The sequence below is a fragment of the Zobellia uliginosa genome, from assembly GCF_900156625.1.
Lineage (GTDB): Bacteria > Bacteroidota > Bacteroidia > Flavobacteriales > Flavobacteriaceae > Zobellia > Zobellia uliginosa.
In genome coordinates, this window is the sequence record NZ_FTOB01000001.1 from 230687 (window position 1) to 692059 (window position 461373).

The window sequence follows — 461373 nt, forward strand, 5'->3', positions numbered from 1 at the left end:
TTTCTTTATACCATAATTTATTTTCTTTGATACTTCCGTACCCTTTGCCCAACCACGATCCATCGGGCAAGGCCATTTCGTACTCCAGCGTATCTTTAACGGTTTCTCCCGAGGGAAATTCCAGTTCGGTAATCAAGAATAGGTTATTGTATGGAAAAGTGGCATCGTTACGCACCGTAATGAACATATTGTGCCTTTGCATGGTATCGATTTCAGAGAATGAAAACTGAATGCTGTCGGTTTTGTTCCAGACACCGCCTTTTGTGGCCTGAAATTCAGATTTTACCAAATTATCGTTACACGAAACGAGCCCTACGACAAGGGCCAAAGCTAGCAAGACCCTAGCCATTTTTTTGCTGTCTTTTTTGATTGTTGTTCCTACGACCTCTTTTCTTTTGGGGGTTCGGGTTGTTTCCGCTATTGCTGTTCTTGTTCTTCCCACTATTGCTCTTCGCCTTGTTTCTCTTACGGTTTCTGTTTCTAGGTCTTTTCGGCTTATCGAAACGGGTTAGGCTATCTTGGCCCACCACGTTCTCAAACACCTTTTCTTCCTTAACGAAATTATCTACCGTATATTCCTCTAGACTGGCAACTTTTTCTTTCTTTTTGTTTTTTTCCAGAATTTCCTGCACTTGTTCCTTGGTCAGGGTATGCCAACTAGAAGGGTCTTCCTTGTACGAAAACCACAACATTCCCTTGAAAATATCGGTCTTTTGGCAGAAGGCCAGCCCTTTTTCGGTAAATAGCTTGGTGTCTTGTGAAGGAAAATCTTTTAAGGCCTCCAAGTACATATCAAGCTCATAGTTCAGGCAACATTTGAGCTTTCCGCATTGCCCTGCCAGTTTTTGGGGATTCAATGACAATTGTTGATACCGTGCAGCGGAAGTACTGACCGACCTAAAATCGGTCAACCATGTAGAACAACAGAGTTCACGCCCACACGAACCGATTCCGCCCAAACGCTGGGCTTCTTGGCGATATCCGATTTGGCGCATCTCGATCCTAATACCGAAGGCTTTGGCCATATCCTTGATCAACTGTCGAAAGTCGACCCGATCCTCGGCCGTATAATAAAACGTGGCTTTTGAACCATCACCTTGAAATTCTACATCGGAAATCTTCATTTGAAGCTTTAGGATGATAGCTATTTCTCGAGCACGCTTTTTTATTTCCTCTTCGCGGTCACGGCATTTTTGCCATTTATCGATATCGTTCTGCGTAGCCTTTCGGTGTATCTTAGGCAGGTCTTTATCTTTATAGTCAACCTTTTTGCGCTTCATTTGCACCTTGACGAGCTCGCCCGTTAAGGTTACCATGCCCACATCGTGGCCCGATGATGCCTGTGTTGCCACAATATCACCAATGGAAAGCGTTAGGTTTTCCGTGTTTCTGAAGAATTCTTTTCTACTGTTCTTAAATCGAACTTCGACGCAATCGAACGGCTTTTCCCCATTGGGAAGCGACATGTTGGAAAGCCAATCAAAGACCGTTAATTTATTACAACCATCGGTACCACAAGTTCCGTTGTTCTTGCAACCTCGAGGTTGTCCGTCCTTACCGGTCGAACAACTGCTACAGCCCATATTTTATATCTTGGTTTGGCCCAAACGGGGGTTTACGGCCAAATAGGGTTCGTACTAATTTTATATGTAAAGGTACTAAATTTTTAATGTGAACGAAAGTTATCTCAACTTACACGGCTTCTTCGTTTCTTTGCACGACATATGCATATGTTTAAAAAAATAGGGAGACGGTCTTTATGGAAAAACCCAGAACACTAAGTAACGCGGTTCTCTACCTCATGAGTATCTCGGCAGGCCTGGTCGCCGCCAATCTCTACTACAACCAACCTTTATTACACTTGATTTCCATCAGTTTTGGGGTAAGCGAATCGGCGGTGAGCAATGTGGCCCTGGCCACCCAGTTGGGCTATGCCTTCGGATTACTTTTTGTAGTTCCGCTTGGTGACATGGTAAACAACCATAAAATTTTGAAATTGGATTTTATTTTAATGTTACTCTCCCTTGTGGCCGCAGGATTTGCCCCCTCACTTTGGTTTCTGGTCATTACCAGTTTCTTTATAGGATGCACATCTGCCCTGCCCCAATTATTCGTACCCATGGCGGCCCAATTGTCGAATGCCGAAAACAGGGGGCGTGCCATTGGCATTGTCATGAGCGGTCTGCTCATAGGTATTTTAGCAAGCCGCGCCATAAGTGGTTTTATAGGGGAGCAGTTCGGGTGGCGCAGTATGTATTTTGTGGCAACCCTTATCATGCTCGTTCTTTTTGTCGTCCTCAAATTTAAACTCCCCAAAATAGCACCGATATACAAAGGCAGTTATACCGAGCTTATGACGTCCCTCCTTTATTATTTCAAGTCGGAGCCTCCATTGCGACTAGCCGCAGTGCGAGGCGGACTCTCTTTTGCAGGCCTAAGTGCTTTTTGGACCACCTTGGTCTTTTTAATGGAAGACAACTTCGGTTATGGCAGTGGTATCACCGGTACTTTCGGACTCATTGGGGTAGTTGGGGCCTTGGCGGCCAGTATCGTCGGCAAATTAAGCGATAAGATAAGCAAGAACCTCATCATTTTAACTTCTACCGTAATCTTGATCCTTTCTTGGTCGATCTTTATGATTTCGGCACATTCGATCATAGGAATCGTTCTCGGGGTCATATTTGTCGACCTCGGGCAACAATCGCTTCACATTGCCAATCAGAACATTATATTCTCTAGAAACGAAAGTGCCCGAAACCGGATCAATACTATTTATATGGTCATTTTTTTTCTCGGAGGTGCCTTGGGCACAAGCCTAGGAGCCTATGCATGGCAACATTACCAATGGATAGGAGTATCGGTGCTGGGTCTTAGCCTTTCCCTACTTAGCCTTATCGCACATTTAATCTATGGCGATAAAAAAATGTAGGGCAAGACCTTAGCGCTTAAACTTCAACACCTCTGAACGGCCTTTTTTAAAGATTTTATTGCTAGCTCCCTTACCCTTACGCAGCTTTTTCTGTTCTTCGTAAGGCAATGCGTGTATTTCCTTACACCTGTCGGAACAACAATCATCCATCTTTTTGGCACATTCCCCGCATTGTATAAATAAGAGGTGGCAGGCTTCGTTGGCACAGTTTACATGGGTATCGCAAGGTTTTCCACATTGGTGGCAATTTGCAATTACATCATCGGTAATGCGTTCGCTACGTCGATGGTCAAAAACGAAATTTTTCCCTAAGAACTTATTTTCGAGTTTTTTCTCTTCAACCTGTCGGGCATAGTCGATAATACCGCCCTCCAACTGATAGACCTGCTTGAAACCTTTGTGCTTGTAATAGGCACTCGCCTTTTCACATCGTATACCACCTGTACAGTACATGACCAGCTTTTTGTCTTCCTTATAATCGGCCAGGTCTTTTTCTATAATATCCAAAGAGTCACGAAACGTATCAACGTCAGGAGTTATGGCATTCTTAAAGTGCCCTATCTCGCTTTCATAGTGGTTTCGCATATCGACCAAAATAGTATTGGGATCGTCAATAAGTTCATTGAACTTTTCGGCACCTACGTGAACCCCTTTGTTGGTCACATCAAAAGTGCTGTCGTTCAAACCGTCGGCTAAAATTTTCTTTCTAACCTTAATTTTCAGTTTTAAAAACGAAAGGTTGTCTTGTTCAATGGCGATATTAAGCCTCACGTTCTCTAAAAACGTTATGCTATCCAAGTGCTTTTTAAAAGCCTCGAAATTCTCGGCAGGAACTGACAATTGGGCATTAATACCTTCGTGGGCTACATAAATACGCCCTAGAACATCAAGTTCGTTCCAATGTATAAAGAGATGGTTCCTAAAGAGTTGTGGGTTGCCGATTTGTGCATATTTGTAGAAAGAGATCGTCAAGCGCTCTTGCCCGGCTTCCTTAATAAGGGCCGCTCTTTCTTTTGCACTTAAATTATTGTACAGTTGCATTCTATACTAATGTTTTAAGTTTATAAAGATTTTCTAAGGCGGCAAAGATAAGAAATAATGTCAAGCTGTTATGAACCCATACGCCCGGATCAAGTCGGCATGGCCACATCACAAATAAAAAAGAGCCCTGATGTGATATCAAGGCTCCTTATTGGCCACTCCATTTTTTTCTTTTTCATAGCATCTTTTCAAGTACAAAAAAGGAAATGACCACCAACACTCCTCAACACTTAAACTAGAGAAGTCTATCATGTATGTATACTTGGTTATGACATAGACACTATTTCATACAATAGATGCAAAAACAGCCTTTCGGTTGCGTAACACCAAGCACCATAAATCTTTATCGCATAAGTTTAGTCGGCATAATCTATTCAAGCTTACACGATTTCAATAAAAATTTTCGAACTTTCACTTCGCCAAAAAAAGCCTTTCAAGTTAATTTTTCTTTTTATAAAATGCAGGCTTTAACTGGCATTATGATAAAAGAAATGCTAATTTAGCATCCCTTAAAAAAAGAAAATATGAGCGCGGAAAAAGAAGCAAAACTAAAAGCCCTTAAATTAACCTTAGATAAATTGGACAAGACTTACGGTAAAGGTGCCGTAATGAAAATGGGCGATAGTGTAGTGGCAGATGTAGAAGTCATTCCTTCAGGCTCATTAGGTCTAGATATAGCTCTCGGCGTTGGCGGATACCCACGCGGAAGGGTCATTGAAATATACGGTCCTGAATCTTCAGGTAAAACGACCTTAACCCTTCATGCCATTGCCGAAGCACAAAAAAACGGTGGTATAGCCGCCTTTATCGATGCGGAACATGCCTTTGACCGTTTCTACGCACAAAAATTAGGTGTCGATATAGACAACTTGATCATATCGCAACCCGATAACGGGGAGCAAGCCTTAGAGATTGCCGATAACCTTATCCGTTCGGGAGCTATCGATATCGTAATCGTGGATTCCGTTGCCGCATTGACTCCGAAAAGTGAAATCGAAGGAGAAATGGGAGACTCTAAAATGGGACTCCATGCAAGATTGATGTCACAGGCCTTACGTAAACTGACCGGTTCTATCAGCAAGACCAACTGTACCGTTGTTTTCATCAACCAGTTGCGTGAGAAAATTGGCGTGATGTTCGGAAACCCAGAAACTACTACCGGCGGTAATGCCTTAAAATTCTATGCCTCCGTTAGGTTAGACATTAGAAGGTCTACCCAGATTAAAGATACCGACGGCAGTGTTCAAGGAAACAAGACACGGATAAAAGTGGTCAAAAACAAAGTGGCCCCACCTTTTAGAACTGCGGAATTCGACATTATGTACGGTGAAGGAATTTCCAAAGTAGGAGAGATCATCGACCTAGGTGTAGAATATGAAATCATCAAGAAGAGCGGATCTTGGTTCAGCTATGGCGATACCAAGTTAGGACAAGGGCGAGATGCGGTTAAATCATTATTGCTCGACAATCCCGAACTTTTTGAAGAGCTGGACGAAAAAATTCGTGCCGCCATTAATGCCCTTAAGAAATAATTTAGGCCATTAGCCTATTCCCGTTTTACAATTTACGCCTTAAAGAATGGTTGTCAACCCTTTCTTTAAGGCGTATTCGTTTTCAGCCTTTATGTGGCAGACTACGCAACCCTAGCGCCCTTTTTTCATCTTATATGTAAAAATCAAAACCATATGAAGAGAATATATTTAAAGCTACTTACCATAGCTTTCACCCTAGCGATTGCTTCCTGCAGTCTTGACGACGACGGGACCAACTTTCAGTACGCCCCCTTGGAAATAACGGGCGCCAGCTTGCCCGACACTTTTGAACTCGGGCGTGTATACAGTATAGATGTCAAAATCTTAAGACCTGACGATTGCACCATGGTCGACCGTTTTGACGTAAGCCGTTCGTTTACCGATTCGACCCAAATCAGAACCGTCTCGGCAGTAGGTATTATTTTAGACAAAGAAAAATGCAATACGGTAGATGACGAAGTTCAAGATTCGTTTCAATTTGAAGTTCTGTACGATAAACCCTATGTTTTTAAGTTCTACAAGGGAAGCGATGATCAAGGTGAACCTGAATTTTTAGAAATAGAAGTGCCTGTAAGCCAGAAACCTTAATTATCTTTAACCTAAGGAACCGTATGTGCTATGCATAAAACCCCTTAAATCGGTTTAAAAGCATGCAAAACCCCTAGAACACTTTCAAAATGATGCGACCTTGAGTCTTGAAGAACTCATACATAACTGTAAAAAAGGAAACAGACAGGCACAGGAACAATTGTACCGTGATTACTCACGAGTATTGTTCGGTATCTGCCTGAAGTATTCGCGTAACCGTACGGAAGCCGAAGACAACCTGCATGACAGTTTTATGGTCATCTATGAAAAAATCGGCCAATTCAAGAATAAAGGCTCTTTTGAAGGATGGCTAAAACGCGTTACCGTAAATACCGTTTTACAAAAATACCGAAAAGAAGAACCCCTTTCCTTGGTGACGGAATACGCCGAGAAAATAGATACGGACGATGAAAGCGACTATGAAAGCCTAAGCTTGGACACCTTACTGAAACACATACAAGAACTGCCGGACAAATACCGGTTAACATTTAACCTTTATGTCCTTGACGGATATACCCATAAAGAAATAAGTGAGCTCTTAGGTACCTCGCCGGGCACATCAAAAAGTAACCTGGCCCGTGCCCGTAACCTACTTAGGGAAAAAATAGCCACGTCTAAAAATAAAGCCATCATTGGGATGTTGCTTCCCTTGCTATTGCAAATATGCACCTGACCGATGAAAAATTATTACATCAAAAGAAAAAACCTTGTACCTAAGGCATTGAATAATGAATAAAAAAAATATAGACGAACTGTTCCAAGAGAAGTTTCGAGACTTCGGCGAAGTGCCGGACAAAAAAGTCTGGAATACCATAGAAGCTTCCTTGAACAAGAAAAAGAAGAAAAGGGTCATTCCCATCTGGTGGAAACTGGGGGGAGCGGCAGCCATCTTAAGCGGTGTGGTGCTGGCAATAAACCTCTTTTCCTCCCCTACCGATGCCGAAGGCAGTATCACCGATATCAAAACCCACGACAACACACAGACCGAAGGCGTAAAGCAAGATGAAGACAAGAACTTTCAGGAATCGCCCATCAGCAATGAAAATGCGATAACCCATACACAAAACGATTCGGGTTCGGAAGAAAACGACATAGAAAACGCAGCCCATGATCAGGATGTAGAACATCGACTAAACAGCCTTCCCAAAGAAAATACCAACCGTTCTAAAAACTCAAAAACCAATAGAATTGCCCCTTCAGAACTAAGCGAGGGCTTAAACCCAAGTAAAGACAGAACACAGGAGCCCTACAACGCCAAGAAGGAAGCTAGCGATAATAAGCTAATAAACCCCGAAGCGGAAAATGCCCTTGCAGCCAAGACCTCTACCGGTCAGGATACACACGCTCCAAGCGATGGAAAAGAAGGGTCAACACCCCCTATCGACCACGAGAAACACCCAGACCCTATGGGCCTTAAACCCTCAGAAGGCATAGTACAGAATGTTATCGAAGAAGAATTGCCAAATAGCCCCGAAAATCAAGAAGACCCTACAGAAAAGAAGTCCATTTTTGATGAAATCGATCCTGAAGAGGAAATTGCAAACAACGACGGGGAAAGCCGCTGGTCCCTTGGGCCAAATATAGCCCCAGTGTACTATGACGCCTTAGGCAAGGGATCGCCCGTAAACGCCATTTTCAGCTCCAATTCAAAATCGGGCAATACCAATATGAGCTACGGCCTCTCAATAGCCTATGCGATCAACGACAAACTAAGGGTCCGCTCCGGCGTCAACAAGGTCGATTACGGATACGACACCCAGGGTGTGGAATTTTCCGGCACCCTACAGGCCGTCGCTTCAGACTTATTGAAAAACATATCATATTCCGGCGCTTCGAAAAACGTAGTCTTACAAAGCGAGACTGCCAACATTAAAAATTATGAGGTTTCCGATAATTCCTTTGCCCCTTCCCCTGGGCTTACGGAAAAGCCCGGTGGTCTACGCAATGGGTCGATGGCACAGCAATTCGGGTATCTTGAGGTGCCCTTAGAGCTAGAGTACGCCCTAATCGACCGAAAGCTAGGGGTAAACCTATTGGGCGGCGTAAGTTCGTTGTTTTTGATCGACAATTCGATCTCGCTTACCTCAGGAGACCTCACCACCGAAATCGGTGAAGCCAACAATGTAAACTCGGTCAATTTCAGTACCAATGTCGGTTTTGGGGTAAACTATAATTTCACTCCCAAAATACGATTGAACATCGAACCCGTTTTCAAATACCAATTGAACACATTTTCGAATGTTTCCGGGGATTTCAGACCCTTCTCGATAGGGGTGTACAGCGGCCTGAATTTTAAGTTTTAATTCCACCCATCGACAGGAAGGAAACGTAGCGCCTTTCGCACTATAACAGCATCAAAAATTTGAACGACTGATGAAGCAAAAATTCCAAATTTTCAAGGCAGCAGCGAACCATCTGAGCTTTACAAAGGCCTCTGAACAATTGTTCATATCGCAACCCGCAGTTTCAAAAGCCATTCGTAGTATTGAAGAAGAGTACAAAACCACCCTTTTTCTTCGCAAGCGGAATTCCATAGAACTCACCGAAGAAGGCAAGGCCTTTTTATTGTATACCAATAGAATATTGGACATACATGCGGAAATGGAGAATCAATTTCTCTATCAAAAGGAACACATCCCCGAAATGATTCAATTTGGCGCCAGTACCACTTTGGTCAACCATATCGTTCCCAAAATAATTGCCCGGTTCAGAACACAGCACCCACGTACCAATTTTGACATTAAAAGTGGCAACTCCGAAGAAATAGAGGAATATATTTTAAACCAACAATTGGATTTTGGGATTACCGAAGGAAATAACACCAATCGTAAACTACACTATAAAAAGTTTATAAAAGACGAAATCGTACTTGTCACGAACGCCAAGAACAACGGCATTAAACAGAGTGCCATAAGCGTAGACACCTTAGAACAACTACCGATCATAGAACGCGAAATGGGATCGGGCACACGAGAAATCATTTATGATGCCTTAAAATCGGCCTACATCAAAAAACTGAACAATGTAGTGACCCTGAACAGCACGGAAGCCATAAAAAACTACCTCAACAACTCCGATGCCTTCGCCTTGCTTTCCATTAGCGCCATTCACGAAGACCTCGTCACCAACAAACTCAAGATCATAGATATTAAAAACCTTAGCATAGAACGCTGGTTCTATTTTGTTTCCAGAACTGGTTACCAGTCTCAGGTAATGGACTATTTTGAAAAGTTCGCCCGAAGCAATTATAACTTTTAGTTATTTCACATAGCGTTTTAAATTGCTTAAAAGTAATTTGACGACCCTACTTTTGTATCGTAAAAGACAAATGATATGAAAGATAGAATCGCGAAAATTACGTTTCTCCTAATGGCCCTTATCGTTTTTAGTGGATGGGTCAATAGTCCAACCGCCTTAATGCTCGGTTTCGGGTTTACCTTGTTTTTCAACAATCCGTTCAAGGCATACTGCCATAAGGCCATTCACTCGTTTCTTAAGGTTTCGGTGGTCGGACTTGGTTTTGGCATGTTCCTCAAAGAGACCCTAGAAACGGGCAAGGAAGGTTTTATACTGACTTTTTTATCGATCACCTTGACGGTAGGCCTCGGCTTCCTGCTGACGAAAGCGTTAAAACTAGATACCAAATTAGGCCACCTTATCACTTCAGGAACCTCGGTTTGCGGAGGTAGTGCCATTGCGGCCATCTCACCGGTGATCAACGCCAAAAGCAAGGTCATCAGTATTGCATTGGCCGTGGTATTCCTGCTTAACTCCATAGCCCTTTTTGTCTTTCCGGCCATAGGCCACTACCTGCACCTGACCCAACATCAATTCGGACTATGGTGTGCCGTAGCCATTCACGATACGAGTTCGGTTATCGGTGCTTCCATAGGTTATGGTGACGAGGCATTGCGGACCGCCACAACGGTTAAGCTTTCCCGTATGCTTTGGATCGTACCTTTATCCATATTGTCTATGCTCGTTTTTAAGACCAAGGGCGAAAAAGTAAAAATGCCTTATTTCATCTTGCTTTTTATAGGGGCCATAATCTTAAACAGTTATCACCTTGTTCCGGCCACGGCGAGTTTGACCATCGTCTCTATTTCCAAAAAGCTTTTGATACTAACCCTGTTTTTAGTGGGCTCTACCCTTTCTATTGAAGATTTGCGCGCCACGGGAACAAGGCCTATGGTCTTAGCCGTATTGCTCTGGGTCTTCATTTCGGTACTTTCATTGCTTTATATCCTACATTAAAAGCAAGAGGGACGATATTACAGGCTACAACGGTTATCTTGTTTGCAGTTCTTTCAAGATAACCGTTCTTACCTTCTCCCTTAGGGCCGCCTTGTCGTCTTCGGAAAGGCCCTTGGTTTTGTAAAATGAATGCACTTTGGCACGGATTCTTCCCGGTCCTCCACTGAAAAAGGAGAAAGAAAATCGCTTTTTGTTATCGTAGAACGTCATAGGGACGACCGGAATCGTATGGGCTATAGCCATTTTAAAGGCCCCATCCTTAAAGTTGTCCAATAGGATGCTTTCATCATCGGGCACTCCCCCTTCAGGAAAAATACAGATGCTCAAGCCTTGGTTCAACCTCTTTTGTGCCCGTCGGTAAACGGCGGTTCTGCTCCTAGCATCGCCCCGATCTACCATAATACAGACCCGTTTATAGAAAAACCCGAAAACCGGAATTTTCGCCAGCTCTTTCTTCCCCACAAAAACGAAAGGGTTTTTACTGATGTAAAGCATCAGCATAATATCTAACATACTGGTATGGTTGGCAACGAGCATATAACTTTTTCCCTTTTCCATTCTTTCGTCCCAATATACTTTTGGCGGACAACCCATACCGTACAAAATGGGCAAGGCCCATAAGTTTCTGGCCAACCAAAAAAAATACGGATACCATTTTTGCGACAAGGTGGTCAACAATAAAAAAGGAAAAAACAAGAAGATGGGCAGGGCTACCAAAATATAGAACCAAATACGGTACAAGGTGTAGCCAATTTTTTTAACTAATCTGGGCATAAAATCAAAAGTAACAATTTTATCAGGTATAATCGATTTCTTTTATCTTTGTGCTCCTTTGAAAATCGACAAATGGCAAGAATCTTAACAGGAATACAGAGTACGGGCGTTCCACACCTAGGAAACATTTTGGGCGCTATTATACCCGCAATAGAAATGGCACAGGACCCAAAGAACGAATCGTTTTTGTTCATTGCAGACCTACATTCGCTCACACAGATTAAAAATGCGGAAGAACTTCGAAAAAACACCTATGCCATAGCTTCTACTTGGCTGGCTTTCGGACTGGACATTGAAAAGACCGTTTTTTACCGTCAGAGCGATGTCCCCCAGACCACCGAGCTCTCTTGGTACCTAGGCTGTTTCTTTCCATATCAAAGATTGACCTTGGCACATTCGTTCAAAGACAAGGCGGACCGCCTAGAGGATGTCAATGCCGGACTCTTTACCTATCCGATGTTGATGGCGGCCGATATTCTTCTGTACGATGCCAATATCGTTCCGGTAGGAAAAGATCAAATGCAACATATTGAGATTACCCGTGACGTGGCTTCGCGTTTTCATGCACAACTAGGAGAAACCTTTGTCATGCCCGAAGGTAAGGTTCAGGAAAGCACCATGTACATTCCCGGTACCGATGGAGAGAAGATGAGCAAGAGCAGGGGCAACTTGATCAACCTTTTCCAGACCGATAAAAAACTAAGGAAACAGATTATGGGTATACAGACGGACAGTACGCCTATGGAAGAACCAAAAGACCCGACTAACGACAACGTTTTTGCCTTATATAAAATACTGGCCTCTCAAGAACAGATTGAAGAAATGAGTGCCAACTACCTTGCAGGAAACTACGGATACGGCCATGCCAAACAAGCACTTTACGAAGTAATCGTAAACAAATTTGGAGATGCACGGGAGAAGTATGATTACTACATGAACCACCCCCAAGAAGTAGACGAAGCATTGGCCATAGGTGCTGAAAAAGCACGCAAAGTTGCCGATGGGGTACTTCAAAGAGTACGTGAAAAACTAGGATACTAAAATTTAACAAAACCGACCTCAGGGTCGGTTTTGTTTTTATAGGGTCTTCCCCATATTCTTAATCCTTCGGATTTGGGAAGGTTTTTTATCGATAACTGGCATTTATACCGATACATCACCAGCATACCCCAACTTTACAAACTCACTGGTCGGTTGGCCTATCATCACAGCTTTGGGTTTTGTTAAATCGCTTCGAACAATTTTCCGGGCAAGGGACGCACAACGCCCTTCATTTCCATATTCAACAAAGTAGAAGAAGCCTTAAAGACAGGCAAGCGACATTCCAAGGCAATACTATCGAGCAATTGCTTTCCATTGCTTTGCAAATAATCATAGATCGATTGTTCGTCAGGCTCAAGATCCACGAAGAGCTGTTTTTGAACGGGCCTGGTTTCCTTCTCGGCCACATCCCATCCTAAGAGATATACCAAGTCGGCCGCGGAAGTGAGCATATGTGCCTTTTGTTGTTTTATAAGGTTATTACAACCCGAGCTATACTTATCCTGTGCCCTTCCGGGGACGGCAAAAACATCGCGATTATAACTGTTGGCAATATCGGCCGTAACCAAACTGCCCCCTCTTTCCGCCGATTCGATGACCACCGTAGCCTCGGTCATACCGGCAATAATCCGGTTTCGTTTTAAAAAATTCTCCCTGTCGGGCCGGGTCGTACTGCGAAATTCGGTGTAAAACCCTCCATTCTTTTCTACATCACGGACATACTTGCCATGGGCTTCGGGATAGATTTGGTTGAGGCCATGGGCCAAGCATCCAATAGTCTGCAAACCATGTTTAATGGCGGCCTTTTGGGCGGTAATATCCACCCCATAGGCAAAGCCGCTTACGATAATGGGGTTCAAGGGCGCTATTTCCTCTATAAATTTTTCACAGAAGGCAGTGCCATAACCCGTAATCTTACGGGTGCCCACAATACTGATAAGCCTACGGCCCTCCAAGTTAATGTTACCCCTTTTGTAGAGCAGTACCGGACTGTCGATACAGTGCTTTAGATAGCTGGGATAATCGGCATCCTTAAAATACGAAAAACCAATGCGGTTCTTCTGGATATAATCATATTCGCGCTCTGCGGCTTCTTGATGTTCCCCATCGTGCAAACCTTTTAAGATATGTGTGCCAATACCATCGATCTTTAAAAGATGGTGTCGTTTTTCCTCAAAAACGGCTTGGGCACTACCACAATGCTCAATAAGTTTTTTAATGGTTACATCTCCAATTTTAGGAACACTTTGTAAGCGCAAAATCGCAAGCAATTCATCTGTAATCATTTATACTAGCATCAAAGTTATCCACAAAATACACAAATTATAATGTTAATAAAAAGTCAGAAGGACCCTAGTCTGCCCCTATAATTTTTTCCATATTTGCGTCATATGGGATTAGAACGCTATATATCTGAGTTAATGTACAGGTACAACTGTGTAGTTGTGCCAGGTTTCGGTGCTTTCTTAACCGAACAGAAATCTGCCGTAATACATGAGAGCACCAATACTTTTTACCCTCCAGTAAAAACCGTTTCGTTCAACCAACAGTTGTTGTCAAATGACGGCCTCTTGGTTTCATACGCTGCCGAAGCGCAAAATATTTCCTTTGAGGAAATGCTCGGGCAGGTCAACGAAATTGTGGCCGAGTGGAAAGCCGAATTAAAAAAAGGTAGTCAATTACAATTGGCCGATATCGGAACCCTTTGGTTCAACTCAGAAAATAAAATACAGTTTCAACCCTCCGGAAACGTCAACTACCTGACCTCTTCCTTCGGAATGTCCTCTTTTGTTTCCGCACCGGTAACCCGAGAGGTCTTAAAAGAAGAAGTGTCTCAGCTAGAGGAAAGCATTCCTTTGGCATTTACACCGGAAAAGCGCGAGACCCTAAGCCTTCGCCCATACTTAAAGTATGCAGCGGTCGCTTTGATTGCCTTAACATTGGGCGTTACAGGATTTCAGTTTTACAAATCTAATGCGAACAACCAACAGTTAGCTCGCGAAGAAGCCCAGGAACAGGTTTCAAAACGCATTCAAGAAGCCACATTTTTTGATGCGCAACCCTTAGAACTACCCACAATTACGCTTAAAACTTCCAAAAAAGGAGCGGCGGATAAAGCGGAAAAACGCATGCACCACATTATTGCCGGGGCATTCCGATACCGCACCAACGCCGACAGAAAAATAGAGGAATTAAAGCAGAAGGGATACAATCCATCTTATATAGGAACGAATCCGTTCGGCCTGTACTTGGTAGCCTACGACAGCTTTACCGACTCGAACAAAGCGTTAATGGCCCTTCGGGAAATTAAGCTTACCCAAAAGGATGCTTGGTTAAAATCAAGTCACTAACATTCCTTTAGACTTACGGTTTTAGGCCTAAAAACTTCAATAGCCCATCTTTTTTTTCAACTTGTCCTAGGCAAAAAGCTTCTGCTATGGTGCCCATTAAAAAAAGTATCTTTGACAAAAAATTGATTTATGCAGGCTAAAAATCCCAGCGATTCTAGAACGATATTGACCGATATGGTACTCCCTAGTGAGACCAACCCCCTTAACAATCTCTTTGGAGGCGAATTACTGGCTCGAATGGACCGTGCCGCAAGTATAGCCGCACGTCGCCATAGCCGTCGTATTACGGTTACCGCTTCGGTGAACCACGTAGCCTTTAACCAATCCGTACCCGTAGGAAGCGTTCTTACGGTAGAAGCAGCCGTTTCACGAGCTTTTAATACTTCTATGGAGGTTTACATCGATGTATGGATGGAAGATCGCTTTACAGGTGAAAAATCAAAGGCAAACGAAGCCATATACACCTTTGTAGCCGTAGACGATACCGGAAGGCCTACAGTGGTGCCCCCTTTACAACCCGAGACTCCACTCGAGCAAGAACGCTACGATGGCGCTTTGCGCAGAAAGCAATTAAGCCTTGTCTTGGCCGGAAAAATGAAACCTCATGATGCCACCGAACTAAAGGCATTGTTCATGGAATAAGCCTTCTTTAAAAATCGAAATTATCGGGATCGGGCCCGGTGCGCTCACCCTTATCAAGACTATCTAGATAGGCCATATCGGAATGTGAAAGTTCAAAGTCGAAAATATCGGCATTGGACTTGATCCTATTTTCGTGTACCGATTTTGGAATGGCCACTATGCCCTTCTGTAAATTGTAGCGCAAGATAATCTGTGCAATGGATTTATTGTATTTGCCGGTCAGCCCATCAAAGACATCGGATTTTGCATCGAAGACCTTCCCATGCATAAAGGGCGACCAAGATTCGTACTGACCCCCCTTGTCATTGCAAAAATCGATCAGGTCTTGTTGCACCAAGTAAGGATGGAATTCCATTTGATTGACCATTGGGACAATTTCGGCCGTTTCAAGCAAGTCTTCGAGGTGATGTCGCAAAAAGTTGCTCACACCAATGGCCCGAATACGCTTTTCACGGTACAACTTTTCCATGGCACGCCAAGTATCCTTGTATTTTCCAGCCACTGGCCAATGAATTAGATACAAATCGAGGTATTCTACCCCCAGACGCTCCAAACTGTCTTCAAAAGCCTTTAAAGTGCTTTCATAGCCTTGGTCGGCATTCCATAGCTTAGATACCAAGAACACCTCTTCGCGCGCGACATCACTTTGCCGAATTCCCTTGCCAACGCCCTCTTCGTTTTTATATATTGCGGCAGTATCGATATGTCGATACCCCAGGTTCAAAGCCGTTTTAACGGCATCGACCACATCTTGGTCATTATCGGCCAAGTACGTACCTAGGCCCAAATAAGGGATTTCTACCCCATTGTTTAACGCAAATGTGCCCTGTAAGTCTGTTATCTTCTTCATATCCTTCCTATAATTGGTACACCCACTCCTCTGGATTGAGTTTGGAAGTGTTCTGGTGCAAGTAAAACTTCAATTTGGTCTGTCCGTTAGACCGATTGGTATAAATCTCGCCCAACTCGGTTTTTGCTTCAACGCGATCCCCCTTCTTAACATAGAGTTTAGAAAGGTTGTAATAGGTGCTGATAAAGTTACCATGCTTCAATTGCACGGCCTTATTCCCCCCTGGTATAGACAGAATGGCAATAACCTCTCCCCTAAAAATAGCCCTGGCCTTCGCCCCTTGGTCGGTAGTTATGATAACCCCGTTACTCTGGTGTTTTATCCCCGGGTATATAGCATCGGCATATACACCGAAACCTTGGCTTTTAAATCCCTTCTCCACCGGCCATATCAAGCGGCCCTTATTGGCGGTAAAACTATTGGCAACAATAGCGGCCTCCGGCGTCAATAAGAATTTACTCGGATCATCACTTTTCTTTCCGCTGTCTTTGTTCGACGCGGCAATGGCCTCACGGATCAAACGTTCGATTTGACGATCGATTTGCTTGGCTTGATTTTGTTTATCGCGTATTTGGGCCGCATATTTCGTCTCACTCTTACGAATCGAGCCCAAGAGTTCTTGGTGGGCCTTCTTTTCCGTAGTCATGGCCTTCTTTGCCTTCAAGTTCTCGGCCAACAAACGTTCCTTCTCCTTTCGTTGTACCGTAAGTCCGGCGTTGAGCTTGCCCAATTCTTCGGTCTTGACCACAATTTTTTCCCCTTGTTTACGCCTAAACTCAGTGTATTGCTTTATATACTGCATCCGCTTGAAGGCTTGATAAAAATTTTCGGAGGAAAGAAGGAACATTAATTTACTCTGTTGGATCTTACTCTGATACCCCTTTTGTATCATCAAGGCGTAATCATCCTTGAGCGCTTCCAATTCTTCACGCAGTTTGGTAATGACTCGAATATTGTCATTGATTTTCTTGTTCAGCAAATTTGATTGTTGATTGGTAACATCGATAAGCTTTTGGCGCACCTTGATCTTATTGTCTAGGGCTTCCATTTGATCGAGAACGTTGCCTTTTTTCTTCTTTTGGTCAAAAAGCAAGTAATTGATCTGCTCTATTTCCTTTTGCAACTGTTCGCGTTTGGCCTCTAGGGCTTCCTGCTCTTCGTTTTGGGCACAAAGCGTGCTCCATCCAAATAAATAGAAACCAAGAAAAACGACAAGAAAATACTTATTACCGCGCATCGTCAGTTAGTGTAATTTCTTTAAAACCTTTCGGTATTTTATACGGAAAGTTCATGGGTTGGTCAAATTCAATATTGCGATATTCGATATCTACCGTATTCCGATCACCCCCTTCTATGGCCGCAACGGCGATACGTTGGGGTAGAATATATTTTCCTATTTTCTGATAATCCGTATAGTTCACCTGCAGCAATCTTTTCTTTAAGGGTTGCGAGAGCTGTTGTGAGGCCATCTTAAAGTTTTTGGGTTCTATCTGAAAAACGACCTTGAACAATTCCATGGCTTTTTTAGGCTTCAACTGATAATCGCCATTAACCACTGTAGCATCGTATTTTGCTTCCTTAAGGTTGAAAAGGGCCTGCCCCATTAAAAGGTTCTGTACCTGCTCAAAATCGAGTTCAGTACCTAAGAACTTGCTCAAATAAGCAAAATCACCATCAAAGTACTCGTTCTGCAACTTGTTGTAAAAAGTAACCCTTCCCGGGGTAATATAAGCCTTGACCATGCCCAAGGGGGCACTCATCCAGATGGCCTTGTCCTTTTCCATACGCAAACTAACGGAAACCCCTTGTGTCGATTCACCGTCGGAATAATCAATACGCATTTTACCGCTCAAGGTATTGAAATCGGTAGTATGGGCATAGTGGTTTTTCACTATGGCCTTCGCCGAAAGATTGCCATCGACCTTTCCATCGGCCAAAACCTTGTTCGACTTACAGGAAAGAGAAAGGGATAGTACAACAAGCGCCATCAAACGCAAGACAATTCGCAATGGTAAGGCCATAATTTTTGTAACAGTTTAAAACCCGGGTTTTATCTTACGAAGATACATATTTGCCTTGACTGAATTGTTAATGGAATTATAAGCATCGGACAGCTCTTGATAAAATTTATTGGCCAGGGAGATATCGCCCACCAAATAATCGAGTCCCGCTTCAAGCGTTTCTATGGCTTCGCGCGCCCTTCCTTTCCTGTTCAGGGCGAGGCCTTGGGCATAATAAAAATAGGGTTGCGAAGGATAACTTTCCAAGGCTTCGGCGGCAACGCGGTCTAAGGCAAGGTAATTCTTGGTTTGAAGCATTCCTTGAATACGGCTTCGATATTGCTCAAAAGACCCCGATTCAGAGCCGCCATCATTGGAGAAGGTAAAGGAACTTTTACTGGCCGCAGCTTCCTGTGCCTCGATTAAATCGGCCACTTTTATGGAAAGTTGCCGGGTAAAATTAGACTTAGGTGTTTCCTTTAAAACGGATTGTGCCTCCTTGGCCCTTCCCCTTCTGAAAAAAATCAGGGCGAGGTTTTCCTTAAATTTTACATTGTCGAAAGGCAATTGCTCCCTTAGGGAATCAATAGATTTTTGCTGCTTCCGTGCGATATCCACGTAAGTATCGATATACCAAAGATTGTCGGGACGGGCCAAAAGTGCGGCCAAGGCATACTCTTCGGCCACAGGATACTGTTTTTCCTTTAAATAGAGCTTTGCGAGCTCATGGTCTACCACATCGTTTTCGGGGTCGAGCTGTTTGCACTCGAGCATAAGGTTGATCGCCCTATCATAGTTCTCTATACCCTTTTGTTTCAGGGCTTCGAAAAATTTATCTTGAAACGCATCCGAATAATCCTCCAAAAAAACTTCGGCACTCTGGTTTTCATCAATAGCGGGCGTTTCTTGGGCATAGGCCGATAGGGAGACCCCAAAAAATCCTCCTACAAATAGCGATATGAGCTGTCTCGTTTTCATTTGATACCCAAGGTAAATACTATCTTAGCCCTTGCCTACTTTACACCGGTACTCCCGAATCCGCCCTCACCTCTGGCGGTTTCCGATAATTCTTTTACTTCCTCCCATTCGGCGCGTTCGTGTTTGGCAATTACCAATTGCGCGATACGCTCACCATTTTCCACGGTAAAGCTTTCATTGGAAAGGTTGACCAAGATTACACCGATTTCCCCACGATAGTCGGCATCTACCGTACCCGGGGCGTTCAATACGGTAATTCCTTTTTTTGCGGCCAGGCCACTTCTTGGCCTTACCTGGGCCTCAAAACCGACCGGAAGCTCAATGAATAATCCGGTTTTAATAATGGCGCGCTCTAGAGGTTGTAACGTTACCGATTCGGAAATATTGGCTCTTAGGTCCATTCCCGCAGATGCTCCCGTTTCATAATGGGGAAGTTCGTGCTGCGATTTGTTGATGATCTTTATTTGCATACTGTTTTTTTTGAATGTAAATTATTGGTCTTATCCGCCATTGGCATCTACGTCCGATGCTTGAAGGCCGACTTAATTCTTCTGTCTTAGGAAAATCTGTGTCAATGTATCCTTTTCAAGTTTATACACCAACCCAAGGAACAACAAAAATAAGATACTCCCAACAATTAAGCTCCTATCGAAAATATAAAAGGACAGGATAGAAAAGAGAACGGAAACCCCTAGATAAAAAATAATCTTTCTAAAATTGTACGGCACCGGATAGCGCGACTTCCCCAAATAGTAAGATAACACCATCATACTACCATAGGCCATAAGTGTTGCAATGGCACTGGCCATATAACCGATATAAGGAATAAAAATATAGTTCACGATGATGGTTATAAGCGCCCCGAATACCGAAATGAAAGCTCCGTAGCGTGTTTTATCGGTCACCTTGTACCAAACCGACAGGTTGTGGTAGATGCCAAGAAAGAAACTGGCCAAAAGAATAATAGGCACGACGGACATGGCTTCCCAATACGCCGGATTTTTAACAAAAAGCACTTTGAGCACATCGGCAAAAACAACGACCCCCAATAAGATCACACTACCCAATACCACAAAATAATTGGTAATCTGCGCATAGGCCTTTTGTGGGTTTGCCGTACCTGCATGACTAAAAAAGAACGGTTCTATCCCCATACGGAAGGCGGTAGAAAACAGGGTCATGAACAAGGCAAGCTTTACACAAGCGTTGTACATACCCACCTCTTTATTGGCAATATCCTCGGGCAAGAGTGCTTCTAGCATTACCCTATCGAAGACTTCATTAATGGTAAAGGCCACGCCAGCAATCAATACGGGAATCGCATATTTCATCATTTGCTTCCAAAGCTTGTCATCAAAAGTATAGCGACTGATCAAATAGGGTTTCAGCATCAATAAGAGTGTAACCCCACTGGCGCAAAGGTTGGCTATGATGATATACGAAATTTGAAAATTGGGCCTGTACAAGCCAGCTAGAAGTCCGTCTGGATTACTTGCGGCAATACCCGGTAATAGCAATAAGAAGAACACATTGAGCCCAAAATTGATGACCACGTTCAAAATCTTGACCACGGCATACCTTAACGGCCTTTCATTGGCCCTCAACCACGCGAAGGGTATAATGACCAAGGCATCTAAAGAAAGGATGAACACCACGTACTTAATGTACTTTGGGTCTATGCTCAAAAGCCGGGCCATTCCGTCTTGAAAAATCAGGGAAACCACCATAAAGAGCATGGTGGAAGCCAAAATAGAGATCAAGGAGGTAGAAATTACCGTCTCTTTATCGTCGGATTTGCTGTAAAACCTAAAAAACGCCGTTTCCATTCCATAGGCCAAGACCACGTTGAACATGGCAAAATAGGCGAAAATCACCGCTAGTTCCCCATATATTTCCGGGGGCATGGCATCGGTATGCACCCTGACCAAAAAGAAGGAAATCATTCTGGGCAATACAGTGGCCAGACCGTAGATAGCCGTTTGCTTGAACAATTTTTTAAGCGGATTCAATAGAGCTGCATTTATATCCAAAAGTACCTATTTAAAGGCATCTAGCAAAGTGAAGTTAAACACGGATGGATTTCTTTTTGGCAACGGCGGTTTTTCTTGGTCAAAACAAAGGTAAATCAAAGCAAAAGGAAGCCATCTCCCGCCCTTTAACAACCTCAATACAACCAAGGCCCATCCGATGGAAGAAGAGACCGCTTAACCCTTAAATAGACCATATAAGAAGGGTTGCGGCGCCATAAACCGAAGCCTACGGCACCATAGTTTCGCTTGAAGAGCTAGTTATGACCCCATATAAAAAAAGGAACCCCACATGACTGTGGGGTTCCTACTTATATCTATCATTTACTTCGACGATGTCAAAGCAATGGTTAAGCCTAATTGTTCAAGGCTTCCGCACCACCTACGATCTCTAAGATCTCATTGGTAATGGCTGCCTGTCTTGCCTTGTTATAGGTCAATTTCAATTGGTCTCTCAATTCCGTAGCGTTATCGGTAGCCTTGTGCATTGCTGTCATTCTAGCCCCGTGCTCACTGGCAAAGGAATCACGAATAGCTTTGTACAATTGCGTTTTTAACGACTTAGGGATCAACTGCTCTACGATTTCCATTTTTGATGGCTCAAAAACGTAGTCGGTGCTCAAGTTTTCCGCACCGGCCATAGGAACGATCGGCAAAAACTGCTCGGTCATTACAATCTGCGTAGCGGCATTCTTGAATTTGTTATATACGATATCGATGCGATCATAATTACCTGAAGTGAACTGCTCCATTAAATCTTCGGCAATAACCGATACCTTATCGAATGTCAAATCTTCGTAAAGGCTACTATGGTTGGCTATGACTTTAGATCTTTTGGTCAGGAAATCGTCGGCCTTCTTACCAATGGCAACAAAATCAACCTCTTTACCGGCATAGGTTTCGTTAATCAAAACCGTACACTGTTTTAAGATATTAGAGTTAAAGGCACCGGCCAAGCCCCTATTGGACGTAACAGCAACCACCAAAACTTTCTTCACCTCTCTATTATCGGCATATTTACTACCAGAATCGGCATCTAAACTTGCACTTAGACCTTGTAACAACTCGGTAAGCTTATCGGCATAAGGTCGCATTGCAGTAATGGCGTCTTGTGCTTTCTTCAACTTTGCAGCCGATACCATTTTCATGGCACTGGTAATCTGCATGGTCGATGATACCGATGCTATTCTGTTTCGTATTTCCTTTAAGTTCGCCATTTGATTCAGTATTTAGTAAGCGGCACAAAGTGTTATTTTGAGGATAACACTTTGTACCTGCCACTCAGTACTCAGTACTTATTTAACTCTTATATTTACCAGAAAGGTCTTTGGCCACAGCAGTCAAGGTATCGGTCACCTCGTCGGTAAGTTTACCGGACTTTAAGGTATCCAATACATCCCTGTGCTTAGCATTCAAGAATTCCAAATAATCTCTTTCGAATTCCTTTACCTTTTCTACGGGAACATCACGTAACAAGTTTTTAGAACCTGCGTAGATAATCGCGATTTGGTTTTCAACGGTATAAGGATCGTTTTGGGCCTGCTTCAAGATCTCAACGTTACGACGTCCTTTCTCAATAACGTTCAACGTAGCGGCATCCAAATCGGAACCGAACTTGGCAAAAGCTTCCAATTCACGGAACTGGGCTTGATCCAATTTCAGTGTACCTGCCACTTTCTTCATTGATTTGATCTGTGCATTACCACCCACACGAGATACCGAAATACCCACGTTGATCGCTGGTCTTACCCCTTGGTTGAATAAATCTTGCTCCAAGAAAATCTGTCCGTCAGTAATCGAGATTACGTTCGTAGGAATATAGGCAGAAACGTCACCCGCTTGGGTTTCGATAATAGGAAGGGCCGTTAAAGAACCACCACCTTTTACCATAGGCTTCAACACCTCTGGCAAATCGTTCATGTTCTGTGCGATCTTGTCATCGTTGATAACCTTAGCGGCACGCTCCAACAATCTAGAGTGAAGGTAGAAAACGTCACCTGGGTAAGCCTCACGTCCTGGTGGTCTTCTCAAAAGAAGGGATACCTCACGGTAAGCTACGGCCTGTTTTGACAAATCATCATAGATGATCAAAGCAGGACGACCAGTGTCGCGAAAATACTCACCGATAGATGCACCTGCAAAAGGAGCATAAACCTGCATTGGCGCAGGGTCGGAAGCATTAGCGGCAACAATGGTAGTATATGCCATGGCCCCTTTATCTTCTAAAGTTTGCGCAATTGCAGCAACGGTAGAAGCTTTTTGGCCAATAGCAACATAGATACAATATACTGGTTCACCAGCATCGTAAAATTCTTTTTGGTTCAAAATGGTATCGATACAAACGGTAGTCTTACCTGTTTGACGGTCACCAATTACAAGCTCCCTTTGACCACGTCCCACAGGAATCATGGCATCGATTGCCTTAATACCGGATTGCATAGGTTCGGTTACCGGCTCCCTAAAGATAACACCGGGTGCCTTACGCTCCAATGGCATTTCGTAAGTTTCACCAGCAATAGGTCCCTTACCGTCTATAGGAGTACCTAGGGTATCTACCACACGGCCAACGATACCTTCACCCACTTTGATAGAAGCAATTCGCTGTGTACGTTTTACGGTAGCACCTTCTCCAATAGCCTTGGAGTGTCCTAAGAGAACCACACCAACGTTATCTTCTTCAAGGTTAAGAACAATTCCTTCAAGGCCACCTTCGAACTCCACCAATTCGCCGTATTGGGCGTTTGATAGACCGTAGACCCTGGCGATACCATCACCAACCTGTAGTACTGTTCCCACCTCGTCCAATGTAGCGGTGGCTTCAAATCCTGATAATTGTTTCTTTAAAATTGCTGATACCTCAGCGGCTTTTACTCCTGCCATTTTTATAGATATAAGACATGGAACTTAAGAAATTCACCTCAAGTCCTAGTTATTATTATAAACTACTTGAAAACTCTCTTTTTAAATTATTCAATTTATTAGAAATGCTGGCATCATACTGCAAATCGCCAACACGTAAAACAAATCCTCCTATAATACTTTCATCGATTTTGTTTTCGATGGTTACCTCGTTACCGGTAATCTGAGCTAATTGCTTAAGCACCTTCTTCTCTAGGTCGGCGCTTAAAGGAACGGCTGTGGTAACATACGCAACACCCTCACCTTTTAAATCTTCGTTAAGAATGATATACTTTAAAGCAACCTCGTTCAAAATAGATATCCTTTTGTTCTCGGCAAGTGTATTGATCAAACCTAGGGTAATCTGGTCACCACCTTCGAACACGGCCGCCAAGGCTTTCTTTTTGGTCTCCCCATTAATCACAGGGCTGGCCAACATGGCTCTCAACTCTTTACTATCGGCAATCGTTGCCACAACCGAACGCATGTCTTTCTCGACCGCATCCGTGGCCTTGTTCTGTACCGCTAGGTCTAAAACCGCCTTTGCGTAACGTATTGCTGCTCTAGAATCGCTCATTTTTTATTTTGTTTTATTGTTCTGTCGGCAGACCTTCATCGGCACAACAAAAAGCAATATAGCTACTTAATTCAATTTAACATCGCCCAACATACTTTCAACCAATTTCAATTGCTGGTCTTTGTTGGATAGTTGCTCTTTCAAAACCTTCTCTGCAATCTCTACAGAAAGTTCGGCCACTTGGTTTTTGATATCGGCTACAGCGGCTTTTTTCTCACTCTCGATAGCGACTTGCGCCTGCTTCAGCATTTTGTCGCCTTCTACCTTGGCCTGCTCCTTAGAATCCGCAATCATTTTCTCTTTGATCTCACGGGCTTCTTTCAGCATTGCCTCGCGCTCCGCACGGGCTTCCTTTAACAACTTATCGTTATCGGCCTGAAGGTTCTGCATTTCGGCACGGGCTTTTTCAGCGGCGTCCAATGCCCCCTTGATTCCTTCTTCACGTTCGTTCAATGAAGTCAAAATCGGCTTCCAGGCAAATTTCACCAATAGGAATATCAAACCTAATAATAGTATCGTCTGAACTACGAAAAGGCCCGGTGAAAAATCGTTTAATAAAGTTTCCATATATAATACTACTTTAAAATTCTAAACTTGATTAAAACATTTCCTGCAACCAACCGTTGCAGGAAAATGTTTTTTTTGGTTTTTAAACCCTTAAGCTTTACCTAAGAACAAGGCACCGAATGCCAAACCTTCTAAAAGTGCAGCAATGATAATCATCGCAGTTTGTATTTTTCCGGTTGCTTCTGGCTGACGGGCAATACCTTCCATTGCTTTACCACCAATTTGACCAAGACCGATACCTGCTCCGATTACGATTAAACCAGCTCCAATTAAGTTGTACATAGTAATTGATTTATATAATTAAATTAAAAAACTCTCTTTTAGATGAAATCCCCTCGAACGTCTTCCGCGTCTGGAATCTCATGTCCTGTAGCATCGTGCTCATGTTCATGATCGTGCTCAGCAACGGCCATACCAATAAACAAGGCCGACAACATAGTAAAAATATAGGCCTGTAAAAAGGCGACCAACACCTCAATAAGCGTAATGAAAAACGACAATACCAATGATAGTCCTGTTGCCCCGACCACACCTAAGCTCTCTTTAAGCGTAAACATGATGGCGATCAAACTCATTACCACAATGTGCCCAGCAGATATGTTCGCGAACAAACGTACCAACAATGAAAACGGCTTGATCAAAAAAGCACCGGCCAGTTCTATAATCGCAAGAATCGGCCTGATCAAAACAGGAACCCCTGGCATCCACACCATGTGCATCCAGTAATCCTTGTTTCCGCTAAAGGTATAAATGACCAAAGTAAAAATTGCCAAGGCAGCGGTTACGGCCAACTGGCCCGTTACGTTAAAACCTAATGGAGTCAAACCTAAAAGGTTCAAGATCCAGATAAAGAAGAACACGGTCAACAGGTAACCTGTGAATTTGCGATATTTTTTCTCGCCGATATTCGGCTTGGCGATCTCATCCCTAACATAGATTACCAATGGCTCCAATACCCTACCAAAACCGGTAGGTACTTTTTTACTGGCGTATTGTTTTGCCAATGAAGAGAATCCCCAAAGCATAAGAAGACCCACCAACAAGATTCCAAAAACACTTTTGGTTATTGAAAAGTCAAGGACTTTGGCGGCATTTTCCGCATGGTGATGCTCGTCAAACCGAACTTCGGAAGCTCCTGGGTTCAGTTCATATATTTTACTGTGAAGTTTTACAAATTTAGAACCACCTTTCTCGACAACCACCTTACCGGCATCGTCATGATGAAATTCAGAAGACATGAAAGTTACCAATCCGTTGCTCGACCAAAGGATGACCGGCAAAGGAAAACCAACGTGCTTACGCTCCCCATTATCACTTGTGTATGAAAACAAGTGAAAGTCATGAGCGTCTTTAATGTGGTGTTGGATATATGCATCCACCTCATCTTTTGTGTCTACCGCTCCTTGATCACCTCCCTCGGAGAATGCAAAACCCTGAAGAGAAATGCAGAGTGTACAAAGTAATACTAGTGTTCTGATCATTTTTGAAACTTCCTTCATTATTTTTTATCAAAAAATTATGCTCCTGAAATTTTGCGCAAAAGTAGGTAATATTGCCGTAATACAAACCATTTTTGTCCTTTAAAATTTTGAAACTATTCGCGTTGCAAAATTTTTGAAACAAAAAAGACCTCCAGACACAAAAAAACAAACACTGGAATCAAAAGTGAGGCTCTATAAAATCTTGGTAAATGCTCATCTCCCATTAGTTGCGGGTAGCACATTGCAGTATAAGCGGCAATTTTAAAAACCAAAAGGCCGATATAGACAAAACCCAATTGAACGAAGATTTTTTCACTTTTGGAGAGTAGACGAAAAGCTATAATCACCGATAAAGAGAAAACGAAATGAAAAATATAGGCTTTTTGAAGCAGGGTGTTGAAGCCCAAATTGTCATCTGCCAATAAAAATTGATGAAGAAAAAAAGAAGCCGTGCCCACCAAAATGAACACGACTATATATTGTACTAATTGTTTGACCAATGCTACTTATTTAATGTCATCACTTTTTTGATGACGATATACATCGACAAAAATACGGCAAGTAAAGTAATTGTATCTTCTAAAAACGTTTTTTCAAACTTTACATCTAACCAGGCCCCCAAAAGATTGCCTAAATAGATGGTTGCCCCCATTTGTATGGCAATGCCCGAAAAACCGGCCGCTGTTCGTATTAAATTCGAATTATCACGAGGCTTTTGCTGCTTCATTGTTTTTGCTTAGGGGCGACTTAAAGCCCGAAGAGGCATTACTGTTCAAGCTCCCTCCTTTACCTTTCATGGTACAGGACGCGTTAAAAGTAGCACCGGGTTCAACCGCCAACTTGGTTACCGACACCGTACCTTCTATTACTGCCGAAGATTTAAGCGACAGTAGGTCTGACACCAAAAGCTCTCCGTTGAAGCTTCCTTCTATATCGGCATTGACACACTCTACCTTACCATGGATATAGCCATCTTTACCAATAACAACCTTACCTGTTGTCTTTACGTTGCCGTCTAATTTACCGTCAATTCTAAAATCAGCTTCAGATTCGATATCCCCTTTAATTTTTGTGTGCTTGGAGATTCTGTTGGGTTGTGCGCCTATTTCGTTCATAGTTCTTGGTTTTTTGTTGTCAGAAAACATTGTTTATGGTTTTGGGGTTAAAATTTGACTTTTATACTCTTGTAAGTTTTTATGTACTTGGATAATTTTATAGTTGGTAGATAAAATTACAAAATTCTCATTCTCAATACGGTAATCCTTGTTAAATTTTATAAGTTCGGCAAAGCCAAGGGCGTAATCTTTAGACTTAAAGCCATGTACGACGACGAATTGGTCTTCTAAAGTATAAATATCTTTTGAAACCTTGTTCTTGTACCTTAAATCGACAATGGCATCCTCGAGTTCTTTCTTTACCCTTTTGGCTATTTCATCGTTGCTTCTTCTAAAAGGAAATACCACTTTCCAATTACCCGTTCCGGTTGAACCCAGTTCGGTAGAAAATTCCTTTACCGCCAGCTTAGGAAGCTGCTCGGCCACCATGGCCTCCGCTTTTTTCCCTTCCGGATTGTTAGGATAGGTCAACGCCACGTAGTTGAGGGCCTCTTCAAATGCCTTAAAACCGTTAAGCCTTCCGATGGCGTTGGCCTTCAGCATTTCGAACTTGGGAACTATGGGGTCGCCTGTGTACTTTTCTATATTCTCTTCGGCCCCTGTAATGGTCTTCAAGTATTCTTGCTGTCGATATAGGCGATATAGGGCCGCATAACGTGCCTCTGGGCTATCGGCATCGTCTTCGAGCACCGCTCTCGGGTTCAATATAATTTCGGCATAGCGCGAATCACCATGGTTTTGGAGAATATCTTGCTTCATGGAGGCCAAAAGCGGACTCCCCTCTTCTTCGTATATCTTATACAGGTTGTATTTGGAAGGAAGCACCAAACGCTCCTCTGGATCGGCATCCAAAACCTTTTCAAGTTTTTCGGCCGCCAATAGATTTTCCTTGAACTTCTCCTTGTAGATCAGTCCGAGTTGATAATTGGCAAAATTTCGTTCGCCCTTAAGACTATCTATCACCGCCACATCTGTAGGCACGCGGTCCAAATAATAGTCTACAGAAAAGTTTTCTTCGTCGGTAACCGCGCTCAAACTATCGTTCGAAACCGCGGCATTACCCGCTACTTCTTGTGGCAAGACACGTCTTTTATCGCTCCAACGCCAGTCGTCTTCAAGTGTTCTCTTGCCCCATCTCTGAACAAAGTCGTTTTTACCATATCCCAAACTGGTCAGGTTATAGAAATAGAATTTCCCCTTGTTTTCTTTTCCTCCTTTACTCTTTGCAAACTGGGCAAAACCGGCCGCCAATCTTCTTTCCTCTTTCTTGGCCGCGGCCTCCTTTGCCGCCTTGAGCTTCGCTATATGCTCTTCAAAATAAGCCGTACGCTCGGCCAAGGGAAGGTTGTACAACCTTATGATACTATCGGTACGATGTGCAATATCCTCGTACTTGATAACGTCTTCAAGGTTATCGAGCTTTTTCCTGGTTCTCCTATATCTTTTTGTGTTTTCCTCTAAATTGCTAACGACACTGTCGTAGTAGGCCCCTGCCAGTTTATATTCGTTTCTATCAAAGTGGTAGACGGCCAGGTTTTCGTAATTGAGCGCGTTCAACTTTGGTTCGTTCTGGGTGGCGCGCAGCGACTTATTGAAATAGACCACGGCCAAACTATCGTTTTCACGGTCGAGGTAGTATTCCGCCATCTGGCGATAAATTTTATCCAAGAATGGGCGGTTCTCACGATTTTCCTGAAGGTCGGTCAGGTACTCCAATATTTCCTCGCTGTTCTCCGAAGTAATTTCGGTATTTCTCAACTTCTGTATTTCGGCATTGATCATATAGACCCTTGGCGACCTACGGTTTAGCTCAATTACCTTATTGAAGGCATAGTTGGCACTGTCTTTATGGCCCAACCGATTGTACAATTGCCCAATTATGTAGTAATAACGCCCTTTTTCAGGGTTTTTCTTAGTGTAATGCGATGCAATCTTTAAGTTTTGAACCGCGGTATCAAGTACCTTTTCATTGATGTAGGCTTGGGCGATCATAGCCCTTGTATCGGCATATTCTTGGTCGCTGAGCTGTTCATATTTCAAAAGCCGCTTTAGGTTTTTAATGGCCAGTTCCTCGTTTTCGAGGCGAATGTTTACCTTCTCGCGCCAGATATGGGCCTCGTTCAGTTTATCACTGTAGTTGTATTTCTTTATAATGTAGTTGAAGGCTTCGAGGGCCGGCATATAGCGTTGATCGAAATAACGCGCCTTGCCCAAAAGTAAAAAGGCCTCGTCGGTTTGTGGGTTACGCTCCACATCCTTAATATCCATACTGTGCTTTTGTATGGCCTTGGTCGCCTTTTCTTCGGCAATGATAAAATTGGGGTTGTTATCTTCGGAATCTAACTTGATATCTTCGGTAACCTCCAAACGTTCAATAGGAAGTATTTCCCAGTAATCATCTTTGTAGTTCAGGTTAAGTTCTTCCCTACCTTCATCAAAGGCAATATTGCCATTGTACAAGGTGTTGTACTTGGTATTGAGCGCGTGCCAATTTCGGTTCACGAACGCGTCTTTTTTGGTGGAACACGAATTTAACGCGATACCTCCTAGAACCGTACATAAGATGAGTTTAATGTGAAGTTTCATCTGCTCAAGTCAATCAATGTTAATGGTCAGATGCAATTTGCCCAAACTGTTTTCATACTTTTTCCGTGTGTAAATGGCAGATTTTTATAATGTTCGCCTGCTTACTTAACTCTAACTAAAAAAGAACCGGATTATTATGCAGTTGGTCGATAAAAAGTTAATTGTTCGGGCCTTGCGTTCCCCAAAAAAAATAAAATTCGCTCGAACCCAAATTCTATTTTCAAGGGATTACCCGCCGCTAACCGCCACTTTCTATTCTCGATTTCGATTTACCGCTTCAAATATGGCCTTTCCTTACTCGCTTTTTGCGCAAAATACGTGAAGTTTGAAAAAAGCGGAAGAAGTCGCTTTTATTTTTTACCGACCGAGCGGTCTGTGATTGCCCCGTTCAAAGACCAAGAACCCATTTTACGTACATTAGACGGCAATAGTCGACAACTTATCGACCCATTTCCCTAAGTGCCGAATCACGCAAAAACCAAGAACCGACCCAAGGGTCGGTTTAGGGGTGTAGCATTATAGCGTTGGTATCTCATCTTGGGGAGTTTCGCTTCCCCCAAAAAATGACTCCAATTCCTTTAAGGTAGCCTCTGAAGTCTTTATATCTTTTACTATTTCCCCTTTGTTCAACACGACAATGCGTTCACATACCTCCGTCACATGGATCAAGTCATGGCTAGAGACCAATACGGTAACCCCTTGTTTAGAAGCCAGGTCTTTAATTATACCTTTTAATCGAATTTGGGTCGTGGGGTCGAGATTGGCAAAAGGCTCATCTAAGATTACCACATCGGGGTTGCCAATAAACGAGGCGACGATTCCGGCTTTCTTTTGATTCCCTTTGGAAAGATCGCGCAAGTATTTTTTCTGGTTTAGGATCTCGCCGTGAAAGAAATCGTCAAAATTCATCAATAGCGTATCAACATCGGCCTTATTTTGGTTACGCAATTCGCCGATAAAATAAAAGTATTCCTCAGGGGTCAGGTAACCGATCAAAAAGCTCTCATCTATAAAAGCCGAGGTATAAGGCTTCCATGCTTCGCTCTGGTCTACTTGCACCCCATGGTTCTCTATATGTCCCGTAGTGGGTTGGATCAGATCCAACAAAAGGCTAAAAAAAGTAGTTTTGCCAGCACCGTTGTTCCCCACAAGTCCAAAACTCTGTCCTTTGGGTATATCAAGCTGTTCGATATTCAATACGGTTTTACCAAGATACTTCTTGGTGAGATTCTGTACGGTAAGCATAGATTCGATATAAAGTTCCTGTTTCGTTTAAAGCCTCATAAGGTAAATTGGGATTTAGCTGTTCCGTTCCTTAAAGCCGGCAATCATCACATATTTTTTCTTCCTGTAGGCCTTAGTAATTTGGTTTAGCCATATATTTCTTAGGGCAAAACCTATAATTCCAAGGAGACAAAGGGCAATTATGGCGGCTTCAAAGGAGATGAAAAAGGACAATAACCCATAAATTGCCATAGGCATCCCAAATAGTGGGAGGGCCACCAAAAACTGGGTTGCACTCGTTCCCTGCATATTACTAAGGGCACTTTTGGTCAAATCGATACGCTTTTTGTTCATAGACCCAAAGAAAAGGATCACCGGAACGTTGACACCTAGATTGTACAAGGCACAACTAAAATTTATGGCCAAGGAGTCCCACCCAAAATAAACATAGGGAATAGAGAGCAAAAACATAATTCCGATACTAACCGAAATCAGGGCCGCCTTAGACTCCAAATATTTTCTTAGGGGAATGTTCTGCGACATCATCATACTGTAATAAGCGCTGTCCCAAGCCGGAATAAACTGCCCGAAGTTCATTAAAAACACCCCGGTCATAAAAATGCCGACAAAAACCAACATTCCAGACTGCATACCAAAGTCTTCCATAGTATAGAAGACCAATCCGTAAAAGGCCATTCCCAATGACACAAAGACCTGTGACCTCGTCCGCTTATTTCGCCATATGAGTTTTAGATCCAACTGCAAAAAGGGCGCTATGGCGCCGAAACGGCGGGTCCATGCCAACTCCGAAGAGCTTGCCTCTGCCGTTTTCTTTTTTAGGGAGACATCTAAAAAAATGCGTTTTCTCAAATAGGAATAATTGACAAAATAGGACAATACCGCAAGACCCAAGGGAAGCATGGCATAGAACGGATTTTCATAAAGGGCGTAAAATAATCCTCCGGCATAGGCCCTTATAGGGAGGAGCTGAAAATAATCGAAGCCATAGCAAGCCAACAAAAGTGTGCCGACCACAATCAAAGCCTTATCGCTCTTATTTATTATAAAATTGATGTAGTTGATACTCAACACAACCCCTATAATCCCCAGTATCCAAAAGAAAACGTTCAAAAAGACATACCCCTTTATAAGCAAGACCACCCCAAAGGGCACAAAGAAAAATAGGGCTAAAAAATTATAGAAAGAAACCGCCGAACGGCCTAGGATGTAATGTGCAATACTGCTTTTTTGTATAGGAAGGACCAGAAAGGGCTTGATATCCATAACCGGAAGCTTTTGCATAAAATACCGTAGAAACAGTTCGGCAAGTACCCAATACCCTAGATATTGGCTTAAGGTGGCAAGTGGATCCGTATCGGGAAAGATCTTTTCTAAAGCAAAGAACAATGTTGAACCCAAAACGGACAACATTGCCAAAAAGTACAGCGCGAAAAAGCCCATCATTAGTTTCACTCCAAGGCTTTTGCCTAAAGACGAAGACCTAAAGAAGGATTTCCACTGCAGCCTACTGAAACTTTTAAACATAAGAAAGGGGTTACCTGTTCGGTAAGTTAGTATTTAAAGCGATAGGGTTTGTTACAGGGCATTACAATAATTTGTATTCGGGATAAGTCTTCCCCAACAATTCGTCTGCCTTTGACGGGATTACGAAAAAGGTTACGTAAGAGATAATTATAGTAAAAGTAATTACGATGGAAAAGGATATCAGCACCCATAAACTATCCATAGGAATAGTATTTCTTAGGTATTTTATATTTAACGTTATCGGTAGAACGTTAATAATATTGATTAATTTACCATAAGCATATATTTGGTCCTTCAGCATCCATTTTTTACCTTGTTTTACTATTTCTAATTCATTATCCTTTCTTCTTTTGAAAACCAGATAGAATAGGATGAAAATAATTAAAAAGAATATTCCAATTATCGTGTTATACCTAAACGCAAAGGGAATGAAGACAAGTGAAGTTGCAATAATCAGGACTAAACCAAGTACGAGTACTATTTTGGGAAACCTAAAAAAATCTTTATAAAAACCCCATACGATATTCCGATATTTCTTTTGTACAGACCGCGCCTTCTCTTTTATCACATCATGAAAACCAGCAACCCCAAATTTTCTAAACTCCGTAAGGCGTGCCTCGTTGAAAGTTCGTTCAGGATGACGTTGCCATTGTTCTTCTATACCATTGGCCAGATGATCTACCAATTCCGTCTGTAAGTCATAGTGCTCAACGTAGTGTTTGCGAACAAATGAACAAAGTTCTTGTATCTGTTCTTTGGTGAGTTGTGCCATAACACTTGGTTGTTTTAAAAATACCTTTAAAAAAGGGTTAGTCAATACTCCAATTCGGGTTCACTAGTTGCTGCATGCTACGGATAAACTCCTCCAATTCGGCCAAACGGTTTACGGTTTCCTTTTCTCCGGCTTCGGTCAGTTTATAATATTTGCGCAAACGGTTATCGACCTTGACCACTTCAACATCGAGCAGGCCTCCGGCCTCAAGCTTGTGAAGCGCCGGGTAAAGCGCCCCTTCGGTTATGTGAAGTTCGCCCTTGGTAAGGGCCTTCACCTTTTGGGTAATTTCATAACCATACATTTTGCCCTGTTCTTCCAACAGTTTTAAAATAATGGTGTTCAGACTTCCTTTATAAAGTTTTGAATTTGCCATTACTTCAAATATATACATAAAGAACTTATGCATAAGATATTTATGTATTCTTTTTTTCATGCTTTCCGTTTCAATTGGCTATTTCAATGCTTATTTTCGCGTTTACATTAGACCCAAAAAATTAATAATGGTGCATTTTCATTCTTTGACCGTAAAACATATCAAACCGCTCACGCCTAGTTCCGTGGCCATAACTTTTAGCTTACCTAAAGATCTTATACAAGCCTTCGATTTTATTCCCGGGCAGTATATTACCATTAAAACCGAGCTGAAGGGAAAAGAAATTAGAAGAGCCTATTCACTATGCTCTTCGCCCAAAAGCGATTCTATCACCATTGGGGTTAAAAAAGTGGACAGGGGCGGATTTTCGGATTATGCGAACACCAAACTTAAGGTCGGCGATGTACTTGAGGTCATGCCTCCCGAAGGTAGATTTACCTTTCAACCTACCGGGAAGCCCAAGAATATAGCAGCTTTTGCCGCCGGTAGCGGTATTACCCCGATCATGAGCATTGCCAAGGCGGTTTTGGCCGACAACCCCAGCAATAAGTTCGTGCTCGTATATGGAAACAAATCGTATAAAGAGACCATGTTCTATACCGATTTGGCCAAACTGGAATTGGACTATGCAGGCCGATTCAATGTATACTTCATTACCAGCCAGACCCAAGAGGACGACTCCCTTTTCGGACGCATTGACGTTTCAACCGTTAACTATGCCCTTAAGAACAAGCATAAGGATGTAAATTTTGACGGTTATTACCTTTGTGGCCCTGAAGCCATGATCCATTTGGTTTCAGATACCTTACAAGAAAATAAGGTTCCAAAGGACAAAATACATTTTGAACTTTTTACCTCCACTGAAATTTTAGATGAAATGCCGGTACAGGCCGAAGGTAAAACCGAGGTTTCCGTAGTGGTCGATGACGAAGAGTTCACCTTGACCATGGATAAAAAGGAAATCGTTCTCGATGCCGTTCTAAAACAGAATATCGATGCCCCTTACTCTTGTCAGGGCGGTGTTTGTAGTAGCTGTATAGCACGAGTGACCGAAGGCAAGGCCGAAATGGTAAAGAATCAAATCCTTACCGATGGGGAAATCGCCGACGGTCTAATCTTAACCTGTCAGGCACACCCAACGACACCAACTTTAAAACTCGATTATGACGATGTTTAAAAAGCAGATCGAGCAAAGATAAACCGAGCCACAAGCGTACCTTACACTTGTGGCTTTTTTAATAGTTCCTCTAACCTGCGACAGGTGTTTTCGTATCCTACGAGATAGGCTTTCTCTATACCTTTACGGTCCAATACGCCGATTTTTTCGAGTTCCTTGAACTCCATCAACAGATCACAAGCATTGAGTTTTTTGCGGTTGATGGCATAAATCATGAGTCCTGTTACCCTTCCGGTCAGTTGCAAGGAATTCTTCAAGGCGTTTTTATTCAGTTCGCCTACCACCGATACATTACTGCCAATGATATATTCCGCTTGGCCCATTACGGGTTCCAAGGGGAAGTTGTTCATAATTCCGCCATCGGCATAAAGTTGCCCTTCCATCTCTACGGGACTAAAAACCGGAGGCAGGGCAGCAGAGGCCAATAGGGGTCGGATCAGTTCACCTTCTGAAAAATATTCAAGATCTCCCTTTTGAAGGTTCGTGGCCACCACGTGCAATTTCTTTTCGAGGCTATCAAAGCTGTTCTGGGGGAAATAGGTCTTGAACACATCAAAATACCTATCGGTATCTATAAATCCCGGTTTTGCTATGGTCAAGAAATTGTACCGAAATAATGGAGTTTCTTTAAAAAAGGCCATCATATCCAAAACAGAATTTCCATTGGCGTACAAGGCCCCTACCAAGGCTCCCACGCTACTACCTCCCACTACCTGTGCCGAAAGGCCAAACTCGTTCATCGCTTGTATAAGGCCAATATGCGCCATACCGCGCACCCCTCCGCCCGAAAGCACAAGACCAATTGATTTTGTTTGTATATCGTTCATTGTAGTTTGTCTGAAAGTCGCACTACGAAGGTATTTATTTCAACAGACTATCCATTAATTTTTTATGATAACCCGAAACTACATCATAGCAGTACTTTACGGGAAAACCTTCACTTTTATCGCAAAGCAGATAGGCCTTAAAAACCTGTTTGTCATTTTCCCTAACGGTATCGTCTTGGTGTATTTCAAGCCGCGCGTTCAGTGCTTCGCATACAATATCTTCCGGGGCGATGATATAGTGGCTTGCCAGCACGTCAAAGGGGTTGAAACCCTCAGCACCCTGGTCGAGCCATTGTTGCAACCAGGCCCTAGAAGCCTTGGCCAACCATTGGTTGCCCTTATCCCCTTGCTCCAAAAGATCTAAGTCTTCCGCTTTTAACCACACCTTGCTCGAAATTTCGAAGGGACAAAGGGTTACCGGTACACCGTGTTCGAACATTACCCGAAAGGCCACATTATCCAAATCAAAATTAAGGTCTTGCGCATGATTGCCTTTATTGCCGATCTTAAAATAATCTTGGGGGGTTCTACGGCCGGCGACGAGCACGACCTCCAAGATTCGGGATTTCAACTCAGGATATTTTAAAAGCAAGAGCCCTATATTCGTGGCCGGACCGATGGCCATGATGACCATAGGCTGTTTTTTCAGCGCTTCTGCCAAGGCTTCTACCGCTTCGTTACTCTTTACCCCCTTCAAATCTATAGCTTCACCAGCCCCTTTAAAAACCGGTATTTCACCCAAGGCAAAATCTGAACTCATCTGTTGGCTCAGCGGGTAGGAGTTTTCGATAAGGGTATTTCCAAAAACGGCACTGATACCGCATATTTCAACATTATCGGCCTTCATCAATTGTAAAACGGCATATCCATCGTCTACATCGCAGTAACCTTCACGCTTATGCCTCGTCATACCTACGGAAAGATCGGTGTCTATCCATACCATTTTCTTCGTCATCACTATCTAAATTTAGTATTGTCTTTTAACTCAACTTTTTTGGGGATTATTATCTTAAGCCTCCCCAAAATTCGATTTCATTTTGTACCCCCGTTTGCGGATCTTGAATAAAATCTTTCTTGTCGCTATAAACGGTTAAAAGTCCGTTTTGCATAAAACCGATTTGGTCGCCCATCAATACGGCCTCCTTTAGGTCGTGGGTCACAAAAAGGGATGTAATATCATATTCCGCCGTCAGTTTTTTGAACAGTTCTTGCATCCGTTGCCTTGTGCCCGTATCCAAACTACCGAAGGGTTCGTCCAAGAGCAAAAGTGAGGGATTGGTACTAATGGCCCGCCCAAATGAAACACGCTGCCGTTGGCCGCCCGAGAGCTGGTTCGGCATTTTTTCGGCCTGCCCCTCAAGTTCAAGGCTATGCAGCATATGCCCTACCTTTTCCTTTATTAAACCTTCCGGTATTTTTTTTAGCCTTAATCCAAAAGCAATGTTTTCGTATGCATTCAAATGCGGAAACAATAAGTCTTCCTGATATAGGTAAACGATGTTGCGCTTCTCAGGTCGGGTCTCCGTAATATCCTCTCCATCCAATAGGATCTTTCCCGAATCGGGCGATAAAAGCCCCCCTATGGTCTTGAGCATGGTGGTCTTGCCACAGCCCGATTTCCCCAAAATGCTCAAGGTCTGCTTGGCCTTCAGCGAAAAGCTCAGGTCTTTGACCACTTTTTCGGCACCGAAACTTTTTATAATATGCTGAACCTCAAGAAACATCAAACTAATTTTTTAAACACATAACGTTTGTTAAAATACAATAAAACCACGGGTGGAAAAATCAATAGGCAACAACTTAAGGCGCCATAATAATAATTGGCTTCCTTAATGAACATGAATACCTTGATCGTCAGGGTCTGCACTTTTCCGATACCAATGATCGAGGTGAGTCCGTATTCGAACCAAGAAATAAGAAAGGTCTGAAAAAAGCAGATCATCAAAAGACCTTTGGCCAAGGGCAATACCACTTTTGTATAGGTCTGCCACTTGTTGCCGCCTAAGGTAGCCACCAAATCTTCATAACTCTTTACTTTTTCATTCCAAAAACTACTGAAAAACAGCAGGGCATATGGAAAGGCGATGATAAACTGAGCCACCACTACACCGGTCATATTGCCGAACAGGCCCATCTTTAAAAAGAAAAAACTCAGGCATGCCGCAAACACGACCGGCGCCAAGATGTACGGGAAATAAGCCAATAGCGTTAAGGTTCTTTTCTTGGGATGGTAAAAAACCGCCTTACTGATCATAAACCCGGAAGCCGTAGAAAAAACCGCCACCGAGAGCGAAATCAATAAAGAAGAGAAAAAACTCCTTAGTAGTCCCGTTTCTGAACCAAAAACGGTGACCCAGTTCTTCAATCCAAGGTATGAAGGCCACACTTCGGGAAAGCGCCACTCTGAAGCCAATGATAAAAAGACCAGGTACACAAACGGAAACAAGATCAACAGCACCGCCAGACTCAGCACAAAAGGTTTCCAATTAACTCGCATAGGCTCTTTTTCTTTTAGGGAGAAACAAGGCAAGGGCCGCTACCGAAACCAGCAGGGTATATAGTACGGCCACCACATATCCTTCTGAAATCTTATCCAGGTCGTATTGTTTGATTTCCTGAATAATAAGCACCGATAGCATTTGTGGTGATTCTTGCCCCAAAATTAAAGGGACTTCATAAGCGCCCAGTAGAAAGATAAAATAGAGTATGATAAGCACCCATGTCTTTCGGATAAGGATAGGAAGAAATACGCAGTGCACCACTTGTCGGCTATTGGCCCCAAGGGATTGGGCCAATATCGAAAGCTCTTCAATCCGTTCGTTCTTGTACACATTCAAAAAGAGCAGTACAAAAAAAGGCATGACCATAGTGATAAAAGAAAGTATAATTCCGACGGCCAGGCCATCATTGACCAAATCGGGAAACTGCGAAGCCTCGGTAATAAATCCAAGTTTGTGGCTTATCCGCGCAAAAAAACCACCTTTGGAAAAAAGCTGAAAGGTAAAGAAGCCGGTAACAATGCCCGGTATGGCCAAGGGCAAATAAATGACGAAGGACAAGATGCGTTTTTCCAATTGCCTTCTAAACTTGAGGGTGACCCATAGGGCCCCTCCTACGGAAAGGCTTACGGCCACCAATGCAATTACAACACTATAGCCCAAGGATTTAAAAAATGTGCCCGAAGCCAGCACCGACTCCCAGAACCGCAGGGTAAAACCCTGGTTCGCCACGCCTATTATACCAAAGCTATACAACAGGGCGTATACAAAGGCAGCAGCAAATGGTACCACACCAATGGCGACAAACAATACTATCCCTATGTTCGGTTTTTTAGTTTTCAATTACCTTTTTTCTAAAATCTTCGTACAAACGTATCATATATTCGGGGGCGGGTTCAGCAATGGCATTGGCCTCCAGTTCCTCTAAGATAGGTCCGTACTGGCGTTTACGTGCTTCCAAGAACTTATCTTTCCATTCGAGTTCAAGCTTATCCATGGCCAAAACGGTATTGGAATCCATTCCGTTTGCATCTGCCTTTTTAAATTGCGCCTCAGGGGAAAGCAAAAAATTAATGACCTGCATGGCCCCCGCTTTTTGAGGTGCATTATAAAGAATTCCCAAGTAATTTGAGTTTCTTATGGTGCCGTTTTCCCACGCATAACCTTTCGTAGTTTTCGGATAAAGACCGTTCAGTACTTTATCTTCTATTCCCCCCTCACTAAATCCATAGGCAATAAGCAATTCCCCATTGGCATAAAGCTGGTGCATTTTAGATTGTTCCTTGGGAAAAGTGCGTCCCTCCTTCCAAAAATACCGTTTGTTATCGTTGATGAATTTCCAGAGTTTTTCAGATAGCTCCTTGTATTTTTTTTCATCGAACGGGCCATTTAGTGCATTGGGACTTCCTCCCAATTCTGCCAATAAACTCTTTAAAAGGGTCATTCCTGTAAAATCGTTCGATATGGTAAAAGTACCGGGGTGTTCTTTGATGAAATTTTCGAGTTCAGGAATGTTTTTTGGCGGGTTAGGCACCTTCTTATAATCGTATACGATTGCAAATTGATTTATGCTCCACGGGGCTTCCATGCCATTAATAGGCTGCTGGAAATCGGTACTGATGAAGCTGTCTTCAAAATTGATCAAAGCGGCATTGGGAAGCTGTTCTACGAACGGCCCCCATAAGCCATTTATCTTTCTCAATTGAAAAAATGTCTCCCCATTGATCCACACCATGTCTACTTGGCCTTCTTCTATATCGGCTTGTTTTTCGCCCATGACCAATTGCACTATTTCCGGACCTTGCCCTCCGCTGATTTGCAGGTCGATGTTGTATTTTTCCTTTACACTAGGTACCACATAATTATTGATATAATCGTTAATGGCGGTACTGCCCTGCCACATCATAAAATTGACCGTGGTTCCACGGGCCTCGGACGCAATCGATTCCCAGGTCGCCGTTTTCAGACGTTCATCGTTCTTTGAGGCTTTCTCCCCGCAGGAAAGCAGGATTGTCCCCAATAATAAACCGAATAGTATATAATTGATTTTCCTCATTTTTTAAACTTGATGGTTATCTGTGGCCCTTAGTCGCTTAATCTGCTGAACCTTTAAAAAACTTCCTTATCATCTTAAATTAATCTTTTTCCCACCAAGATGGGCTGTTGATATTATCCCCACCGATACGTTCGGCCGCGGTCTTGTAATTGACACTATTGGTCGCTTGCTCAGACTCCGGATATAAATACCGAACGGGATATTTATTGTCGTTCAAATTGTCCGGCCCGGGCTTCAGGTTGGGAATGCCCGTTCTGCGCACGTTAAACCACGCCTCATGACCATTGGAAATTAGACTGAACCACTTTTGGGTCATAATCTTGGTCAAGTTATCGGTACCGTTGAGGGCCACTGCCTCTTGGTCAAGGTATCCTTCGGGAAGCCCCACCTCATAATATTCGAAACTAGCCGCAATACCCGCTTCGTAATAGGCTTCAACATCACCGGTAATATACCCTCTTTCCGCAGCTTCCGCCAAAGCGAATTGAACCTCTGCATATTGCATAAATTGGGCATCTACCCCGTCAGGTACATCCCTAAAAATAGCGCCGAACAAAGAAATATCATTTAGGTCGATACCCTTTTCCGCAATGGTTTCCCGGTCTTGACCGTTACGCAAGCCCTTATATTCGGGTATACCCGCATTAACGCTGGCCTGTGTAGGTTTGTAGAGCACCTCTACCCTTGGGTCGTTCCATAGCGTCAATACCGAATCTACCGTTGTTGTCATACGGTGCTCTTGGTACAATCCCAAAGACGACAAGCTCATAGGGTATTGGTTCGGGGCGGAATTTAAATAGGGCAATACCGCATTATCGGCATTCGACTGCATCAGTTTGCCAGAACCGGCCAAAGCCTGTATCTCTGAATAATCGGTCAAGCGTTTACTGATGCGCATAAGGTACCGTAAACGCAATGAATTGGCAAAACGCACCCATTTGTTCAGGTCTCCGTTAAATAACACGTCGCCACTTATAGTCGCATTAGAGTTTTCCAAGCTAGTGGCGGCACGCTCCAAAACGGCGAGAATTCCCGTTTCGGGATCGGTATAAATACTTTCCTGGGTGTCGTAGACAGGCGTAAACTGCCCATCGAGGGCCTTTACGGCTTCGGTATAGGGCACGTCTCCCCATAAATCGGTGAGTTGGGAGAATAGAAAGCTCTGCATAATATCGCCTACGGCATTATAGGCTTCGTTAGTTCCCGGTAGTTCCCGCATTGATTTGATGTCGCTCAGCAATTGAAAAATGATATTCCAATATTCGCTGTTCGTTCCCATTTCATAGCGGTCGATTCGTTCAAATTCTACACTGGCGGCAAACTGTTCGATATAATTTGCCAAACGAAACCCTTGATAGAAGGCATTTTGGTCGGCTTCAACCGAAATAACGTTCGCCAATAAAAACTGCGGATCTACATTTTCCGGGGCGTTGGGATTTTCATTGAGTTCCTCAAAATCATCGGTACATGCACCCAGCAGTCCGATACCCCCTATAAAACCCAATATATATAATTTTTTCATTGTTTTAATTTTTTGATTTCCGATCATCCTTCCTTCCCTTTAAAAATCAGTTTTAACACTAAAGCCGAAACTTCTTGTGGAGGGATATGAAAAGTCTTCCACCCCATAGACGATCCGCTGTTCTTGTAGCGCATTCAGTTCTGGATCGAAATGCGGGTTTTCGGTAAACAGCAATAAATTACTACCTACCAAGCCCAATTTAATGTTCTGAAAACCGATAGATTTCGACACTTTTTCAGGAAGGTTGTAATACAGGCCCACTTGGCGCAACTTCACATAGGAAGCACTGTAAAGGGCGCTGTCTTCATTCCCTCGATCATAAAAGTTGTTGTAAAACTGGCTGGCAGGTACCGAGGTGGTATTCGGTACGTATTGTGGGTTTTCTACCGTACCCACGTTCACGACCCCATCGCCGATAATACCTTCTTCACGCCCGACCAAGGTTTCTTTTAAAACACCGGAAGTACTCCCTAACGCCTTAATACGGGAAACAATGGTTCCGCCCTTCCGCCAATCGAAAAGTACGGTCAAGTCAATATTTTTATAGGAAAACCTATTATTGAAACCTAGGGTAAAATCAGGATTGTAATTGCCCAAAAGCCTTAAGTTTCCATCTTGGATCGGAAGTCCGTTGGCACCGTACAGCGTTTTTCCATCGACCTCAACAAAACCGGTACCGTACATATCGCCTACACGACCATTTTCCTTAGCGATATAAAAAACGGTATTGGAGCCTCCCCCACCGGAAAAAATATTGGCCGTGCCCGTTACAAACTGGTCGACCCCATCGGGCAACTTGGTCACTTCACTGCGGTAGGTTGAGAAATTCACCGATGATTGCCACCCGAAATCTTCGGAACGTAGCAAGGCGGCACTCACCAAGGCTTCAAAACCACGGGTTCTTACTTCTCCCCCGTTTACGTTAAAGTTCGCGAAACCACTGGTCTGTGATATGGGCCGTGAGATGATCTGGTCGATACTGGTGTTCTGATACCCGGCCAGGTCCAATTGAAGCCTTCCGCCTAAAAACCAAGCTTCCACACCCCCTTCTAAGGCATTCAAGCGCTCGGGCCTTAGATTGGCATTTTTCAATACCGTTTCATTGGTCACCCTAAAACTAGACCCGTAATTTTGGTTGAACACAAAATTCTGCACGTTTTGGTAGGGGTCGGTGTCATTGCCTACACTGGCCGCACTGAACCTCAGGTTTAGATACGATATGGCTTCGGGCAAGGTAAACATGTTACTCACCACATAACTGAGTCCCCCTGAATAATAGCCAAAAGAATTGCTATCACTTGGCAGTGTACTACTCCAGTCGTTTCGGAAAGTGGCATCAAAATAAAGGGAGTTTTTATAAGACAGGTTAGCGCTGGCATATACACTGTTGATGCGTTTGCGGAATTTCTGGCTGTCGCCCTTTAAAGGAGTCCGCGAATTGGCCAAGGTATAAATGCCCGGAATGGCCAATTGTGAGGCTTCGGAGTATTTGTATTGAATATCTTGATCGAAACGGTTGCCTCCTGCCGATAGGTTGTATTTTACATCTTCATTGATCTTATCGGAATAAGAAAGAAGAAAATCGGTATTCAATTCCCGAAAACGCACATCGTCTTCGCGATAGGTACCCAAGGGATTCTGGTTGGTACTGACCGCTCGGCGAAACTCCCTTTTATCATCGTAGGTATCGATACCTGCCCGAAGGCTTAAACTCAATTTATCGGAGATATCGTACGTAGCGGACGCATTACCTAAAATACGGTTTTTGTTGAAGCTATTGGTGTTCTCAAAAACGGTCAGGTACGGATTGGTCAGCCACAGGTAGTTAAAGTCAAAATGTTGTATTCCCTCTTGACCGGCCTGCCAGTAGTCGCGCAACGATTCGATATTGGTCTGACGGCCCGTCCAGTTGAACCCATATAGCGGATTTTCGTATCCATAGCCCAAATTAGGACGGTTGCCACTACGTGTATTGATATAGTTAAGGAAGGCCTTGACCTTGAGTTTCTCATGTAGGCTTTGGTCGACGCTAATGGCGAGACCGTTACGTTTTAGGTCCGTATTGGGAACGATGCCGTTGTTCTTCAGGTTACTGTACGACAAGCGTGCACTCCCTTTTTCACCGCCCGTACTGATCGAAATATTGTTTTGATAGGTTACGCCCGTTTCAAAGAAATTCCGAACGTTATCGGGCCTTGATACCCAAGGTGTGGGGGTGATATCGGTAAACGAGCCGTCGGGCCGTGTCCTTGAGATGACATCGCCCGCACGAACGGGGTTTCCTTCAATATCAACGGAAGGGCTATCGAACTGGGGGATCAACTGTCCTTGATCCAAACGCGGACCATAACTACTGATTCCCCCATCGTTTATACCGGCCCCTATTCCGTTTTGAAAGGCATACTCGCCATTGGACCCTCCACCGTATTCATTTTGATAATCAGGCAAGGTCAACAAAGTCTCTACGGTCAACGTGCTGTTAATACTTATGCCAAGACCTTTTTTCTTTCTGCCCCTTTTGGTCGTGATGACGACGACACCATTGGCTGCCCGCGCCCCATATAAGGCCGCTGAACCTGCTCCCTTTAAAATGGAAATGGAAGCAATGTCATCAGGACTGATATCGGCGCCCCCATTACCAAAATCCACTTCTTGAAGTGCGCCATCGTTTACCAGGTCACTCGTAATCTGCTCGTTGCTAATAGGCACCCCATCAACCACGAATAAGGGCTGGTTGCTTCCGCCCAAAGAATTCTCGCCACGGATAACGATACGTGAGGAAGCCCCCACGCCCGATGAGCCGTTCGTAATCTGAACACCGGCGACACGACCCGCCAGACTGTTTACCATATTGGTAAGGGGTACTTCGGTAAGCTGTTCGGCCTTTACCGTGGTTACCGCGGAAACCAGCGATTGTTTCTCGCGTTCAATTCCCAGAGCCGTTACCACGATTTCATCGAGCTGCTCTGAAGACAGTTCAAGGATAATTCGGTCGGGCAGGCTTCCGTTGACCGTTTTTATTTCTTTCGTTGTGTAGCCTATAGAGGCAATACTAATCGTAAAATCAGTGGCATCGGTCCGAAGGGTAAAAAAACCCGATTCATCGGTGACCACATAATTATTGGTTCCAAGTTCGTTTACCGTTGCATAGGGTACGGGCAAATTCTCGGTATCCACTAACCTTGCAGTATATGAATTGGTCTGACCAAAAGCCAAGACCGCACATAGCTGCATAAGCGCTATCATAGCTGTTTTCATTAAAAATCTTATAAAGGAAGTTGTTATTTGTTTTTTGAGAGGGAAACCGCCGTGATAGGGCCGTTTTCCCACTTAACCTAAAATAGGTTCAACTAGGCTGCTACGGGAAATGCAGGAGGACCCCTTAAATAAGAAGAAAGCGCGTGATCGTTGGTATATAGCAACACCGCACCCTTAAAGGTCCGGTCAGTATAAACAAGCAAATGGTTTAAAATAAAGTCTACAAGAACTGCGTCTTCAGAACTATAGGCAAACTGAAGCAGTTGACGAACAGTATCAATATCAGAAAGTTCCTCAAGACAATGGGTTTGCGCCCCTTTCGAAAAAGAGCCGCCCAGCATTGTCTTCAACAAATCCGATTGCAACCAAGGTAGGGCCTTGAATTCATCAAGCTTGAAAAATTCGCGGTGCATTCCCAGCAAATAGACCCCTCCATCAGACGAAGGTCCCACAAGCAAATCGTTTTGCTGCATTTGACCAATGGCTTCACCAAGTATATCGGAGGTTAAATCGGGGGTATCGTTTCCTATGGATATGACTTTGTCGTAGCCTTGGTCAAAAAGTTCTTGAAAGGCATTGGCATAGCGCTCGCCAAAACTTCGTCCTTTTTGTTGATGCTCATCCACCACAACCACGTCGGCGCCAGTTCGGCTAGCCGTAGTCTTGGTAAGCTCGATAAGCATATCAAAAAAACTTTCGGTGGTCTTTTTGCCCCTTTTGCCAAAAAGCGTTTTACGCTCCGCTTCCCGACGTGCGGAAAGAGAGAAAATCAATATGGCGGTATTCGTGTTGGCTTGCCCCATTTGCGGAACTTGGTCGTAAAAGTTGAAGAATCTTACTTGAATTCGCCTGCAAGATAGTAAAGAAGTGATGATCCTTCTTTTCGGTATGTGTATTTTCTCACAAAATATAAGTTATGGAGTCCAAAACACATCCATTCCTCCTTAAAAACCAAATTTTCGAACACCCCAAATGGCTTTTCACTCGGCAATCGGCATCAATTTTCCGACTAGGCGGTTTGTAAACAACTCGGTGAACGACCACATATTTAAAATTTTTTGCCTTTCATCGAAAAAAATGGTAAAACACCCCCCATTTCTCACATAGCCCTAATGCCGAAGGTTCTTTGTATGAGACCAATCGGTCGGTTTAACCCAAATCTTAAAATTATGACCAAGAGTTTAAAACGCATGGCTACCATGCAAAGAATGCAAGTAACAGGACTGGAGCTTTTTTACAGAAACGGTTATTACAACACTAGTATTGATGACATATTAAAAGAATTGTCACTATCGAAAGGAGCTTTCTATTATCATTTTGAATCAAAGGAAGACTTCTTTATTCAAATCATAGAAAACCTTTTGGTCAGAAAAATGTACAGTATGCTCATAGAACCTATCGAAGGGCATGAAAACACTCTGGACCTTATTACGCAATGTTTTGAGGAAGCTTTGGAAACCGCTGTACATAACGAATTCGACTTTGGATTTGTACTGAGCAATTTTATCAGTGAATTCAACGGCAAGAATGAAACCATAATGAAGCACTTGAACGATATCTTACGTATTTGGGAAGTGAACTTGGTATCGGCGGTACAACGCGGAAAATTCAATGGATATATAGATAGACACGTAGACAGTGAAGGCGTTGCGGTGTACCTTATGAGCTCGTATATCGGTGTTAGGACCTTGATGGTGGAAACGGCCCCAAGTGCCCGCAAATATCGTTTTATGTCGCAATTACGCCAATACTTTAAATCATTGGAACCTAAAACGACTACAGTGTAAAACGGTTCAGTCCCTATCTAAAATTTGTTTGAGTTTATCTACAACGGTTTTGGGTAGTATAGTATGCATGGCCTTTTCGTATCCTTCCGGCATTTTATTACCATAGACCGATGTCGGAATCAGGGGATAAGTATTCCGATCGGAACATAGGGCGTTATCCAGATCTTGACCAAAGGGAGAAAAACCGGCGAACGGATGGGTAACCCCCCACAGCGTAACCACGGGAACGCCGTACATGGCAGCAAGGTGCGCATTACCGCTATCCATTGATAGCATGAGGTCTAAATTTGAAATCAGGGCGAGTTCTTCGCCAAAAGACAGTTTCCCGACCAAGTTCAAGCAGTTTTTGAACTTCTTCTTAAAGCCTTCAAGCGTTCGCTCTTGATCGGCCCCTCCTCCAAATAGAAAAATAGTATACTTTTCACTATCATTAAGTTCGGAAACGACTTCCTCCATTAATTCCAAGGGATAGGTTTTACCTTCAAATGCCGCAAAAGGGGCAATACCGATCCATTTTTTTGAATTTGTCCCGATCAGCCCCAAGGTTTTTTCGGATAAGCGCTGTTTAGACAACACCTGTTTTTTCGATACTTCAACGGGAAGTCCCAATTTCACGAATACATCGGTGTATCGCTGATGCGTGGACTTAAGCGGTTTAAAAAATTTTGGATTACCCGATGTCAGGGCCTTCTTTTCAGCCCGCCCTTTATCGATTTGTACAACGGGAATTCCCCCGAACTGAAAATACCTCTTCAAGACCTTACTCCGCAACACATTGTGCAAGTCGGCAACAGCATCGATTTTCAATTGAACGAGCTCTTTGTAGAGCTTCCAAAGTCCGAAGACCCCTTTATGCCTTCCCTTTACATCGGCCTCGTATACACTAAGGTTCGGTATGCCTTCGAACATCGGGGCAAAGAACTTTCGGGTAAGCACCGTCACCTTCAGTTTGGGGTGCTGCCGGGTCAAGGCAATAAGCACAGGCACCGTCATGGCCACATCGCCCATGGCAGATAGCCGAATGACCAATATATGTCCCGGTTTATTTTTGACCACGGAGGATAGGGTTCATCTCATCGTCATTGTACATCTTCATCTGCTTGTATACCTTCATATATTTATCCCCGGCCTCGATATCGGCCAACAATTGGTCGATTGCCGTAGAAAGGTCTTTACGCTGCTCGAGCAATATGTTCAGTTTTTGGGTACACTTTTCAATGTGTTCGGCGGAAGCATCGGTGCGGCCGGCCTCTTCTTGCATATGGTAAACTTTCAATGCCAAGATGGATAGACGATCTATGGCCCAAGCAGGACTTTCGGTGTTGATCCTTGCGCCCTCCTTCACCTCAACATCTTTGTACTTGTTAAGGAAGTAACTGTCTATAAATTCGACCAAGTCGGTTCGGTCTTGATTGCTCGCATCAATTTTTCTTTTTAGGACCAAGGCATCGGCAGGAGCGATGTCAGGATCACGAATAATATCTTCGTAGTGCCATTGTACGGTATCTATCCAGTTCTTACGATAGAGCAGGTGTGCAATATCATCTTTGGGATAAGGATTTTCGAAAGGTTGATAAACATCGTCTATGACGTGGTACTTTTGAATACTTTCTTCAAAAATTGAGTAGGCGAACTTACTGAACATCTCTTTATAGCTTTAAAGGCAAAGTTATTCATAAATTATTTGATGGCAATGCTCGTTGCCAATACCAGAAAAGGAATTATTACAGCGGCCATAAGTACGATTTCGCGCATGTTCGCCTTTCTGAGCGACTCTACATATTTGGTCATGAACACTACGGAAGGAAAAAAGGTAATCATTACCGGATACACATTATCGGTCAACATAAATACGTTCAGCACAAGACCTATGACAAAGGAGAAAGCTATTAACCGCATAGTAACCACCTTGCCAAAGCCCGCCTTTCCCAGTTTTAAAAAAGCCAGTAGCCCCGCAACAAAGGTAGCCAAGGCGAAGAGCACCAATTTGGAACTATGCCCCCAGTAAGAAAAATAGTCTACATCAAAAGAGGCCTGAAACGTGTAATGCTCCACAAAAAACTGTTGATTATTGGCCAGTACAAGTACGCATTCGGTTATCATAACTACCGTAAAAGCCCCGGCCAAGGGCACAAGCCAGTTCCTAATATTTTTCGGTTCATAAAAATAGATGGCGGCAAAAACAAGGATCATATACAACAAGGCCCAATCATAGAAGAGGCTGGCTGCCAGAATCCAAATGGTGGCGTCAAAAATCTTAAACTTTATATTTTTCAAGGAACGCAAGCTAATAAGCCTACGTGTAGCCAGTAAAAGAAAGAAACTACAGAAGACCGCATTGGAATCGATCAAGGTCTCAGGAAAAATTACGACCAAAAGACCGTAGAAAAGTATCGCATAGGAGTTAAGGCCCGTAACCTTGTTTCGCTTTACTATAAAATTGACAAGAAAAACACTGAAAAACAGTACCGCCAAAATAAAAACATGCCATATCAGGTCTAAGGGTTCGTAAGTTCTTTGAAAAAGATAGTAATGGGCGAACCAATAGAATATGAAAAGAAACGAATAAACGATTATAAAATTTATTGGCTTTGTCTTACCAAAAATGATTGATATCATCTGAAAACTATCTATTTATAAATGAGACGGCCTGAATATTGCCGGTACGGGCTTAACCTAAAACTTTCCGAAATACCTCTAAAACAAAGCTACGAATGACAGGCAAAAAAGGGAGCTGCCCGATAGCAACGATTAAAATTTAGAAAGTTTCTCAGCTTTTTTATACTTTTGCACACGTAAATATAGCTAAGATGACATCATTTTTTAAAGGAATAGAAGATTTGTTCGTAAACCACTTGTTTTGGCCACTTGATCAATTGCGTCACATGCACAGCTGGTGGGGCGCCAATACATTAAATTGGATCCTTATGGCCATTTGTTTTGCCGCATTTGTTTATTGGATGCTACAATTGAAACAATACAGTGACAATGATGAAGAAGACAAATCGATTTCTTCCCATTCATACCTATAGATCCTAATACCTTAATAGCTTAGGACTTTAAAGACATTGGATTCTTTCTTAAAGATCGAACCCAATGTCTTTTCTATAATTCATCTTATCGAACTTGATTTTTTCGATGTTCCTGTAGGATGTAGCCAAGGCTTCCTTAAAATCGTTTCCATAGGAAGTAATCGCCATTACCCTACCCCCGCTGGTAAGCACCTTGCCGTCTTTCAATTGTGTACCAGCATGAAAGACCAATGAATCCTCTACTCCTTCAAAGCCTTTGATCTCTATCCCCTTGGTATATGCTTCGGGATAACCGCCCGAAACCAACATTACGGTCGATGCCGTACGCGGATCGAGCTCTAGATCTATTTCATTGAGCCTTCCTTGGGCCACGGCTTCCAAAACTTCAACCAAGTCATTTTTGATACGTGGGATTACGACCTCGGTCTCGGGATCGCCCATACGAACATTGTACTCGATAACCTTCGGATCCTCGCCCACCTTGATCAGACCGATAAAGATAAATCCCTTATACGGCAAATTATCCTTTTTAAGCCCCTCTACGGTCGGTTTTACGATTCGCTCGTGTATCTTGTCCATAAAGCTGTCATCTGCGAAAGGGACGGGGGATATGGCCCCCATACCGCCTGTATTCAATCCGGTATCGCCTTCACCTATGCGTTTGTAGTCTTTGGCCGTGGGCAAAACCTTATACCCTTCCCCATCGGTCAAGACAAAGACGCTAAGTTCGATTCCCGATAAAAACTCTTCAATGACCACTGTAGTGCTCGCTGCGCCGAATTTAGCATCGACAAGCATGGTCTTTAGTTCTTTCTTGGCCTCTTCAATATCTTCGAGAATGACCACTCCCTTACCCGCTGCCAATCCATCTGCCTTTAGCACATATGGCGCTTGTAGGGTTTCGAGAAAATCGTACCCTTGCTGTAAGGTTTCAGAAGTAAAGCTTTGGTAGGCCGCCGTAGGTATGTTATGGCGCATCATGAACTTTTTGGCGAACTCTTTACTGCCTTCAAGTTCGGCACCGGCCTTTTGCGGACCGATAACCGGTATATGCCGAATAGCGGCATCGTTTAAAAAGAAATCATGAACCCCGTTTACCAACGGGTCTTCGGGGCCGACCACGACCAAATCGATATCATTTTCCAAGACCGCTTCCTTAATGGCCTCAAAATCATTTACCCCAATTGGCAAATTGGTAGCGACCTCGCGTGTACCGGCGTTTCCGGGTGCGACAAAAAGATGGTTCAATTTGGAACTTTGGCTAAGCTTCCATGCCAAGGTGTGCTCTCGACCTCCGGCACCTAAAATAAGAATATTCATGTTCTAAGGTTTGCGCAAAAATACGTTTTGAAGTGGAATTAGCACTAAAATGCACAAAATATTCATTTGTTGTGCCAGCTCTATAGAACCTGGCAATGGCAGCCCTAGGAATAACCAGGTTAAACGCCCCTTGAAAACAGAACTGTGGTCACGGTTTTGAACAATATTCGAAAATCGAGTGTTATTGATTTGTTCTTGATATAATACAGGTCGTACTCAAGCTTACGGATGGAGTCTTCAAGATTTTCCCCGTATTTATATTTTACTTGGGCCCATCCGGTAATTCCAGGTTTGATCAAGTGCCGTACCCCGTAGTAGGGTATCATTTCGTTCAATTGGTCAACAAATACCTTACGCTCGGGTCTCGGACCGATAAATTGCATATCGCCATTGATAATGGAAATGATCTGTGGCAACTCGTCAATTCGGAACAACCTCAATATTTTACCAAAGGGGGTAATTCGCGCATCATTGGCCTTTGCCATGGCCGCACCACTTTTTTCGGCATCGACGACCATTGACCTGAACTTATATATCTTGAATTCCTTACCGTGCAAGCCGACCCGTTTTTGGGTGTAAAATAAGGGGCCCTTGTTGAAAAAAAGGTTTAAGAACCAAACTATGGGGATACAAAAAACACAAATGAATCCCACCACAATAGAGAGTATAAAATTTACACTGAAGGTAAAGATTCTACCCAGGTATCGTATTTTTCGGTTTCTAAGCTGCAATATTTCGTAAAAGCTATCATTTCGAGATCTAATGGGCAAGGCTTCGTAAGTATTCTCATAGAACGAAGTAAACGTTACGACTTCCCTTCCGAGCAAAATAGCCCTTAAGAGCATTTTCTCCAGATCTTTGGGCAAGTCGTCATAGCTGCGGAGGTTTATAATGTAGGCATCAATTTTATCGGCTGCCGAAATAAAGGATGGCTTCGTAAAGTAATTGGCGTCATCTAAGGGGTAGGTAAGTTTAACCTTGTAAAAGGTCTTCATCTCGTCCCCGTTGATTAATCCGATGTCGTCCTTTACCGTGCCCATAGCATGCCCGTCGTAGATATAAAGCACATTCTTAGTAACGGGAATCACGCTAAATATATTTCTAAAGAACAATCTCCAAAGACCGATTTCTATAGGGGTAAGTACCAAAAAATACAATAATGGCATTCGCCAAAAACTGACATCGTAAACGATGACCAAGAAGAGGAAGACCGCCAAAACATATAATCCGCTTATATAGAGCGATTGTGAAAAAACCTTCTTGCGATTCGATACTTTCTCAAGATTATAAAATTCTAGAATATACGCTAATACCAAGTAACTAGTTATTCCGAATGAAAAAACAATTACTTTAATGCCCATTAGGATATACTTGGCATCAATAGCATTATTGACAAGTACATTCAACGATGCCAAAATAATAATTAAGTCACCTACAAATAGTATAAACTTTCTTTCTACAGAATTTAAAATGGAAGGCCTAGGCATTTCTTAATAATTTTGAACTACCAAATGTAGCTTTTCAATTTTAAAATGATTGCGGAAACGGTATAAAATATAGATTGTAAGAGGGATAAGCCTTCTACTTCTCGGTAAATTCGCCATTCATATTTAATCAATTTAAACTTGTTGGAAGATATTGATTCATTGCCTATTCTGTAAGTAGATAATATCTTGTCTAAGCCATATGCGTCAGTTTTCTTCAATAATTTCAGCCAAAGTGCATAATCTTGGCGCTTACGAATCTCCGGCATATATTGTTTCCCAAAAAAATCTACATCATACATTGCGGTCAAACAGCCAATAGGGTTTTTGAATAAAGCAGAATGGTAGGTGGTTTTAGATTTTACATTTACAGGTTGATTCAGAGATTCACCCAATTCATTCATTTTGTCATAGGCCGTATACGTAAAATAATAATTGTTATCCTGCATAAAGGATACTTGCGTCTTTAACTTTTGGGGAAGCCAAGCATCATCACTGTCCAAAAAGGCTATATAACGCCCTTTGGCGGCTTCTATGGCCGTATTTCTTGCTATACCCGCACCACTATTACTCTCTAATTGCAAAAGACGAATTCGTGTGTCGTTTTTCGCATACTCAGATATTATTGCAATACTCTTATCTGTAGAACAGTCATCAACAAGAATATGCTCCCAATTACCGTAGGTTTGGGCGAGTACAGACTCAATACAATGAGTAATATACTTTTCTGAGTTATAGACGGGTGTTATTATACTAACCATTAAAAAAATTAATTATTCCCCTTTCAGCTTCATCACACAAATTGACCTTACACCAGTATGGACAGAATCAAAACAAATCATATTCCCCAATCTATCCCATCTTGGATGCAAATCACACCTGTAGACTTCCTTATATTTTAATGGCGAAAAAAAGGAGCCTAACACTTTTTTCTCTTGCTCAGCGACATCCAAGAGAAATAATTGTTGCATTCTGGACCTGTTAGGATAGGTGTCAGATACTATCAACCCGTTATTATTACAAAACTGAGGGTGACCATCTGAGTTAAATTCATCAGGATTTAGAATCGCAACATCTTCCGACTTATCCGTAAAAATAGTGTAAGCATCACCATATTTTTTTGTTGAAGCATAGGCTAAAATCTTATTCCCCCTAAACCACGTTAAGTGAGAGACCATCCCATTGCTATTGAGGAGATAAAGGTCTTTCCCTTCCAAATCACTTGTCAGTAGCCTGGTATTAACCCTTTTACTAGAACCTTCTTGCCACCTATGTAGAAATAAAAATCTTTTTGAATCTGGTGAAAATTGTGTGTGGGTCAAAAAGTGATACGCCCCATCCATTGATTCTTCCCTCTTATAATTGGCAATAGTCTTTACAGAAAATAACATCTTAAAGGTGTCCCCTTTGTAATCATAAAGGTAGATTCCACTATCCTCAGGTTCCTGAATAGAAACGTCTTCACCCCTGTCTACATGTTCATACCCATATCCCGGCATTCCAACACCAAGTCGATTGAATGAAAATGAAAGGGCAAACTGTCCACAATTGGAAACTACGCTAACCGGATGGTTAAGGTTTCTGATAACCTTTCCCGTCAAATCAATTATTCTAGCTCCATTGCCCTTTCCGTCCCAAACATTAAAAATAATCTCTTCACTATTTACCCACTGCAACATACTTCCCTGTTGCCAATTCCAAGATGAGGTTACCCCTAATGGCTCGAACGTTTCTAAATCTTCATGGAAATACCCAATTTCAATTTCCCCTTCACTATTGATTGAATTTACATTTTTGATTCGGTGAGCCAAAAGCTTAGAATTGTCATAAGACCATGGAATTTTATCATGAAATCCAAAAAAAAAGCCTTCTCGCTCAATAACATTATAGTCTGTTACTTTCTTGCTTTTAGGAGGAGATACCATAACCATTATGCCCTGATAGACATCACGAACAAATGATTTTAAAAATGGAAATTTCTTAACCGTATTGTAAACGACCTTCTCGAACTTATTCATTTATTTCTATATTTAAAAAAGCCCTTAATTCCTGAAGAAATACCATTCATAAAGTTGAGCCCAGAATCCTTCATTTCTTTTCTTTTCTTAATACAAAAAACAATAATTATCGCTAATCCTTTTAAACCAAACATCCTTCTAAATACCGCTCCCTTTGCAAAAAGGTGTCCTGCATTTAGTACTCGTCCGGAATTTTCAAAAGGGTGAATTACGATTGTTTCGGGAACATATCCCATTAGCAGTCCTTTTCTATGAGCGTCTAAAAGAAAGATATTGTTCTCACCCGTATTATACTTGGCACCCAAACCGAACTGTTCATCAAATTTTACGTCAGAATTCAACTCACTAACATTCAACACCATATCAATCGACGAAACCTTTAGAAGACTCCTTGCATTATGCTCAAAAGCTTCACTAGCATAATCCTTGAAAAATCCGCCCTCGGGTGTTTCGATCCTAAATGTAAGTATAGCTCGCTTTTTGAACTTTTGAAATGCCTGTCTTATTCTTTCTTCAAATCCATCAACATATACCACATCATCGTCAGCTACGATTGCATACCCGGACCTAACCTCGTTCAATGCCAAATTCCTACTGACGGACAATCCTTTTGTTTTACTGTTTATGATTTTACAGTGATCTCTCTGAATAGATAACGGCACATCGTTCTTTATCATTTGATTTACGATTACCATATTCAAACTAGTTGAAAGAGGCATGTTTAAAAGGGTGTCGTTCCGTAATATTCCACCGTCAACCGTTGATACCAAGATTGTAATTTTAGTCTCTGACATAGAGCTTATTTAATTTGATATTGACCATAATGTAAGAGACAAGAGGAATCAGAAAAAAAACAGCACTAATTCTATGTCTATAAGCTCCGGAAATATTTGTTTCAAATAAAGCCGGAACAACTAAGAAAATCAAAAACAGCAATAACCAACCCTTCATATATTTTTTATAAAACAGCAGAATCGGTGTAATTAGCACAAAAATAATATAGAATGCATCAATTAATGGAATTAATTTATTCATGGTTACCGTTGGGGAAACCAAAATAGGTAGAGGAGACAGTAAATATTGTAAAACTAAAAACATAACATTCTTAACGTAGTCAAAAGGTCCTGACCAGTTCATCGTAGAATAGCCTTCCGTTCCAAACCTTGCATTGGAAGCGTCACGATAAGATATAAGCCAAGCCATATTAAAGTCCAACTGGTATAAATTTGAAACCACTGTCTTTATACTAAAATTCACAATTACAATTATTACGGCCAACCAAATAAAGTTCTTTAAGGAATAGAGTTTGTTCTTATAACAATACCCCAAGAAAAGGGCGATTACCGAACACACCCCAGTTAGTGGCCTAGTTACAAAAACAAGGGTTAAAACAAAAAGGGCCATTAGCATCGTGCCTTTTTGGGCTACGATATATCTAATCAACAAATAACTAAATATTGCCAAGAACATAAGAGCCATAGACTCCCGTAAAATACTGGCATTAATAATGACTGTGATTGGATAAAACGAAGACCAAACGACAAGTATAGCATAAAACTTTCGCTGGTCCACCATTTTGTTGTGGTAAACAAGAAAGGTCTTAAATGCCTTATAAATAAATAGAACGGCAACCTGATAATAGAAAATGTTAAAGACAACAAAGACAAAGGGCCTTTTAAAACAAAGTTGATACTGAAGGAAATTAAGGATAGAATATCCTTTTACACCAAACGAGTAAAAATTGAAATAAGTGCCAAAATCTTGTATTATACTTGCGTATACCACGCTATCAGGTGGGGTTGATTTGAAATTTACCACCTCATTCACAATGAAGAAAAAAAGGGGCCACAAAAAAGAAGCTATAACCAATATACAAACGACAAGGGAATTAAGTTTTTCTCTTTTTAGCAAAACAAAAAACAGTGCAAACAAGAAACAGGAATATACCCCCATCAAGAGCAATCCCAGAGCATCTAAAGTGAAAACCTTATCTAATTCAATCATCTAACCGGTTTTTTCAAATTCAACAAATGCAGTTGAAAAATAAATGCCATATATATTACCCCCATTTCCCGAAATAAGGTGCTTTCGGTCAGGGAAAATAACAGAAAGATTAAAAGTACGCCCAAGAAAAGGAAATCTTTGTATTTAATAAAGAAATAAAAGCAAACTAGAACGAATAAAAACAAGACAATTATCCCCAATACTCCGTATCGCAGACCGAACTCAAGAAAATTATTGTGTGCGTTTTTTTCGACTAATTCTTCCTTGTTCGTTTTATCAAGTCGAGACCATATTTGTTCTTTGGTGTCGATACAGAAACGGCCAAAAGGGTTCTCTTCAATAAGCATAATACTGGTACGCCAAATATGAATTCGCTCAGAAGCCGGACTGTTATTGTCTAAAACAAAATTTTTAGAAGCAAAGGTGCGATAATCTACGGTAATCCTATCTTTAATTGACGGTAAGGTATAGTACAACACGGATATCAGAACAACAAACACAAATAAAATACCTCCAACCCATTTCAATTTATTCGCTACAATTAGCCTAACTACAAATAGAGCGAATAAAACAACTAAAATTAAATATGCCATCTTAGATGATAACAGCACAAGAAAAGTGAGGTTCAATGCAAATACCCCTAATGACAGGCCAATAACTTTATTCTCCAATATGCTCCTATACAGTCGCTCTAAATTTCCATTAATGGCAACCAAAACGAGCATTGAAACATAACTTGGGTGCTGATTTAAAATCTCTACAAATGACTTATGAACAAAAGAATTCCACCAATATTCCGGAGTTCTATCTGACAGTTTGAGAAGCACGCTTGTAAGACACAGAAAAAATATAATACATATAGAAATGTTTAAAGACTTATACAGGTATACAATTATTCTAGTACTTGAGAAAAATTTACTGCCTAAAATCAACAACAGCAAGGGTATTACAATATTGAGCATTAAAACCCTATCATTACAACCATTAACGATAAAAAAAAATAATGGTAATATAAAAAATAGCTGTGTATACAAATCTCTCAATCGTAACCTCAGCGGCTCTCTGTGATATAAATAGCTCAAAATAGAGAAAACGAACATACACAACAACGTAATTCTATTTGGCACTAAAGTGATTTCTAGAAAGAAAATAGATAGAACATATAAAAGAATCAAAAGAAAAACTATTTGCCCGCTATAAGGTGAGGACATATACTTTTTAAACCGAAGAATAAAACTGTTTTCCTGAATATTCATTTAGCTATATTAGAATAATTTGGTAATTCTAAATTCTATTTGCGCGAACTCTGTCAAAAAATTGTAACCTAAGCTTTTCTATTTCAGAAACATCTATGTACTGTAATACATCTTCTTGTCTAAGATTAAATCCGTGACAACGTTCCAAGAACGTGTTTATACCTTTAGCCACACAAGCTATTCCATCTTTTTCAAAATCCACTCTCAAAACCCAATCAGGATAACCCTTCATCTCAAATGCCGTCTCTTTGTAAGGAAGAACAACAGGTCTACAGCAGGCTAGATACTCACGTACCTTTAATGGGCAAGCCTCTTCCATATTTTTTCGAGAAAGAGCCAATGTTCCTATAGCTGCTGTTGATTGAAGTATAAACCTAAGATACTCTTCCTTTTTTAAAAAGCCATGGAGTAAAACATTGTTCGGAACATCCGGTAAATCGGTAGAACTATATCCAACTATATGAAATTTAACATGATTAAGTATTTTAGCCATTTCGATTAAAATATCTATGCCATGCCATGCCATACCGGGTGTTCCCAAAAATATCATACTCCGCTCATTAGAATTAGGCTTATATGAAGAGATTTCATAATCGGAAACTTTTAAGGAATTTGGAAAAACTGCAGTGGGCCTACTAGTATACTTTTCTCCCAACTCATTGGTTACAGCCGCAATCCCAGAAACACTCTTTAAAAAAAGTGAATTAGTGCATTTATAGTATAAATACCTCAAACACCTCTTTATCCCTTCCTTCCTCAATAAAAAATATTCTGATTCAAAATCAGTATTCACTTCAATAATTAATTTGAACCTTTCACCAATTCTACGATAAAAAGGCTGGTACAGGCTATACCGTGCATAAACTATATCTGGGTTAAAACTATCTAGATGCTCTCGGGCTTCAATAAAAGTTGAATGTAAACCGACCCAGTCTTTCAAAACATCTATAGGTAGCAAACCTAAACTCTTTGTTCTAAAAAGCTTTACATAACCTTGTTCATTTAATTCGGACAGAGCAGTGCTCTCCAGTAACTTATTAGAATCGCTCGTTAGAATAATCAATTTTACCTCATGACCAATTGACAACCAAGCATCTACTTGGTTCTTAATTTTATTTATAACCCCGTCATTCTTGTACAAACTAATTTGGGCAAAATATACAATTTTCATAATGAGATATTTAGAGAAAATAAATGTTTGTTGAAATTAATAAAACAGTTTTTGCCTGTTTCTTGGATATTTAATAATTCTAACAACTTTATGAGATGGTCTTTAAGACTTTAGCAGGGTTACCAGCAATTACTAGTTTTCCTTGAGGAAAACTCTTAGTCACGACAGATCCAGCGCCAACAATTGTATGATCACCTAAATGAACACCTGGCAAAAGGACCGAATTCATTCCTATCCAACATTTTTTGCCTAAAACAATATCTTTGCCTTCTAAATGCTTGTCTAAATTACTTAAATCGTGGTTTGAAGTTATTAACCCCACGTTAGGGGCAATATAGCAACCTTTCCCTAAAAAGATTTTTCCAGAAAAATTTTGAAAATAACATCCAGCCGATTGAAAATTATTTAAATCATCTACATGAAATTCTATATTCCTCCAGTTGGAAAGCGTTATAGTATGATTTATAGGCCAAGGTATGGACTTGTTAAATCCCAAAATTTTCTGTTTGAATAACCCTTGGGCAACCCATCTCCAACCAACCTTAGAGTTTTCAAAATATTTTCCCTTTAGATATTCTTTTCTAAAAAAAAAAGGTGCTATCAGCTTTACAAAAACAAACAAGATCTCTTTCATATTTCATAAAATTTCCAGTAGAACATATATGCTATAGAATCTTTTTTTAAAAATAAAATTATGTGCTTAATAAACTACTTCGCTTAAAAGAACTGTATATATATCCAAGAATCAAAATGTAAACTGCACTTAATCCTATCGTATAAAGTTCAATGGCATTTTTGATATTCATTTCATAGATATATGCAAAGAACCAGATTAAGACTGTGCCTATAATGATGGCCACGTGCATCAATAATTCTTTGTCTTGCTTTTCCATAACTGTTAGAGATATTGACAATGTCGAGACAACAAACCTAACTCCCATCAAAGGTGTTAATATTTTTGCATATTCTCCCGCAACAATCCATTTTTCTCCAAAGAAAATTGGAAAAAAACTTTCTATAAAAAAATAGACAGGCAAAAAAACGATTATTGCGATAAGAATTATTTTTTTTAAACTGGCTATAAAAATCTCCTCCATAGATTTGGCATTTCCCCTTTGAGAAGAAAGTCTTTGAAAATAAACCTGACCTATTGATCTGCCTATTAAAGTGATGGGGACGGTTAAATATCTATAAGCATGAGCATATTGACCTAATATCACCATCGAATAGAACCAAGAAACAAAAAAATTGGTTACATTTATAGCCAACGTATTAAGAAAAATACCCCACATTGAAAATTTAGGAAAATTAATATATCTCTTCGCCAAAACTTTCAAATCTAATCTGGAAGTACTTCTAATTTCTTCCTTATACTTCAAAAAAGTTTTTGCCATTTTAATATTCCCAAAAAGATGAGACACTACTTGACCAATGATTAGCCCCCCACTTGTAAATTTTGCAAGTCCCAGAAGAAGTTGTGTTAAATTACCTCCGAATGATTTGAAAATATTTGCCTTGGCAATATTTTTAAACTTCTTCTTTCGCGTGTTGAAGTAATTCAAAGCATTAAATAACCCCATTAACAAAACACTAAGAGGAACTAAATAAAGCCACTCTGACAACTTTGAATCCCCAAGAGCAATGGCTATGTCATTCGAAAAGAACAGAACAGCCAATAGAGTAATTGTTGAAAATATAAAAGTAATTATAATTGAAAGCAGTGTAACCTGAACTCCTTCCTTTTGCTTTTTAGGCAACATTATGGCCAACTCATAACGCCCGCTTGATACTACTCCCAAAATTTGAACAATTGATAAATATAAAGCCAATCTGCCAAACTCCTCAGGGTTATAAATTCTAGACAAAAATGGGGCTAACAACAATGGTATTAACTGAGCAAACGCCGTTCCAGATGTCAATGTCAGAACATTCCTAACAAACTCAGATTTAATTGTGAACTTTTTAGCCAAACTCCAGTTTATTGCAAAAATTGAATAATCTTATCAATCATTTTTGATCCACTAGCGCCATCACCGTACAAGGTTTCATCCCATTTTTTTGGGAGTTTTTGCAATTCCTCTTTTATTTTCAACAAATCCGTAAATACAAGAACATTTGCGTTGTCTTCCAAAGTTTCCCTCCACTCTGTCTCTTTTCGTATGGTCATGCATTTCTTTTTAAGCCAAAAAGCTTCCTTTTGCATGCCCCCACTATCTGTAATAAGACCGTCCGAGTTTTGAAGGTACCCCAAGTTGGAGAAATAGGATTGTGGTTCTATAAAATTGATGTTGGTATAGTCTTCTAGATTTAAACCGTAGCTAGAAGCCAAGTTTTTCGTTCTTGGATGAAGTGAAAAAACAACTTTTTTATCCAGTTGTTCAAGAACGTCCAACACATGTTTTAGTCGATTTTTTTCATCGGTATTATAGGGCCTATGTATGGTTGCATAATAAAAGTTCCTTTCTTTTGGAACATACTCCCTCAATAAATCGTTTTGGGTTACATATTGCACTAAATCCTTCATTATATCCCCAACTACATGTACTCCTTTTCGAACCCCTTCGTTTTCAAGGTTCTGTACAGAAATAGCACTAGGTACGAACAGTAAGTCTGAAATATGATCGGTAAGCACGCGATTTACCTCTTCGGGCATTTTTTTATTAAAGCTTCTCAAACCCGCTTCGATATGAAACAAAGGAATATGCATTTTTGATGCCACCAATGCACCAGCTAGAGTTGAATTGGTATCACCATAAACAACCACTCCATCCGGCTTCGTCTCTTCTATGATTTTTTCTATTTCAATCATCATCTTCCCCGTTTGCTCACCATGGGCACCACTTCCAACATGTAGCGTATAATCGGGCTGGGTCATTTTCAGTTGATTGAAAAAAACCTCACTCATATTTGCATCATAATGTTGCCCCGTATGAATCGTTACCAATTCAACCTTTCCTTTACAAGCCAGTTCAAATGGAAAATGTTTGATAAACTGGGGCCTTGCTCCAATTATGGCTACTATTTTCATAAAATCTATTTGCTATTTTAAAAACCCATGATATTCCCCCTTCAAACCTATTGGTTCAGAGTTACGAATATCATGAACGATTTCTATAGCTGTTCTGGCCGCATCAACGCCATAACCCTTGCCCGCGAGTATATCTTTATACACCATGGTATGAAGGTCCGTAAAACCGCCGCTAAATTCTAATTCCTCGCCATTTATGGTAATAGACCTAAAGGTAGTCTGCCCTTTTTCCTTAATTTCTTTCGGCAAGTACTTAGAACTGATCGAAAGAAACCATTTTACCCTGGCGTTCTCGAACTCCAAATAGCCCGCAGCACGGTCGTTTTCGTGTACGTGTACGATATTTTGCTGTATATCTCCGAATATCCAAGAGAGCATATCATAAAAATGCACCCCTATGTTGGTAGCTATACCCCCTGACTTTGTCTTGTCTCCTTTCCATGAGGTATGGTACCAGTGTCCCCTGGAGGTAAGATAGGTAAGGTCTACTTCAAATTTTGTATCCTTCTTGGCATTCTTTACTTTCTCCCTCAGGGCAATAATACTGGGGTGTACCCTTAACTGTAAAATGTTGTATATTTTCTTGCCCGTCTTTTCCTCAACATGCTGCAGCTTATCTACATTCCAAGGGTTGAGTACCAAGGGTTTTTCACAAATGGCATCTGCACCACTACGCAATGCGAACCGAATATGCGCATCATGAAGATAATTGGGCGAACAGATACTTACGTAGTCTAAGTAAGTATCCTTTTCATATTTCAACTTTTCTATATGGCGATCAAAACGCTCGAATTCGACGAAAAAATCCGCATTGGGAAAATAAGAATCGATTACCCCCACACTATCGCCTTTATCGAAAGCCGTAAGTAAGTTGTTTCCTGTATCCTTAATGGCTTTCATGTGCCTGGGCGCTATATAGCCTGCTGCGCCAATTAGTGCGAAGTTTTTCATCTAAAAGAGTTTATTATGTTTGATGTTATATATTCTATTTCGTCAGTGGTTAAATACGGATTCATGGGAAGGCTCATGACCTCTGAAGCACAAGTCTCGCTAATGGGAAAATCACCCTTTTTGTGTCCTAAATAAGCAAAACATTCTTGTAAATGCATGGGTATCGGATAGTGTACCGCGGTAGGAATACCAGCGTCCTTCAGTTTAGACTGGAGTTCTTCCCGGTTTTTGATTCTAATGGTATACTGTGCCCAGACCGAAGTTCGGTCTTCTTTTATGCTCGGTGTCAATACATGGCCCTTGAGCAATTCGGTGTATTGCTTGGCAACCTGCTGCCTTCTTTCAATATCTTTCCCGTAATGTCGAAGCTTTACGTTCAGGATAGCGGCCTGAAGGTTGTCCAATCGTCCGCCCATACCGATATATTTGTGGGTATAGCGCTTTACCTGTCCGTGTACGCGCATCGCTTTCATTTTCTCGTAAAGCTCCCGGTCTTGTGTAAAGACCGCTCCCCCGTCACCAAAGCATCCCAATGGTTTTGCGGGAAAGAAACTGGTACAGCCAATGGTTGAGGCCGAGCAACTTCGTTTTCCCTTGTAAAGCGCCCCAAAGCTCTGTGCGGCATCCTCGATCACCACCAAGTTGTGCTTGGTCGCAATGGCGTTGATTTCGTCCATATCGGCCATTTGCCCATATAGCGATACCGGCATAATAGCCTTGGTCTTGTCGGTTATGGCTTTCTCAATTTGAGAAACGTCTATATTGAAAGTTTCTTCATCTATATCGACAAAAACCGGTTTTGCTCCCAAACAGGTAATGGTCTCGGCCGTAGCTATAAAGGTAAAAGGCGTGGTTATGACTTCATCCCCTCCTCGTATGCCCAATGCCATCATACTTAATAACAGCGCATCGGTGCCCGATGAGACCCCCAAAGCATAATCGCTTTTTACATATTCTCGCAAAGATGTTTCAAGCTCTTCCGTTTCCTTGCCCAAAATATACCTGGCCGATGACATCACATCTAAAGATACCTGCTCAAATTCGGCGCTATGTTCGTCATACGCCTTGGTCAGGTTGGCAAAATCGATTTTCATATAGGGTCTATGATTTAGTATTATTTTATTCGTATTACACTATTGCCGCTTAATTTGTATTCTTGTCCACTTTCTGGGCATATAGCCAAATGATCCTCGTTAAATTTTAGACGGTGGCCGTACTCGCTTACCCAACCTATCTGCCTCCCGGGATTTCCGACAATAAGCGCATAATCGGGAACTTCCTTGGTCACTACCGCACCGGCACCAATAAGACAAAACCTTCCTAAGGCATTGCCACAGACAATGGTAGCGTTGGCACCGACCGAAGCTCCTTCCTTTACGAGTGTCTCCTGATAACTATCGCGACGGATAATGGCACTTCTAGGATTGATGATATTCGTAAAGACCATGGAAGGCCCTAGAAAAACATCATCCTCACAGATAACGCCCGTATATATCGATACATTATTTTGAACTTTAACATTGTTACCGAGCACTACCTGGGGCGAGACTACGACGTTCTGCCCAATATTACACCTTTCCCCTATTTTGCAATCGGACATGATGTGGGAAAAGTGCCATATTTTAGTGCCTTCTCCAATGGTACAGCCTTCATCGACAACGGCGGTTTCATGGGCAAAAAATGTAGGGGTAGACATATTGGGAAATTTATTCTATTATTTTTTTAAGACACTATACTTGGGCCTTCTAGCAAAAGTACGATAATTCTTCGCTTTCTCAAGTAGCACCTTATCCGCCAGATTATTTTCACTTAGTATTTTTTGTGCGAAACCGTACCAACTTAAACTTTCTTCATCCGTAAAATGGTGAATGCCATAAGTTTCACGGTCTTCTACTACTAAATCCAATACATATCTGGCCAAATTTTCTGCATGGGTCGGGCAACCGACCTGCTCATCGGTCACACTAAGATCAGCTCCTTCTTTGGCTTTTTGAAGAATCGTCTTATAGAAGTTTTTTCCATACTCCGAATAGAGCCAAGACGTTCTTACAATAAAATAAGCGCTCATCAAACTTTGAATATGCTGTTCCCCTTCCAACTTAGATGCCCCATAGACATTGATGGGATTAGTTGTATCGGTCACCAAGTATGGAGAACCTTTCTCCCCGTCAAAAACATAGTCTGTTGAAATATGGATCAGTACCGTTTGTTGTTCTTGACAAAGCAATGCCAAGTTCCTAACGCCTTCTGAATTGACTTTAAACGCCTTCTCAGGCTCTTTTTCAGAGTTTTCTACATTGGTATAGGCAGCACAATTGATACAATGGCTAAAGGCCTTATTCGAAAGTTTTTCCGCAACGGATTTTGGATCCGTAATATCTAAATCTTTGGAATCAGCGAATGTAAAGTGTAATTGTGGGTAGTCAGAAGCGATTTTCTGAATACTTTTCCCCAACTGCCCCTTGGCCCCGGTAACGAGTACGGACTTCATTTAAAAAATTCTTTAAAGGTAGGAAGTAACTTGTCTTTTTCGGAAATAATAGGCGACTCTACCGGGCTCTCCCAATCAATTTTTAAATCCTCGTCGTTATAGATTATACCACTTTCGGAAGCCAAGTTGTAAAAAGCATCGCACTTATACATAAAGGTGGCCTCTTCGCTCAAGGTCAAAAAACCATGGGCCATACCTTTTGGTATAAAAATAGAGGTTCTATTTTCACTAGACAATATTTGCTTAAAATGCTGTCCGAAAGTAGGACTTTCAGGCCTTAAGTCGACTACCACATCCAATACTTCCCCATGGGCTACCTGCACCAATTTGGCCTGGGCGTGAAGCCCTGTCTGCAAATGAAGTCCTCTTAGTACCCCTTTTTTCGATACCGAGATATTATCTTGGACAAAGTGGACTTCTTTCCCGATAGCGCTTTCGAATTTTTTTTGTTGATACGATTCAAAAAAGAGACCTCTCTCATCTCTAAATAATCTCGGTTGTATGATAAAACAGCCTTTTAAGCTGGTTTCCGTTATTTTCATATTGCGGTTTTCCGTCGATTATAACTCTAGCAAATAGCTGCCGTAACCACTTTTTACCAGCGGTTTGGCCAATTTATGTAGTTGTTCCCGAGAAATATATCCCATCGTATAGGCCACCTCTTCAATGGCTCCCACCTTTAGTCCCTGACGCTCTTCAATAACCTCAACAAATTGCGAGGCCTGCATAAGGGAACTGAAGGTTCCGGTATCTAACCAGGCCGTACCTCGATCTAAGATACTCACCGTCAATTTTTCCTTAGCGAGATACTCTTTATTAATATCGGTAATTTCCAATTCGCCCCTAGGGCTGGGTTTAATGCGCTTTGCTATTTCCAACACCTCATTATCGTAGAAGTAGATGCCAGGAACCGCATAATTAGATTTAGGGTTCTGGGGTTTTTCCTCTATGGAAATTGCCTTCCCGCTCTTATCAAACTCCACTACACCGTAGCGCTTCGGGTCTTGTACGTGATAGCCATAAATGATACCTCCATCGGGGTCGTTGTTCGCCTGGAGTAGCTTTGCAAGACCGGAGCCATAAAATATATTATCGCCTAAAATAAGGGCCACTTTATCGTTTCCTATAAAATCCGCCCCTATAATGAAAGCTTCTGCCAATCCGTTCGGGTTCTCTTGTACGGCAAATTGAAAATTACAGCCCAATTGACTTCCGTCTCCCAATAATTTTTGAAAAAGGCCAATATCCTGTGGGGTCGTTATAATCAAAATTTCTTGAATACCAGCGGACAAAAGGGTGGCCAATGGGTAATATATCATCGGCTTGTCGTAAATGGGCATAAGCTGCTTGCTTACGGCCAATGTAAGGGGGTGTAAGCGCGTTCCTGATCCTCCTGCTAAAATGATACCCTTCATATGCTAAACCTTCTGATATTTGTTAATATACCATGAGACCGTCTCCCGAAGTCCGGAATCAAAATCCGATTTCGGTTCCCAATCGAGTTCCGTCTTGATTTTGGTCGCATCTATGGCATATCTGAAATCATGCCCTAAACGATCTTTAACAAAGGCTATCTGTTCCGTATAGCTTCCTTTCCGTCTCGGCCGTACTTCGTCTAAAATAGCACATATTTTTTGGGCAATGTGAATATTGTTGTGCTCATTATTGCCTCCAATAACGTAGGTTTCTCCAGCTTTCCCTCGGGTAAAGGCGGCATTTATACCCGTACAATGATCCCGTACATATAACCAATCCCTAACATTCTTTCCATCTCCATAAATGGGGATTTCCTCTCCCGCCAAGGCCTTTCGGATAATGGTAGGAATCAATTTTTCATCGTGCTGTTTAGGCCCGTAATTGTTAGAACAATTGCTGGTAACCACATGAAGTCCATAGGTATGAAAATAACTTCTCACCAAAAAATCGGAAGCCGCCTTTGAAGCGCTATAAGGACTATTGGGGGCGTATGCGGTATTTTCATCAAAAAATCCCGATTCCCCTAAACTACCATAGACCTCATCCGTAGAAATATGGTGAAAACGCGAGGTTTCAAAACCGGTCTTCGCACGATTCGCCTTATCCAGCCAATGTTGCCGCGCAGCTTCGAGCAAGGTAAAGGTTCCGTTAATATTGGTTTTAATAAATGCCTCGGGGCCTTCTATTGAATTGTCTACATGAGACTCTGCCGCAAAGTGAATAACATCCGTAATGCGGTGGTTGTTAAAAATTGACCCCACCAAACCGGCATCGCAAATATCGCCCTGAACAAACTTATACCGTTCGTTATTTTTAACTTCTTCGAGATGGTCAAGGTTTCCAGCATAGGTAAGTTTATCAAGGTTCACGATGGAAACATCGCGATGTTCCTCCAAGAAAAACGGAATGAAGTTGCTTCCTATGAAACCTGCCCCACCTGTTATAAGAATTGTTCTATTAGGCATTTTTGCTTTTCTATAACTGCAACTCTTTAGCTCTCCTGTTCAAGAACCGAATAAAGGATATCACAAAAAACAAAACCACCAAGGCCATAGGCACCAAGAAGAACTTATCGTTAAAAAAAGGCTTTTTAAAGACTTGGGGGTTTCCCATGTTGATAATACTAAGGATTTCTCCTTGATTCGTAAGTTCCGCTTGCTTTTCCTCTATTTCCTTTAAAAAATCGTTCTTTAAGGTCAATAGGGAAGCTATGTTCAGGGCACTTTCGTTTTCCATATAAACCGAACCATTTGCCTTTTCTGAACCCTCCCTTAATAAGGTTTTCGAGTAGTTCTCCAAAAGCTGATCAATTTGAGCAATAAGCCCGGTATTTTTGTCGATACGCATTTGAGCATTTTCCTTAAATGTCTTTATAACTTTATCATAGTAGGCGTTGCCGTTAATATAATCCAATATTTTCCGGGCCGCTTCGGTTCCCTTGTCAGCATCGATATACGTAAAGGTCACACGGTGGGCCAAAATACTCTTTTTGGTAAGTTCTGAACGTACAATATCGACGACAAAGCTCTCCTCCTTAAAATTCTCTAAAAGCTCCAGATAACGCAGTTCCTGCTCTTCCTTCTCCTTAGCCTCTTCTAGGTCTGAAATAGGTTGGATCTCAATTTTAAACCCTTTTAAATCGTGTACCGAAATCCCTATTTTTTGAAAGAAGGCCGTGTCTTGACTGTAAATGTTGGACTGTATTTCCGCAATGGCATCGTACACATAATCCGTACTATCAAAATTGGGCCTTACGATGGTCTCCGATTTCAATTTTTCATTCCCCAGTATGCTCAATACAAAACTAATGACCACGCCCAGCACAATCAGACCGATTAATATGAGTGCATTTTTCTTAAGGTATAAAAACACACGTAAAAAAGCGATTCCCACACGGTTAAAACCATTGGCGATCATCTTGAGCAACTGCCCCAAATCGATTTCATCAGAGGAAGTGGTACTGTTTGGTTTGTTATCGGTCATCTATTATGAATTAAAAATTTGTTCCAATATTTTCTCGGTTATGAGATAGGTAGGTTTTACCCCGGTAGTTCCTAGGCCGCCCGAGGCCAAGGTGCTTCCGGTTTCCAATGGGTTATCGGAGGCATAGTAGGCATATCGTACTTTAACATTATCCTGTATGCTTTTACGAATCTTGGAGGCGGACTGTATTGCCTTTTGATAATGTACTCCTTCCATTTCAAGGCCTACCACGTTCCATGTACTTTGGTGAAAAAACTCGAGTACATCCTTGTTTTGAAGGGAAGTACCCAAAACGGTTACCATGGTGCCTTCAAAAACCTTAAGTCCGTGTCCTTTAAAATCTTCGGCACACAGTTCGTTTTTGAACGGATAATTGTCTGCCGTACCTTCAAAGATATGGGCCGAAGGAATCATTAAATCTCCTTTTCCTCCTTCAAGAATGCCAGCCTTTCCCATTACCGAAATAGAAGCTACATTCAGAAAAACCGGTGCTTTGCCCGGTTCCTTATAAGGCTTTAAGAGTTCATCAATGGTTTCATAGGCTTGTTCGCCAAAAGCATAATCCATGACAAAGATTACCGGCTTTTCCGCTTCCTTCATTCCTTTGGGCAGTGCATAACCACAGGCGTCAGCACCCATTTTTGCCGTATCGAACAACTGTACGTCTATGTTGGTGCCCGAAAAATCATCAATAGCAATCATCCCGTTCTTTTTGGCCACTACCGTTACCTTGGCTCTCAGTTCTTCATTTAGGGAAGAGCTTAAGGCTTCATAGATTTTTAAGGATTCCTTTCCTGAAAATTCCTTTTTTAAGGCATTTTTGGCGAATAAAGTATTCATGACACTGTGCATGTTCGCACTAATGATATGAATCGGCCGATGTAAGAGTCCGTTCTTTCGTAAGGTTTCCTTAATGGTGTCCGCCCAACGTTCCCCGTGGATATGGTGGCCCAAACGCTCGCGCAACAGCGAACTGAACGTTATGGCCCTTTTATTACCGGTAATTTCTTCTTCTATGGCCAATTTGCCCAGCCAATAAACAATTTCCAAAAAGCGATCGGGTCGTTCTTCGGTGGCAAATTGCTCATGAACCTCCATAATTTCAATGAAGGAGCGGCCCAAAATGTTTGCGGTATGTATAACGGCCACCTCTCTTTCGGCCAAACTAAGTTCTTCTTTATTGACGGCCTCTTCCAATTTAGACCAATCACGTATCGTACGATCGGTATCTTCGATCAACACCCTTTTACAGATTTTCTCCGATTCAATGAACAGAAACGTGAGGTGGGTCAAAATATCGTAGATATCTGAACGTCCACGGGTAATTTCTATATTCATTTGCTCGTCATCGATACGATAACAATTTCTTCTCCGCTTAGGGGGTACGATGGGTACAAAATGAGATTTGCTATACCCTTCATCTGAGGTCAAATTGATAAAGCGGCATTGTTCGATGCCCTTTGGTAAGCGTTCAAGAACATAGATGAGTCCGCTCAACTCGGCCTTTTCTTCGGCTATGGATCCGTATATTTCAGGTCGAAGTTGCAGCAATGCGTTTTTCAACGATTCACCCGATACGCCCGTAGGCTTATAAAAACCGCGATTGAACAGATGGCGCATTGTGATATAGAGGCGTTCAATGGCATTCGTAGATTCTTGGGCCCGCGTATTGTTAGTTGTATTTCCCATAACTAATTTCGTTCAAAATTACGATATTTTTCCCGGTATCGAGAACAGGGCAAATGTTGACTCTTTCTTTACTCGATATACGTGTTCAATTGTTTTTAAGATTAAAAATATAGCAACTATAGCGCCTTACCAAAAAGAAGATATCCTTCTTCGTATTATTTCCTGAAAGAAACCAATCCGTCGGCCACTTTACGGTCGTTGGCCAAACGTTGAACCTTGTTCTGCCCCCCTAGTTTTCCAATCGATTTCATATAGGCGTTGAAACCGCCTTCCTTTATCGGTGTGACCTTTAAGGTCTGCAAGATTTTCCCATCGATCAGGTCAAAATAGTAACTGTTCTGTTTTTGTAAGGAAACATCTAGAATTTCTATGAACTTCGCCATATCGGAGGGTTCCTGTTCAAATTCCACCAACCATTCATGATAGGGCAGTTGATTGCCCTCGGGAGTAATTTGGGGTGCTACCGTAAACTCGTTGATACGGGCCCCGGTTTCATTCACCGCCAATTGCATGGCTTCTTCCACTTCTTTAGCGATTACGTGTTCACCAAAGGCCGAGATAAAATGTTTGATTCGCCCAGAAACAATGATTTTATAGGGCTTCAAAGAAATAAACTGAATGGTATCCCCTAAATTATAGGCCCAGAGACCTGCATCTGTGGAAATGATCATCACGTAGTTCACGTGCAGCTCTACATCTTTGATAGTAATCCGTTCGGGATCTTCATCAAAAAACTCATCGGCCTTAACAAACTCATAGAATATTCCCGAATTCAACAACAAGAGCATCCCCTTTTCATTTTGGGCATCTTGATAGGCAAAGAAGCCTTCACTTGCGGGAAAGAGTTCTATGCTATCTACTTTTTTGCCGATCAGACCTTCAAATTTGGCCCGATAGGGTTCGTAGTTGACCCCACCGTAAATAAAGAGTTGAAAATTTTTGAAGAGGTCCCCTATTTTCTGTCCCGACTTACTTTCCAACTTTTCAAAATACATCTGAACCCAAGAAGGTATGCCGGCAATAACGGTCATATCTTCGTTCATGGTTTCTTCGACAATGGTATTTACCTTGGTCTCCCAATCTTCAATACAATTGGTCTCCCAACTGGGAAGGCGATTTTTCTGGAGATAGTTAGGCACATAGTGGGCCGAAATACCTGAGAGCCTGCCCAATTTTATTCCGTTCTTTTCATCCAGTTCGGGACTTCCTTGTAAAAAAATCATCTTCCCGGTTACAAAATCGGCATTTCCGGTTTCGTTGATATAATTGAGAATGGCGTTACGCGATGCGTTTACCTGATGTTTGATGGAAGTATCGCTAATAGGGATATATTTGGCCCCTGAAGTCGTTCCCGAGGTTTTGGCAAAATAAATGGGTTTGCCCGGCCAAAGAATATCTTCCTTACCTTCTACGACTTCTTGTACGTAAGGCTTTAATGCTTCGTAATCACGAATAGGCACCTTCTTCTTAAAATCTTCGTGCGATTTTATGTGCTCAAAACCATGGTCAAGACCAAACTTGGTACGCTTGGCTTTTTGCACCAACTCATGAAAGACCGCTTCTTGGGTAGCTACGGGGTTATCTCTCCACTTCGCCGTTTGCTTGGCGATGCGTTTTGCGAAAATTTTTGCTGCAAGTGATTTTATCGACATATAAGAATCAAATATCCAGGTTTAGGTGAGCGCATCGGTCACGGCACTTTCCGTAATTAATTAGGGGTATGAACTTAAAAATCTATGTAGTCTAAAGGATTTACTGCATTACCGTTGCTCCATAATTCAAAGTGTAGATGAGGTCCGGTGGTGAATTCACCGGTATTGCCGACGGAGGCGATCACTTCTCCGGCCCTGACCACTTCCCCTTGTCTTTTATTGAGCGAACCGTTGTGCTTGTAAACACTTATGAGTCCATCTTTATGCTCTAGAATAATGACATAACCTGTATCGGCCGTCCATTCGGAGAAAATTACGGTACCGTTCGCAACCGCTTTTATAGGGGTATCTTTAGGAGCCGTTACATCGACCGCGTAGTGTTGTTTTTCGGCATCGTAATGGTTTGATATTTCTCCGCTCAGGGGAGGAAAGAGTTCAATCTCGGCCCCGGTGGCATTGCGCTCGAACAAATTGTATTTATCTTCTAACGCCACCTCGGCCCTTAATAGGGAATCTTCTTTTATTGGGGTAAGATCTATACTCGATGGGTCAATCTTAAAACGTTCGCGTAATGAATCTAAGTTCACCTCTTGTGATGCCACATCTCCCCGTAAGACCATGCGTATGCTCTCTAAATACCTATTGGTATTATGTAAGGAGGCCACTAGGGAATCCGTTTTATACGTTAAATCGGTTGCCTGCTTCTTAAGTTTGGTACTCGAGTAACCTGGTATATATTCCCGCAAGGGCGTAAAGGCAATCAACAGGGTGGTGAGTGCGATAAGCCCAATTGTACAGAGCGAACCCGTAACAAAGACGTTCAGGCGACTCAGCTTGAAAGAGATTTTCTCTTCAAAGGTAGACTCATTAAGAATGACCAAACGATACTTGTGCAGCAGCTTGCGTTTGATCTCTTTTCTCTTTTTGACTTTTTTCGCCATAAAGCAAATATAAAGGATGGAATCGGATTCTTATACGGTTGCCCGAAATTAATGATTCTTTGAAATACCACGGGCTAGCTTATAATACATTTAAGAAAACTCGGGCATATCTGTTAAAATAATTGCGTTGCCACTACATTTACGGTGATTGGAGTAACTTTTTTAGTATCTTTGAATCTGTTTAAAAACAAAACTATGACAACTTTACAGATATTTTTGGCGATAGGGCCATGGCAAATAGCCATCGTCGTGTTGGTGGTTCTTTTATTGTTTGGAGGAAAAAAGATTCCTGAATTGATGCGCGGACTTGGTAGTGGTATAAAAGAATTCAAAGATGCTTCTAAAGAAGACGAGCCCTTAGAAGAAAAGAAAGACTAATTTATTACGACATAATTTTAGTTAGAGACCTTTGCCCAAAGCAGAGGTTTTTTTTGACCTATAAATATACCGTTTAGTATATTTATACTACGAATTACGGACAATCACTTGTGCCCTTCAACCTCCCAGACTAAAGTAGGCCTACTCTTCAGGCATCGTCCTTATAGGGTTTCATACCTCAAAACCAGCATTTCACAACAAAAGAAAGCTCGCGTATAACCTTCACCTGAAATTTACGTTATCAAAGAATATATGGTTAAGGTATCCCCCAGTTCAAAATAGCCTTAGCACCTACCTTTTTTAAAAACCCTACATGCCGCATCTGTTGGATCGGCAAATTTTTTTCAACATACCAAATCATGAAAAAACTAATCGCCACCTATATTTTTCTAGTGTCGTTCACCTGTATGGCCCAAGAATTTCAGAATATCGACTCGGAAGAAATCGCACCACGTTCCGAAACCCCAAGCATTGATTTTACCCCAGTCTCGGAAGAAACCTTTTCCGTCACCGAAACTTTCGAAAACGCCGCCGATCGACACGGTATTCCCAACAGAACTTTCAGTGACCTTGAAGGTGTCGAAAACGGCTATTATCTCATTTCAGGGGTTTTCACCGATTCTAAATCACTCGACAAATCCGTAAAAAAATTAAAAAGGAAAGGCTTTGAATCGGCCAACTATATCAAAAACACAAACAATGACCTCAATTACGTCTATATAGCTTACTATCCTTTTGGACTAGAGGCCGTAGATGCATGGGTTTCAAAACTAGACGGCACATACAAAAATGATCTTTGGATATTGGAAATTGAAAACAGTGAAGCCATTGGCGGTGAAGGCATAATGTTCGACGACGAAGCCGAAACTATTGAAAGCGGCATAGCATCGCCCAAAGACCAAGCGGCCATGCCTGTCATTGAAACACCTGCAGACAAGGTTTTCGCCATTGCTGAAAGCACACCAAAGAGCAGCATCAATGAATCTTCCGGCAAGACCAAACTCATTCAAAGAGCCGATTATTTCTTTGATAAAATGTGGTATGCCGAAGCTGCCGAACTATACGAGCAGGCCTTGGAAAAAGGTGATAAATACCGATCAAAAGATATCATCCAAAAAGCGGCCGACGCCTATTATTTCAACACCAATATGGAAAAGGCATACGAATGGTACAACGTACTTTATGAAAACTATGGCGAAGAGATGTCTTCCGAGAATATTTTTAAATACGCCCATTCCCTAAAAGGCACCGGAAAATTTGCCCGATCCAAACGCTTAATGCGCCTCTACAACAAAAAAGTTAAGGCTACTCCTAACGACGCATTGGCAAACAGGGCCCAAGTGAATGAGACAACCTTGGATAACATCCTAAGTTCGAAAAGCGATTTGGAACTTAAAAACTTGGCCATTAATACGCAGTACTCCGATTTTTCCCCAATGTTCCTTGATTCCAATCAGGTGGTTTTTTCCTCTGCCAAAGACTCCTCTATATTTACCTCCCGAAAGTATAAGTGGAACAACCAGCCTTACCTCGACCTGTACGTGGCCAAAATAAACGAAGAGACCAACGACCTAAAGGAAGCTTTAAAGCTTTCCCAAAAAATCAATACCAAATACCATGAAGCCTCGGTTACGTTTTCACCCGATAACAAGACCATGTATTTTACCCGCAACAACTATGGTAAAAAACTCAAGAGGGACAAGAAGGGTATAAACCATTTGAAAATTTACAAATCGACCAAAGTGGACACGGAATGGACAGAAGCGACGGAAGTCTCCTTTAATAGCGATAATTACTCCACTGGCCACCCCGCATTGAGTCCTGATGGCAAACAGCTTTATTTTGTTTCGGATATGCCGGGTAGCTTGGGCAAAACCGACATCTTTGTTGTAGACGTACTTGATGACGGCGGTTTCTCCGAGCCCAGAAACTTGGGTCCGAGCATCAATACGGAACAACGTGAAATGTTCCCTTTCTTTAATGGGGAAAAACTGTATTTTTCTTCGGACGGATTAACCGGTCTTGGGGGATTGGACATCTATGAGAGCGCTTACGATCCCGAAAACGGATTTCAGGAAGTAAAAAATCTTGGACAACCGATAAACAGCAATAAGGATGACTTTTCATATATCGTGAACGAGGCCAACCAACAAGGATATTTTGCCTCAAACCGTGAAGGCGGTAAAGGCGATGACGATATTTATTCGTTCAAACGTTTGACCCTAGAGGAAACACCTGCCAACCATAATGCCATTGCCGGTGTTGTTACCGAACTGGTAACGGGCGAGGTAATGCCCCAGGCCTTGGTCGAGCTTTTAGATGAAAACGGTATAAAACTTAAAGAAACGATTGCCGATGACGAAGGGAATTTCATTTTCGAGGACCTCGACAGTTCAACCAAATACATTCTTAAAACGGTTGAAGACAAATTCGTAGATAACGAAAGATTGATAGCAACAACACAAAACGATACCGTAAAAGTCGATATCGCCATGAAACGTCTTGAAGAAATGATCGCTATTGAAGATGGTATCAAGAAAATCAAGACCGAAATGATCTATTTCAACTTTGACAAGTCGCACATCAGACCTGATGCGGCCAAAGAATTGGATAAGCTCGTCAATGTAATGAAGGAGTACCCGAGCATGGTCATCAAAATAGAATCGCACACCGATTCAAGGGGTAGCAAAGCATACAACGAACACCTATCCGATAAAAGGGCCAAATCGACTAGGGACTATATCATTTCCCAAGGTATCTCCCCTGAACGTATAGAGAGTGCCATCGGTTATGGTGAGAGCAAGCTTCTTAACGAATGTGACGGGTCTACGCCTTGTTCAGAAGCAGACCACGTACTCAACCGAAGATCCGAGTTCATCATTACACATATGTAAAAACCAAAAAATATAGAAAAAGAAACCGCTGTCCTACCAACAGCGGTTTTTTTATGTTTTAAAGACACGGGATACTTTTAACATCGAGAGAACTTTTTAAGTGAATCTACCATCATTTTACAGATGACAACACCCAAGGCACTGCCACAATAACACAGCTTATTAGATGCCTTATGGCTATCCCAAAACCACTAGTCAAAATACGTTTTGAAAGGGAAGCCAAAAGCAGCAAAGCTTGTTTTAAGCGCATTTAAAAGCTGTTTCCTCCTTAATCGTGGTTCTTTACCATGTACGGGCGAAAAGCCTGGGCAAAAGCCCCTGTTTGCCCAAATAAGGCGTTTGGGCACCAAACAAATACGGCCATCTTTGAAGATGGCCGTATTTGTTGTTTTATCTGAGTAAGATCAGTTTTTGACTCCCTCTATTTTAAATGTCTTCAAGATAGCTTCCAATTCAAACAGATCGTTTCTTTTTTCGGTTGCCGGGGCAAATACAAAGCCTTCCAACACCAGTTTTCGATTGTTTTCCTTATCGTTTAAGATGTAGGTAAGAAAGGGTCCTGCCATAGGGAAGTTCTTAATATCCCAAAGGCCTCTTACCTCTACGCCTTTTAACCCCCCGATTTCAGCAGGATAAACATAGGGAGCAAATGCAGGTTCGGTGCGCATATGGGTGATCTTGTTGGGAACATCGGGGCCGGGAATGTATAGGGCCCCTATAGAATCACGCATGGCCACAATATCCTTTACCAAGGTAGAATCGTTCGAAAAACTATCGGCGGGCATTTCATATACGGTAATATTGGCGGTACCCCTTTGTATTTCACGATCGATCCAAACAAAATTATCTTCTTGCTTTCCCACTTTATAAATAGACGGTATGTTCAGGGAAATACCGAACTTATCTTGCAGTACGGTCTCTTTGCTCAATGAGCGCTCGAAGCGCTTTTGGGCGGCCTCGATTTCCATATCCTTAAAAGCGGTGATAATATCATCGGCCTTTGCCCTTACATTTTCTATAATTTCGTCCTTGCTCGTACCCTTGATAACCCCAACACGTTGCGGTGAGGCGTACATATCGGTTTTTACGTGGGCCAGGTTTAAAGAGTCTTCCATCACATAAAGAATAGATCGTGTATTTCGAATTGATCCCGTGAAAAATTTTGGGGCTACCTGGTCAATAGTGAACAAAGGCTCGTCCATGGGCATTCCGACAACGGGGGCCGCAAAATGCCGCCTTATGGTATCGCCCACACTCCCCTTCCATAGTTCGCTATCTATAACAACGACCATAGAATTGATCGCGCCAACGGAAGACGGTAGGTATTTTTTGCTTTTTGATTCTTTACAAGAAGAGAATAAGAGGGTTAAGAGTAAAAATAATGTTCCAGCTTGTTTCATTTTAGGTTTAGGTTTACGATGAACATTCGCACAATTTCAATTTTGTGCCCGGTTTTAGATTTTTACCACTAATACCGTTCCATTGTCGTAAATTTTCAACAGAAATTCCTGGATATTTTTTCGAGATGGTCCAGAGTGAGTCCCCGCTCCTTACTGTATGGGTTTTTGTCCCAGGCGCGTAGTTCTTTGATGAAGTCGATGTTTTGGTCGACGCCACCGTTGAACCCGGCATTCTTCTCGGGTAAATGGTAAGGCGCTGGCCAATTCTAAGATTGTTGCTTCTAAGACCGTTCCATTGTTTAATCTGGCTTACGCGCACCCCATAGAGTTCGGCGATACGTCCGAGAAAATCGCCGCTGCGTACCTTGTAGCGGATGCGGTTTTCCTCTGCCTCCTTTACCAATTTCGGCAAGGGGCTTTCCTCGCTCTCCAATTCTTTCTTCACATGGGCATAAATGGCCTCTTCGTTATGTACAAAACTGCCAATAGCATATTTCGGTAGGCGCAGAACGTGTTTCTTTCCCTCAACATAAGGGATAACGTTCAACTTGTACGAAGGGTTCAAAACGATGAGTTCTTCTTTTCCTACACCCGTGAGTTCGGCTATCTGATCAAAGGTGATAAGACTCTTTACATGAACGGTGTCGGTTTCAAAATAGGCCCTTTCTACCTGTTGCCCCTTTAGACCGTGCTCTTCGGCATATTCAAATAAATACATCGTCGCCAAGAAAGCCGGTACGTAACCCGCTGTTTCACGTGGAAGATAGCGACGAATGTTCCAGTAGTTCTTATAGCCTCCTGACCTTCTTATCGCCTTGTTCACGTTACCCGGACCAGAATTGTATGCGGCCAAGGCCAAGTCCCAATCCCCATAAATATCATATAATTTCGCTAAGAACTGGCATGCGGCAGTGGTCGATTTAATAGGGTCGCTCCGTTCATCCACAAAACTGTTCACATTGAGATTGTACTGTTTTCCGGTGCCGTACATAAATTGCCAAAGCCCGGTAGCCCCGACACGTGACCTTGCCCTCGGGTTCAATGCGGATTCAACAATGGAAAGGTATTTCATTTCCAAAGGAATATCATAATTGTCAAGCTCTTGTTCAAACAAGGGAAAGTAGAACTGGCTTACCGTTAGCATGCGTTCCATAAGGTCCCTTTTTCTAAAAAGAAAAGATTTGATGACATTTTCCAACGAAGGGTTATAGGCTATATTGAACGGTGTCTTTTGGTTCAATCGCTCCAAACGAGCCTTGAGGGTATCGGTGGGCAATGAGGTCGGATAGGTCTTGTCGTAATCCAGTTTTTCAACCTCTCCGAACATCTCTTGCGAGAGGCTTGCGTTGGCGTAAAGTTCCTTCATCCACAGACTATCGTACTTAGCGGCTTCCGGCAAATCACGCAATTTTACTTTTAAGCCCGTACTGTCTTTTAAGAGCACAATGGGACTGTCGTTCAACGCGATACTGTCATGGACCATTTGCTCCATTTGTTCAACACCGTTCATATCCATCGCCAAGGTATCGGATACCATACCGACCGTTTCGTCTTGAAGGCCTGCAACAGAATCTCTTTCCTGTTCTTGGGCCACTATAGGCAGAGCCAATACCAGACTTGAGAATATCGTGAGAAAATGTTTTCTGTTTTTTGTCATCAAATGTGTTTATAAAACAAGGCGAATTTATTTATACAAATAGGGTTACAGCGTGCCGTAACCCTACTAAAATCGTTCTTTTTTATTGAATAATAAAATTTTTAACCAATAAAGCGTTGGTGCACAAGGCGCCCCGTTTATCGATAACGCCTTTACTAGCCCTTTATTGCAGCAATACCGGGCAGTGTTTTTCCTTCTAGGCTTTCTAACATGGCTCCTCCACCGGTAGACACATAACTTACCTTGTTCTCAAAGCCGAACTGTTTTACGGCCGCGACCGAATCACCTCCACCTACAAGTGAAAATGCCCCGTTTTTAGTAGCCTCATCGATAAAGTTTCCTACGGCAATGGTTCCTTTTGCAAAACTCTCCATTTCAAAAACACCGATAGGTCCGTTCCACAAAATGGTCTTTGACTTCAAAATGACCTCTTTAAAGATTTCCAAGGTTTTTGGACCGGCGTCCAATCCTTGCCATCCGTCCGGTATTTTAGTGACATCGACTATTTGGGTATTGGCATCGTTGGCAAAATCGTCAGCTGCCAAAACATCAACAGGAATATGAACTTCAACGTTCTTTTCCTTGGCCTGCTTTAGAATATCCATTGCCAGGTCCATTTTATCGTCTTCGCAGATAGAATCCCCAACATGTCCCCCTTGGGCCTTGATAAAAGTATAGGTCATTCCCCCGCCAATAATCAAGTGATCCACCTTGTCCAAAATATTTTCGATAATGGTAATCTTTGACGAAACCTTAGCTCCCCCTAAAATTGCAAGAACCGGTTTTTCGCCAGTTTGCATCACTTTATCGATCGCTTCGATTTCCTTGGCCAATAATAGTCCGAAACATTTCTCTTCAGGAAAGAACTTGGCTATAATAGTGGTCGATGCATGGGCCCTGTGTGCCGTACCGAATGCATCGTTGATATAAATGTCTCCCAACTTTGACAGTTGCTCGGCAAAGGCTTCATCGCCTTTTTCCTCCTCGGCATGAAACCTTAGGTTTTCCAACAACAAAATTTCGCCAGGTTTTAAATCGGCAACGGCCTTTTCGGCCACCTCACCAACACAGTCGGCTACGAATTTTACGGTTACGCCGATAACATCGGAAACCGTACTGCAGATATGCTGTAAAGACAGATCCGGATTGCTTTGCCCCTTAGGCCTTCCTAGGTGGCTCATCAAAACAGCGCTACCGCCATCTTCAAGAACCTTGATAATAGTAGGTTTGGCCGCTTGAATCCGGTTGGAATCGGTCACATTGAAATGCTCGTCTAACGGAACGTTGAAGTCAACGCGAATTAGGGCTTTCTTATTTTCAAAATTAAAGTCGTTTACAGTTTTCATGTCATGCAGTTTTAGAGAGTCGCAAATGTAATAAAAAGGATGTTAGACTGGTAACCGAAAACCATTAGACTTATAGATATTAACCATATTTAAGAAGTGGTCCGCCTAAGAATGTATGTATTAAAAAAGTTATCTTTGGGCCATGCTGTTCAACACTATTTTAGGACTATCGCACATTAAGAACCATTTGGCCACTAGCGCAGATGCTGGCCGAATTCCACATGCCCAATTATTCGTAGGGCCCGAAGGCTCGGGAACCTTGCCCATGGCCATTGCCTACGCCCAGTACATCATCTGCGGAAACTCAGGAGGGGAAAACGACGGAAGCAACGAAAGTTGCAACCTGAAATTCGGTTCGCTTTCGCATCCGGATATGCACTTTGCCTTTCCGGTATCGAATTCCGACAAGATAAAGAGCCATGCCGTGAGCGACCATTATATGGAAGAGTGGCGCAAATTCGTAAAAGAACAGCCCTATGGCAACCTTTTCGATTGGTACCAATTGATCGGTATAGAAAAAAAACAAGGCCAGATCGGGGTTGACGAAGCCCAAGATGTGGTTAAAAAGCTCGCCTTGAAATCGTATGAAGGCGGGTACAAGGTCATGTTGATCTGGATGGCCGAAAAAATGAATACCCCGGCCGCCAACAAGCTCTTAAAATTAATAGAGGAACCCCCCAATAAAACGGTCTTTATATTGATCGCCGAAGACGAAGAACAAATTATACAGACCATACGTTCGCGCTGTCAAGTATTACATTTTCCCCCATTGGCAGAAGAGGCAATGGCCAACGCCCTAGTCGAAAAGGGTGCCCTAAGGGAAGAAGCCCTACGTATAGCCCATGAGGCGAACGGCAACTTTAACAAGGCCCTTGACCTCATGAACGCCGACTCAGAAGATTTGGTATTTGAAAAATGGTTCGTGCAATGGGTACGCAGTGCCTTTAAGGCGAAGGGCAACAAAAGTGCCATTCAAGACCTGATTATGTGGAGCGAGGAAGTGGCAAAGACCGGACGCGAGACCCAAAAGAAATTTCTACTCTACTGCCTTGCCGTAATGCGACAGGCCATGCTTATTAATTTTAATGCCGACGAACTTGCCTTTATGAAGGTTCACGTAGATGGTTTTAGCCTTGAGAAATTTGCCCCCTTTATTCACGAAAACAACATCATCACCATTACAAAGGAGTTGGAAGACGCCATATACCATATTGAACGCAACGGAAATTCTAAGATTATCCTTACGGACCTATCGATAAAATTGACACGTCTTTTACACAGAAAAGCAGCATAGTCTGTGCTATACTATGGAATTTTTGGTAACTTAATGGCTACCAACCGTAAACCAAGCTACTATGGACACTTTTATGCATTTTGTTACCGAAATATTGATATTGATTTTTCTGATCATCGTCTTTGTTCAAAGCGGTATCGACAAAGTATTTGACTGGAAGGGTAATCTCACATGGCTTCAAGAACATTTTTCAGATACACCCCTTCACAAACTGGTTCCGATCTTATTGGGCACCTTGCTCCTAATGGAAATGGCCTCGGGCATCCTCTGCGCCGTTGGCCTATACCAAATGTTGATTATGGGGGAAAGCCATGTGGCCCTATACGGAAGCATAATATCATGCATTACCTTGCTGATGCTGATGTTCGGTCAGCGTTTGGCGAAGGACTATGAAGGAGCGAAGACCATAGCCGTATATTTTGTTCCCGCTATATTTCTGGTATACATCTTACAGAAATAAAAAAAGCGTGCTTAAGACTATTCCCAAGCACGCTTTTAAGCCCCTGACAGGCCTTATTACTTTTTCTTGTACTTCTCGTTCAATAAGCTAACGATTTCGCTTGTAAGGTCGTTTGCGTCTTTTCCATAAAGCACCGAACCGCCATCTCCGCCACCAAGTATGTAGCTATAGCCATTGGCCTTGCCGTACGCCTTGACCTCTTTCTTTACCTTGCTGATGATACTATCCATCTCTGTCTGGCCTTCCAACTGCAATTGCTGGTCTTCTTGCTGTAATTGCTGTCCGATCATCTGGCCTTTTTGCTGCATCAAACCGTACTCTTCTTGCGCCTTTTGCTGCGATAGTTTCTGAGCCTTTATTTGGAAAGCCTGGGCTTCTTGCTGAAAAGCTTGGGAAATACTGTCTCTTTTCTTGGCTAAAGCATCGGCCTTCACTTTAAAATTGGCTTCGACGTCAATTTTTTCTTGATACTCTTCCATCAACTTTACGTTGTCTACAAATCCGATCTTTTCTTGTTGGCAAGAGGCCAATACCAAAATCGCCAATACCCATACTACGTTTTTCATAATTCTGTTTTATTTAAAATCTGCTTTGGTTGCTTCAAACCTGAAATCGAAAAAATTATTTGTGATGAAAGTTTATCGACCCATTCGAAGTTGGGCAAAAATAGAAAAGCTTTTCTAATTCACGAGAACTATTTTTTTTATGTGCACCCAAGACATGGTTCTACATAAAATCCGTTCACATCATCAAAATTACAGCTAAAATAACAGCATAAACAATTACTATGACACCTAACCATGAGTATCAGAAAAAGCTATAAAAAACAAGCTTCTCAAATACGCTCATTTAAACGATTAAAAACGAATCGACCCGATCACGTTAATCAAGTCAAAACGCCGTTAAATCGCTCGAAAATCAATTCTAACCTTGATTTTAAGGTCTAAGCCTCCTTTTTTAGAATGTATATCAATGAAGATGCCTGTCCGTTGAACAAGGCCAAGACATTCGACCACAGGCCAACACAAAAGGCCCTTAAAAAGTTTTGCTTGCCTGTTTTATATTTTTCGGAAAGCATGGACACATAAAACGAATCGAACCACATCGGTTTGGTCTTTATCAATTTCATATGATGCGAAGCAAACTTACCTTCGATAGCTTCCTTTGAAAAATGCCACAAATGTCTGGGCACATCATAAGCGGCCCAGAACTCTTTATAGAACTTTGCATCCTTAGATTTAAAATTTGGAACGGCAACAATAAGAACCCCATCCGTTTCCAAAAGTGATAATATGGTCTTTATCTGATTATCGAGACCGGGTAAATGTTCAAGCACATGCCAAAGCGTAATGACCTGAAATTTGTTTCCGGCAACAAAAGACAAATCGGAAACCAGTTCCATTTTTTTCTCGCGCGATCTCATGCGCGCATCAAGACTCGGTTCTACCCCTTCAACGGACCAACCCCTACTTTGGGCATGTAATAAAAAATCGCCCGTACCGGCACCGACATCTAATAGCGTTTTATTCTTTTTTGCATAACGGCCGATCAGGTTTACTTTATTCCATAAACTAAATTTTTTGACCGCATGGTACATCTTGTCCAAAGTAGACTTTCTGGAATCGGTGTGTGAGATATAGGCATCACTCTCATAATATTTTTGAAGATCTTTTGGCTGCGGTTGGGTCACCAACATTTGTAGATCTTCATCTAAAAGCAATTCAAATTCTTCACCGCTAACGGAGAAATCTTTAGTTCTTAAAAATGGTTTCATTTTAGTTCTGCGTGGTAAGGTATTCTTTCTTGAGGTAACGAAGATAATTTAAAACAACGGCTCTGGAAAACGATTTTCTACAAAGAGCATCCCTGACCAAATTTGGGTATACTTCCATGGCCGTATATCAATTTTCATTTCGAACATTTGTATCACAATCCTGTAAAATTTCATTCTCATTTTTCAAAAACCAAATCGCACTGGTATTGTTTTTCGTCGGGAAAAAGTTCAAGACCTGATCCTATTTCCCTCCTTCATAAAATGAAAATAAAATAAATTTCTTCCTCCTCTTCAAATGGAACATTGTAATAAATATTCTCAAAGTTCAATTCAAACTTGGCCTTTACATAATCACAAAACCACTTCTCTTTTTGTTCCGCCAAGGATGAACCTATTCTGTTTTGAAAGCGACCATTTAAATTCTTTCGCCTCGGTGTTGTGATACTTTTTTTTCAAAATAGTCCCACTCGAACAAGAAGCCAAGATCGAAATAAAAGCGGACCACAAATCCACCCAAAAAGCAATTTCATTGCTGCAATTTTGAATCTAATATTAATCGCAATAAAATAAAATTCAACACAATTTTCAGCCCAAGAAAAACGTTCATAATACATGGCCGTCTAGCTTTTAAAAACAGCTCGACCCAATGATAGATTCCTTTGGTTCTATTTGTTTTTTTTTAAAGGCCTTAAATAAAAAACCTCGCCGATTAAGGCAAGGCCATACATAAGCTCCAACCAATTTTCATTGGTATCCGGAGGAAATTCCCATTGTTCCACGTGGAACAATCAAGAAAATCATCTTCCCAAATACACCAAGAGAACACTAATATCCGAAGGGTTAACCCCACTAACCCGCGCCGCTTGTGCAATGGTAACTGGCTGTATAGAGTTCAGTTTTTCACGCGCTTCGTACGACAAGGACTTCAACTTTGAATAGTCGAAATTCTTAGGGATTTTGACGCCTTCCAAACGCAATAATTTATCGGCATTGTTTTTTTCCTTCTCAATATATCCAGAATATTTTACCTGAATCTCCGCCTGTTCCAACACCTCCCTATCGAGATTGTTCTCGTCTACAAAACTGGAAACAGCATCCAATTGAAGCATGTGCTCCATCGTAACTTTGGGTCTAGAAAACACCTTGAACATCTTATCGGATTGTTTCACTAAAGCGGAATTCACACTATCCAAAATGGGATTAATTTCTTCCGGGCGTACACTTGTTTCCCTAAAAAAACTAACGAAGGCATCGGACTTTTTCTCTTTCTCCTCCATTCGCTTTAAGCGATTTTCCTTGGCCAAACCAATTTCAAAACTACGTGGTGTCAATCTCAAATCTGCATTATCTTGACGCAACAGTGTTCGATATTCAGCCCTGGAAGTAAACATTCGATAAGGCTCTTCGGTACCCTTTGTAATCAAGTCATCGATAAGAACCCCAATATAGGCCTCATCCCTTTGTAGTATAAAATCTTCCTTTTCATTGATTTTAAGGTGGGCATTTATACCCGCCATCAAACCTTGAGAAGCTGCCTCTTCATACCCAGTCGTACCGTTAATTTGTCCGGCAAAATATAAATTCTGAACAAGCTTTGTCTCTAGCGTATGCTTCAATTGCGTAGGAGGAAAATAATCGTATTCTATCGCATAGCCCGGTCTAAAGAATTTGACATTCTCGAAGCCTTTTACCGATCGTAGGGCTTTGTATTGAACATCTTCTGGAAGGGACGTAGAAAAACCATTTACATAGACTTCTACCGTATTCCAACCCTCTGGTTCTACAAAAATTTGATGGCTATCCTTATCCGCAAAACGATTGATTTTATCCTCAATGGACGGACAATATCTTGGTCCGATACTTTTAATTCTACCATTGAACATTGGAGAACGATCAAAACCTTCTCGCAATAAATCGTGTACCAGAGCACTGGTATGTGTCATATGACAATCACGCTGTGTCGTAAGAACCGGTGTGTCTAAATATGAAAATTTCTCAGGAACCACATCCCCTGGTTGGGGTATCATCACCGAATGATCCAAAGAACGGCCATCGACCCTAGGTGGAGTTCCCGTCTTCATTCGACCACTTTCAAAGCCTAAATCAAGCAATTGTTCGGTAATACCGGTAGCAGCTTTCTCTCCTGCCCTACCACCTCCAAATTGTTTTTCCCCAATATGGATCAAACCGTTTAGAAAAGTTCCATTGGTCAACACCACGGCCTTAGAGCGTATAGCTATACCAAGGGAAGTCTTTACACCTACTACTTTATCCTTTTCAATAAGTAGTCCGCCTACCATTTCTTGATAGAAATCTACATTAGGCGTACGCTCCAATGCCAAACGCCACTCTTCCGCGAAACGCATTCTATCGTTTTGCGCCCTCGGACTCCACATAGCAGGACCCTTAGATTTGTTCAGCATCTTAAACTGAATAGCGGATTTATCGGTAATTATCCCACTATATCCACCCAAGGCATCAATCTCCCGTACAATCTGTCCTTTGGCAATACCACCCATGGCAGGATTACAGGACATCTGCCCGATAGTTTGTAAATTCATGGTCACCAACAAGGTTTTCGAACCCATATTGGCGGCGGCGGCGGCGGCCTCTGCACCTGCATGACCTCCACCCACAACTATTACATCGTATTCTTCTCCAAACATTCTACACTCTCTTAATTACATGAAATCATGTCAATCCATTAGCAACGCACGGGCCTATTTTCCCTATTGTTCCACGTGGAACATTACCATTTTTTCCTCTTCCTTAGTACGCATCAAACTGGCCTCTTCATCTGTTTTATCCTTATAACCGAACAGATGCAATACGCCATGCGCCATAACCCGGCGCAACTCTTCTTCAAATTCGGTGTTTAAATCTTGGGCATTGTCCTTGACCCTATCCACCGAAATAAAAATGTCTCCCGCTATAGCTTTATCCTCAGTATAATCAAACGTTAAAATATCGGTATACGTATCGTGTGAGAGATATTTTTGATTCATATCCAAGAGCTCTTCATCAGAACAAAAAATATAATCCAATTGCTCTAAGGAACCCTGTTCAGATTCAATAAGCTTTTCTAGCCAACGCCTATATTTTTCCTGGTGTTCCAAAGAAAAATCAGTCTTAAAATGAAATTCAATCATTGTTCCTAAAATACTCTTTTACCTTGTTTTGAAAATTGTGGCGCAAAGGTAGTGCTTGTCGATCTAAAATCTCAATTTCATCGCGATAATTCTCTAATACTGAAGGCTTGGAGGTAATAGGATTTTTAAACTGATTGGTATTAGTATTGCTCTCCCTTTCGGACTTTTTCCCCTGCTTCAAGGCAGCATTCTCTAACTTCAACATTTCGTACTGAATGTTATTTATTTTAGAAAGACTACGCTGGGTAACGCCGTTTTCCAACAAGTCGTTTTCAAAATCCTCCATTTGCTTCACTAGCTTCTCGCCCAATTTCTTGTCGCCGGAATTGATCATATCCTTCAACTGCTCCTCCAACTTCTCTCGCAACATTTGCTGGGTTTTATATATTTCGTAAATCTCTTTAAGTTCCCCTTCGGAAACTTGGTTGGACATCCCGCTCCCCTGTCCACCATTCTGTCCTTCCCCATTATTTCCTTGTCCCTTTCCCTTTTGGTCGCCTTGGTCACCACCTTGACCTTCACCCTTCTTCTGGCCTTCTCCTTGTTTACCCTCTCCCTGTTGGCCTTCTCCTTTCCCCTGTTGACCTTGACCTTGGCCTTCGCTCGACTTTCCTTGGCCTTCCTTGCCCATGCCTTCCATTTTCTCCTTAAGCTCCTGTTGGCCCTTGATAATATCAGGAAGTTGAAAGTCCTCTCCTTCACCCTGCCCTTTACGGGACATCATACTTTCTTGCATATTGTCCAATATCCGAGCCAGAAAATCAGCTAAGCTATTCGATGCAGTAAGTACATACTTTTGATATGATACACCTTGGTATATTTGATTCTCTGCCACACTTTCCAAAGTTTTGTCGATATTGTAATACACCTCCGTTATTTGCTCATTTACAAATTCAGACAGTTCGGCACGACGTAAGGACAAGGCAAATAAGCTATCGTCAACATGTTCGAAAAGATCTCGTAACTCCTGTTGCTTACGGATGCTATTCGAAAATTGTGAGGTGTTGGCATCAACTTCCTCCAAACTCTCATACAAGCGCTCTTGTTTAAAACTAAAAGTAACCAGGTTATCCAAAATTTGTCGAAGCACTTCCGCATCTTCGGTAATGGAAGACCCCCCTCCTCCAGCGCCCGCCTTAGATAAGGCTTCACTCATTTCCTTCATCTTTTGCGCTGCTGATTTTTGCTTCTTTGTAGCCTTTTTACCAGACTCTTTCGCTTCTCCGGATTGCCTCTCATTTTCCAACTTTTCAAGGGCTGCCTTAGCTTCTTCCTGATCCTTTTTAACAGCTTCCTTCTTCTGTTGATCCATCTCTATACTCATCGGTTTTTTAAGATCTTGATTGTCCTTTTCCAACTCTTCAAGTTCTTTACCCAATTCACTGAACTTCTGGTTCAACTTTTCCTGCTCTTCAAGCGATTTCGCTTCAGCCTCCTTTTGCGCCTCTTTTTCTTGTTCCTCGGTCAATTTTTCCAATTCCCTACCTAACTGGTCCGCCTTTTCCGTAACATAATACCGTTTGGTCAATTCTAGTAATTGCTCAAGGTTTCGCTCGCTGTTCTGTTGTTTTTTACCCAACTCTTCGAGCTTCTTCGCCAGGGATTGCTTATCAATTTTGTCAGCTATCTTATTCAATTCCTCCAGCAATTTTTCATTCTTCTTCGCCTCCATCTCCTGCCGTTCCAATCGCTCTTGTAACAACTGGTTCAATTTATCGTCCTTGTCCCCCTTGTTCAGGTTTTCCTTTAGCTGCTTTGAAAACTTTTGCATCTGGTTCTCTTGCAGCTGTTGTTTTTTAAGAAAGTCCTTGATTTGATTCTTTTGGTTAAAATCCAACTGGTTTTTTTCCTTCTGGTTCTGGTTCAATTCCTTTAACTCGGTCTTCTGCTCTTTGAACTTGCTCAGCGATTTATCCAAATTATTAATAATGGCCTGCTGCGATTCCAACTCCTTATTTTTAAGTTCGGCCTCATCCAACAAAGCCAAGGAAAAGACTTGACTCTTACTGCTCTTTCCTTTATGTATTGCGTCGTTATCGGTCGCCTCAAAGTAAAAGCTATAGTCCACTCCAGGTTTCAAATCCAATCCAGAGGGGAAGGTATAGTAAAACCGTTCAAAATTCGTCTCGGGAGTGGATATCGCGATACTTTGTCGGTCTTCGGGCTTAGAATCAGAATAGCACACGAGTCTCACCCTACTCAACCTATAGTCATCGGAAGCCTCACCCACATAATAGGCTACATTGGGGTTCAAGCTATCGCGTATCTGCTCTACCTTAATTGTTGGATAGGCATCACGAATGACGTTAAACTTATATCCCAATCTTTCAAAATCGCTCACATTCCGGTTCGATGTGGTAATCTCATAGGCCAAATCGCGATATACAGTTTTAGATAGCGAAAAGACATCCCTTGATACTGTAAAATCCCGAACGGTATCTTTGGTCAACAACCGTACCGATTCGGTATTTTTACCGATTACCTTCCACCTTACCCTTGTCCCTTCAGGAAAAGTAGCATTGCCCGTACTTTTTAGGGTTTCGGGAGGCATATTCAAATATCGTGGGTACTGCAAATTTACCTCAAAGTCTTGTACCGTCGGTGTTTTCAATACCTTTAAAGTATATTCCCTAGACCGTACACCATTGGCCGCAAAAGCGAAATTCATATCAACACGCGGTGCATCAAAGGTATATTGGTACCGACCGCCATGCTCTTGCAAAACCGATTGCTTACCATCGATCTCAATATAAACCATCTCAGGACGAACTTCCCCTTTAGTCATCACTTCAATGGTCAAGGACTCGGTGTCGAGTACACTTAAGTCATTCGACAAAAGGTGAAAACTAAAAGGCGCAGGAGGTTCATAGGCCATGTTGTAGTTTACGACCCGATCCGCGGATCCGAAAAAAGGCCTCAAGTTGCCGGTAAGCCACATTATTAAAATGACAAGTAAGGGTATACCCAAGTATTTCAGGTACTTCAGGTTTTCGCGAAAATCCACCGCCTTGGTAAAGGGCACGACCCCCAACTGCTGGCTTCGCTGTTCTATACTGGCCAAAAGCAACTCGGAACGATCCTTATCTTCACCCAACTCTATTAAGTTATACAACTTATCCCCAACCTCGGGAAAATGCCTTCCTATCAATACGGAGGCTTCCTTCTTGTCCATTCCCCGCTTTAACCTAAAGAGATAGAACAAAGGCGTTAGAATGTATTTAAACAACAATAACAGTTCTACGGCTATACATCCCAACAAAAGCAGCAACCGTCCCGCAGAATTGAGCCAAAGCATGTATTCAATGCCCAAGACCATAAAAAAGAAGAGCAATCCCAGAGCCATAAACAGCAAAATGCCTTTAACCAGCATCTTGGTATAGTACTTTCTAACAAAAGCCTTGAGCTTGTGAAGTATGTTCTGATAAGCGTTCATAGATTGTAAAGATAAGGAAAAAAGGGCCTGGGCTCTTCGAAGCGAATTAAGGCGAATATGAGTACGGATTAAAGGGTATACCTTTGGGAGCTAGGGTGCTTTTTATACCTTTACGCCATAAATATTTTAGCCATGAGCCAAAGAGTACGCGTACGTTTTGCACCCAGCCCCACAGGGCCATTGCACATCGGTGGTGTCCGCACTGCCCTATTCAACTATCTATTCGCCAAAAAACACGGTGGTGACTTCATACTAAGAATCGAAGACACCGATCAGAACCGCTATGTAGAAGGTGCCGAACAGTATATTATCGATGCCTTGAACTGGTGCGGACTCACTTTTGACGAAGGCCCAGGTTTACAGGGTAACTATGGTCCTTATAGGCAAAGTGAACGCAAACATTTATACAAGGAATACGCGGAAACCCTCATTGCCAAAGGAAAGGCATATTATGCCTTTGATACCTCGGAAAGCCTTGATGTCCACCGCAAAGGTCACGAAGCCGAAGGCAAGACCTTTATATATAATTGGCACAACCGACTGAAACTGGACAATTCTTTATCATTGTCTCCTGAGGAAGTCAAAAACCGCTTGGAATCCGGTGAAGCCTACGTCGTACGTTTTCTTACCCCTCCAGATGTAAAGTTACATCTTAAAGACCTTATTCGCGGAACGATTGAAATCGACACCAATACCTTAGACGATAAGGTTCTTTTCAAAAGCGACGGTATGCCCACCTATCATCTCGCCAATATTGTAGATGACCACTTAATGGAAATTACCCACGTCATCCGTGGTGAAGAATGGTTGCCCTCTTTGGCCCTTCACCAGCAACTCTATGATGCCTTTGGCTGGAAGGCCCCTGAATTTGCCCATTTACCGCTCATTATGAAGCCGGTAGGAAAAGGCAAACTCAGCAAACGCGATGGTGAAAAGCTAGGCTTTCCTGTCTTTCCCCTAAGTTGGAACGAATCGGAAGGCTATAAGGAAGCCGGATATTTTCCGGAAGCAGTCGTAAACTTCTTGGCCCTTTTAGGTTGGAACCCCGGTACCGAACAAGAAATTTTTAGCCTTCAGGAATTAATCGACACCTTTAGCATAGAACGCGTGAACAAATCAGGGGCACGCTTTGACCCTGATAAAACCAAGTGGTACAACCAACAATACCTTCAAACTAAAGATGACAAGGAATTGGCCGGTCTTTATGCCGAAATCTTAAAATCAAAATCGATTGCAGTCGATGACCAAGCCAAAGACTATATTGAAAAAGTCGTCAGCCTGATCAAGGAACGCGCCGTATTCGTGTCGGACTTTTGGGATTTATCGGATTATTTCTTCGAAGCCCCAACATCTTACAACGAAAAGGCCGCCAAAAAACAATGGAAGGCCGATACCCCAGACATTTTAAACCGACTGGTATCAGTACTTGAAGGTATAGAAGAGTTTAGCTCGGCACATGTTGAAACTACCGTAAAAGCCTGGATTGGCAAAGAAGAATTATCCTTCGGTAAAGTCATGCCGCCCTTACGCTTGGTCATTGTCGGCGATATGAAAGGTCCGCATTTGTTCGATATCATGGCCATGATCGGAAAAACGGACAGTATTGCCCGTATTCAAAAGGCCATGACCGCTTTAGCATAAATTATACCCACTACATTCCAATAAGGGGCAACGATTATAAAAATCAATCGTTGCCCTTTTTTGGTGACCAAAACCACAAAAACTAGTGGTGTGTAACAAACTCACGAAAAATACTACATATCTATAAAGCATTTCGTAAATTCAGTACTTCATTAAATCATCTAAAATCTAAAATTATGGGCAGTTTTCTCTGGATACCAATTGCATTTTTCGTCATTGTGACTATCCTCTCAGGAGTCTTTATCGTCAAACAACAAACCGCGGTTTTAATTGAAACCTTCGGAAAATTTACTAGTGTCAGACATTCGGGCATTCAATTTAAGATACCCTTCGTTCAACGTATTTCCGCAAGGGTCGGACTCAAAATACAGCAACTGGACGTTATTATTGAGACCAAGACCTTAGATGATGTATTCGTAAAACTCAAGGTTTCGGTGCAATATGTAGTAATAAAGGAAAAGGTATACGACGCCTTCTATAAATTGGAGTACCCGCACGAGCAGATTACCTCCTACGTATTTGACGTGGTCCGTGCAGAGGTTCCAAAAATGAAATTGGACGATGTTTTCGTAAAGAAGGATGATATCGCCATTGCCGTAAAATCGGAGCTACAGGATGCCATGTTGGATTATGGTTACGACATCATTAAAACCTTGGTAACGGATATCGATCCCGATGCCCAGGTAAAAGAAGCCATGAACCGTATCAATGCTTCGGAACGGGAAAAAATAGCCGCCCAATTCGAAGGTGACGCCGCACGTATCCTTATCGTAGAAAAGGCCAAGGCCGAAGCGGAAAGTAAAAGACTTCAAGGTATGGGTATTGCGGACCAGCGTCGTGAGATAGCACGTGGACTAGAAGAATCGGTAGAGGTATTGAATAAAGTGGGTATCAACTCGCAAGAAGCCTCCGCCCTTATCGTTGTAACACAGCATTATGACACCCTACAATCCATAGGCGAAGAGACCAACACCAACCTGATTCTATTGCCTAATTCACCACAGGCGGGTAGTGACATGTTAAACAATATGGTCGCCTCCTTTACGGCAAGTAATATGATTGGTGAATCGATGAAAAAAACACGTAACAAAAAAGACAGCGAGTCATAAGGTACGGGAGCTTTATCTCCCCTATCCAATACTTGAAAAATGGCCTTAGGAAATTTATACCTAAGGCCATTCTTTATATTAAAGCAATACTAGTTGAACTTCTTCAAGAGCTTTTTCGCCACCATGGACAGGGTCAGTTTTTGAATAATTCCGCTAAACCCACCTAACAAATGGGTCGGATATAGACTGTTTTTTGTAATCTGTACATGCATCTTAAAATTTTCACGGCCTATCTCCTGCTCCAATTTCAAAATTTTCAAGTCTTGATCGATCTGTTCGAACGAAGTGTATTTTTTTGGTATCATATCTCTTCAAAATAAAGTTCGGAAAAACGGGCCATAAGCGGTTTTACCAAGGTACGTCGGAATACAAAGACCAAAATACCCAACAGTATATAAAAGCCCCCCACCATAATAAATCCTAAAGGCGTATCTTCCAACTGGTTACCCATCCAAAAGGCTGCTCCGAGTGAAAGGAATAGAAGGGCCAATATTAGCGCCACGGATAGAAAAGCAGCTTGGGCAAAGCCTGTAATACCCTTCATAAGCAGCTTAAAAGCCTTTAACTTATAAAACTCCCTACTGCTATCAAGGTATGACTTGGCGCTTGCCTCCGCTTCTGATATACTATCCTTTAGTTCCTCAAATGCCATATACTATTTCTGTAGTTGTGCATTCTTTTTCTTCAATTCGGCCAATTTAGCTTCCAAAGTCATAATAATATCATCGGCCTTGTAACTCATGTTTGAAATGGTATCTTCAAGCTTCTGTTCAAAATCCACTTTCTTGGCCTCTGCAGTTTTCGTCAACTCGTCGGTAGCCTGTGATATCCTATGTGAAATATCCTCTTTGGTCTTTAAGGCGTTCTTCTTAATTTTCTTTCTTGTTTTCTCTCCTTTGTCAGGTGCGTACAAGACCCCTGCTCCTACTCCAATAATTGCCCCGGTCAATACGGCCAACAAAATATTTCCACTATCATTTGACATAATCTCTATTTTTTAAATTCATAATCCGTTAAATCCGTTCGGAAGTATTTTTATGGGAAGACCTATAAAAATTTTTATCTCCAACAGATACCATGCAAGTATAGGATGAAGAAATTCTAAAAATTACCTCAATCGAATCTAAAATTGACGTTTAAATACTTTTAGGGTGCGCCGAAGCCATTTAAGTCGATTTAAAAGCATCAAACCACCCAACCAAAGCAATCTATAAGGTGAATTTTAAAACAGTCTGAAATCCCACGGAAATGAGTCTTTTTTAATATATATCATCAATACTCATTATACTTTCCATAGATATTAATTATACCAAGAAGAATGGCTATTTCAAACAAAAAAAACTCCTTAAAAGCAAAATTGCCTTTAAGGAGTTTTCACAAGTAAAAATATAAAATCTATTTGCCTTGGATTTTTGCCCAAGTATCTCTTAATCCAACCGTTCTATTAAAAACCAATTTTTCATCTGAACTATCGGGATCAACACAAAAATAACCTAAACGTTGAAACTGATAACGATCACCTGCTTTGGCCTCCGACAAACTCGGTTCTAAATATCCCGTAATCACCTTTAAGGAATCAGGGTTTACGAACTCCATAAAATCTTTGTCCTTATGTGTATCAGGACTCTCGTCAGTGAACAAGCGATCATAAAGACGAACTTCAGCCTTCAAGGCGTGGGGAACGGATACCCAATGCAAGGTTCCTTTTACCTTACGAAGGCTTTCCTCGGTTCCGCTTCCACTTTTACTCTTAGGGTCATAGGTACATTGCACCTCTATAATATTCCCATCGGTATCTTTGGTACAACTTTCCGCCTTGATGATATATCCCGACTTCAACCGTACCTCTCCCCCTAATTTTAAACGGAAGAACTTTCGGTTGGCTTCCTCCCTAAAATCTTCCTGCTCAATAAAAAGTTCCCTTGAAAAAGGAATCTGTCTTGTGCCGGCCGACGCATCTTCCGGATTATTTTCGGTATCCAACCACTCTACATCTCCCTCTGGGTAGTTAGTGATTACAACTTTTAACGGGTTAAGCACCCCCATTACCCTCGGTGCAATTTTATTCAAATGCTCACGAACGTGAAATTCCAAAAGGGAGACATCAATAAGGTTATCACGCTTGGCTATACCAATAGTATCGACAAAATTACGGATGGATTCAGGCGTGTAACCCCGCCTTCTAAGTCCTGATATCGTACTCATTCTCGGATCGTCCCAACCTTTGACCACCTTCTGCTCTACCAACTGCAACAGTTTCCGTTTACTCACAACGGTATGGCTAAGATTACGACGGGCGAACTCACGTTGCTTAGGTCTAAGCTTGTTGGAGTCTACTACTTGATCCAAAAACCAATCATAAAGTTCACGGTGCATAGCGAACTCTAGGGTACAAAATGAATGTGAGACCTGTTCGATATAGTCGCTCTCACCGTGGGTCCAATCGTACATCGGGTAAATACACCAATCGGTATTTGTTCTATGGTGTGCTTTATGTAACACTCGGTACATTATTGGGTCACGCATCAACATATTCGAAGATGCCATATCGATTTTCGCCCTCAGTACATGTGTACCCTCAGCAAATTCACCGGCTTTCATCCTTTTAAAAAGGTCTAAATTCTCGTCAACGGAACGATTTCTATACGGACTCTCGGTTCCGGCTTGTGTGGGTGTACCTTTTTGGGCTGCCATTTCCTCAGATGATTGCTCATCTACATAAGCCTTCCCTTTTTTGATCAACTCAACGGCCCAATCATATAATTGTTGGAAATAATCCGAAGCATACCGTTCGGTATCCCATTTAAAACCGAGCCATTCCACATCTCTTTTAATGGCATCTACATACTCTTGTTCTTCCTTTGCCGGGTTGGTATCGTCAAACCTCAAATTTACCGGTGCGTTGTACCGCAGACCCAGTCCAAAATTTAAACAAATTGAACTTGCATGGCCAATATGTAGATAGCCATTCGGTTCAGGCGGAAAACGAAAACGTAAATCTTGCTTTGAATAACCATTTTTCAGGTCTTCCTCAACTATGTGTTCGATGAAATTCAACGACTCGACTGCCTCGCTCATAGGGATAATTTTTAGAGCCACAAAGGTAGTCAAAATGCACTAATCGTACCGCTTTGAAATTGCTTTCATACAAATACTGAAGTTTCACAACACTTTTTTCCCTTGATACAACATTAAATTCAGTGCGCGTATTATATAAGCCATATTTGTTTATAGAATTCTCTGTATCAAACCCAAATTGATCGATGAATTTGTAGTAAACCCAAAACTACGCCTACTTATGAGACAGAAAAGAAATCACATTCCGCGCACAATTTTGATGGCCGTTTTATTGATGGCCACAGTACAAATCTCTGCACAAACGGTTGTTTTACAAGCACCGAAACCTGCAGGTAACCCGAATTTCGGTGATCAGCCCAATGAAAACCAGTGGACACAGATCTGTGCTGGTAACGCAGGCTTCAACCAATACTTCGCCACGATTGACTGGGCAGGCAACCCAAACAGTGACAACGAATGGATTCTTGAACTCTCTGATTCGAGTGGTAGTTTTTCCAACCCGGTAGAACTGGGGCGTGAATCAAGCAACACCACGGTTAAAAATCCTGGTTTTGAGTTTCAGCTACCAACGACAGCTAGGGGTTCAGGTTACAAAATGAGGGTAAGGAGTACAAGTCCCGCCACAATAGGCCCAGAAACCATCGCTTATTCTATGTACTATTTAGGCTATACATCGAACTTACACATGAGTCCCAATGGAGACGGAACCACGCCTGGTACCGTTGAATCTTGCGGCGGTACGCAAATAACCCTAACGGTCGATAACATACCCGCCTCCGAATTAAATACCTATCAGTATTCTTGGTACAGAAGCGGAACCAAATTAGCAGAAACCGGGCCGTCCATAACCACGGATGGTGCAGGTGAATATTTTGTCTTTTTAGATTACGGGGCATGTACGGGTTCTGCCAATACCGAATCAAATCATATTATACTGAACTCAGGAGTATCTACGGGAATAGCCATTACTGCCCCGGCAGCAACTTCCTTATGTGCAGGAGATACCGTAGCCCCCTTGGAGGCGACAGTACAAAATGCTAGTTATACATATACATGGTATAGAAACGGAACCGAAGTACAGGCTGCCCAAATTGGCGGCTTTACCTATTCTATCGATACCAACGACCCCGCATTTGTAGGCGATTATACCGTTGAAGTAAAAGGAGCTGGTATCTGCACCGAAACTTCGGCACCCGTTACCATAACAAACGCCGGTGCCTTTACCGTAACAAGAAATAACAATGCCAATTTGGTGGTCTTGCCTTCACAGAGCCAAACCTTAAGTGTAACCACCGATGCCAATGCACCGACTTACGAATGGTTTAGAAACAATACACCTATACCAAGTTCTAACAACGCCACGTTAACAGTAACCCAGGCCGGTACATATCACGTTGCGGTTACACAAACCGGGGGTACGTGTTCATCGACTACCATCAATTCGGAACAAACTGTAGTGGTCGCACCGACTTCCTTCAAAACGGAAATCAACTATGCTACTTCTTATGAAGCGTGTAGCAGTACGAGCATAGCCTTGACCGCCGATAAGATATATGCGGTTTTAGGCGATGGAAGCGAGGTAGACGTTACTGCCGATGTAGCTTCGTCATTCACCTATCAATGGCAGAAAGACGGCGTTGATGTCGCTGGTGAAACTTCACAATCGATCAGCTTGACCGATAGTGACCACAACGGTTCTTACCACGTTAACACCGAACAAGGAGGCATGACCACGGTCTCGAATACCCTACCGGTACAATTAGCTTCAAACCAATCGGTATCAATAACGGCATCCAGTACGGTATACTGCAGTTCTTCCGATGTAATTACCATTACCACAGATGCCGATCTATCCGATAAGACCTTCGACTGGGAACGTGATGGAAGCGTAGTAAACTCAACCGATACTTCCTTAACCATAACCGAACCTGGTACTTATAGATTGGTCATCAAAAACGGGACCTGTAACCTCGTTTCCAACGAACTATCCATTACACCTCTTGATCCAGACCTTATCACTTTAGATGTTGACGGCGATGTTATCTTCCCTGAGGGAAGTTCAAAAACCGTAAACGCCAGTGGAGGTACTGCCTACAGATGGCTCGATGCCAATAATGTAGAGATTAGCAGCTCATCTTCTGCCACATTCACAACTGAAGGAGACTATCTTCTAATTGCGAATATTGACAATTGTGAAGTAAGCAAACCGATTACCGTATCATACCTTGACCTTTTTAATATACCAAACGTTATAACACCTAATGGAGATGGCGCCAACGACCAATGGGTTATTCCTAACTCATATTCGAACAAGTCGGACGTGAATGTCATCATCTACAACGCCAAAGGTGTAGAAGTCTTAAATGCAACCAACTACCAAAATAACTGGCCGGAGTCTTCCGTAAGCTTCGCTAAGCAAAACATGGTATTCTACTATGTTATCAAAAACGCTAGCGAAACTTTAAAGCAAGGCACCATAACAGTTATTAGATAATTTAACCACCATGAAATTTGTAAAATACATTGCACTAACCCTACTGGCTGCCCTGACGTTCGGAAACGTCCAGGCGCAGGAAGACGATCCAGTCCTGCTGTACAGTCCAGCATCACAGAATTTGTTGAAATTCAATCGATTCTTGATCAACCCGACGTTTTCGACGGTACAGGAAGATAAGTCATACATCAACTTGCTACACAGAAACCAATCGGTACAATTTAAGGATAACGACCAAACGTATTTCTTGAGTTATAGCGGTAGGATCGGTGATAGGAGCGGACTAGGGCTTAGCCTTTATACACAGAGTATCGGTCCCGTTTCAAACATCGGGGTTTTGGCCAACTACGCCTACGGTATAAAATTGAGTGACAAGAGTAATTTTACCTTTGGTGGTAACTTGGCCTATTATAGTACAGGCCTTGATCAAAACAACATCGACGTTGTAGATGTAAACGATTACCGTTTAAACGGTACGGAAGACAGCAATGTGCTTTCGTTTCAACCTGGTTTCAACATTTCCTATGGGGATTTTGACTTCGGTGTTTTTGCAGAGAATCTATTCGATTACAATTTAAAGACCAGCGAATCCCTTACCGATTTCGGAGATAAGACCTATTCCAGTCACCTTCAATATACCCACAGTTTTAAAAACGGAGACGGTATTATGGAGGGCAGTCGTCTCATGCCGATTGCACGGGTTCGTATGAACGGCCAAAACCGTTTTGCTTCCTCTGATGGCGAATCGCAAGACCTCACTTTTGGAGGTGGAGTAATTCTCGACCTACCTAAGCTGGGATGGCTACAAGGAGGCTATGACAGTTTCTACGGAGCCTCTGCCGGGGCCGGATTTAACATCAACAAAAGACTTTCCTTAGGGTATACCATGGAAAAAGGGTTTGGTACGGACTTCGATAACTTGGGCATTACCCATGAAATCTCCTTTGCCTATTCCTTCACCCCGAACTTGACCGAAGACCGTGTAATGTTAGAGGATGATTACGAAGATAGCTTGGTAGCGGAAGACGAAATCGAAAAGAACAACTTCGTCGACAATGAGGAAATAGAAGAGCTCAAACGTAAATTGGCTGAAAACGATGCTATAATCCAAGAGTTGATGTTCCGACAAGACTCATTGGAAGCTGACCGTCAAAAAGACCTTGAGCGTCGTTTCAACATGGTCATGAGTATGGTCAGAAACGAAACCAATGGCAAGCGTCCCGACTTGGAAGACCGTGCCGAAAAACTCTTTTTAGGTCAGAACGATAACTCTACGGTAGCCTCGAATACTACTACACAAAACAATAATATACCGAACGGAACAACTGATGCCATCGAACAAAATACCCTTCCTCCCACTAGACCTACAGTGGCAAGGGACAAAACCCAAAACCAGGTTGCGCGGCCGACCGCCACAGCGAGCAGTAGCAAAACCGCTGCCCGTAGCGGTGTAAAAAGCCGAAAGTTTAAAGACCTTGATGGCGTAACCGATGGCTACTACGTTGTAGCCAATGTATACAAAGGAGGTCAATACATGCATAAGTTTATGGACAAACTTCAGCAAGATGGCTTTGAAAGCGACTACATAGACAACCCAAAAAACGGCTTGAAATACGTCTACCTCAAACGTTATGATACTTGGGATGAAGCCGTAGCGGCACACAACAGCAACATGAACGGAGCCTATGATGGGGATACATGGATCATGAACGTAGACAATCGCTATTCAAACGAAGCGTATGCCAATAACGTAAACAAGCTAAAAGAAAAATCGGCCAAATACGATACCGATGTCCTACAAACAAAAACCGTAGTAAAAGACCAAGTGGTATCGAACGAGATAACGCCAAAAACGCATAAAATAGATGGTATCGGCTCAGGCTATTATATCATCGCAAATGTATTTGCCAACCCAAAAAATGCAAATCGTTTTGTAAAACTTCTTAATTCTTATGGGCTTAGTGCCAGTTACTTCATCAATCCTGAAAACAACTGGAGGTATGTATACCTGAAGAGACACCAATCTTGGAACAACGCCCTTTTATCTTATTACACCAACCTAAACGATGCGTACAACGACAAAATGTGGATTATGCGTGTCCGACCAAACCTAATGGCCTAGATGAAACCTAATTTTTTCAAAAAATTATTAGTTGCCAGTATTTTACTATTGGCTTATTCCGGTTTTTCACAAGAGTACAATTCCTTTGATGTTCGCTACCAAACCAACATTAAGGGAGATCTCACCTTTATCTCAAACAATATTTTGAATAGGGATGGAGGTACCTCAAGTACCGAACCGGAAGACCCGTACAATAATATTTCCACTAACTGGAGTTCCAACCAGGAAACCGGTGGTTATTTTAATTACAACGATGACAAAAACATGCAGTACATCGATGTAGATGGCGACCCTTCTACATTTAACTCGAGTTCTGCGACATTTTCGTTTCCCAATGCCGATTGTAACCTCATTCGGTACGCGGGCCTATATTGGTCCGCCACCTATCCAAGTGCTACGGCCAATGGTCAGTCATTCTGGTGGGGTGCCATAAATAACAGTATACCTATAGGCCAAGGTCGACAGAACGATTTTAACCAAGTAAAACTTAAGGTTCCTGGCGGTACTTATGTAGATGTAACGGCCGATGAAGTGCTCTTTGACGGCTTCACCAGTTCGGATAACTCCGTTAGGGGCAATAGTCCGTACGCCTGCTATGCAGATGTTACCCATCTTATAACGCCATTGGGTGATCCAACAGGAGAATATACCGTGGCCAATATTAGGGCCACACTCGGTTCATTAAAAGGACAAGGGGGGTCATCTGGGGGTTGGACCCTTGTGATCGTATATGAAAACCCCAATCTAACCGGAAAACTCATCACTACTTTTGATGGGTTTGCGCGCGTTAGGGATACAGATAGGGTCGATATCAATTATTCAGGCTTCAATACCATTCCCGTGGGTCCCGTTAGGGCCAATGTTGGTGCTGCCGCCCTTGAAGGAGACTACAGAATTACCGGAGACCGCCTAAGAATACGGGCCGCTAGCAGTGGTGGTTACACGACCCTGAGTAACGGAACGAACCCATCTAACAACTTTTTTAACAGTAACATTACCCTAAACGCAACCCTGACCACGAACAGAACACCCAACAGTAGAAATACATTGGGCTATGACACGGACATGTTTTATGTCTATAACCCGGCCAACTCCGTAATACCCAATAACGAAACCTCGGCAACGCTCAGGTTCGAAACCAACGGAGATCAATATTATCCCTTCTTCAACTCCTTTAACATTGAAATCATCGAACCCGATATCGTTCTTGAAAAGCGGGTTGAAGATATTAGTGGTGTTGATATTACAGGGCAAGGGGTAAACTTAGGGCAAACCTTAGATTACGTACTTACCTTCCAAAACACGGGGAACGACAATGCGGTAAACTATACGATTCGTGATGTTTTACCGGTGAACGTAACCCTAGACGAAAGCAACATCACCATGCCTAGCGGCACCACCTATACCTATGACCCCGCAACGCGCGCCGTTGAATTCAGCATTCCCAACAGGTATGTAGAGGTTGGCGATACCCCCGCAAATATTCGTATGCGGGTAAAAGTAGCGGAAAACTGCTTTGACTTTATAGATGCCTGTACCGATCTGATCGAAAACTTGGCCTACTCGACCTACCGTGGAGAAATTAACAATAATCAAATTACGGATGACCCGAGTGTATCTGACTTCGATAATTGTGGTTTTGTTACCCCAGGGGCGACGAATTTCTTGTTAGACGACCTTTCGGACTGTAATTTTAACCGTACCGTACAACTCTGCGGGCTCAATGTTACCTTAGATGCAGGTGACAATTTTGACGACTATATTTGGGTGCGTGATGATAACGAAAACGGCGAGATAGACCCATCCGATACCATTTTAGACGATGGCGATCCCGACGCAGACCCTAGCACTTTGGTCGTTTCAGACATAGGTACCTACATTGTTGATAAAATTGTAGCCGACCCATGTAAAGGCTTTAAGGAAATCATCGTAGTAGAACGTTTTGGCACTACCCAAACCAACCCTATTGTAGATTATTTCAATGCCTTGAACAGCGATGCGGATCCAACTAACGATATTCAGGGGGAAATTGCCCAATGTAGTATTGATGGTGATCTTTTACCTAAAATTTTTCTCTGTGGGTCGGGCGATACCCAACCTTTTCAGATAAACATAACCGATGCGCAAAGCCTAACATGGGAGCGTCTTGACGAAGGTAGCTGCTCTAGTGTTACCGATGATTGTGCCAACAAAAACCTAGGTTGTACGTGGAATACCGTTGGAACAGGAAACAACTTTAATGCCACATCTGCCGGTAAATACCGACTTGTCATCAACTACCAGTTGGGATGCTTTAGCCGGTTCTATTTTGATGTTTACCAAAACAACCTAGACCTTCTCTTCAATAAGAGGGACATTATCTGTTCTACCGATGGAAACATTACCATCACCAATTTGGGCAGTAATTACGGTTACCAGTTGGTAGACATAACCAACAACACCATTGTAGTGCCATTTAGCGCTAATAACGGCCCTAGTTTTGACATCTCTACCAATGGAGCCTATAGAGTAGACGTAACGCAATTAGACAGCTCTGGAAACCCAATTCCTGATGCATGTATTTTCAGTACGCCTGACATAGGTATACTCGACCGCGATTTTCAGGTCAACGTAACCACGACCCCATCTAATTGTAATGCCCAAGGTATTATCAAAATCGACGTTCTTAATGTAGAACCCAATTACACCTACGTACTTAGAAGAAGTGATGGAACCCTAATTGACGATGAAACCGCACAATCGGATAACACCCACTCCTTTAATGTAAATGCCGGTGATTATACCATTGAAGTTTCAACCGATGATGGGTGTTCGTTTAGCCAAGACGTAACCGTGGCCAGAACACCGGATCCCACCCTTATCGCACAAACGACAAAAGATATCGGCTGTACGGCTGGAACCATACAACTTACCGGTAGCGGAGGCTTGCCAAGTCCTGGCTATTCCTATGCCATTTGGAGTAAGGACGGCACCAATTTATATGCCGATGTAGCTTCAATACCCGGTGATGCCTATGAAACCGATCCTATTTTTACCTTCGGATGGCGCGATACGAATAGTGACGGTACAGACGAATATTTTCCAGGAGAAGAAGGGGATTACGTTTTTGTAATCGTCGATTCCAACAACTGTTTTGCCTTTTCCAACGAGGTGACCATAAACGATAACGGGGCTATGACCCTTGACTCGATTACCGAGACATCGCCTTCTTGTAGCGGTGATTCAGACGGGGCCCTGACCATAAACACTACGGGCGGTGTTGCTCCATTTTCGTACAGCATCGATGGTGGAACCACTACCCAGGGATCGCCAAACTTCGTAAACCTTATTGCCGGCACCTATGAAGTACTGGTAACCGATTCTTCCGGTTGTAGTTTATCACAAACCGTAGAATTGACCGAGCCCTTTCCTTTAAGTGCCTCGGCAGGTGTTTCACGTGACGCTACCTGTGACCCGAACGGTGCGGAAGTTCGTGTAACCAATGTGGTGGGAGGAACACCTCCTTACCAATACAGTTTTGACGGTGGTGCAACCTATGGCGCCTCAAGTATAGCTGTGCTTCCCCCTGGGGACTATACGGTAATCGTAAGCGATGGTTCTTGTGAGTATCCCATGAACGTAACCGTTGAAGATGAGCCGGCAGAACCGACCGTAACCCTTACTCCCGAGGTTAGCTATGATTGTAACGGAACGGGAACTATTACAGCTACCCCAGATATTGCTACGTACAACTATACTTATGCCCTAGATGGCGTACCCAATTCACCAGACCCCACAAGCAACGTTTTCCTTAACGTTGCCCCTGGCACCTATACGGTGAGCACCAGTTATGTGTCTCAGACCCCACCAACCCCCAGTTTATTGCTTACTGAGGATTTCGGAAGCGGACCAACCATACCTAGCCCAAACACAAATGGCTATAATTATGAAGACCAAACTACAAACTCTCCTGGCGATGCCAACGAAAACATCAATGACTTCGAGTATTCCGTAACGAGTGATATCGTCGCCCCGTTCGGCACATGGATCAACCCCATCGACCATACAACAGGAACAAGAACAGGTCAAGGCCGTTATTTGGTCATGAACGTAGGTACACCTACGCCTGCCCAAATCATATATTCCAAGCAAATAAACGATATCATCCCCAATCAAGATATCAGTGTAACCCTGTATATCATGAACCTGCTACGGCAGGGAACGAGCGGTCTTGATCCCAATTTGACCATAGAAATTCGCGAACCGGGGACGGGTACCGTAGTAAGGTCGATTACCACCGGAACGATAGCCAAAAACACAGGGGAAAACGATTGGGTAGAATTTACCGCGGAACTCAATCCGGGAAGCAACACGACCCTCGATTTTGTAATCCGATCCGAAATACCCGGAAACGGGGGCAATGACTTTGCCTTGGACGACATCGTTATACACCAAGTACCCGAAGTTTGTGAACAGACCGTTGAAACGCCGGTTACCGTGGTTGCCGGTCAGCTTTTCTCAGCAAACATTACAGGTGCTACCGATACGAGTTGTAACGGACTTGCCAACGGTTCCATAACCTTTGAAGTAGAGAACTTTAACGCCGCCGGATTTGAGTATTCAATAGACGGTAGTGCCTTTGTAAGCTCCACCATTTCACCCATTACCACTCCTGCCACCCTAAGTTCCGGTTCCCACACCGTAGTGGTCAGAAAGGTAGACGAGCCTAGTTGTTCTAGAACCTTGACACATACCATCAATGCCCCGGAAGCCCTAGTGGTTTCGGCATCGATTACCACAGAATTAAGCTGTACCAACGGCGGTGCTACCATTACGGCCAGTGCCACTGGCGGTACCACGGCCTACGAATATCAGTTGGAAGACCAGCTGGGCAACATTATCGGAAGCTATGATTTTGCGACCAACGGAAACAATACTGTTTTCCCGAACCTTATTGCAGGCGATTATATCGTACGTGTCAGGGATGCCAATACATGTGAAGACGCCATTGATACAGCCCTTACCGTTGCACCGACAAACCCGATTACTTTCGATGTGATTCCTACGGCTTGCTATACGGGCGGAAATACGGCCTCCATCCAAGTTGATGTTACCGATGGTAACGGAGATTATACCTTCAGTATCAACGGAAACCCATGGGTAAGTCCGAGCCCTGCGAACAGTACAACACATACGTTTTCGGGACTATCAAACGGAACATACACCATCAATGTACAAGATGGTTTGGGCTGTACGGGAACGCTACAGACCCTTACTATCGATCCACAATTGACCGTTAGCGCCACGGCCCCAAGAATTACCGCTTGTGCTACGGATACCGATATCACCATTTCAGCCTCCGGCGGGGACAATAACTACGTTTATGCCGTAGTGGACAATGGTACCGCCGTAACCGACGGGGACTTTAACACGACCAACCCTGTGACGGTGGCCATCGCCGGCGATTACGATGTGTACGTACGCGACAACAGTGGCGCTGCAGACTACTGCCAGGCCATGTATACCGTAACCGTAACCAAAGACGACCCTATTGCCCTAACGGCAACACCAACGGCGGTAAGCTGTTTTGGAAGTTCGGACGGAGCCATTTCGATTACCGTAGATTCGGGCGGAAACGCACCCTTTATGTACAGTATCGATAACGGCGCCACCTATGTACCCGGAAACAACTTCCCGAACCTATCGGCAGGAACCTATCCTGTACGTGTCAGGGACGCTAGCAATTGCGAAACCGTAGCCCAGGATGTAATCGTTACCGAACCGGCCCAATTGGTCGCAGAAGCGGTAATTACACAAAACTATACCTGTCTTGTCGACGGGGAGATTACCGTTGGAAGCATCACCCCAACATCAGGTGGTTCAGGAAACTATCAATACAGCATCAATGGAGGCGCTTGGACGGCCTCTACCACAGGCGGACATACCTTCACTGGTCTAAACGACGGAACGCACAGTATTCGCGTTCGGGACGCCAATGCCACTTCGTGCGGGATTACTTTAGCAGATATTATAATTTTGCCATTGCCCACCGAACCTACGCTTTCTACTTCCGTAACATACAATTGCGATGGAACAGGAAACATTACGGTATTGCCTAGCGATCCCTCATACACCTACAGTATTGATGGAGGAACGGCCCAAACAAGCAACCTCTTTAACGATATTGCCACAGGAAACCATACCATTACGGTCAATTACGGCAGTGATTGTACGGTCGACACAACCGTAATCGTCGAAGACGGCCATGCCTTTGAAGCCTCGATCACGGCTTTTGAAAACCTTGACTGTAACGCCGACAACTCAGGTAGCATTACCATAGATGCCAGCAATTACGGGGCAGGCGGATTCGAATATAGCTTGAACGGAGCGGCCTTTGTTGGTCCGTTTAGCGCACCGGAACAAATTACCGGTCTTGCCGCCCAAGCGCACAGTATTGTCGTAAGGGATGTAAACGACCCTGTTGCCGGTTGTACCGTTACTTTGAACCAGACCCTTACCCAACCCGATGTCATTGTGGCCTCGGCCAACATTACCGAAGTCTTTACCTGTAACAACACCGGCGCGACCATTACAGCCAGTGCCATAGGGGGTACGCCCACCTATGAATACCAGTTGGAAGACGACCTCGGCACCGTTATCGGAGGCTATAATTTCGCTACCAACGGAAACAATGCCGTTTTCCCGAATATTCCCGCAGGGGACTATATCGTACGTGTTAGGGACCAAAACAACTGTAGCGATGCCATCGATACCCCGATTACCGTAACCGCTCCTGCAGTACCGACTTTTGACGTTACCCCTACAGCCTGTTACTCCGGTACCAACGATGCTTCCATTCAGGTTGATGTTACGGCCGGAAACGGTGGATATACCTTCAGTATCAACGGTGGACCCTTTTTAGCGCCAACACCGAGTACCGAGGTTACGTACACTTTCAACAACCTGTCAAACGGTACCTATACCATAGACGTTAGGGACGCCTATGGATGTACGGCTGCACAACAGACCATTACCATCGACCCACAGCTTGTAGTATCCGTTGACGTCGTTGATATCAATTCGTGTAACGACGGATCCATAACGGTCAACGCCACAGGCGGAAACGGAACCTTGGTATATGCCATTGTACCGGCCGGTGACGATCCATCAGGACTTTATACCACAACCAATACCTTGACCATAACCAATGCCATGGCAACCGCCAATCCGGCCGGTTATGATGTCTATGTACTGGACAACAATGGAGCATCACCCTCTTGTTCCTTTGTCCAAGAAGATATTGTATTCACTCCTGCCACTCCTTTATCGGTAAGCGGAACGGCCACCGACCCCGAATGTTTTGACGGGCTCGGCTCTGTAGATGCGACCGTTACAGGCGGTACGGCCCCATTTACCTATCAACTGGTAGATCTAACCCCTGCGGATGGTATCGATTATGGCAATACGAGTACAAACGTATTTACCCCTTCACTGACCTTCAACGGTATCGGGACAGGTGATTACGAAATAAACATTACGGATGACAACGGTTGTACCGTTACCTCAACAACGGTAACGATCAACAATGCCGTGGAAATTACGGCCGACATCATTCCTATATTACCGGCGGCATGTAATGACCCCGACATTAATGAATATGGTTTCCAATTTGACAATGTAACCGCTCCGGCCGGAGGCACTATAGAGTATAGTGATGATGGTGGTAGTTCTTGGCAAATTTCCAATGAATTAAGAGGTAGCGTTTCGGGTACCGAGGTATACCCTTCTATTCGGGTTACCTTGCCCAGTGGTACCATTTGTCAAAAAGATTTTGATCGATATATCATTCCTTATCCCTTGGATGACTTGGATATTACCTTGGCGGCCGTGGTTGTCAATTGTAACGACCTTCAGGTCCGTGTATTGGGTAGCGAAGGAAACCCGATTCCGGGGTACGAGTATACCTATAGTGACGATCCGGCGAATTTCGATCCTTCCACGGCTATTTGGACGGCTCCAATACCGGCCGGAACCCCCCATATTTTCCAGAATATTGATGCCACAACCCCCCAAACACCAGGATTGCCCCTTTTGGTTCCCGGTAGAACCTACGTCTTTTACGTTAGGGACGGTGCGGGATGTGTGCGCCAGAGTAACGAAAATGTAAACGAATTGCCCGGTGTCAATCTGCCTATTGAAATTACCACGGACATCGTTCCTACTTGTTCCGGTTCATCAACAGGTGAAATAACATTCCACATTAATCCAAATACAACGCACCCTTTCATGCGCTATGAAATCTATGAGCTTGGTAATTCAACTCCTATAGATGTCAGTGGACCTGGGCCAGCGGCCAGCAATGTTCCCTACCACGATGAAATTACGGTTTCAGGTCTTGGCGAAGGGGAATACTATATCCGATTGGTTCAAGTAGATGCATCAAATGCAGATGCCTGTATCGGCGGTGGCGAGAACGCTCTCTTGGAGGAATTGGACGCCATTAATGCCACACCAACGGTTACGCGTCATATTTCCTGTAACCTTCCAGGATTGATTACCATTACCAATATTACCGGTGGTGGTGGAGCTCCGTATACCTACGATGTAGCAGGTCCTGGTGGATTTACCCCCTTAACGGGAACCACTTCGAATCCTATTGAAATTCCAGTAAATTCCCCAGCAGGAAGCTATACCGTCACGCTTTATGATCAATATAATTGTTCCGTAACCTTGGCTCCGGTGAATTTAGACCTTTCACCGAACCCGACCATAGACTCGGTTACCCAAGACAACTGTAACGCTCCTATCGACCTTACCGTTGTAGGTAGTTCCGCTGCAGGAAACATACGATATGCCATTGTACCGGCCGGAGATCCCGCACCGACAACCTACTTAAACAATGCCGGCTTATTTGAAAATGTCGCCCCAGGTTCATATGATATTTACATTATGGACGGCAATGGTTGTACGAACTCACAATTGGGTTATGTGGTCAACCCAGTACTTTCGGCCAAGGCCGAGCTTACCAAGGTATTGGATTGTACCGGGTCGCCCGATGCCCTTATTAACATTGAAGTATTGGATGGCTCGGGAAGCTATGAGTACTCGATAACCAATACCGCGGGTGTACCGGCAGTTGCACAAACGGCCATCCCAAGTAATCCGTTCGATTACCAGGCACCAGCGGCAGGAGATTATACGATTACCATCTACGATACCAATACACCGAACAGTGCGGCGTGTAACAGGCAATTTGTTGTAAACGTTCCAACCAGGGTCGAGCCTGTAATCGATACCTTTACAGCAACCGATGTTACTTGTTTGGGCAATTCAGATGGTACCATTACCATTACGGCCGTAGATAATGCCACGGGTCCATATACCTTTGAAATCACTTCATTTGATGGAGGTGTGGTAAGTATCGCCCCAACAAGTTTCACTAATACAACAGCCACGTTCACCGGTCTTGCTCCGAATTCGACTACGCTGCCAAGTGGCTATGTGGTTACCGTTAGGGGCAATGCTACAACGAACAACTGTACTACGGATAGTGCTCCTATTATCATCACGCAGCCAGATGCCATTAACGTAACCTTAGATCCCGTGGTAGAGTTTGGCTGTACCACGGCCAACAACCAGAACGATGCCAGCATTTCAGTGGCAAACGTTACCGGTGGTTCAACCACCTATGTCCGTTACGAATTTATAAAAAACGATAACCCAGCCACTGCTGCGGTAGAACCGGACGTTGTGGTTCAGGACGGCTCTAACGACACCTATATCGAAACCGACCTTTTAGGCGGAGCATATACCATCAACGTGTATGACGACAAGGCTTGTGTAGGTACGGCCACGGCCACGATAGCGCCTTTTGTAGCAATAAGCAACCCTACGGTGAGTATTGATACCGATGTGAGCTGTAGCCCCGGCGACGATGCCGTGGTTTCCATAGGGGTAGATGTAACGCCTCCTTCAGGAAGTCCAACACTCGAATATTCCGTAGTAGGTACCGATAACGCCTATAGCCAACTTGGTCAAGCCTCCAATTCATTTAGCGGAATCGGGGTAGGAAACTATGAGGTTACCGTTACCAATACCGATACCGGTTGTTTCGTACAGACTACCTTTGAAATTGAAGATCCAAATACCTTTGAAATCGATGCTACGACAGTTGATGTAGTTTGTCACGGGACAGATGGTTCCGTTAGCTTTACCATAAGCGATAGCACCAAACCTTATGGCGGCGGTTTCACTTGGCAAATCTATAATTCACAAGGTACGGTTGACCCCAGCGATGATACCCTCATCGCCTCGGCAAACGGAACCTCGGCCAATGCAGGTCCCACAACACCATTTGCAATTGGCGCGGGAGAATACCGTGTTGAGGTTACCCAAGATAGCAATCCTTCTTGTGTAGCTTCCGAAATGTTCACTATTGCAGGTCCTAGCGACCCGATCAGCGCAAACCGGGTATTTACCGATATCACTTGCGTACCTGGTAATAACGGAACCATAGAGGTTACAGACGTTACCGGAGGATGGGGAGGTTATTCGTATCTCATTTTCGATACGGCCGGGCCGGTTATCGACACCAACGATGCTGCAAACTATGTCTCGAATCCGAAAGCGGAAAACCTAAGCGCGGCTACCTACCAAGTTTGGGTTATGGATTCAAGGGGATGTGCACATCAATTGGCCGATGTTACGCTTAACGACCCAACGCCGATTACGGCAGACTTAAGGATAAACCAACCGAATTGTACCGATTTGGAGGGAGAAATAGAGGTTATCAACGTACTTAACGGTCAGGGTAGCAACTATAGTTACCAGTTACAGATGTACAATACAGGTACTTCTGCTTTTGAAGACCTAAGACCGATTCAGACCTCGCCTATTTTTGGTGGTCTGGGTGCGGGCGAATACCAAGTGATCGTCAGTGATCAATGGGGCTGTAGCAGTGCCACAAGCACGAGCATCGCCTTACACGAGCCTATTTCACCATTGGCATCCGTAGTTAAGACCATAGATTGCTCCGTTACCGATCCGGGAGGACAGATTACTATTAGCCAAACGGGAGGTTCGGGCAACTTTAGATACGATGTTCAATACCCATCATCGGCCCCTGCTACCGTAGATGACAGTAACATTACTGGAATCTTTACAGGTCTGACCCAAGTTGGTGACTACGTGTTTACGATTACCGATTTAGATGCCGATCATAGCTGTAGTACTACCATAACCCAAAGATTGGAACCAGCGGTAATACCTGTAATAGGTGTAGATTCATCTACCAATGTAAGCTGTAACGGCGCAGATGACGGTACAATTTCAGTTAGTGTTACCGACAATGGAGTAGGCCCCTATACCTTTACCATTACGGCGGGACCAGGAAGTACGGCAACATTCCCAATAACTGCTACTTCCTCGACCTCGACCTCCGCTTTCTTTGATGGACTCGAAGGCTCAACGACAGGAATAACCTATACCATTGAAGCCCGTGGTGCCAACAACTGTGCCATAACCACCGATGTTACCATTACCGAACGGGAAGCTATTACCGTAAATCCTATGAGCATTGTTCAGTATGGATGTACGGATGGCAACAACGGAAACAATGCCAGCGTATCGTTTACCAATGCATCGGGAGGTACAGGTACTTATGTAAGATATGTATTCGTACGTGACGGAAGCGTTGTTCAAGACGGTTCCAACACTACCTATTTTGAAACCGACGGTTTAGGCGGTTCGTATGAAATAAGGGTATATGACGATGCAGGATGTTCTGCCATCTCGGCCGCGAATACAGTATTGCCTTTTGTAGAAATCAGCGATGCGATCGTAACAACTACCCAAGAAGCTGCTTGTTCCCCATTGAACAATGGTGAAATAGAAGTTGGACTGACCGTTAGCCCAGCTACGGCAACACCGAACTTAGAGTATATCGTTACCGGAATAAATGTGGTCTACAATCAGACGATTGCCTCTACCAACAATCCCGAAACCTTTACAGGATTGGAAGTAGGTAACTACAGGATAACGATCACCAATTTAGATACAGGCTGTGTTATCGAAACGGTACACACCATAGACGATCCGGATGTAATTGAAGTAATAGCCACAAAATTGACGGACGAAGAGTGTTTGAACAATGGTGTGGACGACGGTAGCTTTAGTGTTGCTATCAATAATTATACGGGGCCGTATAGCTATCAAGTATATGACGTTAACGATAACCCGGTACCTGGGGCCGCATTCAACGGAACCGGAGATACCAGTACACCGTTGGTGATTACAAACCTTCCTGGAGGAAGTTACTATGTACGTATTGCGGAAACCAACGCGCCATTGTGCGACGACGATTCCAATATCATAACCATATTGGCTCCAAGTGACCCGATTACGGCCACCATAACTGAAGAAGCCAATGTTTCATGTAGCAATGACCAAGGCGAGATACTTGTTGATCCTGTCGGTGGCGAAGGTCCGTATACCATAGTATTGGATAATACCACTACTTCCCAAGTATATACCGAGACCAATGTTGAGGCTTTCATTTTCAGAAACCTATCTGCAGGTGATTTCCATGTAACCGTTACAGACGCCTTTGGTTGTGTACTTTCGGATAATATCACCTTAATTAGACCTGATGATATCGTGGCCAATATTTCAGCAACGCCCCTATCGTGTTTCAATGGAAATACGGCAAGCGTCTTGGCTACCGTTGACCCTAGAAACATTACGCCTACATACCAGTTCCAGTTGAATACCTATGATGACCTTGCAGGAAGCAACTTGTTGACCACTTCAGTAGGTCGCAGTACCGGTAACTTCAACAATTTGGCTGCTGGTTTCTATAGTGTCACCGTAAGTGACGATGTAGGATGTTCAGTGGAAACCGCTATTGTCGAAATCGTTAATCCAACGGAAGTTGAAGCCCAATTGATAAGAACAAGTCCGTTAACCTGTGCTACCGGTGTAGAATTTGAATTGAGTGCAACAGGAGGAAGCGGAACCTACGAATACAGTGAAGACAACGTGACATGGACAGCGATGCCCGGAAACAGCGTCAATTTACCTCTAAGTGGTATGTTGGGTGCCGGTATTTATCGCTACTATGTTAGGGATGCCGTAAACCTATGTACCGCTGTACAATCAAATTCGATAGAAGAAGATGTTATCGAGCCCTTAACGCTTACTGTAGATACAACAGCTGCCTTTATTAATTGTAATGGTGATAATACCGCTACGATCTATGCAGAAGCTGATGGAGGTCTTGGTAACTATCAATATGCCCTGTACACCGATGCTACCTTAAGTGTGGCCTCACGCGTGGCCGGACCACAAAGCAATGGTATCTTCAGTAATCTGACAGCAGGCACCTACTATGTAGATGTAACCAGTCAAGACTGTACGACCACTGCAGAGCGTGTAATTATTACCGAGCCTACGGCCCTTAGCTATACCGATGCGGTTACCAACGTGACCTGTAATGGTGAAGAAGATGGTTCCATTACGGTTACCCTATCGGGTGGTTCAGGAGGATATCAATATGCCATATCACCAAACCTTAACCAGTTTGATGATAAAAACACCTTTGATAACCTTGCCCCTGGTGATTATACCGTAATTGCACAAGATCAAAACGGTTGTTTTATTCAATTGGAATACACCATTGATCAACCTACTATAATCGAAGTAACGGCCACATCAACACCCGAAATTTGTGCTGGTGAAGCCAATGGTAGCATCGATCTTAGCATCACTGGTGGTACACCAGGCTATAGCACCCGTATGCATACGGAAGCAGATTTTGTACAAGACAGAACGACCTTTACCGGTCTGGCCGAAGGAACATACATCATTTTTGTACGTGACGCCCAAGGCTGTGAAGAGGATATAACCGTAACGGTAGATCCCGGTGTGAACCTTAATGCATCCGTAGAACCGGTGTATGGTTGTAACGGCAATATTCCGAACAACTATATCAATATTTCCCTTGAAGATACCAGTATTTCAGATCAGGTTCTTTATGGGGTAGATACTATGGATCCCGCAGAAATGCAACTGAATCCATATTTCAGGGACTTGTCTCCAGGTACGCACTATGTAGCCATATCACATGCCAACGGTTGTATTGTTACCTATGATGTAGAAATTGAAGATTACCAACCATTGACCATTACCCTAGAGCAATCCAATATCAATGAGATAACGGCCAACGTTTCTGGAGGTAGGGGTACATACACCATCACTTTCGATGGCAAAAACAACGGTTCCGATAATACTTACTATATCACTCGTACCGATACATACGTAGTTACCGCTACGGACGAAAACGGTTGTGAGGTGATGGCCACCATTGATATGGAGTTCATTGATCTTGATATTCCCAACTTCTTTACCCCAAATGGAGATGGGCTAAATCAGACCTGGAAACCTAAAAATGATGAAGGCTTCCCACAGATACTAACCGTCATATTTGATCGTTATGGTAGGGAGGTGTACCGAATGGGTCTTGGTGATCCAGGATGGGACGGTCTTTACAAACAAAAAGAACTTCCATCTGGTGATTACTGGTATGTTATCAAACTCAACGGAGAGAACGATGACAGGGAATTCGTTGGACACTTTACCCTATATCGCTAAATAAAAAACTTAACCTACAACCTACAGTACCATGCGCAAATTCATATGGACCTTGCTGCTCTTATCGGGCATTACAACCGCGAGAGGACAGGAGCTCAATTCTCCCCAACTCTCACAATATTTGGCAGATAACCCGTTTGTTCTCTCTCCGGTCTATGCCGGTATCGGAGACCATGTAAAAATCAGGCTTAACGGTCTTACCCAGTGGGTAGGTATTAAAGATGCCCCACAGACCCAGTCATTGGCAGCAGATATGCGTCTAGGCGAACAATCTGGTGTAGGACTGTTCTTGTACAACGATAAAAACGGTTACACCAAACAACAGGGAGCAAGGGTTTCTTTTGCACACCACTTGACCCTTGATAGATACGATGACGAATTTCTATCATTCGGTATTTCATATAACTTTAACCAGTTTAGAATAGATGTCGATAAATTTGTTGATGCCAATCTGGATCCCGGGGTTATCAACAACCGCCAGACCAGTAACCACAACTTTGATGTAGGTGCTTTGTACCGATATGGTAAATTCTATATCAGTGCCAACGCTTCTAACCTTTTAGGTAAAGACCCTAGTAATTTTACGTTCAATGTAGACGAACCTAACGAACTAAGAAACTACTATGTCTATACCGGTTACCGTTATAGAAAAAACAAGAACAGTGACCTGGAAATAGAACCCTCTTTATTGTTCAAAATGTTCGAAAGTGACGGTCGATCGGAAACCGATTTAAACCTGAAGTTCAGATGGTACAATTTTGAGGATTATTTTTATGCAGGTGTGAACTATCGCTTCCTAAATGACCAGATCGGTAGTCCGCTCTACATTGCACCCTTTGCCGGTCTAAAGAAGAACAATTTCTATTTTGGTTACTCGTATCAGATCATTCTTAACGAGATTATTACCTACAGTACAGGTACCCATGTAGTTACCATTGGTGTAGACTTGTTTCAAGGGCTTAGTAACTGTCGTTGTACCTATTAATAAAAAACAAAGCAACAAATTTTGGGCATGAAAATATTTCTAAAAATTACATCTTAGCTTGTTATCCTTATTTGGCCTGTTTCAATTAAGTTTGCAGAAATAAATTTGATTTTGGACAAGGTAAAGGTTAATAACATAAGGGTATATGCCCACCATGGTTGTTTGGCGGAAGAAACCGCTATAGGTAGTGAATATTTGGTCAACGTTGCCGTAGATGCAGACTTAAGTAAGGCATCGGTTTCCGACAAGTTATCCGATACGGTCGATTACGTTCACATCAACCGAATCGTTAAGGAGGAAATGAAAATTCCGTCCAAGCTTTTAGAGCATATCGGTAAACGGATCTTAGATCGGATATTTAAGGAAATAGCCATCGTTCAAAAGGCGGAAGTCGAGGTTTCAAAAATCAACCCTCCTATAGGTGGCGATGTTGAAAAGGTAACCATTGTCTTGAAGCAAAAACGAAAAAAATAGTTTTTTAAGCGCTTTAAACATCATCCTAAACAACTGTAAATCTTTACCCTTACCCGTTTCCTTGCACTTTGTAAATAGAACTGGTGAAAAAAAAGTAAAGTAAAAATAACATTTCCATCAAAAAAACTATCTTTGCACCTGCAAATGGCATCGTGGCCGAGTGGCTAGGCAGAGCTCTGCAAAAGCTTGTACAGCAGTTCGAATCTGCTCGATGCCTCAACAAAAAACCTTCGTAAAATACGAAGGTTTTTTTGTTTCTATCAATGTGCTATGTCTTCACCAAACGAAATCACACCGGTTTCTACTATAATTTTTCAATACGCTCTATACCGTTTTCAATATTGAACTGGTCTTTTGGTAAGAAGCCTTTGACTATAAGTACAATTCCGCATATAATAAGGATAATACCTATACCCTTCTTTATGAGATAAATTCTATTGATCGTCAACTTTTTCTTCAATTGTTTCGCCAAGAGGATCTTAAAGATATCGGTTACAAAATAAGCCCCGACCATGGTGGAAAAGAATACGATGATACGGTTGGGATCATTATTTAGGCTTGGTCCGACCACAATGATAATCCCCAACCAAAAAACAAGTACACCGATGTTGATAAAGTTGAGCAGAAAACCTTTGACGAAGAGCCCCAAGTAATCACTCTTTTTAACTTTGATGCTCGTATCGACCTGTTTAGGAGGTTTTTTGAAAATGGTGGTAATCCCATAAACCAGAAGAATAACGCCCCCAAAGACGTAGAGTCCGGGTTGGTTGCTTAAATTTTCTAGAAGTTGAAAACTACTGAAATAGGCAATAACAAGAAAAATGCCATCGGCAAGGATAACTCCGAAATCAAAAACGATTGCGGCCCTAAACCCCTTAATGGCACTGGTTTCAAGAAGCACAAAAAACACAGGCCCAATCATAAAGCTCAATAAAAAGCCTAATGGAACTGCTGCCTGAATGTCTTCCCACATGCGTTATTCTGCGTATTATAATTAATCGTTCGGGTCGGGTACGGTGCAATCATTGACGCTATTGGTCTAAACGGCAATGTTCATCATACAAAACTAAGGGATTACAACAGGAATGAAAAAATTACATTCGAATTACCTTACCCCCAAAAACCGTTTTCTCATCCATTTTAGCCGGATTTCCATAAACCAGTACCTCTCCACCTGCCTTTACCGTAGCTTTTACATAGTCTGAGGCAAATATCTCGGCCCTTGATCCCGCATTTACGTTAATGGTCGAAAACTTTGTCTTGAACTCCTTACCTTCATAGATACCTCCGGTATTAATGGCCACGTCCTGCAAATTAGAAGAGCCCTTGGTCACTATAACCCCACCGGTAACCGTTTTTATCAACATTTGTTCAACTTCTGCCTTGATGTCGAGCTCACCGCCCTCTTGGGCCTTTAATTCAAGAACCTCTTGTTTTATAGCCTGTTCGCTTATGATGCGGGCATCTTCGTTAACGTCTATAACTACCAGGTTTTCGGTATAGTACAACTCTACAAAAGTGCGGTAACCGCTAAAGATCTTTCCTATTTGCATTCGGATCTTAAGCACCCCATCGTTATTAACAATGGCCACCTTGTTGATATTCTCACCGGTTATGATCGCTTTGTTCACATCTGATTTTATCAGTTTAACCGATAGACCATCAAACGCCTTGACCTCAGTAAACTTCGTAAGGTCTTGTGTCATTTTTTCCCCTTGGGCCTCAAGTAAATTCTGCCCGAGTATAAAAACGACAAGCCACACAAATTTTTTCATGATGTACCTTTTAGGTTTATTATCGTTCAAAAACAAAATCCATTCAAAGAAATGGACTATCCCTCATGTTTTCCCAGTAATGAAAAATCGAGATGGCGTTTGACCAAATCGGTATTTTTAACCATAACTACGACTTCATCGCCTAACTGATAGGTTTTCTTTGTTTTTTCACCTACAATAGCGTACTCCTTTTCATCAAAGGTATAATAATCATCTTTTATATCGCTTATCCTGACCATGCCCTCACATTTGTTGGCAATGATCTCAACGTAAACGCCCCATTCGGTGACCCCGCTGATTACCCCCACAAACTCTTGGTCTTGGTGATCTTGCATAAACTTAATCTGCATGTATTTGATCGAATCGCGTTCAGCGCTAGAGGCCAAGTATTCCATATCCGACGAATGTTTACATTTCTGTTCGTAAACCTCTTCTTTGGCCGAATCGCCCCCATCTAGGTAATGTTGCAACAAACGGTGCACCATGACATCGGGATATCTTCTGATCGGCGAAGTAAAATGGGTATAGTAATCAAATGCCAAACCATAGTGCCCAATATTTTGGGTCGTATAGATGGCCTTGCTCATACTACGTATGGTCAGCGTATCTACCAAATTCTGTTCCTTCTTCCCCTTAACGTCGCTCAAGAGCTGGTTTAAAGAGGCGCTAATGGACTTTTTATCCTGAAAGTCTATCTTGTGACCAAACCTTGATATCAAGCCGTTAAGCGCTATTAATTTATCTTCGTCCGGATCATCATGGATACGATATACAAAGGTTTTTTTCGGTTTTTGTTTTCCGATGAATTCGGCCACCTTTCTATTGGCCAGTAGCATAAATTCTTCGATCAGCTTGTTGGCATCCTTAGATTCTTTAAAGAAAACTCCTATGGGCTCGCTATTTTCGTTCAGATTAAAACGTACTTCAACCTTATCGAAAGAAATAGCCCCTTGTTGCATACGTTTATCACGCATGATTTTGGCGAGGCGGTCCATCTCCAAGGTAGCCTTAACTACATCATCTGAAACCGAATAGGCCTCTTCACGTATAGAAATATCCTCAGGAATATGGCCTTCACCGGTTTCTATAATATGTTGGGCTTCCTCATAGGCAAAACGTTCGTTCGAATTAATGACCGTTCGACCGAACCATTGCTTCTTTATCTGTGCCTTTTTATCGATTTCGAAAACTGCAGAAAAGGTATATTTTTCTTCATTCGGTCTTAGGGAACAGGCATTGTTCGACAAGACTTCAGGAAGCATGGGTACCACTCGATCCACCAAATAGACCGATGTGGCCCTTTCATAAGCTTCATCATCTAAAATGGTATCGGGTTCGAGGTAATGCGATACATCGGCAATGTGGATACCAATCTCATAATTGCCATTTTCTAGCACTTCAAAGGAAAGGGCATCATCAAAATCCTTGGCATCCTTGGGATCGATGGTAAAGGTCAATGTATCTCTCATATCCCTTCTTTTGGCAATCTCCTCTTCCTTTATGGAAGTATCTATCTTATCGGCAAAATGTTCGACTTCCTCAGGAAAATCGTAGGGAAGTCCGTATTCGGCCAAAATAGCGTGAATTTCGGTATTGTGTTCCCCGGGTTTTCCGAGAACCTCGGTAATTGTTCCGGTAGGTGAATCGTCTCCATCGGGCCAACTTTCGAACCTTACGACTACTTTGTCACCATCATTGGCACCCTTTATCTGGCCTTTCGGAACAAAGAAATCGGTATACATCCTAAAATCGGTAGGACGGACAAAGGCAAAGGTCTTCTGTAGATCGACTATACCGACAAACTCGGTTTTCTTACGTTCCAATACTTTGGTAACCTCACCTTCTAGCTTCTTTCCTTTTCTTCTAGGAAAGATATATACCTCTACGGTATCGCCGTGAAAGGCCTTGTTTACTTTGTTATACGGAACGAATACGTCATCGTCTAGACCTTCTATAACGATATAGGCATTCCCACGTCCGGTAAGGTCAACCGTACCGACACTGTATTTTTTAGTACTAGAGGCGATAGCCTTGTAACTTCCTTTGGCTTCTTCCTGTATTCTATTCTTTTCTTTGAGTTGCCCTAACCTTTTTATCAATTGGTTACGGTCTTGAGTATTGTTTAGACCAAGTAATGCGGCCATTTGTTTATAATTAAAGCTCTTCTGTGGTTCTTTTTCAAGTATAGTGAAGATACCTTTAGTTATCTCGTTGTTTTTATGGTTACGAGATTGTTTTTTCTTTTTTGACATTAACTGTTTTTATTTGAACGTAAATTACGAATTATAATCGACTACCCTTAATCGTACCCCTCATCTTGATCTAAAACAAGGTTATCAACAAGTATATTATAATTTCTTTTTCTTTTAAATTTTTAAAAAATAAAATGGTGGTTATGATAGCTTGTTAATAGTGCTCATAAAATTATGGGAAAAAATTTGCTCTGAACGTGTTTAAGAAGTTGTTGACAATCTATACAATTATCATTTACCAGAAAACCAATATGATAGAATAATTATCCATAATCGTTCATAAGGTTTATCAACATAAATTTTTTAATAAGTAAACGTAAATTTAATGTTAATTAGGGTAGATAAGATTTTAATAGTGGATTATAAAAAGAGGAAAAATATATTTCTCATTTCACGAATAGTTTTGTAGAGTACTATTCAAACGAGAAATCAAAATTTAAGATCTAATTTCTATTGTAAGGTTATTAACAATAAATACACCTTTTTAACAATGACAAATTAACAACGTACATCTCTTGTAATAAAACTTATGTTGTGAGTGTACCATAAATTGTGGTGAATCAGTTCTATTTGTACCTTTACGCCTAAAATCAAAGGTTTTTAATAGGGACATACCTCTATATAATTAATGTCAAACCATTCGTCCCATATAAGAAGTAAGATACAATGAAAATAGCTATTGGTAATGATCACGCAGGTACAGATTATAAATTGGCCATTGTTGGGCTGTTAAAATCTATGAGTATAGATATAACAAATTATGGTACCGATACTATCGATAGCGTTGATTATGCCGATTTTGTACACCCTGTGGCTACCGATGTCCATAATGGCGATGTTGATTTTGGTATCATTATATGTGGAAGCGGTAACGGCGCCTCAATGACGGCCAACAAGCATCAAAAAGTACGTTGCGCCTTGTGTTGGACTAAAGAAATCGTTCAGTTGAGCAGGGAACATAACGATGCCAACGTATTGAGTATACCCGCACGTTTTGTTTCATTGCCCCAGGCATTGGAAATGGTAAAGACATTTTTAGATACGCCTTTTGAAGGTGGTAGGCACGAAAGAAGAATAGAAAAAATTCCTTGTAGTTAAAAAGGTAAAGCCCTACTTTTATAAGAGGGTTCATAAATTACCTTTCAATCGAGCACCACACCAGTTTAGATGCCATGGGCCTATACCGTGCAATGCACTTTAGGGCCTTGCCATTAGCGTTAAGAACAACTGTTAATTTATTTTTGAGATGAAATGGGAAACTTACATGATCGTTCCCACGGCCATTCGCATTCCGATTTAAAGGGAAGAAACCTAATTATATCTATTTTCCTAAACCTGTTGATAACGGTTTGCCAAATTATCGGGGGGCTCGTTTCAGGTAGCTTGTCCTTGCTTTCGGATGCCTTGCACAATTTCAGTGATGTACTTTCCCTTATCGTTAGTTATATCGCTACGTTGCTAGCTAAAAAAGAGGCCTCTACGAATAGGACTTTTGGCTATAAACGTGCCGAGATCATTGCCGCCTTTATCAATGCGGCTACATTGATCGTAGTGGCCATTATTTTAATAAAAGAAGCTTCGGAACGTTTTTTGCAACCCCAAAAAGTAGAATCCGACCTGGTTATTTGGCTTTCGTTATTGGGTATTGCCGCCAATGGTTTTAGTGTACTGTTGTTGAAAAAAGATGCACAGAGCAGTATGAACATGAAATCGGCCTATTTGCATCTGTTAACGGATATGTTGGCTTCCGTAGCGGTACTTATAGGTGGCCTGGTAATGAAATTTTATGAAGTATATTGGGTAGATGCGGCCTTGACCCTGGTGATTGCCCTTTACCTGATTTTTGTAGGATATGATTTATTAAAGGAATCGACACGGGTCTTAATGCTATTTACACCTAATACCATTCAGGTTCGGCAAATTGTCGAGGAAGTAGGCATGATCGATTCGGTGAAAAATATACATCATATTCATATCTGGCAATTAAATGAAAATGAGGTACACTTAGAGGCACATGTAGATTTCAAGGAAGACGTCAAGCTTTCTGAGTTTGACAAGGTTTTAGGGCAAATAGAGGAAATTGTATATCACAAATTCGGTATCAACCACGTTACCATACAACCTGAATACGGTAAGAGTGATAGTAAACAGATAATAGTTCAAGATTGATAGAATGAAAATACAGATAAAATCGTTTGAAGAACTAACGACAACGGAGCTTTATGAGCTACTTAAGATAAGAAGCGAAATATTCGTTGTTGAACAAGATTGCGTGTATTTGGATATCGACGGCAAAGACCAGAAGGCCCTGCACGTAATCGGAAAGAGAAACAATGACATTGTAGCGTATACCCGAATTTTTAAAGGGGGAGATTATTTTGAAGAGGCCAGTATCGGTAGGGTAGTGGTCAAGGCTTCAGAAAGAAAATACGGCTACGGAAAAGAGATCGTTAAGGCTTCAATACATGCCATAGAATATCATTTTAAGGAAAGACGTATAAAAGTATCGGCACAATTGTACCTTGAACGCTTTTATCACACCTTAGGCTTCAATCAAATAGGCGATGGCTATCTCGAAGATGGTATACCCCATATTGCAATGATCAGAGATAAGTAAGGTCCGTTTATACGGACCTTTTATTTTTATAATTACGAAATGTACGATTAAATGCGAATAGGTTCTTTGTTGGTAAGGTTGATATCTTCCAACATATTATCGGTGAACTTGTAGTGTCCCTTGGTGGTAATGATACGGAAGCGGTTTGAGTTCATTCGACTTAAAGTATCCAAGAAAAGCCATTTGGTTTTTAAGAGTCTTGGTTTAGAGGATTTAAGGCTTATTTCAAAGTAATATTTTCTACCGTTCTTAAGGGCTACGATATCTGGTGTAATCTTTGAATCGCTTCCTTTTCTAACATAGGATTTAGGAGTTTCGTACCCCTCTATATCCGCTTTAATATCTTCAAAGCCCGTAGCTTCGAGATGATTGATCGACTTCTCTAAAAATTCTTTGTTTTCTGACTTTTCTGTTGTTACCATAAAGGATAAGATAGTAAAATTTTGTATAAAAACAAGTTTTGAGTATTGATTAACAGCATTTTAAGAGCTTAAAAAACACTATTCAATTTTATGGTACTATTTATAGAAACCGACCAAATAGTCGGTTAGCGATTGCTCCGCTTGGGACATGGAAGATTCACAACCGATAAAAAGAAGCTTTGAATCGCCGTAAAGCTATACTACTGTATATATTCAAGACTTTGCCCGATTTACCGACCAAACGGTCTGTAAAAGTCTTAGGCCAGTCTTTTGGCAACACCGGATTCCTCTAAAAAATCGAGTTTCAAAATAAGGTTTAAAGGGTTTTCCACCTTGTTTTTGGTTGACGAAAACAGATATCCTTCGCTTCTATGGTGTAGCATATCCAGTTTTATTTTACCGTGTAGCTTTTGGCGCAATAAGGCATACTTTTTTATAGAGGCCGCGGTAATGGAACGGCGCTTCAAAAGGGCAATGAGTTTTTGCCGGTTTACCAAGGTGATTTTACATGAGGTAAAAGTGTTCGGGGCATCGGCATAAATAGAAGTAACCAAAGCATAGAAATCCGTTTTCTTAGAGGTATCGAATAACCAACCTTTCTTTAATGAACCTTTCTTTTCATAATTCAGTTCAAAGGCAAAGGTGGGCAGGTTTTCATTGACATAATCGAGCTGTGCCTTTTCGTCTATAAAAAATTGCTTTCCATTGGTTTTGTGCCTAAAGATGAGGTCTATGCCTTTCAATTGGCGACTTAGGTCGCTTACCCGCTCAAAGGTGTAATGTTTAAGGTAGTGTTTGTAATAGCGGTCCAGTAAAATATAAAGCCTTTGTTCCCGTTCTAGATCCGATTTGAAATTACTCTGAGTAGACATGTTACATTGATAGATGTAATTTTTAAGGGATTAAACATCAATTTTATCCGCTAGGGCTTCGGCTATTTTTTCAACAACGCCAACAACCAGGGCATTGCCCATAAAAAAGGCCCGTTTGGTATCGCTTATGCCCTCTAAAAGTGTGTGATTGTCAGGAAACATATTCAAGCGTTCGAGTTCTACGGGCGTTAAGCGTCTCAATCCCTTTTGGGTCTGTACCACATGCTTGAAACGAGAAGGCGATTTTCCGCCCTCTCCGGTAATGATAGTCCTTGAAGCATTGTCCAATGCATCGGGAAATATCATCCCCCCTTCGCTGTAGTTATAGGTAAAACCTGATTTGGCTGTTCGTACTTCCTTTTTTGCCCCTTTTAAGTATTCCCATTTATGATAGTCCTCTTCGGGAATGAAAAAGGCTTCGGTGACCTCCCCGTTTTGAAGCACATCGCCCAAAACGGTACGTTTGCCATCGTAGCTAGGTGCCGTTTTTACGGTAAAGACCTTTCCGTCGATAAATACCCCCGAGTTTTGAAAAGGGGAAAGTCCTTCTCCCAAATTAAAATTCTCCGAAATATGTACCAAATCTCCCTCGATTTTGAAGGATGTGGGCTTTTGTACCGTTTGTTGAACGGGAAAAGCAGCAGGCATCGTTCCCGATGTATGTATCCAATCGGCGGCATCCGATTTTTTAAGGGCGTTATAAAGGGGAGTTGATTTGTGGTAGCCCAAGAAAAAAATGCGTCTACGGCGTTGGGGCATACCATAGTCCGCAGCGTTAATCACGCGCCATTCGACCGCATAGCCCAAGTCGTCCAAACTTTTCAACATAATGGCAAAATCACGGCCACGTTGGGCAGAAGGTGATTTTAACAGGCGGTCTACATTTTCAAGAAATAAGTACTTGGGTGGGTTTTTCTTTTCAGACAATATGCGGTGTATGCTCCACCAGAGGACCCCTTTTTTACCGATCAGCCCTTTGGAATTTTGTAAAGTGGTCGCTACCGAGTAATCTTGGCAGGGAAAACCACCTACCAAAAGGTCGGCATCGGGAATGGCATCGGTAGGAACTTCGGCTATATCTTCGTTACAATGATTGGCCTTACCGAAGCGGGCCTCATAAACGATAGAAGCATGTTGCGTTTTTGTAGAAGGTTCCCATTGGTTGCTCCAGACGACCTCGTATTGTCCGGTTTTTTCGAGTCCGAGGCGGAATCCTCCGACCCCTGCAAAAAGTTCTATTGCCTTGAGTTTGCTCATTTGCGATAAAATTACATAATTTCACGAAGAGACTGTTTCAAAATAGCCTCTAATGCAACGAAAAAATGATAATAAATTTAAGAATGAAGGGATATAAGATAGGTGGTTTGATGATTGGTTTTTTAGTATTGTTTTTGGTTTCCTGTACCGAAAAAAGCAAGAAGGAAGCCAAGCTTTTAAAGACTATTTCCGAAATACGGGAGGAATATGCACCAGATAAAAGAACCGCACTTTTTGATGTTCACGTTTTTACCGATACCGAAAAATATATATTAAAAGGGGAAAGCAACCTGCCGGAAGCTATAGGAAAATTGAGGGCGACCTTAAAGGCAGAAAACATTACCTATACCGATGCCATAGAAATATTACCTTCAAAGGAACTTGGGAAAAAGACATGGGCCGTTGTCAATATCTCGGTGGCCAATCTTAGGAGCAAGCCCAAACATTCTGCAGAATTGGCCACACAGGCTACCTTGGGTACCCCGGTAAAGGTTTTTAAGAAAGACGATGACTGGTATTATATTCAAACTCCCGATAAATATCTGTCTTGGGTCGATGCAGGGGGAATTGTTTTGATGGATAAAAGCCAAGCCGAAAACTGGAAAAACAAAAACAAACTTATTTATACCGAAACGGCCGGATATTCGTATCAGGACGCTAAGGAGGGACAACGAGTTTCCGACTTGGTCGCCGGGGATATTTTGGAGATGATAGGGGAGACCGAAGAATTTTTTGAAGTGCAATATCCCGATGGAAGAAAGGCCTTTGTGAGTAAAGAAGAATCGGAACCCTATGAAAGTTGGTTGGAAAAATTGGATCCAAGTCAAGAGAGCCTTGTCGCCACCTCAAAAACACTGATGGGTGTGCCGTATTTATGGGGAGGGACCTCGACCAAGGGAATGGACTGTAGCGGTTTTACCAAAACCATATTCTTTCTCAACGGAATGATCATCCCAAGGGATGCCTCACAACAGGTACACACGGGTAAAGCGGTTGATTCCGTCAAAAATTTTGATAATCTACAAAAAGGCGATTTGCTGTTCTTTGGAAGAAAAGCCACCGACTCAACCGCTGAAAAAGTGGTACACGTGGGCATGTGGATCGGGAACAATGAGTTTATACATGCCTCAGAGATGGTACGCATTAGCAGTATGGATAAAAATGCCGATAACTATGACGAGTTCAACCACGACCGTTATCTACGTTCAAAACGCATCTTAAAGGAAAATGACGATGCCTTGATTAGTTTGGTTAAAGACCCTGTTTTTAAGGATTAATGCTCGTTGTGGGCACGAGCATGATGCTCGCGCTAGCGGGGGGTTTTACTTCAGACGAGTATGAGGCATACGTTAGTGGGCGGTATGAACAGTTATGAAATAGAAGTTTAATGTTCCATCCCAATTTTAACGGTAGAAACAATGGTTTCCATATCATCAAGGCTCTGATGAATACTTACATAAGCGTCCAATTGGAGCAGTCCATCATAATCAATAGGTTCTCCATTATCTAATTTTGAAACTACGGTTTCTCCAACGGAACACGTACATTTTTTGAGTGTGATAGCAATATTGTCTTTTTCGTCACCACTACTGTACCTAATGTAAGCAGGATGTTCATCTGTATTGGAATCGACTAATTTTACCAATACGTTTGTCGTGCCATCATCTCCTTCCGTAAAGGTTACCGTACCGGTAACATTGAAACCTTCCGTGGCTTCAAGTTGATATACTGTGCTTCGTAAGGCCTCTTCATGGTCATCATCATTGTTACAAGCCACTGATAAAACCACAATTACAAATAAAGACAGAAGTGATATATACTTTTTCATTCTACAGTTTATAGATTTAAAATTACTTTTTTTCGACCCTTATTAAATACATAATAAGGCCACCCCAAAAAAGATGCTAATGTAGATATTAAAATATTACAGAAATTAAGAAATTAAAAAAAAATAGGGATTGAAAAAATGATTTAGGTTCGCAGGGAAACCCTTGCTTAAAAATAGCCGGTTCTTTCGTAATATTCTCTTGGTGATGTGTTTAACACGCCCCATGGTTTTGTCTTTTCGGCTGTAAAGAAACATCCCCGTCCTTCGGGAACCGCCTTCAAAGGGGTGTTTTTTACTTAACACGGGCACAATGTTCGTGCTAATGGGGACAATTTACTTTTCTTGTAGAACACCTTCCTTGTAGTGCTTAACGGTTTTTGATTGCCCTGTTTCATCATAGTAACACCATTCCCCTTCCTTTTTACCGTTTTTATAACTTCCTTCTTCCCTTAGAATGCCTGATTTATAATAGAAATCTTTAAATCTGCCATCTCCGTTTAGTCCAAAATTGGTAGTATAGAGCATGTTTCCATTGGTATTATAAACCTTATATACTCCGAATAAAAGGCCATTCTTGAAGTTTTCGGTCTTTATCAATTTATTCTTGAAGGTGGTTTTCCAAAGACCATTTTTATAACCTTTTACAAAAGACCCGAGTTGATTAAAATCGGTTTTCAGCCCTTTAAAAGGAGTGTTGGGAATATCATTTCCTTCCCCGTCATAATCTTGCTTTTTCTCTTTTTCTTTTCGAATCGATATAGAATATTTCCCTCCTAGAGCCTTTCCTTTTGGGGAACAATATTTCAATTTACCATCAACATTTTTTGCAATTATATCGAGGGAACCGATAGGCGTAGTTATAGGTTCCATTTTTTTTTGGGCAGACAACAAGGTCATTGTACTGAAATAAACAAGTAATAAATATCTCATATTTATGGATTAGCGTAAAACTTTAAGATTTCTTCCTGCAATACCCCGCTAGCGCAAGCGTCACGCTTGTGCCGCCAAAGGTTTCTCATGTAACGAAGTACAATTAATTATATTGATGTATGTTTGATATTAACTATGACTTAAGGATGAAATTAAAATATACTTTTCTTTTACTTTTTATCAGTGCTTCTCTATTTTCTCAGAGAAGTGGCAATGTTAAGCAAGGTAAAGAGTGGAGTAAAGACGGCTCGTTGTTTGGTGCTAAATCTTTCATTTTTAAAGATATATTAGGGACTTCCGAGGAGGTTAAAAAGTTTGCGATTATACCTCTTTACGCCGCTTCATCTGAGGAGTTAACGACGGTATTTTACAATGCGGAAGAGATGGACAAAAATGGAGTTGTTTTCTGTTTTTACGGTTCCTATTGGAATGATTCGGGAGTATTGTATACTGAATATGGATACAAAAACCTTGATGAAAAAAAAGCTCTAATGTTTCTTAATAAAATACAGGATGTTATTGATTCAAACGAAGATTTTTTGAAGGATGAAAAAAATATAAACAATCTGTTTTTTGACTTTGAAGATATATCTGTTTTAATTTATCACGAAGGAGGTATAAAACTGAGATTGTATTGGGGTAATTTTGACTCAACATGGGATGAAAAAGCATTCTATTGGACGAAAAAAAGATTTGAGAGAGAATTATAATTGAGAAAGATTGATGTTAGCTTAGATTCCTCCACTACGCGAGTGCCAGATTTTTTTCTGTTTTCAAATATCTTAAAATAAGAATGATAGTAAAAACCTAAAAATACCGCTGCAATATTTCCGTAACCGAAGCCTTATAAGAATGACCAAAAAGGTTTAAATGCACTAAGAGATAGTAGAGTTGGTAGAGGTCGTTTCTTTCGTTTTCATGACCTACAGGCCTAAAATGTTCTTGATAGGCACTATAGAAAGAAGGGCCAAAACCTCCAAAGAGTCGGGTCATGGCCAAATCTACTTCGTGATGGCCGTAATACACCGCCGGATCTATTAAATAGGGAGTTCCGTTTTGTGAGATCAAGTAATTTCCGCTCCATAAATCACCATGGAGCAAAGAAGGTTTTGTGTTGGGAAATAGATTTTTACAAGTTGTTAAAAGCTGGTTTTCGGAAGGGATTTCGCCATCATTTAACTTACCCGTTTCTTTTGCCAGTTGCAATTGGGGCATAAGTCGTTCTTGCACATAAAATTCGGCCCATTGCATGTGGTTTGAATTAGATTGGTTAAGCTTGCCGATAAAGTTGTCGGTAGAAAATCCAAATTCCTTTTGGGTCGTATGGTGGTGTAGGGCCGCCAGTTGATGGCCTAAAAGTTCAAAGTCGGTTTCTGTGGGGCGTTTGGGTTCGATATAGTCCATTACCAAAAATCCGCCTTTTTCAAGGGACCCACAGAGTAGAATCTTTGGTACGCCTATGGTTTTAGATTGGGCAATAGCCTCCAAGCCTAATTTTTCGGCCTTGAACAGCTCATAGCCGTTTTCTCCATAATTGATTTTACAAAAAAAACGTTCCGTTTCGGTTTCTAGGAGGTAGGCCTCTGAAATATCACCCCCGGAAACGGATTGAATCCGCTCAATATTCACACAGAGCAAATACGCGATATGTTCCTTTAGGTGCTTATCCACGCCGCTAAGTTAATACTATCGATTGATTTGCCCTGTTGGAGCGAGCTTCGGGCTTGTGACACATCCGTATAATTTCTTGTCCTTCAAAGGGGAGAGCATATCCCGGATATTACTCCAAGGCAAAGGCGATGATCGTATTACCCTTTTTCGTTCCCAATTTTTCGCCCCCACAGGCCAGGGCAATAAATTGTTTTCCGTTTACTTCGTACATCGCCGGCGTGGCAAAGGCCGGGGCGGGCAGTCGGTATTCCCATAACGTGGCTCCCGTATGCTTGTCAAAAACCCTAAAATAACCATCGCGGGTAGCGGCTATAAACAGGAGTCCGTTTTCCGTAACCACGGGCCCGCCGTAGTTTTCGGTTCCTGTCCCGGTGATGCCTTGTTCCAAGAGTTCGGGAGATTCACCTAAGGTAATGGACCAAATATACTCTCCGGTATTTAAATTGATGGCGTGCATGGTTCCCCACGGGGGGGCTATGGCCGGCAGGCCGTTTTTATCCAAAAACTTGTTGTAGCCCATATGTTTGTAGGGCGTGCGGTATCCTTTTTCGGCATTCGTTTTTTCCACAAGGTTATGTTTGATTTCTTGGTTGAACAGAAAACGGATGAGGGCGTCTTTTTCCCTTGGCTTTAATTGGGGAAAGCCCGTCATCATACCTTTTCCGTTTGCAATGATAGAAGAGATTTCTTCCCTAGATTTACGGAGTTCAATATCTACCAATGTGGGGAAGCCGCTTGCGGCCAGTCCCTTCCTATCCGCTTGATGGCAGCTTGAGCAATATTGGGTATAGGTAGCCTCGCCCAAGGGCAGGGTTTCTAGCTTGGTGTCGTTTAGGCCCATTTGCATGATCCAGGGCATCTCGTTTGAATTCACGTAAATAATCCCTTCTTCGGGGTCTGCCGCCGTACCGCCCCATTCCGCCGCTCCGTCGTAACCGGGCAAGAGCAAGGTAGGCTCCAAACTGGGCGGGGCATAGATACGCTTGTCCAGTTTCCGTAAAATGGCCCTGAGCGAATCGGGGTTTTCGGCATAGGGACTCACATTGTTTTCGGTGATGTCGGTCGATTGCCGGGCAAAGGGTTTTGGTTTTACGGGGATGGGCTGGGTAGGCCAAGCTTCTTCCCCGTTCAAAGTGGAGGGCGGTACGGGCACTTCTTCGATATCAAAAAGGGGTTCGCCCGTTTTTCGGTCGAACACGTACACATAGCCCTGTTTGGTCACTTGGGCCACGGCGGCAATTTTTCTGCCTTCCCGTTCTACCGTCAACAGGTTGGGCGGGGCAGGGGGATCGCGGTCCCAGAGGTCGTGATGGGTAAATTGAAAGTGCCATAGCCTTTGGCCCGTATTCGCATCCAAGGCGAGCAGGCAGTCGGAATAGAGGTTGCTTCCTTTTCGGGCTCCCCCGTAAAAATCAGGGGCGGCTGAACCTATAGGGGCATAGATAATTTCGAGTTCCTCGTCTACGGCCATACCGGCCCAATTATTTGCCGCACCGACCTCGTCGCTTCGATAGGCGTTTTCTTCCCAAGTATCATAGCCTTCCTCCCCAGGATGCGGAATGGTATGGAAGACCCATTCCAAGGCCCCGGTAAGTACGTTGAAGGCCATAAGGTTTCCCGGAGCCGCGCCTGCCCCTTCGGAGAGCCGAAGCGGCATTACGATGAGGTTTTTGAAGATGCTTCCGGGGGTATTGGATATTACAAACTTTTCCCGTGCGCTTTCGGGCATTCCCGAACGCAGGTCGACCTTGCCCTTATCGCCAAATGTGGGTATGGGCTTTCCCGTAAGGGCATCCAAGGCATAGAGATGGGGCCCGCGGGTACAGAGGATCCGTTTGTCATCGCCCTGTTCCCAATACGACAGCCCTCTGCTGGTAGAGTGCCACACTTGTATGGAATCGCCGAATTGCCAAATTTCCTTGCCCGTTTCGGCATGTAGGGCCACCACCCTTAGGGCGGCGGTAACCCCGTACAAGATACTATCGACCACCAAGGGGTTCATCTGCATCTGGCCCCAATCCTTGGCTTCATAGGTCCACGCGACCTTTAGGTCCTGAACGTTTTCCTTGGTAAAGTCCGAAAGCGTGGAGTAATGGCTTCGGCCGGAATCGCCCAAATAGGAAGACCATGTGGTATAGGCCTTATTTACCGGTTCTTGTTTTGTATCTGATCGACAACTAAAAAGTACGGTTCCTAAAACCGTACACAACACGGGTATAACTAATTTTTTTAAATACATTTAGGAGAAAGTATAGCTTCCTTAAATGTAGTCAAAAACTAAAAACTGGGTTGTAATCAACTTTTTACCAATTGAATTCTACGGTTTCATTCGGTTTTAAAGTAAGCTCCTTCTGCTTTGTGCCGTGTTTTAAAACGGTAGCCCCCCCGGTAACGGAATGTATTTTTACCTTGGTAGGCACTTTATTGTTCCAAGTAATGGCCACTTCAAAATTTCCACGTGCTTTTAAACCCTTGACGGAACCATTGGCCCAAACATCGGGCAAAGCGGGTAAAAGGCGAATTTCTTGCAAGGAGGACTGCACCAACATTTCTACCACTGCGGCGGCTCCACCAAAATTCCCGTCGATTTGGAAGGGTGGGTGGGCGTCAAACAGGTTCGGATAGGTTCCGCCTCCTTTTTCATAGGAAGCCCTTACGCCGTCAGGGGCCACATAACGTAGCAGCTCACGATATTGTTTGTATGCACGGTTTCCGTCGAGCAAGCGGGCCCAAAGATTAATACGCCATCCTTTTGACCATCCTGTAGTTTCGTCGCCCTTAATGTTTAAAGTGGTTCTTGTGGCGTCTGCTAATTCGGGAGTATTTTCCGGACTGATATGATGCCCCGGGTAAAGGCCGTACAAGTGTGATTGATGGCGATGCTTGGGATCTACGTCTTCCCAATCGTGGTACCATTCCTGTAGATTACCTTTTTTTCCTACTTGATAGGGATAGAGCTTGGCCAGGGCCTTTTCCAGTTGGGTCTTGAACGCTGCGTCGGTTTTTAAGATTTCAGAGGCGGCTATGGTCTGTTGAAAACATTCCCTGATCATGGCAAGGTCGGATGTGGAACCGTACAAGGTAGCGCCTTGATATCCGTCTGGGGTGATGAACTTGTTTTCCGGTGATGTTCCGGGCGAAGTCACCAAGTTTCCATCTTTATCTTCTACGAGCCACTCCAAACAAAATTCAGCAGCTCCCTTCAGAAGGGGATAGGCTCTGTTTTTTAGAAAATCCAAATCTTGGGAAAAAGTGTAGTGTTCCCATAAATGGGAGCTTAACCATGTTCCGCCCATATTCCAATTGGCCCAATTGATTCCACCTTGACCAAAATCGCCCACGGGGTTGCTCATCGCCCAAATATCCGAATTATGGCATGCGGCCCATCCACCGGCACCGTAAAAGGTCTTAGCGGTAATTTTTCCCGTTTGGGCTATATTTTCTATAAAGCCCAGCATAGGCTGGTGCATTTCTGAAAGATTTGCGTTTTCGGCCAGCCAATAATTTTCCTCGGCATTGATATTAAGGGTGTAGTTACTGCTCCATGGCGGTCTGATGTAGGGGTTCCAAATTCCTTGTAAATTGGCAGGTACATTCGGTGTTCTAGAACTGGAAATCAACAAATACCGACCATATTGAAAATAAAGTACTTCAAGGTTTTTGTCTTCCTCCCCTTTTGCGTAGCGTTTTAGGCGCTTGTCGGTAGGCAAGTCTTCCGCAGTAGTTTTTCCAAGGTCTAAATGCACCCGGTTAAAATATTTTTGATGGTCTTTCAGGTGGGCTTCGAACAAGGCGTCAAATGGCTTTGAACTTGCTTTAGAGAGTTGTGAACTTGCCATTGCTTTATGGTCGAGACCTTCGGTGGCCGGGTTTTTGTCAAATCCGTTAAAACTCGTGGCAATGGAAACATAAATAACAGCTTCAGTGGCGTCTTTTAGGGCTACCGAATGGTCAGTGTCGATGAGTTTTCCATCGGTATGCCTTATTTTAAAAAGCGTGGTAAAACGCGTACCCCTATTCGGGTCAAATTGCACCGGATTGGGCATTTTTCCGCGATAACTGGGCTCTACGTGATAGGGGGCATAGCCGTTTACTTCTAAGATAGGGCCATTGGTGGCAAGCTCATATTTGAGCAAACTGTTGAATCCGATGTTAAAATTAAGGGCAGCTTTTTTACTGCTCTTTAGCCGAATGACCATGGCTTGGTCCGTATGCGAAATAAAGTACTCGCGCGTAAAAGTAATGCCATCGACCTTGTAGGTCACCGTAGACAGTGCTTTTTCGAGTTCAAGCTGGCGGTGATAGGATTGCGGCTGGTTTTTGTGCTTAAAATTGAGGTATACCGTACCCAAGGGCATGTATGATTGTGAGAAACTCCCCTGTAATTTGCTTTGCAAGGCATCTGCCAGTTTGTAATTATCGTTTTTTAGGGCCTCGCGAATGGCGGGAAGGTTTTTATACGCTTCCGGATTCATATACGGGTCTACGGGTTCGCCGCTCCACAGGGTGGCATCGTTCAAATAAATCGAATCTGTGGCAACACCTCCAAAGATAGAAGCTCCGGCCTTTCCGTTGCCCAGAACCAAGGTCTCCTCAAAATGTTCGGCCGGCCGGTCGAACCAAAGCGTATGGGCCGATTGAGATGAGAGCAGGTTTACCGAGACCAAGGAAAACAAAACGGGAATTATGGAAGCTATTTTCAACAAATAAGCGAACGGTTTTTTCATAAAAATGAAGGTATATAAAATTAAACCTTAGCAAGATAGCAGCAATTAGTAAATGACAATGGTATTATTTTTTCTAAATTAGGGCAAATTTCAACCCAAAAGTCCCGATTTATCACGTTAGGGCAAAAATACCCCTGAGGGTGAAATTCTAACTTGATCCAACCAGCCTATGTCTCAATTAGCCGAAAATGTATCGAAGCGTCTTTTTTCCTTGGATGTTTTTAGAGGTCTTACCATGTTTCTATTGATTGCGGAAGCAGCGGGTTTTCACCACAACTTTTCTGAATTGACCGAGGGCACGGCATTTTCGGGTTTAGCACATCAATTGCACCACCACCCGTGGAACGGACTCCGGTTTTGGGATTTGATCCAGCCCTTTTTTATGTTTATCGTTGGGGTGGCCATGCCCTTCTCTTTGCGAAAACGACTGGCCTCAGGAGACAAAAAAGGGGTGACCAAACACATTTTACGGCGTTGTTTTTTACTGTTCGCCTTCGGGGTGCTCCTGCATTGCGTATACAGTCATGCCTTGGTTTGGGAACTGTGGAACGTGTTGGTACAATTGGCCTTCACTATCTTGATCGCCTATGCGGTAATGAACCTTTCGAATAAGACACAGATAGGCATATCTTTAGGTTTATTGCTGCTAACCGAAGTTTTGTATCGCGCTTATAACCCTGAAGCGCCCTATGCGCAGAACCATCAGAGTTTTGGTGCGTATATCGATATGCTGGTCATGGGGCGGGTAAACGATGGCTATTGGGTGTTCGTAAACTTTATACCGACCGCCGCGCATACCATTTGGGGAGTTATTTGCGGAAAGGTCTTATTGTCACACATCCCTTCAACCCAAAAGATCAAACCTTTTTTGATTTGGGGAACGGTTTTGGTGGTTCTTGGGTTTGCTATGGATTTTGCCGGAATCACACCGATAGTTAAACGTATTGCTACTAGTTCTTTTACCTTGGCATCGGGAGGCATCGCCATTTTGACCCTAAGCCTTTTCTACTGGCTTATCGACATAAAAGGGTATCAAAGGAATTGGCTGAAAATTTTCTCCGTAGTGGGCACCAATTCCATTTTTATCTACCTCTTCGCAGAAACGGTAGGGGCACAATGGTTTCGTGGCTTTGGAAAAATTTGGACGGAAGGCCTATTGGCACCCATGGGTATCTCTGAAAAGGTCATTATGGTCATCAACGCCTTGTTTGTACTGTACATCTTTTGGTACATTACCTACTTTTTAGACAAGCATAAGGTCTACTTTAAAGTTTAAAACTCATATCTCAAATATAATTTTATCAATACGCATACTATGAATCGCACTAAAATTGGCCTTTTTATTTTTTGTATGGCCCTAATGGCCTGTAACTCTGCTAAAACAACGGTTACCGATGCGGGCTGGGAAGATATGTTCAACGGAAAAAATTTAGATAGATGGACCACTAAAATACACCATTACGAAACCGGCGATAATTTTGGTGATACCTTTCGGGCCGAAGACGGTATGATCAAAGTACGTTACGATAAATACGATGGTGATTTTAACGATAGGTTCGGGCATTTGTATTATGACAAACCCTACTCGTATTTCCACCTTTCCCTTGAATATCGTTTTGTAGGGGAGCTGCATCCGGGCGCACCGGTTTTTACCGTGATGAACAGTGGGGTCATGTACCATTCACAGGATCCGCGTACCATGTTAAAAGAACAGAACTGGCCCATATCCGTTGAGATGCAATTTTTGGGCGGTGTGAATGAGGGCGAAGAAAGACCAACTGGCAATATGTGCTCGCCGGGTACTGAAATCGTTTATCAGGGCGAACTCTACCCAAGCCACTGTTTGAGCTCTTCTTCCAAAACCTATTACGGAGACCAATGGGTAAAGGCCGAATTGATCGTAAGGGGTGATTCTTTGGTAACGCACATTATAAACGGGGAAGTTGTTTTAGAATATACAAAACCTCAAATTGGCGGTGGTACCGTAGTGGGTTACGATCCCAAGGTAAAAATTGATGGTAAGCTTTTAAAAGAGGGGATGATCGCCTTGCAGAGTGAAGGGCAGCCTATAGATTTCAGGAATATCAAGATCAAGAACCTGAAGCCCTGATATTTTAGAAATTATTTTTCGTACAGTTCAAGGGGAAGTCCATCGGGATCGGCAGAGAAGGTAAATTTACGACCAGTAAATTCGTCGGTCCTGATGGGCTCGACACTTATGCCTTGGTCTGACAGCCTTTTACTTTCGTGGGCAACATCGTCTACCTCAAAGGCCAAATGGCGCAAACCTTGGGCCTCGGGCCTAGAAGGACGTATTGGCGGGTCGGGAAAGGAAAAGAGTTCAATGATGTATTCCCCATTAAGGGCGAGGTCTAATTTGTACGACTGCCTTGCCTCCCTAAATACTTCGCTAAGAATCTCCAAGCCTAGAATATCTACATAAAAATGTTTTGACTTTTGATAGTCGGAGCAGATGATCGCAATATGGTGGATCTTGTTCAGGGCCATGGTCGAATGATTTGGAGTACAATTATTTTAAGATGCTCCAATATTTACTTTCATTGCTCAAAAGTTCGGTAGCGGCCAAGATAGCCTCATCGTTCTTAAGGTAATAGTCGTAAAGGCCTTCACGGTAGAAATAGCGTTTGACGATTTCGTCTTCCAGCTTGTTCTTTATTTCGTTTTGGTAGTCTTCCAAGGCCGTGATCTTGCTTTTTTCAATATCGAGCAAAAGCTTTTTAAAATCGTTTTCTATGGCGTCGTTAAAAATAACCTCTTCGCGATTGGTCATGGCCGTCTTCAGGGTTTTTTCAGTCTTGGTCTCAAAGGAGAAATCACTTTTTGAGACAAAGTTTTTAAAGTCCTGATAGTCGCTATCGGAAAATTTGAACGCGTTCACATCGTTCACTTGATGCTCGTAGAAGTATTTCGTGGCATAGTCGAAGATGACGTTGTTTTGCAAGAGGGCCATGGTCAATTCGTTAGCCTTAGTAGCGGCTATTTCAATATCGGGCAGCACACCACCGCCATCTTGGACCTTACGTCCGTTACGGGTGGTAAAATCATGAATATCGGTTTTTTGAACGGCGTTGCCGTCCTTATCCCTGTTCCAATAATCGAGCGATTGGATGCATCTTCCCGATGGGGTGTAATAACGGCTAATGGTCACTTTTAGTTGGGTACCATAGGTCAGTTTCAAGGGGCGCTGTACCAAGCCTTTTCCAAAGCTACGGGCTCCCATGATTACGGCACGGTCAAGATCTTGGAGTCCGCCCGAAACGATTTCACTGGCTGAGGCACTACTTCCGTTTACGAGCACTACCAAGGGGATTTCCATATCCACCGGCTTGTTCTTTGTCTTATATTCCCTATTGAATTTTTTGACCTTTGATTTGGTGGTCACGATCAATTCGCCTTTGTCAACGAAGAGATTGGTGACATTGATGGCTTCGGAAAGCAATCCTCTGGGGTTGTCCCTAAGATCCAATATAATTTTTTCGGCACCTTTACCCTTGAGGTCTAAAAGGGCGGCCTTGGTTTCGCTTGAAGCCTTGGCGTTGAATTTTGAGAGAACGATATAGCCGGTCTTGTCATCTACCATTTTATAGAAGGGTACCGCATCTACTTCAACGGCGGCACGAGTTATGGTGGCCACCTTGGTCTCGCCTTGTCTTTTAAAGGTAACTTCTACCGAAGTATTGTTGGCCCCTTTTAGAAGCTCACTGGCGTTATCGTCAAAATCGGAAACCTTAATGGCGCCGATTTTGATAATTTCATCACCGGCCTTGAGTCCGGCTTTGTCGGCAGGGTAGCCCTTATATGGTTCTATGATCAATAGGCGGTCTTTGAACGAGCGTACTAGGGCACCTATTCCCGAGTATTCCCCCGCATTGTTGATACGGTAGGTCTCTACGTCTTGTTCGTTTAAAAATTTGGTGTAGGGGTCAAGGTCGTCTAACATGTTCTTTATAGCCGTATCCATCAACTCTGCAGGGTTGGTCTCGTCTACATAGTTCATGTTAAGCTCTTTAAAGAGGGTAGTGAAAATTTCGATTTGTTTGGCAATCTCGAAGAAATCACTCTTTACAAACCCACTACCTATTACCAGAATAAGCACGGCAAAGGTGGAAACCAGCAGTTTTTTGCCGAAAAAATTTTTCATGTTACTTGTCGTTTGTGAGGGTTTTGGTTCTTAAAACCCATAAATTCTTGTTGTTTTAGACGCCTATTACGATTCATTTTTAGCTACAAACCGTTGAAGCAAGGCTTTCATGCTTCGCTCGGTAGAGGCATATGAAGGCATATCTTTACCAAGGTATAAAAATAAAAACGCAAAAGAGCCTTCCGTATTGTTAAGAATGTCGGGTTTGTTCAAACGGTAACTTTCACGTAATAAGCGCTTGATGCGATTGCGTTTCACGGCACTTTTAAAGTTCTTTTTAGGTACGGCCATACCGGCCTTAAAACGGACTTCATCGTTAAAAGGGGCGGGTAGGTATATGAGTTTTATCGGATAGACGGAAACGGACTTCCCCTCGGCGAACAAGCGTTCGATAAGCTTTTTGCTTTTCAGCTTTTCTTTTTTCGGGAAAGTGAAGTTCGACATGTACCTATGTTTAAAAAATCGCCCCCTGGGAAGAGGGGGCGATTACAAATTTAATTCTTGAAATGGAAAGTAGTGTATATTATGGCGTTTTTTGCCAAACATTGTCTTCCAAGTCGATATCGGCCATTAATTGTGAAGGGTCGATCACTACTGCTTTTACGTTTTCAAGCGGTTTGTCGAAAGTGAAGCTGTAGTTGGACTGCGCCCATGGCCAATCTTCTAATACCGTTCGGTTTATTTGTGGATAAGGATTTTCCTTTTCCCCACGCATCATGCGCAATGGTGCGTAAAAGGTCTCTTTTGTTCCATCTTCATATATCACTAGAATATCTATAGGCATAGGCATGGCCCCTTTACGGACTAAGGAAACCTCGGTTTTACCTTCCTTGTCCTTAACATCGGTAATACCGTAATCTATGGTATTGGTCGTCTGTGTCCAGTCCGTTAGATACCAATCGAGTTCCATGCCCGAGACTTTTTCGGCGGTACGTTTGATATCGTTGGGTGTGGGATGCTTGAACTTGAAATCTTCATAATACTTGCGAAGGGTTTCCATCAATTTATCCTGACCGATAACATAGCCCAGTTGCGACAAGAAAATAGAGCCCTTGCTGTAAGCGGCTATTCCATAGGCAAAGTTCAGGTCGTAGCGGTCGGCATGGGTGGTCTGGGGTTGTTCCTTACCGGAATTTACCAAGCTGTAATAACCTTTGTAGGTACCTTCAAAAGGATTCTCCTTGTTCTCTTGCATGACCTCGTTCATGGCCAAGGAAGAGATAAAGGTGGTAAAGCCTTCGTCCATCCATTCGTGTTTCGATTCGTTGGTGGCCAAGATGTGTTGAAACCAAGAATGTGCCATTTCATGGGCCGTGACCCCTACCAAGCTTCCAAATTTTCTTTCACCGGTAATCAGTGTGGCCATGGCGTATTCCATACCGCCGTCACCGCCTTGTATAACGGAATACTGCTCGTATGGGTATTCGCCTATGTTTTTGTTGAAAAACTTCATGAGCTCCGCTGTTTTGGGCTGAAGTTTTTTCCAGTTGTCTATAATCTCTTTATTGTCTTTGTACAAAAAGTGAAGCGTAGGCCCGTTTTCTACCTGAAGGGTATCGTGTATATAATCGGGGTCTGCAGCCCACATAAAGTCGTGTACCATCGGTGCCTTAAAGTGCCATGTAAGGGTCTTGCCTTTCTGTTTTTTCACCTTGGTACCGGGCGCTTCATAGCCGTGACCGATTTCTTGAGGGTTTTGCAGGTAGCCGGTTCCTCCCACTACATATTTTTTGTCTAGGGTCAGCTTTACGTCAAAATCGCCCCAAACGCCGTGAAATTCACGCGCAATGTAGGGGTCGGCATGCCATCCTTCAAAATCGTATTCGGCTAATTTCGGATACCATTGGCTCATAGACAGGGCTACACCTTCGGCACTGTTTCTTCCGGCCCTTCTGACCTGTAATGGAACCTGGCCCTTGAATTCCATTTCAAAGGTGGTCTTTCCTCCAGGAGGTATCGGTTGGGCCAATTCGACCACTAAAATCGTTTCCTCCTCTACAAAATCGACCTTAACACCGTCTTGGGTGAGCGAGTTTACGTGCAGATAACCGATTTCACTTTCCTTTAGGCTGGCAATACGGCTCTTCTTTTGATCATCGGTCATTCTACCGTCGGGATCCGGAATGCTCTGTAGTCGCATATCCATTTCGCTTCCCGGCTGAAATGCATTGAAAAACAAATGGTAGTATACGCGACTAAGCTCGTCTGGGGAGTTGTTGGTATAGACCAGTTTTTGCGTACCGGTATATTGAAAGTTGTCGACGTTCATATCAACTTCCATGGTGTAATCCACGTGCTGTTGCCAATATGAACCGTTTTGCGCAACCGCCGCTTGCCCCAATAAGAGCATTACGGCGGCTATTCCTTTAAAAAAGTGTTTCATACTAATTATAATTTAATTTTGCCTTTGGCCACGTTATCCGCCATGATCAAGGCGTTGTAGGCATTTACGATTTTACCGGAGGTAGAAACCTTGTCCAAGGTTGCCGTTTTTGCCGTATCACCTCCCAAAATCACCTTTACCCTTGGAGCCAAACCAGATTCCATGATAATGTGTTTTACTTGGGAAGCGGTCAATTTAGGATAGTAAGAACGAATTAAGGCTGCAACACCGGCAACAGCGGGAGCCGCCATTGAGGTTCCACCTTGAAAATCATATGAATTGTCGGGCATTGTTGAATAGATTTCGTCGCCAGGGGCAAAAACATCAACATTAACAGCGCCGTAGTTTGAGAACGAAGCAAGCATTTCCGATCCGTATTTTGAAGACAATGCGCCTACGGTCAATACGTTATCGGCAATTTCAGGACCGTTGTCCACTTGATCGTTCGGAAAGTTTGGATTTGCGGGATCGTCTAGGTCGGCACCTTCGTTACCGGCGGCATGAACAAAAAGCACATCGTTTTCGGCTGCGTATTTAATGGCATCGTAAACCCATTCGGCCTTTGGGCTAAAGCCTTTTCCGAAACTACCGTTAATGACCTTGGCCCCGTTGTCTACCGCATAACGGATGCCCAAGGCGATGTCTTTGTCGTATTCATCACCGTTAGGTACCGCGCGAATACTCATAATGGCCACGTTGTTGGCTACTCCGTTGGCCCCTTTACCATTGTTGCGTTTGGCGCCGATAATACCTGCTACGTGCGTTCCATGGCTTTCGTCTTCTACCCTGTTTTTAGGATTTCCGTTTCCATAGCCCAAATCGGTAATGTCGTAGGGATCGTCTCCCACCACTTCGCGGCCATTGAAATCAACGTTGTAGTTGTAGTTCAATTGATCGGAAAAATACTTGATGCCCCCTTCAATTTGCTCTAAAACTTCAGGAATACTGTCTTCGTAAGTGAGCATTTGTGTCAGGATCCCAATATTTTGCTGCATGGCCTCATCTTTAGGCTCGATAGCGGCAAGGTCTTTTTTGGTATAGGCTTCCTTTCCCAATTCTTTTTTAACGGCATCATCGGCGTTTTTGACCGCTTGGTAGATTTGCTCGTACTGCTGTTTTTGTTGACCGGACTTGGCGTATTCGCTGTCTACTTTAGCTTTGGCCTTGGCCTGCAATGAGGCATCGCCTAACTTTAATTTCACGATACGCGTTGCTTCCAGTTGTTCGTTGTACGACTCGCCCAAAAAGTTATATCCGTGAATATCATCGATGTATCCGTTTTTATCATTGTCTATACCATCACCGGCTTTTTCACCTTTGTTGGTCCATAGAACGTCCTTTAAATCCTCATGGTCTAAGTCCATGCCAGAATCAAGTACGGCAACGATGACCGTTTCTCCTTTTTTGTTCTTTATGATTTCGGCATAGGCCTTGTCAACACTCATACCGGGAATGGTATCGGCTACAAGGTCTAGATGGCCCCAGTTTTTCTTTTGGGCATCGGTTAAATCGGATATTTTTAAGGGAGTGGTATCAATGTTCGCAATTGGGGTAGATACCAAGGCTGTTGAACCACAGCCCATAAGCAAAAGACCGGCGGATAAGCCTAATAAGGGTCTTGAAATGAATGGTGTCATATAGTTATATAAAGTTTAGTGTTTAATTGTTTTATACATTTTTCGGGGTCAAATACATCAAAATAAGTGGATTACCATTGGGAAGCAAAATATTATTTTAACAGAATTGCTAGCAAAGGTAATATTTGGCACAATTTTTTAACCCAATCGTAATCTTTTTATGATTTTTTTATAGAGAATTTTATGAGGTTATCGTTTTTTTACGGGATCAATATTGCTGGTCTCCCCATAAAAGTTATCGCGGTCTATTTGAGCTTACAAGACATATTTACAAATTTATTTTACTCGTCTATGCTAGTGGAATAAAGGACTGGATGTATTTTCGTATACGATTAGTATCCATAGCAAATGCTTGAAGCCTTGGGTAAACGTTGGGTGAATTAGCCAAAAATTGACTCAAAATGGTAGGTTTCGTTTAGTCTTGCACCTTTTTCGGTGGCCTTTAGGGTACAGATCTCGTTATGGGCATCGTGTTCAAAGAACAGATAGTAGTCGTTGGCAATGGCATCGTTCAAAAAAGCTTCCTTTTCGGTCAGGGTCAAAAGGGGCCGTGTGTCATAGCCCATGACATAGGGCAAGGGAATATGCCCGACCGTAGGAAGCAAATCGGCCATAAAGACCAATTCCTTTCCTTTATAGGATATATGGGGTAACATCTGCTTATCGGTATGGCCATCTACAAAATGCACCTTAAAACCAAGTTCAGGAAGCATTTGAAAGGTATCGGAGGTTCTTTCAATAAACTTTAACTGCCCGCTCTCTTGCATGGGCAGAAGGTTTTCCTTTAAAAAAGAGGCCTTTTCACGGGCATTGGGTTTTGTTGCCCATTGCCAATGGTCTTCGTTCGTCCAAAATGTGGCATTTTTAAAAGCAGGCTCGTAGCCCGTTCTATCTTTGTTCCACTGGATACAGCCCCCACAATGGTCGAAATGCAAATGTGTTAAAAAGACATCGGTGATATCATCGCGGTGAAAACCCAACTTCTGTAGTGAGGCGTCAATGGAATGATCGCCCCAGCGGTTATAGTAGCTAAAGAATTTCTCCGATTGCTTCTGGCCCATACCGGTATCCACTAGAATCAACCTATTGCCTTCTTCTATGAGCAGGCTGCGTGCGGCAATGTCAATTTGATTGTTGGCGTCGGCAGGATTGGTACGTTGCCAAATGGTTTTCGGTACAACGCCGAACATGGCTCCGCCGTCGAGCTTAAAGTTTCCGGTTTCTATAGGATAAAGTGTCATCGATCGTGGTTCAGAAAGGGGGTGCAAATTAAGAAAAGCGTTTATGAAGTACAACAAATGTGTAAATATCAAAGGAATTACCGAAGCGCCTGAAGCCCATTAAATATAATGTTCGGTATATCTTATGGGCTTGCCCATGGCTGACGGTCTTGCGATTTCGCACATGAAGACTTGGCGAGCCCGTTATACCCGCTTAGGCGGATTATTGGATATAGATTACATGTTCTCCGGGCTTTATGGTGTCATTGTAGTGAAAAGGCCGCTTAACCCCGTGCCCGTCACGAATCAATATGGGTAGCACCTCCCTGTCTTTTGAGTTTTTCTTTACCCAGTCCCTAGTGGTCATCTCTTTGTCGACCTTTTCTTCCCCCTCCTTAAAATCACCGGCCGAAACCTTGTACGACCAAGCGGACATATCGGTTTTGTTGGCAAACAGTGAAGAGGCCTCGATATGGTTCAATAGATTGGGTCCGGCCCCGTTTTCGACCGGGGACATCAGCACGATGCGATTGGGAATATAAAACGAATTATAGGCCAATTGTGCCGAGAGGAGGTTGATTTCACTGTTGCCCGTCAAGGCAATAAAGGTATGTTTCGATAGGGCATCTGCCGTTTCAAAGGCATCTTCCTTTAAGGCGTTTCCGTATATGGCCTTTAGCCCTTGTGCCAGGGCTTCGTTTACGTGATCTTTATTGGAGTCTATAAGGGTAACCTCGCTCTGTTGGGCGAGTTGTTTTGAAATGTATAGGCCCAAGGGGTTGGCCCCGAGTACGAGATAGCCTTTTCGGGCATCCTGTTTTACCAGTTCACCCCGTTTCCTGAGCCAATTGGTAGTCCAGGTGAGTAGTACGGGAACCGTAAGCGTTGTGGAAATGGCCATAAACACCAATATGGAAAAAATCTCTTGGGAAATAATGTTCATCTGCAGTCCGATACCGGCAATAATGATCTCAACGGCACCCCTGCCGTTCATTCCCGTACCTATGGTAACTCCTTCGCGCCAACCGTATCCACTTGGCAGGTAAAATAGGGCCGTTCCTAAAATTTTACCCACGACGGCGCCTATGATGATCAATACCAATAGGGCGAGGTCGGTTTGAAAGACCTCTAGGGTAACATGAAAACCGGCCGTAACGAAAAATATAGGGGCCAAGAAACCGATGGAGATATCGTGAAAGACCCCGGTAACCTCTTTGAGCACCGGTCTTGAAAAGACCCCGTCGCGTATAAAGAGTCCGCCCATAAATGCTCCCAAAATTCCGTGAAGCCCTGCGAGTTCCGCCAATTCGGCAAAACCTAATACGATAATGACCATGATGCTGAAATGGGCCGTACGCCCTGTAAGTTTGATCTTGGTAAGTAATTTTCCTATCAAGGGGAACAGGTAGACACCCGTTAGGCCCGAGAAGGCGAAAAATAAAATGGCCTTCGCCGCCACCCAGCCCAGCCCAAGGGCATCGATACTGCCGGCGTCGACAAAACCGATAATTCCGGCAAAAATGATGAGAGCCAAGGTGTCGGAGATCAGGGCTCCGGCCATTAGCACATAGGCTATGCGGGTATCTAAAAGCTTAAGGTCTACCAAGATCCTGCTTTTTGTGGCCAAGGAAGTAACGCCTACGGCGATACCGACGAAGAGGCCGGCTATTTCCGTGCCACCAAAGGCCAAAATGGTATAATAGCCCAGGGCAAAGGGCACTACAAACCCACCAATGGCAGCCAGTAGACCGGCCCATGAGGCCTTGCCCAGATCCTTAAAATTAATTTCCATTCCGATATAGGCCATAAGAAAGAGTATGCCTATTTCGGCCAAAATGTTCAGGGCCTCAGAGGTATCGAGAACCCCGAGTATGGCAGGACCTAGAACGATTCCGATAAGGAGTTCGCCCAAAATGGAGGGGAAGCCCATACGTTTTGCCGTTATTCCACCAATCCAGGCGGCGAACAATACCAATAGCAGATTTACGATACTAAGTTCTTCCATAGGTTAAATTTGTGGGGTTCAGTAAATTAAAGATGAAAAAATAACCAATTAAAAATTATCCTGCAAGAGCGTCAAAGGGATAATTCCTAGCCTATAATCATCAGTTTTCTGTAGGTCTTTGCTTACAGGGTCTTTTATGGATTTTGCACGGAGCCTTTTTTAAGGTGGGTCAAGGTTTTTTTTGTTGTAGATGGATTTTTTCTATATTAAAACTTATCTTGCTTCAAATTTTTTTATGGTAGAATTAGCGGGAATAATTATCCTTGGAATTATTGCACAGTGGGTAGCATGGCGATTTAAACTACCGGCCATTTTGCCCCTTATTCTTATAGGCCTATTGGTAGGGCCTATATCTACGTTGTTTACGGAAGACGGCACAAAGTTGATCCGACCTATCTGGAATGAAAAGGAAGGACTCTTCCTCGGAGAAAGCCTTTACCACTTTGTATCATTGGCCATTGGGGTTATCTTGTTCGAGGGCGGACTTACTTTAAAACGTTCGGAGGTGACCAGGGTTGGCCCCGTGATTACCAAGCTGATTACGGTAGGTAGTGCAGTGACCTTCTTTTTGGCAGGAACTGCCGCCCATTTTATTTTTGAGCTAAGCTGGCAAATATCATTTTTGTTTTCGGCCCTTATCATTGTTACCGGACCAACGGTTATTACTCCGATTCTTAGAAATATTCCTTTAAAGAAAGACCTTTCGGCCATACTGAAGTGGGAGGGTATTCTTATAGATCCCATTGGAGCCCTTGTGGCGGTATTGGTATTTGAGTTCATTAGCATCGGTGAGGGACAAGGATATACCCAAACCGGCCTATTGGAATTTGTAAAAGTACTTTTGTTGGGCTTTACCTTTGGATTCACTTTTGCCCATGCCTTGACCTTGGCCATAAAAAAGAATTATGTGCCCCATTATCTGTTGAATGTGGTGTCTTTGTCCGTGGTGCTTTCGGTTTTTGTTATTTCGGAGTTGTTTGCACACGAATCCGGTTTGTTGGCCGTGGTAGTCATGGGGATGGTCATGGGTAATACCCAACTGCCCAATATTAAGGAATTACTCTATTTTAAAGAGTCGATCAGTATATTGTTGATTTCCATGCTCTTTATATTGCTCTCGGCAAGTATGAATTTGCCCGAACTTGAACTGCTGTATAACTATAAGACACTTATTCTTTTTGCCATAGTGGTGTTTGTCGTAAGGCCCTTGGGCGTATTTTTGAGTACTGCGGGATCCAAGCTCAACTTTAGGGAAAAGCTCTTTATCAGTTGGGTAGGCCCCAGGGGTATCGTAGCTGCGGGTATTGCTTCCCTTTTTGGCTCTAAATTGATCTTGAGGGGTGAGCCCGGTGCGGATTACATAACCCCATTGGTCTTTATGATCGTTTTGGGAACCGTTTTGCTCAACGCATCCACGGCGCGCTTCATGGCGAAGTTATTGGGCGTGTTCTTGGAGAAATCGGAGGGTATTGTAATCATCGGTGCGTCTAAAGTATCAAGACTGATCGCCGATTATCTGCATAAGAACAACCGTCATGTCGTATTGGTAGATAATAACCAAACGAATATCGAGAAAGCCCAAAAACTGGGCATAGAGGCCATTACGGCCAATATCTATTCCGATAACCTGACCGATAATATCGAGTTGAACGATGTGGGCTATCTTATGGCCCTTACCGGAAACTCCGATATCAACAAATATGCGGTTGAAAAATTCAGCAGTCAGTTCGGTGAGAACGGTTCGTTCAGGCTGATCGACTCCGATGAAATGAACGATCCGGAGAACAATCCGAAAGAAGGCCTATTCTCACACACGGACGATTTTATCAAACTGACGGAAACGGCGCGTATGTTCCCTATTATCCATGAGATTGAGATAAAGGACAAGGAACACTATGATGGCCTTATAGAAATTACCAAGGCAGACGATTATGTGGTGCCCATTTTTCTTAAAACGCCTGACGGCGACCTTAAGATCATACCTTCTTTCAGTACGGATTTTGAGGATATCAATGGAGGATACCGATTGGTGTATTTAGGAAAGATCTTGGAGGTTGACGAAACCGAAGATGAGGTCGAAACCAAGCATCGAGACGAAGAATAACCCCTTTTTCTTTCATATCATGCCGTTTTAACCTGAAAAGGGCATGGTTTCGTGTACGGTAATATCGATATCGTCAAGTTGCACTTCGCCTTCATAATTGTCGGCGACCAAGCTATAGAAGTGTAGGGCCGACTCCCTTTTTATTTTGTTGACAAGTAGGGTAATGTCTACTTCCCCACTTTCTTGTTGCCAGATAAAGATAGAGTTCTGTTCGGTCGGAATAATACGGTGTCTTGCCGTAAAGTGTGCAATATAAGTCGTCATTTTCTATGTGCAATAATTCAACAGTACTAAAACTGAATGCAGGTTTAAAAATTGTGCTGTGCAGGAAGTATTTGTAAGAAAAAATTAATTTTTGTTGTCGGAAACTATAAAGGGCTTGACAAAGAAGAAATTATCTTTTTGGGCCTTTTCGGCCGTTGCTCTACATTCACAAATTTGTGTTATTTTCCTACAATAATCGAAAATTGTTTGCGTTTTTTGTGGTAATTCAATTTTATTAATATTAACGCTGATTACTATGAAAAAAATCGTTTTATTCTTTGCTTTAGCCAGTACCGTTGCCTTTACAAGTTGTTCAAAAGATGAGGATGACACTGATGCCATCGTAGGGACATGGGTAAATGAAATGAGCGCCACTCCCCAGGGCGGCGAAACGACTACCCGCGAAGATAGATGGGTTTTTAAAGCAGACCATAGCGGGGAGTTTAAAAAGACAACAAATGGCGAAATTGATGCGGAGACAAGCTTTAGTTGGACAAAATCCGATGAGGGTTACCAAGTTGACTATAAGGAAGCCGTACGATCCAATGAAGTATTTACCATAGGTGAGCTCTTAGGAAAACGTATATTGGAAAAAGAAGGGACTATGGTTGCCACTAAAAAATAAGGCAGAGGCTTTATAAAAGGAAAAAGTCCCTTACGTTCAACTCGTAAGGGACTTTTTTTTAGTCGTTCAGTTTTAAAACGGCCATAAAAGCTTGTTGCGGTATTTCAACGTTACCCACTTGGCGCATACGTTTTTTACCTTTCTTCTGTTTTTCCAGCAGTTTTCTTTTACGTGAAATATCCCCACCATAACATTTGGCGGTAACATCTTTACGTAAGGCCTTTATGGTTTCCCTAGAAATAATTTTAGCACCGATCGCCGCTTGGATGGGAATATCGAACTGCTGTCTCGGAATCAACTCCTTTAATTTCTCGCACATTTTTTTACCAATGTTCTGGGCATTGTCAAAATGGATAAGTGCCGATAGGGCATCAACGGGCTGTGAGTTCAATAAAATATCTACGCGAACCAATTTTGAGGTCCTCATACCGATCGGGGCATAGTCAAAAGAAGCATAGCCTTTTGAAACGGTTTTCAATCGATCGTAAAAATCAAAGACGATTTCGGCCAAAGGCATATCGAAGGTAAGTTCAACACGTTCTGTGGTCAGATAGGTCTGATTGGTGATAAGTCCCCTTTTCTCGATACAAAGCGACATTACGTTACCGACAAAATCGGATTTGGTAATGATCGTAGCCTTGATATAAGGTTCTTCTACGCGATCTATGGTCGACGGGTCGGGAAGATCTGAAGGGTTGTTTACGATCAACGGCTTTTCGGGATCTTTTCGGGTATAGGCATGGTAACTAACGTTAGGTACGGTAGTTATTACCGTCATATCGAATTCGCGCTCTAGACGCTCTTGAATGATCTCCATATGGAGCATGCCCAAGAACCCGCAACGAAAACCGAAACCTAGTGCCGCACTACTTTCGGGTGCGAATACCAATGAGGCATCGTTCAGCTGTAATTTTTCCATGGAAGAACGAAGCTCTTCGAAATCTTCGGTGTCAACAGGATAGATTCCCGCAAAAACCATGGGCTTTACATCTTCAAAACCAGCAATGGGGTTTTTGGTCGGGTTGGCCGAATCGGTAATGGTATCACCTACTTTTACTTCTCGGGCATCTTTGATACCAGTAATTAAATAGCCTACATCCCCGGTTTTTATCGACTGTTTCGGATGTTGTGTTAATTTCAAGGTACCTACTTCATCGGCAAAATAGCTTTTGTCGGTAGCTACGAATTTAATCTTTTGTCCTTTTTTGATCTCACCGTTGATGACCCTAAAATAGGTCTCTACCCCACGGAAAGGATTGTATACCGAGTCAAAGACCAATGCTTGTAGGGCTTCATCGGCATTTCCTTGGGGAGCGGGTACACGTTCAATAATGGCGGAAAGGATTTCCTCAATACCGATACCGGTCTTGGCACTGGCGGGAATTACTTCCTCGGCCGTACAGCCCAAAAGATCTACGATGTCGTCAGTGACTTCTTCAGGGTTGGCACTTGGCAAGTCTACCTTGTTCAGAACGGGAATGATCTCTAAATCGTTCTCTAAGGCCAAGTATAGGTTCGATATGGTTTGGGCCTGGATACTTTGCGCTGCATCGACGACCAAAAGGGCGCCTTCACAAGCGGCAATCGAACGCGATACCTCATAAGAGAAATCTACGTGGCCCGGAGTATCTATCAAGTTGAGCACATATTGCTCACCTTTATAAACATATTCCATTTGTATGGCGTGGCTCTTAATGGTGATACCACGTTCTCGCTCTAGATCCATATTGTCTAGTAACTGTTCCTTTTTTTCTCGGGAAGTTACAGATCCTGTGAAATCTAAAAGACGGTCGGCCAAGGTACTTTTTCCGTGGTCGATATGGGCGATAATACAAAAATTTCGAATATTCTTCATTGATGCTGAGCTCATTTCGGTAAGCAACTCCTTATTCATTAAGTAGGCAAAGATACGTTATTTTCGTACTGTTTTGTACAATAACGAAAAAGCGAGCCTAAATGTAGATGTGATCAGGGTAAAACCTGCAGATTTTCAACTGTATCCTTTTGGGTTTGGGGAGCCCTGATCCAGCTTGATCTGTATTTTCTAACCTTCGCTTTATAAGGTGAAGCTATTGGAGGAATTGATTTACAGGAGCATCATGCCAACTGACGCTGACATTTTGTGTAGGCTATGTAGGGCGCCGTGCTTTTTAAGGCTACATTTATTGTAGGATTTTACCGAAAATTGTTAGATTTGGGCAAGAATCCTACAGTTTTATGAATCGTTTTTTATGTCCCTTATTTTTAATGTTCTTTTTTAATGGTGTGCTTTATTCCCAAGAACTGAGCGTAACAGGTTTTGTAAACGATCGGGAAGATCAGGCGGTTGCTTTTGCCAACGTACTTTTGTTGAGCGCTAGCGATTCTACCTTGGTAACAGGAACCTCTACCGATGAGGCGGGCGCCTATGCAATACAAAATATTTCGGCTGGCCGTTACCTGATCAAGGCCAGTTATATCGGTAACGAAAGCAATGTAATGGCATTTGAACTCGAAACGGATAAGGAGTTGGGCCCATTGGTTTTGGAAGATACCGATCAAAAATTGGACGAGGTGGTGGTCACTTCACAAAAACCTAGGTTGGAAAGAAAAATAGACCGATTGGTCTTTAATGTGGAAAATACGGCCTACGCGGATGGAGATGTCTGGGACGTACTCAAAATAACCCCTAGCGTGATGATCGTAAACGACAAGTTGAGCGTTAAGGGCAGTAACTCGGTAGGACTTTTGATCAATGGGCGAAAAATAAACATTCCCCATGACGATATCGTCAACCTGTTGTCGGGTACCTCCGCTTCCAATGTCGAAAATATTGAAGTCATAACCAACCCACCGGCCAAATACAGTGCGGAAGAAAGTGTACTCATCAATATTGTGATGAAAAAGAACATAATTGCGGGCTATAACGGTGCGGTTTATAATAAATATGTACAAGGGGTGCTGCCGAAGCATACCATAGGCACCGACCATTTTTTTAAGGGGAAGAAAACCCAATTATCTTTCAATTACAATTTTGGACATGATAGGAAGGTGGTCTACTATACCGATATCACCAATTTTCCCCAAAGTGATGGTTCCCTATCGACCTGGACGGCAGAGCAAGAACATTTGAATCGAAGCAAAGCACACAATTTCTCCCTTTTTTTTGACTACGATATTAGCGAAAATAGCCGGTTGAGTTTTACGACCATTACCCTGTGGGAACCCGAAATCGCACGAGTATACGATACCGATACCGAATTGACCGGCGATAGCCGTTGGTCTAGTTTCGAGACGTTGAACCATGCGGAAAAGGAAAAACTGAATACCTCGTATTACGTCGACTATATTCAAGATTTGGGCAACAATGGCGAACAATTATCCTTCAACGCCCATTATACCTTTTATGACGAGTCCGACGCACAGTTACTCAATACGGCATTTTACAATACGGCAGGTGGATTGGCCGGGGAAAACGATTTTACTACCGACGCCTTACAAAAAATCAACCTGTACAGTTTTCAAGGAGACTATGAGGCTCCTTTAGGGGATAACGGAAAAATAGAAACGGGACTTCGCTATGCGGGAATAGCCTCTAACAGTAGTATTCTGCAAGAAGGCTTTGATCGTGACCAACCGGGTATAGACCCTTCGGCCTCTAGTAATTTCGACTATGACGAGTCTATTTATGCGGCCTATGTTTCCTATTCGGGCAAATGGGACCGTTGGAAGCTAAAGACGGGCCTACGTGCCGAATACGCCCAGACGGAAGGGGAATGGGATATGGAGCGTCAATTTAACGAACGCAAAAATTTTCAGTTGTTTCCTTCCGGATCGATCCAATTTAGTCCCAGTGAGAAACACGACCTCAACCTGTATTATTTTAGAAAGATTTCTAGGCCCAGGTACAATAGCATCAATCCCTTTCAAACCTTTCAAAGCACCTTTTCGACCATTGAGGGCGATCCAGAACTATTGCCTTCCACCAGATATTATATAGCCGCTGGATATACTTATGATAAGTCTTATACAGTAGAACTGTTTTATAAAAGGAAGAAAAACGGACTCGAACAATTGATTTTTCAGAACAATGACAACAACTTGCTGCGCTTTATTTCTTCAAACCTAGACCAAGAATGGGCCTACGGGATAGATTTATCGCTCAACAAGAATTTTACGGATTTTTATAATTGCTATGTCTTGGCCAGTTTTTACAGTGAAACCTTCCGTTTTTCCAACTTAAGCACCAATGCGCCTGTAGAACTGGACCAGTTTAGCTGGTTTGTAAGAACGAGCAATAGTTTTTCCTTCTTGAGCGACCGTTCCCTTACGGCCGACCTTAATTTGATCTATACGGCACCTATGCTTTCGGGCAACTCTAAATTCGATGCCTTTGGGGCATTGAACCTCATGTTCCGTAAGACCTTTTACGATAAGAAGCTGAGCATAACCCTAGGGGTGGAGGATATCTTTAACCAAGGCAACCAGTTCAATACGCGAAATTACCAAGACCAAAACGGAACCTCATTACAAAGAGGGGAAAATAGATTGTTGGTTGCCGGTCTACGCTACCGATTCGGAAACTCTAAAATACGCGATAACAAGAAGTCAAAGAGGGTTGAAGAGCGCAACCGGATCTAAATCGGCTAGCTTACTTCGTATCCAAGCTAAAATTACTGAGCATAATTCCGCAAGTACCAAAGCTTATGAGCAGGTAAACACCGGTTAGAATAAAGAAAATCTTGGCCATTTTTTTGTTTTTGCTCGCCAAACCTACAATGGCCAGAATCAAGAAAATAATAGGAGGCCCTATCATTAGGAATACAATCGTAATCATACCGTTTCGTTTTGTAGTTGTTCTAAGTACTTTACTTTGTCATCCCTATAAAATAAGTTCATTGTTTCAAAAGGAATGATTTTATAGTCTTTGTTTACGATGTGTACGCATGATTTTTTAATGGCACGTACATCAAAGTTATGGGCGTCTATAAACTGCATGATGATAATTCTAAAGAGATTATCATACCCAAGTTCCGGAGCGTCTATCTCCGGTAAACAGCACATGATGCTCTTTAAATTCTCCGAAGCTTTTTCAACCGAATTACCGGTACTGAAGAGCTCTATCATTTTTCCGTGAAGCGCTTCGTCTTGCTCGTAAATAATGGTGTTCTTGCCCTCGTTCAATAGATCGTCAGGGTTGATGTAGCGGGTAAGCGGACTCACCTCATCTCCCAATTTTAAGGCGTAGGCCATGACCAGGGCATCGGGGTTGCAGGGTACGGGAATCAGGTCATCGCTTTCAAAAATGGGCGATTGTTCCAAAATCTTTCTCCGAACTTCGGTAAGGGTTATTCGGTTGTCGTCTACTTCAAAATTCTCTAGACGGCCCGCAATTTGCGTGGGCTGAAAAGTAACCCCCCGTACACATTTTTGTTTGAGGGCAAAATCTATGGTATCGCCCATTTCATGGTCGTTCAATCCCTTTTGCAAGGTAACGACGAGCGTGGTCGACAAGTTGAGCCGGTTCAAGTGTTCCAGGGCCTTTAAACGAATATCGGCCAAATCGGCGCCGCGTAGCGTTTGTAGTACCGTATTGTCCAACGAATCGAACTGTAGGTAAATTTCAAAATCGGGGGCATAGCTTGCCAGTCGCTCCGCAAAGGCAAAATCCTTGGCAATTTTAATCCCATTCGTATTTACCATCAAGTGTCTAATGGGCAAAGTCTTGGCGTAATCGAGAATTTCGAAAAATTGGGGATGTATGCTAGGTTCACCTCCGCTAAGCTGTACCACATCGGGTTCGCCCTCGTTCTTAACGATAACGTCGAGCATTTTTTTGATTTCCGCCAAGGTGCGATGCCTTCCATAGGAAGGGGAAGACGAAGCATAACAGGTAGGGCAGGTAAGGTTACAGCGATCGGTAAGCTCAATTACCGTAAGGCAAGAGTGTTGCTCATGGTCTGGGCAGAGGCCACAGTCATAAGGGCAGCCGAAATGTGTTTTGGTATTAAAGGTCTTGGGGTATTCAGAAGCCTTGTTATAGTTTCTGATGTTTTTATAGTATTCGATATCATCGGCAATAAGCACTTTGCTCCTTCCGTGTTCTTTGCAGCTTTTGAGCATATAGACCTTGTCGTTCTCAAAAATGATCTTGGCATCTACACGCCGTAAACATTGGGGGCAAAGACTTAGGGTAAAATCATAGTAGGTGTAATCTTTGGTAGGCATAGGCAATTCCTTGACGGATGGTTTGGTAGTAGTACAAAAGACAAATTAAGCATAATATTTGGATGCTGCTGAGCCCAAGAACAAAAAATGTATTGGGTTTCAAGAACTCGATAAAGAAGCGGAAAGAGAAGTAAAGGATCATAAAAATTTTAAAGAGCATGCCGCTTTCCAAGGCTTGGGCCCTGGTTTTTATCCGTTTTAAAAAAACGAAGAGCACGATGAGAAAAAGGACTTCATACAGGGCGATGGGGTGCCTGCTGAGCCCGTCCCCCAAATCCATCCCCATAAAAAAGGAAGTTTCCTTTCCATAGGTAAACTCCTTGGTCCCCGCTAAAAAGCATCCTATCCTACCGATGATAATACCAAGGACAATAGGCAGGGTAAAGAGGTCTCCCGACGATTGCTTTTCCCCGATGATCCGTTTGGCCAATTCCACGCCCAATAGACCTCCGAACAGCCCGCCCATAATGGTCTTGTTGTTCAAGAGTACCATCCACCCCTGTTGGTAGTGAACGAGGGGTTCTTCCAAAAAAGCAACAAGCCTAGAAAGTAGCAAGGCCCCAAAAATGGCTCCGATGATTATGGTCAGCCTATTGTTGGAGGAAATGGCGTCGGTACTGCGTTTACGGGAAAATACATAGTACCTAAAGGCAATGAAAAACGCCAGATATTCGAGAATCAGGTGTATATTCCATTTTATACCGAAGAGTATGGGTTCAAAAGGTAGTGTTAAATCCATAGAACGGGGTAAAGATAGTTATGTTCTGCATTTTAATGCCTTATAGATTAGTTGTAAATTTGCGGCCATGCCAAAAATAGGAGACATTCAATTGCCTGATTTTCCGTTGCTTCTTGCCCCTATGGAAGATGTAAGCGACCCACCCTTTCGTGCCCTCTGTAAAGAGCAGGGCGCCGACGTGGTGTATACCGAGTTTATTTCTTCGGAGGGATTGATTCGCGATGCCGCGAAAAGTGTAATGAAGTTAGATATCTACGAAAAGGAAAGGCCCGTGGGCATTCAGATTTTCGGGGCCAATCTAGACTCTATGTTGCAATCGGTAGATATCGTAGAGCAATCGAAGCCGGATATCATCGATATCAATTTTGGCTGTCCGGTGAAAAAGGTGGTCAGTAAGGGAGCCGGTGCCGGTATTTTAAAAGATATAGACCTTATGGTATCGCTCACCAAGGCCATGGTGGAGCGCACCAATTTGCCCATTACGGTAAAGACCCGTTTGGGATGGGACCATGATTCCATTAAAATAGTGGAGGTGGCCGAGCGTTTGCAAGACGTAGGCTGCAAGGCCATAGCCATTCATGGTAGGACCCGGGTGCAGATGTACAAGGGCGAGGCCGACTGGAAGCCCATTGCCGAGGTAAAGAACAACCAGCGCATGCATATTCCCGTGTTTGGAAACGGCGATGTGGATTCACCCGAGGCCGCAATGCGAATGCGAGACGAATATGGGCTCGACGGTGCCATGATCGGGCGTGCCAGCATTGGTTACCCCTGGTTTTTCGATGAGGTAAAGCACTATTTCAAAACCGGAAGCCACAAGGCGCCCCCCAGCATGCAAGAGCGTGTAAACGCCGCCCGTCGCCATTTGCAAATGGCCATTGATTGGAAGGGCGAAAAATTAGGGGTCTTTGAAACCCGAAGGCATTATACCAATTACTTTAAAGGCATCCCCAACTTTAAGGAATACCGCATGAAGATGGTCACCAGCGACGATTCCGTCGATGTATTTTCGGCCTTTGACGAGGTACTTGAGAAATTTGGGGACTACCAGTTTACCTCCTAAAAACCAAGGAAGATTAAATCGCGATCATTTTTTTGGTAATCCGGCTACTCGCAATTTTAGAGGCGATGATCCCCAAAATGAATATGGTACCGAACACGATCAGAACGTTGATCCATTGGTACTCTACGGGATAGGCGAGGGAAGGCGTTATTTTCAGCCATCCAAAAGCCAGTTGTGACCAGATGAGCAGTGAAGCGAAGACCACACCTATAAATCCGCCCAAGCCCGTAACCAACACGCCCTGCATAAAATAGATGCGACGCAGCTCCTTGAGGGTCGTGCCTAGGCTGTATAGGGTTTTTAGGTTTTGCAGCTTATCTAAGATCATCATAATAATGGCACCGACGACATTGAACAGGGCAATGCCCAAGACCAAGGTAAAGATGAGGTAGGTGGCCAAGTTTTCGGTATTGAGCATGCGGTGCAAGGTGCTATTGAGCTCTTGTCGGTCTTTTAAGATTACTTTGTTTCCGAAAACCGCGGCAATTTTGCTTTTGACCGCCGCCAATTGCGCTACATTTTGCACTTTAAAGTTGACGCCCGATACTTGGTTGGCTTTCTTTTCCAACAGTTGCTGTACCGAAGGCAGATCGGCAAAAACGTATTTTTTATCTAGGTTTTCCTCAACGGAGTATACCCCACTTAGCACCAAGGCCTTTGTTTTTAGCGATTTTTGGGTGAGGGAGCCCTTGCCGGGCTTGAGGGCAAGTACCACCAAGGGGTTTTGGTACTGGTTGATGGTAAGCCCGAGAATGTTGGTGATGCCGATACCGGCCACGGCTTCTTGGCTATTGATCCGCCAAGTACCGTACAAAAGCGTGCTGTCGATACCCGTAACATGGGTGTAATTGGTGTCAATGCCTTTGATAAAGGCAATATGGCCCTTTTCGCGATGTTTAAGGTATACCTTTTCCTCCAGCTCCTTCGAATAGAAGGCGAGGCCTTCGATCTGGGCAAGTTCTGCTTCCTGTTCGGGGCTAACGCTAAAGAATTTGCCCGTTGCGGGCAGGGCTTTTAGGTCGGGATCAAAGGTATTGCTGAACGAAAGACTGAACGATTTGAGTCCAGCAAATCCCGAAAGCACGATAAATAGGGCTGCCGAGCCTATAACCGTTACCAAAAAGGTAATGAAGTTTATGACGTTCACCGCATTTTGACTGCTTTTGGAACGCACATAGCGCTTGGCGATGTAAAACGGAAAATTCAACCTTATAGTTTTTTTCTCTTGTCCAAAAGGTCTCTGTTCTCAATAGGGTTCTCTTCGCCCTTAAGCGATTTTTCAATGTTCTCGATATAGTCGAGCGAATCGTCTAAAAAGAACAATAACTCGGGCACCCTGCGCAATTGGTGCTTGGTGCGCTGTGCCAATTCGTGCTTGATGAGGGGCTGATTTGATTTTATGCCCTCCATAAGTGCCTTGGCCTCTTTGTTCGGAAAAATACTGATATATACTTTTGCAATGGAGAGGTCGGTGGTCACCGAAACTTTCGTAACCGAAATCAACGTACCTTTTAACCCTCCTTCAATGGCGGCCCGTTGTAGAATATCTACGATATCTTCTTGTATGACCCCCGCAATCTTTTTCTGTCGTTGTGTTTCCATACCGCAAAAATACGGAGAAATAGCGTAAATTAGGGGGATAAACACCGATACGGACAAAAATCATCGATCATTTGGAAAAAATTGAGCACATCGGCATAGCCGTAAACGATTTGGAGGCGGCCAATGAACGCTTTGGGAAGCTTTTGGGCCAAGACCATTATAAGATCGAAGAAGTGCCCGGCGAAGGCGTCCGCACCTCGTTTTTTAAGACCGGCGACAGCAAGATAGAACTGTTGGAGGCCACCGACCCCGAGGGCCCGATTGCCCGGTTTTTGAGCAGGAAGGGCGAGGGCGTGCACCATATAGCCTTTGCGGTAGACGATATTGAAAAAGAGATGGAAAGGTTAAGGGGAGAGGGCTTTGTCTTTATCAACGAAAAACCCAAGAAAGGGGCTGACAATAAGCTGGTTGCTTTTCTGCATCCCAAGAGCAGCAACGGGGTGTTGATCGAATTATGTCAAGAAATACGAAAGTAGCCGTTAAAATAGCTTGCACCACCAAAAAATAAGTAGTAATATTGCAGTCCAATTTTTGGTCCTATAGCTCAGTTGGTTAGAGCACCTGACTCATAATCAGGTGGTCCCTGGTTCGAGCCCAGGTGGGACCACGGAAAACCCCTTTAAATCATTGATTTTTAGGGGTTTTTATTTTTGAAGGGTGCTCGCTAGGGTGCTTTTTACAAGAAATTGCTATATCTAAGCAGCAACATCAAAAAAATCCAAAGGCTTAAGCTTTGGAGGTAATTCGAAAGGCGACACCCTTTTCGCTAAAAAGGAAAAGGGGGGCTTTTAGTAAGGACGTACGATTTATAGACGTATACCCAATTTTCATAAATATTGAGTTTTTACAATAGCGCACGCATAGTACAGATTTAACAGAATTTTTATCAATCCTATTTCTACTCAAAATAGCGTATTTGACAGTAAGTCGATTTAGTAAACCGCGACTACTGGTTAACCTGCGCAAAAAATCATAACACATTTCATTAAAGCTTGTCTAAACTTAGACTGTTCAATATTAGAACCTATGATAGGTGTGACCTCCTCCCATATTTAGGGTAGGCTACACTATGATACAGAAATCCTATACGAGATTGTAAATTGCAAAGTGCTATAAAGCGAATCGAACAACCGGTCATTCTCAACTATAATCTGCTGTAACGGGCAGGCCGGATTAAAGACGAAGGGAGATAGTAATCTTAACCAAACATATTTGACAATCCTGTATAATCAATCTGTAATCACAATAGAATCCCTAAATGTTCCATAACAGCAGAAATGATACCAATATCGCTAAGAGCCTTTCTTAACGATTCAATTTGGCCTTGAGTACTCTTTAGAACAATGTGGTCAGAAACGAAAAACCGGACTGGCGAATCTCTCGCTAACTTTCGCTGCTGCCAATTGGTGTTTACATTACCAACCTGTCTAAATATGAGCGTAATAAATCTGTTCCCTCTTTAGAGATTACCGAGAAGATGGCTACTGTTTTGGATATGTCTTTGGATGAGTTGGTATATGGTCAACAAAATGAAAAAGCCCGTCTCCACTTAGCGGATAACGAGCTTCTTAGTCTTTTTAATAAAACACAGCAACTACCAGATGACCAAAAGAAAACGGTAGTAGACTTGCTGTCTGCTTTCCTGCTAAAATCTAACCTTAAACAGCAACTCTCTTAATGAAAAAAGCCACCCCGAAGGATGGCTTTGATTTAATTACTTAATCGCTTTTGTGCAATTTTATATTTTTGCTTGAAAGAGGTTGGTAAACTCTCTTCATCTACCTTTTTCAAGTGCCTGATAACATCTGTGTAATTTCCTTCTTTCCACGCTTTGTTAGCTGCCTCCAAAGATTGTTTATTTATTAGGCTTTCCGTGTATTCACTACTTCTTCTCTCGCTGAACTTTTCAAGGCTAATTACATCAGATTCATTTCCTTTTATTAAACCTTCTCCGTCCCCTACAAAAAACAAGAATACATTGTTTACAAAAGTCTCTTGAGGAAGGTTACTAAGTTTCAAATCAGAGTTAAAAAACTCCTGCATTACTTGATTGCCAATTTCAACTTCTTGAAAACCGTCTCTACCAATCCATAGAGTATTTGAGTTCTCACGTGGGTTATGAACCATTGCAACAACCAAACTACCCGATTTATAATTAACAATATACTTTGATTGCTCAGTCAGTTTAAACCCATTCTCTATGAATAATGGGTGAAGTTTTTCAGATATAAGTTTATTGAATTCCATGCTACCGCCTCCTTATTTAAAATCCAGGTGGCATCCATGCCCCTTTACTTGGGTTATAAATCCATCCTCTACCTTGAAGAATTGACCTTTCCGCATTCAAGAATCCTTTCGTAGGAATCAGGTTTCCGCCTGTTGTTCGATACGAATCAAAAATGGGCTTACCTAACCCCATCTCTCTTCTTAAAGCTCCATAGTTGGCTTTCCAGTTTAATTTCGGAGTTCCTTTATTTGGCAAGTGGAGCATATAGTCTCCTGTCTTCCATCCAACATTTTTACCAGTTTGAGGTGCTCCCCATTTGAAAAGATTCAATCCACCCTGCGTACTCGACTTAGCGGCACTCTTTACTCCTTTAAGGCTTTTCCATAGGCTTCTAAATCCTTTCACCAAACTTAGGCCACCTTTGCCGACGTCCGGCGTGCCCATAAGGGGGGCCAATCCAATAGGGTTTCCATCAATATCGTAGCTGATACCATCGACGAATCCACCTCCCAGTACGTAATAATCAACCTTGCCCAAGAATCCCGAATAATCCTGTTTTGGGGCATTCTTCCACATATGGGCCAAGGGCATCCCCCCAACTCCTCCAGATGCCCCAAAGATAGGTAAATTACTTTGAGTATTGGTAGCAGGAGTGGGCACCTCCAACGGGTGGGCCACCTTTGGCGGCGGGGATTTGTCCCCACCGCCAAAAATGGGTTCCTTAATGTGTTTATTGAACCATTTGTTCAGCGGTTTTCCAATATTCTTTTCATACCAACGTCCCGCTTCCCTAAAAGGCCTTGCAATAGCCTCTCCTACATTGTCCCAGTTGATAGGCCCCACAAAACTCTCATAAAGGCCAATTACGCCCGTTGCCCAACCAACTATAGGTATGGAAAGTATTTTACTGAACCAGCCTTGGTTAGGGGTCTCGGTAAATTCGTTTGTCTCCCCACTTGGGTCCACGTACATCAACGGGTTGTTCCAAACATAGCTGTACCTGTTATAGCTCAGGGTACTATACGGGTTCTGAACAAAGTTGTCGGGCATTAGAAACCGGTGCAGGCCCGGGTCGTAGAGCCTACCGTTCATATGGATCAGGTTGGCACCGAATAGGTGCTCGTGCCCGGTAAAGCCCCGGTCGGAAAGCGCACCGCCAGCCATACCACCGGTAATTGCCATAACACTGCCGTTGGTCCATTTTACAGGATTGCCCCATGCGTCGAAATGCCGTTTTTCCTTCAAATTGCCATCCTTGTCCGTAATGGCCAAAATACTGCCCAGGTAATCTCGGTGCAGGTACAGGTATTGGGCGGTGGTGGTCGAGGTCTGTTCGGAGTGAAAGATGGCCGGTGCAGTATAGGCGTCACCTCCAACATAGGTAGTAAAGACGGTTTTCCCTGTGGTCTTGTCCCAAGTAATTTCCATTGAGCCGTCTTCGCTATAATGGCGGTGGTAGCGCCGTTCTTCTTTGTCAGCATCCGTATCGCCAAAGAACATGTTGGCCCGCCCAATGCCCGCATTGTACTGAAAGCTGTACCGTTCCTTTCCGCTCTCGTTGATCTCGACGGGGCTTTTAAAGGCGTTGTAACTAATTTGTTGCTCGGCCCCGTTCTGGTAAAAACCCTGCCCGGAGGCGTTCAGGTCTAGTCCAGTTTGTTGAAAATTGGTCGCGGCATATTGGTATTGTCCAAGCATGCTATTTTCATCGATCCTGCCCTTGTTATCATAGGTATGGCTGTTGTTGCCATTGGGTTTAGAAGAAAAAGTAAAAGATAAAACCACCGACTATGGCCATCGCCATTACAGAACCCACAAATGCGATTATGGCTTTGGGCTTTAGCATGGAAGAGATAATGGCGATCTCTGGCAAGCTTGCTCCCGTTCCCCCAATGATCAAGGCCATGGCCGCGCCCATGCTCATCCCCTTGACGATAAGTGCTTTTAATATGGGAATCGCCATTTCGATTCGTAAATACAGGGGAACACCTATGCCCGCCGCTATGGGTATGGCAAGTGGACTATTGTTTCCGAGATATTTTTCTACCCATGCATCAGGTACGAATACGGCTGAAACCGCACTGATTACCGCGCCAAGTAAAACATAGGGGAAAATACGCTTGAACAATGCCCAGCCAAAAGTAAAGGCTTCTTTAAGTTTTGGATTAGATTCAGGGCTTGCTCCACAGGCCCCGGTAGAAGGTGGCGGGGTATCTGAACACGGACTTTGAACGTTTCCGCAAGAGGCTGTTGAACTACTTGAGACGGTGGAACAATCCGTAGCGGGTTGAGCGGTACAAGAATTTGTGGCGGCTTGTGAATTTAGATCAATGCGTTTTACGCATTTTTTAAGAGAGGTCTTTCCGGCAATGCTACCAAAAAATACGGAACCTAAAAAAACGATCAAGAAGTAGACCAAGGCCACTTTCCATCCGAAAACACCAAAAATAAAGCCAACCACTACAAAATTGGCCAATGGGGCAGAAAGCAAAAAGGAAAATACCATGGCGAAAGGGGCTCCCATTTCTATCATTCCCATAGAAACGGGAACCATAGACGCACTACAGAAAGGAGTAGGGATGCCGAGTAGGGCTCCCATTAATCCACTGTACTTTCCTGTTTTTGATAAGCGTCTTTGAAGTTTCTGCTGGGGTATAAAAGCCCTGATTATACCGGTAACTATCGATACTAAGGCAATGATAAGTACCAATACTACCCCTACATGTATAAACTCGTCTAATGCCAATTTTAATTTTTCATTCATGATATTTGTTTTAATAACTTTATGATATATGCGCCAAACCACATATGTTATGGCAAAAAAAGTGGGTGCTTTAGTTTTCTCTTTATTTAGGGCGTTCTGCCAGTAATAGTTTGCATTTGTGTATTTCGTTATTCATCTGCGATTCGGGAATCGTTTTTATGGCTTCTTGAATCAATTGTCTGAATTCGCTCTTGATCGGTGTCAAATAGTAAAACACCCACTTTCCTTCTTTCACCTCTTCTACCAAATTGGCTTTTTTTAATATTTTTAGATGGCGCGATACATTGTATTGATATTCGTCCAATACCTCTACAATTTCCGAAACGCAGATTTTTTCATCGATGTTCGTCAGCAACCAAACAATCTTTAATCGCGTTGCATCCGACAAGGCCTTGAATATATTAATATGTTCGTCCATCTATCTTATAATTTTAACATATGTGTTTTTGCGCATGTAAAATTCGGATTCAAATATATAAAAATAAAATAAACGGCCCTCCAAATTTTTTATATGTAGCCTTCCCTCTTTTCAAAGGTCATAATTTGAATTACTACCGTAAAAAACTCAAAGCTTTCATGGGTGAAGGAGAATATAGAAGAATTACCGTAATTAACTTTTTTTCACCTATTTGATACGGACAAAGACGGAAAACTGAGTGATGCAGAATTCGCCAAAGATAAATCTGAACATGGATTCGATGGCACAGATGTCAATGCAGATAACAAAGTCACGCCAACAGAAGTGGAAGCAGCACACGAAAGTGGACTTCTAACACGTTTTTAATACAAATGACATTGGTCGGATAAGGGCACCTTAAGCTAATAACGTATTTAATTCATAATCAATTCCAGCTTAGTCGTGAATCGTTACACGTCGACATCCAATTCGGTACTTGATCGAAGTGACAAATCTTCTTTAAGACCGATTGCCAATATGCATAATAAGAGTAAGAAATGATAAAAAAACTAGGTGTAGTCCTTCTAATAATCTTGGCCACGATAATAATATATCAGTACTCAAAACCCCCTTTTGAAATTAATAATACGGAAGCAAGGGATATTGATTATAAGGTACAACCTTTTAGAGATAGTATGTTTATATACATACCCTATAAAATAAGCATATTCAATAATCGATTAAGTTCTTTAAAAATAAGTAGTGTTTACGATGGATTACGAGAATATAGACCGAACTTATTATATAATGATGATGGAATGGAATTGGGAACGCTCTACGGAGAATCCCGCGAACGATTTGAAAATGAACTTTTCCTTTTTAAAATAAAATACAGTAAAACTATTTTTCCTTTTACGAAAAGAGACTTCTACTACTACAAAAAATATACGATTAGTAATAAAAATGATTTGTTTGGGGTGAAAAACATCCCTAAAGATTCCATTTACAAACAACTTGCCGAACAAGATTATAATGTGTCTATAAATAGGCACCAGAACATTATTGATAGCCTATACAAAACCAATGATCATAAAATATTTGTTGTTTATTTCTATAATGACTCAGGAGATTTTGAGCCGAAATATGTAAAGACAAAAATAAATAGCAATCAACAGATTGCGGTTAACATTTCCGATTCCATACAGAACATGAACTTGATGCAAAAAAAAGAGTATTTGTTAAAAGTATTGAAAACAAACCCGTTAACGGGCGACTTTTAAAAATAACCCGAAAGCCCACTAGCAGGGCTTTTTTTCTACCGGGTCAGAAAGGGAAAAGGTTAAAACGCTTTTTGGGCCAGCGTCGTTTTCCAACATACCAAAACCGAGGATGCAACGTTCTTTGGAAGGGTCAAATACATTTTTTATTGTAAAAACGGCCCATACATTACTGCGACAATAAACCCCAAATCTTATGTTGAAAAGATTATTTAAGAAGAAAACACCTGTTGAACAATACTTGGCCCATTTAGACAGAATTTTTCAAACCGAACCTGAGTTTTTTAAAGGGGATGCCCATACCGATGGGACTCCGGGAGTTACGAATATTGTGTATAGGGATGTTCCTGAAAAAGGAATGATCACGGCAATTACATACGGACTTTCACTAGGGAATCACCCCGACTGGAAACTGGGGCGACCCGAATTGATCATTACGGTCGATTCAAATGATGCTTCTTGGACCCAAGTGGCGGGATATGTCGCCGATACCTTAAGAGGAAATTGCCCCTTCTTTTATGGTAACACCATAAATTTTAGGGAAAAAATATCGGACGAATCTGAAATGGATGCCTTTTTGGTTTTTGCGCCTTCCATCTTAGAGAGAAAAGACTTTGCCAATATCGAGATCGGCCTAGACTACAAGATCAATATTGCCGGACTTTACCCGATTTATGCATCTGAAATGGATGTTATTGCTAAAAACGGCGTTCAAAAATTCTGGAAGCATCCGAACTTTGACCTGTATAACGTGAATCGAAAAAGAATAACCGAATAGAATTCTACAGGAAAGGGGCAAAAAAGGGCCGTGTGGAGCGTTGTCAAACTTTGTTCGAAAAGCTCATGAACATGCTGTTGCTTGGGTGCCCGTAACAGGTACACCTTCCCATGTCAATCCATTTTTTAAAATGCATATCACTGATGTACCGGTCGCTTCAAGCATTGAAATTTCACCCCATAATGCCTGTCAAACCTATAAAACCATATGAACTTTGTTGAATTGGCGAGGCTAGCCTGACATAATATCCCTTTTAGCTTGATACTTAAGGGGTAGCAAAAAAGAATTTCCCCGGGGGTAGGTGATGCTGATATCCGCTCTAGAAATTTAGATTATATTTGCCGTACTGATTCTTAGTAATTTGGATAAAAAACAAACGACTTTAAAAGATATTGCAGCTGAGCTGAATGTTTCGATTTCTACCGTTTCAAGGGCGCTGCAAGGGAATCCCCGTATTAGCATAAAAACTAGGGAAAAGGTATTGGAACTGGCCCAACAATACGGCTACTTTCAAACCAAGTACATCACCCCTTTTTCCGCAAAGAAAATCAATGCGGTCGGGGTAATCGTACCGAGTGTCAAATACCACCTTTACGCCATGGCCATTTCGGGCATTGAAGAGGTTTTGGAGCGGCACCATATGCAGATTATCATTTGTCAATCGAACGAATCGTACGAGAGGGAAAAGATCTTGGTCAAAGAACTGACCGATATCGGCGTGGCCGGCCTAATCGTAAGCTTGGCCAGTGAAACCAAGCAATACGAGCATTTTGCTACCGCCAAAAAGAAAAAGATTCCCTTGGTATTCTTCAACCGCCTTTGCGAAGAGGTGGTGTCGGATAAGGTAATCATCGATAATTTTAAGGCGGCCTACGATGCTACGCAACACCTCATTGCCGTAGGCTGTACACGTATTGCATATATTGGCGGACCTGAAAAACTACAGATTAGTGAAACCCGGCTTTCGGGCTATAGGGCGGCCTTGCAAGATGCCCATATGGCAATAGACGAAAAGCTTATTGAAAACACCGATTTTACTCGTGATGGCAACCTGAGTACGGCGCGAAAGCTCTTGTATTCCCCGGATCACCCAGACGGTATCCTTACCTTTAGCGATCAAGTGGCCATTGGTGCCATGATGGCCGCCAAGGAAAGGGGCTTGCGCATGCCCGAGGAACTGGCCATAATCGGGTTTAACAATGAACCGGTAGACCAATTGCTTGAGCCTACCCTTACCAGTATCGACCAGCCGAGTTACGAAATGGGCAAAGAATCGGCCCAACTCATTGTGGATCGTATTGCCGATTTTGACAAGGCCGTAACTCGAAAGGTCTTGAAATCGCAATTGGTGATACGGAACTCCACCAATAGAAACCGGTCGTAAAACCCTTACCAAAAACGCATTTTTTTAAAGGTGTTAGTATTCGCCGTCGGTAACGACCAATAGGGCATTCAAATTGTATTGACAACCCATCATCATTCGGTCTAGAGGTGCGCTTATTCGGTAAATGCCGGGCGAAGCCTAGTCGCCTTGGTCGGCTGTTGATTTATGAAAGAAATTAAAAAATGAAACATATACCTTATTCGATATTGGAACTGGCCACCGTGGGCGCAGGTAAGACCCCGAAACAGGTCTTTGATAACAGTCTTGAATTGGCCCAAAAGGCCGAGAGCTTCGGCTACAAGCGTTTTTGGTTGGCCGAACACCATAATATGGTCAGTATTGCCAGTTCGGCTACTGCGGTGCTTATGGGGCATATTGCCGGGGGAACGAAAAGCATACGTGTAGGCTCGGGCGGTATTATGCTGCCCAATCACTCCTCTCTGCTTATAGCGGAACAGTTCGGCACCTTGGCGTCCTTATACCCGGAGCGTATAGACCTAGGCTTGGGAAGGGCCCCGGGGACCGACCAGCTGACGGCCAATGCCATCCGCCCCGACCGGATGCAGGCAGTCTACCGTTTTCCCGAGGAAATGCATAACATTCAACGGTATTTTTCAAAGGAGAACCAACAGTCAAAAGTTAGGGTACCCATTGCGGAAGGGCTAGATGTACCCATTTATATACTGGGTTCGAGTACCGATAGTGCCCACCTAGCGGCCAAAGAGGGACTTCCCTATGTGTTTGCGAGCCATTTTGCCCCAGGGCAGCTTTTAGAGGCCTTGGATATTTACTACAATAATTTTCAGCCTTCACAATACCTAGAGGAACCTTATACCATGGCCGGGATCAATGTGGTCGCCGCCGAAACCGACGAAGAGGCCGATACCATATCGACTTCTATGTTGCGATTGATGCTAGGGGTGATGACAGGGAAAATCGATTATATGCAGCCCCCGATCAAAATGACACCCGAATTGAAACAGGTCTCCATAGACCCGGCATTTCAGCGTATGTTAAAGTATGCCTTCGTAGGAAGCAAGGATAGCGTTAGACAAAAAACCGAGGCCTTTATCAAACAGACCGGGGTCAATGAGATTATTGCAGTCTCGCATATTTATCATCAGGAAGATAGAATAAACTCATTCCGATTGTTTTCCGAGGCCATGAATGAAATCTAAAGGGCTATGGCCGAAAAGTAGGTCGGGTTTTGTTCAATAGCGAAAGAATTTGATCGGTTTGGGTCAAGGTGGCTTGAATGGATTACCTTTCTTTGAAAACGGTAAACCGATCAAAAATGGAGTTGTCCAAAATTCTTTTAGCCGGACTTGTGGGAACCAGCCTTATGACTGCCTTTAGTTATATGGTCGGGCGCTTGTGCGATTCCGACCTGGGCGAACCGAAGCTGCTCAACAAACTTTTGGACCGTTCAAAAAGATTGGATGTAGAGGTGGGGGCCGATAGTATTTGGGGCTGGGTGTTTCACTACTTAACGGGCTTCCTCTTTGCGGGGGCCATGGCCTTGTATTTTTGTTTGACGGAAAACGATCCGACCTGGTGGTTGGCCATTGTTCTAGGTTGTGTTTTAGGGCTTTTCGGAGTGCTTTGCTGGATAACCATACTGCGTTTACACACTTCCCCTCCGGAAATAGACCTAGAGCTTTTCCTCTTACAGTTGGTAGGGGCCCATATTATTTTCGGGTTGGGGGCAACCCTGGTATTTCGGTTTTGGGCCTCGTACTATGGTCTTTAGAAATCGGGGCGGCGGGCAGTTGTTAGGGTTCCTTTTTGTTGACCAGGCCCTTGGTAAACTCGTTAAGGGTCTCGACCTTTTCCTCAAAATCGCCTTTGATCGTCTTTCTGAATTCATTGAGGTTCTTCACAAGGTCATCTATGTTTTCAGGGATGACATCTTCAAAAAATTGCCGTAAACGCTTGGCCGTAGTCGGTGATTTTCCGTTGGTGGAAATGGCCACTTTTACATTTCCTTTGGTTACGATCCCTCCCATATAGAAATCACAAAAAGGTGGGTTGTCCGCCACGTTTACCAATATACTCTGTGCCCGACAGTCGTGGTATACCTGTTCGTTTACTTCTACCTTATCGGTAGTGGCTACCACCATGTGCTTGTTTTTGAGGAAGCTTTCGTTATAGGTGCTCGTATGCATGGTGATGCCGAATTTCTCGGCCAGGGCAATGGTTTCTTCCCTGAACATGGGCGATACCATTTCAACCTGTGCGTTCGGACTCGATTTTAGCAGGAAGCTCAGTTTTTCCAAAGCTACGTTTCCGCCCCCCACGATCAAAACGTTCAAGTTGGATACCTTTAGAAATACGGGGTACAGTTCATTCCGCTCCATGATTTTCTTCTTTTTTGGTTTTATAATTGATGGTAACTCTTGTTCCCTCACCGGGTATGGAGTTGATAAACAATCGGCCGTTGATATAATCTATACGTTCTTTCATAAAGAAAAGGCCCATTCCGCCCTCGCTGTTGTTCTGGGGAGGGGTATTGAGAATGGAATCGTCAAAACCCTTTCCGTCGTCATCGATGACCACGCTTAAAATATGGTCTTTGTAATTGATGGTAACCAAAATATAATTGGCCTCGGCGTATTTGATGGCATTGTTGACGGCTTCTTGAACAACACGGTATACGTTGGTTTCCGCCAAAGAGTCGAATCGTATGTTGTCATCGGCCTTATTGTCGAAAAGAATGGTCTTTCCTGTCAGTTTTGAAAGTTCTACCGTCATTTTATGAAGGGCGGGAAAAATACCATGGTCGCCCAGTTCCGGAGGGGTAAGGTTGAAGGTGGCCGTACGAACGCCCTTGATCAGGTCTGAGGTCAAGGACTTCAGGTAGGCTATTTTTTCCACCGTTTTTTCCTTGTTTTCGGGGTCGATGGATTCAATATTGAACTTAAGGGCGGTCAACATTTGTCCGATTCCATCGTGAATGTCTTTGGCGATCCGTTTGCGCTCTTCTTCCTGTCCCTCGACAATTTGGCTGGCCTGTACTTTTTTCTGTAACATTCGGGCCTCAAAGTTCTGTTGGGTCAGTTGCTCGACCTTTATGCTGTTTTCCTTGCGTTCGGTAATATCGGAACACAGTATAAGAATACTCTGTTGTCGGCTCGATTGGTGCATGGGTACAATGGACATGTCGAGCCAAAAATGCGCTCCCTTGACCGTTGTAATCTTTATTTCCTCGCTACGGATGACATTTTTTCGGTTGCTCTTGAGCACTTCGCGCAGATAGGCTTGTTGGCCTATGTCTGCCGTCAATATTTCGGAAAGGGGTTTGTTGAGTTCGTTTTGGTCAATGCCTAACAGGTTCAGGAACTTTTTACTGATGAAGACAACACTACCATCGCTTCTGGCACTGGCGAATAGTGCCGCATTGTCTATTACAAAATTCAATTCTTGAAGTTCTTGCAGCGATTTCTCCTTTTCGGCATAGAGCTGCTCTATTTCCTTGGCGCGGGCCTCCGAGTTGGCCTGGTTTTGCACCAGCTGGGCAATGGTCTTACGTATTTGGATCGATAGGGGCCTGAAAACAAAGCCTATTTCAAGTACAAGGATCAAGAGGGAGAAGGCCAAGAGTAAAAGCTCTTTCCGTTTTAGGTTTTGTAATTTTTCCTTACTGTTCTGGTCATAGGCATTTACAATGGTGTCCATCAACCTTAGAAAGGAACGCTCATTCTTCAACAGTACGGAAATTTCGTCCTTTAGCGCATCCTTGGGCAGGCTATCGTTGGCGGCTAGGCGTAATATGTGCTCTGCGGCCTTGGCCATGGCCGAATAATGGGGTTCTATTTCATGGAAGTGGGCAAGGATATTGTTATCCTTTTCCGGGGGGAGTCCGAGCTCGGCATCGCCTGATTGTAATCCCTCTTGGGAAGCCTTCCAAACGGTAAGCGTTTTTTTGATTTCGGAGGTGATTAAGCGTCGTTTTTCTTCGGAAATGGGCGTTTCTTGCAAGAGCAGGGCCTCTTTGACCAATTTTTGGCTATTGGCACGTTGTCGACCGGCCAGGTTGATCACACGGGAATCGCTCAGTTGCGTATTCAGGTGGAATTGTATCAAGATCTGGGCGACGATAATGGTCACGGCAATGCCTGCCAAAGCCAAAAGATACCATTTTCTGATACTCAGAAACGTCTCTGAATCAAGAGGTAATTTTTTTTTGTCTTTTGGCATAGGTCTATTTCTTGTTCCTGTACGCCCAGCTTAGCCCTTGATCGCTTTTGAAACCAGTTCCAATGCCGGTTTTGAAAGCGGAAGCTTTAATGCGGCTTGGTGGCCTGCTTCAGACATCTTGCGCCAGGTCTTCTGAAGAATGTCTATTACCTTTTCCTCTTTGTGCTCGGCCGCGAAGGGTTCAAAGTAATACTGTAGAAAAACCAGGCAGACCACGTCTTCCAAAGTCTGGGTCTCTTGGTTTTTTTTGAGTTGTTTTTTTTCCAGCAAGAAGGTCACCTTATCTATGGTTTCCTGGTCGTATCCCACTTCCTCTAATATTGCCGAGGCTTTTTCGGCGTGAAATTTTTTAAGGTCTTGACGCCATTTCAAATAGCCCGCGCGGTTCATTTCATACGCGTCACGGGGAATTTCCCAGCGGCAAATATGCTGGCACCTTGCGGTCAGCTGGAGGGCCTCCGAAGCGTTGGGCGCAAAATCGTTCAACTTCTCCGTCATACGAAGGGCGTAAAGCAATTCCTTAGGGTATGTTTTTCCCGAAGGCGCAGTTTCTGTATGGGGATCTTGTTCATTCGCCTTGTCGAACAAAGAAAAGGCTTGCTGTAATTTATCGGGCGATGCCATAGACTTATTTTTTGCCCTAAGATACGAATACCGTGCAACCTGTGGTATTTCAATCCATATGGAAACAAGTCTGGGCGTTAAAGTTACAAATCACACCTAACGCCCGTCGGCCTATTCCATAAAACCAACATAGACGGTTTCACCCTCTACCTTAACGGGATAGGTGGCGATGGCATCGAGGCTTCCGTTGAGGTTTTCCCCTGTTTTTAACGAAAAGGTACTTTTGTGAAGGGGGCACGCAATCTTGGGCTGCCTATCTTCTTCCCCGATCATGCCACGGGAAAGCACCATTTCCATTTTATGCGGACATAAGTTTTGACAGGCATACCACTGGCCTTGGCGCGTAAAATTGAAAACGGCGATCTGTTTGTCTTTGTATTTGATGCAGGCTCCTCCGTTTTTTGGGAATTTATGTACTGGTCCGGCCTTGAACCATACCTTTACTTCTTCGGTTGTTACGCTTTCGTATGTACTTAAATTTGCGATCATAATGTTGTGTTTTTGTTTGGGATAATATCGAACCGATGCCGCTCAAACCCGATGGGGCGCAGGCGTCATTTCATTTTTTAGGCCCATTCCTTTGGCATTTTTTGCTCACGTAAGGATACGAACTCAATGTTGTCATCGGTTTCGTCAGAGTTGATAAAGTGGGTATAGCGTTCCCTTATTTCCGGAGTCTCTACGGCCTCTTTCCATTCACATTTATAGGTGTCGACAAACTTTTGCATGTCGGCGTCCAATTCTTTTGCAATACCTAGGGAATCGTTGATGACTACATTTTTAAGATAGGTAATGCCCCCTTCCAGTTTTTCAAGCCATGCGGCGGTTCTTGTAAGTGGTGGTGCCGTTTTGATATAGAACATCATAAAACGGTCTACATATGTTATGGCAGTTTTCTTATCGACTTTTTCGGCCAGTAGTTCGGCATGCCTTGGGTTGGCGCCACCATTCCCGCCTACGTATACGTTCCATCCGCCTTCAACGGCGATAAAGCCAAAATCTTTGCCACGGGCTTCGGCACATTCGCGAATGCAGCCCGAGACACCTCCCTTAAATTTGTGGGGGGAGCGTATACCCTTGTACCTGTTCTCTATTTCAATGGCAAAACTTACACTTTCGTCCATACCGTAGCGGCACCAGGTAGAACCGACGCAGCTTTTTACGGTCCGCAGCGATTTTCCATAGGCTTGACCCGTTTCAAAACCTTCGGCTATAAGCTCTTCCCAAATCAAGGGAAGTTCGTGCAGTTTGGCGCCGAACATATCGATGCGTTGTCCTCCCGTAATCTTGGTGTACAAGTCGTATTTTTTGGCGATTCGACCCATGGCCATGAGTTGTTTTGGGGATATTTCCCCTCCGGCCACCCTAGGTACGACGGAATAGGTTCCGTTTCGCTGTATGTTGGCTAAATAACGGTCGTTACTATCTTGAATGGTTTCTTGGCGGTTGGCCGTTTCATTGTAGATACTGGCAAAAATTGAGGCAGCTAAGGGTTTACAGACTTCACAGCCATGGCCTTTTCCCACCTCGTCCAACAATTGGTCGTAATCTTCTATGCCCCTGAGTTTTACGATATCGAAAAGTTCTTGTCTAGAATAGTCAAAATGCTCACAGATGTTTTCCTTTACCGTTTTCCCCAAGGTCTTTAGGCTTTCCTTTACCAAATCGGCCACCATGGGTTTACATCCTCCGCAGCCTGTAGTGGCCTTCGTGGCCTTGGCGACGGCCTTTACGGTTTCGTTGCCGTCGTCGATTACCGAACAACAGACCGCTCCTTTAGTTACGGCCTCACAAGAACAGATAACGGCCGTATCGGGCAGGTCCATGGCACTTCCGAAGGCAGAACCGCCTTCGCCCCTTGCACCAACGATGAGCTCTTCGGCATTGTCGGGTAGGGGGATGTTGTTGAGGTACATCTGGTGAAGAATGCTGTAATCGGCGGCATCGCCGACCATGATGCCTCCCAATAGGGTTTTACCGTCATGGCTTACGTTAATTCTTTTATATAGGCCTTTGGTCTTATTTTCATAGATAATGGAGAGGCCTTTGTCCGCAGGCATATACGGTATTCCAAAACTGGCGACATCTACCCCAATAAGTTTTAGTTTGGTAGACATGTCTATTTCCGCCCTCATTATAACCTCATAGCTTTCTACGATTTGGTTGACCGCAACTTCTGCCATTTCATAACCGGGCGCTACGAGGCCATATATCATTTGGTTGTACAGGGCCACTTCGCCAATGGCGAATATAGAGGGGTCTGAGGTCTGCATTCTGTCGTTTACCACGATACCCCCACGAACGCCCATTTCAAGGTTACAGGTTCTTCCGAGTTCATCCCTAGGCCGTATTCCCGCCGAAATGACCAGCATATCGACTTCAAGGGTGTCGTCTTCGCCAAAATCCATTCCCGTTATGGCGCCGTTGCCCAGAATCCGGTTGGTAGCCTTTCCGGAGTGGACGTTGATACCCATATTTTCGAGGGTAAGTTGTAGCACATTGCTACTTCTGGAGTCGAGCTGTCTCGGCATCAATTTTGGGGCATATTCCACGACGTGGGGCTCCAGTCCCATATCCATTACGGCTTTACCCGCTTCAAGACCTAGAAGTCCCCCACCCAAAATGGCCGCTCGTCCCTTGGTTTTCTTTGACTTTATCTTTTCGGCATAATCGAGCATGGCTTCGAGGTCCTCTATAGTTCGGTATACAAAGACCCCTTCTTTTTCAACCCCGTTTATAGGGGGCACAAAAGGGCTGGAACCCGTGGCGAGTACCAAGTAGTCATAGGTATAGGTTTTATCGCTTCCGGTAGTTACCGTCTTTGTCTTGCGATGAATGTCGGTAATACGTTCGTTTACGATAAGTTCTATTTTGTTTTCGGCATACCAGTCCATTGGGGCGAGTTCCAATGCCTTTGCATCGCGGTTTCCAAAGAATTCACTGAGATGCACGCGGTCATAGGCAGCTCTTGGTTCCTCACCGAAAACGATGACCTTAAAATTTTCTGATTCTTTGCGGGCGGCGAGTTTTTCACAGAACTTGTATCCGACCATGCCGTTTCCGACAACAATAATAGTTTTCATAGGCTTCGATTTTAAACTACTTAGCAATATTACGTATAAATACGTATACAACATCAAATTTTATCGAAATAATTACGTAGTTTTGTTGAGGAATTACCAAAAGAAGCTTATAAAATTATTAGGGATGAAAATTGAAAAAGAAGCAAAGGTTACATTGATAGGGGCTGGTCCAGGTAGCTCAGACCTTATAACAGTTAGGGGTTTGGAGGCTTTGAAGGCAGCCGATGTCGTATTATACGATGCCTTGATAGGGGAAGAGTTGCTAGGGCAGATTGATGCCCGTATTCCGAAAATATACGTAGGAAAACGATGCGGACAACATGCCTTTACCCAAGATGATATTAATGTGCTTATAGTGGAAAAAGCGTTTGAACAGGGTCATGTGGTCCGCTTAAAAGGCGGTGACCCCTTTGTTTTTGGACGGGCCCATGAAGAAATAGATTATGTTGAATCTTTTGGTATTCCTGTAAGGGTGGTCCCGGGAGTGTCAAGTGCCATTGCCGTTCCGTCCGGTCAGGGCATACCCATGACGCGTAGAGGGGTGAGCAGTAGTTTTTGGGTGATGACGGCCACCAAAAGGGACGGCTCCTTCTCCGAAGATTTAAAGTTTGCCTCACAGTCTTCTGCCACTATGGTTATACTAATGGGAGTTAGAAAACTCGCGGAGATTTCGGCCGAGGTAAGTAAATACAGGGGTTCCTTAACACCGATGGCGGTCATTCAAAATGGTACCATGCAGAATGAATCTTGTATCGTGGGGACATTGGGGGGTGTGGCATCCGCTATTTCCGATATCGATACTTCCAAACCGGGCATCATCGTAATTGGCGATGTAGTTGCCGAGCATCCTTCCTTTTTTGAGGAAGAGGTCCAGCGCGTTCTTCGTTCCAGTCTCTAGGAGCGGTAATAGCGTCGGGTGCGTATTCCTTATATAATAGGTGTCATCGCCCTGTAAAATACTTGTAATAAGTGTTTTGTAGGGCGGTTTTTTTTGTTTCGAATCCGATTTCGTCAAATTCCAAAGGCCTTTTTTTTCGATATCTGATTTTTGGCTTCATCTCGTTTGTATCCTCGTAAAAATACGTAGTATTTCTATTGTTTTTTAAAATATACGTAGTAATACGTATTTATATACGTAGTTTTGGATATCGTTAAACCTAAAACATCCGTATTATGGAAACACCATCTAAAAAAGCGACTACCTTAAAACTGACCGATCTCAAAAGTATGCCCATCCGTACGTTTTGGATTACTTCAATAGCCTTCTTTATTTGTTTTTTCGCCTGGTTTGGTATTGTACCTTTTATGCCTGACGTGGTAAAAGACTTGGGACTTACGCCTGATCAAAAATGGAACTCGATCATATTGGCCGTAACGGGAACCGTATTTGCACGTTTACTGATCGGTAAGCTTTGCGATAAATACGGACCACGCCTATGTTATACCTATCTATTGGTTTTGGGGGCCATACCCGTTATACTTCTCGGTTTTGTACAGACCCCGACCCAATTTTTGATTTGCCGTCTGTTTATCGGCTTTATTGGGGCTTCCTTTGTTATTACCCAATTTCATACCTCTATCATGTTCGCCCCTAATATTGTGGGCACGGCCAATGCAACTTCTGCAGGCTGGGGCAACTTGGGCGGGGGCGCCAATCGTTTAGGGATGCCATTAATAGCGGCAGCCGTCGTTAGTTTTGGGGTGGCCGATGAAATTGCATGGCGTTATTCCATGGTCATTGCAGGTGTAATTGCAATGCTTATGGGAGTGGTGTATTACTTTTTTACACAGGATACGCCCGAAGGGAACTTCGCCCAATTGAAAAAAGAAGGAAAAATGCCGACCATTAAGAAAGATGAAGAAGGCTTTTTAAGCGCCCTTAAAGATTATAGGGTGTGGATTCTCTTTATCGTATACGGCGCCTGTTTCGGTATTGAGCTTACCGTTTACGGAACGATGGACGATTACTTGCAGAATACTTTCGGACTCACACGGTCTACGGCCGGAAACTTAGTGCTTTCCTTTGCCCTGATGAATATTTTTGCGCGCACCTTGGGCGGCTTTTTTGGCGATAAATTCGGAAAACTCAAAGGCCTTCGGGGTAGGGTGCTTTTTCTGACTATGATCCTCGCAGTGGAAGGGGTCATGTTAACGGTGTTTTCAGCGACCACAAGTATCGCTTTCGGAATGGTTTTCTTGATATTGTTCAGCCTTTCGGTACAAATGGCCGAAGGCGCCACCTTTTCCGTAGTGCCCTTCATCAATAAAAAAGCGATCGGTTCTATATCGGGCATCGTAGGTGCGGGCGGAAACGTCGGCGCATTTTTGGCGGCCATGTTCCTCAAGTCTAAATCCGCTATTGCCGAGACAACTGCCCTGGCGGCGAATTCCAATTTGGGCGAGGAAGCCATGAAAGCGGCCCAGTCGGCGGCGGCTTCCAGTGCGGTGTCGAGCGGTTATTTTATCATTGGCGGTTTTGTGGCCGTCACCGCCCTTACCACGCTAGCCATTAAGTTCTCTACAGCGGATGAAAAGGCCGTAGCGGAAGAAATGCAAGGCAAGCTGGCAATTTCCGGAGCGGACAAATAAGCAACACATATTACAAGTATGGACACTTTTGGAAACCCTGTTGTTCCTAATCACTTTTCATGGGTGTCCTTTTTATTCCAATCTGATAACCCCCTTTTTATGAAAAAGCAATATGCAGTACTGGTTCTTATGGTCTTGTTCGTACAAACCGTATTTGCCCAGTTTACCTTAGACGGACAATTCCGTCCGCGAACCGAATACCGCCATGGTTTTGGGAGTATCATTCCCGATGCGGCCGATGCCGGGTATGCCATTAGCACCCGTATGCGTTTGAACGCCGGGTATAAAGTGGATAGCTATGAGTTTTACCTTAGTTTTCAAGATGTATTGGTTTGGGGGGAAAACAGACAGATCCGCCCAGATGAAGAGAACAATTCTTTTGCCGTATTCGAGGCTTGGGCCAACCTTAACTTGGGTAAAGGATGGTCTACAAAACTAGGAAGACAAGTGATTTCATACGACGACCAACGTATTTTTGGCGGCTTGGATTGGGCGCAGCAAGGAAGAAACCACGATGCCGGCCTCTTACAATACAAAAAGGACAAATTTATGCTGGATGTCGGTCTGGCCTTTAGCCAAGATTTTGACAGCCCAACGGGCTTTCAGTCGGTGGGTACGGCCTATAATACAACGGGGTATTTTTCCTATAAAACCATGCAGTACCTGTATCTAAAACAAAAATGGACCCATTTCTCGGGAAGCCTCTTGCTACTGAACAATGGCTTTCAAAACTTTACGGGCGATGCCGATGCCCAAGTAGCCGATGGCACGAGTAACCTCCAGACCATGGGAACCCACCTAGAGTATAAAAACGGAAAATTTGGTAGTGCGGTGAATGCCTATTTTCAAACCGGGGAAAGACAAAATGAGCTTAAGGTAAGCAGTGCTTATTTGCTGGGACTGGATTTGACCTATAAGGCCAGCGATAAAGTAGGACTGGGAATCGGAACGGAATTGACCAGCGGTAACAAAACGAACACTGCCGATCAAACCGAAGCCTTTTTTCCGCTGTATGGAACCAACCATAAATTCAATGGTTTTATGGATTATTTCTACGTAGGGAACCATGCCAATAGCATCGGTTTATTGGATGTTCATGCGAGCGCCAATTTTAAATTGGGGGAGAAATCGAGTTTGTTGGTAAAAGTTTTAAACTTTAGTGGCGAGCAGGAATTGCCCAGTGGGAAAAAATCCTTGGGAGCCGAGGTAGACCTAGTGTTCTCAAAGAGCTTCAACGGTTACGGGTTGGCCATTGGTTATTCTCAAATGTTTGCCAGCGATGGCCTTTATGAGCTAAAGGGTGTGGGGGAAGATGTAGCGGCCAGCAGTCAGAATTGGGCTTGGGCCATGCTTACGATAAAACCAAAGTTTCTAAACACCTCTAAAGACTAACGCACTTTTGTAAAGATGCTTCGATAGGGCCGTTACAACCTTTTGTTGTAGCGGTTCTTTTGTTTTTAAATGGATCGAGGCTGGGTATAATGCCTTGTGCATCGCTCTTTATAAAAAACCGATTATATTTGTACGTATAATTACGCATATTTTGGACCAAACAACGAGTATCATTTTAGCGGACGACCATTCTTTGGTTCGAGACGGCATTAGGGCTTTACTGGAAAGTGAATCCGATTTAAAGGTTATCGGGGAAGCTTCCGACGGTATCGAAGCGATTGAAATGGTGAACAAAAGTGCACCGGATCTATTGATCATCGATATTCGAATGCCACGGATGACCGGTATTGAGGCTGTTGAAAAGCTAAGTGCCCAAAATTCGCCCGTAAAGTGCATTATTCTTTCCATGCACGACTCTGAAGAGTATATTTTGCAATCGGTAAAAGCTGGTGCACGCGGCTACCTCTTAAAAGATACAGGTAAAACGGAATTTATCAAGGCCATTCATGCGGTTCGAGAAGGAGGCAAATACTATAGTGGCGATATTTCAAATGTTTTGGTCAACAGCTTGTTGAGTTCTACGGCCCCAACGGCCGAGCACCCAAAAAAGACAACGTCGACAAGCAATCCGTTTGACCTGACCAACAAAGAACTTCAGGTGTTGGAGTTGGTGTTATCAGGCTTAACGAACAAGCAGATTTCCGAAAAACTGCAGAACAGTAAGCGCACGGTAGAAACCCACCGCTTTAACCTTATGCGTAAAATGGAAGTCAAGAATCTCATCGACCTTTCAAAAAAAGCGCAGCAGTATAATTTGGTGTAGTACCATAGCTTTAAACACGCTCAGTAGTCTTTCCGAATATGGACCACGCCATTTTTTATCATATTTATCCCTTAGGGCTTCTCGGCGCCGACAAAAGCAATGATTTCACGGCTGCTCCGGTTAATCGGTTTTCGGAGCTTCATACTTGGTTGGACCATATGGTAGACTTAGGGTGCAACGCACTTTATATCGGTCCGGTGTTTGAATCTTCAACCCATGGCTACGATACTACGGACTATTATAAGGTTGACCGCAGATTGGGTGATGATGCTGCGTTAATCGCTTTCATAGAGAAAGCCCATGAGCTGGGTATACAAGTGGTTTTAGATGGTGTCTTCAATCATGTGGGAAGGGATTTCTTCGCTTTTAAAGACCTTCAGGAATTGGGGAAGGATTCAAAATATACCGACTGGTTTTCAAATGTGGATTTTAAGAAACGTAGTCCCCTAAAAGACCCCTTTACCTATGATACTTGGGCAGGTCACTATGAATTGGTAAAATTGAATCTTGCGAACAAGGAAGTCCGCGACCACCTTTTTGGGGCCGTTAAAAAGTGGATAGGCACCTATAAGATCGATGGCCTGCGTTTGGACACTGCAGATGTATTGGATTTCGACTTTATGAAAGCACTGGCCCTTTTTTGTAAAAAGGAAAATCCCAACTTCTGGTTAATGGGAGAGGTGGTACATGGCGATTATAATCGGTGGGTAAATCCCCTTATGTTAGATTCCGTTACCAATTATGATTACCACACCCCTATGTATGAAAGCTTCAACCTAAAGGATTTCAGTAAAATATCCGAAACGGTGGATGGAGATTTCGGTCCTAAGGGAGTTTATAAAGATTTGGCCCTCTATTCTTTTGTAGATAATCACGACGTTAACCGGGCCGCCAGTACCTTGAAGAAAGCTGAGCATTTGTTTCCATTATACCTGCTATTGTTTACCCTTCCGGGAATACCTGCCATTTACTACGGAAGCGAGTGGGGCTTTGAAGGGAAGAAATCTCCCCACAGTGATGATTTGTTGCGCCCACCGGTAAAACGGAATGACCTCGGGAAGCAGGCCAAGCATCCAAAATTAATAGCGGCCATAAAGCAATTCATAGCGGTCCGAAAAAGCAGCGAAGCCCTCGTTAAAGGGGCTTACCAGACTTTATTGGTCACTAGGCAACACTACGCCTTTTCTCGAGAAAGTAATAACGAGACGGTTGTGGTCGTCGTAAACGCTTCAAACAAGGCGGCACGTATACACATCCCCCTAAAGAGTCCGTCAGCAACGGTCTTTACAGATCTACTCAGTCCGAAATATAGCCTCGTCTCCGACAAAACCGGACTTTATATTGAAGTTCCACCATGTTGGGGGCGTATCTTAGGCCATTGATCGAAACCTAGTGAAAAGCCGATTTTTTTGTTGATGTACGATTAAAACCCTAAACTATTACGAAAAAAACACTACGTATAAATACGTAATTTTCTAACTTGCTGTATGGAATTTTGGTGCCTTGCATCAAAAAGGAAAAGCAATGTTAAAGAAGAAAACACATAAGACCGTTTGTTCCTACTGCGGTGTAGGTTGCGGTATACTGGTAGATGTAGACCATAAAGGAAAGATAGAGGTAGATGGGGACCCCGATTATCCTGCCAATAAAGGCATGTTATGCTCCAAGGGAAGAAACTTGAATTATGTCGCCCAAGATACCAGTGACCGGATTATGCATCCGGAAATGCGATGGAGTAGGAACCATCCCCTGCAAAAAGTAAGCTGGGATACGGCTTTTGAGCGTGCCGCCGCCGTTTTCAAAAGTATTATCGCTAAACACGGACCCGATAGTGTCGGTTTCTACGTGTCGGGGCAATGCCTTACCGAAGAGTACTATTTGGTGAATAAGATTACCAAGGGTTTTATAGGAACGAACAATGTAGATACCAACAGTCGCCTATGTATGAGTTCTGCGGTTGTGGGCTATAAAAAAGCCTTGGGCGAAGACTCCGTGCCCATTTCCTATGAAGATATTGAATTAGCGGATTGTTTTTTGATCGCCGGAGCTAACCCTGCCTGGTGCCACCCTATTTTGTACAGGCGTCTAGAGCAACATAAAGAAGAGAATCCCAACGTAAAGATTATAGTTGTGGACCCCCGAAAAACACAGACTTGTGCCTCGGCCGATTTGCATCTGCAAATCCTTCCGGGTACCGATGTCATCCTTTTCAATGCCATAGCGAGATGGCTTATCGAAAAGAAAAAAATAAATAAGAATTTCATTAAAAAACATACCTCTAATTTCGATGCGTGCAAAGAGAGCGCCTTTACTCTTTCACTTCGCCAGGCGGCCGAAAAATGTGGAGTGTCCCTTGCCGATATCCGAAAGGCGGCCCAATATATCGGCGATGCCAATAAGTTCATTAGCATGTGGACAATGGGGCTCAACCAAAGTGTGATCGGGGTGTCAAAAAACGTGTCTCTGTTAAACCTGTCCTTGTTAACGGGACAAATAGGAAAACCCGGTTGCGGGCCGTTTTCGCTAACAGGTCAGCCCAACGCTATGGGCGGTCGTGAAGTAGGGGGAATGGCAAGCCTTTTGGCAGCGCATAAAGATTTAGGCAATCCGAGGCACAGAAAGGAAGTCTCCGATTTTTGGGGAGGGAAGGAAATCAATTCCGAACCGGGCTATACCGCAACAGAAATGTTCGATGCACTGGAGAGTGGGAAATTAAAGGCGATTTGGATTATTTGTACAAATCCCGCGGTGAGCATGCCCAACGTAAAGAAGGTTGAAAAAGCGCTTAAAAACGCGGCATTTGTAGTCGTTCAAGATATCAGTCATAATTCCGAAACCACAAAATTTGCCGATCTTTTATTGCCTGCGGCAGGCTGGTTGGAAAAGGAGGGCACCATGACAAATTCCGAAAGGCGAATCAGTTATTTGCCCAAAGTTATCGATGCACCGGGAGAGGCCTTGCCCGACGCCGAAATTCTTTGGCGCTTTGCCCAGGCCATGGGCTACGAAGGTTTTGATTATAACAATGCTAGCGAAGTGTATGACGAGCATTGTCTCTTGACCAAAGGCACCAACATTGATATTACGGGCCTATCTCACGAACGCCTGAAAAATGAAGGAAGTTTCCAGTGGCCGGTCCCCCATAAGACCCATCCGGGTACGCCACGCCTGTTTATGGACCTCAATTTTTATACGAACGATAAAAAGGCCCATTTTAATGCGCCACAGAGTCTCTACAATAAATCAGAGGAAACCAATATTGATTTTCCCTTGGTATTGAATACAGGAAGGGTAAGAGATCAGTGGCATACCCGAACCAAAACCGGAAAAGTAAAGCGCTTGCTGACCCATATTCCGCAACCCTACCTAGAAATGAACAAGGTAGATGCCTATCTCCGAAAGTTAAAAGAAGGGGATATTGCGGTTGTTAAAAGTAGAAGGGGCGAAGTACAGGTGAAGGTAAAGATCAATTTTGATATTCGCGAACGCGTTGTTTTTCTGCCGATGCACTGGGGAAAAGTATTGAACAATGATTTTGGTAGGGCCAATAACCTCACAAACGACCTCGTTGACCCAGTTTCTAAAGAACCCGATTTTAAATACTGTGCCGTTCAGGTTGAAAAGTTTGTAAAGCCGGTTCAAAAAATAATTGTAATTGGAGCAGGTGCGGCCGCTTATCGGTTTATTCAGTCGTATCGGGAAAAAAATAAAAAGGATGAACTCCACGTATTTTCCAAGGAAAAAGATCCCTTTTACAATCGGGTGTTGTTGCCTGAATATGTAAGTGATGAACTTTCGTGGGAAGCCTTGGAGAAACTAAAATCAGGAGAATTACAGAAACTGAACGTGAACTTGCACTCCGGAATCGGGATCAGTGATGTAAATACATCTATGAAACAGGTTACCGATAGCGACGGATTAATACATTCGTATGACTTGCTCATAATGGCCACAGGAAGCCGTGCCTTTGTGCCCAGTGAGGTGCAAATAGACCTTCCCGGCCGTTTTACGATGCGTGAACGCGGTGATGCCGATAAATTGAAGCAATATCTGCAAAAAACAGGGCTACCGGCAAATGAACAACATGTGGTGATTGTCGGTGGCGGTTTGTTAGGGTTGGAGTTGGCCGCCGCACTTAAAAAGATAGACATCAATATAAGTATCGTACAAAGGGCACCACGCCTTATGGAACGTCAGTTGGATAGTATTGCAAGTCGACTTTTGGCGGAAGATGTCACTGAAAGAAATATCAACCTATACTTTGATAACGAGGTCAGCACGGTGTTCGAGGAAAAAGAGAATCCGTTTCGCTTACTGGTGAACCTAAAAACAGGAAGAACCATTCAATGTAACGCCATTGTTTATGCTATTGGAACAAGGCCCAATATTGAATTGGCGAAAAAAGCCGATTTAGTTACAAGACGGGGCGTGATCGTTAATTCATATTTGCAGACCAACGACCCATCTATTTTTGCCTTGGGTGAAATAGCGGAGTTCAATAACTCGCTTTTCGGAATTACCTCGGCCGCGGAACAACAGGCAGATATTGCCGCCAACTATATTTTAGGCGATTATAGCAGCATTTATAACGGCTCCGTCCTTATGAATATCCTGAAGTTCGAAAACCTTGACCTCTGTAGTATCGGTATGGTAAATGCACCTTCGGGAGATAGTAGTTACGAAGAAATTATTTTGATGGATGTCAGCAAGCGCTTCTACAAAAAATGCATCGTTAAAGACGATACGTTAAAAGGAGCCATATTAATGGGCGATAAAAATGAGTTTGCCGAGTTCAAACGCCTGATAGAGGAAGAAATTGAACTATCGGAGAAGCGAAATGAGCTGCTTAGGGGGGCAACGACCACTGTTCCGCTAAAAGGGAAACTGGTCTGCTCCTGCAGTCAGGTAGGCGAAGGCAATGTTATTGACGCCATTGCCGGCGGTTGCTCCGAATTTAACGCCTTGTGTTCGGAAACCGGTGCAGGGTTGGGCTGTGGCAGCTGTAAACCCGAAGTAAAGGCCCTATTGAACAAACAACTACAATTAGCAAATTAAAAAATCGCGATTATGAACGATGATCTGCACCGTATATTGATAAAAGGAGGGGTTACCTCCCCAGGCGAGCTTAAAGATATTATTGGCCTGTTGGAAGCTGCGGGACTGAGCGAAGTTTACTTCGGGTCAAGACAAGATTTACTCTTTCCGCTAAAGGGCGTCGAAGAAGGTCAGTTGGAGCATATATCAAAGTTCAACACCAATATTATAACCAAAAGAAAATACCAGAATATCGTAAGCTCGTATGTTTCTGCCGATATTTTTGATATGACCCATTGGCTTAAGGGGTCTACCTATCTCTATATTTTAGAGGGATTTGATTTTCTGCCCGAACTAAAAATAAATATCACCGACCCCAAACAGAGGTTGGTGCCCCTTTTTAACGGCAACCTAAATTTTATTGCTTCGGAGAACGAAGACTATTGGTATTTGAACCTTAAGCTTCCGCATTGGGAAAAAGCGGCATATTATCCCGTTTTGATCTATAGTTGGGACATTACCTTGATTTCCAAGGCTATTGAAGAAATTTATGAAGACATTCAAGATGTAGAAGAACTGTTTTTTATCTTGAACAAAAACTTGGATACCAACAACAAAACCATAGAAAAAGAACTAAAAGTACCCTACTTGACCTTTCCGTATTACGAGGGGATGAACCGTATGGGACTGGATCAATATTGGCTAGGGCTATACTGGAGGAACAACAGGTACGATCTTTCTTTTCTTAAGGAATTTTGTGGTTTTTGCCTTGACAATAGCATTGGGAAGATTTGCATTACCCCATGGAAATCGTTCATCGTAAAAGGGATAAAAAAACAGAGCAGACAGACATTAGAACGGTTTTTGGGGCAATGGGGGATAAATGTGAGACATTCACAGCTGGAAATGAATTGGCACCTTCCTGTAGACGATAATGAGGCTTTGGAACTCAAAAAGTTCTTGGTGCGCAGTTTTGACCAGAACGATATTAGCACGTACGGACTAACGTTTGGCATTAGCAACGATGTGGGGAAGCGGTCGCATTTCGCTTCGGTTGTAATCGAGAAGAACAGCTCCCCTACGATCGTAAAAGATTTTGATGTGCGGCCTACATATAATGTTCTTCACTTTCAGAATTTTGACCCCAATACCCAAAAATATTTAGCCTATGCCCAAGATGTAGATAAAATCGAGTTGCCTGGTCTGCTAATGGAACTCAGTAAGAAGTATTTTAATCAGTTGGGTAGGGAAGTCGGAAAAAACGAAGCGCCCAAAAAGCCTATGGAGCAAGAGACAAAGATTATTCATCAATGCCAATCGTGCTTTACGGTCTACGACCCGATCTATGGCGATTCAATAGCTGATATTCCTGTAGGCACAGCGTTTGAAGATTTGCCGGCAACCTATGTTTGTTCGGTCTGTGAAGCCCCAAAGGCACAATTTGAGAAAACGGAACTGAATTTCTCCATCTGATTTTTGCTACATTTGGATTGTACCTAAAAATCATTCCAAATGAACAAAAAGTATATCGTCTTATGGAGTTGTGTTCTCCTATTCACAGCTTGTAAAAACAATTCCGATAAGAAAACGGAAGTAGAAAACCCGGTAGACCAGATAAGCATTCAAAAGCCTACCATGGAATGGCGGCCGGTCGTATCCGTAGATGGGAGTAAGCCCGTGGCGCGCCATGAGGCGGCATTTGTTCGCGTAGCCGATAAGTTTTATTTGTTGGGGGGAAGGGACATCCGCCCCGTGAGTATTTATGATACCAAGACCCAGACTTGGTCCGAAGGTGCAAAACCGCCTTTGGAGATCCATCATTTTCAGCCCATCGTCTTCGAGAATAAAATATACCTGATTGCGGCATTGACTGGAAAATGGCCCAATGAAACCCCTACGGAACATATCTATATTTACGACCCCGCCACGGACGAATGGTCGAAAGGGGGTGAAATCCCTGAGGAAAGAAGACGCGGTTCTACCGGAAATGTACTGTACGAAGGCAAAATTTATATTTCCTGTGGAATAAGGAATGGCCATATAGGAGATCATAAAAAATGGTTGGACCGTTACGACCCTAGTACGGGCGAATGGGAAGTATTGGCAGATGCCCCTCGTGCAAGGGACCATTTTCAGGCAGTTTTGGCCGATGGGAAAATCTATGCCCCCGCCGGAAGGAATACCGGTATTGAACCTGATTCCCCTTTCGGGGGAACCATAGGCGAAGTAGATGTCTACGATATACAAAGCAATACTTGGGAGACCCTGCCTGAAAACATTCCGACCCAGCGGGCGGGTAATGCCGCTGCCTTATACCACAATGAGCTTATAGTTGTCGGAGGGGAATCTACAGCGCAGGAAAAGGCCCATTCAGAAGTTGAGGTATTAGATCTCAACACCCATAAATGGCACACCTTACCAGCCATGACCGAAGGTCGGCACGGTAGCGGTCTGGTGCTTTTTGAAGATGAACTGTACATTGCCTCCGGATGTGGGAAGCGAGGCGGGGAACCGGAACTGACCACAATGGAAAAATACGGGGTAGTAGATTGATTTATAGGGTTCTAATTTTAAAATTATTTGTTACATCGTGACCAAAAACATATTACATTTGATAGGGTATTTGCCCACATCAAACTGTAAAAATGGATTTAAGGGACGGGGTTAAAACCGCAGAAAATAAGGTGTCTTCCGAGACCAAAAAACTAAGCGAATTTGTTAGGGACAAAAGGAAGTCGCTGGTAGATCGTTTGGAGTCATATGAAGATATTATAAATCTTGAGGTGGGCGATACGGGCCTGCACCGTGCCAAAACCTTGGAGCGTGAGTTTGATATTCGCCAGCTCTATATCAAGTACGAAGGGGATAATCCCACCGGTACCCAAAAAGACCGTATTGCTTTTGCACAAATCTATGATGCCCTCCGTAGGGAGTTTGAAATGGTGTCTTTGGCTACTTGTGGCAACTATGGGGTTGCGGTGGCCTTAGCGGCCAACTTGGCGGGTATCGCCTGTCGTATTTATATTCCTGAGAGTTTTCATACCGATCGTGTGGTGGAGATGGAATTATTGGGGGCCGAGATCGTTCGTAGGCCTGGCTCTTATGAAGATGTGGTAAAAGAAAGTAGCGAACTGGCAAAAACCAACGGTTGGTACGACGCCAATCCGGGAGGGGCGAATACGCCTTTACAGATTAGTGCATACTCCCAGATTGCAACCGAAATTTTCGAAAATTTGGGAGACGCGCCCAAGTATTGTGCCGTTCCCGTTTCCAACGGAACCCTTTTCGCGGGAATTTACCGGGGCTTCGTGAGCTTGTATAAACGCGGAAAGACCTCTAGGATACCCAAAATGGTAGCGGCATCGTCCTCTAGAAAAAACCCGATCATTCAATCGTTTTTACGGGGATTGGACCATTGCAAGGATTTGAATCCCGATACCATTAAAGAAACCAAATACAATGAGCCCCTTATCAACTGGCATAGTTTTGATGGGGAGGAAGCGCTGTATGTCTTAAGGAAATCCGATGGCGAAGCGTACAATATCAGTGATAAAAAACTGAGAGACATGACGGCCCTATTGGCCAAAAAGGAAGGCTTTCGCATTTTGCCCGCATCTACCGCAGGGCTTATAGCATTGCTGGAACTCGATGAAAAGATGAATTTTGAACCAGACCGTTTTGTTGCGGTGCTGACAGCAAAAAATTAATACGAAGAGAATGAAAAAATCAATTGATGGAAAGGCCCTGGTGTATTGCGAAGGGGCTTTCAATACCCCTAATGGAAAAACTGCACACGGCTTGGTTCGTTTTACCGAACGTTACGATATTGTGGGCGTACTGGATGCAAATTACGCTTCTAGGGACGCGGGCGAAGTACTTGACGGAAAAGCCAATGGTATTCCCATTTTTGCAACGATAGACGACGCCATTGAAACCTTGGGCGCTTCGGGAAATACCCCTGGGTCGCTAGTTATCGGTTTGGCTCCCGATGGCGGAAGATTGCCGCAAGAAGCAAAGGCCACCATTTCCAAAGCTTTGGAAATGGGCTGGAATGTTGATAGTGGATTACACGATTTTTTGACCAACGACACCACATTGATGGCAATCGCCACTAAACATAATTGTCGGCTACGTGATGTACGTAAAACACCGGATAGGGATAAACTTCATTTTTTTACGGGGGAAATAGAAAAAGTAGATTGTCTGAAACTGGCCATTTTAGGAACGGATTCCGCACTGGGAAAACGCACTACGGCTTGGTTGTTGGTCCATGGTCTAAGGGATGCCGGTCAAAAGGCCGAAATGATAGGGACCGGGCAGACCGCTTGGATGCAAGGGGCAAAATACAGTATGGTAATGGACAGTTGCATTAACGATTTTGTGTCGGGTGAGATTGAACATGCCGTCGTGAGCGCGTATAAAAATGAAAACCCCGATGTTATCGTAATCGAAGGACAAGGAAGCCTTATGAACCCAGCCTACCCGGGCGGTTTTGAGATTTTGGCAGCGGGAAGGCCTGATTATGTCATATTGCAACACGCCCCGAAACGATTGGAGTATGATGGTTTTCCCGGCTATAAAATACACTCCCTGACCGAACAGATCAATGCCATTGAAGTCATTTCGGGGAAAAAGGTAATAGCCATTACGGTAAACCATGAAGATATAGGGGAAGACGAGATTCTGGAGGCCTGCAAACAGATTACCCTGGAAACAAAACTCCCTGCCTTTGACGTCTTGAAATATGGCACAAAAGAACTGGTGGCCTTGGTAAAGGAAAGAATGATATGAAAATAACCAATGTATCCTACGAGCGACTTGACCTTAAGCTCTCCATTCCCTATACCATCGCTTACGAAACTATAGACCGTACGGTAAATTTTATCCTTAAAATAGAGACCGATACGGCCATTGTTGGCTACGGTTGTGGGGCTCCCGATAAAATAGTGACGGGAGAGCACCCAAAAGAGGTAGAGGCGGCCTTAAAAGACATTATCCTTCCTTATTTGAAAGGGAAGGACCCCTTTACCTATGCTTATATTCTTAAAGACCTTAAAAAACTCTTGGGGCGAAAGTCATCTTCTTTGGCCATGGTAGATATGGCGCTTTACGATGTCGTTGCAAGGAAGGCCGATGTGCCGCTGTATAAGTTTCTAGGCGGTTACCGACAGAGTATTCCAACAAGTATAACGATTGGTATATTATCTTTGGGGGAAACTATGGCCCAAGCCAAGGAGTTTGTGCAACAGGGCTTTTCTATTCTAAAGGTGAAGGGCGGACATGAGCTTGCGGAAGACATTGAAAAAATGACCTTGTTACACGAAAAATTTCCCGAGGTGACTTTTCGCTTCGATGGAAACCAAGGGTATTCGGTAGTAGATTCGGTGGCATTTGTAAAGGCGACCGGCCAAATAGGAATCGAAATTTTTGAACAGCCCACAAAGCAGGAAAGGGAAGAACGCCTAGGTCAGGTCATGGATCAGATAGACATTCCGCTAATGGCCGATGAAAGTTTAAAAACCCTGACCGATGTATTCCGGTTGGCCCAGAATGAAAGGGTAGATATGGTAAATATCAAGTTGATGAAGGTGGGGGGTATTTTTGAGGGAATGCACATCAATTCCGTAGCCAAATCGGCAGGTATTGAAACCATGGTAGGCTGTAACGACGAATGTGCCCTGGGAATTTCGGCGGGACTTCATTTTGCACTCTCCAGACCCAACATAGGTTATGCCGATCTAGACGGGCATTTAGATGTGGTAGACGACCCTTTCAAAGGCTTGTTCCAACTGGAAAAAGGGGTGTTGTACCCGTCCGATGCCCCGGGCTTGGGAAAAATAGATTGGTAATCGACTATTTTTCCTTGGTCTCTTGAATGGAATAATCCCTTCGAAAAGGAATAAACAAGGGGTCTACATCCTTGGTTTCACCGACTACCGATTCGATTTCCCTTTTTAAATAGTTCAAATGGGCAATGGTCAGCCTATCGGTCATCACCGGAATGGTTCGCTTTATTTTGCTTTGCAGGTTGATAAGGTTGTCAAGGGCCAAAGATCGTACGTCGGTATTGGCGGTATAGCCTTCCGACAATTTGGCCAAGATACCTTCGACCAGGCCTTCCGCTTCATCGGGTTTGTAAAGGGTAATAAGGTTGGAAACGTATGATTTCTGGAGTTTTCTACGGTAGGCGTTGGTTTGATAGAAAACGTTCATATCTCCCCAGACCAACTGGTTCAAATCGTCCATATATTCTTGGGGATGATAGGGGTCTTCGTCTTCGTAGCGCTCGGCAATAAAGGTCATTCGGCTTAAACGGCTGCCGCCCAAAAGGTTCATCATGACACTTTCCATGGTCTTGGTTACCGATTCTTTCGATTGGGGAGACTGAATGGCGTTCAATATATCGTTTCGCAATAACCATTTCGGTTCTTTAAAGATATAATTGCTCAAAAACACCAAGGCCTGTTTTTGCTTTTGTTTTTCAACCGGACGATAGACTTCTCCCTCTTCACCCATGGTCTTCGGGGTAACATAGATGCCCCCAATGTTTTTTGATACGTGAAAAATATAATCGCTATACTGTCCTACGAGGTCCTTATAGATTTGATCGAGGTTGGCGTAGTCATCGCTACTTTTTTCCTGTGTCCATTTTTTTAGATAGGGCGCAATACGCTGTAAGTTCAGAATGCCGTACATGCTGGCTTGCATGGCATCGTCACCAAGGTCTTCGGTCTGTGACCTGGGGTCGAAATTACGGCCTTCGCCACCGAACCAAAGTCTTGGGTTGGCCGAAACACTGTCGACTACCATTTGGCTCAAAAGTTCTTTTTCTTCCTTTAGCGACAAATCATCCGCAAATCTGGAATAGCCCCATTGTATGGCCCATTTATCGTAATCGCCGATTCGCGGCATTAGATCTTCGGTAGGGATACTGTCTTCGGGTTGCGCCACGTAATTGAAGCGGGCATAATCCATAATCGAACTGGTATGCCCGTTTTTGCGTAAAAATTCCGCATCGCGTAATTTTTCTACGGGCGTTGCCGAGCTGGCTCCCATGTTATGTCTCAATCCTAGTGTATGTCCGACCTCGTGGGAAGCGACAAAACGGATAAGATTTCCCATAAGTTCAGTGTCGTATTCCATTTTTCTTGCACGCTCGTCTACGGCACCGGCCTGGATCATGTACCAACTGTGCAATAGGCTCATCAGGTTGTGATACCATCCGATATGGCTCTCTAATATTTCACCACTTCTGGGGTCGACAATATTGGGTCCGTATGCATTTTTGGAAGGAGAGGCAAAATAGCGCAAAACGGAAAAACGGGAATCTTCGAGACTCATGCTCTTGTCGTTCTCTGGCCAAGGTTTCCCGATGATGGCGTTTTTAAATCCGGCCTGCTCGAAAGCCACTTGCCAATCGTTGATTCCTTGTATCAGGAAAGGCCTCCACTTTTTAGGGGTGGCGGGGTCGATATAATAAACGATCGGTTTTTTCGGCTCTACCAATTCGCCACGCTTCCATTTCAATGAATCTTCAGGCTTGGGTTCTAGTCTCCATCTGTGAATGTAGGTATTTCGGTCGACCTGTTGCTGGTCGTCGCCGTATTCCAAATACGAACTGGCAAAATAGCCTACGCGGGCATCGTAGAGTCTTTTTCTCATGGGCTCCTTCGGAAGCAAGATAAAAGAGTTGTTGATTTCCAAGGTGACCACTCCTGCAAGAATGGCCGCAGGAAGTTCCTTTCTTTTATTGGAACCCGATTTGGCCTTATAGGTCTTAACAGTCTTGATTTCCGTATTTACGGGAAATGAATTGATTTCCTTTATATAAGATTTATCCTTTTCAAGCGAGGTAAGCTTGTAATCGTCTTTTTGGTCACTACTAAGGGCCAAGAGCGGATTTTCACTATTGATGAAATCGGTAACCTCTATTACATGCGATTGTCGGTCTTCATTGGTCGCCTTAATGGGGAAGGCTTCAAGAATAGGGGTAATATTGGAGTTGTTTACCGCCTTTGATATGGCATCGTCTTCACTGGCGGCGCTTACCAAGGTAGAAATACGAAGAAAAATATTGTTTGAAGGCCCTCTTTCAAAGGTAATGGTGTTCTCTGAAATTTTTTCACCGCCGTAGTTTCCGGCACCTGAAGGGGTTTTTATGAATCGGGTCACTACCAGCATCTCACGTTTGAAAAGACTATCGGGTATTTCAAAATAATACTTGTCCCCTATTTTGTGAACGTCAAAAAGTCCGTTATTGGTAACGGCTTCACTGGTAATCAAGCGGTCATAGGCCTTGGCACTGGTAGAGGCAAAGCTTTCGACCTTCCCTTTCTTATTTGATTTTCGGGCTACGCCTATGGAGCTGCACGATACAGCAAACAATAGCAAGCCTATATATGTAAAAAGTTGTTTCATTGATATAAAAATTTACCGTCCCCTATAATTGGGAATTATAGGTATTCGTCGGTATTTGCCCCTTAAAATCTGCCCGCGATGGGTCTTCGTATAAGTAGCGAACGCATCAGCACATACTTTTAGTATGGTTTTGGCCGAGTCTTGGTCGCATTTAACAGAAAATTGTACTGAACTTAAGTGGTTTACGCCTGTAATGGTAAATATATACGACCATCCCAGCAAAAAAGACGAGTTCAATATACAATTCTGCCAGCTTGATATCAATTTAAATTTGAAAAAGCGTGGGCGATATGCATTTAAGGGAAGAAACGGATATCGTTAAACCATATTAGCGTATCAGGATCATTATGGCCCCAAGGGCCGTAAGTACCAAAATCATCTTTCGGTAAAAATCCTCTTTTATGATCTTCACCAAGCGTATGCCCAAGAAGACCCCTAAAATAATACCCGGTATCAGCTTAAGGTCGAATAAAAGGGTTTCAACCGTTATGGTCTCCCAAACAAAGATGTGCAGGGGTAACTTCAATACGTTGATAATGAGGAATAACCAAGCGGCAGTACCGATAAACTCGTTTTTGGGTACCCGCATGGCCAAAAAGTAGATATTGCTAAAGGCCCCGCCTAAATTACCGATCATGGTAGTGATGCCTGCAATGGTTCCTACAAGGCCTGCAAAGAGCCAATGCGTTGGCACGGATTTCGATTTGCGCCTGTCCCACCAATACATCATAATAACACTGACCAAGATGATAATGGCCATGGCAATTTTGAATACGCCTTCATCCAGGTCGTTTCCAATTAATACACCGCAAACGATACCGACCAAAATCCACGGCAAGAATTTCACGATATGCGACCATCTGGTGTGGCGGTTGTAATAAATAACGGCAAAAATATCGCCCACGACCAGTAGCGGAACTACAATGCCCGTAGATGCCTTGGCGCTAAAGGCAAGGGCCATCAGGGTTACGTTAACGATTGCAATTCCCTTAATTCCAGCCTTTGAGAGTCCGATGACGATGGCGGCCGTAAATGCAAGGGCCCAAGCGGTAAGTGTAATGTCGAAAGAAGTGGTTAAAAACACAAGAAGAGGTTTGGTTATTAAACAGCAAAAGTATTCTAAAAAAACAATATCTTTAACGATTCACCGAAAACCCTTAATTATTAATGGAGTTATCTACATTAGACTACAGTTTTATCATTGTTTTTTTTACAATTGTTCTTGGTATAGGTTTTTATGTTTCTAAAAAGTCGGGTAAAGATTCTTCGGAGTTTTTTCTTTCGGGACGAACCATGCCTTGGTGGTTGTTGGGGCTTTCAATGGTAGCGACTACCTTTTCTACCGATACACCCAATTTGGTGACCGATATCGTTAGAACCAATGGTGTGTCGGGCAACTGGGTCTGGTGGGCGTTTTTGATTACGGGGCTTTTAACCGTTTTTGTCTATGCTAAACTTTGGCGTAGGTCAAATGTCAATACCGATTTAGAATTTTATGAAATGCGCTATGGCGGTAAACCCGCTAGTTTTCTGAGAAAGTTCAGGGCCATTTATTTAGGGGCCCTTTTTAATATGATCACAATGGCTTCGGTTACCTTGGCGGCCATTAAGATCGGGGGTATTATGCTAGGCTTGGAACCATGGGAAACCGTGGTCGGTGCGGGTTTGATTACCGTTACTTTTAGCGCCCTAGGTGGTTTTAAAGGAGTGGTTTATACCGATTTTCTTTTGTTCTTCGTGGCTATGGCCGGAGCAATAGGCGCCGCATATTATTTGGTGAACATTCCCGAAGTAGGTGGTATCGAGGCATTGATGGCCCACGAAAATGTATTGAACAAGCTTGATATCGTACCTGACTTCGGTAATAGAAAGGCATTGATTACCCTGTTTATAATTCCCTTGGCCGTACAATGGTGGTCTTCTTGGTACCCAGGTGCGGAACCCGGTGGAGGGGGATATATCGCCCAACGTATGTTGGCGGCAAAAGATGAGAACCACGCTATCGGGGCCACCTTCTTTTTTAATATCATGCACTACGCCCTAAGACCTTGGCCTTGGATTTTGGTAGCCTTGGCCTCATTGGTCGTATATCCTGATATTGCCAGTATTCACGAAGCCTTCCCGAATATTGCCGAAGACAAGTTGGGGCAAGATTTGGCATATTCCGCTATGCTGACCAAATTGCCGAGCGGACTCCTTGGGGTGGTTCTGGCTTCCTTGATCGCTGCTTATATGAGTACCATTTCAACCCAGCTAAACTGGGGGTCCTCCTATATTGTATTCGATTTTTATAAGCAACAGGTAAATCCTAATGCAACAGAAAAGCAAATGGTGGCCGTGGGTAGAATCTCTACGGTGGTGCTTATGGTACTTAGTGCAGGTTTGGCATTGGCCCTTGAAAACGCACTACAGATATTTGATATATTGTTGACTTTTGGCGCCGGTACGGGACTCATTTTTATCTTGCGTTGGTTCTGGTGGCGAATTAATGCATGGAGTGAAATAACCGCTATGTTCGCTTCCGGGATTATATCCATATTGTTGAAAACAACGGCCTTGGGTCCCTTACTTTTTGCGGAAACGACCGGGGTTTTTCCAGATTGGGCCGAGTATCCCTTTGTGGTAGTGCTTACTTCTGCCATTTGGTTGACGGCAACCTTTATGACACAACCTGAATCGAAAGAAACCCTTCGTTCTTTCTACAAGCGTATTCAACCCGGTGGTCCAGGATGGACAAAAGTGGTCGAAGAGGCCGAAGTGGACGGGGAAGTGATCAAGAAGGAAAATGAAAAGTGGAGCGTACCCCAGGGTATCACCGCAATGGTTCTTGGTTGTGTGTTGATCTATACCATTATGTTCGCGACGGGTTATTGGATCTATGGAAGAACCGAGTCCGCACTATTGCTTACCGGAATAGCCGTAATATCAGGTATTCTGCTTATAAGGGCATGGGGCAAGATGAAAGAAAATATTCTGTAGTCAAGGAAAAGACAGGGGAGCGTTCTAAGATGCTTCCTCCAAGAAAATTTTAAATACCTCGTTTTTCTTGATCTCGACAATAGAGGTCGATTTGATTTCTTTTTTATTGCCTTCGGCATCAATGGTGTACGCACTATAGGGAATCTCTTCGCCTTCCGCAAATACCTTTATTTGATATATGGTCCGTGGTCCTTCCTCTAGCTCGGTATAACTGTATGTGTCGAGGCTTTGTCCGTATTCTTTTTCGGCATTGGTGCCATGCCTTAGTTTGAAGGTCACATGGTCGGCAGTGAAGCCTTGCGAGTTTACAAATGATAGTCCGGTTTCATTCGATATTTTGGCCTCTCCGTTTATAAGGTCGGCTTCCTTTTCGTCTTTTGAGCAACTTAGGGTCATCGACACGAAAACAGTGCATAGTAGGTATACAAAGTACTTTTTCATAATGGCAGGTTTAGGGAGTGATTTGGGACTCCTGATTAGTGTAGATGTATGGGCAACATCTTATGAATCAACGCTGGTTGTTCGCTCTTATTGTGTTTTGATCGATGGGTCGGTGCGGTCAATTTAGCGGGTTTAGTGGTTACATCTAGTTTTCTATATCACATATACCAATTATGGGAAACCTGCGTTATCATCTATCCAAACCCAACAAAACCTGCCTTTGCCATGAGATTTCTTCGCATTTTGCTCGTAGTTTGTGCCCTGTCCGTTTTTTCCGTCCAAGGCCAAGAAAACAACAAATTGGAAACCCATTGGCAATACCTTTTTCAAAATCGGCAGTCTGAGGCACTCTCAAAGTTTGAAAAGAAGAAACAGAAAACCTTGCCTGAAATACTCACTAGGGAAATCATTAAGAACGAGAACGGCATCTTCGCCAATGATGAAGGTTTTATAGAAAAGGTCGGTTCCTTTCCTGATTTCGAATACTATCTCTATGCCCTTTGGAGCCATAACTTTTTCTTTGACACCTATCTCAGCACGGGCTTTAACGGAAAAAACGTAAGGAACATAAAGACGCTACAGCTTGAAGCCATCCAAAACCCAACGGTAAAGGAATCGTTACGGTATCTAAAATCGGCCGTAGCCCAACATTCCGATGATTGGGAAACCTATTATCAAATAAACGCCGAAATACCGGCAATCAAAGCATGGCAATTCTGTGGTAGTTTTGAAAATTTGAACGGTAGTGGACTTGACACGGAATACGGTCCTGAAAAATATGCCGTATCGCAAAATGATTTTAATGCCAATAGCAACGGTTTTATAAACTGGTATGAAATCGATGAACGTAAAAAGGAAGCCTATCAATATTACTCGAACCACAGCGAATACGGAGGTGGGGTCAACTATGCCCAAACATTCATTTATAATCCATCGGATAGAAAAGTGGTAGTGCGCTTGGGCAGCTCGTCTTTTTCAAAACTTTGGTTGAACGATGTACTGATCTATGAAAATACTAATGACGGCATATCCGACTTAGACGCGTATAACGTTTTGGTCAACCTTCCAAAGGGCAATAACCGACTTTTGGTGAAAAATGCGGATACGAACGGCATTGCCTATTTTATTGTTAGGATTACCGATGAAGAAGGTCGCCCTATCAATGGTTTGACATATAGCGCCAAGCCGAGCGATTACCCAAAAAGTACCTTGGCTACCATTGCCCCTCAACCCCTAGACCATCCGGTAGAAGCTTTTTTCAAGAAGAGATTGGAGGCAAGCCCCAACGATTTTATGAATAGGCTGTGCCTGATCAACACCTATTTACGTAATTCAAAGTACAACGAGGCCAAGGCTTTGTTACAACCTTTGCTTGCGGCATACCCGCAAAGTTCGTTTTTGCGAAAGTACCTGATCGAAAGCTACTCTAAGGAAAACGATTACGCTTCGGCCAAAGAGGTGCAGAAGAATATCCAAAACGATGACGAAAATTATTATTTGTCGTATGTATACCAGTTTGAAGATTCGCGTGAGCTATTTAAGCTTCCCTTGGTAGAGTTCGAAAAATTTGTAAACGATTTTTCGGCTTCTACGGATATGGATGTTTTAAAGGAGTCGGCCCAATTGTTATTGCATATTAGAAAAGAAGATAAGGGTGCCGTAAAGCAGAGCCTAAAGGAAATTACCGAGAAACACAGTGACCAATTGGGTGTGGTAAAGGCCTATATCGGAATATACTCGGGTTATTTGAACGAAGACGACAAGGCTATTGAACTGCTTGAAAACATAAACGCCAACTATTTTGATTACGCGGCCCTGAAGACCTTGGCCAGTTTTTACAATAAGCAAAACCGAAAAGACGAGGCCTTGGCCTTGTTTGAAAATAGATATGACCTGGTCGCCCACGATAATATCTATCTCTCCGATTATATATCCTATCTACACGAATATAAGAGGTATGAGGCGTCATTGCCCTATATTGACCAGATGCTCAAGAACTTTCCGTATTCCTTTGTTGCCATGGAATTAAAAGGAACGGCATTGGAACAGTCAGGCCGCAAAAAGGAAGCCTTGACCTGGTATAAAAAGTCATTGAAACACAATAGCGCCAACGCAGCCCTCCGTAAAAAAATCGACGACCTTTCGAACGCCAAAGACTATTTGGAAGAATTCGCTACCCCAAATATTTACGAGTTTATGGCCGAGAATAGGAATAGGGGTGTTAAAGGCCATTATGGCTTTAATTATTTGTTAGATGAAAGCCTGTTGCAACTCTACCCTGAAGGGGGAGGCAAATCAAGAACCCGTTACGTGGTGGAAATCACCAGTGACAGTGGAATAGAATCGTTAAAAGAAGTAAACTTGGGCCTTTCGGGAAACTATCATATCACGAAGTCCGAAATCGTAAAACCCAACAAAAAAATTGTTCCGGCGTCGAAGAGCGGTTCAAACCTTGTTTTCAATAACCTTGAGATCGGTGATATTCTCTATGTCGATTACGAAAGTAGTTATGCCAATAGCGGACGCTTTTATAAAGACCATGTCGATTATTTTCAGTTCGATTCCTACCACCCTATTTACAAGAATAGTTTAAAGGTATTGGTACCCAAGGGCAAAGAATTTATAAGCAAGACCCTAAACGGAGAGGTGCCCTACCGCACTGAAGAGGTAGATGGCTATGTCTGCCATGAGTGGGAAACCATAGGTCAAGAAGAATTGGGCCCCGAAGAGAACTTTATGCCCAGCCTTGGCGATATTGCCAGGTATGTGCATGTAAGTACCATTGGTTCTTGGGATGATATAGCCCATTGGTATTCTGATTTGGTGCGACCGCAAATGCTTGTCAATTCAGATGTTCAGGAGGCCTTCGACAAAATTTTTCCAAAGGGAAGTGCGTCCCTAACCGACGACGAAAAGGCTTCAAGAATCTACTACTATATTATGGAGAACTTTAGTTATAGCTACGTAAGTTTTAGACAGAGCGGATACGTGCCACAACGGCCGGCGAAGACCATAAAGTCGAAACTGGGCGACTGTAAGGATTTTTCCACCCTCTACGTGACCTTGGCCCAAATGGCCGGGTTAAAGGCCCACTTGGTTTTAGTGCTGACTTCAGATTACGGGGAAAAAACCATGACCTTGCCCAGCCAAGATTTCAACCACTGTATCGCCAAGGTGTTTATAGAGGGCAAGCCCCAATACCTAGAGCTAACGGACAACAATATGCCCTATAGGGCCATACCCACCAGTTTAGAGCATGCGACCGCTTTAGATATACCTAATAAATGGGTAAAGGACGTCAAAAGCGGTATTTACAAGCTAGACGACATTGCCCATATTGCCACGGAACTTGAAAGTAAAATGGAATACACCATAGGTGAAGGTAAACATCGGTTACAGATAGAATCTATTTTAAAGGGAAGCATCAATTCGCATTATGCGGCTATTTTTAAGGAGAAGAACTATGAGGTAATACGAAAGAGCCTTGCCGATGATTTTAAAGGTAGGATTTCGGAAGACTTCACCTTCGATAGTATTCACGACATTCATTATGAACTGCGCTCCCCGGTCTTAAAATATGTGTCCGATCTTACCGTAAACGAAAAGTTCGATGAAATAGGTAGTATGAAGGTATTTCGTATTCCGGCCGTGAACAATGCCTATAATACCTCGATCATACAAGATGATGAGCGTGCCTTTCCTATAGATTATCTATTGTATGAGAATGCCGATACCTACAAATCGAGTTATGTGATCAAATTGGAGGAGGGTCAGCGTTTTGTTGAAATTCCTGAAAGTGCCGATTACAGTTTTAAAAAACATCGTTTCAAAATCGATTACGATTTGGTCAAAGATAATGAACTGCATATTTCCATAGAGGCAAATACCTCTAAAGAACGTATTGCCGCAAGTGAATACAAAGGCTTTAAGGCCTATGTAAAAGCGGCTTTGGATGCCAAGCAGCAATTGATCGGTTTTAAAAAGGACAAAAAGAGCATCAAGGTGAGCTTTTCTGAGAAAAAATAGTTTAAGCTTCGTTCCGGTGAGCCATAAGCTTGGCCACGTACTTGCCGATAACATCGAACTCAAGGTTGACCACCGTGCCGATTTGGTACGACTTAAATCGGGTGTGCTCGTAGGTATAGGGGATAATGGCAACACTAAAACTGTTCTTGCCTGAATTTACGACGGTAAGGCTTGTACCGTCAATGGTAATGGAACCTTTCTCTATGGTGGGGTTTCCGGTAGCGTCATCGTATTCGAAGGTAAAGAACCAACTTCCGTCTTTTTCCTCAATGGCCGTACAGGTTCCGGTCTGGTCAACATGGCCCTGAACGATATGGCCGTCTAGACGCGAACCTAAAATCATGGCGCGTTCCAAGTTTACCTTTTCGCCTACCTTTAATTCCCCTAAATTGGTTTTTTGTAGGGTCTCGTCAATGGCGGTTACGGTATAGGTGTTTTCATCTAATGAAACTACGGTAAGGCATACGCCGTTATGCGCTACGCTCTGGTCAATTTTGAGTTCTGGGGCCAAAGAAGATTTTACCCTTATGTGAAGGTTTCCGCCTTCATGTTGCAATTGCTGTATTTCGCCCAAAGTTTCGATAATGCCCGTAAACATGTTCCGTTAAATTTAAGTAGTTTTGTACCTTATATGATTAGGCAAAGGTAAAGAATAAGATGCAGGAAGAAGGAAAAATTAGACTCGGTATTTCAATAGGCGATTTGAACGGAATAGGTTGCGAGGTCGCACTCAAGACCTTTGAAGATACCCGTATGCTCGATTTTTGCACCCCGGTTATCTTTGCTTCTAACAAAACCATTTCTTTTCAGAAAAAGGAATTGGGGCTCGATATCAACTATCACGGTGTAAGTGATGCTTCAAAAGCGGTGGACGGTAAGATAAACGTGGTAAATGTCTGGAAGGAGGTTCCGAAAATCAAATTCGGCGAAGCCACGCCAGAAGCGGGTAAGTTTGCCATTGCATCTTTACGTGCGGCGGTCGGGGCATTGAAAAACGACAGCATAGACGTTTTGGTTACGGCCCCGATCAATAAAAACAATATTCAAGCCGATGATTTTAAGTTTCCCGGACATACCGACTTCTTGGCACAAGAGCTGGAAGGGGAGAGCTTGATGTTTATGGTCACCGACGATCTTAAGGTGGGCTTGCTAACCGATCACCTTGCGGTAAAAGATGTTTCCGCCGCAATCAATCCGATTTTAATTCGGGATAAAGTGCGAACCATAGAAAAATCGCTTCAGATGGATTTTGGCATACGCGCGCCTAAAATAGCTTTGTTGGGCATTAACCCGCATAGTGGCGATAACGGCGTTATCGGCAAAGAAGACGATGAGGTGTTGAAACCGGTCATTAAAGAAATGTCAGATGCGGGCCATTTGGTTTTCGGGCCTTACTCTGCCGATAGCTTTTTCGGTTCCGATGCCTATAAGGGTTTTGATGCCATATTGGCCGCATATCACGACCAAGGGCTTATTCCTTTTAAAACCTTGTCGTTTGGCAAAGGAGTCAACTATACGGCGGGCCTTTCAAAGGTGCGGACTTCCCCCGATCACGGTACGGCCTACGAGATTGCCGGAAAAGGAAAGGCCGATCCCAGCTCGTTCAAAGAAGCGGTGTTTACCGCCTTGCATATATTTAAGAATCGAAAAGAGTACCAAGAGCTTACTGCAAACCCCTTGCAAAAGCAGCGAATTCGCCGTTAAAATCGGGCTTTTGCCACGTGCAAGCCTCTAAATTCCAATAAATGGTCTAAAAGATAGGCGAACTTCTTGAAATCCAATTAAAAAAGCGTTGGAATTTTACTAAAAAATAGTATCTTTGCACCCGCCTTTAATCAGGCGGTATATTAAAATCAGTGTTGAAATGATGAAGCAAAAGGAGTTTTACATTCCTTTCTCGGGGTTAGGACAAGGAAAACACGAATTTGAGTATACGATCAACAACCCGTTCTTTGAATCTTTTGGGTACGACGAATTCAACGCCGCCGACATCGATTTGCATGTGGTCTTGAATAAAATGAGCACTATGCTCGAGTTCGAGATGAAAGCCCAAGGCACGGTTAATGTAAATTGCGACCTGACCAACGAACCTTTTGATCAGCCTATTGGGGCAGATTTGGAATTGGTGGTCAAGTTCGGGAGTGAGTTTAATGACGAAGATGATGAGATTCTGATTATTCCCCATGGAGAACATCAGGTCAATATTGCGCAATACGTATACGAAATGTTAGTGTTGGCCGTACCACAAAAAAGAATTCACCCAGGGGTTTTAGATGGTACGTTGCAGTCGGAAGCTTTAAAAAAGCTAGAAGAATTGCAGCCCAAGGAAGAGAAAAAAGAGAGTGATCCCAGATGGGACGAATTAAAGAAACTGTTAACGGATAAATAAGTTTTAAATGGCACATCCTAAGAGAAAAATATCGAAAACCAGAAGGGATAAAAGAAGAACCCACTATAAAGCGGTAGCGCCAACTTTGGCAAAAGACCCTACTACTGGCGAGATGCACCTGTTTCACAGAGCACACTGGCATGAAGGTAAGCTTTATTACAAAGGTCAGGTTTTAATTGACAAGACTGAAGAAGCCGAAGCATAAATGTCTTTGGTTATCTTATAATGAATTCACGACTCCCGTATTTTATGACGGGAGTTTTTTATTTCTAGTACTCAAATCTCAAAAACGCTTAGTTTTAAAACAAAAATTCGTAAAAATTGATTAATTTTCACCAATTTTGAGGCATTTTTGAAGGTTTCTGATATCAAATCAACTTTAAGATGAGTAAAACAACAGCAGCGATTACAGCTGTAGGAGGATATGTTCCTAATTTTGTTCTAACCAATAAAATGCTGGAAGATATGGTAGAGACAAATGATGAATGGATTGTCTCTAGAACGGGGATTAAAGAAAGAAGGGTGTTAAAACCCGAAGAAGGTCAGGGTACATCGTACTTGGCCATAAAAGCCGCTGAAGACCTTATCAAAAGAAAGAATATTGATCCAAAAGAAATAGACCTTGTTATTGTCGCCACGGCCACACCTGATAGTATGGTGGCATCGACCGCAGCCTTTGTAGCATCTAAAATAGGTGCCGTTGATGCGTATGCCTACGACCTTTTGGCCGCCTGTTCAAGTTTCTTGTTCGGGATGTCTTCTGCGGCAAGCTATATTGAATCGGGAAGGTATAAAAAAGTACTCTTGATCGGGGCCGATAAAATGTCGTCGATCATAGATTATACGGATCGCACCACTTGTATTATTTTTGGAGATGGTGCCGGTGCGGCATTGTTCGAACCGAACGAGGATGGTTTTGGTCTGCAAGACGAATACCTGAGGGCCGATGGTTCGGGAAGACAATATTTGGGCATGGATGCCGGAGGTTCCCTGATGCCGGCTACAGAAGAGACCGTTAAGAACAGAAAGCACTTTATCTATCAAGATGGTAGAACGGTGTTCAAGTTTGCCGTTTCGAATATGGCCGACGTTGCCGAAAAAATTATGAAAAGGAACGACCTTGAGCATACCGATGTTTCTTGGTTGGTGCCCCATCAGGCGAACAAAAGAATTATTGATGCCACGGCCAATAGAATGGGTCTCGACAATTCTAAAGTGCTAATGAACATAGAAAAATACGGGAATACCACATCGGCTACCCTGCCTTTGTTATTGTCCGATTTTGAAAGTAAATTGAAAAAAGGTGACAACCTTGTTTTTGCCGCTTTTGGAGGCGGTTTTACATGGGGTTCCATCTACCTAAAGTGGGCCTACTAATAAAATACCGATCATTTAAATAAAATCAAATTCCATGGATATTAAAGAAATTCAAACCCTGATCAAATTTGTTGCAAAGTCGGGAGCCAGTGAAGTAAAGTTAGAGATGGAGGATTTAAAAATTACCATCAAGACCGGTTCTTCCGATTCTGGAAACGAAACGACTTACGTACAACAAATCCCAATGGCGCAGCCTCAAATGATGGCTTCCCCCCAACCGCCTGTGCAGAGCATTGAAGCAGGTTCTACCGATAAAAAGGCAGAAAAAAAGGAAGACGATTCAAAGTATATTACCATCAAATCACCTATCATAGGTACTTTTTACAGAAAGCCATCACCAGATAAAAGCCCCTTTGTAGAGGTGGGCAGTACTATCGGTAAAGGTGATGTCCTTTGTGTTATCGAGGCCATGAAACTTTTCAACGATATAGAGTCTGAGGTTTCAGGTAAAATCGTGAAAATTTTGGTTGAAGATTCTTCTCCGGTAGAATTCGACCAGCCCTTGTTTTTGGTAGATCCTTCATAAATGTAAATTCTGAATCCCAAATTATTGTCCCCGAACCGGGATTGCATTTTTGGTACTTGGATTTTAGAATTTAAATTGAAAAAGTATGTTCAAAAAAATATTGATTGCAAATAGGGGAGAGATTGCACTTCGGGTTATACGTACCTGTAAGGAAATGGGTATAAAAACCGTTGCTGTCTACTCTAAGGCAGATGAAGAAAGTTTGCATGTGCGCTTTGCGGATGAGGCTGTCTGTATAGGTCCGGCCCCGAGTAATGAGTCGTACCTTAAAATACCGAATATTATTGCGGCAGCTGAAATTACCAGTGCCGATGCCATTCACCCAGGTTATGGTTTTCTTTCGGAAAACTCTAAGTTTTCTAAAATTTGTGCCGAACACGATATAAAGTTTATCGGTGCTTCCGGAGAGCATATTGACCGTATGGGAGATAAGTCTTCCGCCAAAAAAACCATGAAAGAGGCCGGTGTACCTACCGTGCCTGGATCCGATGGTCTTTTGAAAGATGTCACCGACGCCAAAAAGATTGCCAAAAAAATGGGCTATCCCGTTATGATAAAGGCAACCGCAGGTGGTGGTGGAAAAGGTATGCGCGCCGTATGGAAAGAAGAGGAAATGGAAGACCTCTTTGAAAGTGCCGTTCAAGAAGCTACGGCTGCTTTCGGTAACGGTGGTATGTATATGGAAAAATTGATCGAAGAACCAAGGCATATTGAAATCCAGATTGTAGGAGACCAATATGGTAAGGCCTGCCACCTTTCTGAAAGGGATTGTTCCATTCAACGTAGGCACCAAAAGCTGACCGAAGAAACGCCTTCTCCGTTTATGACCGACAAGCTTCGTGAAGATATGGGCAAAGCGGCCGTAAAGGCAGCCGAGTACATCAAATACGAAGGTGCGGGTACTATTGAGTTTTTGGTAGATAAACACCGGAACTTCTACTTTATGGAGATGAACACGCGTATTCAGGTAGAGCATCCTATTACCGAGCAAGTTATCGATTACGATTTGATCCGTGAGCAGATCTTGGTAGCGGGCGGCGTGCCGATCTCAGGTAAAAACTACCTGCCGAAATTACATTCTATAGAGTGTAGGATCAATGCCGAAGACCCGTATAACAACTTTAGGCCTTCGCCAGGTAGAATAACTACCTTGCATATTCCGGGTGGCCACGGTGTTCGTATGGATACCCATGTGTACAGCGGATACAGCATTCCTCCGAACTATGACTCCATGATAGCCAAACTGATAACCACGGCGCAAACCCGCGAAGAGGCTATCAATAAAATGAAAAGGGCGCTTGACGAATTCGTAATCGAAGGCGTGAAAACGACCATTCCTTTTCACAGACAATTAATGGATCATCCTGATTATTTGGCCGGTAACTATACCACCAAATTTATGGAAGACTTTAAAATGGATCCTCCCCCAGCGGAATAATCCATATACCATAAAAAAAAGACCGTGATCATATCACGGTCTTTTTTGCTTTAGGGTGCAGTGCTTCTTACTCTTCAAAAGCAATGCTGTATTCGGTAAGGGCGTGGTAACCCGATTCGTCGATCGTAACTACACGAGAGTTGTTCGGATTCTCTTTAATAGTATTGTACTCTTCAAGGGTTACTGAGCCGGTTAAGCTTACCTCGTTGGCTGAGCCAATTTGATTTGCGAAGTAGTTTTTGACCTCTATCCCACCAATTTTGACCGAATAAATGTCATAATCTTCATAGTCACTTAGTTTATTGTCGTGAAACTTCACAATGAATTGAAGTGGTGCCGTTGCGTGGTTTGGGCCATAGAGATATACAGTTTGTACATCGGCACTAGTTGGGCTGTATTCGTTTACCCGTAATTGAAGACCTTGGTTGACACTTTTGGAATAATACGTTTGACCGGTATTGGAGTTCCAGGTTGAATGCCATCCAACTTCAAACTCAAGGTTGTAAGTTGTATTGGTTTCGGGTATATCTTCCTTGTCAAAATGAAAGGTCCGTGAACCGTCTTCGTTATTTGTGCTATATATGCCATCTAATGTGAACTTTTCTCCATCTAGATAGAAGCTGTTTACGTTGTAGCCTACTTTAGAATAGATTTCCGGTAGGGTGAAGACGGATGTAGGCCCCGGAACTACCTCTATTACGGTAAAAGTGGAAGGGGGCGTTGGGTCGGTGGTTATTTCCAAGGTGTTGCTAAAGGTCTTTCCTCCCTTACGGTCGGTAGCCCTTACCTGAACTTTATAGGTAGTGTTGCCCTGTAGGTCATCGTGGCGGGTGCTTCCCGCTCCTATGGTGACGGTACTTCCGAATTTTTCTTCGGTGGCGTTTACATCATCTACGAACAATTGATATTTTAAACTACCCTCATTATCTGGGTCGGTCGACTCTGCAATATCGATTTGGAACGAAAAGAAGGTTTTGTCCAACAAAGTAATCTTAAAAGGAGTTGGTGGGGCATTATAAAGGGTCAACACTGCCTTCAGGGTCTATGGCGGTGGTCCAATTTATTTCGGCCGTAGTGGCCGAAACTTCGTCTAGGCTTAGTTCAAAACCCTTGGGGGAAAGGTTGCCATTTTCGTCTTTTGAACACGAAGAGAGGGCAAGCACCGCTATCAATAAATGTGTGAACACTTTATTTTCTTTGGGTACTTTAGGGGAACAAATTTGAGCATATGTTTATTTTTAGGATATTTTAACGAAGCTATGGTCTATATATTTCGATGGCGTGCGCTAAATAAGCTATCTAAAAACCAAGTAATTTTGTAACTAATCTTAACTGTCTTGAAACTAAGTTATTGGGAGTATAAAACCTGGTTGACCAATATCGACTTTACTATTGTTGGCAGTGGTATTGTAGGGCTTAACTGTGCCCTGCGGCTGCGTGAGCGATTTCCAAAAGCGAAAATATTGATTTTGGAAAAAGGCTTTTTGCCCCAAGGGGCCAGCACCAAAAATGCCGGTTTTGCCTGTTTCGGGAGTATTTCCGAAGTTGTGGCCGATTTGGGGAGCCATAGCGAACAAGAGGTGATCGACCTCGTGGCCCAACGTTGGAAGGGCATAGGCTTGCTCCGAAAGAAACTCGGAGATCAAAGTATCGATTTTCAAGTGAACGGCGGACATGAATTGTTTCTCGATTCGGCCGAGGCGCTCTATCTCGACTGTGCGGAACGGCTTCCTGAAATCAACAAACTCTTGCATTCGGTCTATGGGGCCGATGCCTTTCACTTGGGGCCCAATACGTTCGGCTTCCATAAAGTGAAGGAAAAATACATTACCAATAGCTTCGAAGGGCAATTGCATACCGGTAAAATGATGAAGGGACTATTGCGCTTGGTACAGGCGGCAGGGGTTCTGCAATTGAACTCCATCACCGTAGAGGATTTCTCGGGCAAAGCATCGGGCGTGCACGTAAAGACCGACAGGTTTGAGTTTGTGACCCGTAAGTTGTTTATTGCCACCAATGGTTTTGCCGCCCACCTGTTGAACGAGGAAGTTCAACCGGCCAGGGCACAAGTATTGATTACCGAGCCTATCGCTGACCTTCATGTTAAGGGGACCTTTCATTTCGATGAGGGCTATTATTATTTCAGGAATATCGATAACCGTATTTTGTTCGGGGGAGGAAGGAATCTCGACCTAAAAGGTGAGGAAACCGACCGGTTCGGTTGTACGCCACGCATTCAAGAACGTCTGGAAATGCTGCTTAAGGAAGTCATCTTGCCCGAAACACCCCATAAGGTTGCCCAAAGGTGGAGCGGGATCATGGGCACGGGGCCGCAGAAGAAACCGATTGTCAAACCGGTTTCCGACCATGTCTATTGCGGACTGCGCTTGGGAGGGATGGGAATAGCCATAGGAAGCACCGTAGGGGCAGAGTTGGCCGACTTGACGGAGTAGTAGGCCGTTACACCAAAGAACCTGCTTTAAAACCGAAGAAATGTCTTTTTCTGGGGGAATAGGCTTTAGGTTTTGTCAACTTGGCTAGAATTGCTACTTTAACTACTTCCAAGTAATTTCTCCTTGATTTATGAAAGACAAGAAACACCTCCGCAGTAGTGAATGGTTTGGCGGAAAGGATAAAATGGGCTTTGTACATCGCTCATGGTTGAGAAACCAAGGTTATCCCGACGATTATTTTAAAGGCAAACCCGTAATAGGCATCTGTAATACCTGGTCTGAACTCACACCTTGTAACGGACATCTGCGCGACTTTGCCGAAGTGGTCAAAAAAGGAATCTTGGAAGCCGGCGGTTTCCCTATGGAGTTTCCGGTCATGTCTTTGGGCGAAACCATTATGAGGCCAACTTCTATGCTGTTCCGCAACCTGGCCAGTATGGATACCGAAGAATCGATACGCGCCAATCCACTTGATGGTATCGTGCTATTGACCGGTTGTGATAAAACCACGCCCAGTACCTTAATGGGGGCCTGTAGCGTTGACCTGCCTACTATTGTCGTGCCTGGAGGACCTATGCTCAGCGGAAGGTTTCGCGGTGAGAAAATGGGGTCGGGAAGTATGAATTGGATGATTAAGGAAAAACGCAGTGTAGAAGGTTTTACCGATGATGATTTTACGGAGGCGGAAGTCTGTGTGGCACGGAGTATCGGGCATTGTAATACGATGGGAACGGCCTCTACGATGGCTACTATGGTGGAAGCCTTAGGGCTGACCTTACCCGGGTTTTCGTCTATTCCCGCAGCCGATTCGAGAAAAAAGTTGTTTGCCCAACTCTCGGGAAGACGAATCGTAGAGATGGTAAAAGAAGATTTGACCTTGTCTAAAATATTGACCCGACAGGCCTTCGAAAATGCCATAGTGACCAATGCCGCGGTAGGCGGGTCTACTAACCTCATTATCCATTTGACGGCCATAGCGGGACGGATTGGAGTGGACTTAAACCTTGAGGATTTCGATACCTTGGGAAGTAAGGTTCCCCTTCTGGTCAATATGAAACCTTCAGGGAAGCATTTAATGGAAGACTTCTTTTATGCGGGCGGAATTTCCGTAGTGTTGAAGGAACTAAGTAAAAAATTACATGCCGATGCATTGACCGTAAACGGAAAGTATATTACCGAAAATTATACCCAGGCCGTCTGCTATGATGACGACGTGATCGGAACCATGGAAAAACCCTTTCAGCAAAATGCGGGCATTGCCGTACTCAAGGGGAACCTGTGCGAAGATGGTGCGGTCATAAAACCATCGGCGGCCTCAAAGGAATTGATGAAGCATTCGGGTAGGGCCGTCGTTTTTGAGAGTATGGAAGACTACCACACCCGAATAGACGATCCTGATCTTGATATTGACAAAAACAGTGTTATCGTATTAAAAGGTGTGGGACCAAAAGGTTATCCCGGTATGCCCGAAGTGGGTAACGTAGATCTTCCAAAAAAACTACTGATGCAAGGAGTTACCGATATGGTACGTATTTCCGATGGTCGGATGAGCGGAACCGCGGCAGGAACCGTTATTCTACACGTTTCCCCTGAATCTACCGTAGGCGGTACGCTGGCTTTGGTGCAAAATGGCGATTATATCACACTCGATGTCGAGAACAGAAAGCTTCATTTAGACATTTCAGGGGAGGAATTGGCAAAGCGTAAGGCGGCGTGGAAAGCGCCCGAACCCTTGGCGGATAGGGGTTATGTAAAAATGTACATAGACCATGTGGAGCAGGCGCATAAAGGTGCCGACCTAGACTTCTTGGTCGGTGGTTCGGGGGCTAAGGTGGATAGGGATTTACATTAGCCATATGATAACTAAAGAAGAACTCTACCGGTTTTGCGGCACTTTCGTGGCCGAACGTATCGCTAGGATTCAAAAGAACATTGAAGACATTCAAATGTCACTGACCTCCGAAACCAAAAGTAGTGCGGGAGACAAGCATGAAACAGGGCGTGCCATGTTGCAGTTGGAACGCGAAAAACTGGGGCAGCAGCTCGCGGAAGCCGAAAAAATGAAGCAGGTGCTGTCTAAAGTCCCCAAAGACGGGAATACCGCCACCGTGGGTCTAGGCAGTTGGGTGGTCACGGCAAGGGCCGATTACTTTTTGGCGATTTCCGCAGGGGAGTTTAAATCCCGGCAAAAAAGCGTCTATTGCATTTCTGCGGCTACGCCTATCGCTAAATTGCTGTTCGGGAAACAAATCGGGGATACCGTGGTTTTCAACGGGCAAGACCTAAAGATTGTAGATATAAAATAATCACGGCACGGATATGGGAAACACTAGCCCATGCCCTTCATTGATGCCAAGGTGGCCGACCAAACGATTACCGAAGAAAGAAAAATACCTATGGTATTGGCCCAAAAGGCTTTCGTTTTCTCAATTTTAAAGAGGTATGAGGCAATACTTCCGGCATATACGCCCGTACCGGGCATCGGAATCATTACAAAAAATATAAGGCCCCAAAAGCCGTAGCGTTTTATTTTGTCGCCCGAACCGGTCTTGGCCTTTCGCGCAACGAATATGGCCGATTTCTTATAAAAGCCCCAACGCAAAAAATAACGGTTGATCTTCTCGAGAAAGAAGAGCATTAAGGGAAATACTAGCACATTGGCGGCAAAGCAAAAAAGAAATACGAGATAGATATTAAGACCATTGAGCAACCCATAGGGTATACCTACCTTGGCTTCCCCAAAGGGGGAAAGGCTCCATAATATGGCAATGATAAAATCTATAATCACAATAATTTTTTTTAGAGGGCTAAACTACTAATCCACGGGATTTAAGCATCATTTGAACTCATAAATAATTCCAAAAATTGCATTGTGGCAAGATAGGCGGTCAAGTTTAACAATTTTTAACTATTCGACGTATGGTGCCATATTGTCTATAAGGGTTTGCGAATATAATCCAATTCTATAAGCCAAGTTTGTTAAGCTAACTCTTTCCGCATTAGGATGCCCTGTTTTTCAGTTAATAAACCCCTTTTTTATGTGATCTAAAATCGGAAATGGAAGATATGGCCCTTGATGATAATAAAGACAACACTTATGCCTAGGCCAAAGGGGGCAAATTTGATGACAATCGCTTGGGTGGTAGCGATATACATAGGAAAAGGGAACCTGTTCAGGTTCCCTTTTTTGTATTTGGAAGTCCGTAGAACCCCTTGATGTTCCGCAAATTATTTGACAAGAATGGTATTGTCGGTAGCGGTTGGGTTCATCGGACAGAAATATACATACTCCCCGGCTTCCAAAACTGTGGGTTTAGACGATTGGGTTTTTCCGGTAGCTACAACTTCGGTAACATAAGCGGTTTGAATATGGTTTTCAGGCTTGCTGATATCTTCGCCCTTTTTAACCAAAACAAAACCGACATCGTGCCCAACATCTTTATTGGCAATTTCAAAGACATAAGTCCCCGGGCTAACCGTAAGTTGCTTTTGGGTAAATTCCCCTGGAGTTTGTTCCAAGGCAATTGTCTTGACCTCTTTTTTGCTCATTTCATTTTGGGCATTCGCTGAAAATGCTACGGTAAAAACCAATACTACTGCTGTTATTATATTTTTCATAATTTTTAATTTTTGTCCTTTGTTTTAAAAAGACGGTTGCTTGTAAAGAATGTGTAAATCAAATATGATAGAAAGCCCTAGGTAATATGGTATTGCCTAGGGCTTATATTTAAGCTTCTACGGCCTCTAAGGGTGCGGCTACGGGAAAGTCTACGGGAACGTCGGTGGTTTTGTGCAGATAGTTAGAGATGGTTTTATCGCCCACCAATACTATGGTGTCTACTAGGTTCTCTTTGGTCCATCCTGCATTTAAGAACTTTTGTACTACGGCCTCATCGGCTGCTCCTCGGTTTTCCGTGACGTTTTTGGCAAAACCGGCCAAGGCGTCGAGTTTATGGTCAAAAGAAGCTTTCCCGGCCCTGAGTTCAAGAATTTCAGAATCACTGAAGCCGTTCATTTTTCCGATCGCGGTGTGTGCCGCAAGACAGTAGCTACATTCGTTCACTTGGCTTACGGCTAGGTTTACCACTTCTTTTTGTTTGGCGGTCAAGGAAGTCTTGGCACTGCTCAATGCCAGGTAGTTGGCCAAGGCGTTTTCCGAATGGGCATAAGTGGCATAAAGATTAGGTACAAAGCCTACCGCTTTTTCCAGATTGTCGAATATGGCTTGGTTGTTTGAACTTACTTCTTCTCTTGTGGGTACATTAAATTTGCTCATAATTTGTGATTGTTATATCATGCGCCCGAACTGTTGTTTTTTTGCTGCGGGCAATGACGGTTAATACGATGTTGTTTTAATATTCTATGTAGGGTCTTTCGGCATCGCAATAAAAATCGTGATGATGTTTTTGCTCACAGTGGGTTTGCACATCTACGGTTTGTAGTTGTCTAGTGGGCCGAGAGAAAATCTCGATAAGGTTAAAAAGTGATATAGGTTTTAGTTTCATCTTGCGTTGTTTTTAATTACAAGGCAAAGATGCGAATGAAAGAGGGGCAGGTGTTAGGAATGATTGCCCGACCGCTTGTACAAATTTCCCTTTACAGGGCTATTTCTGGTGTTTCGCGGTATTGTGAGGGGGAACATCCCGTCATTTTCTTGAAAAATCGACTAAAATGGGCCGGGTCGTTAAAACCAAGGTCATAGGCTATTTCTTGGTTTTGCTTGTCGGTAAAATGGATCAATCGCTTCGCTTCAAGGGCCAGGCGTTCAAGAATAATCTGTTGCGGCGATTTTTGATTGTATATGGAAAAAAGGTTCGACAGCGTTTTCGGACTCTTAAAAAGAAGTTCGGCATAATCGCTTACCTTTCTTTTGGTCTTGTAATGTGTATCTACCAATACGTTGAACTTCCTTATAATTTCTACTTGGTCGTTGTTCAGCTTCTTTACGATAAGTTGTTCTTTGGCCAAGCGCGTACAAATAATGATCAATCGTTTTAAGAGCATTTGGAGCATATCGCCCTGTATGGCATCAGGAGTGGAAAACTCATCTTGAAACACCTCGTATAGGGTGTCGAATTTTCGTTTTTGTTCTTTGGGAATGGAAATTATAGGAAGGTCTTGGGTGCCGAAAAACAGTATGCCGTTGCAAGACACTTCATGGTCGTGATCATTGATGCAGTAAAATTCGCGATTAAAATGAAAGGCGGTCAAGGGTAATTCCGTCTTTTCGTAGGAAACATGTTGCAGGTATGTGGTGGTGACCAATTGATTGGGCAATAGCTCTATGGGTATGCCGTCAACATGGAGTTCAAGGGGGGCTTGGTTTCTGTTCCATAGCATATAAATATTGCCCGATTTTACCGAAAATTGCTTTTCATGTGCCTTGATGTCGTCGGTAAATCCTAAATGCGATCCTATTTTGGTATCGTTGAACTCGAATTTCATATACGGTAAACAGATTGATTCTTGCTTTTGGTCTGTCTATGGGATAAAAACTTACGAAAGGCGACTAGTGTTAAACATTTGTTGTAATTTGTTAAACAAAATGGCTTTTTGTACTATTGAGCCTAAGTAAAGCGGGAAGCAATTAAATTTTTTTAAGAATGAAAGTGTACGATAAGGCGGCAAAAAAGTATTACGGTTCCTTAGATATAACACCTTTGCCCTTGTTGTCTTGGGATGTACATGCGGCGCACGTTCGCGTGCTGTGTGAAACCGGTAATACCATGGTCGATTTGCGCCAGTTTGCCGAGATGAACCGTTGGGCCTATTCAAAACTGAACGATTTGGTTTTGGGGGAAGACGAAGTAGTCGTAATCACCGATCCTAAATTGAGCATTGTCCATACGACTTCCAATATAAATACAATGACGGGCTATCGACCCGATGAAATTATAGGAGAGACCCCTAAAATGTTCCAAGGGGAAGAAACCGATAAACAGGTCCTCTTAAAAATAAGAACGGCCATAGAAGGGAAAAAACCCTTCGAGGCCGTTGTTCTAAATTATAGGAAAGATGGCAGTACGTATTTATGTCAAATACAGGCAGAACCTGTTTTTGACAAAGCCGGCCAACTCGTGAATTTCATTGCGTACGAAAGGGAGGTGGCCTAAGAGCTTCCCTCCTTTGAAGCCTGAAATTACGCTTATTCTATTTCGGTCACCCTTAGCGTGTTGACCATACCTTTGTCTTTGATCGGCATTGCCGCCAAACTGATAAGCATATCGCCACTTTCTAAAAGACCTTTGTCACATGCCATTTTGTTTACGTCTTCGATCGTTTGATCGGTAGAAACGTATTTATCGTAATAAAAGGCGCGTACACCCCATAAGAGATTCAATTGCGTAAGTATACGTTTGTTGGAGGTGAACACCAAAATGTGGGCACTAGGTCGCCAAGCCGAGATTTGAAAGGCCGTATAGCCACTATTGGTCAATGTAGAAATGGCCTTGGCCTTGATTTCATTGGCCATAATTGCCGCGTGGTAACAGATCGACTTTGTAATATATCTTTTTGTACGGATATGTGGCGGATCATGTGGTACTTGAATAAGTTCAGAACTTTCTACACTTCGAAGGATACTGCTCATTTTTTCAATGACCTGTACCGGGTAATTCCCTACTGAGGTTTCCCCAGAGAGCATCACGGCATCGGCACCATCCATTACGGAGTTCGCTACATCGTTCACCTCTGCACGTGTCGGTGTAAGGCTTGTAATCATCGTTTCCATCATTTGGGTAGCGATTATTACGGGAATACGGGCTTTCTTGGCCCTAAGAACCAATTGTTTCTGGATTAATGGAACCTCTTGCGCAGGAACTTCAACACCTAAGTCGCCACGGGCCACCATTAGTCCGTCACAATAGGCAACAATCTTGTCTATGTTTTCAACGGCTTCCGGTTTTTCGATTTTCGCGATAATCGGAATTTTTACATCTGTATGTTCTTTAATGATCGCTTGAAGGTCAATAAGGTCTTGGCTAAAACGGACGAAGGAAAGCGCGATCCAATCGACATTTTGAGAAATGGCAAAAATGGCATCTTTCACATCTTTTTCGGTCAAGGCAGGTAAAGAGATGTTTGTGTTGGGAAGGTTTACGCCTTTTTTAGATCGCAATGGCCCCCCTTGAATAACCTTGGTTTTTACTTGTTCCTTTCCGTCAGTGGTTATGACTTCGAACATCAGCTTTCCGTCGTCTAGCAAAATGCGCTCACCGGGCTTGACGTCTTGTGGAAAGGCATCATAGTTCATATATACCCTTTCGGCGGTACCTTCAAAAGGTTCTCCCGTAACAAAGGTAATTTCGTCACCAGGGGCTACAACAACTTCACTGGCCATGACACCGACCCTAAGTTTCGGACCTTGTAAATCGGCCAGAATAGAGGTGTTTCTACCTGTTTCTTCATTGAGTTCCCTAATCATTTTTATACGTTCGGTAACGTCGTTATAATCGGCATGTGAAAAATTAATGCGAAAGACATCTACGCCGGCTTCCATCATATCTCTCAGCACTTCCTTTTTGCTCGTGGCCGGCCCTAGGGTGGCAACGATTTTTGTCTTTTTGTTACTTGGCATTGATTAAAAAATTAAATTGTTCTTAGATTTGAGTTTGTCGGTTTCTATGGCGTAAGCCGTAATAATTTTGGGTATGTTCTGTAGTGTTTTCACAAGGTTTTCCATATTGATGAATCCATCTTGTTCGATCTTTAAAAAGTAATCTACATCTCGATGTTCAGGAACCATATGAAAAGTTGTGAACGAGGGCTCGTTTTGAAAAAGCCCATTTCTTTCCGCGGTGTCCTCTACAAAACCATTGTTGGTAAACAATGTCCAATACCTATCGTTAATGTCGTCTTTCCATTCAAAAATTGGAACCGTAACATGCCCCGAAAGGTCAAGGTCTTTACGACATCTCTTAAATTGTGTTTTCAACCCGAGATTAAGGGCGTAGGCCAGGGCATAATCTTCAAGGCTGCTGTGCAAGGCAACTAAATCGAATGTATCTTCGTAAAAGTCGTTCGTAATTTTATGTACTGCTACCATAAGGCACAAAGTGGTAAAGATAATATTAATACCGTACAACGCCTAAATCAAGAAAGAGTAAAATTGGTTTTGAACAAACTATAACATTTTGGTTACATTAAACCACAATTTATGACTTGTCCATCTTGTCTTGAAGGGCGTAGTAGGCCCTTTTTGAGGCCCGTTCTTCCGCTTTCTTTTTAGAGGTGGCCCTTGCTTTTGCAACAACATTGTCCGCAATGGTGAGTTTTACGGCAAAATGTTTTAAAGTGTCGTTTCCGGTGTCTTCGTAAACGTCAAAATCGAATGTTTTTTTCTGTTTCTGACACCATTCGATAATCAGGCTCTTATAACTAATGACCTGTCCCTCCAATTGTTCGATATCGACGTATGGGGCAATTACTTTTCGATGAATGAACTTTTCACAGAACTTATATCCCCGATCGAGGTAAATGGCCCCGACCAAGGCTTCAAAAACATTGCCATGTATATTTTCCCCAAAATGCGATTTTGGGATACGGCTTTTTACGAAATGGATCAGGCCCAGATCTTTTCCCAGTTCGTTCAGGTGTTTTCTGCTCACTATTTTCGATCGCATCTTGGTGAGGTAGCCTTCGTCGCCTTCGGGTACCTTGTCGTACAGATGTTTTGAAATTATAGTGCCCAACATAGAATCGCCCAAAAATTCAAGGCGTTCATAGTTCAAGGGATTGCCGTCTTCGTCTTTTTCGTTGGCCGAGCGGTGTAGAAATGCTTTTTTATACACCGAAATGTCTTTGGGCTTGAATCCTAATATTTTGGTCATCCCTCCAAAAAAATCCCCATCCTCTTTAGAATGGGAATTGAATATATTGGAAGGAAATCGCATAATAGACTACTCGCTAAATTTTTTGAAAATTACACAAGCATTGTGTCCGCCAAAGCCAAAAGTGTTGCTCAAGGCTACATTTACTTCACGTTTTTGCGCTTTGTTCAATGTGAGGTTCAGTTTGGGGTCAATATTTTCGTCTACCGTGTTGTGGTTTATAGTCGGTGGTACCAGACTATGTTTCATGGCCAAAATGGATGCAATGGCCTCAATGGCCCCGGCGGCACCTAATAAGTGACCGGTCATCGATTTGGTAGAGTTGATATTGATGTTCGGGGCATGATTGCCAAAGACCTCACTAATGGCCTTTAGCTCCGCTACGTCTCCAAGAGGGGTAGAAGTACCATGGGTATTGATGGCATCTACATCTTCAGGCTTTAGTCCGGCATCCCTTAAACAGTTTTTCATTACTTGAACTACTCCTATTCCGTCAGGATGCGGAGCGGTCATATGGTAGGCATCGCTCGATAGTCCGCCTCCGGCGACTTCGGCATATATTTTTGCCCCACGTGCTTTGGCGTGCTCGTACTCTTCAAGAATCAAAGCGCCTGCGCCTTCACCCAGAACAAATCCGTCGCGAGTAGCATCAAATGGCCTAGAGGCCGTTTCAGGACTTTCGTTACGGGTCGATAATGCGTGCATGGCACCGAAACCACCCATACCTGCTATGGTAACCGCCGCTTCACTACCTCCGGTAACTACTACGTCGCAATGGCCCAAACGAATATAGTTGAGCGCATCGATCATAGCGTTGGCCGATGAGGCACAAGCTGAAACCGTAGTGTAGTTAGGCCCCATAAAACCATGTTTGATAGAAATATGCCCTGGGGCAATATCAGCTATCATTTTGGGTATGAAGAAAGGGTTGAATCTTGGTGTGCCATCACCTTCGGCAAAATTAATAACCTCGTTTTGAAAGGTTTCGAGACCGCCAATACCGGCACCCCAAATAACGCCAACGCGAAATTTGTCTACTTGTTCTAGGTTTAATCCTGAATCGGCTATCGCTTCATCGGAAGAGACCAAGGCGTATTGCGCGAATCTGTCCAATTTTCTTGCCTCCTTGCGATCAAAATGATCTAGAGGGTTGAAATTCTTGAGTTCACAGGCAAATTTCACCTTAAATTTTTCGGTATCGTAGTAGGTAACGGGAGCAGAACCGCTCTTTCCGTTTTTAAGACCTTCCCAATATTCATCAATATTGTTACCAATGGGAGTCAACGCACCCAACCCGGTAACCACAACTCGCTTTAATTGCATTGAACCTAATTTTTGGTTTACTTAGTAAGTCAAGCGTAAATTAAAAAAATTATCCATGCGATAAAGGTTACCACATGGATAATTTTGAATCTCGTTCAAGAAATCATAAAGATTACTTCGCTTCTTCTATATAGCTAATGGCCTGGCCAACTGTTGCGATGTTCTCAGCTTGATCGTCGGGGATTTGAATATCAAATTCTTTCTCGAATTCCATGATCAACTCCACGGTATCCAATGAGTCTGCCCCTAGGTCGTTAGTAAAGCTAGCTTCCGTTACTACTTCGTTTTCATCCACACCTAATTTATCAACGATGATAGCTTTTACTCTTGATGCAATGTCTGACATAATAATATTGTTTTTAAAAAATTAAATTGATGGCAAAAATAAAAAACTTTGGACTAAATCCACTATTTGTCGTTAAAATGTCTTGTAATTTATAAAATTTCAGGATAAGAGCGGTATTTTTGATCTAAATAATTCGCTATCAGTAACGTTTAAAGGCTACATGAAAAACATCGTACTATTTGCTTCCGGTTCTGGATCCAATGTTGAAAATATCGTTCGCTACTTTCAAGACAATTCAAAGATAAACATCAGCGCCGTACTTTCGAATAAAAAGGACGCTAAAGTCTTAGATAGGTGCAATAATTTGAAAATCAATGCACTGTATTTTAATCGAAACGCTTTTTATGCCACTGAATGTGTGCTCGATATTTTAAAGACGTTCAACCCCGATCTTATCGTTCTGGCCGGCTTTTTGTGGAAAATACCCGAGAACCTTATCGCTGCCTTTCCCGATAAAATCGTAAATATTCACCCGGCACTTTTACCCAAATATGGAGGAAAAGGCATGTATGGAAATAATGTACACGAAGCCGTTCGGGCCAATAATGAGACCGAAACGGGCATTACTATTCACTATGTCAATGAAAATTACGACGAGGGCGCCGTTATTCGGCAAGTAAAAACGTCAGTTTCGGCAGATGACACCCCAGAAAGCATTGCACGGAAAGTGCATGAGCTTGAATACGAATATTTCCCGAAAGTTATTGCGCAATTGTTAGAGGTAGAATAATGGCGAAAAAGGCAAAATTCTATACGGTTTGGCAGGGGAAAAAGCCTGGTATCTACGACTCGTGGTCTGATTGTAAAGCGGCCATCACGGGCTTTAAGGGCGCTCAATACAAGTCTTTTGAAACCTTTGAGCAGGCCAAAAAGGCCTTTAATGGCAATTACAACGACTTTAAAGGAAAGAAAAAGGGGAAGCCCGTAATGACCCCCGAACAACTGCAAAGGTTCGGCACCCCCAACTACCATTCGATTTCGGTAGATGCGGCCTCTAGTGGAAACCCCGGGGTCATGGAATATCAAGGGGTAGATACCAAAACGGGCAAGAAACTTTTTAGACAGGGGCCTTTTGCCCAGGGAACGAACAATATTGGGGAGTTCTTGGCCATTGTGCACGGGTTGGCCTTTTTAAAACAGAACAAAAGCGACCGTATTATCTATACCGATTCCCGTACGGCAATGAGCTGGGTACGTAAAAAGACCTGTAACACAAAATTAAAGGAGACCCCGCAGAACAAAGAACTTTTCGATTTGATTCGAAGGGCCTTGGATTGGTTGAAGAACAATTCGTACCAGACCCCCGTTGTAAAGTGGGAAACTAGGGCTTGGGGCGAGATTCCTGCCGATTTCGGAAGAAAATAAGCTGTTATTCGGTATCGGTGTAGGGTTTAAAATATCCTTTGTGCGGCAATTGAATTGTTAAAAGTGGTTTGGGTTTTTGGGGCTACATTCTTGTGAGTTGCCGTAGCTGCGGAGCTGGAGAAATCTAAGTTGACCGACTGCCGTTTTTTGTAAGGGTATAATTGCACATATTCGCATTACAAAACCGTATATTTGCAGCTAAATTAAAAAACTTACATGGGCAAACTTCTAATCGTGGGCACTGTTGCCTTTGACGAAATTGAAACTCCTTTTGGTAAAACCGATAAAATTTTGGGTGGTGCGGCCACCTTTATTGGTCTTGCCGCTTCACAGTATAATGTAGAATCTGCAATTGTATCGGTCGTAGGTGAAGATCTTCCACAGGCTTACTTAGATGTATTAAAGGCCAAGAACATCGATCTTACTTCCCTGGAAATTGTAAAAGGGGGAAAGACCTTCTATTGGAAAGGAAAGTATCATAACGACCTTAACTCTAGGGATACTTTGGTTACGGAACTAAATACCTTAGCGGACTTTAACCCGGTTGTGCCGGAAGGTTTTAAGGATGCGGATGTGGTAATGTTAGGTAATCTTCATCCAAGCACCCAGCTGAGTGTTATCAATCAGATGAAAAAACGACCAAGGTTAATAGTATTGGATACTATGAACTTTTGGATGGATAATGCCCTGCCTGAATTGACCGAGGTCATCAAGCATATTGACGTACTTACCATCAACGATGAGGAAGCGCGCCAACTGACCAAGGAATACTCGTTGGTGAAAGCGGCGAAGGTCATCCAGGAAATGGGTCCTAAATACTTGGTCATAAAAAAGGGAGAGCACGGAGCGCTCCTATTCCATGAGGGTAAAATTTTCTTTGCCCCGGCCTTGCCCCTAGAAGAGGTTTTTGACCCCACTGGAGCGGGAGATACCTTTGCCGGTGGTTTTTCAGGCTATTTGGCGGCAACGGAAGACCTTTCGTTCAATAATATGAAAAATGCGGTAATACACGGTTCAAACTTGGCGTCGTTCTCTGTTGAAAAATTCGGCACTGATCGCATGCAAGAACTGAAAAAGGACGAAGTAAACAAAAGGCTGCATCAATTTAAGGCCTTGACCCAATTTGATATAGAATTACAATAACGACACGCCCCAAATTTAGGGGCTTTTTTAATATGCAGATTTACAATGAGTGACGCTATCAAACATGAATGTGGTATTTCGGTAATTCGCTTGCTTAAGCCTTTGGAATACTATAAGGAGAAGTACGGTACGGCCTTTTACGGGGTGAACAAAATGTACCTGATGATGGAAAAGCAACACAACCGAGGCCAAGATGGTGCCGGCTTTGCCAGCATAAAGCTTGATGTTGCACCAGGGGAGCGTTATATGAGCCGGGTGAGGTCAATAGCCCAGCAGCCGATACAAGACATTTTTGCCCAGATCAACGACCGGATCAATACGACCCTTCAGGAGCATCCTGAATATGTCGACGACGTTGCGGCGCAGAAAAAGAATATACCTTATATAGGGGAAGTACTTTTAGGGCACGTGCGTTACGGAACCTTTGGTAAGAATAGTATAGAGAGTGTGCATCCTTTCTTAAGGCAGAACAATTGGATGCACCGTAATATTATTGTTGCGGGGAACTTTAACATGACCAACGTGCATGAGTTGTTCGACAATTTGATCCAAATAGGGCAGCATCCTAAGGAAATGGCCGATACGGTAACCGTAATGGAGAAAATCGGTCACTTTTTAGATGATGCCGTTGCCAAGTTGTATAAGCAGATCAAGAAAGAGGGATATACCAAGCAGGAGGCTTCACCAATTATAGCGGAACGCTTGAAAGTGCACAAAATATTGAGAAGGGCAGCCAAAAACTGGGACGGGGGTTACGCCATGGCCGGTCTTTTGGGCCATGGGGATGCTTTTGTACTCAGAGACCCCGCAGGTATTCGCCCTACCTATTATTACCAAGATGACGAAGTGGTCGTAGTGGCTTCCGAACGCCCCGCGATACAAACCGTCTTTAACGTGCCTTACGAATCGGTCAAGGAGTTGGATCCGGGACACGCCATTATTGTCAAAAAAGACGGTACTTCTTCCATAAACCAAATTTTAGAACCTGTAGAGCGAAAGGCCTGCTCTTTTGAACGGATCTATTTTTCTAGGGGAAGCGATAAAGAAATTTATCAAGAACGAAAGAAATTGGGGCGCCTGGTTTTTCCACAAATCCTTAAGGCCATTGACCATGATATAAAGAATACGGTGTTTTCCTATATACCCAACACGGCCGAAACTTCTTTTTTCGGAATGGTGAGGGAGGCACAAAACTACCTGAACAAAAGAAAAGAAGAGCAAATTCTTTCCATTGGTTCGGAAATTACCAGCCAAGAGCTGCATGAAATTTTGGAAGTTCGCCCGCGGATCGAGAAAGTGGCCATCAAAGATGCAAAGCTGCGTACCTTTATTACACAAGATAGCAGCCGAGACGATTTGGTAACGCACGTATACGACATTTCATACGGTTCTGTAAAGAAGGGAGACAACCTGGTCATTATAGACGATAGTATTGTTAGGGGAACGACCTTAAAGAAAAGTATACTTCGCATACTCGATAGATTGTCGCCCAAAAAGATAATTGTGGTATCGTCGGCACCGCAGATCAGATACCCTGATTGTTATGGTATAGATATGGCCAAGTTAGAAGACTTTATTGCCTTTAGGGCGGCCTTGGCCTTGCATGAAGAGCGCAAGACGATGAGCCATGTGGAAGACATCTATAACAAATGTCTAAAACAGCTGAACACTAAAGATAAAGACGTAATCAATTACGTTAGGGAATTCTATGCACCGTTTACCGCGGACGAGATTTCACAAAAAATTGGGGAGCTGCTCAGTCCTGAAGACATTAAAGCGGAAGTAGAGATCATTTATCAGAGCGTTGAGTCGCTTCACGAGGCTTGTCCTAAGAATTTGGGGGATTGGTATTTCACCGGAAACTATCCGACACCAGGGGGCAACCGCGTGGTGAACAAGGCCTTTATCAACTTCTATGAAGGAAAGAACGAAAGGGCATATTAACGATTTATTTCGATGAAATGCATTTTTTAATGTAGTTCGTCGATCATATAAGCTATTTAGCGTGTTTTTAACTTCTTACAGATGTTGTGGGACTACATTTGGTCTTGCCATAGCATAAGTAGGTTAAGTTCATGGTAAGATTTGGGGCAAAAAGGTGGAGATTTCTCCACCTTTTTATTTTTACAGACTTTTCTAACCACCTATAAGATTTTTTACCCTTTGCTGTATTGCATTTCTTTTTGCAATATACCTTTTCCGCTCATTTCGTGTCTTTTATCCGATTTTTATACGGTTCGGCAAAGATGTTTTTGCCTGCCTTAACACCGCTGTATATTTGTAGGACCATAGCATAAGTAGGTTAAGTTCATGGTAAGATTTGGGGAAAAAGGCGGAGTCAAACTCCGCCTTTTTATTTTCAAAACCATTTTAATCCCTTTCTCGGATAGTTCTCTTTTCCATAGTATAGCTCCAAAACATTGTAAATAATCCGGATTTTATTGATAAAGAGGTATTTCAGCCACGGTTTTGATCGTTCGTCCGAAACCTTTTTTCCAAGCTTCATAGCGCTTTATATTCGTAGGACCATAGCATAAGTAGGTTAAGTTCATGGTAAGATTTGGGGAAAAAGGCGGAGTCAAACTCCGCCTTTTTATTTTCGAAAAGATTCAAAGCCATTTTACTCTTCCTTCGATAGTTCTCTTTTCCATAGCATAGCTCGAAAACATTGTAAATAATCCGGATTTTATTGATAAAGAGGTATTTCAGCCACGGTTTTGATCGTTCGTCCGAAACCTTTTTCCCAAGCTTCATGGCGCTTTATATTAGTAGGACCATAGCATAAGTAGGTTAAGTTCATGGTAAGATTTGGGGAAAAAGGCGGAGTTTGACTCCGCCTTTTTATTTTCGAAAAGATTCAAAGCCATTTTACCCTTCCTTCGATAGTTCTCTTTTCCATAGCATAGCTCCAAAACATTGTAAATAATCCGGATTTTATTGATAAAGAGGTATTTCAGCCACGGTTTTGATCGTTCGTCCGAAACCTTCTTCTCAAGCCCCTTGAGAGCTTACATTTGTAGGACCATAGCATAAGTAGGTTAAGTTCATGGTAAGATTTGGGGAAAAAAGGTGGAGCTATGCTCCGCCTTTTTTATTATACAAACCCTTGTAAATATAAGACCTGACGGGCTTTTCGGGCGTTTTTGTCAACAATTGGGTTTAAAAAAAACCCCGAAAATAGTTTTTTTATTTCCCACAATACCAGTATTTTAGTATCGCCATAGCATAAGTAGGTTAAGTTTATGGTAAGATTTGGGACGAAAAGGGTGGAGTTTACTCCGCCCTTTTCTATTTTAAATAAGGAACTAAAAAAACCGCTACGAACTAGATCGTAGCGGTTTTTTGTGTTTTACAAGAGTAAATTCTCGGCTGCTTCTTACTTGTTGGCAGCGTAAAGTTCGGCAACTTTATTCCAATTGATAACATTGAAAAAAGCGCTGATGTAATCAGGTCTCTTGTTTTGATAGTTTAAGTAATATGCGTGTTCCCAAACATCAAGACCTAGGATCGGAAATCCGTCACAGCCTGTTTCGGGCATCAAAGGGTTGTCTTGGTTAGGAGTGGAGCACACTTCCAACTTGCCTCCCTTATGTACACAAAGCCATGCCCAGCCTGAACCAAAACGGGTAGCGGCGGCGGCACTGAATTTTTCCTTGAAAGCCTCAAAAGAACCGAAGGCACTGTTGATGGCATCTGCAAGTTCGCCAGATGGCTCTCCTCCTCCATTAGGTGACATAATTTCCCAAAAAAGTGAGTGGTTATAAAAACCGCCTCCATTGTTTCTAACGGCACCGTTGGACATGTCTAGGTTCTCAAGGATCTCTTCGATCGATTTGCCGGCCAATGCAGTTCCTTCAATAGCACCGTTCAATTTGGTTGTGTAACCATTGTGGTGTTTTGTATGGTGGATTTCCATTGTTCTAGCGTCAATATGTGGTTCCAATGCGTCGTACGCATAGGGTAATTTTGGTAAATCAAAAGCCATTTTATATGTGTTTTTAGATTAAAAATTAACGAAATCAAATTTACAGTTTTTAACATACAAAATCACTAAATAATTTGTTAAGAACCTTTTTAGAATTAGTATTTTGCATAAAAAAGCACTTGCAACACAGCACTTTTAAAATATACAACGCTTCGGCGGGCTCGGGAAAGACCCATACGCTGACCAAAGAGTACCTTAAAATCGTACTCTCGCCAGGAGACCGTTTCAGTAAAATTTTGGCCATTACGTTTACCAACAAAGCGGTAAACGAAATGAAGCACCGTATTTTGGACAGTTTGTTCAAATTTGGTCAAGTAAAGGACGAGGCCGAGGCCCCCGCACTTTTTCTTGACCTCATGAAAGAACTTGGCATCGATGCCGCTGAATTGCGCCAACGTTCTAAGCAGACCTTAAAGCAAATTCTGCACAACTATGCATTTTTCGATATTTCTACGATCGATAAGTTTACCCACAGGTTGATTCGAACCTTTGCCAAAGATTTAAAATTGCCCCAAAATTTTGAAGTGGTCTTAGATACCGACCTATTACTCGATGAAGCGGTGGCAAAACTCGTGCACAAAGCGGGAACGGATAAACAGTTGACCCAGGTTTTATTGGATTTTGCCTTGGAAAAAATTGACGATGATAAGAGTTGGGATATTGCCTATGACCTAGGAAATATAGGTAAGCTGCTCTTTAGGGAAAACCATGCCGAGCACCTGCAGAACCTCAGGGATAAAAACATTGACGATTTTTTGGGGTTGAAAAAAACCTTGCGCTCCAGAATAAAGGCTAGCCAAGAAAGCCTTGTGGGCTTTGCTGACCTGGCCCTGCAGTTAATCGAGCAAAATGGGTTGGAATTCCCTGATTTTACGAGGTCTTATTTTCCAAAATTCATGGAAAAAATTGCCAGTGGGGATTTGGCTATTGATTTCAACGCGGGTTGGAAGCAAAATTTTGATGATGCCGTACTTTACAATAAGTCTACTGCAGAAGCTACTAAGGCCACATTAGATGATTTGCATCCGCAGTTCTCGGAAATCTTCAATAAGATAAAGCATACGTTCTACGAGCTTTCCTTTCTGAAAAATGCCTATTCGAACCTAGTACCTTTAACGGTGCTGAACGCCATACAAAGGGAGGTGAAAAATTTACAGAACGAACGCGATCAACTTTCCATTGCGGAGTTCAATACCATTATATCGAAAGAAATAAGAAATCAGCCTGCTCCTTTTATTTATGAGCGGTTGGGTGAAAAATACCGCCATTATTTTGTTGATGAGTTTCAAGATACCTCAACCTTGCAATGGAATAACCTTATCCCCTTGATCGGTCATGCCTTAGAGGGGGAAGACCTGCAAGGAAATAAAGGCTCCTTGTTTTTGGTGGGCGATGCCAAGCAGGCCATTTATCGCTGGCGAGGTGGCCGCGCAGAACAGTTTCTTGATTTGGTCAATAAAACGGCGAGTCCCTTCGCAATCCCTGCCGAGACCGAATCCCTGCCTACCAATTGGCGTAGTTATGATGAGGTGATCAAGTTTAATAACGACTTTTTCACCGCCACCAGTCCCTTTTTGAACAATGCCATGTACAATGCCATGTTCGTCGAAGGGAACCGGCAGGGCTGTAATTCAAAACAGGGGGGCACGGTACAGCTCAAGTTCATCGATAAAGACGACGATAAGACCAAAGATGAACAGTACTGTGAAGAAGTGTTGGCCACTATTGCGGCCGTCATCGAAAAAAAATACGGCTACGAAGACATTTGTATTTTGGTCAGGGGCAATCGGCAGGGGGTCTTGTTGGCCGATTTTCTCACCCAAGAACAAATACCTACCATTTCATCGGAGAGTCTTTTGCTGAACAGTAGCGATAGGGTGCGTTTTTTGGCCGACCTTATTGGGTATATCGGCAACCCCGAAAACCTGGAAATCGCCTATAACCTGCTTACTTTTCTTTCAAAAGGAAGCCAAAGCAGGCACCAATACATTTCAGGGCACCTAAAAAGACTGCCCGAACTGCTTAAAAACGAATTCGGTCTTGATGTTGAAGAACTGAAAGAGCTTTCGGTATACGATGGTATGGAACGGGTGATACGCCAATGCAATTTGGTGGAAGGCTCTGATGCCTACGTTACTTTTTTTATGGATTTTGTTCTGGAAACCGAACAAAAAGAGGGTACGGGCATTCAGGCTTTTTTGAACCTTTGGGAGAAGAAGAAGGGTAAACTTAGTATTTCGGCCCCCGACAATATCGATGCGGTACGTATAATGACCGTTCATAAGTCGAAAGGGCTCGAATTTCCGATCGTGATATTTCCTTTTGCCAATGAGAATATCTACAAGCGAATGGATAAAAAGATATGGCTTCCGCTAAATGCCGAAGCTTTTGACGGGTTCGAGGAAATTTTAGTGACCGAGAAAAAGGAGGTAGAGAACTATGGCGAAGAAGCTGCACGGATCTATTCCGAAGAAGAACACAAAATGGAACTTGATGCCCTTAACCTTTTATATGTAGCATTGACACGGGCCGAAAAGGCGCTCTATGTTATATCGGAAAAGGATTTGGCCAGGGGGCAGCATAAAACGGATTATTATTCAGGACTCTTTATTGAATACCTAAAAGGAAAGGGCTTGTGGTCCGATGACGAATTGACCTATGCCTTTGGTGAACTTGAGGAAGCACCGGAAGTACATCAAACAAAGGCCTTACGGAAAATCGATTATAGCTTTACCCATAAGGACAGGTCTGGGTTCAAGATTTTGACGCGTTCGGGAATGTTGTGGGATACCGATAGGGAAACCGCAATATCAAAAGGAAACCTTATACATTATATATTAGGATGTATAGAAACCGAAGAGGATATAGAGGCCGCATTGAACAAGGCAGTTCGGCAGGGCGAAATAGAAAAGCAGGAAATCGATGAAGTACGGGGCAAGCTAGAACGCATCGTAAAACATCCGAAGTTGAATACCTATTATATAAAAGGGAATACGGTCAAGAACGAAAAGGATATTATTACCGCCGAAGGCCAAATTGTAAGGCCCGATAGAATTGTCATAAACGGAAACCGGGCGACCCTTATCGATTACAAGACCGGTAAGGCCAATCCGAAGTATAAAGAGCAGCTCTATTTCTATGCCGATGCCTTGACCAACATGGGCTATGTTGTAGAAAATAAGATCATTGTCTATATTAATGATGACATAATACCAGAATTCATATAATAGAGGAAGAGATGTACGGAAAAATTCAGGAGCACCTAAAGAAAGAACTGGCGCAGATCAAGGAAGAAGGTCTTTATAAAAGCGAACGGATTATTACGTCACCACAAGGGGCGGTGATCAAAATTTCAACGGGAGAAGAGGTCATCAACTTCTGTGCGAACAATTATTTGGGACTTTCGTCCCATCCGGAAGTGATACAGGCGGCCAAAGATACCCTTGATAGCCATGGCTTTGGTATGTCGTCGGTACGCTTTATTTGTGGCACCCAAGACATACATAAAGAGCTCGAAAGGAAAATAGCCGATTTTTACGGGACGGAAGATACCATATTATATGCTGCGGCCTTTGATGCCAATGGTGGGGTCTTTGAGCCCTTGCTTACCGCGGAAGATGCCATCATATCCGATGCGCTCAACCACGCATCCATTATTGATGGGGTGAGATTGTGCAAGGCCAAACGTTACCGCTATGCCAATAGCGACATGGAAGACCTTGAAAAACAATTGAAGCAGGCCGAGGCAGATGGGGCACGGTTCAAGATAATCGTAACCGATGGCGTATTCTCTATGGACGGACTCGTGGCTCCCTTGGACCAGATCTGTGACTTGGCGGATCAATACGATGCCCTCGTTATGATAGATGAATGTCACGCAACCGGGTTTATAGGCCCGACCGGAAAAGGCACTTTGGAGGAAAAAGATGTTATGGGCCGTATCGATATCATTACGGGTACCTTGGGTAAAGCCCTTGGTGGTGCCATGGGCGGGTATACTACCGGTAAAAAGGAAATCATAGAAATTCTACGACAACGCTCCAGGCCCTATCTGTTTTCCAATTCCTTGGCGCCCGCCATCGTAGGGGCTTCCATAAAGGTGTTCGAACTTCTTGAAAATGATGCTTCCCTACGTAATAAGGTGCAGGAAAACGCGGCCTATTTCAAGGAAGGAATGAAGAAGGCCGGCTTCGATATTATAGATGGGGAATCGGCAATTGTGCCCGTTATGTTGTATGATGCCAAATTGGCGCAGGAAATGGCGAGTCGTTTGTTGGAAAAAGGAATTTATGTAATAGGATTTTTCTTCCCTGTAGTCCCAAAAGGGAAGGCGAGAATACGTGTTCAGCTATCTGCTGCCCATGAAATCAAGCATTTAGACCGTGCGATAGACGCTTTTATCGAAGTTGGAAAGGACTTAAAAATCGTTTAAATGCACTATTTACGGCATTAAATGCGTTAAAAAAAATAAGAAATTGATTTTGTTAATAATATTTAACAACTTACATTTGCAGCTAATAAACACTTAAACTTAAAAATTTGAACATGAAACATCTTAGCAAATTATTGGTTGTTGCTGTCCTTATTGTAGGCATCAATAACATACAAGCGCAAGACGAGAATAATCCATGGCAAGTACAATTCGGAGTTAATGCCATAGATGTGTACCCGACAAGCGATGACAATTTCCCGACACAGACTAGTTCTTTCGGTAATGAGCTTATGAACGCTTCGGACCACTGGAATATTCTTCCTTCTATCTCCTATGTTGGTGTGTCAAGATCTGTAGGTGACGGTCTTTCCGTTGGTGTTAGAGGATCGTTGAACAAAATCAGCAAATTAGGTGATATAGGTGTAGATGATCTTTCGCACTACGCTTTAGATGGTACAATTAAATATAACTTCCTTAAGGAAAAAGTTGTAGATCCATTCGTTGAAGTAGGTGGAGGTTATACCTGGGTTGACGAAATTGGTGCTGGTACCGTTAACGGTGGTGTTGGTGTAAACTTCTGGTTTACTGACAACATCGGTCTTACTGTACAGACTGTTTACAAGCACGCTTTCGAAGATTACGGTCGTAAGCACTGGCAACATTTAGCAGGTATCTCTGTTAAGTTTGGTGGTACCGATACTGACGGAGACGGTGTATATGACAAAGATGATGCTTGTCCAGAAGTTGCTGGTCTAGAAGCTTTCAACGGTTGTCCTGATGCTGACGGTGACGGAATCGAAGACAGCAAAGATGCTTGTCCTAACGAAGCTGGTTCTAAAGAAATGAACGGTTGTCCTGATGCTGACGGAGACGGTGTTGCCGATAAAGATGACAAGTGTCCTAACGAAGCCGGATTGGCTAACCTAGCAGGTTGTCCTGATGCTGACGGAGACGGTGTTGCCGATGGTGACGATGAGTGTCCTAACGAAGCAGGTCCTGCCGAAAACAAAGGATGCCCATGGCCTGATACTGACGGTGACGGTGTATTGGACAAAGATGATAAATGTCCAGAGGTTGCTGGTACAGTAGCTAACGCTGGTTGTCCTGAAGTAACTGAAGAAGTTCAAAAACAATTGAACGACTACGCTAGAACTATCTTGTTCGATACAGGTAAGTCTTCTATCAAAGCTGAGTCTACTTCTGTAATGGTTGACATCATCACTATCTTGAAAGAGTACCCAACTGCTAAATTTACAGTAGAAGGTCACACTGATAGCGTTGGTAGCAAGAAATTGAACCAAAGCCTTTCTGAATCAAGAGCACTTGCTGTAAAAGAGTTCTTAGTAGACAAGGGTATCGAAGAGTTCAGATTGTCTGCTGTAGGTTACGGTGAAGACAAGCCAATCGCTTCTAACAACACAAGAAGTGGTAGAAAAGAAAACAGAAGAGTTGAAATCAACTTAGTGAAGTAATTTCTCTCAACTAAATAAATTGAAAAGCCCCGACATTTGTCGGGGCTTTTTTTATTTTTGGCTATGCAGAGTTTTTTAGAGGAAGTAGTCAAAGAAGTTTGGAAAAAGCACAGTTCGCATGAGCATATTGTTTTTGTGCTGCCGAGCAAGCGTGCGGGTACATTTCTAAAAAATGCTATCGCCAAATCGGCCGATAGCACATTTTTTGCCCCAGAGATATACAGCATCGAAACCTTTATCGAACAGATTGCGGGTTTGTCGTATGCTACCAATACCCAGCAACTCTTCATCTTATACAACACCTATCTTAAGGAGTCTTCCAAAGAGAAGGATAGTTTTTACAGTTTCTCAAATTGGGCGCAGACCCTTTTACAGGATTTTAACGAGATCGACCGCTATTTGGTTGATGCCAAAAGGCTATTCTCTAATCTTGCCGCCATTCAAGAATTGACGCATTGGTCCGTTCAGAAGGAGAAAACCCAAATGATGGAAGATTACCTCCGTTTTTGGCACAATCTCGAATCGCTCTATAGCAATTTTAACGAGGCCTTGTTGTCTTCCGGCCTTGGCCACCAGGGTTTGGTATATCGCGAAGCTTATGATAAGTTGGGCGGCTATCTCGACGAAAACCCAGGCAAGTTCTTCGTTTTTATAGGGTTCAATGCCTTGAATACGGCGGAAACCAAAATCATACAGCATATTCTCGATCATGCCGACTCCGATATCTATTGGGATATAGACTCTTATTTTCTTGAGGACAAGGTGCACGATGCAGGCTTTTTTTTAAGACAGCATCTCAAGACATGGCCTTATCTTAAGGCGAACGCCCTAAAAGGCGTAAGCTCGTATTACCTTGGCGATAAGAATATCAATATTATCGGGGTGCCCAAAAATGTATCGCAAGCTAAGTATACGGCACACTTACTAGAGGAAATACAGGCCAAACAACCCGCTGATTTAGCCCGTACCGCGGTAGTGTTGGGCGATGAATCCCTTTTAAACCCCGTATTGAATTCTATACCGGAAAGCATCGTAAGGGTCAATGTTACCATGGGCTATCCTTTGAACAAGATTCCCTTGGCCAGTTTGTTCGACCAGTTTATCAATTTATATATCAATAGAAACGAACAGGGCTGGTTTTACCAGAACCTTTTGTCATTTTTGGCGCATCCGTACGTGCAGACCCTTTTGCATGCTGAAAATGCGGCCGAAAGGGGGCATTCTATTGAGGCAACCATTAAAAGTAAGAACTGGGTCTATATAAATGCGGATCAGATCAAGCGGATTGAAGGGGGCGAAGGAGGGGCTAGTCAGCTCCTATTTCATAAGGAAACTCCTTCACCCAAAGAAATTTTGGAACTCTGTTTACGTATTATCACGGTCCTAAAAGACCGGCTTCAGAATGCTAAGGATGCCTTGGCAATGGAGTATCTTTATAGGTATTTCAATCTGTTCAACCAGTTATCTGACCTGGTCACGAAGTACGAGTTTATAACCGACCTTAAATCTTTATTGGGACTTTATCGTGAGTTATTGTCATCTGAAACCCTTGACTTTCAAGGGGAGCCTTTAGAAGGCTTACAGGTAATGGGAATGCTCGAAAGCCGTAACCTAGATTTTGAGACCGTGATCATTACCTCGGTCAACGAAGGCATCCTACCTTCGGGAAAATCGAACAACTCTTTTATTCCTTTCGATCTTAAGGTGCAATTGGGACTTCCTACCTATAAAGAAAAGGATGCGGTTTACACCTATCACTTTTATCGATTGTTGCAAAGGGCAAAAAATGTCTATATCCTTTACAACACCGAACCTGATGTATTGGAAGGCGGTGAGCGCAGTAGGCTTATCAACCAATTGCTGACCGATGAAAATAGAAGTTCGGCCATACATGAGAGCGTAGCCTCTCCCGTAATAGTACCGAAACGGCATGCCTTGGAATCGATAGAAAAAGACACCGGTTTAATCGAATTGATAAAGGCCCACGCCTTAAGGGGATTTTCGCCGACCTCGCTGAGCAATTATGTACGCAACCCCATTGATTTTTATAAGCGGAATTTACTCGGTATAGACGATGTGTTAGAAGTGGAAGAAACCATAGCTGCCAATACTTTCGGAACGATTGTTCACGACACCTTGGAAGAGCTCTATACGCCTTTTGTAGGAAGCATTTTGACTGAGGAAAAGCTGGTGGATGCCAAAACAAAAGTGGCGGAACTGGTAAAAAAACACTTTGCCAAGACTTATTTGGACGGCGATATCTCTAGGGGGAAGAACCTCATAGCGTTTAATGTAGTGCTCCGTTATATCGAGAATTTCATCAATCTTGAAATTGCCGATGTCAAAAAGCATCAGATCAAAATCATTGGTTTGGAGGAAAATTTAAAGGTAGCCCTAGATATTGACGGGATTGATTTTCCGATCAACTTAAAAGGAAAACTCGATAGGATCGATGAGGTTGATGGTACCTTGCGGATTATAGACTACAAAACAGGTAGCGTTGAACGCAATCAGTTGGAAATTGTAGATGGTACATCCATTACCTCCGATTACAAGTTCAGTAAAGCGTTTCAGCTGCTGTGCTACGCGAGCATGTATTCATCGGAACACCCAGGGGTGCTTATGGAAGCGGGAATCATATCATTTAAAAAGCTGGGATCGGGCGTTATGAAGTTCGCGACCAAGGATAAGGCGGGAAATGGGGCTAAAAAGGAAACAAAAATAGGGAAAGAAACCCTTTCCCTATTCTCTACCGAGCTTAGCGCCCTAATTACCGAAATCTGTGATATAAACATTCCCTTCACCGAAAAGGAAGTCTAGCCTATACCACGGGTTTCAACTTATTTTTTATCCGGTCTTGTAGGTCGTACCTCTATTTTGCTTGGCAAGGTACGCGGATGCATTTTCAACAGGTCATATACAAGTTCGCCAATGTCTTCGGGCTGTATTTTCCAGGCATCCTTTTCATTGGTTTCGTGACCGGCAAAATCGGTCGCCACCGAACCGGGCATAATAGTAGATACCTTGATGTCATACTTGCGCAAATCTAGCATGGCCGCTTGGGTAAAACCGACCACTCCAAATTTTGAGGCGTTATATCCGGCTCCTGAAGCAAAAAAGTTGGTGCCTGCCAAACTCGCCAGGGTAATATAGTAGCCCTTTGATTTTTTTAAGGCTTCTACAGATGCCTTCAAGGTGTGGAATACACCGCTCAAGTTCGTGTCTATCATTTGGTGCCAGGCATCCTCTTCAAGTTCGTCTACCGGGGCAAAATGGCCTACACCGGCGTTGGCAACGACTACATCTAACTGGCCCCATGTATCCAATATCTTTTGAACGGCTGCCTTTTCATCGCCATGATTGGCAACGTTTGATGCCAAGGCTAGAACACGGCCTTCTGCGTCGAGCTGCTTTGCGGCTTCCTTTACGGTTTCAAGCGTGCGTCCACTAATGGCCACTCGGGCCCCTGACGCTAATAATTTGGCGGCTACCCCGTAACCGATTCCCTTTGATCCTCCCGTGATATATACTACTTTATCCTTTATATCCATGTGTTTCGTTTTTTTTATAAAATTAAATCGATTTAAATAGAGAAGAAAGGGAAGGGCGTTATACTTTTCTTAAATGCGTCATCTTGGCCGTTTTATTGCCGAATATGGTCAATACGATACTATTTATGCAATTTTAACAGTCGACTTTGTTAATATTGGCTAGTGTTTGGTGCCCTAACGTTGATTGTGTAGTTTTTCTTGCCTATACCAGAATAGTAACCTATTTTAGAGGCAGCAGGTTGCTTCTAAAACCACCGGAAAGTCCTGCACAAGAAAAAAGAAGTTCGAACTACGTTGAAAAACCAATAAAAGTGACCAAATTTTTAGACGATAATTTTTTGCTTGAGAGCAAACAGGCACAGACACTCTATCACGAGTATGCCGCCCAGATGCCCATTATCGATTACCACAACCATTTGCCGCCAAAAGACCTAGCTGAAAACCGGGTTTTTACGAGTATTACAAAGGCTTGGATCGATGGGGACCATTATAAGTGGAGAGCCATGCGTACCCTCGGTATCGATGAGAAATACATAACGGGCGACGCCACCGATAAAGAAAAATTCATGAAATGGGCCCAAGCGGTTCCGCATACGATGCGCAACCCATTGTACCATTGGACACATCTTGAGTTGTCGCGTTATTTTGGAATTACGGAGACCCTGAGCGAAAAGAACGCTTCATCGGTATACGATGCCACTACCGAAATGCTACAGTCCCAAGACTACGGTGCTAGGGGGCTTATTACTAAAATGAACGTAGATGTACTTTGTACTACCGAAGACCCGATCGATACATTGGAATATCACCAGCAATTGGTGAAAAGCAATTTTAAGACCAAGGTGAGCACGGCCTTTAGGCCCGACAAGGCCATTTTGATCGGTAGCGAAACCTATAATGATTATGTCGATAGTTTGTCAAAGGTTTGCGATACCGAAATTACTACCTATGACGAGCTGTGCGATGCACTTCGGCAACGAATCGAATATTTTAATTCTAACGGTTGTTTCGTGTGCGACCACGGTCTGTCGCACCTGTATGCCGAAGATTTTACCGAATCGGAAGTAAAAGCTATTTTCAAACAAAGAAGAGGTGGAAGTCCCGTAAGCCCCTTGGAAGCGGCGAAATTTCAGAGTGCCCTCCTGTTGTTTCTTTCAGAGACTTACCACGAATTTGGTTGGGTACAACAGTTTCATTTGGGGGCCTTGCGTAACAACAATACGAGAATGCTTTCCGAATTGGGTCCCGATACGGGATGGGATTCCATAGGCGATTATAGCCAAGGCGAAAGTCTTTCTAAATTTCTTGATACCCTCGACAGCAAAAACAAACTTACCAAGACCATACTCTATAACTTAAACCCTTGGGACAATGCCTTAATGGCGACCATGACCGGAAACTTTAACGATGGTAGTGTCAAGGGCAAGGTACAATGGGGCTCCGGATGGTGGTTCTTGGATCAAAAGCACGGTATGATCGATCAGATCAACACCTCGTCGAATATGGGGCTTATCAGCTGTTTTATCGGGATGCTCACAGATTCAAGAAGTTTCCTTTCCTTTCCTAGGCACGAATATTTCCGTCGGATTCTCTGTAACCTGTTCGGCAATGAAATGGCCAAGGGCGAACTTCCCAACGATATGGAATGGATCGGTACCATGGTACGGAACATCTGCTACAATAATGCAAAAGAATACTTCGATCTTTAATTAAGAGCTACATGAAACTATATTTAAAAGTTGTTTTTTTCAGCCTAGGTATGCTGTTGGTAAATGGCTGTGGCGAGCTTAGCGGCACCCGTACCTTGCGTTTGGCCCACGGGCTCGATGTCAATCATTCGGTACATAAGGCTATGGTTAAGATGGGTGATGACCTGAAAAAGATTTCAGGGGGCAAAATGAGGCTTGAAATTTACCCGAACCAGCAATTGGGTACAGAGCGCCAATGTTTGGAACTCCTGCAAATTGGTAGTTTGGATATGACCAAGGTGTCGGTAGGGACCTTGGAGAACTTTGCACCCAAAATGAAAGTATTGGGCTTGCCTTTTTTGTTTAGGGACAGGCAGCATTCGTTCAATGTTTTAGACGGCCCCATCGGGCAGGAATTGCTGAACGACGGTGAGCAATATTGGCTTAAGGGATTGGGGTATTACGATGCCGGAAGCCGTAGTTTTTATACCAAAGACCGACCCATAAATAGCCCTGAAGATTTGGGAGGTTTAAAGATCAGGGTTATGGAAAGTGTTACGGCCATGGACATGGTAAAAGACTTGGGAGGTTCGCCAACACCCATTTCTTGGGGCGAACTGTATACGGCCCTGCAACAAGGTGTTGTCGACGGTGCGGAGAACAACCCGCCTAGTTTCTATCTTTCCCGACATTACGAAGTCTGTAAATTTTATACCCTAGATGAACATACCGTATTGCCCGATGTACTATTGGCAGGTACCCATTTGTGGGATAGCCTTTCCGAAGAGGAACAAGGCTGGCTCAAGCAGGCCGTTGACGGATCCATCGGTTACCAACGTAAACTATGGGCCGAATCGGAGGAGGAAGCATTGGCCGAGGTAAAAAAGGCAGGGGTTGAAATTATTAGGCCCGATAAAAGTCTCTTTTCCGAAAAAATCAAAGATTCTTTTGACAAGTATAAGGATGACGAGGCCATTTATAAATTGATTCAAGAAATTCAAGCAACCAAATAATATGGAATTACGGAAAAACATAGACAAGGTGTTGGCCTATTTTCTCGTTACGATAATGGGCATTATGGTGTTAAACGTTTTGTGGCAGGTGTTCAGCCGATTTTTATTGGGCTCTCCAAGCTCTTTTACGGATGAATTGGCCAGGTATCTTATGATTTGGATCGGGATATTGGGTGCGGCATATGTGTCGGGAAAGAACCTGCATGTGGCCATAGATGTTCTGCCAAAACGCTTCAGTGAAAGAACCCAGCGCAAACTACAGCTTGTGGTCCATTGGCTGGTGATACTCTTCAGCTTAGGGGCCTTGGTCATCGGAGGGTCTCGATTGGTGTATATTACACATGTACTCGACCAACATTCTCCGGCCTTGCAAGTTCCTTTATCCGTGGTATACCTCGTGATACCCATAAGTGGCTTGCTGATTATCTATTATAAAATATCTGACCTTCTTAACGATTAAGTATTATGGAGTATTTACCAATTTTAGTTTTGGTGCTGAGTTTTGTGGTTTTACTGGCCATTGGAACCCCAGTTGCCTGGAGTATCGCCATATCATCTGTGCTTACCATGTTGGTGAGCATTCCGGTGTTACCGGCATTTACAACGGTTTCCCAACGTATAGGGACAGGACTAGACAGTTTCGCGCTTTTGGCGATTCCGCTCTTTATTCTTTCTGGGGAATTGATGAACAAGGGAGGTATCGCACACCGTTTGATCGCCTTTGCAAAGACCCTGGTGGGGGCTTTGCCCGGTGGTTTGGCCCTGATTAACATTGTTTCCGCCATGCTCATGGGGGCCATTGCAGGTTCTTCTATGGCCGCTGCGTCTGCCATGGGAAGTATTTTGGGACCGGAGATGGAAAGGGAGGGCTATTCCCGTGAATTTGGTGCTGCCGTAAATATAACGGCCGCCACGACCGGTCTTGTCATTCCTCCGAGTAACGTACTTATCGTTTATTCCTTGGCAAGTGGAGGGGCTTCGATTGCGGCCCTGTTCTTGGCAGGGTATATTCCTGGAATATTGACGGGACTCTTCCTGATGATCGTTGCTTCATTCTGGGCCAAGAAAAAGGGATATAAAGTTGGGGAACGCAGCTCGTTTAAACAGATCTTTAAGACATTTGTCGATGCCCTTCCAAGCCTTTTTATGTTGGTGGTCGTTATTGGCGGTATAGTTGTGGGGGTCTTTACGGCAACCGAAGCTTCGGCCATAGCCGTACTGTACAGTCTGTTATTGGGGCTCTTTTATAAAGAAATTTCATTCGACCGGCTTCCTAAGATTTTATTGGATTCTACCTCTACGACCGCTATTGTCATGCTCTTGATCGGTGCTTCCATGAGTATGTCTTGGGCCTTGTCGTACGAGAATATTCCCCAAGAAATAAGTTCTGGGCTTTTGGGCATCAGCGACAATAAAATCGTAATACTGCTTATCATCAACTTACTGCTTTTATTTGTTGGTATTTTTATGGATATGACCCCGGCGGTACTGATATTTACGCCCATATTCTTGCCGGTAGTAACCAAATTAGGATTGGATCCCGTGCATTTTGGTATTATTATGGTCTTGAACCTTTGTATCGGACTCTGTACGCCGCCCGTGGGCTCAGTGCTCTTTGTGGGGGTCGGTATAGCCAATACTACCATAGAAAAGGTTATAAAACCGCTATTTCCGTTGTTTATTGCCATGATTATAGCCCTACTGCTCGTAACCTATATTCCGCAGCTTAGCCTGTGGTTGCCTAGTTTGTTCGATTTGTAGGATGCTCTAGTGTAGTGGACCGATTTATGAACAGATTATAGTTGTGGGGTGCTCGTATGCACCCCACTCTGATTTTAAGGCTAGCGAGGTGATTTCACGCTTAACACAAGCATAATAAAGCCCTAATCTTAGGGTTACGGTCAGGGTTCGAATAAGGGTCATCTTTGCCGTGCAATATCCGGCATACGTTCTTATTTGGATTAGCTTGAATAATATTCAGCCGATGGGGACATCGGTTTTTTGGGTTTTAACGGCTTTCGGGTGTTTTCTTCCTTTTAAGAACGTACTGTACCATTTTCCCGAAGCCTTGATGGTGCGTTTTAAGGTTTTAAAATCGATATGTACCAAACCGAACCTAGGGTGATAGCCTTCGGCCCACTCAAAATTGTCGGTAAAGGTCCAAACAAAATAACCCGAGACTTTTAGTCCTTCCGAACGGGCCTTGTGCACTTGTGCGAGGTAGTTTTGAAGATAGGAGGTTCGCTGGGTGTCATTGACTTCCCCTTCCTCCATACGGTCTTTAAAGGCGGCCCCGTTTTCGGTAATCAAAATTTGGTTTACGCCCTGGTAGGCGTTGAATTTTTTCAACATCTCGTAGATGCTGGGCGGGTAGACTTCCCAATCCATTAAGGTCGTTGTGACGTTTCGCTCCGTGGCCTTTACAATTTTAGCCCTTAAATAGGGTACCGTATAGCTGTGGCGAACGACTTCCCGGGTATAGTTTTGAATACCGATAAAATCAAACTCAAAAACGCTGTTCTGGGCATCTTCGGGTCTTTGGTATTTTTTTATTTTTCGAAGGACAGGTATACTTTCATTGGGGTAACCAAGGCCCAGGCTTGGTTCAATAAACAGTCGGTTCAAAAGCGTGTCGGCCTTGTGGGCCGCCTTGATATCCTTTTTGCTTTTTGAGCGAGGTGTAATTTGCGAACAGGAAAAAGTGGTTCCGATTACCGCCTTTGGTACGGTTCTGCGTAATATCTTTCCGCCCAAGGCCTGACATAGAACGGCGTGGTGTATGGCGGGAAGAAAGTTTTTGAGTCCCTTTTTACCAGGGGCGTGTACGCCTAAAAAATAGCCCGCCCCGGTAAACACCATAGGTTCATTGAGTACCATCCAATGTTTGACGCGGTCACCAAAATTTTCGGCACAAATTTGTACATAGGCTTCGAACCAATGAAGTATTTTTCTATTGGTCCAACCGCCTAGGTCTTCAAGGGCCTGGGGTAGGTCCCAATGGTAGAGCGTGACCCAAGGGGTAATACCACACTCGAGACAAAAATCAATAAGGGCGTTATAGAAGTCGATTCCTTTTTGATTCACCTTACCCGTGCCGTTGGGCAGTATTCTCGACCATGACAATGAAAAACGGAAATGGTCGATGTTCATTGATTTCATTAGAAGAATATCGGCTTTGTACCTGTTGTAGAAATCGCAGGCGATCTGCCCGTGTTGGTCTTGAAAAATGCTTCCTTTTTTGGTCACGAAGCCATCCCAAATAGATTTTCCTTTTCCGTCGGCTTTATAGGCGCCTTCAATCTGATAGGCTGCGGTAGAAACGCCCCAGACAAAATCGGTTCCAAAATCTTCAGCTTGCAAGTCAAATATGGGAGTCCCACTAGTATGCGTCATTTAAAGAGGTCTGTTTTTTTGAACCGTTAACGATTCTTGTAATACCGATTCGATTATTTCATCGGTAATATCGGGGTAGTGTACGTCTAACCTGACTTCGGTATCTACCCAATTTTTTATTTTGTCAAGATGCTTCATCTTTAGTGATTTGATCACCGGAACCCCCATTTCTTTTAGGGCGGCGGCATTGCACTGCTGTTCATATTGACCTTTCATGGGGATGACCAAAAGTTTCTTCTGCATATGTAAGGCTTCGGCCGGGGTCTCAAAACCTGCGCCACAAAGCACCCCCTTACTGCTTGCCATACTATTTATAAAAGCCTCGTTGGTAATGGGGCTAATGGTGATGTTGTTCGAAAAAATCTCTTTTTGGTTGTGCTTAGAGAACACCTGCCATTTTACGGCCTTAATTTGAGAGAGCATATGGAGGAGTTTCTCATCGCTGTAGGAAGGTAGGTAAACGGTGTAGTGTTCTCCCGAGGTGCGGGTAGTGGACCTTACATCTTGTCTGATGATCGGGGTAAATATGCGTTCGTCATAAGCTTTAAAATGAAATCCGTATTGGGTGGTCGACGGCGCGTATTTTTCGAGTATGATCTTACCTATGGGGTCGTTCTTCTTCGGTTTGGGGGCATAGCGTGATAAAACGGCCGCCTGATGGCTCAGTGCCACACAGGGTAAATTCTTGGTCTTGCAGGCCCATGCCGAAATGGGTTCAAAATCGTTGATGACCAAATCATATGCCGCTACCGGAACGCTTTTGATTTCCTTCTTTATCCTGGCGGAATTTGTTTTTAGATAGGTGCTCCACATATCAACACCACCTTTTTTTCCGAATATAAAACTCCATCCGCTTAGCTGGTATTTTACGGGATAGGGAAGTTTAATATCGGCTTGGGTGCCACTGACCAGTATATCTAGTTCTATATTCTTTTTCATTAAGGCGGGAATGATGTCGCGAGCCCTGCTCAAATGCCCATTTCCCGTGCCTTGTATGGCGTAGAGTACTTTCATCTACCTTGTTTTTTGAGGTGGGTCATTTACTTACTTTTGATGCGACCATATCGTTGAACTCTGACATAAGGCTCTGGAAAAGTTCTTTTTTTTCCAGCATATCAATATGGTCGTTGTGGTCTGAATTGTAGGACTGAATGTACATGTCGTCTTCGTACCTGTATAGCTCCCATTCGCCTTTGGTGTATTCAAGTGCGGTAAGGTTTTCGATCCAATCTCCTGAATTGAGGTAGATTACCGAACCGTTGTCGGTTTCTATGGATTTGATCTCAGGTTGGTGGATATGGCCGCATACGACGTAATCAAACTCGTTTTCTATGGCAATATCCGCAGCGGTTTGTTCGAAGTTATTGATAAATTTTACTGCCGATTTTACACTGTTCTTTATTTTTTTGGACATGGAAACAGGACCCTTTCCAAACTTTTTATAACAGAAATTTACCGCGCTATTGATGAGTATGAGGGTGTCGTATCCAATGGCCCCCAATTTTGCCAACCATTTTGAATGCTGCATGGTAACATCAAAAACATCACCGTGAAAGATCCAGGCCTGCTTGCCATGAACCGTTAAGACCAGTTTGTTGACGATACTGAAGGAACCCAGTTTAAAACCGGAAAACTTACGCATCATTTCATCATGGTTGCCGGTAATGTAATGTACCTGTACACCTTTGGCGATCCACTCCATAAGCAATTTTACCACCTTCATGTGCGATTTGGGCCAGTACCGTTTGTTGAACTGCCATATATCTACAATATCGCCGTTGAGCACTACTTGCTTCGGGTTGATAGATTTTAGGTACTTGATAAGTTCTTTGGCGTGGCAACCATAGGTGCCAAGGTGTACGTCTGAAATGACAACAATATCAACAGGTCTTTTTTTCATGGTTACGAAGGGGGCTATGCTTTCTTATTTTTTTGAATTTTAGGGGTGGAAATAGCTTCTAAATTGTGAAATTAGAATGTGGGCCATAAGGGCGGATAGGTATACCGGAACTATTTTCATACAGAGAAAACAAGTTTCGATAAAGATTGGGTTTTTAGTTGACTCGGCCGTAAACTCAAGATTAACAATTTGTTAGTTAATCCTTATGCGTGAAGGGTGGTTTTTAGGCATGAAAAAACCGGTGTATGAGACAAATACACCGGTTTTACTAAACTAACTCAAACTAGACTAACTCAAATAATCACAGGGCAAAATTCGTTTAAACACACTGTTGGGGAGTTAACTTAATATCAAGCTATCATTATGAAAATCATTGTTTCAATCCTTGTTTAAGGATAGGGTTTTTCCAGGCATGTTCGGCGCTTCGGGTTTAAGATCCAATGCCTTTAGAACCGTTGGTGCAATCTGGTTGCTGTATAGTTGTTTCGGGCTTGAGATTTCACCATGGGCGGAAACGCCTTTTCCAAATAAAATCATCCATACCTGTCCGGCACCTTTTATTTTGTCGCCGTGGCTTTTCCAAGTTTCCAAAGGTTGGGTGCCCCTTCCGTGGTCGGTAGTGATTATAAATAGGGTTTTGTCTTTGTAAAAAGGGTCTTGCTGAGTGAAATCGTATAGGTTTTTGAGCAGGGCATCGGTGTTATGTGCCGATGTCAAGTAGGCTTCGTAGTTGCCGTCATGGGCAAAGTCATCGGTTTCCCCATAGGCGATATAGGTTAATTGGGGATGGTTTTTTTTCATATGCTCAATAGCATAGTAGTGGGTAAACGCATCTAAACGAACAGTGCCCCATGGGCTGGGAACCTTTGGCTGTAGTTCGTTCAAGAATTTTTCGCGTTCGCTGAGCTGATCGCCTTTGGCAATTTCAAATCCGGCATTTACCGGTACCCCGGAACGTTCTTCGTTTACGATGAAAGGAAAAACATCCCAACTGCCAAAAGCGGCAACTTTGTTCTTATAACGCTCATCCGAATGGGCGATTTCAAGAATGGTGGTGTTGGGATTGGGAATTTTGTCGTTACTGTTTACACGTTTATCATCGGCCTTTCCGGTCAATATTTCATTGTATCCCGGATATGAAAACCACATTTGATTGGTGAGGTCTACCTTGCTTCCGAGGTTTCGATTGCCGTGTATTTGTCCTTTTTGCGAAAGGGTATTCCATACAAAGGGCATTAAGGCCTTCCTTCTTTCTTGGGGTGTTGGTTTCCAAAACCGGGATTTCAATGCCGTGGTATCGTGAACGTAGGTACGGTTTGACACCAAAAGGGAATCCGCTCCGGAAAAGAGTTCTTGCCACCGTAGCCCATCCAAAGTAATCAATATCACTTTTGTATTGCTCTTTTGAGCTTGGGCATTTACAAATAGGAGGAGTCCAAAAAGACAGAATATTAGCTTTTTCATGGGGTGTTGGTTTTAAAGGTTAAGGTGTTCGACCAGTCGCTCCAATTTAGGTGTTGGTCGCGATAACGAACGCGCCAGAAATAGGTAGAGTCTGGCTTTAGTCTTTTGGAGGGCTCATCGGTAAGGTCATCGCCTTCCTGCCTATTTTCTCGATAATACCAATTTTCAGATTGTTTCCAGTTGTCTAAGACCAAATCAGAAAAATCGGCCTTGGTCGCAATTTGCCAATGTGTCGCGGCATGGTAGGCTCCCTCAAATGAACTGGCAAAATTACCGGCTTTTAGTGTGGTACCGGTAAATGCGATGTTTCCTCCTTTTGGGGAAATGGCTTCGGGTGTTTCGGGCTTTTGGCTTTTGGCGTAAACGGTAATTTCATCGGTCTTTTCGTTTGACCTTGAGATGTGTTCATTGCCCCTGCTTATTCGTTTTAAAGTAAATTTAGGACGGCCCTCGGTAGCATCTACCTCTACCATGACAAAACCATATTCATCTTGGGTTACGGTAAATTCGTCATAATCACGACCTTCAAATTCGCCCCAGTTGTCTATAGCCCCTCCGGCCGAAGCAACATTTACCCAAAGATGTTTGTGGTCTTTCGACTGCCCTCGGGAATAGCCATGGGTGTGTCCGAAGAAGTGAATACTGGGTTTGCCGGTTTTTGTGGTAAAATCTTCAAGGAGCTTAATTACTTTTCCGGTAGATTCCTCTTCTCCGGGTATCCATAATTCCGATTTATGCGGATGGTGTAATTGGGCGAATACAAAGTCGATATCGGGGGCTTTGGCCGCTTCTGCCAAAACTTCCTTCAACCAGGTGTATTGCTGTTCTATTTCTCGATAGCCCTCATTGGAATTCAGGCCGATGATGCGTGTGTTGCCATAATCTTTATACCACCAGTGTTCGGCATAGGCGGGTGTTCCGTTTTTGGGCAGGCTGAAGTATTTGAAGTAATAGGCCGAATTCTTTTCATGGTTGCCCAGTACGGGGTAAACGGGAACCTCTGAGAACAGTTTTTGTGCCGGGGCAAAGAAGTCGTCCTTCCACTGCTCGTATTTGGTGCCGTTTTCCACAAGGTCGCCAGGTACTAAAACCAATGCGAGGTTATCGGGAAGTTTCTTGCCGTACTCCGTTTTAATATAGGGAAGAATACCCTCGTTTACGATTTCAGAAAACTTATCGGGATTCAAGTGGTCTTTTTGTATATCGCTCATGGCAAGCATATTGAACGATTGGTTGTCGCTTGCAAAAGGGGGAGTCTTGAACTGGAAGATGTCCGATACCGTTTTTCCGGTGCGTACACGGTAAAAATAGGTAGTAAATCTTTTGAGGTTTTCTATTTGAACTTCGTGTATTCGAGAATCGGTAAAGTTGACGTCGAAGGCTTTACCCCTTGTTTTTTTGCCCAGTTTCTGGGTCGTGCCCCACTCTACGATACTCTCTTCGCCGCTAGAGGTTTGCCACATTATTTTGATGGAATTCGGGGAGGCGTCCTGTAAGTACGGACGTACCAATATGCTAGGTTGTTCGCTTTGCCCATATACTAGCGTAAAGAGCATAAAGGTTAAAATAAATAGAGGTAAGGTATTTTTCATTTTTGAGTTGGTTTAAAGGTTTAGCGAAGTAAGGGAATTATCGACAATTTGAATGGCCTCTTTAAGCTTATCTTCGGTAATGGTGAGGGCAGGGGCCAGTTGGAGTACGTTACCGGCCGAGACCTTAAAGCTAAGTCCGTGCTTTAGACATTCGTACATAACTTTTTCCGCTTCGTTTATGGCCTTCTTTTTGGTCGTATGGTTCTTTACCAGCTCAATGCCCCAGAGTAGGCCCAAACCGCGAACATCGCCTATAATATCATGCTTTGCTTGAAGCCTGTTCATTTCTCGGTACATTAAGCCCTTATCTTTTTTCACTTTGTTCAGCAGTCCTTCTTCTTCGATGATTTCTAGGGTTGTCAAGGCTGCGGCGGCTCCGAGGGGACTCTTTTCATGGGTGTAGTGGCCCAAGGAAATATCACTGAATTTGTTATAGGCATCACGGGCAACGATGGCGGCTTGAGGAAAGATACCACCTCCAAGGCCCTTTCCCAAACAAAGTATGTCCGGTTCTATATCGTAATGCTCAAACGCAAACATTTTTCCCGTCCGGCCCAGGGCTATGGGAATTTCATCTAAAATCAATAGCACGCCATATCTATCACAAAGTTTGCGGGCTTCTTTCCAAAAAGCTTTGGAGGGAACCTGTACATCGGTATTCCGTACGGTCTCGGCCAAGAAAGCCCCTATATCGCCTTCCTTTGCAAATACGTACTCTAGATATTCTAGGCATTTCGATTCATTGTTTTCATAAATACCACGGTAGGTCACTGGTGGTGGAATACGCTCTACCCCTGGCATCATCGGTCCCATGTGTTCCCTGAAAACAGATTCCCCGCCCACGCTAATGGCATCTAACGAGGCACCGTGAAAGGAGTCCCAAAATGAAACTACCTTGAATTTGCCGGTGACCGCCCGTGCCAGTTTAAGGGCGATACCAATGGCGGCACTTCCATTGGGGGTCATAAGGGTACGGTTGAGGTCCGATGGCAAAAGCGAAGCCAGTTTTTCGGCAAAATTAATGGCCGTTTCATTGGTGTACCGCCGGGTAGAAAAGGTCAGCGATTGCAGTTGTTCGGTAAGGCGCTGTACGAGTTTGGGGTGCGAAAACCCCAACTGATGCACGTTGTTGCCATGAAAATCAAGATATCTTTTACCGGAAAGGTTTTCTATATAGGGCCCCTCACAGTTTGAAAGCACGTCTAAACAGGGAGATGATAAGGCCTGATGAAAAAAATAACGGGCATCTTTTTCAAGAAGGGCTTTTGTGCTTTCATCGACCTCATGGTCTAACCAAGCTTGTCTGGCGGGGGTGTAGTTAATATCGCCCTCGGTTCTTTTGTTAGGTTTTATTTTTTTATTCGGATGCATAGGGACCGTGTTCTGATACAAGCTCGCGCTGTTCTGAGCTATCGTTCAATATAAATATTTTATAGGCTTTTCCTCCTCTTTCAACCCGTACGACCACATGTCCGTTTTGGCTTCTGTACTGATCTAATCGGTTGCCAATGACCTCTTTGTTGGCTTGCAAAAGAACCGTGCTAAAAATGTCACGTTCTCCCGGATAGAGTTTTTGGGAGGTAATCCGGCTCAAGACTTCTTCTCCCGGATGGTCGCTAGACCAATTTTGTTGTATCCAGATGCGGGGCCTTAAGCTGCGTACGTACAAGCTGTTTTGGGAATCGCGATTGCCATGGTGGTTTAAGGTGGCTACATCAACAGGGCCGACGATAGGGGCAATGTTAGATTCCAATGAAGCAATATCGGTGCCGCCAAAAGTGTCGATACCGCTGATATCCCCTCCGGTAAAATAGTCGAAATCGCCATAACTGATTTTGAGGCAAGTGCTCAAGGGGTTCTCGCCGGAATATTCGCCCTTTTTGAATAGTGAAAAGGTTTCGTTTGAACGGCCGGTCCATATACGACCGTTAACCGCAATGTTCCGGATACTGAAACCTGGAAAATCGTTGGCTTGTGTTTTAAGTGCGATCTGGTTTACTAGGCCCGCTTCAAATGGTTTATGTTGGAGTCCGGTAGCCTTTGTTTGATGGGAAATGAACTTCCAGTAGTTCTGAAGCGTGGGAATCATTCCATAGGCATCGTTTTTATCGATTTTCTTTTGGGTTTCAGTATCCTTGAGGTCGATAGGAAAGTGGCTTCCGCGGTCTAGAAGGGTTTTAATGGGGATGTGGTGGCCTACTTCGGTTATTCCGGTCAGGGCGTAATTCCCTTCTTTTATTAGTTTTCGATTGGGGTCCATTTCCCCAAAATGGTCATCATGGTAATGGGTGATAAGGGCGTAATCGAGTTGTAGGGTTTTGTCTTTTGGAGCGAATTGCCGGATATAGTCAACAATCCATTCCGGAGCCGATTTGGAACCGTTTGGCACCAATTTGGCATTTCTTGCGGAAAGGGTCCGGGCATGGGTCTCTGACATATCGCCCGCATCAATCAAAAGCGTAGTGCCGTCCGGAAGAATGAAAAAAGCAGCATCGCCACGGCCAGTGTTGATATGGTGTATGTCTAGCATGCCATATTCCCAAGGGGCCAGTTCGGTACTATTTTGCTGGGCACAAACAGTAGTGCCCAGCGAAAACAGCGTTATAAAACAAAAATTGAGAAACTTCATTTAATTGGCGATCAATAAAGGGTGGCTTAAAATTTGTTTGACCGTGTCTCCTTCCTCTACGAAAACATCAAGCCAGCCATCGCCCCCACCGTTAAACCAAAGGACTTTGAGGGTGTGTAGGCCGCGTTTTAAATTGATCGAACCGTCTTTGGTCCTTACCCCGTGGTCTCCGTCGTTATCCACTACCAGTTCGTTATCGATAAAGAGCTGACTGCCGTCGTCTGAACGTAGGTAAAACCTAAAATTTTTGGTTTCGTCCACCTGTATGTTAGCGGTGAATCGCACTGCCGTGTTGGGTTTTATTTTATCCCGTATCTCATCGGAAGTAATTTCGAAAGAACTTCCTATTATATCTGGCTTTTGCGAGCCCAGGGCAGGTAGAAAGGAAAGATGGTCTTTATAGAAAATTTCATATTTCACGGGCGTTTTAAGGTCTCTTGGGTGGATTCTAAAAAAAGCCTCTGCTATCGGACTGTTAATTTTTCCATCTCTGAACATCGCACTTTTTACTACCGTATTTTGGGTTAGCGGGATGGTCTTTTCGTAGGTTTTGGAAGTTTTTGTAGGCAATGAACCGTCAAGCGTATATCGGATCGTTCCGATTGCATTGGGGTTTTCGATTTTCAGGGAAGCCTTTTCGACGAAAAGTCCGCCTGCCTTTTTGTAACCATCTCCTTTTGGGGAGAAAAGAGGTTCCTTCAACTGCTCAAGAAGCGTATAGTTATCTTTAATTTGATAACCTTCAAAAGCCGAGAGTACAGGTTTTCCGATCCAAGCATATGGGGTTTTTAGGCCCAGGGCAAAAGCAACGGTAGCCGCATTGTCATACTGGTATATCGGATGGGCGATCTTGTAGTTTTTCTTGACCCCCTTGCCCCAAACAATAAATGGAATTTCAATTTCCTTGAGTGATTCTCCACCGTGGCCTTTTCCTAAGCCGCCATGGTCGGCACTAACAATGATTAGGGTTTTGTCCTCTAGACCAGATGCTGCAATTGCCTGTAAAACTTGCTTTAAAAGCTGATCGGCTTTTTCTACGGATTCGTAGTACTTTGGCGTTCCATGGCCGTACTCGTGGCCGGCGTGGTCTACATGGTCAAAATGGACGAAGGTAAGTTTTGGTCTTTTGGTTTTAATGTAAGAACTGGCCAAAACTGCGGTTTCATCTTCCGTTTCCGGACTCACATCATAATCGACCGCACTTTTCTCGAACAACCTTCCAAAACCGCCCCAGTGGTAAATGGCACCTATTTCGGCGGAAGCAATCTGGTCATGGGTCAATTGAAAAATGGTGGGGAATATGAACTCCTCACTTTGTGTAACCGCGGGAAGCGTAAAATTATCACGTTCCCAAGCATTGGACGTTATACCATGTTGCTCGGGTCCGGCTCCCATAATCATTGAGGCCCAATTGGTACTTGAACTGGTAGGAAGCACAGCCCTGGCATGCAAGGAATAGGCACCTTCTTGCATTAATTTGTCAAAGGTAGGGGTGTTTGCGTTTTGGAGCCCATCTGGACTCAGTCCGTCAAAACCTATGACCACTACGTGTTCAATGTCTAAAGTAGGTACTTCTTGACCACTAACGCTTCTGGACCATATTCCGCAGAGCGCTAGCATAGGCATGAGTAACTTCATTGGTTTCATAATTTGAAAAATTAATTATAACAATGCTTTTGCCTTGGTTGTTACGATGGGCAAAAGCATTGCTGTTTATAAGAAGGTTAGTACCTTGTTCCGGTCTCCCACCATCCCTTAGAGTTTATATTATCCCCACCAATTGCTTCTACTGCAGCTTTATAGTTTATTTCGTTCAATGTTTGTTCAGAAGAAGGGTATAGAAATCTAACCGGGTAAAGACCTTGGTTTTCATTGTCCGGTCCGGCTTCAAGTGCAGGAAGGCCTGTTCTCCTATAATCGAACCAACCTTGGTAATCTACATTCCAAAGTGCTAGTGTTTTTTGGGTCATTAGTAATTCAATGCTTCCATCGTAAGCTACGGAAGGCTGTGCTAAGTAAGCATCAATAACCGCATCGTCTGTTACGCCCCAATACTTCATGCTTTGGCGAATTCCTTCATTGTAAAAAGTTTCGGCATCACCGGAAATAAATCCTCTTTCTGCGGCTTCGGCCAAAATAAAGTTCACCTCAGAGCTTTTTATAATATAGGCCTCAGCCTCAGTTCTTGAAAAGTAGAACAATTCAACATCTAAACGGCTAGGGCTGTTGGCATCGTCATACGCTCTAGCATTATCTTGGTTTAGGCCAATAGGGATGCCCACATATTCTCCATTATTGTTACGGTCAAACCAAATATCCAATCTAGGGTCGTTAAAACGGGTAAGGTATTCAAGTCCGGTAGTACACAAGCTTTTCTCGTCAAAACCACCAATACGGCCTGTACTTTCCGGCCAAGAGTCAGTATTTGAAGTTCCGCTGAAAGTTAAGGTAGCATTGTCATCATTGGTCATAATATAGTTTCCGGCACTAACAATAGCTTGCATTTGGGCCGATACGTCTCTTTGTTTTGAGATTCGCAACAAGTAACGTAAGCGAAGGGAATTTGCTAGTTTTCTCCATTTTGAAGCATCACCATCAAAAATAACATCTCCGGTTGAGCCTGTAATGGCTTCACCTAGGGCCAAAGCAGCATCGGCATCAACTAAATCTTGAAGAACACCGTTGTAAACCGTTTCTTGATCATCATATTTTGGGGTGAAGACCGCATCTGTTTTTCCGGTAATAGCTTCCGTATAAGGAACGTTCGCATAAAGATCCGTTAAATTGGCATAACAAAGGGCTCTTAGGGTTAGGGCTATGCCTTCATAAGTGCTGTTCTTTGTTTCCTCTGCTCTAGAGATTTCTAGAATATCCGTTACTTCCGGTAAAATTTCATAGAAAAAATTCCAAAGTCCTTGATCTCCCCATTCAAATTGACCAAAACCAGGGAAGTTATTCTTTGCCATTAGCTGGGTAAGAGTATTTCCGTCTGAATATCCTTCAGATGTTAAAGTGCGGGCAATTTGTGAAGTTGCCGTAGCGGTAAGTAGATTGGCACTTACCATTTCGGGAGCATTGGGGTTGGTATTGGTTTCTTCAAAATCTGCGGTACAGCCCGTTAAGCTTAAGCCGGCTAGAAGAATTATGGTAAATATTTTTGATGTTTTCATCTTGAATATGTATTGTATTGATTAATTCTAGTTAGAATTCTATGTTTATGTTAAATCCATAGCTTCTTGTGCTTGGCAGGGCCATATCCTCTACGCCGGGAACTACACTTCCGCCCGAAAAAGATATGGTTTCCGGGTCTACATGGGGGTTTTCCGTCCATAGTGCCAGGTTACGTCCAACAAGAGAAATACTGGCGGAAGCAATTGGGGTTTGGGCGAACATCTTTTTAGGGAAGTTGTAACCGAATTTTACTTCTCTAAGCTTTACATAACTAGCATCGTACATTGTAGTCTCCTCATTGCTTCGGTTGTACACGGTAGAGTAGTACCCGGATGCTGGAACATTTATGGTGTTCTTTTCATAAACTGGGTTCTCTGCAGTTCCGGTATTTATTACTCCTTCGGCAACAATACCCGTTTCACGCCCTTCCGTAGTAAAATCCAATAGGCCTGTAGTACCACCAATGGAGACTGTTCTTGAATGGTAAACACCACCTTGTCTCCAATCAAAAAGAACGCCTAGATTTAGGTTCTTGTAACGGAAACTATTTTGAAACCCTAGCATAAAATCAGGGTTGTAGTTCCCTAAGTTTCTAAGTTCACTGTCTCTTGAAGGGAGGCCCGTATCTGAATTGATAATCCACTTTCCATAATGAGGACTGTTGGTGTCCGTTACTTTTACGAAACCTGTACCGTATAGATCGCCCATTCTCTCTCCTACCTCGGCCCCTACAATAAGGTAGTTTTCTTTTATCTGATAAAAAGGAAGCTCGTCTGCTAGTGCTATAATTTTACCTCTGTTGGTGGTGAAGTTAATGTTGGAGTTCCAAGTAAAGTTTTCAGATTTGATCGGGGTGGCGTTCAAAGTAATTTCAAGACCTTCGTTTCTAACCTGGCCGGCATTGATTACCGTTTTGTTGTAACCTGAAGTATTGGAAACAGGTAACGAAATAATTTGGTTCTTGGTTTCCGATCTATATAATGCCACGTCTAGTCCCAAACGATTACTAAACAACCTTAAGTCCGCTCCAACCTCAAAAGAATTGGTTCTTTCTGGTTTTAAGTCCGGTAGTTTTAATTCGGAAGGAGAATTAACTCGTGAAAAACCATTGAATGTTGTTCCAAAGCCGTAGGTCGATAATAAGTTGTACGGGTCAGTATCGTTACCTACACTTGCCCAACCTGCCCTTAATTTTGCAAAAGTTATGGTTTTGGGGAAGGTGAACATATCCGATAGAATTAAACTAAGACCTGCCGAAGGATAAAAATAACTGCTGTTCTCTAAAGGAAGGGTGGAAGACCAATCGTTTCTTCCGGTTACATCTAAGAACAGATAATCTTTGTAGCCAAAATTTGCGAAAGCGTACAGACTGTTAATTTCCTTTTTATCATCATAATCGCTAGACGTTAGGGGTTCTGCCGCATTTCCGAAATTATATATACCGGGAATTGAAAGCGAGTTGGCACTTACTCTTTGATATCTATTTTTAACGATACGGTTATTGCCCCCAAAAGAAAGGCCAAAATCAAAGTCATCATTGAACGTAGTGTTGTAGCCAAGAAGGAAATCGGTGTTCTGCTCAAAAGCATAGATATTATCTTCTCTATACTGGCCCTTTGGAAACCGCTGCGTAGAATAAGCTCTTTTACGCATGTTCAGTTCGTTGGCATAATCAAATCCGGTTCTGAACATAAAATCTAGACCTTTGGCCAGTTTAATGTCTGCACGCATATTGGTAATAACACGGTCCTTGTCAAGACTGTTCGTGTTTTCGTAAACGTTAAAGAAAGGGTTGTCGTGGTAGTTGTAATTGTAATTGTACTGTTGTACGCCCTCTAAACCTGGTTGCCAGTAATCGCGCAGCGAGTCCATATCAACATGTTGTCCGAACCAAACCCATAAGTACATAATATTCTCGGTGCCGTACGAGTTTACAGGGCGGTTTCCGGAATTACTGTTTACGTAGTTCATAGAACCGGAGACCTTAAGCCAATCGGAAAGTTGATACGATCCGTTAAGTGCATACGAACGTCTATTGTAATCTGTATTGGGTACAATGCCCTCGCTTTGCAAATCGGTAAAAGAGAGTCTAAAGTTTCCTTTATCGTTTCCCCCGGTTAGTGCAATGTTGTTACTTATGGTATGACCGGTCTCAAAAAAACTTTTAATATTGCCGGGTCTCGATAAAAACGGAGTAGCAATAATTTCATCGGAAAAAGTGCCATCCGCATTTCTTGGTCGCACATGAACATCACCCGCACGCAAACCGCTGGTTGTTGGGCTGTCATGCTGTGCAATCAATTGGCCGTTTAAAGCAGGTCCCCAACTTTCGTCAACATGATCGTTTACACCTCCTGTAATGGAACGGTTTTGACCACCATCGGCAAAGGCGAACTGACCGTTTGATCCTTGACCATATTCGTATTGGTATTCTGGAAATGTTAGAATAGACTCAAATGTGGTGTTGTTGGTGTAAGAAACACCTATACCTTTGTTGTTCTTTCCTGATTTTGTGGTTATCAATATAACCCCGTTGGCACCTCTTGAGCCGTAAAGGGCTGTGGCACTTGGTCCTTTTAGAACGTTCATGGTCTCTATGTCGTCTGGGTTAATGTCTTGGGCGCCGTTTCCGTAGTCTACTTCCATGTTACCTTCGTTAGAACGGCTACTTACACTGTTGTTGATGGGAATACCGTCAACTACGAAAAGTGGTGAATTCGCGTTTGGACTTGGGTTTAATGAACTTTCCCCACGGATAATAATTTGAGAAGATGAACCTACTCCAGAATTGCCACCGGTAACTTGCACACCTGCAAGTTTACCCGCTAAGGAGTTGACTACGTTTGTTTCTTTTGCTTTGGAGATGTCTTCTCCCGAAACTTTTTGAACAGCATAGGCCAATTTCTTAGCTTCCCTTTTAATACCCAAAGCCGTTACTACAACCTCGCCCAGTTGCTCTGAGTTGGGCTGTAAAACGATAGTTGCCGTTGTTTTTCCGGAGGTGTCGAATTCCGAAGGGATGTATCCGAGATAGGATACTACTAAAATTTCATTTCCTTGGGGTAGCTCTATGCTGAAATTACCGTCAAAATCTGTAGCAACACCAGTGGAACTTCCTTTAATAACTAAGGAGGCACCTGGTAATGGTATTTGGTTTTCATCTAGTACCGTTCCCGTAAAAGTCGTCTGTGCACGGGCGGCCATACTGACCAATAAAGTGAATAAGGCTAAAAGAACTGTTCTTTTCATTTTTTCGTATTTGTAAACTTTGGTTAATTATTATGCAACAAATATCCAATGAACAGGTTAAGCGAAATGTCTTTAAATATTAAGTTATTGCAAGATTTTTGCGAGTGTTATTATAAAAATGTTATCTTAATGTTATTTACAAATAGTCAAATAAACATTTTGTAATTATGACTAGATAATCGGAGGGATATCACCTGAAAACCGTATTCTATTTGTAGGTTTAGGTGTTATAAAATTCTTTTGGTAGTAAGTTTGTACAGTAAATTTTAGTTATGGAAGATTACCTAATAGGTATAGGAAAACGAATAAAGGAAATACGAAAAGAGAACAATAAGACCATTAGCGATATCGCACGCGTAGCCGAAGTGACCGGTGGTTTGATTTCGCGAATAGAGAATGGCCGTACCATACCATCTTTACCGGTACTGTTGAAAATCATCAATTCATTGGAAGTTGAGGTAACCGATTTTTTCAACGGCATGGCCCAGGTAAACGGCGCCAAATTTATCGTTTCCCGTAAAGAGGATAATACCAGTATTGAAAAGGAGGATAGTGCCGTAGGTTTTAATTATACCTATATTTTCGGCAAACAACTTTCCTCATTAGGTTTTGAGACCATTTTACTTGAAATACAGCCCAATTCGGAGCGGGAGAAGGTAACGACCGATGCCTATGAGTTTAAATATATGCTATCGGGGGAATGTTATTATATTATTGATGAAGAAGAGGTGTTGTTAAAAGCCGGCGATTCCATTTTCTTTGATGGCCGCATTCCACATGTGCCGATCAACCGAAGTACCGTGCCCACCAAAATGTTGGTTGTTTATTTTTTCATCTGAACATTATAAAAACGAAACGATCCGTTACCATGTTGGGTAACAGATCGTTTGTTGTAGCCCTATACCGCTATGGTAGCAACTTAACCCATGATATAATGGGGAAGCTCTACAAGTGAGCCCAATACATAGGTAGGCTCGGCAGATTGTAATTGTGCTGCCGTGTGGGCCCCGGTGCTTACACCAATGGTTACACCACACCGTGCATTCTTTCCTTCTTCTATATCAATGATGGAGTCACCGGCTTTCAATACTTTACCGGCATCGCTTACTTCTAATAGTTCCATGGCTTTAGAGATCATAGCCGGGTGGGGGCGTCCTTCCGATACATCGTCAGCCGTAACGAGTGCGTCGTATTGCTGGCCTTTTATCCAGTCCATTTTTTGTAGTAGCAATTCGGCAATGGCCCTGTTATAGCCTGTGTTCAAGGCAATTTTTATTTTGCGCGATTTTAGTTCGGCCAGCATATCTTCTACCCCTTCAAATGAAGCGACCTTCAATTCACGATAGGCATCATCTAGCAATTGCTTAAAATCTTGAAAAATAGCTTCGGAAGCTTGGTCTTTATGAATGTCAAGGGCTTTTAGGATATCTTTTATGGCCTGATGTTTCTCTTTTCCAGCGCCATGTTCAAGAACGAAATCTAGATGTAGTTCGTGACCGGTCTTGTTAATGGCCTTTTGGAGGGTTTTGTAAACGATATTGTTTTCGTTAACGACCGTTCCGGCCATGTCAAATACTGCTAATTCTATGTTATGCATCTTGTAAATTAAATATTGAATTGATGTTTTCTTTGGCAAAGCCTGCACTACCGGTCATGCCTTTACCACCTATGCCGGTTACGATATGAATGTTTCGGTCTATGGTCCGTTGGTAGATATCGGCCGATTTGCATTGGGAATAGAGACCGTACCAACGGTTTTGGATCCTATAGGTAGGAAGGTCGAATATCTTTTTGGCTTCTTGGAGAATGAAGTGGTCAATATCCATATTCAAATCTATTCCCAATTCTTCTATGCGCGATGCCGGTGCGTATTCGTGAGAGTCGCCGATAATGATAGAACCGTCTGCGGCCTGCTTAAAAAGGATGTGTACACCCCATTTTTTTTCAAGGGATTCATGGTTTTCCTTGGCCTTGATGGCCGAATAGGAAGGGCATTCCGCAAAAGCCTCATAACGACGTATGGAAAGACCGGTCAGAACGGAGCTGGGTAATTTATAATTGGGTTGTGGTTGGGTCTGCATCATCTGTAATTTTGATACGATAAGGTCGCTTTCGGCAAATTTGTTCGGATATAAATTTTTAAAATCGCTACCGTTACAAATAATGACCTTGGTGCCCGAAAGGGTCGTGTTGTCCGTACTGTGTACTTGTACCCAGTTCGTAAGTGCATTGCACTCTATGACCGTTTTATTGAAAAAGATTTCCAGGCCTAATTCCCTTAGATAATCTTGGAGTCTGCCTATCATCAGCCGGGGTTCTACCATTATCTCCTCGGGAAAGAAGAGTCCCATTTTTACATAATCGCTACGGAGGCCTGGGTATTTTTCAAGGCATTCCCCTTGGGTCAATAATTTTGAAGGATATGCATTGGCGAGGTTTATGGCATTAAGCTCGAGCAAGAGTTGCGTTTCTTCTTCGTTGGAGGCTATATAGATGCTGCCCTCCTGGCGGACCGATATATCGAATTTTGATTGGATGCTTTTGTAAATGGCTAAGCTTTCGCGTCCGTAAAGTTGCCATTTGGAGTCCATGCCCGAGGGCACTACCTGGCCAAAATTCCGTACCGTGGCACCTTGGGGTTTTCCGTCTTTTTCAAGTAAGGCCACCTTAAGGCCTTTTTTTATGGCATGGTAGGCATGAAAGGTCCCTAGAGCACCCCCGCCAACTACGATCAGGTCATATTTATTCTCCATGGTCATACTATCTGTAGTTCATTTTTTAATGTCAGTTGTTCCCGTCTGTATTTTTTCTTAAAGTAGCGTAATGAGCAAGTGGCCACGACAAGACCGATAAAGGCTATGGCATAGGTTCCATAGCTAAAGAACTGTAGCCACGAGACGGAACCTTGGCCGAAATTCTTGTAGAGTAAAACCGCCATGCTTCCTAGGTATCCGAAGGCATCGGCTATATAGATGAGGTAGCCTGCATTGCCTTCGATCTTAAACGTAGCTATCATCCTGTCAAAAAAAATACAATTGAAGGGGACGTAGCAGATGTAGAGCCCCAAGCCAATTAGAATCATCCAAAGTACAGGGCCTATGGCTTGGTTTTGAAATAGTAATGTACTGAGGCCAATTAATAGGGCGCCGAAAATGAGTAGGTAGTGATAGGTGACAAAGGCGCGGTAGTTGTTCTTTACAAAAGCAAAGAGTCCGATGGACAATAGTACGATCACTGCTACCGGAAGTTCCGAAAGCGTATAGATAGAGGCATTGTTTTTAAAACCGACGGCGTCCCATATTTCTCGTGAAAAATTATCCCGAAAATCGCGTATGGCCGTAAGGCTGATATAGAAAAAGACAAGAATCAAGATAGGAAAGAAAAAGTTGGACAACACCTTTTTGCGATCGGCCCGACTCATGGGCTTGCGTTCTTTTCGCAAGATTTTATCCTCTTCCGTGGGTTTGGGAATACGGTCGAGCAAGATGGCAAAAGCCAAAAAGGGAATCAGGAAGACGGCGCCTGTCAGGGCGGGCATCCAAATTTCGGAAGCACCCGTGGCCCGCATCAATAAGAGTCCCGATGATTTTACCGCCCCACTGGAAACAATGAAACTCGAACAGAGGGTAACCCCTAAAATTTCTGTAAATTTTCTTCCTTCCAGATATGAAAAAACAATACCCCAGATCATTCCTAAGGAGAGACCGTTAAAAAACATAAATACAATGTTATAAGGAGGAGGGGTCAGTCCGAAAAGAACCAAACTCAATTCGGCGAGGGATATCATGAGCAGAAGGTAGGGCAGTCTATTGTTGGCCCGAAGCTCTGAAATAAGCTTAATACCAATGAATTTGGAAAGCATATACCCTAAGACCTGGGTGATTATCAAAATGATTTTGTAATCGATACCCATAAATGAAAGTTGCTCGTAAGTGGCAACGGTAAAAGGTTTGCGAAATGCGTACATACAAAAATAGGTGCCGAAGGAAGCAAAGGTACCATAGGCAAGAAATCGTATGTCTTTATGTTGTATGCTAATAGCTGCCAAAAGTTTACTAATAGTAAATATTGAAATGCAAAATTGACTACAATTTCACTATTTGTAAATTTTAGGGCGTTAAGAAAAGCTTACGAGGTAATTATTTAATTGTGAAGGAAAGGGGGGTAAAACCTGCTATTTTTTGTTTTGGGCGAAGGTGTTTAGTGTTCCGCTTTGCTGTAATCGATAGATACGGAACCGTTGACCAATCTGTTTTCGTTATCGATACCACTAAAGACCCCATCATGTTTTTCGCTATCTTCTTTTAAGAAGTAAGTTTTAAAATACACATCTACATGGTCAAAAGCGATAATTCCGGCAAAATCGAAACTAAAACGAAGCACCGACCCTTTGTTCATCAAGTCTAAATTGTCTTTTTCGAAGTATACGTTCTCTGTCTGGACGACCATTTTGTAATTGGCGACCTGTCACAACTCAGGGAAGCCTTTAATATTTCTTAATAAAATGTTAATTCAAGTATTCGTGATTTCAAGGGGGTTTTGCTGATTGATTCAAGATTATACTTTTTTAAATTGAATTATCATCTTCTTTCTGTGTGAAGTATTGATAAATATATATCGATTTAAGTATATCTGTGAAAATAATTTATCGATATGCTGTTTTCTCGGTGAAAGATGTATTTACTTTAAGCTTCATAAGCATACCTACTTTTGTTGCAAATTGAAGAAACGTAGTAAATCAAGCCCCCCTTTTTTTAGGTTCCTTGGTTTGCCTTCCCCAATGTTTTTTCACTTTCATTGGGTTTCAACCTATTGAATAAATAGGGGTCTATTTAGAAGGGCAATGTCATATCCCCATATTTTAGATTCCGAGAACAGCAGTTCGATAGTTGATACTTTTTGTCTTATAACTTAAAGAGATGATGTGTATGAAAAAGTCTTTGTTGATCATTCCGTTTTCAGTTCTAATGCATTTATGTATTGTTAATGGGGTACTTTACTTCATGACCCCCATTACATATTTGGAAGGAAGCAATGCGCTCTATTATAATTTGGCTTGGCTCATTGCAGCTTTCAGTCTTAATTACTACCCTACGGAAAGAAGGGAAAGGTTTGAGACCAATCTGGGCAAATATTTTAGGTTGCTAGGTATTTTTGGGCTTGCCTATTTTGCGCTTTATGGCTTTAAATCTAATGGAGTTTATGCTTTTGAATACCGTGCTTCGGTCTATTTGGTCATTTGTTTGTTCATAACCATTTATAGGTCTTTCTTCTATTGGGTTAGGACCAAGTACAGGTTGTACGGCGGAAACTTTAGAAACGTAGTTGTAGTTGGCCGGGATAAAAACCTCAAGAAAATCAGGAAGGTTTTTGATCAACCTGAATTGGGGTATCGGTACAAGGGTTTTTTTGACGACCGTCCTTCTGTGAGTCCCACCTATTTGGGAAAGATGAACGATTGTTTTAAATACGTGCTTGAAAATGATGTTGACTATATCTATTGCGTGACATCGAACCTTTCAAAAAAGGAGCTGGAGTACCTTATTACTTTCGCCGATAACAATTTGAAGAAATTGATGATCATTCCCGATAACAAGGAGATTTTTACACGTTCCATGTCTATTGAACTCTATGACAATATACCGGTTCTCGCAATGCGAAAATCGCCATTAGAACTTGAATATGCACCGATCATAAAACGGACCTTCGATCTTTTGTTCTCGTCCTTTGTGATTCTTACGGTATTGTCATGGCTTACCCCTATTCTCTTTGTGTTGATGAAATTAGAGTCAAAGGGTCCCCTGTTTTTCAAGCAAAAAAGACATGGGGTCAATAGAAAGCCTTTTTGGTGCTATAAGTTTAGGTCTATGACACAGAATGCCGAGTCGGATACCCTTATGGCCACTAAAAACGATATGCGGGTTACCCGTATCGGTAGAATATTACGAAAGACCAGTATCGATGAGTTACCTCAGTTTATCAACGTTTTTCTGGGCAATATGAGTGTGGTCGGCCCAAGGCCACATATGGAGTCGCACACGGAAATGTACGAGACCTCTATTGATAAGTACCTAGTTCGGCATTTTGTAAAACCGGGCATTACGGGCTTGGCACAGATAAAGGGCTATCGGGGGGAGATTATGAAAAAGGCCGATATTGTCAATCGTATTCGGTTCGATATTTTTTATACCGAGAGCTGGTCTCTCGGACTTGATTTGAGTATAATTTATTTTACGGTAGTAAATGCCATCCGTGGAGAGGAAAAGGCATATTAGACCGGTTAAGATGATTAGGCTTGAATCGTCTGCCAGAGAAGTATAAAAGGGAACCGCCAATTGTTTTAGGCGGTTTTTTTTGAAGTATTACGGAGGCCTTGGCCAACTACGAGATTCGCTTATAGATGCCCTATATTCCGGTCTTTCCATGTTTCAGGGTCTATTTTTCGAAACAGAAAAGGAGGTTTAGATAGTGTAATTTACAAACTATAGGGTTTTGATGGGGTTGTGATTTGATATTCAGTGTTTTGTAATCGTTAAAGAAAGTTTTTCCCTACATTTTTTTGTTGTACATTAAATGAATCTAAACCTAGGTGAATGATTAAACCGGAAATTCCACTTAACGAAGAGTACAGGCTCAAGGCCTTGGAAAGTTTTCATATCCTGAATACCTTGGAAGAGGAAGAATACGATGCCATAACCCATATTGCTGCAGATATCTGTAATACGCCTATGGCCCTGGTCTCCTTGGTAGATTCAAATCGGCAGTGGTTTAAATCGCATTACGGTATCGATGCCACGGAAACACCCCGTGACCTTGCTTTTTGTGCCCATGCCATTAATGCGCCCGAAGACTTGTTCGTTGTTGAAGATGCGAGTCAAGATGACCGTTTTCACGATAATCCTTTAGTTACGGGCGGGCCAGGGGTTCAGTTCTATGCCGGGGCACCTTTGACGACCAAAGAGGGGCATTCCATCGGTACCCTATGTGTTATTGATACCAAGGCTAGAAACAACTTCACCGATCGACAAAAGGCTTCCTTAAAGGCGTTGGCCAATCAGGTAATGGCCCAATTGGAACTTCGCCGCCAAAACATCCTTCAAAAAAGAATAAATAATGAACTAAGTGTAAAGAATGCCCAACTCAAGCATTTTACCTATCGGTTGGCCCATGATTTAAAGACGCCCCTTTTAGATATTAGCGCTTTGGTCGGCTTTATAAAGGAAGATTACTCCCATTTATTGAAGAATACCGAAATTGCTGAGTGGCTTGATACGATAGACAATCGTGTGGGGTATATGGATACTTCTTTCCATGGTATTATGAACTATATCAACATCATGAACGATGAAATCGAGGTGCAAGGTTTTCACATTGAAACGGAAATCAACGAAATCGTGAAAAAGTCCGGTAGAACCACTACTATCGATTTGAAACTTGAAAATTGCGATCACGAAATAGTTCAGTCTTTAAAAAGCTTCGTTCAGATATTTTTTGAATTGATAATGAATTCCGTAAAATTTTCGGACCGATCGGTGACCGAAATTCAAATTGTATTCTCGAAAGACAACGATGGTTATAATTTTACCTACCAAGATAACGGGCCGGGCATACCAGAGAAATATTGGGATAAGGTTTTTGTTATGTTTGAAACTTTAAGTTTTGAAAACACCATGGATACAGGCATTGGTCTGGCCACTATCAAGGCTATTGTAGAAAAGCTTGGCGGAACGATAGAGTTAGGCCATAGGCCCGATAAGCGACCAGGGGTCTATTTTTGCCTGAGGCTTCCCAAGTGAACATAGGGGGCGACCCAACGTATTCTACATTGTTTTGTACAATGAATGGTTAGAAAACGCCAGGTAAACGTGTTCCTCCCCCTATGCCTTTGGGGCAACTTCTCTCTTGCAACCCGCTATGGGTTGGGTGAATACCCGTGCTTCCACTGATTTTACCAAGATAGAACCTTTGCTACTCCTAATGGCTTACTTAAGTTCATAGGTTACCGCAATGTCGTAGTAAAATTCACCTGGTGGTCTATCGTAGTATAGGCTAACCCCATATTGTTTTCCGTAAACGCTTCCATTTTCTTGTACCGATATGATGTCACCTAAATCTTTATGCATGGTTTTGGCAAGAAGCGAGGCTTTTTCATATGATTTGTCAAAGGCCATCTGGGTGATTTTTTCTGCTTCGTTGTTATCGATATGAATATTTGAGGTCATATTCAGGCTCTGTATAAGGGGAGATTTGATTTTCAAAAACTGTCTCATGTTCTCGGCCGATTTGGTCTCATATTGATAGATAATACCTTCTTTATTATATCCCATTGTTTCAAAACCAAAGATGCCCGGATGCTCTTTTATATCCTTCCAAGACAAGCCGTTATCCTCGATTAGTTTTTTAAAGTGGGCTCTCATTTGATCGATCTGCATTTTGTTGATGCTTTGGTCGGAATAACTGTCGGTTAAGGAGATGTCTGCCCTAAAAACAGGTTCCGGGTCGATATAGGTCACTCTTGCGTTCACTTTTATCGTATTCGGTTGCTGTTGCGCCATTGATAAGCTGCAGAGGAATAATAGAAGTAGTGTTATGCTTTGTGTCTTCATATTTGTTTTTTTATGATAAGGTAATTTGGGTGAGAATGTTTTGTTCTTGTACCGTTGGTAGACTTCTGCCTCAAGAAGAAAGCCTATTGCCAAGGTTTAGGTAGAAAAAAGGAGGCCGTTAACAGCCTCCTTTTAGAACTGGCTTTATTTGGGAATATTAAAATGTGCCACGATCTCGTCATAGCTCATTTTGGCATAGTCTAGATGCTGTTGCTTAGATAGACTACCCGGACCTTCGTTGCCTTCGCTTGATTGTCCGCCCGGTATGAGCACATAGCGGTATTTTTCGAAATAAGGTGATCCTACAGAGGAACCATCTGTTGAGAGAATGGTTATTCTGATCGTACCGACTTTTTCCAGCCTAAAGGCGTGTTGGTTGTTGCCGACGACCTGTGGTAACGGAAAGATGTCGTTACCCGTAAATAATTCTTCGTTTCTGCCATAGACTATGACCACGCCATCGTTCATAATATCATTGGTCAATCGCTCGGCCTCTATATCAATGCCTGCTCCGGTAGCTACAATGTTATTGTCGAATGTCGATGGAATCCAATCGGAAAAGATAACATTGGCCGTGCCCGTGGCACCATCTTCACCATCTTCACCGGGTTCCCCCTGCGCTCCATCCGCTCCATCTTGGCCGTCTGCACCAGCGGGTCCAGTCTCTCCTTGTATGCCTTGAGGTCCTTCCGGCCCTCGGTCTCCTTCTTTGGAACAGGCGATGGTAAGCAATCCGAATAATGTTAGAAAAAGTACGTTTCTTAAAGTTTTCATAGTAATTGTTTTTAGTTTATAATTCACTTGATTTAATAGAAAGGAATCGTTGCTTCCCCTTATTTTAATTGTTGTTGTTCTTGAATGTCAAAGTGTTCTATAGGCTTGCTAGTGTTGATTTTTTCGACATGGAAACTTTTCTTGTTAAGGTTACCGATGCAAACCTAATCGTTAAGGGAAAGGGGCGAGTCCTGTATCTTTCGCATTTAAAAAATCAGGATAATAGGCAGCAATCGTTCTTGTACTGTAGTGGGGTAAGGCCCGTATGTTTTTTAAAGGCCGAATAAAAGGCGGATTTTGAATTGAACCCGGCTTCGAGGCCTAAGGAAACGATCGTATAGTGGGCGTAGCGGTCAGAATTTAAATTTTGTTTTACATCTGCAATTCTATACTCATTGATAAAATCGATAAAACTTTTGTTCAAAAGACTGTTGACCATACTTGATAGATAGCATGCGGATATACCCAGTGCCTCGGAAACCGAGTTCAAGCTCAGGTTAGGGTTGCGGTACAGCTTTTTGAACCGCATGAGTTCTTCCAGTTTTTTAAAGTATTGGTTGGCCTTGGTAAAGTTTTTTTTGGTCTTTACGTGCAGGGCTTTGATCCTTTGGGCACAAAGTGCGGCAATGATATTCAATAGATGTAGGTGCTTCTCCGTAAAAAAGGCCTTTTGCGGATGCTCAGAGTCTATAATGCCGAAGAGGGTGTCGTTTATGATAATGGGTACACAAATTTCCGAAAGACGCGCAGCATCGTCAACGATATATCTTGGGTCTTTTGAGGTATCGTTGATGATTTCGGCTGATTTTGACATAGCCACACTACCTACGATTCCCTCGCCCAATTCGAGTTTGATCCGATTGTGTATGCGCTGATCGAACGGGTTTTTAACGCCATACGCGGCATGTTGGGTCAATAGGCAGGTTTCGTTATCGTAGGTGTAAATAACGCAGTCAATGAATCCCAATCGATGAATCACGTTTCGGGTAATGCCCCAAAGTATTTCGTCAATAGTTTCTTTGGAGCTTAAAGAGGTTGAAAAGAAGCTAATGGCCCTGATTTCTTCTAGGGTACTCAATGTGGTGTAATCTTGCATAATCCAAGGGTTTTAAATTTGAGGGGGAAAGGATAAATACCGTTCGGAATATCATAGATGTGAGTTAGGTGGGATTTTGATGATTCTTGATGATGGTGAAAGTTGGTATATAAAATGCCTGCTTGAAGCCGTTAGAAACGAAATTACAAGCTGTATGGGAAATAGACCTTTAACATTGTTGTCAAAGTCTGGATTATTGGCTCATGGAGCATAATACTATTGGAGTATTGTTGCCTTATTTAAGATGAAATAAGGGTTAATTGTTTGTTTTACAGTCTTTTATGTGTTTCGCTCGGGGGGTAGCCAAAAGTTTTTGAGAAGACTCTTGAAAAGTAGGCGGGATCGTCAAAACCGACTTCATATGCCACTTCCGAGACGTTTTTCTGGGAAGTTTTTAAAAGCAAGCGGGCTTTTTGAAGCCTTACGGTTTGTATAAACATACTGGTTGATGCCCCGGTAAGTGCCTTGAGCTTTCGATGTAGATGGCTTCGACTAATACCCAATTCCCTGCAAAGTTCTAAAATGCCGAAACCGGTATCGTCTATATTTTTTTCTATGATGCTTCTTACTTTAAGAACAAATTCATCGGTTTCGATGGCACCTTTTGAATTTTGGCCGTCCCAAAAAACGGGATTGCGATATTTCTCGCGTAACACCTCCCTTTGCGCCAGTAGTTGGGCTATACGAATGATAAGTTCCTTTTCGTCAAAGGGCTTTTTCAAATAGGCATCGGCACCAAGTCTTAATCCCTCAAGTTTCGACTGGGTATCTGATTTGGCCGTCAGCATGATTACGGGTATATGATTGGTGATAGGGTTCGACTTTATGGCATGACAGATCTCGAATCCGTCTTTTCCGGGCATCATCAAATCGGTTATTACCAGGTCGGGCACGGATCCGAGAACATTTTCCCAGCCACTATCGCCGGTCTGGCTAAAGTTCAGTCTGTACTCTTGGCTTAAAATAGTCTCCAAATACGAACAGATGTCCAAGTTGTCCTCTATGATTTCAATCAAAGGCAGTTGATGGTCTATGCCCTTGTAATCTTGGGTCGGCTGGTTTCTAGTGAGATATTCTTTAGGTTCTTCGTCGTACGAAATTTGCTCCGTGGCTTCGTTTAAAATAGGGAGGCTTATTTTAAAACAGGAGCCTACTTGCAATTTACTTTCAACCTTGATAGAACCCTTCATAAGATTCACCAATTCTTTGGTAAACGATAATCCGATACCCGTTCCGGCCAATTGCCCTTTGGCTTGGTAGTACCGGTCGAAAATCAGTTCTGAATCTTCCTTTGAGATACCGATACCATTGTCTTTTACGACAAATTCGGCCTTGTCGTCTTTCTGTGCTATTTGAAGATAGATGTCTCCCTTTATGCCCGTGTTTTTAATGGCATTGGATATCAGGTTAGAGAAAATATGTTTTATTTTTTGGGGATCGAAATCCATGTAGAGCGTATCTACTTCGGATAGGAAATGCAAGCGTATTTCTTTTGCGCTGGCCAAGGATTCGAACGAACTCGATATATATTTGAGATATACGATAATATCGCCTTGCACCATTTCTAGTTCCAATTTTCCCGCATCGAGTTTTGAAAGATCAAGAATTTGGTTGATAAGATCGTTCAGTTCATTACTGTTTCTGCTTATGGTCTTTGCGGAATGGGCTATGCCTTTATTTCCTTTTTTCTGTAGGGTATTGGCCATACCTGAAATAATGGTCAAAGGTGTTTTTAGTTCGTGGGCAACGTTGTTGAAGAAGCTGGTTTTAAAGGAATCGAGCTCTTGAAGTCTGTTTTTTTCCGCAAGATCGAGTTTTCTTTTCAGAAGGGAGGTGTGAACGGCAAAGAGCAAGGATATTAAAAGCAATACGTATGAGGCGTATGCCAGGTTGGTTTTCCACCAAGGTGGATTGATTACGAAGCTCATCCGTATGACATCGTTCGTAAAATCTAGATCGGGGTTAATGGCGGCCACTTCAAGTCCGTATTCGCCCGGAGGCAAACTATTGAAGGTTACACTGCGATCGTTCCCATTGTCTTGCCAAGTGTCGTAAAGGTTGTCAACCTTGTATTTGTAGATCGTTTTTTCGGCCAAATGGTAATTCAGGGTCGTAAAGTTGACCGTAATCGAGTTGTTGTTATGGGGCAACACCAAGTGTTTATGTTTGGGGGAAAGTTTTCGTATTTGTTCCTCGCCCGATTTCGAAAGTAATCGCGTGTCAGTAAAAAAGAAGTCGATTTTAGGTCTTTCAAATTCCCTGAAGGCACTAGGGTCGATGATCTCTAGGCCATTGTCGGTTCCGAAAAATAAGGAGCCATCGTGGTTTTTGTAGACCGAAGACAGCAGAAAGTTGCTGCTTTTTAAGCCATCTTCCTGACCAAAAAAATTGAAGAGACCTGTGTTTTGGTTTAATTGAAAAATACCGTTACCAATGGTACTGCCCCAGATATTGCCAAAATTGTCTTCTACCAAGGCCATGATTTTTTCATCTTTGAGCCCGTCTTTTTTAAGGTATCTCTTAATTTCAAAGCTTAGGGGGTCAATGGCGTTCAAACCGGCATCGGTTCCGACCCAAATAGTGCCATCGGAAGCTTCTAGTAAGGAAGTGGTCAAGCGATTGGAAAGACTGTTTTCATTTCCCGGTACATAGTTGATGTTTCTAAATGCCGCGGTATCGCCCGATTTCAGTCTTTGGGGGTTCTCTAAAAGATAGACGCCCGATTTTAAGGTGCAGGCCCATAATCTACCTTTGGAATCGATGAGGAGGTCAATTCTCGGAAAGTCTTTTAAGGTGGGAATGTCGGCTATGTTATAGGTTTCAAACCGATCCGAAGCTTTGCGGTAACATACCAAGCTCTCATCGGAAATCATCCATAGATCGCCCGTTTTGTCTTCGGTTATCGACCAGCCTCCCCTGAAATATGAAGCAGATAATACTTTTGTTTTAAAGGAAGCGGTGTCTATCTCAAATAGGCCATTGCCAATAGCGAAAAGCCTACCGTCATCGGAAAGGTGCATGCCATAGATTTTCTTCGGAAGAATTTCTTGAAGCTTTTTTTCCTTATCCAATGAAAAGAGTCCTTCGTTGGAAGCGATGAGCAAGGTACTGCCCACCTGATAAAATTCGCGTATATCGTTGAGGTTTTTGCCTTCAGGAAGCAGATGGCTCGAATGAAACCTTGAAGTAAAAGTAGAGATGAGTGCCAAGCCTTTGTTGGTGCCTATCCACATATTTTTATGGAGGTCTTCGAAAAAGCTGAGTGCCTGTACGCCTGTCATATCTTTTTCGAACATGCTTTCATAGGAATGAAATTCTACCGAATCGAGGCTTTCGTCCACAATTGAAATGCCATTTTCCCCACCGATCCAAATTCTATGCTCTGAATCTTCAATAATGGGACTATTGGCAAAAAACAGCGATACCAGGTTGTCGATCTTAAGACGTTTAGAGATGTTGTAGGTTCCGTTTGCACCTTCAAAGACCAATAATGAATTTTTTACAAGGGCTAAAAGCCTATTCTTTGAATCAAAAAAGATTTTTTCTATGCGTTTTCCCGCATTTTCGAATAGCAGCGTATACGATTGGGTTTGGTCATTATAGGTGTAAACCTCCGTTCGGCCCAGAAAGAAAATTTGGCCCGATGGATTGGTGGTGATATCGATGACTCGTTTATCGAATATTCTTTCAAAGGTATTTTTGTTCTGTCTTTTTAGAAAAAGGCCATCTTCGCTCGCTATATATAAATCTCCTTCTGTAGAAGGGGTCATTTTATTGATCGATGTAATGGTATCATTTTCGTAGACAAAGGCTTCGTGGGTAAATTCATTTTTCTCTACATCGATTCGGTCGAGACCTCCATAGGCAACACCAAGCCATAGTTCGTCTTTCGATTTTTTTGCGATGCACTTGACCCAATTGGCAATCGGACTGTTGGAGTCGTCGGGGATATGGGTATAGCTTTTAAAGGTGTAGCCATCAAAACGGTTGAGACCATATTGGGTAGCTAGCCAAATGTAGCCCTTGTCATCTTGTGTAATATCGGAAATCCAGTTGTTTGAAAGCCCGTCACGGGTATCCCAAACCTTGGGTTTATACTGTGCATTGGCACTGTATGAGAAAAGTACCAAAAGAACTCCGCAAAGTTTAGTAATGAAACGCATAAGATTATAAATGGCCATGTTATTCAAGATTGCTCCTTTGGCTTGAACATATCCTTTAGAAAGCGATCGAATTTATAAAGGTACACAGTTGTTGTATCCCAAGTGTCGATTTTTTGTATCGATGACCGGATTTACGGTATCAATAGACGTGAATTGAGTATTACCGGAGAACTTTAATCGTTTCCGTAAGTATAAACATTTGCCGTACCCAAAGTATAACTGGGAAATCAAGAAAATCCGATTATAAGATAAGGCCTATGACCTGATTTGGCAAGACCAAGGCTTATATTTTATTATTCAAAGTAAGGCACATGGCCGAAGGGAGGGCTATTGTTTTTTTGTTTTTTTTGAAAGGTAGAAAGGCGCTGACCGTTATTTGGTTATCTGTTAAAACTTAGGGAAAAGCGGGGTTTATGAAGATAGGGCAAAATAACCCAAGATCAATTATATCGTAATAAAAAAGGCTCCAAGAAATGAATCTTGGAGCCCTGTAATAGCTTGGTGGAGAATACCGGAGTCGAACCGGTGACCTCTTGCCTGCCAGGCAAGCGCTCTAGCCAGCTGAGCTAATCCCCCGTTTTGGCTAGGTGCAAAGGAAATACTTTTTATGAAAGTATCAAAATAGTTGGGCAAGTAATTATCGCAACTTTTTTAATCCTTCTTTACACTGAGTACAAGTACCGGAATACGGGCCGAAAACTCTGATTTAGGTATGGTATTCTTTTCCCAAAGTTTTTTAAAAAATCCTCTTTTGTGCCTAAAAACGCATAATAGGTCCGGATGTTGCGCCTGCATATGTTCGAGTACGCCTAGGTAGGTCGTTGGGGCCTCGGTCATGGTTACCTGTGAACTGACATCCATCAATGCCGTGTTGATCCGTAGATCGGCATCGGAGTAGCCCGGTGTTTTTACCAAAAGTAGGTTTACCGTAGACCCGAATTTTTTCTTAATGTCCAACAAGGGATTTAGAATACGGTTTCTTTTGAGTATACCCGATTTAAAGGCGGTCAGAATATTTTTAGGAGGGGTCATTACGCTTCCCTTGGGTACGATCAGCGTTGGTATATCGGTCTGTTTGATGATTTTTCCAGAGGTATTGCCCAAGTATAGTTCTTCGGTAACATCGTTACTCCGTGGCGCCATGATGATCAAATCGATGCCCAGTTCCCTGTCGATATCCTTTAGGCCATCGACAATGCCACCATTGTAGGTAGCGATCTTGATGTCAATACCTTTGGCGTCTATCTTTTCAATAACTTCCTTTAGGCGTTCTTTTCCGCTTTCGGCCAGTTTTTGGGGAACATTGGCCAAACTTTTACCTGCTCCCACCGAAACATTGAAAACTTCCATCACATAGACCTGTGAGGAAAACACCGCGGCAAAGTCTACGGCATATTGTAAAGTGCGGTGTGCATCGGGTGAAATACCTATAGGTACTAGTATGTGTTTCATATTGTTTTCGGATTTATCGTTTAAATTTACAATTTAATTGGATTTGAAAAAATGATTCGACCCGCTAAGACATCCGAAATTGGTGAAATTCTGAAATTGACGCAAGCTTGTGCGGTCGCAATGATGGCTAACGGTATTTATCAATGGAACGAACATTATCCTTCTCGGCAGGCATTTGAGTGCGATGTCGATAGAAAGGAACTGTACGTTCTGGAGGAAGATAACCAAATTATCGGAACTATGGTCATCTCTACTTTTATGGACGAAGAATATGAACCGGTTCGCTGGTTGACGCCTACCGATAAGAATATCTACATTCATCGGGTGGCGGTACATCCTGATTTTCAGGGTAAGGGCTATGCCCAACAACTAATGGCTTTTGCCGAAAATTTCGCACGCGAAAAGGGGTTTCGTTCCATACGGTTGGATACCTTCAGCCAAAACAAGCGCAATCAACGATTTTATGAAGCTAGGGGATTTCAGCGACTGGGCGATATTTTCTTTCCGAAACAGAGCGGGCATCCTTTTCATTGTTATGAATTAGTGTTGTAATTTCGCCCCCTTGAAGGCTGAAATCAATTTTAGGACCATTAATAAATTGGCGATACCTGCTACCGTTGCTGGTATTGCAGAACCCCTATTGTCCATTACCGATACGGCCATTGTGGGGAATATTCCCGTAGACGGACTTGAATCGCTTGCCGCGGCAGGTATTGTCGGCTCTTTTCTTTCCATGTTGATATGGATTTTGGGCCAGACCCGAAGTGCCATATCGGCCATTATTTCCCAGTATTTGGGTGCCGGACGTATCGCCGAGGTAAAGAGCTTGCCGGCCCAAGCTATTTTTCTGAATATTGGCTTGAGCATTCTCGTTTTGCTATCCACCATTTTTGTGGTCGAGGATATTTTTCAGCTGCTCAATGCTACGGGCAAGATTCTTGACTATTGTGTTTCTTACTATTCCATACGGGTTTGGGGCTTTCCGTTGACCCTTTTCGTTTTTGCCGTCATGGGTATTTTTCGGGGGTTGCAGAATACCTATTACCCCATGTTGATCGCCATTGTCGGGGCCGTTCTCAATGTAGGCCTTGATTTTGCCTTTGTTTACGGAATAGAAGGATTCATAGAGCCTATGTATTTGGAAGGTGCGGCATGGGCAAGCCTTTTGGCGCAGGTTATTATGGCTATTATGGCTTTTGTACTGTTGGTGACAAAGACCAATATAAGCTTTCGCTTGAAATTACCGGTTCATGATGAGCTGGGCAGATTGGTGGTAATGAGCCTCAATCTGTTCGTTCGTGCCTTGGCCTTGAATACCGCATTGATATTGGCGGTTCGTGAAGCGACCGATTTAGGTCCGAAGTTTATTGGTGCCCATACCATTGCCGTTAATATTTGGCTGTTCTCCGCCTTTTTTATCGATGGGTATGCCGCAGCCGGAAATATTATGGGAGGTAGGCTCTTGGGGGCAAAAGATTACAAGGGCTTGTGGCAATTGGCAAAGAAAATCGTGTACTACGGTCTGTTGGTCAGCGTGGTATTGGTGGTGGCCGGTTTTTTGTTCTATAAGCCGATTGGACTCCTCTTTTCAAAGGAGACCGTAGTGCTCAATGCATTTTATGCCGTATTTTTTATCGTAATCTTGGGACTGCCCATGAATACCATAGCTTTTGTTTTTGATGGGATTTTTAAGGGGATGGGAGAAATGAAGTACCTTAGAAATACCCTGTTGGCCGCAACCTTCCTCGGGTTTGTACCTGTTGTCTTTTTAGGAAAGTATATGGGGTGGGGACTCTACGGGATCTGGATCGCCTTTACCGTATGGATGGCCATACGTGGCGGGGCCTTGGTCGTTAAGTTTATCAGAAAGTTTCGGCCCCTATTGCAAAACCATTAATTTTGATTGATACCTTTGTTGAACAATTAAATTACAGTTATGGGAACTACCCGTGAAAATGGAAGCCTTTATACGAAAATCGATAATAAGGTCGCTACCATAGAATTTGGTCACCCTGCAAGTAACTCTTTTGTAGCCGAGCTCTTAGATCGGCTGACCCGAGAGTTTAAAACACTCTCTGAAAACGATGCTATAACGGTTATTGTACTCAGATCGGAAGGAAACCGCGCTTTCTGTGCCGGTGCGTCATTTGATGAACTTATGGCCGTGTCGGATCTTGATGAGGGCAAGGTGTTTTTTAGTGGTTTTGCCCATGTCATCAATGCCATGCGCCAATGTAAAAAGGTAATCGTTGGCCGTGTTCAGGGTAAGACCGTTGGAGGAGGTGTAGGCCTGGCCGCTGCCTGTGACTATGTCTATGCTTCGGAAGCTGCCTCTATACGGTTGTCTGAATTGACTATAGGAATCGCTCCCCTAGTGATAGCCCCGGCCGTAGAAAGAAAGATAGGTACGGCCGCTATTTCTGAACTTTCGTTGGCTCCGACCGAATGGAAAAATGCCTATTGGGCACAGGAAAAAGGACTCTTTTCAAAGGTTTTCGACGATATAGGGGAATTGGATAGGGAACTTGATTTTCAGGTGCAAAAACTGGCCGGGTACAATCCCGAAGCCCTTGAAGAATGGAAAAAAGTACTTTGGCAGGGTACAGACCATTGGAACGAACTTTTGTTAGAACGTGCCGCTATAACAGGTAGATTGGTTCTGTCTGAATTTACTAGGAATGCACTTTCTAAATTCAAAAAATAACAATAACCAACCGTAGATGGCGTTCTACTTTTTTAAATCTCAGTTATGAATATTTTAGATTTCCTTAATGGCGACCTTATTTTTCCCCTTCTGGCGCTTTTCGTTGTAGTGGTGTATTTTTATAATCGCGTTAGAGCTAAAAGAAAGTTTAAACGCTAACATACGGTATATCCGGAGTTTGACCTGTTTTTTAGTTTTAATTGCTAAAAATTACAGGCAAATACCATCTTAATATCAATTGGCTTTGCAAATTGAATACCTTTGCAAAACAATAGAATTTCATGGGTAAAATTAGAATCACCAAACAGTTTAATTTTGAGACCGGTCATGCGCTTTACGGCTACGACGGAAAATGTAGAAACGTACACGGCCATAGTTATAAGCTATCGGTTACGGTAATTGGCACGCCCATAACGGACACTTCTCATGTAAAATGGGGTATGGTCATAGATTTTGGGGATTTAAAGAAAATAGTAAAAGAGGAAATCGTAGATCAGTTCGATCACGCTACGGTCTTCAATAAAAACACACCTCACGTAGAATTGGCCCAAGAACTTATAAGTCGTGGACACAACGTAATCTTGGCCGATTACCAACCTACAAGTGAAAATATGGTCATAGATTTCTCAAAGAAAATCCGTGCCAGACTACCGGAGAACATCAGCTTACATTCATTAAAACTTCAAGAGACCGATACTTCCTTTGCGGAGTGGTATGCATCGGATAATCAATAATACTTCTTTAAAAAGGGTATTCGTTATATTTGACCTCAGATGAAAACCATTACCGTTCCACAAGGCAAAAAAGTCTATTTTTCCAGTGACAACCATCTCGGAGCGCCCACTAGGGCCGAAAGTCTTCCGCGCGAAAAAAGATTCGTCGCTTGGTTAGACGCCGTGAAGAAAGATGCCGCGGCCATTTTCTTGATGGGAGATCTTTTTGATTTTTGGATGGAATACAAGACGGTAGTGCCCAAGGGCTTTACCCGTACCTTGGGAAAATTGGCCGAAATATCGGATTCGGGCATACCGATTTATTTCTTTGTAGGAAACCACGATCTCTGGATGAACGGTTATTTCGAGGAAGAACTCAACATCCCGGTTTTTCATAAGCCCCAGCAATTCAATATAAACGGGGTCTCCTTTTTCGTGGGTCATGGTGATGGCCTTGGTCCTGACGACAAGGGTTACAAACGTATGAAAAAGGTGTTTACTAATCCTTTGGCCAAGTGGCTGTTTCGATGGTTGCACCCAGATATAGGCGTGCGTTTGGCCCAGCACCTTTCGGTGAAGAATAAACTGATTTCAGGTGACGACGACGCCCAGTTTTTAGGAGAGGACAAAGAGTGGTTGGTGCAATATGCCAAGCGAAAGTTAGAAACATATCATTACGATCACTTCGTCTTTGGGCACCGGCACTTGCCCATGGAAATAGAGGTGGGCGAAAATTCAAAATATACCAATTTAGGCGATTGGATCCATTACTACACCTATGCCGTTTTCGACGGCGAAGAGCTAAGCCTCGAAAAATTCGAACTCAAGCATTAGCCTCGTGCTCATCAATATCCTTTTGTAGATCCAGTTTTCTAAAGGAAGGCGAAACTATCGCTGTTGCACCAACGGTCAGCAAGGTCATGGCGCCGCCAAAGACTACAGCGGTTACCGTGCCCATCAGTTTTGCGGTAAGTCCGCTTTCAAAAGCTCCCAACTCGTTAGACGAACCTACGAACATCGAGTTGACAGATGCTACGCGTCCTCGCATATTATCGGGGGTTTTAAGCTGCAATATGGTCTGTCGGATGATCATAGAGACCCCGTCTACGGCACCACTCACGAACAAGGCCATTACCGAAAGCCAAAAATAGGTAGAAAGGCCGAAGACGATCATACAGATACCAAAACCGAATACGGCGAACAACAGTTTCTTCCCTGCATTCTTATGTAGGGGAAGCGGGTAGATCCCAGCATGGTGAGTGCCGCGCCCACGGCGGGGGCTGCCCGTAACACCCCAAAACCTTCGGAGCCAACGTTGAGGATGTCTTGTGCGAAAATGGGAAGAAGCGCTACCGCCCCGCCAAAAAGTACGGCGATCATATCTAAGGTCAATGCCCCAAAAACGGCTTTGGTACTGAACACAAAGCGAAGCCCTTCGCGCAGGCTTTGGAATACAGGTTCTCCAATTTTAGGGTTGAGAATAGGTTTTTTTGAAATCTGGAAGAGGGCTATGAGGGCCATGACCGAAAAACCGAATATCAGGCACATAGACCAGTGAACCCCTATCCAGCTTATGGAGAACCCGGCCAGGGCAGGACCTAAAACCGATGCCAATTGCCAAGTCGTACTGCTCCATGTGGCCGCGTTGGGATATATTTTTTTGGGAACGATCAGGGCGATCAACGAAAAGATGGTGGGCCCGAGAAAGGATCGTACAATACCGCCAAGGAATACTAAAAAGTAGATGCCGTATAAAATGGTTCCGGTGTCGACCTTTTGGTCTAGGGAGGGCCAGCTGAGCATAAAGAGCCCGAAGCTGATTACCGAGAACCCGAAGATGCATTTGACCAAGAGATTCCGCTTTTCGGTTTGATCTACAATGTGTCCTGCAAAGAGCGCCATCGATACGGCGGGGATGACCTCCATGAGGCCGATGATTCCTAAAGAAAGCGGGTCTTTGGTCATGGAATAGACTTGCCACTCAATAACGATAAACTGCATCGACCAAGCAAATACCATGGCAAAGCGAACCAACAAAAAGATGTTGAATTCTTTAAAACGTAAGGCGGCATAAGGATCCATAAAAACGCTTTTTTCAAGAGAAATAGGGCGCAAAGGTATTACTATAAACCGACGAAATGTATGTAAATACGTCAATTATTTTGTGGGGATTCCATTTTGTAAAACCGACTGTTCGGTCGGTGTGTGAGGGCTTTGTAATAACCGTAAAATGGAGTTTTATCGATAAACGGTTGGTTTGTTTGCGGGAAAAGTACAAAACAGGGGTAAGTGTTGGAAGAGAAGAAATAAAACCGACCGAGCGGTTTGTCGTGCGGTTTGAAGCGTGTTGGCCCAAACATAGAAATTGGCTTTTGATAGGACAGAAATCAAGTCCGACCTTAGATAAAAAGTCGTTAAACGATAATTTCGATTCGGTTGCCTTTCGGGTTGAGAACAACACTTCTATAACCACCGTCTCCCGTGGTTCTCGGTTCACCGATAAGATGAAAACCATCGGATTTGAGTTGTTCTATTTTTATTGTACATCTTTTAATTTCATCTGTAGGCTTACGTTTCCTTGCCATTCATTTTCATCTAAGCAGAAAACGGCACTAAAAGCTTGTCTGTTCGCCACTATGGAAAGCTTGTCGCCCATGTTAAAACCGATGCCTCCTATGGGGCCGATTCCGTTTTGGGTGGCGGCCAATTTTAAATGGGCCCCATCTTCGCCGACGCCTTTGGCGTAACCCGTATCCTTGAGGTTTTCTGCCATGAATACCGGGGTCATGTTGCCGGGGCCAAAGGGGGCAAATTGCTTGATGATGCGCATGAGCTTTGGGGAAATATCCCTAAAATCGATTTGGGCGTCTACCGAAATTTCGGGAATCAAGAGGTTCGGGTCTATGGTTTCGGCGACTACCTTTTCAAACCGGGCCTTGAATTCTTCGTATTGCGATTCCTGGAGGGTGAGGCCCGCAGCATATTTGTGTCCCCCGAACTGCTCAATACAGTCGGCACAGCCCTGTAGGGCATTATAAACGTCGAAACCCTTTACCGATCGGGCCGAAGCGGCGAGTTTGTCGCCACTCTTGGTAAAGACCAGGGTAGGTCGATAATAGGTTTCGGTAAGGCGGGAAGCTACAATGCCGATCACGCCCTTATGCCAAGATGCTTTATAGACTACCGAGGTAAAACGTTCTTCCTCTTTGTTTTCTTGGATTTGTTCTAGGGCTTCTTGGGTAATCTCTTTGTCGAGTCCGCGCCGGTCTTCGTTGAATTTTTCGATTTGGGCGGCAAAGGTTTCCGCTTGGGCCAGGTCGGTTTCGGTCAACAGGTTTACGGCATGCTGCCCGTGTTTCATGCGGCCGGCCGCATTTATCCGCGGTGCGATCACGAAAACCACATCGGTAATGGTGAGCACCGTTTTCTTAATTTGGTGGATGATCGCCTTAAAACCGGCTCTCGGATTGGTATTGATCACCTGTAGTCCGTAATAGGCCAAAACCCTATTTTCTCCCGTAATAGGCACAATGTCCGCACCAATGGCGGTAGCCACTAGGTCAAGATAGGGAATCAGGTCGTGAATGGTATGTCCTTGCCTTGAGCCCAAGGCCTGAACGAGCTTGAAGCCTACCCCACAGCCACAAAGTTCGTCGTAGGGGTAAGTGCAATCGTCGCGTTTGGGGTCGAGAACAGCCACCGCATCGGGAATATGGTCGCCCGGCCTATGGTGGTCGCAAATAATAAAGTCTATTCCTTTTTCTTTGGCGTAGGTGACTTTGTCGATGGCCTTTACCCCACAGTCAAGAGCAACGATCAAAGAAAAGCCGTTGTCGTCGGCAAAGTCGATTCCCTTAAAGGAAACCCCATATCCTTCGGCATATCTGTCGGGAATATAGGTGGCCACGTTAGGATAGTAACTCAGTAGGTAAGACGAAAGCAGGGCTACCGAGGTAGTTCCGTCTACGTCGTAATCGCCATAGACCAAGATGTTCTCGTTATGGGCAATGGCTTTTTCTATACGCTCAACCGCCAAATGCATATCCTTCATTAAAAAGGGATCGTGCAGATGCGACAGCTCTGGCCGGAAAAACTTTTTGGCCTCGTCATAGGTAGCTATGCCACGTTGCAATAGCAATTGAGCCACCAAATCATCTACCTTAAGCGAATTGGCCAATTGGTCAATAGCGCCTTGTTCAGGTTTCGGTTTAATGGTCCAACGCATAAGGTGTAAAGGGTGAAAAATTTAATAGTTGATTTAAGGTTTAGTCTTTATGAAAAACAGTCTTTATTTCCAATTTTGCAAATTGACGGAACATTTCCATAACGCCACAGTATTTCTCGACGGAGAGGTCTACCGCTCTTTGTAATTTTTTCTCGTCAAGGTTTTTTCCGTGGAAGTGGTATTCGATGGTAACGGCGTCGTAGAATTTCGGATGCTCATCGGTAAGGTTGGCAATGGTCTCTATTTGAAAATCATCGACCTCCAACTTCATTTTTTTGATAAGCGAAGCCACGTCAAGTCCTGAACAACCGGCCAAGCCAGATAGCATCAGGGCTTTTGGGCGTAGCCCTTTTCCTTCTCCGCCATCATCGGGGCTTGCATCTATAGTTAAGTTTAGACCTGATGGGTTAGTGCTTTCAAACTGCATGTTGCCCAGCCATTTGGTAGTAATATGATTTATGGTAGCCATAATTTTTATGTTTTTTGTAAATATCAAAAATACGATTAATTGATAGATTTTAAGGGCCGATCAAGGCTTGACTTTTTAAGGGAAGTCAAAACACATCAGTCGTTTCTGTTCTATGAAAATAACGTTAAAGTAAAGATTTTGGAAAAAAGTATAAATTTAGAATGGTATTAGGCAGGTCTTTAAGGTTTAAGTGCTACTCAAAACCACCTGAACCCTTTTCTGCAATTCCGGCAGTACCTCTGCCTCAAACCAAGGATTTTTTTTGAGCCAAAAGCGGTTGCGGGGCGAAGGGTGGGGCATCGGAAAATACTTGGGCAAATAGTTGTGGTAGGCCCTTACCGTTTCCGTTAGGTTTTTTTCCTTTCTCTCTTTTAGGTAATATCCTTGGGCGTAAATGCCGATAACGATAATTAGTTGTAGGTGTGGCATTCGATGAAAAAGGGCCTCGTGCCAAAGTGGGGCGCATTCGGGTCTCGGGGGTAGATCGCCCGATTTTCCTTTTCCCGGATAACAAAAACCCATAGGAATCAAGGCAAATATCTTTTCATCGTAAAACTCCTCGTCCGTAACGTTCAGCCATTTTCGCAATTGCCTGCCGCTGGGGTCGTCCCATGGAATTCCGGTTTCGTGGACCTTGGTTCCGGGGGCTTGGCCGATAATCGCAATTTTTGATTGGCGATGTGCGGCTACAATGGGTCTTGGGCCGAGAGGCAAATGCTTACTGCAAACTTCACACGCACGTATTTCAGAAAGCAGTTTTTGCATTGGGTTTATTTTTTCTTCAAGGGGTTTTGGGCAAAGACCAGGCCTTGAAACCCGGTTTGCATAAAGTTCCTGATGTTCTGGTGTCCAGTTCCCTCGGGGTCGTCGAGCACATCGTTAAAGTAGTAGCTTCCAAAGCAGGCCAACGTCTCTTCTTTACTCAGTTTCTGGTCTTTGGCGAAGGCAAAAAGCTTGCATGAACCTGAATTTTGTCCTTGGGCATTCTCTAGGGTGCCATTGGTAAAGGCCGAGGGGGTAAAGTGGTAGTATGCTTCGATTACTGCCATGGTTTCTACAAATTCAACGGCTTCCGGGCTAGATTTTAGCTTCTTTATAAACGTATCAATGGTCATCTGCTTTGTTTTTTTCCTGCAACAATAATAACAATTTCGCCTTTTGGCGGTTTTTCGGTAAAATGACGTACTAGCTCTTTTGAGGTACCCCTTAAGGTCTCTTCGTAGAGCTTGGTGAGCTCACGGGAAACGGATATTTGTCTATCCTCCCCAAAATATTCGGCAAATTGACCAAGGGTCTTTACCAGCTTATAGGGCGATTCATAGAAAATAATGGTTCGGGTTTCTTCTGCCAACAATTTCAATCGGGTCTGTCGTCCCTTTTTTGGGGGAAGAAATCCCTCGAAAACAAATTTATCGTTCGGTAGGCCACTATTGACTAGGGCCGGTACAAAGGCGGTAGCGCCGGGCAGACATTCTACGTCTATGTTTTTTTCAACACAGGCTCGGGTCAACAAGAACCCGGGGTCTGATATGGCCGGAGTTCCTGCGTCGGAAATTAAGGCAATGGTCTCACCCGCCTGTAAACGATTGACAATGGCGTCTACGGTCTTGTGCTCATTGTGCATATGGTGACTTTGCATGGGGGTGGCAATTTCAAAGTGCTGTAGCAGTTTTCCACTTGTTCGTGTGTCTTCCGCCAGAATACAGTCCACTTCCTTTAGAATGCGGATGGCACGCAAGGTCATATCCTCAAGATTACCGATAGGTGTCGGTACCAAATATAATTTTCCCATAAAATTTAAGGTCGTAACTCTCTGCCCATAAAATACGCGCTCAATGTGGCTATAAGCCCAATAAAGGCGAAAAGATAATTATGGCCGTCGGTTATATAATGTGCAAAGAACGCCAAAAGCGTATCAAAAAAGAAACCGGCGTAGGCCCATTCTTTAAGCCAAGACGAGAAATTGCCCCATATGGCTATAAGGCCTAATATTTTAGCGATGGCCAAAGGGTAAATAAGATAGGTGGGATAGTTTAGGTGTTCAAAAAAGCCGGATATCATTTCGTACTGAGTGAAATATTTATATACCGAAAACAGCATTATTCCAGTCAAAACCAAAAGGGCTGACCAGTAAATTGATTGTTGTGTTTTCATGGCGCGGCAATTTTCACCCTAAAATAGATATTTAGGTTGAAAATAGGACTGGTTTTGCCTCAAAAAACGATATAATGTCTTAAAGAATCCAATGTTTCACCTGTGTCCCGGACAAAATCAGGAAAATTTCCGTTCAATGAACTGCATGAAACGCTGGGCGTATTCTTCTTTTCCGGCCCAGTTGTTATAATCCGGTTTTACCATGTTCTCTATAAACGATATGGAACGTTCCTCACTGTCAATGGTATTCAGCTGTGATAGAACGCGATTGTAATCTTCGGTACTACCATTAAAAAGGTGCTTTACAAAGGCAAGCCTATTGTTCAGGTCGATCTTGAGTTCTTTGGTCGATAGTTTGTCGTTTAAGGACTTGGTGTGTACCTCTTTTTTAGGCGAAGACCCATTGTGGTTGGGCACGACAGGTGTTTGTGGCTCAAAAAGTTCCTTGTCGTTCTTCATGTAATCGGGTTTTGACAAGAACTCCTCCAAAACCTCGTCTACGCGCTCTTCATGGTTGGGCATCTCCGATACAATGTCCTTAATGGTATCCATGCCCGGAATGATAATGTCTTCCTCGTGTGGATTGCTCTCGGGTACCGAGGCATTTTCGTTCAGTACGGCATTGGCCATTTTTTCAAACTTCTGGGCAATGACGTTTTTCGATACGTCTATTTCAATATCGTTCAATTTCTCTTCGATGTATTTCAGAACGGCAAGCTTTTCATACAGACCTTTTGCGGCATCGTACATTTCACTAAGGTCCATATCGCGGGACGTGATGATTTCCGTAGATAATTTTCTCAGTTCTTCCTTTAATTTTTTCTTCATCGGTCAATTTTTTTTATTCTCCCGAGTTCGGGTAAAAAAGGTATCTCTATCTTTGTAAAACTATAGTTTAGGACTTAACACGGGGATTTTTTATGGAGTAAAAGAACAACTCGTGATAAGTTCTCTAATAATAAGAACGAAAAGCCCTGTATTTTCGTCTAAAATTACAAAATGTTTCTCGAAAATACTGTTAATCATAAAGAACAATTCGGTTGGATAGAGGTTATCTGCGGATCGATGTTCTCAGGAAAGACCGAAGAACTTATACGCAGGCTAAAGCGTGCCCAATTTGCCAAGCAAAAGGTGGAAATCTTTAAGCCTACCGTAGATAATCGCTATGACGAAAACATGGTAGTGAGCCACGATGCGAACGAAATTAGGTCAACGCCGGTACCGGCTGCGGCAAACATTCGGATCTTGGGCGATACTTGCGATGTTATCGGTATAGATGAAGCCCAATTCTTCGATGATGAAATTGTTTCGGTCTGTAACGATTTGGCCAATAAGGGAGTGCGTGTCGTAGTGGCCGGACTGGATATGGATTTCAAGGGTAATCCCTTTGGACCTATGCCCGCCCTTATGGCTACGGCAGAATATGTGACCAAGGTTCACGCCATATGTACCCGAACCGGAAATTTAGCAAACTACAGTTATCGAAAATCAAGTAACGATAACCTGGTACTTCTGGGCGAAACGGAAGAATATGAACCCCTAAGCAGGGCGGCATACTACAAGGCACGTTTGAAGGAAAAGGTAAGGCACCTTAATGTAGATAGCGAAGAAGTGTCTTCAAGCAACAAAGATGTAGATGACAAAAATGGGTGAAACGGTGTTAGAGATCGATCTTTCGGCGCTAGAACACAATTATAGGTTTCTAAGGTCGCGATTGAAGGATACGACCAAATTTTTAGGCGTAGTAAAAGCCTTTGCCTACGGAAGCGATTCGGTGGCCATTGCCAAAAAGCTCGAAAGTTTGGGGGCCGATTATCTTGCGGTGGCCTATGTAAAGGAAGGGGTCGCTTTAAGGGAGGCGAGCATACGGCTTCCGATATTGGTGCTACACCCATTGCCGGTGAGTTTCGATAGACTCTTGGCCTATGAGCTTGAGCCCAACATCTATTCGGTAAAAATACTGGCCGATTTTTTACAGTTTGCCCAAAAACAAGGGTTAAAGCGGTATCCCATCCATGTAAAATTCAATACAGGACTGAACAGATTGGGCTTTTCCGAAGCCCAGGTCGATGAATTGGCCCGCGTCTTGGAAGGGCAAGATGAGGTAGAGGTAGTTTCGGTGCTGTCACATTTGGCGGCCTCCGAAGATTTAAACGAGCGGGAGTTTACCGAAAAGCAGATCGCTTCGTTTGAGCGTATTGCCCGTGCACTTTTACCGAGGTTGAAAGGAAGACCTATACTACATTTGTTGAATACTTCCGGCATTATCAATTTCGATAAGGCACAGTATGACATGGTCCGCAGTGGAATCGGGCTCTATGGTTTCGGGAACGAGGCCGGTATAGACAGGCAACTTAAGCCCGTAGCTACCTTAAAGACGGTTATTTCGCAAATCCATACGATCGAAAAGGGACAGAGTATCGGTTACAATAGGGCGTATAAAGCAGATGAGAGGGTGGTTACGGCCACTTTGCCCATTGGGCATGCCGATGGTATAGGAAGGCAATATGGCAACGGAAAGGCCTATGTAACGATCGATGGGCATAAGGCTCCCATTATCGGCAATGTCTGTATGGATATGATTATGGTAGATGTAAGTGGAATCGATTGTAAAGAAGGTGACGAGGTTGTGGTCTTTGGGGAACGGCCTACGGCAGAGGAATTTGCCATGGGGGCCAAGACAATTTCCTATGAAATACTTACGGGTGTTTCGCAGCGGGTGGAAAGAAAAATTAAAAATTAGCCTTCACAATTAACAAGTGGTTCTTTTTTTGTTAATTTGCATATCGTAAAACACTAATATATAACCATTAAAAACATTCAATCATGTTAAAGGAGTTCAAGAATTTTATTATGACCGGCAATGTCATCGAGTTTGCCGTTGCCGTTATAATGGCAGGAGCCGTTGGCCTTGTGGTAAACGGGTTTGTCAATGATATCATAATGCCTATTGTAGGTGAGTTTGCGGGAGGTGTTGATTTCGCCGACCTAAAATACGTCCTTACACCAACTTCTGGAGTTGAAGGGGAGGCAGGCTTCGTACCTGAAAATGCAATCCGTTATGGTGCATGGATCAACACTATCGTTAACTTGTTGATCGTAGGTTTCGTTATGTTCCTTATCGTTAAGGCCTATAACAAAATGAAAGCTCCGGCACCGGCACCGGCACCATCTGGTCCTTCTCAAGAAGATCTTTTGATAGAAATCAGGGATTTGCTTAAAAAACAATAAGATAAAGGTCGCCTTTTAAGGCAGACTACCGCTGCACTGCAGTTTCATCTTAAAACCGTCACGGAAGCTTCGCAACTTCTTTGACGGTTCTTTTTTGTTTGAATGTTAAATTTGTAACATTTTGTTAAATAATTATTGCACCCGTTTAAAATGCTTGTCAGGTCAATAGGCTTGCACTACATTTGTGCTTCTAAATTAATTAAAGATGAAAGTAGCCGTTGTAGGTGCCACCGGTATGGTAGGCGAGGTGATGCTCAAAGTGTTGAGTGAACGTAATTTTCCCATTACGGAATTGCTATTGGTCGCTTCTGAGCGTTCGGTAGGAAAAAAACTCTCTTATAAAGATAAAGAATACGCTATTATAGGCTTGGCCGATGCAGTAGCGGCAAAACCTGACATTGCCATATTTTCGGCTGGAGGTGATACTTCATTGGAATGGGCGCCCAAGTTTGCCGAAGTGGGTACTACGGTTGTTGATAACTCCTCTGCTTGGCGAATGGACCCTACCAAAAAATTGGTGGTTCCGGAAATCAATGCCAATGAGCTGACCAAGGAAGATAAGATTATCGCCAACCCTAACTGCTCAACCATTCAATTGGTAATGGCCTTGGCCCCCTTGCACAAGAAATACAAGATGAAACGCGTTGTTATCTCAACATATCAATCGGTATCGGGAACAGGCGTAAAGGCGGTACGTCAGTTAGAGAACGAAATGGCCGGTGTACAGGGCGAAATGGCCTATCCTTACCCTATCAACCGAAATGCCTTGCCACATTGTGATGTTTTCTTGGAAAACGGATATACTAAGGAAGAAATGAAATTGGCGCGCGAGCCACAAAAAATATTGGACGACAGAAGTTTTTCAATAAGTGCTACCGCTGTGCGTATACCTACGGCCGGAGGTCACTCCGAATCGGTAAACGTTGAGTTTGAAAACGATTTTGACTTGAACGATGTCAGAAAGTTGTTGAACGATACGCCAGGCGTTACCGTACAGGATAACCCTGATACCAACACCTATCCGATGCCCATCTACGCCCATGATAAAGATGAGGTTTTTGTTGGCCGTCTTCGTAGGGACGAGTCGCAACGAAATACTTTAAACATGTGGATCGTTGCCGATAACCTTCGAAAAGGGGCGGCTACCAATGCGGTTCAAATCGCTGAATATTTAGTGAAAAACCAATTGGTATAAAAATTATATACTTTCTAAATTTTTAGTTAAAACCTATGCTGTGCAATGCCGGCATAGGTTTTTTTATGGTACTTTTAGCGAATTTCAATCGTCAAGGCATGAAGAAATATCTTTTACTTTTAGCATGGGCAGCTGCTATTATAGCCTGCAAATCATTACCAAAAAAAGAGCATATTACCGTGAATTACCCAAAGACCCATACATCAGAAACCGTTGATACCTATTTTGGAACTTCCGTAGCGGATCCCTATCGTTGGCTCGAAGATGATATGAGCGAAGAAACCGGAGCTTGGGTCAAGGCCCAGAATGAAGTTACTTTCGGCTATTTGGAAAAAATTCCGTTTCGCAATGCCCTAAAGGAAAGACTGGAAAAGCTATGGAATTACGAAAAGCTGGGTTCTCCGTTCAAGGAAGGGGACTATACTTATTTCTATAAGAACAACGGCCTGCAGAACCAATACGTCCTGTATCGAAAAAAAGGAGATGGGGAAGAAGAAGTTTTCTTGGATCCCAATACTTTTTCGGAAGATGGAACCACCTCTCTTGCGGGTTTAAGTTTTACCAAAGACGGTTCCTTAGCGGCTTATCTGATCTCAGAAGGTGGTAGTGATTGGCGTAAGGCCATTGTCATCGACACCGAAACCAAGCAGGTTGTAGAAGACACCCTTACCGATATCAAGTTTAGCGGAATTTCTTGGAAAGGAAACGAGGGTTTCTATTATTCAAGCTACGATAAACCCGAGGGGAGCGAGCTTTCGGCCAAGACCGACCAACATAAGGTCTACTATCATAAAATGGGAACTTCCCAAAAAGAAGACCAATTGGTATATGGGGGAGTAGCGGCTGAGAAACATAGGTATATTGGTGCATCGGTAACAGAAGATGAACGTTATCTTGTGATTACGGCTTCGGTATCGACCTCTGGTAACAAGTTGTTCATTAAAGACCTTTCAAAGCCTGAAAGCGGTCTGGTTACGATTGTAGGGGATACCGATTCCGATAACTATATTATTGAGAACGAAGGCTCAAAACTTTATATCGTTACCAATAGGAAGGCCCCGAACAAAAAAATCGTCACCGTTGATGCTGAAAACCCCGGAGAGGAGAACTGGGTAGATTTTATTCCCGAGACGGAGAATGTACTTACTGCCGGCACGGGTGGAGGCTACTTCTTTGCCGAGTATATGGTTGATGCCATCAGTAAAGTATTTCAATACGATTATGACGGTAAGTTGATTCGTGAGGTGAAGCTTCCGGGTGTGGGGAGTGCTTCCGGTTTTGGGGGAAAGAAGGAAAATAAGGAGTTTTATTTTTCCTTTACGAACTATATCATTCCGGGTTCATCCTATAAATACAACGTAGAAACGGGCGAGTATACCTCTTATTGGAAGCCTGATATCGACTTCGATTCCGACGCCTATGAATCAAATCAGGTGTTTTTTACCTCAAAGGACGGTACAAAGGTACCCATGATCATAACCCATAAAAAGGGCTTACAACGCAACGGAAAAAATCCGACCATCTTATATGGTTACGGTGGCTTCAATATCAGTTTAACGCCTGCTTTCAGTATCGCCAATGCCGTTTGGCTGGAGCAGGGCGGGATATATGCCGTGCCCAATTTAAGGGGAGGTGGAGAGTATGGTAAAAAATGGCATGATGCCGGTACCAAAATGCAAAAGCAGAACGTATTTGATGATTTTATTGCCGCAGGGGAATACTTGATCGAGAATGACTATACTTCTTCAGAATACCTTGCCATTCGTGGTGGAAGCAACGGAGGACTGCTTGTTGGGGCTACCATGACCCAAAGACCCGACTTGATGAAGGTGGCCTTGCCGGCCGTAGGGGTCTTGGATATGTTACGCTATCATACCTTTACCGCTGGTGCAGGATGGGCCTATGATTACGGTACGTCGGAGGAGAGTAAAGAGATGTTCGAATACTTAAAGGGCTATTCGCCCGTTCATAACGTGAAGGAAGGGGTGGCTTATCCGGCGACCTTGGTGACTACCGGTGATCACGATGATCGTGTGGTACCGGCCCACAGTTTTAAGTTTGCCGCGGAACTGCAGGCCAAACAAGCAGGAGACGATCCTACCTTGATCCGAATCGAGACCAATGCGGGCCATGGTGCGGGAACACCGGTAAGCAAGACCATTGAACAGTATGCCGATATTTTTGCCTTTACCCTGTACAATATGGGATTCGAGGCACTTCCGAATAAGGCTGGAAAGAGCGGAAAGTAGTTCGGAAGAAAAAAATACCGACCGGATTTTTTAACCTAAGGCCGTTGAGATAATTGAAGATGAAGATATGTTACAAGTAGATCATGTTTCTTTTAGCTATGTAGACGATATTCCCGTTTTGGAGAATATCAACCTTAAGGTGGCCAAGGGAGAGCATGTATCCATTATTGGTGAAAGTGGTTGCGGAAAGAGTACGCTTTTAAAAATTATTTACGGACTCTTGGATATTAAAGTGGGTGAAGTCTACTGGAACGATACCCAAGTTTTAGGTCCCCTTCATAACTTGGTGCCGGGCGAACCATATATGAAGTACCTCTCCCAAGATTTTGACTTAATGCCCTTTACCACGGTAGAGGAGAATATTAGTCAGTTTTTATCCGTTTTTGAGCCTGAGGAACTTGAAGAACGTACTATTGAGCTGTTGGAGATGATCGAGATGAGCAAATTTGCCAAAACCAAGGTGAAATTGTTAAGCCGTGGACAACAACAACGTGTTGCCTTGGCCCGTGTGTTGGCGCAAGAGCCCAAGGTCCTCCTTTTAGACGAGCCTTTTAGTAATATCGATAACTTTAGAAAGAACAGTTTAAGACGTAACCTTTTCGGTTACCTAAAACGGCAAAAAATAACCGTAATTACGGCTACACATGATCATATGGACATGCTTCCGTTTGCCGATAGGGTAGTCGTACTCAAAGATAGGTTCATTGTGGCTAAGGACAGCCCTAAAAACCTATACGAGCATCCTAAAGACCTCTACGTGGCCTCCTTGTTCGGAGAGGCCAATAAAATTCCCATAAACATCGTAAAATCGTATGCCGACACCAAAAGGCGTATCATTGTATATGCACATGAATTCAAGGTTTCCGGAAAATCGGGTTTGGAGTGTGTGGTAAAGGGAGCCTATTATATGGGAGGTCATTATATGATCGTGGGTATCTATGAAGGTGAAGACATCTATTTTCACCATGATAGGCCTCTAGAGGTCGGTAAGGTAATCTTTCTAAATCTTTCATTGGAGACCATCAACCAACGTATGGCCGATTTTTAAACTATGAACAAGGCCCAACTGATACAAGAATTAAATTTCAAGGCCGTTCGCAGCAGTGGTGCCGGAGGGCAGCATGTAAACAAGGTGTCGACTAAAATAGACCTTAGCTTTTCGCTTAAAGACTCTAATGGACTTACTGCTACCGAGAAAGAGCGCATCTATAGAAAAATAGGACATAGGCTTACCAAAGATGGCGTTTTACAAATGCAATGCGACGAAACCCGAAGTCAGCACAGAAATAAGGAACTGGCCATTGCCCGTTTTTTGACTCTTATGGAAGATGCCTTAAAGGTCAAAAAGAAACGTCGTAAAACAAAGCCGTCTCGATCTTCCATTGAGAAACGGTTAAAGCAAAAAAAGAAGAACGCCCAAAAAAAGACGAATAGAGGAAAGCCCCAAATCGATTAAAAATCATTGGGGCTTTCTTGTTCGGGATTAAAAACCCGACTCGTACTAAACATCAACTAACCGTTAGAATTCTTGCTTGCCGAATTCACTATCAATGAATTTCGATTTATTCTTATTCTTATTGAAATTGTACGATAGGTTCAACAATACCATATCAACTTCATATACGTAGTTCGTGGTCGTGTAGAATTCACCTTCTCGGTAGGTCGTAATACCTTGTTCGTTCGTGTCCAATAGCCCCATATCTATATTTTGCCATTGTAATGTAGCCGTCAGACGGTCGTTGAGAAACGACTTTTTAAAGGTCAGGTTGGGCGAATAGAAACGAGAATCTTCCCCTTGTGCCGTAATCCGTTCCGATAGATAGTTAAAGGTGAATTGTAAGGAAGCGGTTTCGGTGAAGTCGTATGTGCTGTTCGCGTTTATCGAGTATACAAAAGAACTACTGTCTATGTTCCGACCGTCGTAGGTGCCGTCAATGGAATAATTGTAAAGGTTGGCCCCAATAAAGTTCGACCAGTTTTTGGTGGGTTTTAGCTGTGTTCCTAACTCCAATCCTAATGATTTGGCCTTGCCTACATTAGAGTAGATTCGGTTTAGAATCGTATCGTTGTAGATGGTGTTTACCCTATTCACCAAGTTTTTGGTATCGCGGTAGTAGGCCGTTGCAAAAATCGAATTTCCACCGTCGAAGTTTTTACTGATACCCACTTCCAACAAGTCTATAAATTCGGGTTTTAGGGTGGGGTCTCCTTGCTCTAGGGTCTCGGAGTGTTCGCGTTCCGGAAAAGGATTCATTTTAAAAGTGGTCGTCCGTTCTACCCTTTTGCTGTAGGCGGCCTTTAATTTTGTGTTGTTTTCAAAAGTGTATTGAACCGAAGCCGATGGAAACGGTTTTACATAGTCGTAAGCATAGGTCGTATCAATAAGCCCTTGCTTGTCGCGAAGGTCAAGTTCGCGGTCCATCGCTTCAATCCGTACGCCTGCGGCATATTCCCATTTGTCTTTTGCTCCCGTCAATTGTGCGTAACCCGAATGAATGCTTCTTTGCAGGTCTACTTCACTTGAAAACTCGGGGACGAGTTCAAAGGCACCACCCGTCGTATCATCTTTTCGCTCGTATACGAAATCGCCCGTATGGTCGAGGTTTCGGTATTGGTAGCCTGTTTCGAGTTGGCCTATTGCAAAGGGTTTCCAGGCATAATCCAAGGATAGGCGAATACCGTTCAATGGGTTGTCATTAGTGTTGTACTCTTGCTGGTATATGATATTTCTGTCGGGCTCGCCCAAGTTGTCGCTTTCCGTAGGGCCGCCCAATAAGGTGTATTCGTATAAGAAGGAGGTCGATAGTTTTGAGGTATTGTCGAAAATGTGGGAATAGTCAAAGCTTCCCAATACAAAATCACTTTTTCGGGTCCTCAGGTTGTGGTTATAGTACTGAAACGTATAGAAGCGTTCCCCTCCAAGGGCCGGTGTACTCCCGTGGTTGTCGTAATACACGATATCGGCTAGACGGTCTTTTTTCCTTTTACCCCCGTAAAAACCCAATGAATAGGCATTTTTATCGTCTGGGGCATAGTCTACGGTAAACCGGCCGCTGTAATTGATTTCGTCGAAGCTGCGTTCGCCGGTGGAAGGAAACTGCGTAAGGGTGTCGTTTATAATGGTGAAAACATCGCCTTCACGTCTTCCGCCCAGGTCGTTACGTTGGTAGTTGGCCCCCATGGAGACGTTCCAATCGCCTTTGCGAATGTTGTAGGTGGCATCGGCCCCGTAGCGCTGGTGAACCTTGTCGTTTCCGTAGGTTTCAATGGAGGGAAGTCCCCCTTTTATGTTTATTTGGGCAAAGCTGCCGTCTGCAGCACCTTTTTTGGTTATGATGTTCAAGATGCCGGCTTTTCCTTCAGGGTCGTATTTGGCAGAAGGGGCGGTGATTACTTCAACACGCTCTATGGCATTGGCCGGAAGCTGGTTCAACAAGGTAGAAGCATTGCCTTGAACAGGGTTGCCATTGAGCAATACCACAAAGCCCGTACTTCCGCGAACACTGATTTCGCCTTGTCCGTCAACACTTACCGAAGGTATGTTTTTAACCACGTCGGTAGCACTGCCCCCAAGGCTGTTCTGAAATTTTTTGGTATCAAAAACCTGTCGGTCTATTTTATTGATAACGGTGGCGCGTTCGCCTTTGACCACGACTTCTTCAAGTTGGGTGCCGCCTATGCTAAGGGCTATGGTTCCTAGGTCAACGCCTTTTCGGTTCTGTACCCTAATGTCTTTAATGGTCTTGGTTTCGAAGCCGATAAAGGAAGCTTCAAGGTAATAGGTGCCGTTTTTGACCCCTTCGATGGTAAAGATGCCGTTAAGGTCGGTAATTACCCCGGTAAGCAATTTGCCGCTCTCTTGGTCGAAGATGGCCGCAGTGGCGTATTCCAATGGGTAGTCATTATCGCCGTCCGTTATTTTTCCCGTAATCTGTGCCGATACAGATAGTGGGGCAAGGGCGATTAGCATCAATAAAAAGTGATAAAACTTCATGTTCAATAGGTTTGGTAATAATTAGGTGTCGAAATTACCCTTAAGCCCTATTGAATTCTGGTCTGTTTGAAAAATTTAAGGTACGATCGCTACTTTTTTGTACTGTAGCGGGGTTTGGCCATCATGGCGCTTAAAATATTTGACAAAATGTGAAACATCGGAAAAGTCGAAGTTGTATGCAATTTCGGTAACGGAGAGGTCGGTATAGAGGAGTAAACGCTTGGCCTCTTTTATAATGTGCTCTGCAATTACCGCCGAGGCCGTTTTTTCGTGTTTTTTTCTACACCAGGCGTTGAGGTTCTGCGCCGTGGTATTCAATTGTGAGGCGTAATATGCCACATCGTTTTTTAATTTGTTTTCAAGCAATTCAGAAAAACGTTCGTCTAGATCATTGGTAGATAGATCTTCATCAATTTGTACATAGTTCAGAATTTTAGAAAAAAGGGCCTTAAGTACCCCTTCTACCAGAACATCCCTACTGGCACAATTTTCCTTTATTTCTTTTGAGGCGATTTCAAAGAGCGACTGAATGCTCGAATCGTAAGCAGGGTTGATTACCTTTTTGTTTCCTAGCTGCCTTAGTTGTAGGTTGATGTGCTTATCCAAGGTCTTTTCCATAAAACCTTCCTTGATAATGATGACGAAACCTTCTGGCAGGGTATCGATTTCCCAATGGTGCACTTCATCTTTCTTAATGATAAAAATTATGGGAGGTTCAATGGCGTAGCCGGTTTCATCCATGTAGTGTACACCGCTGCCTTTGCTGAAGTAGACCAGCTCCATATATTTATTATGGCGGTGCGGTTTGGTATATCGCTTATTGGTGTCGAACGGCTCGATCTTGATATCTTCCAAGGCCGAAATCTTTGAATAGGTATTTATTTTTGTTCGTGTCAAGGGGGTAGATTTTTTGGCAATCGAAATTTGGTGATCAAGGACTATAACTAAGGCGTCCGAGATTTTTGTAATGGTTAAAATCGTGAGTTGTAAAGGTAGTGGATCAAAATGCAATCCAATACTTGAAATACCGCTGAATACCCAAAGATTCTAATACAAAACGTTTAAAATATAAGCCTTTTGGTTAATTGTTTGAACTCCCCTCAGTTTTGAGGTAAATCCGCTTCAATTGCTAGAACTCGAATTTCAGTTGAACTGAAATGGATTCCTTGTCCGTTGTTTTTTCTTTTTTCTCCGTATTGAGGTTGGCAAGGGAAATACCGAGCAGGCGTACCGAGTTCTGTAGCTTTTCTTGATACAAAAGTTCCTTGGCCGTTTCCAATATAAGGCTCTTGGACGATATATAATAAGCGAGGGTCTTGCTTCTGGTATTAAGGGTGAAATCGCTGTATTTGATTTTAAGTGTGACCGTTTTACCCGCAATATTGGCTTTTTTTAAGCGTTTTTCAAGCTCTTCGGCAATATGGTCTAGTCGTTCGAGCATAAATATTTCGCTGCTCAGGTTTTCGTTGAAGGTACGTTCGGCTCCTACGGACTTTGGAATACGGTGCGGTTTAACCTCACTGGTATGGATTCCGCGGACCACGTTGTAATAGTAGCTTCCGTTTTTGCCGAAATTCCCTTCCAGAAATTCAAGCGTTTTTTGTTTCAGGTCTTTACCGGTAAAGATGCCCAGTTTGTACATTTTTTCGGCAGTGACCTTTCCCACACCGTAAAATTTTCGAATGTCGAGCTCTTCAAGAAACTGCGATATCTCTTCGGGGTTTACGGTTTTTTGCCCGTTGGGTTTGTTGACGTCGCTGGCGACCTTCGCAATGAATTTATTGATGGAAATACCTGCGGAGGCGTTCAGGCCGATAGTGTCGTATATTTTTTGCCTAATTTCCTTGGCGATCAATGAAGCGGAGGGATTTCCCTTCTTGTTTACGGTAACATCGAGATAGGCTTCGTCCAATGACAGGGGTTCTACCAGATCGGTATACTCGTAGAATATATTTCTGATTTGATGAGAGATTTCCTTATAACGCTCAAAACGCGGTTTAACAAAAATAAGTTCGGGACAATTACGCTGTGCCAGAACACTGCTCATGGCGCTACGAACCCCGTATTTTCTAGCTTCGTAGCTGGCTGCGGCAACAACGCCCCTTTTTGAGCTTCCGCCAACGGCAATGGGCTTTCCGCGCAAGTCGGGATTGTCCAGTTGCTCTACGGAGGCATAAAAGGCATCCATATCCACATGAATAATCTTTCGCAATGGAAAATCGTTTGGCATACAGCAAAATTAGGTTATATTTAGTTGGATGGAAACACAAAGAAAGACAGCAATAATACTTGGGGCCACAGGTCTTACCGGAGGCATTTTGTTACGGCTTTTGTTGGAGGACGACCGCTACGTGAAAGTTAAATTGTTCTCTCGTTCGAGCACAGGGCTCTCACATCAAAAGATAGAGGAGCATTTGGGCGATTTAATGCAATTGGCACAATTTGAAGCCGACTTTACGGGTGATGAGGTGTTCTGTTGTATCGGTACCACAAAATCAAAAACACCGAATAAGGAAGCCTATAGAAAAATCGATTATGGCATTCCTGTAGCGGTCGCCAAACTTTCAGCCAAAAACGGCATTTCAAGTTTTTTGGTAATGTCCTCTATGGGGGCAAATGCCAAGAGTAAGGTTTTCTACAGCCGTCTAAAGGGCGAAATGGAGGAAGCGGTACTCGGTGAAAATATAAAGAACACCTACCTCTTTCGACCTTCGTTGATCGGGGGCCAACGGGAAGAAAAACGAATCGGCGAGTTGTTGTTCAAACAATTGATGAAAGTCGTGAACCTTGTTTTGGCGGGGCCGCTCGAAAAATACCGTTCCATTAAGCCCGAAACCATAGCGAAGGCTATGATACGTGTGGCCAATGGAGCGTATACGACACCTATAATAGAATCCGATAAGATTAAAAAAATAGCAGAGGGGAGTGATTGAAATCGAACGTAAATTTTTGGTCACGTCAAGGGCGTACCAAGGGCAGGCCACTTTGAAGGAACGAATAGTTCAAGGGTTTTTAAACACGCATCCGGAGCGAACAGTTAGGGTGAGGATCAAGGCCGATTCGGCATTTTTGACCGTAAAGGGAAAATCGAACGAGGCCGGAACTATGCGATTTGAATGGGAAAAGGAAATTCCCGTACCGGATGCCGAACAGTTATTGTCGATCTGTGAACCGGGGGTTATCGATAAGGTGCGCTACAATGTTCCCGTGGGGCAACATATTTTTGAGGTAGACGAATTTTATGGGGACAATGAAGGACTCATCGTTGCCGAAATAGAATTGGCCTCTGAAGACGAGGACTTTGAAAAACCGGAATGGTTGGGCCAAGAGGTGACCGGTGAGGTCAAATACTACAATTCGCAACTGGGTAAAAACCCCTATACATCTTGGTAAGCTTAGGATAGAAAGACGGCGTCGTTTTTATCTAAATAACTCTTGGTTGAAATGCCTCTTAAGTTGTTGATTATAACATGGTTCAATAGCTCTTCGGGAGTGAATTTTTCAAAAAAGTTGGTCTTTTCGGCGTACAGAATATGCTCCATTCGATTAAAATAGAGCTGATATGTAAGGGAAAGGTTGACGTCTTGCCTTATCTGGCCTTTTTCTTGGGCACTTGATAATAGGTCTTTGACGAGAACGGAAACCTCCAGCTCCCTAAAGTCGTTAAACAAGCGATATACGTTAGGGTAATACTTTTTGAGGCTTCGCAAAAAATTGGGACTAAAAGATTTAAAGGTATCCAACCCTATCCTATAAATGGAAATTATAGTTAGAATAGGGTCGGATTTTTCCTTTTCTACACACTGGTTTATTTCAGACCTCAATCGGTTCAGGAGTGCTTCCAAACTTTCCCGAATGATCTCTTCCTTGCCCTTGAAGTTCTCGTATATCGTTTTTTTAGAGATACCGAGTTCATGGGCCAGATCGTCCAAGGTAAAGCGCTTGCTTCCAAATTTTAAAAACTTAGAGAGGGCAAACTCCAAAAATTGGTCTTTATTGATCATGTGCCTAGCAAATGATTAGTGCCATCCGCCGCCAAGTGAACGATACAATGCGATCGTAGACGATAGTTGTCCGAGCTTGTTGTTGATTAGGTTAAGTTCTGCATTTAAAGAGTTTTCCCTAGCCGTCAACAGGTCTAAATAGGTCAGGTATCCACTGTTCAACAATTCTTCCGAATTGGTTTCCGCACGTTTGAGGGCCACTACCTGTTTGGTAACATAGGCTTCTTTTTCAACGGCGGTGTTGTAATCGTATAGTGCATCCGACACTTCTTTACCTGCGGTAAGCAAGGTCTTTTTAAAGTTAAGGAGGGCCTGCTCTTGTTGGGCTTGGGCCACTTCGTAGGCCGTTCTTATCTTTCTTCCGTTAAAGATGGGTTGGGTCAGGCCACCGATAAGGTTGGCAAAAAGAGAACTGCTGTCGATCCAATTGTCCAATTCCAAACTTTGAAGTCCACCTTGGGCCGATAGGGTAATTGACGGATAGAAGTTGCTTCTTGCTACATTGGTCAACTCAAAATTGTTGACCAAGCCGTATTCGGCCTGCATTACATCAGGTCTGTTGCGCAACAAAAGGGCCGGAACACCTAGTTTCATATCGTTTACCAAAGTCTGTTCGTTCAGTTTACCTCGGGCATACGATTGGGGTCGTTCGCCCAAAAGAATGCTTAGGGCGGTTTCGGTCTTAAAAAGGGAATTTTTAAGATCTAATAACTGGCTTTGCGCACTGTACAACTGGGCCGCGGTCTGGTCGACGCCCACTTGGTTGGCTTGCCCGGCTTCTTTAAGGGCCGATATGGTCTCGAGACTTTTGGTTCGGTTTTCGATCGTCTGTTCGGTCACCGAAATTTGTTCGTCTAGGGCCAATAGAGTGTAATACGTGTTTGCGATCTGCGCCACCAAATCGGTTTTTACCGCTTGGTGGGCCGCTACGGTCTGTAGGTAGCTGGCATCGCTTGCCCGTTTGGTGCTTCTTATCTTTCCCCAGATATCGGCTTCCCAAGATAGGGTACCCGAAGCCTCAAATTGATTGTAGGGCTGCGAAAAGATGCTTCCGAACTGACCGTTTTCACTGGTTCTTGCCGTTCTGGTAGCGCTAGCGGCCCCGTTAAGGGTAGGCAGGTAACCTGCCTTTCCTTGTTTTACGTAAGCCTCGGCTGCCGAAATGTTTTCCAGTGCTATACGAATGTCGAGGTTGTTCGTTAAACCGCGTTCGATATAGGTCTTTAAATACGAATCCGTAAAAAGGTCCTTATATGATATCGAAGCGAATGACACGCTGTCTTGCGGCAGCTGGTCGGTTCGATATAGGTTTTCGGTCTCGACAGCCGGCCGCTCATAGTTTTTTGCCACAAAACAGGATTGTAGCAAGAGGGGAAGCATGGCTACCAATAAGAATTTATTTATTGCTAATTTCTTCATGATTTCTCTAGTTCTTTGATTCTTCAATAGTTTCTTGCGGCGCACCGGTGATACGCTCCTGGATGGTTTGGAAGATGACATATAGGGCAGGTATTATAAACACACCGAATAAGGTTCCTATCAACATACCACCAACAGGGCTCATACCGATCGAGCGGTTTCCTACGGCTCCAATACCTGTAGACAATGCCAACGGCATCAGTCCGAATATAAAGGCGAAGGAGGTCATTAATATGGGCCTAAGTCGTGCTTTTGCACCATCAATGGCCGACTCAATGATCGACATGCCGTGTTTTCTTCGCTGCAATGCAAATTCTACGATAAGAATGGCATTTTTAGAGAGCAGACCGATCAACATGATCAAGGCGATTTGAAAATATATGTTATTCTCAAGACCAGCCATACTTACAAAACCAATGGCACCCGCAATACCTACCGGAAGCGATAATAATATCGAGAAGGGTAGTATATATGATTCGTACTGTGCACTCAATAGGAAGTAAACGAAGATCAAACTCAATATAAAGATGATGGTCGTCTGGCTACCCGCACTGTTTTCCTCCTTGGTAAGCCCCGAATACTCATAGGTATAGTTGTTCGGCAGCACTTGGGCCGTAACTTCCTCAATGGCTTTGATGGCATCACCTGTAGAATAACCAGGGTTCATGGCTCCGTTAATTTTTACGGAACTCAAAAGGTTGAACCTGCTCACTACTTCCGGGCCGTAAATTTTCTTTAATGAAACAAACTGGGATACGGCAACAGATTCACCTTTGGCATTGGTCACAAAAATGTGGTTCAACGAATTTTCATTGGCCCTATCTTCGGGTTTTGCCTGGATCATAACACGGTACTGCTTACCGAATTTATTGAAGTCCGTGGTATATAGTCCACCGTAATAGCCTTGCATGGCACTAAAGACATCGGTTACCGCTAAACCGGCCATTTTGGTTTTCTCCACATCTACCTCTACTTCGTATTGAGGGAAGTTGGCGTTGAAATTTGTAATGGCGTATTTTACTTCCGGTCTTGCGTTTATAGCCGCTAAGAATTCATTGGTAACCTTGTTTACGGTTTGCCAATCGTCGGCATCTTTGCTCTGTAGGTTCATCTCAAAACCGGTGGAGTTACCAAAGCCTCGTATACTTGGTGGCGTAAAGAAGAAGATTTTGGCATCTTTTAATCCGGCTGTTTTGGCGAACAGGCTTCCTACTACGGCATTCACCGATTCGGCATCACCTTTACGTTCGCCCCAATCTTTAAGACGAAGAACCGAGAATGCATAAGAACCACCGTTAACACTATTTAAAATACTAAATCCGGTAATGTTCATCCTAGCCTTTATGATATCCATAGATTGATAAATGGAATCTAACTGCTTCACGGTCTTTTGTGTCTGCTCTAAAGTAGTACCGGGAGGCATGGTAACATCGGCAAAGACGATGGCCTTATCTTCATTAGGTATAAAACCCGTAGGTGTCGATTTGAATAGCAAAAGTGCTATTACCACAAATATGACAAGAGACAATCCGGTCACCCATTTTCTTTTGGCGATAAATTTCACCGAACCGACATATTTATTGGTTATGGCATCAAAGCCGGTGTTGAAGGCCGAAAAGAAACGTTTTGTAAGTCCTTTTTTATGTTCTTCCGATGGATTATGGGGCTTTAGTAAAAGCGCAGCCAAAGCAGGACTCAAGGTTAAGGCGTTTACCGCGGAAATAAGAATGGCGATAGCCAATGTTATACCAAATTGTTGGTAGAACACTCCTGATGAACCGCTGATAAAAGATACCGGAATAAATACGGCCGACATGACCAAGGTAATGGAGATAATGGCACCTGATATTTCTGACATGGCCGATTTAGTCGCCGTTTTGGCATGGGTGGCACCTTCTTCCATTTTGGCGTGTACCGCCTCCACTACCACAATAGCATCATCCACGACAATACCAATGGCCAGAATCATGGCGAACAAGGTCAACATGTTGATGGAATACCCGAAAAGGGAGAGGAAGAAGAACGTACCAATAATCGCTACAGGAACGGCAATAGCGGGTATTAAGGTAGATCTAAAGTCTTGTAAGAATAGGAATACTACCAAGAACACCAATAAAAAGGCTTCGATCAATGTCTGTATAACATGTTCTATAGAGGCACTTAAAAAGTCCTTGGTGTTATAAGGAATTACATAATCCAACCCTTTGGGAAAATCCTTTGAACTTTCCTGTAGAATCGTTTGAATTTCGTCGATAATGGCATTTGCATTCGATCCTGAGGTTTGGAATATACCAACAGCGGTACCGGGCTTGCCCATACCTTCGTTTTTCGTACCATAATTAAAGGCGCCTAACTCTATTTCGGCAACATCTTTAAGCCTTAAAAACTGTCCGTTTTCTTGAGCTTTGATTATGATGTTTTCATATTCAGCTTCATCTGAAAGGCGCCCTTTATATTTTAGTACATATTCGTAAATTCCATCGGCATTTTCCCCGATTTTCCCCGTTGCGGCCTCAAGGTTCTGTTCCCTTAGGGCATTTTGAATATCTGACGGCATGAGTTTGTACGCCGCCATCTTTTCTGGGTTGAGCCATACGCGCATGGAATAATCCTTAGAACCGAAAACGGTAACGTTACCAACACCTTCGATACGTTGTAATTTCGGTACGATGTTGATTCTAGCGTAGTTCTCAACAAAAGTGGCATCGTAATCTTCGTTATCCGAGAATAATGAGAAGAACAAGAGGGCACTTGTCTGGGACTTTTGTGTGATAACACCCGTTTGTACTACGGCTTGTGGTAAAACACTGTTGGCCCTGGCAACCCTGTTCTGAACGTTTACCGCGGCAATATCGGGGTCGGTACCCAGTTTAAAGAATACGTTGATCGTAGCGGCACCATCGTTACTGGCGCTAGAGGTCATGTACAACATGTCTTCAACACCGTTGATCTGCTCTTCTAAAGGAATAACAACACTCTTTAGTACCGTTTCCGCATTTGCACCTGTATAGGTACTCCTAACCTGTACGGTCGGTGGTGCTATTTCTGGATATTCTTCAATAGGCAAGGTCGTTAGGCCTAGTATACCTAGAATAACTATAATAATCGATATCACCGTAGATAGTACGGGACGATCTATAAATTTCTGAAACATTGTTCTTTATTTATGTATTATGATGAATAGCGGATGCTTACTTGACCGGGCTAATGGTCATTCCGTCTTTGATTTTAGTCACACCTTCAAGAACAATGGTAGTTCCCTTTTCAATTCCATTTTCTACAATGTATCCTTTTTGGGTATTGGCTATAATATCTATGGGCATTGTTGTAACGGTGTTATCGTCTTTTAAGACGTAAACCAGTTTTTTACCTTGTAAATCTATGGTTGCCGCCTGTGGGATTTCATAGGCACTTTTGTAAACGGTGGGAATCTTGATCTTGCCGGTGCTACCGCTGCTAAGAATATTGTTTTTGTTCTCAAAATCGGCCCTGGCGGTGACACTACCCGTAGTACTGTTGATAATGGTATTGATCATGGCAATTTTACCGGGCTCTGGGTATTCCTTACCATTGATCATTTCAAGTTTTACCTCTGGGGCTTTTTCAAGATCCATAAGGTTCTTATCCTTTTTGGGCATAGATTCCTTCAATTTTAAAAGCTCTTTTTCATTTAAGGAAAAATAGGCACGAACCTGGCTTATATCGGAAACAGTTGTCAAGGGCCTGCCCATGTTTGAGCTTACCAAAGCCCCGGTCTTAAATGGAATTTCCCCTATATAACCGTCGACGGGACTGGTAATACGCGAATAGCTGATATTGGAAGCTACACTTTCGTAGTTGGCCTTGGCCTGTTCCAATTGGGCTTTTGCAGTTTCAAGCTGAACCTCGCTAATGATGTTCTTTTCGACCAAGGGCTTAAGCTTGTCAACTTCTACTTGGGCCACGTTAACCGAAGCCTTGGCAGCATTGGCATCTTGGTTTAAGGTTTGGGTCTCTAATTTAAAAAGAAGTTGCCCTTTTTTGATTTTTTGACCTTCTTCTACGTATACGTGTTGAATGAAGCCAGAAACTTTCGGCCAGATTTCTACGTTTTGCTTACCCTCTAAGGTGGTAGAAAACTCATTGTAAATGGTGATGTCCTGTGGAGTCAACTCACCAACCTTTAAACTCGGGGGAGGTGGGGTGGCACCACCTGCAGGAGGGGTTGGGGTGGTTCCAAAGCAGGAACTTAAGAGAAGTCCTGCACTTAATAGTCCTAATATAGATAGCTTTTTCATTTTTAGATGGATGTTATAATTCTTGTTAAGGTTTTGTTAATTCTGAATGTTCGAAAATAAGCGAACTAAAATGGTAAAAAAATTATTGTTTTAGGTTTTTCAAATCGGCAATTGTCTTTCTGTAAATTTCACGGGTGTCTTCCAAGCATTTTATATAGATGCGTTTTTTCTCTTTGTTTTCTTCATGTTTTTGTGGGTTGTGGGCTTTATTATATTCCGCAACCTTTTCTATCATCAGGGATTCGCTCTCTATTCTTTTTAGCGTTTGATTTAACTTCTTGATAAAAAAGGCATCTTTTTCCGCTACTTTAAAATAGCGTTTCCGGTCACCCGATTTGGTGAAATAATTTATAAATCCAGTTTGTTGTAATAAGTTCAATGATGTGGATATAGAGCTTTTGCTTGCGCCTCTTTTGGTCAAGCAGTCGTCAAAAGTGAGACCTTCTTCCTCGGTTACCACTAAATTTGCAAAGATTCTAGCGGCCAAAGGAGGTAGGGAATATTCAGATTCAAAGTGAACCCCTAGTTCCTCGATCAGTATCTGTTTGCATTTTTCTTTGTCCATAATTAAAAAATTGAAGGGGCAAAGGTAGTATTAGTTCGGTAACAAACAAACCAAAAGAACTTAAATTTTCTAAAAAAGGGTTAAATATTCGTTAAGAGGGGTGGTTTAGCGGGGAAGTATACCTTCTAAATCAATAAGCGGAATGGGTTGTAGATCCCTTTCGTTTATCGTGTTCTTGGGAAATACGAACCGTTTTTCAAAAAGTTTTCCCTCGGCAAAGAAAGTAACGAAAAACTCATTGTCAAGGGCAAGGATGTCTTCTTGTAGCACCTCTATCTTAGCAAAAGATTTGGCCGAAATGAGGCCTAGGCCATGGCGCATGGTCGACGTTTTGCGTTCGTCGTCATAGCCTTTTGAGACTACAATGGTCATTTCTATGGCGTCGGCACGGTTGTTTAAAATATAGGCGTTCCAGTCTTTGGAGAGAAACTCTTCGTTCCACTCCCGAACAATTGCAACATGAACGTCTTTGGCAATAGGTATCTCTATATCTTTCTTCACCTAGATAAAATTACAGTGCACTTTTGAACTGTTCAAGGAAGCGAACATCGTTTTCGCTCAATAGGCGAATGTCTGAAATTTGGTGCAATAGAAGGGCAATACGGTCGATGCCCATCCCGAAAGCAAATCCGGAGTACTCCTTTGAGTCGATTCCGCAGTTGTCGAGTACGTTTGGGTCTACCATACCACAGCCCATGATCTCTAGCCATCCGGTACCTTTGGTCATTTTATAATCGGTTTCGGTTTCTAATCCCCAATACACATCTACCTCGGCGCTGGGCTCGGTAAACGGAAAGTACGAAGGACGTAACCTGATTTTCGATTTTCCGAAAAGTTCGGTAGTAAAATATTGTAGGGTTTGCTTTAGGTCGGCAAAGGAAACATCCTTGTCGATATACAAGCCTTCGACCTGATGGAAAAAACAATGCGAACGCGCGGAAATAGCTTCGTTACGGTATACCCTACCCGGTGATATGGTACGGATTGGCGGGGTATTGTTTTCCATGTAACGTACTTGAACCGAAGAGGTGTGGGTACGCAGCAATATATCGGGATCGGTTTGAATGAAGAAAGTATCCTGCATATCCCTTGCCGGATGGTATTCGGGCAAGTTCAAGGCTGTAAAGTTGTGCCAATCGTCTTCGATTTCAGGGCCTTCGGAAACGTTGAAACCTATTCTTGAGAAAATTTCTATAATTTGGTTCTTGACTATAGATATAGGGTGGCGTGCACCCAATTCTATAGGTTCGCCGGGCCGTGTCAAATCACCGTAGATGCCTTTTTCGTCGCTTTTGCTCTCAAGGGCGTCGCGTAAGGTATTGAGCTTTTCGTTGGCGGCCTGTTTTAACTGGTTTATGGTCTGACCGAATTCTTTTTTCTGCTCATTGGGAACGTTTTTGAATTCTGCGAAGAAATCGTTCAAAAGTCCCTTTTTACCTAAGTATTTAATACGGAAGCTTTCGAGTTCTTCCTTGGTGGTAGCGGTAAATTTTTCTACCTCTGTAATGTGCTTTTTTATGGTATCGATCATGATGTTCGGCTAATGCCGCAAATTTAGGACATTTGCGGCATTACCGAATACATAATTCATCATAAATTGGTCTAAATTCTACAACGCGGCTTCAACTTTCGGTTCTATAGTCTTTTGTTCCAAGTACTGTATACAATCGTCAAAGGTGTCGAAAATGTGTTCCGTGGGTATTAAATCGGGTATAAGGTCTACCCGTTCCATCATGTAACGCGGTTGCTTCAGTACGTCTACGAACAATACCTCAATTTTTGAGTTGTGCAGGTCGATCAACACGTCTTCTAAAGTGTAGAGTCCGGATTGATCCATATACTGCATACGGTCCATACGGATGATTACCGTTGAGGCGTTACGCGGTATTTGATCGGCCAGTATTTGAAATTCACTGGTAGATCCAAAAAACAAGGGACCTTTAAGGTGTTTGATAAAAACCGATTCCTTTAGGTTTTGGGGGAATCGGGCTTCGTCTGCCCAACCTTGCTCTTTTTCCAATGATTTTACATCCGAGCGTTCTGCGGTAAGGTCGCCCATCTTCTTCATGAACATTAAGGAAGCTATGACCAGACCTACACCTACGGCGTATACCAAGTTCCAAACGGAAGAAAGAACCAATACAATAATCATGATTACTACTTCAGAACTGAATTTGATCGGTCCTAGGCTCATGTCTTTTGGTAAACTAGGTATCGCTTTCAACCCTTTATAATCCATTACCCCTATACCCACGGTTACTAAAATACCGGCAAGTACGGCGGCAGGTATCTGAGATGCGACCGGGCCTAAGGCCAAAAGAACGACCAATAGCAAAACACCGGCCACCATACCGGATAGCTTGGTCTTACCACCGGCATTAATATTGACCACCGTACGGATGGTTGCGCCCGCTCCTGGGATTCCGCCAAATATGGCCGCAATAGTGTTTCCTATTCCCTGACCTACCAATTCCTTGTTGGGTTGGTGCTTGGTCTTGGTCATGTTATCGGCCACTACAGAGGTTAATAAGGAGTCGATGGCCCCTAGTAAAGCCAATGTTAAGGCGGTAAAGATGTAAGGGGTTACCGAGTTGAGATCAAAGTTGGTAAAGATGCCAAGGTTGGGTACGGGAAAACCACTTGGAATTTCTTCGATGGGTCTATAGTTCAACCCAAAACCATAGGCTACACCGGAAACTACGATAAGTGCCACCAAAGCACTCGGTATGGCGGTAGTTATTTTTTTAAACCCATAAATAATGATAATCGTGGAAAGGGCCAAGATAAACTCTAGCCAGTTGATGTTTTGCAAAGCCCTGGGCATTACCTTAATGGCCCCTAATACACCTGAAGCTTCACTTTTGGCCAAAGTACTCGCCTCTTTGAGCATTTCCTCTTGGGTTATGGTTTCCGCGCGTTTAATGGTCTCCTCGAAATTTTCTAGAACGAGGATGCCCTCTCCGGCTTCTTCCTTTAGAATATTCTCTAATATAATTTCTTCGGCCATTGGTTTGTACTGGTCTACGAACTCTTTATCCTCGTTAGGATAATAGCCTACCGCAGGCAATATCTGGGTGACTAAAATAATTACACCGATAGCGGTCATAAAACCGGAAACGACCGGATACGGAATGTAACGGATGTATTTTCCTATGCCGAGCACACCAAGGCCGATTTGCATAAGTCCGGCCAATAAAAATACGGTCAAGATAGCGGGTAGTGCCTTTTCTAGACTACCGTCGTTTATGGCGATAATTCCAGCTATGACGACCATACTTACGGCCGTCATGGGAGCTGTGGGCCCTGAAATTTGCGTATTGGTACCGCCAAAAAGGGCGGCAAAAAAACTGATGAATATAGCGCCATAGAGTCCGGCACTTGGCCCGAGACCTGAACTTACACCAAAGGCCAATGCCAAGGGAAGGGCAACGATACCTGCCGTTATGCCCCCAAATAGGTCTCCTTTAAAGTTTGAGAAAAGATTTTTCATACGATTACTTTTAATGCTGATGATTAGTATATGTTTTGCTTTCGAATGTATGGGCCTGTTAAATGTTTTAGCCCCTACCGAATGATATGGGTCAATCTAAATGATAGATTTCCATAATGTTTTTGAGATAGCCTTCAAAGTCTATTTTTAGATCTATCAATTTTCCGGTATGGACGTCAAATATCCATCCGTGTACTTTCAACCCGTGATCGCGAAATGCTTTTTGCACCACCGCCGTTTTGATTAGGTTTACGCATTGTTCCTTTACGTTCAGTTCAACTAACCGATCGTATTTTTTGGTCTCGTCTTCAATGGCGTTGAGTTCTTCTTTATGAAGGCGGTATACATCGCGTATATTACGTAGCCATGGGTTTAAGACACCTAAATCTGCCGACTGCATGGCGGCTTTGACGCCTCCACAGGCGTAATGCCCACAAACGATGATATGTTTTACTTTCAAGTAATCTACGGCATACTTTACCACCGAGAGAACGTTTAGGTCTATACTGATTACCATATTCGCGATGTTGCGATGTACGAACACCTCGCCCGGCTTCGCGCCCATAACCTCTTCTGCGGTAACCCTACTATCGGAGCACCCGATGTAAAGCAATTCTGGATTTTGGCCTTCGGCCAATTGACCAAAATAGTCTGGATCTGTAGCTAGCTTTTCTTTGATCCATTCTTCGTTGTTCGCAAAAACAGTATCTAGGTTCATATTGTAATTTTTTACAAAATAGCGTTATTTCTACAGTATTATCTGAAAAAGGCCCATACGCCAACATTGGGCTTCTGAAACAAAGAACTTTTTGGCCCGTAATTATTCGTAAAAAATCACTTCGCCGTTGGACACATCGTACATGGCGCCAATTATCTTGATTTCTCCCGTTTTTTCCATTTCGGCTAAAACCGGACTTTTTTCGCGTACGTTGTCAATGGTCAAGAGCACGTTCTTTTCTGAAACTTTATCTACAAATTCAAGGTTTTTCGAGTTTCTAAGGTTTTCTTCTGACGGCTCCGCTACGGCTTCCACCGCAGGTTCGATTTTGTTGATCAAAGTGGTAAGGTTGCCCAATCTGGCGTGGTCACAAGCGCCTTTGATAGCCCCACAACTGGTGTGGCCCAAAACAACGATCAATTTGGTGCCGGCTAGTTTGCAACCGAATTCCATACTGCCCAAAATATCTTCGTTCACGAAATTACCCGCGATACGGATACTGAAAATGTCACCTAGACCTTGGTCGAAGACCAATTCCGCGGAAACCCTTGAATCGATACAGCTCAAGATGGTTGCAAAGGGAAATTGTCCTTCACTCGTGTCGTTAACCTGCTCGAGAAGGTTTCTGTTGGCTTTCAGGTTATTTTGAAAACGCTGGTTACCTTCTTTTAAAAAATCTAATGCCTTTTCTGGAGTCATTGTGGCTTGTGTCTCCTTTGTATGTGCTTTCATGCTTATCTAATTTAATGCTTTTTCTAATTAGTTTTGATGGTCGAAGGGACTATATGTTTAGTTTTCGACCCCTATGATGTCGGGTTGCTTCCCGGTTAAATATCAATTGACTTTCTTTTTTCTTTACCAAAGGTACTTGAATACCAAATGGATGTGTAGTACAATTCTGTTATGAATATTACATTTTTGTTTTAATTCGAGCGCGACTTGTAATCTCGATAGGCCGGGCATGGCTTGTATTTTTCAATGATTTCGTAGGTTTTTTTGATTGAAAAATGATTGACCTGCACTAGGCTGAGCAAAGTATTTGGGGAGGAAAAACCACTTTCTTCCGCAAGAAGTGTTTTGATATGGTTTTTCCCATAAGATATACCTTCGCTTTGAAGAATACGGGAATTTTGATAGTTTTTTCTGGTGCTCCTTCTTTTACTTGTACAGCTGACCTGATTTTGGATTGGTTTAGTGTATTGATTGAAACACCGATTATCATTCCCGCAATCGATACGGAAAGGAAGGGTAGGTCAGTGATGTTGACAAAGCCCATACTTAGAAGCATTGCCATAAAAAATGTTGCGATGCTCGGCTGAATATCGCTGCTTGAAATTTTGAACATATATTAATCCGGTCCCCAATATACATCGAGGATAAATTTGTAGTTAATCGAAAAGTTTTGTCGAGAGGATTAACTCAAATGTTCTGGAGGGGGAAGAAGAATTTCAATGGTGAAATCGATATAGCCCATAAGGTGATAGTGTCCCATAACGGACTGTTCTGACTGGGCTATTAAAGAAAAATCAAAGTAGTTCTCGTTGACTATTTTTTCCTCAAGGGGAGATTTTTTCCCCATTTCCTGTTGCTCTTCCTCATTGAGGTTGGTTACCATTATAGGATTGTCAACATCTAGTAAGGTTATGACGCTCGGAGCCACAATGGCAAATAGCCAAAGCGATAGTAAAAGAAAACGACCAAAATCTTTCATAGAAGTTTGTAACAAACGCAAATATAGCACCAAGGTTTTTATTAGCCGTTAAGGAAATATTAAAAATCTTTTAATGGTTTTATGTCTTCGGAGGGAATCCAACCCGTGGTGCCGTCAGGAATGCGAATCTTTTTCCAGTCGTTGAGTTCTTCTAGAACGTTGACTTTGGTGCCCTCATGTAGAGTAAACGCTTCAAGGCTTCTTTTATTGGGTTCGGATTTTACGCTGGCCTCTTTTGCAAAGACAATGGCGGGGTCGTCGGCCTTGAATTCACTGTGTTGCAAAAAGGCGAACACGACCGAGGTGAGCATGGCCAAAAGTGAAACCATACAGAAAATAAAGGCCAATCGCTTTCGCGAAGAATAGTGAAAATAATAGAAGGCGATGTACAGCAGTACAAAGAATATCATAAAAACAATGGAGGCATAGGCCCATTGGTCAAAAGAGAGAATGCCGATCGTACTGTCGTAGATCTTTGTAAGCCCTGTGGCCGGCATACGGTCTATGGCATCTAATGTCATATTTTGCGCATAACCCAGATTGTTCTTTATTTCGCTATCATTGGGTTTTAGCAAAAGGGCCTTCTCATAATAGTAGATGCTAGGGGCAATTTGATTGAGCTTGTAATAAGCGTTACCTAAATTGTAGTAGAGTTCCGCAGAGTGTTGCCCGTTCTGCAATATCTCTAAGTAGCTGTCTACCGCTCTTTGATATTCGCCCACGTTATAGGCTTCGGTGGCCTGGTCGAACAATGCCTTGTTCTGGCCTGACACCGTAAGGGTCACAAAAGCTATTACTATGAAAAATATCTGTCTCACTTTATTATAATTGTTTATCTAAATGTGAGATTACCTCACTGGCCTTATCGTAATCTTGCTGCATCTGTACCTCTGAAAAAGGACTGTAACGGGCCATTTCGCAATTCTTCAACAAGGCGATAAAGCCATCGTTCGTAGTGTCGTCGACTTGTTTTTCGTTGAGCAAGGTGGCAATTTTATCTTTGCTGAATTCTGATGTCTCTATTTTAAGCTTGGCCTTTAAGTAATTGTGTAAGGCTTTCTCTAGGGCGATGTAAAAGCCTTCTTTGTTGCCAAGTTCCTTTTTGGCCTTAGAAAGGTATTTTCGCGCAAGTTTGTTCGCTTTACGTACCCTATTCCCAACGACATCACTGGCGATGGCTTCCCGTTTTTTGCCTAGTATTATGGCAATAGGAATCAATATCAACGGTAGTAGTAACCAAAGATAGTACTGGGTGGAACCAAAAAAGAAATTTGATTTTATGGGCGACAGGTTGGGGTTCAGCTTCAGGAAGTTGAATTGGTTACCGACGCTAACGGCCTGTTTTTGACCTCCCGTCGCTACTGCAGTGCCAATACTTGAATTGGTCGGTCCCTCCTTTACATTGATCAAAATCTCATCGGAGGTAAGGGTCTTGTACGTTTTTGCCTTAGGGTCAAAATAGGTGAACGATATGCTCGGTATAGGGTATTTCCCCTTAAACGAAGGAACAATAGTATAGCTGTTGCTTACCTTACCCTGTGATCCCGATAGGGTGGTGCGTACGTTCTCGTTGAACTCGGGTTCGTATACTTCCAAGGAACTGGGTAGGTTCGGCTCGGGAAGTTGAAAGAGCTTTAGGTTTCCTTTTCCGCTTACCTCTACCTTCGCCTGTAAGGATTCGGAAGCGTTTAAAGTGGTTTTGCTGGTGCTTACCGAAAAATCGAAACTACCTACGGCACCGCTAAAGTTGACCGGCTTTCCTTTTTCCGGTAACGGCTTTACATTGATGGTGCGTTTTCCCGCAGAAACGGTTTTGTTCGTTTGGGTATAGATACGTCCTCCGAAGAAATCACGTTTGTTGGTGGGTACGTCTACCGTAACTTCTAGCGAAAGCGGTTCTATTTCTAATTTTCCCGATTTCTGGGGATATAATACCACGCGTTTTAATACTACGAAACGATAGGGTTTGCCCTTATAGGTGCCGTTTTCCGCCATGGGCCTTGAAACCGGAATGTCTTGGCTCCAAAAGTTGTTGTACTTGGGGTTGTCGAGCGGTTGATAGTTCGATACGCTTATGGAAGGGCTTACATAAAGTTTGTAGACTACGCTGAGGCCTTCGTTGAGATAGGGGTCCGTTTTAGATACTTCGGCCACAAGATGAAGGCTTTCATCGGCCACATCGTCTACGGTCATCTCATCACTGGGCTTGTCAACGGCCGCGGTCACCTCTACCTTTTTGGGAAGGGATTTGTAGGTTTTCCCCGCGATGACAATAGAGGCCTGTTTAATGGTTACGGTTCCCCTAGTGGTGGGGGCCAAAGTGTAAGAGTATGTTTTTGAATAGCTGCGTACCCCATTGATCCATGATGAACTTATAGATTGTGAAGGTCCCATGAGTACGCGGAAGCCTTCAAAGTCGGGTGGATTGAAATTGTCACCGTCTTTGTTCATGGTGAAATCAACCCGTAAGCGTTCGTTGATGCCTAGCTTTTCTTTGCTGAGTTTCATTTCAAAGGTAACGGCATCGTCTTGTGCCTTCATCGAAAAAACGACGAGCAGCATAGCGATGATTGCAATCAGATTTCTATGTACAGCGCTTTTTACCAATCTTTTTCGTTTTTAACCTTGACACCTTTTACTTTTTGGGCGTCTATTTTTTCTTGAACTTTTTTCTCTTCGTTTTGCATGGCCTCCAACAAATTTTGGATCTGTTGTTTGCTTAGCTGGTTCGGCCGGGGCTGCTGCTGTTGTTCTTGGGGCTTATCTCCTTGTTCGGGCTGCTTTTTCTGTTCTTCCTTTTCATCGCCATCGCCCTCTTTGTTTTCGTCTTTCTGCTCCTCGTTCTCGTCGCCCTCGTCTCCCTTGTCGCCTTCGTTTTCTTTATCTTGGTCTTGGTTGTCTTCTTTATTGTCGCCCTCTTTCTTGTCTTCGTTCTGGTCTTTTTGATCGTTCTGGTCCTGCTGGTCTTTATTGTCCTGGTTTTGGTCGTTCTGCTCTTGTTCTTTTTCGAGCATTTTTTTGGCCAAGGCCAAGTTGTAACGTGTTTCGTCGTCGGTAGGGTCGTTTCGAAGGGCTTCTTTGTAGGCCTCTATCGCTTTTTGATATTCCTTTCTTTTCATGAACACATTGCCCATGTTGTGGTAGGCGCGGTGCTTGTCTGCCTTGTTCGTAGCGAGCTCGCCGGCTTGTTTAAAGCGTCCGAAAGCTTCGCTATAGGTTTCTTTGGTATAGTAGGCATTTCCTAAATTGTAGGGTGCGGCGGAATTTTCGTCGCTTTTGGCAATGGCCTTTCTATAATCGGCCTCGGCTTCTATAAAATTGTCTTCCGAAAGGGCCTTGTTGGCCTCCCAGGTCAAGTTTCTCGATTCATCAAGGGCCTTTGCGCGTTCTTTTTCCCCCTCCTGTGCAAAAGAAACGAAACCGATGCAGAACAATACCAGTATAAGTGAATGTTTCATCTATTCTATCTCTTTTTCGTTAAACAAATTCAGCTTTGCAAGCCATTTTGTGCGTTTCTCTAAAATAAAGACATCTAATATCAAGAATAAAAGGCCAATGCCTAAGAACCATTGAAACTGGTCTTTGAATTCGGCAAACTGTTTGGCTTCAAATTCCTTTTTGTCCATTTGTAACAGTTGTTCTGTTATTCTTTCTACCGCAGCTTCGGTATTTGTACCGTCGATATACTCTCCGTTCCCTTCTTCGGCAATATCGATGAGTACCTCTTCGTTCAATTTTGTAATGACCACTTCGCCTTGGGCATCTTTTTTAAGGCTCTCGACCACGCCGTTGCGTTTTATGGGAATGGGAGCTCCCTTGGCCTTTCCGACACCGATGGTAAATATGCGGATACCTTCCTCTTCTACCGCCTTTTCAACGGCGTCTTTGGTATTGCCTTCCGAATGGTCCTCGCCATCGGATATAATGAACAATACCCTATTGGTTTGCTCTTCGTCGTTGTAGAACGTAGTGGCCAGTTCAATGGCCTCGTTAATGGCCGTTCCCTGGGACGTAAGCATGTCGGTGTTCATGCTTTGCAAGAACATTTTTGCCGCACCGTAATCGGTGGTAATTGGCAATTGGGGAAAGGCTTGCCCGGCGTAGGCGATAATACCGATCCGGTCGCTCGCCAATTGGTTTATGATTTCGGAAACCAAGCGTTTGGCCTTTTCCAAACGGTTGGGCGCTATGTCTTCGGCCAGCATACTCTTAGAGACGTCTACCGCAAAAACGACATCGACACCTTCGCGTTTTACCGTCTCCAATTTCGTGCCAATTTTAGGATTGACCAATCCGAGGGTGAGAAAGGTTAGGCCCAAAAGGAAAAACAAAAGCTTAAGGGTCGATTTAAATGTAGATTTGTCAGGTGACAGCCGCTTGAGCAATTGGCTTTCGGCAAATTTGTTTTGGGTTCGCTTCTTCCAAAGTTGAACCATAATGAACAAGACGACAATGACCGGTATAACGGTCAGTAAATAAAAGTAAATCTTTTCGTCTAATTGAATCATTCTTGTTCTGTTCGTTTTCTAAAATTCAGTGACGTACGATAGGGTTTCAAAAGGACGTACTTAGATAAAACTCCTAAAAAGTGTATTTCTGAGTAACCATTCGAACACTAACAAGGCCATTGCCAAAAATATCCAAGGCCTAAATTTTTCCTCGTACTTGTAATATTTAAATTCTTCTATTTCGGTTTTTTCAAGCTTGTTGATTTCGTCGTATATAGCTTCTAACTTTTGGTTATCCGTAGCCCTAAAATACTTTCCTCCCGTAACTTTTGCAATATCTTTTAGCAAATCTTCGTCGATTTCCACTTGGCGCATACCGTAGCGGAATGAACCATCGCTGTTGTAGGCAATGGGCGAAAGTGCGTTTCCGTTGGTGCCTAGACCTATGGTGTAGGTCTTGATGCCGAATTCCGTGGCCAAGTCGGCGGCGGTCTGCGGTTCGATAAAACCAGAGTTGTTCACCCCGTCGGTGAGCAGGATGATGATTTTACTGGAAGCCTTGCTTTCTTTCAGGCGGTTGACCGATGTGGCCAATCCCATACCTATGGCCGTACCGTCGTTCAACTGCCCATATGTAATTTCTTTTAATGCCCTTAAGACAATTGATTTGTCACTGGTAATAGGGGTCTTTGTATAGGCTTCCGCGGCATAGGCGACCAAACCGATACGGTCGTTCGGCCGTTCCTTGATAAATTCGGCCGCTACTTCTTTTAGGGCGGTCAAGCGATTGGGCTTGAGGTCTCTGGCCAACATACTTGATGAGACATCGATGGCCATGACAATATCGATACCCTTGGTAGTTTTTGTTTTGGTGGAAATATCCTCGGTCTGCGGTCGCGCCATGGCTACTATAACGGCCGTCAAGGCCAGAAGGCGCAGAATGAACAACAAGGGCTTTAGTTTAGAAAGAACATCCGTGTGGCCAAAACCCTGTATGGTCGGAATCTTTAGCGAGGCTACATGCTCGTTGCGCTTGTAGAAATACCACAAGATGGCCAACGGAAGCAAAAGTAGCAACCAAAAGAATTCCGGATTTGCAAAGGTTACGTTATCCAACATCTATAATTCCGTTTTTACTTCGACCGAACCTAAAATGCGGTCAACAATTTTTTGTGCATAGGTATCTCCGTCCAGCCAATTTAGAATAACCTGTTGTTGAAAGCCTTTTCCGCCAAATAGCAAAATGGCATATTTTCCGTCTACGAGCTCTTTCGACTGGGGTACGGGAAATTTTCCGCTGCCGAAAACCTTGATGCCCTTTACGCCGGTCAAGGTGGTGAACTCTTCTTGTTTGGTAATAATGTTCTTGGCCCCTTGCTTTTCAAGGTTTTCTATGAATGACTCAATCGATTTGTTGAATTCGGGTTCTACTTCCTGGGTCAAGGTGGTCGAGCTAGTGCCAACGGTAAACAGGGCTTCCGTATTGCTGTACGAGAACATTTGAAGGTCTTTTATGTTGGCCTTCATTTCTGGACTGAGCTTGGTCTCCTGTCTTTTCAGTACATGGGGCGTCTCTAGGTTGATCGGTGGATACCCATATGAACTCGCTACCCATTCGCCTTCCAGAAGTTCTTTGGTCGGATGCCCCAAAAGGGTGTCTTTAACATAGGTGAAACCATAGTAGGCGGTTGCGGTCGATGCCCCGATTACAAGAAGGCCAAAAAGGGCCAAACTGGCATAGACTATTTTTTTCTTCTGCTTCTTCCTTTCGAGTTCCTCCTTGAATTCCTCCTGTTCCATTAACTCTTCTTCGGTGGGTTCAGGTAGGGCCTCGTGTGTTTTTATTACGATTTCCTCTATGGCCTTGCGGTCTTGTTCGGCGACGGAACTTTCGGGTTTTGATTTGGCGAATTTCACCAAATCCGCGGTCTGTAGGATGCGTTTGAACTGAAGTAAGGTGTCTTCTTCAATTTGAAGTTCGCCTGCATCTTTAAGTAGCTCAAGTTTATTGATCAGTTCATCGGTAGTACTCTCTAGGGCCGAAACGTGAACATCTTCCTCTAGGTAAGAACGGACAATGTCGGTAAGTTCGGAATAGTACTGCTTGTACTCGTCTTGAATAATATATCTCGAGTTCTCCAGTTTTTTTAGTTCTAAGAGGGCACGGTCATAAGGGGGTAACAATGCCACTTTCTCCTCCTCGGTCAATGGTTTTTTCCTAAAGAAGAACCAATATACTGGGGCACCTATAAGCAATAGGCCTAAAAGAATGCCTAGAATCCATAGCCATAGTTTGGCTTTGCTTTTTTCAACCTCCATTAAAGGTTTGATATCGTACATCTTTTGCGCCAAGGTATCTACCGCTACATTGGCTACATTGATGATCGTGGTGGAGTCGGTCAAGAAACCGTTGCCGTTAATATCTATACGCTGGGCCGGTATTTTGTACGACCCCGAATCGAATTGGGTAAGGGCGTAGATTTTCTGCAGGGTCATTCGATCGTTCTGCCGTGTTGTATCGGTAGCAAAGGCTTCTACGGTTTCCAAGGGCGAAAAGGTCTGGCCTTCGGGAAAAATAACCTGGGCCGTAGTGTCGGCCTCGACGGTAAGGGTAAACCTGACCTGCTCGCCAATTTTAATCGACGTGGTATCGACCTCGGTGCTTACCTTGGGGCTTTTTTGGGAGAATGCTGAAAAAGCCATCAACAAAAAGCATAGCAAGGTGAATCGCCTTATGGGCAATAGTTTGTTATTTCTTTGGTTTAGCAAGTAATTTTTTAGCATTAGCCTCTGCGCTTAAAATAGCCCAATAATTTTTTTACATAACTTTCGTCGACCCTACAATCCAACACGCCACAGCCCGATTTCGTGAACGTTTCCTTAAAATAATTGACACGCTGCCGGTAGTACTCGCCATAGGCCATACGCACCCTTTTGGATTGGGTGTTCACCAATCTTATCTTGCCGGTTTCGGCATCCTGCATTTGTACCATACCTAAATTGGGTATGTTCTCTTCTCGTTCATCAAAAACCCTGATGCCCGTAAGGTCATGCTTGTTCCCTGAAATCTTCAAGGTCTTTTCATAGTCTTCGGCAATAAAGTCGGATAGAACAAAAACAATCGCTTTTTTCTTCATTACGCTGCTCAAAAACTTCAAGGCTTCGGCAACGTTCGTACGATTGCTTTTGGGTTTGAATTCCAACAATTCCCTAATAATCCGCAACACATGGCTTTTTCCTTTTTTAGGAGGAATGTACAACTCTACTTCGTCGGAAAACAGGATGAGTCCTGCTTTGTCGTTGTTCTGAAGCGCGGAGAAGGCCAAGGTGGCCGATATTTCCGTAATTACATCTTTTTTGAACTGATTGGTCGTACCAAAATGTTCAGAGCCACTTATGTCGACCATAAGCATCATGGTCAGTTCGCGTTCTTCTTCAAAAACCTTGATGTAGGGTTCGTTGTAACGCGCGGTAACGTTCCAATCAATATTTCGTACGTCATCGCCAAATTGGTATTGGCGTACTTCGCTAAAGGTCATACCCCGACCCTTAAAAGTGGAGTGGTATTCCCCACCGAAAATATGATCGGAAAGACGCCGTGTCTTGATCTCGATCTTACGTACTTTTTTAAGTAGCTCTTTCGTATCCATTCTTCAGTAAACAGTTTTCAGCAAGCAGTTTCAGGGGTAGCGACAAAACGTCAAATACTACCGACCACATCTGCCAACTGCCCACTTTTTAGGGTACTTCGATCTCGTTAACGATCTTGTTGATGATTTCTTCGGAAGTAATATTTTCTGCTTCGGCCTCGTAGGTGATACCAATTCTGTGCCTTAGCACATCGTGAACCACGGCCCTTACATCCTCAGGAACTACATATCCCCTTCTCTTGATGAAGGCATAGCATTTTGCCGCATTGCCCAGGTTGATACTACCCCTTGGGGAAGCACCAAAGCTGATCAATGGTTTTAAATCGGGCAAATTATATTTTTCTGGGTATCGTGTGGCGAAAACAATATCGAGAATGTATTTCTCTATCTTTTCGTCCATGTACACATCACGTACCGCCTTTTGGGCGCTTAGTATCTGTTCTAGGCTTACTACCGGTCTTACTGTTTCGTAGGCTCCTAGAAGATTCTGCCGCATGATCATTTGTTCTTCGTTCAACTTCGGATAATCGATTACCGTCTTGAGCATAAAACGGTCGACCTGTGCTTCGGGTAAAGGATAGGTACCTTCTTGCTCTACAGGGTTCTGCGTGGCCATTACCAAAAACGGCTTATCGAGTGTAAAGGTCTCGTCGCCAATGGTAACCTGCTTTTCCTGCATGGCTTCCAAGAGTGCCGATTGCACCTTTGCGGGGGCACGGTTAATCTCATCCGCCAGTACGAAATTTGCGAAAATCGGACCTTTCTTTATCGAAAAATCGTTTTCTTTCATGTTGTAGATCAAGGTACCGACTACGTCGGCAGGCAAAAGGTCGGGCGTAAATTGAATTCTGCTGAAGCTGCCCTTAACCGCCTTTGATAGGGTGTTGATCGCCAGGGTTTTTGCAAGCCCGGGTACACCTTCCAATAAAATGTGGCCTTGACCAAGAAGTCCGATCAGTAAGCGTTCGACCATGTGTTTTTGGCCAACGATTACTTTGTTCATTTCTAATATCAACAGGTCGATAAAAGCGCTCTCCTGAGCAATTTTTTCGTTTACCGCATTAATATCTACCGTAGTATTTTCTTCCATATAACGCTAAACGCTACAAATTTTGGTTTGGGTCGGTTGTTGTTAGAATAGACATGCAAATTGAAAATTTATTAGTTGCTTAGCTGTTAACGATTGGTTAAAAAAAAAGTACAAGCCCTCTTTTTGTGAAGTTTTTAAGGGATTTCTTTTTAATTTAACGCACCTATGCAAAAGAACAAATTTTATTCTAAAGTTATAGCGGGAACTATGACTTGGGGAAGTTGGGGAAAAGGTTTTTCAAAATCGGAAATGATCGCAGTGATGAATCACTGCGTCAATGCAGGAATCACAACTTTTGACCATGCCGATATTTACGGCGGTTATACGACCGAAGAAGATTTCGGGAAGGCCTTTGTCGAATCTGGAATTTCTAGGGAAAACATCCAGTTGATTTCCAAGTGCGGTATCCAACTCGATGCCGATGCCCGGCCCAACCGGGTGAAGCATTATCAGTATGATGCCGAATATATCGTTTGGTCAGCGGAACAATCGCTTAAAAAACTTCGGACCGATTATTTAGACCTTCTTCTCTTACATAGGCCCAGTCCGTTAATGCGACCCGATGCCGTGGCAGAGGCCATCGTAAAATTAAAGGATCAAGGAAAGATCAAGGCCTTTGGAGTGTCTAATTTTTTGTCATCGCAAATAGCTTTGATAGAAACGGAAACGCCCGTTGCGGCAAATCAAATAGAGTTTTCGTTGACCCATAACGGGCCCATGTACGACGGTACGCTCGATGATGCATTGGCGCAGAAGAGAATGGTTATGTCTTATAGTCCCCTCGGTTCCTTTTTTAGGGAAAAGGATGTGGTGTATAAACGCGTTTCAAAAGCAATGGAGCCTATGTTGGCCAAATATGGGGCTACTGAAGACCAATTGCTTTTGGCTTGGGTAATGAGGCATCCTTCAAAAGTATACCCGGTAGTGGGTACCGCTACAAAATCACGTCTAACGGCGGCGATAGAGGCTACAAAAATAGAAATGGAACTGACCGATTGGTTTGTCTTGTTAGAGGCGGCCCAGGGACACGAAGTACCATAAACGAAAAGAATATAAAACCATGAACAAAACTGTATTAATAACCGGGGCCACGAGCGGAATAGGTAGGGCAACGGCAATTCTCTTTGCCGTTCAAGGCTTTAGGTTGGTGCTCTGCGGAAGGCGGCAAGAACGTCTTGATGCCCTTGAGGTTGAGTTGGGTAAAAATTGCGAGGTGCACACATTGAACTTCGATGTGCGTGATAAAGATGCCGTTTTTGAGGCAATTGGCTCGCTTCCTAAGGAGTTTTCGCAAATAGACATATTGGTTAACAACGCAGGTAACGCCCATGGTCTTGACCCTATAGACGAAGGTAATATTGACGACTGGGATGCTATGATCGACATTAATGTTAAGGGACTATTGTATGTTTCCAAAGCGATTATTCCGAACATGGTGGAACGTAGGTCGGGGCACATCATCAATATCGGTTCAACCGCGGGGAAGGAAGTCTATCCGAAAGGAAACGTGTATTGCGCGAGTAAGCACGCCGTAGATGCGCTTACCAAGGGAATGCGTATGGATTTGAACCCCTATGGAATCAAGGTCGGGAGCATTAATCCGGGGGCTGTCGAGACGGAATTCAGCAATGTCCGCTTCAAAGGCGACGATGATAAGGCCGATTCGGTTTATGAAGGCTTTGATCCCTTATTGCCCCAAGATATTGCCGAAATCATACATTTTGTAGTAACCCGGCCCTATCATGTAAATATTGCCGATTTGGTGGTCATGCCGACCGCACAGGCTTCCGCAACTATATTGAACAGGTCGTTATGATCAATAAACGCTTACTTGTAAAAAACCTACTTGCCCACAATGATGAGAATAGTTTTTATGATAAGAAGCGTTTTATAAGCATTGGGGAAAAAGAAGGTAAGGCCAAGTTTTTAAAGCACGTCTGCGCCTTGGCCAACAGCAACCCGAAAAATAATTCTTTTATCGTTATCGGAGTGGAGGATGAAGACAACAAAATTGTAGGGGTCGACTTCTTTGATGACAGTAAGATCCAGAACTTGGTCAATGCCTACCTAGACAATCCTCCCTTGATTTCGTATGAAAACATTCCCTTTCCTAATTTAAGAGAAGGTAAGGTGGTCGGCCTGGTCACTATAAGGTCTAACGGAAAAGTATGCGCCCTGCGCAAAAACATATGGAAATACTATGGGGGCATGGTCTTTTTTCGGGAAGGGAGTATCAGTATGCCTAAGGCCTATGGGATCGAATTGAAAGACATCAATTCCGATACGGTAGCCACTATTGAGCAGCACGCCCGTAACAATATTGAACTTACCTTAGATGGTGTAATCGACTTTATCAACAACCGGCATAAAAACCTAAGTAGTAACTATAAGGTCTTTAAAGAGCAGTTTGTGGTCTGTTGGGCAGGGAATAAAAAAAAGGTGAAAGACGAGGTCTATTATTCCAGGGTCGATATTGAATTGATCAACGAACAGGTGAAACTGTTTTATTCGGCCTTGGATGAAATCCGTATTGCCTATACGGAAGATTCTTTCACTACTGTGGAATACGTACAATTGGGACTTGGTGCAAAGCAAAGATATTTTCCCTTGGAAGAAATGGTCATTCATTTTTTCGATAACGGAACGTATAAAATAGAGAGTAAACTCATCTTTGAGCCTCCGCAATACGATAAGAAGTCGCTTTTTCATATCTGGAATGCGAACAATGCCCTTTTGCAAAAAATCCGAAATAATATAAAGCTGACGCCTTCCGATAAAATAGACCTCAAGAGTTTGCCCGATACCTATCTCATTTGTTACCTGAACGGTTTTGACGAAGCCAAGGAGCAGATGGAAGCTTCCCGTTCCTTATTGAGAAAAGATTACCCTAAAGTTTACACGGGCATTAAGGAGTCGTTGCGTATCATTAGAAAAGTGACTTACAACTAGCTGTCTATTGCCCAAAAACCGCACCGTGGTCGGGAAGTGAAGGAATGGCCCCGTAACCGGTAGTGGTTATAGCCCCTGCCTTGTTGGCCATGGCGACCATTTCGATCAATTGCCCATAATCGGATAGGATGAGGTGTGGGTCTCCTATGTTGGCAATTTGGTACAACAAACAGCCGATAAAGGCATCGCCGGCGCCAGTGGTGTCTATGGCCCTTACTTTTATACTGGGTACTATGGTCTTCTTTTTAGGGGTGCTGACCAAGGTGCCTTCGCTCCCTAAGGTAAGGGTAATAAGGGGCGATCCTATTTCATGTATATTGTTGCAGGCGCGTTCAAGGTCGGTCTCTCCCGATATAAGTTGGGCTTCCTCTTTGCTGAATTTGCATAAATGCGATTTTTCAATAAAACGCAAACACTTTTTAACAAAGGTACTTTCTTCTCCTTTCCAAAGGTCTTTCCTGAAGTTGGGGTCAAAGCTGATGAAGGCATTCTGGGTCAGGGCATCGAAGAGGTAGCGGTCGTAGGCTTCTTCTAGGCCCCCTCCTAGTAAAGCGGTGGCCGCCCCAAGGTGTATAATGCCATTCTGGAGCTGTTTTTTCAATGTGGGGTCGTATTTCAGCTTCTTGTCGGCACCCCTACTGAAAACAAAATCGCGTTCGCCGTCTTCGGCCAAGGACACAAATGCCATGGTGGTAAATGTTTTGGCACGCTGGACCAATGAGGTGTCGACTCGATTTTCTTTCAATACGTTCAGTAAAAAAGTTCCGAAGGGATCATTGCCTACGGCTCCTATAAACTGGCTTTTACCCCCTAATTTGGCTATGGTGCAGGCTACGTTGGCCGGAGCTCCTCCCGCTTTTTTCGTGAATTCCTCCGCTTTGGAAAGGTCGTTGCCTTGCTCTATTGCAACAAAGTCTATGAGTAATTCTCCAATGCAGTATACGGTTTTCATAAGCGTTCTTGAAGTAATCGGTGTTTAAAAAAGGACTCTCCCGTTTAGTAAAAGTACTTAAATTATAGGGTTTAAGAAGTGTCTTGTTTTTTTGAAGCGTATCTGGCGATTCATGAATTCGTTTGCACAAAAAAGCCACTTCGTTTGTGAAGTGGCTTTTAGTGAAAATTTCAGGGTCTTGTTGTGATTAGTACCCTGGGTTTTGTGGAATATTCGGATTTTGATCTATTACATTTTGGGGAATAGGGCTCATGTACTGACGTGCTTCGAACTTAGGGGTGAATTTTACTTCTGGCTCGACACTATAGGTCCAAACTCCCGAATTGTCGGAAGGCACTGTGTTTCTAATGACCATGTTGTGTCTGGCAACGCCCATTGTTTTTTCTTGTTGCATCCATCTTTTGTTGTCGTAGTAACGCTTGTTTTCAAAACACAGCTCGACTCTGCGCTCAGTGTGTATGGCATCCCTCATTTCATCCTTGCTTAGACCGGTAGGAAGGTCAGGAAGATCGGAACGGTTCCTGATTTTATTGATGGCGTCATACACGGTTTGATCTGGGCCGACCGCTTCGTTCTGGGCCTCGGCGTAGTTGAGCAAGACTTCGGCGTATCGGTAAAAAAGGTCATTTTGGCCACTGGCATCATTACCGGGCGCTGCATCGGGATTCAAACGCTTCTTTTGGTAGTATCCTGAATCACCAACGTCGGTTGAGCCTGCAAGGTCTATCTGGTTGGTTTTGTCAGGGTTGGTATAGGTCTCGTCAATACGGGTATAAATGATGTCTTCTTCTGGCATCCAATCCAATTTGTAAGGAGCCCCATCATAAACGATAAAGTCATAAAACCTTTTTTCCCGGTTTTCGTATGGGTTTTGTGGGTCATATCCAGAGGTTGGGTCGGTAATCGGTTTTCCATTTGCCATGGCAAATTGGTCTACGACCTCTTGTGTGGGATTGTAATTTCCCCAAGTCATATATTGGTCTAAGACATATGTCGGGCCTCCACGTCTTTCATAGTTGGATCCCATACCTCCAATATTGGCAACAATCTGTCGGTCCCAAATCACCTCGGAGTTATATTCATTAGAGGCTCTCCACAAATTAGGAAGGTCGTTGAACAAGTCGTAAATGCCTTCGTACTCGTCTATGAATTTCTTGTTGGTAGCAGCCGCAGTCGCCCATCTGTTGGCATCAGCCGTTGCAAAATGTACAAAATTACCTGTATCGGGAAGATAACCCGACCCACTGTTGAATAACGGACTGGCGCCAAATAACTCGATCCACCCTTTTAGAGCCAATGCGGCACCTAAAGTGGCTCTTCCCGCATTTGGGTCCCCGCTATTGTATTTGATTTCGAGATGCCCGTTGTCAACTATACTGCCCAACTCATTGACTATAAAATTAAAGGTTTCTTCAAAAGTGGCCCTAGGGGTTAACAACTCTTCCTCGCTCATTGTATTTCTGTCAAGGGGTTCGGTTAGAATCGGTAGGCCGCCTACATGCATAAAAAACTCACTATAGAAATACGCCCTTAAGAACCTCAATTCATCTGTTCTTTGGTTGTAGTATTCAGGGGTAAAGTTGTCTTTATTGGCATCCAGTTCTTTTAATCCGGTATTACATTTTCTGACTTTTACGAAAAAACTCTCCCAGGTATATCCGTTGGTAGGTCCGTAAGTCCCTCCCCATGGGCTGGCATTACTTGAACCCGGCGCTTGGCAAATACCTTGTCGCCAGTTAGATGCCGTGTAATAGTGGCTAATATTATAATCATCCGTATAATAATCCAGTTGTTCGGCAAGCGTACATATACGGGGTATTTCGCTGTATACGTCATTTACAAAGATATCGGCGTTGCCTTCGGTTTGCCACTGGGTTTGGTCTGTAAGTTTAGACTTGTTTTCGTTTTCTAGAAACTCTTCCGAGTCGCACGAAAAAGATATCGATATAAGCAGGAGGCAGGCTGCTTTTAAATAAGTTATATTATGTAAGTATTTCATGATTTTTATAATTTTTTGATTAGAAGGAAATATTCATTCCAAACGCCAATGATTTCATTATTGGATAGGAATTTTCGCGATCATCGTATCCCAATTCAGGGTCTATAAAATCTAACTTGCTTATCGTTAACAGGTTTTGGCCTGTAAGGGTGAAACCAATTGAAGAAACGTTGAGTTTTTCACTTACACTCTGTGGCAAGGTGTAACCTAAAGACGCGGTCTTTAAACGAAGATAGCTCGTGTCTACCATCCAAAAATCCGAATCTTGGGTGTTGTTAGAGTAGGGAGATGGGGTAGCTCTTGGGTATCTGGCACCTTGGTTGTCTGGAGTCCATCTATTATTGAAATATTCATAGGAAGTGTTACTTCCGTTATTCGCAAAGGGAGAAGTCAAAAAAGTTTGAATATTTATGTCTGAACTGGCCGTACCTTGAAAGAATAAAGATAAATCAAATCCTCTGTAGCTAACAGCGGTATTAAGTCCGTATGTAGTGGAAGGATATACAGGTTTTCCGATTACGGTCTGGTCATTAGAATCTATTTTTCCATCAGGAACACCATCTGGTCCGCTCAAATCCGCATACTTAACATCTCCAGGGTGTAAGTCTCCGAATTGCTCGACGTTATATCCATCGGCTACGTTTATAATACCATCATTATTGATGTCGTCTGCGGTAGAAAATAGACCTAAAGATTTGTACCCATATGGAGTTCCAAAAGGCCTTCCTACTTTGGTTCTGTTTGGGTTATCACGTTCGGCATCACTTTGGAAAACTTCGATCATGTTATTTTCGGAATAGCTCATGTTGGCGTTTACCGACAACTGCAGGCCGCTGTCCCATTGTTTTAGCGTTCCGATGCTGAATTCAAAACCATCGTTGTTCATTTCCCCCTTGTTTTCTTGAGACAAAGAGAGGCCGTATTCAACGGGCAATGTTACTTGAGGCGTTAAAAGCATACCTGTTCGGTCTTCATGGAAATAATCGAATTCTACGTTCAGTAATCCATTGTACATAGTAAGGTCAAAACCAATATCTAGTTTTGTGGAAATCTCCCAGGTAATATTAGGGTTAGGTTCATTTTCAATTTTGGACCCCTGAACTAGAACGCCATTGCCATAGGCATAAGCATTTCCTCGTAAATCATATCCCGCGAGGTATTGGAAATCAGCAAGCTCGTTATCAATGTAAGGAAGGTTTCCTGATTTACCCCAAGAACCTCTTAGTTTTAAGTTGTTTACGTTGTTTACGTTTTGCATGAATTTCTCTTCTGAGATACGCCATGCTGCGGAAAAGGCGGGAAAATAGCCCCATCTATTTCCTGGTGCAAAAGAATAATGTCCGTCATACCTACCTGAAGCCTCAAAAATATATTTGTTCTTATACGTGTACCCTAAACGGTATACATAGCCAAGTTCAGAGGCTGTACTTGAAGATCCGGCATTGTCATAATCTAGCTTATCGGAACTACCCAAACTCAACTCGTCTATTTCAATGGCAAAATTATTTCTTCTTGTGTTGAAGTAGTCGCCTTTGGTTTCACGTGCTTCCGCTACGAACAAGGCTGATACCGCATGGTCGCCAAAGGTTCGGTTGTAGTTGATGTATCCTTGGTACGTGAACTTTTTGGATCGCTCATTTTTTAATTGAAGCCAAGTATAAGGAGCCCCGTTACCTTCTTGCAAGGAAATGGCTTCCGTGTAGGTGTATGGCTGTTGGGAAAGGTCTATATTGTAATATTTATAGGGAACGTGCCAAAGTTTGTCGTTTCCTTGTTCGTTGTCAAAGCTGAAGACGCCCTTTATACTCAATCCTTCTATAAAAGGCAGTTGTTGTTCTATGTATACGGAACTTAGAAGGGTATTGTCTTCCTCCCTATTATAGCCCTCGGAATTAAGGACACCTAGAGGTGAATTGGCTGAAGATTCGCCCCACTTGTCTCCTTCTGGGTAAAGTAAGGTTTGGGTAGGGACGAATTTGTAGAAACTTCGCATTAGGTGGGTCGGTGACTCATCGGCATCGATACCGTCTGTGTTTTCTATCGTACCGAGTAATGACATGCCTACTTTGGTATTGGCACTTAGGTTGGCATCTATATTAAGATTGTACGAATATCTTTTGTAGCCTAAGGGTTCAAAAATACCTCCTTGGTCATAATAGCCTAATCCGGCATGGTATTGAATATTGTCGGTTCCACCGCTTATTTCGGCATTGGTAATTTGAATACCTGAGTTTTTCTTGAATATTTCAGGGAAATTGGCGTCGGGATACCTGTAAGGGTCTTCCTTGTGCAAAGAGGGGTAATTGGCAATTAAATTTGGGTCGTTGGGAGGCGTAGAACCAGTGGGGTTTAGGTTAAAGTAGCCTTCGTTCTGCAATGCCATATAATCTTGGGCATTTAGCATTTCAGGAAGATAGGTGGGTTTTTGAAAGGCATAAGAGGTGTTGATGTTGACCACGGGTCTTCCTGATTTCCCTTTCTTGGTGGTAATTAATATTACACCGTTCGACCCGCCAATACCAAAGGGAGCTACCGCAGCGGCATCCTTTAAAACGGTAATGGTTTCAATAACGTTGGGGTCTATCTGTCCAATATTGTCCCTTCTAATGCCGTCTACGACTATTAAAGGTTTATTGTTGCCTGTAGTTACAATACCTCTAATATGAATATCAGGGTTGTCATTTCCAGGTGTACCGCCATTGGGCCGCATACTTACCCCGGCCATTCTACCCGCCAAGGATTGTGTAATGTTTGCCGCGGGCACCTCTGCGATGTCGGAACCCTTGAGGGTACTGATGGCCCCTGTTACCGTAGCCCTTTTTTGGCTGCTGTAACCTACTACTACAATTTCATCAAGGGCGGCCGCATCTAAGACCATAGTGATGTCGACCGTAGTTTTGTTGGAAATGTCAACTTCTTGGGTCTTATACCCAATGTAAGAAATGCTTAGAATGGTATTTTCTTCATCTGTCTTTATGGTGAAATTACCGTCAAAATCAGATGTCGTACCCGTTGTAGTTCCCTTTAAGACAATACTGGCCCCGGGTAAGGGCGCGCCCATATCATCGTAAATGGTACCCGTTATGCTGGGTTGTTGCGGTGAGGTTTCGCCTTCGGTGGTTCTGGCATGTGCGCTCAAAATAGTCAGTAAGCAGATTGCTGTAGTGAGCATTTTTTTTGGTCCACTGGCTACGAATCGAGCCATAGAGGATAGTCGCTCTTTGGTTTTCATGTTGAGAAGAGTTTAGTTGTTGAATGTTTGTGCTTGGGTGTAAACCTAGTTAAATAATTGTTAATTATAAAGATAATGACGCAAAATATTTCACTAAATACAAAAAATTGCACTGAATTTTATGGGTTTGACAAATCGGTTTTGTTGGATAGCGTCCATTTTGTGCAAAAATATGATCACTTTAAAGGGTTTTTCTGTAAGTGGGATAGGATGTTTTGTGCCTTTTACAGAAATCCACTACCTTATTAAAAAATTTAAAAACAGGGTGTAATGGACATATTCAACGAAATAAAAAAGAAACTAAGTCATGAGTTTATCGATATCATTGAATGGTTAGACCCGACCAATGATACTATTGTATACCGATTTGAACGCTATCAGAACGAAATAAAGAACAACGCCAAGCTTATCGTTCGGGAAGGGCAGACCGCGGTATTTATAAATGAAGGCCAACTGGCCGATGTGTTCACGCCCGGCACCTACACCTTAAACACGAAGAACCTACCTATATTGACTACCCTGAAAGGTTGGAAATATGGCTTTGACAGCCCTTTTAAGGCTGAGGTTTATTTTGTAAATACCCGTTTGTTCACTGATGAAAAGTGGGGGACCAAAAACCCCTTTATGCTGAGCGATGATCGTTTCGGACTGGTGGAAATACGCGCCTTCGGAACCTATAGCTTTAGAATTGGCGATGCCGGGAAATTTGTTGTAGATGTAGTCGGAACGGATGCTAATTTTACGAGTTATGAGATTAATGAGCATTTAAAGAGTTTGATCGTTACCCGTTTTACCGATACGGTGGGCGAAGCCAATCTACCTATAGAACTCTATGCGGCCAATACGAGCGAATTATCGGAAACCTGTCAAGAGGTAATGCAACCCGAATTCGGAAGGGTCGGTATAGAGTTGGAGCGTTTCTATATTGAAAACGTTTCTATGCCGGAAGAGCTTAAAAAAGAGATTTTCGAGTATAGTAGGTTAGATAAGTTGGATATGGTGAAGCTTTCCCAGTTTAAGGCCGCAAAGGCTATGGAGGCCGCGGCGAAAAACGAAGGTGGTACGGCAGGAGCCGGCATGGGCATGGGTATGGGCTTTGTTCTGGCCCAACAAATGGGCAATATGATGGCGCCACAAGGCCAAAATCCCGTCTTTGGAGCGCAAAAAGTCGATGTGCCCGCCCCACCGCCAATGCCTGCTCAAACCATGTATTATTACGGGATTAACGGCCAGCAGAGCGGTCCCGTGACTTTTGATAGGCTCAAAGAATTGTTTGCCAATAGAACGATTAACAGGGAAACCTTGGTTTGGAAACAGGGCATGCAAAACTGGACGGCCCTAAAAGACGTAGATGAACTGAAATCTTTTTTGGGAGGAAATACACCTCCGCCCCTGCCAACGGCCTAAAACGTCATTTCATTAGGGTGAACTCTCTTGTTTAGTGGAAATGACATAAAAAACCAATGGAAGATACCAAACGATCCGAACATAAAAAGGCATGCGCCAACTGTGGCGCAGAGCTTAAATTCAAGCCAGGAACGCACCAGCTCGTTTGCGAGTATTGCGGCTACGAAGAGTTTATCGAACAGGCCAAAAGCAGCCTAGAGGAACTTGAGTTACAGCACTATTTAAAAGTGGTGGGCGATAATGCCTATACCCAAACCATTGATGTGCTCCACTGTAAAAACTGTGGGGCCAACCAGCATGTTAAAGAAAATTATAAATCGCTACAATGTATCTATTGCAGTGAACCCCTGATTATAGAAGATGTTGAAGAGGAAGGCTGGATACTGCCCATGGCCTTGGTTCCTTTTCAAATCGACGCACGGAAGGCGAAAATCTTGTTTAAAAATTGGGTGAACGGTCTTTGGTTCGCCCCGAACAAGTTAAAGCGTGCCGCCCTCGACCCCGAAGGCCTTCACGGGCTGTATGTGCCCTATTGGACTTTCGATGCCAATCTTTCTGCCCGGTATGAGGGGCAGAGGGGCGATTATTATTACGAAACTCATCGGGTTAAGACGAAGAATGGAACGCAGACCCGGCAAGTTCGAAAAACCCGATGGTCTAGGGTGTCGGGTTCCGTTAGTGGTTTCGTAGATGACATCTTGATCAATGCTTCCCAAAAGAAACGACAGGAAATTCCGCCTAAGGTGGCCCAGTGGGATGTAAAGGAGCTAGTGCCCTTCAATTCCAAATACCTCTCGGGCTTTGTAACGGAAAAGTATTCGATTTCCTTAAAGGAAGGGCACCACTTGTCTTTTCAAGAAGCCAAGGAAATAGCTTATAGCTGGATCCGTCGTGATATCGGTGGTGATACCCAGCGCATTACACAGTCCGATATCACCTTGGCCGATGAAACCTTCAAACACATTCTGTTACCGGTATATATCAGTTCATATCGGTACGACAACAAAGAATATAATTTCTATATTAACGGTCAAACCGGGCAACTCAGTGGCACTAGGCCTTATTCTTTTTATAAAATATTTTTTTTGGTACTTTTTATTGTGGTAATCATTGCTATTATTTCGATTTTTGCAAAATGAGAACTCTTGTAGTAGGTGATATTCATTCAGGATTAAAAGGATTAAAACAAGTATTTGAACGGGCAGGGGTAACATCCGACGACCAACTTATTTTTTTGGGCGATTATGTTGATGGCTGGAGCGAAGCTGTCGAAACCGTCGATTTTTTGATTGAATTGGGCAATTCCCACAATTGTATTTTTATACGGGGGAATCACGATGAGCTTTGCTTGGAGTGGTTGCGCGATGGCAAAGACAACCCACTTTGGCTTCAACATGGCGGGGGGGCTACCTTGGCCTCATACGAGAAGGCCGATGCCCAAACTAAACGGAACCATATTGAGTTCTATGAAGGCTTGAAAAACCATTATGTCGATAGTAATAAACGTTTGTTTTTACATGCAGGATTTACTAACTTGAAGGGGATTGAATACGAGTATTTTAAGCAGACCTTCTATTGGGACCGTACACTGTGGGAACTGGCTCGTTCGCTCAATCCGAAATTGGAGGGGTCTAACCCTGACTACCCCAAACGGTTGACGCACTACAAAGAAATTTTCATTGGGCACACCCCTATTTCCAAAACCACGGTTACCCAGCCTACAAGGGCCGCCAATGTTTGGAACGTAGATACGGGAGCCGCTTTCAAAGGCCCGCTTTCCATGCTCGATATCGATTCGAAAACTATATTTCAAAGCGATCCGGTACATCAGCTATATCCTGGTGAACCCGGAAGAAACTGAAATTAGATATCTTATTTTTATATTTTAATTATATTATTGACGAACTTTGTTAAAAACACACACATATGCCTGAAAAGAATATTCGATTAGAGGTTATGCAGGCGATAGAGCCACAAGTTGAGGGATTTATGGATTCTTTTCTGATTCCCGTAGAAGATATCTGGCAACCTAGTGATTTTTTGCCCGATTCCGAAAGTGAAGGGTTTCTTGAAGCTGTTCGCGAGCTTCGTGGTGAGTCTAAGGAACTGGGATACGATTTTTGGGTGACCATGGTTGCCGATACCATAACAGAGGAGGCTTTGCCGACCTATGAATCTTGGTTGATGGATGTTGAAGGTATCGATCAACACGGTGAAAACAAAAAGAACGGTTGGTCAAAATGGGTAAGGGCTTGGACGGCCGAAGAAAATCGTCATGGTGATGTGCTTAATAAGTACCTCTATCTATCGGGTAGGGTAAATATGAGGGAGATTGAATATACTACCCAACACCTGATATCCGATGGTTTTGATATCGGAACCGATAGGGATCCTTACAAGAACTTTGTATATACCTCTTTTCAAGAATTGGCTACCAACATTTCGCATAAAAGGGTAGGCCAAATGGCAAAGAAAAAAGGAAACGCGCTATTGGGTAAGATGTGTACCATAATTGCAGGTGATGAAATGCGGCATCACTTGGCCTATAGGGAGTTTGTGAAAACCATTTTTGGTGAAGACCCCTCGGGTATGATGTTGGCTTTTGCCGATATGATGAAAAAGAAAATCGTTATGCCGGCCCATTTCTTACGTGAATCCGGTGGAACCATAGGTGCGGCTTTTGAAAACTTCTCTAACTGTGCGCAACGCCTTGGGGTATATACCGCTCAAGATTACGTGGATATTCTTAGAAAATTGAATGCCTATTGGGAGTTGGAAAAAGTGAGAAGCCTTAATGATGAGGCGGAAAAAGCTCGTGACTACTTGATTAAATTACCGGAACGGTTGGAACGTATTTCAGAACGCATGAAATTTCCTGAAGATCAGTACAGGTTCAAGTGGGTTGAGGCCAACGGTATGATATAGGTTTTATAGTTCGTCATAAAATAAAATAAGAAAATCCGGTCTACCTCTAGGCCGGATTTTCTTATTAAGTAGGTTTTAACTTATTGTAGGTCAAGCTCCGATTTGGGAAACGTAACTTGTTTTCGGTTAAGCTCTAGGATTGATTTGGGTCATTACTATCACTTAATTACAATGTAAATCTACCTTGACATTTTCTTTTTTCTAATTATTTGTTGTGAACGGAGCCCAATTTGTTGTGAAAAATATGAGCGGTTGGCTTTCTTCGATAAACGGTATGGTCGGCTGTTATGGAGCGATATGATGGGGTATAAAAAAACCCCGCATAGCGAGGTCTGGATTTGAGATATACGAAAGGTTCATAACTTTCCGTGATCGTGCTCATCTTGCCACCTGGCAAGTTCCGTCCATTTTCCTTCATAGCACATCTTGGCCTGCATTGGCCATGATGCCGGGTCGTGGATTTTATAGCGATCACCGCCACCTTTTAGAACTTCTTGGCAGCGGGCAACGGAGGTTTCCGAAAGATCCTTCCATGTTTTGATACCCTCGGCATGAAACAGCCCTTCTATCTTGGGTCCAATACCCTCTACGACCTTTAGATCGTTTTCTTTTACAGTTTTACCGATTGCCGCTTTTGCCGCGGCAGCATCGAAAGGAACAAGAATCGGAACGGCGGCCATGGGCGTAGCGCCTAATGAAGATGAAACCTCCTTGGTTTCGGGCATGGTGATCAGTTGTTGCTTACAGGCCTCAAGTTGGGCCCGTAGTCTCGAATTATCGTCGTTACAGCGCTTTAACTCGTCTGAATTATCGATAACCTTGGTGTTCGACTTGCCTAAGAGATACCCTAAGATTCCACAAATGACTCCGACAAGAAGTGGGATCAACCAGCACATCATATTTATATTTCCAGATTCCATTTTCTTTTAGTTTTAATTATTGATTATTTAATAGATATTACGGTTCTTCTGTTCTTGGCCCTTCCCTCTTCGGTAGCATTGCTGGCTATAGGGTCGTTGGATCCCTTTGATGAGCTTGCTATTCTATCGGCGGCAATCCCATTTTGAACAAGATAGGCTTTGGCAAAATCGGCCCTACCTTGCCCGAGACGAAGGTTGGTTTGTCTACCTCCCTTACTATCGGTATATCCCACGATGTTGCATTTGGCATTTTCGACCTTGTCAAGATACCTTACGATGTCCGCAATTTTTAGGCGCTGTTCTTCGGAAGGGTTTATGGAGGCTTCTGCCGTATCAAAATAAAGGACCAAAGGGTCTGAAGTTATTTTTTCGTAAAGTGCCTTTATTTCATCATCGTCATTACCTGATTTTTCGCTAATACCATAGGCAATGGGGCCTTTGAATATGTTGCCGTCGGCCACCATATCGTCCATCAATTTCCCTTGGATGTCGATTTGTGAGGACGGAATTTCAAGTGATGTGAGGTGGTTTTTGACCGAGTTTGCCCGTGCGAGGCCTAAGTTCGGAAAAGCGGTGTTGTTGTCTTCGTCACTTTGGTAATATCCGGTAAGGGTCAATATCTTGTTTTTATGGGTGGCCAAATAGTCCTTTAGGGCTGGGCTGATACCACGGCTTACGTTTTCCGATACCGGTTCTATAAAACGAGGGCTAGATCGATTAAAATTGAAATTGTCTTGGGTCTCGTAGCTAAAGTCGCCGTCACTTAGGGCAAAAGGATAGGAACTGGCCCTAGGAGGGGCCGGGGTAGGTGCTACCTCTTGTTTTGCTTCCTCTTGTTGTTGAACCATTGGCCTACAATTGCTACAGCAGTTGATATAAAAATAGATACCTACTATGATGGTAATGATGATACCAAGTAGGTACAGGGTTGAACGTTTCATCGTAATGGAGTGTTAAGTGTTTAGACTACAATGTATTAAAAAAAACAAGACAAATGTTAAAACTGACTAATTAATAAGTAAAGTATTACAAAATGTATTTCGGTTTTCGATGAAATACGGTTGTAGAAGGGGAGATGTGTTAACCTTTTCCATTTAGGCCACACGAATGGGTAAAAGATATTGTTGCCGATTGCTATTCCCTACGGATAGACACGACGACCAGTTATACAGGAAATCTAACTAGTTGTGTATTTAATGGATGGGGCTATACATTATTACTTTGGGGACAAGACTTAGATATATACTTTTATAGGGCAGAAAGGATAATTCTAAAACGAGAAGTTATGAAAACTGAAATTATCAAAATCGCAAATTTTATATGCATGTTCATTGTGTTGGGCACGCAAGCTTTACTCCACGGAAGTTGGAAAATGCCCAAGACCGCAACCGTACGCGGTAATAGGGAAGGAATTAAAGATATGTTGTGAAAAAGGAAAGTGTATACAAAGATGCTTGAGTTAGTCTAGTGTTTAAAAACCCGCTATTTTTTTACTTGTCTATTCGGGGGAAGGTCAAGTAATTAACGGCGGGTTTTCACATAAACACATTTCACTTCTATAAATCGAATTTGATGCCTTGCGCCAAAGGAAGCTCAGTAGTATAGTTAATGGTATTGGTCTGTCTGCGCATATAGACCTTCCAGGCATCGGAACCTGATTCGCGACCGCCACCGGTTTCTTTTTCCCCTCCAAAAGCACCTCCAATTTCGGCACCTGAAGTACCTATATTTACATTGGCAATACCACAATCGCTACCTGCAACCGATAAGAAGTACTCGGCTTCACGAAGGTTGTTGGTCATAATGGCCGAAGATAGGCCTTGGGCCACGTTGTTTTGAATATCGATGGCGTCTTCAACGTTTCCCGAATATTTCAAAAGGTAAAGTACCGGGGCAAAGGTTTCGTGCTGTACGATTTTAAAATCGGGTTGCGCCTCGGCAATGGCCGGTTTTACATAGCAGCCGCTTTCGTAGCCCTCGCCTTCGAGAATACCTCCATCCACAATAATTTTTCCTCCTTCTTCAACGACTTTATCAAGGGCATTTTTATAATGGGCCACCGCATCGGTGTCGATAAGTGGACCTACATGGTTGTTCTCGTCCAATGGGTTGCCGATTCTAAGTTGTTTATAGGCTTCTACAAGGGCCGTCTTGACCTGGTCGTAAATACTTTCGTGAATAATGAGCCTTCTGGTCGAGGTACAGCGTTGACCTGCCGTTCCTACCGCACCGAATACCGCGCCTATTACCGTCATCTTAATATCGGCATCGGGGGTGACGATTATAGCGTTGTTGCCCCCCAGTTCCAAGAGCGATTTGCCTAAGCGGGCCGCTACGTTCTGGGCTACGATTTTTCCCATACGGGTAGAGCCTGTGGCCGATATCAGGGGGATTCGTGAATCGGTGGTCATCATCTCACCCACGCGGTAGTCACCGTTGATCAAACAAGAAATGCCTTCGGGCAGACCGTTGGCCTTAAAGACTTCTATGGCAATATTTTGACAGGCCACCCCGCATAAGGGTGTTTTTTCAGATGGTTTCCAAACACAAACATCACCACAGATCCATGCCAAGGCCGTGTTCCATGCCCAAACGGCAACGGGAAAGTTGAAAGCCGAGATAATACCGACCACACCCAGTGAATGATATTGCTCGTACATTCGGTGACCTGGGCGTTCGGAATGCATGGTAAGACCGTGCAACTGCCTCGAAAGACCTACGGCAAAGTCACAGATATCGATCATTTCCTGTACTTCTCCCAAGCCTTCTTGGTAGCTTTTTCCCATTTCGTACGATACCAATTTGCCTAAGGCTTTTTTTTTCTCCCTTAACTTTTCTCCAAATTGCCTCACGATTTCGCCTCGTTGCGGAGCCGGTTTGCTTCGCCATACCTTAAAGGCTTGGGGCGCGGCAGCCATCACTTGTTCGTAATCTTCTTTAGTGGTCGTCTTGACTTTAGCGATCAGTGCCCCGTCTACTGGCGAGTATGATGAAATAATTTCTCCGGAACCAAAATGTGAGGAGCCTGTTGAGGTACCGTGGTTTATATCCATTACACCTAAATCCTTAAGCGCTTTTTCGATACCGAATTGTGATGCTAAATTTGACATTTTATAACTTTTTATTGCGTTATTGTTATATTTTTTGATAAAGATACTTCAACTATTCCAGAAAAGTAAATTTTAATCACATGTATGCCGACTAGGAATGCGATCAAAACTACGGGACGATTGTGCGGCCTAGCTTAGATTAAGATAAGGGCAATGGCCAACAGGGCGGGAAGGGCCTGTATGTATAGGATTTTTTTGTCTACCGAATAGGCTCCGTAGATTCCGGCGATAGCAACACAGCTTAGAAAGAAGAGCGCGATGTTTTCTTGCCAGAGTGGGTCGGATATAAAAAAGGTCCATGCTAATCCGGCGGCGAGAAAACCGTTGTAAAGCCCTTGATTGGCGGCCATGGGTTTAGTGGCCTCAAAGAGTTCTGAGGGAAATTTTCTAAAAATCTTTTTGCCCTTGGTCGTCCAAGCGAACATTTCAAAATATAGGAAATACAAGTGTAGGAGCGAAATAAAACCAATAAGTATTTTTTCTGCCATAACGCCTTTGTTTTTCTATGTTTGGTTATTGAAAATAACACTAAAATTGGTGCCGGTACTGTCTGAATTATACGAAAGCTCGGCAGAAATCTGTCGGCAAAGTGCCTTTATGATATCGAATCCTATGCCTTCGGCGTTTTCGATGGCAAAGCCTTCGGGAAGGCCTTTGCCATTATCGCGTATGGTCAATGAGATATTCGATTTGTCCAACTTTTTTACGTCGATACGGAGTTCGTTGTAATTTTTTTGTCTGGGTAGGCGTGTTTTACCGCGTTGGTCACAAGTTCGGAAATGATCAAGGCCAGCGGAACGGCCTTATCTAGGTCTATTGATATTTCTGGGCAATTGATCTTGTAGCTGAAAGAGGGTGAGATTTTATTTTGGTATTCCATGAGATCTTTCAGGTATTCATGTAGGTTCACGGCCTTTGAATCTTTGTCCTGATAGATTTTTTGATGGGTGAGCGCTATGGCCGATATACGTGCTTGACTGTCTTCTAAGGCCGTTATGGCCTCTTTACTTACCAGTTTGCGTTTCTGCATGTTGATCAAGCTAGAGGTGATCTGAAGATTGTTCTTTACCCTGTGGTGGATTTCCCGTAACAAGTTTTCCTTTTGTTTGTTCGATTCCTCAAGTTCGCCCGTACGCAATAGTACACGGGCTTCAAGGCGGTCGTTATGATTGTCCCTTCTTCTGGCCAAATGGGCCAAGAGCAGCGTTGTGGCCAGGCCGAGGATAAGAACTACATAAGATTCGAAGACATGCGGAAAGGAGAGGTACTCTTGTTTGGGCACGAAGTGAACGTCCCATTTGCGATCTATTGCATTGATACTCTTTTTGATGATGGTTTTCTTGTACTGGTCTTTATGGGTCTTGCTGGTGGGTATATTGGAAAACAATAGCGTATCGCCGGCTTCATGATCGTGGATGCATAGATTGAATACCTTAATTTCAGATTTTAGGGTTTCGGAAATCAACTTGTCCATACGGTATACCCCAAGAACAATGCCCTTGTTTTTGGGCGATTCTGCGGAACTTACCGATTTTAAGGCCAAGATTCCTCTGACCCCGTCAGCTTCCGAAATCAATTGAATAGGGCCTGAAATGGCAGGTTTGCCAGTTTTTAAGGAACGTAAGATGGCCTCTCTTTTTGTGCTATCGGAAAACACGTCGTATCCCAAGACTTGATTAAAAGGCGCTACTGGATTTAGGGTGGTAACCGGGTAATGTACATTGTTTGATGTTGTTCGAACGAGCTGCCCGCTAGAGTCGATTTGGGTAATTGTTCTGTACTCTTCGAACTTTGTCCTCAACGAGTCTTCGACCTTTGGAGCCCAGGCCAATGCCTTGATGCCGTTAAGTTCTTTTATAAATGGGTCGGTAAAGCGCTCAAAAAGGTTTTGGGGTATATAGCGTTTGTTCTCGTAGAAAAAGGCCATTGACTCGACCACCAAATTTATTTTGTTGAGCTCGTCTTCAAGTTTTATCACCGATTTGGTAACGGCGCTGTCTACGGCCGACTTGTTTTGAAGCAGGTACCTGTTATTGATCGAAAAGAAAATAAATAAGGCTAAACTACTTCCGATAAGGAGAACGGCCAAGTATTTTAGAATTTGCAGAGTGGTCATAAGAGGTTGGTATGGGGAATCCTAAAAACTTTGGCGACGCTAATGCCATTACCAAAGAACGACAATTTTATATTGATAAGCCAATAAAAACGTCAATCATGGGCGATAAATCTCTCATCTACGGGCATTACCGTCCCACAATTGTCGCAGGTGCGAAGTGTTTCGGAGCTGTAAAAATGCTTGAAGTGTTTGAGAAAATCTACTTCAATATCATTGAGTTTAAAGTAAACATCATAAAGTTTATGGTTGCAATTGTCGCAGAACCATAGAAGTCCGTCCTCCACATCTAGATCGGCCCGTTTTCTTTCGATGACCAAGCCTATGCTTCCTTCAGTGCGAACCGGGGAATGTGGCACTTTTGCGGGGTGTAAGTACATATCGCCAGGACCCAGCTTCATGGTTTTTTTTTGCCCGTCTTCTTGTATGTGTACTTCTATTTCGCCCTCCAATTGGTAGAAGAGCTCTTCGGTTTCGTTAAAATGATAGTCTTTTCTGGCATTGGGGCCAGCTACTACCATAACAATATAATCACCGGCATCTTTATACAGGTTTCTATTGCCTACCGGGGGTTTTAGGGAGTGTCTGTTTTCTTCAATCCAGCGATTGAGGTTAAAGGGAGCTTTTATGGGCATTTTGTTCAAAATTTACGACCACTTCCCCTTCCCTAATAAAATCGAGAATGGGGAATAGTTGTTGTTACAATCTCAAATTTATGAAAAACTTGCCCTTATCCCTATAAATATCAGACGATAATGCTCCTTTAAAGCTGAAAAATTACCTGTAAAAGATTTGTGTAAAGTACATTTTGCCATTGCTGCCTTTCTTGACACTTACCGCGGTATGGGTAAACTCCCCTTCTATGGTTCGTTTGTGACTGGCACTGCTTAGCCAGCCATCCAAGGCCTGTGAAGCGTTGGCGTAATCCCTACCTACGTTTTCGGCCACAAATTTAGCAGCTTCTTTTGCGGAAATATCCGATGCCCTAGTACTAAAATTATCGTGGTTAAGGGTGCCTTTGGCAATCATGTAATCGGTATGTGCGTTGGCGTGGGTATAGGCCACGGCGCTGAACTCCAGTGAGTTTTGTCCAATGGAAACGCGGTGTCCGTTCACGGCTTCCAATAATTCTTTTTCTACTGCTTCGGCAGTCTCGGCCTCGGTAATATTTGTAGTGTCGACAGACTCTTTACTGCAAGAGGCCAAAGTACATACAAATAAAACGAGTGCAGCAAAGTGCATTCTCATTTTCATACAAAGTTCTATTTGTAAGTAGGCGTATTCTAGAAAAGTAGGAAGGAAGAATGGGGTATTCTCGTGTTCTATACGCGATAAGGGGAGTTATCGTCTGGCTAATATCTAAAATATTATGATTGCTAGGTTCTATAATTTACTCTTTTCGATGAAATACACTCCTTGATTTTGCGTTGTAAGTCAAACCGTACGATAGGCCTGTAATTTAATCTACGGCAGAAATTTTAATTGTTCGGAGAATTTGATATGCAGGGGTACAGTCCTTGTTCGGATGCTACTTAATTCACGGTAAACCGTGATGGATTCCATAATTCTATCCGTTAATTTTGTGAAAAATAGGTTTTTTATGAAAATCAATATCCGTTTTTACGTTTTACTCCTTTTAATAGGAATTGTTTCGTGTACTTCAAAGAAGGAAGGTACCCATATGCAATTAGACGATATCGGCAAGTTTCAAGACTATGTTATCCAAGTCTCACATGGTGTTATATCGGCACATAGTGATGTTCGTGTGGTACTGACCGAGCCCGTAGCGTCTTGGGAGAGCGGAAAAGAGCTTGAAGCTGATCTTCTTACCGTAGAACCGAAAGTCAAAGGAAAGGTCGTGGCGCTCGATTCACGAACTATTGCCTTTACGCCCAACACCCAATTTGAACAAGACACCGAATACCGTTTTACGCTCGACCTTGAACGTATCAAGAAAGAGCTTCCTGAAGAACTAGAAGAGCTTAATTTTAGCGTTAAAACGTTAAAGCAACAATTCAATATCTATACCAACGCCATCCAGTCTTATTCTTCCTCATTGCAATATGTAACGGGGCAGCTTCGTATGGCCGATGTTTTTCCTCTGGAAAAAGTAAAACAACTTATAAGTGTAAAACATAATAATAAATCCGTTCATGTACGCTTCGACGATGCGGTACAAAAGGGAACCCTGTTCGCCTTTACCATCGATAGTATACAGCGACTTGAAAACGATTCGGAACTTGAGGTAGAGTGGAACGGAGATAAGTTCGATATTGAAAGTAGTGGTAGTAATACCATACAAATACCGGGGAAAAACAACTTTACGGTCTTAGATGCGACCGTAGAATCCGGTGAAAATGCCCGGGTCTTGATCAATTTTTCAGACCCCATAAAAAAAGGACAGAATTTTAAGGGGTTGGTGGTATTGGAACAAGATGATAATCCAAAATATTCCGTTGACGGCAATACGCTGAGGGTGTATCCGTCCAAAGATATACAGGGTACGGTCAACATCGATGTTTTTGAAGGTATAGAGAGTACGGAGGGCCGTAAATTGAAATCGAAATTTACCGAGCGCGTCGCTTTTGAACGGTTAAAGCCCCAAGTGCGTTTGCTTTCTAATGGTACTATACTTCCTTCTTCCAATAATCTAAAGGTTAATTTTGAAGCGGTAAGCCTGAAATCGATAAAAGTTTCGGTATTTAAGATTTATGAAAACAATGTCTTGCAGTTCCTTCAGGGGAACAATTTGGGTGGCCAAGGTAATTTAAGGGCCGTGGCCAGACCAATTGCGCGTAAAAAAATTGTGTTGGACAACGCCGTTTCGGACCTTAACGATAAATGGACTGCCCATGCCATAGACCTAAAAAACTTGATTTCGCCCGAAAAGGGTGCCATGTACCGCGTTGAATTCGACTTCGGTCCTGAAGACAGTGCCTATAAATGCGATAGTACCAATTTCGACCTTTCACCCGATGAAGAGGAAAATTACGATGAGGAAAGCGAGGACAGCCTGTGGGACAATGTAGGGGATTATTATTATAACGATTACTACTACGATTATAACTGGAACGAACGTGATAACCCTTGCGATCGCTCCTATTACTACGATAAGAAGATCGGGACGAATATTTTAGCTTCCGACATAGGCCTTACCGTTAAAAGGGGAACGAATAAAAGTTACTTTGTAGTAGCTACAAATATTCTGGATGCCATGCCTATGGCCGGGGTAAAGGTCACCTTTTACAATTACCAGCAACAAGTCCTCGGACATGTGATTACCGATGCGGAAGGGAAGTCGATTTACGATGCCGATGCCATGGCCTATTTTGCCGTAGCCGAAAGCAATGGACAAAAAACCTATGTAAAGCTCAATGATGGAAATACGCTATCGGTAAGTAAGTTCAAAGTAGCCGGGGTACAATTGCAAAAAGGATTGAAAGGCTTCATTTTTGGCGAACGCGGGGTCTGGAGACCAGGCGATGAAATTTACCTATCCTTTATCTTGAACGACAATGCAAACAAGCTTTCCGCGGGGCACCCCGTTAAATTGGAGCTGTTTGACCCTTACAGCAAGGTGGTATACCGTGAGATAAAGACGAGTGGCCTTAATAATTTCTATCAGTTCAATGTCAAGACCGAGGCAAACGCACCTACGGGAAATTGGATGGCCAAAATATCCGTCGGTGGGGCCTCTTTTAGTAAGACACTGAAAATTGAGACGATAAAACCCAATAGGTTGAAAATAAAGACCGATTTTGACGAGGACCTTCTTAAGGGAGACAAACCTATTTCGGTGGACATGTCGGTCAATTGGTTGCATGGCGCCGTGGCCAAAAACCTCAAGGCGGATATTACGGCAAAGTTTAGCCCAACCTCAACGGAGTTCGATAAGTTTCCAGGCTATGTTTTTAATGACCCTACCCGCAATTTTTCGGTAGAGGATCAGGTCATCTTTACCGGTAAGGTAGATGAACAAGGTAAAGCCCGGTTTACGATTGCCCCTCAGTTTAAGAGCAAGGCCCCAGGTATGTTGAAGGCTGCTTTTATTATCAAGGTTTATGAAAACGGAGGGGATTTTAGCACCGATGTCTTTACTAAAAAGTACGCGCCTTACAGTACCTACGTAGGTTTGAACGTGCCCAAGGGAGATAAGAGCAGGGGAATGCTGCTTACCGACACCCCACATAATTTCGAAATCGTTACCGTTGATGAAAACGGAAAAGCCAAAGCGGTCAAGAACCTGAACGTTACGGTGCACAAGGTCAATTGGCGATGGTGGTGGGATACTTCTGCCGATAACCTATCGAATTTCAGTAGCAGTCAATACCACGAAAAAGTTTTTGAAAAGACGATAAGCACAGGTTCGAACGGAAAGGCGGAGTTTCAGTTTGAGTTAAAATATCCAGAATGGGGAAGATACCTTGTTTACGTAGAAGACCCGAATGGCGGGCATGCTACCGGAAAAACAGTATATATCGATTGGCCGGGATGGGCCGGGAAATCTAGAAAGAACGACCCTTCGGCCGCAACCATGTTGGTTTTCTCGACCGATAAGGAAACTTACAATGTTGGGGAGTCGGCTACGGTTACCTTTCCGAGTTCCGCCGGTGGCCGGGCCTTGGTTACGGTAGAAAACGGTTCTGAGGTGCTTGAAAGCCTATGGGTAGGTACGACCCAGGGCGAAACCAAGTTTCAGTTGCCGATAGAAGCGGCTTACACGCCTAACATTTATGTACACATCTCCTTGCTGCAACCCCATGCCAGTACGTTGAACGATAGCCCGATTCGCTTATACGGGGTGATACCGGTTTCCGTAGAGAATCCCGAAACAAAGCTAAGTCCCATAATATCAATGCCCGAAGTGCTTAGACCCGAAGAGACCATCACGGTAAAAGTGGCTGAAAAGACCAAAAAAGCCATGACCTATAGTATAGCCATTGTCGATGAGGGACTGCTCGACTTAACCCGATATCAAACTCCGGATCCATGGAATTCATTTTATGCGAATGAGGCATTGGGGGTAAAGACCTGGGATGTTTTTGACGAGGTCATAGGAGCGTTTGGGGGCAAGGTCAACCAAGTCTTCGCTATCGGTGGCGACGGGGAACTGGCAGGAGCCAAAAATAAGAAGGCCAACCGCTTTGAGCCCATGGTGGTCCATTTAGGGCCTTTTAGCCTTAAAGAGGGAGAAAGTAAATCGCATCGTATCAAGATTCCGAAATATGTAGGTTCGGTACGTACCATGGTCATTGCCGAAAACGAAAAGGCCGAAGCCTATGGGATGGCCGAGAAAACCGTTCCGGTACGCAAACCTTTAATGGTTCTCGCATCCTTGCCCAGAAAGATTACACCGGGTGAAAAAGTGACTTTGCCCGTTACGGTTTTTGCCATGGAAGAAAAAGTGAAGAACGTGACCTTAAGGTTGAGGCCCGACCCATCTTTTGTTATTTCGGGAGATGCGAAACAATCGCTTAGCTTTTCCCGGCCCGATGAAAAAATGGCCTATTTTGAACTGGAGGTTGCCGATTTCAAAGGGATTGGAAAAGTGGTGGTAGAAGCTTCCGGGAACGGGGAAAAAGCCTCTTTTGAGATTCCTATCGACGTGGTCAACCCGAATCCGGTAACATCCGACAGGCAAGAAGTGGTTCTGGAACCGAATTCCTCAAAACACATTTCCTTGGAAACCTTTGGTATATCGGGAAGCAATTCGGCCCAGATAGAATTTTCTTCCCTGCCGCCAATGGACTTCAACGGGCGTATGCAATACTTGATACGATACCCGCATGGATGTGTCGAACAAGTTACTTCGGCCGCATTTCCACAACTCTATCTGAAGGATATTTTTGATTTGGACGGAAACAAAAAGAAAAGGATCCAACAGAATATCGTACGTGCGGTAAAAACTTTGGGAGGCTATCAAAATACCACGGGCGGTTTCTCTTATTGGCCCGGTCAAAACTATTCTAACGATTGGGGCACAAGCTATGCCGGCCACTTTTTGCTAGAGGCCGAAAAGAAAGGCTATGTACTTCCCTTGGGCTTTAAATCGAGTTGGGTACCTTATCAGCAGAACAAGGCCAAACAATGGCGTCCGGGCTCTGGTGGGAGCACCTTGGCTCAGGCCTATCGCCTATACACCTTGGCCTTGTCGGGTAATGCCGATGTGGCCAGTATGAATCGATTGCGAGAGAAAAACGACCTATCGAACGATGCGAAGTTTCGTCTTGCTGCGACCTATGCCCTTATCGGACAACATAGTGTGGCCGAAAATATTTTAAAAATGGCCCAAACCAATTTTAGCGACCCAAAAGGGAATACTTACGGTTCTAAAGATAGAAATCGCGCTATGGCCCTAGAAACCTATGTGCTCTTAGGCGAAAAGGTAAAATCAAATAGCCTGGCCGATGATTTGGCCAAGCGACTTTCGTCGAATCAATGGATGAGCACCCAAACTACGGCATACAGTTTGGTCGCCATGGCCAAATTTGCAAAAATGGTGGGCGGTAAAGGTATAAAAGCCAGCTTGACGGTCAACGGAAAACAGGAAGATGTGAGTACTTCCAAAAGCTTGGCAAATCGTGACATCGCCATTAAAAAAGGAAGCAACCAGCTCATCCTTGAAAACAAGGAGTCGAATACCTTGTTCGTAAGCCTTGTCAACCAAGGGATATTGCCGGTAGGTGAAGAGAAAGCTATCCAAAGGAACCTAAGGGCGCGACTAACCTTCAAAGGGAGAAACGGCAATGTTTTAGATGTATCGCAAATAACCCAAGGAACTGATTTTGTTGCGGAGGTGAGCTTGACCAATACTACGGGGCAGGCAATCAAAAATATGGCGCTTACCGAAATATTTCCGAGTGGGTGGGAGATTGTAAACACCCGCTTTACCGATTTTGGCGACTTTGCCGATAACCAAGTCACCTATACCGATATTAGGGATGACCGAAGTAATTTCTACTTTGATATGGAAGCCAATGAAACCAAAACGTTCAGGGTACTTTTGAACGCCTCGTACTTAGGACGTTATTATTTGCCCGGTATACAGGCCGAAGCCATGTACGACAACGATTATGTGGTGCGAACCCAAGGTCGATGGGTAGAGGTGGTACAATAAATGTACCTTCGAAATTCAATAACAAAAAAAGACCTTTTAGAAGGTCTTTTTTGTTTGGGGGCCGTAGTTTGGAGGGCTATTTCTTTTTGTATTTCTTTTTATATGTTCCATTTCCTTCATCAAAGGTAAGGGTAAGGATGTCGCCGGAAATACTGAATTTGGCAACAGTAATATCTGGATTGTTTTCGGTACCATAATCCAATCGTACCTTACTGTCGAATTGATAGGTCCAAGAGCCCGAGGAATGGGTGCCTTCTATGCACCCATCGCCCGCTGTACTGGCAAAGTGGTATTCATAATCAAAAACATTACCGTTTTTAAAGCGAAGCAGGTCCATACGCGTACATTCATCGGCGAGTTCTTTGCCATTGTCATCGGCATAGGCAATATATGACCAAGTACCTAAAATGTCGCCATCACCTCCGGAGTCATCTTTTTTACATGAAGTAAACATACAGCCTGCGGCCATGGCGAATAGTAAAATCGGTTTTTTCATCTTGTTTCCGTTTGGTGAGGCCTTAAAACGGCCCAATTTTCGGGAAATTATATATGAAGACGCCTTTTAGAGGAAATACAGGTTTTAATGGGGAAATCCGAAATGAAAAATCGACGTCTTGCATAATAGTTGGTTTAGGGGCAAGACGATGTAAGAAAAGGATAGATAAAACACACAGTATTGACTTTTAAAACAATATAAGGTCGGAGCATATTTAAACACGTGTTTTTTGATAGTTGTCTTACCTACCGAGCGAAACCTGTAATGTCGCAATCGGGAGAACATAAGCTATCAGTGCTAACTCTTTTGTTTTAGGTTTTTGTGTCCTGAATTAGATGTTTTCCCTGAAATAAAAATAAAATTTGTGGAGCTTCCTGCGGTATGATTGGCAAATAGGGCTTTCGGGAAGGTGTCGATTGTGGGGGAAAGCACAACGTGGGTATTGAAAATTAGGTTTTAGATAACTACACTTTCAATTTCTTCGGTTTCTTCCTTGGGTTGAATAGGGCTGTCTTCCTTCAAAACCTTTGAGAATATAAAAGCCCCGATTTCTTTAATGGGCCCGTATAATACCGATTCTTGCATGGTCTCATCTTTTACGACCCCGGAAGAATTGTTGACGCGTTCAAAGAATATGAGCAAGGCCCCTAATATCACGGCCACTTTAACCACGCCAAAAATGCCTCCCGCAACTTTGTTAAGTAGTCCTAACATGGCAAAGTTGGCGATTTTCGTCAAGAACTTGCCGGCCAGTTGTACTGCCAATACGATTACGATAAAAGTAATGACAAAGGCGGCAATATTAATGTACTGTTCGTTCCAATCCATGTTTTGTGAAAGGTGGTCGCCGGCGTAATATGAAAAATGAATAGCGCCATAAATTCCCGCAATTAAGGCGACAATAGAGGCAAGTTCCACAAAAAGTCCGTTTTTTAAGCCTTTCCAAAGGCCATATAAAAGCAGTAATCCTAAAATAATATCCAAGAAACTCATAAGGGTGGTCTTTACACAAAAGTAGTGTTTTGATTCGTACCTTTGTGGACTACAGCGCAGTAAACAAAAAAACGCGAGAATAGATGTCTAGAGATGAAGAATTAAAAGGAAGATGGAGTGCATTGGTAGAGAAGTTGTCGGCCCAGTTCGCCGATGGTGATCCCTTAGAACTCGATGCCATTATCTATTTGGTTGGCGTACAGGAATTAGGACAGTACCATCGAAAATACAAGAAAGACGATAAATTAGACCTGATGCACATTGCCATCTGTCGTTTGTTGGAACCATATGGCTATTATGAGTTCGATTATTTTGATGAGGAAGGATGGCCCCACTACCATGTCAAGGAAGAATTGCCGCCTTTGAAAGCGGGGGAACAGGCCGTATTGATGAAGGAAGCTGTTGTCGGCTATTTTCTGGAGAAGGAATATATTGTTTGATGCCTTTGAAAATACGTCTTATAGGCAACTTGTCTTTAAGGGTGTATAAGGGAAGCAAAGGTTTCAAAAGATAGGCCTTCTGTTAGTTTGATGGCACAAGTACGATTTTAAGAGATGAAAGGTTTGATCCAGTTTTTTAAGAGACACCCCATAAAACTTACCTTGTTGTTTGTGGCTGTGGTGGCGTATTACTTTTGTCTGCCCCAGAACCTCTTTGACGCACCAACGGCCACAGTAGTGGAAAGCAGGCAAGGAAGCTTGTTGGGTGCCCGAATTGCCGACGATGGCCAGTGGCGATTTCCTGTTGCCGATAGTGTTCCGGATAAATTTGAGCAATGCATTTTGCAGTTTGAAGACGCTCATTTTTATGAGCACTTTGGCTTCAATCCGATTTCAATGCTAAAGGCCCTACGCGAGAATGTTGCCCAAGGAAAGGTAGTGAGGGGCGGTAGTACGCTTACCCAACAGGTCGTACGTCTGTCAAGGGGCCAAAAAAAACGTTCGTATGTTGAAAAGCTCATCGAGTTGGTATTGGCTACCCGGCTAGAAATACGGGAGTCAAAACGGAACATTTTAAAACTTTACTGTGGACATGCACCCTTTGGGGGCAATGTCGTTGGACTTGAAATGGCGGCGTGGCGGTATTTCGGACTCAGGCCTTATCAGTTGTCTTGGGCGGAAAGCGCGACATTGGCGGTGCTGCCCAACGCACCGGGCCTTATTTATCCGGGAAAGAATCAAGATCGACTTTTAAAAAAACGCAATCGGCTGCTGAAAAAACTGTTTGACAATAAGATCATTGATCGACTTACTTACGACCTTTCCTTGCTTGAACCACTTCCGGCCAAACCTTTTTCCTTGCCCGACACGGCTCCGCACCTAGTGCAGTATATGTCAAAAACCGATAAGGGACAGCGTATTGTAAGCAGTGTTGACGAAAAATTGCAACAGCATGTAAACGCCATCGTTAAAAAACACCATGCCAACCTCAAGCAAAATCAAGTGCACAATGCTGCGGTAATGGTAGTCGATGTGCACACACGTAAGGTTTTGTCATATGTGGGCAATACACCTACCGATGCTGAGCATCAAAAAGATGTCGATATGGTAAGGGCCAACCGTAGTACCGGAAGCGTACTCAAACCATTGTTGTATGCGGCTATGTTAGATGCGGGGGAGCTATTGCCCGATATGTTGGTGGCCGATGTGCCTACCCAAATAGCGGGGTATAGCCCTGAGAATTTCAGCGAAAGTTATAGTGGGGCGGTCGCGGCCAAGAAAGCGCTGGCGCGTTCGTTGAATATACCCGCGGTGCGACTGCTGCAAGCGTACGGATTGGAAAAGTTTAGAGACCAACTTGATGTTTTTAAGCTAAGGGGGATAACAAAATCTGCCGACCATTACGGACTTACCCTTATTTTAGGAGGGGCCGAAAGCAATCTGTGGGACCTTTGTAAAACGTATGCAAACCTGGCCGGCACCCTTAACCATTTTAATGCCACATCGAGTGAATATTACACCGGAGAGTTTACCGATTTGGACTTAAAAACCGACGCAACGGTCGATTATGGGAAAAAATCCCTTGAAAAAACGGTTTTCGATGCAGGAAGCATTTACCTCACTTTTGAAGCTATGAAGGAGGTAAACAGGCCCGAAGGCGATGAATCATGGCAGTTCTTCGATAGCAGCAAGGAAATTGCCTGGAAAACAGGAACGAGTTTCGGTAACAAAGATGCATGGGCCATAGGCGTTACTACCGACCATGTGGTCGGTGTGTGGGTCGGGAATGCCGATGGCGAAGGACGGCCCAACGTAAGTGGTGTTTCGAGTGCCGCACCACTAATGTTCGATGTTTTTGATGTCTTGCCCCGTAGCCAGTGGTTTCAAAAACCCTTTGACGAATTTACCGAAATCAATGTATGCGCCAAGAGCGGTTATTTGGCAACCGACCTTTGTCCCGTAAAGCGGATAGCTATTCCCAACAAAGAAAATTATGTTAGCTCCTGTCCGTATCACCAAATGGTCCACTTAAATGCCCAACGGCAATTCCAGGTAAACTCTTCCTGTACCGACATGTCGAATATCGTCTCGGAACCATGGTTTGTGTTGCCTCCCCTAATGGCCTATTATTACCGCTCGTCAAATCCTTCGTATCGCGAGCTTCCTCCTTTTCAGGCTAATTGTCGCAATGACAGCGACCCGCCCATGCAGTTTATATATCCAAAAAACGGAAGTCGTATCACACTCGCCAAGAATTTTGAGGGCAAGACGAACGAGTTGGTCGTAAAATTGGCCCATACAAAAGCGGGCGCTGCCGTTTATTGGTATCTCGACGAAACTTTTGTGGGACAGACCCATACCTTTCATGAAATAGCCCTGTTGCCCGAGGAAGGCCATCACAAGATTATGGCCTTAGACAGTTTTGGCAATGAAGTTTTCGTTACGATTACCATTGAATAGAATTCCTACTTTGTAGTTGCATATTATTCGAGTATATTTATATATCTTTGCTGTGCTACACTATGCTACTGTTGTGTGGTTTTGGCTTTAAAACTTTCTCAAATGAAATACATTATATCTCTAGACCAAGGTACCACCAGTTCTCGCGCATTGCTTGTAGATCAAGAAGGCAAGATTCAGGGCATGGTGCAGAAAGAATTCAAACAGATCTTTCCAAAGTCGGGTTGGGTAGAACACGACCCCAAAGAAATTCTTGAAACCCAATTGGGGGTGTTAAAAGAATTGTTGAAGAACGAAGGTGTTGCCGCAAGTGACATTTTGGCCATTGGGATTACCAATCAACGTGAGACCACAATGGTATGGGACAAAACTACCGGAGAGCCCGTTTATAACGCTATTGTTTGGCAAGATAAACGTACGGCGGATATTTGCGAACATCTAAAAAAGAGTGGATTATCAGAGCATGTAGGACAGACTACCGGACTTGTAATTGATTCTTATTTTTCCGGAACCAAGGTAAAGTGGATTTTAGACAATGTGGAAGGGGCACGTGCAAAAGCCGAAAATGGCGATTTGTTAATGGGTACCGTAGACACCTGGTTGGTATGGAACATGACCAATGGCGCAAATCACGTCACAGATTATACCAATGCATCACGCACCATGATTTACGATATTGTGAACCTAAAATGGGACGATAAGATGCTCAGGGCCCTTGGTATTCCAAAACTGATGCTTCCCGAAGTAAAGCCATCGGCACATCATTTTGGCGATTATGAGGTCGATGGGGTTAAAATTCCGATTGCCGGTATTGCCGGTGATCAACAGGCCGCTTTGTTCGGACAGGCCTGTTTCAATAAGGGCACGGCAAAAAACACCTATGGAACAGGGTGCTTCATGCTTATGAATACAGGGGAAAAACCTCAATTTTCCAAAAACGGGCTCCTTACTACCATCGCTTACGGATTGGATGGAAAAGTGAACTATGCACTTGAAGGAAGCATATTTATTGCGGGTGCAGCCATTCAGTGGCTTCGCGACGGATTGAAAATTATCAAGGATGCCAAGGAAACGGAAGCGCTTGCCGATTCTGTTGAAGGTGAAAACCCGGTCTATGTGGTTCCCGCTTTTGCAGGTTTGGGAGCTCCCTATTGGGATATGTATGCCAGGGGAGCGGTATTTGGATTGACAAGAGATACAGGTAAGGCACATTTGGCGAAGGCTACTCTAGAATCATTGGCTTACCAGACCAAAGATATTTTAAAAGCGATGGAAGATGATTCTGGAATTCAGCTGAAAAACCTTCGTGTAGATGGTGGTGCTTGTGCCAATAACCATTTAATGCAATTTCAGGCCGATATATTAGATTCTGAGGTTCACCGCCCAGAAGTAATAGAGTCTACAGCTATGGGTGCCGCGTTTTTGGCAGGTATTCAAGTGGGACTATGGAAACAAGAAGATGTGGATCAAAATAGACCTATGAACAGAATCTTTAAGCCTACCTTTGACCGTGTAAAAAGGAAACGTCTTTACAAAAAATGGAAGCAGGCCGTAGAGCGAACCAAAGGATGGGAAGAACAATAAAAGGAAGACACAGCAGTGTAATACCGCAACACAGTAAAAGAATGTTATGAAAAATATTAGGTTTTCAAATTTGGATAGGGCAAAAACGATTGTCGAACTTACCTCCAGTACCTACGATCTTGTCGTTATCGGTGGAGGTATTACAGGCGGGGGGATCGCCCTTGATGCCGCCTCACGTGGACTCAAAGTGGCCTTGGTCGAAAAAGGGGATTTTGCCTCTGGAACCAGCAGTAAATCGACCAAGTTGATACATGGCGGACTGCGGTATTTAAAGCAATTCGATTTTTGGCTGGTAAAGGAAGTCGGCTCTGAACGTGCCATCGTCCATAAACTGGCACCACATTTGGTCCTTCCTGAAAAAATGTTGCTTCCCCTTATTGAAAATGGTTCATACGGTAAGTGGCTGACTTCAATCGGTCTGAAGGTATACGACATTTTGGCCCAGGTAACCGGTGACGATAAGCGTCAGATGCTTGAGAAAAAAGAAGCTTTGAAACTAGAGCCTTTGCTTCCGAAGAAAATATTGAAAGGCGCCGGTTATTATGCCGAATACCGTACCGATGATGCGCGCTTGACCATTGAGAATATCAAGTCGAGCCTATTGTTCGGGGCACAGGCCCTAAACTACGCCGCCGTAGAGGATTTTATTTACGAAGATGAAAAAGTAGCGGGGGTTCAAGTAAAAGACGGGGTCTCAGGGGCCACTTTCAATATTAAATCGAAATATGTTATCAGTGCTGCGGGCCCATGGGTCGATGAATTGCGAAGCACCAATAATTCTAAAAAAGGAAAGCAATTACACTTGACCAAAGGGGTGCATTTGGTATTTCCTAAAAAGAAATTACCGATAAAGCAATCCGTTTATTTTGATGTACCCGATGGTAGAATGATGTTTGCAATACCGCGCGGTAAGGTCACCTATATCGGTACTACCGATACCAATTACAATAAGGACAAGGATAACGTTCGCACAGACTTGGCCGATGCCATCTATCTCATATCCGCAGTGAACAACATGTTCCCCGATATCAATCTAGAAATGGACGATATTATATCATCATGGGCAGGTTTGCGTCCCTTGATCCATGAAGAGGGAAAATCGGCTTCCGAACTTTCGAGAAAAGATGAAATATTCACTTCCGATACAGGCCTGATAAGTATTGCCGGAGGTAAGCTTACCGGGTATAGGAAAATGGCGGAAAGGGTCGTTGACCGCATAGCCAAAAGAATGGAAGAAGAAGAGGGCACCGAACTAAAAGAGTGTTATACCGAGAAGATATTTCTTTGTGGCAACGTAGATTTTAAAAAGTTCAAGCATGTTGAAAAATACATCAGTGAAGTTTACAGCCGTATCAAAGGGGATGGTTTTACCAAGCACGATGCTTGGTTCTTGGTTACCACCTATGGAAAGCAGACCGAAATGATTCTAGAAAATTATGACGGTTTGAGCGATACCGATAAATACGTACGTTTGGCAAAGGCCGAACTGCGTTTTTGCATCGACTACGAAATGGTGCAGAATCCCATGGATTTTTTCATTAGAAGAACGGGTCGCCTGTATTTTGACATTGACAGCGTTAGAACGCTAATGGAGCCTATTCTGGAAGAATTTAAATCCATTTTTGCCGTAAACGATGAACAACTGGTCTCATGGCGAAATGTTTTGGAACACGAATTAGACGAGCATTCTAATTTTTCCCTAGATCGTGCATAACCTATTTGGGTAATTTTAAAAATAAGTTGAGTTGGAAATCGGGCCGTAGTTTTAAACTGCGACCCGATTCTTTTTTACCTATATTTTGTATGTTTAATCTAATTTATCGGTAAGGCCCTTGAAGACTTTACTGGCGCTCTTTCCTTCGTAGAGAACGGCGTATACGGCATCGATTATCGGGGTCTTGACCTTCTTCTTGAAGCTTGATTTCAGTTTATAGGCACTGGCCGTGGCATAATAGCCCTCGGCTACCATACGCATCTCCATTTGGGCGCTTTTTACGGTGTATCCCTTGCCGATCATATTACCGAACATACGGTTACGGCTAAAGGTGGAATAACCGGTTACCAAGAGGTCTCCCAGATAAGCCGACTCATTGATGTTTCGGTCTATTTTGTGAATGCGCTTGGTAAAGCGTTTCATCTCACGAATGGCATTGCTCATAAGTACACTTTGAAAATTGTCGCCATAGCCTAGACCATGGGCTATACCGGCCGCTATGGCGTAGATGTTCTTTAGCATGGCAGCGTATTCCGTACCGATGATATCATTGGTGGTCTTGGTCTTGATGTAGCTACTGCTTAGGTTTTTGGCTACAAATTCGGCTTTTTTCGTATCTGCGCAGGCTATGGTCAGGTATGACAGACGTTCAAGGGCGACCTCTTCGGCATGGCAAGGCCCGGCAATAACGCCAATGTTCTCAAAGGGTATTCCGTATTTTTTGTGAAAATGCTCGCCCACGATCAATCCTGTTTCGGGTACAATGCCTTTAATGGCCGAAAACACGATTTTATCTTTCAGCGAACCTTTGATTTTTTGCAACTCGCCCTCAAGAAAGGCCGAGGGTATGGCGAATATGAGAATGTCAGAATTGCTGACCGCCTTGTTGATGTCGTCGGTAAGCTCAAGTTTATCGGTGTCAAATGTTACCGATGTTAGGTAATTGGGGTTGTGTTTTTGAATGTTGATAAAACCTACGGCATCTGAATTTCGCATGTACCAACCCACTTTTTCTTGGTTCACACAAAGCATTTTTACAATGGCCGTAGCCCAGCTTCCGCCGCCTAATACTGTAAATTTTTTGGTCATGGTGCTATGATAAATGACTTAGTTACTATGGTATGGTTGGTTGTGGGTATTGGGGTTTCACTGGATACAAAACTAGTTAATTTAAAAATTGAAACCTTATGTATTGATTAACAGAGTGTTAAAAAACTTGGCACGGTGATTGATTTTTCAAGAGTGAACTATAATACCAAGATTATGAAAGCAAAACTACTTTTGACCTCCGTACTTATGGGCGTTCTCATGACGTCATGCTACACTGAAGTTATCGTTGAAGATGAATATATAGATGAACCCGTATACAATACAAGTCAAGTGCTGCACGCATACGACCTATGGTATGTTGATATAAATGCTACTAGGGGAAATGGGGAGGTTCCTTTTTTACAACGGGCGTTTACCGTTTCCTTTGATCGAGGTACCTTGTACGCTAACAACAATATTGTAGGGATAGGAAAGACTGGAAACGGTTTTGGAATCGATGTTGGCTTTTACGATCCGTTACGTGGTGCCGTGGAAATCGATCATGATGTAGACGGACAATGGTTGTTGGATGTATTTCCCGTAAACGGCAATACCATAGAACTCTATGATGCACGCTCCGATACCTCGTATTTTTTAAAGGGATACCAGGTAGGTAACTTTGATTATGACATGGTGTTCTATGATAACATCAACTATTTCTTGCAAGAATATGATGCATGGGAAAAAACCTATACAAGTCTTGAAGGCGCATTGAACGAATTTGACAGCGAGAACTTTTTACAGTTTAATCCGGGCTATTTTAGATCGTCGATCGATGCCCCTGGAACACGCTTGGTAGACCTTCAGTGGGATTTTGAAGGGAATTACTCGGTGTATGACATAGAAAACGATGAAACGCTCAAAACTTTAACACTGGACTACCGTTCATCGAGCAATGATTATTTTGAATTGTACGTTATTAATGATAGTACTATCGAGCTATATCACCCCCGTAGCAAAACGGTTTACGAGTTTAGGGGAAGAGGCTATCAACAGTACTTAAAAGCCGGAAAAGGCGCAGTTGAAAAAAAGAGAAAAAAGACTTCTAATCCCATTATGAAGGTGAAAAGAAGTAGAGATATATAAACGTTTTTTGGTTGGTTATTTAGTTAGGAATCGCCCTGGGCAGCAATGCTTGGGGCGGTTCTTTTTTTTATAGGTTTGGTTTTTCTGTTATATTTCTTACGGCCCTATCCTTTGTAAGAAAATAAAATACATATTTAATGTTATGATATTCAAATATTTATGGTTGTGATGTCTTCAAGTGCATTTAACCCCTTTGTTTATGGCTTATAGGTTATTTTGGTGTATTTTTGCCCGCTCAAAATCCTACTGTCGTGAAGAAGTATTTCAATTTATTCGATTTTAAGCAAAAGGTAGATTACAAGACCGAGATTCTATCGGGTCTTACCGTGGCCTTGGCCTTGGTTCCCGAGGCTATTGCATTCGCACTTATTCCGGGGTTTTCTCCGTTAACGGGTTTATATGCGGCCTTTATTCTTTGCTTGGTAACTTCTATTCTCGGAGGTCGTCCTGGTATGATTTCCGGAGCCACGGGCGCCGTAGCCGTAATTTTTGTCGGATTAATTTTAGAGTTGAAACGCACGTTTCCGGGTATTGAGCCCGAAACCATATTAAATTATGTCTTTGCTACCGTCATCATTGCCGGGGCACTGCAGATTTTGGCCGGTGTACTAAGGTTGGGTAAATTCATTCGCTTGGTACCGCATCCGGTAATGTTCGGATTTGTTAATGGTTTGGCCATTATCATTTTTATGGCACAGTTTCCCAATTTTTATCAAAAGGGTACGGATCAATTGTTGACCGGGGCATCTATGTATATTATGTTAGGACTTACTTTGTTGACCATGGTTATCATTTGGGGTTTTCCAAAGTTGACCAAGGCCATCCCCTCTTCATTGTTGGCCATTGTTGTAGTATCTGCAATAGTTATCGGTTTTGGCGTTGACACGCTTACCGTGGCCGATACCATGGGCGAAGGAGAAACGATCAAAGGCGGTTTTCCTCCATTGTCCATTCCCCAATTGCCAATGACGCTTAAAACACTGAGTATAATTTTCCCTTACGCCGCCATTGTTGCAGGTGTTGGGTTGATTGAAAGTTTGCTGACCCTGAATATTATCGATGAAATTACGGATACCAGGGGTAGCGGAAACAAAGAATGTGTGGCCCAAGGAACGGCCAACATCCTTTCCGGTTTCTTGTCGGGAATGGGCGGTTGCGCTATGATCGGTCAGAGTTTGATCAATACTTCTTCAGGGGCTAGAGCTCGTTTATCGGGTATTACTGCGGCGATTATGTTGTTGGTTTTCATTATGTTCGGTTCGAGCCTTATTGAACAGTTGCCTATGGCCGCATTGGTCGGGTTAATGTTTATGGTGGCCATCGGTACTTTTGAATGGGCGAGCTTTAAGACTTTTGGAAAGATGCCAAAGTCAGATGTAGTGGTTATGGTCTTGGTAACCTTGATTACTGCCATTACCCATAACTTGGCCATTGCCGTTCTATTAGGTGTGATTATTTCTGCATTGGCCTACTCTTGGGAGAATGCCAAGCGTATTCGGGCGAGAAAATATACCGATGAAAACGGGGTAAAGCATTATGAAATATATGGCCCCTTATTCTTTGGCTCAACGACCTTGTTTTCTGAGAAATTCGATATCACGAACGACCCCAAGGAAGTGGTTATAGACTTCAAGGAAAGCCGTGTGGCCGACATGTCGGGTATAGAGGCCTTGAATAAGATCACCGAGCGTTACGCCAAAGCTGGAAAAAAGGTACACCTTCGCCACCTTAGCAAAGATTGTATCCGTCTATTGGCGAACGCCGAAGATATTATCGACGTTAACGTTATGGAGGATCCTACCTACAAGGTTGCCGTTGACAAGCCTGAGATTGAAATCTAATATTTAGAGCGGCCTTGACCTGTATAATACCTTGGTGTTTATTCCCCTCCGTAAAGTTTATATACTTCAGAGCCTGCACTTAAGAAGGCCCCTGTTCCGTATACTTCGGTTTTATCGGGCCAGGCTTTTCCTGGGGCTGCGCCAATAGGTTGCACATAGCCTAGCATACCGTCTTTTGTTACGTAGCTTACCATGGCGTTCCAGCCTTTTTTTACGGCCGGCTCGTAAGTCTTTTTGTCCAGTATCCCATTGTTGATACCCCATGCCAGGCCGTACACGTAAAAAGATGATCCGCTTGTTTCTGGGGTAGGGTAAAACTCTTGTCCCAACAAGCTCATGGCCCAATGGCCTTCTGAAGTCTGTATGGCAATTAATTTTTCGGCCATTTTTTTATAGATGTCCAAGAAATAGGCGTAGGCTTCACTCTGTGGGTCAAGTTCGTTCATGATATTGACAAGGCCGGCAAATACCCAGCCGTTTCCCCTAGACCAAAATACTTTAGTGCCATTGTCCAATTTGTCGAAGTATCGCTCGTCACGGTAATATAGGCTTTCTTCCTTATCAAAAAGAAAATCGGTGGAGGCCTTAAACTCGGAAAGCATGAAATCGAGATATTTTTTTTCGCCCGTAATCTTATACAATTTGGCCCATACAGGGGGAGACATAAATAGGGCATCACACCAGTTCCAACGGTCTTGGTGGTATGGGGTAGCCCAATTTAATATACTTTGTGAGGGGTGGTACATTAAAAAGTTGAATTGCTCCTTGGTAGGGGCAATCATTTTTTCGTCTTTGTATTTTCGATACAGCTCAATATACATTTGACCAACCGTATGGTCGTCTGCATGGTATTTTCTTCTGTACAATTGCCAAGCGTTTTCTTCACCTATCTTCTTTAGCCATTCGAAATAACTGTCGTTGTCGGCCATAGCGGCCCATTTGACCATGCCTACATAGAGTGCGCCATTGGTCCAGTCCAATGGGTGATGTGGCTTCTTATGGTCGCTGTACAATCCGTCAAAGTGCTCAATTTGCCAATCGGCAACCCGTTGCATGGTTTCCTTTACTTTCTTAGGCTTTATCTTTTGGGAAAAAGACGTGCCCGTACACGAAAAAATAATAATGGCGGTAAAAAAATGGCGTAGTAGTTTCAATGTAAATGTTTTTTTGGATGGGTTAAGAACCTCTAATATATTCAAAAAAAGTATGCCGTTACCCTAAGATGGAAGGATAACGGCATAATAGTATGAAAAATGTCGACCTTAAAGGGTGCGCAAGTATTCCGCAACCGCTCTTGTATCTTCTTCAGAAAGATTTTGGTTCAACATTATAGCGTTGTTGTATTCTTTAAGAAGTGCTTTTGCAATCGGGTCTTCCTTCAACATTTTATCAGGATTGGCGATCATATTCATAACCCAAGCCGGATTTCTTCTCTCGTAAACACCTTTTAATGCAGGGCCTATTAAACGTTTATCTGCCATATGACAAGCGGTACAAACTGCTTTGAATTTGGCTTCACCTGCGGTGGCCAACTCGGTATTGATTTCGGCATCAAAAGAAATATCTTTATACGGCCCTACACCTTGGTTGTCCATGTCTACCGGTACACCTTCGGATTTAGCTTCTACCGCTTTGGTTTCGGTTTTGGTACGGTTCATTTCAAAACCGCCCTTTTTTTCTTCTTTTTTTTCTTCGCCACAACTGGCAATTAATGCACCTAGTGCCAATACGCTTAATAGTTTTTTCATTTTATGCCTTATTTCAATATTCAAGCCTTTATTGCGGCTTTTTGTTTGCGGCACTAATATAGCGAATCACTAAATTTAAACCATGTCTTGCACAAATTTAATTGCTGTTTTTTCGGAGTAATAAAAGTTTGAAGGGCTTACGAAGCCCACGTGGCCCCCAAAATCGGGAAGGTTTAAATACAGGTGCCTGTTTTTGTTGGCTTCGGCCACCGGATAACATTCCTCGCCCAAAAAAGAATCGTTTTTGGCATTGATGATTAAGGTAGGAACCTCAATGTCGGGCAAGAATTGTCGGCAACTACATTGCTGGTAATAATCGATGGCGTTTTTAAAACCATGTGCCCTGCTCGTATAGATGTCGTCAAAGTCTTTTAAGGTTTTAATATTCGAGATATCCTTCATTGATATGTTATTGGGAAACATTTTTTGTTTGGGATATAATTTTTCGACCAAATGTTTTTTGAAACGTTTGGCATAGAGGTAGTTGTTGGGGGATAGGAGCGCTCTGAGCGAGCTGTAAAGGTCACAGGGAACCGATACACCGATTACCGCTTTTAGTTCAGGGGGCAAGTCCCTTGCTTCTCCCGCATATTTTAGGGCCATATTTCCGCCCAGGCTAACGCCTTTTATATAGATTTCAGAATAGTTTTTGTTTTTTACGATATGTTGAACAACGGCGTCGAGGTCTTCGGTGGCGCCGGAATGGTACGAACGAAACAGGCGGTTGGTCTCACCGCTACACCCCCTGAAATTTACGGCGCATGCATCGATGCCATCGGCATTAAAGGCTTTGGCACTTCCTGTTATATAGGGGCGTTGGGCATTGCCTTCTAGGCCGTGCAATAGTATCACCACTTTTTCTGAGGCGGTTTCGGCATAGCTCCAGTCCAAATCCATAAAATCCCCATCGTCAAGCTCAATACGTTCTCGGGTTTGCTGCACTCCTTTTATGCGTCTAAAAAGACCGGAATATACTGTAGAGAGGTGTCCGTTCTTAAATATAAGAGGGGGATTGTAATGTGAGCTAACTAAAGGCATTTGGGTAAGGTATATAAAATGATATTAAAGAAAACGGCCGTGTGAAACTTTATTGTAAATTTAAGCATGTCAAAATTAGCCCAAAAATGTGGTCATTTAAATCAGGTCACACAAGTAAAACAGGCAAAAGTACTGGAATGTGCCGAATGTATAAAAACTAGGGATAGATGGGTCCATTTACGTACCTGCCAGACCTGTGGCACAACACTTTGTTGTGACAGCTCACCCAATCGACACGCCAGCAAGCACGCCCGTTCAAGTGGGCACCCCGTAATAAGTAGTGCGGAACCTAACGAAAGATGGCTTTGGTGCTATGAAGATGAACAAATTGCTAGATATTAAATTATGAATGATCCCAGATTTCCGCAATTGCCCCAAAGCCATGTCAACATTTTAAAGGGATATGGGAATATTGAACGCTGTAACGAGAAAACGGTAGTGTTCGATTTAGGCCAACTGAGGTATGATTTCTTTGTTGTACTCGAAGGAGAAATTGCCATACTCGACCCTAACAATGAGCAAAAAGTAATAGTTGTACATGGTAAGAACGAGTTTTCGGGAGATAGCGGAATGTTGTCCGATCGTGGGGCGCAGTTTAGGGCCGTTGCCAAAGCGGGTTCGGAACTTCTTAGGGTGAGTCCCTATAAATTAAAAGAGGCCATAGCCAAACATAGTAATTTAAGTGATTTGCTCCTCAACGCTTTTTTGCAGCGCCAAGATACTATTTTAAACGAGTACGTAGGAGGTATCAAGTTGGTAGGGTCGGGCAATTCAAAAGAAGCCTATGCCATTCGCGATTTTATGGACAAGAACTATATCTGGTATAACTTTTTAGACGTAGATCAAACTTCGGAGGCCAATGATTTGCTCAAAAATTTTGACCTTTCCGAAAAGGATCTGCCTCTTATGATCTGTAATGGAGGTCAGCTTCATATGAAACCTTCTTTAGATGAAGTAGCCCGTTTTTCTGGGGTGTTGATGGATTTTGAAGACAAGATATTCGACCTGTTGGTCATCGGCGCAGGTCCATCGGGTTTGGCGGCCAGTGTTTATGCAGCTTCTGAAGGATTAAGTGTCGTTACCATAGATAGCAATGCCCCGGGAGGCCAGGCCGGAAAGAGCTCTAAAATCGAGAATTATTTGGGCTTTCCTACGGGAATATCAGGGCGTGACCTTGCGAATCGCGCCTATGTACAGGCGCAGAAGTTCGGCTGTAATATTTCCATTCCCCATAGGGCGGAAAAAATAGAGCATACGGGCAATCATTTTGTGCTTTCGGCCACTAACGGAAAAGTAATAAAGGCAAAGTCGTTAATGGCAGCTACGGGAGCCAATTATCGGCAATTGCCTATTGATACCATTCAAAAATACGAAGGTAGCGGGGTGTATTATTCCGCTACGGGGATGAACGCATCGGCATGCAAAAGTGAATTGGTAGGTGTTGTGGGAGGAGGAAACTCGGCGGGTCAGGCTGCATTGTTTCTTGCCGATTATGCCAAAGAGGTACACGTGGTGTTACGGGGAGGTGACCTTGGGGCTAAAATGAGCGATTACCTCGTACAGCGCATTGAGGCGGCACCTAATATTTACGTACAATTGAACACCCAAGTAACCGAATTGAAAGGTAATCATCATTTGGAATCGCTTGTATTGCGTAAAAAGGATGGCCAAGAAACCGAAATGAACATTACCAACCTGTTTACTTTTATAGGGGCCAAACCATGTACCGAATGGTTGGAGGGTATTGTGGCCACCGATGAAAAAGGTTTTGTTTGTACAGGGCCGGGAATTAATGAAGAGGACCTGTATATGTGCGATATCTATAGCCAACGGAAACCACAGTCCCTAGAGACTAGTATACCGGGTTTTTTCGCGGTGGGCGATGTGCGCAAGGGTTCCGTAAAGCGGGTTGCTTCCGCGGTAGGCGAAGGGTCGATGGCGGTAAGCCAAGTGCATCGATTTTTGGCCGATTTGAGGGCTAGGGAATCGGCAGGGGTAAAAGCTTAGTCGATAAAATAAGGGACCGCCGAAAGAGTTGATTTTACGAGGGTCCCTTGCAAATTCTGAATTGGTTTTACTTCGGATATTTTTCCAATACCTTTATTTGTTCTTCAATGGCCGATTTGAATTCGCTTTTTAGTTGGGAAATCAACTCGGAAACCGGAAGCGTATTGTCGATCAAGGCAGAACCTTGACCCGCCGACCAAATGGTCTTCCATGCTTTGGCCTCGGTATCGAGCTCTTTCCCAAAATCTATTTTCCTGTCCTTTTTAAGGTCTTCCTCGGTCAGTCCCGCCGCTTTTAGGCTTGCCCCTAGAAAATTGGCATGAACCCCAGAAATGGCAGCCGTATAGACTACGTCATTGGCTCCGGCATCAATGATCATCTTCTTGTATTCGGGAGATGCCTTGCTTTCTTCGGTATTGATAAAGCGTGTGCCCATATAGGCCAGGTCGGCACCCATTTGTAGTGCAGAGGCAATATCGCGCCCCGTACTGATACATCCTGAAAGGATGATGGTCTTGTGAAAAAATTTCTTTATTTCGGAAACCAATGGCATTGGGTTGGTCGCACCTGCATGCCCACCTGCACCTGCGGCAACTAGGATCAAGCCATCGACCCCGGCTTCCTGTGCCTTTTCCGCATGACGTTTTTTGATGATATCGTGAAATACGAGTCCGCCATAACTGTGAATCGCGTCAACCACCTTGGAGACCGCCCCGAGAGAGGTGATGACAAGGGGGACTTTATGTTTTATGCAGAGTTTTACATCGGCCTCGAGCCTAGGGTTGGTCGGGTGTACAATAAGGTTTACGCCAAAGGGCGCTGGCTTCTTGCCGGTTTCCTTTTCAAAATTTTCCAGTTCGGTCTTGATCTCGATAAGCCACTCTTCAAAACCCTCGCTAGTACGTTGGTTAAGGGCGGGAAATGTTCCGACAATACCGTTTTTACAACATTCTACAACCAGTTTTGGGCTTGATATCAAAAACATGGGGGCTGCAATAGCTGGCAGCGCCAATTCGTCTATAAATGAAGGTTTAGCACTCATATGTATCGGTTTTAAATAGAATTAAATTAGCAGTAAACTTTAAGGCTAGAAATTCCTTTGTTTTTCAAAACTATGGTATTTTTGCTATTCTTATGCATGCATAAGAAATTAATTCGCAAAATATGTATCTAAAAGAGTTTGAAATTCGCTGGAGCGATGTTGACGCAAACCGGCATTTGGCCAATTCTGCTTATCTGAATTTTATGAGCCACACACGGATGAGTTATTTGACCGAAATCGGTTTTAGCCATCGAACGTTACTGGAGAGAGAGATCGGTCCGGTGGTTTTTTACGAACATATGTACTACTTCAAAGAGGCTTTTCCCGGGAAGCCCGTAAAGGTTTCCATGGAAATTATGGGAATGAGCGAAGATGCACAGTTCTTTGAATTCCATCATAATTTTTACGATTACAAGGGAAGGAATTTTGCCCATTGTGAAATGATGGGGGCCTGGATCGACCTGAAGACCCGTAAGCTCACCGGTTTGACCAATGATTTGTTGGAAAAGTTCAGCGCTATAGAAAAAGCTGAAGGGTTTAAGGTATTGACCAAAGAAGATACCAGAAGGTTCGCTAAGGCTCCAAAGGATTTGGTTTAGGTTTTTTACTGGCCAAGTATACGCCTAAAAATACCAAGCAACCAGCCAGTATTTTGAGTGTCGTAAGCTTGTCTTGCCCTGTGGCTACCGCAAAGAGGATGCCTATTAAGGGTTGAACGTATACAAAGGCACTTAAGGTAGAGGCTTTTAATTGGGTCAGGGCAAAAATATTGAATAAATAGGTACAAAATGTAGTTCCTAAAACTACAAATGCAATTTTCCACAAGGCTTCAAAAGGTAGGTTAGGCCAGTCTATGGCCATGAGTTCGTGATATCCGAACGGAAGACAGATAAATATGCCGATAGTAAAAAGCCATTTCATAAAGGTAAAGGGGTGGTACTTGGCTATTAAGGTTTTTGCCCCGATCAGATATGAACCGTAGAATACGGAATTCATCAAAATCAAAAAATTTCCCAGGGGAATATTTGGGGCGTCAGCCCTTAGTTCCGTTCCGAAAAAAATAAGTCCAAGTGCACCTAAAAGGCCTATCAAGATACCTATCATTTTTTGAGGTATGATTTTTTCCTTAATCAAAACGGACGAGAGCAATACCACTATAATTGGTGTGGTGGTGATCAAGACGGCGCTATTGATCGGAGTGGATAAAGAAAGGCCCTTGAAGAACACCAGCATATTGAGGCCCATGCCCAAAAGTGCGCAAATGAACATTCTCGGATAATCTTTTTTTTCAATCTTTTCCCTGGGGCCAAAGACCGAAACGCTCCAAAACAATATCGATGCGCCAATGACCCGCAACATGATAAACCCAAAGGGCTGTACATGGTTCGGCATTACCCCTTTGGCAATCGTATGGTTCAAGGCGTAGATTATGGTCGCGCCAATGGCGGCCAATATAGCAAGTGTGCGCCGGCTCAATGGTGTAAGGCGGCTTTGGCTTCTTCAACTGTTTTTTTGCTGTTCCCTACAAAAATCTGCCCATCTACAATGATGACCGGCCGTTTTAGAAAAGTATAGTGCGCTAAGATCAAATCTTTCAACTCGCTTTCCGAAGGCTGCTTTTCATGTAGCCCCATTTGTCGGTAAAGACGGGCGCGTTTGCTGAACAAGGCTTCATAGCTTCCGGCAAGTGCTTGCATTTGTTCTACCTGTTCGGGCGTCATGGCCTCCGTTTTGATATCTTGAAGGACGATGCCATCTAAGGGCGCTAATTCCTTGAGTATGCGTTTGCAGGTGTCACAGGTGGAGAGGTAGTAAATCTTTTTCATTCTTCTTAACATAAATTCACTTTGCAAAGAAACCCAATTCAGTTCAATTGTACTATTTTTGGGGCCTACTATTAAAATTGTATTGCCGTGGAGAAAATTTTTGATGTTACTTTAGAGAACAGAAAACGCCTTTATAAAATACTGACGGAAACCCCTAAGGAGCAACTGCTTGAAATACCCGAGGGTTTCAACAATAACGTTTGGTGGAATATTGCCCATACCGTAATAACTACACAAGTATTGGTGTACAAATTGGGTAAGCTTCAAATGCGGGTTCCCGGTGAGCTTGTTGAAAAGTTTATGAAAGGTACCAAGCCTGATGGAACCGCCACCGAGGAAGAAATGAAGCTCATTGCCGATTTCTTGATCTCTACGGTAGAATGGGCCAAGGAAGATTACGAGGCAGGCCTTTTTCAAGACTATACTACCTATACTACCAGTGCGGGGGTCACCTTAACATCGGCTGAAGATGCACTTGTCTTTAACTTGTATCACGAAGGATTGCATGCCGCTGCCATTATCGCCTTGCTCAAAGTGGCAGGGAAGTAGTATTTACGATTTGTTTTTGGCCAAATACGGTTTTATTTCAGGGAATGGTAAGGTTAGAACTATGGGGCCATCGGCATAGGACGCCACCTCATAGGGGTTGTACAACAACTTTATGCCTTCTTCGGTAAACCCGATGTTTTCAGGCAAATGAAATACATCGCTCTCGAACATAAACCCGGTACTGTTGATCGGACTGTCTTGGGGGATGTGCTCTTGGTCCCTGAATTTTTGTTCGGCAAACTTTTCAAAATCTTTACGGTCATGAAAAAGTTGCCAGTTCTCCAGTTCTTTGGCTTTGTGCTTGTCAAAATTTAAAAAACGCTGAGAGCCATAACCATGGGCACCTCCGGTGAAAATATAGGAATTTAGCTCAATGGTAAGAAAGTCGTTATCTTCATACGACACCTTACCTTCTATATTGGCCTCCCAACGGGTAGCCTCTTCGGGGTATAGCTTTTTAAGCTCCCAATAACCATTGCTAAAAGCTTCAACGGCATCTTTTATCGATGATGCCTCTAGCTCATCGTCGTAATTGAGGGTCTCAATGATTTCTTCTTTTAGGGCGGTATTGATGGTCTTGGCCATCTTTGAATTCTCAAGGGCCTTTGGAATCTGTATTTCGACGGTCGGACACTCCGAGCAGCGTGTTTCATCGAGGTTTAAGGTCTCAAAGGTCAGTTTGTTTTCTTTTTGGCAGCCGACTAATACCAAAAGTAAAATGATATAGGTAACTTGGGTTCTCATAGTGGAATTTAGTTGGGGTGGAATAAAAATATGCTGGATTGTCCAGCATCAAAGATAATGATAGATTTGAACGAATAAATATAAAAAATGGGCGAAAAAACGTTAAAATTTAACAGTAAGACAATACACGGAGGGCAGCAACCAGATAAGGCCTATGGCGCTGTTATGCCTCCTATTTATCAAACATCTACCTATGCACAGACCACTCCTGGCGGACATAAGGGCTACGAGTATTCGCGAAGTGCCAACCCCACCCGAACGGCATTGGAAAATTCATTGGCCAGTATTGAGAATGGCACCTATGGTTTGGCCTTTGCCAGTGGCTTGGCGGCTATTGATGCGGTTATAAAATTACTGGGCCCAGGTGATGAGGTGGTCTCAACAAACGACTTGTACGGTGGAAGCTATCGATTGTTCAAGCAGATATTCGAGAAATATGGCATAAAATTCAATTTTGTCGGCATGCAAGATACCGATACCATAGAAGCGGCCATTACGGGAAATACCAAGTTGATCTGGGTCGAGACCCCGACCAACCCTATGATGAATATTATAGATATAAAGGCGGTGGCCGCAGTTGCCAAGAAACACAATGTGCTATTGGCGGTAGACAATACATTTGCCACACCGTATTTGCAGACTCCCTTGGATTTGGGGGCGGATGTCGTTATGCATTCCGCTACCAAATATTTAGGCGGACATAGCGATGTAGTCGCGGGGGCCTTGGTCGTTAAGAACAAAGAACTGGCAGATCAACTATACTTCATCCAGAATGCTAGTGGCGCGGTATGTGGACCTATGGATAGTTTTTTGATTTTGAGAGGTATAAAAACATTACATGTGCGCATGCAGCGCCATTGTGAGAACGGCGAAGCCATTGCGCGATATTTGGAAAACCACCCTAAAATTGAAAAGGTGTATTGGCCCGGTTTTGAGAGCCACCCCAATCATGAAGTCGCCAAAAGTCAAATGAACGGATACGGGGGCATGATTTCCTTTGTAAGCAAGGGCAGTAGTTATAAGGAGGCTATAAAAATAGTTGAGCGGCTTAAATTGTTCACCTTGGCCGAATCCTTGGGAGGGGTGGAGAGTTTGGCGGGGCATCCGGCAAGTATGACCCATGCGAGTATACCCAAAGACGAGCGGGAAAAGAGCGGGGTGGTCGATGCCTTGATCCGTTTGAGTGTGGGTATTGAAGATAAAGACGATTTGATAGCCGATTTGGAACAGGCTATAGGATAAGAGTTATAGGGAATTTTTTGAAAAATCGGCGTTTATATTCTTTATAATAACATAATTTTACCGAGACTATCAAAATCTAACAAAATAATTCTATAGGACATCTGTTTATGGATTCAAAAATTAAGGACTTCATGGATGAAGTCAAAAAGCGAAACGGACATGAGCCCGAGTTCATTCAAGCGGTGCAAGAGGTTGCTGAGACGGTAATCCCATACATTGCGGAAAATGAAATATACAAGGGCAAAAATATCTTGACCCGAATGGTAGAGCCCGAAAGGCTGATATCGTTTCGGGTAGCATGGGTAGACGATGAAGGTGTGATCCATGTAAACAGGGGATATCGCATTCAGATGAACTCTGCTATTGGTCCATATAAGGGAGGCTTGCGTTTTCACCCTTCCGTAAATGCCAGTATCTTAAAATTCCTAGCTTTTGAACAGGTGTTCAAGAACAGTCTTACGACCTTGCCTATGGGCGGTGGTAAAGGAGGCTCCGATTTTGACCCGAAGGGCAAGTCGGACGATGAGGTTATGCGCTTTTGCCATGCGTTTATGACGGAACTTTGCCGTCATATCGGCCCGAATACCGATGTGCCCGCGGGAGATATCGGTGTCGGTGCCCGGGAAATCGGATTCTTGTTCGGGATGTACAAGAAAATTAGAAACGAGTTTACAGGGGTATTGACAGGAAAGGGACTCTCATGGGGAGGCTCTAGGATCCGCCCGGAAGCTACAGGGTATGGAACGGTATATTTTGCCCAAAGTATGCTCAACACCAAAAATGAAAGTTTTGAAGGTAAAACCGTTGTTATTTCGGGATCTGGAAACGTAGCACAATACGCAGCTGAAAAAGTGTTGCAACTTGGTGGTAAGGTGGTTACACTTTCTGATTCTGCCGGGTATATCTATGATCCAGAAGGTATCGATGCCGAAAAATTGGGCTATGTAATGGACCTTAAGAACAACAAACGCGGTAGGATTTCGGAATATGTGAACAAATACAGTGGGGCCCAGTATTACAAGGGCAAGACGCCTTGGAACGTAAAATGTGATATAGCCCTTCCCTGTGCTACGCAGAACGAGCTAACAAAAAACGATGCGGATGTTTTGTTGAAAAACGGTTGTATCTGCGTGGTCGAAGGAGCCAATATGCCTTGTGATGCGGATGCGGTGCATAAGTTTCACGAAGCCAAAATTTTATTCGCACCAGGTAAGGCTTCTAATGCCGGGGGTGTGGCAACCTCAGGTCTGGAGATGTCGCAAAACTCATTGCGCATTAGTTGGACAAGGGAAGAGGTCGATGAACGACTTCGTGATATCATGAAGGAAATTCACGATTCTTGCATCAAATACGGTAAAGAAGACGATGGCTACTGTAACTATGTAAAAGGGGCGAATATCGCTGGTTTTGTAAAGGTTGCCGATGCCATGTTGGCCCAAGGGGTGATTTGATTAGTGACTTAATAATAGCAAATAGACGAGACCCGTATCTTTTAAAAGTTACGGGTCTTTTTACGGTTGACCGTGTTTTTCACTACGTAGATTTTAAAGCTATATTTGTGCTAAACCCTATCACATAAATGCAGCTAACCACTAAAGCTATAGTACTTTCTTCGCTTAAATACGGCGACACGAGTTTGATCGTAAAGGCTTTTACGGTTTCCGATGGGGTAAAACCCTATTTGCTGCGAGGGGTTTTGGCATCTAAAAAGGGAAAATTAAAATCGGCCTATTTTCAACCCCTGACCCAGTTGGAAATTGTTGCCAACCATAGAAATAAGGGAGCCCTCGAAAGTATACGGGAGGCCAAAATACATTATCCGTACCAGACGCTGCACTCCGATATCTCAAAAAATGCCATGACCATGTTTCTTTCTGAAATGTTGGCCAATAGCATTCATGAGGAAGAGCCCAACCCTTCGCTTTTTGAGTTTATAGAGGTAAGCTTGCAATGGCTCGATACACAGGTTGATTTTGCTAATTTCCATATCTATTTTTTGATTCGGCTTACCAAATATTTGGGCTTTTACCCAGATACGGAACAGATGGGCGCAAGTTGTTTTGATTTGCTCGAAGGGGAGTTTATCGATACACCGTCGTTGAACCCTATTCTTAGTGGGGAAAATCTTACCTACTTTAAAACCTTCTTGGGCATAAATTTTGATGGGATACATCATATCAAAATGAATAAAGGCAACCGTCAAGAACTTTTACGATCACTTGTACTGTTTTACGAGTTGCATTTACAGGGGTTTAGAAAACCAAAATCCCTGGCCATCTTAAATGAAGTATTCAACTAGTATGAACAAAGTTCTGTTTTTGCTTATTTTTTTGTGTGCTCAACTTGTCTTTTCCCAAGAGGTGTCGGTCATCGATTTTGATACCCGTCAACCTATTTCGAATGTGGCCATATATAATTACGATCGAACGAAAACGGCATTGACCGACTTTGACGGTAAGGTAGACCTGAAGGTGTTCGGGGCTGACGAGCGTATTACCTTTCGGCACTTGAGTTATCAACTCGGAAGAACTACAAAAGCACAGATACAGAGGCACGGAGGCCGATTTTTTTTGAGCATGAAGGCCGAAGAGCTTGATGAGGTGGTAATGTCGGTGTCGAAGTGGGAACAGCAGAAAAAAGATATTCCTAACAAGATTGCGGTCATTAACGCCCGTGATATCGCCTTTACCAACCCACAGACTTCGGCAGACCTGTTGCAAAGCAGCGGAAAAGTATTCGTTCAAAAAAGTCAATTGGGCGGAGGGAGTCCTATGATAAGGGGTTTCGCCACTAACCGCTTGTTGTTATCGGTAGATGGGGTACGTATGAACAATGCCATTTTTAGGGGAGGGAATCTACAGAATGTAATCTCCATTGACCCATACACCATACAGAACACCGAAGTTATCTTTGGTCCGGGCTCTGTAATTTATGGTAGTGATGCCATTGGTGGGGTAATGAATTTTTATACCAAAAAGGCCGAATTCTCAACCTCCGACAGTCTTTCGTTCTCAGGTGGGGCCAAGTATCGTTTTGCTTCGGCCAATTCTGAGAATACCTTTCATTTCAATTTTAATTTGGGAAAAAGGAAGTGGGCGTTTTTGACCAGTGCTTCCTATAATGATTTTGGTGATTTAAAAATGGGAGGCCACGGTCCGGAATCCTATCTTAGAAAAAACTTTGTCGGCAGTTTGAACGGTACTGATGTCTTGCTTCCTAACGAAAATCCTAAAAAACAAAACCCAACAGGCTATAGTCAGCTTAACCTAATGCAAAAAATAGCCTATACACCTAATAATACTTGGGAGCACAAGCTCGGACTACACTATTCGGAAACCTCCGATTACGCTAGGTACGATCGTTTGATACGTCCGAATAAGGCAGATGACGGACTTCGGTCGGCGGAATGGTTCTATGGGCCACAAAAATGGTTTATGGGCAATTTGCAGATGAGCAAAAGGGGAAAAGGCATTTTTTATGACGGATTAAAAATAACCACTGCCTACCAACATTTTGAGGAGAGTAGAAATGATCGTGATTTTGGCGATGTGTTACGTTACACTACCGAAGAAAAAGTAAATGCCCTTTCCGCGAATGTTGATTTTGAAAACAAGAAAATCGGAGACCTCCGCTTGTACTATGGCGGAGAATATATCTTCAATAAGATCGGGTCAACGGGAGAGCAGGTAAATGTTGAAACCAAGGAGCTGGCCGATGGTGCTTCACGCTATCCCGATGGTGCCACTTGGCAAACTGCGGCCGGTTATGTGAACGGGGAGTATAGGGCAAAGCCGAATTTCACCCTTTTATCGGGCCTTAGGTACAGTCACGTCTGGATCAATGCCGTTTTTGATAAAACGTTCTATCCCTTCCCTTTCGATGATGCAATGCTTGATAATGGGGCATTGACGGGAAGCATAGGTTTTAGTTGGTTTCCAAAGGCCGATTTGCAGATTACCTTGAACGGCTCTACTGGTTTTAGGGCGCCGAACCTTGACGATGTAGGCAAGATATTTGACTCGGAACCTGGAGCGGTAGTAGTGCCAAATCCCGATTTGGAACCAGAGTATGCCTATAACGTGGAATTGGGGGTTCAAAAAAACTTTAATGACTGGGTGGTGCTTAAAAGTGCCGTTTTTTATACTTACTTGGTAGATGCATTGGTACGAAGGGATTATAAGTTCAATGGGGAAGATGCCATTATGTACAATGGGGAACTCAGTAGTGTGCAGGCCATACAGAATGCCGCTAAGGCCTATGTGTATGGGTTTGAGTTTGGGGCTGAGGTGTTTTTGGGGGATAAGTTCTCGGCCGTGGCCAACCTTACGCTTACGGAAGGTATCGAAGAGGAAGATGACGGTACGGAGTCTCCGGGAAGGCATGTGGCACCGACTTTCGGTGATTTGCACTTTGTTTACAAAGGCCAGAAGCTAACGGCCGATGTGTTCCTGAATTATAATGGTGAAATTTCCTTTGGTGATTTGGCGACTTCCGAAAAAAGTAAAACATATATCTATGCGGTCAACGAAGAGGGCAATCCTTTCTCCCCTTCTTGGTACACCCTCAATTTGCGCTCACAGTATGCCATTACCAATACATTGAAAGCTTCCCTTGGAGTTGAGAATATTACGGATCAACGTTATCGTTCATATTCTTCGGGTATTGTAGCGCCAGGTGTTAATTTGGTACTGGGAGTGGACTATCGGTTTTAGTGCTGTCCTGTTAAAATATAAAGCCCCCCGACCAATGGCCGGGGGGCTTTCGTTGTATATGTATAAGGTATATTAGTTGACGGCAGCCTTGGCTTTGTCGGCAGCACTGTTGGCGGCGTCTTTGGCCTTGTCGGCAGCATCGTTGGCGGCATCTTTAACATCACCGGCAGCTTCATTGGCTTTTTCCTTGATGTCTTCACCGGCTTCTTCAGCTTTTGATTTTAGGTCGTTGGCGGCATCTTCTGCATCAGCTTTGATTTCTTCACCGGCTTCTTCGGCCTGCTCCATAGCTTCTGCACCAGCTTCTTTGGCGTCTTCCATGGCTTCGGCGCCCATTTCCTTGGCATCTTCACCAGCTTGTTCCATTGCGGCACCAGCTTCGTCGGTAGCGCTTTTTGCTTTGTCTGCGGCGTCTCTACAAGAAACGAAAGAGATGCTTAGGGCAAGCATCAAAACAGAACTTAAAATTACTTTTTTCATGATTTTGTGTTTAAAGTTTTTGTTTAATTGTTTTCTGAATATACGTATGAAACGACATTTTAGACGCTATATTTTAACATTTTCTTACAAGCTTGTTTAATAGGGCGTATTTCAATTCTTTCAAATCGACTTAATTCGGGTAAAAATTGCTAATTTTGCAGCCTTAAATTAATGCAGTAGAGCCACTTATTATGAAGTTTGCGGAATATAAAGGATTGGATTTGCCCAAAGTAGCTGAAGATATACTCGATTATTGGAAGCAAAACCAGATTTTCGAGAAAAGTATTTCCTCTAGGGAGGGTAAACCTAGTTATGTTTTTTATGAAGGTCCGCCGTCGGCAAACGGTATGCCAGGGATCCACCATGTCATGGCACGAACGATCAAGGATATCTTTCCCAGGTATAAGACCATGAAGGGTTTTCAAGTGAAACGTAAGGCCGGTTGGGATACACACGGATTGCCTATTGAACTGGGTGTGGAGAAAGAATTGGGGATAACCAAGGAGGATATCGGTAAAAAAATATCCGTAGAAGAATATAATGCGGCCTGCAAGAAGGCGGTTATGCGCTATACCGATGTGTGGAACCGAATGACCGAACAGGTTGGCTATTGGGTCGATATGAACGATCCGTACATTACCTATAAGCCCAAATATATGGAGTCGGTCTGGTGGTTGTTAAAGCAGATATACGACAAAGGCTTGATTTATAAGGGGTACACGATACAACCGTATTCACCTAAGGCCGGTACGGGCTTAAGTTCGCATGAGCTTAACCAACCGGGTACATATCAAGATGTGACCGATACTACGGTAGTGGCACAATTTAAGACGATAGAAGATTCACTGCCCGATTTTCTCCAGAACGAGGGTGATGTATATTTCTTGGCGTGGACGACCACCCCATGGACACTGCCTTCGAACACCGCGTTGACCGTAGGGCCCAAAATAGATTATGTTTTGGTGGAAACTTATAACCAGTACACTTTTAAGCCCATGAACGTAGTTCTGGCCAAGAGTTTGGTAGGGAAGCAGTTTTCAGGGAAGTTCGAGCAAGTAGAAGCCAAATCCGATTTGTTGGCGTACCAAGCTGGCGATAAGAAAATACCTTTTTACGTAGTAAAGGAATTTGTTGGGAAAGATTTAGTGGGTATTCGATATGAGCAACTGCTTGAGTATGCCCTTCCCTATCAAAATCCTGAAAATGCATTTCGTGTAATTGCCGGTGATTTCGTAACTACGGAAGACGGTACCGGTATTGTACATACGGCCCCTACTTTTGGTGCCGATGATGCCTTGGTGGCCAAACAGGCCGTGCCTGAAGTTCCGCCTCTATTGGTGTTGGATGAAAATAATAATCCGGTTCCATTGGTAGATTTGCAAGGGAAGTTCCGTCCGGAAATGAAGGAGTTCGGGGGCAAATATGTCAAAAACGAATATTATACGGCCGGAGAAGAGCCCGAACGTTCGGTCGATGTGGAAATTGCCATAAAGCTCAAAGAAGAGAACAAAGCATTTAAGGTAGAGAAGTACGTACACAGTTATCCAAATTGCTGGCGTACCGATAAGCCTATTTTATATTACCCCTTAGATTCATGGTTCATCAAGATCAGCGATGTGAAAGATCGTATGTTCGCATTGAACCAAACCATTAATTGGAAGCCGAAGTCTACCGGGGAAGGCCGTTTTGGCAACTGGTTGGCGAATGCCAATGACTGGAACCTTTCTAGGTCTAGATATTGGGGTATACCACTTCCTATTTGGAGGACCGAAGACGGAAAAGAGGAAATGATCATTGGATCCGTGGCCGAACTGAAGTCGGAAATGGCAAAGGCCGTGGCTGCCGGTGTAATGGAAAAGGATATTTTTGACGATTTCGTGGTTGGTGACCTATCTGAGGAAAACTATGAAAAAATAGACCTTCACAAGAATATCGTTGATCAGGTGATCTTGGTTTCGGCTTCGGGCAAACCGATGAAGCGCGAAAGTGACCTGATCGATGTTTGGTTCGATAGTGGTTCCATGCCTTATGCCCAATGGCATTATCCATTTGAAAACAAAGACTTGATCGATGAGGGCAAGACCTATCCTGCCGACTTTATTGCTGAAGGGGTCGACCAGACCAGAGGGTGGTTCTATACCTTACACGCCATAGCTACAATGGTTTTCGATTCCGTAGCCTATAAAAATGTAGTGTCTAACGGACTTGTTTTGGACAAGGAAGGTAAAAAAATGTCAAAGCGTTTGGGCAATGCCGTGGATCCCTTCGATACCATGAACGAACATGGGGCGGATGCTACACGTTGGTATATGATTTCGAATGCGAACCCTTGGGATAATTTAAAGTTCGATACCGAGGGTATCGTTGAGGTGAAGCGAAAATTCTTCGGAACCCTTTACAATACCTATTCATTCTTTGGGCTATATGCCAATATCGATGCTTTTGATTATTCTGAGGCTGAAATTCCGCTGAACGAAAGGCCAGAAATCGACCGATGGATCTTATCGGAACTACATTCGTTGATTAAGACCGTTGATGAAGCCTATGCCGATTACGAGCCTACCAAGGCTACGCGTGCCATTTCAGATTATGTTCAGGAGAATTTGAGCAACTGGTATGTGCGCTTGTGTAGAAGACGCTTTTGGAAAGGAAGTTATGAAAAGGATAAGATATCGGCGTATCAGACTTTATATACCTGTTTGGAAACCGTAGCCAAGCTTTCGGCACCCGTGGCACCGTTCTTTATGGATCGCTTGTACAAAGATTTAACGAATACGACCAAAAAGGAAGCATTTGAAAGTGTACATTTGGCCGAGTTTCCGAAGTATGATGAGGCAATCGTAGATAAGGACCTAGAAAGTAAGATGGAAAAAGCACAGACTATTTCGTCTTTGGTACTTTCGATCCGCCAGAAGGAAAAGATAAAGGTCCGTCAACCCTTGCAAAAGGTAATGATACCTGTTCTTGATGAAAAGCAAAAGCATGAGATCGAGGCAGTGGCCGATTTGATCATGTCGGAAGTGAACGTAAAGGAAATAGAATTGCTTGATGATGCATCTGGTATTCTAGTGAAGCAGATTAAACCGAATTTCAAGGTTTTAGGCCCTAAATACGGTAAGGATATGAAGAACATTGCCCAGGCCGTTGCGCGATTGGGTCAAGATGATATCCAAAAAATTGAGCAGAAGGGCGAAATTTCGCTTGATATTGACGATAAAATTATTACATTACAACTGCAAGATGTAGAGATAGCCTCGCAAGATATCGAAGGTTGGTTGGTTGCAAGTTCAGGAACGCTTACCGTAGCGCTGGACGTAACGATCGATCAAGATTTGAGGGAAGAAGGTATAGCTCGAGAGCTTGTAAATAGAATTCAGAACCTGAGAAAAGATTCTGGGTTCGAGGTGACCGATAAGATTGATATCAAGATTCTTAAAGACGGTTTTGTTGAAAAAGCGGTATCGAATAACCTCGGTTATATCAAGACCGAAACATTGACTGCCGAACTTGTTTTTGAAGAAAGCTTGGATAGGGGGACTGAGGTTGCCTTTGATGAAGTGAAAACTAAATTATTTATTGAAAAACATTAAAATAATGGCAGAAGATTTAAAAGTTAGATATTCGGACAAAGATCTGGCCGAATTCAGGGAGTTGATCGAAGATAAGATCGAGAAGGCTAAGAGCCACTTAGAGTTATTGAAAAGCTCATATATGAACGACGGCAATAATGGTACGGACGATACTTCACCTACCTTTAAGGCTTTTGAAGAAGGGTCTGAAACCATGAGCAAAGAGGCGAACACCCAATTGGCCATCCGTCAAGAAAAATTTATTAGAGACCTTAAGAATGCACTTTTGCGTATCGAGAACAAAACATACGGCATTTGTCGTGTTACCGGTAAGCTTATCGCCAAGGAACGTTTGAAATTGGTTCCCCATGCTACTTTGAGCATAGAGGCGAAGAACATGCAAAAGTAATTTTCTGCTCTGTAAAAATTATCAAACCCACGAGAAGTGTATTCTTGTGGGTTTTTTTATACCTGTACATATGAGGTTCTTCGTGATTTTATTTTTGTCCTTCCATCTCTTGTCGGCCCAAAAGGTGGTGAGGAAGTCATTGGTAAACAGCGAAATCACCTCAATAAACATTGATGTCACCAATTGCTACAAATTAGCGGTGGAAACGGTACCTGGGACCGAAATGTCAGTAGAGGCCACCATAGATGGGGAGTACATGAAAGACCTTTTGGTTTCGGTAAAAAAAGAGGGTAATTCTATTATGGTCAGCAGCGGATTTCAACCTAATTTTCACAATCCTAACGATAAGCTCAGTGCCCATAAGGTGGTTTCAATAGCATTGAAAGTGGTATTGCCGCAGTACAAATACGTGACCGTGTTCGGTACGAGCTGCAACGTATTAATGAGTGGAGACTATACTGATCTGAACGTTTCTCTGAACGATGGCCGCTGTGCGCTTTCAAACGTTTCTGAAAACGTGAACGTACATACCCAAAGCGGCAGCATATGGCTTGCTGCGAAAAGCGGGAATATCCAAGTAATTAATAAATACGGTACCGTTGAAAGGGATAATATTCCCTTTGGGGATACGAAGTATACGCTTACTACCGTTACAGGGAATATTCAAATTACGAAAACCGAATAATATACTTATTTTTGCGGATTCAACTTGTATACGTACCATGAACTTAAAGAAATCCTTGCTCATTATTATAGCTGTTTTAATCATAGATCAGCTGAGCAAAATCTATATCAAGACCAATTTTCAACTGGGCGAGTCGGTTGAGGTTTTTAGTTGGTTCAAAATATTGTTCATTGAGAACTCTGGTGCGGCTTGGGGGGCTAAACTAAGTGATTTTCTTCCTATATCGGAACCGTCCGGTAAGTTGGTGTTGACCGTATTCCGTTTATTTGCCGTTGCCGGAATCGGATATTGGCTGTACGATACCATACGTAAAAAATCTTCCCAAACACTTGTTCTTGCCGTGTGCCTGATCTTTGCCGGTGCTTTGGGCAATATAATAGATTCTGTTTTTTATGGCGTAATATTTAGTGATAGCTATCAACAACTGGCTACTGCCTTTTCTGATGATCCCTACGGAAGTCTTTTTTATGGAAAGGTCGTTGATATGCTCTATTTTCCCATGGTAGATACTACCTGGCCGTCATGGGTGCCCTACTTGGGCGGGTCTAGTTTTCGTTTCTTTGAACCTGTCTTCAATATTGCCGATATGGCGATAAGTACTGGGGTTGGTATACTCTTGGTGTTCAATAAGAAAGCCTTCGGAAAAGTAGGTGGTGATCCTATGGAAGAAACAGAGTAGTGTTTAAAAAGAATAGGTTTTTGCCGGGGTTACGCAGTAATCTAAACCAACGTCGTTGCTGTTGGTGTCCTCTATTAATTCTTCTTCTGCCGGAAATAGGGATAGGCCTATTTTGACGACATCGGGTCGGCATTGGGCTAAAAAGCCATCGTAAAACCCTTTGCCATAGCCCACACGGTTTCCTTTTTTGTCAAAGGCCAACAAAGGAATGAAAACAACATCGATTTTATTTGTCGGCACCTCAATACCATCAACGGGTTCGGGTATATTCCAATGGTTTTTCCGTATGCGGGTAGAGTCGGTCAGCAGATAGTGTTGTAAAGTTGCGCCATCGGCCATTTTGGGCAAGACGATATCCTTGTCTTTCCCTTGAAGGATAGTCAATATGAAAGAGGTATCTATTTCTTTATTTTCGGTAATCGGTAAAAAGATATGGTAATAACTGAAAGACCATATCGGCAAGTGGAGTAAAGCGTTGGCAATACTTAAACTAGAATCGGAAAGGGATTCTTGATCTAAAGAAGCTCTTTTGGTTTTGTAAAGAGATCGTAAATCGTTCTTAAGCATTGAGCGTAATCTCTTTAGAAATGGGAAACTTCGAGTGCGCCTATTCTTTTACAGACACTGCGTAATATATCTTAAAAGATATCATCAAGATAAGATACAGGCCGAGGGTTATGATATATTTATCCATGTGGTATATGATTTTGATGTTTAAATCTAAATAAAAAAACGATTGAAAACACTTTTAAGTGCAAGTTTTTATCGGTGAAATACATTTTTTAGTGTTTTTTTAACAAAAATTGCTCAAAACATGTGCAACAGTGTGCAAATGTTTTCTTAAAATAAAGGAAGTAAGGAGCTTTCTTACTTTCGGTTCTTACGAAAAAAAATAGTCTTAGATCTTTCGTTAAAAAAGAGTAAAACACCTAGTCCTTTTGATAAAACGTAGTAATTTAACGTGGTAGAACCACGATGGTCTACCGCTACAATTGATAAACGAATTTATAATGCCCCAAGTACCTATAGACGTACAGCTTAGTACCTTGCCCAAAAGTCCCGGTGTTTATCAATTTTATGATGCTGACGATAAAATATTATATGTAGGAAAAGCAAAAGACCTAAAAAAAAGGATTTCGTCTTATTTTACCAAAAATCACGAGTATGGTAAGACGAGGGTATTGGTCAAAAAGATTAGAAGGATCAAGCATATTGTTGTGCCGACCGAATCCGATGCCTTGCTTTTGGAGAATAATCTTATCAAAAAATACAGGCCGAGGTACAACGTCTTGTTAAAAGACGATAAATCGTATCCATGGATATGTATCAAAAACGAACGCTTCCCCAGAATATTTCCAACACGGAAAATGATTAAGGACGGAAGTGAATATTTCGGTCCGTATACCAGTATGAAAACGGTTCGGACCTTGCTTGATTTGGTCAAGGGGGTGTATCCCTTACGAACCTGTAACTATGACCTTTCCAAGGAAAAAATAGAGAGTGGCAAGTATAAGGTCTGTCTCGAATACCACTTAGGGAACTGTAAAGGTCCCTGTGAAGGCTTGCAGGATGCCGAAGAGTATCACGCCCAAATTGAGGATATTAGAAAAATCATAAAGGGCGATTTCAAATCATCGTTGAGCTATTTTCGAACGCAAATGAAATCCTTGGCTTCGGAAATGAAATTTGAGGAAGCCCAGCAAGTAAAGGAGAAAATAGAGATACTTGAAAACTACCAGGTGAAATCTACAATTGTTAATCCGAAGATCAATAATGTAGATGTGTTTTCCATTATTTCTGACGAATCCCACGGTTATGTGAATTTCTTGCAATTGTCGCACGGGTCCATAATACGCTCGCATACGCTCGAAATGAAGAAGAAACTTAACGAGACCGATGCGGAGTTATTGGCCTTGGCCATTATAGAAATCCGCCAGCGGTTTAATTCCCTTTCAAGGGAGATTTATCTGCCGTTTGAAGTGCCGGTCGAGTCGCATCTTAAAGTTACGATACCAAAATTGGGTGATAAGCGGAAAATTCTAGACCTATCGGAGCGTAATGCTAAATTCTATAGGCAAGAACGGTTCAAGCAGATCAAGATCATCGATCCCGATCGGCATACCAACCGCATTATGGCCCAAATGAAAAAAGACCTACGCCTGTCCGCAGAGCCAAGACATATTGAGTGTTTTGACAATAGTAATATTCAAGGAAGCAATCCTGTGGCCGCCTGTGTGGTCTTTAAGGATGGGAAGCCTTCGAAAAAAGATTACCGGCATTTTAATATAAAAACCGTAACGGGGCCCGATGATTTTGCTTCTATGGAAGAAGTGGTCTTTAGACGCTACAAGCGTTTGCTGCAAGAAGAAGAACCTTTGCCGCAACTCATTGTTATCGATGGGGGAAAGGGGCAACTGTCGTCGGCCTTAAAAAGTCTCGATGCGTTAGGGCTAAGGGGAACAATTGCGATTATAGGCATTGCCAAGCGTTTAGAGGAGATCTTTTTTCCAGAAGACCCGATTCCGTTGTATCTTGATAAAAAATCGGAAAGCTTAAAAATAATACAACAGCTCAGGAACGAAGCCCACCGTTTTGGCATTACCTTCCATAGAAATAAAAGAAGTAAGGCCGCTATAGATTCCAGGTTGGAAAGTATAGATGGTATCGGGGCAAAAACAGCGGAAGAACTGTTGAAAAAATTCAAATCGGTAAAACGTATAAAGGAAGCATCCATGGAAAACTTGACCGAGGTAGTGGGTGTGTCTAGGGCCAAAAAAGTTTATGAAGCATTTCATTAAATATTATTGTGGGTGGCGTTCCGTGCGAACATGTACGTTCTTCTTGTGCCTATTTTTTATGGTTGGGCCTGCTATGGCGCAGCAATCAGGGGAAGAAGGGATAAAGGTAGGCCTGGTTCTCAGTGGTGGTGGGGCCAAAGGTATGGCACATATCGGTGCGATAAAGGTGATAGAAGAAGCGGGAATAAAAATAGATTATATCGGGGGTACCAGTATGGGGGCTATCGTCGGGTCTTTATACGCAGCGGGTTATACCGGTAATCAATTGGATTCCATTTTTAGGGCAACGGATTTTACCAATCTGATACAGGACAACCTGCCCCGTAGCGCAAAAACCTTCTATGAAAAGGAAAATTCCGAAAAATATGCGATAACCCTTCCGTTCGATGGGTTCAAGGTTTCCGTGCCACCGGCCTATTCAGGTGGACAGAACGTGTATAACGAACTTGTGAAGTTTTTGTACCCGGTAAGAAATATAACCAAGTTCGATGAGTTGCCGATCCCGTTCGTTTGTATCGCAACCGATGTCGAAACGGGCAATGAGGTTATTTTAAAGGAAGGCTACCTTCCGGAAGCGGTAATGGCAAGCGGCACCTTGCCCTCGCTTTTTGAACCGGCAAAAATCAACGGAAAAGTGTTGATCGACGGTGGGGTGGTCAATAATTATCCTATTGACGAGGTGAAAGAAATGGGGGCCGATATCGTCATAGGGGTCGACGTTCAGCACGGACTCAGAAACCGGGAGTCGTTATTGACCGCTACCGAAATCCTATTGCAGATAAACAATTATAGAACGGTGCTCGATATGAAGGAAAAGTCTAAAAAGACCGATATTTATATCAAGCCCAATATGAGTGAGTTTTCTATAATGGATTTCGATTTGCACGACGTGCTGATCAAAAGTGGGGAAGATGCGGCGCTCAAAAATATGGATGCTTTAAAGGCATTGGCCGAAAAGCAAAAGGAGAAGCCTTCGGAGCGCGCTAAAATCGTGCCTTCGGACACCTTGTCCATAGACCGTTTGATCATTCGCGAAAGTCCTAATTATTCCCGAGGCTACGTAAAGGGTAAGCTTAGGTTCGATACCGATAAGCCTACTACGTTCTCTAGGCTTCAGCAAGGGATCAGCAATCTTGCCGCGACCGGAAATTTTCAAACCATTCACTATCAATTACGCGATAATGACGATGAGCGAATAATTGAGCTTGACCTCGACGAAACCAAGACCAAATCGTTTATCCGCCTCGGTGCCCACTATGATAATCTCTATAAGACCGCCGCAATACTCAACTACACACGGAAAAGCTTGATTACCCGAGATGATGTTTCTTCCTTTGATTTTATTGTTGGCGATAATCTTAGGTATAATCTGCAATACTATGTCGATAAGGGATTTTACTGGAGTTTTGGTTTCAACTCAAGGTTCAACAAGTTTGAAAAGGAGGTGAATTTCGATTTATTGCGTGAAAACTATGACGTACAGGTCGGGTTGAACGTAAATACCATCAACATGGATGTTACCGATCTTACCAATCAGGTGTACGTCCAAACCGTACTTCGGGAAGAATTTGCCTTTAGAATGGGTTTGGAACATAAGTTCTTAAAATACACGACCAAAACCTTGAGGCGAGATGTAAACTTACCAGCGGGTCAGGGTCAAGATGAGCGTACCATATTTGAAAAAAGTAATTTTTACAGTGCTTTTGGGCAGTTGACCTTTGATACGTACAACGACAAATATTTTCCATCCAAAGGACTGTATTTTGATGGGGATTTCCATTTTTATGTATTGTCTTCCGATTTTAACGACAATTTTAAGGAGTTTTCAATAGCCAAGGCCAGGGCGGGCTTAGCCGTACCCTTGGTCGGTAATCTGTCTTTGAATACGGAAATTGAGGGAGGTTTTAAGTTGGGAACCTCAAATGTGACCTCTTTCGATTTTGTACTTGGGGGGTACGGAACGAACCTTATTAACAACTTCCGGCCCTTTTTCGGCTATGATTTTTTATCGTTGCCCGGAAACGCCTTTGTAAAGGCGCATGGTCGCCTCGATCTTGAGTTTGCGCCCAAAAACCACTTTATGTTCACGGCCAATTATGCCAACGTCGATGATGACCTGTTTAGAACGGGCGAATGGTTTACCCTGCCAACTTACTCGGGATATGGTGTCGGTTATGGATGGGAGTCTTTTTTAGGCCCGCTACAAGTACACTATACTTGGACCCCAGAGGGCAGTCAGGGGAATTTCTTTTTTAGTTTTGGGTATTGGTTTTGATGAGGTTTGTCGGTCTTTATTATTTTTTGCGATATTTGTAAATATGTTAGAGCTACGAGTTGATATTACCTCGCACTTGAGGGCTATGTGGTAAGTGAAATGAATTGGGGCGGTTTTCGCTAAGGGTGTGCCTATTGCCTTAAAGGCCTCTTGTTATATTATTTTACTTTCATTTAAAAATACGCTTATGTCAACTTTAGATAATACCTCGTTACAATTACCAAAAGAAAACCCACAGGCAGAAGATTTTCTTCCGTTATTGGGAACCGATTATGTAGAACTATATGTGGGTAACGCCAAACAGGCTGCCCATTATTATATGTCGGCTTGGGGCTTCCAGCCACTAGCGTATGCGGGTCTTGAAACGGGCCTGAAAGATCGTGTCTCTTATGTAGTGGAGCAGGGAAAAATACGTTTAATACTTACTTCGCCTTTAAAACCGGGAGGCGAAATTAATAAGCATATAGATTCTCATGGTGACGGTGTAAAGGCCATAGCCCTTTGGGTAGATGATGCGCGCCATAGTTTTAGCGAAACCGTGAAACGTGGGGCGGAAGCCTATTTTGAGCCTAAGACTTTGCAAGATGAGGAAGGCGAGGTTGTACTATCGGGTATTCACACTTATGGGGAAACCGTACATATTTTCGTAGAGCGAAAAAATTATAAGGGCGTATTTATGCCGGGCTTCAAAGCTTGGAAACCTTATTACCAACCAACCGATGTAGGCCTGAAGTATGTGGATCACATGGTAGGTAATGTGGGCTGGAACGAAATGAACAAGTGGTGTGAATTTTACGCTAAGGTCATGGGCTTTGCGCAGTTGGTATCCTTTGATGATAAAGATATATCTACGGAATACACGGCTTTGATGAGCAAGGTTATGAGCAATGGAAACGGTCGTATTAAGTTTCCGATAAACGAACCTGCAGACGGCAGGAAAAAATCACAAATAGAGGAATATATAGAATTTTATAATGGTGCGGGGGTACAACATATGGCCCTAGCTACGGATAATATTATAGAAACCGTTTCTTCCTTACGTGATCGCGGTGTTGAGTTTTTGACCGTCCCTGCGAGCTACTATGAAGACGTTCTGGATCGTGTGGGTGAAATTGATGAGGATTTGGTGCCGCTTAGTGAACTGGGTATTCTTATCGATAGGGATGATGAGGGCTACCTACTACAGATATTTACGAAGCCTATTTTGGATCGCCCGACAATGTTTATAGAAATTATTCAACGTAAGGGGGCCAAATCGTTTGGTAAAGGAAATTTTAGAGCCCTTTTTGAAGCGATTGAAAGGGAACAGGAATCTAGGGGGACCCTGTAAATTTGAAATTTGACCACGGCCAAACTTCAAGCTTTGAAGGCCGCTATTTTAAGGCATAGCACAGCACAGCTTCTTAATGAAATGCCAAAATCCCTGCTGTAAGTAAAAAGAACTGTTAATGTAATAGTTAAAGTAAGTTAAAAGGGTTTGAGGTTTAAAGGTTTGCCTTAAATTTGCTGGCGTAAGGGGTGGTTCCCTTACAACTTTAAGTATTGGTTTTTCATAATTTAAAGTTTGGTTGGTTATTTAGGAAAAGCCCTGACATGTAATGTTGGGGCTTTTTTTCTGTATATGGGTGATTGCCCGTGTGTTTTGGGCTGGAGGGCTGTTTCATGTAAATTGAAGCCATAGTTTTTAGGTTGCGTCAAAAACTAAATAGTCAGGCATAGCAATGCATGCAATACTTTGGAATAAATTTTGTTTAAGTAATTGTGAGTCCGTGGTAATATACAAGTGCATTTTGTATTTTTATCGTAATACTATAGCTATGAAAAACGCCTTTACCCTATTTTTTCTTCTTACTGTTTTTTCTTCCTATTCCCAGCAAAGTAAGTCTGCTTTTCAACCCGGTGAGTGGTTGAAGTTTAGAATGCATTATGGCTTTTTGAACGCCAGTTATGCGACCTTGCATTTAAAGACCGCGAATATTGATGGAATTCCGGTATATCACGTTGTAGGAAAGGGCAGAACAACCGGGTTTGCCAGTGTGTTCTTCAAAGTGGACGATACCTATGAAAGTTATTTTGGAAAGGAAGACGGTCGCCCTTATAAGTTCATTCGTAAAATTGACGAAGGTGGTTATACCAAGGATATTGAGATAAATTTCGACCATAAGGAAGATAAAGCCGTCCTGTACGATAAAAAACACAATAAAAAGTATAAATTTGAATTAAAGGACAGTATTCAAGATTTGCTATCTGCCTTCTATTATCTTCGAAACAACTACGAACCAAGCGATTTGGTAGTCGGGGAAGCCATAAAATTGAAAATGTTGTACGATGATGACGGTATTTTCAATTTTAAGCTTAAATATTTGGGAACTGAAATACTAAAAACTAAGTTCGGTAAGGTAGAATGTTATAAATTTAGACCCTTGGTACAGTCCGGTCGTGTTTTTAAGGAAAGGGAGAGCCTTTCGTTATGGGTTTCGGCAGATGATAATAGAATTCCTATCCGCATACAAGCCGATTTGGCGGTGGGGTCTATTAAAGCTGACCTTGACGGTTATAACGGACTAAAACACCAGTTCAAGATAATAATGGACTAAGCCTGATGAGAGATAAAGAGCGAATAGATTCACAAATTTCAAAACTAGAAGAAAAATATAAAGATTCTGGTCAAGATTTGAGCTCTTATTTAGATGGCCTTTTGTACCAACGTTACCTTACCTATTGGGATTATATTCATCTCGATACGCTGTTAAGTCTACAGGTTCCCCGTACCTACTTTCCCGATGAGGAAATTTTTATCATGTACCATCAGATTACCGAGCTTTATTTTAAGCTTATTTTACACGAACAAAAGCAGTTGGTCGATGATAAATCACAGAATATTGATTTCTTTATAGAAAAGGCCAGACGGATCAATAGTTATTTCAAAGCCTTGATTTCTTCTTTCAGTATCATGATCAAGGGTATGGAGCGCGAGCAGTTTCTACAGTATAGAATGGCTTTGTTGCCAGCTAGTGGGTTTCAGTCGGCCCAATATCGAATGATTGAAATTTATGCCACGCCTTTGGAGAATTTAGTGCATCACACACAACGCGATAATTTTTCGTCGGCGAACAGTATAGAGGAACTGTACGAGGGGATATATTGGAAAAAAGGGGCTACGGATTTGGCTACCGGGGAAAAGACCTTGACACTGAAGCAGTTCGAGTATAGATATACGCCGCGATTGATACGAATTGCCAAGCAAGTAGAAGAAAATACCATATATCAAAAATATCAGCAATTGCCTGAGGGCAAGAAAGATAATAAAGAGCTGATAGATGCGTTAAAGACTTTGGATATGAATGCGAACGTCAACTGGCCTTTGATGCATATGGGCTCTGCCCACCGCTACTTGGCAAAGGACAAAGAGGAAATAGAGGCCACTGGTGGAACCAATTGGAAAAACTATTTGCCGCCAAGTTTTCAAAAAGTCATATTTTTTCCTGAGATATATTCTAAACAAGAGTTAAATGATTGGGGCAAAGAGTGGGTAGACCATATCTTTAACCCAGAAAAGAAACAAACACATTAGCATGCAAAAATATTGGGGCCTTTTTTTAATCGTTTTATTATCCTTATCCTGTAAAGATGATCGGCCAGTCCTTAAGGAGCCGGTCGATAAAGAGTTGGCCGTTGTAGTACCCGAAAAACCCGTAATGAAGCAGTTTGGGTTCAACCTAGATGAGTTCACCGTACAATTGGACACCGTGAAAAATGGTGATAGTTTTGGGGAGCTTATGTTGCAGCATAAGGTAGAATATCCCAAGATTGCCAAAATAACCCAAGATTTTAAAGATACTTTCGATGTTCGGAAAATACGTGTGGGCAAACCCTACCTGATTTTAAAGTCGAAGGATACTACGGAGGCGGCTCAGGTTTTTATTTATGAGAACGATGCGATCAATTATACCGTTGTCGATTTAAGGGATACCGTAAAGGCGTATAAAGACAAAAAGGAAGTTACTTATGTAGAACGTGAGGCTTCGGGGGTGATTGAGACTTCTTTGTCGCAGGCTATTTTAATCAAGGTATAGACTATACGGTAACCAATAGCCTTTCTGAAGTGTATGCTTGGACCATTGACTTCTTCCGTCTTCAAAAAGGGGATAAATTCAAGGTAATCTACAAGGAAAAATACATAAACGATTCGATATATGCTGGAGCCGGGCCAATTGAGGCGGCTTATTTTGAGCATAATGGAAGACCGATTTATGCCTTTTCTTACGAGAACGATTCCTTAAAAAACATTCGTGATTATTTTGATGAGGAAGCGAACAATTTAAGAAGGACCTTTTTAAGGGCTCCGGTTCAGTTTAGCCGTATCTCATCGAGGTATAACCTTAAACGTAGAATAAAGTATTACGGAAACCGCATCAGGCCCCATAAAGGTACTGATTATGCTGCGCCCTTAGGAACGCCTATTTTGGCCACTGCCGATGGTACGGTTACGGAATCTACAAGAAGGGGCGGTAATGGCAAGTATGTGAAAATCAGGCATAACGGAACCTATTCTACGCAGTATCTGCACATGAAAAAGCAGAATGTGAAGCGTGGTCAGTATGTGAGACAAGGTGATGTGATCGGTTGGATCGGTATGACAGGTAATACCAGTGGTCCGCATGTTTGCTACCGTTTCTGGAAAAACGGCAGGCAAGTGGATCCATTGAAAGAAGAGCTTCCTTTGGCAGAGCCTTTGGATGAATCTTTACAGCCGGAATACTTCGACTACATCGGTCCGATAAAGGATCAACTTGACTGTATGTCTTACCCAGAAATTCCAACGGAAGAAATTATAGGGTCTGAAGATTTGGCGTCGGCAGAAAAATAAGGTCTGTAGAGGTTTTGGTTTAGTTTGAATATGGCTTATTTTCGCCATGGACAATTGCTAACACCTAAAATAAACCAGAATGTCTTTACAGAGCACGAACCCTACGGAAACCCCTATTTGGGAGAAACTTACCCAACACTATACAAACAGTCAGGCGAAAAAGGTAAAAGACCTCTTTGCGTCCGATCCATCGAGGGCGGAGAAGTTCACTTTAAAGTGGAACGATTTCTTGGTCGACTTTTCGAAAAACAGAATCACGGAAGAAACGATGCAGTTGCTTTTACAGCTGGCCGAAGAAGTGAATTTGGCCGATGCCATTAAAAAGCAATTCGATGGAGACCTGATCAACCAAACCGAAGGGCGTGCGGTGTTACATACCGCATTAAGGGCCAAAAAGTCCGATACCATTCTCGTTGACGGCAAGAATGTTGTAGAGGAAGTCTATCAGGTAAAAGAACATATAAAGGCGTTTACTGATAATGTAATTTCTGGAAAGGCCACAGGGTATACTGGCAAGGCGTTTACCGATGTCGTGAACATTGGTATTGGTGGATCTGATTTAGGTCCCGCAATGGTCGTTGAGGCCTTAAAATTCTATAAGAACCATCTAAAGCTTCATTTTGTAAGTAATGTAGATGGAGACCATGTCAACGAGGTGTTAAAAGAACTTGATCCGGAGACCACTCTTTTTGTGGTGGTATCGAAGACCTTTACTACACAAGAGACCCTCGGTAATGCTACTACCATAAAAAAATGGTTCTTAAAACATGGTACGCAAGAAGATATTGCCAAGCATTTTGCTGCGGTATCTACAAATACCGAGGCCATTGCCGAATTCGGTATTGCTGCCGATAATGTATTTCCGATGTGGGATTGGGTCGGCGGCCGTTTTTCCCTATGGAGCGCTGTAGGACTTTCGATTGCGTTGGCAGTGGGTTTTGATCATTTTGATGAGCTGCTATCGGGAGCCAATGAAATGGACGAGCATTTCAAAAACACCGATTTTAAAGATAATATTCCGGTTGTATTGGCGCTATTGAGCGTTTGGTACAATAATTTCTATGGGGCCGAAACCGAGGCCATCATTCCCTATGCTCAATATTTGAGTAGGTTTTCCGCTTATTTGCAGCAAGGTATAATGGAGAGTAATGGTAAAAGCGTAGATCGTAATGGTAAACGTGTGGGTTATGAAACCGGTACTATTATATGGGGCGAACCAGGAACCAATTCACAACACGCCTTCTTTCAGCTGATCCACCAAGGAACAAAAATCATTCCCGTTGACTTTATCGGTTATAAGAAATCATTGCATGGAGACACTGATCACCACAATAAACTAATGGCCAATTTCTTTGCGCAGACCGAAGCCTTAATGAACGGTAAAACCGAAGAGCAGGTGCGTGAAGAGTTGCAAAGTAAGGGGGTTAGTGAAAACGAGATGGAAAAACTATCGCCTTTTAAGGTCTTCGAAGGTAACAAGCCTACCAATACAATTCTGATAGACCAATTGACGCCTAAGAGCTTGGGAAGCTTAATTGCGCTGTACGAACACAAAATATTTGTTCAAGGCGTGATTTGGAACATCTTCAGCTATGATCAATGGGGCGTTGAACTGGGCAAGCAGTTGGCGGGTACGATTTTGAAGGATATTCAAGGTTCAGAAATTGCTGATCATGATGGTTCTACTTTGCAACTTTTAAGATATTTTAAGAGTTAGAATAAGGTTTTCTCAGTTTTTGTAAATGTGGGCGTAACTTCCTGTTTTTAAGGGATAATTCGCCCTCATATTAGTATATTTGCGAAAAGGTTATTTAACCTTCCCTTAACATTCGTGCTCATAAAATGCAGCACTTTTGCAGCAAACTGAAAACGTAAAAACAGAACAAATGAAAAAAATGTACTTCGCTTGGGTCGCATTTCTAATGACGGCAATGGCTTTTTCACAGGGAACCATTACAGGTACTGTTATTGATGGCGAACTTAATGAACCACTGCCAGGGGCTAGTGTTGTTCTGCAAGGAACAACCAACGGAACCTCGACGGATTTTGATGGTCAGTTCAAAATTGAAACGACCAAAAACACAGGAACGCTTGTCGTTTCTTATATTGGATATACATCTAAAAAAGTGGCCTTTACCAGTGCCGGTGATATCGGTCGGATTGTGTTGGAACCAGATGCGGAGCAATTGGGCGAAGTTGTTGTTGTTGGTTCGGGGATTATTGACCTTGCCGGTTCTCGGGAAACACCGATAGCCGTATCTACTATTGGTGTGGCTGAGATTCAAACGAAAGGTGTGGGGAATGTTGAGTTTCCTGAAATAATGAAAAATACTCCAAACGTATATGTTTCCAACCAAGCAGGTGGTTTTGGTGATTCGCAAATGTACTTAAGGGGATTTGATCAATCGAATACAGCCTTCCTTTTGAACGGTCAACCTATTAACGGTATGGAAGATGGTAAAATGTACTGGTCTAACTGGTCAGGTATAACCGATGTTGCAAATGCCGTACAGGTTCAAAGAGGTTTGGGGTCTTCAAAATTGGCCATCTCTTCCGTAGGGGGAACAATAAATATCGTTTCCAAATCTATGGATAGGGAAGAAGGTGGTTTTGTACGTTTTATAGCGGGTAATGATAGTTATGCGAAAACTACAGTGTCTTATAATTCGGGACTTCAAGGAAAGTGGGCTTATTCAGTTCTTTTGGATCACTGGCAAGGACATAGGAAGTATGCAAGTGGGACAAGGGGGCAAGGTCAAAATTACTTTGTTTCGGTAGGATATGTTCCAAATGAGAACCACACCATTAACTTCTTATTGACAGGTGCCCCACAATGGCATGGTCAAAACTATTCCAAAGATTTGGAAGAGTATGAGCAATATGGTGAAAAATACAATGATAATGCTGGTTTCTTAGATGGTGAATGGACTACCTGGAGAAAAAATTATTATCACAAACCGGTTGCCAACCTAAACTGGGACTGGGAGATTAATGAAAAGAAAACGTTATCCACTGTATTGTACGCCTCTTGGGGTAGAGGTGGGGGAACAGGTGCGTTAGGTGCAGGTGCTGATACCTATGACCTTTTGACATCTGATAAAGGATTAGCTGATTTTGATGCCGTATACGCCAATAACTTGGCCGAGTCTGATGCCAATAATTTGGGGTCTTATAATAATGGAGGGGTAATCAGGTCATCGGTCAATAACCACAACTGGTATGGTTTGATTACAAACTATAATTACGATACCCAAGAAAATTGGTCTTTCAATGCTGGGGCCGATTTTAGATTTTATAAAGGAACACACTTCAGGCAACTAGTTGATTTATTGGGCTTGGATGGTTTTAAGGACAACTATAAATCAGCAAGAAGGGATAGTGACTATGTATTGTCTGAAACCTTTAAGGCAGATCCTTGGTCAGCACTTTTCGATTATGCCGATGCCGACCAGAGATATGATAGGGATTACTCGGAATGGATTAATTACCAAGGTGTCTTCGGTCAAGCTGAATATGCAAATAATGGTTTTTCAGGATTTTTTCAAGGGGCATTATCTAACCAATCTTATGAAAGAGAGGAAAGGTATACAACCCTTACAGATGAAAAGTCTGAAAAAATCAATAAACTTGGATATAATCTAAAGGGTGGTTTGGCCTATGAATTTGTTGAAAATCATAAGATTTTTGCCAACGCAGGATATTATTCCCGTCAACCGTTTTTAGATAATATTTTCGAAAATGTAATTGAAGGAAATGAGTTGGTCGACAATGGAGATGTGGATAACGAAGAAATATTGGGCTTAGAGGCTGGATATAGGTTTGCGTCTGGAGATATTGTCTTCAATCTTAATGCATACTATACCAATTGGAAAAACAGGTTCTTATCTGTTGGGGGGTCAACATTGGTGAATGGGGTTGATACTGATGTTTATTATTATTATACCGGTATTGCTCAGGTACACAAGGGATTAGAGGCCGATTTCAAATATAGGCCGTCTACAGCGCTAATGCTGAGATGGTATGGTACAATCGGAGATTGGGAATATGATGGAACAACACCTTATCGTATTCAATTACAAGATCAAGGTTCTGGAACAAGTGATGTTTTGGAAAGAGGGGAAATTGATTTAACGGGAACTTATGTCGGTAATGCACCACAGGTTTCTACTGGTTTTGGTCTTGATGTAGATGTGCTTAAGAATCTTAGTTTTGATGTTGACATGAATATCTACACGAAACTATATGGGTTTGTTGATACTGAGGATGTAATTGCCGGAGCTAATAGTGGAGAGGTCTATCAAGCTGAGAGATTGCCTGCATATACTTTGTTTGATGCCGGATTAACATATGATTTTAGTCTTGGGGGAAATGACCTTAGGCTTAGAGGTAACGTTTATAACTTGTTTGGTGAAAACTTTATCAATCAAAAAGATCAGTATGGTTACTACTTAGGTAATGGTACTACTTATAACGTTAGTCTTCGTTTTAATTTCTAAACATTGAACCTAAAGAAAGAGTTTGAAAACCCTGCCAACTGGCAGGGTTTTTTTATGCTCAAAATTCAGTACATTTAAAGCTTAAAATATAACTACTATGTACGAAATTATTCAAGTTGTTCACTCTTACTTGGCTTATGTTGTTCTTGGCCTTTTATTCTTTGCGGTCGCCAATGCCATAATGGGTTTGGTAGGCAATAAAATGTTTACCATGGAAAAGGACTTGCGACTAAGTCTTTTTACCTTGATTCTTGCCCATATTCAGCTGTTGATAGGCCTAATCTTATATTTTGTCTCTCCGAGCGGATTACAGGCAATTCAGACCCTTGGTATGGGAGGGTTAAACGCTGCATCAAGATTATTGGCAGTAGAGCACCCGTTCATTAATATTATCGCCATCGTCTTGATTACCATAGGTTGGTCGCGTCATAAAAAGTTTGTGGAAGGGAATAAAAAATTTAAGAGCATTGCCATTTTCTATGGTTTGGGACTTGTACTGATTCTCAGTCGTATTCCTTGGGGCCAATGGCTCAATTAGTTCTAGGTGAATATCACTTTTAAAACCAACTTAAATTTTATAATATGAAACATATTGCCCTAGCTGTATTGCTGCTTTTTACGTTCACGACCTTTGCTCAAGAAAAAGAACTTTTTAATGGGAAGGACCTTGAGGGGTGGACCGTCTATGGCACGGAAAAATGGTATGTAGAAGACGGCCTGTTGATCTGCGAAAGTGGTCCCGATAAACAATATGGTTATTTGGCAACGGATAAGCACTACAAAAATTTTGAGTTGACCTTAGAATTTAAACAAGAGGCCAACGGTAATAGTGGTGTCTTTATTCGCTCAACGGTCGATGGTACCAAGGTAAGCGGTTGGCAGGTAGAGGTAGCTCCTCCCGGCCATAGTACTGGAGGGGTGTACGAATCATACGGTCGTGGCTGGTTGATAAAACCTGAAGCCGGGAAAGATAAAGCCCTAAAAATGGGTGAATGGAATACCATGAAAATTAGGGTCGATGGAGACAACATTACCTCATGGTTGAACGGTACCGAAATGATTACGCTTACCGATAAGACTATTGGTGCAGGAGAAGGTTCTGTAGCACTCCAAATTCACGATGGTGGTGGTATTAAAGTGAAATGGAGAAATATTAAGATTAAAACACTTCAATAAAAATTAGTCTGCAGGTTTGGCTTGATGCTCTGCAGAGAGCGGAATAATCAAATGATTTTTAAGTAGAATCGCATTTGGTCAATGTCTCGAAGGTAGGGTCTTCTCGGTGAACTTTTAAATGCTGGTAAAAATTATTTTTTTACTAGAAGCCCTAAAATATTTTCAGACATTAAGACGTTATCGAATAGGTGTAAGCAGAATAAACTTACACCTATTTTAGTTTTTTATGTCAAATTTTTAAAGGAAGAACAAAGGTGTTGTTCGGCTTTTATTATTTACAGACCTTTTTATAAATACTAGATAATTGTAATCTTATTATGAAATTCGATAGTAAAAAATCACCTAAAGGTATTTTGGTTTTATTTTTAGTAATGTTCGTAACGACCGTGTCTATTGCCCAGAAGAACGGGGCAAAGACTATAGAGTATGTGCGTACGGCTAAATTTGGGAAGGAAATCGTTTATTATGGGGAAAACAATGAGGTACTCAATGGTACTTTCAAAATAGCCGAAAGGTCTGGTGCTTACAGTGAAGCCAATTTTATAGATGGAAAACCGGATGGAAAATGGATGGCTTATGATAGTTCTGGGAGACTTGAGTTTTACTCTACTTTCGTTATGGGAGTGGGTAATGGCAAAGGGGAATCGTACGCCCAAGATGGTAGTGTTCTTAATACATATATGTATAAAAATGGGGAAAACGACGGAGAATGGACCTATCGAAATGCCAAGGGAGTATATAAAATAGAGAATTACAAAGAAGGTTCAAAAGAGGGAAAATGGACCAGTATTACTCGAGATTCTAACGGTAAGGTAACTTCAACGACAACGGAGTATTATAAGGCAAATCAACCAACTGGTAAATGGGAGCGTAAAAATGGAGAGGGTAAGACGATTTGGTTAAAAGTCTATACGGGGCCCAAATCATATGCCGAAACCGAATATTTTGAAAATGGAAAAGTGCGATCCTTGGAGACTTATGCCGATGGCAAGCGAAACGGTAAACAGGAATCGTACTATGCTAACGGCTTTAAAAAAGAAGAATCCAAATACGATCAGGGTCTCAAGGTGATGGAAAAAAAGTACCATGACAATGGTAAATTGGCCTTTTCCGCTACTTACAATGCTAATGGGCCTATTGGGGTTAGGGAGGAATACAATAAGAAGGGTATAAAAACAAGGCATACCCCTTATGATGACGGACGTTTGCAAGGCGTAGATATTACCTATAATTTCAATACGGGAAACAAATATGTTGAAAAAGAGTATAAGGATGGCATCGTTGATGGTATCTATAAGGAATATTATCCTAATGGGGAATTAGCCACCGAAGGGCAATATGTCAAGGGGCAGCGAGAAGGAAAATGGAAGTATTACAAAGCGGGAAAAGTAACAAGGGAGATTCAATTTAAAAACGACAGTCAAGTTTCCGAAAAAAGATTTGATTAGTAGCCGCTCCTATTGTTGAACATTGGGTAAGCTATACGATTTTCTAGTGCTCTGTTAGGGATGCAATACCGGTTTGATCAAATAAATATAGACCGGAAAATGGTCCGAATACCCGCCCGTGTAGCTGCCTCCCGAATAGGTTCGTTTGGGGTATCCCTTGTATCGGCCCTTTTTCGTAACCAAGTAAGGAGCGTTAAAAATCCCTGCTTTCCAAAACGTATAACTCCCTTCTAAAGGTTGCAAAAGGTTTTGGGTAAAGAATATCTGGTCAAACAAATTCCATTGGTCCCTATAGGCCAAAGAACCTATTCCTTTTTTGTATATTTTTTCCATGGGGTTGTATAGATCCTTACCTTCCAGTTGACTGACTTTTCCAACGGTTTTGAGTACTTTTTTAAAGCTGTCGTTGGTAGGGTCATCGTTAAAATCGCCCATGCTTATAATTTTGGCATTCGCGTCTAGCCGCTGAACCGAATCTATAATATGTTTGTTGAGTTTGGCGGCGGCCATCCGGTTGGGTCTACTTCTCGCTTCTCCCCCGCTACGGGAAGGCCAATGGTTTACGATAAAAAATAGCTGCTCGTCATCCAATAGACCGCCGACTATGAGTTGGTCTCTAGTGTAGTTTCTTTCGCCATCTTCATTGATCAATACCAAACGATGACTTGAAGATGAGGTGGGCAAGAAGGCCTTCTTTTTGTAGAGTAGGGCAACATCTATACCTCGTTCGTCGGGCGAATCGTAATGTACGACGCCGTAATCTTTTGTAATCAAATTTGGGTGATGTAATAGGTCTTCTATAACCTTTCGGTTTTCGACTTCACAAACACCAATGATATCGGGTGAAGTCTTACTGGTGCTAGATCCGATTTCCGATAATACGCGGGAAAGGTGGTCGAGTTTTTTTCTATAACGTTCATGGGTCCATTGATCTTTTCCTTCGGGTGTGCGGTCGTCATCGAATGTAAGACTGTCGTTTTCGGTGTCGAATAGGTTTTCCAGATTGTAGAATGCAATGGTGCGAATACGGTAGGGTTTGTTTTGCTGTGAATTGGCCAAGAATACGAGCAAAAGAAAAACTAGGGTAATTCTAAATTTCATAGTATCAGTGATATAAAAAAATCATTTAACGAAAAAACAGTTTTTGTTGTAGGGTATTTTTGTAGGAATTTAGAAAATTTTTATATATTGAAAGGGTTTGTGGAATATTAAATCTTGGTGAATGCGATTTTCTTTTGTCGCTTTTTTCATGGTTTTCTGCTATGGTCCCGTGTGGGCTCAAACAAGCTTTTCCGTAGAGGGAAAAATTGTCTCCCGTCGGTCGGAATTGCCAATCACCAATGCTCAAATTGGTCTTGAGGGACTTCTGATATCTACCCAAGTGGATGACCAAGGAAGGTTCGGGCTTAAGGTTCCCGACGCAGGCGAATATATTCTAACGATTACGGCCGCCGACTATTCGGTAAAACGGCTTCCTATTTCCATAGAAAATGAAGATATTGATTTAGGGGCGCTTTATTTAGAAGAGGATATTCGGGTGGAACAAGCCGATAACCTCATTTCCTTGAGTGATTCCGAGCTGTTGGATGATGAGGTCAGCTCAAATTCTTCGGCCTTACTAAGGGCTACTAGAGATGTATTTCTTAATAGGGCCGCCTTTGATTTTGGACAAGCTTTTTTTCGTGTGCGGGGCTATGATTCGCAATACGGAAAAGTACTCTTGAACGGAATCGACATGAACAAATTTTATGATGGCAGGCCCCAATGGAATAATTGGGGCGGAATGAACGACGTAACACGAAACCAGCAGTTCTCAAATGGCCTGGAAGCATCCGATTATACTTTTGGGGGTATTTTGGGGAGCACCAATATAGATACACGTCCTTCCGGTTTACGGCCGGGCACCAGATTATCCTCTTCATATTCCAATCGAACCTATGCCGGTCGCCTTATGGCTACTTATACATCGAGACTCCATAAAAATGGTTTGGCCTATACGGTGTCAGGTTCGAGAAGATGGGCGAAAGAAGGGTATATAGATGGAACCTTGTACGATGCTTTTTCGCTTTTTGGCGCTGTGGAATATCAGTTCGACCAACACCATAGTATTGCGCTAACTGCGCTATGGGCGTCAAATCGTAGGGGGCGTTCGTCGGCTATTACCCAAGAGGTTTTTGATTTAGGGGGTAGTACATACAACCCTTATTGGGGAGAACAAGACGGCGAGATCCGAAATTCTAGGGAGCGTATGATCGCAGAGCCCATCCTAATGTTCAACCATTACTTCAGTTCCGATAAATTTAATTTAAACACGGGCGTTGCCTATCAGTTCGGAACAAATTTTAGAAGTAGATTAGGTTACTTCAATACCCCGAACCCCGACCCGACATATTATCGCTACCTACCCAGTTTCTATATCAATAGTCCTATTGGTGCCAATTTTATCAGTGCCAATACGGTAAAGGAAGATTTTCTGAAAAATGCGCAAATCGATTGGGATCGGCTCTATAGCGCCAATGCACAGGGGCAGGCGGCCTATGTATTGTATGACGATGTTTCCGATGACACCCAATTGAGTTTCAATACCACTGGAAACCTGTCATTGACCGATGGGCTTTTTGCTGATTTTGGTGTGAGCTATAAGAATCTGGAATCTCACAATTATGCTAGGATCGACGATTTGCTGGGCGCGGATTATCATATGGATATCGACCCTTTTTCAAATACCTTGAACGATAGTAATGGTTCGGTCGAAAAACGGGAGAACGATGCGTTTGCTTATAACTATCGAATGACGGCCAATGCACTTGAATCATTTGTTCAGTTTAGGTATGAGCGCAAAAAATGGAATGTCTTTGCCTCCGCAAAGTATGCCGCTACCCAATACCGACGAAAGGGATTTTTTCTCAATGAGCGCTACCCCGATAGTTCATTGGGGGAAAGTGATGAAATTACATTCAATACCTATGGCCTTAAATCGGGCTTGGCCTATAAATTGACCGGTAGACACTGGCTTGCCGCACACGGGGCATACCTTGTGAAGCCTCCGGTATTGCAGAATGTTTTTGTCAACCCACGTGAGAATAATAGTGTCGTACCCGATATTCAGGCCGAAACGAATACGAGTCTAGATCTCAATTATTTTTTTCGCCTTCCCCAATTGACAGGAAGGCTTACGGGCTTTTATACCCGCTTTCAAAATACCACCGATGTAAATTTCTTTTTTGTCGATGCCGGCGTGGGGTCCGACTTCGTTCAGGAGGTGCTCACGGGTCTTGACAAGCTGCACATGGGCACCGAACTGGGATTGGAGTATCAAGTGTCGTCTTCTGTAAAATTAAGCGCTGTAGCGGCCGTAGGCAAATATGTCTATGCAAGTGACCCGAATGTAACGATCAATTTTGATACGGCGGGCAGGGAAGAGGATCTGATCAACCTAGAAGGTGCTGTTGATTTAGGTGTGGCCAAGATCAAAGATTACAAATTGGCACAGGGCCCGCAACAGGCCTACGCAATAGGTATAGAGTATCGTGATCCCAAATATTGGTGGGTGGGTGCAACAGCAAATTATTTGGCGAACAACTACACGAATATTTCTACGGTTTCCAGAACCCGAAGTTTTTATTTAAACCCTGAAACAAATGGGCCTTTTGTAGATGCTACGGAAGAAAATGTCGATAAATTATTGAGGCAAAAACCCTTGGACAGTTTTTATCTTCTCAATCTGGTCGGAGGCAAATCTTGGCTAAAGAAGGGAAAATATATCAGTGTTTTTGCCAGCATCAATAATGTCTTCGACGGTGTATTCAGAACAGGTGGATACGAACAAAGCCGCAATGGGAATTTCGGACAGTTCAAACAGGATAATTTGAGTGGCACTCCATCTTTTGCCCCAAAATATTGGTACGGTTACGGTCGCACTTATTTTTTGAACTTAGCGTACAGCTTCTAAAATATAGCAAATGAGAAATACATTTTGTTCGAAAGGATCCTTTTTGAAATTTTCGGTGCTTATGGTCGTTTGGCTTGCCGCTTGTGTGAAAAACCGCAGTTTCGATATGCCTCCTGTAGATTGTGTTTCCGATGTAAGGGCCAATGCAACTTATTCCGAAGTGAAAAACTTGTATAAGGGTGAGACGATCCAGATTCAAGATGACCTGGTCATAGAAGGCTTTGTCGTTTCTTCCGATGCGGCGGGTAATTTTTTTAGTGTATTGTATTTTCAAGATAGTCCCTCGAATCCGACACAGGGCTTTCAAATTGAGATCGACCTCCGTGATTCGCATTTGTTTTATCCCGTAGGCAGTAAGATCGGGATCAAATTAAAAGGCTTGTACTTAGGTAAGGGTAAAGATGTGTTCAAATTGGGAGGAAGTTTTATGTCTTTCGGGGATATTTCGGTAGGAAGACTGCCTGCGGCTGTCGTAAATGAACATATTTTCAGGTTCTGTAATGAGGATGCCGTCATCGAACCTACTCAGATAGCCATTTCGGATATAGAAAAAGAACAGACCAATACCTTAGTGACCTTGAACGATGTGGAGTTTGTAGAAAATGTATTGGGCCTGAATTTTGCTGAAGAAGGAGAGGAGACCGAACGTCTTTTAACGGATTGTGCCGATAACGAGATCGTGGTCTTGAATAGCGGTTTTTCCGATTTTCAGTCAGAGACGCTTCCCGACGGTAAGGGTAGATTAACGGGAGTTTTGTTACGTGAAAACAATAGTTATATGATGCGTATCCGGAACTTGGGCGATATCGATTTTGACCAAGAACGATGTGCTGAGTTAATAGATGAGTTTACTTCTGAACATATTCTTATTTCTGAATTGGCCGATCCCGACAATAATACTTCCGCCCGGTTTGTGGAGCTCCACAACGCTTCCGATGGGGCACTGAGCTTAAATGGATGGACGTTGGAACGATATACCAACGCAAATACCGAAGTGGGGTCAAAGATCGACTTGTCTCCGTTGACCATAGAGGCTGGCGGTTATGTGGTGATTTCCCCCAATGAAGTGGAGTTTGAGTCCGTTTATGGTTTTCCGCCCGATTTGGCCGTAGGTACAAATAGTCCGGCAGATTCAAACGGTGACGACAACCTGCGACTAATTGATCCCTTTGGGACCGTTATTGATGTTTTTGGGGTTGTAGGGGAAGATGGTTCTGGAACCGACCATGAGTTTGAGGATGGCAGGGCCGTACGGAAACCGGAAATTTCAAAGGGTAATACCACCTACGATTTCAATGAATGGCACATATTCAACGACTCGGGTGATGCAGGAACGACACGTCAGCCCCAAAAGGCCCCCGATGATTTTACCCCAAAGAATAAAGGTTGATGGCCGTTAGGGTAACAGAATACGTACTAGGGTTTCGGCGAACACCGGCTTAATAAGGTAGTTTTTCTCTAGATTGAAGGTTCTGGCCTTTTCAACATCTTGGTCGCTGATTGATGAGGTCATCATATAAATGGTCGGTTTTTCCTTGTCTTTAGGCCAAATCGCGTTCATCTGCGAGATAAAATCCCAACCGCCCATAACGGGCATGTTTATATCCAATAGAATAAAGGAGGGAAGTTCGGTACCTTCCTCTATCATTTTTTTGAAACCTTCAATAGCTTGAAGGCCATTTTCATAAATAAGGGGTTCTGGTATAGACTTCATGGATTGTAGCCCCCGTTTGAGGCCGAAAACCGCAATGGCGTCATCGTCTATGATACATATTTTTTTATAATTGCTCATTTTTTTGATATGGTTTGGATATGAAAATAGACTGGTTTTAGGTCATACCAAATAACATCAATTGATTCCACCGGTATTCTTGAGAATTTTGTGAAGATCCTCAATAGTGATGGGCTTTAGTATATAATTGTTGACAATGTCATATTCCTGAATTCTTGCAATATCACGAGGGTCTACTGACGAACTGATTATATAGATCAGAATATCTTCTTGGTTGTTGTTGGGCATTTCGGTGAAGTGGTCTAAAAACTCCCAACCGTTCATTATGGGCATATTTAGATCAAGAAAGATGACCGAAGGGAGTTCCTTTCCGTCATTGGTTATTTGCCGTAATCCTTCTATGGCGTCTTGGCCATTGTTGTAAACAATAATTTCATCGCTAAAATCGACCTCTTTCATAATGCGCTTGGTGCCATAGATGAAAATCGGGTCGTCGTCAATAATACAGACACTTCTAATTTTTGTAATGTTCATGGTTCTCAAAATAAAGTTTAAATGTACTGCCTACACCTACTGTGCTTTCGACCTCAATCTTTCCGTTCATGGCTTCTATTTGGTTTTTCGTAATGAACAAACCAATGCCTTTGGCGTCTTTATTGCGATGAAAAGTTTTGTACATGCCAAAGATTTTCTTTTGGTGTCGGGTCAAGTCGATGCCCATCCCGTTGTCTTTAAATGATATTATTATAGCATCGTGAGCTAACTCGGCACTTATTTGTATAAGTGGTTTTCTTTTGGGTGAACTGTATTTGAGCCCATTGGAAATTAGGTTAAGCACAATGCTGTCAAGATACGCCGGTATGGCTTTGATAGTCAAATTCCTAGGTATCTTAAGTTCAAAGGTAGCGTTCTTTTCCTGAATCAATTGACTAAGGTTGTTCTCGACATTTTTTAGTGTGTCGTATAAATTAACATCCTTCTTTTTTTCATGTGCCCCTATTTTTACTTGTACCACCTCGTTCAAATGCATTATGGTCTCATTAAGACCATCTGATGCGCCCCTTAGCATGGTCAACAGGTTCTTTCGTTCCTCATCGCTCTTCTCTTTGATCAAGAAATTGGTCAGCATAGATAAATTGCTTGAGTGTGACCGTAAGTTATGAGATACGATATGGGCAAAATTCAAGAGCCTTTCATTCTGTTCAGAAGTAATGTTTACTAAACGGGTCAGTTTCTTTTCCGTTCTTATTTGCGGGGAAATATCGGTGACCTGCGAGACATAGTGAAGTACTTTTCCGTTCATATCGGTAACCGCGGTTGCCGTTAAGATACCGTAAACGATGTGGCCGTTTTTGTGAATATACCTCTTTTCAAGTTTGTAGCTTGGTTTTAGGCCGTTGACAACTTGTTTTAATAAATGGACATCGTTTTTGAAATCATCGGGGTGGGTGATTTCTTGAAAACTCATTTCGGTCAATTCGTCCATAGTATAGCCAAGGCAGTCACATAGGCTCTGGTTGACCTTTTCAAAGGAACCGTCTAATGCAACAATGGCCATACCTGTGTTCGAATGCTCAAATGCGCCGTAAAAAGAATCTTCACTCTCTTTGAGCCTCATTTGGGTATTCTTCAATTCGGTAATGTCATAGTTGGCACCTACTATTTTTACGACCTTGCCGTTCGAATCTTTTTGCGTTACGCCAATGGCGCGCATATGCCGTATATCGCCGTTGGGCCAAACCGCCCTGTATTGGGCGTCTAAATTTTTTGTTCCCGATATGGCCTTGGCAATTTCAATGTCTCCATCCTTTCTGTCGTCTGGGTGAATACTATTTTGCCAAGTCTCATAACTCAGGTCGTTTGGGTTGTACTCTAATCCAAAAAGCCTGAACATAATATTGTCCCATACCATGGTCTTTGAAACTAGGTCGTATTCCCAAATGCCTACACCTGCTCCTTGGGTGGCCAAAGCAAGGCGTTCACTTACTTTTTTAAAACCAAGTTCAACTTTCTTTTTGTTATTGATATCTTGAAAGGTGCCGAATATCCTGACACATTTTCCATTGGCCATTTCTACCTCGCCCTTGGCCCTTACCCATATTTCGTTGCCCTTGGCGGTAACAAGAATGAGTTCCGTGTCCCAAGGTGTACCATCGGCAAAAGCGTTTGATATAAGTCGGGTAATTTCTTCCCGATGTATGCCTTCTTTGTAAAAATTGATAGCCGTTTCAATATAGGGTTGGAAATCATCAGGGACTTCGTGAATTTCTCTAGTGATGTCCGTCCAAAAAAGTTGGTTCGTAGATAAGTCAATTTCCCAGCCGCCGATGCGGCCAACACGTTCAGCTTTTGCCAAGATTTCTTCCCGTCGCTTTGTGTCGGTTACGTCTTCCAAAAGTATGATAAGGCCTCCGATTTCTCCGGAGTCATCCGTCCAAGCATTAATCTTCCATTTTAACCATTGAAGCGTACCATCAGGATAGATGAATTTTCGCCCTTCGCATATGTTTTTTGTTCCGTTTGCTAAGCATTCCTTCAATATAGACCTGAGGGCCTCTGGTGTACGGGGCAAAACATCAAGGTAATTTTTTCCGGTAAGTGAGCTTTGGCCTTTACAAAAATCATCTAGCCAGACTCGGGAATAGGCAACAAAGCGTAGCTCGGTGTTTAAAATGGCAACCGCGCTAGGGGAGTCTTTTATTAGGGATGTTATTGATAGTGTTTGCAAGTTGGGGGATTTATGTTAAAAATATAAGCGCTACACCTTGTTGTAAGAATTTACCGTCCCAACCGATATCTATATTCTAACATGAGTTATGTAGCTATAATCTAAAAAGATAGTAAAAAACTTTCTAATTTATATGAACAAAGCCTGAAAACCTTCAATAGGAGCAAATACATGTTCTATTAACGCGCTGCTTAACATCTTATTTAATAGTAAAAATCTATGTCAATATAATTTTTTAATATAAAAAGTTTATAGTTGTCTTTGTGTTTTAGGTAAATTTACAAATAGAATTGCTTGATTATCAATTTATTTACTCATTATACAACCTATATAAACAACAATTAGAACCATGAAGAAAAAACTAACTACATCAGCAGGAGCACCGGTATCTAATAACCAACGATCAAAAACCGCCGGGGAAAGAGGTCCGGTAGTCGTTCAAGACTACAAACTTTTAGAGAAACTTGCACATCAGAATAGGGAAAGAATACCCGAACGTGTAGTGCATGCCAAAGGTTGGGGCGCCATGGGCACCTTCACCGTAACACACGACATATCAAAATATACCTGTGCGAAAATATTTTCTGAGGTAGGAAAGAAGACCCCCGTTCTCTCAAGGTTTTCTACCGTGGCCGGGGAAATGGGCGCAGCCGATACCGAACGTGATGTTAGGGGGTTCTCGGTCAAGTTTTATACCGAAGAAGGCAATTGGGACATGGTTGGTAACAATACCCCTGTTTTCTTCTTAAGGGACGGTTATAAATTCCCCGATTTCATCCATACCCAAAAGAGACATCCTAAAACCAACTTACGTTCTCCGGAAGCCATGTGGGACTATTGGTCGCTTTCTCCTGAAAGCCTTCATCAAGTAACCATATTGATGTCGGACCGGGGTATTCCTATTACGCCAATGCATATGAATGGCTATGGCTCACACACCTATAGCTTTTGGAACAATGATGGCGAGCGGTTTTGGGTAAAGTTCCATTTCAAGACCCAACAAGGACATAAGCATTACACGAATGAAGAATCGGCGGAAATCATCGGTCAGACCCGGGAAAAGTATCAAGAAGAACTTTTTGGGGCCATTGAAGCGGGCAATTATCCGAAATGGACATTAAAAGTGCAGATCATGCCCGAAGCCGATGCCGAAAAAACACCCTATAACCCCTTTGACCTTACCAAGGTATGGCCACATGCCGATTACCCTTTGATCGAGGTGGGTGAACTAGAGTTGAACAAGAATCCCGATAATTATTGGCAGTTTGTTGAGAATGCGGCCTATTCGCCCTCGAATGTTGTGCCGGGTATAGGCTTTTCTCCTGACAAGGTATTGCAGGCCCGTATTTTTAGCTATGCCGATGCACACAGGTATCGTTTGGGAACCCATTACGAAGCATTGCCGGCAAACGCACCTATCAACGAACTGAACCACTATCATAAAGATGGGGCAATGCGCTTTTTTACCAATGATTTTGGTAATCCGGACGCGTATTATGAGCCTAATTCAAAAGGAGGGCCTGAAGAGGTGCCAAGTGCAGAGGAGCCGCCAATGAAAATAAGTGGTGATGTTATGCGATATGAAGAAAACGATACTTTGGGCGACTACAAACAGCCAGGAGATCTGTTCCGTATGTTCGATGAGGACCAAAGACAGCGTTTGTTCAATAATATTGCCACGGCCATGGAAGGCGTTTCCGAAGCAATAGTGCAACGTCAATTGAAACACTTTTACGCGGCCGACCCAGCTTATGGGGCAGGGGTTGAAAAAGCGCTAAGTGACCAAAAAGGAGGCCTCGACCCTAATTCAAATGTAAGACCTGAAGAGGTCGGGGCATAGTTCCTGAACCGAGCGGGGATTTGCAAAATAGAAATCCATTAATAAAACACTAGGGTCACGGTACATACCGTGGCTCTTTTGTTTAAATTTATAAAACGAAAGTTTATGGTTGAATGCCATAAGACAAATAAAGACAAATAAAGACAAGTGAGATTATGAGCGATAGGTTTTTTAATGAAATACGCCTGGGCAACCTAGAAGCGGTAACCCAAATGTTAAATGATAATCCCGAATTGGTAGATGCCATAGATCAAAGGGGCTCTACCCCCCTTATTTTGGCTACGTATTACGATCAAATAGGAATAGCCGAATTGTTGTTGGACAAAGGCGCTAAGATCGATGCCGTAGATGGGTCAGGGAACACCGCATTAATGGGGGTGTGTTTTAAAGGATTTGCGGGCATTGCCGAAATGTTGATCGAAAGAGGGGCGAATGTGAACGAACGGAATTCTATGGGGGCTACCAGCCTTATTTATGCCGCTACTTTCAATCGGCCGGAAATTGCCAAAATCTTGCTGGAACACGGGGCAGATACTACGGCTAAAGATGCTAGGGGCAACACGGCCCATGATCATGCGAAAATGCAAGGCGTGCCCGAATTGATCCAATTATTGGCCGCTGAGCTTTAATTTTGTGAGGGAATGAAGCAACTAGAGCAAATTAAACGTATAAAGGCGCTGGCGGAAACGGGACTAGTATATGCCGAAGATGAATACAACCGCGAACGCTATACCGAACTCAAACAGCTTGCCCTTGAACTTTTAGCCTCCGTAGCCGATAGGCCTTTGTCGGTTTTAGATGATTTTTATATGCCCGTTACGGATTATCCCACCCCTAAGGTCGATGTACGGGGATTGGTCCTCAACGAGAAAAATCAGATTTTGATGGCCAAGGAAAGCATAGACGGTAAATGGACCATTCCCGGTGGATGGGCGGAGGTAGGGTACTCTCCTTCGGCTTGCGTTATAAAGGAGGTAGAAGAAGAAACAGGGTTGATTACCAATGTGGTAAGGCTTATGGCCGTTTATGATAAGCAATCGCATCCGCATCCGCCACAGCCTTTTTATGTATATAAACTGTGTTTTTTATGCCGATTTAGCGGGGGAAAGCTTACGCCTGGTTTCGATATGCGTGGGGCCGCTTTTTTTGATATTGACGATTTGCCCGAAATTTCGAAAGACCGTATTTTGGTTTCCCAACTTAAACAATTGCATACCATGGCAATTGAAAATAAAACGGAAGTGTATTTTGATTGATGTTTTCTATGGATGAACTATTGAAAGTGGCCTTGGTGCAAACCGCATTGGTATGGGAAGACCCCCAAGCGAATCGATTGGAACTGGAAAGGAAATTAGGGGCCCTTACTTCAGACGTCGACCTGATCGTGCTTCCTGAGATGTTTACCACCGGTTTTACCATGAATCCGCAGCGCATAGGAAAGGAAGAAGGGCCAAAGACCCTTCATTGGATGAAAACGATCGCGCGACAAAAAAACGTCGCCATCACAGGTAGTTTGGTGTACTTCGATAATGCAGTCTATACCAACCGGCTCTTCTTTGTAGAACCTGATGGCACAACTTCGGTCTATGATAAACGGCACACCTTTACCCTTGCGGGGGAAGATAAGGTGTACCATTCGGGCAATGAACGTTTAATGGTGAGCTACAAGGGGTTTACAATTTGTCCGTTGATCTGTTATGACCTCCGTTTTCCCGTATGGGCCAGAAATACCGAAGACTACGATGTTTTGCTCTATGTGGCCAATTGGCCGGAGCCGCGAATCAATGCGTGGGATGCTTTGCTAAAAGCAAGGTCTATTGAAAATATGGCCTATTGCATTGGTGTGAATAGAATCGGGGTTGATGATTCAGGGCATCAATACCCAGGGCATTCCGTGGTGCTTGATGGTTTGGGACAAGAGCTGGCGTTTAGCACAACTGAGGAAGTCGTGACCGCCACCTTGTCGAAAAAACATATAAAGGAAGTTCGCGACAAGCTAAAGTTCTTGAACGATAGGGATTCCTTTATTCTGGAAGGATAAAGGTTTGTTCCATTTCCCAATTGGCCCTTACCTCAATAATATCGGGGTAGTAGCTGATTTTTTCGGGTTGTTGTTTTTTTAGGAAATTACCGGTATCCCATTTTCCATTGCCATTGGCATCAAAAATGACCCGGACCAAGTATTTAGAAGGTTCGAGATGGTTGAATTCAAAAACTTTTGGCTCAGTGGCTATAATTTCCCTTTTTAAGGCGCCTTTTTCATCGGTCAACTGAATGATCAAAGGGTAATCTCCTCCTGTGATATTAAATCTTAAGTTTCCGTAATCGGCATAGCTTCCTGTAGATAGGTAGTATGATATCGTGTCATTCGATTGTCCGAATAAATCGCTGATGGCCCCGGGAAGAAGGTCTATTTGGTAGCTTTGGTTCGGTTCAATGGTAAAATCGATATCTATTTTATTCTCTACCGTGTCTAACTCGGTTTTGAAATTGACGGCAAGCGAATCTTGGTCCGTCATGAAAAACAAGGTTGAGTCGATTGCGGTGATAGGAGTGTTGGCCGCAATGAAGAAAGGGTCACTGAAGTTGAGCGTGCCGTTCTGATTGGGGCGCAATTGTAAAGAGTCGACACCTACTTTTCGACTCTTAACGGTAAAGGTGTCTATTACTTTTAATTTTTCGTTGGTAGCCGTAAAAACGATAGAATCCATTTCATAGGGCGTAAACCAAAAATTAAGGGTGTCTTTGTTTTTTTCTTTTAATATTTTGGTCTTTACGGTATCGGGTAAGACGGTTAAGGGCTTGATATCAACCCCCGAGGCATCCCCGTAATAACCGAAAATGATACGGTTTTTGGCCACTAAACTCGGTACGGACATACTGTAGTTGGGTACTTCCTTAAACAGGGTCAACACATAGGTAGAATCTGTGGGGAGGGTAATCGTGTCTTGAAGAAAGGCTATTTTGTCGACGTTTTGATCGAAGATATTATTTTTTGCCTCGTCTTTTAAGGCGAATAGTTTGTACTGTCCTTCCTTTAGGTTTTTCAATCTAAAAATAACGGCACTGTCCAAGGTGTTGGTGATATAGTTGGGTGGTTTTTTAAAGATGGTGGAATCGGTATAGGCCGTATCGATTTTGTAGAGCATCACGCTGATGAACTCGTCCGCTTTTTTCTTAAAGGCATCTTTTACCGCACCCGTAAGGGCAAGGGAATCGATATAGTCTCCCGTGGAAAAAACATAGGTTAGAAAACTACTGGGGTTGCCTTCGTTGTTGTCTTGGATACTTTGCCCGAAATTTAAGGTGTAGGTGGTGTTTTCGTGTAGGGTATCCTTGAATTTTATCTCAACGTATTTACTGGCCCCGCCCTGTGGTGTTATGTCGGGTTGGTATTTTAGCGGAGGCGAGACAATCAGTTGTTCCTGAATATCCTTTAACTTAATGAATTCATCAAAATAAAGACGAATACGGCTGGCCTTGAAGTTGGTAGTCATACTGTCGGGCTCCGTCTTGGTAAGCGTAGGTGGGGTAATATCTTTCGGACCACCGCTCGGGCTACCTCTTCGTGCGCACTGCCACAATACCGCAACGATTAAAAATAAAAATAAAAAAGACACAAAACGACGCACCATATTGCTCAACTATGACACAAAGAAACAACTAATTTTTCTTAATTCCATAACTTGTGTACTACGGCCATACTGGCTACGTACAAGGTGGTTCCCGGTGCTTTGGCCAACGCTCGGGCACACAGTTCCATAGTGGCGCCGGTGGTGATTACGTCGTCTACCAACAGAATATGTTTGTTCTTGATGAATTCAATATCGGTTACCGTATAAAGCACCTTGTCGCTTTGCCATCGTCCGATCCTGCTTTTTTTAGTCTGGGTTTTGGTATTTGCGGATTTGATCAAAATATGGTCGACATAGGCCGTTTTGAGGTGAAAGGCCAATCGCTTGGCGAAGGAGGCGACTTGGTTGTAGCCCCGTTTCTTTAATTTTTTTCGGTGGAGCGGAACAGGTATGACCATGTCGATGGTGTCGGTAAGCTCTTGGTTGTCTTTTAAGATCTGCCCGTACCAATCCCCTAGAAATGCGCCTATTTGCTCTTGATTTCTGTACTTTAGGTAGTGAATCAGTTCACGGACGATGCCCCTATTGGAGAAAAAAAGCATAGAACTGGCCTTTTTTATGTTAATTCTACCGTAAAATATACGGTCTACGGGGTTTTCATCGTTAAAAGAATAATCGGTAAGCGGCAAATCGTTTCGGCAAATGGTACAGAGGAGTTGCTCTCCTCCGTATAAATGAGCATTACATCCAAAACAGACCCGTGGAGCTAAGATTGAATTGATATCATTTAGTATATTTGTTAACATTTTAAACTTCAATTTCTTAGCCAAACCAAGCTTACTATAAAAGCCCAACACGCCCCAATGGACGTTCAAGATACTAAATTCAACTATAAAATAATACTTACTGCATTGGTTGCCGTTATAATAGGCATTTTGATAGCCTTTTATTACAGCTATGCCCAATCAAGAAGTCAAATTGCCTTTTTAGAGCAAGAAAAGGAACTGCTTGTAAAAGATTTGACCTTAATGAAAACCGACGTAGATCGGCTTTCGGCACTTAACGAGGTCAACGAAATAGAACTGGAAAGCTCTAAATATAGGGTGCAGCAATTGTTGGATTCTGTTGGGAGGTTGAACTTTACGGTAGAGAAGCTAAGGGAGTATAAAAGCGAGCTTAGGCGCTTAGAGGCCAAGAACGATAGCCTGAAGTTAAAGAACAATTTCTTGAAATATAACAACATGGTGTTGTCCGAGAAGTATCAAGAAACCAAAAAGCAGATAGAGTTACTGCGCGGAAAGAGCAGTTCTTTGGCCGAGGCCGAGGCTATGCAGCGCAAGAAAATAACCGAACTGAACAAAGAACTTAAGGCGAAGCGATACTTGGCCTTGAACAATCCCGAAGGAAGCGGTTTTCGCTTGCGTTCGGGCAAACCCATAAAAACGAACAAGGCTTCCTTGATCGAAAAATTACGCGGTTGCGTTACTGTAGCACCCGATGGCAATGAGCCTAATTCGGAAAAAGTCATCTATTTCCAGTTTTTGGATCCCAATATGCGCGTTCTGGAAGATAATGCCAATACCATTTCGGTCAACGGAAACATTTACAGTAAGAGGGTGCAATTTTTATTCAGTGGCGAAGAGACCAATATTTGCGACTTTATTACGCTTCCTCAAGGTTCTTTGAAGGAAGGGGTCTATAGGCTGAATATTTTTGAAAATCAAAAACTGCTCACTTCATCCGAATTTGAGCTAAAATAAATTTTCTGACATTGGGCTAATATCCTATTTTTGCCGCATGGCAAAACAAGAAGACGATTTTAAGAAAGTAATTTCCCATGCAAAGGAGTATGGGTACGTATTTCAATCAAGTGAGATTTACGACGGACTTAGTGCCGTTTACGATTACGCACAAAACGGTGCGGAACTCAAAAAAAATATAAGGGAGTATTGGTGGAAGGCCATGGTTCAGCTCAACGACAACATTGTCGGGATCGATGCGGCTATATTTATGCACCCCACTACTTGGAAGGCTTCAGGACACGTCGATGCTTTCAATGACCCATTGATCGATAACAAAGACTCTAAAAAAAGATATCGTGCCGATGTATTGGTCGAAGACCATGTGGCAAAAATCGAGGCCAAAATAGAAAAAGAGGTGGCTAAGGCGGCCAAACGCTTTGGTGATAAGTTTGACAAAGAACAGTTTTTGGCTACCAACCAAAGGGTGGTCGATTACCAAGAGCAAGCTACTTCCATTTTGAAAAGATTGGGAAGGTCTCTTGAAAACGAAGATCTTGCCGATGTCAAGAAGCTGATAGAGGAATTGGATATTGCCTGCCCTATGTCAGGTTCAAAGAACTGGACCGAGGTAAAGCAGTTTAACCTTATGTTCGGTACAAAATTAGGAGCGACGGCAGACAGCGCCATGGATCTGTACCTTCGCCCCGAAACCGCACAGGGTATTTTTGTCAACTTTTTGAACGTTCAGAAAACCGGACGGATGAAAATTCCTTTTGGGATCGCACAAACCGGAAAGGCCTTCCGAAACGAAATCGTTGCCCGTCAGTTTATATTCCGCATGCGTGAATTTGAACAAATGGAAATGCAATATTTCATTAAACCGGGTACGCAGCAAGAGTGGTACGAAAAGTGGAAGGAGACTAGAATGAAGTGGCACCTTTCATTAGGCCTTGGTGAAGATAACTATCGTTTTCACGATCACGAAAAATTGGCGCACTACGCCGATGCCGCTGCAGATATAGAATTCCGTTTTCCTTTTGGGTTCAAAGAACTGGAGGGAATTCACTCGAGAACCGATTTTGACTTGTCTAGCCATGAGAAGTTCTCAGGAAAAAAACTTCAGTATTTCGACCCTGAAACCAGGGAAAGCTATGTGCCTTATGTGCTAGAGACTTCTATAGGTCTTGATCGTATGTTCTTGGCGGTCTTTTCAAACTCTTTGGTCGAGGAAGAACTCGAGAACGGATCAACTAGAACCGTACTTAAGCTTCCTGCGGTCTTGGCACCGACCAAAGCGGCTATCTTGCCATTGGTGAAAAAAGATGGTCTGCCCGAAGTGGCCCACGAAATTATTGAGGACCTGAAATGGGATTTTAACGTGACTTACGATGAAAAGGATGCGGTAGGACGTCGCTATAGAAGACAAGATGCCAATGGTACTCCTTTTTGTATTACCGTCGATCACCAGACCTTGGAAGACCGAACGGTTACCATTCGTCATCGTGATTCTATGGAACAGGAACGTGTGTCCATTTCTAGCTTAAAAGAAATTATTCATAAAGCCGTAGATATGAAGGGTTGGCTTATGAAAATGCAGAAACTCTAGAGTTTCAGCTTAAGGTTAAGGCCCCCGTACCAGTTTCTTCCGTTTCCAGGGTAGAAGTACCGGGGCTCCCTTCCTCCAAAACCGGTAGCGTTTATAAGTACCGATTGGGCATATGCCGTATCAAAAATATTGTTCACGCCCAGGTTTAGGCCTAGGTCTAAACGGTCTGAAAGCTGCCTTCTATAGCCTATTTTTATGTGTGCGAGTTGAAAAGCGTCGCTGTATAGGCTGTTGGCGTCCGTCAATGAAATCTTATCCACATACTGGTAGGTCGTATTCCAGAAGAAGCCGTTCTTGAGCTGAATTTGCAAGCCAGAGCTAATTCGGTGTTTTGGTACGCCGGTCAAGGGGTTTCCCGAATAATCATTGTCGCCGTCAATGAATTCCACAAAACTAAAATCGCTGAGCGTATAGTTGAAAAATGGGCGTAGGCGTAGCTGGCGACCTATTTCTATGGTGTAGTTCAACTCTGAGTCGATACCTTGGTGTCGGGTGCTTCCGGCATTTTTTCCGATATATTGGTCTTCGCCAATCCGTTGGTCTACCAATAAGTTTTTTATGTTCATGCGGTAGAGGGCTATATTGATGTAGAGTTTCTTTTTTAAGAAATAAGTTTCTCCGCCCACTTCATAGTTTGTTCCCGTCTCTTGGGCAATATCTGGGTTGATCGCTCCATCCGGGGTCAGTGATTTTTCTAAACTGGGGTTTGAGAAGCCCCTACTTATATTGGCGAATATATTTAAGCCTGAGGGGAAGCGATAGTTGAGGTTTAGGCTAGGGAGGGCAATGGTATTGAATTCTCGTTTTGCACTTTTGTTTTGGCTTCCTAGGTTGAACTTATCGCGAAAATCATAATGGGTCTTGTTGATATTCAGGCCGAATTGGGCCTTAAAAGCTTCCGAAAGGGCTAGTGTGAGCGTTCCGAATACGTTGAATTGCCTTCTGAACTCTTTGTTGTCGCTAATGCGGCTTCCTTCTAGGCTTCCCTTACCATTGTTTTCCTCATATAAATTTTCAATTGTGGCCCACTGGTATTCATCTTTGTAAAGCTCTCCTCCAAAAGTGTATTCGGCTGGGCGCCGAAGTAGGTCGAATGTTCCGTAAAATCGGGTTCTAAAACCATAGCCGTTCGTGATCTCGTCTAGAATATTGAACGGTCTGGGTTCGTAGTGGTCGAGATAGGTGTAGAAGATACTGGTACTGTTTTTGAGATGGGAGCTGAGGTCATGGGTATACGATAGGCCTGCCAAGGTGTATTTGTTGGCTTCGTAGCCTTGGGCGGATTTCCAAGTGAAATCGGCTTGTTCCGGATTTGTTTCAAATGCCGTTTGGCCCAATGAACTTGGAATTTCTGCGGAATAATCGATATGGTTCAGTAAGATGGAAATCTTATGGTTCGGTTTGATTTTATAGGAAGCGTTCAAAAGGATACCGTCTCTTTCGAAGGCATTGTTTTCACGATAGCCATCGCTTTCCATATGTCCATATTGTAACTGAAGGGAAAGTTTGGGGTCGGTATGTGAAAATTTGAGGTTGTCTTTCAGAAGTCCGTAAGAGCCTACGGTAAGTTTGTTGTTCAAGAAAGTGATATCGGCCTTGCTTTCTTCGGAAATCAGTATGATGGCACCTCCAAGTCCTGCGCCATGAGCCGTGCCCTTAGGGCCTTTTATTACCTCAATGGCCTCTAGGTTTTCGAGGTCGTAGGCTTCAATGGTAGAGGCTCCTGTGCCATTGGTGACGGGAATATCGTTGTAGTAGAGGTGTAGCTTATCCGTGCCGAATTGTGAGCGGGCGCCGATGCCCCTAATGGTGATCCTGTTGGTATTGAGGGCTCCGGAAAGAACAAAGACCCCGGGAATTTGGTTGATGGCCGAAACCATGTCTACCGGACTGTAATTTTGAAAGGTTTTTGGTCCGATCAAGGTGGAGGCTACTACGCCTGTGGCACTTTTGACGGTGAGGGTGTCGGTCAGTACAATTTCATCAAGTACCGTAACACGGTCTTTTTGAAGGTCGTCTTGCGCGTGAATATGAAGAGGTAAAAGAAAAGAAAGGAAAACAAAAAAGAGATGCTTCATAAAGGCTTTTGTTGTGGAAATAGTAAAAATAGGAAACTTGGCGGCCATCTTTGTCAACAATGTGTATTTTCGTAAAAAGCTTACCCGTGAAAATAGTTTCGTATAACGTAAATGGCATTCGAGCCGCATTGAACAAAGGTTTTTTAGATTGGTTGCAAGCCGTAGACCCCGATGTAGTCTGTTTGCAAGAGATCAAGGCTATGGAAGAACAACTGGACCTTTCGCTTTTTGAAGAGGCGGGCTATAGTAATAATTACTGGTTCAGTGCCCAGAAAAAAGGTTATAGTGGTACTGCGATCTTATCAAAGAAACAGCCTGATGCGGTTCAGAAAGGGACAGGTATCGATTATATGGATTTTGAGGGGCGTAATATCAGGGCCGATTTTGGGGATATATCCATCATGAGCATGTATTTGCCTTCGGGGACCAACTTGGCTCGTTTGGAACATAAACTCATGTATATGGCCGACTTTCAAAAGTATGTCGATGAGCTTAGAAAGACCCACCCGAACCTTATTGTTTTGGGTGATTATAATGTTTGTCATCAGGCCATAGACATTCATGATCCGGTGCGCAATAAGAATGTTTCGGGCTTTTTACCGGTCGAGCGCGAGTGGATCGGTAATTTTATGGATAGCGGTTTTATTGACAGTTTCCGTCATTTTAATAAGGAGCCTGATAATTATACCTGGTGGAGCTACCGCGCCAATGCGAGGAACAATAATAAGGGGTGGAGGTTAGATTACGGAATGGTGGCCGAACCTTTGAAAGATAGGCTAACGCGCTCCGTGATACTTTCAGAGGCAAAACACAGTGATCATTGCCCTATTTTGGTCGAGGTGGAAACACCCTGAAGGAGCGTTTTTAGGCCTAATGAGGAAGACTGTGTGTCTTCGGATTTCCGGAAACATGCGATTCGCTTTGTTTGCTAACCTATGAATTGCTTAAATTTGAGACTTTTTCAATCAATACCCCAAAGAATACATGGAATATACTACTTTGCCCCACACCGATATTGAGGTCAGTAAAATTTGTCTCGGCACTATGACCTGGGGTAACCAGAATACGGAAGCGGAGGGTCATGAGCAGATGGATTTTGCCTTGGATAAAGGGGTCAATTTTTTTGATACGGCCGAACTGTACCCGGTTCCTGCGCACCCAGACCGTCATTCCGATACCGAAAAGATCATCGGTACCTGGTTTAAGAAAAATGGCAATCGCGACAAGGTGATTTTAGGAACTAAAATTGCTGGAAAAGCCGATTTTACGAAATTTATCAGAACCACAGGCTTTACACCTGACTCCATCCGTAGTGCGGTCGATGCCAGTTTAGAGCGTCTTCAGACCGATTATATCGATCTGTATCAACTGCATTGGCCGGAAAGGAATACCAATTACTTTGGAAAAAGAGGGTATACGCACGATGTTTCCGACCATTGGGAAGATAATATTCACCAAGTTCTTGAGACCTTGCGCGATTTGATACGCGAAGGGAAGATCAGGCAGGTGGGGATTTCGAACGAAACACCATGGGGAACCATGCGTTTTTTAACCGAAAGCAAGGTGCACGCCAGTTTGCCAAGGGCGATTACCATTCAAAACCCCTATAGCTTGTTGAACCGTCAATTCGAAGTGGGACTGTCGGAGATATCCATTCGCGAGAAAGTCGGACTTTTGGCCTATTCCCCTCTGGGTTTTGGTACCTTGTCGGGAAAATATTTAGGAGGTATGCAACCGGCTACGGCTAGAATTACCTTGTTCCCCAATTATAAGCGGTATAGTAGTGAGCAGGCGGTAAGGGCCACTGAAAAATATCATAAACTGGCCCAAGAACACGGGCTCTCAATGGCGCAAATGGCTTTGGCTTTTGTAAATACACGACCCTTCGTTACCAGTACCATCATTGGTGCTACCTCAATAGGGCAGTTAGATCAAAATATAGCAAGTATAGACTTGACCCTAAGTGAAGAGGTGCTTAAGGGCATAGATGAAATACATAACGCCATACCCAATCCGGCACCCTAAACCGTATTTATGTTTTTTTTAAAAGTAGGCCTTGGGCAATTGATCGTCATCGTTGCGGTCATCTTGATTATCTTGGTTACGGCCCGTATACTGCGTGATAAGAGATAGGGCAGGATGTAGTAGCGGGATTAGCCGAACAAAGCGCTGACCATATCTTCAATTTCGGAAACGAGATGGATTTCGATTTTCGTGTTCTTCAAGGTGATTTTGTTATTCTTGGAAACATATATTGATGTGAAGCCGAGTTTTTCCGCTTCCGAAATCCGTTGGTCTACCCGCTGTACAGGTCGTATTTCGCCTGCAAGTCCTACTTCCGCAGCAAAACACACCCCTTTTTCAATGGGTATATCCTCGTTGCTCGATAGTATGGCGGCGATGACCGCAAGGTCTATGGCAGGGTCGTCTACAGATATTCCTCCGGTAATATTCAAAAAGACATCTTTCGCCCCTAATTTGAATCCGGCCCTTTTTTCAAGCACGGCCAATAGCATATTGAGCCGTTTGGCGTTATAGCCTGTGGTAGAGCGTTGAGGTGTACCGTAGACGGCCGTGCTCACCAGGGCTTGTATTTCTATCATCAGGGGGCGCATACCCTCTACGGTGGAGGCTATGGCCGTTCCGCTTAATCCTTCGTCGTTTTTGGAAATCAATATTTCGGAAGGGTTGTTGACCTGTCTGAGTCCTCCTCCCTGCATTTCGTAGATGCCTAGCTCGGCCGTTGACCCGAAGCGGTTCTTTAGGGCCCTAAGAATACGGTATACGTAGTTTCGGTCACCTTCAAACTGCAATACGGTGTCGACCATGTGTTCCAGGATCTTTGGTCCTGCAATAGAGCCATCTTTGGTAATGTGTCCAATTAAAATGACAGGGGTATTGGTCTCTTTGGCAAATTTGATGAGTTCAGCGGTGCATTCACGTACCTGCGATATGCTTCCCGCAGCCGATTCTATATAATCGGAATGAAGGGTTTGAATGGAGTCGATAACGACAATATCGGGTTCGGTAGCCTCTATTTGCCTGAAAATGTTTTGGGTCTTGGTTTCGGTTAAAATGAAACAGGTTTCGCTGTTGGGGAGGATTCTATCCGCCCTCATTTTGATTTGTTTTTGGCTTTCTTCCCCTGAAACGTAAAGCGTTCTATACGGAAGTTTTAGTGCGATCTGCAAAAGCAAGGTACTTTTGCCTACGCCGGGTTCGCCTCCCAGTAAAACCAATGCCCCTGGAACGAGTCCCCCTCCCAGAACACGGTTGAATTCTAGGTCAAAAGTGTTTAGGCGAAGCTCCTTGTCCGTGCTAATTTCGTTGACACGTAAGGGTTTGGCTATTTTTGAAACAGTTGTAGTGTTTGCCTTCCAGCTTGTTTTTTCTTCCTTTTGAATGACTTCCTCAACTACGGTATTCCATTCTTTACAAGCGGAACATTGTCCCACCCATTTGGCGTATTGAGTGCCGCAGTTCTGGCAGAAAAAGGCTGTTTTTGTTTTGGCCATACTTACATTTTAAGTTGGCCTTAAAGGTAAAACTTTGTTTGATATTTGCGGGGTGTACCTTGTTGTTATTTAGTATCCGAAATCAGCCTTCAAGGCATCGATTTTTTCCAAGGCCATCTCTTTGGTCAAGAAATCTATTTCATCCATGGCAAAGGCCTTTTCAAAAGTTTTGAAGGCTTTTTTGGGTTCGCCTATTTGCTCGTAGTATTCTCCCTCAAAATAGAAGCCCATCATGGTTTCCGGAAACTCTTTTTTGCAAAGGTCGGCAAGAGGTTTTAAGGACTCTACATCTTCCTTTTTTCGGCATGCGGCATATATGGCCATAATGTCGTTAAGGTCTACTGTTTTTTTGAATCCGAATAAATCTTCTATGCTTTGATACTTGGTCTCTAAATATTGAAATGCAGGGTCTTCGGAAGTCAATATTTGCGTTTTGTACTCTTTTGGACTAATAGGCTTGAACATACCGAAAATGTTGTCGAATGCCTTTCCTAGTCCGTAAGTGGCTATAGAAATATGGTCGGCGCCTTCGTATTGTAGAAAAGTGTAATGGAGCGATTCTTTGTCAATGGCCTTAATGGCCTTGTCCATTTGAAGAATGCGCGAGGTATTTTTGTTTTTTTCGGTTTCGACTATCAGCTGATAGAATATTTGTTTGTCAAAAGAGGCCAAGCGAGCGGGCACCCTGGTTTCCATTTCGGGGGCCAGGTCGGGTGATATGTTTATGTAGGCGTTGAAGAGGGAATTCTCTTTAAATAACCAGTAGTTGGTGAAATTGGCCGTAATATCATATCCGACGATCATTTTAAACGGGGCTGTGCTATAGGTGAGATCGAGGAAGGGTATCATTTCCATTCCCAAAAATTCAAAGAAATTTTTGGCTTTTTCAGAAGGGAGTCCGGTGTCTGGTTCATAGGCGCAATCGTCAAGGCGAATGCTCTTCTTGCCTTGTTGTATACCTACGATGATACTGGCCGGCATACCGTGGAATTTATTGTAAAACTTAGCGTTGGCCACTACCTGGTCGAAGAGGTATTCACCATCTAGTACCACGATTAGGGGGTATTTCTTTTCTTTGTCGTAATCTTCTGGAATGTAATACTTTACATCTCTTCGTTCTTGTAACTTGAACGATTCAAAAATTTCTTGGGTAACCTGGGCATTCAGGCTAACGCATAGTAGGCATGCAAAAAAAGTAAGTTTGCGTAACATGGTTTAGTTTTTGGGTACAACGAAACCTTATCGGTTTCTGTTGAATAACGGTAATACCAGAAAAGATATTGCCCCAAAAACTACGATCATGAGAGTTTGTGCGATCCACATAATCCAACCAAAGGCATCGCCCGATACGGCACTGATGCCAAAAATGGCCAATGCACTGCTTACGGCAATGGGGTAAAGGCCTATGCCGCCATTGGTGGCGGTCATTGCGAAGGAGCCCGCTACAAAAGCAACCATAAGTTGGCTCAGTGATAAATGTATGGTTTCGGGCACGGTAAATTTAATTACCCACAGCATACCGACATAACAAGCCCAAATGAAAAGCGTATGGAATACGAAGGCCCACTTTTTTTTCATTTTAAAGATGCTAAAAACACCTTCCATCAATCCCTTGATAAAGCCTTTGGTCTTCAGGGCGATGCTATGTGATGATTTTTTGATGAAAATAAAAAAGAGAATCAATCCGAAAAGTCCCACGCCCATTAAAAATAGCAGTCCTTTTAAGTTAAATCCTTTGTTCTGTAAAAAGCCTAGAATGCTGTCGGTCTGTAAGAGTAAGGTGAGGCCAATGAGCATTAGGAGCATGATGACATCTATAACCCGTTCGGTTACAATGGTGCCAAAGCCTTTTTCAAAGGGTACGTCTTCATAAGTGGTCAAGGCGGTGGCCCGAAGGATTTCGCCAGTTCTGGGGATGCCTAAATTTGCAAAATAGGCCATTAGGATAATGAAAATGTTATTGATGATTTTGGGCTTGTACCCTAAGGGCTCCAGTAAGTAATTCCAGCGTATGGCACGGGAAATATGCCCGAGTATACCGAGGGCGATTGAAATGCCGACCCATAAAAGGTCTGCGTCCTTAATGTAAAATAATATCTGCTCCCTATCTTCTGGTGAAGTCTTGTAGTAAGAGTACCAAACTAAAAAAACTCCCAAGGCTATTGGGAGTGCTGTTTTTAGTGTTTTTTTGAGTTTTTGGTTCAAGTCTACGTCAACAAATTAGTCTCTTCATTAGGGAATACCAACGCGGGGTTGAACGTTTTGGCTTCTTCGATATCCATACGCGCATACGTAATGAGAATAAGTACGTCGCCTACGGCCACCTTTCTGGCCGCAGCCCCGTTCAGGGTAAGTTCTCCACTGTTACGTGGACCCGGTATGGCGTAGGTCTCTAGACGTTCGCCATTGTTGTTGTTGACGATCTGTACTTTTTCGCCACGAATAATATTGGCGGCATCCATCAAATCTTCATCAATAGTTATGCTGCCGATATAGTTCAGGTCGGCGCCGGTAACTTTTACACGGTGTATTTTAGATTTTACAACTTCTATTTGCATGTGACAAAGATAATTAATTATAGGGCAATATTGTCTATAAGTCGGACTCCGCCAGCATAAACGGCGATAAACGCCCTATATTTTAGGTTTTCGTTTTTTATTGTAATCGGACGTAATGTGTTTACATCGGTTATTTCTATGTATTCCAGTTCTAGGTCTTCATGTTGGTCAAATTCTTTCTTGACCCAATCCACTACATAACTAGCACTTTTCGTGCCAAATTTTTCCTTGGCAGCAATTAGGGTGCTGTAGATGAACGATGCTTTTTGTCGTAATTCGGGCGATAACCTTTCATTGCGCGAACTCATGGCCAGTCCGCTAGGTTCCCTGACAATCGGGCAGCCTATGATCTCTACGGGTATTTGTTGCTGTTCGACCAGTTTCCTGATAATCTGTAGTTGCTGGAAATCTTTTTCGCCAAAATAGGCCCGGTCGGGTTTCACGAGCAAAAGAAGAGCTTCTACTATAGTGCCCACGCCATTAAAATGGTCTTCTCTAAAGGCTCCCTCCATGACTTGGTCCAATCCTTCAAAATCATAGGTCTTGGCTTTGACGTTCTTATCGTAGACCTCTTCGGCCGATGGGGCGAATATGATGATGTTTTCGGAGGTAGCTGACAGTAGATCGAGGTCGGCCTGCAGAGTTTGCGGATATTTTTCCAGGTCTTCTTTGTTGTTGAACTGGGTGGGGTTTACAAAGATGCTCACCACCACGGTCTCATTTTCGGCAATGGCCTGTTCGACCAATGATACATGACCTTTGTGGAGTGCTCCCATGGTAGGAACCAATGCCAAACGGTTTGTTTTTGGGAGTGCTGAAACGTGCTCGGTCAGCTCTTTTTTTGTTTTGAATACCAACATAGGTTTGTTTTAAAAGCGAGCAAACTTACTATAATTACGGCTAATGTGCATAATTTTTGTAATTTTGCACGCACGTTGCACCAAATACATAAAACATTGCAAATATGAATGGTAAAAAGATATTGTTCGTATCATCGGAGTTGGTACCCTATCTTCCGGAGAACGAAGTTTCCCTAATGTCTTATGAAACGCCAAGGATGGTCAACAGCAATGGTGGCCAAATTCGCATATTCATGCCTCGGTACGGAAATATTAATGAGCGAAGACATCAACTTCACGAAGTTATACGTCTGTCAGGGATGAATCTTGTGATCAACGATATCGATATGCCGCTTATTATAAAAGTCGCTTCCATACCGAGAGAGCGTATTCAGGTGTATTTCATAGACAATGACGAATACTTCAAACGAAAGGCGACCTTTACCGATGCTGAAGGCACTTTGTTTCCAGATAATGATCAGCGCGCCATCTTTTTTGCAAAGGGTGTGGTTGAGACCGTTAAGAAATTGAATTGGTCTCCCGATATTATCCATGTCCATGGTTGGATGGCTTCTTTATTGCCATTGTACCTAAAGAAATACTACGCAGACGAACCTTTGTTCAATGCCAGTAAAATTGTGACATCGGTATACGGTAAGTCCTTTGAGGGCGAGCTTGATTCCGACATGATCAAAAAAGTGGCTTTTGACGGTATTGCCGAAGAAAGTATAGCTCCGCTAAAAACTCCTACATATAATAATTTGTTAAAGGTTGCGGTAGATCATTCCGATGCCATTATTTTAGCGGCGGAAGATATTCCAGAAGATTTACAAAGCCATATATCCAACCTTGAAAAACCTGTGTTGCCGTACGTTACCCTTCAAGAATTTGAAGAGGCATACGCCAATTTTTATAACACTGAAGTTTTAAATTAGCCCGAATGATTTTTTTGAACAGATTGAAACTCCCTGCGCTGGCAGTAATAGTATTTGTCGCCATTTTTGCATCATGTGAAGAAGACTTGACAACCATCGGCTCGGGCGTAGTCGGGGGTGAACCGTTCAAAAATAATAAGGCTACCTACGATGTCTTTGCCTATAATAAAAAAATAAAGGCCGTATCTGCGAACCGGTTGGCCATTTATCAATTAGGCGTATACGATGATCCCCTTTACGGGAAAACCGAGGCAAGTGTGACCTCTCAAGTGTTATTGCCCAGTGAGAACCCTATTTTTGGTTCCTATACCCAGGAACAAGAAGAAGAGGAAAACCCGAGTTCCGTTTTGCAGATTCCGGAAAATGAAACCATCGATTCGGTTTATCTGTATATTCCTTTTTTGACCAACCCTTCAGGTGATGCCGATTTAGACGGACTTATAGATGCATTGGATAAGGATCCAACCGATCCCAATAGCGATACCGATGGCGGTGGTCTTACCGATAACCAGGAAAAAACAAAAGGTTCCAACCCGTTGGATCCCAATGATGACGAAGATGATACCGATTTTGTAAAAGACCAGTTTCGTAAGGCTTTCGATTTAGACAGTATTTACGTGGGCGGAAAACTGTACAATGAATTGGAGGATCCGGTGCCTAGCTTTAATCTGAAAGTGCAGCGATCTACATTTTTTATGCGAGACCTAGATCCTTCGGCTAATTTTGAGGAAGCGCAAGAGTATTATTCAAGTCAGGAATTTGCGCCGACTTTTGTTGATGAGGTGATTTATGATAGTGCCGAGTCGGAGCCTATCGTGGTCAGTTCAAAGCAAATCCAATTGAAGAAGCGAGACGATGAATCAACGGAAGATGTTGATGAGTCTACCCAGTATAGTTATTTGTCACCAGGTATTCGTGTGGCTTTGGACAAAGATTTCTTTCAGGAAAATATATTGGATAAGGAGGGGGCGACCGAACTCTCCAGTCAAAGCAATTTTAAGGAGTTTTTACGAGGCTTGCATTTTTCGGTTTCCGGAGTGGAGAGCGATGTTATGTTCTTATTTAATATAAAGGCGGCGAACATTACAATTTCCTATAGTTATGATAGTGCCGATTCTGAGGGGAATGTCACTCCTCAAAGCAAGCAAAAAGATGTTGTTTTGGGCTTTGTAAGGGAATCGTATAGTTCTCAAGGCCAGCTTACCGGAATAGATGGTAATGCAGTAAATACTTTTGTGAACGAGGCTTATCCTTCTGAAATAACGGAAAATCTTGATACGGGTGAAAATGCATCGAAGATTTATTTAAAGGGTGGAGCGGGTAGTTTTGCCGAAATCAAATTGTTCGATAGTGCAGGTAGTCGCGAGGTAATCAATGAGATCAAGTCCAAAAATTGGATTATCAATGAGGCCAATCTTGTGTTTCATGTGGCCGATGATAACCTAGGGGAAGAGCCTAGCCGACTTTATTTGTTCAATATGGATACCAATACCGGATTGCCTTTGTCGGCTAGTGATGCTGATGGTCAATCTGCTGAATACGATGGGTATTTGGTCAAGTCGGATTCAGATGGAAGTTCTACCTATACGATAAATATTACCACCTATCTTAATAGTTTGGTGTCGGGCAGTGCCGAAAATGTAAGCTTAGGTCTTACCGCTACGGCCAATGCATTTATTACGGCAACAGGCAATGCAATGCTAGGGAATGGTGGCGAACAACAATTACCCGTAGCAAATACGTTGACCCCTTTGGGTACCGTTCTTTATGGTAGCTCGGTCGATGGTGCTGATTCCGATAAGAAATTGGAGCTTGAAATTTTCTATACTGAAACCAACTAATTGTCTTAGAGTCAACTACGATAAGAATAATTCGTGAGTTTGTCGATGTGGGGTATGCTTTTTGCTTTATCATACCAATTAACGATAAATTACGTTTTATAAGTGTATTCTGAGGGGATTTGGGCAGCATCCATTACATTTGCGCCAAAGTATATGTATTTCCCCAACTTTAATTAACTTAGATAGTATGTGTGGAATAGTAGGTTATATAGGCCATAGAGAGGCTTATCCGATTGTAGTAAAAGGTTTGCAACGTCTTGAATATAGAGGATATGACAGTGCCGGTGTTGCAATCTTTGATGGCGAAAAAATAAACTTGGCAAAGACCAAGGGTAAGGTGGAAGACCTTAAGAAAAAAGCTGAAAGTACCATTTCATTAAAAGGGAGCCTAGGTATCGGTCATACACGTTGGGCTACCCATGGGGTACCGAACGACATCAATTCCCATCCACATTATTCCAATTCCGGTGATTTGGTGATCATTCATAACGGAATTATCGAAAACTACGAATCCGTAAAGAAGGAGCTTACCAAAAGGGGCTACACTTTTGAATCGGATACCGATACGGAAGTTTTGATCAACCTGATCGAAGAGGTGCAAAAAACCGAGGGCGTTAAACTGGGCCAAGCGGTTCAGATTGCGTTAAACGAAGTGGTTGGTGCATATGCCATTGCCGTTTTTGATAAAAAGAAGCCCGATGAAATCGTGGTGGCCAAATTGGGAAGTCCATTGGCAATAGGTGTTGGTGACAATGAGTTTTTCATTGCTTCCGATGCTTCGCCTTTTATCGAATTTACCAACAATGCCGTATACCTTGAAGATGAGGAAATGGCAATTATTCGATTGGGGAAAGAAATCAAACTTCGTAAAATAAAGAATGACGCCGTAGCATATCCGAATATTCTTGAGTTGAAAATGAACCTCGAGGAAATTGAAAAGGGAGGCTACGATCATTTTATGTTAAAGGAAATTTACGAGCAACCAAGAGCTATTTTGGATACGTATCGAGGGAGGTTACGTGCATCCCAAGGTCTTATAAAGATGGCGGGTATCGACCAAAACCTTGAGAAGTTCATGAACGCCAATCGCATCATTATTGTGGCGTGCGGTACCTCATGGCATGCAGGTTTAGTGGCCGAATACATTTTTGAAGATTTGGCAAGGATTCCTGTTGAGGTCGAATATGCCTCTGAGTTCAGATATAGAAATCCGGTGATTACCGATAAGGACATTCTTATTGCCATATCACAATCGGGAGAGACGGCTGATACCTTGGCCGCCATTAAATTGGCTAAAGAAAAGGGAGCCTTTGTTTTCGGTGTATGTAATGTCGTAGGCTCTTCCATTGCACGAGAGACCGATGCCGGTGCTTATACCCATGCGGGTCCCGAAATCGGGGTGGCTTCCACTAAGGCATTTACGACCCAGATAACGGTGCTCACCTTGTTGGCCTTGAAACTGGCGAAAGAAAAAGGGGTGTTTTCCGAGTCTAGGTTCCATGAGTTTTTGACCGAGCTTGAAACCATTCCGGCTAAAGTAGAGAAGGTTTTACAGAGCAATGCCCTGATAGAAATTATTGCCGATGTTTATAAAGATTCTACCAACTGCCTCTATTTAGGTAGGGGGTATAATTTCCCAGTGGCCTTGGAAGGAGCATTGAAGCTTAAGGAAATTAGTTATATCCATGCTGAGGGATATCCAGCTGCAGAGATGAAGCATGGGCCTATCGCATTGATAGATGATCAAATGCCGGTTTTCGTTATTGCTACTAAAAAAGGGCATTATGAGAAGGTGGTCAGTAATATCCAAGAGATAAAGTCGAGAAAAGGAAAGATAATCGCCATAGTTACTGAAGGTGATACACAGGTGACCGAACTTGCCGATCATGTGGTAGAAGTTCCCGAGACCCTTGAAAGTCTTTCTCCTTTATTGAATACGATTCCGTTGCAATTATTGTCTTATCATATTGCCGTTATGCGTGGCTGTAATGTAGATCAGCCCAGAAACTTGGCAAAATCGGTTACTGTAGAGTAGACGGTTAAAAACATATAATTATCAGCTTTTAACAGGCCTTGACGTACGTCAAGGCCTGTTTGTTTTGGTAAATATGTAATTTCAAGGGGTGTTTTTTACTAAATATATACTATGCATGCATAATTTTTTTCATTTTATGATTATTGGTCCAAAAAAAAATGTAACTTCGGGTTACTAACATATTTAACTTAAACTTAACATGAGAGCAATACTATTTTTAGCCTTGCTGTTGGCGACGAGCTTTGGATTTTCGCAAACGACGGTAAACGGAAAAGTGGTAGATCAGAACAGTCAGCCCGTACCAGGGGCCAATATCGTTATCGAAGGAAAAGCGATTGGTACCACAACGGATTTTGACGGAAATTTTAGTTTACAAACCTCTGAAGTACCCCCTTTTCAGTTAAGAATTACTAGTATCGGATATTCCGATGTTACTGAGGAAGTCACCTCGAACAATCAAACCTTGACCATTGTAATCGATGAGTCACAAACATTTTTGGATGAAGTGGTCATTTCTGCTTCAAGAACGCCCGAGCGTATTTTTGAATCTCCGGTTACAGTAGAAAGAATTGGGGTTTCTGAAATAAAGAACGGTACTGCCGCAGATTTTTATGGAGGTCTTGAGAATCTAAAAGGAGTTGATGTTAACACCAACAGTTTAACCTTTAAATCTGTCAATACAAGAGGATTTGCGTCTTTTGCCAATACGCGTTTTATGCAGTTGGTAGATGGTATGGATAACTCAACACCGGCATTGAACTTCCCTATCGGGAACTTAGTGGGTTTAGTTGAGCCGGATGTTTTAAGTGTTGAATTATTACCGGGTGCATCATCAGCATTATACGGTGCAAACGCTTTTAACGGCATCTTGTTCATGCGTAGTAAGAATCCTTTTGACTATGAGGGTATCAGCGTATCGATTAAAAGAGGTATAACATCACAAAAAGCTTCTGGAGACAATTCATACACGGATTTTGGTATTAGGGCTGCATATAAGTTCAGTGATAAATTTGCTGGAAAAGTCAATTTCGGATATTTAAAAGGAACCGACTGGGCGGCTAATAATATAGATGACAAGAATACTCCCGGGGGAACTAGGGATAACTTGAATTATGACGGTGTCAATGTATATGGGGACGAAGTTTCTACGAACATTAAGGATGTAGCCCTTACTTTAGAAGGTTTAGGCATCTTGCCGGCTGGTGCCAATGCCTTGGTTCCTTCGGAAATCGTAAGTAGAACAGGTTATGATGAAGGTGATCTTACCCAGTATAATGCTGAAAGTATAAAAGCGGATTGGGGCTTGTATTATAGGCCGATTGAAGATAATAGTTTAGAGATTTCTTACGTAGGTAAGGTGGGTACAGGTACTACAATTTATCAGGGTACCAATAGGTATAATATTGACGGATTCTTTCAAGAGCAGCATAAGCTTGAGGTTAGAAACGATAACTTTTTTGTAAGGGGTTATGTGGTGGCTGATAAAGCAGGTGACTCTTATGATATGGTATTTACAGGTATCAACATCAACGAAATTTGGAAAGATAGAAATACTTGGTTTGGTGAATATACCGGTACTTATGTTCAAGCAACCTTAGCGGGCGCTACGAACGAACAGGCACATGCCGCGGCCAGGGCACAAGCGGAGTCCGGAAGATTTCTTCCTGGTACACCGGAATTTGAAGCGGCCTTCAATAAAGTTATTAAAGATCCGGACCTAAGCAAGGGGTCTCAATTTTACGATCAATCTAAATATTATCATGCAGATGGTAATTATAACTTCAGTCATTTGATTGATTGGGCAGAAATTCAAGTTGGTGGTTCGTTTAGAGAGTATAGTTTAAATTCCTTAGGTACCATTTATACGGATTCGGAAGAAGACGGGCCAATTGACTATTCTGAATTTGGAATTTATTCTCAGATTCAAAAGACCTTGCCTTTTGAGGGAGAGAAAAGCTTGAAGTTAACGGGGTCTATTCGTTATGATAAGTCTGAGTTTTTTGATGGTTTCTTTTCGCCAAGACTATCTGCTGGTTATACGTTAAACAGAGACCATAATATTAGGGCTTCAGCTCAAACCGGATTTAGAAATCCTACTACTCAAGATCTTTTCATTGGTTTGGATGCCGGTAGGGCAATTCTAGTTGGGTCTGCACCGGATAACTTGGAGCAATATTCAAGAGATTTTGATGTAAGTGCTACTGGCCGATTTCAGTTTCAACAACCATCAACGGTAACCCAAACCGGTGCCGCGGCTTATAATAATTCCTATTCTGCTGCGTCTGTGGCGACTTTAGGGGCAACGGGAAACCCCGCCGTTCTTGAAGTTGCAAATCCGGATTTAGTTAAACCTGAAAGAGTAACATCGTTTGAAGTCGGGTATAGGGGTAAGGTGGATAAGCTTGTAATAGACTTTAGTACCTACTACAATACATATAAAGACTTTATTTCACAAGAAGTTGTGGTTTCTCCTTACTACGGAGTGGTTGGTGATGGTGGTCTTTCTGTAGATGCGATAGCTAACGGAGATTTTCAAACGTATAGCACGTATACTAATACTGATGCTGACGTTAGTTCTTATGGTGCGTCTTTAGGTCTTAATATGAAAGTATTTGGCGACTATAATTTAGGAGGTAGTTATACGTATACAAAATTGGATTTTGATCGTGATGCCAATCCAGATGTTATGCTGAATTTCAACACGCCAGAGCATAAGTTCAAGGCATCTTTTGGAAATGAGCAGTTATTTAAAAATTTCGGATTTAACGTGTCGTACAGGTTCAGTGATGATTATTTCTGGGAAGCTACTTTTGGTAACGGTGTTATTCCAGAATTTCATGTAGTCGATGCACAGATCAATTATAAAGTTCCAAGTATTAAATCCTCTTTTAAATTAGGGGGTACAAACCTAACCGGTAAAGAGTACTACACTGCATTCGGTACCGGACATATTGGGTCTATGTACTACTTGTCTTGGACAATTAATAATTAATTTTTTAATCTAAAGTCGAAATGAAAAACTTAAAATATATATACATCTCTTTAGGTATCTTGGCTTTTACGGCCTGTAATGATCCTGAAGATGTTGACCTTGAGCCAGAAGTAATAGCGGAAGCGCCTGTTGAATTAAGTGCAGGTTCAGCGGATTTTTCAACTTATGTTTCTTTAGGGAATTCGTTAACCGCGGGTTTTACTGATAATGCCCTATTCAAAGCGGGCCAGGCCAACTCTTTTCCGAATTTGTTATCGACCAAGTTTGCCTTGGTAGGTGGTGGTTCTTTTACGCAGCCCTTGATGAACGACAACGTTGGGGGGCTTTTGGCTGGAGGGGCCCAACTGGAAGGTTTTGATCCAAGATTGGTTTTTTTTAGTGGAGATGAAGAGCAATCGGCCGGTCCTGTTCCCTTGGCATTTTTAAATAGTGGGGCAACTGTTACTACGGATATAATTTTAAACAACCCAACAGGTCCTTTTAATAATTTGGGGGTTCCTGGGGCAAAGAGTTTTCATTTATTGGCTACCGGTTACGGTAATGCCGCAAATTTGGAAGCCAAGTTGGCCAATCCTTATTTTGTTAGAATGACGGGTGCTACCCCAGATGCCAAGGTTTTGGAATTGGCCATGGCGCAATCACCTACCTTTTTTAGTCTGTGGATCGGTAATAATGATGTATTGGGTTATGCGCTTTCGGGCGGTGATGGCACCAATCCTATTACCGATAAGGCGACTTTTGATTCGGCCATAGGGGCCTTGGTGACCACATTGACTTCCGGCGGGGCGAAAGGTGTGATGGCGAATATTCCCTATGTTACCTCTATTCCGCATTTTACGACCGTTCCCCATGATCCTATAGATCCAAATGAGAATGATTTTGCGGCACAAGTGCCAACATTGAACACCTTTTTTGGGGCTTTGAACCAGGTGTATGAATTTTTGGACCAGCAGGAGCGTGCAGTTGTATTTAGTGACTCGATTAATAATCCCGTGGTTATCTTGGACGAAAACCTGGCGGACTTGTCTGCCCAGATTACCGGGGTGTTGAATGCAAGTCCTGACTTCCCGGTTTTTGTGCAACAAATGGGTTTGCCGGCCGAGGCCGCTTCTACCGTGGCCACTTTGATGGGTAATGCGTACGGGCAGGCCCGAATGGCCACAGAAGATGACCTGTTGGTGTTGTCTAGCAGTACGACCATAGGCGAGGTGAACGGGTTTTCGTTCAATGCACTTAAAGGCTTTGGGTTTCCGGATGCCATGGCGGCCCAGTTTTCCGTTGAGGGTATTACATTGCCCTTGGCCGACAAATGGGTCTTGACCCCAGAGGAGCAAGATGAGATCAAGGCGGCAACCGATGAGTTCAATGCCACGCTTTCGTCTGCGGCATCAGGAGCGGGCTTGGCCTTTGTCGATGCGAACCGATTATTGCAAGACTTGGCCCAAGGCGGGGTTACCGATGGGGATTTTACCCTTACGGCCAACTTGGTCACCGGTGGTGGCTTTTCCTTAGACGGGGTACACCTTACGGCTCGGGGCTATGCCTTAATGGCCAATGAATTTATGAAAGCGATTGATGCTACTTACGGATCTAACTTTGAAGCTTCGGGTTCATTGTTCAATATTGGAAACTATCCAACAAATTATTCACCTGCATTGCAGTAGATGTTGTTTTTGTAACATTTTATAGGGCGCCTTATCAAGGCGCCTTTTTTTATGCGAAAAAAGAACAAAAAGTAGTTTTCAATTCGAGTTGAAAAACATACCTTTGCAGCCTGAAAAACACGGCTGTATAAAGGTGTTTTTCAATACAGTAAGTAATTTGAATTCATAAACTAATAAAGTAATGTCAAAAGTTACAGGTAAAGTTTCCCAGATTATTGGGCCGGTAGTCGATGTGGAATTCCAATCGGGAGATGCCCTTCCAAAAATATACGATTCTCTGGAAATCGCTGGTAAAGATGGTTCTAAACTAGTTTTAGAAGTACAATCCCACGTTGGTGAAAATACAGTAAGAACAATCTCCATGGATTCTACTGATGGTCTAAGTAGAGGAACAGATGTGCTTTCGACAGGTAGCGCAATTCAAATGCCGGTCGGTGATGATGTATATGGTCGTCTTTTTAATGTGATCGGTGATGCTATCGATGGTTTGGGCGATTTGCCTAAATCAGGTAAAGATGGTCTTCCAATTCACAGGGAAGCGCCAAAATTTGAAGATCTTTCTACTTCTACCGAAGTTCTTTTCACAGGTATTAAGGTTATCGATTTGATCGAGCCTTATGCAAAAGGTGGTAAGATCGGTTTGTTCGGTGGTGCCGGTGTTGGTAAGACCGTATTGATTCAGGAATTGATCAACAACATTGCCAAGGGCCACGGTGGTCTTTCTGTATTTGCAGGTGTGGGTGAACGTACCCGTGAAGGAAACGATTTGCTTCGTGAGATGTTGGAATCAGGTATTATTAAATACGGTGACGACTTCTTGCATTCAATGGAAGATGGCGGATGGGACCTTTCCAAAGTGGACAAAAAGGCCATGAAAGATTCAAAAGCAACCTTCGTGTTCGGTCAGATGAACGAACCACCGGGAGCACGTGCCCGTGTAGCATTGTCAGGTTTGACCATTGCCGAGTATTTCCGTGATGGTGCTGGGGAAGGTCAAGGTAAAGACGTACTTTTCTTTGTAGATAATATTTTCCGCTTTACGCAAGCAGGTTCAGAGGTGTCGGCCCTTTTAGGTCGTATGCCTTCTGCAGTGGGTTACCAACCAACTTTGGCAACTGAGATGGGTGCTATGCAAGAGCGTATTACATCGACCAAAAGAGGTTCTATTACATCTGTACAGGCGGTTTACGTACCTGCGGATGATTTAACGGATCCGGCTCCGGCAACAACTTTTGCCCACTTGGATGCTACAACGGTACTTTCACGTAAGATTGCGGAGTTGGGTATTTACCCGGCGGTGGATCCATTGGATTCAACTTCCCGTATCTTAACGGCCGATATTTTAGGTAACGATCATTATAACTGTGCGCAACGTGTAAAAGAGTTGTTGCAACGTTATAAAGAGCTACAGGATATTATCGCCATTCTTGGTATGGAAGAACTTTCGGAAGAGGATAAATTGGCGGTAGGACGTGCAAGACGTGTTCAGCGTTTCCTTTCACAGCCTTTCCACGTAGCGGAACAGTTTACCGGTATACCAGGGGTATTGGTTGATATTAAGGAAACCATCAAAGGATTCAATATGATTATGGACGGAGAATTAGACCACCTTCCTGAGTCGGCTTTCAACCTAAAAGGAACCATTGAAGAAGCTATTGAAGCCGGTGAGAAAATGTTAGCTGAAGCTTAATTAGTACAAGTACATAGTATTTAGTATTCTATACTAGCTACTTATTACTAACCACTCAATACTAAAAGGATGTATTTAGAAATTGTATCACCAGAAGCCACATTATTTGCAGGCGAGGTAACATCGGTAACCGTACCGGGGGTAAATGGAGAGTTTCAGATTTTGAACAATCACGCACCCATTGTTTCCTTGCTTCAAGAAGGTAGTGTTCGTGTTGAGGGAAATATAACAATAGATGAAGCGTACGCCTCTAAGTTCTCTAAAGACGCTAGTGGAAAGGTCATTCTTCCCATAGCTAGTGGAACTGTTGAAATGAGCGATAATCGGGTAATTGTATTGGCCGATTAAAAAGCGCAATCATATTATAATTTCTAAAAGCCGTACTTAATTGTGCGGCTTTTTTTTGTTTTGGCAAGAATGAAAAATGAATGGAATTGTTCCAGAAGGCAATCATGCATTTTACAATAGTGTTGGCCGCTTACGCCAGTTAAAAAAAATGAAAAAACCCAAAGGAATGGCTTTGGGTTTTTTCTATGGGGGATTTAGAAGGGGTAGGGTTTTATTTGATAATCACCTTTCTTAAGGTTTTTCCATAGGGGGTTTCAAGTAATACGGCATAGACGCCTGCGGGAAATGCCGAAAGGTCAAAAGGAATGTTGTACGATGATTCCCCACGGTCTTTTTTAGAGGCTATAAGCGCATTGTTTGCCAAGCTGAATACTTTGATGCTGATGTTGCCCCTTTCGGAGAGTGTAACGTCTGCAGTGAACTCACCGCTGCTGGGGTTGGGGTATACGATAAACTCATCGATAAGTTTTTTACCATTTTCGGTATTTTCCTTTTTAATTGTGGCGTCGGCCTCCAACACAATTATTTTTTTAGTCTGTTGTGCCCAACAGTCGCCTCTTGAGGTTACGATTCCTATCTCGTATTCTCCAGGTTGATCGAACCTAAATTCCGCCTCATCGTTATCGGTTTTCAGTATGGTGGCCTCATCAGGTAATATCCATTCCGATTTATCGGGCAGGGGATAGCTGATATCAACGGCAACGACCGTTTCGTTGACAAATACTTGGGTAGAAGCCGCAAATTCGGCATCTATTTCTTCGGGACTTATATCTACCCTTATGCTTCCTTCTGCCGAACAACCTGTTGGTGTTGATACCCTGACCGTATATGTACCGCTCTCAACCAAGCTTACCTTTGCTTCATTGCTCGTAAACCCATTATCGGATGACCAAGTATAAGATGCTTGCCCATCCTCCACACTGGCATCTAAAACTAATTCTTGACCTGCACACAGGGTGCGGTTTCCCCCAAGGTCTACCTGTAGGGGTAAGGGGTCTTCCAGAATATAGGTCCGGGTTAAAGGGCCGTCGCCAAATCCGTCTATGGTTACCGTGTAACTTCCCGCACCAAGGTTTTCAATTTTGCTAGTGGTGGCCCCGGTACTCCATTCGTAGGTAAACGCGCCATTGCCTTTGTTTACCAAAATAGAAATACTACCGTTAGTATCGCCTTGGCAGATAGGCCGTACAATAGTTTCCTCTACGATGTCGGGCTGGGTAATCTCATACGTTTCGGTTATAGAGCAGTTGTTATCGTCGGAAATAGATACCAGGTAAAAACCGGCAGATAGCCCGGAAATAGTCTCTTGGTCACCGATAGGGCTATTGTCGGATAAGCGTAGCCAACTGATGTCGAATGGAAATGCACCACCATCAAGTTGTAGAGAGATGCTACCGTCATTGGCTTGGTATTCGGAGGCATGGGTTATATTGGTATCTGTGATCTGCAAGGGGTCAGGTGCGGGTTTTACTATAGCCGTAGTTGTAGCGGAACAACCATTATCGTCGACTACCTCAAGGATATACTCCCCTGCCGTTACTCCGACTAGGTTCTGATTGCTTTCCCCATTACTCCATATATAGGTGTACGGGGGCGTGCCCCCTTCAACTTTTACGGTCACGGCACCTGTTGCCTCTCCATCACAAAGTATATCGGTGGTATCTTCTATAGAAACCTCTAGCAAGTCAGGTTCGGCAACGGAAATAGGATTGGAGTCCTTAATTATACCGTTGGCATCCGTTACCCTTAAAAAATAGGTTCCTGCGCTTAGGTCGCCCAAGATCGGTGATTCCTCGTTTAATAGATTGTCGGAGCCGAGAGAGCTTTGGTACCATTCAAGGGTGTAGGGCTCGACCCCTCCTTCGATACTGGCCATGATTTCGCCGTAGTCATCGCCATGGCACAATATGAATTCGGTTTGTTCAAGAACGACAGTCAGTTCTCCAGGTTCTAAAATCTCAAAGCTTTCTTGAAGGGTACATCCGTTACTGTCCGTTACTGTAACGGTATAGGTGCCTTCCATTAGGTTATTGATGTCTTTGGTGGTCGTTCCACTTGCACTAGGGCCTGTCCAGTTATAGCTGAAAGGAGGTGTTCCACCTGTGAATACTGGGGATATGGCCCCGTCACTCCGACCGGCGGCACTTATGTGAACGACAATGGTATTATCGGAATCCCACGTTATTATTGGGTATTGGTCAACGGTAACATCGGTCTGGACGAATTCACATCCATTGCCGTCACGTACTATAACGGTATAATTACCTGCGGGAACATTTTCGAACAGGGGAGAGTTTTGAAAGGAATTGCCGTTGTCGATACTATAGGTATAGTCTTGCAAGGCTCCGGGCGTACCCCCCGTAACGTTGGAGATACTGATGGTGCCCCTATCGATATCATAACAGGTAGAAGAGCTGGCGACATCGGCCATTAGGGTACTCGGAGCAACGAGTTCAATGATAGTACTCTCTAGGGGTGTTGGCACGGATGCATCTTTTAGGAAAAGTTGATACTCCCCAGGTGGTAGATCGGAGATCGTGTTTTCGTCGACCAGCACGTCGTATAGTGAGCCGTTACGCCACCATTCGAAGGTAATGGGCGTATTACCGATAACATCGGCTCTTATAGAACCGTCATTGGAAGCGGAACAACTTATCTGTTTTTGAATTTCCACATTGTTTATGGCCAAGGGGCCGGGTTCGGTAATCTCGATCGACAAGGTGGACGATGTACATGAATTGGCATCTGAGACGGTTACTTCGTAGAATCCTGCGGTAAGTCCGCTTATGTTCTGGTTAGTACTGGAGAAGGAGGTATTGTTCGGTCCCGTTCCTACCCAATTAAAGGTATACTCCTCATTAGGGTCGATTTCCGGGAGTCCTCCTGAGACATGAATGACTATGGAGCCATCGTTACCTCCGTTTGAGCTAACATTCATGTGTGCATCGGTATTTTCCGAGACTATAATTTCGGAGGGTTCTTCTACGAGGAAGGAGTCTAGCAATGGAGGAGCCTCACACTGGGTATCCTTGTCCCGAAGGTATAGGTCATACACCCCTCCTGTAGCAATAGGGATGGTAAAATTGACCAAATCTTGCCAATCGTCATAAGCATCGAGTTTGTATTCGTAGTTTGTTGCACCGGATGCGCTTACCACAATACTTCCATCTTGGGCCCCGTAACAGCTAATAGGTGTTATCGACGTATTTTCTTGATCTATAACAACTGCTACGGGGGCTTCAAGTTCAATGGAAGTGCTAACATAGCCTGAAGCATCGTTAAAATCCGTAAAACCATCGGAGGCGACTTTTAGAACATAGGTTCCCGGTTCGGTTAGGTTGTTAAGTGAAATTTGAGGGGAAGAAGTCGTTTGTGTTGTGGAAACGCTACCATTAATGGTCCATTGGTAGTTATAAGGTGTTAGACCGCCGGAAACTGTTACTGCTATGGAAGCTTGATCGCCAGAGCACAACATAGGGAAAGATTCGACCGCTTCAATGCTTGGGGGAGGTGATGCGGTAACAAGGATGTTGTCGGAGGTTTCGGTGCATCCGTTTCCGTCGGTGATTACGATTCTGTAAGTTCCAATTTCCAGACCGGAAAACTGAGCACTTTTATTAATTGAATTATGCAAAAAATCAGGGTTTGCGACCACTTCAAAGCTCGAGGTGGAAGTATTCAGTTTTTCGAGTTGAAAGGTGTAATTGGGTACTCCTCCCTCGTAGTTTAGGGAAATGAAATAATCGGGACCTTGGGCAGAGGGCGCTACACCTGCCTTTGCCTCCAAAATTTCCAAATTGGGGATGGCGGCATTTATTTTCGTGTCCAAAAGTACGGTTGAGCTGCTACATTGGTCTTCTTCACTCTGTCCATTTAAGCGATAAAAGGCTTGTATGTTAACGGTTTGTTCCGTATCGGTAGGTGGGATTTCTACCTCGTCCCCGGTTACAACATGCCACTCGCCGGCACCATTCAGCTGGTATGAGTAGTAGTAAGTGCCACTTGCATCCAAATTATTACCTCCCGTTGCGGAGAATTTTATGACGGCATTGGGATTATCGCATGAGGCTTGGGTTATGGTGGCCGAGGGGATGATTTCGGAGGGTTGGTTGATGGTGAACCCCTCGGTTATTTCAGCACTTTTTACCGTAACATCCAGTCCTTCGTATTTAATTTCTTGATAAACGATATAGTAGTCCGCAGAATTATGCAGTACACCATTAGTATCCGTATAACTGCCATCCAAGCCATAGATGCTGTGAGAAAAGTTCCCTTCGTTATCAGATGTAAGTGTTTCTTCCAAGGCTTCATCAAAAACTTGGTTAGGAAAACTTGGGGTTTCCAATTGCTCGTCAGTAGGGTTGGAAGGAGGGGTTCCTTGGAATATATAAAAACGCATTTGATAGTCGCTTTCTTCTTCAATGTTGCTATTAAACTTGAGGGTTACCTCTCCGTCGTTTGAACTGTAACAGGTTGCGTTTTTAGTCGTGGGGGGATTTTGTGTGAGTTGAGGAGAACACTTAAGAATATTTACAAATCTTGATACCTCGACGGGATAATATTTGAAAGAGGCATAAATTGTGGTAGTTTTATTTAAGTATAGAGCAGGATTTTCATTTAACTCTGAAGCATCAAAAATTAAAGGGTTTTCCCCGTCATGTCTTGGTAGATATTGTTTCGTTCCATCTTCTAATTTGAAATACCATTTGTCTATTTCCAAATTATCGCAAAAAGATTCTATGGGTACGGTAATGGGGCTGCATTCGTTGGAAGTAGAAATGTCTTGAGGAAGAATTTCAATAGGGTTGATGCTAACTGTTGATTTTACATAACCCACTTTATGACTGACTGAACTTAAAGTATTGTTACACTCGGATGAAGATAGTACTAAAGTTTTTGTATCGCCATATGAACGGACAGGGAGAGATTCAATATAGAACCCATGTATATCAGTGGTATAATTAACTATCGGAGAATCTAAATTAACAACTAATGTTGAGTTTTTATTTTTGGGATTTGTACTAAAGCCACCGATACCATCAGTAAAAATTTCTTCTGTTGTTCCATTTTCTTTTAGGACAGTTATTTTTATTGAACCTACCGTGTTTTGCCAACTACTAAATTCACAGTCTATTCTATAATAATTCTGAGCCTGTCCTTTTAAGGCACATAAGAATAGGGTGAAAAACAAAATTTTAACAAAGTTCATTTCTTAATATATTAGTTTAATCTTTTTAATTGGTGACTTGCGCCCGTCTTTTAATAAAAATTGCAATCCATATGAATAAGTAGAATTAATCTTTAGATTAACATCATTAAAACTGGTGGTGTGGTGGTTAAATGTTTTGTAGAGTTTAAGGGTGTTTTTAGAATTACCCTTGTATAATCTATATTCGGACACATTTGGTTCTTTAGTTTTCCATAAAAGGTTGATAAACCTAAGGTCTCGATTGGCGATAGCGTTAAATTTAATTTCATCAATATCTAAAGCTTTACCCTTCCAACTAATGGATAATAGGTTGGAAGGAGTGCTTTCCAACCCTGTATGGTCTTTTGCTATTATGGTATAACTATACTCATTGGGAATAAGATTGTTAGACTCTAGAAAGGAAGAATCTTTTACTGATGCGGTTTCATAAATTTTCTCCCAACCGGCTTGTTTTTCATTTGGGTCTTTTCTGAAAATAATATGTGAGGTAACATCTGGGCTGCTACTAGGTATCCAATGAATTCTTACACCTTCGTCCGAAATGGAATACTTGGTAAGTACTGGAGGAGACGGAGGTATAACATCGGGTTTGTTGATCACTAACATTTGGGAGAGGTCCGACCTGTTATACCTTTGGTCCTCTGCCTGTAGTTTATAGTATACCTTGGTGTTCAGATTCCGAATAGATAGCGTGTCTTTGTAATTTTCCCTGTCGTGTGTTTCTTTTGTGATTTCACTGAATTCTGCATTCGGATTGTACGACCTAAAGATTCGATATCCTTTTAAGTCCTCTTCCTGATTTTTATCCCATGAGAGTCTTATGATGCCCGTAGTGTCCATTATCCCGATTAAACCTTTGGGTGCTGCAGGAGGTACTGAATCTACAGGTTGTACCATTACCGGTAAGGACTCACTTTTGGTTCCGTTTTTATCCACTGCCGACACCGTGAAGTAATTAATACGGTCCAATTTATCGTAAGAGATGCTTCTGCTTGTTGGTGGGATATTGTCTATTACGGTTTTAAAAGGCCCATCGTTGGTATTTGCTCTATTTAACTGAAATTTGTCGATTAGTTCCTTTCCTTCTTCCTTAATCTCCCAATAAAGGGTAGCTCTATTGTCGGTAGGGATTTCTTTTTTATAAATTCTTGGTACATATTCCAATGATTTTTTGCCCTTCCCCTGTACGATTGGACTGGCGGGCCCAATTTCTCCGAACGCGTTTTTACCTTTTACGCGATAATAGAAGGACTTGTCGTTGGGTATGGAATCGGTGTAATAAAGGGCAATGTTATTGTCATTTGGATATGGTGAAGCATTAAAAATAGGTTGTTGGTTCTGTTTTTCAAAATTGAGGCTGTCAGCTGACTTCTCGACAATATAACTCGTATAAATACTACTTAGAAGGTTATAGTTCCAGCTTAGTACTACATGGGAGTCTTTAAAAATACCTGCCAAGCCAATAGGTTGAGGTAGTTCTTCATAGAGATTCGTTCCCGCGTATGTCGACCCTTCCTTAATTTTTATGTTTGCATCTTCGGGAAGGGCTACCGTAACTTTATAAACGTATCCTTCTCCAGGAACTACGGAGGTGTCCTCTAATCCCCAACCTGCTAGTTTTGCTCCTTCAAAGCTTTGTTCGGCAGCCAGAAGGGCAAAGGTGAAGCGCTGTTCCAATTCGTCGTTAACAGCGGTGATTTTTCCCAAAACCCTGGCTTTTGGAGCTAGGGTTTTAAAAGTTTCCCCAAAAAGGGCTTGGGCCAGGACAGCTACGTTCTGGTCTTGGTTGGCCAATGTTTCCCATTCCTCCAGAGGTCTTGGTTTTAGGGGGACTTGAAAGAGCATTTTTCGTTCTATGGGAACTACGGCCTCTCCATTGCGGGAAATGGTAGACCGTTCTATGTAAAAGCCGTATTCGTTGCCCATTTTCCAACCCAAAGGTTGGTCAACGGCCCACCTGAGCATCACCTTGTTCGGAAGCGACCTTGAAATAAGTTGAACCGAGGTAGAGTCTTGTCCCCAACAAAAGTTAATGAGGAGGTATATGATGAAAGATATTTTTTTCAAACTATTGATTTTTATATTTTATTGGATATCCTCTTTGGTACAATTGTCCAGGCGTTCTATAAATTAGTTTGGCGTTATAGGTGCCCAAGGGTAAAGGAGGGAAATTTGTCATCAAATATTTAAAGCTGTTGAATTTCGCTTCATTTCCTATTCCATTATTGTATCTCTGTGATATTGCGTTTCTCAAATACATCATGTCCGTTTTGTACTGGTAGGGAAGGTTGTAAATAAACGGGATTCTGTTTTTTACCCATGATGAGTTTGCGTTGTTTGGCAGATTGGCCATATATTCATTGCCCAAATAAAAGGAGCGAATTGGGGGGACACCTAAAACGGAAGGGTCCCTATTGACTCTTATTTCTCCTAATTGAGGGTTAGGATTATTTCTATCTAAAGGGTATACTTCTTCGTTATATAAAAGAGGCCCAATAAGTTTTTTATAATAGTTGTCCTTAAGAATGGCCTCTGCGTAAACCAGAGGTTGGGAATTAGTATAAGGGTTTCCCGAAACTTCAATAATGTCTAGATATTCATAGTCCGCAACTTTTATTGATAAGGAATGAACGTCTGCTACAGGAGAAATTTCGTTGTTTTCTGAAGAAACTATGTAGATGTTGGTTAGGTAGTTTGTAACAGTCAAACTTGATATTTTCTCACCAAAAGTTTCATGTTTACTTGTCTTGAACGTATACTCGAAAATAGATTTTGGGGCGGCATTCGAAATGGTGACACTTGATGCTTTTTTGTTAGCCACTACTGCGCTGGCCGATGTGTTTTTGATACTTTGCGTATCTGTGTTGGGATCGAACCATGTCGTGTCCCCAGCATCTTCATCTTCCAATAATTCGGTTTCCTCAACCACGATTTCGGTAGGAATTTCTTGTCCCAAAGGAAAAACCATTAGGTTTAGGTCGTATTCGGCATCAAGGACCATATCAGGAATATCAAAAAAGACCATACCCTTGTTTTTGTCATAACTTACGGGGGTTCGGACACCCTGCCCTGAAGCCCTAGATACAAATTCGGCCCTAATTTCAAAGTCTTTGTTAAATAGATTGTCCTGGGGCTGGATCATTTTGACATAACCCTTCTTGTATTCCTTTGGATAGAAATTTCGTTGATCTTTCACAGGGTACAAATAAGCCACGTTTTCCCATACGATATGGTCCGGCGCCTTATCGGTAACAAATGAGATTTCTTTTTTTTCCACAACAGGCTTGCCATCTTCGGTCATGGTTTTATAGATGCCATCAATTTTTTCATCAAAACTTACCTCAACTGAAACTTTTACCTCTTGTTCTGAAGGTAAAGGCCGTTCCGGTTTGAACGTAACGGCATCGTTGGTGTCGTTCCATTCTAAGCTGCCTTTTATTTTTTTTCCTTCAGAAGTGACGGTAAAGTTTTTCAACTGCAACTTAAAGGTCCTGACTCCCTCTTCGAGATCAACGGTAAAGTCCGAGTTGGCGGCGTAATTGAAAACGGCTTGAGGAGCCGCAAATACTGAAACATCATCGTCTCCGTCCCTAGGTGTTACATCGGAGATCATCGGTACGCCAATGGTGTTGTTAATATTCTCAAGTTCGCATTCCTCCCCTAATTCTACCTTCATCCTCATCCTTCCCGATACAAGTCCCCCCAAGATTTTGTAATACATACCCACATAGCCCTGAATATAAACGGGGTTTGGGAATTGGCCTCTTAGCATGGCGGCAACGCCGGCCTCTGCAATCGTGAAATTTCCTTTAATAAAGGCAAGGTCTACCTTAACACCGAACTCTCCGTACAAATAGGCGTATACCTGGCCCATGCTATACCAACCGTTGTTGCCAACGGGCCCTGGTCGACCAACACATTTGGCATTCGGGTAATAGGCATGCATGACATCGAAACCGGCACCGATTTCTACCATTGCGTAGAATAAGCCCCAATCAAAATCGTAACCGTAGCCGAAATTCATACCGAAGGCGAAGCCTTTTCCAGATATCAGTTGATTGTCTTTGCGTTCGCCCCTAAGCATATCATCGCCTAGAATTTTGGTAACTATTGGGTGTGGACTGATGTCGCCTGGAGCCGGTAATTTTGTTCCGGTCATAAAGTAGCCGCCGACCCTTACCTGAACACCGGAGTTAAACAATAAATCTATCCGTTGGTCGGGCGTACCGATGTACATGTACCAGTCATTGGGGCCAGTGTGTATTTTGGCATAGCCGGCCAAATTATTGGCTCCTCCCCCTTTAATGGCCCCAAGGTCTAGATAGAGTTCAAACTCCCCATCAAAGGTGTCGTTAACAAAGTCTTTTTCGATACCCACGTAAACTCCAACCTTGCCCGAAGCGGCTACATCGTGTATGGGAATCGATTCTTTGGCAGTGGTCATAAAATTACCATACCGTTTATTTGCCGCGGCGGCGGAGTTGTCCCGTAGCGACTTGTCAACTTTCTCCGCTACTTCGGCCGATTTCTTCAAGTCATCGGGACCTGATTCGTCTTTGCCCATTATGGCCCCTTCGCCCATAAATCCGATTCGGTTGAGTCCGCCATGGGCATTGAACTCCATTTCGAGATAGGCTTTGCAGGAGAAGGCGTCGGCATTTTCGGTGGTGATTTTTACCCCGGCACGTACCCCTAGCCCGGTATTGGCATCGGGTTTGTAAACGGCCGTTCCCGGTTCGAAGCCGGAACTGTTGCCGCTGACCTTTTGCATTTTGTACGATAGACCACCGACGAAAGCCTTGATGGGCAATTTCGTTGTGCCCTCGTTTTGTATGGAGTTTGTGGCGATGTCCACGGTCCAATACCTGAAATCCTTATTCCCAAAAATGGCATTGCCTTCGGCGCTGAACTTTAATTTTTTGAAAGTGGCGGTGAGATTTCCCTTAAACCCGTTGCCATAGACGGGGTCGTCTTCCATAACATCCAGTTCGCCGGTAATTTGAAAATTGGCTTTGGTGTAATCGATCTCAATACCATCGACCGATACTTTTTCAAACTTCCATTTGTGGATTTTGGCCCCATCTTCCAACTTGCCCATAATGTCCATACTGGTAGTGGCATGGGATCCGTCGCCATCAAGATTGATTTTGAGGTCAAAAGATAGGCCGACCTGATCCTTGGGGGTGACCAATTTCAGGTTTTCTACAGAGGCGGGAAAGTTCATGAGCTTCATCTCGCCGGTAAAACCAAAACTCTTGGCACTTATGGTTTTTTTACCCGGCTCGGTCTCCAATTTTAATTCTTGAAACTCGATTCCGGGAAAGCTGAACCCCTTTCCGCTCGCTTCGGCTTCTTCGGCGCTGGGCGATGCATCCCCCTCTTTTTGGCCTATTTCACCAATAACGGATAGCTGTCCGGTCAGGTTGGCCGAGGGGTAAACATTGCCATCTTTCACGTTAATGGCTACGCTGGAGTTGCGTTCGAGTTGCATTTCACCCAAGAACACTGGGGTTTTGTAGTTGCTGTTGAGTCCCACTTCCAGACCATATCCGTTTTGGGCTATGTATCCCTCGTAGTCCATGGGCTCCTCGAAGATGGGAACGGCAATATCTCCGCCGATGGATCCGTTGGTCAAGGAGTTTCTGGAGAGGGAAATGCTTACATCGTCAATGGTAAAGGCCCATTTGCCAGCGGCACCATCGCCTGTTTTTAAGACATTTTCTCCGTGGAAAGTGCCCGAGACACCTTGACTGTCCAATACCAAGTTTTCGGCTACGAATTCAACCCTGCCATTTGATTTTTTAGTGTTCTCTATACCTTTGGGTAACATAATTTTCACTTCTTCGGCATAGAAGCCCCGCCATAGTTTTTTGTCTTCACCAGGGTAGATTTGGTCGTATTCCTTGGGTAGGTCGAGTTTGGGCGCGTTTCTACTATCGCTTAGGTCAAGTACTACGTTGGTAAGGTTGAAGCCCCATCCCTGGAGGCCCACCACCTCAAAACGAGGTAGGTCGACATTGACCAAAAGGTCGTTCCAACCTTCGGCCTTTACGCTGAACGAGGTGCCGACGTAGCACTTGTTTTCTATGGCTTGTTCATTGTCTTTCATGTTTTGGTTGTCCCCTTTGTCGGAACAGACGTAATTACCGTTCTCGTCAATGGGCAGGAGTACGTTTCGCGACACCCGCAGGTCTCCCTCAAGGCTGATGCCTTTTAGGTCGGAGCAATCGAACTCGATATACGATTGGTCGGTGAAGGTATTTTTTTTAAGGTCTATTCCCCCTTTTAGGGTCAATAACCAGTTATCACCTTGAATGGGGATAGCCTGATTGCCTAACAGCACCAGTTTCATATCACCCGATAGGCCGCCATCGTAAGATAGTTTTACGTTTTCGGCCCCAAAAAAGAGTTCGCGTTCGATACCACGATCTTTTTCCTTTTTAAATTCACCCTTTTCGGGTATGATCAATCGGGCCCATACCTTGAGTAGGGCATAGCTGGGGGTGAACTTTACCTCGGTAATGGCGAGTTCTACGGAGTTGTTCGAGGTCTGGTCGGTCTTTTTGAGTCCCACCGGGAGTTCCAATAGCTCTTTGCCGGTTATGATGTCTACAAAGTTGCCCAGCTCCTTGACGGCATCGAGGGCGCCTTTGGCATTGTTTATCAGTTTTTCTACGGCAGGGTTTTGCTGGAAGTTTTCGGCCAGGTAGGCCTCGTTGAATTCGGGTTCGCGATTGGCGAAGGACAGGTTAAAGTCTTGGCTTTCGGCCAACTGTTGGTCCAAGGAAGGGAAGGAACGGAACACCTTTTCTTCCTCAATGGCTGCTTCTTCTGTTTTAGGGGGTACAGGGGCCGTTGCGGCGGGTGTCAATACCGGGCCGCGAAGGGCCGCCAATTGTTGTAAGTGAGCCAACTGTTGTGCCTTGATTTTTTTGAGTTTAACACTGTCCTTTGGACTTGCCGAGGTCGAATCTTTTTCCGTTACGGGTGTCGATAGGCTTTTTGACCCGATATTGCTGGTCAGGAGGGAATAGCTTGTATGTGCCCAAGGGTTGCCATGGGCGTATGCCGACTGGCCGAACACGACGGCAGCGAAGCATAGGAGTGAAACTATGTACAGGTAGTTGTTTTTCATACTACGTGAATTTTTCGTGTTTATGTACTCCCCAGGGAACTAAGGGAGGCTCAATCATTTTTATTTTTTCTTCTTTTGTTTTATTCACCTTTCTATTTTTTCCTTCTATCTGCATCGGTTCGACCCTACATCCCCCGCCCTTCGGGCACCCCCTTCGAAGCCTTGCACCGAGCCTGCCGAAGTGGGGGTTATTGTCCCCTTGAGGACGCCATAGCGTAAGCTATGGGTGAGATGGCGCGCTGGCAAAGCAACGCAAGAGTTGCTTTACAGGGGTGTTTTGAACATGGCATGGGCGTGATGCTCGCGCTAGTGGGGGCTTAATCATTTTTTATTTTTGTTCACCTTTCCTTTTATTAAGCTATATCTTTATCATCCTCCGGGATCAGAGGGTCGGGCAAGGGTTTGTCGATATTATAATATACCCTGCTGGGCACACTGACTTCGCCATTCTTATAAAAGGTTCCTTTTATGGCATCACCGTTTAAGAGTATTTCCCCTTTAAAGATTAATTCAATATTTTCTCCATAGTAATAGTTCCATTTCATTTCTATTTTGTTGTTATCCAATAAGGAATACTTTCCAATCGAAACTGGGTCGTTGCCTTTTTCTATTATTTTTCTTAAATTCTCAAGTTTCATATTTCTATTAGTCACAGGTATGTTTCCAAATAAACAATTTGGGTTATTTCTGTCATAGTCCGATGCAAATTGTGTTACTTTTTTTTTATCGTGTATATATAAGTACGTATTTATTAAAGATTTACTGTAACCCCCTTGTACATCATTTTCAGTGATTACTTCCATCGGGACTATTGTACGATATTCCTTACCTATTATATTCATTTCTATTAATATTTCCATTTAGACCAATCCATGTCATTTAAATCAATGTTGTTTAAGTTCAAATCACTACCATCTTTAAATTTTACCACTGAAATACCTCTATCTCTTAAATATTTAATTTCTTTGGCAAAACCACTTGGTTGAAAAAGACCAGTAATCTCATTTTTTACATATTTTCCATTTTTCCAGGCCTTAAATAAATCTTGATGAATTGGGTTTGTTGTGAATATGATCTCAATTTTATCCTTATTAGCGATTAAGAAATCGAGGTACTCGGCATTAAAATCACCAAAGAAATTTTTTGTGTTGGGGGAGCTCGCCATTACATCGGGCATATTAAGCATGGAAATACTCCCTGGTTCGAAATCTGCAGCATTTTTGTCGGCGAACCGATAATTTTTATACATCGCCAAGCGGTCTAGGACATCTCCTGTCCCCAACTCATTAGTTGCCCCCGCAGTTCTTGAGGGATTGTAACTTCCTAAATAAGCGTTTAGCTTATCCACGTATCTTACAAGGGTTCCTTTGGGCCCAAAATCGAAACTCGTTGTATTTTTTTCTAAACCATGAATAAGTTTTAAATCTTGGATTAACCTTTCATAATCCGATGGGTCTTTTAAGGGGTTTATTAGTTCATCGTTTTTTGTAGGCAGAATTCCCCAGCCTAAAAATTTACCTTGTTCAATATCGTAGAAAAGTAGTCGGCCATCGTTTTTATCAGGTGCCAATTTTATATAAAAATTTCCGTCTGCACTAACATATTGTGTATGTGAAATAGCAGAATTAGACCCTAAGTTCCAAAAGGTTCCGGCTCTATTTTGTTTTGTAATTGAATTTGAGTCATCCCCAATTTTATAGGTGAAGGATTTGAATTGGCCCGAAATACTTTCAATGTCAAGTAAATTGTCTTTTTTTACCAATACCTTGCCTGCATTGGATTTGAGTACATTCTTGCCTAAAATTCCTTGAAGTCTTGTTTCGGCCTTTGCCGTCTCTTCGGCCAACTCGTCAGATTTGCCGAGTTTTATTACGTCCTCCTCAATATTTTTAAAACCCGTGGCTGTTTTTTTCGCTAATTTTTTATCCTTGGAAAGTAGTTTAGTGGCGTCCTCGGTTCCTATCTTTTTTACTAGGGCCTTATAAGTTGCCAGTGCTTTTATGTGCTCGTTGGGGTCGGGGAGTTTTTTTGCGGTATCAATGGTCATTACGGTTGAACCAATGGTCCAACTAGTTTGTAATAAGTTGGCTAATTCATTTGCCTCTTCCTTTGTGGTGCCAAACCTTGCCTGAATAAAGCCTGATGCGTCTTCTCTGAAGCCGGGACTCGAAAAATAGGGGTCTGTAAAAGTGACAAACAAATCGGCGTAAGCGGGTAACGTTGCCCATGTTAAAGCCCCCTTCGCTGCCAGAATTTCTGCACCAGAAAAATATATGGATGCGGCCGTTAACGTATTGGTTACAACATTCTGGGTGATAGCATTTTTCTTTTTACCATCTAGGAATAACAGAAATGCAGCGGGGACCAGAGCTTCTTGTCCACAAACTACTGCTTCTTTTGAATTACAATCACCTTCGGTCCCGACAAACGAGATATCTTTATAAATCTGAATCGATACAAGATCAAAAGGCTTTAGTGTTGTATCTATGGCATATTCCATACATACTGTACTTGTGTTATTTCCATAATAACCGGTAGAGTATATCTTTTCATTGACACAACACTGCTTTAGGCTTAGGTCTCCATTGTTAACTTCATTAACAATTAATTTACTATTATCTCGAACCTTATTAAAGAGCCAAAGAAATTGTTCATTTTGTACATCCCAAAAGAAACGACCATTTGAAAAGGCTTCGATTGTTGATATGTCATAAGCATTTTCTTTGCTAATATGATTCCTTTCTAGGGTCAAATCTGTCAAATGAAGGATAAATTGGGTGAAATTGTCTCCCTCTAGAACATCGTCTATTCCTTCGAAAAGGGCTTTGTAGAGTGGTTTCCCATCAATGTTATAAGTCGCATCGGTCAATCCATTTATAAAGGCCTCACTGTTTTCAGGAGTAATGGAACGAATTATTTTCAGGGCTAAAGCTTCAATATTGTAATTGAAGCTAGTCCAATAGCCAAGCATGGGACCCGAAGCGATTAGTCTTAACATATTTAACCTTTCGGACACTGTTAAAAGTGAAATTTGTGCTTCACTTAAATTATAGGCTATCTGAATAATGGCCTTTCTGTCTGAAGATGTTTTGATGTAAGCTTTTGCATCAGAGTAATAATCAACATAATTATCATAGGAGTCTCTAAATTTTTCGAAAGCGGCCTTGCTTCTATCCCAATTTCCCTCGTAGTATTCAGCTTGTTGCCATCCAAACAGTTGCGCTATACCTTTTTCTTCAATTTCCTTGAGAAATAAGGTGTCGCTGGGGGAGTTGCAAATCAAATCGGCAATTTCTCTAATTACTTTTTGGGTATCTTCTTCAGTTATATCTTCGTATTTTGTAATAAATTTTCCCCCTTCTGCGCATAAATCCGGAAGGCAATTCGTAGAGATATTAACTTGCTCAATATTGTTGTTAAACTCGTCAAAGGATATGTTGTTGGTTGTAGAGCTTACATATGCGTAGGTGGACCTATAAGTTTTATTACATTCCCCTGGGACATATTCAAATAAGTAAACGATGTCATTTTTGTCAATAGTTAATTCCTTGTTCTGATATTCAGTCTTTGTTATTTCTATCCCTGAATCATTGTAATAGCCCTTAAATTGCCCATCGGAACGATATGCTGCCCAATATTTGGTCCCGTTACTTAATTTAAAACCAGGTACAGTCCCTTTGGGGCTTATGTTCTCTGTATTGGATATGATGGTTGTTGAATTCTTGATGAAAAAAGGCTTCCAATCCGGTGTAAACCAAGTTTTACCGGCAATCTCCCCATCCTCCTCATCTTGAAAGATGTAGAATTTAAGGGCCGGGTCATGGATCTGGGCCCAATGGGTATGGGGCAGTTGATCTCCACTTCCATAATCCATGAGCCAATCGGTTTGATTTTCAGACATGTCATATTCAACGAAGGGGTGCTGAAGGGCGAAAATACCATGGCCTATTTCGTGGGCCAAGGTCTTGCTCTTGTCTCCGTTCTTGTCTTCTTCTTTATCTGGGTCACCGGCAAATACAAAGCCCATTTGCCGCTGTAGGGGCATGAATCCGCCAATAGAGCGAGTAGGTTCTATGTCGTTGAAGACCAAGATGTAATAGGTGTCGGTCTTATAGTTGGGCAATTGCTTCACCTTGTTTACGAGCATCTTCTGTTCCTCGTTATAGGCCGCGGCCCATGCACTTTCGCCTACATCCAATTTTTGGTTGCTTCCTAGTTCGTCCTTGGTGACGGAAAGGGAAAGGCTCTCGCCGAACTCAATATGGGCCACCGCTTTTTTGAAGATGTCGGAAACCTTGGATTCGATATTGCCCAAAGAGGCGCCGTTAACGGAAACCAGGGCCACTTTTACAGTGCGTTCGGATAGATGCCAAAGGGTAAACGCCCCGGCCGTAAGCTGTTTTGTACTGTCGTCCTTGTCGGGTACGACTGCGTAGATTACCTCGTTTTCGAAGGTAAACCTGCCTTTCAAGGTCAAGGTAGCCTGATTGCCCTTGAAGGTCGTGGGGATACTGTCCCCATGCTTGGTCTTGAAGATGACATCCGATACATTGTAGGCATCGTTTTTAATGTCGATTTTGGCCTTTATTTTGGTGCTTGCCCTATTCTTTACGGCATGGTGGGTAAGCACATAATCGTTGCCTTCCGCATCCTTTATAACCGTGTACTCGTCCTTGAGCTTTCCTATTTCGCCCTTGGGCATTATATCCATGGCATACGTACCCGCTTCGTTAAAGGTGACCAGAACACCTTCTGCCGTCAAGGATTCTATTTGGCCGTTGTTAGCTACACCTTCCACGGTATCCGGGCTTATGGCCCCGCCAGTAGCAAGTGATCCCCCTTCGGTTATTTTTCCTTCCGCATCTATGTAATAGGTTTTCCCTTCACTGTCGGTAATCACCATATCGTCGCCTAGGGGTTCTGATTTAGTTGCCCCCGTATTGGGGTTGGTAATAACGACCTTACCACCTTTTATTTTTATATCTTTCTTAGACCTAAGGGCCCAGTTGACCCGAATTTCATCTAGGTCGTTATCTCCTTCAAAAAATTCCCCCACGGCATCAACGGCATCTTCTACCGTATCGACTGATTCGTCTATGTCCAAGATATTCTTTAAACTCGGGTCGTAGGTGGTGACTACCGTACCTTCGGCCAATTTCTTGTCGGTATTGATAAGCACATTGGTAAACTCTACGCCCACTCGAATGCTGTTCAAATAAGGGATGGTCACATAGCCCGTGCCCGTAAATCGGCCATCGCTACCGCTTACCGTTAAAATGTTTATGGGGAAGTCGCCCGCCATAAACTTTTCACCGGAGGAGATGCTGGGCAGGGGCTCTTTGTTCGAAACATCAAAATCGGGCGTTATGCCACAGTCGTAGACACTGGCTTCGTCATCGGCGATAAAGGTGGTAAACTCCTTGGCCATGCTCCAATCGCTTCCGGTCACCGAGCATTGTTTTTGCAGCTGGTATTCGTAGGTAGTGCCCGCCTTAAGGTCCCACAAGGTGGTTTGGTTCGAAGTGGTCTTGTTCATAAACCACTCCGCTCCCTCTAGGTTCTTTTGGCGGTACCGCACCGTATATTCGGGCACATCGGTAGCGAAATCGTCCCAAAAGATATTGGCATTGGTACTGCCCTTTACCTCGTGGTTGATACCGATGGGCAGGTCGCAGGTGCCGGCATAGCTGAAGGAATAGATTTCGCTATAGCCCTGGTTTTTGAAGAGTCCGATTTCCTCGACCCCTTGCTTGGCCTTGGCCTGTACGCGCCAGGCGTAGTTTTTTCCCGAAAGAAAAAGCGGGTCGGCCGGACCGTATACGTAGGTGGTGGCAGTAGTCCTGACCTGAAAAACGGGCGGAGAGCTTAAAAAGGCCTGTTGCGGGTCTACCTGGGTATCCCAGATCTCCACGATGCTCAGTTCGTATTCCACATTGCTCACGTTGATGTGGCGTGGCGTCCATTGGAAGACGATGTTCTGCGGATTGGTTTCGGCTAGGTTGGACTTGTTTCTCGGTGCGACCAGAAAGGGCGGTTCGTTTTGAAAGACAACGCTGGTGGCACAGCTTTTTTGCGACAGGCGGTTGCCCGTCAGTACATCGTACACCTCAAAACAAAAGGAATAGGCGCCTTCGGGAATGGCCTTTCCGTATACGTTGGGCGATATTCCGCTAATGTTTTCGAAGCGAAAGTACGGGGCCAGTTGTACGTTGGTGAGTACCAGGGGCACGCCTCCCTCTAAATAGAGCTTTTCGGCACCTAGCACAACATCTTTACTATGAAAGCTGATACCCCCGCCCTCAAAATAGGTACGCAGGCGTATCTCGCGGTTGGCGATCTCAAAATCGTTCAAGATGATCTGCACGCGGAGGGGACTGCTCAAGGTACTCGCATCGGCATAATCGGAAAAATAGATGGGAGCCGGCGGGGTTACCTGAGGAATCACCTGAACGGGAAAGGACTGGGCGGTTGCCGGGAGGCAGATCAGGGTCAATAGAAAGAAAAAGAGGGCATGAAAAAGAACAGTTTGCAGTCTGCAATTTATGTCTCGCAAGAGGCCACGGTAATCTGTCAGCGCTTTATTGAAATGCTGCAATTGTAACCTGCTGTTTTTCATGTTTTTTATAACTCTGTAAACCATTAACTACTTAATGTTTTTAATTTTCTTAGTGCTAATTACCACTACCTACTGCTTATTAATATATCTCAGTTCAAACAGTTCGGGGTTGACTGTTTTTAGCGATTTTTTGTAATAGAAATCGATAATCTCGTTTTCTAGATAGTATTCCAGTTTTTCTTGATTTTCGGTGGTTTCATAAAGCTCAAAGGCTTTTAGGGCCTTATTTTGCTTGAACTCTTGCAAAAAGCCTGTGCCTTTCATTATTACTTCCTTAGAGGTGAACTCAGCGAACTGGGTTTCCATCCACCTATGCCCTACCAGTTTTTGTAAACGGGTCTCCCGTTCTTCTAAGAGCGCTTCGTACCGTGGCACCAGTGCTTTGTCCTTGTTCGTATAGTCTTCTGGGGCCTTCCCGTTCAAGGGGTGTTTATCGGCTTCCAGTTTTTTGACTACGAAGAGCTTTTCCAAGGCCATGTCTATTTTCTTCATATCGTCTTTTATCGACATTACTACGTTGTAAAGGGCATCGTCATAAATGGTTTGAAAATCGTTGAAGGCGTAGAGTTCCTCAAGAAAAATAAGGGCTTGTTCCTTATACTTCTCCTCTCGTTTTTGCTCTTTGACAGTGGCCAAAAGGATTTTTAGCTCGTCTTTTTTAAACTGGGGAATATTGGCAAATTGTGAACTTTCGTATACGTTGGTCAGCTGCTCGTTCAGTTCGGGTATTGTACCGCTGTAGGACACATTGCGGTAACGGAAACTCAGTATGCTCTCCCTGTTGCGAGGATTACCTTCGTTAAGGCTGCGCCTATTTCGGTCGAGGTCGAGTTTGAAGTTGTCAAAGGCATAACTATAGCCGAAGGTAATGGTCAGGTCACGCCCTGTATTCAGTTCCGAATTCCTGAAAAGCATTAGAAAATTAAGGCTGAGGTTGTGTTTTTTGTACAGGGTATAGTTGCTGCCCAGCCTAAAATTAAAGACGTTGTTCTGTTGCTCCCCGTTGGCGAAACTCGTATTGTACGAACTTGAAAAGTTGGTACGCAGTTGCTTGTCGAAAAACTGCTTGCCGATGGATAGGGTGGGGCCAAGGGTCATGTTGTCGTCCTCGGCCACGGTATTGTACGAAACATTGGCCGCCAAGGAGATGTTGAGGGCCTGCTTGGGGTAGCCCAGGGTATAGCCCGCCATTCCGTTGTAGAAGGAGTTTTCCCCGCCTTCAATGGTTTCGCCTTCCTGTTGGTTGGTGCTGTTTTGATAGACCAGGTTAAGGTTGGTGCTGTGCTGTTTGGTCTCTGTTTTTTTTAGGATGTAGTTGATGCCCAAGTTGGCATTTTGTGAAATCTGGCGATAGTTCAGCGTGTCTATATTGTCGTAGGCCCCTACTTGGTTGATGTAGTCGAACTGGTCGCGAATATTGGTGTAGGATTGAAAGTTGCTGTAGGATGCATTGAAGCCCAAACGGTCGGAGGCCGTGTAATTGGCGTTGACGGCACTTACGATGCGCTGTTGGTCCGATGATTTGGCCTTGTTCAGGTTATCGCGCTGCAGGCCGGCGTTTACGCTGAGGTTGAGTTTGTTGTCGAAAATGGACTGGCTCGCGTTTACCGTAATGTTTTCGAGGTCGTTGTTGAAATAATAGGCGCCCAGGGTCTTGTACTCGGGGTCGATGCGTTCATACCCTAGTCCCAAGGTTCCGTTGCCCGCGGGGTAATCGAAAGAAGCGTTCAGGGCCTTGTAGTATTGGGTGCTTATGTTTTCTTTTAGGAGGAAGGACAGCAGCCCAGTAGATGAAGGGACTTCGGTCAGCCGAGTGTCTTCGGTAACGCCAGAGATGGCGTATTCTATGTGCATACTGGCCTTTTCGAAAAGCCGGAATTCCGATTCGAAGGAGAGCACGGCATTGTCTTTGGGTGAGAGTCCGAGCTCCAAAGGAAAGGGAGTTTTTATGGAGTTCTCCTCGTCGTTGGCCTTAAAGAGAATGAGCCCTAGTTTCATAAAGTCGAAATCATAGGCGGTCTTTACGCCATAGCCCATACGTTTGTAGGCGGTTAGGGCCTCGGGGTGTTCCTCGTTGTATTCGGTGGCCTTTAAAAAGCGGCCGTACATGGCGCTTATTTGAAATTTCCCTTCGGGGTTCAGATCAAAACCCGCACCGCTAAATTGATGCCCTGCCAAGGTATAAGGCGAAAAGGTCATGCTTACGTCGCCGATATGTGCGGTAGCCCATTTGTAGGAAGGGTGTAGGCTCAAGCGATTAAAGTTAAAGGGGTTGGGGAAATTGAACTCCTGGTTCGAATAGGTAAACGATAGCGGAATATTGTACACCCCGGCAATGTTGAAGTTTAAGCTTCCGGTGAGATAATAGGTCAGTGCCTGTCGGTTGGCGGTACCGTCATAGTATACAGCATTGGCGGATACACCACCATTATATCGGAGCCATTTCTCCTTGCCCAATTGATCAAAGTTGATACTTTGGGAAAAACCAAGTGTACAACACATAAGAAGGGGGACTAATAATCGGTACAATGATTCGTATTCTTAACGCGTTAAATTTAAGTTAAAAAGCGAAAAATACTACAAAAATTTCGATGAAATGTAATGAATCTTAGATTTTTTTAAATAAAGGTACTGTATTTGTAATGAGGGAATTATGTCTGATATATTGTAAATATTGGCGTTGTAAGGACTACATGATATTTCATATTTGTGTAGGATGTTTTATTTTAATGTAAGTATTTATTACATGTAGTTGTCCACTCCCGGTCTGACTTGGGGGCGTGTGGCCAGTACCGAAGACAATTCCAAATGCATACCTGCGAACTGGCCCTAAGGCTGGGAACATTCCCCGCCCTTCGAAGCCTTGCACTGAGTCTGCCGAAGTAGGGGGGGGCAAGCGCGACGCTTGCGCTGGTGGAGTAAATTATTATTTCTCTTACATGCTATATATTCATATTTCTTAATTATATACTCCCTAACCTTAATTTGAATGACGTTTTTTATTGCAAAAAACTCTGCAAAACGGACAGTTGAAAAAGAATGTTCTTGTTCGATGTCTTCTGATAGTTGGTTACGCTACGGTCATATTTCCATAAATTATACAAATCTCCATCAATGATGATTTCGATATAAAACCCTATATCTCCCTTGATGTTAATGGTTATATTGTTTTTCATATACCTTACTCCCCAAAAAGGGCCATGGGCAGTTTCTTCCAATAGTATAAAATCAGGAAAATTGTCTTGAAAATACCCCTTTACAATTTCATTGTTTTCTGAAGCCCAATTTCCTGCCATAATATTTTCCGTAAATCATTCTTTTATAAAACTATTAGGGTCGTTTAATTCCTTGCGGGGTTGCCATGGGCGTATGCCGACTGGCCGAACACGACGGCAGCAAGGCATAGGAGTGAAACTATGTACAGGTAGTTGTTTTTCATGCTACGTGAAATTTTTCGTGTTTATGTACTCCCCAGGGAACTAAGGGAGGCTCAATCATTTTTTATTTTTCTTTGCTTTAAGTTCATTAATATGATAATGTAAACAGCTAAAACCTATTAGGCACAGTACAATAAAGAGGATGCCTTGTAGCCAGAATGCTTTTGTGTTAAACATTTTTTCATGAGGCAAAGCATAAAAATCTTTAACTTCTTGGTTATGCCAAACCCAAATTGAGTCATTTTTATCAACAGGTTTAAAGCCTCCGAAAATGCTATCTTCTTTGCCGGCATTCATAAAATGAACAAATTTGTCATTGGATTCTCTCAGGTCTACTTTTGATTCTAAAATTTCACCATTTTCCACAACATCATATATCAACCGGTATTTTGTATATTTTAAACCTCTTGTGCCTGATGATAAATCAACCACCTCCTTTACTTGAACCTTTTTTAAGCGATAATTACTTTTTTGACTAATGATATAAAAATTTTGGTATACCATATACAGGGATATTGGTAAAGCAAATACGTTGCCTACCAATAGAAAAATAATTATCTTTTTGATGATTTGCATGCGCACTAATCTCTTGGGTATATTTTAATTTCATTAGTTACAGTTATGCTTTTTTGCCAGTCTACCAGTGTGAAATTTAACATGCTTGAATCTTTGGTTTTAATTGCTGCTCTGCCAGATAGTACAACGGGAGGGATAGACACGTTTCCTTCAAATTCTTCCGTGTCAAATTTATATCTTAATGACCCTTGTAGACACCCAATTGCGCTACCCGAAATTTCAATGTCCACTAATTCCTCTGCAACTAAAAGTTTTGCACCAAGTTCCACTTCGAGACATCCTTTTGCCGTTAGTTGAATAAAGGGATTATCATTTTCAAAAATTGAACTCTCTACTTTTTTAAAACGTTCTACGCCACCTGTGGCATTAAAATGTAAAGAAGCCCCCCGTTAGCGCGAGTATCCTGCTCGTGCCCACTCGGTTTTTATTATGCTTAGTGGCATAGCTTTTAAATTGTTCTGAAACCGATTTGAAACACAAAAACATGCAGGTGACATTACAAAAACTCCCCTTCTTTTTTTATAAACTTTATTTTTTCTGCTTTGAACGGGAACTGAGATAGGGGTTTGCGCTCTTCCCAGATTTCTTCCAATTCTTCCTCATTGACTTCAATACTGGCATCATCATTTCGGTAAGGAAACCCAAAATGGTCATATGCCTCAAAATCTAGGTTTTCTAGATATAGGCGAACTTTATTTTCTTCTTTCAGATTTTCATTTTGAAACAGTGTAAAATGGAACCCGTTATATTTTGCTTTTGTACGAACCGTAAAAGCGGTTATAAGGTCTTTATCCTCTATTTCAATAATTTTGCTGTATTTAGTGCCGCTCTTGGTAAAACCGTATTCTCTGGCTTTGTCGTTCGAGGTTATCAATTTCCATCCTTTTAATGTATCCAATAGAATACACTCCATGTCTCGATATACACCATAATACGCATCTCTATAGTTCATGTCTAATTAACTCTAATAAATTTCAATTCATTATCAATATCAACTATTCTAGCCCTAAGTATTTCAGTACCATCATTGAAAATTTCAAAAATTTCAGCACCTTCTGTAAATTCTACTTGATTGGTTAAATGCCATTCGGGAGCACCCAATACGCCATTTTTTCCCGCACTAAACCCCTGCAGGGAATAGTATTTTCTTTTATTAAGCCATATCTTTATCATCCTCCGGGATCAAAGGGTCGGGCAAGGGCTTGTCGATGTTATAATACACCCTGCTGGGTTCACTGACTTCCCCGTTCTTATAGAAGGTTCCTTTTAGGGCATCACCGTTTAACAGTATATCTCCTTTAAAAATTAATTCAATATCTTCTCCGTAATAGAAATTCCATCTCATTTCTATTTGGTTGTTATCCAATAAGGAATACTTTCCAATCGAAACCGGGTCGTTGCCTTTTTCAATAGATTTAATAAGATTTTTTTTTCTTATTTCTGATAAATCGTTTTGAATCGTTCCATAAATATTACCATTGTTATCTTTCCTATCTATTGAGGACCACCTAACAACTATATTGTCATTATATATGTACAGAAATCCCCATGTGAATTCGGTATAAATAGATCCTTGAACATCATTTTCTTGTACTGTTGGGGTTGACGTCATTTGACGATATTCTTTACCTATTATCTTCATATTGGTATTTCCATTTAGACCAATCCATATTACTTAAGTCCACTTCATTTCTATTTTACATTTAATCCTTTATTCTTTAGTTCGGAACCTTCCTAAGCCGATTGACACGGGCGTGAAGCTCGTGCTGGCGGGGCATATAGTAGAATTAACAAGTAAATAAGCTTAATTTTCATTAGTTTAACTTTTCTAAGAATTTTTTTTACGTTTTTGAATTTGATAACGAATAATATACCATACACAAGGCGGTAAGAGTATCCACGTTATAATATTAACATAAGCGTCAATTTGTCTTATTGAATATAGTTTGGGAAATTTTTCGGAAGTTCTTATTGAAATTGCACCGTCCATAGTATTATACCATACGGGTATTTTGAGCTCATCTTCAGGATAACCGTCCGTTGTCCATATTTTTTTCATTGACTTTTCATTAGCAAAAACTCTCTTTTTTGTTTTAAATTTTTTCAATGTTCCATTGAAATAGTACAAATCTCTACCTCCGCTGCCGGATCCACTAGTCTGGCTCTCATATATTAAAACATCTTTGCTAAAGTACTCTGTAGGATAAATTGTTGCGTATAACCATTTTAATTCCGGAAAATCGTGTAGCAACCCAAAGAATAGCCCAGAAAGTGCAAAATATACTACAATCCAACTAAAAACGTATTTTACTCCTTTACTCATATTTAGGTTCTATTAATTGCACTTTTTCATAAAATGGTTCGGTTTCAAGTTTTAAACCGGCAAAAACCACATAAGCACTGGCATTAAAATCCATCCAAACACCCTCCCTTAAAAATTCAGTACATATGCCATCTTCCTGCCTTGGTAATTGAACCCATAAACCATTTCCAACTGGATATAATTTTTATTCGCATCGATTTTTTAATAGTCTCAAAATGGGATTCGTCACGGGATGTTGTTGCATTTTTAGCTAGATAATCGCTAAGTGCCCACTCCATATCGGATGCGGAGAAAAACGACTGCAATAAACCTTCGATTTCTTTGTAATTGATCCCTTCTTTTTGGGTGGTTTTTTTTATTTTAAGTGGTGGATCATAGGTTTGGAAGGTTAAATCTATCGGAGCGGTGTATTCTACAACTATGCCTAAATTTTCTTTTTGCCCCTGAACAGTAAAGGCATATAGTAGAATTAACAAGTAAATAAGCTTAATTTTCATTAGTTTAACTTTTCTAAGATTTTATTTTTTGCGTTTTTGTATTTGGTAACGAACAATATAAGCTAGGCTAGGTAGTAACAGTATCCAAGTTATAATGTTAACATAAGCTTTAATTTGCCCTATTGAATATGGTTTGGGAAATTTTTCGGAAGTTCTTATTGAAATTGCACCGTCCATAGTATTGTACCATACGGGGATTTTAAGCTCATTTTCAGGATAACCGTCCGTTGTCCATATTTTTTTCATTCCTTTTCCTGTATAAAAAACTCTCTTTTTTGTTTTAAATTTTTTTAATGTTCCATTGAAATAGTAAAAATCTCTACCCCCGCTGCCAGCTCCCTTGCTCTGGTTTTCATATATTAAGACATCCTTGCTAAAGTACTCTGTAGGGTATAAGGTTGCGAATAGCCATTTTAATTCCGAAAAATCGTGTAATACACTATCTAATAGCCCGGAAAGTGCAAAAAAAAACGACTATCCAACTAAAAACGTATTTTGTTCCTTTACTCATAGTTAGGTCCGATTGAGGAAACCCCTACAGTACCATTATCAGATGCCTTTAATTCCATTTTTGGGTCTAATCCCATTTTTGCGTTAAGTGATTTCTGAAGGGATGGCATGTTAAATATACTTTTAACAAAGAAAAATACTACAAATTTTTCGACGAAATACTGTGTTTTCAACGATTTTTGGCTAGGGCTTATTGTGTTTGTAATCAGGTGGGTATGGTTGGTGAATCAAAAATATGGAATTGGTAAGGACGACGGGTCAAATAAGCTGCATGTAGGAATGTTCGGGTTTTTTATAGGTATCGAAAACGCACGATTTTCCACTCCCGGGCTCCCGATGTATAGGTGTGCAGTTCTTTAAAACCGATAGCATAATGGGCTTGCAAAGAGCGGGTGTTGCCCGCATCGATCTCGGTGATAATACTGCTGAAATCCCTTTTGGTCTTGGCCTGCATGGTTTCGTACAATTTTCTGAAAACGCCCTGTTTGCGAAAGGCCTTGTCGATGCAGACCTGACCCATAACGATATAGTTTTCCACAGGGGGAAGAATGCCTTCGATCTCGTCGAACATAGGTTTTAAGACCTCGATGGCATCCGAAAACCTAGGGTGCATACAGAGGGCATAGCCGATGACCGCATGCTCCGATTTGGCAATGATATGGGGGCAGGTATCGTTCATCGCCTTTAAGGTGTCGAAGGTATGCGCTACGGTTACAAAGCCTTCTTTTTCCTTTTCGGGGGATGACACCCTAGAGGCCAGGTTTCTTTCCTGAAGGGCGAGGATCTGCTTCAGTTCGTCATCGGTCGATGCCGTGGTATAACGTATCACCGCCCTTGGGTTTTGAGCCAGTCGTTTCTTTGGCGCAATTGTTTTTTTGACGGCTTGCCGCCTTCCTTCTCCATTAACAAAAGCCGGTAATCGGGATTTGCCCCTAGAACCACCGTACAACGCTTTTCTGTCCCAAAACGCTCGAAGGTGACCTTTAGGGTGTCGCCGACCTTGAGCTTTTCGATGTAGGCGCCGAACTGTTGTCCATCGGGAAAGCCGCTCCCGTTGATGTCGGTAATGATATCGCCTTTGTCGAGTCCGGCTTCATAGGCCGGTGTACCGATTTTGGGGTTCGACCGGATTTCTCCGTGGCCATCGCCATTTAAGGATACTGCGGCCCCAAAATAGGG

The 461373-nt window shown here is 43.1% G+C and carries 373 protein-coding genes, 3 tRNA genes and 3 pseudogenes (2 of these 379 only partly in view); 152 read left to right on the plus strand and 227 right to left on the minus strand.

Translation table 11 applies throughout. The features are described from left to right. Together BW980_RS00945 and BW980_RS00950 are read right to left on the minus strand one after the other, a co-directional pair. A protein-coding gene (locus tag BW980_RS00945) for a gliding motility lipoprotein GldH (RefSeq protein WP_076453096.1) crosses the window boundary here: on the minus strand, window positions 1-349 show its 5' portion. The gene continues 137 nt to the left of window position 1, outside the view; only the first 349 of its 486 coding nucleotides appear in the window; the start codon lies at window positions 347-349; its stop codon lies off the left edge, out of view. Then, window positions 342-1583 (minus strand): PSP1 domain-containing protein, encoded by a 1242-nt coding sequence (locus BW980_RS00950; protein ID WP_076453097.1) that lies wholly within the window; start codon window positions 1581-1583, stop codon window positions 342-344. Before BW980_RS00950 ends, BW980_RS00945 begins: the two co-directional genes overlap by 8 nt. A gap of 176 nt (window positions 1584-1759) precedes the next feature. On the opposite strand from BW980_RS00950, the gene BW980_RS00955 reads away from it, so the two are divergent. Continuing rightward, complete coding sequence (locus BW980_RS00955; RefSeq protein WP_076453098.1) at window positions 1760-2929, plus strand: MFS transporter; 1170 nt, start codon at window positions 1760-1762, stop codon at window positions 2927-2929. 9 nt (window positions 2930-2938) lie between these two features. On the opposite strand, the gene trhO is transcribed toward BW980_RS00955, so the two are convergent. Then, complete coding sequence (trhO, locus tag BW980_RS00960; RefSeq protein ID WP_076453099.1) at window positions 2939-3970, minus strand: oxygen-dependent tRNA uridine(34) hydroxylase TrhO; 1032 nt, start codon at window positions 3968-3970, stop codon at window positions 2939-2941. 524 nt (window positions 3971-4494) lie between these two features. Between trhO and recA the strand changes: the two genes are divergently transcribed. From recA to BW980_RS00990, 6 genes are all read left to right on the plus strand, one after another. Further along, entirely contained in the window at window positions 4495-5502 is a 1008-nt protein-coding gene (recA, locus tag BW980_RS00965; protein WP_076453100.1) for a recombinase RecA, read from the plus strand. A 153-nt stretch (window positions 5503-5655) separates the two neighbouring features. Beyond that, window positions 5656-6090 carry a hypothetical protein gene (locus BW980_RS00970; RefSeq protein WP_076453101.1) on the plus strand — a complete coding sequence of 145 codons (435 nt, stop codon included), beginning with the start codon at window positions 5656-5658 and terminating at the stop codon, window positions 6088-6090. A gap of 100 nt (window positions 6091-6190) precedes the next feature. Then, complete coding sequence (locus BW980_RS00975; RefSeq protein ID WP_076453102.1) at window positions 6191-6763, plus strand: RNA polymerase sigma factor; 573 nt, start codon at window positions 6191-6193, stop codon at window positions 6761-6763. A gap of 55 nt (window positions 6764-6818) precedes the next feature. Next, window positions 6819-8393 (plus strand): TFIIS N-terminal domain-containing protein, encoded by a 1575-nt coding sequence (locus tag BW980_RS00980; protein WP_076453103.1) that lies wholly within the window; start codon window positions 6819-6821, stop codon window positions 8391-8393. Between the two features lie 70 nt (window positions 8394-8463). Continuing rightward, on the plus strand, window positions 8464-9348 hold the full coding sequence (locus tag BW980_RS00985; RefSeq protein WP_076453104.1) for a LysR family transcriptional regulator: 885 nt from the start codon (window positions 8464-8466) through the stop codon (window positions 9346-9348). A 75-nt stretch (window positions 9349-9423) separates the two neighbouring features. Next, a complete protein-coding gene (locus BW980_RS00990) occupies window positions 9424-10344 on the plus strand; it encodes a YeiH family protein (protein ID WP_076453105.1) in 921 nt (306 codons plus the stop codon). A gap of 33 nt (window positions 10345-10377) precedes the next feature. Here BW980_RS00990 and BW980_RS00995 read toward each other — a convergent pair whose 3' ends face one another. Beyond that, window positions 10378-11118, minus strand: coding sequence for a lysophospholipid acyltransferase family protein (locus BW980_RS00995; RefSeq protein ID WP_076453106.1), 741 nt, complete (start codon window positions 11116-11118; stop codon window positions 10378-10380). 72 nt (window positions 11119-11190) lie between these two features. On the opposite strand from BW980_RS00995, the gene trpS reads away from it, so the two are divergent. After that, entirely contained in the window at window positions 11191-12159 is a 969-nt protein-coding gene (trpS, locus tag BW980_RS01000; RefSeq protein WP_076453107.1) for a tryptophan--tRNA ligase, read from the plus strand. A gap of 182 nt (window positions 12160-12341) precedes the next feature. Here trpS and dprA read toward each other — a convergent pair whose 3' ends face one another. After that, on the minus strand, window positions 12342-13445 hold the full coding sequence (dprA, locus tag BW980_RS01005; protein WP_076453108.1) for a DNA-processing protein DprA: 1104 nt from the start codon (window positions 13443-13445) through the stop codon (window positions 12342-12344). 105 nt (window positions 13446-13550) lie between these two features. Here dprA and BW980_RS01010 point away from each other — a divergent pair, with 105 nt between their 5' ends. Together BW980_RS01010 and BW980_RS01015 are read left to right on the plus strand one after the other, a co-directional pair. Further along, window positions 13551-14510: an HU domain-containing protein gene (locus BW980_RS01010; protein ID WP_076453109.1), complete on the plus strand. Its 960-nt coding sequence runs from the start codon at window positions 13551-13553 to the stop codon at window positions 14508-14510. 129 nt (window positions 14511-14639) lie between these two features. Further along, window positions 14640-15152 carry an acyl-CoA thioesterase gene (locus BW980_RS01015; protein WP_076453110.1) on the plus strand — a complete coding sequence of 171 codons (513 nt, stop codon included), beginning with the start codon at window positions 14640-14642 and terminating at the stop codon, window positions 15150-15152. A gap of 7 nt (window positions 15153-15159) precedes the next feature. Here the strand turns inward: BW980_RS01015 and BW980_RS01020 are convergent, their stop codons facing one another. The 20 genes from BW980_RS01020 to BW980_RS01115 form a co-directional block, all read right to left on the minus strand. Next, complete coding sequence (locus BW980_RS01020) at window positions 15160-16002, minus strand: aldo/keto reductase (protein ID WP_076453111.1); 843 nt, start codon at window positions 16000-16002, stop codon at window positions 15160-15162. A 7-nt stretch (window positions 16003-16009) separates the two neighbouring features. Next, window positions 16010-17239 carry a murein hydrolase activator EnvC family protein gene (locus BW980_RS01025; protein WP_076453112.1) on the minus strand — a complete coding sequence of 410 codons (1230 nt, stop codon included), beginning with the start codon at window positions 17237-17239 and terminating at the stop codon, window positions 16010-16012. After that, window positions 17229-18023 (minus strand): lipoprotein insertase outer membrane protein LolB1, encoded by a 795-nt coding sequence (locus tag BW980_RS01030; RefSeq protein WP_076453113.1) that lies wholly within the window; start codon window positions 18021-18023, stop codon window positions 17229-17231. The genes BW980_RS01025 and BW980_RS01030 overlap by 11 nt, the downstream gene beginning before the upstream one ends. A 15-nt stretch (window positions 18024-18038) precedes the next feature. After that, window positions 18039-18980: a tetratricopeptide repeat protein gene (locus tag BW980_RS01035; RefSeq protein WP_076453114.1), complete on the minus strand. Its 942-nt coding sequence runs from the start codon at window positions 18978-18980 to the stop codon at window positions 18039-18041. Between the two features lie 35 nt (window positions 18981-19015). After that, window positions 19016-19450 carry a dUTP diphosphatase gene (gene dut / locus BW980_RS01040; RefSeq protein WP_076453115.1) on the minus strand — a complete coding sequence of 145 codons (435 nt, stop codon included), beginning with the start codon at window positions 19448-19450 and terminating at the stop codon, window positions 19016-19018. Window positions 19451-19522: 72 nt separating this feature from the next. Continuing rightward, entirely contained in the window at window positions 19523-20989 is a 1467-nt protein-coding gene (locus BW980_RS01045; protein WP_076453116.1) for a lipopolysaccharide biosynthesis protein, read from the minus strand. 374 nt (window positions 20990-21363) lie between these two features. Next, a complete protein-coding gene (atpG, locus tag BW980_RS01050; protein ID WP_076453117.1) occupies window positions 21364-22224 on the minus strand; it encodes an ATP synthase F1 subunit gamma in 861 nt (286 codons plus the stop codon). 82 nt (window positions 22225-22306) lie between these two features. Next, window positions 22307-23887, minus strand: a complete 1581-nt coding sequence (gene atpA, locus BW980_RS01055; protein WP_076453118.1) for a F0F1 ATP synthase subunit alpha — start codon at window positions 23885-23887, stop codon at window positions 22307-22309. 55 nt (window positions 23888-23942) lie between these two features. Continuing rightward, window positions 23943-24482: an ATP synthase F1 subunit delta gene (atpH, locus tag BW980_RS01060; RefSeq protein WP_076453119.1), complete on the minus strand. Its 540-nt coding sequence runs from the start codon at window positions 24480-24482 to the stop codon at window positions 23943-23945. Between the two features lie 66 nt (window positions 24483-24548). Beyond that, window positions 24549-25049: a F0F1 ATP synthase subunit B gene (locus BW980_RS01065; RefSeq protein ID WP_076453120.1), complete on the minus strand. Its 501-nt coding sequence runs from the start codon at window positions 25047-25049 to the stop codon at window positions 24549-24551. A gap of 90 nt (window positions 25050-25139) precedes the next feature. After that, entirely contained in the window at window positions 25140-25331 is a 192-nt protein-coding gene (gene atpE, locus BW980_RS01070; protein WP_076453121.1) for an ATP synthase F0 subunit C, read from the minus strand. A 38-nt stretch (window positions 25332-25369) separates the two neighbouring features. Beyond that, on the minus strand, window positions 25370-26548 hold the full coding sequence (atpB, locus tag BW980_RS01075; RefSeq protein WP_076453122.1) for a F0F1 ATP synthase subunit A: 1179 nt from the start codon (window positions 26546-26548) through the stop codon (window positions 25370-25372). Between the two features lie 95 nt (window positions 26549-26643). Beyond that, window positions 26644-27030, minus strand: a complete 387-nt coding sequence (locus tag BW980_RS22990; protein ID WP_394333484.1) for a DUF6168 family protein — start codon at window positions 27028-27030, stop codon at window positions 26644-26646. Between the two features lie 2 nt (window positions 27031-27032). Further along, window positions 27033-27257, minus strand: coding sequence for an AtpZ/AtpI family protein (locus BW980_RS01085; RefSeq protein ID WP_013993136.1), 225 nt, complete (start codon window positions 27255-27257; stop codon window positions 27033-27035). Next, window positions 27235-27675, minus strand: a complete 441-nt coding sequence (locus tag BW980_RS01090) for a bactofilin family protein (protein ID WP_076453124.1) — start codon at window positions 27673-27675, stop codon at window positions 27235-27237. The genes BW980_RS01085 and BW980_RS01090 overlap by 23 nt, the downstream gene beginning before the upstream one ends. Window positions 27676-27678: 3 nt before the next feature. Further along, window positions 27679-30231, minus strand: coding sequence for a type IX secretion system periplasmic lipoprotein PorW/SprE (gene porW, locus BW980_RS01095; protein ID WP_076453125.1), 2553 nt, complete (start codon window positions 30229-30231; stop codon window positions 27679-27681). A 516-nt stretch (window positions 30232-30747) separates the two neighbouring features. Beyond that, window positions 30748-31476, minus strand: coding sequence for an ABC transporter ATP-binding protein (locus BW980_RS01100; protein WP_076453126.1), 729 nt, complete (start codon window positions 31474-31476; stop codon window positions 30748-30750). Between the two features lie 54 nt (window positions 31477-31530). Beyond that, entirely contained in the window at window positions 31531-33000 is a 1470-nt protein-coding gene (locus BW980_RS01105) for a DUF5687 family protein (protein ID WP_076453127.1), read from the minus strand. Window positions 33001-33061: 61 nt separating this feature from the next. Then, complete coding sequence (locus tag BW980_RS01110) at window positions 33062-33772, minus strand: hypothetical protein (RefSeq protein WP_076453128.1); 711 nt, start codon at window positions 33770-33772, stop codon at window positions 33062-33064. A gap of 37 nt (window positions 33773-33809) precedes the next feature. Beyond that, window positions 33810-34148 carry a PadR family transcriptional regulator gene (locus BW980_RS01115; protein WP_076453756.1) on the minus strand — a complete coding sequence of 113 codons (339 nt, stop codon included), beginning with the start codon at window positions 34146-34148 and terminating at the stop codon, window positions 33810-33812. 127 nt (window positions 34149-34275) lie between these two features. Here BW980_RS01115 and BW980_RS01120 point away from each other — a divergent pair, with 127 nt between their 5' ends. After that, a complete protein-coding gene (locus tag BW980_RS01120) occupies window positions 34276-35325 on the plus strand; it encodes a ferredoxin--NADP reductase (protein ID WP_076453757.1) in 1050 nt (349 codons plus the stop codon). Between the two features lie 41 nt (window positions 35326-35366). Here BW980_RS01120 and BW980_RS01125 read toward each other — a convergent pair whose 3' ends face one another. The 9 genes from BW980_RS01125 to BW980_RS01165 all read right to left on the minus strand — a co-directional run bounded on the left by BW980_RS01125 (window position 35367) and on the right by BW980_RS01165 (window position 46289). Then, window positions 35367-36152 (minus strand): patatin-like phospholipase family protein, encoded by a 786-nt coding sequence (locus tag BW980_RS01125; RefSeq protein WP_076453129.1) that lies wholly within the window; start codon window positions 36150-36152, stop codon window positions 35367-35369. Window positions 36153-36186: 34 nt separating this feature from the next. Next, the gene (locus BW980_RS01130) at window positions 36187-37107 is read right to left on the minus strand and encodes a nucleoside hydrolase (protein ID WP_076453130.1); all 921 of its coding nucleotides are present in this window, start codon (window positions 37105-37107) and stop codon (window positions 36187-36189) included. Window positions 37108-37156: 49 nt separating this feature from the next. After that, window positions 37157-37876 carry an ABC transporter ATP-binding protein gene (locus BW980_RS01135; protein WP_076453131.1) on the minus strand — a complete coding sequence of 240 codons (720 nt, stop codon included), beginning with the start codon at window positions 37874-37876 and terminating at the stop codon, window positions 37157-37159. Next, window positions 37876-38649, minus strand: coding sequence for an ABC transporter permease (locus tag BW980_RS01140; protein ID WP_076453132.1), 774 nt, complete (start codon window positions 38647-38649; stop codon window positions 37876-37878). The genes BW980_RS01135 and BW980_RS01140 overlap by 1 nt, the downstream gene beginning before the upstream one ends. Next, window positions 38639-39493, minus strand: coding sequence for an ABC transporter permease subunit (locus BW980_RS01145; protein WP_076453133.1), 855 nt, complete (start codon window positions 39491-39493; stop codon window positions 38639-38641). The genes BW980_RS01140 and BW980_RS01145 overlap by 11 nt, the downstream gene beginning before the upstream one ends. Next, the gene (locus tag BW980_RS01150) at window positions 39483-40706 is read right to left on the minus strand and encodes an ABC transporter substrate-binding protein (protein ID WP_076453134.1); all 1224 of its coding nucleotides are present in this window, start codon (window positions 40704-40706) and stop codon (window positions 39483-39485) included. Before BW980_RS01150 ends, BW980_RS01145 begins: the two co-directional genes overlap by 11 nt. A gap of 79 nt (window positions 40707-40785) precedes the next feature. Further along, window positions 40786-42228: a SusD/RagB family nutrient-binding outer membrane lipoprotein gene (locus BW980_RS01155; protein WP_076453758.1), complete on the minus strand. Its 1443-nt coding sequence runs from the start codon at window positions 42226-42228 to the stop codon at window positions 40786-40788. 39 nt (window positions 42229-42267) lie between these two features. Next, window positions 42268-45486, minus strand: coding sequence for a SusC/RagA family TonB-linked outer membrane protein (locus BW980_RS01160; RefSeq protein ID WP_076453135.1), 3219 nt, complete (start codon window positions 45484-45486; stop codon window positions 42268-42270). A 92-nt stretch (window positions 45487-45578) separates the two neighbouring features. Continuing rightward, on the minus strand, window positions 45579-46289 hold the full coding sequence (locus tag BW980_RS01165; RefSeq protein WP_076453136.1) for a TIGR04282 family arsenosugar biosynthesis glycosyltransferase: 711 nt from the start codon (window positions 46287-46289) through the stop codon (window positions 45579-45581). A gap of 366 nt (window positions 46290-46655) precedes the next feature. On the opposite strand from BW980_RS01165, the gene BW980_RS01170 reads away from it, so the two are divergent. Further along, the gene (locus BW980_RS01170) at window positions 46656-47273 is read left to right on the plus strand and encodes a TetR/AcrR family transcriptional regulator (RefSeq protein WP_076453759.1); all 618 of its coding nucleotides are present in this window, start codon (window positions 46656-46658) and stop codon (window positions 47271-47273) included. Between the two features lie 6 nt (window positions 47274-47279). Here the strand turns inward: BW980_RS01170 and BW980_RS01175 are convergent, their stop codons facing one another. The 3 genes from BW980_RS01175 to BW980_RS01185 are packed head-to-tail and all read right to left on the minus strand — an operon-like array spanning window position 47280 to window position 49892. Further along, window positions 47280-48329 (minus strand): glycosyltransferase family 9 protein, encoded by a 1050-nt coding sequence (locus BW980_RS01175; RefSeq protein WP_317042166.1) that lies wholly within the window; start codon window positions 48327-48329, stop codon window positions 47280-47282. Continuing rightward, window positions 48316-48918, minus strand: a complete 603-nt coding sequence (locus tag BW980_RS01180) for a DUF4254 domain-containing protein (RefSeq protein WP_076453138.1) — start codon at window positions 48916-48918, stop codon at window positions 48316-48318. The genes BW980_RS01175 and BW980_RS01180 overlap by 14 nt, the downstream gene beginning before the upstream one ends. Before the next feature lie 35 nt (window positions 48919-48953). Further along, window positions 48954-49892: a hypothetical protein gene (locus BW980_RS01185; protein WP_076453139.1), complete on the minus strand. Its 939-nt coding sequence runs from the start codon at window positions 49890-49892 to the stop codon at window positions 48954-48956. A gap of 191 nt (window positions 49893-50083) precedes the next feature. On the opposite strand from BW980_RS01185, the gene BW980_RS01190 reads away from it, so the two are divergent. Further along, window positions 50084-50305 (plus strand): DUF6341 family protein, encoded by a 222-nt coding sequence (locus BW980_RS01190; protein ID WP_013993114.1) that lies wholly within the window; start codon window positions 50084-50086, stop codon window positions 50303-50305. Window positions 50306-50353: 48 nt separating this feature from the next. Here the strand turns inward: BW980_RS01190 and purD are convergent, their stop codons facing one another. From purD to BW980_RS01300, 22 genes are all read right to left on the minus strand, one after another. Beyond that, window positions 50354-51625: a phosphoribosylamine--glycine ligase gene (gene purD / locus BW980_RS01195; RefSeq protein WP_076453140.1), complete on the minus strand. Its 1272-nt coding sequence runs from the start codon at window positions 51623-51625 to the stop codon at window positions 50354-50356. Between the two features lie 119 nt (window positions 51626-51744). Beyond that, complete coding sequence (locus BW980_RS01200) at window positions 51745-53040, minus strand: sugar transferase (protein ID WP_245799919.1); 1296 nt, start codon at window positions 53038-53040, stop codon at window positions 51745-51747. Window positions 53041-53129: 89 nt separating this feature from the next. Continuing rightward, the gene (locus BW980_RS01205; protein WP_076453142.1) at window positions 53130-53870 is read right to left on the minus strand and encodes a glycosyltransferase family 2 protein; all 741 of its coding nucleotides are present in this window, start codon (window positions 53868-53870) and stop codon (window positions 53130-53132) included. Between the two features lie 12 nt (window positions 53871-53882). Next, window positions 53883-55127, minus strand: a complete 1245-nt coding sequence (locus BW980_RS01210; protein WP_076453143.1) for a hypothetical protein — start codon at window positions 55125-55127, stop codon at window positions 53883-53885. After that, entirely contained in the window at window positions 55124-55921 is a 798-nt protein-coding gene (locus BW980_RS01215) for a glycosyltransferase (RefSeq protein ID WP_076453144.1), read from the minus strand. Before BW980_RS01215 ends, BW980_RS01210 begins: the two co-directional genes overlap by 4 nt. Then, on the minus strand, window positions 55908-57131 hold the full coding sequence (locus BW980_RS01220; protein WP_076453145.1) for a hypothetical protein: 1224 nt from the start codon (window positions 57129-57131) through the stop codon (window positions 55908-55910). The genes BW980_RS01215 and BW980_RS01220 overlap by 14 nt, the downstream gene beginning before the upstream one ends. Further along, window positions 57128-58387: an O-antigen ligase family protein gene (locus BW980_RS22110; RefSeq protein ID WP_083690316.1), complete on the minus strand. Its 1260-nt coding sequence runs from the start codon at window positions 58385-58387 to the stop codon at window positions 57128-57130. Before BW980_RS22110 ends, BW980_RS01220 begins: the two co-directional genes overlap by 4 nt. Before the next feature lie 28 nt (window positions 58388-58415). Then, window positions 58416-59558: a glycosyltransferase family protein gene (locus BW980_RS01230; protein ID WP_076453147.1), complete on the minus strand. Its 1143-nt coding sequence runs from the start codon at window positions 59556-59558 to the stop codon at window positions 58416-58418. An 88-nt stretch (window positions 59559-59646) separates the two neighbouring features. Then, entirely contained in the window at window positions 59647-60192 is a 546-nt protein-coding gene (locus BW980_RS01235; protein WP_076453148.1) for an acyltransferase, read from the minus strand. 58 nt (window positions 60193-60250) lie between these two features. Next, window positions 60251-61528, minus strand: coding sequence for a lipopolysaccharide biosynthesis protein (locus BW980_RS01240; RefSeq protein ID WP_076453149.1), 1278 nt, complete (start codon window positions 61526-61528; stop codon window positions 60251-60253). A gap of 8 nt (window positions 61529-61536) precedes the next feature. Then, window positions 61537-62586 (minus strand): non-hydrolyzing UDP-N-acetylglucosamine 2-epimerase, encoded by a 1050-nt coding sequence (gene wecB / locus BW980_RS01245; RefSeq protein ID WP_076453150.1) that lies wholly within the window; start codon window positions 62584-62586, stop codon window positions 61537-61539. Window positions 62587-62598: 12 nt separating this feature from the next. Beyond that, the gene (locus tag BW980_RS01250) at window positions 62599-63537 is read right to left on the minus strand and encodes a Gfo/Idh/MocA family protein (RefSeq protein ID WP_076453151.1); all 939 of its coding nucleotides are present in this window, start codon (window positions 63535-63537) and stop codon (window positions 62599-62601) included. Then, window positions 63534-64631 carry a DegT/DnrJ/EryC1/StrS family aminotransferase gene (locus BW980_RS01255; RefSeq protein ID WP_076453152.1) on the minus strand — a complete coding sequence of 366 codons (1098 nt, stop codon included), beginning with the start codon at window positions 64629-64631 and terminating at the stop codon, window positions 63534-63536. Before BW980_RS01255 ends, BW980_RS01250 begins: the two co-directional genes overlap by 4 nt. Window positions 64632-64651: 20 nt before the next feature. Beyond that, a complete protein-coding gene (locus BW980_RS01260; RefSeq protein WP_076453153.1) occupies window positions 64652-65233 on the minus strand; it encodes an acyltransferase in 582 nt (193 codons plus the stop codon). 18 nt (window positions 65234-65251) lie between these two features. Then, window positions 65252-66028, minus strand: coding sequence for a dTDP-4-dehydrorhamnose reductase (gene rfbD / locus BW980_RS01265; protein WP_076453154.1), 777 nt, complete (start codon window positions 66026-66028; stop codon window positions 65252-65254). Further along, window positions 66025-66570: a dTDP-4-dehydrorhamnose 3,5-epimerase gene (gene rfbC / locus BW980_RS01270; RefSeq protein WP_076453155.1), complete on the minus strand. Its 546-nt coding sequence runs from the start codon at window positions 66568-66570 to the stop codon at window positions 66025-66027. The genes rfbD and rfbC overlap by 4 nt, the downstream gene beginning before the upstream one ends. 18 nt (window positions 66571-66588) lie before the next feature. Then, on the minus strand, window positions 66589-67443 hold the full coding sequence (gene rfbA, locus BW980_RS01275) for a glucose-1-phosphate thymidylyltransferase RfbA (RefSeq protein WP_076453156.1): 855 nt from the start codon (window positions 67441-67443) through the stop codon (window positions 66589-66591). A gap of 3 nt (window positions 67444-67446) precedes the next feature. Beyond that, complete coding sequence (gene rfbB / locus BW980_RS01280) at window positions 67447-68469, minus strand: dTDP-glucose 4,6-dehydratase (protein WP_076453157.1); 1023 nt, start codon at window positions 68467-68469, stop codon at window positions 67447-67449. 10 nt (window positions 68470-68479) lie between these two features. Continuing rightward, on the minus strand, window positions 68480-69487 hold the full coding sequence (locus BW980_RS01285) for a hypothetical protein (RefSeq protein WP_076453158.1): 1008 nt from the start codon (window positions 69485-69487) through the stop codon (window positions 68480-68482). Between the two features lie 3 nt (window positions 69488-69490). Continuing rightward, on the minus strand, window positions 69491-71176 hold the full coding sequence (locus BW980_RS01290; protein ID WP_076453159.1) for a DUF6909 family protein: 1686 nt from the start codon (window positions 71174-71176) through the stop codon (window positions 69491-69493). A gap of 155 nt (window positions 71177-71331) precedes the next feature. After that, a complete protein-coding gene (locus BW980_RS01295) occupies window positions 71332-72828 on the minus strand; it encodes a GH3 family acyl-acid amido synthetase (RefSeq protein ID WP_076453160.1) in 1497 nt (498 codons plus the stop codon). A 74-nt stretch (window positions 72829-72902) separates the two neighbouring features. Continuing rightward, window positions 72903-73769 (minus strand): M23 family metallopeptidase, encoded by an 867-nt coding sequence (locus tag BW980_RS01300; protein WP_076453161.1) that lies wholly within the window; start codon window positions 73767-73769, stop codon window positions 72903-72905. A gap of 195 nt (window positions 73770-73964) precedes the next feature. Between BW980_RS01300 and tatA the strand changes: the two genes are divergently transcribed. After that, entirely contained in the window at window positions 73965-74147 is a 183-nt protein-coding gene (gene tatA, locus BW980_RS01305) for a twin-arginine translocase TatA/TatE family subunit (protein WP_013993089.1), read from the plus strand. Window positions 74148-74506: 359 nt separating this feature from the next. Further along, the gene (locus tag BW980_RS01310) at window positions 74507-77041 is read left to right on the plus strand and encodes an OmpA family protein (RefSeq protein WP_245799920.1); all 2535 of its coding nucleotides are present in this window, start codon (window positions 74507-74509) and stop codon (window positions 77039-77041) included. 404 nt (window positions 77042-77445) lie between these two features. Here BW980_RS01310 and BW980_RS01315 read toward each other — a convergent pair whose 3' ends face one another. From BW980_RS01315 to BW980_RS01325, 3 genes are all read right to left on the minus strand, one after another. Then, on the minus strand, window positions 77446-78441 hold the full coding sequence (locus BW980_RS01315) for a DUF4837 family protein (protein ID WP_076453162.1): 996 nt from the start codon (window positions 78439-78441) through the stop codon (window positions 77446-77448). Between the two features lie 13 nt (window positions 78442-78454). Beyond that, the gene (locus BW980_RS01320) at window positions 78455-80098 is read right to left on the minus strand and encodes a lytic transglycosylase domain-containing protein (protein ID WP_076453163.1); all 1644 of its coding nucleotides are present in this window, start codon (window positions 80096-80098) and stop codon (window positions 78455-78457) included. Between the two features lie 155 nt (window positions 80099-80253). Next, on the minus strand, window positions 80254-81444 hold the full coding sequence (locus tag BW980_RS01325; protein WP_013993085.1) for a phosphoglycerate kinase: 1191 nt from the start codon (window positions 81442-81444) through the stop codon (window positions 80254-80256). A gap of 142 nt (window positions 81445-81586) precedes the next feature. Here BW980_RS01325 and BW980_RS01330 point away from each other — a divergent pair, with 142 nt between their 5' ends. Both BW980_RS01330 and BW980_RS01335 read left to right on the plus strand, forming a co-directional pair. Then, window positions 81587-82738, plus strand: coding sequence for a DNA polymerase III subunit (locus tag BW980_RS01330; RefSeq protein WP_076453164.1), 1152 nt, complete (start codon window positions 81587-81589; stop codon window positions 82736-82738). Window positions 82739-82799: 61 nt separating this feature from the next. Continuing rightward, the gene (locus BW980_RS01335; RefSeq protein WP_175609830.1) at window positions 82800-83198 is read left to right on the plus strand and encodes a DoxX family protein; all 399 of its coding nucleotides are present in this window, start codon (window positions 82800-82802) and stop codon (window positions 83196-83198) included. A gap of 56 nt (window positions 83199-83254) precedes the next feature. On the opposite strand, the gene BW980_RS01340 is transcribed toward BW980_RS01335, so the two are convergent. From BW980_RS01340 to BW980_RS01360, 5 genes are all read right to left on the minus strand, one after another. After that, window positions 83255-83764: an OmpH/Skp family outer membrane protein gene (locus BW980_RS01340; protein ID WP_013993082.1), complete on the minus strand. Its 510-nt coding sequence runs from the start codon at window positions 83762-83764 to the stop codon at window positions 83255-83257. Between the two features lie 377 nt (window positions 83765-84141). Beyond that, entirely contained in the window at window positions 84142-84972 is an 831-nt protein-coding gene (locus BW980_RS01345) for a class I SAM-dependent methyltransferase (protein WP_076453166.1), read from the minus strand. Between the two features lie 797 nt (window positions 84973-85769). After that, the gene (mnmG, locus tag BW980_RS01350) at window positions 85770-87638 is read right to left on the minus strand and encodes a tRNA uridine-5-carboxymethylaminomethyl(34) synthesis enzyme MnmG (protein WP_076453167.1); all 1869 of its coding nucleotides are present in this window, start codon (window positions 87636-87638) and stop codon (window positions 85770-85772) included. Window positions 87639-87701: 63 nt separating this feature from the next. Next, entirely contained in the window at window positions 87702-88121 is a 420-nt protein-coding gene (ybeY, locus tag BW980_RS01355) for an rRNA maturation RNase YbeY (RefSeq protein ID WP_076453168.1), read from the minus strand. Continuing rightward, complete coding sequence (locus BW980_RS01360; protein WP_076453169.1) at window positions 88114-91554, minus strand: DUF4175 family protein; 3441 nt, start codon at window positions 91552-91554, stop codon at window positions 88114-88116. Before BW980_RS01360 ends, ybeY begins: the two co-directional genes overlap by 8 nt. A gap of 132 nt (window positions 91555-91686) precedes the next feature. Between BW980_RS01360 and gltX the strand changes: the two genes are divergently transcribed. Together gltX and BW980_RS01370 are read left to right on the plus strand one after the other, a co-directional pair. Continuing rightward, a complete protein-coding gene (gene gltX / locus BW980_RS01365; RefSeq protein WP_076453170.1) occupies window positions 91687-93195 on the plus strand; it encodes a glutamate--tRNA ligase in 1509 nt (502 codons plus the stop codon). A gap of 176 nt (window positions 93196-93371) precedes the next feature. After that, a complete protein-coding gene (locus tag BW980_RS01370; RefSeq protein ID WP_076453171.1) occupies window positions 93372-94304 on the plus strand; it encodes an SPFH domain-containing protein in 933 nt (310 codons plus the stop codon). A gap of 89 nt (window positions 94305-94393) precedes the next feature. On the opposite strand, the gene BW980_RS01375 is transcribed toward BW980_RS01370, so the two are convergent. The 4 genes from BW980_RS01375 to BW980_RS01390 form a co-directional block, all read right to left on the minus strand. Next, window positions 94394-94609, minus strand: a complete 216-nt coding sequence (locus tag BW980_RS01375) for a DUF6327 family protein (protein WP_076453172.1) — start codon at window positions 94607-94609, stop codon at window positions 94394-94396. After that, complete coding sequence (locus BW980_RS01380; RefSeq protein WP_076453173.1) at window positions 94606-94956, minus strand: hypothetical protein; 351 nt, start codon at window positions 94954-94956, stop codon at window positions 94606-94608. Before BW980_RS01380 ends, BW980_RS01375 begins: the two co-directional genes overlap by 4 nt. Before the next feature lie 3 nt (window positions 94957-94959). Further along, the gene (locus BW980_RS01385) at window positions 94960-95289 is read right to left on the minus strand and encodes a YtxH domain-containing protein (RefSeq protein WP_076453174.1); all 330 of its coding nucleotides are present in this window, start codon (window positions 95287-95289) and stop codon (window positions 94960-94962) included. 410 nt (window positions 95290-95699) lie between these two features. Continuing rightward, the gene (locus tag BW980_RS01390; RefSeq protein ID WP_076453175.1) at window positions 95700-97382 is read right to left on the minus strand and encodes a glutamine--tRNA ligase/YqeY domain fusion protein; all 1683 of its coding nucleotides are present in this window, start codon (window positions 97380-97382) and stop codon (window positions 95700-95702) included. Window positions 97383-97602: 220 nt separating this feature from the next. Here BW980_RS01390 and BW980_RS01395 point away from each other — a divergent pair, with 220 nt between their 5' ends. The 6 genes from BW980_RS01395 to BW980_RS01420 all read left to right on the plus strand — a co-directional run bounded on the left by BW980_RS01395 (window position 97603) and on the right by BW980_RS01420 (window position 118299). Beyond that, entirely contained in the window at window positions 97603-99876 is a 2274-nt protein-coding gene (locus BW980_RS01395; RefSeq protein ID WP_245799921.1) for a T9SS type B sorting domain-containing protein, read from the plus strand. 10 nt (window positions 99877-99886) lie between these two features. Then, window positions 99887-101998 (plus strand): PorP/SprF family type IX secretion system membrane protein, encoded by a 2112-nt coding sequence (locus tag BW980_RS01400; RefSeq protein ID WP_076453176.1) that lies wholly within the window; start codon window positions 99887-99889, stop codon window positions 101996-101998. Continuing rightward, the gene (locus BW980_RS01405) at window positions 101999-116623 is read left to right on the plus strand and encodes a T9SS type B sorting domain-containing protein (RefSeq protein ID WP_076453177.1); all 14625 of its coding nucleotides are present in this window, start codon (window positions 101999-102001) and stop codon (window positions 116621-116623) included. A gap of 31 nt (window positions 116624-116654) precedes the next feature. Then, window positions 116655-117608 carry a PorP/SprF family type IX secretion system membrane protein gene (locus tag BW980_RS01410; RefSeq protein WP_076453178.1) on the plus strand — a complete coding sequence of 318 codons (954 nt, stop codon included), beginning with the start codon at window positions 116655-116657 and terminating at the stop codon, window positions 117606-117608. 111 nt (window positions 117609-117719) lie between these two features. After that, window positions 117720-118082 carry a dihydroneopterin aldolase gene (gene folB / locus BW980_RS01415; RefSeq protein WP_013993064.1) on the plus strand — a complete coding sequence of 121 codons (363 nt, stop codon included), beginning with the start codon at window positions 117720-117722 and terminating at the stop codon, window positions 118080-118082. A 146-nt stretch (window positions 118083-118228) separates the two neighbouring features. Continuing rightward, a tRNA-Cys gene (locus BW980_RS01420) sits at window positions 118229-118299 on the plus strand. Between the two features lie 87 nt (window positions 118300-118386). Here BW980_RS01420 and BW980_RS01425 read toward each other — a convergent pair. The 3 genes from BW980_RS01425 to rnr all read right to left on the minus strand — a co-directional run bounded on the left by BW980_RS01425 (window position 118387) and on the right by rnr (window position 122109). Then, entirely contained in the window at window positions 118387-119055 is a 669-nt protein-coding gene (locus tag BW980_RS01425) for a LysE family translocator (RefSeq protein WP_076453179.1), read from the minus strand. Window positions 119056-119176: 121 nt separating this feature from the next. Next, window positions 119177-119857: a head GIN domain-containing protein gene (locus tag BW980_RS01430; RefSeq protein ID WP_076453180.1), complete on the minus strand. Its 681-nt coding sequence runs from the start codon at window positions 119855-119857 to the stop codon at window positions 119177-119179. Window positions 119858-119913: 56 nt separating this feature from the next. Further along, window positions 119914-122109 carry a ribonuclease R gene (gene rnr, locus BW980_RS01435; protein WP_076453181.1) on the minus strand — a complete coding sequence of 732 codons (2196 nt, stop codon included), beginning with the start codon at window positions 122107-122109 and terminating at the stop codon, window positions 119914-119916. A 666-nt stretch (window positions 122110-122775) separates the two neighbouring features. On the opposite strand from rnr, the gene BW980_RS01440 reads away from it, so the two are divergent. The 3 genes from BW980_RS01440 to BW980_RS01450 all read left to right on the plus strand — a co-directional run bounded on the left by BW980_RS01440 (window position 122776) and on the right by BW980_RS01450 (window position 124726). Continuing rightward, on the plus strand, window positions 122776-123207 hold the full coding sequence (locus tag BW980_RS01440) for an RpiB/LacA/LacB family sugar-phosphate isomerase (protein ID WP_076453182.1): 432 nt from the start codon (window positions 122776-122778) through the stop codon (window positions 123205-123207). A 153-nt stretch (window positions 123208-123360) separates the two neighbouring features. Continuing rightward, window positions 123361-124278, plus strand: a complete 918-nt coding sequence (locus BW980_RS01445) for a cation diffusion facilitator family transporter (RefSeq protein WP_076453183.1) — start codon at window positions 123361-123363, stop codon at window positions 124276-124278. 4 nt (window positions 124279-124282) lie between these two features. Further along, window positions 124283-124726, plus strand: a complete 444-nt coding sequence (locus BW980_RS01450; protein ID WP_076453184.1) for a GNAT family N-acetyltransferase — start codon at window positions 124283-124285, stop codon at window positions 124724-124726. Between the two features lie 47 nt (window positions 124727-124773). Here BW980_RS01450 and BW980_RS01455 read toward each other — a convergent pair whose 3' ends face one another. The 3 genes from BW980_RS01455 to dcm all read right to left on the minus strand — a co-directional run bounded on the left by BW980_RS01455 (window position 124774) and on the right by dcm (window position 127277). After that, window positions 124774-125148 carry a hypothetical protein gene (locus BW980_RS01455; protein ID WP_013993057.1) on the minus strand — a complete coding sequence of 125 codons (375 nt, stop codon included), beginning with the start codon at window positions 125146-125148 and terminating at the stop codon, window positions 124774-124776. Window positions 125149-125405: 257 nt separating this feature from the next. Continuing rightward, the gene (locus BW980_RS01460; protein ID WP_076453185.1) at window positions 125406-126020 is read right to left on the minus strand and encodes a hypothetical protein; all 615 of its coding nucleotides are present in this window, start codon (window positions 126018-126020) and stop codon (window positions 125406-125408) included. Window positions 126021-126050: 30 nt separating this feature from the next. Continuing rightward, a complete protein-coding gene (dcm, locus tag BW980_RS01465; RefSeq protein WP_076453186.1) occupies window positions 126051-127277 on the minus strand; it encodes a DNA (cytosine-5-)-methyltransferase in 1227 nt (408 codons plus the stop codon). 83 nt (window positions 127278-127360) lie between these two features. Between dcm and BW980_RS01470 the strand changes: the two genes are divergently transcribed. Next, on the plus strand, window positions 127361-128554 hold the full coding sequence (locus BW980_RS01470) for a C40 family peptidase (protein WP_076453187.1): 1194 nt from the start codon (window positions 127361-127363) through the stop codon (window positions 128552-128554). A 107-nt stretch (window positions 128555-128661) separates the two neighbouring features. Here BW980_RS01470 and BW980_RS01475 read toward each other — a convergent pair whose 3' ends face one another. Together BW980_RS01475 and BW980_RS01480 are read right to left on the minus strand one after the other, a co-directional pair. Further along, window positions 128662-129105 carry a hypothetical protein gene (locus BW980_RS01475; protein WP_076453188.1) on the minus strand — a complete coding sequence of 148 codons (444 nt, stop codon included), beginning with the start codon at window positions 129103-129105 and terminating at the stop codon, window positions 128662-128664. Window positions 129106-129438: 333 nt separating this feature from the next. Beyond that, window positions 129439-130035, minus strand: coding sequence for a toxin-antitoxin system YwqK family antitoxin (locus tag BW980_RS01480; RefSeq protein ID WP_139327568.1), 597 nt, complete (start codon window positions 130033-130035; stop codon window positions 129439-129441). 119 nt (window positions 130036-130154) lie between these two features. On the opposite strand from BW980_RS01480, the gene BW980_RS01485 reads away from it, so the two are divergent. Further along, complete coding sequence (locus tag BW980_RS01485) at window positions 130155-130745, plus strand: hypothetical protein (RefSeq protein ID WP_076453190.1); 591 nt, start codon at window positions 130155-130157, stop codon at window positions 130743-130745. Window positions 130746-130842: 97 nt separating this feature from the next. On the opposite strand, the gene BW980_RS01490 is transcribed toward BW980_RS01485, so the two are convergent. The 3 genes from BW980_RS01490 to BW980_RS01500 all read right to left on the minus strand — a co-directional run bounded on the left by BW980_RS01490 (window position 130843) and on the right by BW980_RS01500 (window position 136433). Next, window positions 130843-131706 carry a fructosamine kinase family protein gene (locus BW980_RS01490; protein WP_076453191.1) on the minus strand — a complete coding sequence of 288 codons (864 nt, stop codon included), beginning with the start codon at window positions 131704-131706 and terminating at the stop codon, window positions 130843-130845. A gap of 109 nt (window positions 131707-131815) precedes the next feature. Next, window positions 131816-133945, minus strand: a complete 2130-nt coding sequence (locus tag BW980_RS01495) for an outer membrane protein assembly factor BamB family protein (RefSeq protein ID WP_076453192.1) — start codon at window positions 133943-133945, stop codon at window positions 131816-131818. Between the two features lie 64 nt (window positions 133946-134009). Further along, complete coding sequence (locus BW980_RS01500; protein WP_083690318.1) at window positions 134010-136433, minus strand: glycoside hydrolase family 95 protein; 2424 nt, start codon at window positions 136431-136433, stop codon at window positions 134010-134012. 169 nt (window positions 136434-136602) lie between these two features. Between BW980_RS01500 and BW980_RS01505 the strand changes: the two genes are divergently transcribed. Together BW980_RS01505 and BW980_RS01510 are read left to right on the plus strand one after the other, a co-directional pair. Next, on the plus strand, window positions 136603-137709 hold the full coding sequence (locus BW980_RS01505) for an acyltransferase family protein (RefSeq protein WP_076453193.1): 1107 nt from the start codon (window positions 136603-136605) through the stop codon (window positions 137707-137709). A 39-nt stretch (window positions 137710-137748) separates the two neighbouring features. Continuing rightward, window positions 137749-138543 carry a 3-keto-disaccharide hydrolase gene (locus tag BW980_RS01510; protein ID WP_076453194.1) on the plus strand — a complete coding sequence of 265 codons (795 nt, stop codon included), beginning with the start codon at window positions 137749-137751 and terminating at the stop codon, window positions 138541-138543. An 11-nt stretch (window positions 138544-138554) separates the two neighbouring features. Here BW980_RS01510 and gloA2 read toward each other — a convergent pair whose 3' ends face one another. The 7 genes from gloA2 to BW980_RS01545 form a co-directional block, all read right to left on the minus strand. After that, a complete protein-coding gene (gene gloA2, locus BW980_RS01515) occupies window positions 138555-138941 on the minus strand; it encodes an SMU1112c/YaeR family gloxylase I-like metalloprotein (protein WP_076453195.1) in 387 nt (128 codons plus the stop codon). A gap of 22 nt (window positions 138942-138963) precedes the next feature. After that, window positions 138964-140595: a S41 family peptidase gene (locus BW980_RS01520; RefSeq protein WP_076453196.1), complete on the minus strand. Its 1632-nt coding sequence runs from the start codon at window positions 140593-140595 to the stop codon at window positions 138964-138966. 66 nt (window positions 140596-140661) lie between these two features. Next, window positions 140662-141039 (minus strand): ribonuclease P protein component, encoded by a 378-nt coding sequence (rnpA, locus tag BW980_RS01525; RefSeq protein ID WP_076453197.1) that lies wholly within the window; start codon window positions 141037-141039, stop codon window positions 140662-140664. Between the two features lie 79 nt (window positions 141040-141118). Then, a complete protein-coding gene (locus BW980_RS01530) occupies window positions 141119-142978 on the minus strand; it encodes a M1 family metallopeptidase (RefSeq protein ID WP_076453198.1) in 1860 nt (619 codons plus the stop codon). Window positions 142979-142983: 5 nt separating this feature from the next. Then, complete coding sequence (locus BW980_RS01535; protein ID WP_076453199.1) at window positions 142984-144615, minus strand: S8 family peptidase; 1632 nt, start codon at window positions 144613-144615, stop codon at window positions 142984-142986. Window positions 144616-144995: 380 nt separating this feature from the next. Next, window positions 144996-145856: an MBL fold metallo-hydrolase gene (locus BW980_RS01540; protein ID WP_076453200.1), complete on the minus strand. Its 861-nt coding sequence runs from the start codon at window positions 145854-145856 to the stop codon at window positions 144996-144998. A 202-nt stretch (window positions 145857-146058) separates the two neighbouring features. Then, window positions 146059-147840 carry a cation:proton antiporter gene (locus BW980_RS01545; RefSeq protein ID WP_076453201.1) on the minus strand — a complete coding sequence of 594 codons (1782 nt, stop codon included), beginning with the start codon at window positions 147838-147840 and terminating at the stop codon, window positions 146059-146061. Window positions 147841-148075: 235 nt separating this feature from the next. On the opposite strand from BW980_RS01545, the gene BW980_RS01550 reads away from it, so the two are divergent. After that, window positions 148076-149944: a cation:proton antiporter gene (locus BW980_RS01550; RefSeq protein ID WP_076453764.1), complete on the plus strand. Its 1869-nt coding sequence runs from the start codon at window positions 148076-148078 to the stop codon at window positions 149942-149944. Window positions 149945-149971: 27 nt separating this feature from the next. Here the strand turns inward: BW980_RS01550 and BW980_RS01555 are convergent, their stop codons facing one another. Beyond that, window positions 149972-150208: a GTP-binding protein LepA gene (locus BW980_RS01555; protein WP_076453202.1), complete on the minus strand. Its 237-nt coding sequence runs from the start codon at window positions 150206-150208 to the stop codon at window positions 149972-149974. A gap of 256 nt (window positions 150209-150464) precedes the next feature. Here BW980_RS01555 and BW980_RS01560 point away from each other — a divergent pair, with 256 nt between their 5' ends. Continuing rightward, window positions 150465-150833 (plus strand): hypothetical protein, encoded by a 369-nt coding sequence (locus BW980_RS01560; protein WP_076453203.1) that lies wholly within the window; start codon window positions 150465-150467, stop codon window positions 150831-150833. A gap of 58 nt (window positions 150834-150891) precedes the next feature. On the opposite strand, the gene lepA is transcribed toward BW980_RS01560, so the two are convergent. Next, a complete protein-coding gene (gene lepA / locus BW980_RS01565; RefSeq protein WP_076453765.1) occupies window positions 150892-152688 on the minus strand; it encodes a translation elongation factor 4 in 1797 nt (598 codons plus the stop codon). Between the two features lie 362 nt (window positions 152689-153050). Between lepA and BW980_RS01570 the strand changes: the two genes are divergently transcribed. After that, the gene (locus tag BW980_RS01570) at window positions 153051-155453 is read left to right on the plus strand and encodes an outer membrane beta-barrel family protein (RefSeq protein ID WP_083690319.1); all 2403 of its coding nucleotides are present in this window, start codon (window positions 153051-153053) and stop codon (window positions 155451-155453) included. Window positions 155454-155463: 10 nt separating this feature from the next. On the opposite strand, the gene BW980_RS01575 is transcribed toward BW980_RS01570, so the two are convergent. Genes BW980_RS01575 through BW980_RS01585 form a run of 3 tightly spaced genes read right to left on the minus strand, consistent with a single transcriptional unit; the run spans window position 155464 to window position 157779 of the window. Then, window positions 155464-155649, minus strand: a complete 186-nt coding sequence (locus BW980_RS01575; RefSeq protein ID WP_076453205.1) for a hypothetical protein — start codon at window positions 155647-155649, stop codon at window positions 155464-155466. After that, the gene (locus tag BW980_RS01580; protein ID WP_076453206.1) at window positions 155646-157040 is read right to left on the minus strand and encodes a radical SAM protein; all 1395 of its coding nucleotides are present in this window, start codon (window positions 157038-157040) and stop codon (window positions 155646-155648) included. Before BW980_RS01580 ends, BW980_RS01575 begins: the two co-directional genes overlap by 4 nt. Further along, on the minus strand, window positions 157012-157779 hold the full coding sequence (locus tag BW980_RS01585) for a prolipoprotein diacylglyceryl transferase (protein ID WP_076453207.1): 768 nt from the start codon (window positions 157777-157779) through the stop codon (window positions 157012-157014). The genes BW980_RS01580 and BW980_RS01585 overlap by 29 nt, the downstream gene beginning before the upstream one ends. 67 nt (window positions 157780-157846) lie before the next feature. On the opposite strand from BW980_RS01585, the gene dusB reads away from it, so the two are divergent. Next, a complete protein-coding gene (gene dusB, locus BW980_RS01590) occupies window positions 157847-158842 on the plus strand; it encodes a tRNA dihydrouridine synthase DusB (RefSeq protein ID WP_076453208.1) in 996 nt (331 codons plus the stop codon). A gap of 13 nt (window positions 158843-158855) precedes the next feature. Here dusB and BW980_RS01595 read toward each other — a convergent pair whose 3' ends face one another. Both BW980_RS01595 and rbfA read right to left on the minus strand, forming a co-directional pair. Beyond that, window positions 158856-160049 (minus strand): ABC transporter permease, encoded by a 1194-nt coding sequence (locus tag BW980_RS01595; RefSeq protein WP_076453209.1) that lies wholly within the window; start codon window positions 160047-160049, stop codon window positions 158856-158858. A gap of 2 nt (window positions 160050-160051) precedes the next feature. Further along, window positions 160052-160444, minus strand: a complete 393-nt coding sequence (gene rbfA / locus BW980_RS01600; RefSeq protein ID WP_013993025.1) for a 30S ribosome-binding factor RbfA — start codon at window positions 160442-160444, stop codon at window positions 160052-160054. A 71-nt stretch (window positions 160445-160515) separates the two neighbouring features. On the opposite strand from rbfA, the gene mce reads away from it, so the two are divergent. From mce to BW980_RS01615, 3 genes are all read left to right on the plus strand, one after another. Then, window positions 160516-160920 carry a methylmalonyl-CoA epimerase gene (mce, locus tag BW980_RS01605; RefSeq protein ID WP_076453210.1) on the plus strand — a complete coding sequence of 135 codons (405 nt, stop codon included), beginning with the start codon at window positions 160516-160518 and terminating at the stop codon, window positions 160918-160920. 57 nt (window positions 160921-160977) lie between these two features. Further along, window positions 160978-161051 (plus strand) — tRNA-Ile (locus tag BW980_RS01610). A gap of 870 nt (window positions 161052-161921) precedes the next feature. After that, window positions 161922-162122 carry a hypothetical protein gene (locus BW980_RS01615; protein WP_076453211.1) on the plus strand — a complete coding sequence of 67 codons (201 nt, stop codon included), beginning with the start codon at window positions 161922-161924 and terminating at the stop codon, window positions 162120-162122. 32 nt (window positions 162123-162154) lie between these two features. Here the strand turns inward: BW980_RS01615 and BW980_RS01620 are convergent, their stop codons facing one another. The 4 genes from BW980_RS01620 to BW980_RS01635 all read right to left on the minus strand — a co-directional run bounded on the left by BW980_RS01620 (window position 162155) and on the right by BW980_RS01635 (window position 165853). Beyond that, window positions 162155-162691, minus strand: coding sequence for a hypothetical protein (locus BW980_RS01620; protein WP_076453212.1), 537 nt, complete (start codon window positions 162689-162691; stop codon window positions 162155-162157). 16 nt (window positions 162692-162707) lie between these two features. Continuing rightward, window positions 162708-164369 carry an RHS repeat domain-containing protein gene (locus BW980_RS01625; protein WP_139327569.1) on the minus strand — a complete coding sequence of 554 codons (1662 nt, stop codon included), beginning with the start codon at window positions 164367-164369 and terminating at the stop codon, window positions 162708-162710. Window positions 164370-164427: 58 nt separating this feature from the next. After that, window positions 164428-165435: a permease gene (locus BW980_RS01630; protein WP_076453214.1), complete on the minus strand. Its 1008-nt coding sequence runs from the start codon at window positions 165433-165435 to the stop codon at window positions 164428-164430. A gap of 82 nt (window positions 165436-165517) precedes the next feature. Further along, window positions 165518-165853 (minus strand): ArsR/SmtB family transcription factor, encoded by a 336-nt coding sequence (locus BW980_RS01635; protein WP_076453215.1) that lies wholly within the window; start codon window positions 165851-165853, stop codon window positions 165518-165520. Between the two features lie 198 nt (window positions 165854-166051). Here BW980_RS01635 and BW980_RS22995 point away from each other — a divergent pair. The 6 genes and pseudogenes from BW980_RS22995 to BW980_RS01665 all read left to right on the plus strand — a co-directional run. Further along, window positions 166052-166219 (plus strand): annotated as a pseudogene (locus tag BW980_RS22995) (hypothetical protein); the annotation flags it as partial. Between the two features lie 170 nt (window positions 166220-166389). Continuing rightward, window positions 166390-167112, plus strand: coding sequence for a hypothetical protein (locus BW980_RS01645; RefSeq protein ID WP_076453216.1), 723 nt, complete (start codon window positions 166390-166392; stop codon window positions 167110-167112). Window positions 167113-167305: 193 nt separating this feature from the next. Next, window positions 167306-167887 carry a suppressor of fused domain protein gene (locus BW980_RS01650; RefSeq protein ID WP_076453217.1) on the plus strand — a complete coding sequence of 194 codons (582 nt, stop codon included), beginning with the start codon at window positions 167306-167308 and terminating at the stop codon, window positions 167885-167887. 361 nt (window positions 167888-168248) lie between these two features. Further along, window positions 168249-169271: a LacI family DNA-binding transcriptional regulator gene (locus BW980_RS01655; protein WP_076453218.1), complete on the plus strand. Its 1023-nt coding sequence runs from the start codon at window positions 168249-168251 to the stop codon at window positions 169269-169271. Window positions 169272-169453: 182 nt separating this feature from the next. Next, the gene (locus BW980_RS01660; RefSeq protein ID WP_076453219.1) at window positions 169454-170449 is read left to right on the plus strand and encodes an LLM class flavin-dependent oxidoreductase; all 996 of its coding nucleotides are present in this window, start codon (window positions 169454-169456) and stop codon (window positions 170447-170449) included. 116 nt (window positions 170450-170565) lie between these two features. After that, window positions 170566-171021 (plus strand): hypothetical protein, encoded by a 456-nt coding sequence (locus tag BW980_RS01665; protein WP_139327570.1) that lies wholly within the window; start codon window positions 170566-170568, stop codon window positions 171019-171021. Window positions 171022-171043: 22 nt separating this feature from the next. Here the strand turns inward: BW980_RS01665 and BW980_RS01670 are convergent, their stop codons facing one another. From BW980_RS01670 to nirB, 5 genes are all read right to left on the minus strand, one after another. Further along, window positions 171044-171628, minus strand: coding sequence for a precorrin-2 dehydrogenase/sirohydrochlorin ferrochelatase family protein (locus BW980_RS01670; RefSeq protein ID WP_076453221.1), 585 nt, complete (start codon window positions 171626-171628; stop codon window positions 171044-171046). Next, window positions 171615-173468, minus strand: a complete 1854-nt coding sequence (locus tag BW980_RS01675) for a sensor histidine kinase (protein ID WP_076453222.1) — start codon at window positions 173466-173468, stop codon at window positions 171615-171617. Before BW980_RS01675 ends, BW980_RS01670 begins: the two co-directional genes overlap by 14 nt. A 30-nt stretch (window positions 173469-173498) precedes the next feature. Further along, window positions 173499-174092: a DUF4202 domain-containing protein gene (locus tag BW980_RS01680; RefSeq protein WP_076453223.1), complete on the minus strand. Its 594-nt coding sequence runs from the start codon at window positions 174090-174092 to the stop codon at window positions 173499-173501. A 111-nt stretch (window positions 174093-174203) separates the two neighbouring features. Further along, window positions 174204-174581 (minus strand): nitrite reductase small subunit NirD, encoded by a 378-nt coding sequence (gene nirD, locus BW980_RS01685; protein ID WP_076453224.1) that lies wholly within the window; start codon window positions 174579-174581, stop codon window positions 174204-174206. Window positions 174582-174658: 77 nt separating this feature from the next. Further along, window positions 174659-177175 carry a nitrite reductase large subunit NirB gene (nirB, locus tag BW980_RS01690; RefSeq protein WP_076453225.1) on the minus strand — a complete coding sequence of 839 codons (2517 nt, stop codon included), beginning with the start codon at window positions 177173-177175 and terminating at the stop codon, window positions 174659-174661. Window positions 177176-177299: 124 nt separating this feature from the next. Between nirB and cobA the strand changes: the two genes are divergently transcribed. The 11 genes from cobA to BW980_RS01745 all read left to right on the plus strand — a co-directional run bounded on the left by cobA (window position 177300) and on the right by BW980_RS01745 (window position 192862). Then, window positions 177300-178073 (plus strand): uroporphyrinogen-III C-methyltransferase, encoded by a 774-nt coding sequence (cobA, locus tag BW980_RS01695; protein WP_076453766.1) that lies wholly within the window; start codon window positions 177300-177302, stop codon window positions 178071-178073. 275 nt (window positions 178074-178348) lie between these two features. Next, window positions 178349-179764, plus strand: coding sequence for an MFS transporter (locus tag BW980_RS01700; protein ID WP_076453226.1), 1416 nt, complete (start codon window positions 178349-178351; stop codon window positions 179762-179764). 99 nt (window positions 179765-179863) lie between these two features. Further along, entirely contained in the window at window positions 179864-181156 is a 1293-nt protein-coding gene (locus tag BW980_RS01705) for an alginate export family protein (protein ID WP_076453227.1), read from the plus strand. 151 nt (window positions 181157-181307) lie between these two features. Then, window positions 181308-181979 carry a response regulator transcription factor gene (locus tag BW980_RS01710; RefSeq protein WP_076453228.1) on the plus strand — a complete coding sequence of 224 codons (672 nt, stop codon included), beginning with the start codon at window positions 181308-181310 and terminating at the stop codon, window positions 181977-181979. 38 nt (window positions 181980-182017) lie between these two features. Next, the gene (locus tag BW980_RS01715; protein WP_076453229.1) at window positions 182018-183361 is read left to right on the plus strand and encodes an alpha-amylase family glycosyl hydrolase; all 1344 of its coding nucleotides are present in this window, start codon (window positions 182018-182020) and stop codon (window positions 183359-183361) included. A gap of 142 nt (window positions 183362-183503) precedes the next feature. After that, a complete protein-coding gene (locus BW980_RS01720; protein ID WP_076453230.1) occupies window positions 183504-187034 on the plus strand; it encodes a nitrate reductase in 3531 nt (1176 codons plus the stop codon). Window positions 187035-187046: 12 nt separating this feature from the next. Beyond that, window positions 187047-188486 carry a rubredoxin gene (locus BW980_RS01725; protein WP_076453231.1) on the plus strand — a complete coding sequence of 480 codons (1440 nt, stop codon included), beginning with the start codon at window positions 187047-187049 and terminating at the stop codon, window positions 188484-188486. Between the two features lie 39 nt (window positions 188487-188525). After that, complete coding sequence (locus BW980_RS01730) at window positions 188526-189566, plus strand: Kelch repeat-containing protein (protein ID WP_083690320.1); 1041 nt, start codon at window positions 188526-188528, stop codon at window positions 189564-189566. 92 nt (window positions 189567-189658) lie between these two features. Beyond that, window positions 189659-190720, plus strand: coding sequence for a pyridoxal-phosphate dependent enzyme (locus tag BW980_RS01735; RefSeq protein ID WP_076453232.1), 1062 nt, complete (start codon window positions 189659-189661; stop codon window positions 190718-190720). 10 nt (window positions 190721-190730) lie between these two features. Then, a complete protein-coding gene (locus BW980_RS01740) occupies window positions 190731-191804 on the plus strand; it encodes an N-acetyltransferase DgcN family protein (protein WP_076453233.1) in 1074 nt (357 codons plus the stop codon). Then, window positions 191801-192862 (plus strand): mandelate racemase/muconate lactonizing enzyme family protein, encoded by a 1062-nt coding sequence (locus tag BW980_RS01745; protein WP_076453234.1) that lies wholly within the window; start codon window positions 191801-191803, stop codon window positions 192860-192862. Before BW980_RS01740 ends, BW980_RS01745 begins: the two co-directional genes overlap by 4 nt. A gap of 4 nt (window positions 192863-192866) precedes the next feature. Here the strand turns inward: BW980_RS01745 and BW980_RS01750 are convergent, their stop codons facing one another. Next, window positions 192867-195431, minus strand: coding sequence for a zinc-dependent metalloprotease (locus tag BW980_RS01750; protein WP_083690321.1), 2565 nt, complete (start codon window positions 195429-195431; stop codon window positions 192867-192869). 328 nt (window positions 195432-195759) lie between these two features. Next, complete coding sequence (locus tag BW980_RS01760; protein ID WP_076453236.1) at window positions 195760-196515, minus strand: sulfite exporter TauE/SafE family protein; 756 nt, start codon at window positions 196513-196515, stop codon at window positions 195760-195762. Between the two features lie 83 nt (window positions 196516-196598). Between BW980_RS01760 and BW980_RS01765 the strand changes: the two genes are divergently transcribed. Beyond that, entirely contained in the window at window positions 196599-198410 is a 1812-nt protein-coding gene (locus BW980_RS01765) for a sodium:solute symporter family protein (protein ID WP_076453237.1), read from the plus strand. 24 nt (window positions 198411-198434) lie between these two features. Here BW980_RS01765 and BW980_RS01770 read toward each other — a convergent pair whose 3' ends face one another. Next, window positions 198435-198851 (minus strand): hypothetical protein, encoded by a 417-nt coding sequence (locus tag BW980_RS01770; protein WP_139327571.1) that lies wholly within the window; start codon window positions 198849-198851, stop codon window positions 198435-198437. Window positions 198852-199076: 225 nt separating this feature from the next. Here BW980_RS01770 and BW980_RS01775 point away from each other — a divergent pair, with 225 nt between their 5' ends. Next, a complete protein-coding gene (locus BW980_RS01775; protein WP_076453239.1) occupies window positions 199077-202877 on the plus strand; it encodes a transglutaminase domain-containing protein in 3801 nt (1266 codons plus the stop codon). A gap of 1 nt (window position 202878) precedes the next feature. Here the strand turns inward: BW980_RS01775 and BW980_RS01780 are convergent, their stop codons facing one another. Beyond that, window positions 202879-203475 (minus strand): riboflavin synthase, encoded by a 597-nt coding sequence (locus BW980_RS01780; protein ID WP_076453240.1) that lies wholly within the window; start codon window positions 203473-203475, stop codon window positions 202879-202881. Between the two features lie 59 nt (window positions 203476-203534). On the opposite strand from BW980_RS01780, the gene pdxA reads away from it, so the two are divergent. The 6 genes from pdxA (at window position 203535) to accC (ending at window position 208607) form a co-directional block, all read left to right on the plus strand. Beyond that, a complete protein-coding gene (pdxA, locus tag BW980_RS01785; RefSeq protein ID WP_076453241.1) occupies window positions 203535-204581 on the plus strand; it encodes a 4-hydroxythreonine-4-phosphate dehydrogenase PdxA in 1047 nt (348 codons plus the stop codon). 160 nt (window positions 204582-204741) lie between these two features. Further along, window positions 204742-205266, plus strand: a complete 525-nt coding sequence (locus tag BW980_RS01790) for a YceD family protein (RefSeq protein ID WP_013992974.1) — start codon at window positions 204742-204744, stop codon at window positions 205264-205266. A 7-nt stretch (window positions 205267-205273) separates the two neighbouring features. Next, complete coding sequence (gene rpmF / locus BW980_RS01795) at window positions 205274-205471, plus strand: 50S ribosomal protein L32 (RefSeq protein ID WP_013992973.1); 198 nt, start codon at window positions 205274-205276, stop codon at window positions 205469-205471. Window positions 205472-205650: 179 nt separating this feature from the next. Continuing rightward, window positions 205651-206643 carry a beta-ketoacyl-ACP synthase III gene (locus tag BW980_RS01800; RefSeq protein WP_076453242.1) on the plus strand — a complete coding sequence of 331 codons (993 nt, stop codon included), beginning with the start codon at window positions 205651-205653 and terminating at the stop codon, window positions 206641-206643. A gap of 34 nt (window positions 206644-206677) precedes the next feature. Beyond that, window positions 206678-207169: an acetyl-CoA carboxylase biotin carboxyl carrier protein gene (gene accB, locus BW980_RS01805; protein WP_013992970.1), complete on the plus strand. Its 492-nt coding sequence runs from the start codon at window positions 206678-206680 to the stop codon at window positions 207167-207169. An 85-nt stretch (window positions 207170-207254) separates the two neighbouring features. Then, complete coding sequence (gene accC, locus BW980_RS01810) at window positions 207255-208607, plus strand: acetyl-CoA carboxylase biotin carboxylase subunit (RefSeq protein ID WP_076453243.1); 1353 nt, start codon at window positions 207255-207257, stop codon at window positions 208605-208607. Window positions 208608-208674: 67 nt separating this feature from the next. On the opposite strand, the gene BW980_RS01815 is transcribed toward accC, so the two are convergent. Both BW980_RS01815 and BW980_RS22460 read right to left on the minus strand, forming a co-directional pair. Then, the gene (locus tag BW980_RS01815) at window positions 208675-209589 is read right to left on the minus strand and encodes a hypothetical protein (RefSeq protein WP_139327572.1); all 915 of its coding nucleotides are present in this window, start codon (window positions 209587-209589) and stop codon (window positions 208675-208677) included. Window positions 209590-209620: 31 nt separating this feature from the next. Next, on the minus strand, window positions 209621-209794 hold the full coding sequence (locus BW980_RS22460; RefSeq protein WP_175609831.1) for a hypothetical protein: 174 nt from the start codon (window positions 209792-209794) through the stop codon (window positions 209621-209623). Between the two features lie 150 nt (window positions 209795-209944). On the opposite strand from BW980_RS22460, the gene BW980_RS01820 reads away from it, so the two are divergent. From BW980_RS01820 to BW980_RS01830, 3 genes are all read left to right on the plus strand, one after another. Next, window positions 209945-211060, plus strand: coding sequence for an NAD(P)/FAD-dependent oxidoreductase (locus BW980_RS01820; protein ID WP_076453245.1), 1116 nt, complete (start codon window positions 209945-209947; stop codon window positions 211058-211060). A gap of 130 nt (window positions 211061-211190) precedes the next feature. Beyond that, on the plus strand, window positions 211191-212912 hold the full coding sequence (locus BW980_RS01825; protein ID WP_076453246.1) for an IlvD/Edd family dehydratase: 1722 nt from the start codon (window positions 211191-211193) through the stop codon (window positions 212910-212912). Between the two features lie 4 nt (window positions 212913-212916). Beyond that, window positions 212917-213366, plus strand: coding sequence for a 3-oxoacyl-ACP synthase (locus BW980_RS01830; protein WP_076453247.1), 450 nt, complete (start codon window positions 212917-212919; stop codon window positions 213364-213366). A gap of 23 nt (window positions 213367-213389) precedes the next feature. Here the strand turns inward: BW980_RS01830 and BW980_RS01835 are convergent, their stop codons facing one another. The 5 genes from BW980_RS01835 to BW980_RS01850 form a co-directional block, all read right to left on the minus strand. Then, the gene (locus tag BW980_RS01835) at window positions 213390-213848 is read right to left on the minus strand and encodes a COG2426 family protein (protein WP_013992964.1); all 459 of its coding nucleotides are present in this window, start codon (window positions 213846-213848) and stop codon (window positions 213390-213392) included. Window positions 213849-214288: 440 nt separating this feature from the next. After that, complete coding sequence (locus BW980_RS01840; RefSeq protein ID WP_076453248.1) at window positions 214289-214678, minus strand: cupredoxin domain-containing protein; 390 nt, start codon at window positions 214676-214678, stop codon at window positions 214289-214291. Window positions 214679-214787: 109 nt separating this feature from the next. Further along, window positions 214788-215336 carry a carboxymuconolactone decarboxylase family protein gene (locus tag BW980_RS01845; RefSeq protein WP_076453249.1) on the minus strand — a complete coding sequence of 183 codons (549 nt, stop codon included), beginning with the start codon at window positions 215334-215336 and terminating at the stop codon, window positions 214788-214790. A gap of 76 nt (window positions 215337-215412) precedes the next feature. Next, window positions 215413-215565, minus strand: coding sequence for a hypothetical protein (locus BW980_RS22465; protein WP_175609832.1), 153 nt, complete (start codon window positions 215563-215565; stop codon window positions 215413-215415). A gap of 91 nt (window positions 215566-215656) precedes the next feature. Beyond that, a complete protein-coding gene (locus tag BW980_RS01850; protein ID WP_076453250.1) occupies window positions 215657-216505 on the minus strand; it encodes a helix-turn-helix domain-containing protein in 849 nt (282 codons plus the stop codon). A gap of 158 nt (window positions 216506-216663) precedes the next feature. On the opposite strand from BW980_RS01850, the gene BW980_RS01855 reads away from it, so the two are divergent. Continuing rightward, window positions 216664-217173, plus strand: coding sequence for a PAS domain-containing protein (locus BW980_RS01855; protein ID WP_076453251.1), 510 nt, complete (start codon window positions 216664-216666; stop codon window positions 217171-217173). A 32-nt stretch (window positions 217174-217205) separates the two neighbouring features. On the opposite strand, the gene pyk is transcribed toward BW980_RS01855, so the two are convergent. The 5 genes from pyk to BW980_RS01880 form a co-directional block, all read right to left on the minus strand. Next, window positions 217206-218636: a pyruvate kinase gene (gene pyk / locus BW980_RS01860; protein ID WP_076453252.1), complete on the minus strand. Its 1431-nt coding sequence runs from the start codon at window positions 218634-218636 to the stop codon at window positions 217206-217208. A 3-nt stretch (window positions 218637-218639) separates the two neighbouring features. Continuing rightward, the gene (locus BW980_RS01865; RefSeq protein ID WP_076453253.1) at window positions 218640-219104 is read right to left on the minus strand and encodes an IPExxxVDY family protein; all 465 of its coding nucleotides are present in this window, start codon (window positions 219102-219104) and stop codon (window positions 218640-218642) included. A gap of 109 nt (window positions 219105-219213) precedes the next feature. Further along, complete coding sequence (gene rnc, locus BW980_RS01870) at window positions 219214-219951, minus strand: ribonuclease III (protein ID WP_076453254.1); 738 nt, start codon at window positions 219949-219951, stop codon at window positions 219214-219216. A gap of 6 nt (window positions 219952-219957) precedes the next feature. After that, window positions 219958-221211, minus strand: a complete 1254-nt coding sequence (gene fabF, locus BW980_RS01875) for a beta-ketoacyl-ACP synthase II (protein ID WP_076453255.1) — start codon at window positions 221209-221211, stop codon at window positions 219958-219960. A gap of 112 nt (window positions 221212-221323) precedes the next feature. Then, complete coding sequence (locus tag BW980_RS01880; protein WP_008269813.1) at window positions 221324-221557, minus strand: acyl carrier protein; 234 nt, start codon at window positions 221555-221557, stop codon at window positions 221324-221326. Between the two features lie 160 nt (window positions 221558-221717). On the opposite strand from BW980_RS01880, the gene purN reads away from it, so the two are divergent. The 4 genes from purN (at window position 221718) to BW980_RS01900 (ending at window position 226009) form a co-directional block, all read left to right on the plus strand. Further along, window positions 221718-222287 (plus strand): phosphoribosylglycinamide formyltransferase, encoded by a 570-nt coding sequence (purN, locus tag BW980_RS01885; RefSeq protein ID WP_076453256.1) that lies wholly within the window; start codon window positions 221718-221720, stop codon window positions 222285-222287. Continuing rightward, window positions 222287-222922: a ribonuclease H1 domain-containing protein gene (locus BW980_RS01890; protein ID WP_076453257.1), complete on the plus strand. Its 636-nt coding sequence runs from the start codon at window positions 222287-222289 to the stop codon at window positions 222920-222922. The genes purN and BW980_RS01890 overlap by 1 nt, the downstream gene beginning before the upstream one ends. A gap of 216 nt (window positions 222923-223138) precedes the next feature. Then, on the plus strand, window positions 223139-224065 hold the full coding sequence (locus tag BW980_RS01895) for a PfkB family carbohydrate kinase (protein WP_076453258.1): 927 nt from the start codon (window positions 223139-223141) through the stop codon (window positions 224063-224065). Between the two features lie 45 nt (window positions 224066-224110). After that, window positions 224111-226009: an amidophosphoribosyltransferase gene (locus BW980_RS01900; protein WP_076453259.1), complete on the plus strand. Its 1899-nt coding sequence runs from the start codon at window positions 224111-224113 to the stop codon at window positions 226007-226009. Window positions 226010-226424: 415 nt separating this feature from the next. Here the strand turns inward: BW980_RS01900 and BW980_RS22470 are convergent, their stop codons facing one another. Together BW980_RS22470 and BW980_RS01910 are read right to left on the minus strand one after the other, a co-directional pair. After that, a complete protein-coding gene (locus BW980_RS22470) occupies window positions 226425-226571 on the minus strand; it encodes a hypothetical protein (RefSeq protein WP_175609833.1) in 147 nt (48 codons plus the stop codon). An 870-nt stretch (window positions 226572-227441) separates the two neighbouring features. Further along, window positions 227442-228050 (minus strand): superoxide dismutase, encoded by a 609-nt coding sequence (locus tag BW980_RS01910; protein ID WP_076453261.1) that lies wholly within the window; start codon window positions 228048-228050, stop codon window positions 227442-227444. Between the two features lie 119 nt (window positions 228051-228169). Here BW980_RS01910 and BW980_RS01915 point away from each other — a divergent pair, with 119 nt between their 5' ends. From BW980_RS01915 to BW980_RS01930, 4 genes are all read left to right on the plus strand, one after another. Next, window positions 228170-231277 carry a UvrD-helicase domain-containing protein gene (locus BW980_RS01915; protein WP_076453769.1) on the plus strand — a complete coding sequence of 1036 codons (3108 nt, stop codon included), beginning with the start codon at window positions 228170-228172 and terminating at the stop codon, window positions 231275-231277. A gap of 11 nt (window positions 231278-231288) precedes the next feature. After that, window positions 231289-232482: a glycine C-acetyltransferase gene (kbl, locus tag BW980_RS01920; protein WP_076453262.1), complete on the plus strand. Its 1194-nt coding sequence runs from the start codon at window positions 231289-231291 to the stop codon at window positions 232480-232482. Between the two features lie 113 nt (window positions 232483-232595). Continuing rightward, window positions 232596-233954: an OmpA family protein gene (locus BW980_RS01925; protein ID WP_076453263.1), complete on the plus strand. Its 1359-nt coding sequence runs from the start codon at window positions 232596-232598 to the stop codon at window positions 233952-233954. A 63-nt stretch (window positions 233955-234017) separates the two neighbouring features. Continuing rightward, on the plus strand, window positions 234018-236774 hold the full coding sequence (locus tag BW980_RS01930; protein WP_076453264.1) for a PD-(D/E)XK nuclease family protein: 2757 nt from the start codon (window positions 234018-234020) through the stop codon (window positions 236772-236774). A gap of 20 nt (window positions 236775-236794) precedes the next feature. On the opposite strand, the gene BW980_RS01935 is transcribed toward BW980_RS01930, so the two are convergent. Continuing rightward, window positions 236795-237505, minus strand: a complete 711-nt coding sequence (locus tag BW980_RS01935) for an SDR family oxidoreductase (RefSeq protein WP_076453265.1) — start codon at window positions 237503-237505, stop codon at window positions 236795-236797. A gap of 305 nt (window positions 237506-237810) precedes the next feature. On the opposite strand from BW980_RS01935, the gene uxaC reads away from it, so the two are divergent. Genes uxaC through BW980_RS01955 form a run of 4 tightly spaced genes read left to right on the plus strand, consistent with a single transcriptional unit; the run spans window position 237811 to window position 241967 of the window. Beyond that, entirely contained in the window at window positions 237811-239214 is a 1404-nt protein-coding gene (gene uxaC, locus BW980_RS01940; protein WP_139327597.1) for a glucuronate isomerase, read from the plus strand. Window positions 239215-239225: 11 nt separating this feature from the next. Beyond that, window positions 239226-240206 (plus strand): TRAP transporter substrate-binding protein, encoded by a 981-nt coding sequence (locus tag BW980_RS01945; protein ID WP_076453266.1) that lies wholly within the window; start codon window positions 239226-239228, stop codon window positions 240204-240206. A 1-nt stretch (window position 240207) separates the two neighbouring features. Then, the gene (locus BW980_RS01950; RefSeq protein WP_076453267.1) at window positions 240208-240666 is read left to right on the plus strand and encodes a TRAP transporter small permease; all 459 of its coding nucleotides are present in this window, start codon (window positions 240208-240210) and stop codon (window positions 240664-240666) included. Between the two features lie 5 nt (window positions 240667-240671). Then, window positions 240672-241967, plus strand: coding sequence for a TRAP transporter large permease (locus BW980_RS01955; protein WP_076453268.1), 1296 nt, complete (start codon window positions 240672-240674; stop codon window positions 241965-241967). Window positions 241968-242183: 216 nt separating this feature from the next. On the opposite strand, the gene BW980_RS01960 is transcribed toward BW980_RS01955, so the two are convergent. The 10 genes from BW980_RS01960 to BW980_RS02005 form a co-directional block, all read right to left on the minus strand. Then, window positions 242184-243599 carry a GH1 family beta-glucosidase gene (locus BW980_RS01960; RefSeq protein WP_076453269.1) on the minus strand — a complete coding sequence of 472 codons (1416 nt, stop codon included), beginning with the start codon at window positions 243597-243599 and terminating at the stop codon, window positions 242184-242186. Next, entirely contained in the window at window positions 243600-244613 is a 1014-nt protein-coding gene (locus BW980_RS01965; protein ID WP_076453270.1) for a glycosyltransferase family protein, read from the minus strand. Between the two features lie 22 nt (window positions 244614-244635). Continuing rightward, on the minus strand, window positions 244636-245499 hold the full coding sequence (locus BW980_RS01970; RefSeq protein ID WP_076453271.1) for a UDP-2,3-diacylglucosamine diphosphatase: 864 nt from the start codon (window positions 245497-245499) through the stop codon (window positions 244636-244638). A gap of 378 nt (window positions 245500-245877) precedes the next feature. Further along, window positions 245878-246963 carry a sulfatase-like hydrolase/transferase gene (locus BW980_RS01975; protein ID WP_076453272.1) on the minus strand — a complete coding sequence of 362 codons (1086 nt, stop codon included), beginning with the start codon at window positions 246961-246963 and terminating at the stop codon, window positions 245878-245880. Continuing rightward, window positions 246960-248555 carry a purple acid phosphatase family protein gene (locus BW980_RS01980; RefSeq protein ID WP_076453273.1) on the minus strand — a complete coding sequence of 532 codons (1596 nt, stop codon included), beginning with the start codon at window positions 248553-248555 and terminating at the stop codon, window positions 246960-246962. Before BW980_RS01980 ends, BW980_RS01975 begins: the two co-directional genes overlap by 4 nt. Before the next feature lie 12 nt (window positions 248556-248567). Beyond that, entirely contained in the window at window positions 248568-249926 is a 1359-nt protein-coding gene (pbfA, locus tag BW980_RS01985; protein WP_076453274.1) for a (R)-1-hydroxy-2-aminoethylphosphonate ammonia-lyase, read from the minus strand. Continuing rightward, a complete protein-coding gene (locus BW980_RS01990; protein WP_076453275.1) occupies window positions 249913-251184 on the minus strand; it encodes a ComEC/Rec2 family competence protein in 1272 nt (423 codons plus the stop codon). The genes pbfA and BW980_RS01990 overlap by 14 nt, the downstream gene beginning before the upstream one ends. Continuing rightward, window positions 251185-252822, minus strand: a complete 1638-nt coding sequence (locus BW980_RS01995) for an alkaline phosphatase family protein (RefSeq protein ID WP_175609834.1) — start codon at window positions 252820-252822, stop codon at window positions 251185-251187. 86 nt (window positions 252823-252908) lie between these two features. Beyond that, window positions 252909-254354, minus strand: coding sequence for a SusD/RagB family nutrient-binding outer membrane lipoprotein (locus BW980_RS02000; RefSeq protein WP_076453277.1), 1446 nt, complete (start codon window positions 254352-254354; stop codon window positions 252909-252911). A 31-nt stretch (window positions 254355-254385) separates the two neighbouring features. Beyond that, window positions 254386-257604 carry a SusC/RagA family TonB-linked outer membrane protein gene (locus BW980_RS02005; protein WP_076453278.1) on the minus strand — a complete coding sequence of 1073 codons (3219 nt, stop codon included), beginning with the start codon at window positions 257602-257604 and terminating at the stop codon, window positions 254386-254388. A gap of 272 nt (window positions 257605-257876) precedes the next feature. Between BW980_RS02005 and BW980_RS02010 the strand changes: the two genes are divergently transcribed. After that, window positions 257877-258443 (plus strand): helix-turn-helix domain-containing protein, encoded by a 567-nt coding sequence (locus BW980_RS02010; protein ID WP_076453279.1) that lies wholly within the window; start codon window positions 257877-257879, stop codon window positions 258441-258443. 80 nt (window positions 258444-258523) lie between these two features. On the opposite strand, the gene BW980_RS02015 is transcribed toward BW980_RS02010, so the two are convergent. The 4 genes from BW980_RS02015 to BW980_RS02030 all read right to left on the minus strand — a co-directional run bounded on the left by BW980_RS02015 (window position 258524) and on the right by BW980_RS02030 (window position 262053). Further along, entirely contained in the window at window positions 258524-259201 is a 678-nt protein-coding gene (locus tag BW980_RS02015) for a phosphonatase-like hydrolase (protein ID WP_076453280.1), read from the minus strand. After that, on the minus strand, window positions 259194-260357 hold the full coding sequence (locus BW980_RS02020; RefSeq protein ID WP_076453771.1) for a TIGR03364 family FAD-dependent oxidoreductase: 1164 nt from the start codon (window positions 260355-260357) through the stop codon (window positions 259194-259196). The genes BW980_RS02015 and BW980_RS02020 overlap by 8 nt, the downstream gene beginning before the upstream one ends. Before the next feature lie 2 nt (window positions 260358-260359). Next, the gene (locus BW980_RS02025) at window positions 260360-261652 is read right to left on the minus strand and encodes a DUF5690 family protein (protein WP_317042167.1); all 1293 of its coding nucleotides are present in this window, start codon (window positions 261650-261652) and stop codon (window positions 260360-260362) included. Window positions 261653-261804: 152 nt separating this feature from the next. Next, complete coding sequence (locus BW980_RS02030; protein WP_076453281.1) at window positions 261805-262053, minus strand: hypothetical protein; 249 nt, start codon at window positions 262051-262053, stop codon at window positions 261805-261807. Between the two features lie 479 nt (window positions 262054-262532). Here BW980_RS02030 and BW980_RS02035 point away from each other — a divergent pair, with 479 nt between their 5' ends. Then, entirely contained in the window at window positions 262533-263879 is a 1347-nt protein-coding gene (locus BW980_RS02035; protein WP_076453282.1) for an exopolysaccharide biosynthesis polyprenyl glycosylphosphotransferase, read from the plus strand. Window positions 263880-264197: 318 nt separating this feature from the next. After that, complete coding sequence (locus tag BW980_RS02040) at window positions 264198-265400, plus strand: sensor histidine kinase (protein ID WP_076453283.1); 1203 nt, start codon at window positions 264198-264200, stop codon at window positions 265398-265400. A 186-nt stretch (window positions 265401-265586) separates the two neighbouring features. Here BW980_RS02040 and BW980_RS02045 read toward each other — a convergent pair whose 3' ends face one another. From BW980_RS02045 to BW980_RS02070, 6 genes are all read right to left on the minus strand, one after another. After that, window positions 265587-266210 (minus strand): hypothetical protein, encoded by a 624-nt coding sequence (locus BW980_RS02045; RefSeq protein ID WP_139327573.1) that lies wholly within the window; start codon window positions 266208-266210, stop codon window positions 265587-265589. Window positions 266211-266354: 144 nt separating this feature from the next. Next, window positions 266355-266984 carry a collagen-like protein gene (locus tag BW980_RS22880; protein WP_076453285.1) on the minus strand — a complete coding sequence of 210 codons (630 nt, stop codon included), beginning with the start codon at window positions 266982-266984 and terminating at the stop codon, window positions 266355-266357. A gap of 214 nt (window positions 266985-267198) precedes the next feature. After that, on the minus strand, window positions 267199-268080 hold the full coding sequence (locus BW980_RS02055; protein ID WP_076453286.1) for a helix-turn-helix domain-containing protein: 882 nt from the start codon (window positions 268078-268080) through the stop codon (window positions 267199-267201). A gap of 269 nt (window positions 268081-268349) precedes the next feature. Beyond that, entirely contained in the window at window positions 268350-272243 is a 3894-nt protein-coding gene (locus tag BW980_RS02060; RefSeq protein ID WP_175609835.1) for a hybrid sensor histidine kinase/response regulator transcription factor, read from the minus strand. A 499-nt stretch (window positions 272244-272742) separates the two neighbouring features. After that, window positions 272743-272819, minus strand: a tRNA-Ala gene (locus tag BW980_RS02065). A 75-nt stretch (window positions 272820-272894) separates the two neighbouring features. Then, window positions 272895-273695, minus strand: coding sequence for a universal stress protein (locus BW980_RS02070; RefSeq protein ID WP_076453288.1), 801 nt, complete (start codon window positions 273693-273695; stop codon window positions 272895-272897). Window positions 273696-273746: 51 nt separating this feature from the next. Between BW980_RS02070 and BW980_RS02075 the strand changes: the two genes are divergently transcribed. The 5 genes from BW980_RS02075 (at window position 273747) to BW980_RS02095 (ending at window position 277946) form a co-directional block, all read left to right on the plus strand. Then, window positions 273747-274247 carry a GNAT family N-acetyltransferase gene (locus BW980_RS02075; RefSeq protein WP_076453289.1) on the plus strand — a complete coding sequence of 167 codons (501 nt, stop codon included), beginning with the start codon at window positions 273747-273749 and terminating at the stop codon, window positions 274245-274247. 10 nt (window positions 274248-274257) lie between these two features. Next, a complete protein-coding gene (locus BW980_RS02080) occupies window positions 274258-275592 on the plus strand; it encodes an MATE family efflux transporter (RefSeq protein ID WP_076453290.1) in 1335 nt (444 codons plus the stop codon). Between the two features lie 39 nt (window positions 275593-275631). Further along, the gene (locus tag BW980_RS02085; RefSeq protein WP_076453291.1) at window positions 275632-276399 is read left to right on the plus strand and encodes an enoyl-CoA hydratase/isomerase family protein; all 768 of its coding nucleotides are present in this window, start codon (window positions 275632-275634) and stop codon (window positions 276397-276399) included. A 281-nt stretch (window positions 276400-276680) separates the two neighbouring features. Then, complete coding sequence (locus BW980_RS02090) at window positions 276681-277133, plus strand: 6-pyruvoyl trahydropterin synthase family protein (protein WP_076453292.1); 453 nt, start codon at window positions 276681-276683, stop codon at window positions 277131-277133. A gap of 39 nt (window positions 277134-277172) precedes the next feature. Continuing rightward, window positions 277173-277946: a UDP-2,3-diacylglucosamine diphosphatase gene (locus BW980_RS02095; RefSeq protein ID WP_076453293.1), complete on the plus strand. Its 774-nt coding sequence runs from the start codon at window positions 277173-277175 to the stop codon at window positions 277944-277946. On the opposite strand, the pseudogene BW980_RS02100 reads toward BW980_RS02095, so the two are convergent. The 8 genes and pseudogenes from BW980_RS02100 to BW980_RS02140 all read right to left on the minus strand — a co-directional run bounded on the left by BW980_RS02100 (window position 277936) and on the right by BW980_RS02140 (window position 284788). Beyond that, a pseudogene (locus BW980_RS02100) lies at window positions 277936-279194 on the minus strand (MFS transporter). The gene BW980_RS02095 and the pseudogene BW980_RS02100 overlap by 11 nt on opposite strands. A 454-nt stretch (window positions 279195-279648) precedes the next feature. Continuing rightward, on the minus strand, window positions 279649-281337 hold the full coding sequence (gene recJ / locus BW980_RS02110) for a single-stranded-DNA-specific exonuclease RecJ (RefSeq protein WP_076453295.1): 1689 nt from the start codon (window positions 281335-281337) through the stop codon (window positions 279649-279651). Between the two features lie 40 nt (window positions 281338-281377). Then, a complete protein-coding gene (locus BW980_RS02115; RefSeq protein ID WP_076453296.1) occupies window positions 281378-281806 on the minus strand; it encodes an OsmC family protein in 429 nt (142 codons plus the stop codon). A 186-nt stretch (window positions 281807-281992) separates the two neighbouring features. Continuing rightward, window positions 281993-282571: a uracil-DNA glycosylase family protein gene (locus BW980_RS02120; RefSeq protein ID WP_076453297.1), complete on the minus strand. Its 579-nt coding sequence runs from the start codon at window positions 282569-282571 to the stop codon at window positions 281993-281995. A gap of 5 nt (window positions 282572-282576) precedes the next feature. Then, window positions 282577-282921: a HopJ type III effector protein gene (locus BW980_RS02125; protein WP_076453298.1), complete on the minus strand. Its 345-nt coding sequence runs from the start codon at window positions 282919-282921 to the stop codon at window positions 282577-282579. Then, window positions 282918-283598: a 16S rRNA (cytidine(1402)-2'-O)-methyltransferase gene (gene rsmI / locus BW980_RS02130; RefSeq protein ID WP_076453299.1), complete on the minus strand. Its 681-nt coding sequence runs from the start codon at window positions 283596-283598 to the stop codon at window positions 282918-282920. The genes BW980_RS02125 and rsmI overlap by 4 nt, the downstream gene beginning before the upstream one ends. Before the next feature lie 5 nt (window positions 283599-283603). Beyond that, the gene (locus tag BW980_RS02135) at window positions 283604-283960 is read right to left on the minus strand and encodes a DoxX family protein (protein WP_076453300.1); all 357 of its coding nucleotides are present in this window, start codon (window positions 283958-283960) and stop codon (window positions 283604-283606) included. A 117-nt stretch (window positions 283961-284077) separates the two neighbouring features. Beyond that, window positions 284078-284788: a hypothetical protein gene (locus BW980_RS02140; protein ID WP_076453301.1), complete on the minus strand. Its 711-nt coding sequence runs from the start codon at window positions 284786-284788 to the stop codon at window positions 284078-284080. A gap of 171 nt (window positions 284789-284959) precedes the next feature. Between BW980_RS02140 and BW980_RS02145 the strand changes: the two genes are divergently transcribed. The 7 genes from BW980_RS02145 to arfB all read left to right on the plus strand — a co-directional run bounded on the left by BW980_RS02145 (window position 284960) and on the right by arfB (window position 292091). Then, the gene (locus BW980_RS02145) at window positions 284960-285613 is read left to right on the plus strand and encodes a thymidine kinase (protein WP_076453302.1); all 654 of its coding nucleotides are present in this window, start codon (window positions 284960-284962) and stop codon (window positions 285611-285613) included. After that, window positions 285597-286703 carry an alanine racemase gene (gene alr / locus BW980_RS02150; RefSeq protein WP_076453303.1) on the plus strand — a complete coding sequence of 369 codons (1107 nt, stop codon included), beginning with the start codon at window positions 285597-285599 and terminating at the stop codon, window positions 286701-286703. The genes BW980_RS02145 and alr overlap by 17 nt, the downstream gene beginning before the upstream one ends. Window positions 286704-286786: 83 nt before the next feature. Then, a complete protein-coding gene (mscL, locus tag BW980_RS02155) occupies window positions 286787-287191 on the plus strand; it encodes a large conductance mechanosensitive channel protein MscL (protein ID WP_076453304.1) in 405 nt (134 codons plus the stop codon). Between the two features lie 205 nt (window positions 287192-287396). Further along, window positions 287397-288386 carry an aspartate-semialdehyde dehydrogenase gene (locus tag BW980_RS02160; RefSeq protein ID WP_076453305.1) on the plus strand — a complete coding sequence of 330 codons (990 nt, stop codon included), beginning with the start codon at window positions 287397-287399 and terminating at the stop codon, window positions 288384-288386. A 98-nt stretch (window positions 288387-288484) separates the two neighbouring features. Next, window positions 288485-290635, plus strand: a complete 2151-nt coding sequence (locus BW980_RS02165; RefSeq protein ID WP_076453773.1) for a prolyl oligopeptidase family serine peptidase — start codon at window positions 288485-288487, stop codon at window positions 290633-290635. A gap of 67 nt (window positions 290636-290702) precedes the next feature. Next, entirely contained in the window at window positions 290703-291683 is a 981-nt protein-coding gene (locus BW980_RS02170) for an ABC transporter ATP-binding protein (RefSeq protein ID WP_076453306.1), read from the plus strand. A 3-nt stretch (window positions 291684-291686) separates the two neighbouring features. Then, window positions 291687-292091: an alternative ribosome rescue aminoacyl-tRNA hydrolase ArfB gene (gene arfB, locus BW980_RS02175; protein ID WP_076453307.1), complete on the plus strand. Its 405-nt coding sequence runs from the start codon at window positions 291687-291689 to the stop codon at window positions 292089-292091. Between the two features lie 63 nt (window positions 292092-292154). Here arfB and BW980_RS02180 read toward each other — a convergent pair whose 3' ends face one another. From BW980_RS02180 to dinB, 3 genes are all read right to left on the minus strand, one after another. Next, window positions 292155-294629, minus strand: coding sequence for a TonB-dependent receptor (locus tag BW980_RS02180; protein WP_076453308.1), 2475 nt, complete (start codon window positions 294627-294629; stop codon window positions 292155-292157). A 75-nt stretch (window positions 294630-294704) separates the two neighbouring features. Continuing rightward, window positions 294705-295526 (minus strand): AraC family transcriptional regulator, encoded by an 822-nt coding sequence (locus BW980_RS02185; protein WP_083690355.1) that lies wholly within the window; start codon window positions 295524-295526, stop codon window positions 294705-294707. A 232-nt stretch (window positions 295527-295758) separates the two neighbouring features. Then, window positions 295759-296859, minus strand: a complete 1101-nt coding sequence (dinB, locus tag BW980_RS02190) for a DNA polymerase IV (RefSeq protein WP_076453309.1) — start codon at window positions 296857-296859, stop codon at window positions 295759-295761. A 28-nt stretch (window positions 296860-296887) separates the two neighbouring features. On the opposite strand from dinB, the gene BW980_RS02195 reads away from it, so the two are divergent. After that, window positions 296888-297562 carry an NAD(P)H-binding protein gene (locus BW980_RS02195; protein WP_076453310.1) on the plus strand — a complete coding sequence of 225 codons (675 nt, stop codon included), beginning with the start codon at window positions 296888-296890 and terminating at the stop codon, window positions 297560-297562. Further along, on the plus strand, window positions 297555-298022 hold the full coding sequence (locus BW980_RS02200) for a CYTH domain-containing protein (RefSeq protein WP_076453311.1): 468 nt from the start codon (window positions 297555-297557) through the stop codon (window positions 298020-298022). Before BW980_RS02195 ends, BW980_RS02200 begins: the two co-directional genes overlap by 8 nt. Window positions 298023-298024: 2 nt before the next feature. On the opposite strand, the gene BW980_RS02205 is transcribed toward BW980_RS02200, so the two are convergent. From BW980_RS02205 to BW980_RS02300, 20 genes are all read right to left on the minus strand, one after another. Beyond that, window positions 298025-298633 (minus strand): TetR/AcrR family transcriptional regulator, encoded by a 609-nt coding sequence (locus BW980_RS02205; RefSeq protein WP_076453312.1) that lies wholly within the window; start codon window positions 298631-298633, stop codon window positions 298025-298027. A gap of 15 nt (window positions 298634-298648) precedes the next feature. Continuing rightward, window positions 298649-300052, minus strand: coding sequence for a TolC family protein (locus BW980_RS02210; protein ID WP_076453313.1), 1404 nt, complete (start codon window positions 300050-300052; stop codon window positions 298649-298651). A gap of 7 nt (window positions 300053-300059) precedes the next feature. Next, window positions 300060-303206, minus strand: a complete 3147-nt coding sequence (locus BW980_RS02215; RefSeq protein ID WP_076453314.1) for an efflux RND transporter permease subunit — start codon at window positions 303204-303206, stop codon at window positions 300060-300062. Window positions 303207-303243: 37 nt separating this feature from the next. Next, window positions 303244-304329, minus strand: a complete 1086-nt coding sequence (locus BW980_RS02220) for an efflux RND transporter periplasmic adaptor subunit (protein ID WP_076453315.1) — start codon at window positions 304327-304329, stop codon at window positions 303244-303246. A gap of 82 nt (window positions 304330-304411) precedes the next feature. Further along, the gene (locus tag BW980_RS02225; protein WP_076453316.1) at window positions 304412-304894 is read right to left on the minus strand and encodes a GbsR/MarR family transcriptional regulator; all 483 of its coding nucleotides are present in this window, start codon (window positions 304892-304894) and stop codon (window positions 304412-304414) included. A 105-nt stretch (window positions 304895-304999) separates the two neighbouring features. Further along, window positions 305000-305395, minus strand: a complete 396-nt coding sequence (locus tag BW980_RS02230; RefSeq protein ID WP_076453317.1) for a hypothetical protein — start codon at window positions 305393-305395, stop codon at window positions 305000-305002. 10 nt (window positions 305396-305405) lie between these two features. Then, entirely contained in the window at window positions 305406-306425 is a 1020-nt protein-coding gene (gene pheS / locus BW980_RS02235; protein ID WP_076453318.1) for a phenylalanine--tRNA ligase subunit alpha, read from the minus strand. Between the two features lie 78 nt (window positions 306426-306503). After that, window positions 306504-308384 (minus strand): SulP family inorganic anion transporter, encoded by a 1881-nt coding sequence (locus BW980_RS02240; protein WP_076453319.1) that lies wholly within the window; start codon window positions 308382-308384, stop codon window positions 306504-306506. Between the two features lie 91 nt (window positions 308385-308475). Further along, entirely contained in the window at window positions 308476-309102 is a 627-nt protein-coding gene (locus BW980_RS02245) for a carbonic anhydrase (protein ID WP_013992871.1), read from the minus strand. A gap of 102 nt (window positions 309103-309204) precedes the next feature. Further along, the gene (locus BW980_RS02250) at window positions 309205-309834 is read right to left on the minus strand and encodes a carbonic anhydrase family protein (RefSeq protein WP_076453320.1); all 630 of its coding nucleotides are present in this window, start codon (window positions 309832-309834) and stop codon (window positions 309205-309207) included. A gap of 289 nt (window positions 309835-310123) precedes the next feature. Then, window positions 310124-310447 carry a hypothetical protein gene (locus tag BW980_RS02255; RefSeq protein WP_076453321.1) on the minus strand — a complete coding sequence of 108 codons (324 nt, stop codon included), beginning with the start codon at window positions 310445-310447 and terminating at the stop codon, window positions 310124-310126. A gap of 69 nt (window positions 310448-310516) precedes the next feature. Beyond that, complete coding sequence (locus BW980_RS02260; protein WP_076453322.1) at window positions 310517-310813, minus strand: hypothetical protein; 297 nt, start codon at window positions 310811-310813, stop codon at window positions 310517-310519. 59 nt (window positions 310814-310872) lie between these two features. After that, window positions 310873-311631: a tetratricopeptide repeat protein gene (locus tag BW980_RS02265; protein WP_076453323.1), complete on the minus strand. Its 759-nt coding sequence runs from the start codon at window positions 311629-311631 to the stop codon at window positions 310873-310875. 4 nt (window positions 311632-311635) lie between these two features. Next, window positions 311636-313375, minus strand: coding sequence for a BatD family protein (locus BW980_RS02270; RefSeq protein WP_076453324.1), 1740 nt, complete (start codon window positions 313373-313375; stop codon window positions 311636-311638). 38 nt (window positions 313376-313413) lie between these two features. Continuing rightward, on the minus strand, window positions 313414-314271 hold the full coding sequence (locus BW980_RS02275; RefSeq protein WP_076453325.1) for a tetratricopeptide repeat protein: 858 nt from the start codon (window positions 314269-314271) through the stop codon (window positions 313414-313416). Continuing rightward, a complete protein-coding gene (locus tag BW980_RS02280; protein WP_076453326.1) occupies window positions 314272-315321 on the minus strand; it encodes a VWA domain-containing protein in 1050 nt (349 codons plus the stop codon). Between the two features lie 60 nt (window positions 315322-315381). Further along, a complete protein-coding gene (locus tag BW980_RS02285; RefSeq protein ID WP_076453327.1) occupies window positions 315382-316380 on the minus strand; it encodes a vWA domain-containing protein in 999 nt (332 codons plus the stop codon). Continuing rightward, window positions 316381-317964: a BatD family protein gene (locus BW980_RS02290; protein ID WP_139327574.1), complete on the minus strand. Its 1584-nt coding sequence runs from the start codon at window positions 317962-317964 to the stop codon at window positions 316381-316383. It abuts the gene before it with no gap. An 80-nt stretch (window positions 317965-318044) separates the two neighbouring features. Further along, window positions 318045-318911, minus strand: coding sequence for a DUF58 domain-containing protein (locus BW980_RS02295; RefSeq protein WP_013992861.1), 867 nt, complete (start codon window positions 318909-318911; stop codon window positions 318045-318047). Between the two features lie 88 nt (window positions 318912-318999). After that, window positions 319000-320001 (minus strand): AAA family ATPase, encoded by a 1002-nt coding sequence (locus BW980_RS02300; protein WP_076453329.1) that lies wholly within the window; start codon window positions 319999-320001, stop codon window positions 319000-319002. 165 nt (window positions 320002-320166) lie between these two features. On the opposite strand from BW980_RS02300, the gene BW980_RS02305 reads away from it, so the two are divergent. The 3 genes from BW980_RS02305 to BW980_RS02315 are packed head-to-tail and all read left to right on the plus strand — an operon-like array spanning window position 320167 to window position 322950. Further along, window positions 320167-321042 (plus strand): aldo/keto reductase, encoded by an 876-nt coding sequence (locus BW980_RS02305; protein WP_076453330.1) that lies wholly within the window; start codon window positions 320167-320169, stop codon window positions 321040-321042. A gap of 19 nt (window positions 321043-321061) precedes the next feature. Then, complete coding sequence (locus tag BW980_RS02310; RefSeq protein ID WP_076453331.1) at window positions 321062-321817, plus strand: SDR family NAD(P)-dependent oxidoreductase; 756 nt, start codon at window positions 321062-321064, stop codon at window positions 321815-321817. Next, window positions 321814-322950, plus strand: a complete 1137-nt coding sequence (locus tag BW980_RS02315; protein WP_076453332.1) for an ATP-binding protein — start codon at window positions 321814-321816, stop codon at window positions 322948-322950. Before BW980_RS02310 ends, BW980_RS02315 begins: the two co-directional genes overlap by 4 nt. Window positions 322951-322954: 4 nt before the next feature. Here BW980_RS02315 and BW980_RS02320 read toward each other — a convergent pair whose 3' ends face one another. The 3 genes from BW980_RS02320 to BW980_RS02330 all read right to left on the minus strand — a co-directional run bounded on the left by BW980_RS02320 (window position 322955) and on the right by BW980_RS02330 (window position 329133). Next, the gene (locus BW980_RS02320; protein WP_076453333.1) at window positions 322955-323902 is read right to left on the minus strand and encodes a carbohydrate kinase family protein; all 948 of its coding nucleotides are present in this window, start codon (window positions 323900-323902) and stop codon (window positions 322955-322957) included. A gap of 187 nt (window positions 323903-324089) precedes the next feature. Next, window positions 324090-325901, minus strand: a complete 1812-nt coding sequence (locus tag BW980_RS02325) for a RagB/SusD family nutrient uptake outer membrane protein (protein WP_076453334.1) — start codon at window positions 325899-325901, stop codon at window positions 324090-324092. A gap of 19 nt (window positions 325902-325920) precedes the next feature. Then, the gene (locus tag BW980_RS02330; protein WP_217694783.1) at window positions 325921-329133 is read right to left on the minus strand and encodes a SusC/RagA family TonB-linked outer membrane protein; all 3213 of its coding nucleotides are present in this window, start codon (window positions 329131-329133) and stop codon (window positions 325921-325923) included. A 270-nt stretch (window positions 329134-329403) separates the two neighbouring features. On the opposite strand from BW980_RS02330, the gene BW980_RS02335 reads away from it, so the two are divergent. The 4 genes from BW980_RS02335 (at window position 329404) to BW980_RS02350 (ending at window position 333465) form a co-directional block, all read left to right on the plus strand. Further along, window positions 329404-330540 (plus strand): SPFH domain-containing protein, encoded by a 1137-nt coding sequence (locus tag BW980_RS02335; RefSeq protein ID WP_076453335.1) that lies wholly within the window; start codon window positions 329404-329406, stop codon window positions 330538-330540. Between the two features lie 56 nt (window positions 330541-330596). Next, window positions 330597-331679 (plus strand): TFIIB-type zinc ribbon-containing protein, encoded by a 1083-nt coding sequence (locus tag BW980_RS02340; protein ID WP_076453336.1) that lies wholly within the window; start codon window positions 330597-330599, stop codon window positions 331677-331679. Further along, a complete protein-coding gene (locus BW980_RS02345) occupies window positions 331676-332401 on the plus strand; it encodes a metallophosphoesterase family protein (protein ID WP_076453337.1) in 726 nt (241 codons plus the stop codon). Before BW980_RS02340 ends, BW980_RS02345 begins: the two co-directional genes overlap by 4 nt. A gap of 65 nt (window positions 332402-332466) precedes the next feature. After that, complete coding sequence (locus tag BW980_RS02350) at window positions 332467-333465, plus strand: acyl-ACP desaturase (protein WP_076453338.1); 999 nt, start codon at window positions 332467-332469, stop codon at window positions 333463-333465. 356 nt (window positions 333466-333821) lie between these two features. Here the strand turns inward: BW980_RS02350 and BW980_RS02355 are convergent, their stop codons facing one another. Beyond that, window positions 333822-334385 (minus strand): hypothetical protein, encoded by a 564-nt coding sequence (locus tag BW980_RS02355; RefSeq protein WP_076453339.1) that lies wholly within the window; start codon window positions 334383-334385, stop codon window positions 333822-333824. 23 nt (window positions 334386-334408) lie between these two features. Then, window positions 334409-335326: an OmpA family protein gene (locus BW980_RS02360; RefSeq protein ID WP_076453340.1), complete on the minus strand. Its 918-nt coding sequence runs from the start codon at window positions 335324-335326 to the stop codon at window positions 334409-334411. A 344-nt stretch (window positions 335327-335670) separates the two neighbouring features. On the opposite strand from BW980_RS02360, the gene BW980_RS22480 reads away from it, so the two are divergent. After that, the gene (locus BW980_RS22480; protein WP_175609836.1) at window positions 335671-335814 is read left to right on the plus strand and encodes a hypothetical protein; all 144 of its coding nucleotides are present in this window, start codon (window positions 335671-335673) and stop codon (window positions 335812-335814) included. 127 nt (window positions 335815-335941) lie between these two features. Here BW980_RS22480 and amaB read toward each other — a convergent pair whose 3' ends face one another. From amaB to BW980_RS02390, 6 genes are all read right to left on the minus strand, one after another. After that, complete coding sequence (gene amaB, locus BW980_RS02365; protein ID WP_076453341.1) at window positions 335942-337495, minus strand: L-piperidine-6-carboxylate dehydrogenase; 1554 nt, start codon at window positions 337493-337495, stop codon at window positions 335942-335944. A 134-nt stretch (window positions 337496-337629) separates the two neighbouring features. Further along, window positions 337630-337983, minus strand: coding sequence for a DUF1304 domain-containing protein (locus BW980_RS02370; RefSeq protein WP_076453342.1), 354 nt, complete (start codon window positions 337981-337983; stop codon window positions 337630-337632). 15 nt (window positions 337984-337998) lie between these two features. Further along, window positions 337999-338193, minus strand: coding sequence for a hypothetical protein (locus tag BW980_RS02375; protein ID WP_076453343.1), 195 nt, complete (start codon window positions 338191-338193; stop codon window positions 337999-338001). Window positions 338194-338198: 5 nt separating this feature from the next. After that, complete coding sequence (locus BW980_RS02380) at window positions 338199-339611, minus strand: CHASE domain-containing protein (RefSeq protein WP_076453344.1); 1413 nt, start codon at window positions 339609-339611, stop codon at window positions 338199-338201. A gap of 92 nt (window positions 339612-339703) precedes the next feature. Beyond that, a complete protein-coding gene (locus BW980_RS02385) occupies window positions 339704-340243 on the minus strand; it encodes a 3-hydroxyanthranilate 3,4-dioxygenase (protein ID WP_076453345.1) in 540 nt (179 codons plus the stop codon). Between the two features lie 142 nt (window positions 340244-340385). Beyond that, window positions 340386-340862 (minus strand): CAP domain-containing protein, encoded by a 477-nt coding sequence (locus BW980_RS02390; RefSeq protein ID WP_013992841.1) that lies wholly within the window; start codon window positions 340860-340862, stop codon window positions 340386-340388. Window positions 340863-341208: 346 nt separating this feature from the next. Here BW980_RS02390 and BW980_RS02395 point away from each other — a divergent pair, with 346 nt between their 5' ends. Continuing rightward, window positions 341209-346725 carry an alpha-2-macroglobulin family protein gene (locus tag BW980_RS02395; protein WP_076453776.1) on the plus strand — a complete coding sequence of 1839 codons (5517 nt, stop codon included), beginning with the start codon at window positions 341209-341211 and terminating at the stop codon, window positions 346723-346725. A gap of 76 nt (window positions 346726-346801) precedes the next feature. On the opposite strand, the gene BW980_RS02400 is transcribed toward BW980_RS02395, so the two are convergent. Beyond that, window positions 346802-347221, minus strand: coding sequence for a lipocalin-like domain-containing protein (locus BW980_RS02400; RefSeq protein WP_083690322.1), 420 nt, complete (start codon window positions 347219-347221; stop codon window positions 346802-346804). A 456-nt stretch (window positions 347222-347677) separates the two neighbouring features. Further along, on the minus strand, window positions 347678-348214 hold the full coding sequence (locus BW980_RS02405; protein ID WP_076453347.1) for a CvpA family protein: 537 nt from the start codon (window positions 348212-348214) through the stop codon (window positions 347678-347680). A gap of 83 nt (window positions 348215-348297) precedes the next feature. Between BW980_RS02405 and BW980_RS02410 the strand changes: the two genes are divergently transcribed. The 4 genes from BW980_RS02410 to BW980_RS02425 all read left to right on the plus strand — a co-directional run bounded on the left by BW980_RS02410 (window position 348298) and on the right by BW980_RS02425 (window position 354412). Next, a complete protein-coding gene (locus BW980_RS02410; protein ID WP_076453348.1) occupies window positions 348298-348654 on the plus strand; it encodes a hypothetical protein in 357 nt (118 codons plus the stop codon). Window positions 348655-348768: 114 nt separating this feature from the next. Further along, window positions 348769-351114, plus strand: a complete 2346-nt coding sequence (gene pbpC / locus BW980_RS02415) for a penicillin-binding protein 1C (protein ID WP_076453349.1) — start codon at window positions 348769-348771, stop codon at window positions 351112-351114. Window positions 351115-351216: 102 nt separating this feature from the next. Then, window positions 351217-352698 (plus strand): glycerol kinase GlpK, encoded by a 1482-nt coding sequence (glpK, locus tag BW980_RS02420; protein WP_076453350.1) that lies wholly within the window; start codon window positions 351217-351219, stop codon window positions 352696-352698. Window positions 352699-352744: 46 nt separating this feature from the next. Then, complete coding sequence (locus BW980_RS02425) at window positions 352745-354412, plus strand: glycerol-3-phosphate dehydrogenase/oxidase (RefSeq protein WP_076453351.1); 1668 nt, start codon at window positions 352745-352747, stop codon at window positions 354410-354412. A 93-nt stretch (window positions 354413-354505) separates the two neighbouring features. On the opposite strand, the gene BW980_RS02430 is transcribed toward BW980_RS02425, so the two are convergent. Then, window positions 354506-355501: an NAD(P)H-dependent glycerol-3-phosphate dehydrogenase gene (locus BW980_RS02430; RefSeq protein ID WP_076453352.1), complete on the minus strand. Its 996-nt coding sequence runs from the start codon at window positions 355499-355501 to the stop codon at window positions 354506-354508. 174 nt (window positions 355502-355675) lie between these two features. Between BW980_RS02430 and BW980_RS02435 the strand changes: the two genes are divergently transcribed. Both BW980_RS02435 and BW980_RS02440 read left to right on the plus strand, forming a co-directional pair. After that, a complete protein-coding gene (locus BW980_RS02435) occupies window positions 355676-356587 on the plus strand; it encodes a nicotinic acid mononucleotide adenyltransferase (protein WP_076453353.1) in 912 nt (303 codons plus the stop codon). Window positions 356588-356838: 251 nt separating this feature from the next. Further along, window positions 356839-358428: a SulP family inorganic anion transporter gene (locus tag BW980_RS02440; RefSeq protein WP_076453354.1), complete on the plus strand. Its 1590-nt coding sequence runs from the start codon at window positions 356839-356841 to the stop codon at window positions 358426-358428. 38 nt (window positions 358429-358466) lie between these two features. Here the strand turns inward: BW980_RS02440 and BW980_RS02445 are convergent, their stop codons facing one another. The 3 genes from BW980_RS02445 to BW980_RS02455 form a co-directional block, all read right to left on the minus strand. Further along, window positions 358467-359582 carry a glycoside hydrolase family 88/105 protein gene (locus tag BW980_RS02445; protein WP_076453777.1) on the minus strand — a complete coding sequence of 372 codons (1116 nt, stop codon included), beginning with the start codon at window positions 359580-359582 and terminating at the stop codon, window positions 358467-358469. A gap of 108 nt (window positions 359583-359690) precedes the next feature. Continuing rightward, window positions 359691-360176 (minus strand): c-type cytochrome, encoded by a 486-nt coding sequence (locus BW980_RS02450; protein ID WP_076453778.1) that lies wholly within the window; start codon window positions 360174-360176, stop codon window positions 359691-359693. A gap of 75 nt (window positions 360177-360251) precedes the next feature. Further along, on the minus strand, window positions 360252-361214 hold the full coding sequence (locus BW980_RS02455; RefSeq protein ID WP_076453355.1) for a YheT family hydrolase: 963 nt from the start codon (window positions 361212-361214) through the stop codon (window positions 360252-360254). 66 nt (window positions 361215-361280) lie between these two features. On the opposite strand from BW980_RS02455, the gene BW980_RS02460 reads away from it, so the two are divergent. After that, on the plus strand, window positions 361281-361556 hold the full coding sequence (locus tag BW980_RS02460) for a UBP-type zinc finger domain-containing protein (RefSeq protein ID WP_076453356.1): 276 nt from the start codon (window positions 361281-361283) through the stop codon (window positions 361554-361556). Between the two features lie 3 nt (window positions 361557-361559). Beyond that, the gene (locus tag BW980_RS02465; protein ID WP_083690324.1) at window positions 361560-363221 is read left to right on the plus strand and encodes an FAD-dependent oxidoreductase; all 1662 of its coding nucleotides are present in this window, start codon (window positions 361560-361562) and stop codon (window positions 363219-363221) included. A gap of 67 nt (window positions 363222-363288) precedes the next feature. Here BW980_RS02465 and BW980_RS02470 read toward each other — a convergent pair whose 3' ends face one another. Beyond that, window positions 363289-364263 carry an NAD(P)H-dependent flavin oxidoreductase gene (locus tag BW980_RS02470; RefSeq protein ID WP_076453358.1) on the minus strand — a complete coding sequence of 325 codons (975 nt, stop codon included), beginning with the start codon at window positions 364261-364263 and terminating at the stop codon, window positions 363289-363291. Between the two features lie 122 nt (window positions 364264-364385). Between BW980_RS02470 and BW980_RS02475 the strand changes: the two genes are divergently transcribed. Then, window positions 364386-364862, plus strand: a complete 477-nt coding sequence (locus BW980_RS02475; protein ID WP_076453359.1) for an acyl-CoA thioesterase — start codon at window positions 364386-364388, stop codon at window positions 364860-364862. Here the strand turns inward: BW980_RS02475 and BW980_RS02480 are convergent. Both BW980_RS02480 and BW980_RS02485 read right to left on the minus strand, forming a co-directional pair. After that, a complete protein-coding gene (locus BW980_RS02480) occupies window positions 364837-365739 on the minus strand; it encodes a DMT family transporter (RefSeq protein ID WP_076453360.1) in 903 nt (300 codons plus the stop codon). The genes BW980_RS02475 and BW980_RS02480 overlap by 26 nt on opposite strands. Next, a complete protein-coding gene (locus BW980_RS02485) occupies window positions 365736-366089 on the minus strand; it encodes an arsenate reductase family protein (protein ID WP_076453361.1) in 354 nt (117 codons plus the stop codon). Before BW980_RS02485 ends, BW980_RS02480 begins: the two co-directional genes overlap by 4 nt. A gap of 87 nt (window positions 366090-366176) precedes the next feature. On the opposite strand from BW980_RS02485, the gene BW980_RS02490 reads away from it, so the two are divergent. Continuing rightward, entirely contained in the window at window positions 366177-366638 is a 462-nt protein-coding gene (locus tag BW980_RS02490) for a DinB family protein (RefSeq protein WP_076453362.1), read from the plus strand. Window positions 366639-366641: 3 nt separating this feature from the next. Here BW980_RS02490 and BW980_RS02495 read toward each other — a convergent pair whose 3' ends face one another. Further along, window positions 366642-367382: a DUF3298 and DUF4163 domain-containing protein gene (locus BW980_RS02495; RefSeq protein ID WP_076453363.1), complete on the minus strand. Its 741-nt coding sequence runs from the start codon at window positions 367380-367382 to the stop codon at window positions 366642-366644. Window positions 367383-367469: 87 nt separating this feature from the next. Here BW980_RS02495 and BW980_RS02500 point away from each other — a divergent pair, with 87 nt between their 5' ends. From BW980_RS02500 to BW980_RS02515, 4 genes are all read left to right on the plus strand, one after another. Continuing rightward, window positions 367470-368624: a cystathionine gamma-synthase gene (locus BW980_RS02500; RefSeq protein WP_076453364.1), complete on the plus strand. Its 1155-nt coding sequence runs from the start codon at window positions 367470-367472 to the stop codon at window positions 368622-368624. 107 nt (window positions 368625-368731) lie between these two features. Then, window positions 368732-370075 carry an NADP-specific glutamate dehydrogenase gene (gdhA, locus tag BW980_RS02505; RefSeq protein WP_076453365.1) on the plus strand — a complete coding sequence of 448 codons (1344 nt, stop codon included), beginning with the start codon at window positions 368732-368734 and terminating at the stop codon, window positions 370073-370075. Between the two features lie 128 nt (window positions 370076-370203). Next, window positions 370204-370923, plus strand: coding sequence for a DNA repair protein RecO (recO, locus tag BW980_RS02510; protein ID WP_076453366.1), 720 nt, complete (start codon window positions 370204-370206; stop codon window positions 370921-370923). Between the two features lies 1 nt (window position 370924). Then, the gene (locus tag BW980_RS02515; protein WP_076453367.1) at window positions 370925-373336 is read left to right on the plus strand and encodes a TonB-dependent receptor plug domain-containing protein; all 2412 of its coding nucleotides are present in this window, start codon (window positions 370925-370927) and stop codon (window positions 373334-373336) included. A 72-nt stretch (window positions 373337-373408) separates the two neighbouring features. Here BW980_RS02515 and BW980_RS02520 read toward each other — a convergent pair whose 3' ends face one another. Then, on the minus strand, window positions 373409-373816 hold the full coding sequence (locus BW980_RS02520) for a hypothetical protein (RefSeq protein WP_076453368.1): 408 nt from the start codon (window positions 373814-373816) through the stop codon (window positions 373409-373411). Window positions 373817-374007: 191 nt separating this feature from the next. Between BW980_RS02520 and ileS the strand changes: the two genes are divergently transcribed. The 4 genes from ileS to BW980_RS02540 all read left to right on the plus strand — a co-directional run bounded on the left by ileS (window position 374008) and on the right by BW980_RS02540 (window position 379158). Then, window positions 374008-377406 carry an isoleucine--tRNA ligase gene (ileS, locus tag BW980_RS02525; protein ID WP_076453369.1) on the plus strand — a complete coding sequence of 1133 codons (3399 nt, stop codon included), beginning with the start codon at window positions 374008-374010 and terminating at the stop codon, window positions 377404-377406. Window positions 377407-377410: 4 nt separating this feature from the next. Continuing rightward, window positions 377411-377794, plus strand: a complete 384-nt coding sequence (locus tag BW980_RS02530) for a TraR/DksA family transcriptional regulator (protein ID WP_013992813.1) — start codon at window positions 377411-377413, stop codon at window positions 377792-377794. Between the two features lie 70 nt (window positions 377795-377864). Continuing rightward, complete coding sequence (locus tag BW980_RS02535; RefSeq protein WP_076453370.1) at window positions 377865-378479, plus strand: hypothetical protein; 615 nt, start codon at window positions 377865-377867, stop codon at window positions 378477-378479. 37 nt (window positions 378480-378516) lie between these two features. Further along, entirely contained in the window at window positions 378517-379158 is a 642-nt protein-coding gene (locus BW980_RS02540) for a lipoprotein signal peptidase (RefSeq protein ID WP_076453371.1), read from the plus strand. A gap of 3 nt (window positions 379159-379161) precedes the next feature. Here BW980_RS02540 and BW980_RS02545 read toward each other — a convergent pair whose 3' ends face one another. Continuing rightward, on the minus strand, window positions 379162-379725 hold the full coding sequence (locus tag BW980_RS02545) for a 5-formyltetrahydrofolate cyclo-ligase (protein ID WP_076453372.1): 564 nt from the start codon (window positions 379723-379725) through the stop codon (window positions 379162-379164). A 443-nt stretch (window positions 379726-380168) separates the two neighbouring features. Here BW980_RS02545 and uvrC point away from each other — a divergent pair, with 443 nt between their 5' ends. The 11 genes and pseudogenes from uvrC (at window position 380169) to BW980_RS02600 (ending at window position 396221) form a co-directional block, all read left to right on the plus strand. Next, window positions 380169-381956 (plus strand): excinuclease ABC subunit UvrC, encoded by a 1788-nt coding sequence (gene uvrC, locus BW980_RS02550; protein WP_076453373.1) that lies wholly within the window; start codon window positions 380169-380171, stop codon window positions 381954-381956. A 73-nt stretch (window positions 381957-382029) separates the two neighbouring features. Then, window positions 382030-384231 (plus strand): patatin-like phospholipase family protein, encoded by a 2202-nt coding sequence (locus BW980_RS02555; RefSeq protein ID WP_245799922.1) that lies wholly within the window; start codon window positions 382030-382032, stop codon window positions 384229-384231. Between the two features lie 187 nt (window positions 384232-384418). Continuing rightward, window positions 384419-385561 (plus strand): 4-hydroxyphenylpyruvate dioxygenase, encoded by a 1143-nt coding sequence (gene hppD, locus BW980_RS02560; RefSeq protein ID WP_076453375.1) that lies wholly within the window; start codon window positions 384419-384421, stop codon window positions 385559-385561. 487 nt (window positions 385562-386048) lie between these two features. After that, window positions 386049-386828 carry a DUF3108 domain-containing protein gene (locus BW980_RS02565; protein WP_076453376.1) on the plus strand — a complete coding sequence of 260 codons (780 nt, stop codon included), beginning with the start codon at window positions 386049-386051 and terminating at the stop codon, window positions 386826-386828. A 5-nt stretch (window positions 386829-386833) separates the two neighbouring features. Beyond that, on the plus strand, window positions 386834-387805 hold the full coding sequence (locus BW980_RS02570) for a tryptophan 2,3-dioxygenase family protein (protein ID WP_076453377.1): 972 nt from the start codon (window positions 386834-386836) through the stop codon (window positions 387803-387805). A 1-nt stretch (window position 387806) separates the two neighbouring features. Continuing rightward, window positions 387807-389101: pseudogene (locus BW980_RS02575) on the plus strand (peptidoglycan DD-metalloendopeptidase family protein). Between the two features lie 79 nt (window positions 389102-389180). Next, window positions 389181-390818 (plus strand): glucose-6-phosphate isomerase, encoded by a 1638-nt coding sequence (pgi, locus tag BW980_RS02580; RefSeq protein WP_076453378.1) that lies wholly within the window; start codon window positions 389181-389183, stop codon window positions 390816-390818. A 136-nt stretch (window positions 390819-390954) separates the two neighbouring features. Next, complete coding sequence (locus BW980_RS02585; RefSeq protein WP_317042168.1) at window positions 390955-393597, plus strand: TonB-dependent receptor; 2643 nt, start codon at window positions 390955-390957, stop codon at window positions 393595-393597. A 97-nt stretch (window positions 393598-393694) separates the two neighbouring features. Then, window positions 393695-394135, plus strand: coding sequence for a hypothetical protein (locus BW980_RS02590; protein WP_013992801.1), 441 nt, complete (start codon window positions 393695-393697; stop codon window positions 394133-394135). Window positions 394136-394179: 44 nt separating this feature from the next. Next, on the plus strand, window positions 394180-394773 hold the full coding sequence (locus BW980_RS02595) for a 3-keto-disaccharide hydrolase (RefSeq protein WP_076453380.1): 594 nt from the start codon (window positions 394180-394182) through the stop codon (window positions 394771-394773). A gap of 317 nt (window positions 394774-395090) precedes the next feature. Further along, window positions 395091-396221 (plus strand): toxin-antitoxin system YwqK family antitoxin, encoded by a 1131-nt coding sequence (locus BW980_RS02600; RefSeq protein WP_076453381.1) that lies wholly within the window; start codon window positions 395091-395093, stop codon window positions 396219-396221. 54 nt (window positions 396222-396275) lie between these two features. Here the strand turns inward: BW980_RS02600 and BW980_RS02605 are convergent, their stop codons facing one another. Next, window positions 396276-397322 carry an endonuclease/exonuclease/phosphatase family protein gene (locus BW980_RS02605; RefSeq protein ID WP_076453382.1) on the minus strand — a complete coding sequence of 349 codons (1047 nt, stop codon included), beginning with the start codon at window positions 397320-397322 and terminating at the stop codon, window positions 396276-396278. A 121-nt stretch (window positions 397323-397443) separates the two neighbouring features. Between BW980_RS02605 and BW980_RS02610 the strand changes: the two genes are divergently transcribed. Then, entirely contained in the window at window positions 397444-400173 is a 2730-nt protein-coding gene (locus BW980_RS02610; protein WP_076453383.1) for a peptidase associated domain and porin domain-containing protein, read from the plus strand. Between the two features lie 10 nt (window positions 400174-400183). After that, window positions 400184-401563 carry a DUF5689 domain-containing protein gene (locus BW980_RS02615; protein WP_076453384.1) on the plus strand — a complete coding sequence of 460 codons (1380 nt, stop codon included), beginning with the start codon at window positions 400184-400186 and terminating at the stop codon, window positions 401561-401563. A gap of 6 nt (window positions 401564-401569) precedes the next feature. On the opposite strand, the gene BW980_RS02620 is transcribed toward BW980_RS02615, so the two are convergent. The 3 genes from BW980_RS02620 to BW980_RS22120 are packed head-to-tail and all read right to left on the minus strand — an operon-like array spanning window position 401570 to window position 404633. After that, entirely contained in the window at window positions 401570-401965 is a 396-nt protein-coding gene (locus tag BW980_RS02620; protein WP_076453385.1) for a response regulator, read from the minus strand. A 57-nt stretch (window positions 401966-402022) separates the two neighbouring features. Continuing rightward, window positions 402023-402439 carry a response regulator gene (locus BW980_RS02625; RefSeq protein WP_076453386.1) on the minus strand — a complete coding sequence of 139 codons (417 nt, stop codon included), beginning with the start codon at window positions 402437-402439 and terminating at the stop codon, window positions 402023-402025. Beyond that, window positions 402420-404633: a PAS domain S-box protein gene (locus BW980_RS22120; RefSeq protein ID WP_083690326.1), complete on the minus strand. Its 2214-nt coding sequence runs from the start codon at window positions 404631-404633 to the stop codon at window positions 402420-402422. The genes BW980_RS02625 and BW980_RS22120 overlap by 20 nt, the downstream gene beginning before the upstream one ends. Window positions 404634-404982: 349 nt before the next feature. Here BW980_RS22120 and BW980_RS02645 point away from each other — a divergent pair, with 349 nt between their 5' ends. The 4 genes from BW980_RS02645 to BW980_RS02660 all read left to right on the plus strand — a co-directional run bounded on the left by BW980_RS02645 (window position 404983) and on the right by BW980_RS02660 (window position 408514). After that, complete coding sequence (locus BW980_RS02645; protein WP_076453387.1) at window positions 404983-406473, plus strand: catalase; 1491 nt, start codon at window positions 404983-404985, stop codon at window positions 406471-406473. Between the two features lie 155 nt (window positions 406474-406628). After that, a complete protein-coding gene (locus BW980_RS02650) occupies window positions 406629-407102 on the plus strand; it encodes an ankyrin repeat domain-containing protein (protein WP_076453388.1) in 474 nt (157 codons plus the stop codon). A 12-nt stretch (window positions 407103-407114) separates the two neighbouring features. Then, on the plus strand, window positions 407115-407729 hold the full coding sequence (locus BW980_RS02655) for an NUDIX hydrolase (RefSeq protein WP_076453389.1): 615 nt from the start codon (window positions 407115-407117) through the stop codon (window positions 407727-407729). Between the two features lie 8 nt (window positions 407730-407737). Next, on the plus strand, window positions 407738-408514 hold the full coding sequence (locus BW980_RS02660; protein ID WP_076453780.1) for an amidohydrolase: 777 nt from the start codon (window positions 407738-407740) through the stop codon (window positions 408512-408514). Here BW980_RS02660 and BW980_RS02665 read toward each other — a convergent pair. After that, window positions 408498-410057, minus strand: a complete 1560-nt coding sequence (locus BW980_RS02665; protein ID WP_317042169.1) for an Ig-like domain-containing domain — start codon at window positions 410055-410057, stop codon at window positions 408498-408500. The two genes, BW980_RS02660 and BW980_RS02665, sit on opposite strands and share 17 nt — an antisense overlap. An 89-nt stretch (window positions 410058-410146) precedes the next feature. Beyond that, window positions 410147-410854, minus strand: coding sequence for a ComF family protein (locus tag BW980_RS02670; RefSeq protein WP_076453781.1), 708 nt, complete (start codon window positions 410852-410854; stop codon window positions 410147-410149). Window positions 410855-410911: 57 nt separating this feature from the next. Here BW980_RS02670 and BW980_RS02675 point away from each other — a divergent pair, with 57 nt between their 5' ends. After that, complete coding sequence (locus BW980_RS02675) at window positions 410912-411808, plus strand: hypothetical protein (protein WP_013992786.1); 897 nt, start codon at window positions 410912-410914, stop codon at window positions 411806-411808. Between the two features lie 37 nt (window positions 411809-411845). Then, window positions 411846-413396, plus strand: coding sequence for a glycine--tRNA ligase (locus BW980_RS02680; protein ID WP_076453391.1), 1551 nt, complete (start codon window positions 411846-411848; stop codon window positions 413394-413396). Here BW980_RS02680 and BW980_RS02685 read toward each other — a convergent pair. Continuing rightward, complete coding sequence (locus tag BW980_RS02685) at window positions 413393-415474, minus strand: TonB-dependent receptor family protein (RefSeq protein ID WP_076453782.1); 2082 nt, start codon at window positions 415472-415474, stop codon at window positions 413393-413395. The genes BW980_RS02680 and BW980_RS02685 overlap by 4 nt on opposite strands. Before the next feature lie 86 nt (window positions 415475-415560). On the opposite strand from BW980_RS02685, the gene BW980_RS02690 reads away from it, so the two are divergent. Together BW980_RS02690 and BW980_RS02695 are read left to right on the plus strand one after the other, a co-directional pair. Continuing rightward, entirely contained in the window at window positions 415561-416328 is a 768-nt protein-coding gene (locus BW980_RS02690) for an exodeoxyribonuclease III (RefSeq protein ID WP_076453783.1), read from the plus strand. Between the two features lie 130 nt (window positions 416329-416458). After that, on the plus strand, window positions 416459-417499 hold the full coding sequence (locus BW980_RS02695; protein WP_076453392.1) for an NADP(H)-dependent aldo-keto reductase: 1041 nt from the start codon (window positions 416459-416461) through the stop codon (window positions 417497-417499). Between the two features lie 128 nt (window positions 417500-417627). Here the strand turns inward: BW980_RS02695 and radA are convergent, their stop codons facing one another. From radA to panC, 5 genes are all read right to left on the minus strand, one after another. Then, the gene (gene radA / locus BW980_RS02700; RefSeq protein ID WP_076453393.1) at window positions 417628-418989 is read right to left on the minus strand and encodes a DNA repair protein RadA; all 1362 of its coding nucleotides are present in this window, start codon (window positions 418987-418989) and stop codon (window positions 417628-417630) included. A gap of 69 nt (window positions 418990-419058) precedes the next feature. Then, window positions 419059-420201 (minus strand): alpha/beta hydrolase, encoded by a 1143-nt coding sequence (locus tag BW980_RS02705; protein ID WP_076453394.1) that lies wholly within the window; start codon window positions 420199-420201, stop codon window positions 419059-419061. Window positions 420202-420228: 27 nt separating this feature from the next. Beyond that, window positions 420229-421194: a lysylphosphatidylglycerol synthase transmembrane domain-containing protein gene (locus BW980_RS02710; protein WP_076453395.1), complete on the minus strand. Its 966-nt coding sequence runs from the start codon at window positions 421192-421194 to the stop codon at window positions 420229-420231. 2 nt (window positions 421195-421196) lie between these two features. Further along, window positions 421197-421547: an aspartate 1-decarboxylase gene (panD, locus tag BW980_RS02715; RefSeq protein ID WP_076453396.1), complete on the minus strand. Its 351-nt coding sequence runs from the start codon at window positions 421545-421547 to the stop codon at window positions 421197-421199. A 17-nt stretch (window positions 421548-421564) separates the two neighbouring features. Beyond that, entirely contained in the window at window positions 421565-422407 is an 843-nt protein-coding gene (panC, locus tag BW980_RS02720; protein ID WP_076453397.1) for a pantoate--beta-alanine ligase, read from the minus strand. A 104-nt stretch (window positions 422408-422511) separates the two neighbouring features. Between panC and BW980_RS02725 the strand changes: the two genes are divergently transcribed. The 7 genes from BW980_RS02725 to BW980_RS02755 all read left to right on the plus strand — a co-directional run bounded on the left by BW980_RS02725 (window position 422512) and on the right by BW980_RS02755 (window position 433891). Beyond that, a complete protein-coding gene (locus BW980_RS02725) occupies window positions 422512-423321 on the plus strand; it encodes a glycogen/starch synthase (protein ID WP_013992775.1) in 810 nt (269 codons plus the stop codon). Between the two features lie 5 nt (window positions 423322-423326). After that, on the plus strand, window positions 423327-425162 hold the full coding sequence (locus tag BW980_RS02730) for a DUF4270 domain-containing protein (protein ID WP_076453398.1): 1836 nt from the start codon (window positions 423327-423329) through the stop codon (window positions 425160-425162). Window positions 425163-425349: 187 nt separating this feature from the next. Then, window positions 425350-427197 carry a glutamine--fructose-6-phosphate transaminase (isomerizing) gene (gene glmS, locus BW980_RS02735; RefSeq protein ID WP_076453399.1) on the plus strand — a complete coding sequence of 616 codons (1848 nt, stop codon included), beginning with the start codon at window positions 425350-425352 and terminating at the stop codon, window positions 427195-427197. Window positions 427198-427396: 199 nt separating this feature from the next. Further along, window positions 427397-430189: a TonB-dependent receptor gene (locus tag BW980_RS02740; protein WP_076453400.1), complete on the plus strand. Its 2793-nt coding sequence runs from the start codon at window positions 427397-427399 to the stop codon at window positions 430187-430189. Window positions 430190-430209: 20 nt separating this feature from the next. Next, window positions 430210-431853, plus strand: a complete 1644-nt coding sequence (locus BW980_RS02745; RefSeq protein ID WP_076453401.1) for an SGNH/GDSL hydrolase family protein — start codon at window positions 430210-430212, stop codon at window positions 431851-431853. 181 nt (window positions 431854-432034) lie between these two features. Beyond that, window positions 432035-433543 carry a F0F1 ATP synthase subunit beta gene (gene atpD, locus BW980_RS02750; protein ID WP_013992770.1) on the plus strand — a complete coding sequence of 503 codons (1509 nt, stop codon included), beginning with the start codon at window positions 432035-432037 and terminating at the stop codon, window positions 433541-433543. 69 nt (window positions 433544-433612) lie between these two features. Beyond that, window positions 433613-433891, plus strand: a complete 279-nt coding sequence (locus BW980_RS02755) for a F0F1 ATP synthase subunit delta/epsilon (RefSeq protein ID WP_076453402.1) — start codon at window positions 433613-433615, stop codon at window positions 433889-433891. A gap of 211 nt (window positions 433892-434102) precedes the next feature. On the opposite strand, the gene BW980_RS02760 is transcribed toward BW980_RS02755, so the two are convergent. The 17 genes from BW980_RS02760 to BW980_RS02840 form a co-directional block, all read right to left on the minus strand. Continuing rightward, on the minus strand, window positions 434103-438290 hold the full coding sequence (locus tag BW980_RS02760) for a T9SS type A sorting domain-containing protein (RefSeq protein ID WP_175609837.1): 4188 nt from the start codon (window positions 438288-438290) through the stop codon (window positions 434103-434105). A gap of 813 nt (window positions 438291-439103) precedes the next feature. Further along, the gene (locus BW980_RS02765) at window positions 439104-441167 is read right to left on the minus strand and encodes a fibronectin type III domain-containing protein (protein ID WP_139327575.1); all 2064 of its coding nucleotides are present in this window, start codon (window positions 441165-441167) and stop codon (window positions 439104-439106) included. Window position 441168: 1 nt separating this feature from the next. After that, complete coding sequence (locus BW980_RS02770) at window positions 441169-446235, minus strand: hypothetical protein (protein ID WP_139327576.1); 5067 nt, start codon at window positions 446233-446235, stop codon at window positions 441169-441171. A 353-nt stretch (window positions 446236-446588) separates the two neighbouring features. After that, window positions 446589-447095, minus strand: coding sequence for a hypothetical protein (locus BW980_RS02775; RefSeq protein WP_076453406.1), 507 nt, complete (start codon window positions 447093-447095; stop codon window positions 446589-446591). After that, window positions 447083-452851, minus strand: a complete 5769-nt coding sequence (locus tag BW980_RS02780) for a fibronectin type III domain-containing protein (RefSeq protein ID WP_175609838.1) — start codon at window positions 452849-452851, stop codon at window positions 447083-447085. The genes BW980_RS02775 and BW980_RS02780 overlap by 13 nt, the downstream gene beginning before the upstream one ends. A 69-nt stretch (window positions 452852-452920) precedes the next feature. Next, window positions 452921-455353, minus strand: a complete 2433-nt coding sequence (locus BW980_RS02785; protein WP_076453408.1) for a TonB-dependent receptor — start codon at window positions 455351-455353, stop codon at window positions 452921-452923. A 497-nt stretch (window positions 455354-455850) separates the two neighbouring features. Beyond that, window positions 455851-456147, minus strand: a complete 297-nt coding sequence (locus BW980_RS02790) for a hypothetical protein (protein WP_076453409.1) — start codon at window positions 456145-456147, stop codon at window positions 455851-455853. Between the two features lie 198 nt (window positions 456148-456345). Beyond that, window positions 456346-456864, minus strand: a complete 519-nt coding sequence (locus BW980_RS02795) for a hypothetical protein (protein WP_076453410.1) — start codon at window positions 456862-456864, stop codon at window positions 456346-456348. Window positions 456865-456869: 5 nt separating this feature from the next. Beyond that, window positions 456870-457133: a hypothetical protein gene (locus tag BW980_RS02800; protein WP_076453411.1), complete on the minus strand. Its 264-nt coding sequence runs from the start codon at window positions 457131-457133 to the stop codon at window positions 456870-456872. A 227-nt stretch (window positions 457134-457360) separates the two neighbouring features. Continuing rightward, window positions 457361-457816 carry a hypothetical protein gene (locus BW980_RS02805; protein ID WP_076453412.1) on the minus strand — a complete coding sequence of 152 codons (456 nt, stop codon included), beginning with the start codon at window positions 457814-457816 and terminating at the stop codon, window positions 457361-457363. A gap of 2 nt (window positions 457817-457818) precedes the next feature. Beyond that, window positions 457819-458037, minus strand: a complete 219-nt coding sequence (locus BW980_RS02810; RefSeq protein ID WP_076453413.1) for a hypothetical protein — start codon at window positions 458035-458037, stop codon at window positions 457819-457821. Then, window positions 458018-458506: a hypothetical protein gene (locus BW980_RS02815; RefSeq protein ID WP_076453414.1), complete on the minus strand. Its 489-nt coding sequence runs from the start codon at window positions 458504-458506 to the stop codon at window positions 458018-458020. Before BW980_RS02815 ends, BW980_RS02810 begins: the two co-directional genes overlap by 20 nt. Before the next feature lie 186 nt (window positions 458507-458692). Next, complete coding sequence (locus tag BW980_RS02820) at window positions 458693-459187, minus strand: hypothetical protein (protein ID WP_076453415.1); 495 nt, start codon at window positions 459185-459187, stop codon at window positions 458693-458695. A gap of 116 nt (window positions 459188-459303) precedes the next feature. Beyond that, window positions 459304-459684 (minus strand): hypothetical protein, encoded by a 381-nt coding sequence (locus BW980_RS02825; RefSeq protein ID WP_076453416.1) that lies wholly within the window; start codon window positions 459682-459684, stop codon window positions 459304-459306. Between the two features lie 21 nt (window positions 459685-459705). Beyond that, a complete protein-coding gene (locus BW980_RS02830; protein WP_076453417.1) occupies window positions 459706-459930 on the minus strand; it encodes a hypothetical protein in 225 nt (74 codons plus the stop codon). Window positions 459931-460486: 556 nt separating this feature from the next. Beyond that, on the minus strand, window positions 460487-461023 hold the full coding sequence (locus BW980_RS02835; RefSeq protein ID WP_076453418.1) for a GNAT family N-acetyltransferase: 537 nt from the start codon (window positions 461021-461023) through the stop codon (window positions 460487-460489). Then, a protein-coding gene (locus tag BW980_RS02840; RefSeq protein ID WP_076453419.1) for a M61 family metallopeptidase crosses the window boundary here: on the minus strand, window positions 461020-461373 show its 3' portion. It continues 1458 nt past the right edge of the window; 354 of the gene's 1812 nt are visible here — the last part of the coding sequence; its start codon lies off the right edge, out of view — the gene reads right to left on this strand; it ends in the stop codon at window positions 461020-461022. Before BW980_RS02840 ends, BW980_RS02835 begins: the two co-directional genes overlap by 4 nt.

Coding starts and splice junctions, on each gene's coding strand:
- BW980_RS00950 (WP_076453097.1), bottom strand. CDS start 1,583: ATGGGCTGTAGCAGTTGTTCGACCGGTAAGGACGGACAACCTCGAGGT.
- BW980_RS00955 (WP_076453098.1), top strand. CDS start 1,760: ATGGAAAAACCCAGAACACTAAGTAACGCGGTTCTCTACCTCATGAGT.
- trhO (WP_076453099.1), bottom strand. CDS start 3,970: ATGCAACTGTACAATAATTTAAGTGCAAAAGAAAGAGCGGCCCTTATT.
- recA (WP_076453100.1), top strand. CDS start 4,495: ATGAGCGCGGAAAAAGAAGCAAAACTAAAAGCCCTTAAATTAACCTTA.
- BW980_RS00970 (WP_076453101.1), top strand. CDS start 5,656: ATGAAGAGAATATATTTAAAGCTACTTACCATAGCTTTCACCCTAGCG.
- BW980_RS00980 (WP_076453103.1), top strand. CDS start 6,819: ATGAATAAAAAAAATATAGACGAACTGTTCCAAGAGAAGTTTCGAGAC.
- BW980_RS00985 (WP_076453104.1), top strand. CDS start 8,464: ATGAAGCAAAAATTCCAAATTTTCAAGGCAGCAGCGAACCATCTGAGC.
- BW980_RS00990 (WP_076453105.1), top strand. CDS start 9,424: ATGAAAGATAGAATCGCGAAAATTACGTTTCTCCTAATGGCCCTTATC.
- BW980_RS00995 (WP_076453106.1), bottom strand. CDS start 11,118: ATGCCCAGATTAGTTAAAAAAATTGGCTACACCTTGTACCGTATTTGG.
- trpS (WP_076453107.1), top strand. CDS start 11,191: ATGGCAAGAATCTTAACAGGAATACAGAGTACGGGCGTTCCACACCTA.
- dprA (WP_076453108.1), bottom strand. CDS start 13,445: ATGATTACAGATGAATTGCTTGCGATTTTGCGCTTACAAAGTGTTCCT.
- BW980_RS01010 (WP_076453109.1), top strand. CDS start 13,551: ATGGGATTAGAACGCTATATATCTGAGTTAATGTACAGGTACAACTGT.
- BW980_RS01015 (WP_076453110.1), top strand. CDS start 14,640: ATGCAGGCTAAAAATCCCAGCGATTCTAGAACGATATTGACCGATATG.
- BW980_RS01020 (WP_076453111.1), bottom strand. CDS start 16,002: ATGAAGAAGATAACAGACTTACAGGGCACATTTGCGTTAAACAATGGG.
- BW980_RS01025 (WP_076453112.1), bottom strand. CDS start 17,239: ATGCGCGGTAATAAGTATTTTCTTGTCGTTTTTCTTGGTTTCTATTTA.
- BW980_RS01030 (WP_076453113.1), bottom strand. CDS start 18,023: ATGGCCTTACCATTGCGAATTGTCTTGCGTTTGATGGCGCTTGTTGTA.
- BW980_RS01035 (WP_076453114.1), bottom strand. CDS start 18,980: ATGAAAACGAGACAGCTCATATCGCTATTTGTAGGAGGATTTTTTGGG.
- dut (WP_076453115.1), bottom strand. CDS start 19,450: ATGCAAATAAAGATCATCAACAAATCGCAGCACGAACTTCCCCATTAT.
- atpG (WP_076453117.1), bottom strand. CDS start 22,224: ATGGCGAACTTAAAGGAAATACGAAACAGAATAGCATCGGTATCATCG.
- atpA (WP_076453118.1), bottom strand. CDS start 23,887: ATGGCAGGAGTAAAAGCCGCTGAGGTATCAGCAATTTTAAAGAAACAA.
- atpH (WP_076453119.1), bottom strand. CDS start 24,482: ATGAGCGATTCTAGAGCAGCAATACGTTACGCAAAGGCGGTTTTAGAC.
- BW980_RS01065 (WP_076453120.1), bottom strand. CDS start 25,049: ATGGAAACTTTATTAAACGATTTTTCACCGGGCCTTTTCGTAGTTCAG.
- atpE (WP_076453121.1), bottom strand. CDS start 25,331: ATGTACAACTTAATTGGAGCTGGTTTAATCGTAATCGGAGCAGGTATC.
- atpB (WP_076453122.1), bottom strand. CDS start 26,548: ATGAAGGAAGTTTCAAAAATGATCAGAACACTAGTATTACTTTGTACA.
- BW980_RS01085 (WP_013993136.1), bottom strand. CDS start 27,257: ATGAAGCAGCAAAAGCCTCGTGATAATTCGAATTTAATACGAACAGCG.
- BW980_RS01090 (WP_076453124.1), bottom strand. CDS start 27,675: ATGTTTTCTGACAACAAAAAACCAAGAACTATGAACGAAATAGGCGCA.
- porW (WP_076453125.1), bottom strand. CDS start 30,231: ATGAAACTTCACATTAAACTCATCTTATGTACGGTTCTAGGAGGTATC.
- BW980_RS01100 (WP_076453126.1), bottom strand. CDS start 31,476: ATGCTTACCGTACAGAATCTCACCAAGAAGTATCTTGGTAAAACCGTA.
- BW980_RS01105 (WP_076453127.1), bottom strand. CDS start 33,000: ATGTTTAAAAGTTTCAGTAGGCTGCAGTGGAAATCCTTCTTTAGGTCT.
- BW980_RS01110 (WP_076453128.1), bottom strand. CDS start 33,772: ATGGCACAACTCACCAAAGAACAGATACAAGAACTTTGTTCATTTGTT.
- BW980_RS01115 (WP_076453756.1), bottom strand. CDS start 34,148: ATGGCAAATTCAAAACTTTATAAAGGAAGTCTGAACACCATTATTTTA.
- BW980_RS01120 (WP_076453757.1), top strand. CDS start 34,276: ATGGTGCATTTTCATTCTTTGACCGTAAAACATATCAAACCGCTCACG.
- BW980_RS01125 (WP_076453129.1), bottom strand. CDS start 36,152: ATGAACGATATACAAACAAAATCAATTGGTCTTGTGCTTTCGGGCGGA.
- BW980_RS01130 (WP_076453130.1), bottom strand. CDS start 37,107: ATGACGAAGAAAATGGTATGGATAGACACCGATCTTTCCGTAGGTATG.
- BW980_RS01135 (WP_076453131.1), bottom strand. CDS start 37,876: ATGTTTCTTGAGGTTCAGCATATTATAAAAAGTTTCGGTGCCGAAAAA.
- BW980_RS01140 (WP_076453132.1), bottom strand. CDS start 38,649: ATGCGAGTTAATTGGAAACCTTTTGTGCTGAGTCTGGCGGTGCTGTTG.
- BW980_RS01150 (WP_076453134.1), bottom strand. CDS start 40,706: ATGAGGAAAATCAATTATATACTATTCGGTTTATTATTGGGGACAATC.
- BW980_RS01155 (WP_076453758.1), bottom strand. CDS start 42,228: ATGAAAAAATTATATATATTGGGTTTTATAGGGGGTATCGGACTGCTG.
- BW980_RS01160 (WP_076453135.1), bottom strand. CDS start 45,486: ATGAAAACAGCTATGATAGCGCTTATGCAGCTATGTGCGGTCTTGGCT.
- BW980_RS01165 (WP_076453136.1), bottom strand. CDS start 46,289: ATGGGGCAAGCCAACACGAATACCGCCATATTGATTTTCTCTCTTTCC.
- BW980_RS01170 (WP_076453759.1), top strand. CDS start 46,656: ATGACCAAGAGTTTAAAACGCATGGCTACCATGCAAAGAATGCAAGTA.
- BW980_RS01180 (WP_076453138.1), bottom strand. CDS start 48,918: ATGTTCAGTAAGTTCGCCTACTCAATTTTTGAAGAAAGTATTCAAAAG.
- BW980_RS01185 (WP_076453139.1), bottom strand. CDS start 49,892: ATGATATCAATCATTTTTGGTAAGACAAAGCCAATAAATTTTATAATC.
- BW980_RS01190 (WP_013993114.1), top strand. CDS start 50,084: ATGACATCATTTTTTAAAGGAATAGAAGATTTGTTCGTAAACCACTTG.
- purD (WP_076453140.1), bottom strand. CDS start 51,625: ATGAATATTCTTATTTTAGGTGCCGGAGGTCGAGAGCACACCTTGGCA.
- BW980_RS01205 (WP_076453142.1), bottom strand. CDS start 53,870: ATGGTTAGTATAATAACACCCGTCTATAACTCAGAAAAGTATATTACT.
- BW980_RS01210 (WP_076453143.1), bottom strand. CDS start 55,127: ATGAATAAGTTCGAGAAGGTCGTTTACAATACGGTTAAGAAATTTCCA.
- BW980_RS01215 (WP_076453144.1), bottom strand. CDS start 55,921: ATGTCAGAGACTAAAATTACAATCTTGGTATCAACGGTTGACGGTGGA.
- BW980_RS01220 (WP_076453145.1), bottom strand. CDS start 57,131: ATGATTGAATTAGATAAGGTTTTCACTTTAGATGCTCTGGGATTGCTC.
- BW980_RS22110 (WP_083690316.1), bottom strand. CDS start 58,387: ATGAATATTCAGGAAAACAGTTTTATTCTTCGGTTTAAAAAGTATATG.
- BW980_RS01230 (WP_076453147.1), bottom strand. CDS start 59,558: ATGAAAATTGTATATTTTGCCCAAATTAGTTTGTACAAGAATGACGGG.
- BW980_RS01235 (WP_076453148.1), bottom strand. CDS start 60,192: ATGAAAGAGATCTTGTTTGTTTTTGTAAAGCTGATAGCACCTTTTTTT.
- wecB (WP_076453150.1), bottom strand. CDS start 62,586: ATGAAAATAGTAGCCATAATTGGAGCAAGGCCCCAGTTTATCAAACAT.
- BW980_RS01250 (WP_076453151.1), bottom strand. CDS start 63,537: ATGAAAAACTTCGCACTAATTGGCGCAGCAGGCTATATAGCGCCCAGG.
- BW980_RS01255 (WP_076453152.1), bottom strand. CDS start 64,631: ATGAAAATCGATTTTGCCAACCTGACCAAGGCGTATGACGAACATAGC.
- BW980_RS01260 (WP_076453153.1), bottom strand. CDS start 65,233: ATGTCTACCCCTACATTTTTTGCCCATGAAACCGCCGTTGTCGATGAA.
- rfbD (WP_076453154.1), bottom strand. CDS start 66,028: ATGAAGTCCGTACTCGTTACCGGGGCCAAGGGGCAGTTGGGGAAAAGT.
- rfbC (WP_076453155.1), bottom strand. CDS start 66,570: ATGAAAATAACGGAAACCAGCTTAAAAGGCTGTTTTATCATACAACCG.
- rfbA (WP_076453156.1), bottom strand. CDS start 67,443: ATGAAGGGTATCATTTTAGCAGGAGGATCAGGAACGCGCTTACACCCC.
- rfbB (WP_076453157.1), bottom strand. CDS start 68,469: ATGCCTAATAGAACAATTCTTATAACAGGTGGGGCAGGTTTCATAGGA.
- BW980_RS01285 (WP_076453158.1), bottom strand. CDS start 69,487: ATGACCGATAACAAACCAAACAGTACCACTTCCTCTGATGAAATCGAT.
- BW980_RS01290 (WP_076453159.1), bottom strand. CDS start 71,176: ATGGGAAATACAACTAACAATACGCGGGCCCAAGAATCTACGAATGCC.
- BW980_RS01295 (WP_076453160.1), bottom strand. CDS start 72,828: ATGTCGATAAAATCACTTGCAGCAAAAATTTTCGCAAAACGCATCGCC.
- BW980_RS01300 (WP_076453161.1), bottom strand. CDS start 73,769: ATGGCGAAAAAAGTCAAAAAGAGAAAAGAGATCAAACGCAAGCTGCTG.
- tatA (WP_013993089.1), top strand. CDS start 73,965: ATGACAACTTTACAGATATTTTTGGCGATAGGGCCATGGCAAATAGCC.
- BW980_RS01310 (WP_245799920.1), top strand. CDS start 74,507: ATGAAAAAACTAATCGCCACCTATATTTTTCTAGTGTCGTTCACCTGT.
- BW980_RS01315 (WP_076453162.1), bottom strand. CDS start 78,441: ATGAAACAAGCTGGAACATTATTTTTACTCTTAACCCTCTTATTCTCT.
- BW980_RS01320 (WP_076453163.1), bottom strand. CDS start 80,098: ATGACAAAAAACAGAAAACATTTTCTCACGATATTCTCAAGTCTGGTA.
- BW980_RS01325 (WP_013993085.1), bottom strand. CDS start 81,444: ATGAAAACTGTAAACGACTTTAATTTTGAAAATAAGAAAGCCCTAATT.
- BW980_RS01330 (WP_076453164.1), top strand. CDS start 81,587: ATGCTGTTCAACACTATTTTAGGACTATCGCACATTAAGAACCATTTG.
- BW980_RS01335 (WP_175609830.1), top strand. CDS start 82,800: ATGGACACTTTTATGCATTTTGTTACCGAAATATTGATATTGATTTTT.
- BW980_RS01340 (WP_013993082.1), bottom strand. CDS start 83,764: ATGAAAAACGTAGTATGGGTATTGGCGATTTTGGTATTGGCCTCTTGC.
- BW980_RS01345 (WP_076453166.1), bottom strand. CDS start 84,972: ATGAAACCATTTTTAAGAACTAAAGATTTCTCCGTTAGCGGTGAAGAA.
- mnmG (WP_076453167.1), bottom strand. CDS start 87,638: ATGTTTGGAGAAGAATACGATGTAATAGTTGTGGGTGGAGGTCATGCA.
- ybeY (WP_076453168.1), bottom strand. CDS start 88,121: ATGATTGAATTTCATTTTAAGACTGATTTTTCTTTGGAACACCAGGAA.
- BW980_RS01360 (WP_076453169.1), bottom strand. CDS start 91,554: ATGAACGCTTATCAGAACATACTTCACAAGCTCAAGGCTTTTGTTAGA.
- gltX (WP_076453170.1), top strand. CDS start 91,687: ATGAGCCAAAGAGTACGCGTACGTTTTGCACCCAGCCCCACAGGGCCA.
- BW980_RS01370 (WP_076453171.1), top strand. CDS start 93,372: ATGGGCAGTTTTCTCTGGATACCAATTGCATTTTTCGTCATTGTGACT.
- BW980_RS01375 (WP_076453172.1), bottom strand. CDS start 94,609: ATGATACCAAAAAAATACACTTCGTTCGAACAGATCGATCAAGACTTG.
- BW980_RS01380 (WP_076453173.1), bottom strand. CDS start 94,956: ATGGCATTTGAGGAACTAAAGGATAGTATATCAGAAGCGGAGGCAAGC.
- BW980_RS01385 (WP_076453174.1), bottom strand. CDS start 95,289: ATGTCAAATGATAGTGGAAATATTTTGTTGGCCGTATTGACCGGGGCA.
- BW980_RS01390 (WP_076453175.1), bottom strand. CDS start 97,382: ATGAGCGAGGCAGTCGAGTCGTTGAATTTCATCGAACACATAGTTGAG.
- BW980_RS01395 (WP_245799921.1), top strand. CDS start 97,603: ATGAGACAGAAAAGAAATCACATTCCGCGCACAATTTTGATGGCCGTT.
- BW980_RS01400 (WP_076453176.1), top strand. CDS start 99,887: ATGAAATTTGTAAAATACATTGCACTAACCCTACTGGCTGCCCTGACG.
- BW980_RS01405 (WP_076453177.1), top strand. CDS start 101,999: ATGAAACCTAATTTTTTCAAAAAATTATTAGTTGCCAGTATTTTACTA.
- BW980_RS01410 (WP_076453178.1), top strand. CDS start 116,655: ATGCGCAAATTCATATGGACCTTGCTGCTCTTATCGGGCATTACAACC.
- BW980_RS01425 (WP_076453179.1), bottom strand. CDS start 119,055: ATGTGGGAAGACATTCAGGCAGCAGTTCCATTAGGCTTTTTATTGAGC.
- BW980_RS01430 (WP_076453180.1), bottom strand. CDS start 119,857: ATGAAAAAATTTGTGTGGCTTGTCGTTTTTATACTCGGGCAGAATTTA.
- rnr (WP_076453181.1), bottom strand. CDS start 122,109: ATGTCAAAAAAGAAAAAACAATCTCGTAACCATAAAAACAACGAGATA.
- BW980_RS01440 (WP_076453182.1), top strand. CDS start 122,776: ATGAAAATAGCTATTGGTAATGATCACGCAGGTACAGATTATAAATTG.
- BW980_RS01445 (WP_076453183.1), top strand. CDS start 123,361: ATGGGAAACTTACATGATCGTTCCCACGGCCATTCGCATTCCGATTTA.
- BW980_RS01450 (WP_076453184.1), top strand. CDS start 124,283: ATGAAAATACAGATAAAATCGTTTGAAGAACTAACGACAACGGAGCTT.
- BW980_RS01455 (WP_013993057.1), bottom strand. CDS start 125,148: ATGGTAACAACAGAAAAGTCAGAAAACAAAGAATTTTTAGAGAAGTCG.
- BW980_RS01460 (WP_076453185.1), bottom strand. CDS start 126,020: ATGTCTACTCAGAGTAATTTCAAATCGGATCTAGAACGGGAACAAAGG.
- dcm (WP_076453186.1), bottom strand. CDS start 127,277: ATGAGCAAACTCAAGGCAATAGAACTTTTTGCAGGGGTCGGAGGATTC.
- BW980_RS01470 (WP_076453187.1), top strand. CDS start 127,361: ATGAAGGGATATAAGATAGGTGGTTTGATGATTGGTTTTTTAGTATTG.
- BW980_RS01475 (WP_076453188.1), bottom strand. CDS start 129,105: ATGAAAAAGTATATATCACTTCTGTCTTTATTTGTAATTGTGGTTTTA.
- BW980_RS01480 (WP_139327568.1), bottom strand. CDS start 130,035: ATGAGATATTTATTACTTGTTTATTTCAGTACAATGACCTTGTTGTCT.
- BW980_RS01485 (WP_076453190.1), top strand. CDS start 130,155: ATGTTTGATATTAACTATGACTTAAGGATGAAATTAAAATATACTTTT.
- BW980_RS01495 (WP_076453192.1), bottom strand. CDS start 133,945: ATGTATTTAAAAAAATTAGTTATACCCGTGTTGTGTACGGTTTTAGGA.
- BW980_RS01500 (WP_083690318.1), bottom strand. CDS start 136,433: ATGAAAAAACCGTTCGCTTATTTGTTGAAAATAGCTTCCATAATTCCC.
- BW980_RS01505 (WP_076453193.1), top strand. CDS start 136,603: ATGTCTCAATTAGCCGAAAATGTATCGAAGCGTCTTTTTTCCTTGGAT.
- BW980_RS01510 (WP_076453194.1), top strand. CDS start 137,749: ATGAATCGCACTAAAATTGGCCTTTTTATTTTTTGTATGGCCCTAATG.
- gloA2 (WP_076453195.1), bottom strand. CDS start 138,941: ATGGCCCTGAACAAGATCCACCATATTGCGATCATCTGCTCCGACTAT.
- BW980_RS01520 (WP_076453196.1), bottom strand. CDS start 140,595: ATGAAAAATTTTTTCGGCAAAAAACTGCTGGTTTCCACCTTTGCCGTG.
- rnpA (WP_076453197.1), bottom strand. CDS start 141,039: ATGTCGAACTTCACTTTCCCGAAAAAAGAAAAGCTGAAAAGCAAAAAG.
- BW980_RS01530 (WP_076453198.1), bottom strand. CDS start 142,978: ATGAAACACTTTTTTAAAGGAATAGCCGCCGTAATGCTCTTATTGGGG.
- BW980_RS01535 (WP_076453199.1), bottom strand. CDS start 144,615: ATGACACCATTCATTTCAAGACCCTTATTAGGCTTATCCGCCGGTCTT.
- BW980_RS01540 (WP_076453200.1), bottom strand. CDS start 145,856: ATGACACTTTATCCTATAGAAACCGGAAACTTTAAGCTCGACGGCGGA.
- BW980_RS01545 (WP_076453201.1), bottom strand. CDS start 147,840: ATGGAAGAACTTAGTATCGTAAATCTGCTATTGGTATTGTTCGCCGCC.
- BW980_RS01550 (WP_076453764.1), top strand. CDS start 148,076: ATGGTAGAATTAGCGGGAATAATTATCCTTGGAATTATTGCACAGTGG.
- BW980_RS01555 (WP_076453202.1), bottom strand. CDS start 150,208: ATGACGACTTATATTGCACACTTTACGGCAAGACACCGTATTATTCCG.
- BW980_RS01560 (WP_076453203.1), top strand. CDS start 150,465: ATGAAAAAAATCGTTTTATTCTTTGCTTTAGCCAGTACCGTTGCCTTT.
- lepA (WP_076453765.1), bottom strand. CDS start 152,688: ATGAAGAATATTCGAAATTTTTGTATTATCGCCCATATCGACCACGGA.
- BW980_RS01570 (WP_083690319.1), top strand. CDS start 153,051: ATGAATCGTTTTTTATGTCCCTTATTTTTAATGTTCTTTTTTAATGGT.
- BW980_RS01575 (WP_076453205.1), bottom strand. CDS start 155,649: ATGATTACGATTGTATTCCTAATGATAGGGCCTCCTATTATTTTCTTG.
- BW980_RS01580 (WP_076453206.1), bottom strand. CDS start 157,040: ATGCCTACCAAAGATTACACCTACTATGATTTTACCCTAAGTCTTTGC.
- BW980_RS01585 (WP_076453207.1), bottom strand. CDS start 157,779: ATGGATTTAACACTACCTTTTGAACCCATACTCTTCGGTATAAAATGG.
- dusB (WP_076453208.1), top strand. CDS start 157,847: ATGCCAAAAATAGGAGACATTCAATTGCCTGATTTTCCGTTGCTTCTT.
- rbfA (WP_013993025.1), bottom strand. CDS start 160,444: ATGGAAACACAACGACAGAAAAAGATTGCGGGGGTCATACAAGAAGAT.
- BW980_RS01615 (WP_076453211.1), top strand. CDS start 161,922: ATGGCTACTGTTTTGGATATGTCTTTGGATGAGTTGGTATATGGTCAA.
- BW980_RS01620 (WP_076453212.1), bottom strand. CDS start 162,691: ATGGAATTCAATAAACTTATATCTGAAAAACTTCACCCATTATTCATA.
- BW980_RS01625 (WP_139327569.1), bottom strand. CDS start 164,369: ATGCTTGGACAATACCAATATGCCGCGACCAATTTTCAACAAACTGGA.
- BW980_RS01630 (WP_076453214.1), bottom strand. CDS start 165,435: ATGAATGAAAAATTAAAATTGGCATTAGACGAGTTTATACATGTAGGG.
- BW980_RS01635 (WP_076453215.1), bottom strand. CDS start 165,853: ATGGACGAACATATTAATATATTCAAGGCCTTGTCGGATGCAACGCGA.
- BW980_RS01645 (WP_076453216.1), top strand. CDS start 166,390: ATGATAAAAAAACTAGGTGTAGTCCTTCTAATAATCTTGGCCACGATA.
- BW980_RS01650 (WP_076453217.1), top strand. CDS start 167,306: ATGTTGAAAAGATTATTTAAGAAGAAAACACCTGTTGAACAATACTTG.
- BW980_RS01660 (WP_076453219.1), top strand. CDS start 169,454: ATGAAACATATACCTTATTCGATATTGGAACTGGCCACCGTGGGCGCA.
- BW980_RS01665 (WP_139327570.1), top strand. CDS start 170,566: ATGGAGTTGTCCAAAATTCTTTTAGCCGGACTTGTGGGAACCAGCCTT.
- BW980_RS01670 (WP_076453221.1), bottom strand. CDS start 171,628: ATGGAGCGGAATGAACTGTACCCCGTATTTCTAAAGGTATCCAACTTG.
- BW980_RS01675 (WP_076453222.1), bottom strand. CDS start 173,468: ATGCCAAAAGACAAAAAAAAATTACCTCTTGATTCAGAGACGTTTCTG.
- BW980_RS01680 (WP_076453223.1), bottom strand. CDS start 174,092: ATGGCATCGCCCGATAAATTACAGCAAGCCTTTTCTTTGTTCGACAAG.
- nirD (WP_076453224.1), bottom strand. CDS start 174,581: ATGATCGCAAATTTAAGTACATACGAAAGCGTAACAACCGAAGAAGTA.
- nirB (WP_076453225.1), bottom strand. CDS start 177,175: ATGAAAACTATTATTGTTGTCGGAAACGGCATGGTCGGATACAAGTTC.
- cobA (WP_076453766.1), top strand. CDS start 177,300: ATGAAAATTGAAAAAGAAGCAAAGGTTACATTGATAGGGGCTGGTCCA.
- BW980_RS01700 (WP_076453226.1), top strand. CDS start 178,349: ATGGAAACACCATCTAAAAAAGCGACTACCTTAAAACTGACCGATCTC.
- BW980_RS01705 (WP_076453227.1), top strand. CDS start 179,864: ATGAAAAAGCAATATGCAGTACTGGTTCTTATGGTCTTGTTCGTACAA.
- BW980_RS01715 (WP_076453229.1), top strand. CDS start 182,018: ATGGACCACGCCATTTTTTATCATATTTATCCCTTAGGGCTTCTCGGC.
- BW980_RS01720 (WP_076453230.1), top strand. CDS start 183,504: ATGTTAAAGAAGAAAACACATAAGACCGTTTGTTCCTACTGCGGTGTA.
- BW980_RS01725 (WP_076453231.1), top strand. CDS start 187,047: ATGAACGATGATCTGCACCGTATATTGATAAAAGGAGGGGTTACCTCC.
- BW980_RS01730 (WP_083690320.1), top strand. CDS start 188,526: ATGAACAAAAAGTATATCGTCTTATGGAGTTGTGTTCTCCTATTCACA.
- BW980_RS01735 (WP_076453232.1), top strand. CDS start 189,659: ATGGATTTAAGGGACGGGGTTAAAACCGCAGAAAATAAGGTGTCTTCC.
- BW980_RS01740 (WP_076453233.1), top strand. CDS start 190,731: ATGAAAAAATCAATTGATGGAAAGGCCCTGGTGTATTGCGAAGGGGCT.
- BW980_RS01745 (WP_076453234.1), top strand. CDS start 191,801: ATGAAAATAACCAATGTATCCTACGAGCGACTTGACCTTAAGCTCTCC.
- BW980_RS01750 (WP_083690321.1), bottom strand. CDS start 195,431: ATGAAACAACTTTTTACATATATAGGCTTGCTATTGTTTGCTGTATCG.
- BW980_RS01765 (WP_076453237.1), top strand. CDS start 196,599: ATGGAGTTATCTACATTAGACTACAGTTTTATCATTGTTTTTTTTACA.
- BW980_RS01770 (WP_139327571.1), bottom strand. CDS start 198,851: ATGAAAAAGTACTTTGTATACCTACTATGCACTGTTTTCGTGTCGATG.
- BW980_RS01775 (WP_076453239.1), top strand. CDS start 199,077: ATGAGATTTCTTCGCATTTTGCTCGTAGTTTGTGCCCTGTCCGTTTTT.
- BW980_RS01780 (WP_076453240.1), bottom strand. CDS start 203,475: ATGTTTACGGGCATTATCGAAACTTTGGGCGAAATACAGCAATTGCAA.
- pdxA (WP_076453241.1), top strand. CDS start 203,535: ATGCAGGAAGAAGGAAAAATTAGACTCGGTATTTCAATAGGCGATTTG.
- BW980_RS01790 (WP_013992974.1), top strand. CDS start 204,742: ATGATGAAGCAAAAGGAGTTTTACATTCCTTTCTCGGGGTTAGGACAA.
- rpmF (WP_013992973.1), top strand. CDS start 205,274: ATGGCACATCCTAAGAGAAAAATATCGAAAACCAGAAGGGATAAAAGA.
- BW980_RS01800 (WP_076453242.1), top strand. CDS start 205,651: ATGAGTAAAACAACAGCAGCGATTACAGCTGTAGGAGGATATGTTCCT.
- accB (WP_013992970.1), top strand. CDS start 206,678: ATGGATATTAAAGAAATTCAAACCCTGATCAAATTTGTTGCAAAGTCG.
- accC (WP_076453243.1), top strand. CDS start 207,255: ATGTTCAAAAAAATATTGATTGCAAATAGGGGAGAGATTGCACTTCGG.
- BW980_RS01825 (WP_076453246.1), top strand. CDS start 211,191: ATGAAAGACAAGAAACACCTCCGCAGTAGTGAATGGTTTGGCGGAAAG.
- BW980_RS01830 (WP_076453247.1), top strand. CDS start 212,917: ATGATAACTAAAGAAGAACTCTACCGGTTTTGCGGCACTTTCGTGGCC.
- BW980_RS01840 (WP_076453248.1), bottom strand. CDS start 214,678: ATGAAAAATATAATAACAGCAGTAGTATTGGTTTTTACCGTAGCATTT.
- BW980_RS01845 (WP_076453249.1), bottom strand. CDS start 215,336: ATGAGCAAATTTAATGTACCCACAAGAGAAGAAGTAAGTTCAAACAAC.
- BW980_RS22465 (WP_175609832.1), bottom strand. CDS start 215,565: ATGAAACTAAAACCTATATCACTTTTTAACCTTATCGAGATTTTCTCT.
- BW980_RS01850 (WP_076453250.1), bottom strand. CDS start 216,505: ATGAAATTCGAGTTCAACGATACCAAAATAGGATCGCATTTAGGATTT.
- BW980_RS01855 (WP_076453251.1), top strand. CDS start 216,664: ATGAAAGTGTACGATAAGGCGGCAAAAAAGTATTACGGTTCCTTAGAT.
- pyk (WP_076453252.1), bottom strand. CDS start 218,636: ATGCCAAGTAACAAAAAGACAAAAATCGTTGCCACCCTAGGGCCGGCC.
- BW980_RS01865 (WP_076453253.1), bottom strand. CDS start 219,104: ATGGTAGCAGTACATAAAATTACGAACGACTTTTACGAAGATACATTC.
- rnc (WP_076453254.1), bottom strand. CDS start 219,951: ATGCGATTTCCTTCCAATATATTCAATTCCCATTCTAAAGAGGATGGG.
- fabF (WP_076453255.1), bottom strand. CDS start 221,211: ATGCAATTAAAGCGAGTTGTGGTTACCGGGTTGGGTGCGTTGACTCCC.
- BW980_RS01880 (WP_008269813.1), bottom strand. CDS start 221,557: ATGTCAGACATTGCATCAAGAGTAAAAGCTATCATCGTTGATAAATTA.
- purN (WP_076453256.1), top strand. CDS start 221,718: ATGAAAAACATCGTACTATTTGCTTCCGGTTCTGGATCCAATGTTGAA.
- BW980_RS01890 (WP_076453257.1), top strand. CDS start 222,287: ATGGCGAAAAAGGCAAAATTCTATACGGTTTGGCAGGGGAAAAAGCCT.
- BW980_RS01895 (WP_076453258.1), top strand. CDS start 223,139: ATGGGCAAACTTCTAATCGTGGGCACTGTTGCCTTTGACGAAATTGAA.
- BW980_RS01900 (WP_076453259.1), top strand. CDS start 224,111: ATGAGTGACGCTATCAAACATGAATGTGGTATTTCGGTAATTCGCTTG.
- BW980_RS22470 (WP_175609833.1), bottom strand. CDS start 226,571: ATGAAGCTTGGAAAAAAGGTTTCGGACGAACGATCAAAACCGTGGCTG.
- BW980_RS01910 (WP_076453261.1), bottom strand. CDS start 228,050: ATGGCTTTTGATTTACCAAAATTACCCTATGCGTACGACGCATTGGAA.
- kbl (WP_076453262.1), top strand. CDS start 231,289: ATGTACGGAAAAATTCAGGAGCACCTAAAGAAAGAACTGGCGCAGATC.
- BW980_RS01925 (WP_076453263.1), top strand. CDS start 232,596: ATGAAACATCTTAGCAAATTATTGGTTGTTGCTGTCCTTATTGTAGGC.
- BW980_RS01930 (WP_076453264.1), top strand. CDS start 234,018: ATGCAGAGTTTTTTAGAGGAAGTAGTCAAAGAAGTTTGGAAAAAGCAC.
- BW980_RS01935 (WP_076453265.1), bottom strand. CDS start 237,505: ATGGATATAAAGGATAAAGTAGTATATATCACGGGAGGATCAAAGGGA.
- BW980_RS01945 (WP_076453266.1), top strand. CDS start 239,226: ATGAAACTATATTTAAAAGTTGTTTTTTTCAGCCTAGGTATGCTGTTG.
- BW980_RS01950 (WP_076453267.1), top strand. CDS start 240,208: ATGGAATTACGGAAAAACATAGACAAGGTGTTGGCCTATTTTCTCGTT.
- BW980_RS01955 (WP_076453268.1), top strand. CDS start 240,672: ATGGAGTATTTACCAATTTTAGTTTTGGTGCTGAGTTTTGTGGTTTTA.
- BW980_RS01960 (WP_076453269.1), bottom strand. CDS start 243,599: ATGACGCATACTAGTGGGACTCCCATATTTGACTTGCAAGCTGAAGAT.
- BW980_RS01965 (WP_076453270.1), bottom strand. CDS start 244,613: ATGAAAGTACTCTACGCCATACAAGGCACGGGAAATGGGCATTTGAGC.
- BW980_RS01970 (WP_076453271.1), bottom strand. CDS start 245,499: ATGAAAAAAAGACCTGTTGATATTGTTGTCATTTCAGACGTACACCTT.
- BW980_RS01975 (WP_076453272.1), bottom strand. CDS start 246,963: ATGAAAAAGCTAATATTCTGTCTTTTTGGACTCCTCCTATTTGTAAAT.
- BW980_RS01980 (WP_076453273.1), bottom strand. CDS start 248,555: ATGAAAAATACCTTACCTCTATTTATTTTAACCTTTATGCTCTTTACG.
- pbfA (WP_076453274.1), bottom strand. CDS start 249,926: ATGCATCCGAATAAAAAAATAAAACCTAACAAAAGAACCGAGGGCGAT.
- BW980_RS01990 (WP_076453275.1), bottom strand. CDS start 251,184: ATGAAGTTTCTCAATTTTTGTTTTATAACGCTGTTTTCGCTGGGCACT.
- BW980_RS01995 (WP_175609834.1), bottom strand. CDS start 252,822: ATGAAGTTACTCATGCCTATGCTAGCGCTCTGCGGAATATGGTCCAGA.
- BW980_RS02000 (WP_076453277.1), bottom strand. CDS start 254,354: ATGAAAACATCAAAAATATTTACCATAATTCTTCTAGCCGGCTTAAGC.
- BW980_RS02005 (WP_076453278.1), bottom strand. CDS start 257,604: ATGAAAAGAACAGTTCTTTTAGCCTTATTCACTTTATTGGTCAGTATG.
- BW980_RS02010 (WP_076453279.1), top strand. CDS start 257,877: ATGGAAGATTACCTAATAGGTATAGGAAAACGAATAAAGGAAATACGA.
- BW980_RS02015 (WP_076453280.1), bottom strand. CDS start 259,201: ATGCATAACATAGAATTAGCAGTATTTGACATGGCCGGAACGGTCGTT.
- BW980_RS02020 (WP_076453771.1), bottom strand. CDS start 260,357: ATGGAGAATAAATATGACCTGATCGTAGTTGGCGGGGGTGCTCTAGGG.
- BW980_RS02030 (WP_076453281.1), bottom strand. CDS start 262,053: ATGGTCGTCCAGACAGAGAACGTATACTTCGAAAAAGACAATTTAGAC.
- BW980_RS02035 (WP_076453282.1), top strand. CDS start 262,533: ATGAAAAAGTCTTTGTTGATCATTCCGTTTTCAGTTCTAATGCATTTA.
- BW980_RS02040 (WP_076453283.1), top strand. CDS start 264,198: ATGATTAAACCGGAAATTCCACTTAACGAAGAGTACAGGCTCAAGGCC.
- BW980_RS02045 (WP_139327573.1), bottom strand. CDS start 266,210: ATGAAGACACAAAGCATAACACTACTTCTATTATTCCTCTGCAGCTTA.
- BW980_RS22880 (WP_076453285.1), bottom strand. CDS start 266,984: ATGAAAACTTTAAGAAACGTACTTTTTCTAACATTATTCGGATTGCTT.
- BW980_RS02055 (WP_076453286.1), bottom strand. CDS start 268,080: ATGCAAGATTACACCACATTGAGTACCCTAGAAGAAATCAGGGCCATT.
- BW980_RS02060 (WP_175609835.1), bottom strand. CDS start 272,243: ATGCGTTTCATTACTAAACTTTGCGGAGTTCTTTTGGTACTTTTCTCA.
- BW980_RS02070 (WP_076453288.1), bottom strand. CDS start 273,695: ATGAAACACATACTAGTACCTATAGGTATTTCACCCGATGCACACCGC.
- BW980_RS02075 (WP_076453289.1), top strand. CDS start 273,747: ATGATTCGACCCGCTAAGACATCCGAAATTGGTGAAATTCTGAAATTG.
- BW980_RS02085 (WP_076453291.1), top strand. CDS start 275,632: ATGGGAACTACCCGTGAAAATGGAAGCCTTTATACGAAAATCGATAAT.
- BW980_RS02090 (WP_076453292.1), top strand. CDS start 276,681: ATGGGTAAAATTAGAATCACCAAACAGTTTAATTTTGAGACCGGTCAT.
- BW980_RS02095 (WP_076453293.1), top strand. CDS start 277,173: ATGAAAACCATTACCGTTCCACAAGGCAAAAAAGTCTATTTTTCCAGT.
- recJ (WP_076453295.1), bottom strand. CDS start 281,337: ATGCGTTGGACCATTAAACCGAAACCTGAACAAGGCGCTATTGACCAA.
- BW980_RS02115 (WP_076453296.1), bottom strand. CDS start 281,806: ATGGCTACCATAAATCATATTACTACCAAATGGCTGGGCAACATGCAG.
- BW980_RS02120 (WP_076453297.1), bottom strand. CDS start 282,571: ATGCAAAAACTGCTTTCTGAAATACGTGCGTGTGAAGTTTGCAGTAAG.
- BW980_RS02125 (WP_076453298.1), bottom strand. CDS start 282,921: ATGACCATTGATACGTTTATAAAGAAGCTAAAATCTAGCCCGGAAGCC.
- rsmI (WP_076453299.1), bottom strand. CDS start 283,598: ATGGGAAAATTATATTTGGTACCGACACCTATCGGTAATCTTGAGGAT.
- BW980_RS02135 (WP_076453300.1), bottom strand. CDS start 283,960: ATGAAAACACAACAATCAATTTACTGGTCAGCCCTTTTGGTTTTGACT.
- BW980_RS02140 (WP_076453301.1), bottom strand. CDS start 284,788: ATGAAGAAAAAATTAAAGGAAGAACTGAGAAAATTATCTACGGAAATC.
- BW980_RS02145 (WP_076453302.1), top strand. CDS start 284,960: ATGTTTCTCGAAAATACTGTTAATCATAAAGAACAATTCGGTTGGATA.
- alr (WP_076453303.1), top strand. CDS start 285,597: ATGACAAAAATGGGTGAAACGGTGTTAGAGATCGATCTTTCGGCGCTA.
- mscL (WP_076453304.1), top strand. CDS start 286,787: ATGTTAAAGGAGTTCAAGAATTTTATTATGACCGGCAATGTCATCGAG.
- BW980_RS02160 (WP_076453305.1), top strand. CDS start 287,397: ATGAAAGTAGCCGTTGTAGGTGCCACCGGTATGGTAGGCGAGGTGATG.
- BW980_RS02165 (WP_076453773.1), top strand. CDS start 288,485: ATGAAGAAATATCTTTTACTTTTAGCATGGGCAGCTGCTATTATAGCC.
- BW980_RS02170 (WP_076453306.1), top strand. CDS start 290,703: ATGTTACAAGTAGATCATGTTTCTTTTAGCTATGTAGACGATATTCCC.
- arfB (WP_076453307.1), top strand. CDS start 291,687: ATGAACAAGGCCCAACTGATACAAGAATTAAATTTCAAGGCCGTTCGC.
- BW980_RS02180 (WP_076453308.1), bottom strand. CDS start 294,629: ATGAAGTTTTATCACTTTTTATTGATGCTAATCGCCCTTGCCCCACTA.
- dinB (WP_076453309.1), bottom strand. CDS start 296,859: ATGCCAAACGATTTTCCATTGCGAAAGATTATTCATGTGGATATGGAT.
- BW980_RS02195 (WP_076453310.1), top strand. CDS start 296,888: ATGGAAACACAAAGAAAGACAGCAATAATACTTGGGGCCACAGGTCTT.
- BW980_RS02205 (WP_076453312.1), bottom strand. CDS start 298,633: ATGATCAATAAAGACCAATTTTTGGAGTTTGCCCTCTCTAAGTTTTTA.
- BW980_RS02210 (WP_076453313.1), bottom strand. CDS start 300,052: ATGAAGAAATTAGCAATAAATAAATTCTTATTGGTAGCCATGCTTCCC.
- BW980_RS02215 (WP_076453314.1), bottom strand. CDS start 303,206: ATGTTTCAGAAATTTATAGATCGTCCCGTACTATCTACGGTGATATCG.
- BW980_RS02220 (WP_076453315.1), bottom strand. CDS start 304,329: ATGAAAAAGCTATCTATATTAGGACTATTAAGTGCAGGACTTCTCTTA.
- BW980_RS02225 (WP_076453316.1), bottom strand. CDS start 304,894: ATGGACAAAGAAAAATGCAAACAGATACTGATCGAGGAACTAGGGGTT.
- pheS (WP_076453318.1), bottom strand. CDS start 306,425: ATGATCGATACCATAAAAAAGCACATTACAGAGGTAGAAAAATTTACC.
- BW980_RS02240 (WP_076453319.1), bottom strand. CDS start 308,384: ATGAAAAATCTTTTCTCAAACTTTAAAGGAGACCTATTTGGGGGCATA.
- BW980_RS02245 (WP_013992871.1), bottom strand. CDS start 309,102: ATGAACCTAGATACTGTTTTTGCGAACAACGAAGAATGGATCAAAGAA.
- BW980_RS02250 (WP_076453320.1), bottom strand. CDS start 309,834: ATGAAAGCACATACAAAGGAGACACAAGCCACAATGACTCCAGAAAAG.
- BW980_RS02255 (WP_076453321.1), bottom strand. CDS start 310,447: ATGTTCAAAATTTCAAGCAGCGATATTCAGCCGAGCATCGCAACATTT.
- BW980_RS02260 (WP_076453322.1), bottom strand. CDS start 310,813: ATGAAAGATTTTGGTCGTTTTCTTTTACTATCGCTTTGGCTATTTGCC.
- BW980_RS02270 (WP_076453324.1), bottom strand. CDS start 313,375: ATGCTGCTCGTCGTTTTTTCGATGAAGGCACAAGACGATGCCGTTACC.
- BW980_RS02275 (WP_076453325.1), bottom strand. CDS start 314,271: ATGAAACATTCACTTATACTGGTATTGTTCTGCATCGGTTTCGTTTCT.
- BW980_RS02280 (WP_076453326.1), bottom strand. CDS start 315,321: ATGATTCAATTAGACGAAAAGATTTACTTTTATTTACTGACCGTTATA.
- BW980_RS02285 (WP_076453327.1), bottom strand. CDS start 316,380: ATGTTGGATAACGTAACCTTTGCAAATCCGGAATTCTTTTGGTTGCTA.
- BW980_RS02290 (WP_139327574.1), bottom strand. CDS start 317,964: ATGGCTTTTTCAGCATTCTCCCAAAAAAGCCCCAAGGTAAGCACCGAG.
- BW980_RS02295 (WP_013992861.1), bottom strand. CDS start 318,911: ATGGATACGAAAGAGCTACTTAAAAAAGTACGTAAGATCGAGATCAAG.
- BW980_RS02300 (WP_076453329.1), bottom strand. CDS start 320,001: ATGGAAGAAAATACTACGGTAGATATTAATGCGGTAAACGAAAAAATT.
- BW980_RS02305 (WP_076453330.1), top strand. CDS start 320,167: ATGCAAAAGAACAAATTTTATTCTAAAGTTATAGCGGGAACTATGACT.
- BW980_RS02310 (WP_076453331.1), top strand. CDS start 321,062: ATGAACAAAACTGTATTAATAACCGGGGCCACGAGCGGAATAGGTAGG.
- BW980_RS02315 (WP_076453332.1), top strand. CDS start 321,814: ATGATCAATAAACGCTTACTTGTAAAAAACCTACTTGCCCACAATGAT.
- BW980_RS02320 (WP_076453333.1), bottom strand. CDS start 323,902: ATGAAAACCGTATACTGCATTGGAGAATTACTCATAGACTTTGTTGCA.
- BW980_RS02325 (WP_076453334.1), bottom strand. CDS start 325,901: ATGAAATACTTACATAATATAACTTATTTAAAAGCAGCCTGCCTCCTG.
- BW980_RS02330 (WP_217694783.1), bottom strand. CDS start 329,133: ATGAAAACCAAAGAGCGACTATCCTCTATGGCTCGATTCGTAGCCAGT.
- BW980_RS02335 (WP_076453335.1), top strand. CDS start 329,404: ATGGACATATTCAACGAAATAAAAAAGAAACTAAGTCATGAGTTTATC.
- BW980_RS02340 (WP_076453336.1), top strand. CDS start 330,597: ATGGAAGATACCAAACGATCCGAACATAAAAAGGCATGCGCCAACTGT.
- BW980_RS02345 (WP_076453337.1), top strand. CDS start 331,676: ATGAGAACTCTTGTAGTAGGTGATATTCATTCAGGATTAAAAGGATTA.
- BW980_RS02350 (WP_076453338.1), top strand. CDS start 332,467: ATGCCTGAAAAGAATATTCGATTAGAGGTTATGCAGGCGATAGAGCCA.
- BW980_RS02355 (WP_076453339.1), bottom strand. CDS start 334,385: ATGGAATCTGGAAATATAAATATGATGTGCTGGTTGATCCCACTTCTT.
- BW980_RS02360 (WP_076453340.1), bottom strand. CDS start 335,326: ATGAAACGTTCAACCCTGTACCTACTTGGTATCATCATTACCATCATA.
- BW980_RS22480 (WP_175609836.1), top strand. CDS start 335,671: ATGAAAACTGAAATTATCAAAATCGCAAATTTTATATGCATGTTCATT.
- amaB (WP_076453341.1), bottom strand. CDS start 337,495: ATGTCAAATTTAGCATCACAATTCGGTATCGAAAAAGCGCTTAAGGAT.
- BW980_RS02370 (WP_076453342.1), bottom strand. CDS start 337,983: ATGGCAGAAAAAATACTTATTGGTTTTATTTCGCTCCTACACTTGTAT.
- BW980_RS02380 (WP_076453344.1), bottom strand. CDS start 339,611: ATGACCACTCTGCAAATTCTAAAATACTTGGCCGTTCTCCTTATCGGA.
- BW980_RS02385 (WP_076453345.1), bottom strand. CDS start 340,243: ATGCCCATAAAAGCTCCCTTTAACCTCAATCGCTGGATTGAAGAAAAC.
- BW980_RS02390 (WP_013992841.1), bottom strand. CDS start 340,862: ATGAAAATGAGAATGCACTTTGCTGCACTCGTTTTATTTGTATGTACT.
- BW980_RS02395 (WP_076453776.1), top strand. CDS start 341,209: ATGAAAATCAATATCCGTTTTTACGTTTTACTCCTTTTAATAGGAATT.
- BW980_RS02400 (WP_083690322.1), bottom strand. CDS start 347,221: ATGAAAAAACCGATTTTACTATTCGCCATGGCCGCAGGCTGTATGTTT.
- BW980_RS02405 (WP_076453347.1), bottom strand. CDS start 348,214: ATGAGTTTCTTGGATATTATTTTAGGATTACTGCTTTTATATGGCCTT.
- BW980_RS02410 (WP_076453348.1), top strand. CDS start 348,298: ATGTCTAGAGATGAAGAATTAAAAGGAAGATGGAGTGCATTGGTAGAG.
- pbpC (WP_076453349.1), top strand. CDS start 348,769: ATGAAAGGTTTGATCCAGTTTTTTAAGAGACACCCCATAAAACTTACC.
- glpK (WP_076453350.1), top strand. CDS start 351,217: ATGAAATACATTATATCTCTAGACCAAGGTACCACCAGTTCTCGCGCA.
- BW980_RS02425 (WP_076453351.1), top strand. CDS start 352,745: ATGAAAAATATTAGGTTTTCAAATTTGGATAGGGCAAAAACGATTGTC.
- BW980_RS02430 (WP_076453352.1), bottom strand. CDS start 355,501: ATGACCAAAAAATTTACAGTATTAGGCGGCGGAAGCTGGGCTACGGCC.
- BW980_RS02435 (WP_076453353.1), top strand. CDS start 355,676: ATGAAAGCAAAACTACTTTTGACCTCCGTACTTATGGGCGTTCTCATG.
- BW980_RS02450 (WP_076453778.1), bottom strand. CDS start 360,176: ATGAAAAAACTATTAAGCGTATTGGCACTAGGTGCATTAATTGCCAGT.
- BW980_RS02455 (WP_076453355.1), bottom strand. CDS start 361,214: ATGCCTTTAGTTAGCTCACATTACAATCCCCCTCTTATATTTAAGAAC.
- BW980_RS02460 (WP_076453356.1), top strand. CDS start 361,281: ATGTCAAAATTAGCCCAAAAATGTGGTCATTTAAATCAGGTCACACAA.
- BW980_RS02465 (WP_083690324.1), top strand. CDS start 361,560: ATGAATGATCCCAGATTTCCGCAATTGCCCCAAAGCCATGTCAACATT.
- BW980_RS02470 (WP_076453358.1), bottom strand. CDS start 364,263: ATGAGTGCTAAACCTTCATTTATAGACGAATTGGCGCTGCCAGCTATT.
- BW980_RS02475 (WP_076453359.1), top strand. CDS start 364,386: ATGTATCTAAAAGAGTTTGAAATTCGCTGGAGCGATGTTGACGCAAAC.
- BW980_RS02485 (WP_076453361.1), bottom strand. CDS start 366,089: ATGAAAAAGATTTACTACCTCTCCACCTGTGACACCTGCAAACGCATA.
- BW980_RS02495 (WP_076453363.1), bottom strand. CDS start 367,382: ATGAGAACCCAAGTTACCTATATCATTTTACTTTTGGTATTAGTCGGC.
- BW980_RS02500 (WP_076453364.1), top strand. CDS start 367,470: ATGGGCGAAAAAACGTTAAAATTTAACAGTAAGACAATACACGGAGGG.
- gdhA (WP_076453365.1), top strand. CDS start 368,732: ATGGATTCAAAAATTAAGGACTTCATGGATGAAGTCAAAAAGCGAAAC.
- recO (WP_076453366.1), top strand. CDS start 370,204: ATGCAGCTAACCACTAAAGCTATAGTACTTTCTTCGCTTAAATACGGC.
- BW980_RS02515 (WP_076453367.1), top strand. CDS start 370,925: ATGAACAAAGTTCTGTTTTTGCTTATTTTTTTGTGTGCTCAACTTGTC.
- BW980_RS02520 (WP_076453368.1), bottom strand. CDS start 373,816: ATGAAAAAAGTAATTTTAAGTTCTGTTTTGATGCTTGCCCTAAGCATC.
- ileS (WP_076453369.1), top strand. CDS start 374,008: ATGAAGTTTGCGGAATATAAAGGATTGGATTTGCCCAAAGTAGCTGAA.
- BW980_RS02530 (WP_013992813.1), top strand. CDS start 377,411: ATGGCAGAAGATTTAAAAGTTAGATATTCGGACAAAGATCTGGCCGAA.
- BW980_RS02535 (WP_076453370.1), top strand. CDS start 377,865: ATGAGGTTCTTCGTGATTTTATTTTTGTCCTTCCATCTCTTGTCGGCC.
- BW980_RS02540 (WP_076453371.1), top strand. CDS start 378,517: ATGAACTTAAAGAAATCCTTGCTCATTATTATAGCTGTTTTAATCATA.
- BW980_RS02545 (WP_076453372.1), bottom strand. CDS start 379,725: ATGCTTAAGAACGATTTACGATCTCTTTACAAAACCAAAAGAGCTTCT.
- uvrC (WP_076453373.1), top strand. CDS start 380,169: ATGCCCCAAGTACCTATAGACGTACAGCTTAGTACCTTGCCCAAAAGT.
- BW980_RS02555 (WP_245799922.1), top strand. CDS start 382,030: ATGGCGCAGCAATCAGGGGAAGAAGGGATAAAGGTAGGCCTGGTTCTC.
- hppD (WP_076453375.1), top strand. CDS start 384,419: ATGTCAACTTTAGATAATACCTCGTTACAATTACCAAAAGAAAACCCA.
- BW980_RS02565 (WP_076453376.1), top strand. CDS start 386,049: ATGAAAAACGCCTTTACCCTATTTTTTCTTCTTACTGTTTTTTCTTCC.
- BW980_RS02570 (WP_076453377.1), top strand. CDS start 386,834: ATGAGAGATAAAGAGCGAATAGATTCACAAATTTCAAAACTAGAAGAA.
- pgi (WP_076453378.1), top strand. CDS start 389,181: ATGTCTTTACAGAGCACGAACCCTACGGAAACCCCTATTTGGGAGAAA.
- BW980_RS02590 (WP_013992801.1), top strand. CDS start 393,695: ATGTACGAAATTATTCAAGTTGTTCACTCTTACTTGGCTTATGTTGTT.
- BW980_RS02595 (WP_076453380.1), top strand. CDS start 394,180: ATGAAACATATTGCCCTAGCTGTATTGCTGCTTTTTACGTTCACGACC.
- BW980_RS02600 (WP_076453381.1), top strand. CDS start 395,091: ATGAAATTCGATAGTAAAAAATCACCTAAAGGTATTTTGGTTTTATTT.
- BW980_RS02605 (WP_076453382.1), bottom strand. CDS start 397,322: ATGAAATTTAGAATTACCCTAGTTTTTCTTTTGCTCGTATTCTTGGCC.
- BW980_RS02610 (WP_076453383.1), top strand. CDS start 397,444: ATGCGATTTTCTTTTGTCGCTTTTTTCATGGTTTTCTGCTATGGTCCC.
- BW980_RS02615 (WP_076453384.1), top strand. CDS start 400,184: ATGAGAAATACATTTTGTTCGAAAGGATCCTTTTTGAAATTTTCGGTG.
- BW980_RS02620 (WP_076453385.1), bottom strand. CDS start 401,965: ATGAGCAATTATAAAAAAATATGTATCATAGACGATGACGCCATTGCG.
- BW980_RS02625 (WP_076453386.1), bottom strand. CDS start 402,439: ATGAACATTACAAAAATTAGAAGTGTCTGTATTATTGACGACGACCCG.
- BW980_RS02645 (WP_076453387.1), top strand. CDS start 404,983: ATGAAGAAAAAACTAACTACATCAGCAGGAGCACCGGTATCTAATAAC.
- BW980_RS02650 (WP_076453388.1), top strand. CDS start 406,629: ATGAGCGATAGGTTTTTTAATGAAATACGCCTGGGCAACCTAGAAGCG.
- BW980_RS02655 (WP_076453389.1), top strand. CDS start 407,115: ATGAAGCAACTAGAGCAAATTAAACGTATAAAGGCGCTGGCGGAAACG.
- BW980_RS02660 (WP_076453780.1), top strand. CDS start 407,738: ATGGATGAACTATTGAAAGTGGCCTTGGTGCAAACCGCATTGGTATGG.
- BW980_RS02670 (WP_076453781.1), bottom strand. CDS start 410,854: ATGTTAACAAATATACTAAATGATATCAATTCAATCTTAGCTCCACGG.
- BW980_RS02675 (WP_013992786.1), top strand. CDS start 410,912: ATGGACGTTCAAGATACTAAATTCAACTATAAAATAATACTTACTGCA.
- BW980_RS02680 (WP_076453391.1), top strand. CDS start 411,846: ATGGCAAAACAAGAAGACGATTTTAAGAAAGTAATTTCCCATGCAAAG.
- BW980_RS02685 (WP_076453782.1), bottom strand. CDS start 415,474: ATGAAGCATCTCTTTTTTGTTTTCCTTTCTTTTCTTTTACCTCTTCAT.
- BW980_RS02695 (WP_076453392.1), top strand. CDS start 416,459: ATGGAATATACTACTTTGCCCCACACCGATATTGAGGTCAGTAAAATT.
- radA (WP_076453393.1), bottom strand. CDS start 418,989: ATGGCCAAAACAAAAACAGCCTTTTTCTGCCAGAACTGCGGCACTCAA.
- BW980_RS02705 (WP_076453394.1), bottom strand. CDS start 420,201: ATGTTACGCAAACTTACTTTTTTTGCATGCCTACTATGCGTTAGCCTG.
- panD (WP_076453396.1), bottom strand. CDS start 421,547: ATGCAAATAGAAGTTGTAAAATCTAAAATACACCGTGTAAAAGTTACC.
- panC (WP_076453397.1), bottom strand. CDS start 422,407: ATGTTGGTATTCAAAACAAAAAAAGAGCTGACCGAGCACGTTTCAGCA.
- BW980_RS02725 (WP_013992775.1), top strand. CDS start 422,512: ATGAATGGTAAAAAGATATTGTTCGTATCATCGGAGTTGGTACCCTAT.
- BW980_RS02730 (WP_076453398.1), top strand. CDS start 423,327: ATGATTTTTTTGAACAGATTGAAACTCCCTGCGCTGGCAGTAATAGTA.
- glmS (WP_076453399.1), top strand. CDS start 425,350: ATGTGTGGAATAGTAGGTTATATAGGCCATAGAGAGGCTTATCCGATT.
- BW980_RS02740 (WP_076453400.1), top strand. CDS start 427,397: ATGAGAGCAATACTATTTTTAGCCTTGCTGTTGGCGACGAGCTTTGGA.
- BW980_RS02745 (WP_076453401.1), top strand. CDS start 430,210: ATGAAAAACTTAAAATATATATACATCTCTTTAGGTATCTTGGCTTTT.
- atpD (WP_013992770.1), top strand. CDS start 432,035: ATGTCAAAAGTTACAGGTAAAGTTTCCCAGATTATTGGGCCGGTAGTC.
- BW980_RS02755 (WP_076453402.1), top strand. CDS start 433,613: ATGTATTTAGAAATTGTATCACCAGAAGCCACATTATTTGCAGGCGAG.
- BW980_RS02760 (WP_175609837.1), bottom strand. CDS start 438,290: ATGCGTTTTTATATATTCCAAGGAACCCCTCCTTCCAACCCTACTGAC.
- BW980_RS02770 (WP_139327576.1), bottom strand. CDS start 446,235: ATGAAAAACAACTACCTGTACATAGTTTCACTCCTATGCTTCGCTGCC.
- BW980_RS02775 (WP_076453406.1), bottom strand. CDS start 447,095: ATGGAAATATTAATAGAAATGAATATAATAGGTAAGGAATATCGTACA.
- BW980_RS02780 (WP_175609838.1), bottom strand. CDS start 452,851: ATGAAAAACAGCAGGTTACAATTGCAGCATTTCAATAAAGCGCTGACA.
- BW980_RS02785 (WP_076453408.1), bottom strand. CDS start 455,353: ATGTGTTGTACACTTGGTTTTTCCCAAAGTATCAACTTTGATCAATTG.
- BW980_RS02790 (WP_076453409.1), bottom strand. CDS start 456,147: ATGGCAGGAAATTGGGCTTCAGAAAACAATGAAATTGTAAAGGGGTAT.
- BW980_RS02795 (WP_076453410.1), bottom strand. CDS start 456,864: ATGCAAATCATCAAAAAGATAATTATTTTTCTATTGGTAGGCAACGTA.
- BW980_RS02805 (WP_076453412.1), bottom strand. CDS start 457,816: ATGAACTATAGAGATGCGTATTATGGTGTATATCGAGACATGGAGTGT.
- BW980_RS02810 (WP_076453413.1), bottom strand. CDS start 458,037: ATGATAAAGATATGGCTTAATAAAAGAAAATACTATTCCCTGCAGGGG.
- BW980_RS02815 (WP_076453414.1), bottom strand. CDS start 458,506: ATGAAGATAATAGGTAAAGAATATCGTCAAATGACGTCAACCCCAACA.
- BW980_RS02820 (WP_076453415.1), bottom strand. CDS start 459,187: ATGAGTAAAGGAGTAAAATACGTTTTTAGTTGGATTGTAGTATATTTT.
- BW980_RS02825 (WP_076453416.1), bottom strand. CDS start 459,684: ATGAAAATTAAGCTTATTTACTTGTTAATTCTACTATATGCCTTTACT.
- BW980_RS02830 (WP_076453417.1), bottom strand. CDS start 459,930: ATGAAAAAAATATGGACAACGGACGGTTATCCTGAAAATGAGCTTAAA.